The organism is Lentibacillus cibarius, assembly GCF_005887555.1.
Lineage (GTDB): Bacteria > Bacillota > Bacilli > Bacillales > Amphibacillaceae > Lentibacillus > Lentibacillus cibarius.
The window spans coordinates 2,074,581-2,535,953 of sequence record NZ_VCIA01000001.1; the positions used below are offsets into that span (position 1 = coordinate 2,074,581).

The following is a 461,373-nucleotide window of genomic DNA, read 5'->3' on the forward strand; positions in this document are numbered from 1 at the left end:
CCCCGAACGAAGCGTGCTGCTTGCATCTTCCATGACAGAAGCAACCTGGCCGGGAAGTTCACCGGTTGTATCCTGCAGGCTAGAAAGTAGCTCTGTCAGTTTTCTCAGTGGCTTGATTAATAAGATAGCGACTGCAAGTGATGCCAGTCCGATAAGAAGAACCCCAATTCCTGCCCAGTCCATTTTATCAATCCCCTTTTTATATAATTTTTACGTTAGCCCTATTTTATCATAAACGGTCATCTTGTCCCATACAATGGTGTCAGCAGAAGGAATGATAAGGGGCGAAAGCTATGGAACGATTAAAGAAGATGCTGATGTGGGGAGCAGGTTTTATTATATTGGCATTATTGATCCAATATCCAATTGAAAAGACCAATTCTACATGGGAAACATGGTCACTTCCCTTATCCGGCAAGACGATTGTCATTGACCCCGGTCATGGTGGTGTGGACGGAGGGGCTGTTGGAAAAGATGACACACTTGAGAAAGATATAGCTCTTTCCGTCGCGAAGAAAACACGTGACTACTTGCAGCAATCCGGTGCCCTTGTTTACTTGACGAGGGAAACGGATAAAGATTTAGCAAAGGCTGAAACAAAAGGGCTATCACGCCGTAAAGCAGAAGATATTCGTAAACGGCTAAAGTTTATCCACGATAAGGAAGCGGATTTCTTTATCACGCTGCATTTGAATGCGCTGGGTACGGAAAAATGGCACGGAGCACAGACATTTTACTATCCAAATAAAGGTAAAAACAAACATTTGGCAGAAATGATTCAGGACGAAATCAAACGTAATCTCGAAAATACAACGCGAACATCGCTGGCGATCAATAACGTATATTTATTGAAAAATGCCGAAGTGCCTGGAGCCCTTGTTGAAATTGGATTCTTATCCAATCAAAAGGAACGTGAAAACTTAAAAAGTGATACGTACCAGGAGAAAATGGCCGGTAGTATTTACGAGGGTATGCTTCGGTATATTACAGAGGAGCCGGACGATGGATGAATGATGTTTTCTTTCACAATCCCCATGATTCAAATCACTTAGAAGTCTTGTTATTTGTGTTATACTAGCGTTGTGTGCGAATATGAAAATAAGTTGTGTATATACGCTAGAAAAGGATGTGATGAATCATGTTATCAAAAGAGGACGTAAGACAGTTGCTTAATCCTGTGAATGACCCATTTTTACATAAAACACTGGAAGAAACCGGTGGCGTAAAAGAAATTACCATTAAGGAAGAAAAGAAACATGTTAGTGTAAAAATTGGTATTGCTAAAACCAATACGGCTGAACAGATGCAGTTGCAGCAGGAGATTGTCGGTATTTTGAAGAAAAATGGGGCAACAACAGTCGGACTACGGTTTGAGCAGCTTCCTGATGAAGTCATTCAAAAGTATCAGCCAGCAGCGGAAGCCGAACAGGAAAAATCACTTTTGGGTGTTACAAAACAGCCTCATTTCATCGCGGTCGCAAGCGGAAAAGGTGGCGTCGGCAAATCAACAGTAACAGTTAATCTGGCTATGTCACTCATGCGACTTGGGAAAAAAGTCGGAATTATTGATGCGGATATATATGGATTCAGTATACCGGACATGATGGGGATTGAGAAAAGACCACAAGTACGTGGTGAAAAGATTATACCTGTTGAACGTTTCGGTGTACAAGTTATTTCCATGGGCTTCTTTGTAGAGGACAACTCCCCGATTATTTGGCGCGGTCCAATGCTTGGCAAAATGCTTAGCAGCTTTTTCAAAGAAGTGGAATGGGGCGATTTGGATTACTTGCTGCTTGACCTTCCACCTGGAACCGGAGATATCGCCATGGACGTCCATGAAATGATACCGAGCTGCAAGGAAGTGATTGTATCTACACCACATCCATCTGCAGCATTTGTAGCAGCACGGGCTGGACAGATGGCATTTAAAACGGAACATGACATTCTTGGTGTTATTGAGAACATGGCGTATTACGAGAGCAGGAAAACGGGAGAAAAAGAGTATGTATTCGGAAAAGGCGGCGGAGACAAGCTTGCTGAAGTACTGAAATCAAAAGTACTTGGTCGTCTGCCTTTACAGCAGCCATATGAGGATGAGGATGATTTTGCTCCATCCATTTACCAGGAAGATCATCCACTTGGGAAAGAGTATCATAAGATTGCATCAAAAATTGTGGCAAAAGTGGAGGAAGAGTAAAAAGAGGTGGCATATCGTCACCTCTTTCTTTATTGTTTAGGAAACTGTAGAAATAGCCCGCTGTGGACGAGGCTGATACATTTCCAGCAAATGTATCGTTCCGAGCGAAAATACTGAAGATGAGGGGGAAGCTGCGGTGATAACCTAGCATTATGCACCACCGCCACCCCCTGAGCCGCCGGAACCGCCGCCTTCAGAACCACCGTCTTTTGATTTCTGTCCTTGCTGTTTCGTTTTTTCTTCAGCGGCTTTAAGAAGAATTTTTGTTATCTTTTCCTGGAAAAGCGGTGACTCGAGTGTTTTTTGAATGGTTTCTTCCAAGTGTTTACTGAATTCTTGGCTTTTCATAACTGTCAGCATTTTGTCAGTCATTTGCGGATCTTTCAGGAGATCAATCATTTGCTGTTTAAATTTGGAGTCATTCATTAATTCCTTCATTAGCTTTTTATGCTGGTCAGTCATTGACTTTGCATACGTTTTAACAAACTTTGTATCCTCAAATAATTTTTTCCACATATCTGTTGCTTTATCAGAGGAAAGAAAGTCATTAATTGCCTTTTTGACTTCTTCCGAGTTGATGACAAGTTGTTGTTTGAGTTTTTCATCAGATAATATATCCTTAATTGCCTTTTTTCCGTCCTCTGTCTGTAATATATCAACGACCATTTTTTTCGTCGTATCGTAATCGGCCTTATCCCCACCGGTTTCCTGCCCGTTACAACCGGAGATAATCATACCGAGTGCCAGTAACAGGGTAACAAGAATGGTACGAAACATACTCAAGTCCTCCTTCCTCTCGTCTTTACTATGTGTACAAAGGTGAAAAATATGTATTTATAGAGGAAAAATAAGCATGTTCATGCTAAAATGTTGGTGGATGTTCAACATGATTTTAGGAGGAACATATTTTGAATAGTCGGAAATTGGCAGGATTGTTTTTTAAAACGTTAATGATTGGAGGCGTTGCGGGTTTAATCACAAGTTTTTTTGTAAAACCTGCACCCTATGCAAATAATTTAAACCCGTTTGATTTTTTCGAACTGATCGGGCTTGTTTTCTTTTTTCTCGGTCTTGGTTTTGTTTTTAGTGTCATCAGTCAGACAGGCTTTTTTGCTTATTTATTTATTAATCAGTTTGGATTGAGTCTGTTCCGTACATTCTGGCCAACCATACAGGTACTTTTGATTGCATTTGTGTTGTTTGACTTGGTTTATTTCCCGTATTCCAGCATGGATGGTGATATATCTGTTTTATGGTTTATTCTGATGGCGGCGGCAATTTTGGCGTATGGCTGGGTTGTTTCATCCATAAAAGCCCGTGCGACAAATCGACGAGCATTCATCCCGGCGCTGTTTTTAATGGTTGTTATGACTACTGTAGAGTGGGTTCCGGGCTTGAATGCAAACGGAACAGTCTATGCATGGTTGATGATCATCCCTCTTCTTGTCTGTAATACGTATCAGCTGCTTGTTTTGCATAAGTTAACTGGAACTGGCGATTCAACAACTGGCACCAAGCAAAAATCGGGCGAAGCAGCTTCAAAAAACGTAAAACATAACGTAAAACCCCAATCCTAGAAAAAAGGCATTGGGGTTTGGTTCCGATATAAATTTAAGCGATACAATGTTTACCGGCAAAGTTAAGCCACATCCGGATTCAGTGTCTTTATTCGTCTACTTTGCGGGCTTTGATTCGGCGTGTGCCTGATTAATCAGCTCAGAAATCGATACAAATTGAAAACCTTTGTTTTTTAAACCCTGCAAAATGGTATCCAGCGCTTTAGCAGTCTGTTTAACAGAATCGGACGCGTGTAGCAGAATTATATCGCCATTGGATGTTTGTTCCATCACCGTGTTAATGATTTGCTGTGAACCTGGGTTTTTCCAGTCATTTGGGTTGACGTTCCAATGCGTAACAGTGTATCCCTGCTTTTCAGCTAATTCTATAATTTCTTTGTTAAAGTGGCCGCTTGGTGGACGCAACAGCTCCATGTCTTCATACCCGAGTTTATCGAACACATCTTTAGCTTGTACTAAATCTTTTCGGACTTCATCAATTTCCTGTTTCAAATAACTTTTATAACGGTAACCGAGCATTCCCAATTCATGTTCTTGTTCGGTTATCTTTTCCACAATGTCGGGATGGCGCTCAGCCCACTCACCACTCACGAAAAACGTAGCTTGTACCTGTTTCTCCTTCAGTTTCTTCAAGATGTCATGAACTTTCTCCTCTCCCCAGCTAATATTGAAGGTTAAAGCGATTTCGGGCTCATTTTCATTCCCTTTAGTCAAAGCCAATGGATCATTTTCAGACAAAACTGAGAACGTCCCATCACGCTGAAACCATAGAAAAGAAGCAGTAAATAATGCAAATAGGATGACTGCAACATAACGTTTCCATTTTTTGAGCCGTATCGAATAAAAGTGCTTCATCGTATCATTCCCCTCAACAGTCCTTAGTTCATTCTATGTACAAGTTCAGTCAATATGAACAAGCTACGGTTTTTTATTTTGGATTCTTGCCGGGTGATTGCGATCTTCTGGATAATGACTGGGTAATAAAAGAATAAAAACATGGTGTTTATGGGAATAGTGACATTAAAAAATGAAATAAATGTATTTAGGGATTTCTTGTGTATAGATATGGAACAACATAAACATACTATGATAACTAATCCGGAAGCTTACTTTCATTGTTTAATGGATCAGAACAAAGACGCACGCGCCCTTGCAGGATAAGAACGCGACGGTGTCCGGGCGCCTGCACTAGCGCGTCCCGTGCGTCGAAGCCAGACGTGGCTTAAACTTGCAAGTAAAATTTATATTGCTAAATTTTATAGTTTCTTATCTTTTTAAAAAGGAAAAAGCAAAAGAGACATTATTTGATTGAAGGTTAGGTGTTACTTACTATGTTGGGATTCTTAATAAATGATGAAGAACAGAAGGAAATGGAATATTTAATAAAACGTGAACTTGAGGAGTTACTTATGGACATGCAAGATTCCCGTATAGAAGCTATGGTAAAAGAAACGATGAAAGAAAGATATCAGACGATGTTTAATTTATACCGTCGTGTAGCGAGTAAACAGGAGTACATCAAATACATACCAAAACATACAGGCAATCAGTAAAGTTGGTAAGCTTTTAGGAGTAAGTGAGCTACTGTTAATATAAGTTCACTAGTTCACAACGCAAATAAATTCGTGGCATTACACCAAATCAAAAGTAATATTCTAGTTGATTTCATTATTTTATATAGAAGACTTATCATGATTCAACTTTTTTCGACGTTTTTTTCGGTTTAACCATTGAACTTACTCGATAGTTATGCTATATTATTATTTGTTGTCAGTTAAACAACTTTTATTTATTAGGATATACAAGTTCGCACTGAATCGACACGCTGAATAACTGCTGATAAAAAAGTTGAAAAAGACGTTGACATTCAGTTGCAACCATGATATATTATAACTCGTCGCGAAAACGACATAAAAGAATTGCTCCTTGAAAACTGAACAAAACAGCCAGTATGACAGAAAGATGTCAAAGGTAAGAGGTCAGATTTTAAATCATTTGATTTAATGAAGACTTCAATCCCTTGAATCAATTTTTAAGCTAAGATATGAAGGCTGATTGGCGTCAGTCTTATCACAAACTTTTTTGAGAGTTTGATCTTGGCTCAGGACGAACGCTGGCGGCGTGCCTAATACATGCAAGTCGAGCGCGGGAAGCAGGCAATTGCCCTTCGGGGCATGCGCCTGTGGAACGAGCGGCGGACGGGTGAGTAACACGTGGGCAACCTACCTATAAGATCGGGATAACTCGCGGAAACGTGAGCTAATACCGGATGATGCTTTTTCTCGCATGGGAGAAAGCTAAAAGGCGGCTTTTAGCTGCCACTTACAGATGGGCCCGCGGCGCATTAGTTAGTTGGTGAGGTAAAAGCTCACCAAGGCGACGATGCGTAGCCGACCTGAGAGGGTGATCGGCCACACTGGGACTGAGACACGGCCCAGACTCCTACGGGAGGCAGCAGTAGGGAATCTTCCGCAATGGACGAAAGTCTGACGGAGCAACGCCGCGTGAGTGATGAAGGTCTTCGGATCGTAAAACTCTGTTGTCAGGGAAGAACAAGCATTGTTCGAATAGGGCGATGCCTTGACGGTACCTGACCAGAAAGCCCCGGCTAACTACGTGCCAGCAGCCGCGGTAATACGTAGGGGGCAAGCGTTGTCCGGAATTATTGGGCGTAAAGCGCGCGCAGGCGGTCTTTTAAGTCTGATGTGAAATCTCGTGGCTTAACCGCGAGCGGTCATTGGAAACTGGGAGGCTTGAGTGCAGAAGAGGAGAGTGAAATTCCACGTGTAGCGGTGAAATGCGTAGAGATGTGGAGGAACACCAGTGGCGAAGGCGACTCTCTGGTCTGTAACTGACGCTGAGGCGCGAAAGCGTGGGTAGCGAACAGGATTAGATACCCTGGTAGTCCACGCCGTAAACGTTGAGTGCTAGGTGTTAGGGGGTTTCCGCCCCTTTGTGCTGAAGTTAACGCATTAAGCACTCCGCCTGGGGAGTACGGCCGCAAGGCTGAAACTCAAAAGAATTGACGGGGGCCCGCACAAGCGGTGGAGCATGTGGTTTAATTCGAAGCAACGCGAAGAACCTTACCAGGTCTTGACATCCTCTGACAGCGGTAGAGATACCGTGTTCCCTTCGGGGACAGAGTGACAGGTGGTGCATGGTTGTCGTCAGCTCGTGTCGTGAGATGTTGGGTTAAGTCCCGTAACGAGCGCAACCCTTGATCTTAGTTGCCAGCATTCAGTTGGGCACTCTAAGGTGACTGCCGGTGACAAACCGGAGGAAGGCGGGGATGACGTCAAATCATCATGCCCCTTATGACCTGGGCTACACACGTGCTACAATGGATGGAACAAAGGGAAGCGAATCCGTGAGGTGAAGCAAATCCCATAAAACCATTCTCAGTTCGGATTGCAGGCTGCAACTCGCCTGTATGAAGCCGGAATCGCTAGTAATCGCGGATCAGCATGCCGCGGTGAATACGTTCCCGGGCCTTGTACACACCGCCCGTCACACCACGAGAGTTGGCAACACCCGAAGTCGGTGAGGTAACCATTTGGAGCCAGCCGCCGAAGGTGGGGCCAATGATTGGGGTGAAGTCGTAACAAGGTAGCCGTATCGGAAGGTGCGGCTGGATCACCTCCTTTCTAAGGAATATAATAAACGGAAGCTTTTTGTCATCGATATACTATCGGTAGGCAATTGAAGTCAGATTATAAAAGTCATACTCGGTTGTTTGGTTCAGTTTTGAGGGAGTAATTTCTTCAAAATCGGATGGGCCTGTAGCTCAGTTGGTTAGAGCGCACGCCTGATAAGCGTGAGGTCGGTGGTTCGAGTCCACCCAGGCCCACCATCCTCAATAAACGGGGCCTTAGCTCAGCTGGGAGAGCGCCTGCTTTGCACGCAGGAGGTCAGCGGTTCGATCCCGCTAGGCTCCATTTGCACCTTGAAAACTAAATAAGAGTAAAATATTCAACGACATCAAGCAAAAAGCTTAAGCGACTGTTTATAGGAGCTGAAGCTGGATTAATAGTTAAGTGATCAAGGGCGCACGGTGAATGCCTTGGCACTGGGAGCCGATGAAGGACGGGACTAACACCGATATGCCTCGGGGAGTTGTAAGCAAACTGTGATCCGGGGATTTCCGAATGGGGGAACCCGCTATCCGTAATGGGATAGTATGCGTATCTAAATACATAGGATACGCAAGGCAAACCCGGGGAACTGAAACATCTCAGTACCCGGAGGAAGAGAAAGCAAACGCGATTTCCTGAGTAGCGGCGAGCGAAACGGAACCAGCCCAAACCGAAAAGCTTGCTTTTCGGGGTTGTAGGACACTCCATCGGAGTTATCAAGAAACTGCTTAGACGAAATGGTCTGGAATGGCCGGCCAAAGAAGGTAAGAGCCCTGTAGTCGAAAGGCAGTTTCCTCCGGAGTGGATCCTGAGTACGGCGGAACACGAGAAATTCCGTCGGAATCCGGGAGGACCATCTCCCAAGGCTAAATACTACCCAGTGACCGATAGTGAACCAGTACCGTGAGGGAAAGGTGAAAAGCACCCCGGAAGGGGAGTGAAATAGAACCTGAAACCGTGTGCCTACAAGTAGTCGGAGCCCATTTATGGGTGACGGCGTACCTTTTGTAGAATGGACCGGCGAGTTGCGTTCGTATGCAAGGTTAAGTGGAAGACACGGAGCCGCAGCGAAAGCGAGTCTGAACAGGGCGATGAAGTATACGGGCGCAGACCCGAAACCGTGTGATCTACCCATGTCCAGGGTGAAGGTCAGGTAACACTGACAGGAGGCCCGAACCCACGTATGTTGAAAAATGCGGGGATGAGGTGTGGGTAGGGGTGAAATGCCAATCGAACACGGAGATAGCTGGTTCTCTCCGAAATAGCTTTAGGGCTAGCCTCAAGGTATACGTTCTGGAGGTAGAGCACTGATTGGACGAGGGGCCCTTATCGGGTTACCGAATTCAGTCAAACTCCGAATGCCAGCAACGTGAAACCTTGGGAGTCAGACTATGGGTGATAAGGTTCATAGTCGAAAGGGAAACAGCCCGGACCGCCAGCTAAGGTCCCTAAGTATACGTTAAGTGGAAAAGGATGTGGCGTTGCACAGACAACCAGTATGTTGGCTTAGAAGCAGCCATCATTTAAAGAGTGCGTAATAGCTCACTGGTCGAGTGACGCTGCGCCGAAAATGTACCGGGGCTAAACGTATCACCGAAGCTGCGGATTGTTCTTACGAACAATGGTAGGAGAGCGTTCCAGGTGCTGTGAAGTCAGACCGTGAGGACTGGTGGAGCGCCTGGAAGTGAGAATGCCGGTATGAGTAGCGAAAAAAGAGTGAGAATCTCTTTCACCGAATGCCTAAGGATTCCTGAGGAAGGCTCGTCCGCTCAGGGTTAGTCGGGACCTAAGCCGAGGCCGAAAGGCGTAGGCGATGGATAACAGGCAGATATTCCTGTACCACCTCGTGAGCGTTTGAACGATGGGGGGACGCAGCAGGATATGGAAAGCGCACCATTGGAAGTGTGCGTCCAAGCAGTGAGGAAGTTGGGCAGGCAAATCCGTCCAATAATTCCAAGCTGTGATGGGGAGGTCAATTGTGACCGAAGTTCCAGATTCCACACTGCCAAGAAAAGCCTCTAGTGAGTTCACAGGTGCCCGTACCGCAAACCGACACAGGTAGGCGCGGAGAATATCCGAAGGTGATCGGGAGAACTCTCGTTAAGGAACTCGGCAAAATGACCCCGTAACCTAGGGAGAAGGGGTGCTCAGGCTGAGTCTGAGCCGCAGTGAATAGGCTCAAGCGACTGTTTACCAAAAACACAGGTCTCTGCGAAGCCGAAAGGCGAAGTATAGGGGCTGACACCTGCCCGGTGCTGGAAGGTTAAGGGGATGCGTTAGCCTTCGGGCGAAGCGTTGAACCGAAGCCCCAGTAAACGGCGGCCGTAACTATAACGGTCCTAAGGTAGCGAAATTCCTTGTCGGGTAAGTTCCGACCCGCACGAAAGGTGCAACGACTTGGGCACTGTCTCAACGAGAGACCCGGTGAAATTATACTATGCGTGAAGATGCGCATTGCCCGCGACAGGACGGAAAGACCCCGTGGAGCTTTACTGCACCTTGATATTGAATGTTGGTACAGCTTGTACAGGATAGGTGGGAGCCGTCGAAGCGTGAGCGCTAGCTTACGCGGAGGCACCCGTGGGATACCACCCTGGCTGTACGAACATTCTAACCCAGGGCCGTTATCCGGCCCGGAGACAGTTTCAGGCAGGCAGTTTGACTGGGGCGGTCGCCTCCCAAAAAGTAACGGAGGCGCCCAAAGGTTCCCTCAGAATGGTTGGAAATCATTCATGGCGTGTAAAGGCACAAGGGAGCTTGACTGCGAGACCTACAAGTCGAGCAGGGACGAAAGTCGGGCTTAGTGATCCGGTGGTTCCGCATGGAAGGGCCATCGCTCAACGGATAAAAGCTACCCCGGGGATAACAGGCTTATCTCCCCCAAGAGTTCACATCGACGGGGAGGTTTGGCACCTCGATGTCGGCTCATCGCATCCTGGGGCTGTAGTCGGTCCCAAGGGTTGGGCTGTTCGCCCATTAAAGCGGTACGCGAGCTGGGTTCAGAACGTCGTGAGACAGTTCGGTCCCTATCCGTCGTGGGCGCTGGAAGTTTGAGAGGAGCTGTCCTTAGTACGAGAGGACCGGGATGGACACACCGCTGGTGTACCAGTTGTTCCGCCAGGAGCACAGCTGGGTAGCTACGTGTGGTAAGGATAAGTGCTGAAAGCATCTAAGCATGAAGCCCCCCTCAAGATGAAACTTCCCATCACTTCGAGTGAGTAAGATCCCTCAGAGACGATGAGGTTGATAGGTCCGAGGTGGAAGCGTGGTGACATGTGGAGCTGACGGATACTAATCGATCGAGGACTTAACTACTACTATGGTCGTTGAATCACACTCTTATTTAGTTTTTAGGGTGTAAATCTAAAAAAACCCTTGCATTTTTCGAAGGAAATGCATATAATAATAGTTGTTCTTAAAATAGAAGTGATGTTCTGTAAACTAACAGGACTTCGATAGGTCTGGTAGTAATAGCGGAGAGGACACACCTGTTCCCATGCCGAACACAGCAGTTAAGCTCTCCAGCGCCGATGGTAGTTGGGGCCTTGCCCCTGCAAGAGTAGGACGCTGCCAGGCTCTTTCTTTATATATCTATAACTGATTAAATATTAAGGTGCATATTTTTTCATAAATTCCACAGTAGCTCAGTGGTAGAGCTATCGGCTGTTAACCGATCGGTCGCAGGTTCGAATCCTGCCTGTGGAGCCATATTCGCTTCCATAGCTCAGTCGGTAGAGCGCTTCCATGGTAAGGAAGAGGTCGCCGGTTCGAGTCCGGCTGGAAGCTCTGTATTAAGGCGCTTGCGGCTCTGATGGGTCGAGGCGTTTTATTTTTTTATAGTTAGACATGGGTGTTTGAATTATTTACATTAGGCAGGTGTTTTCATGTCATTTCTCTTATTACTTGCGGCTGTTGTAACAATAATGGAAGTATTTGTAGCAGTATTTCTTATAAAGAAGCATAAAATGAAAATTTGGCAATCACTTTATACATCCCTACCCGTAATTATCATTGTTTGGATTGCAGCGATAATGTATTCATAGATACTTTCATTATGCGCTCGTTTTTCAATTACTAAGTATTGGGGTGTGTCCTCAAAATTAAGTGGAGATCCTATTGCCTGTAATGATAAAATCTCACGGGAATATTTTTTTCAATTTCCCCCTTTACAAAAGTGGACAATCTGTATATAATAAAGTTTGTCGGTGAACGGAAAAACATAAATCGACTTTTTTCATGTTCAGTGGCCCGTTGGTCAAGTGGTTAAGACACCGCCCTTTCACGGCGGTAACACGGGTTCGAATCCCGTACGGGTCACCAATAATGGAGGATTAGCTCAGCTGGGAGAGCACTTGCCTTACAAGCAAGGGGTCGCAGGTTCGAACCCTGCATCCTCCACCATTTCACTTATATGTATAAGTATCTTAGGTCTTACAAAGGCTATATATTGTTTGTGGGCTTAGCTCAATTGGTAGAGCAAAACGCTCACAATACTGAATACATTTCTACTATGGGCAAAATTGCGAGAGGTACAGTTTCAAAGAACCGACTTGCAACACAATGAGCCTTTTAATTGAGATTATTGAATAATGATGATTGAAATAACTTCATTATCTGCCGGCCTAGCTCAACTGGTAGAGCAACTGACTTGTAATCAGTAGGTTGGGGGTTCAAGTCCTCTGGCCGGCACCATTTAATTTTTTATGTATATATTCAGTACGATTCGGTTATCATAATTAAGGAGGGGTAGCGAAGTGGCTAAACGCGGCGGACTGTAAATCCGCTCCCTCAGGGTTCGGGAGTTCGAATCTCTCCCCCTCCACCATATTTCACATTGGGCTATAGCCAAGCGGTAAGGCATCGGGTTTTGATCCCGTGATTCGCTGGTTCGAATCCAGCTAGCCCAGTCTTTTTTTTATGTCTTTTTTATTTTGTCCGCCTGCACAAATCCGGATAAGGTAGCCGACATAGGGTTTTTTTACAATATTTAACCGAACTAAGGTACAGTAGCTTCTTACACTGAATAATCAGTATAGACATGATAAGAAAATATCACCTGACATCTGATTATATTTTAAAACATTCGAACAGGAGCCATTAGCTCAGCTGGCAGAGCATCTGACTTTTAATCAGAGGTCGGAGGTTCGAATCCTCCATGGCTCATTGGTTAAAAAATGCTAGCGGAAATACATAACACATATTATAATGGAAAATAAACAAGGTGGTTATGATTGTAAACAGCCTTGTTTATTTGCATTTTATGCTGTTTTTTTACATAATAGAAGCAGTTAAATCATAACAAAAGGGTTGAATCCCGTATAATATGTTGGTAAAAGGATGAGAAGGCATGCAGACTTCCAGGATTCCTGGCTTTTATAACATGACCGTTGATGAACGGCGGGAATTACTTTCGAAAATGAGCGCTTTTTCAGAAGAAGACAAAGCATATCTTTATGCTGAAAAACCATTAACGACCGATACCGCAGATAATATGATAGAAAATGTTGTAGGTACATTCCCACTTCCTTTGGGTTTGGGACTTAACTTTTTAATAAACGACAAAGAATATGCCGTGCCGATGGCGATTGAGGAACCTTCCGTTGTAGCTTCAGCAAGCCATATTGCCAAGATTGTCAGAGAGGCCGGCGGATTCACAACAGAAGCAACTGAGCGTGTCATGATAGGTCAAATTCAAGTTGTCGGATGTCAGGATTTCCATAAAGCGAAGGAAGTCATTTTAAGCGAAAAAGATACTTTGATTAATTATATGAATACTGCATATCCTAGTTTAATAAAAAGGGGTGGCGGTGCAGAGGATTTGGATGTCAGAATCTTGAATGAGGATGCAAACTCCAAATTCAGTCAGATGCTCATCCTTCATGTTTATATTAATACTTGCGATGCTATGGGTGCGAATATTATTAATACGATGGTTGAAGCCCTGGCGCCAAACGTTGAAGAGTTGACTGGCGGGAAGGTATACTTGCGGATTCTTTCCAACTATCCCGATCGTTGTCTTGCACGCGCGCGCTGTATTATACCGCCTGATTTACTTGCAACGGAGGAATTTACCGGCGAAATGGTGCGGGACGGGGTCATTCATGCTTATGAATTTGCAGCATCTGACCCGTATCGTGCAGTAACACATAACAAGGGGATTATGAATGGAATTGACCCGGTTGTGATTGCAACAGGCAATGATTGGCGTGCAGTGGAGGCTGGAGCACATGCACACGCAGCACGTAATGGTCGGTATGGTTCAATGACAGAATGGTCCAAAGATGACGAAGGGAATCTTATCGGTGAACTGGAACTACCAATGTCAGTTGGTACGGTGGGTGGATCGATTCGTGTTCACCCAGTATCTAAAATCGCTCATAAACTGTTAAACGTTGATTCAGCACAGGAACTTGCACAAGTTATTGTAGCTGTCGGACTTGCCCAAAACCTCGGGGCTTTAAAGGCTTTAGCAACAGACGGAATTCAGAAAGGGCATATGGCTTTGCATTCGAGATCCGTAGCCATTGCAGCAGGAGCTACAGGGGAGATGATAGATGTGATATCGCAACGTTTGATTGAAGAGAAAGAAATCCGTGTGGGAAAAGCAAAAGAATTGGTGGAAGAATATAAAAAATGAGTGCAGAAAAAGCGACAACTTCCGTACAAACAGCTATTGGTATAGCTCATAGTAAATTAATCCTCATTGGTGAACACGCGGTTGTACACGGACAGCCGGCGATAGCACTTCCCTTTCCTTTAGTAGGGGTTGAAGCAGTGGTAGACTATGTGCCCGGTTCGATAAAAATTGACAGCACTTTTTATCACGGGCCAATTGAATCCGCCCCAGAGTCACTTGATGGGGTGACGAATTGTGTCTGGGCCACGCTGGAAAAGCTTGATTTACCGTGTGAGGATTTACTAATTCGGATTAAGTCATCCATTCCACCGGGAAAAGGTCTTGGATCCAGTGCATCGGTAGCAATTGCGGTCATCCGGTCACTATTCGCCTATGCTGAAAGGGACTATACTGAAGAGGACATTTTGGAACTTGCGGCTATCTCAGAAAAATATGCCCATGGCGAGCCAAGTGGAATTGATACATTGACAATCACCTCAGCACTTCCGGTATGGTATGAAAAAGAGCATCCAATTGATCGTATAGAGCCTAAGGGTGACTTTCATTTCATTGTTGCCGACTCTGGTCGAATGGGGGATACGCGTTCAGCTGTTGAATCAGTAGCTGAACTGATTAAGTCTGCGCCGAAACGGATCCAATCTAAATTAGATCGAATTGGTGAACTTACACACCGCGCAAGAAATGCATTGGAAAGTGCGAGTAAACATCTGTTGGGTCAAATGCTGAACGAAGCACAGAAAGAACTAGAGGCACTTGGTGTGAGTGATGCTGGATTAAACAGGCTGATTTACTTTGCACGTCAGGAGGGTGCACTTGGTGCCAAATTAACAGGTGGCGGCAATGGCGGCTGTGTGATTGCACTGGCCCGCAATGAAGTGCATTCCAGACAGCTAAGTGAAAAACTGAAAAAATTCGGGGCACACGCTGTATGGTCTTTTGCGTTAAAAAAGAAGATGGATTAGATAAAACCGGTTAAAGGAGTCGTGACATGAAGGCAACAGCTCGAGCCCACACAAATATTGCCTTAATTAAATATTGGGGAAAACGGGACAGGTCTTTAATACTTCCAATGAATAACAGTCTTTCGCTGACACTGGATGGTTTTTATACGGAGACGACTGTCGAATTTCATGATTACTTAACAGCGGATGTTTTTTATCTGAACAATGATTGCATTACTGGTAAAGCGTATCAGCGGGTCACATCATTTTTAGACCGGGTTCGGGAAAAAGCAGGAAGAACTGATGTATATGCCGAAGTCCATTCGGTTAATCATGTACCGACTGCTGCCGGTTTGGCGTCGTCAGCATCTGGCTTTGCCGCATTGGCTGCGGCTGCATCGAAGGCAATTGGCATGCAGCTTAACAACCAGGAACTATCTGTGCTGACAAGACAAGGGTCAGGATCCGCGTGCCGCTCGGTATATGGTGGTTTTGTCGAATGGGAAAAAGGGTTGAAAGAAGACGGATCTGACTCGCATGCAATTCCGATAGCGCCTGCGAACCATTGGGATATAAGAGTTGCTGCTGCTGTTATGTCTTCTGATGCCAAAAAGATATTAAGCAGGGAAGGCATGGAAAGAACGGTAAACACATCGTCCTTTTATCCGAGCTGGGTGGAAAGTATCCCGACAGATCTTATAACAATAAAAAAAGGCATTATGCATAAGGATTTTGAAAAGGTCGGGTCGATTGCTGAGGTAAATTGTCTTAGAATGCATGCGACAACACTGGCTGCTCATCCACCGTTTACGTACTGGCAGAGTACGACATTCTTAATTATGGAAGCGGTAAGGGATTTGAGGTCTTCAGGTGTACCAGCCTATTTTACGATTGATGCTGGTCCGAATGTTAAGGTCCTTTACTTGCCCGAAGATGAGGAAACAGTACAGCACAAGCTCCGTTCGATTGCAGGTGTTCGGGATGTCATTGTGAGCAAGCCAGGTCAAGGAATATCCTACGTGTAGGGGTTGAATATGTTGCCTAATTCACCATTAACGGTACGTGTCCCCGGCAAACTGATGATTGCGGGGGAATTTGCTGTGCTAGAGCCGTATCAAAAACTAGCCGTCATGGCTGTCGATCGTTTTGTTTATGCAACGTTGGAAGATAGTACGGAAAATCGCGTTTCCCTTGAATCATTCCAGTTGCAGGGACTGGCTTGGGCGTATGAAGGGGATACTGTACGTATCAAAACAACAGATTCACGTGTGACATTTGTTGAAAATGCTATGTCCGTTGTGTATACATATCTAAGAGAGAACAACTATACACTTAGTAATTTTCGGCTGTCCGTCCGCAGTGAACTTGATGATGCATCGGGACGGAAGTATGGACTTGGTTCGAGTGCAGCGGTCGTTACATCGGTTACGTCCGCTATGTTGGCTAAGTTCCTCCCGAAAAAACCGCCGGAAACACTGGTCTTCAAGCTGGCGGCTGTTTCCCATGTTATGACACAAGGAAGCGGTTCTGGAGCAGATGTTGCTGCGTCTTCCTATGGAGGTTGGCTAGAATATTCATCATTCCAAGCTGAGTGGCTCAAAAAGGCGTATGGGGACACGGACAGCATTACAGAACTTGTGGAACAAGAATGGCCGTACTTTTCAGCAAAACCTGTTAAACTTCCGAACAGCGTATATTTGTGCATAGGTTGGACAGGCTCACCAGCATCAACGTCAAAGCTAATCGGGAAAATTTCTATGCTTAAAGATTCCTCGCCAGAGCTGTACAATAAATTTATAACAGACAGCAAAAGAGCAGTCACCAGCTTTTTACAGGGAATTAAAACTGGAGACCCCGAATTACTCTTTAAGGGTGTCAGGCAAAACAGGCGCACCCTGGCTACACTCGGTCAACATGCCAATGCAGAAATAGAAACACCCATGCTTACTACATTGTGTAACCTTGCCGAAGATTTTGGTGGTGCAGGTAAGCCGTCCGGTGCGGGTGGCGGAGATTGTGGGATTGCCTTCATGCCATCGGAAGAACAGGCGAAACAATTGATGCGGGCATGGCAAGAAGCAGGTATTAAACCGCTGGAAATGCATCCTTGTATGACCGGTGCTTCAGTTATTTAGCAAGTTGTGTCTATCACTGACACACTTGCTTTTTATTTTGAAGAAAGTGAAGCACCTAAACGTAACAGTACTGGAAAACTATCGGTATTCAACTTTCCGGGTGTATAAATATTCAGTCTGTTGTCAAGTTGAGTCATAGCTACTTCTTGAGCTACAATTTAGCCAAAGGGGGGCAATGACAATGAGAAAGAATATGTCTATTATTGGTGTTCCAATGGATTTAGGGCAGAACAGACGCGGTGTCGATATGGGACCAAGTGCAATCCGTTATGCCGGTGTTGTCGAAAGGCTGGAGAATTTGGGTTATCATATTAATGATTTAGGTGATGTTCCGGTTTCTCGTCCGGATGGTAAAAATGAAATACAAGATGGGAACTTACGAAACCTTAAGCAAGTGGCTGAGAGTAATCAAAAACTCGCTGAACTGGTAGATAAAGAAATTGTAGAAAGCCACTTTCCATTGATACTTGGTGGGGATCATAGCATTGCGATAGGTAGCTTGGCAGGTGCGGCTAAACATTTTCAAAATCTTGGTGTCATCTGGTATGACGCACACGGTGATCTTAATTCCGGTGACACATCGCCATCAGGAAATATACATGGAATGCCGCTTGCCGTCAGTATTGGTATTGGCCATGACAAACTTACGACCATTCTTGATTATGCACCTAAAGTTAAACCTGAGAACATTGTGATTATTGGAGCTCGTTCGCTGGATCCAGGTGAAAAGGAACTGATACAAGAAAAAGGAATCAATGTTTATTCGATGCATGAAATAGATCGAATGGGAATGTCTCAGGTGGTAACCGAGGCAATCAATTATTTGCGGGAACGAACGGATGGCGTTCATTTAAGTCTTGATCTGGATGGACTTGATCCGGAAGAGGCACCAGGAGTCGGCACCCCTGTACTTGGCGGATTGTCGTATCGTGAAAGTCACCTGGCAATGGAAATGCTAGCAGAAGCAGATATGATAACATCAGCAGGGTTTGTAGAAGTGAATCCGATTCTTGACGATAAAAATAAAACGGCGTCACAAGCAGTCGGTTTAATCGGCTCATTATTTGGCGAAAAGCTAAAATGATATATTAAACAAAGGTGAAATTGTATCGCTCATTTTATATTTTCCTGCATTACAAAAAAGGCATCCGCCTCACAGGATGTCTTTAAATATGTCGTCACCCCCGGTTGAAGCGACAATTAAGTAGCAAGGGGATCACGCCTCAGGAAACAAAAAAAGACATGAATCCCCTCATGTCTTTATTTTTTATTTATAATATTTCTATTTTACTTCGTTAGGCATTCTGATAGCTGTTCAATAATTCATCTAATCGTTGACTGGATTGAATGGCGGCTGGTGATGTTAATCCATATTTATCGCCTGTTCTTATCATTTCGTTCCGGTACTTTTCAATCTCCTTCAATTTGGAATTATTGTCCACCAATGCGCCCTCCTATCTAGCAGAGTATACTATGAAGATATCCGATTTAATTAACATTTAAACGTTTATCACTTTTTTAAACCTTTCAAGGTGTTACTGTATGGCAGGAACTACAGGACTATATTACCCCGGAAATATTAAGTATCTGTGCCAGATGAAGGTTGAATGCCAAGAACAGAGAGTAAAACTAGGTTCTTTCAATTAAGAGGCATTCCTACCCCGTACTAGTGCATGGAGTATAGTGAAATTTACCGGAATAGAGAAGTTCTGCTTTTATGTTTATAATTGAACATGATACAATTGAAATTATGATATAATGGATACGGTTATACGTAGAAGTATACATGTCGGAAGGAAGTGTGAACGTGCTTGATGGGGGATTTCTGGACCTGCTTCGAATCGGCGTAGACATAGCTCTCGTCTGGTATGTTTTGTATAAATTAATCATGCTGATCAGAGGTACCAAGGCAATTCAGCTATTAAAAGGAATTGTCGTTGTTTTGCTTGTCTGGGCGTTCAGCATTGTTTTTGAACTGCATACTATTCAATATATTACAAATCAGGTCATTAAATGGGGTTTTGTAGTCATTATCATATTATTTCAGCCTGAGCTTAGAAGGGCATTGGAACAGTTAGGTCGAGGGAATATTTTCTCGCGTGGATCCAGCTCCGAAGAAGAAGTACTGGAGCACAAGGTGGAAGCTATTGTTCAGTCCTGCCAGTATATGGCTAAACGGCGAATTGGTGCATTAATTTCCATTGAGCGCGAAACAGGGATTGGTGATTATGCAGAGACAGGCATTCCGATAAGTGGGAAATTGACGCATCAGCTACTGACAAATATTTTCACACCTAACACACCGCTGCATGATGGGGCGGTTATTATCAAAGATGAAGAGATTCTGGCGGCAGCCTGCTACTTACCATTATCCGAAAGCCCATTCATATCAAAGGAACTAGGCACCCGACACCGGGCGGCAATGGGCATTAGTGAAGTTACCGATGCCGTCACCATTGTCGTATCGGAGGAAACAGGAGGTATATCCTGTACGGAAAATGGAGAAATGAAACGGGAACTAAGCCAGGAAGGATTGCGCCAATATCTTCGGGAGAAATTGTCGCTGTCATTGAGAGCCTCTGAATCCAAGTCTCGTCATCAGAGGAGGAAAGATAATGGATAATTGGTTTAAGAGCCCATGGTTCGTTCGGGCTATCTCCCTCGCTTTCGCTATTTCATTATATGTGTTTGTACAGGTTGAGATGGATCAGTATCAAAATGAATCGCGGCTTTTACCGAATTCAAATGCTGATGTTCAGACGATTGAGAATGTACCTGTTAATATACGGATTGATGGGGAAAGATTCGTTGTCAGTGGCGTACCTGAATTTGCAGCGGTTTCGCTTGAAGGGTCAACAGGTACATTAACAGCCACAGCTCGTAACCAGAACTTTGACATCTATGTTAATCTTGAAGGGCTTGAAGCCGGAACGCATACAGTTGAGTTAAAGCACACAGGCATCCCAGATGAACTAAATGTTTATATCGAACCTAAGACGATAGAGGTAACAATTGAGGAACGGGCGTCGAAAAAGTTTCCTGTGGCTGTTGATTATATTAATGAGGATGAGTTCCCGGAAGGTTATCAGATTGAAAGCTCACGAACCGAGCCTCAACAGGTGACCATTACAAGCTCCAAAGAAGTGATTAATCAAATCGCCATTGTTAAAGCATTTGTCGATGTTGCAGGGGTCAAGGAATCTATTGACAGTCGCGAAGTTCCGGTAAAGGTGTATGATGCTAGAGGAAATGAACTGAATACCCGCATAGAGCCATCAAGTGTTAATGTCTCAGTAACCATTAGCAATCCTAACAAAACAGTTCCTGTAAGTGTGGCTACTGCTGGCGAGTTGCCTGATGGGTATTCATTAGCTTCCATATCTGCTAACATGGATAAAGTGAAAGTATTCGGAACAAGTGAAGTTTTGCAGAATATAGAGGAAGTGAAAACGGAAAAAATCGATTTGACTGACTTAAATACGTCCGGGACGATTGATACTAAGCTTGCACTGCCGGACGGTGCAAGTGTTTCTGGAGATGGTTCTGTTGAGGTAACCGTTGAACTGGAACGCAATAAAACATTTAAAAATGTCCCAGTCACTATAGAAAACCTTGATGATGGACAAGATATAGCTTTTATTAATCCGGAAACCCCTGAGATGGATCTTAATGTAATTGGAAATGTAGATAACCTCAGCAAGGTTTCAAAAGATAATCTTCGCATTGTTCTTGACGCAGAAGGGCTAGATAACGGCGAACATGAAATCCCGGTTAAGATCAGCGTTCCCGATAACGTTAACGCTCGCGGTGAATATGAACAAGTAACCATCGACATTTCATGATGATATAATAAATTAGTATTGTACAGTAAATGAACTTTTGAATGGTGAAATGGACGTAAAGGAGAGGTACAACATGGGAAAGTATTTTGGAACAGATGGTGTCAGAGGAATAGCCAACACAGAGTTGACACCGGAATTAGCATATAGATTAGGACGATTCGGCGGTTATGCCCTGACCAAGGGAGTCGAAAAGCCTAAGATTCTAGTGGGGAGGGATCCCCGGGTCTCCGGCCATATGTTGGAAGGAGCACTTGTAGCTGGCTTGTTGTCCATAGGAGCAGAAGTGATGCGTCTGGGGGTTATCTCTACACCAGGAGTTGCTTATTTGACAAGGGCAACGAACTCAGAAGCAGGGGTCATGATTTCTGCCTCACATAATCCTGTTGAAGATAACGGAATTAAATTTTTTGGTCCGGATGGTTTTAAATTATCGGATAGTGAGGAGGATGAAATCGAGCGGCTTATGGTTGATGAAGATAATCTTCCTCGTCCAACCGGTGCTGATATAGGTGTGGTCAACGATTATTTTGAAGGCGGACAAAAGTATCTCTCCTTTCTAAAAGATTCCATTGATAATGATTTTGAAGATTTGCAAATAGCGCTTGACTGTGCGCATGGCTCTACTTCAAGTCTCGCAGCACATCTGTTTGCTGACCTTGAGGCAGATATTCACACGATTGGTTCTTCACCAAATGGGTTGAATATTAATGACGGTGTCGGATCTACTCAGCCGGAGGCGTTGCAGAAGTTAGTAAAAGAAAAAGGTGCAGATGTTGGTCTTGCTTTTGACGGTGACGGAGATCGCCTTATTGCCGTTGATGAGAATGGAGCCATTGTTGATGGTGACCAAATCATGTATATTTGTGGTAAATATATGAATCAAAAAGGTCTATTACATCATCATACAGTTGTCTCTACCGTTATGAGTAATCTTGGCTTTTATAAAGCACTTGAAGAAAATGGCATGCGCAGTGACAAAACTTCAGTAGGCGATCGGTATGTCATGGAGGAGATGCGTAAAGGTGGCTATAACTTGGGGGAGAACAGTCCGGACACGTTATTTTCCTTGATTACAATACGACTGGCGATGGAATGTTGACGGCTTTGCAACTAGTAAACGTTATGCAGGAAACAGGAAAGCCGCTGTCAGAGCTAGCAGGTGAAATGGTCATTTATCCGCAAGTGCTAAAGAATGTACGCGTTATTGACAAGCACAAAGTCATGACAAATCAAAGAATTCAGGAAACCATTAATGCTGTAGAAGATGAAATGGGTGGAGAGGGCCGTGTACTTGTGCGACCATCTGGAACAGAGCCGCTTGTGCGTGTCATGGTGGAAGCGCCAACCAAAGAGGACTGTGAAAAATATGGTTCTAAAGTTACTTCGGTAATTGATGATTTGCTGGGAATGAAAGACTAGTATTCATAGAAGCTTCTCCTTGAAAGGGAGGAGCTTTTTTTGAAAGATAAGAAACTTTAAAATTTAGCAATATGACATTTACTTGCAAAGTTAAGCCACGTCCGGCTCCATTTTTTCCTTAATGAAACCTTTTTGACCTAATGTGACTCATTTGTATACTGTTTACATTCCTTGGAAGCCGCAACAAGATTGCTATAGACCCAGACGGTTTTGATTTGCTATGATATAGAAACTGTTTAATACAATTACCCGATTAGTCAAGGATAATTGTTGGAAGAGATCAGCAATTTTGGGAGGCTGCGCTATGGATCAGCAACAACGGAGTCGGAAGGCACAACTTGCTTCCTGGGTAGGCATTACTGGTAATCTGTTATTATCTGTAATGAAAGGTATAGCAGGATGGCTATCAGGGAGTAGGGCACTGATTGCCGATGCAGTCCATTCTGCCTCAGATGTCGTCAGTTCTGTCGCTATTTTGGCGGGGATACGTTATGCGAATAAACCACCCGATAAAGAACATCCATATGGCCATGGAAAGGCAGAGAATATTGCTGCGATGATTGTCTCGATTTTACTAATATTAGCGGGTTTTGAAATTGCCTGGTCTTCAGTGAAAGTTTTTTGGGGAGAAAAGCCTTCAGCACCAACAGGGGTTGCACTTGCAGCTGTCATTATTTCCATTGTTGCCAAAGAGATGCTCTATCAATATAAATTTCGTTTGGGTAAACGGATTAACAGTCCGGCGCTGACAGCCGATGCATGGCATCACCGTTCGGACGCCTTATCATCGTTTGGAGTACTATTAGGTGTCGGCGGGGCAATGATCGGGGAGCGGCTTGAAGTGAATCAGCTCGTATATTTAGATCCTATTGCCGGTGTCATTGTGGCCTTGTTTATTATCATCTTGGGCTATAAAATGGCACGCGAATCAATCGACTTGGTACTTGAGAACGTACTGGATGATGAGGAAAGCAAGCAGTACATTGTGACGGCAAAAAATGTACAAGGTGTCAAGCAAGTAGATGAGATACGAGCGCGAACTCATGGGGCATATGTCGTTGTTGACCTTAAAGTTAGCGTAGATGCTGCCCTTGATGTTGAAGAAGCCCATTATATTTCCAAGCGAGTAAAAAATAAATTGATGAACGACCATGAGGATGTTCATGATGTGCTTGTCCATATCAACCCATATTCCACGGATTAATCGCTTGCAAATTAAGCTGCTAATTTGCAACTGCATATGTCTGTTGTTTTTCCCTAATGCGCGCGGGTAAGATGCGGAGCTTTGGCAAGATACCACGGACAGAATGACTGTAGGCAGGTGAGGCCTATATGGTATCTCCTGCTTTATTATAGTCTGCCTCCTTGACCTCCGAATGTGTTTCGACACACATCCGTAAGAACGCGAGCATACGTATACTATCACCATCCTTCCCGAAAATAATTGACCGGGTGAACAGATACGGTTAAAATATGTTAAGGGATGGATTCACATACAGAAAGGGGCGAGAGATAACGTACCGGATAGAAAGCGCCTGGACTATTTTCTGGACGGTAATGAAAATAGTTGACGAGGTGGAGGTTATCGAATGTATCGGCGGGTACCTCCCGGCTGCACATCTCAGCTGTGACACCTTTTCCGAAAACAGTGAGGCGACTTGCTGGACAAAGGACTAGGTAAGATGAATGAAAAACAATCACGAGAAAGGGGCAACAAGACGCCCCTTATCATACGGTCGTTTGTTGCCCCTTGAATCAAGGAGGAAACAGCGATGTGTGGAATTGTAGGATATATTGGACAGCATGATACAAAAAATGTTTTACTCAACGGATTGGAAAAACTCGAATATCGAGGTTATGATTCGGCGGGGATTGCGATACGTGATGATGCAGACCTTCATACGTTCAAAGTGAAAGGACGAATCAACACACTACGCGAACGTGTTGATGACAGCATTGCATCAACTATGGGAATCGGTCATACGCGCTGGGCAACACATGGGGGACCAAGTGCGGAGAATGCACACCCGCATCAAAGTTCCTCAGGCAGATTTGTACTTGTTCATAATGGTGTCATCGAAAACTACCAGGAATTGAAAAATGATTATCTCGATGGCGTGACGTTTGGCAGTGAAACTGATACCGAGGTCATCGTTCAGCTCGTTGAGAAGAATATGGAGACATATCAGGACAATGCTGAAGCGTTCCGTCAAACGATAAGCAGCTTGAAAGGTTCGTATGCGCTTGGTTTAATGGATAAACAAGATCCGGATACGATTTACGCTGCCAAAAATAAAAGCCCCTTGCTCGTCGGCCTGGGTGACGGATTTAACGTGGTGGCCAGTGATGCCATGGCTACATTAAAAGAAACTGATCAATATCTGGAAATCAATGATCAGGAGATAGTCCTTGTTAATCGCCATTTTGTTCAATTGCAAAAGCTGGATGGTACGGTCGTTCATCGCAAGCCATTTACAGCACAAATTGACGTCAGTGATACGGAAAAAGGGACATACCCACACTTTATGCTAAAGGAAATCGACGAACAGCCATTTGTCATGCGCCGAATTATACAGGAATACCAGGATGATTCCGAGCGTCTAAAATTGGATGAAGATATACGAAGTGCTGTGAAAGCATGTGACCATATCTATATTATTGCTGCAGGCACAAGTTATCATGCGGGCCTCATCGGCAAACAGTTCCTGGAGAAAATGGCCGGTATTCCGGTAGAAGTACATGTGGCTAGTGAGTTTTCATATAACATGCCGCTGCTGTCAGAAAAACCGTTATTTGTTTTCATTTCGCAAAGCGGTGAAACGGCTGACAGTCGTTCCGTACTGGTTAAAATAAAGGAAATGGGACATCCGGCACTGACGATTACAAATGTGCCAGGATCAACCCTTTCTCGTGAAGCGAACTATACGCTGCATCTGCACGCAGGACCAGAAATTGCAGTTGCTTCAACAAAAGCATACACAGCACAAATCGCCGTTCTGGCCATATTGGCAGTTGATAGTGCACGTGCCAAGGGGATGCAATTGGACTTTGACCCGATGCAGGAGCTAGCCATTGTCGCCAATGCCATGGAGATGCTGACTGATCAAAAAGAAACAATAGAGAGGCTTGTCCGGGAAAACCTCGGAACAACCCGCAATGCCTTTTTCATTGGCAGAAGCACGGACTATTTTGTCTGCCTGGAGGGGGCATTGAAGCTGAAGGAAATCTCCTATATTCAGGCAGAAGGTTTTGCCGGCGGTGAATTAAAGCACGGAACCATCGCTTTGATTGAAGGGGGCACCCCGGTCATCGTGCTGGCAACGCAGGAAAATGTCAATGATTCTATTCGTAGCAATGTGCAGGAAGTCGTTGCACGAGGCGCGAATGATATTATATTCAGCATGAAAGGCCTTGAGCATGATAGTGATGCATTTGTTGTACCACATGTTCATGAGCTACTGACACCGCTTGTCAGTGCCGTTCCTTTGCAATTGCTCGCTTATTATGCAGCATTGCGTCGTAATTGTGATGTTGATAAACCGAGAAATTTGGCGAAAAGTGTAACGGTGGAATAGGTAGTTTGTGTGATTGTATGAGTATTGTGGCTACAAATAAGTTGAATACCGCACTAAAAATGACAACAATAAAAGATGAATATTCTAAAACGAGTGGAAATGGGTTATTATTCCAAAATCCACTCGTTTTTATTAGCTGCAGATTGTATCAATGCGCAGTTACTCAGCCATACGTTACTTAAAGGATTCAAGATAATAATTATAAAATTCCAAATTTACTCGCCAAAAAATAAAGCTCGAACAGTTAACTGTGGCAAACTTGAAAAATACTTCTAACTGTTTCTTTGACAACCTTGATAAGCATAAAAGCTGTTTTCTAAAAGGTTGTTTTCTGTACACAAAAATATCAGGTTGCGAAAGTTGAGTAAAATTGATTCAGTTGACAAACCATAGTTACTAAGTATATAATTGTCTCGAAATCGAGATAAATAGGGGGATTACTCGTGAATGATCAGAACAAACTTCAACAGGAGGAACTATCTCTAAAGTTATTTATTGTTTTAACCCGAACTTTTAATTCAATTAAAAAGCGTGTTGAAGAAGATATAAAATGTCTAGGATTAAACCCAACTGAATTCGCCGTTCTTGAGTTGATTTACAATAAAGGTGATCAACCAATACAAAAAATTGGTGAAAAAGTATTAATCGCAAGTAGTAGTATTACGTATGTTGTAGATAAGTTGGAGAAGAAAAAATTATTAAATAGAAAACCGTGTCCAACAGATCGTCGAATTACTTTTGCAACAATAACATCGAATGGTAAGGAATTAATGGATGAAATTTTTCCTGAACACAAAGTGGCCATCCAACAAATTTTAGCTGGTTTAGACACTAATGAAAAAGAGGCCATGATTCAACAATTAAAAAAATTAGGCTACTATGCAGAAGATGTCTAAATTTTTTATACGAACATATCAGTTTAGTAATATATGAAATGGTAATAAATGTTAAAAAATCATTCATTAATAATTAATGGAATTCTAGGAAAGAGCTAAAAGGAGTACACCATGTCACAGCTATTTCAAGCGGTGCAATAAATGAAATTACGAGAAAAATTATACAGTAAATCAAAGGAGATGGAATAGATGTCAAACGTAAAATTAGCAGTAGTTTTCTATAGCATGGGGGGTACCAACTATCAATTAGCGAAATGGGCTGAAGAAGGAGCTAAACAAGCAGGTGCGGAAGTTAGCGTATTGAAGGTGCAAGAATTAGCTCCTGATTCTGTTATTGAGGGAAATGAAAGTTGGAAAGCAACTGTCGAAGCAACGAAAGATGTTCCAGTAGCAACTTCAGAAGATATTGAGTGGGCCGATGCAATTATATTCAGTATGCCAACACGATTCGGTAACTTGCCGTCACAAATGAAACAATTCCTTGATATTCAAGGCGGATTATGGGGAAGTGGTAAGACAGTGAATAAAGTAGTAAGTGGTATGACTTCTGCACAAAACCCACATGGCGGTCAGGAAGCTACATTGTTATCCCTATATACTTCTATGATGCACTGGGGTGCTATTATTGCTACACCTGGTTACTCAGATCCGGTACTATTCGGTGCTGGTGGAAATCCATACGGAACAAGTGTAACAGTTGATCAGGAAGGCAAAATGGTTGAAGATGTTGAAGATGCCGTGAAGTATCAAGCAAAACGTACAGTGACAGTTGCAGAGTGGGTTAAAAAAGGAAAACAATAAAGGATGAATCTATATATGGAAAGAGCCAATCAAACACTGATTGGCTCTTTTGGATGAGCAAGGGCAATTAAAATGGCCACGACGTGTAAAATATACGGTTTGTCATGTGAGCGTTGTAATCAGTTCATGCTTTTATTAAAATAGTTGATAAAGGGATTCGCTTGCAGGTAGGGAATGCGGTTTGGCGGTTCGGTACTAAAGGTGGTTGCACTTATCATGGCCATTATTGCTTTTATCGGGTGGGCGTTCTTTGGTTGGGAATTTTAAAATTCGGGGGATTTTCTTATGAGTCACATCATTTTGTTTGATGGAGTATGCCATTTTTGCGACCGAAGTGTTCAATTCATCTTAAAAAGAGATAAAAAAGCTGTTTATCAATTTGCATCTCTACAAAGTGACATTGGGCAAATGATTTTAGACAAATATGGTGCCCCTGCGGATGTTGACAGCCTCGTTTATGTTACAGGCAACCAATATTACGTTAAATCATCAGCAGCGCTAAGGATTTGCAAGCATTTAAAAGGCTTATGGAAGTTATGCTCTCTGTTGTTGATGGTACCAAAACCATTACGTGATCCTGTTTATACCATTGTAGCGAGGAATAGATACAAATGGTTCGGGAAAAAAAAAGCTGTTCGCTGCCATCTCCCGAAATAAGAGATCGATTTTTATGAAGAAAGTAATTGTAGCAGGGGGAAACGGGTTCATCGGTGAATATTTTAAACAGCAATTATAGAGTAGCTAAGGTGCAGAACTTTTAGTCAATCTACTGGTGAATCGTCAATGGCCGATACAATGACAAAATAAAAATGAGAAGAATATGGATGTCGGATTGATGATTCGGGGGGGTTAAGATGAAACGTTTAGCCGTTTTTTGTGGTTCCAGCGATGGCGTTTCTGATGCGTATCGACAAGGTGCTATTCGGCTCGGGAAGGAATTGGCAAGAAAGGAAATAACGCTCGTGTACGGAGGTGCGAGTGTCGGATTGATGGGGGCAGTTGCGAATGCAGTTTTGGAAAACGGTGGACTAGCCATCGGAGTCATTCCTGAGCTGTTAAAGGACCGGGAAGTGGCACATCCTGACTTAACGGAATTATATGTTGTTCAGTCGATGCATGAACGAAAGGCAAAAATGACCGATTTGGCCGATGGTTTTATCGCTCTACCGGGAGGACCGGGGACGCTGGAGGAGTTCATGGAAATATTCACATTGGCTCAGCTGGGGGTGCATCAAAAGCCTTTAGGACTTCTAAATACTGATCATTATTATGACCCGCTTGTATCGCTTTTTCATCATATGGCAGATCAGCAGTTTTTAGATGAAACGTATCGTTCTATCGTTCTTGTAGATGCATCACCTGAAACGCTCATAGAAAAGTTTACTGCCGCCAACGACTAACTTCTGTTGAAAAGTCAGCAATCGATCGGAGCAGCCTTAAAGAAGATAACCCGATTCACATCGTTTGGCTAAATGAAAATGTCCACGAGCGCTGGATAGTTAACCAAGGATGAAACTTTTGTAAGTTTGGACGGAATCAATTCACAATCATGACAGGGCAATCCACACGCTTAGCTACTTTATGGCTGACACTGCCCAATACCATTTCTTGCAGTGTGTTTAATCCGCGACTTCCTATAATAACAATATCGTAATGATGTTTGTTGGCATAGTTGACGATGGTGGGCCCTGGTTCGCCGTGAAGAAAGATCACATCATATTTGATATTGGCATGCTTTGCTTTTTGTTCAATAAATGCCAGCTTCTCTTTGCGCTTTTGTGACGTGTCTTTACCCCAGTTATCAATGACTTCTTCTTTAGAGTCTTTACCGTCAATAACATAAATGATATCAACTTGTGCATGCTGATCGAAGCTTGCCAGTTCCATTGCTTTTTCCCCTGCGCGAATGGCATGCTCCGAACCGTCCGTTGCTAAAAGAATCTTTTTAAACATAGGTTATTCCCCTCCAGCCTCAACTTTAAAAGAAGAGTTAGTACAGTTTACTTGCCGCCAATTATTCTTCAAGTTTTTTCTATTATAGCATGAATCATTATGTGAAAGGAAACAACCGAAAAATAAAGGAAAGTGACAATGATCACGTTTACATGGCGACTTCACAAATGCCTTAAAACAAGATATAATACATTTTGTTCACAACGACCCGACTTTCATGAGAGTTGAGAGTCATCATATACTAAATTAGAAAGAGGTGCTTCATGAACAGTAACACAATAATTCAATCTTCGTGGTTCAGTAATATCAAAGGTGATGTACTGGCTGGTATAGTAGTAGCAATGGCGTTGATACCTGAGGCGATTGCTTTTTCAATTATTGCCGGTGTGGATCCGATGGTTGGACTATATGCATCGTTCTGTATTGCTGTTGTGATTGCTTTTGTTGGTGGACGGCCGGGAATGATTTCCGCTGCAACAGGTGCAACGGCGTTATTAATGGTTACATTGGTAGCCGAACATGGGTTGCAATATTTGCTTGCTGCCACGATTTTAACAGGGATATTGCAGATTTTAATGGGCGTTCTTAAACTGGGGCGATTGATGAAGTTTGTCCCGCGCTCGGTTATGGTAGGTTTTGTAAACTCCTTAGCCATTTTGATTTTCACTGCACAGCTGACACATTTTAAAGGTGAATCCTGGCCGATGTATGCCATGGTTGGTGGGGCTTTAGCTATTATTTATATTCTTCCGCGGTTTACAAAGGCTGTTCCATCACCATTGGTAGCAATCATTACCATTACTGTCATCGCAATGATGACGGGAAGCGGTGTCCGTACAGTGGGGGATATGGGTGAATTAACGCAGCAATTACCGTTTTTCCTTTTACCGGACATTCCGTTAAATTTTGAAACGCTGCAGATTATTTTTCCATACTCATTATCTATTGCGATTGTAGGACTCGTGGAATCACTACTGACGGCTTCCATTGTCGATGATATGACAGATTCGACAAGCGACAAAAACAGAGAAGCCAAAGGACAAGGGATGGCCAATATCGTATCTGGATTCTTTGGTGGAATGGCGGGTTGTGCAATGATTGGCCAGTCCGTTATCAATGTGAAGTCAGGTGGACGAGGCCGACTGTCTGCATTGACAGCGGGTGTGTTCCTCATGGTATTAATCATGCTGTTAAATGACTTTTTAGTAAAAATTCCGATGGCAGCATTAGTGGGTGTGATGATTATGGTGTCCATTGGCACATTTGAGTGGTCATCTCTAAAGACGATTCATAAAGTACCGCTTAGTGATACAGTGGTCATGATAGCCACCGTCATCACCGTTTTGCTGACACATGATCTGTCAAAAGGTGTTCTGGTTGGCATTGTTTTAAGCGCCGTTTTCTTCGCGTCTAAAATTTCTAAGGTAAACGTTACTGAATTGGCTTCCGATATGGCAGCTAAAAAAGTCTACCGTATATCAGGACAATTGTTTTTTGCTTCCGTAACGGAATTTGTGGAAAGCTTTGATTTTAACGATTCTGTTGAAGAAGTTAAATTAGACCTGACACATGCACACCTTTGGGATGATTCTGCCGTCGGTGCGATTGATAAGGTAGTTATGAAATATGAACAAAATGGTGTGAAAGTTCAATTGAGCGGATTGAATGCGGAAAGTAATCAATTACTGGAAAAACTGACAGCCCACCCCAAAACAGAGAACCTGCAAGAAGCGGTTAATGAATAATAAACGATTTAAAAGCATCCAGATGCTCCATTGCAGCATCTGGATGCTTTTTTTATTTCATGATAATATCTTTGCAGAATATCTTGTTCCTTTATCAATGTGGAAAAAATAGTGTTGAATAATTGTGTTTTATACATAAGCAACTATGGGAGAGTTTTTGTGAAACAAAATATACAAAAAATGTTATCGGCAATCCCGATGGCTTTTATGTTTTTTGCATTTTATATAGGAGTTTCAGTAGAAAAGGCTCTCAATTTTGGGGTCTTTGGAATTGGTTGGATTTGGATTATGGCAGGTGAGCTTATCCATAATATTAGATGGTTTTTGGCATTAACAGTAACATATTATGTTGTGAAGTATTTGGTTATAGAACTGATTTCAAAATTAAAAAAGACCCACTGAAGTAGCGTTCTTTTATTTTTGATGACTGTAATTATTTTATAAGAATACAATGAGGCTGACCTTATAATAAAAACTTCGGCATTCTTTATAAGACGAGGTGAATGCCGACTGAATAAGTTATTTTGCCATTGCAAAAGAAAGTCAGGGACGCTGATTGGTTTGGAGTTGGAGCATCCATACAATTAATCATCCCCGGGATAATCTTTTGAGTATCTTTTGTCGGTAGGTTTGGTAGGCGGAGTTGAGATGCAACTTTCTTTTTTGAACGAACGCTTCGGCTTCTTTCTGTTTCTGTGCCTTGCTGTTTTGTGTTTCACCCGTGGCATAGGTTAATAAATCCCCGGAAGTTGTGCTTTCCCCGGTCTTTTTGTCTTCATTTTCTTCAGGAACAAAGCCGGCATTTTTAAGCATTTTGTATGCCTGATTGAGTTCTGGTGATAGGCCTGGCAACTCATCCCGTAGATCAAGCTTTTTACCTTTGCCTGGCAAGTCGTCAAAATCACCATTCTCGATTGCTTCCTTGATTTTGTCTTCCACGATCAAGTACATGGTCATCCTCCCTTTTAAGTGAAACTTTTTCTACACTTATGTTTGTTTTCCTGAGAAGATTCATGTTAATCTCCTCCAACAGTACACGTTTATACCTATATTATATCATAGGATGACACTTTCTTGACGGCATGTATCTTGCTTGATTGGTTTTTAAAAGATAAGTTTTCTTGGCTGGTACGGGGTGTGAACAGAGGTATCGAAAAAAATCGATACCTTTGTTCGTTGAGGTATAAGGGATATCCACGGTTCACGGCGAACATCAACCCTGTGAGACCGACTACAACCAGAGTTTGTGCCTTAATTCAGAACTTATGAATTGTTATTTACTTGCGATAGCTGTTTTTTAGCCATAAGTTCATTGGCTGCTTCCAGTTCCTTATGTTCATCCACTGAATCGCCGGCAGGATTGTCCTCCTCTTTAAAAGGATGATTAGCATCCAGTCCGTCGCTAATGCTTAACTCGCCGTCCATATTCGCTTGTGCTGGCTGATCAAATTTCTTTTTATGTTGTTTTTTCATTTCATTCACCTCACTACATAAGTTGTGTTGTACATATGTTTTTATGTCTTCTTTTTCACCCTTGTAATACGATGTACATCGTATTACAATAACAGGAGAGGTGATGTGAAAATGGACCGTGAGATTATGAAAGGCAGTATCGATATTTTGTTGCTCAATTTACTGAATGGAAAAGATATGTATGGTTATGAAATGGTTAAAGTGTTAAAAGAAAAGAGTGAACAGCTTTATAACATGGGGGAAGGGACGCTTTATCCGGCATTGAAACGGATGGAGAAAAAACAGTGGCTCCATTCCTATTGGCATGACACTGACCATGGACGGCGAAAGTATTATCGAATCACTGATGACGGGAAAGCGGAATTGGAAAAAAAGCTGACGGAATGGAACAATGTCCATAATCTTATTACGAAAACTTCGGGGGACATATCATGAATCGATTGGAAAAGCATGTTCAAAAAATGCTGGAACAAACACAGAGTGCAAATGGTGAACGGGAAGAATTGCGCGAGGAGCTCCTCAGCCATTTGGAGGAAGCGAAACAGCATTATATGAATGAAGGTTTGACAGAAAAACAAGCAGAAAAGCGGGCAATAGTGGAGTTTGGAAATTCTAATAACGCGGGTCATCAGCTGCAGGAGGCGATGTATCCGTACCAGCGTGGACTTTTGTACACGATTGGTATGGGAAGCATTCTGTTTGGTGTGCTTAATTTTATGAGTGCTGCGTTTTTGCTGCATGACCCCATTCCCATATGGCTTGCGATTCAATTTTTTACAGGAAGTCTTGTTACATTAGCCGCCATTAATATTTCAATTGCAGGAAGGTACGTTTACCTGCTTCATTTAGTGTTGTTTATCAACGTTATCTGGAATGGGATTAATCTTCTAACCTTACAAGGGTCCCAGTGGCAGATCATCATATTCGGTATTTATGCATTGCTTTTGGTTGGAATGGGTATCGTTGCCATCATTCGCAATTCGTATTATTCAAACAACCTGACTGACAATAAACAACAGAAACGCGGACTTGTGTTGACCAGCTATGTAGTGAATTTGTTATTCGGTGTTGCTGTCGTTTGTGTGAGTTTATTCTTTCTTTGGGCGTTTCTGTTTACTATGGAAAGAAGCCTATTCGCTCTTTTGAATATTGCTCCGATTATTATATGGCTAATCGCGTATAAATTTCAAATGGGTCATATTACAAAGAAACCGCTAATTTCCATCATAACGGGATTTGTTATTTCAGTGTTGTCTATCGCTATCCCGTTGTCCATTCTGATTCTTATCCCAGGAAGGTGGCTTTAGGATATGTCGCTAAAAATGAAAAATATCAGTTTCATCACCGGTATGTTGATGTTGTTTTTAATTTTATGGGGAACAGGGTCGCTGGCAAGCGAGCCGGATGGATTTTCCGGATTCGGTCGGTCAACGGACATTGCCCCGGATGATAGCGAACTTGTATTTTCCTACTATGATGGTGATGATGCCGCGTTATATACCGTTCCTGTCAGCGGCGGGAAAGCGGAACTTTTGGCAAAGCCAGAGGAAGGGAAGTCGTTTCTTAACCCGACATTTTCTCCGAATGGGGAAAAGGTTGCCTTTGTCGAACAGTGGGAAACAGAGGACAAAAGATACAGCCAGCTGCGAATACTCAAGCGAAAAAAGAAGTCAGTGGCACAACGGGTCAATACAGATGGCTATGTCACCGAGGCAGCCTTTTCGTCGGACGGCAAATCATTGTATTTCCTCAAAGCTGGCACATATAAAAATTATTCACCCATTGCTTCCAAAAGGCCACACGACTTTGACATTTTTCGTCTAGATTTACAAACAGGGGAAACGAAACAAATAACATCCAAAAAGGCATACGACATGTCATCTCTGGAAGTAACACCGGATGGTAGCAAGCTGATGTACAGAACATACCAGGATACGGATCAGCTTGTGTTTCGTTCTATCAAGGATGGGAAGGAGAAGACCATGGTACCTATGGGTGATTTTGCCTCCAAAGCGCCGATTTTTTCATCACCGACACTGTCACCAGATGGTGAGCATGTTGTTTTTACTGATGTAGCTACGAAAGATGAAGATGGTATTTTCGTTTACGAAGCCTTTCGAATGGATATAGAAACAAAGCAGGCAAAGCAACTTACTTCCTTCTATGAGCATGTGACAAGTCCGACATTCTTCCATAATGAGAATAAACTGATTGTCACAGTAGATAAAAATTTTGCCGGTCGAGATCCGGAGTACAGTTATTGGCAGATTCGCATGGATAGCGAAAAACGGAAACGTGTGTCGATCGAGATGCCTGATGAGTTGGGAAACGGTTGAATATGAACGTTTCCCCAGTTCAAATAGCTGTCTTTTACTACATTTTTGTGTAAAATAGCAATCACAAGGAAATATAATAAGTAGTTTCTATCAGGCAGCTTTGAGGGGGAAACGGTTTTGAAAGTAATTGGAATATCCGGATCTATAGTTGGATCAAAAACACGAATTGCTGTGCAACATATTTTAAATAGAATCAATCAGGAACATGAGGAAATAGACGCAGAACTAATCGATTTAAGTTCGTATCAGCTTGTTTTTAGTGACGGTCGGGATTACCGGGAGTATACAGGTGATACCAAAGAGGTATTGGAGAAAGTAATGGAAGCAGATGCTTATATTATTGGAACGCCGATATTCCAAGCATCGATTCCAGGTACGTTAAAGAACTTATTTGACTTGTTGCCGAATAATGCTTTCCAGGATAAAGTTGTGGGTATTGTTGCGACGGCAGGTTCCGGCAAACATTATCTTGTACCGGAACATCAACTTAAACCAGTCCTTTCCTATATGAAAGCAGTTATCATTCCGAAATATGTGTTTGTGGAGGAAAAACATTATTATCAGAAACGACTTGTTGATGATGATACGATTTTCAGACTGAACAGGCTAGCCGATGATACGGTGCGAGGAGTCAATGTGTTCAGCGAGATTAAAAAGGTGAAGGGATCAGCATTCCCGTTTTAAACTTATCAAGGAGATGACACGAAGAAATAATCGCAGCTTCTTCGTGTCATTTTGTATAATCTTGTTAGTAGGACTGCTACCTGAAGCAATAAACTAGAAAAGGGGGTGCTGTAGATGAAGATTCCCATCCTTTATGAAGATAATCATCTGCTTGTTGTTGAAAAACCGGTCAACATACCCGTACAAGAAGACAATACCGGTGATCCTGATGTACTGAGCATGCTGAAAGAGGATATTAAGGTGCGTTACCAGAAACCAGGAAATGTATATTTAGCACTTGTCCATCGCCTTGATCGTCCGGTTGGTGGTGTGATGGTGTTTGCTAAGACGTCCAAGGCGGCATCACGTCTGTCGGATGCCTTGCGCAGAAATACTATTGACAAACATTATCTTACGGTTGTTAGGGGCACCCCATCAAGAGATCAGGCAATTTTGGAGGATTATTTACTAAAAGATAAGCGGGAAAACAAATCACATATTGTTTCACCAAAAAATAAACAAGCGAAAAAAGCAGTGCTTTCGTATGAAGTTATTGGAAAAAATGATGACCTATGCCTTGTTTCAGTCAAGCTTCATACCGGAAGGCCGCATCAGATTCGTGTGCAGCTTGCATCCATTGGCTGTCCGATATATGGTGATCAAAAATATGGACAGGATGTAAACAAACCAGGACAACAGATTGCCTTATGGTCGCATACCCTTTCATTTGAACATCCGACGAAAAAGACTTTAACCACGATTGATTCCTTGCCGCCCAAAGCGTATCCATGGAATCTTTGGAAGGACTATTGCAATTAAAGGAGCTGGTATTGTGGGGAAATTAGTTCATACATTTACCATACCAACACATGAAAAACAGGCCTTCATCAATCTGGATCATTATTTAGATGAGATCCTTGCTGAAACTGGTGTACAGGATGGTGTCATGATTGTCTATTGTCCACATACAACGGGAGCAATAACAATAAATGAAAACGCTGATCCGGATGTCAAAACGGATTTAAAACGCGGGCTTGACGAGACATTTCCTAACAAACCGGCGTACATTCATATGGAAGGAAATTCAGACGGACATATGAAGTCGTCGGTGATTGGTGCAAGTGAAACGTTAATCATAGCAGATGGCCGTCTAGTTCTCGGCACGTGGCAGAGTGTCTATTTTTGCGAATTCGACGGACCGCGAACAAGAACGGTACATGTTAAGATACTTGAGGGTTAAAGATGAAAAACGTGGACCTGCGCAATTATTCTTTAATGAAAGGGAATCTTATCCAGGGAAACATTAATAATGGAGGGATATTCATGGCTGAATTAAAAGATCTGCAGTCAAGTCAAGATTTGGAACGGGTATGGCAACGTTCAACGGAAACGCCGGTATTACTATTCAAGCACAGTACTACGTGTCCCATCAGCGCTAATGCGTTTAAACAGTATCAAACTTTTTTGGAATCATCGGGAAGCGAAATGGATGCATACATGGTCAAGGTGATTGAAAACAGGGATATATCCAATCAAATTGCAGAACAGACTGGTGTGAAGCATGAATCACCACAAATTTTCCTTATCCGGAATAGGAAAGTCCTTTGGCACACTTCCCATTCTCAAATAACTGTTGACTCAATTGGTAACGCATTGGAAAACAAGTGAAGTAAACAAATGCTGCAGCAACCTTAGCTGTGGCATTTATTATTTCCGTATGTATAAAGCGCTTATTATGAATTTGTATCATGAATTATCAAGAATAAATCCATTCCTCTCAGACACACTATAACTAACTGAAAAAAGGAAGGTGTGTCATGACTCATGATTTATTTAAAAACACTTGGAATCAAGGTAATTGTTATTGGTATTACCGTTTTATCATTGTTTGGGATTTTTTATAACGCAAATTTGATGAATTTATTTTGGGTTAGTGTATTGCTAACAGGAATTACCTTTCTTGTTGGCGATGTACTTATACTGCGACGATTTGGCAATGTTACAGCCTCGATTGTGGATTTTCCGCTGGCTTTTATTGCACTTTGGTTATTAGGATCTATGCTTATTGAAGCTAGTGTTCCATTAGTGAGCATCTCTCTGATGGCCGCTTTTTTTATTGCCTGCTGTGAACCATTCATTCATACGTATATAAAGGAAAAAATGGAAAAAGACAGATCGAATGAAACGATTGAATCACCGGATGTTGGACGACTGCAGACAGAATTTAGCGAGGAGTTAGAATCGACTACAACCGATGGTAAAGAAAATCAACATGACCATTTATAAAGAAGAACACAGCTGTCGGCTGTCGTAAAAAAAGCAAGTTTGTTAAGGTAGGTTGTAAGTTACCATAGTTTTTTGAAATCTTACACCCCTTTATCCGTGAAAAAGTACAATTATCATTTTCATTCTTGATGTAAGTCATGTATCATAGGGAGTGGAAGCTTTATGGATGAAAAGGGAGAGGAAAAATAGTGGAAATTTTTGACGGGGGTTCCGGTGGCGGCCGGAAAATAAAATTTAATAAAAAGTTTAATTGGATCGGCTACTTAGTGCTTGCGCTCATTCTGGTGATAATTGCCGGTGTCCTCAGTCTCGGTTTAATAACGGATTATATTTGGATGGATTCGCTTGATTATGCTGGTGTTTTCACAACGATTCTATCCAGCAAAATACTTTTAGCTGTTGCTGGATTTATTTTGTTTGCAGCGGGGACATTCTTTACGTTGTATTGGATTCGGCGATCGTATATGAAGCACTTTGACCCCAACCAATTACCACCGATTTTACTGCGTCGAAAAGCAATTATCTTTATTATGATTGGCATATCAGCAATCATTGGTTTATTCGGAAGCAGTGTTATCCAAGGTATCGGCTGGGAAAGAACGCTGAAATTCCTTAATCATGTTTCATTCGGACAAACGGATCCATACTTTGATATGGATATATCCTTTTATGTGTATGTGTTACCGTTCCTGAAGTTTATTGTTTTTGTTTTAATAGGTTTGAGTGTGTTTTTCCTTTTACTGGAAATTGGGGCATATTCCGTGTTTCAAATGTATCGGCTAAGCCGTTCAGCGCAAATGCATCTGGGTACAACACTCGGTGTGATTGGCTTACTTTTAGCTGCGAACCATGTACTCCAGCCATTTGATACATTGTCAACAAACCAGGTGAATCTGTTTCAACAAAGCGTTGTAACGGGCTTGAGCTATACGGACGATCTCATTAATGTTCCGAAGGCTTATATACTGGCTGCAGTGGCAATTATTATGACTATTTGGATGATCGTTGCACTGGTTCGAGGCAGACTGCGATCTGTTGTTGTTCCCATTGCTGTTTATGTGGGGTTAGCCATTATTGGGCAGGGAGCATCAGTCGTTGTTCAGAATTTCATTGTGTCGCCAAATGAGTTTTCAAAAGAGAAACCTTATTTGGAGGATGATTTGTCGTATACCAAAGCCGCATATGACTTAGACAGTATCGAGGAAAGACAACATCCCGGCAACAAATCACTGACTCAGGAGATGGTCGAACGTAACAGCGGAACCATCGATAACGTACGAATGAATGATTCACGCCCATTGCTGGATGTTTATAACCAGCTGCAGACGTTCCGTACGTATTATGAATTTAATGATGTTGACATTGATCGTTATAAGATTGACGGCAATTACGAGCAGGTATTTTTGGGGGCAAGGGAGTTAAATACAACAGACCTCCCAAGTCAGGCTAAAACATGGGTTAACCAAAATTTACGGTATACACACGGATATGGTCTGGCTATGAGTCACGTCAATCAGGTGACACCACAGGGACAACCGGAGTACATGCTGAAAAATCTGCCCCCGGAAGGCAGTATGGATGTCGAACGTCCACAAATTTACTTTGGTGAGGAACCGTATAAAAATGTAATTGTCAATAGTAAAGTGGAAGAGTTTGACTACCCATCAGGTGATGAGAATGTGGATACACGCTTTAAAGCGAATACAGGTATCTCTCTGAGTGGTATCAATCGACTGCTGTTTGCATTAAATGAAGGCTCATTCCGTATGTTGATATCTGATCAAGTAACAAGCGACAGTCAGCTTCTGGATACAAGAAACATTATGGATCGCGTAAACCGAATCGCTCCGTTTTTTACGTATGACCAGGATCCTTATCTAGTGGTTCGTGATGATGGAAGTACCGTCTGGATGCTCGATGCTTATTTGACGGCAGAAAGTTATCCATATTCGGAAGCATTTCAGGGAGAAACCAATTATATCCGAAATTCGGTGAAAGTTTCGATTGACGCTTATACAGGTGAAGTGAATTTCTATATTGCAGAGCCTGATGACCCGTTGATGCAGACATTTAGAAATATATTCCCGGATTTATTTACAGAAGATATTCCTGAAGATATTAAAGCCCACTTCCGGTATCCGGAAAAACTGTTCACTGTTCAGGCGTCTATGTATGGTACGTATCATATGTCCGACTTGGAAGTATTCTATAATCGGGAAGACTTTTGGCAGTTCCCAACGGAAAAATATTTCAATGAAGACACGACGATGGAGCCATATTATACGACATTGAAACTACCTAATCAGGATGAAGAGGAATTTATTTTAATGATTCCATACACACCGAAAAACAGGCAGAACATGATTGCTTGGATGGGTGTGCGTAATGACGGGGATAATTATGGTGACATATTTGTGTACCGTTTTCCAAAACAGCGAAACATTTACGGTCCACAACAAATTGAGAACAGAATCAATCAGGATAGTGAAATTTCTCAGGAACTGAACTTATGGTCGCAAGGTGGATCAGAAGTTATTCGTGGTAATTTGCTTGCTATACCGATTGAAGATACGGTTTTATATGTGGAGCCAATTTACATTGAATCGAATAATGAAACATCGCTACCCGAAGTGAAACGGGTTGTCCTCGCCTATGGTGACCAAATTGTTATGGAGGCAAACTTCGATAAGGCGCTTGAGGAAATGTTGAAGACCGTCGATCCAAAAGCGGAGGATGAAGGAGAACAAGGCGATCAGGAAGATGACAAGCCGGACTCATCCCAGCCAATTATCGGTGCTGAGGAACAACTGCAGGAGTTTTCCGATTTGTTTAAGGACTATAAACAGGCATTATCCAGTGGTGATTGGCAAAAAGCTGCTGAAATAATGGATGAACTAGAAGGGATGCTGGATAATGAAACGAAAGTACCTGCACCTGACAATCCGGAACCTTCTAATGATAAAGGAAAAAATTCTAATGCAACTGAGTCCTCCAGTGACCAGAAAACAGCCAAAGATAAAGAATAATGGATAAAGAAATATAAAAATCGGGATGCGCGCCTATGGCGTTATCCCGATTTTTACATTATTTGTCTACAATTTGTTATAATGAAATTGGAATTAACCAAATACGGGAGGTGTGGGTATGGCGGAGGATAGTTTGGAATGTAACCATTCAGCTAAAAAACTCTGTGTATCATTAGTACCGATATTCAACCATTTAGACCATTCAGAACAAGTTGAGGTTGCTCAAACAAGCAGAAGCAAGAAGTATGATAAAAGAGAAATGATCTTTCAAGCGGGCTCCCCTTCTGAATACTTATATATCGTCCACAAAGGCAAAGTAAAAATCTATAACCTTTCAGAGTCCGGGAAAGAACAGCTAATCCGAATTTTGGAACCCGGTGATTTCATGGGTGAACTGGCCATATTTACGGATGAATGGCTGACAAGTTATGCTGAGGCGATGGAACCGACGGAGATATGTGCTATTCATAAATCTGATTTACAGGTGCTACTTGAAGAAAAACCTGCAATCGCATTTAAGCTGCTTGCGGAAAGCACAAAACGCCTTAGGCAAGCGGAAAAGAATATTGAACGGCTTAGCTCACAAGATGTCGAAAAACGGCTGGCCTCTTTTTTAATTGAACAAGTGAAAGTACACGATTCTTTTAAAATTACATTGCCGATGAGTAAGAAAGACCTTGCTTCCTATATTGGCAGTACACAAGAAACATTAAGTCGGCGCCTGACAAATTTTGAAGAAAGCGGCTGGATTGAACAGACCGGCCAACGCAAGATTAAGGTTCTTGACTTGGACGCATTGCGTGCTATTGACGATTAACTGGTTCAAAGTTATGTTTTACATGCCATCCATGCAAATATCACCTTACCTGAATCATTTTTTTGCGACAATCGTATAATACAGTATGGAATAATAGAGGATGGTATTAACATGTATTCTTATGAAGAAAAGGTATATAATGAACTGCAGGCATGGAGAAGAGACGTATTAAAGCGTCCAGGTTTTATAACCCAGCTTTCAAAAAAGACGCAGACAAAAATTAATAGGATGATTCCCGATAAAGCTCACAAGATTATAACGGAAAGTTTGAAAAAGATGGTTCAAGCTACATTGGTTGGATCTGATATAACAACTAATAAGCACCAATCAGCGGGTTTAAGTCTTTATGAACAGGATGAGTTATTGAAAGAAAAGCTCACATCCTACCGTAAGACAGCCGTTGTGGAAGGGGCCGGAACAGGCGCGGGTGGTTTCTTTCTTGGGCTCGCCGATTTTCCAATGCTTTTATCTATTAAAATGAAGTTTTTATTTGAAGCTGCAGCCATTTATGGATTTGACACAAATAGCTATGAAGAGCGTCTATACATTCTTCACGTGTTCCAGCTTGCCTTTTCCAGAGATGCCACACGCAGGAGGACATATTATATTATAGAAAACTGGCAAACTGAAAAAAAGCGGCTCACTGATATGGATTGGCAGGTGTTTCAGCAAGAATATCGTGATTACCTTGACTTAATAAAATTGTTACAGCTGCTACCAGGCTTCGGTGCTATTGTCGGAGCTTATGCCAATCACAACTTGCTTGATACGTTAGGAGAAACGGCGATGAATGCCTATCGTATAAGACTTTTGTTTACCCAGCCGCGTGATTATTAAAGAGCTTGTGCTTCGCGTATGATTCGTACGTGCGCAGTGTTACCTTATCCCAGTTACACTGCGCTCCTTAATAAAGTCCAGCGATTCTCTATGTCCCCATGTACTATATAGGTGCGGTTAAGCGAATGGGGACTTTTTGCATGTCAGCATTAACGTAACTATTAATCACCCCTTTAGCGAAGACAGTTTCTTTTGGTAACCATTTTTGTTCCAGTGTTATATCAATCGGACGGCTGAATGGGGATGTGTCCATGACAACTGTCTGTTCGTTCTTCCAGCGGAGGTTAACCTTGGTTGTATTTAAAAATGGCGAAAGCGAAGAAGAAACTGGAATGCCATCTTTGAAAAAGGGATGCTCATCTTGTTTTGCTGATCCCGGTTCATTCAGACAAACAAATAAAGACAGGTTATCTAGAAACTGAAGTAATCCATAGTGAATAAAAAATCTTTCCTCATCAAACGCACCCACGGTTTGACGGATCCGCTCCTGACGTTGTCTTTCAAATAGTACAAATGAACGTGCAGCTTCATTCGAATCATTAAGAAGGAAACGCGTATAATGTTCGCTGCACAATAATGCAGCATAAGTGTCCTGTTTTTCTACCTCATCAATTCCGTGTTTGTAAAAAACAGTTTTAGGTGGGTTGCGAAAATCCGTGAAGTTATAAGGCTGTTGTTTTTGGTCATTCCAGAACGGCTGCTTATCCAACTCTTTCCATGCATAATCATGATTTTTAATGGCGTATAGAACAGATTGTTTGAATTCATTCCCCGGCAAAATCGTTGCTTTGAGACAAGCTGCCATTTCTCCGGACAGTTTGGCATGATGTTCCTGTTCAATCATAACAAACGCTTCTTGGCTATCCCGCACAATCATTAATGACACCCTTTCCCGTATGGTGATGAATGAAGTTTCAGTTGGAACCCAGTATTAAATCCAGTATACGAAACCGGACGTAAGTTTTACAAATGAACACAATTCAGTGGCAGACAAGGGCTAGGATGATGCTTATAAAAGATGTATGGTATCATATGTGTTAGAAAGATGCATGAAGGAGGTGAACAAAATGGGGAAATGCATGATTGATCATTCACATCAGGATGTTGTGGAAAAGCTAGAGAGTCTAAAAAGTTTTTTGCCTAAAGATTTAATTACAAAAATAAACCGATTTTTAGATAATAGTCACGGACAGGAAACATTGAACACGCTTTTTCATTTGTTGAAAAAATATGATCTCGCTTCGGAAGAGGAACGGTTAGACCGGAATAAGAAGCTGCACTCGCTTATCAGTGGATAAAGTTTAGACGGCTTCCCGATGGTACTCCGGGAGGCCCTTCCTATGGGGACTGATATCCTTAGCCGATACTGCCAACGAATAGGTGGTAGAAAGCTACAAATATATACAACTGCAAAATATTAAAGATTAAATAATAAAAAAATTAGCTATTGCCATACTTCGCTTTTCATGTTTAAATATATGAAACACGAATACAGATTACGGGGTGATGACTTGAAAGATAATGTAGCAGTTGGATTATTAGGCGTCGGTGTTGTTGGCTCCGGGGTCATTAATTTAATTGAAAAACATCAGGAGAAACTGGCCCACCAGTTGGGGTGTGGTGTCCATGTAAAAAGTGCACTCGTACGTAACCTTGATAAGCAGAGGGACACCGGTGCGGATATGAACGGTACTATGCTAACAACAGACCCGGATGCTGTCCTAGGTGACCCGGAAATTGACGTTGTTGTAGAAGTAATGGGCGGTATTGATGAAGCGCGTGAAGTCATCTTAAAAGCATTTAAAGCTAAAAAGCATGTCGTGACAGCGAATAAAGATTTGGTTGCCCTTCATGGGGGTGAGTTGCATGAGGCTGCTGAACGCAATAAATGCGACTTTTATTATGAAGCCAGCGTTGCCGGCGGAATTCCAATCTTAAGAGGGATCACCGACGGATTCGCATCCGACCATATTGAACAATTAATGGGCATCGTGAACGGTACGACCAATTACATAATGACAAAGATGAACCAGGAAGGACTCAGCTATGAGGCCGCATTACAAGAAGCGCAGGAACGCGGATTCGCCGAAGCTGATCCTGCATCAGATGTTGAAGGACTTGACGCTGCAAGGAAAATGGCCATTTTGGCACGACTTGCCTTCTCCACTTACATCGATCTTGAAGATGTAGAAGTAACAGGGATAAAAGATATTGATATAGTCGATCTGCAATATAGTGATAGTTTAGGATTCACAATGAAGCTGATTGGATTTGCTAATTTTGACGGCACACAAGTAGAAGTGAACGTTCAGCCGGTGCTTATTTCCAAACAGCATCCACTTGCAGATGTCAAAAATGAATATAATGCTGTGTATGTTTACGGTGAAGCAATTGGAGAGGCGATGTTCTATGGTGCAGGCGCCGGAAGTATGCCTACAGCATCAGCGGTTATATCTGATGTGGTTACAGTAATTAAAAACATGCACCGTGGCGTAACAGGCGGCCAATTTGTTGAGCCGCGTTTTAAGAAGCGTCTTAAATCTGATGAACAGCGATTTGGGGAGTATTACTTCCGTGTTCATGCTACCGATGAGGCTGGTGTATTCTCCAGGATTTCATCATTATTTAATGAGTTGGATATTAGCTTTAAACAAATATTGCAGAATCCATCAGAAGACGATGACGTAGCAGAAATTGTTGTCATAACCCATAGAACGTCACTGCACAATATGCAAAAAGCCTTAGAAGAACTGAAAAATCTGGAACAAGTAAAGGCTATCAAGAGTTTTTATAAAGTAGAAGGAGATGCTGACGCATGACATGGCAAGGCGTAATAAGACAATTCAGGACACAGCTGCCGGTGACAGACAGCACCCCGGAATTGTCACTTTATGAAGGCAATACACCACTTATTCACTTTCCGAATCTTTCCGAACAGCTTGGAATTGAATTATACGGCAAAACGGAAGGCATTAATCCTACAGGTTCATTTAAGGACAGAGGTATGGTTATGGCTGTTGCTAAGGCGGTGGAAGCGGGTAGTGAAGCCGTTATTTGTGCATCAACCGGGAATACGTCTGCTTCTGCTGCAGCCTACGCGGCTAGGGCTGGATTAAAGGCGATTGTCGTTATCCCGAAAGGAAAAATTGCTCTTGGAAAGCTTGCCCAGGCAGTGATGTATGGGGCATCCATTGTTGAAATTGATGGTAATTTTGACGATGCGTTGAAGATTGTAAGGAAATTAAGTGAAACTGAACCAGTGACATTGGTCAACTCGGTTAACCCATATCGATTAGAGGGGCAAAAAACAGCAGCCTTCGAGGTTTGTGAACAGCTTGGAACTGCACCGGATATTTTAAGTATTCCTGTCGGTAACGCTGGTAACATTAGCGCTTACTGGAAGGGGTTTACGGAATATAATGAAGTGAACAGAACCGGTTTACCAAAAATGTACGGTTTTGAGGCGGAGGGTGCTGCAGCCATTGTTCGTGAAGAAGTCATTACTCAGCCGGAGACCATTGCTACGGCCATACGAATCGGTAATCCGGCGAGTTGGCAGCTGGCACTCAAGGCACGGGATGAATCCGATGGGAAAATCGATTCCGTGACAGATGCGGAAATTGCCAATGCGTACAAGCTGCTTGCCAGTAGGGAGGGTGTATTTGCAGAGCCCGCATCTTGTGCTTCTGTAGCAGGTATAATCAAACAGTGTGAGGATGGATTGATTGCTAAGGGAGCAACAGTTGTAGCTGTTCTTACCGGAAATGGATTGAAAGATCCGCAAACGGCAATTGATCAGATAGATACTGCCCCGGTGACCTTACCAAATGATGAGGACGTAATTTTTGATTATATCAAGAAGCTGGTACGTGTATGAGACCATTTCGCATACACGTACCAGCCAGTTCGGCAAATATAGGCCCGGGGTTTGACTCTCTGGGCCTAGCGTTAGGTTTATATTTAACATTGGATGTAGCCACTGCAGAGACCCGGGAAGTTGTGCAATGTTCCCCGCATTTGCCTGAAATGCCAACTGGCGAGGATCATTATATTTTTCAAATAGCCGATCAAACGGCAGCACGCTGGCATAAAGAACTTCCGCCGTGTAAAGTAACGTTGCAGAGTGATATACCACTTGCCCGTGGACTTGGCAGCAGCGCTTCAGCGATTGTTGCTGGAATAGAGCTTGCCAATCAGCTGTGCAAGCTGTCTTTATCGCCAGAAGACAAGCTCACGTTTGGCAATGAGATTGAGGGACATCCGGATAATATCGCTCCGTCTATATTTGGCGGGCTGACGATAACCACAATCGCTGCCGGATCCGTTGATTGGATTCAAATGCCTGGTGTGGATGCCGATGTCGTTGTCTTTATCCCTGACCAAGATTTAAAAACTGCGGCAGCACGAAAGGTTCTGCCGGCTACTTATTCAAGGGAACTTGCTACAGCTGGAAGTTCCGTCAGCAATGTTTTTGTCGCATCATTGCTGTCTGGTAATTATCCCATGGCAGGCAAAATGATGGAAAATGATTTATTTCATGAGCCTTACCGGTCTGATTTGATTCCGAATTATAACGAAATCAGACGGCACGCTAAAGAAAATGGCGCATACGGAACCGTTATTAGCGGTGCAGGGCCAACAATGATATCACTTTTTCCAAAGGGAGAAGCAGATGCAATTGTCCCTCAACTACAAAGAATATTCCCTGCCTATGATATTAAACGAGTAGCCGTTGATTCTAAAGGGGTGAATACGACCTGGGGTTAATTCCTTTTGTCATCAGTCATTTCTCAACGTGAATATTTCTGAGCCTGACGAAGAAAATAGGTGAGGAATTATTCTTCGAGAGGGTGCTGAAAACAGATGGCTATACCACGAGAAAAAGGATTGGATCATACGCTTACCATGCTGTCGGAGGGCTATAATTATATTGGAAGCCGACGTAAGCGCTTTGCCTCAGATATTTTTCAAACTCGGCTATTAGGTAAGAAGGTTATTTGCATTGGCGGTGAGGAAGCCGCTGGAGTTTTTTATGACGAAGAAAAGTTTAAACGAAAAGGAGTGGCACCAAACCGGGTCAAGCAAACATTATTTGGAAAAAAAGGTGTACAGGGGTTGGATGGTGCTGCCCATAAGCATCGGAAACAGCTATTTATGTCACTAATGACACCTGAGCGGCTTAATAACTTGAAAGACATAACTGAAAAACAATGGGAAATTGCGGTGGCTAACTGGCAAGAGAAGAAAAAGTTCCCCCTTTTTCATGAAGCGGAGAAAATCATGTGTCGTATTGCTTGTCAATGGGCAGGCGTACCGTTATTCGCCAACGAGTTGAACAGGCGGACTAATGATCTCTCGGCAATGATTGATGCATTTGGAGCAGTCGGGCCGAGGCATTGGCGTGGACGAACAGCCCGTAACCGTTCCGAGCAATGGATTAGAAATATGATTGATCAGGTCCGTAATGGAAAACAACATCCAAATATGGATACCGCTTTGTATGCTATGGCGTGGCACCGTGATTTGAATGGTAACCTGCTGGATTTACAAACGTCTGCTGTGGAACTTCTAAATATAGTACGACCAATTGTGGCTATTGGTCGGTATGTTACATTCGGTGCACTGGCAATGCATGACTTTCCGGAAACGAACGAGAAATTAAAAACAGGTGATGATGGCTATAGCAGAATGTTTGTTCAGGAAGTTCGCCGTTATTATCCGTTTGGTCCATTTCTCGGTGCTAAGGTGCGTAACGATTTTACATGGGGAGGGCACCACTTTAAAAAGGATACACTTGTTTTCCTCGATATTTATGGCACCAACCATGACCCTGATTTGTGGAAAGAACCTTATACCTTCAATCCGGAGCGTTTCAAGGAATGGAAAGGCAGGCTTTTTGATTTTATCCCACAGGGCGGCGGTGATTACCATATGGGACATCGTTGTGCAGGGGAATGGGTGACGATAGAAGTGATGAAGGTGAGCCTGGAGTTTCTGGCGAACCACATGGATTATAAGGTGCCGAAACAGGATTTGCGGTATGACATGGTACGAATACCATCCTTACCGAAAAGCAGGTTTATGATAAGTGATGTGACGGCAAAATAAAGCACGACAAAATGTCCTTGTAAAAAGTTGTAAGGTTGTAAGTAGGTACCTTTGAAACGATGAAATTTATCGTTTCAAAGGTTATTTGTCTTAACATTCACTATAATGGCGAATGCCAAGTTTTTGTAGAATAAAAGGGTGGCTTTTCAAATAACGAACGGCCTGTTATGGTATTCATCCCATGACGGGAAGAGCCTGCAGGTGTGGCTGAATTTAGTATGAGTAGGTGGTAGAAACGTTAGGGAAAAGTATAGGTAAAAAAGTGCTGCAAGCTAGGGTCGCCACTAGTGAAGCGTATAAGCCAGATAGGCAAAATTAAACGGTATCTGGCGCAATGTTGTTGTATTGAAACGTTAAAGAGCGGTGGTTGGTACGGACTAAATTAATTCCTCGAGTGTTTTTCGAAACAGACGTTTAAATTGTAGTTCATCTTCGTTCGTGAAAGCTTTTGGTCCTTTTGTGCGTTTGCCGCTTTTACGTGCCATTGCATTTATATAGCGTGACTGCAGTAACTGATCGATGTTTCGGTTCGTGTAAGCAAACCCTTTGTGATGGAGAACAATACATCCTTTGGAGAGGGCGAGAGATGCCAGGCCGTAATCTTGTGTAATAATAATATCGTCGCTTTGTGCTAATTGCATAATCCGATAATCCGCAGCTTCAGCCCCTGTGTCAACATATACTGTTTTGACGCCGGATTGCTCGTCATCATGTGAAAAATGGGAAAAACTTTTCACGAGTATAACTGGAACAACATATTCGTGAGCAATGTCAACAATCGTTTGTTTAACTGGACAGGCATCCGCATCAACGTAAATTTTCATTAGTATCTTCCTCCGTTTTATATACAGCAATTTTAGCAGAGGAGATGTCATAAGACCAAGTACTTTGAATAAAAACGTCGATATGTCGAATATTGCTGATATAGACAAGAAATGACTAGTGAAGTGCAAATGGACCATCGCTTACAAGCTGTTAATAAAATTCCGCGCGAACGCATATGCATTTTACAAAATCATTTCTGAAGGAGGCGTTATTTATTTTTTAGCATCTGCAGTAGTATAGGACATAGCGTGTAATAATGGTGATTTCAAACCCCCTTAGTCGAGGAAGTTGCGTAATATGAGTGAAATTTGCGTGAAACAACTAGCGAGAAGAGGTGTGGTTTATTAGGGAGATCTAGGTATGGATTTCTTTGGAAAATGGACTTTATTAATAAATGTATAAGCAAATGGCCATACTATACGATAAACAGTGGTTTTTAGCGATTTTTATGAGTTGACGATTTATTTCATCATCACTATAATGAAAAACTATGTAAAAAAATAAACGAGCAAGCTGATGGTTTTAGAGAGATAGATGTAAATATATGGTTGCTGAGAAGCAATCATTTACCATCCAACGGTCTTTTATGACAACGAATTTAGGATGATAAAGACACTTGCTCCTAACATTTGGGAGGAAAAACGTGCAGAAAAAGAAAGTTAAAATGGATTGGACGACATTTGCAGTAAGTGGCGGATTCTTAATTTTATTTATTGTTTTATCACTCATGAACAGTGAAGCAGTATCAAATTGGATAACTACGCTTTTTGACTTTTCCGCAAAATATTTTGGGGCTTATTGGCAGGTCCTCATGTTCGGTAACTTTGTCATTGGGATATTTTTAGGCTTTTCAAGGTTCGGAAAGGTACGTCTTGGTGGAGCAAATGAGCCTAAGTATAGCTACTATCGCTGGGTTGCGATGATTTTAGTTACACTCCTGGCAAGTGGTGGTGTATTCTGGGCGGCAGCTGAACCAATGAATCACTATATGACGGAGCCTCCATTATTTGGCGGTGGAGAGTTTGAAAATATACCGGCTGCTTTTGCACAGGCATTTATGCATTGGGGCTTTTTCGCCTGGGCAATTCTGGGGACATTGGCTACCATTGTAATGATGTATGTGCACTATAGCAAAGGTTATCCTATGCGGCCGCGAGCGTTATTATTTCCGGTTTTCGGAGAGAAAATATTCCATAAGAGTATTATCGGTTCCGCGGCTGATATTTTTTCCATTATCGCAATCGCTGCGGGTACATTGGGACCTCTAGGTTTTCTTGGGTTACAGATATCATATGGTCTCAATCATATCTTTAACGTGCCAAATACTGTAACAGTAAGTGTTATGGTTATTGTCGTCCTTGTAGCGATTGCTGCAATCTCAGCTGCTACTGGCGTTGACAGAGGAATTCTTATCTTAAGCCGTGTTAATGTTGGTATGACTTTTGTGTTAGGTATTATTGTCTTGCTGATTGGCCCAACGTTTTTTATTATTGATTCATTCGTTGGTGGAATGGGAACTTACTTACAAAACTTCTTTACGATGAGTTTTTTCCGCGGTGATGATGCATGGCTCGGTTCGTGGACACTATTTTTCTGGGGCTGGTTTATTGGTTATGGCCCAATGCTGATCATCTTTATCAGTCGCATTTCCCGCGGGAGAACAATAAGGGAATTGATTATTGCGGTGTCCATCGTTGCGCCACTCGTTACGAATTTCTGGTTCTCCATTATAGGTGGTACAGGGGTCTTTTTTGAAATCGGCAACCCAGGCTCTGTATCGGGCGCCCTGAATGAAGCCGGAATGCCTGCTGCTGTTATGGCGATTATGGATCAATTGCCGATCGGCATGATTATGGCGGTTGCGTTTTTAGTTATATCGGTTATTTTCGTAGCAACAACTGCAGATACAATATCTTATACAGTTGCTGTAACACTAACTGGTAACGATCAACCTAAACGATGGTTGCGTGTATTTTGGGCGTTAATTTTCGGTGTAACAGCAATGGTAATCCTGACCATTGGAGAAGGAAGCATAACGGCTATCCAGAATTCGATTGTCATTACCGCTGTACCTGTATCGTTTCTGTTATTGCCGCCGTTATGGAACGCACCGCAAATTGCTAAAAAGATGGCGCTGGAACAGGGGCTTATGTGGGAAAGACCACGAAAAGGAAGATCAATTAAGGTTTACAATAGAAAGTAATAGGGGTACCTTAGGGTGCTCCTTTTTTTTTAGAAGATAAGAAACTACTAAATTTATCGATATAATTTTTACTTGCAAGCTTAAGACACGTCCGGATCCAGCGCCTTTGTTCGATTGCCATCTGTTATCGATATAAATTTTGTGTATTTTTTGATATACTTGATAGTATCAAGGGAGGCGTAACGGTTGAATCAAGCAAAACAATTGCAAAAAGATGCAAATAATATATTGAAACAGACAAGCCGTACATTTTACGTACCAATAACATTACTAAAATCACCATTGAAACAAACAGTTGGATCGGCCTATCTATGCATGCGTGCTGTTGATGAGATAGAGGACCATGTAGAATTGAACGTACAAACAAAACAGTATCTGCTAAGGTCAACAAGCGCATTATTGCAACATCCGTTTAACGACCAGGCATACCGGGAATTGTTGCGGCCCTATGAGTCTTTACTTCCAGAAGTAACGGTAAGGTTGGGAGATTGGATTCGTCTATGCCCGGATGGGATTGTTGATAAAGTTAAAGAATCGACAAGCATCATGGCTGCCGGAATGGCTGACTGGGCGGAAAAAGGCTGGCATATTAAAACGAAAGAAGACCTTGATGATTATACATATTACGTTGCTGGTCTCGTAGGTGTCATGCTGTCAGACATCTGGAAATGGTATGACGGGACGGAAACAGATCGTGAGCTTGCGATAGGCTATGGACGCGGACTACAAGCAGTGAATATATTGCGCAACCAGGACGAGGACAGTGAACGTGGTGTGAACTTTGTACCAAATGGTTGGAATCGGGATGACATGTTTCACTACACCGAAAGTAATCTTGCGCAGGCTGACGAGTATATGAAGGCTATTAAGACCCGTAATATTCTGCTGTTTTGCAGAATCCCGCTTGCATTGGCAAAGCGGACGGTCAAAGCATTGAAAGAGGGCCGGGAAAAGATTTCCAGGTATGAAGTGGAGACAATTGTAGAGGAAATGAAGGATGATTAGAAAAAGACCGCTAATAAGAGCGGTCTCTTTTGTGCTGTTATTTATTTTTATAGGGGTTTTGGCGCTCTGATAGAAAGTGCAACCGGGGAATATGATAATAGTGTAATTGAACCTTCCAAGTATATCGTGAACATTATTTTAGGCTTTTGGCATTACTTTTTAAAAGGTAAGAAAATTTAGTGATTTAACTTTTGCTGCCAGGCTAGGCTACGTCCGGCTTCGACGTACAGGACGTACTAGTGCCGGCGTTGCGACAGAGGACGTCGCGTTCTTAGCCTGCAAGGGCACTTGCGCCTTTGTTAGTAGCACTGGAACGATTGGATGTTATCTAAGTCAATACCATAGTATACCCATCTGTTCCTCCGCCATCTGAATCCGGCGATAGAACGTGGGCCGATGAAAATTGGGAAGAACCAGAAAGCATCCCATCGAAGCCAGATATACGTAAATTGGAATAAACATCCTCTAATAGCGCCAGGGTCAACCGCATAAGCACTAATACCTCCTGGACCTTGTTGCATTTTTGGTTGCTGTGGTGTGAATGACGGCGGTGGTGAACTCGGTGCGCTGACTTGCTGTTGACCTCCCGGATAACCGGATGGCTCTCCGAATGAAGGCCCGCCCCCACATGCCATGGTGGTCCGGATGGCCCGCCGAATGGAGATCCTCCGCCAGGTACATTACCCTGAGACCATGGAAAATTAAATATCCTTTCATCATCATATGGTTGCTGGTTATGATTCATAGCTTACTTCCTCCTTTAATAAGCCTTCTCTTTACTATATGGGAATTGGTCTAATGATGTATGGGCGAATCGATAGGTATTGTTTTTTAATTAGACTTTTTGCCTATTTTTCCGCCCAATTGCAGAACCCATCTAATCCATTTACGAAAAAACAGCCTTACCATCAATGATGGAAAGGCTGTTGTACGTTGGGTTTTTATTCAGCTGGAATTCCTTTTGTCCATTTATCAATTAGATCTGGATTATCCTTAATAAATTGCCGCGCAACTTTTTCCGGGTCTTTGTCCTCTGCAAATACTTGAGGCATGAGTTTTTCAATCATCTCATAGGATTCCGTATACTGGTTGATGAACTTGAAGGCCGCCGGAGCATTATCTTTCAAATCTTTATGAGCGACAATACTAATATGTCCACCATCGCCACCATACGTGCCTTTAGGATCTTTCAGCATGTTTAAATCCATTACACCAAACGTCCAGTGCGGCTTCCAAAGTGTAACAACAATAGGTTCTTTATTTTCAATCGCGGATTTTAACTCGGTAATCATGGCAGCTTCAGAGCTGTGCTGGAGTTCCCACTTATCCAGCCCGTAATCCTTAATGGCTTGATCTGTTAAGCTCATAATACCGGCACCTGAGTCTATACCCGTAATCTTCCAATTAACTTTCTCGCCAAGTTCCGTATTGCCTTTCAAGTCTTCTACAGAATTAATATCTTCCATATAGGTTGGTACTGTTAAAGCTAACGGTGCTTTGTCAAGTGTTTGATTTACTTCCACAACTTGATCTTTATACTTCTCCCAATATTGTTTTTGGCTCTCCGGCAACCATGCAGATGCTGTGAAATCAGCTGATCCATCAGCAACACTGGCCCACATTGGTCCAGTTTCAACTTGCTTCACATCAACATTATATCCAATATCCTCTAGTACTTCTCCCATTAAATAACTTACAACTGTTTCTCGCGCCCATGCAACGTAAGGAATCGTTAAATCCTTCTTCCCTAGTTCGGGGCCGCTGTTTTCTTCCGTATGTACATTTTTCCCTTCACTATTTTCTGAAGATCCAGTAGCTTCCGTCTGCTTTCGCCTTCACTGCACGCTGCCAATAACATCACGGAAAGCATCAAGGTCAAAGCTAAACCTGATAAATAACGTTTTTTTAGCATGTACTAAATACACTCCTTTTTTCTTTTTGCATGTTGCTCATTGTAAGATAGACTTTCTGAAAAATCTAATGCAAAAAAGAACCTTTAAGGAGTAAATAAAAGCATTTAGGGTGATCGTAGTTATTTAAATGACACTGCCTCCGATTTAATCGTATTTCTTGGCTGATGCTTTCCAGAATAGTACTTACACGCTGCTAACAGGAAAAGTTTTACTTCGAGATGCAGTGGATTGACATCTGTTAGTTGCCGTTTCTTACTACATATATTAAAGGTTTTCGACGACTGCTTCTATATTTTCCGCTTTTGTAATAGCTGAAATAACAGAAACTCCATCCGCACCAGCATTGATCACCGATGCTGCATTTTGTTCATTAATGCCGCCAATTCCCACAATTGGTATGTCAGGATAGTGATGCTTCAGTACTTTAATCCACTCGGTACCGACTGCTTGTTTGACATCGTCTTTGGTTGACGTTGAAAAAATCGGTCCGGCACCAAGGTAGTCAGCGAGATGAACCGGGCTACTATCTACTTCATGCTGATTGGAGACAGACAGTCCGATGATTTTATCCGGAAACCTCTCTCGTAATTCATCCAGTCGCATATCGTCCTGACCGACATGGATGCCGTCAGCTTCCAGTGGTTCGGCCAGTTCAATGTCATCATTAACAAAAAACATTACATGGTGCCGGGCGCAAATGTCACGGAGTTTGAAACCTAATTCCCGCTTTTCCTTGCCGGTCAGTGAGCCTTTTCCTTTTTCACGGAATTGAAAAGCAGTAATGCCGGCTTTTGCTGCTTCCTCTAAAATAGTCGTGGGATCGTGGTCACAGTTCTGGCTTCCCATGATGAAGTATTTTCGTAAGTTCATATGTTACTTCCTTTCCAGCTTGCTAGGATCAAAGGATAATGCATCGATAAAGTGGGGCAAGAATGTTCCGGGTCCGTTGACATCTGTTTGTTTGGCGGCATATTCAGCAGCCAGTCCATAAAAGTTTACTGCTGCTAAAGTCTGTTTTTGAACATTATTGTTTGTTGTCAGGCAAGCTGTTAAGACAGAACCAAGCAGGCATCCTGCACCGGTTATTTTTCCTAAAAATGGATGACCTGTGGTGTTATGCTCAATCTCACCACTAGTGCATAAGACATCTGTTTGCCCGGTGACAACGGCAGTACATTGATACATCTCGGCCACCTTTGAAGCTATCTCGTCTGCATTGCCATCCCCAATTGATTCAACGCCCTTCGTCTCCCACGGAATTTCGACGAGGTGTGCAAGCTCACCTGCATTTCCCTTGAGGACAGTCGGCTGTACGTCACTTAAAATCTTTTTTACCGCAGTTGTCCGGAATGGGGTTGCCGCAACACCGACCGGGTCAATGACAATTGGAATTCCTTTTTCATTGGCAGCTTTACCGGCACGAACCATGGAATCTAGCTCGTTAGCGGTTAATGTGCCTATATTAAGCAGAACGCCATCCGCATTAGCAGCCATGTCAGCGGCTTCCTCTTCAGCCTTGGCCATCACTGGTGCTGCTCCAAATGATAGCAATCCATTTGCCGAAAAGTTCATGACTACCTGATTGGTCAGATGATGGATCAGTGGGGTTGTTTCACGCACTTCTAGAATAATTGTTTTATTCATTTTACTACACCAATTCCTTTCGCAGTGCCCAATGGTTAGTTGGACCACTTCCATTGCCAATGGGAAATGAATGGCGAATAGCCGCGGTCACATATTCTTTTGCTTTTTGTACGGCTTCCGGCAATGGATACCCGTGGCTCATATACGCTGCGATGGCCGCAGAATAAGTACATCCGGTCCCGTGTGTGTTGTTTGTATTAATGCGTTCCGCTGAAAGGGTGTGAGTCGTGTTTCCATCATATAGAAAATCCACAGCCTCTCCCTGCATGTGACCACCTTTAACTAAAGCAGCACCTGCGCCGTACTCGTGGACAATCTGTTTGGCGGCCTGCTGCATATCCTCGAGCGTATCTATCGTCCTGTCGGTGATGACCTCTGCTTCCGGTATGTTCGGTGTTGTCACTGTTGTCAGCGGAAGAAGATTTTCACGTAAATATATTTGCGCATCTTCAGCAATTAATCGGTCACCACTTGCTGCAACCATGACCGGATCCATAATATATGGAATGTCCAGTGGGGAAATCTTTTCAGCTACCGCCTGCATAATATCGATATTGGCAAGCATACCGGTTTTAAACGCTTGGAAAGGGATATCGGAAATAACCGATTCCAGTTGCTGTTTAATCATGGATGTAGGCATATGCTGTACATCCTGGACACCTGTTGTATTTTGCGCGACAACCGAGGTGATGACGGACATCGCGTATGATTGCAACTCTTGAAACGTTTTTAAGTCTGCCTGAATACCGGCACCACCGCTTGGGTCTGTGCCGGCAATCGTCAATGACGCAGGAATATAGTTCATGATATAGCCTCCTTATATATGGTTCGCTAATAAATTTGCACGTTTAACTTTTGACACAACAAACCAGCCGATAAAAGCTCCGGAAATACTACTAACTAGAAACGATGGCAAAAAGAAAAATGCCCCGGCAGAACTGCCCATCAGAATACGCGCAAATGGCACAGCAAAAAGTGAACCGATTATTCCGGTACCAATTGCCTCTCCAACTGCAGCTAAAGCTTTTTTATTAGTTTTTTTATAGAGATAGCCGGCTAAAAATGCACCGACCATACCACCGGGAAAAGCAAGCAATGTACCAAGCCCAAGCATATTTCGGAGTAGACCGATCATGAAGGCGATGCCGACTGCCGGACCAGGACCAAGTGTGACTGCGGCCATGACATTGACTGCATGTTGCACCGGGTAAGCTTTGGCTACACCGGCCGGGAACCATAGTAATTGTGCCCCGAGTGTTCCAATCGCGACGAAAACGGCCATCGTCGTTAATAATCGTGTACGGTTCAAGCAAATCCTCCTTTCGTTCGGGGCGGATCCAAAGAACAAAGGCGAAAGCGCTGTTGCAGGCTAAGAACGCGTCGGAACCGGACGTGGCCTAACCTTGCAAGTAAAAGCTATATCGCTAAATTTTATAGTTTCTTACCTTTTGAAAAAGCCAGATCCATAGACTGGACCTGGCTTGAAATAGCTGATAGCAATTTACCGTCAGACTACTTCCCTACGCTGGTATTAACCAGGTCAGGTCCGTAAGAGTCGGAAAGCATAAACGCCCTTTCCTCTCAGCCCACAATTGCTGGGCACCCCTAGTAGTACTAAAGTTATTTTATTATTTATTAGTGTATCAGAGAAAAGTCCGTTTGTCATATGCTTTTCGGAAATTTCAAATGAACTATGATTTAGCATATTAACTGTGGGAAAACAGCAATAGTTTTATGATACAATCATACTAGTATACTAATTTGAATAATATAGCATCGTTTGCAAAACATATAGAGTAACATAAAATGTGAACGTGGGGGAGGGTAAAGGCGTGAATAGAACGGGAGAAATTGTATTAACGATCGTAGGCGCATTAATTTATGGCTTTTTTGCCGCGGTTGGGGCATTTATGGTTTGGATTTTTAACAATGAAGTGATTCGGAACAAAGCAAAAGAAGAAGTCAAACAGCAGCAGCCTGAAGTAGCAACAGGTGATCTTGATACCATACTGGAACTGTTTCAGGGCGGTGGTTGGTTTCTAATTATTGTCTCTGTGCTTGCGCTGGTTGTTGGGATTGTTTCCATCTTTCTCATGAAAGGTGATAAAAATTCAAAGGTTGCAGGCATTATGTTGATTGTGACAGCCGTTATCGGTGCAATTATTACTGTTGGTGCCGGAATATTTAGTGGATTATTCTACCTGATTGCTGGTATTATGTGCCTTGCACGGAAAAAACAGTCCACCATAACCATGGAATAGGTAACAGGTGCCCTCCACTTAGATTTACGAAATGTTTAAGGAGGTCTTGTTGCCCTTTTAAGTGGCCAATTCAGTTATTTCTTGACTTTTCCTTTTACTTGGTTTGTCTTATTGGATATACAAGTGCGCGGAACAATTTTTTAGAATGTTCACAATAACACATATAAACCGTTATATTAGTGATAGATTTGAAATGGAGGAAGGGAGATTAATGGGAATGGAAGAACTTAATGCACATGATAATGATTCACGATATAAGGTAGCCAACCGGGAGGCGCTCGTTGGGATTGGACTGGTGATCTTTAATTTTGTCTGGTGGTTTGCGTTTGCCTATGGACTTGGGGGCAAGGACCCATCAGAGTATACATATGTTTTCGGACTACCTGCATGGTTTTTTTACAGCTGTGTGCTCGGATTTATTATTATGGCTGTGCTGGTAACGGTTGTGGTTAAAAAGTGGTTTGCGGAAGTTTCGTTTGAGAAAGAGGGAGAAGAAAGATGAATTGGCAAGCATTAGTCCCATTAATCGGCTTGTTGCTCGTTATTTTTGGTGCCGGTATGTGGGCCGGTAAATATATAAAATCGTCGAATACATTCATGCAAGATTATTTTCTCGGTGGGAGAAGCCTTGGCGGATTTGTCCTGGCAATGACGATGACGGCAACCTATGGCAGTGCAAGTAGCTTTATTGGTGGTCCAGGCACAGCTTATACACAGGGGCTCGGCTGGGTGCTCTTAGCAATGACGCAGGTTTCGACCGGGTATTTTGTGCTGATGGTTTTAGGTAAAAAATTTGCTATTGTAACGCGTAAGTATCATGCGCTTACTATGGTTGATTTTTTGAAAGAGCGTTATCGTTCCAAATGGGTTGTTTTGTTATCGGCATTTAGCATTATTATTTTCTTATTTTCCGCAATGGCAGCACAGTGGATCGGCGGTGCTCGGCTGATTGAATCATTGGTCGGGATTCCGTATACAACGGCTTTATTCATTTTTGCTTTATTCGTTTTGATTTATGTAACCATCGGCGGTTTCCGTGCGGTAGCATTGACTGACGCCATTCAAGGAACAATTATGTTTGTCGGGACCCTTATACTGTTGGTTGCCACTATTATCGCTGGAGGCGGTATTTCTAATATCATAACTGATCTTACCGCGGAAAACCCGAACTTGATTACCCCATATGGTGCGGATGGAAGTCTAACACCCGCTTATGTATCGTCGTTCTGGATTCTTGTCGGTGTTGGGGTTGTAGCCTTACCGCAAATCGCTGTTCGGGCGATGTCCTATAAAGACTCCCGCTCCATGCATCGTGCGCTGATTATCGGCACCATTGTTGTCGGTGTAATTATGTTAAACATGCATTTGATTGGTGTATTTACACGCCCAATATTACCTGGTATTGAAGTGGGCGATAAAGTGATGCCGCTCATTGCGCTGGAAGTGTTGCCGAACTGGCTGGCAGGTATCGTACTTGCGGCCCCGATGGCAGCGATTATGTCGACGGTTGATTCCTTGCTGTTGTTGGTTAGTTCCGCAATCGTGAAGGATGTTTATTTAAATTACGTAGAACCGAAAGCATCCCATCAGCGCGTCAAGCGATTAAGTATCGGAATCACTGCGGTTCTTGGGATTGTTGTATTTGTTATGGCCTTGAATCCACCTGATCTCATTATCTGGCTGAATTTATTTGCGTTCGGCGGTCTGGAGGCGGCATTTATTTGGCCGGTTGTCATGGGGTTATATTGGAAAAAAGGCAATAAATACGGTGCACTTGCTTCCATGGTTGCTGGGATAGGATTATATATTTTATCTGATTCCTTCTTTCCGAAGCCATTTGGACTACATTCGGTTGTCATGCCGGTTGTGATAGCGTTCGTTGCTTATGTATCCGTGAGCCTGGGGACGCGTAAGAAAATGCTCGTGGAGGAGGCATAATCGTATAATTGGGGACAAGGGGGGGAGGAATCACCATTACTTATTTCAATTTACTTGGTCTATTTATTATGCTTATTACCATCATACTGCTTTTTATTTTTGTTATTAAATTATTTTTGTTTTTTATTAAAAAGAAGCCATTTCCTAAAATAATTTTAATTGCCAGTCTGATAGGAATCATTGTGGTGTCTATACAAGCTGGATATAATAAGTATTTTTTTACATTTAATGACGATGAAGGTGAATTTTACAAAGGACCTGTGAATTCTCCGACAGATAAATATACTGCCAATGCTTACTATATGCCATATGGTGGCGCTGCAGGTGGAGTGAATTTATGGGTAGAAATCAGTTATAACGATGAGGATGATAAAACGAAAACTGTTTACTATAGTGAGGCAAATAGCAACTTTTCTATGAAGTGGACAAATGAAGCAACTTTACACATTAAAAATGAAGAACCTAGGTTTCCAAAGTCAAATAGAAGTATTAAATTGAATGTTGAAAATGAGATTTATCATGATAGAGGTTTAGCTTGTCAAAGTTGGTTGATGAAAAGTGAGTATGAAACATGTTACCAAAAACAATAGCTTATTGAGGTAATAAGGCAACATAAATAAACCGAAAAAAGTCCGGATAGATTATCCGGCTTTTTTCGGTATTAAACTGACTAAGGATACAATTTGTTAAATGATTTAACTTAACTACTGCAATATGATAACTTCTCACTTAAGCGTTTGTTTTAGATTGTTCTTTTGCAAATTGAACAAAATAATCCAACGACGCTTCATTGCTTAACGACCCTTTATTTACAACCGCATCAACTGGTTTGCCCATCAGTATCTTTTTAATCGGTATCTCCAGTTTTTTGCCGTTCAAGGTTTTCGGCAAATCAGGAGCCTGGTAAATACCACTTGGCACGTGTCGTGGTGAGCATTGTGTACGGATTTGCTTTTTGATTGTTCTCTTTACGTCTTCAGTCAGTTCTTCGCCATCTTTCATCAACACAAACAACGGAGTATATGAATCGCCGTCATCTTTAGGAACATCGACAATCAGACTGTCACTTACTTCACTGACATGGTCAACGGCACGATAGATTTCGCTTGTGCCGATTCGAATGCCACCGCGATTGATGGTAGCATCTGATCGTCCGTAGATCACACACGTTTGCCGATTAGTGATTTTTAAATAATCTCCGTGTCGCCAAATACCCGGGAATACGTCGAAATAGCTGTCGTGCAGGCGACTGCCGTCAGGGTCATTCCAGAAGTAAATTGGCATGGATGGGAATGGTTCGGTCAGGACAAGTTCGCCGACTTCCTCGATTTGTGGATTGGCGTTATCATCAAAGCTTTCAATTTTAGCTCCCAGGCCGCGACATTGCAGTTCACCAGCATAGACCGGCAAAATTGGCACCCCAAGGATAAATGCTGTGCAAACGTCGGTTCCACCGCTTACCGAAGCAATCCAAAGGTCATTCTTTACATGGTCATAGCACCATTGGAATCCCTCGGGCGGCAGTGGTGAACCGGTCGAGCTGATGCTTTTAAGATGACGTAAATCAAACGCCTTGCCTGGTTCCAATCCCTCTTTCATACAGCCGGTAATAAAACTGGCGCTGGTACCAAAAACGGTCATTTTCGTATCCTCGGCAAATTTCCATAGCATTTTTTTATCCGGGTAGCCTGGATTCCCGTCGTATAAAATAATCGTACTTCCGGTTAGGAGTGCACCGACAAGGAAGTTCCACATCATCCAGCCGGTTGTTGTGAACCAAAAGAAGCGGTCGCCTTTTCCCAAATCTGCATGGAATGTCAATGCCTTTAAGTGTTCTAGTAAAATACCGCCTTGGCTTTGGACAATTGGCTTCGGTTTACCGGTTGTTCCCGATGAAAATAGTATCCAGAGCGGATCGTTAAAATGAACATACTCGTACGTTAATGTCCCAGGTTTGCTGGTGGCATCAGCCCATAAGGTGACATTTTTTAACTGGCCGGTATCCGGATCGCTGTTCAAATAGGGGATAACGATGGTTGATTCCAACCCTGACAATTCCGCCTGGATGTTTTCCACGACAGAAGTACGATCGAAGTCTTTTCCACCATAGCGATAGCCGTCAACGGTAACCATCACTTTTGGTTCGATTTGTTTGAAACGGTCAATGACGCTTTGCGTTCCGAATTCGGGTGATGCACTGGACCAGATGGCACCAAGGCTGGCGGTTGCCAGGAATGCTACAATCGATTCATAGGTATTGGCGACATAGGCAGCAACACGATCGCCCTTGGTAACGCCAAGGTTTTTCATCGTTTGCTGCAAGGCGGATGTATCCTGGTAGAGTTTATCCCAGGTTGTCTCTTCTGTTCCGCGCAGCTCTGAGGCATGGATAATGGCTGGTTCATCGTCATTTCGATTTCTGAAAATATGTTCCGCATAATTAATTGTCGCTTCAGGGAACCACTTGGCTCCTGGCATGTCGTGTGACGATAACACAGTTTTGTATGGCTGTTTGGCCTGGATGTTAAAGTACTCCCAAATGGAAGCCCAGAAATCTTCCAGTTCCTCAACAGACCATTGCCAAAGTGCATGGTAATCAGTAAAGTGTTTGTTTTTATGTGTTTGAAGCCAATTCATAAAATGATAAACATTGGATTGCTGCTTTCGCTCTTCACTTGGCTCCCACAGCAGTGTTCCTTCTCTTATTTTACTCAAGTTTCCATTCCCCTCCCCTTTAGGTCTTCCATTATGACTATTATATGAAACCGTTTTCCATGTGTAAAGGTGGACCGTTCGTTTCTTTTGACTGGATGAAAAAATTTGAATGGGAGTTTAATAGATTCTTATGACGTTAGGGGGGATATTAGATCTAAGGAAATAAGCGTGGTCGTTGGAAGATAAATCATCAAAAAAATTTCCCCGAACATGGGCGGGGAAATAAATAGTAGGATTCAATTTCAGATGACAACCAGTGTAGTGGATGACGTTAATTATTTCGATCATACTCGGCAAATTTTACAAATGTATGTTCATCTTCAATCAACCCGCAGGATCCGCACTGTACTCGGTATGATGGACCATTATATTTTTGATGGAAAACCTCAGGCTGTTCATTTGAATAATTATTAATAACCTCTCCAGTTTGCGGATCTAATTTTACCGGATTGACAACCTGTTCAATAATGTTGAACCGTGATCGATTCGTTTTACAGTTTGGGCAAAGGTATTGTTGCGTCATGTTAGACACCTCCAACCCTTATTATGCCGGAAATTGATCAATATCATGTGTTAAATTTAGGGTAGGGATCGTCAAGAAAACCACTTTTTGACTTTTGCAAGGAAAGATTCTTTCGATGTCGTTTTTTTGTCGGTATCCTTTTCCGATTCCTGACTTTCCTCGATGAAAATATTTTCCTTATCAATCGCAAAGTCATATGTAAGTACTGCACCAATGTTGGTATCAGCGTTCTCGTTTGTAATGACCGAGTATTCAATATTATATTTATTAGCGAGTGCCTTTTCTTCTTTTAAGAACTTATATCCAATATGACCATTCAATAATAGTTTGGCACCCTTATTTGCTTGCATTGCTTCGTTGAGTTCCGAAAGCCCTTTATCGGACATGACCTGACCTTTTGTTAGTGCGATAACGACCCTTTCTCTGATGGTACCAAGAAATTTTTTTCGCTCTGCTTTCTTTGTTTGCCGTGTACCGTAAATTCCATCGGTCAGATAATCATCTACATTCTTCTTCGTCATGGGCCCTCCTCCACATCCTTCATAAATAATGATATTTCTATTGTAAGTCATGAAAAAGTGGTCTGCAAAATTCAATTCCTGCATTGAAAAGTGCCCTGGGGCTGCCAGGGCACTTTCGCTTATTTTTTTCGCTTATTTGCCCGTTTATATGACTTGTGGGCAGCGAACTCTTCTGCAAATTCCACTTCTTTACTGTCCGTTTTGGCATATTCAGGGGTCTGTGCCAGGCGTGCTCTTCCTCTGCGGTTTGTTTTGTGTTCATCTCTTCCCATCAGTAATCACCTCAAATCAAAAGTGACTTCATGTTTAGTATGACCGGAGTGGGACAAATGATGAGCGAATACTTGAAGAAATATTAGTCAATTCATTTCCGTAATTAAGATGTTTTTTTATGTCCTTTTAGTGGTATATGAGTATAGAAAGATTACTTTTAGCTGCAAATAATTGTATTTAATTCATCATATACTATGACAGTACAGGGAATCAATGATGAAAATTATTAGGAGGTATGCAGGTGGCTTTGAATATTACCCAAAAGTTGATTAAGGATCACCTTGTTGAAGGAAATATGAATCCGGGGGAAGAAATCGGTCTTAAAATTGATCAAACACTTACCCAGGATGCTACCGGCACGCTTGTGATGCTGGAGCTTGAAGCAATGAATCTTGATCAAGCCAAAACGGAAGCGTCCGCGCAATATGTTGACCACAATCTGATTCAGGAGGATAACAAGAACCCTGATGATCACTTGTTCCTTGAAAGCGCAGCCCATCGTTTTGGATTGCATTATTCAAGACCAGGTAATGGTGTGAGCCATCCCGTACATATGCAGCGGCTGGCTAAACCGGGAAAAACACTTCTCGGATCTGATAGCCATACGTGTGCCAATGGATGTATGGGAATGCTCGCTATGGGTGCGGGTGGTATTGATGTGGCCATGGCAATTGCCGGGGAACCGTTTTATGTAAAAATGCCAGAAGTGTGGGGGATTAAACTTACTGGGAAGTTGCCAGACTGGGTCAGTGCTAAAGATGTTATTCTAGAACTCCTCCGTAGGCACGATGTCAAAGGAGGCGTTGGCAAGGTTATTGAGTATTTTGGTCCCGGCGTTGAGGAATTAAGTGCTATGGACCGTCACGTTATTGCCAATATGGGAGCCGAATTAGGTGCAACTGGTACTGTATTCCCTTCTGATAAAGAAGTGAAGCGTTTCTTAAAAGCACAGGACCGTGAAGACGACTGGGTCGAGCTGACAGCTGACAAAGATGCAACGTATGATATTTTAGAGGAAATAGACCTATCTGAACTCGAGCCACTTATTGCAAAACCCTCAAGTCCCGGAAATGTCGTTCCAGTCAGAGAACTTGCTGGCACGCCAATCTACCAGTCCTATGTCGGATCATCGGCGAACCCGGGCTTCCGTGATTTTGCCATCGCCGCGGAAATTGTTAAAGGTAAAAGCATTGCAGACGGCGTTTCATTCGATATTAACCCAACCTCGAGGCAAATGCTGACCGATCTTGTTCAAGAAAGTCATATTGCAAGTCTGCTGCAGTCCGGTGCACGGATGCATCAGGCAGGATGTAACGGATGTATCGGCATGGGGCAGGCACCGGCGACGGGCAGGAACAGTCTCCGTACAACGCCAAGAAACTTCCCGGGACGGTCCGGGACCAAAGAGGATAGTGTCTTCCTATGCAGTCCAGAAACAGCTGCAGCGTCTGTTCTAACAGGAAAAATCACTGACCCACGAACAATTGGAGACGATTATCCGAAAGTAAAAGAACCGAAACATGCGGAGACGAATATGGATTTGCTCGACGGACCATTACCATATGAAGAAGCAAAGAATGTTGAGCTTAAGAAAGGGCCAAACATTGCATCGATCCCGGCAATGGATGAGATGGCGGATCGTATGGAATTACCAATATTGCTGAAAATGGGTGACAATATATCGACTGATGAAATTCTCGCGGGTGGTGCACGGGTGCTTCCATACCGGAGTAACTTGCCCGAGATTAGCAAGTTCACATTTGAAATTGTTGATGATACGTATTATAAACGTGGAAAAGAAACAGTTGATAAAGGCGGGCACGCAGTTGTCGCCGGATATAACTACGGACAGGGTTCAAGCCGTGAACATGCTGCACTTGCCCCGAGATATCTCGGTTTACGTGTAGCATTGGTGAAAGACTTTGCTCGAATCCACTGGCAAAATTTAGTTAACTTTGGTGTGCTTCCATTAACATTTGTTAACGAAGAGGATTATGAAAAGCTTGCTTCAGGCGATGTACTTGTATTGGAAGATTTACGGAAAAAGATTCAAGAGGGGAATGAATTCTCCGTTTCTGTAAAAGATAAAAATGAACAAATTCAAGTGAAACATAGCCTGTCTGAACGCCAGATTGAGATTATGCTCAAAGGAGGCATTATCAACTGGGCTAAGGACCGGCAATAAGGAGGTTGCGCAGTGGATCGAGCATACACGTGTAAAGCCTGTGATGGAACAGGAATGCTCTCGGATGATGAAGGCTGGCAATATCAGTGTAGCGTATGTCATGGAGATGGCACGTATGATGTAGATGATATTTCCAGCTCCGCCCGGGTCATGTCGGTTGATGAGAATAACCGGATACTGGATTGAAAAAACTGCCTGTTTTGCAGGCAGTTTTTTATATGGATACGGAAAAACACCAGACATAAAAAAGGAATCGGATGAACCGATTCCTTCCTTTTGCGCGTTAATGTGGCATCGTACCTTGAATTGGCGCATAGCTTTGTTGAAATGCCTGCATGTCCTGCTGCTGTAGCTGTGGTACTTGATAATATTGGTGTTTATTTTGATAAAGAAATACTTCATAGGCCATTTCAATCAAGTTCGGAACACTGTCCGCCAAAACACGGCGCAACACTGGATTAGTCATTTCGAGTGATGCCATCGTAAACGAAGAAGCTGCTGATTTTAATGAATCCATCATGAAGCCGGAAATGGTTTGATCGTTTAATTCATTAGCAGACTGCATCGGCGTTGATGGCTGTGCAGGAGGCTGCTTACCATAAACGACATCATTACTTTGATCCATCTTATACGATTGCGTGTCCACAGCGGGATCCTGTCCGGTCTGGAACGTATCAAGGATAGTATTGTACAGTTGGCCGCAGAACGCTCGGTGTTTCTGTGACATTGTTTGCAGTTCTGGGTCTTGGATGTTCTGTTCTAAAATGACACACTGGTCTACTGCGCTTGTAAGTGATGACAATGCTTCATGTGCATCAAAGATATCATGACCGCCAAAATGCTGCTGTGGTGGCAGTTGGGCTGTGTTCGTGAAATTTTGTTGCTGTTGGTTTTGCATCAACATTACCTCCTAAAAGTATTCGATATTAGTTTGAGCAGACGCTAGCTGATTATGTGCGCAACGTTTGCACTGTTTTTTACCAATTTTTCAAGGATGTTCTTCATTAAACAATGTTGAACAGGTATAATTTAGGAATGAAAACAGTTGGATAATATAGAAGGAGTTGCTTGAAGTGTCGCAATCAAATAACAAAGAAAACATTGAAGTGTGGGAAGACCTTGTCCGCATTAAGGACCTGGTCATAAGTCTCGTTATTTGCAGCGGGACATCACTTGGTGGTTACCTGATTGCACCTGCTGATCGAGAGCCGCTTATATTTGGGCTGGTTGGTGCTGTAACAGGGTTTATCATCAGTTCCATTATCATAAGACCAAAACGGACATTCCATTACACAGAAGAGGAGTAGACATATGGATATTGGATTAATCATGCAAATGACCATGGCGGCAGTGTTTGGTGCGGCGCTGTATACCATTATCGGGATTGCCCCGGGCACGGATGAAACCGCCGTTCTTGCTCCGGTTACATTACTGCTGGTCGTTTCCGGACTTGAACCAATTATTATTTTGACGTTTTTTATTGCTGCCATTGTCGCCAAAAAGCTGACTGATTCTATTCCAGTAGCCATTGCAGGAATTCCCGGTGGTGTGATGTCAGCACCAATGGTTGAACACGCCATGGTACTGAAAAAACACGGAAAACCGGATATAAGCATAAGGAAAATGGCATCCGGTTCAGTAATTGGGACGATTATTTCGGTGCCGCTCAGCCTTATTTTGGCAACAGCCTTAATACCGCTTGCTGATGTCATTGAGCAGTATTCCAGTCAAATATTTTTCGCCGGGGCTGTTTTCCTGGCACTGATGACAAAAAATCGCTGGTTTGCCTTAATATCAATTGTGCCCTTCGCATTTATTATTCAGGGACTGCGTAATCTATACTGGGAGATTGGTGTTGTTCCCCAAGATACGACCGTCTTCACATCATTTTTCCTCGGGATTACGATCGGCCCTGTGATTTTAAAATTGTTTGAACTATTGATTGGGAACGTACGAAGAAACATGCCGCGTTACGGTGTAAAAGAAATCAGCATGGCAAAAACCAAGGCTGAAAAAGGCTTTCCGAATCCATTTAAACTATTGAATAGAAACGAAGCGATCTCAAGTGCTGTCAGTTCTGTTTTCGGGGTTGTCACTTTTTTCATGAGCCCTGTCGGCATGACGATATTTTTAGGTGAAACAATTACGAGCCGAATTAAGGATCCGGTGAAGCGAGCCTCACGGGCAATCTCAAGCATGGACGGGCTTACAAATGCAGCGTATCTTTCCGGCATATTAATTCCGTTAATTGCAATCGGCTATCCGCTTTCCCCAACAGCGCTGGGACCAGGTCATGCGTTATTCAATGCGCCGCCGGTCTTCACGTATGAGCATAATTTACATCACTTGCTGTCCATGAATGAGTTTGTAATAGCTACTGTCATCGGGGCGGCTGTTGCAATCATCATCACCTTTTACATCACTATAAAGTACGCGCAGCCGATTTGTGCATTTGTATTTAAATATATTCCGCATGAAGCGATGCTTGGATTGTTTTTTGGTCTTGTGCTTATGCTGGCGTATATGGATGCAGGCGCACTTAATATCGCCGGTGTACTGTTGATTGGCCTGGTCGCAGGGTTCCTTCATAGAAGAGGTGTCAATTATGGTGTGCAATTTATGACGCTTTATGCTGCACCGTGGCTCGTGTCATTGTTGTTTTAGAAAGACAGCACAAACTAGGCTATTTTTTGAAACCGAATCGTATGATCAACGGCCACGTTTTAGGAGGATTGCTGTGAACAAAAGGCTATGTTTTTTATTGTTAATGACAATCGTGTTGTTGGTTGTTGCCGGTTGTAGTGATCATCGTGAAAATGCCAAGGAGGATGCTGCCATGAACGGAAAATGGACAGGATCAATCGAGGTGTCTAATCAGTCGCTAGCATTTATTGTAAACTTGAAAAAAGATGACGAATGGACAGGGACCATCAGTATTCCAGCTCAAGGTGTTAAGGATTACCCGTTGTCTTCTGTTACCGTAGATGGAGAACAAGTGTCATTCTTCATGGAGATCCAAGGGGAGCAGCTTTCCTTTAGCGGTACATTTGCCAATGAGTCGATTGCAGGAAACTTTAGTCAGCGTGGACAGACGTTTTCATTTAAATTGACGAAAGGCAGCCCTGTTAAAGAAGATGATGGTAATTTTCTCCATGTGGAAACGGATAAAGGTACACTCTATGGCGAAGTAGAACAACCTGATGGGCAGGGGCCTTTTCCAGTTATGATTATCATTCCAGGTTCAGGGCCAACTGACCGTAATGGGAATTCCAGTGGTGTTCAGGGAGAAAATAATAGCCTGAAAATGCTGGCAGAAAGGTTGGCGGAACAGGGAATCGCCAGTGTCCGCTACGATAAACGCGGTGTCGGAAAAAACGTAGAGGCCGCCATTCCAGAAAATGAGCTTCTGTTTGATCAGCTTGTGGACGACGCAGTGGCTTGGACGGAGCTGCTCGCACAGGATGATAAGTATGCAAACATTGGTATCATTGGACATAGCCAGGGGTCGTTAGTTGGCATGCTGGCAGCACAGCAGGGAGATGTAAACACATTCATTTCGCTTAGCGGCGCCGGCCGTACGATTGATCAAGTGCTTTATAGTCAACTACAATCCCAATTACCTGATGGTTTGCTGCAAGAAGCAAAAGACATTCTTGGGAAAATGAAGCAAGATTATCAAGTACAGAAGAATATAAGTCAGGAACTGCAGAATCTTTTCCGGCCGTCAGTACAAGACTTCTTAGCATCATGGATGGCGTATGATCCGAGTGAAGAAATTGCTTCCTTGGATATGTCGGTCCTGCTGGTCAACGGTGGTCGTGATTTACAAGTGCCGGTTAGTGAGGCAGAGTTGCTTCGTAAGGCAAAACCTGATGCTGATAGGTTAGTCCTTGAAAAAATGAACCACGTATTAAAAGAAGCACCAGCTGCTGAACAGGGAAACAAAGAAACATACGGTAATCCGGATCTTCCGTTGGCGGATGGTTTGGTGGATGGAATCGTCGGCTTTTTAAAAGAAAATGACTTTGAGGCAGAAAGGGGAGAAAAAAATGGGGGATAAACAGCCGATTCGGCTCGATGAACGTATTCATTTGATTGATGCTTTTGATTTGGGTGTACCGGAGCGCACTGGTACATATGTGATTGATGAAGATGAACTGACGCTAGTTGAAACTGGGCCAAGTCCATCAGTGAAGTATATCAAAAAAGGCTTGGGTGAGCTTGGCTTTTCGCTGGAACAAGTGAAATACATCATCGTGACCCATGTCCACCTCGATCATGCGGGTGGGGCTGGACTTTTATTGCAAGATTGTCCTAATGCAACCGTTGTGATACATCCAAAAGGGGCGAGGCATTTAGTGAACCCGAAAAAGCTTGCTGCGGGGGCAAGGGCTGTATATGGTGACAGTTTCAGTGATTTATTTGATCCAATTGTGCCAGTGCCTGAAGATCGGCTGCTTGTTAAGGGTGACGGTGAAACACTTAATGTTGGAGATAACTGTACATTGAAATTCCTGGATACACCGGGGCATGCGCGTCATCATTTCAGTATTTATGATCCGATCAGCAATGGTCTGTTTACCGGTGACACCGTGGGTATCCGTTATCAGCAGCTAGTCCGGGATGGGATTGATTTCTTCTTGCCGTCAACATCACCGAACCATTTTGACCCAAGCGCGATGCATGCATCCATTAATCGTATCCGCCATATGAATCTGGATAGGATTTATTTTGGCCATTTCGGCATGACGGAAAAAGTGAATGAAGCGCTTATTCAAGTTTCCGAATGGCTGGATGTTTTTGTGGAGATTGGTGAAAAAGTTGTGTCAGAGGAAAAAGGCTATGATGCACTGGCATCTAGCATGCTGGAACGCGTGAAAGAAACATTGCACCCGCTAGATGTCCCTGATAACCATGATGTTTACGTATTGATTAATTTGGATATGCAGGTAAGCGCACTGGGTATTATTGATTATTTTAAGAGAGTGAAGTAGGAATGACAGGTCAAGGCTCCACACATAGCCGGTTCAAGGGCCTGTCCCCATGGTTCGATAATCACGTAAAGGAGGGCGGTGTTCCTCTGTAGTATTTGAATCGGGGAATGACCATATCGGATGAAAATCATAACTGTTGTGCTACAGGTTGCGTTGTTATACGCTTTTTATATCGCTGGTAATTTGCTACAGAATCTTTTGCATTTGCCTATTCCGGGTAGTATTGTTGGATTATTGCTTTTATTTGCCGCTTTACTGTTGAAGATATGGCCCATTCAGTGGATTGAAACGGGATCCGTCTTTTTATTGAATTATTTACCGCTGTTATTTGTTCCTGCCACTGCAGGTGTAATGAATTATCTTGGTCTTTTTGCCGGCCGTACCGTTTGGCTTTTTGTCGTTACCATCATCAGTACCCTGCTTGTCATGATTTTTACTGGCCACACGAGCCAATTATTGACAAAGTTTAGGGGGAAGCGAAAGGAGAAAGCGGAATGCAAGAAACAATTATCGGAATCGTCTTCATCATAGCAACGGTTCTCATGTATCTCTTCATGAGTCGTTTATACCATCGTTTTCGTTTACCGATTCTTATTCCTGCTTTAACAACGACGTTTGCCATTGTACTTATGCTTTTGCTGTTAGGGGTACCATATGATACCTATATGATTGGCGGGCAATGGATTGATACGTTGCTCGGCCCGGCCATTGTATCGCTTGCTTATCCCTTGTACAAACAGCGGCATCTCTTGGTTAAAAATCTGTATCCGATTTTGGGTGGTGTAGTAGTCGGCTCCCTTACCGGCATTTCCAGTGGTCTTTTGTTGGCGCAGTCGCTTGGTTTTAAAGAGGAGCTGCTTTTTTCTCTTCTGCCTAAATCGGTAACGACCCCCGTTGCGATGCAAATTGCTGATGGGTTGGGTGGCTTGCCATCACTTGCTGTCCTGTTTGTTATGACAGCAGGGTTTACGGGTGTCGTCGTTGGACCTTATATTCTTCATTGGTTCAGACTTGATAGTTCATTGGCAAAAGGAATGGCTTTCGGCAGCGCATCGCATGCTATAGGAACATCCAAAGCCGTTGAATATGGTGAATATACGACATCGGTAAGCTCTGTTGCCATGACGTTAAGCGCCATTGCCTGTTCTGTTTTCGGCCCGTTGATTGTGTTGTTGTTCTATGCTTAATGCACGTAGGTTTGTATTCGCTTAAGTGTCACAAAATCCGCTGAAGTTCACAATTATTAGGCTGAAACGCATTAAAACTTATAAGACAATAAACAATACCTGTCATGTGTAGTGGCAGGTGTTTTTTTAATCTATCCAATTTCAAAGAATACTTGTTTTAAGTCATTCAAATGGATCATAATACAGTCTCAGATTGTCAATTATTTTCATTTTTTCCCCTGTTTTGCATGCTCAAGACAAATCTTTGTAATTTCGGCTAAGCGACACAAAAGATATATAATGCGACGCAGTTATTGAAGTCTTTTCTACGACGATTTTTCGCCCGCCGTCTGGGATCGCTCCGGGCGGATGCTTTCCGCGGGCATGGCTTCAGCCTCCTCGGAAGAAAACCACTTCCTGCGGGGTCTTCGACGCACAGGACGTGCTAGTGCAGGCGTTGCGACAGGACGTCGCGAACTTAGCCTGCCTACCTTTTCCCGCAGGAGTCACCGCCCTCCGCTCACCCGGACTAGTAAGGTAGCGTCCCTTGTTTATCTACCCGATTCCTGCTTCAATTAATAAAAACAGCTTATTTACCATCTTCCGTTCGCATAAAGGTCAGCAAGGCGAAAAATACAAAACTTAAGAGCAATATCGATCCGCCGACAATAAAGAATACGGTCACAAATCCATCAGCCAAGTCAAATGGCCGTAGATAGTAGAGCCACATACCGACTGTAAGTCCGATTGCTCCGATAATGGCAGACCAGACATGTAGGGTGGCCACTATTGTCTTTGCCGGAGTAAAAATTTTGTAGTAAACGGCCCACGCAAACAGAGTCAGCCAGCCGACAACCAGAATATGGGCGTGGATAGTTTTAAAGGCCAGACTGCCCGCTCCGGCCATATGGGAGCCGAGGAAGGCGCCAATTAATGCAAAAACAGCTGAAAACCTGAGCAATGTTTTACTGTACTTTTCCAAATTCATTCTCTCCCTTTGTAATGAGAAACATCGTCATTTCCTTTTATTTGAAAGATGCTGCTTTTTTTGGATACATTGCCGAGATTGCATGTTCAATCCGGGTAGTTGCTTCATCCAAATTAGCTGCATTAATTTGCTTTATTTGATCAGCAGTGTATTTTTCCGTTGTATGTTGATAGCGCGGATCATAGTAATAGTCAAGCAGTTGCCGGAAAGCGTCGTTGTAGTGACCTTTTCGCAAATCGTCCTCAATTTGTTTGGCAACCGGTGTATGGATGCGTTTTTGTATGTGACTGTATGCTTCCATAAATGCATCCGGATGATTCCATGGTTGATAGTCGTCCAGAATGTTTTGGATGCGCTGTTCGATTGGCAAATCAATGAACAGCTGCACACTTTGTTCCTTTTTCTCATAAAGAAAGCTTGGGATACTGACTTTGCCGATACGTTTACTTTCACCTTCCACTAATACAAACGGTTCATCCCAGTATTGATGTATTGCGTGAACCAGGCGGGAATCAAACTTTTTCTGATTCGCTGGCTCAACGCCAATATGACCGAAAATGGACCCTCTATGACCAGCCATTCCTTCGAGGTCAATGACCGGGTAGCCTTTCTCCCAAAGGCGGTGCAGGATTTTTGTTTTGCCAGTGCCGGTATTTCCGTTTAAGACGACAATATCCGGCGGGAATGCTGCTTTTTCCAATTCGTTTACAACCCATCGCCGATACGATCGGATGCCACCCTGCAGCCTATTAACGTCAATGCCCATGAAGTCAGTAAAAGTGGCAGCGGCCCTACTACGCATACCGCCGCGCCAGCAAAATACGACTTTAGGTGTGTCGATTTGTTCAAATTTATTAACGAAGTCCGGCAGTTTGGCAGACATAATCTCCAGTCCGCGCTTTTTTGCAGCTTGTTTGCCTACTTGCTTATAAAGGGTACCGACTTCGGCCCGCTCGTCATCTGTAAACACTGGTATATTAATACTCCCTGGGATGGTTCCTTCATGGAATTCCTTTGGCGAACGGACATCAATCGCGGTGAGCTCGCCCTTGCGTTGTTTTTCAAAAAACTCCTGTAGCGTAATATCTTGAAACATAGATGAATCGCTCTCCTTAGTTATTCGATCCTGATATGTCCATTATTGCCATCGGTCACTTCGCCTATAATGCTTGTCTCGGCATCATACAAATTCATATCTACCCCATTTTAGCACACAAAGGATAGATTTGTGTTTGAATGCATTTCATAAGAGGGTGCCGATTTTTCTTCGGTTGACACTTAAGTGTATTAATCATATAATACAGAGCATAGGTTGTATTAATCACTTAATACACATTGGTCAGTAAAAGGTGTCACCAAGAAATTGGGGGTATTTTTTTAATCTTAGTGTATTATGCGATTAATACACTGGTAGACATCCGATGTAAATAGGAGCTGGGCGTATGAATGTACATTTTAATAAACGCGATCCGGTCTATGTGCAGGTGATCCGCCATTTTAAGGAGCAGATTGCAACCGGCGTGTTTGAGCCGGGGCAGGAGATTCCCTCAAGGCGGGAGCTGGCAAACCGGCTGAAAATAAATCCGAATACTGCACAACGCGCATATAAAGAAATGGAGGAAGCGGGTTTGATTTATACGGAGCGAAACTTGCCGAGCAGAATTACGAAAGATGAAAAGGTGCTACGTGCAGTCAGGGAGGAATTGATTGACGAAGCAGTAGATACATTTGTTCACTCGATTCGTTCCATTAATGTATCAGCTGATGATGTGCTGGATCGAGTCAAGGAAAAATTTGAAACAGACAAGGATACAAGGGGGTACGACAATGATTGAAGTGAAAGACGTGAAGAAAAAATTTGGCCGTAAACACGTACTAAAGGGTGTTTCCTTCACGGCCAACAAAGGAGAAATTACTTGCGTTATCGGGATCAACGGGGTCGGTAAAACAACGATACTCAATGCGGTGATGAACCTGACGCCCCTTAATGGCGGACAAATCCTGATTGACGGAGAGAAAATAAACAAACACAGCTATGAAAAAATCACGTTCATTCCGGATGCCATTATGATGCTACCGAGCATGACGATTCGTGAGGCGATGCAGTTCATGGACGATTTTTACGACAGTTGGAATCAGGAACGCGCAACGGAATTACTCGGTTTTTTCAAATTGAAGGAAAACGAGAAAATCAATAACTTATCTAAAGGGAATCGAGCGAAAATCAATTTGTTGCTTGGACTGGCGCTGGATGTGGATTATTTGCTGATGGATGAGCCATTTTCCGGAATTGATATATTCAGCCGCGAGCAAATCGCCGACGTATTCACGAGCCATCTGGTGGAAGATCGTGGTGTGATTATAACGACGCATGAAATTAGTGATATTGAGCACCTGATTGATAAATCGGTGCTGCTGGACGACGGTATTGTTTTAAAAGAATTTAATACAGAAGATATGCGGGAAACAGAAGGGAAGTCAATCGTTGATGTGATGAGAGAGGTGTATCAGCAATGAATCGATTCGCGAAGCTAGTAAACTTTGAATTGGGGCGGTTTATGAAGATCTATCTTGTGCTCGTGGCCATGACTGTCGTTGTACAAGTTGCCGGTGTCATCGTGAAAGCAAATAAGTACATGTCAAAAGCCAATACAGCAATTTATGAGGAAATGCTTTCACGTGCGGAATTTATTGAGAGGTATGGCCAAATGGGGTTTATGGAAGTGACTCGCAGCTTATGGTTTATGGGGCCGATTGCGATATGTACAGCAGCTTTAATTTTCTATGTATTTATGATCTGGTATCGTGACTGGTTTGGGAAAAATACATTTATTTATCGTTTGTTGATGCTGCCGACAGCCCGGCTGAATGTTTATATGTCCAAACTGATTGCCATATTTTTAATGGTACTTGGACTGGTTTCCGTACAGCTCATCATCTTGCCGCTGGAAAACAGTGTGCTGAAGTGGCTGGTGCCAACGGATTTTAGATCCGATATGACCGTTAGCCAGATAATCAATGGAAACCCTTTATCTATACTCGTTCCACAAACTTTTACCGAGTTTGTTTTGTATTACGGTGCCGGCTTCATGGCGCTAACGATTGCATTTACAGCTATTCTGTTCGAGCGTAGTTTTAAATGGAAGGGGATCATCGCGGGAATAGGCTATGTTGCGATTTCAGTCGTACTGTTTATCGCGCCTGTGCTATCCATGCTGCTCGTTGGTCGTGATTATTTATACACGCTTGAGATACTTGGACTGGAGATTGTCATGGGAGGAATCGTGACTGTGATGTCTATTTGGGTCGGTAATTTCCTATTGAATCGAAAAATAACAGTGTGAAAGGAGAAATAGAAATGAAACGGTATTGGAGATTAATTGCAATCGTCACAGTTGTCGTTCTGACCGTCGGAACGTTTTATATGCAATCAGCATTATCAGCAAGCAGTTATCCAGAAGTCGTATTTGAAAAAATAAGTGGAAATGAGGACGAATTAAAGCCAGTCACATTAATTGGTAATTATCATGCTAGTCAACAAGGTATGGGTGAAAGTGTCCGCGTTACCACAGAAGATTCCAGCTATAGTGGGGAACAATCATTTTTTGAGCGCATCCGGGGAGGGTTCTACAGCCAGGATATCAACCAGCTACAGGATAAGTACCGCGGCTTCATGCGCGGCAAAAGCGGGAATATCGCATCTTACCTTGAAACAGATAATACCTTTGCATATGCAAAAGTAATTAACCAGTTTATAGATGAAACTGGAAATAACATGGCATTTGATATTGCCGTTTTGGATAAAGAAACTGACGAAACGACATCCTTTACAGTACCGGTGCCAAATAGGGCAATGTATACACGCGTTTACGTGGAAGATGTGCAACTGATCGATGGAGAGTTGAAGGTGATAACGCAAAATTATTCGAAGGACGGTGCAGATGCAAAATATGTCTACAGTTTTAATCTCTCCGAACAGGATATCAATGGAGAGGAAAAAATTGCAGCCGCTAACCAGGACGAAAACACACGCGTCCATATCAGGATATTACCGAGTTCGGATATAAAAGCCGCCCATAACTATGTCGTATATGCAAAGACGGAGGAACCAATTGTACGTGAACATGCAAATAATCAGACGAATAGTGCGGAAAAGCGGGCTAGTAACAATAAACAGCTATATGTTATTTATAACCTGAAAACTGAAAAGAAGAAAGCCGTGACACTTCCAAAGGCGCTGTCAGGTAAAGAAACTGTCATGTATAAAGACACCACCCTCTATTTGCGGGACGAAAACAAAGTGACATTATACAATTTAAAAACAGAAGCGGTTGAAGGCCGGACAAAACTGCCATCACAATCCAATAGTGCTAAGCAGGAGGCAACACGTCCGACCGTAAATATAGCAAATGGAAAAATATATATGCTTTCGATGCCGGCTGGAATGGTTGAGGGACACGCTCCAACGCTAACCGTAATCGATGCACAATCCGGTGATGTATTGTACGAAGGGAAAATGATTACGAAAAAGCCACTTAATGACGGTGAATCATTGTATTTTTCCGGTATGCAAATTCAATGACGAAAAGCCTGCTTCCTTAAAGGGAGCAGGCTTTTTATGCAGAAAGTAAGCAATTAAGGTTAACCAAGTACGTCAACACTCGCTAGGCTTTCGTTTTCCAATAACAAGAGAGGAAGCCCCCGTGCTTCACTAATCTGCCCAAAACGTTTCGGTATAGAACGGCTGGGCGTCGTCATTAAAAGCGACACCGATGACGAGTTTTTCAAAATTTGTTTTTAAAATATTTTTCCGGTGTCCCATCGAGTTCATCAAGCCTTCATGGGCAAAAATGCTGCTTGGTTGACCCGCTGCGAGGTTTTCTCCGGCCGTACGGAAGGAAATATTATCTTCCCGCATGCGGTCGAAAGGAGATTGGCCTGATGGGTTAGTGTGGCCGAAGAAGTTTTTTTCGGCCATATTGGTACTGTGACTGCGAGCTGTTTTTCTTGCTGATTGCTGCCAGGTAAGTGGGTTCAGACCACGGCTGACTCTAGCGGCGTTGGTTAGGTCGAATAATTGATATTCCAATCCCTTTTTCAGTTCTTTACTCGGCTTTCCGAAGTAGCTTTGCTTTTGCCGTTCAAGCTCATCACTGATGATTTGCACCGCTGTTACCGTGTTGCCTTCATGTTTGTCGTAAAAGATCGTTATATATTTATTATCCACATGAAACATATCGTATCCTTGCTTATTTTGCAGTCGGTAATTGACAAAGCCTTTGCGAATGCTATCCAGCGGCTTGTCGAACACCGAACGTACGGTGTCCTTGGAGGTTTCATAGGTGATTTCTTTTATAGATGGCAGTAGATTTTGGTTCGTGTATAACCCGGCCACCTTATTTTCACTATTATAAGCGACCATGATAAAATTTCGGTAGTTTTTATGATAAGTAACCCAATCGACACCATATTCATTCAACGACGACCGTTGTGGGGAACCTGTTTGCTGCTCCACGTCCGAGCGGCTATTGCCAAGTTGAATATCGTAAGCAGCGGAAGAATCCTTAGACGGCGTATCTTGTTGCGGCTGTTCAGGAACCGTTTGATTAGGCTTATCCTGATCTGATGTCATTTCGTTTAACTTATCTAGCAAATGTTGGACTTCTTCATTGATATAATTAACGGTGTTGATGACTTTCGGATTTTCTTTTAATTCGTTAAAATCCGAGCGCATTTCCGTGAAAACACCTTGAACACCCGATTGAGTGAACGTACTGCCATAAAAATGCCACAGTGTTCCGACGATAAGGATGAAAATTATGATGTTTCCGATCTTCCGCATAGACATTTCTCCTGTCACGGGGATAGTTGTCATTGTATTATAGCAGATGCGTCTGCGTTTACTAAATGTTAGTTTTTACGTAAGAAATTCTCTCCATCATGTTAAGGAAATATCCTTCATTTTCTTGTTTTGCTCTTTGACTTTCTTTAGAATCGATGGTTTGAATAAGTCAAGCAAACGCGATGATTGGGTAAATGTAAACAACAAAATAACCAAAGGCTGCGTGAACAGCCTTTGGTTGATTCCGTGTTTCTTAACCTGTTACAAACTGGGAAGAAGGAAGTGGTGTCACTGCATCAAGACACTGAATACCATTGAAAGTATTCAAGTCAACCGTGATGCAGATACCAGTTGCTATGAAGCCTCTAGCTCTTTCACCAGTGTTTTCAGAGAAGAATTCACAGACGTTATCTCCCTCATCGAACGTAACGTCTCCAGTTGAGTTGACCGGTGCAAGAAGTTCTAGTCTTACACAGCATTCGTTCTCATCAGTGAATTCCTTCGCACGCAGGATAGGGGACTGTAAGCAGTTGAAGAATGTTGCATTGGTGCCTGCAACAACATCCCGGTATACTCCGCTGGCAATGAACGGGTTACAGTCGCCTTCACAGTAAAGAATAAATGGAACGGTGTCAGGTCCGTTATTGTTATTGTTCATTTCCGGTCTAAGCAGATCCTGGATGGAGCCTTCACAGCTTGTTGTGCAGCAACCATCATTATTGTTGTTCACCTGATCTTGTGCCTCGATAATTTCCCTCACAATATTACATACACAGTCTGCCATAAAAAATCTCTCCTTTTGATAATTTTTGATGTTACATTAATACTCTATGTAGAATTGCGCTTTAAGGTTGTATACTAGTCTATTTCTATGAAAAATGAGCAATGTATCCAAATGTAGCGCTAGAATGTGTGCATAACTTAGGTTGAATGCTGATGCAAAAGGAAATTTGGGAGCATAGGATGAACTATAAATCGAAACAAGTCTTGTTAGATTTATACCACAACCCATGAATCTTGCAGGGAAAGTCAGCTGATCACTGGCTTTCCCGCTTTTTAATAGAATAATCACCTATTACATATAAAAACGTGGCTGGATGTATTTACTCATCCAGCCACGTTTTTATAGATTTTATCCAGTTTTTCCTCCAATAAATCCATATGCACAATTCGTGCTTCTCGAATGTGTTCTTTTCCTTCCACAAACACAAGGATGACCGGGACGGTGAAAATGGAAAAATGTCCGGCAACTTCTTTTACTTCATCTGCATTAATGTGTCCCAACTGTATTTCCGGGTAGTTTTCCATCAGTGTTTGTACCTGTGGCAGCAAACCGTGACAAACGCTACAGCCAGGGCGGGAAACATATAGTAAACTCAGGCGGTTGTCTTTCGTGAACAGATCGATTGCATCAATGGAGTGTAATTCAGTGAAAGAACGCATAATGACACCTCTTATGTATATTGTAAAAAATGTCCTAACGGTGAATGTTTTTTATCAGATGGGTCTAAATGGAGGAATAATGGTGTTAAAGGAAAGTATTAATACGGAAGTGAATTCATAGGAAGAACGGAGGAGGAGGGATTCGAACCCCCGCGACGCTTACACGCCCTAGCGCATTTCGAGTGCGCCCCCTTCAGCCGTACTTGGGTACTCCTCCAAAATGGTGCTGGTGAGAGGACTTGAACCTCCAACCTCATCATTACGAGTGATGCGCACTACCGATTGTGCTACACCAGCATGATTCATGCAACTTGTAAGTCCATAGAAAATAATAATATAAATTATTTATTTATGCAATGGATTTGACTGGAAAAAAGAGCTAAATCTTTTAATTCAAACCAAAAACCTTGATAGAAAGCCTATCGATCCCAAACCAGCACTAGAGCTGATCAACAGATAAAACTGTCCTTGATCTAATCCTTGGCTTTAAGTTGTGAAAAATCGGGAACAGTAAACGTGGAGGTGGTCACATGACGGTGGAAGGTTATATCAGATTGGGTTTGACGCTAGTTGTTTTGGTCGTATTGGTGATCATCCTCTACCGGTTTCGCGCTGGAAAAAGTAACCGGCGGCAAAGTTCCTTAGAAATCATGAAGGAACGGTTAGAGAAAGGTGAGATTACCGAGGAAGAATATGAAAAGGCCAGGAAAAAGCAGGGGAAATAAACAACTGCCACTTGCCGATTGTCTCGGCAAGTGACAAGTGTTTAGATACTATTTTGGATCAGTTGTTTGATAGCGTCCGTTTGTCCTTTATGAAACCAATCCACAATCCGGCTGCCGATAATCACACCGTCACAATGGGAAGCCAGTTCACGGGCTTGTTCCGGATTGGATACCCCGAATCCGGCCAGAACTGGTGTGTTGGTCATTTGCTTCAAGTTTTGCAAATAAGCTTTGACGTGACTGTCATGCCCAGCTCTGGCGCCGGTCGTCCCTTTGACCGAAACGGCATAAAGAAATCCCTCCGTACGGCCCGCTATGTCACGAAGCCGGTGATTCGGACTGGTCATCGCAGCCAGACGGATGCAAGAAATGGCATGCTCCTGTAGACAAGCAACAATTCCTGCTTCCTCTTCCATCGGCAAATCAGGGATGATGACACCACTCACCCCGGCACTCACGCAGTCTTTGGCGAATGATTCAATACCATAAACGTAAATAGGGTTGAAATAAGTCATTAGAATGACAGGAATCGTTCGTTTCGCTTTGAAGTTTGCCAGTGTTTCCAGGACGCTTGTTAAAGTCGTACCTCTTTCCATTGCCCGTTGACCGGCATCTTGAATCGTCGGGCCGTCTGCAACCGGATCGGAGAAAGGGATACCGAGTTCAACAGCTGCAGCCCCGCATTCCTGTAAAAATTCCAGCCGCTCCTCAAGTATATCAAGACCGCCATCACCAGCCATAATATATGGCACGATGATATTTTTGCCTGCCTGTCTTTTATTTGCCAGTGCTTGATCCAACGCTTCGTTACTCATCTGTAAGCCCCCCTAGTACATCTTTCGCCGACTCCACATCCTTATCTCCGCGTCCGGACAGACAGATAACCATCGACTCAGTTTCGTCCATTTGTTTTGCCAGTTTTGTTGCATATGCGACCGCATGCGCACTTTCCAAAGCAGGAATAATTCCTTCTGTCTGTGAAAGCAGCTTAAAGGCATCCATCGCTTCTTGATCGGTTATCGACGTATAAGTGACCCGGTTAATTTCGTGGAGGTGGCTATGTTCAGGGCCGACACCGGGATAGTCAAGCCCGGCTGAAATGGAAGTGGCTTCTTCAATCTGGCCATATTTATCTTGTAGCAAATGGGTCATCGTTCCATGCAGAATACCAGGCGATCCGGCAGTTAGCGTTGCAGCATGCTCGTTGGTTTCCACGCCGCTTCCGCCTGCTTCCACACCATAAAGCTTGACCTCCTTATCCTCCACAAACGGATAAAACATGCCCATAGCGTTACTGCCGCCACCAACACAGGCGATAACGGCATCCGGTAACTGACCTGTCTTATGACGGTGCTGTGTTTTTGTCTCGTTGCCAATCACGGATTGGAAATCACGTACGATTTTTGGAAAAGGATGAGGACCAACAACTGAGCCGATAATATAATGGGTATCTTCCACATTGCTGACCCAATAGCGCAATGCCTCATTGACCGCGTCTTTCAATGTTCCGCTACCATGTGATACACTTTCGACTTTGGCTCCAAGCAATTCCATCCGGAAAACGTTCAGCTTTTGCCGTCTGATATCTTCTTCACCCATGAACACGACACATTCGAGTCCAAGAAGAGCACAGACGGTGGCGGTCGCAACACCGTGCTGGCCTGCGCCGGTCTCGGCAACAACCTTCTTTTTGCCCATCCGCCGTGTTAATAAGGCCTGCCCGATCGTATTATTGATTTTATGGGCACCTGTATGGTTCAAATCTTCCCGCTTCAAATAAATGGATGGTCCGCCTAGTTCAGCAGATAGATTTTTGGCGTGATAAAGCGGGGTTTCCCGTCCCACATAGGTTTGTAAATAATCATTTAGTTCCTCTGTGAATGCAGCGTCCTGTATTGCTGCTTCATAGGCTTCTTCTAATTCAATAACTGCCGGCATTAACAATTCAGGCACAAACCTGCCGCCGAATTGGCCGTATTTTCCCTTTGCATCCGGAAATGTATAAGTTGTCATCGGATTCATCCTTTCGTTTTAGGGGTTGTTGTTGAACATGCACTCTTAGCATGATTAATAAATTGCTTGATCTTCGCGTGATCTTTTTGTCCATTTGTTTCGACACCGCTCGATACATCGACTCCGGCCGGTTTTGCGATGGAAATGGCTGATTGTACGTTTTCAGGGGTCAGCCCGCCTGCCAGAATGATTTTATTCGGATCAAGGTAGGTATCCGTTAATTGGTTCCAGTCAAAGGTTGTTCCATTGCCACCGCGGTATGGTCCAGTCCCGCTGTCAAGCAGATAATAATCACACGGATATGCTGCGATTGCTTCCGGGGAGGCCTGTGTCATGGCAAAGGCCTTGATGACCGGATATGCAAGCTCCTCAGCAAAGGCTGGGGGCTCATCACCGTGCAGCTGAATGATATCTAATCCAACTTCCTCGGCAATGCGGGTGATCGCTTCTTTCGTTTCGTTCACAAAAACGCCAACCTTTTTCACTGTAGAAGGGAGAGCGGCACTTATGTCGGCTGCTTGTTCTGGTGTCAGCTGCCGCTTGCTTGGCGCGAATACCAATCCAATGAAATCAGCGCCGGAACGAACAGCTTCTTGTGCTGCTTCCACGGTGGTGTTTCCGCAAATTTTAACGAGCATTGGATTGTTCCCCTTTCACTAATGGGACTTTAAAATCGTTAAACAGGGCAGGGGCGTTTTCGGAACGCATCAATGTTTCCCCAACAAGGATGCCATCCGCGCCACTTGCTGCCAATTGCAATACATCGTCACGTGTTTTAATTCCGCTTTCACTAATAAGGACTGTATCAGGATTGGTCACCATCGACGCTAAACGTTCGGTAATGGTTAAGTCTACATCGAACGTTTTTAAATTCCGATTGTTAATGCCGATGATGGCTGCATCCAGTTCGATGGCTGTTTCCATTTCTTGCTCGTTATGCACTTCGCAAAGGACTTCTAATCCCTGTTCATTTGCATAGTTGTAAAGTGTTTTTAATTTAGATGGTGACATGGCGGCGACAATTAATAGAATGATAGATGCGCCTGCCGCCTTCGCCCGGTCGATTTGAATCGGATCAATGACAAAATCCTTGCAAAGAATGGGCAAATCTACCGCCTCGCGAACGTCAGCCAAATCATCCATCGATCCGTTGAAAAATGTTTCATCGGTTAAAACAGATATGGCTCCGGCTCCGCACGCCTCATATAATTTCGCTTGTTTTACCGGATCCACTCCCAGATCGATGTCCCCTTTGGAAGGAGAGGACCGTTTGATTTCGGCGATGACATTCATCTGTTCTGTTTGTTTAAACGATTGCGCCACTTTAGCAACATCTTTCCGTTCAACAGGAGTGTCGTTGAATGATTGTGCTTTTAACTGGGCAATTTCTTTTTCCTTTTGTTGCAGAATGTTATCTAAAATAGTCATTTATATCGCCTCACTCGAAATTTTATTACTATAGGCCACAAGCCGCTGTAGTTTTTCCATTGCTGCACCACTATCAATACTTTCTTTAGCCTTTGCGATACCATCTTGAATGGAGACCGCTGCACCATTAGCAAACAGACCCAATCCGGCATTAAGAAGTACTGTATCGTAATAAGCACCCGGCTTGCCGTTTAAGACATCACGTAAAATAGCAGCATTTTCCTCTATATTACCGCCCTGGATTGCCTCATTAGGATATACGGGCAAGCCCACATCATGCGGATGTAATGTGAATGATGTGATGTTTCCGTTGTCGAGCAATGTGATATGATTGTCACCGGCAAGTGACGCTTCATCCATGTATTCTGCCCCGTTAATGACCAGCGCCCGCTTTCGTCCTAACTGATGTAATGTCTCGGCCAACAATGGCAGCATATCGCGGCGATAAACCCCTAAAAGTTGGGTATCTAGATGCACTGGATTGGTGAGTGGACCAATCAGATTAAAGATGGTCGGGATACCCAGGTTTTTCCGAACCCCCATAAACCGCTTCATTCCGGGATGCACATGTGGCGCAAACAGAAAGGCGATATTATTTTCATCAAGTATTTCCTTTACATGCTCTTTCGAGAAAGATAACGAGACGCCTAAACGTTCCAACACATCAGCGCTTCCCGTTCGGCTGGAGATGCTGCGATTACCGTGCTTGGCAACGGTGACGCCTGCTCCCGCCAGAACGAATGCGGCAGTTGTACTGATGTTGAAACTTTGCGAGCCATCGCCACCCGTTCCACAGTTATCCATAACATTCACTAGACTGTCCGTTGTTTGGCTGGACTGTGAACGAATAACTGCTGCCAGACCGGCAATTTCCTCAGGTGTTTCCCCTTTCGTCCGCAACGCTGTTAAAAAGGAAGCAAGTTGACTTTCAGTAATATGCGGCTCAAACGACGTTGCTGTCACATCTTTCATCTCCTGGAATGTCAAGTTTTCCCGGTTCATCAATTTTTCAAGATACTGTTTCATGGTCAATCTCCTTTCCAATTTCTGTTAAAAAGTTGTTAATCATGTTTCGGCCGGATGCCGTACCAATGGACTCCGGATGAAACTGTATGCCGTAGACAGGGTATTGCCGGTGTTTCATTGCCATTATTTCGTTATCGTCAAGTGATGACGAAACTACTTTTAGTTCACCCGGCAGTGTCATTCGGTCAATCGCCAGAGAGTGATACCGCATCACCTCAAGCGGCTGCGGAAGATAACTGAAAAGTCCATTTCCGTTATGTGTGATCGATGATGTTTTGCCATGTTTAATGGTTTTGGCTTCCGTGACTGAGGCGCCAAGGGCATGTGCGATAATTTGATGTCCCAGACAAATCCCGAGAATAGGAATGTTGCTGTAAAACTCCTTCACGATCTCCGTGCAGATACCAGCTTTCTCCGGTGTTCCCGGCCCCGGGGAAAGGATAATTGCTTCCGGGTTTAATGCTGCAATATCCTCGACAGTCAGCTGGTCATTTCGGCGGACGGTTACCTCCATTCCTTCACCGGCAATATATTGAAAGATGTTGTACGTAAATGAATCATAATTATCAATGAGTAAAATCAATGTTCGTCACCTCCATTAATGATCGTGCCTTATGCAATGTTTCGTTATATTCGGTCTCCGCGTCTGAATCGTAGACAATGCCAGCACCAGCTTGTAAATAGGCATGATTATCTTTGACAACGAGTGATCGAATGGTTAGTGCCATATTCAGGTCGCCGTTATAATTGATATAGCCGACACCGCCTGCATAAGCACCACGTTTGGCATCTTCCAATTCATTAATGATTTGCATGGCCCGAATCTTTGGTGCACCAGATACGGTCCCAGCAGGCAAGCAGGCAATCAGTGCATCGATGCTTGAAAACCGGCTGGCTAATTTCCCGTGTACCTCGGAAACCATGTGCATCACGTGCTGATACTTTTCTATTTGCATATAAGCAGGAACAGAAACGCTATTCACTCACAAACACGGCCAAGGTCATTTCGGCTTAAATCAACGAGCATTCGATGTTCGGACAATTCCTTTTCATCAGCAAGAAGTTCTTTGGATAGTGCTTCATCCTCCGCTTTTGTTTCCCCGCGAGGCCGCGTACCGGCAATCGGATTAGCAATAATGTCCTGGCCCGTCGTTTTCAGTAAACTTTCCGGTGACGCACCTAAAAGCACATAATCGTCAAAATCAATATAAAACATGTAGGGGGATGGATTCGCTTTTCGTAATTTCCGATAGAACGTAAACGGATGACCATGCATGGCAGCTTTCATTCGCTGGGATAAAACAACCTGATAGATATCCCCCTGTTGAATATGTTCTTTCGCTATTTCCACATTCCTTATGAATCGTTGTTTATCCATGTCAGGCTGGAACGTTATCGGTTCATCAGCGGGCGGATGGTTCGCTGCAACTGTGTCTAGAGCTTTGCTTAAGTTTGCCAACCGTTGATCTAATACCTGTTCAGGCTGCTGATCCAGGTTTGTTGCAATGAGGAACACCGATTCATCCTGATGGTCAAAGACAATGATGTTTTTATAAAGCATTAAATGTACATCAGGCATGCCAATGTTGTCCGGTAAATCCGCGCCAATGTTCTCATAGGACCTGATCGCGTCATAGCCAATATAGCCTACCGCTCCTCCAAAGAATGGAAGGGGGATATCAACGTCCAATGAGGGGAATTCCTTTTGAAAAACGGACAAAACAGGCTCATTTCGCTTTTCTACCGATTCTGTTTGCCTGTTTACCACCGTTGTTTTATCTTGGCCGCCGGTAAATTCTAAGTAGGGGTCAGCTCCGATAAAGGAATACTTGCCTTTTTCCTCATGCTGAAACGAACTCTCTAGTAAAAACTTTTTCGTCCCGGGGAGGTTTTGAAATATCCCAATCGGGGTTAAGGTGTCGGCGTTTTGTTTGATCAGTTTATAGGGAAGTGGTTTTGTTTTTGTTTCCATTTTGCAAAACTCCTTTTTGTGAAGATAAAAAAAGTCCTCTAAAAACACATGCGGAATGTGTTTTTAGAGGACGGTTGTGACCGCGGTGCCACCTCTTTTGGAGAAGTCATATCTCCATCTCGTTTTCAGATACGGGATGGAAAGGTTGGTGTTACTCGACCTTACATCCTATATCCTATCCGTATAACGGCGGAACTCCGTGTTTCCATACTGTTCTTTCAGGAAACCTCTCGTAAGTCCATTCAGCAATCATCCACGTACCGGTATCACACCACCACCGGCTCTCTTTGACGCTTCAAGAAAGCTTACTTCTCTTACTCGGCGATTTTCGCTATTCAAGGTTGTTCAAAAAGTCCGTTTATCCTCCTTTTTGAACACGTATTATTTATTTATTGACTGTTTGGTATAACTGATTTGCTAAATTTCGAGCTGTTATTATGTTGAACAGCCGGTTTTTCCCATACAAAAAGGGCTCCCTCATCCTTTGAAAAGGACGGGAAGCCCGTGGTGCCACCTTTATTAGCTGAAAAACAGCTCACTCTGGCCATATGAAACTTCTTGCATGTATCATATGTATCCCTTGTAACGATGGGATCTAATCGCCAGAGCCTACTGCAATTATTGGTTCGGTCCGGAAGCTCGGAAGTCCATTCACCTGTCATATACACCGGTTCACACCTGCCACCGGCTCTCTTTAGCATACAAACAGGATACTACTCTTCGTCAGCGCTCTTGTTTTTTAAGATGTTAATCACTATAATAATCTTGCTTTAACGAGATGTCAATACCTTTTTATTCAGATTTGAATAAAAATTTAACTTGTTACAATAAACCGACCTGACTACCACAGTAATATTAAGTATTTCTTGTCATGTGAAAATTTTTCTGTTTCAAACAAGCCTTTTTATGCTATGTTATACATATATATCTGAAAAGGGGTTCTAAGATGCCAAAGAAAACGGTTGGAATTATTTTTGGCGGGAAGTCTGCTGAACACGAAGTTTCGCTGCAATCGGCTAAAAACATAGTCGATGCCATTGATAAAGACAAATATGAGGTTGTGTTGATTGGAATTGACAAACAAGGGAAGTGGCATATCAATGACCAATCGTCTTATTTGATTAATGCTGACGATCCGAAATTGATTAAACTGAACAAGTCGAATGAAACGGTAGCCATTGTTCCGGGACAGACAGACCATCAACTCATTCATGCGGGAAACGCTGGTTTACTTGAACAGCTGGATGCTGTTTTCCCGATTGTACATGGAACATTAGGAGAAGATGGTAGTTTGCAGGGAATGCTGCGTCTTGCCAATCTTCCATTTGTCGGGACTGGTGTGCTCGGATCAGCCATCTGCATGGATAAGGATATTGCCAAGCGACTGCTTCAGGCTGCGGGGTTGAATGTCGCTAAAGGATTGGCTTATTCACGTGCCCAAAAACAGGACATTGATTTTGCAAAGGTCAAAGCAGAATTAGGCTTGCCAATGTTTATCAAACCGGCGAACCAGGGGTCTTCAGTCGGTGTAAGTAAAGTGTCGGAAAAAGATGCATTTGATCAAGCGTTGGAAGAAGCCTTTCAGTATGATCAAAAAGTAGTCATAGAGGAGGCTCTAAACGGTCGTGAGATTGAGTGTGCGGTGCTGGGAAATGAAAATCCAGAAGCATCCGTACCGGGAGAGATTTTGCCGCAGACGGAATTCTATTCGTATGAATCCAAGTATATTGATGAATCAGGCGCACGACTGGAGATGCCGGCTGATTTATCGGATGAATCTGCTCAAAAAGTGCAAAAGACTGCTCTAAAGGCATTTCAAGTACTGGAATGTGAAGGACTAGCACGGGTGGACTTCTTTCTGAGCGACAACGGGGAAGTCTATGTGAATGAGGTTAATACACTGCCAGGGTTCACCCGCATCAGCATGTACCCGAAACTGTGGGAGTTAAGCGGCACCTCCTATCCGGAATTGATTGATCAGTTAATCGAACTAGCCATCGAGCGGCATGAACGGAATAGCCAGCTAAAAAGCGCCGTCTGGGACGAATAATTTTGCTTGTAGGAAAAGGACTGAGCTTAGCAGGATAAAAATAAGCTAAATAGCATACCAACTATTATAGTAACTGGTATGCCGTTTTGTTTACTGAATTAACATTATATAAATGTGCGAGGGTTTTCTTTCAATCGGCTCGTTGGTTTTATAGTTTAATGCCGGTAAAGCAAAGGGGTAATGCCTTTTGTGTAAAATATAGATAACAGGCTTGAAGTCTATTAAAAGAAAAGCACATTGAATGGGATTTAATGTGCTTTTCGGTAGTATCTCATATTAGAAAATTACTTTGTTATTATTCAGGCATAACAGCTGTAAATTCTTCAATAGTATCAGGGGTATTTTTGCCTTCTTTTCCTTTGAAAAGATCGATATTAACGGTCACATCCATGCAGCCAAGGTACTTTCCATTTTCATCACGTACTGCCATGAACTTTTGGTAAATTTGACCGGCCTCACCGGAGCGTTTAGGGAACCAAAATTCCCATTCGTCGCGTGCTCCTGAATGAAAGTCTTTCAACAATTTATCAACATAGTGCTCCACGTGTGGGTGAAGCTCAAGCACAGGGCGACCAATTGCTTCTTTACGGCGACCATGCACACGGTTTGGATTATTTGAATACCAGCGGAAAATATCGTCAGCATCACAAAAGCCCATTTCAAATGGTAAGAGTTTGATGATTGAATCCAAGGTGCTTGCTTTAATCGCACCCGTTTCAAAATTAATGACGGCTTCCGGACTAACTAAATCCGACAATTTTTCTTCAGACATATAAAAATCTCCTTTATGAGAATATAGTAATATACATATTAGAGGCAAAAAAGCCTCCTACACATATTATAAACCTGTTATTACTATTTTGCCTGTGTACTTTTTGTGAAAACTAGGCTAAGTGGCAAATAAAAGTCTTGCAATTGCTGGTCTTCATAGGTTATTTAAACCTTTCAACCGCCAAATGAGCCGGGCGTGAGCTGACGCACAGGACGTTGTGACATAAGTCAATCGGTCCTTTTTGTCCCTTCTTTAATTTAAAGTTACCCCTTGAATCTGGAAAACTTATCTTCAACCGGGATACGTGCCTTTTTGATGGGCTTTTCGTCAAAATAGCCGAGGTGTAGAAAACCGACAATTTTTTCATCTTCACCGACGTCCAGTATTTCTTTCACTGTTGGATCATAAATATGTCTATTGGTTTTCCAGACAACCCCGAGTTTTCGTTCCCACGCAAGCAGCCAGAAGTTTTGAATCATACATGCCGTTGCTCCGAAGTTTTCATCCCATTGTTTTTGACTGTCTGGCTCATCCATAACGACAATCAAGAATGCATTTGGCTCGCGAAAATATTGGCGGCGGTCTTCCTGCCGATCTTCCGGATACGTGGCAGCAACTTTGTCGGCAAAGTTTTCTTTTTGTTCCGGCCCGATAAAAATGAATCGCCAGGGTTGACGGACGCCGTGTGTAGGGGCCCAGATGGCATCTTCTAGCAGTTCTTTCACGGTTTCCTCAGTAACTGGTTTATCATTATATCCCTTTTTGACCGAACGCCGATTGCGAATTGTCTGTTGAAGTGCTGTTGGCGTTTTGACAGAATCCAAATTATGTCATCCTCCTTAAGACGTATGTTTATGTACAAAGCTAAGAAAGTATAAAATTTAGCGATATAACTTTTACTTGCAAGGTTAAGCCACGTCCGGCTCCAGCTCCCAGCGACTAGCGCGACTTCCTTCACCTCCGTCCGATAAGTCAACATCGACTCCGTGACGTAAGAAGGCCGACTAAGAACGGGCTGCGCCCAACGTCGGCATACCCCATAAAGGGGCATGTTTCCTTTATCTCCTCCGGCTAGTAGGGAAGATCGGCTAAATCCGCCGCGATGCGCGGCAACGCCGACCCACCTGCGACACGCAGGCGCAGTCCGTACGTCGCTACGACGCACAGGACGTGCTAGTGCAGGCGTTGCGACAGGACGTCGCGTTTTTAGCCTGCAAGGGCGCTTGCGCCTTTGTTCATGATTGATAACTGTTTTCAATTAATTGTTATTGTAGCTGATAAAACGGTAAAAGGCAATTACATGCGGTAACACAAACATTGTAATGGAGCACAGGTGACACCAGTAACACATGAACAGCCGTTTTTGTTACACTAGGGACAGAATGCAGCTAAAAAAATAGGAAAGGGTGTTGTATATGGATCAATTTATGGAACGCGCGGTGGAATTAGCTGTAGAGAACGTTCGTAATGGTGGTGAACCATTTGGTGCAGTTCTAGTGAAAAACGGCAAGCAAGTGACAGAAGGTGTGAATGAGCTGCATAATCGCTTTGACATTACAGCCCACGCCGAAATTCAGGCGATGCGCAAAGCACAGAAAATGATGCATACGCATGAACTGAAAGGGTATACGATGTATGCCAGTGGCGAGCCGTGTCCTATGTGTTTAACGGCGATGTACTATGCAGGGTTGGACAATGTGTACTATTGTTCTTCGTTGGACGAACTTATAGAAGCAGGTCTAGGCAAGGCTGAAACTGTTTATGAGGAATTAAAGAAACCGAAAAGTGAGCGTCGGCTTGAAATGACCCACGTGCCTTTGCAGGATGGCCAGGAAGACCCGGTGGCATTGTGGAGAGAACGTTCCGAATAAAACGCCTGCGAAAAGGAGCATTTTGATGAATCCTTTCATTGAAACAGCATTGCAACAAGCGGGTGATGATTCCCCGCTTAGGCAAAAAAAACGCGTTACCGGTGGGTCCATCAATGCAAGTTATTTTGTGGAAACTGCTCAAGCTAGCTATTTTATTAAATATCAGCCGGATGCACCGGCAAGATTTTTTGAATTGGAAGCAAAAGGGCTGGAGTTGATCAGGCAGACGGATTCAATTTCCGTGCCAAAGGTTTATACTTACTCGGATAAGGAAAATAATGCATTTCTTGTGATGGAATGGATCGATGGAGAACGTTCCCGAGATACGGAATGGAAATTAGGAGACCGTGTAGCATGCATGCATCAGACATTTGCTGAAAAACACGGGTTTACCGTTGATACGTTTATCGGCACACTACCCCAGCCGAATGGTTTATTTGTAAGCTGGTTGGACTATTATCGCGACCGGCGGCTAACTGCACAGCTCGAGCTTGGTATTGAACGAGGCAGTATTACCGGGAAACGGCGTGACCGTCTGGAAAAGTTACTGGAAAACCTTGATAGGTGGGTCCCGGATGATGTGGCACCTTCCCATTTGCATGGGGATTTGTGGGGAGGCAATTGGCTTAGTGGCCCCGGTGGTGATCCATATGTGATTGACCCGTCTTTCCTTTACGGGGACAGGCATTTTGAACTGGCTTTCACCGAATTGTTTGGTGGTTACTCCGTTGACTTTTATAAGGCTTATCAGGATCGGTTTCCATTGTCACCGGATTACGAGGATGTAAAGCCGTTATATCAACTGTATTATTTGCTCGTGCATCTAAATATTTTCGGGGAAGTGTATGGTTCCGCTGTAGATACGATCTTAAAAAGGTACAGCGGCTGATGTGTTTGACACGATTTTGTCACAAATCTAGCCAGGATTGTGCTACATGTCACAAGTACTCCCTGCCCTTTATCGTGTAAGATGGAGGTACATGAATGAAATGGTGGGATAAACAATGACATTTTATGAACTGCTTGTTTTTGTCCATATTTTTTCAGCGATATTGGGAATGGGTCCTGGCTTTGTGATGATTTATATTGTGACAAAAGCGGAGACAATGACTGAATTACGGCACGCATATGATATCCGCAACCGTCTGCATATTTTTGTGATGGTTGGCGGGACGTTGCTTTTGATAACTGGGTTATGGATGGGTTTTTTAAATTCGTATCTTTTCAGTCAAGGCTGGTATGTAACGAGTCTGGCATTATATCTTATCGCATTGGGATTGGGTCCGATCATGCTGTCACCAAAATCCAAGCCGGTAAAAGCATTACTAAAGGAGCATCAGGGTGAAGTTATCCCTCCTGAATATTATACACTTTCCAGGAAGCTATTTTTCTATGAGCGGCTGGAAAATATGCTATTCTTAATTATTATTGCGCTGATGATTTTGAAGCCGTTTTAGTTAGATATCGAGGGTGGCAAGGAACATCACCGGTAGAGCAGGTGGCTGATTAATAGAGAAACAGCGGGGGCAATACGTTTGGGTGCCCTCGCTGTTTGTGTTTAGACGGGTATTTCAGTTTTCCGGCCAATAATGCAGTATAACGGAACCAATGATGACCGTTAAGGGCTGGACATCAACGGAAAAGGGCTGGACATCAACGGAATAGAGCGAGATATCAACGGAATAGAGTGGGACATCAACGGAATAGGACCGGACATCAACGGAAAAGGGCTGGACATCAGCGGAATAGGGCGAGACATCAACGGAATAGAGCGAGACATCAACGGAAAAGGGCTGGACATCAGCGGAATAAAGCAGGACATCAACCTGTGAGCTTGAAATTAGCAACTCGAAAGCAGGGAACATGTATCCGAGGGACAGCGAAAAGGCGCACATGTTAGAAATGTGCGCCTGCATTATGCCTCTCCCAAATATTCTTCCAGTGTTATTCCCTGTTCCATGATGGTTGTTGCGGCTTTTTTGCCGACATACCGCAAATGCCATGGTTCGTATTGATATTCGGTAATGGCGTCTTTGCCTTCTGGATAGCGGATGATAAAGCCATATTCGGCGGCATGCTGTTTAATCCACTTTCCTTCGTCCGTTTGTCCGAATTCTTTAATTAACCGATAATTAACATCCGGGCTGGTGACATCCATCGTCAAGCCGGTCTGATGTTCACTTTCTCCCGGCCTTGCACTGAATTTATTGGCCGCCTCTTCACCGTTCTTGCGGACATTGGAAGCGAAAATGGCATCCTGTCTTTCATATGACCTGTAGCCGGATTGAGCGAATAGTTCTAGTCCGGCACTGTTAGCAGCTTGAAACATATCTTCCATTGCTTTGGCAGCTACTTTCCGCATTTGTTTTTTTGGCAGGAAATCCTCAAACGGAAAACGGACATCCGGAACAGTCAGGTTGCGTGGAACAAAATCACTTGGCAACCTGTTTTCTTTATTGACTAATGCCAGGATATCATGCGGGTTGTCAACAGTATCCGGCGGCTTGTTATCAGGTTGATCGAGAACAGCTCCGGCTTTGATAGCTTGATGTTCATCCAGAATCTTCTGCAATGCTTTACGGGTTGACTCATTATAAACACCAGTAGCTATCAATGCTTGCTGTTGTAGTTGAAAATCAGTAATCGCCCATGTTGTTATGTCGTCATATGTACCGTTGCGTTCGATGGAATAGCCGACTTTGTTCAAAGCTTTTTGCAGTGTTTTGACTGCTTGACCCTGGTCGGTTTTTTGTAGGTGCTCTTCAGGTAGTCGGATATGATCAGTTTCTGCTTCAGGCGTTTTCTTTTGCTGGTTATCTGTTTTATCTACTGGTGCATGTGCTACCGTTTCTTTAGTTTCCGGATTATCACCATCACAGGCTGTTGCCACAAGCGTGATAGCAAGCAGCATAAAGGTAGCGAATAGGTTCTTTTGGAACATTTTTTTCTCTCCTATGTGTGTATACTCTTTGATTTATCATATCACTGCATGAATGCTGTGGTCTATGCCCAGGCACGCAATTTTTTATAGGCTTACAGCATAAGGTTGGGAATGTGTGAATCGGACACGTACTACCATTTATATGCATGGTAAAAATAAGAGAGCCGGATTCGTTAGTGTGAACCCGGCTGTCAATTGTTTATATTTAACTCTCGGATTCTGCTTCAAACAAACGACAAATTTCGACGATAACGTTGGTCGCCTTTTCCATATTATTGACTGAAATATATTCATACTTCCCGTGAAAATTTTCGCCACCAGTGAAAATATTCGGTGTCGGCAGCCCTTTATAAGAGAGCTGTGAACCGTCTGTTCCGCCACGGACCGGTTTAATAAGTGGTTTGATATCCAGGTTTTCCATTGCCTGGTACGCGATGTCTACGATTTCTTTTACTGGTTCTATTTTTTCGCGCATGTTGTAATATTGGTCGTTCATGTCGATTTCGGCAGTACCCTCACCATGTGTGGCGTTGATTTCATCGATGCATTTGCGCATCATCTCTTTCCGTGCTTCAAAATTATCTTTGTCAAAGTCACGGATGATGTAGGTCAGTTGCGTCTTTTCAACATTCCCATTCACTGAAATTAAGTGATAAAACCCTTCATATTTTTCCGTGTTTTCAGGTGTTTCCTTCTCAGGTAATTTATTAATGAATTCGGCTGCGATTGTCCCCGCGTTTACCATCTTGTCCTTGGCGGTGCCGGGGTGGACACTATTACCGTTGATGGTTATTTTGGCAGCGGCAGCGTTAAAGCTTTCATACTGTAATTCGCCCAAAGGACCACCATCCATGGTGTAGGCGTACTTAGCCTGGAAACGATCCACATCGAATTTATGCGGGCCACGACCTATTTCTTCATCAGGGGTGAAGGCGACTCGGATGGTTCCGTGTTTGATTTCCGGGTGATTGATTAAGTAGTCCATTGCGGTCATGATTTCTGTAATACCGGCCTTATCATCAGCTCCGAGCAGGGTCGTCCCATCCGTTGTAATTAGTGTATGTCCCTCATAGTTAGGAAGCTCCGGGAATTCATCAGCTGACAACACGACATTCTTTTCCTGATTTAGTACAATATCGTTCCCATCGAAGTTTTCCACAATCTGCGGGTTTACGTTTTTACCGGTGAAATCTGTTGCCGTATCAACGTGGGACAAAAATCCGATTGTCGGAACATCTTTTTCCGTATTGGCTGGAAGTGTTGCCATTAAATAGCCATTTTCATCCATTGATACGTCTTCCATACCGATGGATTTTAGTTCTTCCGCAAGCTGCTTGGCCAGCTCCATTTGGCCGGGTGTGGACGGAGTTGTTTCGCTGGATTCATCTGATTGGGTGTCAATAGTAACATAATTGGTGAATCGCTTGATTAATTCGTTTTTCATTATGTATTCATCTCCTTTCCTTTTATTTTACCACTTTCGTTTACCAAGGGGGAAGGATAAGCAGGTCTGTTCATTGGCTTATCTATCGGTTAAAATAAAGGAAACGAAATTTCTGATAAACGTTAATTAAAGTAGGAGGGGTTTTTATGTCCGTTGTGGTGAGTCCGACTTGGCTGAAAGAACAGCTGGCGCATCATGCTGACAAGACAGTTGTCGTTGATACACGTTTTAAGCTGACAGACGAGGATGCTGGGAGGAAAGCATATTTAGAAGGGCACATACCGCATGCCGTTTACCTTGATTTGAATAAAGATCTATCCGCAAAGCCAGCTAAACATGGGGGCAATCATCCATTGCCTGATATGGATATGTTTACTGCTAAAATCGCCAATATCGGGATTGATCAGGAGACAACGGTGGTCATTTATGATCAGCAGAATGACATGTTCGCCGCACGTTTGTGGTGGCTGTTGTATTATGTAGGCCACGACCATGTTTACTTGCTTGATGGTGGTTTTGATGCCTGGGTGGAACAGGGTTATGAAGTGACAACGGAAGTGCCGAAACTGGAACGAGCAAATTTTACACCGCAGTATCGAGAAAACGAAGCAGTGGATATCGAGGAAGTAAAGAAAAAGCTGACGGATGGATCAGCGACATTAATTGATTCAAGGTCCAAGGAAAGATACCTTGGTAAAACCGAGCCGATGTATGCCAAAGCAGGCCACATCCCCGGTGCAAAGCATTTCTTCTGGAAAGATGTTTTTAACAAGGATGGGAAGTGGAAAGATACCAAGGAGCTAGAGGCGCATTTTGGATCACTGGACAAAGAAGATGAAATCATTGTTTCATGTGGCTCAGGTGTATCTGCTTGCCCTAACGTACTTGCCCTGAAATCGGCTGGCTTCCGGAATGTAAAGCTATACCCAGGAAGCTTCAGTGATTGGATCTCCTATGAGGAAAATGACGTGGAGACGAAGGGAGAATGACCGATGATTGTAAACGCTGTGGCTGGGTGACGGATGATCCAATTTATATAGACTATCATGATCGTGAGTGGGGCAGGCCGGTTCATGATGATCGGAAATTATTTGAAATGCTATCACTTGAAGGCGCTCAGGCTGGTCTGAGCTGGATTACCATTCTAAAACGCCGGGATGGTTACCGGAAAGCATTTGACTATTTTGACCCGAAAAAGGTCAGTGCCTATGATGAGCATAAAGTGGATCAACTGCTGCAAGATGCCGGTATCATCCGAAACAGACGCAAAATTGAGTCTGTCATTAAAAACGCCCATGCTTTTTTAAACATACAAGAGGAATTTGGCAGTTTTGATACGTATATCTGGCAATTCACTGGTGGGGAGCCGATATTAAACGACTGGGATACGTATGCGGACGTACCAGCATATACGAAAGAATCGAAGCACATGAGCAAAGATTTAAAAAAACGCGGGTTTACCTTTGTTGGGCCAACGATTTGCTATGCGTTCATGCAAGCAACAGGAATGGTTAATGATCATACGAAAGATTGTCTCTTATATCACGGTAAAACGGATAAACAGCTCTGAAGCTGTTTGATGACATGCTATTGCCTGCGTTTTTCCTCTGAGGTCTTGAAGCGAACGCTATCTTTCTAGTACAATACGAGATTGTGTTCGTTTTTGACGGAAAAGGAGGCCAACAATGGTACAGTATGCATTTTTGGAAGATACAAGGAGTAAAGATGACATAAAGCAGGAACTTGATACCCTGGAAATACAGCTTTACCGAATGCAGGAAAACATCCGAAAAATTGCCCGAAATGCAGAAGTAATTGGTATCGATCAAACGAATCAAGACGAGTGGGTTATTGTTTACGCATATAGGGATGCAAACTTGTGTCAACTCATGCTGCATAATTGTTCGAAGCCGTACAAAGGTGATTGGCAGACGGCCATTCAAGCGGAATATAAAGATGGTCAAAGGCTCCATATTGCGGACATTAAAGGTGTGCAGAATAAAGGATATGGGTCAGTGCTCATCAAGCATTTAAAAGAAGAAGTACGAAAAGATAACATCCCGTTTATTACAGGTGACATTGTCAAACGTGACTTCGATCATGTGGAACGATTAAAACATTTTTATAACAAGCATTCTTTTGATGTCAACATTGATCATCAAGCACAATGTGGTGACATTGTTTGGAACGGTGATTAGAACGGGCTATTTTCCTTTAATAGGAAACAGCCCGTATTTTTTCAAATTAATTTCGGTGCCTTGCGGTGTTGTGTTGCCTGTTCATATGCATATGCCATTTCAATTAGTTTTGCTTCGGTAAAGGCTTGCCCTGTGAATGTTACGCCAACGGGTTTGCCGGCAGATGTAGAGCCTGCCGGAACAGTTATGGACGGATAACCCGCTTTGGCTGCAATGCTTGCCCCATAGTTATTGACAAAAATGAGTGCATCCAATTGATGCTCGTTCATGGCTTGATCAATGCCTTCTGCCTGTGACTGCTTTATATCATTTAAACGGGCGTTAATGTATTCCGCCTCAACTAAATTCCCGCTTGTTCGGTCGGCTTGTTCAAGGATTGTTTGCCCGTAAGTTAGTGCCTCTTTCTTATGGTTTTTGTTAAACTGGATAACATCCTGCAATGCGTGAACTGGGACATTTGACGATACGTTCGTTAAATAAGCATTGATGCCATTTTTGAATTCATGAAGCATGACATTCATGTTGTTTACATTTGTTGGTAACTGAACTTGGTCTATGATGGTCGCACCAAGTTTTTTCATATCCGCTAAAGCAGCATTGATGATGGCTGTTTCTTCTTCATCAAGCCCTTCCATATAAGCCCGCGGTACGCCGATCTGCACATGGTTTAATCCATTTTTACGTAGTGATGCCGTATAGTCGATTGAACCATTATCAGGTGAAATCAGTGTTACTGAATCGTTATCATCAACACCGGCTAGCACGTTCAGCATAATAGCTGCGTCTTCCACGGTACAGGTCATTGGCCCGGCGGTGTCTTGGCTATTTGAAATGGGGATAATTCCTGAGCGGCTCAATAGGCCGACAGTAGGTTTTATACCGACAATAGAATTGCTGCTTGCCGGGCTCAGAATGGATCCGCTCGTTTCCGTGCCAAGTGCGCCAGCAGCAAACCCGGCAGCCATACCAGCACCAGATCCTGCACTCGACCCACCAGTGTCAAACTCCCCAGGCCCATACGGATTCAAAACCTGCCCTCCTAACGAACTGTACCCATTTGGCATGCCTATAGTCATAAAGTTAGCCCACTCAGTCAGATTGGTTTTTCCCAGGATGATTGCACCAGCTGCACGGAGTTTTTGAACAATAGATGCATCTTCTTTTGCATAATTATTTTCCAACGCTAGGGAGCCGGCTGTTGTATGTGTTTTATCCCCGGTCTCAATATTATCCTTTACTAAGATAGGGATGCCGTGAAGCGGGCCTCGTGCACCTTTTTGCTCTCTTTCTGCATCAAGGGCTTCGGCGATATGTATTGCTTCAGGATTAATTTCCAGTACGGCGTTAATCTGATCATTAAAGTCAGCAATTTGCTTGAAGTAATGCATCGTCAGTTGTTTCGCTGATAGATTGCCAGTTTCCATTTCGTGCTGATATTCGGTGATGGTTGTTTGTGTGAGTGCGACATCCATTGTAAAGCCTCCCTTTTAAAATCTCATCCTATCAGGGTCCTATTTGTACTTTACATCATTATACCACGAATATTAGGAATATTGTATAATCCAATAATTGTCATTAACTTTAAGGAAAGGTCAATTATTTTATCCACAAAAGTCATTGTGATAAACTAAATTTCACCATAGCAAGAAAGGAAGTTTTGCTCATGCAATATGTAACATTGAACAACGGACTGGAAATGCCGCAGCTCGGTTTTGGTGTTTGGCAAGTACCGGATGAGGAAGCGGAACCGGCTGTGGCCAAAGCGATTGAAACAGGCTACCGCTCGATTGATACGGCCAAAGTATATGAAAATGAACATGGCGTTGGCCGCGCGATTGCGAAAAGTGGGGTTGCTCGTGAGGAACTATTTATCACGACGAAAGTGTGGAATAGTGACCAGGGCTATGACGCGACATTGAAGGCCTTTGATGCGAGTCTAGAACGCCTAGGTCTGGATTACGTTGATTTGTATTTAATCCATTGGCCTACTCCGGAGTTTGACGACTATGTCGATACATATAAGGCGATGGAAAAGCTGTATCATGACGGTCGTGTGAAGGCAATTGGTGTCTGCAACTTCAACACGGAGCATGTACAGCGTTTGCTTGATGAATGTGATGTCGTACCGGTGCTGAATCAGGTAGAGTGCCATCCATATTTACAGCAAAATGACTTGAAAGCATTCTGTGCAAAGCATAATATTTTTGTAGAGGCGTGGAGTCCGCTCATGACAGGCGGTGAGGTGTTACAGGACAATGTGATCACCAAGATCGCTGCCAATCATGGTAAAACACCAGCACAAGTGATTATTCGCTGGCACCTGCAGTCCAATGCGATTGTCATTCCAAAGTCCGTGACACCATCGCGAATTGAGGAAAACTTTGATGTGTTTGATTTTGAACTGAGTGCCGATGAGATGCAGCAAATTGGTAGCCTTGACCGTAATCAGCGCAAAGGACCGGAGCCGAGTGAAATGAATAAACGTTAAAATTGGAACCGGATGAGGAGTAAGGACTTCCATCCGGTTTTGCAGTGCCTGGGTTGAAAATGTTGTCGCCATTTTGACTACGGATAACGCTTTTAGGTGGAAACGCCAAAGTTAACGTCAAAAACGCCAAAGTTCGGTTCAAAAACGCCAAAGTTCAACATAAAAACGCCAAATTCCGTGAACTTCCAGGTCAACGTTCGCCATCCGCGAGAGACCATTCATCCAAATACCCGCTTCATGGCATGGGCGAATTCATGGAAGTAATCAGGTGTTTTGTGATCAGGAAGACCTGTATACATGTTTTCGGCAATTGATTGATTGTACCACTTTTGCTGGTCAAATCCTGAGTGAAAATGATTCCACAGCTTGTGCCCTTGCCGGTGAAATTCTTTTTCCATGGATAGCAAGTTATCCAACTTATCAGCTATGATTAGGTATTTCATTTCTTCCTCGGCACTTTTTACTGTGTCAATAGTGTGCTGCTTACGCTCCTGCCATGATTTTGATTTATCTTCTGTATGAGCGGATACGAGTTCAGCAACCCTTGGCCCGAATCGGTCGACAATATCTTCTATCTCGTACGGCGTATCTTCCACGACATCATGTAAATAGCCGGCACAGACTAGCTCCTCACTAAACCCCGCTGCCTCCAGCCGGTGTGCTACACGGATAGGGTGCGTGATATAGGGTTCATTAGAGGCTTTGCGCGTCTGGTTCGCATGAGCCTTTTCGGCAAACGCCTTAGCCAAATTTTTCATTTGTTTTCCTCCTCGCCTAGATTGAAATCAGTATAGCAGGGATGAAAGGGATAGACAAAGGGCGGTGTGTTTCTATTCAGTTTATTTTTGTGTAAGTTATTGATATGATAAGAATAGTGAAAAATGCTTAATAACTACAACGATAGTAATGATACAGGGTTAGGAAGTGTAAACATGGATGAAGGAATCAATAAGCGAAAGACCGAACACATTCGGCTCTGCCTGGAAGATCATGTGGAAGGTGTCGATAAGTCAACTGGACTAGAAGGGATATCATTCATACATAATGCGTTGCCGGAGATTAATTTTGCTGATATCAATTTGCGTTCCCATTTTCTGGACAAGCCAATCAAAGCGCCATTTCTGGTCAGTTCCATGACTGGCGGTTCAGAACTTGCAGCGCAAATCAACCAAAACTTAGCGAAAGCGGCTGAAGAAAAAGGATGGGCGGTAGCACTTGGTTCAACGCGGGCACTTTTGGAAAGCGATGCACACCAGGAATCATTTTTAATACGAAAGCACGCACCGTCCGTTCCTCTTATAGCTAATTTGGGTGCTGTCCAGCTGAATTATGGCTATGGTGCTGAGGCGTGCCGTCGTATTGTGGAGTTGACCGGTGCTGATTCGATTGTGCTTCATTTTAACCCGCTTCAGGAAGCAGTACAGGATGAAGGCGATTTGAATTTCGAAAACCTGTTGCCGAAAATTGAAAAGGTCTGTTCCGCACTGGATGTTCCGGTTGGTGCTAAGGAGGTTGGCTTTGGAATCGATGGAACCATCGCCAAAAAATTATATAATGCCGGCATTTCCTATATTGATGTAGCTGGCGCCGGGGGAACATCTTGGAGCCAAGTGGAAAAACTCCGCTCCAATGATCCGCTGAAAAAGGCTGCAGCGGAGGCGTTCAATAACTGGGGAATTCCGACAAAAGATTGCATTGTATCGGTTAGAAGTGCGCTGGAGGATGTTCCTGTTCCGGTCGTATCCAGTGGCGGTATGAAGACCGGTGTCGATGCCGCGAAAGCACTGACAATTGGTGCAGATGTCATTGGGTTTGCCCGTAAATTGCTCCAGGCTGCGACTGAATCAGATGAAGCAGTCATGCAAACGATGGAACAGATTGAACTTGAACTGAAAATGACGATGTTCGGCATTGGTGCTAAAACAATGGACGATTTAAAAAATACGAAGCGTGTTTCCATTATGGGGAAATCGCTGCTTGAGGACTAACTGCTCACGATTGTGGGCAGTTTTTTGTGTTAATGGAAAAACACCAAAGTTTGGCACGGAAACGCCAAAGTTAACGTCAAAAACACCAAAGTTTAAAGTGAAAACGCCAAAGATCATCATTTCATCCAGCGCCGCAGCCAGAAAATGTCATCAGTGGTTTAGAAATTCATGGTTTATTATTCGCCAGACTTCAAATCCTACACAATGAAGGAGGTTTTTCTATGGATGAAGAAATGTATGAGTCTGAAGACAGTAAAGTAATTCCAATGACATCTATTACTAATGGAACAGGTGAGGCGGTTGCTCCGGACGTGTTTTATTACACAGATCAAATCGTGAACATTAGTTTTATCGGATATCCGGATAGCGGGGAATGGGTGCTGGTGGATGCTGGATTACCCAAGTCCGCTGATGAAATCCGTTATGAAGCAGCCACGCGTTTTGGGGAGGATAGCAGACCATCAGCCATCATTCTAACGCACGGACATTTTGATCATGTGGGTGGGTTAGTTGAATTAGTACAGGAATGGGACGTGCCTGTCTATGCCCATGAACAAGAAATCCCATATTTGACTGGTGAAAAGAGCTATCCGGAACCTGATCCGGGCGTTGAGGGTGGTTTATTGGCGAAAATATCGAAATACTATCCAAACAAACCAATTAACCTAAGCAGTGCTGTAAAACCTGTTCCGGGGTTGAAGGAATGGCAGTGGATTCATACGCCAGGACATTCGCCCGGCCATGTTTCATTTTACCGTGAACGAGATGCCATGTTGCTTTCGGGTGATGCGTTCATTACGGTAAGGCAGGACTCATTTTATAACGTACTCATGCAAACGAGTGAAGTGAATGGCCCGCCACGGTATTTGACAACTGATTGGGAGGCCGCTAAAAAGTCGGTTGAGACATTGGAAGCCTTAAAGCCTGATACGGTAGTTCCGGGTCATGGGACTGCTATGCAAAAAGAGGCATTACAAGAAGGGCTAAAGCACCTTGTCGAAACATTTGACCAAACGGCAAAACCGGATTATGGACGCTATGTTGAAGACACAAAGTATCACTAACTTAGGAATTGCAGAAATCGGCACAACGCCGATTTCTTTAACATTGAAACTATACTAACGGAAAAGCTTGCAGCCAGCTGGGATTCATACAATTCCTTGTTCCATCTGATTAGGTTTAATCCAAGCCTCTATTTAACTATTAAAATAGAGGCTTGGATTTTGTAGACTTTTTGAGTGTTATTCCTTATAAATTGTTATTTGTGAACAAAAGTTGAAATTTACATCACTTACATCTTACAAATAGGAAAAACTGATATACGTCAAATTTTTTTCCGTTCAAATACTGTACAGTAAAGATACAGAAAGATAATGCATGTAAATAAACTTGCAAATACATGCATGCAACTGGGGGTGAGTGAGTAGCTAATTTCTATATTACTATAGTTAACATATGTGAATAACATCACAAATTTAGAGAGGGATGAGTAAGATGAGAAAAAATCAGAAACCTACCACAGTGAATGGATTGCTTAAATCAATTACAATCATTACGCTTGTACTAAGTTTTACGGCACTGATCGTTGGGGGTTACTGGATTTTTAAGAATCAGGCACCGCGACCGCTGGAGGTGATAGCATCCGATGGAACGGTCGTTATGACACAGGATTCCATCAAGGGAGGGCAGGCTGTCTTTCAAAAATACGGCTTAATGGATTACGGCACTGTACTTGGGAACGGGTCATACATGGGTCCTGATTACACTGCAGAAGCATTAAAAGTATATACAGAAGGCATGCAGGATTATTATGCAAAAGAGGATTATGGTACGGATTATGCGGATTTATCGCAGTCGGAAGCTGCAATTATAAAAGATAAAGTCATTTCTGAAATGCGTGAGAACCGATTTAACGAGGATGATAATAAGTTATATGTAACTGATGCACAAGTGTATGGTATTAATCAGGTCGAGGCTTATTATCGTGAGGTATTTGAAAATGGTGATGGTTGGGGATTAAAGGCCAATCTAATTCAAGAACAAGATATGCCGGAAACGAATCGCGCTTATGTAGCTGACGGAGATCAAATTGAACAAATTTCTGATTTCTTTTTCTGGACGGCATGGATCTCTAGCACGAATCGTATCGGAGACGATATCTCTTATACAAATAACTGGCCATTTTATGAAGATGCCGGAAATACGATGTCTTATTCCGCAATCTTATGGAGTGGTGTGAGCATCACCATTCTCGCCCTGTTTGTTGCAATTATTTTATACATCTTTTATAAATATCATTTCGGCATGGAACCGGCCTTTACCAAAGATAGTTATCCTACATTTAATTTAAGTAAGAAAAAGGTAACTGTCTCTCAGGTGAAATCCGCCAAATTCTTTTTACTGGTTGGTGTGATGTTTTTTATCCAGGTCATGCTCGGTGCTTTACTGGCACATTATTATACTGAACCGGATTCATTCTTTGGTATCAAATGGATTTATGATCTGCTGCCATTTGGTATGGCAAAAGGCTATCATCTGCAGCTCGCCATTTTCTGGATTGCCACATCTTGGCTGGGACTAGGTATCTATTTTGCACCGAATGTAGGTGGACTCGAACCAAAACGCCAAGGAAAATTGGTAGATATATTGTTCTGGGCGTTGGTTATTGTTGTTGGTGGATCCATGGTTGGTGAATGGCTAGGTGTCAACGGCTATCTCGGCAATCTATGGTTCTTGTTGGGTCATCAAGGCTGGGAATACCTTGAACTGGGACGTATTTGGCAAATAGCTTTTGCGATTGGCATGGGCATATGGCTGCTTATCGTATTTAGAGGTATACGTGGAGGTTTGCAAAAAGAACGTGACAAGGGCGGATTGATCCACCTGTTGTTTTACGCTTCCATAGCTGTGCCTGCCTTTTACTTTTTTGCATTTTTCATTAACCCGGAAATGAGCTTTACCATGGCGGATTACTGGCGTTGGTGGGTTGTCCATTTGTGGGTGGAAGGCATCTTTGAAGTATTCGCTGTTGTTATAATCGGATTTATGCTTGTAAGTATGAAACTCGTAACGAAGTCTTCTGTTATTCGCATGTTTTATTTTCAAATTATATTGTTGCTAGGAACCGGTGTGCTTGGCATTGGGCATCATTATTACTACAACGGTTCACCGGAAGCATGGATTGCCGTCGGGGCCGTGTTCAGCGCACTGGAAATTATACCCTTGACACTGCTTGTTCTGGAAGCTTATGAACACTACAAAATGATGAAAACCGGTGGCGTTAAATTTCCATATAAACTCACCTTTTGGTTCTTGATTGCAACTTCTTTGTGGAACGTTGTTGGAGCCGGCGTTACAGGATTTCTTATTAATCTTCCTGTCGTCAACTACTTTGAGCACGGTCAACAGTTAACTCCTGCACACGCCCATGCCGCCATGATGGGTGTCTATGGTATGTTTGCTATTGCCGTACTACTATACTCGCTAAGAAATATCGTTAAACCTGAAAAATGGAACGATACCTGGCTGAAGTGGTCATTCTGGTTATTAAATATCGGATTGTTCGGGATGGTTTTTGTTGCCTTGACCCCGATTGGATTTATACAGCTCAAGGAATCCTTTGTTAATGGATATTGGGCATCAAGAACAAGCGACTTCCTTCAACAAGACGTCATTCAGAATCTGATGCTTATACGGGCTATCCCCGATACAATTTTTATTGTGGGTGTTGTTATCCTGATTATATTTATTGTAAAAGTCATGTTCCACCTGAAAAAACCATCGTATCATGGCGGGGACAGCATTCCTGAAGAAGATTAACAGAACTGTGGAGGCAACGGCCGTTTGGTCACTGCCTCTTTTTTACGTGAAAAAGTATACATTTTGGAAGACCTTATAAGTTTTGGCACTCGGTGAAACGAATGGCGAGACCTTCTAATGAAGAAAGAACGGATTCAGGGAGGTTATGCCGCATATACTTAGTAGTAAGACTACACTTCAAGCTCACGAGTTGAGACTGTGGGGGTTGCATAAACATTTATTTGCAATTAAATCATGCTTTGACATCTACAAAAGCAGTATCATTGTATCTCAGCGATGTTTTAGTAATCCGGACCTTGGAAAGACTATAAGTAGCGAGTGGTATGAAGTTGGCAAATGAACGGAGTAGGTAATCGAAAACAATAGGATGATAAAGAGGGACTGATTATGTTTGAATTCATAGCTATTGTGGCAGCGGCCCTGCTGCTATTTATGTTTAGAGATGATAAGAAATACAGAACAGTCTATAGTGGCAGCGAGTCAAATTTAAGTGAGGCAAATGAATATTATTGGTTACTAAAACACAAAAAAATTCCAATCAAGTATCAAATTCCATATAACTGGAAAAATTTCTACCAATTTGGATATAAGGAAAGTCCGGTATATATAAAAGTAAGTGAAGATTATGTGGAAAAAGCGAGAAAAGTGATGATGTATCATCGTATAGAGAAAATGAAAATGCAAAGAAATATCGAGCTTGAGAGAAATAAGTGATAGTCTCCTCTGAGCTTACTCGCGAGCCACCGCATCATTCGGTTGCTGATTCGAGTTATGAGTGCCCTTTTCCATGAGCCGCCGCTTGATTCGTGTTATACGCAAGCACGATATTTCCGACAGGGGTTAGGGCTGTGCTAAAATAGCTAATAGAAAAGAGGTGGCTCCATGGATATAGAGGTATGGTCTGACTTTATATGTCCATTCTGTTATATTGGCAAGCGTCGCCTGGAACTGGCCTTGGATCAATTTCCACATAAAAAGAAGGTAGCAGTGACTTATAACAGCTATGAACTTGATCCGAATGCTGAGAGGAACCCCGGTAAATCGATTCATGAACTGATGGCCGAGAAATTTGGCATGAGTGTTGAAGAGGCCAGAAAATCAAGCGAAGAACTTGGACGTCAGGCGAATGAGCTGGGTTTGACGTATAACTTTGATACGATGCAGCACACAAATACATTTGATGCACATCGAGTAGCACAATATGCAAAAAATAAAGGGAAAGAACATGCTGTCACGGAACGTCTGCTTCGTGCGTATTTCACTGATTCTGAACGAATAAGTGACCATGATACATTAGCTAGGCTAGCTGCCGATGCTGGTCTTGATCGCGGCAACGTACGTGCATTGTTGAAAAGAAATGACTACGCAGACGATGTCCGGATTGACGAGAAAGAAGCGGCTCAACTGGGTGTACAAGGTGTTCCGTTCTTTGTGTTTAATAGTAAATATGCATTATCCGGTGCACAACCACTGGACGTATTTAAAGAGGTGCTTGAAAAAGTATGGGAAGAGGAACAATCGGAACCTTCCCTGCAATCACTGACCCCTAAAAAGTCAAAAACAACATACTGTACTGATGAAGGCTGTAAAATTGAAGAAGATGATTAGTACTCATATAACAACCTCCGGGAAGCGGATTGCTTCATGGGAGGTTGTTTTTTGTTTATAAGGTAGTCAATTTGACACAATTAAAGGATAATGATATAAATAGTTTGTGATAATGATTCTCAATATCATGGTTTAAACTAGCAAGTTTTTGCTTTCAATATCAAAACACTACATACGACAGGTAAGAAGTATATATGTAGAACCTTTTATTGATGGGAATGACCATATCACTAATCAAACATACAGTCTTTTAGTTGTTAGGGATTAATACGCTGTATCAGCAAGGGAACGGGAATGGGATGAGAAAAGGCTATTTGCTTGTCATTGCGTTGATTGTATTATCTTTTATATCGCTGTTTGTCGGTGTTACGAGCATATCACCATTGGATATTTTCCACTTAACGCAGGATCAGCTACAAGTTTTAACCGTGAGTCGACTGCCACGCTTGATTAGTATTTTAATAGCGGGAAGCAGTATTAGTATATGTGGTTTGATTATGCAGCAATTAACGAGGAATAAATTCGTTTCACCGACAACTGCGGGCACCATGGATTCTGCGCGTCTCGGCGTGTTGGTCTCCTTACTTGTTTTTCCTGCTGCAGGCATGTTGGAAAAAATGGCCGTCGCCTTTGCCTTCGCGTTGGCAGGTACATTTATATTTATGAAGATTCTTGATCACATTAAATTTAAGAACACGATTTTTATTCCACTTGTTGGTCTGATGTTCGGGAATATCGTCGGTTCGATTACAACCTTTTTTGGGCTAAAATACAACCTTATACAGAGTATCTCGTCTTGGTTACATGGTGACTTTTCCATGGTGATTGAAGGGCGCTATGAACTTTTATATATCAGTATTCCGGCAATTATTCTGGCGTATTTGTTTGCTAATCGTTTTACTTTGGCAGGCATGGGTGAGGACTTTGCGGTGAACCTTGGCTTGAATTACAAACGGGTTATTAACCTGGGACTAATCATTGTCGCGTTTGTCTCCTCAATCGTGATACTCACTGTAGGAACCCTGCCCTTTTTAGGTCTGATTGTGCCGAATATTGTTACCATTTTTCGCGGGGATAATATTAAGAAAAGTATTTTTCCTACCGCCGCTATGGGAGCGGTATTTGTATTGTTTTGCGATATATTGGGTCGCATTATTATTTATCCGTATGAAATTTCAATCAGCCTAACGATTGGTGTTATCGGCAGTGGAATTTTCCTGTACTTGTTATTGGGGAGAAACGCTCATGAAAGCTAAACTTATTATTCTTGCAACCATCACAGCAGCAATGATTTCGTTATTTCTATTTATTGATATCGGAGGCTATTGGGATTACGTATTACCAAGACGTATAAATAAAATAATCGCTATCATCCTTACAGGTAGTTCGATTGGTGTGTCGACGATTATTTTCCAAACGATCACCAATAATAAAATTTTGACGCCTAACATCATCGGATTAGACTCTTTATACATGCTGATTCAGACCATTGTTGTGTTCATTTTTGGTGCCAGTACATTAACGATGATGAATAGTAACATCCATTTTTTGATTTCTGTTGGCTTGATGTTAGTATTTTCTGCTTTATTGTATACGTTTTTATTTAAACGAGAAGGGCAAAACATTTATTATTTACTGCTTGTTGGTCTGATTATGGGAACATTGTTTTCAAGTGTATCTTCGTTCATGCAGATATTGATTGATCCGAACGAGTTTCTTGTCGTAAGGGACTCCATGTTTGCAAGTTTTAACAATGTAAATACACAGTTGCTCTTCATTTCTTCTGTGAGCGTAGTGCTGATTGGATTATATTTCTTACGTTTTATCAAATACTTAGATGTTTTGTCATTAGGAAAGGAACAAGCAATTAATTTAGGGGTGAGCTATGATGCCATAGTCAAGAGATTGTTAATGATTATTGCTGTCCTTGTGTCCATATCAACCGCATTGGTTGGCCCTATCACGTTTTTAGGATTGTTGGTAGCCAACATCACTTACCATTTTATGGGGACCTATCAACACAAATTTTTATTCGCGGGTTCGATTTTCATTAGCATTATTTCCTTGGTAGGGGCGCAAATGCTGGTTGAACGTGTATTTAGTTTTTCAACATCTGTTAGTGTTATTATCAATCTTGTTGGCGGGTTGTATTTTCTTTATCTGCTTTTAAAGGAGAGTAAGTAATGCTAGAAGTTAAAAATGTTACCAAACAGTATGGTCAGAAGAAAGTAGTGGAGGATGTTTCTGTCAACATAGAAAAGGGAAAAATCACCTCGTTTATTGGCCCGAATGGTGCGGGGAAAAGTACACTATTATCCATGGTCAGTCGGCTGATCAGTAAGGATAGTGGTGAGATTGTTGTTGACGGAACAGACATAAGAGAAAACAAAAGTAATGATCTAGCCAAAAAGATATCTATTCTCAAACAATCGAATAATATTAACATCCGCATTACAATCAAGGATTTGGTCTGTTTTGGCCGATTTCCCTATTCACAAGGAAGGTTAACCGAAGAAGACTGGAAGCATGTAAATGACGCATTGCATTACATGAGGTTAGAAAGTATGCAAAATAAATATATTGATCAACTAAGCGGTGGGCAGCTACAAAGGGCCTATATAGCGATGGTACTCGCACAAGACACAGAATATATCCTTTTAGACGAACCACTCAATAATTTGGATATGAGTCACTCGGTCGAAATAATGAAAGCACTAAGAAAAATGGTGAATGAACTACAGAAAACAGTCGTAATTGTTCTGCACGACATTAATTTTGCTTCTTGTTATTCCGATCACATTATTGCATTAAAGGATGGGAAGGTTGTAAAAGGAGGCACCACAGAGGAGATTATTCAACAAACGGTGTTAAAAGAAGTATATGATATGGACATCCAAATCGAAACCATTAACAACAACAGGATTTGTATCTATCATACGTAAAGCCTATCGCAACAGACAAGAACAACGCCCAATTAGTTTCAAAAATGTAGTGAATTTTCTATTGACGTTTGTTGAGACAAGTGATATTGTATAAAACAGTGATATTGATAATCAATTTCAATCCAGTACAGACTTAGTTAAAGGATACCTATTGTTTAAGTAACTGGATGATTGAATTGCCCTTCTACAAGGGTTTATTTTTCCAACATCATTGATAATGATTATCAATGTCATTACAGGTAAGGCTAGTACTTTCATTGAAAAGGAGGACGGGTGCTCGGGTACATCGATGATACATAAGACATCGAGAGCGTATGGCATAAATAATGCAGGCAGTTATGCTAATATAAAAAATTACTTTGAGGTGATTAAGGTGTTTAAGAAAATATCGGTATTTTTACTAGTTATTCTTTTAACGGTAGCTTTGGCAGCTTGTGGCTCTAGTGATTCTGACAATTCGTCCAGCAATTCCAATGATTCATCAGATAAAGATAATAAAGAATCCGCAAAGGAAACGATCACAGTCGATCATGAACTGGATAGCACAGACGTTCCGAAAAATCCGGAAAATGTCGTAGTGTTTGACTATGGTGCTTTGGAGACCCTTGATAAGCTGGACGTTCCAGTTAAAGGTGTTGCAAAAGGAAGTGCTCTCCCGGAATACTTATCGAAGTATGAGGGTTCGGAATATAAGAATGTTGGCAGTTTAATTGAACCCGACTTTGAAGCAATCAATGAACTGCAGCCCGAGCTGATTATTATTTCCAGCAGACAGTCTGACGCTTATAAAGAATTAAGTAAAATTGCACCTACTATCTACGTAGGTATAGATAATAAAAATTATATGGATTCATTTACGAAAAACACAAAAACGCTCGGGAAAATCTTTGAGAAGGAAGACGAGGCCAATCAAGCACTGGATGACATCAAACAATCCATTCAAGACCTCCAGGATAAGACTTCTGACAATGACAAAAAAGGTCTCATTGTCTTATCAACCGGTGGGAAAATTAGTGCATATGGTCCCGGATCACGCTTTGGTCTAGTTCATGATGTGTTTGGCGTTCAACCAGCAGATGAGAACATTGAAGCATCGACGCATGGTCAGAAAGTGACGTTTGAATATGTCGCCGAACAAGACCCGGATTATTTGTTTGTTATTGATCGGTATAAAGCTATTGGTGGCGACACAGTTGCCAGTGAAGTACTTGATAATGAGCTTGTAAATGGAACGAAGGCTGCTGAAAATGACAATATCATTTATTTAAATCCGAATGTATGGTATCTTTCCGGTGGCGGTCTGCTATCGATGGAAGAAATGATTAAAGAAGTTGACAATGGACTGGAATAGAAAACAAAGAAGCAAGGGAATGAATCTCTTGCTTCTTTTCTAATTAAAACTAAAATGCGGCAAATTAAAGTAAATTTAACAGGAATTTGTAAACAAAATGTTAATGCTCCCCAGAGCCATTGTCGGGCTGGGAATCCCACAAATCATCTGTATATAATAAAACTTGCGCCATCCCCATAAAATATGTTTGAATAAAGTAACAATGAAAGAAATGAGGGAATATCAGCTATGAAAAAATTATTAATGTCACTTATAGCGCTGTCACTGGCGGTTGTGCTCGCAGCATGTGGCGGTGATGATGAGGGTTCAGATGATAAGCAGGATAAAGGTGACAATGAAAATGGACAAGCCTCCCAGCAGCAGGACATGCCAAAACCTGATTTGAAAAACATACCTGACGTTGTTGCCAAGGTGAACGGTGAAGAAATCAAGAAGCAAGAATTCAAGTCTATGTATCAAAGTAATTTTCAACAAATGGCAATGCAGTCACAGCTAACCGGGCAGAAGCTAGACCAAGATAAAATGAAAAAGCAGATAGCAGATCTCATGGTCAATAACGAGCTGCTTATTCAAGAGGCAAACAATCGTGATTATAGCGCATCTGACAAAGACGTGGATGAAAAACTAAATGATATGGTGAAGCAGTTTGGCATGGAGTCAAAAGACAAAATGCTAAGTAATTTTGAAGAACAAGGGATGAAGGAAAAGGAAGTTGTTTCTCAGGTTAAGACACAGGTCAAAGTAGACAAACTGGTTGCTGAAGAATCCGGCGGTATAGAGCCGACGGAAAAGGAAATAAAGGAAGCATATGACCAATGGAAGAAACAACAACAACAAGCGCAAAAGAATGACAAGGACGATAAAGATGGGGAAAATAAAGAAGAAGATAAAGAAATAGCTTCATTCGATGAGAAAAAATCGGAATTGAAACAAGCGATTAAAAACCAGAAGCAACAACAAGAGCTGCAAACGATTGTAGAAAAACTCCGTAAAGATGCTGACGTAACCGTTAATCTGTAATAGTGAAAAACCAGGTTCTATTTAGGAACCTGGTTTCTTTCTGGTAGACGAATTATTAAGCTAGCTGAAAATATAATCACAGTCAGTTACGTCTAGCACCAGTGCTTGTGCTTTGGTTCGTCATCTGCGGTGTAATAATCGAATCGATGGCAGTAAGCAATTGGTTCATTTGCTCATCTGTGCCAATGGAAATGCGCACGTAATTGGAGACAGCCGGTTTTTGAAAATGCCGGATTAAGATCTTTTGCTGTTTTAATTCCCGGTAAAGTGTTTCTCCCGTCACTTTATAGTGAGAGGCAAAAATGAAGTTGGCCGCGGATGGCAGCACGGTGAATCCGCGTTTTTTCATTTCAGGAATCAGCCACTCTCGCGTTTCGATGATTTGATTTGTTGTTTTATGAAAGTAGGTAACATCGTTTATAGCTGCTTCGGCACCGGCAATGGCCAACCGATCCATTGTATAGGAATTGAAAGAGTCTTTAATACGTATGAGTGCTTCAATGAGTTCCGGGTGTCCGATGGCGAATCCGACACGGAGTCCAGCCAGTGAACGGGATTTGGACATCGTCTGAACAACGAGTAAGTTTGGATATTGTTCTACAAGGGACGCGGCCGAAGCAGGTGCAAAGTCAATATACGCCTCATCAATGATAACCACTTGATCGGGATTATTTGCAACGATTTCTTCCACTGTATCTATATCGAGATATAATCCTGTTGGTGCATTAGGATTGGCGATGATGACGCCGCCTTCTGATTGGAAAAAAGACGCCACCGGAATAGAAAAGTCACGGTTTAATGGAACTTCGTCGTATGGAATATTAAAAAGCTTAGCATAGACCGGGTAAAAGCTATACGTAATCGACGGAAACCGTATGTGGGCATCCGTTTCAAAAAAAGCCATAAATGAAAAGGCGAGTACTTCATCAGAACCGTTTCCGACAAAAATGTGATCCTTATCAAGTCCGTAATATTGCCCAATATCACTTCGGAGCTTATCAGCGCTTGGTGATGGATACAATTGTAGTTTTCGTGTTAGTTCGGATTGAATTGCCGCAACTACTTTAGGCGATGGTCCATAAGGGTTTTCATTCGTATTCAGCTTAATGATGTCGGAATCATTTAGTTGTTCTCCCGGTACATATGGCTCAGTCCGTTTGACGGTTTCGCTCCAGAACTTATGCATGTTTGGTACCTTCCTTTACCGCATGACGTTCGGCCAGAGCTTGCTGGATATCGGTGATAGAGACCCCCATTAACTCCATCAGGACAAGTGTGTGGTAAGTAAGGTCGGCAATTTCCCACACCATTTCATCATGGCTGTTATTTTTGGCACCAATGATGACTTCACTTGTTTCTTCGCCGACTTTTTTAAGGATTTTATCAATACCTTCCGTAAACAAATACGTGGTATAGGACCCTTCCTCAGCTTCTTTACGGCGTTTCCTGATAAGATCAGCCAGTTCACTGGGGGTCATTTGTTCAGCCGCGTCGTTTTCTTTCAGTGTATGATGGAAGCATGTAGGCTTTCCGGTATGGCAGGCTGGTCCCATTGGCTCTACTGTCACCAGAAGTGCATCCGCATCACAATCATAGCGAATTTCCTTAACCTGTTGCCTGTTACCTGATGTTTCCCCTTTATGCCAGAGTTGCTGGCGTTTCCTGCTATAGAACCATGTTTCATTGGTTGCTAATGTTTTTTCGAGTGATTCCTTGTTCATGTACGCGTGAGTCAGTACCTTGCCTGTTACGACGTCCTGGATAATGGCAGGTACAAGGCCCTGCTCGTCAAATGTGATTTTGTTAAGCTGTTCGTTGTACATACGCTGTTACCTCCTGACGGAAATTCCGTTTTGGTCCAAAAACGTTTTCAGTTCCGGAATGTTGATGTCGTTATAATGAAAGACAGAAGCTGCTAAAGCCGCGTCGGCATCAGCCTTTGTTAGTACCTCTAGTATATGAGACTTTGATCCGGCGCCACCACTGGCGACAACAGGAATGTTGACATTGCTGGTGATTGCCTTCGTAAGCTCCAGATTGTATCCGTTTTTGTCGCCATCTGTGTCAATAGCATTTACGACAATTTCACCTGCACCAAGTCGCTCTCCTTCTTTAGCCCATGCAACTGCATCGATACCGGTATCTTCCCGGCCACCTTTAATGAAAGTATGCCATTTTCCCGAGTCCAATTGTTTGGCATCAATCGATAAGACAATGCATTGGCTGCCGAATTTCAACGCTGCTTCCCGTATTAGGTCAGGGTTTTTCACGGCTAAGCTGTTGATAGACACTTTGTCTGCGCCACTTCGGAGTGTCTGGTAAATATCTTCAATGCTGCGGATACCGCCGCCAACCGTAAATGGGATAGCAATCTCCGCTGCTACTTTTTCGACAACTTCCAGAAATAATGGTCGATTTTCATTTGATGCGGTTATGTCATAGAAGACTAGTTCATCGGCACCGGATTGATTGTACCGTTTGGCGAGTTCAACCGGATCGGCAACATCCTGTATATTTTGGAACTTGTGCCCTTTGACAACACGTCCTTTATCAACATCCATGCATGGGATGATTCGTTTCGCTAGCATTTACGTTTCCTCCCGTACTGTTTTAAATGATAGAGTCCCGTCATACAATGCTTTACCGATAATCGCACCATACAGATCCATCTCCTTGAGCCTTTGTACATCTGATACACTGGATACACCGCCTGAAGCAATGACGTTGATGCTTGTTAGCTCATTGATGGTCTTAAGTTCTTGAAAATTTGGACCCTTCAACATGCCGTCTTTCAAAATGTCTGTATATATGATGGTTTGTATTCCGGAAGACTCAAGCTCTTTGATTAACTCCGATGCCTTTACATCACTCGTTTCCGTCCATCCGTCAATAGCGACATGGCCATTTCGTGCATCAATGGACACAGCGATTTTGTCAGGATAGGCAGTGACCGCTTCGTTTAAAAAATCCCTGTCGTTAATGGCGGCCGTCCCAATAATAACTCTGTCAGCACCAGCTTCTATATATGCGTCGATAGTGTCCATGGAACGGATGCCACCCCCGATTTGTACAGGAATATGAATAGAGCGGACCATTTCCCGGATTGTTTCAGCATTGGCAGCAGTGCCGGTTTTAGCACCGTTAAGGTCAACGATGTGTAAATAATCGGCTTGCTCTCGTTCCCATTGTTTAGCCATGTCGGCAGGTGCGTTACTATAAATCTGCTCCCGATTATAATCCCCTTGTGTGAGGCGGACACAGTTGCCGTCTTTAATGTCAATCGCCGGAAGTAGTATCATGCTATCATCTCCCCAACATTCTTCAGTAATTGCAATCCAATTCTACCGCTCTTTTCCGGGTGAAATTGCATGCCGATCAAATTATCTTTCTGGACGATGGCAGGGATTAATCCACCATACGTCGTGCTGCTGACCAGCTGATGTTGCGGATACGAGCGGACAGCATAGGAGTGAACAAAATAAACATAGGATTCATCCGGAACACCGTTGAGCAGCGAACTTTCCTGATGGTGCGTCAGTGTGTTCCAGCCCATATGCGGGACTTTGACTTCACCGCTTATGCGGTCAACGGTACCCTGAAGGAGACCGAGGCCACGCCATTCCCCGTCTTCATAACTTTTGTCAAAAAGCAACTGCATGCCAAGGCAGATCCCCATTAATGGCTTACCGGCTGCTGCCTCCCGCTGAAGCAATTCAGTCAGGTTCAGATTTCTCAAGGCTTCCATCGCGTCACGGAAAGCACCGACTCCGGGTAGGATAATTCCGTCGCTATTGCGGATGACACTTGCTTCAGTCGTCAGCTTGGCATCCAGACCAATTGATGTTAGTGCAAATTGCAGGCTTTTGATGTTACCTGCTCCGTAATCAATAATGGCAATCATATGATTTCCCCTCTTCTATAAGGATCCTTTCGTTGATGGAATTCCACTCATCCTGTTATTAAGACATGTGGCTTGATCGAGTGCACGGCCGAATCCTTTAAAAATTGATTCAATGATATGATGACTGTTTGATCCGTAAAGCAGGTTTATGTGCAGCGTGATACCGGCATGATTGACGAAAGCCCGGAAGAACTCTTCAGCAAGCTCCGTATCAAATGCACCTACTTTATCTTTGAGTCCGTCGACATGCCAGACAAGATAGGGACGTCCACTGATATCGACTGACACTGAATTGAGCGCTTCATCCATTGGTGTTGTCACCGTTGCATAGCGGTTAATGCCAGCTTTATCACCAATCGCTTGTTTGAATGCCTGGCCAAGAACGATGCCGGTATCCTCAACTGTATGGTGCTGATCAACTTCCAAGTCACCATCACATGACAGGTGCAAATCGAAAAGTCCGTGTTTGGTCATTAATATTAGCATGTGGTCAAAAAAACCAACGCCGGTAGCAATATCTGATGTCCCTGTACCATCGAGACTAAGTTCAGCGGTGATTTTGGTTTCCGCTGTTTCACGGCTCATCGTTTGTTTACGCATGGTTTTCCCCCTTTCTAATTTGCACGGAATTCGCGTGTGCGGTTAGTCCTTCTGCTTCGGCAAGGGTGCTGACAGCTTGCGAAACTTTGGTCAATGCATCTTGATCGTAATGAATAATGCTTGATTTTTTGACGAAATCATATACGCCAAGCGGTGACGAAAAGACTGCTGTTCCACTTGTCGGCAATGTATGATTAGGACCGGCAACATAGTCACCAAGCGGTTCAGGGGAATAATCGCCAAGAAAAATGGCCCCTGCATTCGTGATGGATGGTAAGCTTTCAAATGGTTTCTCAATCATAAGCTGTAAATGCTCCGGTGCAATAAAATTGGCGGTGTCAAGTGCTTCTGCAAGTGTTTCCGTCACAATGATGTGTCCGTTCTGTTCCAAAGACTGGCGAATGGTAGCTTTTCGTTCCAGTTTTTCTGTCTGGTTCGATATTTCTTCTTGTATCGCTTTAGCCATCGCATCGCTCGGAGTCACCAACAACGGCCTTGCCTGTTCGTCATGTTCCGCCTGTGATAATAAGTCGGCAGCAGCAAACGCGGCATTTGTTGTATCATCAGCCACAATGCAAATCTCACTTGGCCCGGCAATCATATCGATCGCGACATCCCCATATACCCACTTTTTGGCTCGGGCGACGTAGGCATTGCCAGGGCCGGCTATTTTATTAACGCTCTTTATCGTTTCTGAACCATAAGCAAGTGCGGCAATGGCCTGTGCGCCCCCGACTTTATAGACATGATCAGCACCTGCTTCCATGGCCGCAGCAAGACATAGGGGCTGATATTTCCATTTTCATCGGGTGGGGTGGTAATGGCGATTTCACTAACCCCGGCTAATTTTGCTGGAATCACATTCATTAATACAGATGAAGGGTAGGCAGCCTTTCCACCAGGAATATAAATACCAACACGCTCGATAGGGGTTACCTTTTGTCCCAATGTTATGCCGCTATCCGGATTCATGAACCAGGACTGCTCCTTTTGTTCGACATGAAAGGCTTCGATATTTTTGCGTGCAGTCTCAAGTGCTGTTTTAAATTGCCGGCTTATAGCCATTTCTGCTTCTCGGAATTCATCCCCGGTAACTTGCAAATTGCTGAGACTGACACCGTCAAGTTCCTCTGTGAGTCGGAAAAGCGCACGATCCCCATTATTCCGGACATCAGAAATAATGGTGAGCACTGTTTCGTCCAAACGGCTGTCTTGCGTTTGGACTGATGCCGTCGTATACGTCTGCCGGAATTGTTTCGCTGTTACTTTTTTCAACATTTGTCACTCCAAACTATTTTTTAACGTATGAATGAAGGTGTGCACGCTGTCGGATTTGGTGGTGAAACTAGCTTTATTGACAATCAGCCGGGTACTAATTGCCTCCATTTCCTCTAAAACGGACAGACCATTTTCGCGCAACGTGCTTCCGGTTTCGACGATGTCCACAATTACATCTGATAGCCCAATGATTGGGGCGAGTTCAACTGATCCGTTTAACTTAATCGTATGGATCGGGATACCTTTTCGGTGGAAGTGCTTTTTGGCGGCATTCGGATATTTGGATGCGACGATAAGTGTTTTATTTGTATCCAGTTCCGTTCCTGTAAAGCCTGCTACTGCAAATTTGCACTTGCCGAACTGAAGATCAAGCAGCTCGTAAATGTCCGGTTGTTCTTCCATAATATTGTCCTTGCCAACGATCCCTAAGTCTGCCGCGCCGTTCTCCACATATGTAGGGACGTCGACAGCCTTAACGAAAATCAGTTGAATCATGTTATTATCGTCGTGGAAAACTAATTTTCTCGAGTCTTCTGTCAAACTATCGAAATGAATACCTGCTTTATTTAGCAGATTGATAGAATCTTCAGCCGTGCGTCCTTTTGCCAGCGCTAATGTAAGATAGTCCAATCAATTCTCCCTCATTTCTATTTCCAACAATGTTTTAAGATCATCTACTGTTCGAAAAGTTGTCTGTTTGCCCTGATGGTTTAGAAGACAATGGTCTGTTGTAATAACGGCGTTTCCCAGCTGAGACGTTTCCGGATAGGTACCGCGGTTGTTGTTCACAGTGACTACCCGGAAGCCGTCATCCCGGAGTGCACCGGCAGTTGATAAGGCTTGATTGACGCTATCCTGATCATAATAAATGATAAGCTGAACAGGAATTTCCATTTGTGGTGGCTTGCCGTCTTTCTCCAGCGCCTCCAATAAACGGTCGGCAAAACATCCAAAGCCGATGGCCGGCATCCTTTTGCCAAATTGCTCTACCAGGTCATTATATCGTCCGCCCATTAGGACAGGTTTGCTGGATTCGGTTACATAGCCTTGAAAAATGACCCCGGAATAATAGTTCATGTCATTGATCATTCCAAGATCGAATACAACAGCATCGTCAACGCCATACGCTTTTAAAATGGATGACATAGCTTTTAGATTTGTAATCGCCTGTTGCATTGTGCTGTTCATAGATATAGTTTGTGCTTTAGCAAGAACTTGTTCCGGGCTACCATATAACATCGGTATTGCTTCAACTGCTGTTGCCAATTCTTCGCCAATCGGTAAGTTTTTAAGAAAAGGACTTATCTCCGCCATGTTTTTCGACTGAATGAGCTCCTGCAACTGCTTGGATTGTTCCGGTGTGATTGGAAGTTGGTTAAGTAGTTCTCTGAAAAAACTAGCATGGCTTATGACGATTTTGAATTTATTGAACTGAAGATCTTTAAGAATGTGTGCGGCCATGGCTATGATTTCAGCGTCATTCTCATGTGTATTTTCGCCAAAACATTCAACGCCAGCCTGTGTCAACGCTTTGTGGCTGTTCTTATCGCCGGATACCCGGAATACATCCTGAACATAAAATTGACGTCGCGGCATTGTTTCGTTGGATGCCATTTGTTGTGCAATAGGGATTGTCACGTCCGGACGAAGAACCCTAACGTCACCTGATGGGTCAATGGTTTTAATCATATCGCGTTTATGGACTGTTCCAACAACCGTCGAATACAAATCGTAATCCTGGAAAGTACCCGTACACGTTTCGATATAGCCGTAAGTTCGAAAGCGCTTCTTTAGTAAAGGAATAAGACTGTTTCTCATGAGAAGTCTTGATGTGCTCTCGTTGTTTTCGATACCCATTTGAGAAGAAACCATGGCAAACCTCCATTCTGTTCGGTTTCTTTATTACTTTATCACTTTATTTAAGTAAAGTTACTTAATATTCTAATGAGTATTGCATTAACTGTCAACCCAAAAAGTCAAATTAAGTCCATAATTAATGAAGGCATTTTTATAGTGTTGATGCTATAATGATTGGTAGTGTTTAACGCCTGTTAACGGGCAGAATACCCCATTTAGTGAAGTCTCATGTTAAATCATTTTATTTGTATTGTTGGTGATTAGGGATGAAACAGCTAAAAAAAGCATTTCTGATCATAGCTGGGTCAGTCTCACTTGTACTTGGCGTACTTGGGATTATTCTCCCGCTTGTTCCAACTACGCCGCTATTACTGCTGGCGGCTGCTTGTTATGTGAGAAGCTCGCCAAGTTTATATGCGTGGCTAATTTCAAATAAATATTTTGGTTCTTATATACAGAATTACCGTAATGGTAATGGAATTCCCTTAAAAGCTAAGATGATTGGGATTTCCCTGTTATGGATAGCGATGGGGTACAGTATTTTATTCGTCATACCATTATTGTCGGTGAAATTTTTTCTATTTGGTATTGGGAGCTATTTTACATGGTTTATCCTTAAACAGAAGACATTGCGTAAGCCGGAGTGAAGTAGAAGCTCTTGGAACAACCTTTTTTCATACATGCACAAGGAATATCTCCGATGAATATGAATGTTATACAAAGGAACGACGGTTGTGTATAACGGTAAGAGAGTAGCAGTAAATTGATTGCCTTTTAGGATAGAACTGAAAATATAAAATGGCAGGCAGTATAGTAAAGGATGGATAGTTGTGGTGAATGATGAGCAGATTTATGAACGACTAATAGCAATAACATCGGCTGAAAATGTTTTAGTTGATGAATCTTTGGAGGACCACACATATACACGCTTGGGTGGTAACGCTGATTATTATGTGATGCCGGAAACGTATCAGGAAGTTCAGGATATCGTCAAACTTTCCAATCAGGAACACATTCCATTTACATTGCTTGGGAATGGATCCAACCTGATTATTAAAGATGGTGGAATCAGAGGTATTGTACTGAATCTTGGCCGTTTGACTGACATTAGTACAGATGGGATATACATGATCGCCCAAAGCGGAGCCCGAATTATTGATGCTTCCCGGGAGGCTTTATCTCATTCGTTAACAGGACTTGAATTTGCATGTGGAATTCCCGGAACAGTCGGTGGGGCACTCTTTATGAATGCCGGAGCATACGGCGGAGAAATTAAAGACGTTTTGGTAAGTACTGTTGTTGTGGATCGACATGGGGAATTGCTTACACTGACCGCTGAGGATCTTGACTTAGCATATCGTTCGAGTAATATTCCGGAAAAAGGTTATATTGTTCTGGAAGCAACGTTCGCACTGGAAGAGGGGGATGGTGATGCGATTAAAGCGGTGATGGACGATCTCACTTATAAGCGCGAATCTAAACAGCCGCTGGAATATCCATCATGCGGCAGTGTGTTTAAGCGGCCTCCGGGTTATTTTGCCGGCAAATTGATTCAGGACAGTGAATTGCAAGGCCAGCAAATTGGTGGTGCTCAAGTATCGTTGAAGCATGCTGGTTTTATTATTAATAAAGAGGGTGCGACGGCGACAGAATATATTGATTTGATCCACCATGTGCAGAAAACGGTTAAAGAAAAGTTTGATGTCAATCTTGAACGTGAAGTGAAGATTATCGGGGAAGACTCCGATCGGTAATGGGCTTTTTGTCATGGCTTACCGTATAAAAAACTGACTTGTCTTTAAGGCAAGTCAGTTTTTTGTACGGTTTGAAACTGATCATGGTTTATGACCGGAACCGGTGCAGAAAGCTTTGCAGCCGTTCATTGGTGGAGTTTTCTAGTACCTCGGCTGGTGGTCCTTCTTCGGCAATGACACCATTATCAAGAAAAAGGACTCGGTCAGCAATATCACGGGCGAATTCCATTTCGTGTGTGACCAACACCATGGCCATTTCGCCTTCCTCGGCTATATCCCGAATGACCTCCAACACTTCTCCAACCAGCTCAGGGTCAAGTGCTGATGTGACTTCATCGAACAGCATAACTTTTGGCCGCATCACAAGCGCGCGGGCCATCGCCACTCGTTGCTTTTGTCCGCCGGAAAGCTGGCTGGGGTAGTTATCAAGTTTATCACCCAGACCAACTTTTTCGAGCATTTCAATGGAACGTGCTTTTGCTTCTTGTTTGGGTATTTTCTGGACGTGGACCGGCGCTGTCATACAGTTTTCCAGGATAGACATATGAGGAAAAAGATTGAAATGCTGAAAGACCATTCCAATATCGCCACGAACCTGTCTTAAATGTTTTTCATTCGCTGGAACAAGTTTACCGTTTTTCTCCATGTGCCATAGGTGTTTACCATCAACAATGATGCTTCCGGATGTTGGTTGTTCGAGTGTCATCAGCATCCGGATGATTGTTGTTTTTCCTGATCCGCTCGGGCCAATGACGGCTACTTTTTCAGCTGGTTTGATGTCCAAGTCAATTCCGGTTAATACTTCGGTCTCACCAAAGGATTTATGCACGTCTTTGTAACTTACAATGGGTTCACTCATTGTTGCGAGACAGCTCCTTTCACTTCCTCAATCGGTTTGCTTCCGGTTGGTTCGCTTTTTTCGAAACGCCGGTTCATTTTTCGCTCTAATTTATTAATAAGTATAGCAGATGGGTAGCTCAAGACAAGGAACAGAATAGCTACAATGGTCAATGGTTCCAAATACCTGAAGTTTGCCGAGCCGTACGAATTGGCTAAATTTAATATACCGGCAACACCAATGGATGATGCTAAAGGAACTTCTTTAAACATAATGATTAAATAGTTGCCAAGCATAGGGATGGTTGGCGGAATCGCCTGTGGCAAAATAACTTTAGACCACTTTTGTCTTGCTGAAAAATTTAACGCCTTGGCGGCTTCCCACTGGCCTTTGTCTACTCCTTCGATTCCAGAACGATATACTTCACCGATATACGTACTGAAATGAATACCAAGTCCTAGTACAGCACTAGTAAATGGATCGAGGGTAAAACCAATAACAGGAATCATCGGTAATGCATAAAATATAAAGAACAGCTGAACAAGTGGCGGCGTTGAGCGGATAAACTCCATGATCCACGTAAACAACCACCTTAATGGTTTGATGGGAATCTGGTTAAGAAATGGCCAGACAAAACCAAAAATCAATGCAAACAAGTAACAAGCGATAGTTAAGCCCAGCGTAATACCAAGTCCTTGTATAATAATTGGGAAAGAGTCATAGAATGTATCCCATTGCCAATTACTTATCATTGGCTAGCCACTCCTTTCTTGGACACCTTTTCCATTTTTCTGGTCAGCCATATCAATGGCAATGCCATAATGAAATAGAATACAAGTATGAGAAAATAGATGGTAGGTGCCTGTGAAATATTGTTACTCCGCAAGATATCACCGTAATATAATATATCGGACATACTGATTAATGAAACAAGTGATGTTGCTTTTAGCATTTGGATGAGGTAGTTACCGAATTCAGGGAGCATCATACGGACTGCCTGAGGAAAAATGACTAGCCGCATGCGCTGAAATGGTGACATATTCAGTGCAGTTGCAGCTTCTGTCTGCCCCTTTGCAACAGACAATATAGAACCACGGACAATTTCTGACATGTATGCCCCATAGTTAAGCGCTATGGCCAGTACACCTGCCCAGTAGTTACTTCCAATATCGATTCCAAACAAAATTGGCAATGCATAATAAAACCAAAATAATTGAACAATCAGGGAAGTTCCACGGAATATTTCCACATAAAACCTAGTGAACCCTCTTAGGATGGGGTTTCTGGATAGACGGCAAAATCCCGAAATAAATGCGATTAAATAACCAAGAATGACCGAGCCCAATAACACTTTAATAGTGATGCCAACACCCTGCATGAGATTGGGAAATATATCAGCGATTGCGTTAATAATAATCACTCCTTTATAGATCAATTTATTAATTTCAAAAAAGATAAAAGAATAGGGCCAGACCCCCTAGGAAGGGAGCCGGACCCTATGGAGTCATTGTCTGCTTATTCAAAAGTTCATTTCATTTGATGATGATTAATATTTTTCACCGCTGCAGATTTCTTCCGTTTTTATATCTTCAGGCGGTGCATTATATTTAGGATCGAAGCCATTTTTTTCTAACATTTCAGCAACTGTGCCATCATCAATCAGCTTCTGTAGTGATTCATTGTATGCTTCGCGAAGCTCGTCGTTATCCGGATGGAATGCCGCGGCACCATAGCTTGGAACGCCTTCAATATCCGGCTGTTCAAAGTCATTTACAAATTCCAATTTGTCGTTACCGGCAGATTTTAGCGCCATTTTCACGGTCATTTCTGTACCTGTCGTCGCGTCAGCTCGGCCGGATTCAACTGCTGCGAATGTGGCAGCGATATCGGATGCTTCTTTTATCTGGTCTTTCTTTACACCTTCAGTCTTTACATATTCAATTTCTGTTGCACCGGACATGATCGAAACGGAAGCACCGGTCTCTGCAATATCGGCATAACTATGCAGATCTTTGGGGTTTCCTTTTGGTACAATTAGTCCTTCTCCGTAAACCATTTCCGGTTCACCGAAATCGACATTTTTACAACGATCCGGGTTAATAGCCATTCCTGCAGTAATAACGTCAAATTTACCTGCGTTCAGTCCGGCAACAAGTTCGCCGAATTCAGAAACTTTTCCATTTACCGTATCAATTCCCAAGTCAGCAAAAACAGCTTGAGCAATATCTACCGCAGCACCTTTCAGCTTCCCATTATCATCCTGATAGCCATATGGTTTTTCATTCGCAAATCCAACTGTGACCGATCCTGCTTCTTGCAATTCAGTAAGTTTGCTTTTATCCCCACTTCCATCATTTCCGCTGTTACCATTCGTTTCTTCTGAGCCGCCAGATCCGCAAGCAGCAAGCAAAATTAGTGTGAACGCGAAAATCGATATTGCCAATAATCTCTTCATGTCCTAAATGACCTCCCATAGTTTTTTGGATAAACACTTGGCGTTAACACCGGTAATACGGCGCCCACTCTGTTTATCCGGATTTTTTAATCCCCCTTGCAATACGAGAAAGTGCTGTTCAATTCATATGTAAAAAGATTCATGATTAGTACAACTTTTTCACTGAAGAATAGTAATACTAGGGGGACTCTTTCCATCAAGGGTTTAATAATATGGTATAAGCTTTATAAAAGTGATTCAAATTTCATATTTTCCGATAATTTACAATAAACCCTCAATATATTGCGTCAGTTATATAAAATTAGTACATACCAAGATATACTGGCGTATTACGTGTATTACTTGTATATGCTCCAGATTTGTCATCATCACTAAAAAATTTATGGGGTGATAGGATTGAAAAAGAGGGTAATATGTTACAATGTATATATTATTGGACTAGTTATCTAACAGGGGGGATTGGATGACAGGATATATTATTGCTGCAATTGTTATTATGCTGATTGTGCTGGTGCTGGCCTTGTTTACGATATCAAAGGGCTACGCTTATAAGCATACGGTAGATGCACTGCCTGAGCAGAATGAACATAATGGGGATGCAGATAACGCTCATTTTTAATAGGCGGCGGGCTTTGCTCTAGCGTCAGAAAGTATAAATGTTAGAAGACCACATAAAAAAGCTTCGGTACTCTACTAGATATCATCAACTCTAAGGAGGGACTATGCTGGATATAATTATTTGGACCATTATTGCCGTACTATTTATCGGAAGTTTCGCGGGAATTATTTTTCCGATTATCCCCTCGCCGCTCGTACTGTGGGTTGGCTTTCTGTTATATCATTTTGTCATTAATGCCGATGAGCTATCATCCTGGTTTTGGACAGGTATGGCTGTATTGACGATTGTTTTAATCGCAGCGGATGTCATCGCGAACAGCTACTTTGTCAAAAAATATGGCGGAAGTAAATGGGGGGAACGCGGCGCTGCGGTAGCTGTTATTATTGGTTCATTTATCATACCGCCATTTGGTATTCTTATTGTGCCGTTTGTAGCAGTATTTGTGATTGAAATGATGCAAAAGAAAACATATGGTGAGGCGCTTCGGGCGTCTATTGGCTCCTTGATTGGTTTTCTTGGAGGTGCCGTTGCGAAGGTCGTGATTCAGCTAGTCATGATCGTTTGGTTTTTTGTAGCTATATTATTCTAATGATAGAAAGGATTATTGGTTATGAATCTTCCATCACGTGTTATAACAATTGCAGGGTCTGCGGCTGGAGGTAGTGCAGGCATTCAGGCAGACTTGAAGACATTTCAGGAGTTGGATGTCTACGGGATGAGTGTCGTGACAGCACTTGTTGCGCGGCACCCGGAAACGGATAAAAACGTTCACCTGCAGACAATTGAAGCAATCGAAGCGCAATTTGCAACCGCTGTAAAGCAAGTCGGTGTCGACGCGCTTAAAACAGGTATGTTATTTTCAGAAAATATTATCGACAAAGCGGCAGATCTGATTGCCACGTCAGATATCAATACGGTCGTAGTTGATCCGGTCATGGTCGGCAAGCTTGACTCGAAGTTGCTTGCTGACGATGCGATTGATGTTCTGCGAGATCGGCTTTTGCCTATGGCGGATGTGATCACACCGAATGTGCCTGAAGCATCCTATCTTTTGAATGGCCGGGAAGTGCATACGCTGGATGATATGAAGCAGGCTGCCATTGACTTACATAAACTGGGACCGAACTATGTCCTTGTTAAGGGTGGCAGGCTGAAAGGTGAAGCTATTGATGTTCTCTATGATGGCGAAACAATGACCGCTTTTGAAGCACCCCGTATCGACACGGAAAACACGAGCGGGGCAGGCTGCACGTATTCGGCAGCAATTACTTCCTATCTGGCAAAAGGCTATACGGTTCCTGAAGCAGTTCGTCTGGCGAAAAGTTTTGTTACAACGGCCATCGCATTTGGATTCTCCTATAATGATATGGTAGGTCCGACGTATCACGCAGCAGAACGTACGCAGGGAGAAGCCCACACGATTAAAGTGGAAAAACTGGCGTGACCGCTTGTAGCGTGAAGGTAAATCGAAGGGAAATCGTGTTTCATAGGAAAGCCCACACTGATTAGGGCGGATTAATTTGCTCTTTTCTTTTTCATTCGTGTAAACTGTTCTTGGAAATAAGGAACGGGGGGATGGATATGAAAGGACTGTTTAAACAGGATGCATTTCGTGATTATACGGTCAGAAAAGCAACAGATCAGGATGCGGAAACGGTCATCCAGATTTTGCGTGAAGCGGCAGGCTGGCTGGCCGATAAAGGAATCCATCAGTGGGACTATTACCTGACAGATGAAGCGATGCTGGAGATCAACCAGGCTATTAAAGCAGGCACGACTTATTTGGTAGAAAACCAGGAAAAACGTGCTGTAACCACCTTTAATCTTTCGCCAGAACAAAGTGAGCTTGATATTAGTGTATGGGGCAATCGGAATGATAGGGCATTATACCTGCACAGGCTGGCGGTTGATAAAAACTATCGTCACAAACGGATTGGGAAAGGCCTGTTGGAGTGGATCTGTGTCAATAGCTTGCTTGATGATGGTGTGATTCGTTTGGACTGTGTCGCGGATAACCCGGCACTGAATCAATTTTATGTGAATGCGGGGTTTACTTTTTCCGGTTACGTACGGGCGAAAGAAATCCAGTTCTCCAGATATGAAAGGCCTTTAAATGCTTGACTTTACTGCGGCATCCGTATATATTTAAACGTAAATACAGGAAACGTTGACGAGGAATAGTACTTTTTGTCGCCTTTTCCAGAGAGGAAATGGATGGTGAGAATTTCCAAAGGTGCAAATGGGAACCTGCCTTTTGAGTTCACCGTTCGAAAGCTTTTTGCTGTAAGAATGGTGCGGTTTTACACCGTTACAATATGAAGTGTGCAGTCTTTAATTAAGCCTGCAAACAAGGGTGGTACCACCAGACCTCGGTCCCTTATTAGGACGGAGGATTTTTTATTTACACAAAACGTTTGAAAAGGAGTGTTTGCATTGAGTAAAAACAATAAACAATTTGTTGAGAAGATCACTGCTATGGAAGATGATTTCGCTCAGTGGTATACAGACGTCGTTAAACAGGCGGAATTGGTTGATTACGGAGCCGTCCGCGGAACGATGATTATTAAGCCATATGGATTTGCCATTTGGGAAAATATTCGTGACCAGCTGGATCGCCGTTTTAAAGAAACCGGCCATTCCAATGTCTCCTTCCCATTGTTCATTCCGGAAAGCATGTTGCAAAAGGAAAAAGATCACATTGAAGGCTTTGCACCGGAAGTAGCCTGGGTAACAAAGGGTGGAGAAGAAGAATTAGAGGAGCGGATTTGTGTTCGTCCGACATCCGAGGTGCTTTTTGGCGAATATTATGCAAAAAATATTCATTCGTACCGTGATCTACCTAAGCTTTTTAATCAGTGGAGCAATGTCGTCCGCTGGGAAAAAACGACACGTCCGTTCCTGCGTTCGCTGGAATTTCTATGGCAGGAAGGGCATACCGCTCATGCAACACAGGAGGAAGCGGAAGAAGAGACGGCACAAATGCTGGACATTTACGCGGAAATCTGTGAAGACTACCTAGCTATCCCTGTGCTACGTGGCAAAAAGACCGAAAAGGAAAAATTCGCAGGTGCCGAATATACATTAACTGTTGAAAGTTTGATGCACGACGGAAAAGCATTGCAGTCCGGGACATCACACTATTTTGGAACAGGGTTTGCTGAAGCATTTGATATCCGCTATTTAAATAAAGACGGAGAACAACAACCGGTACACCAGACATCTTGGGGTATGTCGACCCGAATTATGGGGGCGCTGATTATGGTGCATGGGGATAATCGCGGTTTGGTAATTCCGCCAAGAATCGCACCGACACAGGCTATGATTGTTCCGGTTGCCCAGCATAAAGAGGGTGTTCTGGACAAGGCATACGATTTACGTGATCGGCTGCAGCATCTCGTCCGTGTCAATATTGACAGCAGTGATAAGAAGCCGGGCTGGAAATTCAATGAATATGAAATGAAAGGAATTCCCGTCCGGATTGAAATGGGTCCGAAAGATATTGAAAATGAGCAAGTTGTTCTCGTTAGGCGTGATACCGGCGACAAAGAATTCGTCCCGTTAAGCGAATTGGAAGAGCGACTGCCAGCCTTGTTGGAGGAAGTCCAGCAGAACATTTATAATCAAGCACTTACGCATTTAAACGAAACAACCACAACTGCTAAAAACATGGACGAATTCAAGCAAGCGCTTGATGAGAAACCAGGCTTCATCCAAGCCATGTGGTGTGGTGATCATGCGTGTGAGGAAAAGATTAAAGATGAAACCTCAGCAACATCACGATGCATCCCATTTGAACAGCACCATGTTTCTGACTCCTGTGTATATTGTGGAAGAGAAGCAAAAGAATTGGTCTACTGGGCAAGAGCATACTAAAGGATAAAATCGGGAATAGGATAAAAAAGTATAGATTAAAAAATCCGAACGATGATTCGAAGTTCTTCTGTTTGATTTCGAATCAGTTCGGATTTTTTATTGTATATGGGGTTGTGCCTGAACCAGCGGGCCAGTGGACATGCGGATGACGGACCAGAAATAATGGGATTAGGGACGGTATTGCTGATTGGCTCAAGTTCACAGAAAGTCGGCTCAAGTTGTCACAACTTCGGCCCAAGTTCACCATATATTCGCTCAAACTGTCACAAATCCAATAGTTTTTTGTTCATTTGGGTACTTTCGCAGTGCCTTCTTAAGCTGGGGGGGTGGATTTCCGGCTGTTCATTCCAAATCCGTCCGGCCAAGGAATGAAAACTTTAAAATAATGCTTGCCAATTTCATAGTTTTCATGTTATAAATATACACATAAGCTAATAAATATACAAATACGTATAAAAATAAAGGAGTGGAAAGATGATGACAAAGACATTTGGGAAGGTATTAGGTCTTATTAGTTTTATAACAATTATTTTGATATTGGCAGCTTGTGGAAATGGCGCTGGCAGTGAAAATGGCCCCTCGTCCGATTCATCTGATTCATCTAACGGATCCGATTCCGGTGAAGAAAAGGTACTTAAATTGGCTACATCAGCCGATTTCCCACCGTTTGAATCACGGACACCTGAAGGCGAGTTTGAAGGGTTTGATATTGATTTAGCAAACCTCATAGCCGATGAACTTGGCTATGAATTGAAGATTGAAGATATGAAATTTGACGGGTTAATCGGCTCTTTGCAGTCTAAACGTGTAGATATGGTAATGGCAGGCATGAGTATGACAGAGGATCGTAGAAAGAATGTGGATTTTTCCGCTGAGTATAATCGTTCCGGTGAAATGTTCATTTCTAAACCTGATGCAGGAATTGATAGCCTGGAAGATTTAAAGGGGAAAACAGTTGGCGTTCAGTTAGGGACTATTCAGCAAGAAGGGGCTGAGAAACTGAAAGATGAGTATGGGTTTGAAGTAAAAAAGCTGGATAGTGCAAATATATTAATTCAAGAATTAAAATCCAATCGAATTGAAGTTGGTTATATGGACAAATCGGTTGCTAAAGGATACGTAAAGGAACAGGGACTAGAAGGTTTTGATGACCCGACAACAAGTTCTCCTGGCATGGGTATTGCTTTCCCTAAAGGCAGCAAACTTGTTGAGGACGTGAATGATGTATTAAAGAAGATTGAAGAAAACGGCAAATTGGCAGAGCTTAAAGATAAATGGCTATCAGAGGAGTAATTTTAACAACTGAGACAGAGATGGGGTGTTAAGGCATGAATTTGGATTTTAGCCAAATTGTGCCATGGATTCCCTTTATGCTGGAAGGGATATGGGTCACATTAAAATTTGTCAGTGTATGTATCGTTGTTGGCTTTTTCATAGGGACGCTGCTGGCCTTGTGCAAAATAGCTAACATTCGGGTTTTAAAAGCTATCGCGGATGTGTATACATCCATCTTCCGCGGGACCCCGCTGATTTTACAGCTGATGATTATTTACTTTGCGATTCCGCAATTAATCGGTTATGATATATCACCGTTTTTATCAGCAATAGCGGCGTTTGGACTCAATTCAGCTGCCTATGTATCGGAAATCATTCGTGCCGGCATACAAGCGGTGGACAAAGGTCAGACAGAAGCGGCGGAAGCCTTGGGTGTGCCGTATAAACCGATGATGCTGCAGATTATTTTGCCACAGGCGTTAAAAAACATTTTACCTGCACTGATGAATGAATTTATAACGTTGACAAAGGAATCGGCCATTGTGTCGACAATTGGTTATCTTGATTTAATGCGCCGGGCACAAGTTGTTGGGTCGGAACTCTACCGGCAATTCGAGCCGCTCCTGTTTGCAGGTCTTATTTACTGGGTTATGGTGTACGTGTTGACACAGGCCGGAAAGGTAGTAGAACGGAGGCTTCAGTACAATGATTAAAGTAGACCATCTATCCAAAGCATTTGACGGGACAACTGTCCTGAACAATATATCGACTACCATTGAAAAAGGAGAAGTCGTTGCCGTTATCGGGCCTTCCGGATCAGGAAAATCTACCTTTCTTCGGTGCCTGAATCTATTAGAAGAGCCAACGAATGGAAGCATCTGGGTCAAAGAGCAGGAAATCACCGGTCCAGCTGTTTCTAAAATGGACGTACGCAAACAGATCGGGATGGTGTTTCAGCATTTTCATTTGTTTCCGCATATGACTGTTTTAGAAAACGTTACGTATGCGCCAAGAAAAGTAAATCATCGCAGTAAAGATGAAGCAGAGACCCAGGCGAAAGATTTGATTGCCAAAGTCGGCCTATCGGACAAACTAGACGCTTATCCGAATAGGCTGTCCGGCGGGCAAAAACAGCGTGTTGCCATAGCTAGGGCCTTAGCGATGGAACCTGAGGTCATGTTGTTTGACGAACCGACATCGGCACTGGATCCGGAAATGGTCAATGAAGTGCTCGAGGTGATGAAGGATCTGGCACAAACGACCGGGATGACGATGGTGATTGTGACGCATGAAATGGGGTTTGCCAGAGAGGCAGCTGACCGTATCCTGTTTCTTGATGAGGGACAATTGATGGAAGAGGCTGATCCGAGCACCTTTTTCGAGCAGCCTAGTTCAGACCGGGCAAAAGAATTTCTGAATAAAATATTATAGAAACAAAGGCGCAAGCGTCCTTGCAGGCTAAAGTCGTCACGTCCTGTGCCAACACCGGCACTAGTATGTCCTGTACGTCGGGGCCGGACGTGGCTTAACTTTTCCAGTAAAAATTGTTTCGCTTCATTTTATACATTCTTATCCCTGAATACAGGCTGTCCCGATGATTATAATCAGGACAGCTTTTTGTCTGTGGGAAGCAGTTGTTCGATATCTGTTTTTAATTTTTCTGGTTTGGTCTGGGGCGCAAAACGGTTGACAACGTTACCGTGTTGGTCAATGAGGAACTTGGTGAAATTCCACTTTATTTGCTTGGTGACAATCCCTTTTGCCTGTTCTGTCAGGTAAGTAAACAGTGGATGAGCGTTATTTCCTTTTACGTCAATCTTACTGAACATCGGAAATGTCACACCGTAATTCTGCTTACAGAAAACTGAAATGTCGTCATCTGATCCAGGGTCTTGCTGGTTAAATTGATTGCACGGAAATCCAAGCACCGTAAATCCTTGTTTCCTGTAGTCGTCGTATAACTTTTGAAGGCCTTCCAACTGCGGTGTGAATCCGCATTCGCTGGCTGTGTTGACGATGAGAAGTACGTTGTCTTGAAAGTCGGCCAGTGATTGTTCATTTCCATCCATTGTTCTAGCAGAAAATTCATAAATACAAATGGAGACCACCTCCTTATTGTAAAGTTTAACATTTTATCCAAAATATATAGACAAGAAGCGCTTGCTAAAATCATTTTAGTTAGGACGGAGCAGTTAATCATTAAAAAAACCGGCCTCCGCCGGTTTTTTCTTTAACAATTATGCTTTTTGTTTCGTTTGTTTTTCTTGTTCAATGATGGCAAGTCTGCGATCGATTTCTTCTTGGGATAAACTATGCTCTCTAACATACAGATTGTCCCGGCTTACCCGGCACTCATGGGTACAGCCACGCATATACTTGTGCTCATTTTCTTCGGAACAAATAATTTGTTTGTTACATGGTGGGTTTGCGCAGTTTACGTAGCGCTCGCATGGCTGCCCGTCGAAATAATCTCTGCCGACAACCACGTGTTCTTGTTGGTTAATTGGCACAGAAATGCGCTCATCAAATACATAGCATTTACCGTCCCAGAGCTCGCCCTGAACTTCCGGGTCTTTGCCATAAGTGACGATACCACCGTCTAATTGATTGACATCTTCAATGCCTTCCTCCATTAGCCATCCGGTGAATTTTTCACAGCGGATACCACCAGTGCAATAAGTTAGCACTTTTTTGCCTTCTAGTTGATCCTTGTTTTTGCGAATCCAATCCGGCAACTCACGGAACGTTTCGATATCGGGGCGGATGGCACCACGAAAATGTCCGAGGTCATATTCATAATCATTACGCGTATCCAGTATAATCGTGTCTTCTTCCTGCATCGCTTCATAAAATTCTTTCGGTGAGAGGAACTTGGCTGTCTTTTCAAGCGGGCTGACATCTTCATCCTCGTTCATCCTTAGACTTACGATTTCGGGACGATGCCGCACATGCATTTTCTTAAACGCGTGACCATCGTGCTTGTCGATTTTAAATGTCATGTCTGCAAAACGCGGATCATTGTGCATGGTTTCCATGTATTTTTCCGTCTGCTCAACAGTTCCGGAAACCGTTCCATTAAGGCCCTCATGTGCTACCAATATACGCCCCTTCAGCCCGAGGTCCTGACAGAATTCTAAGTGCTCTTCTGCAAATGTCTCCGGGTCATCAATCGGGACGAATTTATAGTACAGCAAGACTTGATAGTTGTTCTGTTCCATTGTATTACCACCTGTCATTTATATTTGCAAGATACAAATGCGAGGTTGATATGCGATTTTAAATCTTGCGCAGCTTATTATACCAATGTTTTGCTTTTTACTCAAATGGAATTCGTCTGCCCGCTTGGTTCTTCAATCACAAACAATTCCCCATAATGTTTAAAAAAATTCCAGCAATACCGATTTAAACCTTGCATTTATCTTAATAGCCGCGTATACTAAGTATTAGCAAATGACATTGAAATGAGTAATACTTTACGATCCCTTTAACAAGTGGTGTAAAGGTATTTATGATTCAATTACTTTGCACATATTTGTATAGGGAGGTCGTTTGATATGATGACTGGTACAGTAAAATGGTTCAACGCAGAAAAAGGTTTTGGTTTCATTGAGCGCGAAGAAGGAGACGACGTATTCGTTCACTTCTCAGCTATTAACCAAGAAGGTTTTAAAACACTTGAAGATGGTCAAAACGTTGAATTCGAAATCGTTGAAGGTAACCGCGGACCACAAGCAGCTAACGTTTCAGTTGCTTAATCGATTATGATATAAAAAGGTTTATCTCATTCATGAGGTAAGCCTTTTTTATTTAGGAGAGATTGTGTATCATATGTAGATCATCGAAGTCAACCCTTTATGTCATAGTCGGGAAAATAATGTCATCCTTTGTCATCATACTGTGTGCTGGTGAGTTTAGATAAATATTATTTGAATTCGGGGGTTGCAATTTTTTACGAAATAGCGTATACTAACTATTAGCAAATGAAATTGAAATGAGTAATACTTTACGATCTCTTTAACAAGTGGTGTAAAAGTATTTATGGTTCAATTACTTTGCGCATCATATTGTTAGGAGGTCATTTACTATGTTGAACGGTACAGTAAAATGGTTTAATGCAGAAAAAGGTTTCGGTTTTATCGAGCGTGAAGAAGGAGACGATGTATTCGTACATTTCTCAGCGATTAACCAAGAAGGTTTCAAAACGCTTGAAGATGGCGAAAACGTTGAATTCGAAATTGTTGAAGGAAATCGTGGCCCACAAGCAGCTAACGTAACTCGTCTATAATAAAGTATGTCTAGTGGGGTGACCTTACTGGACGTGCTGTCAATAGACGTTTTCCTTTGAAAAGGTTTATCTCACGTGTGAGGTAAACCTTTTTTTCATATATTAAAATGATATATACGGGTTTATAATGTTTCCTCTCCAGTGGGCATTGACGCTTCGCAAAACTGTGAAATGGAGGGTTTTCATGAATTGATTGTCCAACTGACATCGGAGGCTGAGGTGTAATGGGATGAGCGTGTGGATTTTTTGGTAAACGTCCATTTAAAATACGATGATGCCATGGCCATTCAGTTTGCCTAAGTACATGGATATATCAATGAAGGCGGTTTTGGCGTCTGTGAAAAAGAGGTTACGGAACACCATGTTAAAAGCCTGCCAGTTAAGCTCAAACAGTCACTAGTATTCATTTGGGTTTATGTTGCGAAAGGTGGGAATGAAAATCGTTTATAATGAAAAGGAAGAACAGATCATTGAACGCTACCGGCAGGATGAAAAAATGATGATCCTTGTGTATGCACAGTGGTGCGTTAATCACGATCTGGATCCGGAAGCACTATACGAACGAGCATACCCCGGCCAGCGAAAAAATGAAACATTGCAGGAAGTACTGGAGCGAACTGTCCCCAAACAGGAATCAGAGAAAATCGATGACCAGACAGTAATTCAAGCGTTGCAGGCATTTGGCAATGATGATCTCGCATTTGCTGTGCAGGAACAAATCGACGTTCGTAAAAGGGGATACGGATGATGGAATGGTACATAAAAACGTTTGATGAACTATCGAATGAGGAATTGTATGCGATTTTGAAATTGCGGGTGAATGTATTTGTGGTGGAACAAGATTGCCCGTATCCAGAGTTGGATGATTATGATCAGGCATCCATTCACTACTTCTTGAAAATTGGTAATGAGATTGCGGCCAATGTTCGGATTGTGCCGGCGGGTAAGAAATATCCGGTGGCATCGATTGGCAGGGTTGTTGTTAATCCAACATTCCGCGGCAATGGGTATGGCCGGGAAATCATGCGGAAGGCGATTGATTACACGGCCACGGTGTTAGCTGAACCCCGTATAAAAATCCAAGGACAGGAATATTTGGAGCGGTTTTACACTGAACTTGGATTTAGGAAAGTTTCCGATTCTTATCTCGAGGATGGAATTCCTCATGTCGACATGATTTGGGATGTGCTTGAGACTGAAGGTGAATCCACGAATTGACGTTTCTGGCATTAACATGTATTGGAAGCGTGGATAACGTATCAATCATTAGCATTAACACATAGTATGGTTAGCAATTCATTTTTTTGAATGGAGGCTGACGGCTATGTTGACAAATGATCAGCTTGAGGAATGCAAATCTGCTTTATTGGAACGGCAGAATGAGTTAATCGATCAAGTGCAAGGGCATTTTGGAACTACCCTTGAAATGACGAAACAATCGATGGACGAATTGTCCAATTATGATAACCACCCGGGTGATGCAGGAACAGAGTTGTTTGAGCGGGGGAAAGACGTTGCTTTAAATGAACATGCAGAGAAGGAATTAAAAGATATTAACGCAGCTCTTCATGCTATTAATGATGGTACTTATGGTATTTGCAGGGAATGCGGGTCGGATATTCCGTTTGAACGGTTAGAGGCTATGCCGACAGCAGACCGCTGTTTTGAACATGCAGAGAATAATCATATAATGAATGACCGGCCGGTAGAAGAAGGTGTATTTAGCCCAAATATTAATGCTGATGAGGTTACTGCTGAGGAACAAACGGCTTACGATGCGGAAGATGCTTGGCAGGATGTCAGTCGTTACGGTACATCAGAATCCCCATCAGACTTTTATGGTGACCGTGACCACTATAACGACATGTTTCCGAATAGTGACGAACGTGTTGGTAGTGTTACCGATGAAGAAAGCTTTCTCGCAGCTGACCAGGAAGGTAATTTTACTCACCCTGCACCAAATCATCAGCAGTATGAGGAAAAATATGATGGATAATTTTCCTAAAATGTTGTTCTAATGAAACTTGAACGATGTATTATTCGTATAGCTTTCTAAGAGGTGATAATGATGGAAGATAATCGTGGCTGTGTAAAATGCGGAAGCACAGATGCTGATCAAAAGGAAGTGGCCATGACAGGGACAGGCCTTTCCAAAATGTTCGATGTTCAGAACAATCAATTCATTGTTGTGTCGTGTAAAAACTGTGGGTACTCTGAATTTTATAATAAAAATAGCTCAACTGCTGGAAACATCTTTGACTTTTTCTTCGGTTAAAATAACATATGAAAACAAACGCTTGGTTGGATTTTGTAGACCAAGCGTTTGTTGCTTTGAAAAGCTTCTTTCCCGTCCTAAAAGGCGTCTCGAAACCGAAATGCCTCTCAAAACCAACGGAAAAGGTCTCAAAAAGGTCTCGAAAGACTAATGCTGTTTTGCATGCCGCTCTCATTCAATTGTTAGAACCCGCGAAACAAGGAGCCCATCATGTTGCCTATAACCGACTCAGCAAATGCTTGAGTGAACACACCAAACGCGAATATTGTCACCATATATAATCCGAGCAAGATGTAAATCCGATCGAGCCCTTCCGGGGGTTGCTCCATCAAGATAAATGTTGGAATAATTATTAATACGCCCAGGATACTAATGAAAATAAGTAGTGTAGCCAGTACAGAAAGCCCAATCAAGGAAAAGATGAGTGCAATCGCATAAAGGAGAACAAATGGTACCAAATAAGCTCCGTATTTTGCAAGCACATCGGCGAAAGTGATTGCTTGTGCTGCTAATTTTGCTCCGACAAACGTCAGTCCGGCTATAAGAAACTGAAATAAAACAAATACAATCAACGGCAGAATAAAACTGTCAAAAAATGAGACATTCATAAAAAATCCCGACGGTATGGACTGAAGAACAAAATGATAGCTAAAGGCAATCAGCAAACCGAAAATGAACATAGTAATTATGCTGGAATTGATATCAGTGTGATTTGCCTGTTTGGCGTTGCTTGGACCCTTGAAAAGAGTAACGAAAAAATGACTGAAATCTGTTCCAATTTCCTTCAGTTTATCTGTTGCATCGTCGCCAGCGTTGTCCTGGCTTTCTGAAGAACTGTCAGATGAAGTTGCTGTCAGATTGTCTTCCAGGTATTCCTCAGCTTTATTCGTTTCTGGAATTAATTGTGACCCACAATTTGTACAGAATTTTCCCTCTGCTGACTGTTGGCCACATGAAGGACATTGCATGATTTCACTTCCTTTTTAATTATTTTTCCCCATGTAAAGGTATACACGCTCTCTATTTAATACTATAACATGATAACGATTAAGGAAGAAAATGTGTGCATTAGAAAAGACTTGCAGCGGTTATAGCTGCAAGTCTGCAAAAGCATTGGTTAAGATTCTTTACGTTCAACAAGTTTTAGTGATACGGTTTGCGATTTTCCATTACGGTATATTTCCAGTTTTACTTTATCGCCGATTTTCGTTTCATTATACATGAATTTTCGTAAGTCAAGCAGCGAATTTATTTTGTTACCATTAATCTTCGTGATCACGTCGAATTGCTGGAGACCGGCATTGTCTGCAGGTGATCCGGTTTCAACTCTTGCCACGACCATTCCACCTTTAAAATCTTTCGGAAGTTGGATCTGATCTCGATACTGTGGTGGAACCTGATTGACTGATGCTGTGCTAATACCTATATATGGACGGGCAACTTGACCATCTTTTTCAAGTTGTTTCATAACTGGCAACGCAGAGTCGATAGGAATAGCAAATCCAATACCTTCGACTTCTCGCCGGGCTATCTTCATAGAGTTTATTCCGATGACCTCCCCATCAGCGTTGATAAGTGCACCGCCACTATTGCCGGGGTTAATAGCTGCATCCGTTTGAATGACTTCGGTTATCCAGTCTGGACGTCTGTCCCCATTGGTATCAACACTGATCGAACGTTCTAATCCACTGATAATCCCCTTTGTTACGGTATTAGCAAAATTCATTCCAAGGGGATTGCCGATTGCGACTGCGGTTTCCCCAACTTGCATATCACCGGATGAACCGAGGTTTGCAACGGTGTCAATTTTGCTGCCGTCAACTTGTAGTACCGCTAAATCGGTCAATCGATCGGAACCAAGGACCTTTGCCTCTAAACGATCATCGTTATCATTGTTCAATACAATTTCGACTTCGTTTGCACCAACTACCACATGTTCGTTTGTAACAACATAAGCCTTGCCGTCTTCTTTTTTATAGATAATCCCGGAGCCGGCACCTGTTTTCTCACTCTGTTCCCAAATACTTTGCTGCTGCATGCGAACAACACCTACGACTGCTTCGGTAGCTTCTTGTATGTTTCCCGCAACCGCTGCATCATCAGAAGAGATTGTTTTAGCGATATCTGGTGTGTCTGATTCACTTTCCGCCGATACTGCAGTTGATTCGCTGCTGTCATCGCTATCAACTGGAATGATGTTTGCCGAGAATAGAAGCGTAACAATGGCCGCCGATATAATAGCTCCCACCAGTCCACTAGTAAATTTACCGGAACCGGACTTCTTCCTTGTTTCTTTCTGGGTAGTTTTTTGCTTTGCTGTTTGGGCGATACCGCCTGCAGAATCCCGGCATTCCTGGCTGTCTAGTTCATTGATTTCAGACTGCTGTTGTTGGTTATGTTCATTGAATTCATTCTGGTTATCATTTCGTTCCATGAATTCATCACCTCTTGAAGGATTATGGTAATATTTATTGTAAGCTGTTCCTTTGGTATGATTTTGGTATATCTATGGCACAAATGTGTAAATTGCTTTTAGTATGCAGGTACCCTAAATTATGTAAGAATAATCATAAGAAATGCAATGGACGGAGGTCAAGTCTATGGCGAATTATATTGTTGTTGTGGAAGACGACGTCAACATCCAGAACATTGTCTCGGCCTATTTGAAAAAGGAAGGGTTCGAGGTAACGGTAACCGATTCTGCTGAGAAAGCATGGGAACTTTGGCAAACACAGGCTCCTGACATGTGGATACTTGATATTATGCTTCCTGGTATGGATGGCTATGACTTTTGTAAAAAAATACGACAGGAAACTGATGAGACGCCGATTATTATTATTTCAGCAAAGGATGAGGAATTCGATAAAATTCTCGGACTTGAACTGGGCGGAGATGATTATTTGACAAAGCCATTCAGCCCGAGAGAACTAGTCGCACGTGTCAAACGGGTGCTCAAGCGTACGAAATTAAAAGCAGGGGAAAACGATGCTTCTGATGACAAATTGAAAGTCGGTAACCTTCTCATCCATCAGGGTGAACGGAGGATTTTCTGGCATGGGGAGGAGCAGGATGTTACCACCAAGGAATTCGATATGCTCCTTCTATTTGCGACAAACATAAACAGGGCTTTCTCCCGTGAGGAGCTGCTCGTCAAAGTGTGGGGAGAGGATTATTTTGGTAGTGATCGGGCCGTTGACGATCTTGTTAAACGGATCCGTAAAAAACTCGCAGCGATCCCCCTGGAAACGGTCTGGGGATATGGATACCGGATGCGCAGTGATGAGGACAAACAATGAAACTGCAGTCACAGTTGAATCTGGCGTTTACTACACTGTTACTGGTCATTCTTACAGCGGCCGGGTTTGTCATTTATTCAATGATTCTTGATATGCTGATTGAGGATGAACGTGCTGAACTGAAACAAAAAGGTGAGCTGCTTGTTGAGGTGCTGAACGAACAATATGAATCACAGCCGGGTACGAAGGGGTTCCGTAATTTTCTGCAGAAGCAGGATTTGCAGTTGTTCCTCTATGACAGAAGACAGGACAGGGTGCTCTTCTCAACCATGCCAGACCGTTATGTGCAGGGATTTTCCTCGAATCAGTACTTTGCGGATAATCGGGAAAATTTATGGGATGCAGGTAGCAGCAAATTTGTAACGTCACGGATTTTGTTTTATCCGGAAAGCACTGGCCTTGAACTAATTTTATTAACACCGCTCAATGATTTACAGGCGATTCAGCAGGACTTTTTCAGGCGACTGGTGATTGTGTTTATCATTGGTACGATTGCAGCTGTACTGCTTAGTTATTTTTTAACGAATAAATTAGTCACGCCGCTTACAAAATTGAAAAGACAGCTAAAAAAAATCGAAAAGCGTAAATTTGATCAGTTAGAACCTATAAAGGCAACAGGTGAAATTAAAGAGGTTGAGCAAAGTGTCTATGACATGGCTGCTGAACTTGAACGGTACATGAAGTCACAGCAGACGTTTTTCCAAAATGCTAGTCACGAGCTGAAGACGCCGCTGATGACAATTCAAGGATATGCAGAAGGAATCCGTGATAAAGTCTTTGATGAAGCTGATCAGGAAAAAGGCCTGGAAATGATGGTAACAGAAGTGGAGCGGCTCAAAAAAATTATTAATGAAATGATTCTACTGGCGAAACTGGATAGTGACCAAACGACCTATCATCCAGAGGAAATACATGCCCAGGAACTGATTGACCAAGTACTGGACAGGGCACTGCCAATAGTTAATGAAAACAGCGTGGCACTGAATCATGAAGTGAACAGTCAAGTATACTTCACGGCAGATGCAGAGAAGTTTTTACAGGCGTTGCTTAATTTAACATTTAATGCTATCAGACATACCCATTCCAAGGTTGATATAACGGTATCAAAGCAGATGATCACTATAGAAGATGATGGAGAAGGGATTTCCAAAGAGTTACTTCCGCATATTTTTCATCGGTTTGTGAAAGGTAAAACTGGAGAGACTGGTCTTGGACTCGCCATTGCCCGAGCCATTATAGAGCAATCCGGAGGGAAAATAATGGTGAGCGATTCTGATCTCGGCGGAGCAAAATTTATTATCATTTTGCCTGAGTGAATAATTGTGATATAATAGGATAGTTTTGAGTAATCCCTAATATATAGAGGAGCGTACGTTATGCAATTAAGAGAAGATATCCGCAACATCGCTATTATCGCCCACGTTGACCATGGCAAGACGACACTTGTTGACCAGATGCTGAAATACTCGGGGACATTTCATGAACATGAACAAGTGGACGAACGTGCTATGGACTCGGACGATATTGAACGGGAACGAGGCATTACGATTTTGGCCAAAAATACGGCCATTCGCTATAACGACACAACGATTAACATTCTGGATACACCGGGCCACGCTGATTTTGGCGGCGAAGTTGAACGTATCATGAAAATGGTTGACGGTGTGTTATTAGTAGTAGACGCCTATGAAGGGTGCATGCCGCAGACTCGTTTTGTTTTGAAAAAGGCACTTGACCAAAAACTGACACCTATTGTCGTTCTTAATAAAATAGATCGCCCGAATGCACGCCCAAATGAGGTCATTGATGAAGTGCTGGATTTGTTTATTGAACTTGGAGCGGACGATGAACAGTTGGAGTTTCCAGTAAAATATGCATCCGCATTGAATGGAACATCAGGTGAAGAGCCGGAAGCACAAAAAGAGACGATGGAACCTGTGTTCACGGAAATTCTGGATCACATCCCGGCGCCGGCTGACACAGCAGATGAACCGCTGCAATTCCAGGTTACGCTGTTGGACTATAATGATTATGTAGGTCGAATCGGCATTGGTCGAGTTGTTCGCGGGAACATCCGCGTCGGCCAGCAAGTGGTCGTCCTGAAAAAAGACGGCTCACAGAAATCATTCCGCATCAGTAAACTATTTGGATTTATCGGCCTGAAGCGGACGGAAATCAAGGAAGCGACATCCGGTGATATTGTCGCCATCGCTGGTATGGATGATATTAATGTCGGTGAAACAATTTGCCCGCAGGATCACCCGGAAGGATTGCCTTATCTTCGTATTGATGAACCGACACTGCAGATGACATTCCTTACGAATAACAGCCCGTTTGCCGGTCGGGAAGGAAGCTATATTACGTCACGGCAAATTGAGGAGCGTCTGATGAAACAATTGGAGACCGATGTGAGTCTGCGGGTGGAACCAACAGATTCACCTGATGCCTGGACGGTTTCCGGACGCGGAGAATTGCATCTATCCATATTGATTGAAAATATGCGGCGCGAAGGCTTTGAGCTGCAATTGTCGAAACCTCAGGTCATTATCAAAGAAATCGACGGTAAAAAATGCGAACCGGTTGAACACGTGCAAGTGGATGTACCGGAAGATTATACAGGACCGGTCATGGAGTCTCTTGGAGCGCGCAAAGGTGAAATGCTCGATATGGTTAATCAGGGCAATGGTCAGGTCCGGCTGGAATTCAAGGTGCCATCACGCGGATTGATTGGGTATTCGACAGAATTTATGTCCCAGACGCGCGGTTATGGTATATTAAACCACACATTTGATGGTTATGAGCCAATCGCTAAAGGTCAAGTCGGCGGCCGCCGGGAAGGTGTGCTTGTCAGCCTTGAAAAAGGTAAAGCAACAACCTATGGCATTATGCAGCTCGAGGATCGGGGAGTTATTTTTGTCGAACCCGGGACAGATATTTATGCTGGTATGATTGTTGGCGAGCATAACCGGGAAAATGACCTGACCGTTAATATCACGAAAGAGAAACACCTTACGAACGTCCGTTCCGCAACGAAAGATCAGACAGCAACCATTCGGAAAACACGCGAATTGTCGCTGGAAGAGGCACTGCAATACTTGAACGATGACGAGTATTGTGAAGTGACACCGGATTCCATTCGTCTGCGTAAAAAGTTATTGAACAAAAATGAACGCGAAAAAGCATCGAAAAAATCGAAATTAGGATAATGAGTTAGATCTGCCCTGCCCGGCAAAAGTTGCATGTTAGCTTTTGCCGGGTTTATTTATTTAACTTCAAAAGTATAAATGATGGATGCCCTTATAATGAAAACGGTGGGAGAAGCGGGTATCAACGGAATAAGGGGGGAACATCAACGGAATGAGGGGGAACATCAACGGAATAAGGGGGGAGCATCAACGGAATAGCGGGGAACATCAACGGAATAAGGGCCAATATCAACGGAATAGCGGGAAACATCAACGGAATGAGGGTCAACATCCGGAATAGCAGGAAACATCAACGGAATAAGGGTCAATATCAACGGAATAGCGGGGAACATCAACGGAATGAGGGTCAATATCAACGGAATAGTGCGGAACATCAACAGAATAAGGGTCAATATCAACGGAATAGCGGGAAACATCAACGGAATGAGGGTCAACATCCGGAATAGCAGGAAACATCAACGGAATGAGGGTCAATATCAACGGAATAGCACGGAACATCAACGGAATGAGGGTCAATATCAACGGAATAGCGGGGAACATCAACGGAATGCAACAAGAATCAACGGTGGGCTCCATTGACAGCAAATTCAACAGCGAAGTTAAGAGATGAAAAACTGCTTTGCTTAAATTAAAACAAAGCAGTTTTTGTATATTTGAATTCAGAAACTAATTTTTCCATTTTGAAAACCCTTGCAAAACTTGTATATACAAGATATAATTTATGTATAACTTGTCTATACAGGTTGATTCAACAGTGAAAAATAGGGGGTAATCCTGTGGCGAACAATCAAGAAAGCATACTTGCACCGGTTAGCGGGCAGGTGAAAAGGCTAGAGGATGTTCCGGATCCCACATTCTCGCAAAAAATGATGGGTGATGGTTTAGCGATAGAACCAAGTGAAGGAAAAGTAGTTGCCCCGTTAAACGGTGAAGTGGTACAAGTTTTCCCGACAAAACATGCGGTCGGGATTCAGGGTGATTCAGGGGTTGAAGTTCTCATACACATTGGCTTAGACACTGTAAACATGAATGGCGAAGGATTTGAGGCCAAAGTTGGTCAAGGTGATTACGTTAAGGCGGGGGATTCGCTAATTTCATTTGACTTGGATCGTGTCCGTAAGCAAGCAAAAGGAGTCATTACACCGGTCATCATTACAAATGGTGATGCCTTGGATGCATTGGAGAAAACGGATGACGGAGAAGTAGAAGCCGGTAAATCAACGCTTCTGCAGACTAAAATGAAAACTGAGGCCGAGGGTGATACACCTGTTGCATCATCCGGTGAATATGGCGATGAAGCAAAAGCTATCGTTCGTGCACTTGGCGGCGAGGAGAATATTAGCGTTGCAACCCATTGTGTGACCAGACTTCGATTTGCTTTAAATAGTAATGATGAAGTGGATAAATCTAAACTGGAAAGTCTAGATATTGTTAAAGGATCATTTCTGGCAAACGGACAATTTCATGTAGTGATCGGGCAAGGTACCGTTGATAAAGTATACGCTGCCATAGTTAATGAAACAGGGATAGGTGAAGCGACGAAAGCAGATGTCAAAGCGGCTACAGGTGAAAAGCAAAATCCGCTACAGCGTGGTATCAAAGTGCTAGCTGATATTTTCATCCCTATCTTGCCTGCCATCGTAACAGCCGGTTTATTAATGGGTATTAATAACATTTTGGCTAACCCAGGAATTTTTTACGATGAGCAATCATTTATCGATGTGCACCAGGAATGGGCCGGCATTGCTAATATGATTAATATTATCGCTAATACCGCATTTACATTTTTGCCTGCCTTAATCGGTTGGTCTGCGGTGAAGCGATTCGGTGGAAACGAACTGCTTGGTGTTGTACTTGGTCTAATTATGGTTCATCCGGATTTATTGAATGCATGGTCATATGGTGATGCACTTGAAGAAGGAACTATCCCAACCTGGAACTTGTTTGGATGGGAGATTGACAAAATAGGTTATCAGGGTCAGGTGTTGCCGGTTTTATTTGCATCATGGCTGCTGGCGAAAATAGAAATGTTCCTTAAAAAACGTGTAATCGACTCATTGCAGTTGTTAATTGTTGCTCCGATTGCCCTTTTAGTAACAGGCTTTCTGACGTTTATCATCATTGGCCCGGTTACATTTGCAATTGGTAACTGGATAACAGACGGACTGGTTGCATTGTTTGATCAATATGCTGTTCTTGGCGGTCTCGTTTATGGAGCGGTTTATGCTCCGCTCGTTATTACTGGTATGCATCACACGTTCCTGGCTGTTGACTTGCAGCTGATTGGTAGTACGGGAACAACATTCTTGTGGCCGATTCTTGCTTTATCCAATATTGCGCAGGGTTCTGCTGCACTTGCTATTATGCTGGCAACGAAAGATGAGAAGTTAAAAGGCTTGTCCGGAACATCCGGCTTGTCAGCATATTTAGGTATTACTGAACCAGCGATGTTTGGTGTTAATTTACAATATAAATTTCCATTTATCGCAGCAGTGATTGGTTCAACCGTTGCTGGTGGATTTATTACAATGCAGCATGTACAGGCTTCATCAGTAGGTGTCGGCGGTGTCCCTGGTATATTATCTATTGTTCCGGGCGGGTGGTTAGCATTCGGTATAGGTATGGCTATCGTCATCGTTTTGCCATTTGCTATCACCTACTTTATGGCCTTACGTAAACTTAATAAATAATAGAACGAGGGGTGTTTCGGATGAACGAAGCATGGTGGCAAAAAGCTACTGTATACCAGATATATCCAAAGAGCTTTAATGATACAACGGGTAATGGAATGGGTGATCTGCAAGGGATTATTCAAAGGCTTGATTATATTAAGAAATTAGGGGTTGATGTCATTTGGCTGACCCCTGTCTACAGGTCCCCTCAGAATGATAACGGTTATGACATCAGTGATTATTTTTCCATCGAACCGGCATACGGAACAATGGAAGATTTTGAGCAACTGCTTGAAGAAACGCATGCGCGAGGGATGAAGCTGATCATGGACCTTGTGATTAACCATACGTCGACCGAACACGAATGGTTCAGAAAAGCAGCAGCATCCAAAGACAATCCTTATCGTGATTACTATATTTGGAAAGATCCGCGTGATGGTGGTCCACCGAACAATTGGCAATCTAAATTCGGTGGGTCAGCATGGCAATATGATGAGAAGACAGGCCAGTATTATCTCCATTTATTTGATACGACGCAAGCGGATTTAAACTGGGAAAATGAACAACTTCGATCTGAGCTGTATGATATGATGCGTTTTTGGGCGAAAAAAGGGATTGACGGTTTCCGCCTTGACGTGATTAATTTAATATCTAAAAACCAGCAGTTTCCAGACGATGATACTGGTGATGGTCGGAAATTTTATACGGATGGACCACGAATTCACGATTATTTGCATGAAATGAACCAGGCAATATTTTCTCCCTATAATATGATGACGGTCGGCGAAATGTCATCAACAACGCTGGACAATTGTGTGTTATACACTAGACCAGAACGACAGGAACTTAATATGACCTTCCAGTTTCATCATTTGAAAGTAGATTACCCAAATGGTGAAAAATGGACGCTGGCTCCATTCGATTTTTCAGCGCTAAAGAAAATCCTTTCTAAATGGCAAGAAGGAATGCATGCGGGTGGGGGATGGAATGCATTGTTCTGGTGCAATCACGATCAGCCGCGTGCGGTTTCACGTTTTGGTGATGATGGTAAATACCATACCGAATCAGCTAAAATGCTTGCTACGACATTACACATGATGAAAGGCACACCGTATATTTACCAGGGTGAGGAACTCGGGATGACCAATCCTGGCTTTACCCGGATAGAGGATTATAGGGATGTTGAATCGCTTAACGCATATAAGATACTGCGCAAAGAAGGAAAAAGCAAGCAGGAAATCATGAGCATTTTAAAGCAAAAATCCCGTGATAATTCAAGAACACCGATGCAATGGTCTGCGAAAAAGCATGCCGGTTTTTCCGAAGTAGAACCATGGATTCCAGTAGCGGAAAATTATGAGACAATCAACGCGGAAAATGCGCTGAATAATCCTGACTCCATTTTTTTTCACTATCAAAAACTGGCTGATTTACGTAGAAAGTATGATATCATAACATATGGGGATTATCAGTTATTGCTGGAAGATGACGAAAGGATTTTTGCCTACAAACGCAGATGGAACGGCGAAACATTACTTGTCGTCAGTAATTTTTATGGAGAAAACGCTACTGTATCAATGGACATGGATCGAACAACGAATGCTCATGTACTATTGTCGAATTATCCGGATACCAATCACACATTTGAAAAACTCGTGTTAAGACCATATGAATCGATTGTGTACTATATTAAGTAATGGGGTTTGTCTATGCAAAAGTATTTAACCATTTACTACGATCTCGTAAATAAAATTGAAACAAAACAATGGGCCGAATCATCTATGCTGCCATCAGAACACGAACTTACAGAAATGTATGAGACATCCCGTGAGACCATTCGTAAGGCATTGAATTTACTGGCGCAGGAAGGGTATATTCAAAAAGTCCGAGGCAAGGGGTCGGTTGTCATTGATGTGGATAAGTTTGACTTTCCTGTGTCCGGTATTGCCAGCTTTAAGGAAATGGAACGAAAGTTGAATCTATCCACTAAAACAATCGTAAATGAATTGACACTGGTCGAGGCTGATCATGAGCTTAAATCGAAACTGCAGGTGAAACTTCATGATCCGGTATGGAAAGTGGTTCGCGTAAGAGAGATATCAAAGGAAAAAATTATTCTCGATAAAGATTATATAAACCACGATATCGTTCCGGTATTAACAAAGGAAATATGTGAAGACTCCATTTATCATTATCTCGAAAATGACTTGCAGCTTCATATTAGTTTTGCAAGAAAAGAAATTATTGTTGAGAAACCGACGGAAGAAGATCGGGCCTTATTAGATTTGGAAGGTCACTCGAACATCGTTGTCATCAAAAGCTACGTATATCTGGACGATGCAAGTCTGTTCCAATATACGGAATCACGGCACCGTCCGGATAAATTTCGGTTTACGGATTTTGCCCGGCGGTTGAAAAGCTAATTATCTGATAAGTTGAAGGGACATCCATTTGAGAAGGAAAAAGAGGCTTTTCATCATACACTGGTGAGAAGCCTTTGGAATTATTTCTATTTACTGGCTTGTACCCTGGACGTTGCTTTAATACTATCATTCTGTTGCATTCACTCCGACAAGTGGTATCTATATGTTGCAGGGGGCTTAGACATGCACAAGCTTTTTAAACGGATTCGGTTTTTGTTTACATTTCATAAATCTATTCCTTTTTTGAAGGATTTTTTCCTTTCCGGGGAAGTGAAGGTACGGACTAAAATTCTTTATCTGTTATTGATCATTGGTTATGGTATATTTCCGTTTGACCTTATTCCGGATTTTATCTTAGTGTTTGGAATCTTTGATGATATAACTGTAGCTGTTTTTCTGTTGCAGCGAATGATCCATGCTGCACCGGATTCTTTAAAAGAAAAACATGGTTTCGAATGATTGCAAGACGGGGTGTACATTTTATATAATTATATAAGCAATTAATTATATAATGAAATGGAGGTATTCTGTGGAACAGGCTGAGATGAGTGTGGGAGAGGCTGCCGCGATTTTGAAATTACTCGGCGATCGTACACGTTTATCGATCGTTTTACTTCTCCATCATAAGCGACGCTGTGTATGTGAGCTTGTGGAAGCTTTGGAAATGTCACAGCCGTCGATCAGTCAACATTTGCGGAAATTGCGTGATGCCCATGTGGTATTGGAAGATAGGCAAGGGCAATGGATTTATTATACATTGAACACAACTGCCGTCTTTTTCCCGCTGGTGGAACGTATACTGGCATTTATACCAGAGCGTGAAACCTTGACCAAGAAGATGGGTGACGCAAAAACGAACCATCAATGTTAAAACAGCATAGGAGGAATGTATTTGGATTTACAGACGGTTTTAGCAATTATTATTTTCCTAGTGACGCTTGTTCTGATCATTTGGCAGCCTAAAAATCTCGGAATCGGCTATACAGCCTGTTTTGCTGCCCTCATTGCACTAGCTGTTGGGGTCGTTTCTTTTGATGATGTCATCGCTGTTACCGGCATCGTCTGGAATGCGACACTGGCGTTTGTGGCGATTATCATGATATCACTCGTATTGGATGAAATTGGCTTCTTTGAATGGGCGGCGCTCCACATGGCGAAGATTGCAGGTGGCAATGGCTTGAAGATGTTTTTGTACATATCCGTTCTGGGGGCTGTCGTTGCGGCATTGTTTGCCAATGACGGAGCAGCACTTATTCTGACGCCAATTGTCTTGGCCATGGTCCGTGCGCTTCATTTCCGTGATGCATTTATTTTGCCATTTATTATGGCGAGTGGGTTTATTGCTGATACGACATCACTGCCGTTTGTTGTCAGTAATCTCGTTAATATTGTTTCGGCAGACTTTTTTGGGATTGGCTTTTTGGAGTATGCACACGCATGATTATTCCGAATCTGTTTTCATTGACGGCAAGCATTTTGGTTCTTTTCCTCTTTTTCCGGAAAGATATCCCTGGAAACTACAATGTTGATGCATTGAAAACTCCGCGTAACGTGATTAAGGATGAAAAAATGTTCCGGCTGGCTTGGCTTGTACTTGCGGTATTAGTCATCGGTTATTTCATGAGTGAGTTTGCCAGCATTCCAGTTTCATTTATTGCGGGAGTTATTGCTATTATCTTTTTACTACTTGGACGTAGCAGTAAGGCTGTGGAAACAGTCAAAGTCATCAAGGGGGCCCCGTGGGATATCGTATTTTTTTCATTGGGCATGTATGTTGTGGTCTATGGACTGCGCAATGTTGGGCTGACGGATTTGCTTGCGGATGTTCTTCATATGGCAGCTGAACAGGGGCTATTCGCTGCAACGATGACAATGGGATTCATCGCTGCCATCCTGTCATCCGTTATGAATAATATGCCTACCGTAATGATTGATGCACTGGCCATTGCAGATACGAATGCAACGGGTGTACTGAAAGAAGGACTGATTTATGCCAACGTCATCGGCAGTGACCTTGGTCCGAAGATTACACCGATCGGCTCGTTGGCTACCCTGCTCTGGTTGCATGTTTTGCGGACGAAAGGCGTCAACATCTCATGGGGATATTACTTCAAAGTTGGTATTGTTCTTACTGTACCGACGTTGTTTATAACACTTATCGGACTGTATCTGACATTGTTGTTGTTGTAGAATCGGTGGTGGGAACACAAGCCAACCTTTATCACAAAGGAGATTGAACCATCATGGCAAAACCAATTTTATATTTTTTGTGTACGGGAAATTCCTGTAGGAGCCAAATAGCAGAAGGTTTCGGCAAAAAACACCTTAGTAAGTGGGATGTCCGGAGTGCAGGAATAGAGGCACATGGCTTAAACCCACTTGCAGTAAAAGTAATGGCGGAAGCAGGTGTCGACATTTCAAACCAGGAATCAAGCACGATTGATCCGGAAACACTCAACAGCGCTGAATTGGTCGTTACTTTATGCGGCGATGCGCGGGATCGTTGTCCGACGACACCACCCCATGTACGAAAAGCGCATTGGGGGTTTGATGATCCGGCAAAAGCTGAAGGACCTGAGGCGGAACGTTGGGCGGTTTTCCAGCGTGTACGGGATGAAATTGAACAGCGGATTGTTCATTTTAAAGAGGAAGGGTAAATAAGGTAAGGGATGCATGATTTTTTCATCGCATCCCTCATTTTTTATAGGACTCTCTTTAATTTGCTTGTTCCTGTTTAGCTTCTTTGACTTTTTGTCTGCGAAAGTTACCGGCGATATCTGCTTGCTTGAATGCTTTTGTAAAGTGTACCTCCTGTGCGTCTGTTAGCTGTATATCTTTTGTTGGCTGATATTGCGTATTTCCCATGGTAATCTCCCTTTCCTTTAATAAATTTTAGTAGGCTGTTCCCGGTGTGAATACTGATAAACATAGTGAATTACCATTTAGAAGCTGCCTTCATTTTGAAAAACGCCAGCGTTTGGCTCGGAATCGCCAAAGTTTGAGATGAAAACACCAAAGTTTGAAACAAAAACGCCAGACTTTGTATTGAAATCGCCAAAGTTTAAGATGGAACCGCTACGAATTCCGGTAACAGTAGGAATGCCGATCATAATTCTTTTTCTTATGTTATGATTAGAAAAAAACTAAGGGGTAAGTGTAATGAAATGGGGTCAATCTGTCTGGATTTTAGTTGTCCTCGCTGCATGCTTAGTTTTGACAGCATGCACTGGTAATGAGCCGGAACAATCGGATAATCCAGTAAAAAAACCGGAAAAAGAAAAACGGCAAAAGTCTAAAGTCATCCACCAGGAGATTACACTGTCTGCAGTCGGTGATATCTTGATACATGACACCGTCTATGAAGATGGCCGCACTGCTAATGGGGGATATGACTTTAAGCCGATGCTGAAGCGGGTAAAACCGTATTTAAATGATACAACGATTACGTTCGCTAATCAGGAAACAATGATCGGCGGTGAAGTGTTAGGGTTGTCATCGTATCCAACGTTTAACAGTCCTTATGCCGTTGGGGATGCCTTGAAGGATGCCGGTGTGGACGTTGTTTCAATGGCGAATAATCATACATTGGATGGCGGGGAAGAGGCCATCATGAATGCTATTGAACACTGGGAGAATATCGATATGATGTATACGGGTGCGTATAAGGACGAAGCAGACCGTGAACAGATTCGGGTATACAAGACGGAAGAAGGCATTTCCGTGGCGTTTTTAGCGTACACGTATGGTACAAATGGCATTCCTGTCCCGGGCGGTAAAGACTATTTGGTCAATTTAATTGATAAACAGCACATGGCTAGCCGGATTAAGGAAGCAAAGCACCAGGCAGATGCCGTTGTGCTAAGTCTTCATTATGGCAACGAATATGAGCGCATGCCGAGTAAGGAACAGCAGGAACTTGTTCAGTTTGCGGCTGACAATGGTGTTCAAGTTGTATTAGGTCACCATCCACACGTCCTGCAGCCAGTTGACTGGGTTGAGGGGGAAAATGGTAATCGAACGCTTGCCATTTATTCATTGGGAAACTTCTTATCCGGACAGGATGAATTCTACCGCCGAATCGGTGGCATTTTTAAATTTTCCATTGATAAAACAATGAAAGATGAAAAGGAAACGATTCAAATAAAGGCGCCAAAATTCATACCGACATTTGTGAAAGTCCACAACTGGGCTAATTACGAAGTCGCCCCGATGTATCAGTTGACCAATGACGAACTAGCAAATGCTGAAAAACACTATAGGGAAATCAAGCATCATATGTCGCAATGGGTACCGGAACTGGAGTTTATTGAGGAATAGATACGTGACGTGAGTAGGCTCTGGGATGTTTAGCAAAAAATTTCATGGGATTTGCAAGCATCATTTGGTATGATTATCTTATGATGTTATAAGTGTGCTGGACAAGGGAGAATTTTTATGGAATGGAAAAATATTTATCGTGGTATGCTGATGGGAGCGAGTGATGTTATCCCTGGTGTAAGTGGTGGAACCATTGCAGTTTTACTTGGGATTTACGACCGGCTGATTGCAGCTATTAACGGCTTCTTGAGCAAGAATTGGAAAGAACAATTGGGGTTTCTAATTCCACTTGGTACAGGAATTGTTATTGCTATATTCTCACTGAGTCATCTGATTGAGTGGCTATTTGATCATTATCCGAAGCCACTACAGTTTTTCTTTTTAGGACTGATTCTTGGTATCTTACCATACTTATTTCGCCAAGCGGATGCCAAACATACATTCCGTGCGAGACATGTACTTATCTTGGTGATCGGTGCAGTCATCGTGGGTTTGCTAGCCTTTATAAGTGCAAATGAAGGGACTGCTATCCAGGATAAAACACTGTCGACGTATATTTGGCTCCTGTTTTCCGGCTTTCTGGCGAGTTCTGCGATGGTATTACCCGGAATTAGCGGTTCGCTTATTTTGCTGATACTTGGTGTCTTTAAAACGGTCATGGCCGGAATTAGCAATTTGCAGCTGGACGTTATTGTTACAGTTGGTATCGGAATAGTATTAGGTGTTATGGTGATGAGTAAAATCATACATTTTTTTCTGGCCCATTATCGAATTGCCACGTTCGCCTTTGTAACCGGGTTGGTAATCGGCTCGCTGGCGGTTGTCTTTCCGGGATGGCCGGCAACTAATTCCCTCGTATTGGTTAGTGTTGTCACCTTTGCACTTGGTCTGGCGGCAGCTTATATACTTGGGAAAATTGAATATGAAGATTGAACAAACTATAGGACAAATGAATCTATAAAAGGTAAAATGGAATTAGAAGAAATGAAGGGGGTGTTTGAGGTTGAAACACATTGAAACAGAAGAACAATTCAATGACATCATCCAATCGGATCAACCGGTTATTGTAAAGTTTTTTGCGAACTGGTGCCCTGATTGTAAACGGATGGATATGTTTATTGGGGATGTCATGGAAGAATTTAATAATTATAACTGGTACGAAATCAACAGTGATGAAGTGAAAGGTATTGCGCAAAAGTGTGAAGTGATGGGTATCCCGAGCATTCTGATTTTTAAAGATGGGGAAAAACTCGCACACCAGCACAGTGCCGATACAAAAACACCTGAATCAGTCAGTACGTTTCTTCATCAGCAACTTGGTTAATTAAAAATCACTCCTCTTATGGGGAGTGATTTTTAATGATAAAGACCCTAGCCATAGCTAATGGAAAAGTTCAAGCCATTAGAAAGCTGTAAATCAGCATTTGCCAGATGTGCAGTGTCATTAGAAAACGACAGCTGATAAATGGAAGCAAAATTACTTGGATCTTTAATATTGGTAGAAATCAAGTGAATCGCTTTGTTATTGATTAGGCTGTCGCTCTGTGGAGTGTTTTTTTCCTTCCCCCACTCAATTAAAAATGGCAGCACATCGTTACCGTATTCCGGGAACAGCATCCGCCACTCCAGAAGGCTGCCATCCGGTCGTTCTCGGCTTCCGGGAACGGGGCCTGTGAACGGAACGGATAAAGATTGGAGATTTTCGATAAAGTCGTTCATCTGTTCCGTCCGTAGCGCATATTGGATTACCCCTTCAATACCTTCTTCAAACCTCCTGACAAGCAATTGAACCAATGGATTATCTGACTGTGCTGCGATTACTTCGTTGTAAATCCCGAGCCATTCGATATAGCAGTCATTACGAAAGTACGCCAAATAGTTATACGTCCCCCAATTGTCGTGCTTGCCTCCTTTAATAATGGTGACACCGTGTTCATTTCCGAAATCTTTTGCCGCTTGTTCCGGATCTCTTGCGGCAATCACAATATGATCGATAGCAAGCATATGAATTCCTCCCTTTTAATCTTATCTTACTGCTTAATAGAGGTTTCGCTCAAGTTGTCACAAAATCGGATCAGGTTCACAAATCTACGTAAGTCCCAACGAATACACACGGCATATGTGATGTAAATCATAGCGACAAAAAATAGGATGGCGTATGGTTAGTATGAGGCTGGGATGCCTCTGCTCTTTTTAAATATGCAAGATGGCGGTATACTTGCATAACATACGGTAATAATCCGCCAGAACAGCAGCTCTTTTTCTCGATAAAAGGAGTTGCTGTTTTTTTGCATCTGTCGGTATACCGAATAGTCGTGTTTTAATTGTCATAGAAGCGGGTAAAGGGGAGCGTGTAGTAATAAATACCTAAACAGCTAAGGAGGACACAATCATGATTGGTCAGCGTGTTGTTGTGTATATTAATGATAACAGCCCGGATTGCAAGAAATTGTTGAATGAGCTGAACTATTGGCAGATTGGTTATGAAACAAGGAATGTATCAAAGAATAGGAGATATATGGAGTACCTTCAGGAGAACGGTATCTTTGGCACACCCGCCACCATTGTGAATGACCAGATGATTTTAGGGTCACAAATTAACAAAATTAAACGGGAGCTGGGCATGATGCGGCAGCAATCGTATGGAAACGTATCGAATAACTGGTGAACATGCACGGTTGTTTCTGTTTAGCATAGACATAAACTAAGACATCAATTAAAAGGAGGTGTGCGTCATGTTCCGGAAAAACAATCCATACTGGCCACCTTTCGATCACTATATGGACGGCTCCCCGAATGCAATGAATAATTACAATTACTATCCTCCCAGTCACCCAACGCCATTTGAATTGTATGCCAAGCCAAAACAACCGATGCCTCAGGATCCGTATGCAATGAATCATTACACGTCCGGTTCGATGCCCACGCAAGGTAATCTGCTCCAATATTTCAAGGATGATAATGGTGAACTTGATTATGGGAAAATGCTGTCGACGGCTCAACAAGCGGCAAAAACGGCTCAGCAGTTATCGCCGGTTGTCAAGGAAGTGCATTCCATTATAAAACAAATGAATTCAGGTGCCCGGTACTGACAGGCATTGGGGCACCTGTCATAATGAAGCTGTGAAAGGGGAAATATAAAGTATATCGTGTAATGAGGAGAATGGATATGATAGGATGTTTAATCATACATGGGTATACTGGTGGTCCACATGAAGTTGAGCCATTGGCAGCATATTTGCGCGAACACACCAATTGGGAAGTGGAAGTGCCGACACTGCCCGGACATGGTAAGAACCTGGAACTGGCTCATGTCACGCACACAGCCTGGCTTGATGCGGCGGAAAATGAACTGGAGCATATGAAGGCAAAGACTGATAAGCTTTATTTGATTGGTTTTTCCATGGGTGGAATGATTGCAGCATATTTGGCTTCAAAGCATGACATCGAAAAATTAGTGCTCCTAGCTCCGGCTAGAAAGTACCTGTCGTTCTTGAAAATGGTTAAGGAAGTAAAAGGTGTACTTATGGATGTGTTTAAAGGAAAAATAGGTGAGAATCGTTTTCTGAAGCATTATAAAAACAAATGGCGGGATGTCCCGTTCAAGGCAAACTTAGAATTTTTAAAGCTGGTAAATTTCACAAGAAGACACCTTGCTAAAGTACAAGTACCTGTATTAATAGCTCAGGGCCTGCAGGATATGATGGTTCCATACAAAACAGTTCACCGTTTGGACAGGGAGATTATGTCAGACCAGAAGGAAGTGGTGTTATTTGACCGGTCCAAACATTTGCTTTGCCTTGGTGACGACAAAGATACACTCAATGCAATGGTTTATCAATTCTTGACAGAGGAAGATAGCAATTGAAAAGGGAGAGGAGCCGCACGGAAGACATGCTCCTCATTTTGTTCATACTTAATTTTTAAGGGAGAAATGACTAATCCACAATAACAGATTTTTTAATCCATGTATGACCGTTCAGTATTCGAGTGTTTTCTCGATAATGTCACTTTCCGTTTTTTCGTTGTGCTCATGATGAATAAAAACAGGCCGACGAGTACAATGGTTCCACCAAGCCACTGAGACGATGTAACGGTCTCGCCCAGTATGAAATAGGCCAGAATAGATGCCCCGACAGGTTCGAAAACAACGCCCATTGATATGGTAGCAGTACTAAGCCATTTCAAGGCCCAATTGAACAATGTGTGGCCGAAAAACGTCGGGAATATAGCAAGTCCAAGAAAGACGAGCCAATGATCTGCAGGATAACCAAAAAATGGATTCTGCCCGATCAAATTATAGACAATGAGCGTCACCGAACTGATGCCATATACAACAAATGTGTATGTCATTAACGATAAACGTTTTCGCACCTGTTGTCCCACGAGTAAATATCCGGTGACTAAAACTGCTCCAAGAAGTGCCAGCATGTCCCCGAATAGGGCGACCCCGCTTATCTGAAAATCTCCCCAGCTAATGATTACACTCCCTAAAAGGGCAATGATCATGCTGATAATTGCTCCATAGGAAAATCGCTCCTTGAAGAAGAGATAGGTCCCTAAAAATGCGAAGATCGGCTGCAGTGTGACAAGCACAACCGAGCTTGCCACCGATGTATAATCCAGAGATTCGAACCAGACAATAAAATGAAACGCTAGGAAAATGCCCGCCATTACGGAAAGCAGCCAATCCTTTCCTTGTATGTATTTAAACTCATGCCGATATTTTAAAAGGACAACCGGTGCCATTAGGATGACTGCAAGCAGCAGGCGATAATTAGCGATAATTGCTGCAGGTGCTTGATTAGCCAATTTGACGAGAATCGCTGATGTTGAACCAGCGATAACACCAGTTACCACCGCTATATATGGATTGAACGGAGGGATTCGCATTATTTATCCTCCTTATAAGTTGTTGGTTATGCAATCTTGTTTAACCCGCAAACTGGCTGTAAGTTCCCACTTCAAGCATATGGCGAGGTATAAGAGGGGCTGAACTGCCAGTAAATGCCCAGAACTGTTTTCTGCATAACTCATGGACAAGGGATAAAAATCCCACACGGAGCTTCACTTTATTTTATCATGCTTCATTTGAAAAATCATATAAGAAGTAGTGGATATTACGCAAATGGATGTGTTAAGATAAAATAGCTGTTATTTTATGGATGAGACTTCTGCTAAGGGCCCCTTTTCCATTCATTGGGGGAGCCTTTTTTAAAAGATAAACAATAAAACTTTTGTGATGGATTTTAAAAGCAGGACTTTTGAACAACGCTAAATGTATTACTTTCAAATTAAAGAAGGAGTAGAGGAACAAGGTGACAACATTTAATGAACTAAACATATCACAACCCATTATGAAGGCATTGGAGAAAATGGGATTTGAGGAAGCAACGCCTATCCAGGCGGAAACGATTCCGTCTGCCTTAGAGGGTAATGATGTAATTGGACAAGCACAGACCGGTACAGGAAAAACAGCGGCATTCGGCATACCATTGCTTGAAAAAATCGATTCCAGCCAAAGGAAAATACAAGCGTTAATCGTAGCGCCTACAAGAGAGCTGGCGATTCAGGTTGCTGAAGAAATTAATCGTCTTGGTAAAGGAAAAGGGATCCGAACGATTTCAGTATTCGGCGGCCAGCACATGGAACGGCAAATAAAGGCACTGAAAGATGGTCCGCAAGTAGTAGTTGCAACACCCGGACGACTGCTTGACCATATGCGCAGGAAAACGATTAGAACTGACAACGTACAAACGGCTGTGCTGGATGAAGCAGACGAAATGCTGAATATGGGATTCATCGACGACATTCGGGACATCTTGAAGAATATTCCGGCAGAGCGGCAAACACTTTTATTTTCAGCTACCATGCCTAAGGAAATTCGGGATATTGCAACGAATCTGATGAATAACCCGAAAGAAGTAAAAGTAAAGGCAAAGGAAATGACGGTTGAAAATATCGATCAGTACTTTATTGAGATTCCGGAAAAGCATAAATTTGACACACTGACCAATCATTTAGATATTTATGCGCCTGGACTAGCCATTGTATTTGCCCGTACGAAAAAACGTGTCGACGAAGTAACAGATGGACTGCAGACAAGAGGTTTTCGTGCGGAAGGTATTCATGGGGATTTGACCCAGGGAAAACGGATGTCAGTTTTGAACAAGTTTAAAAATAACCGTGTTGACGTGTTAGTGGCTACAGATGTTGCGGCACGTGGACTCGATATTTCCGGCGTAACCCATGTTTATAACTTTGATATACCACAAGACCCGGAAGGCTACGTACACCGGATTGGCCGAACCGGAAGAGCTGGACGCGCCGGAGAAGCGATTTCGTTTATTACGCCACGCGAAATAGCACAATTACACTTGATTGAAAAAGTGACGAAAAGCAAGATGAAACGCATGGGTCCACCGACATATCAGGAAGCAAGACGCGGCCAGCAGCAAGCGGCAGCCGATAAACTGCGCCGGACGATAGATAAGAAAGACCTTCAGGAGTACCATGAAACAGCAACTGAATTGCTGCAGGATCATGATTCCGTAACTGTTGTTGCAGCTGCATTGAAAATGTTGACTAAAGAGCGGCGCAATGCCCCCGTTAACATTTCGTCCGTCCAGCCGATCAGTGTGAAAAAAGCACAACGATCCAGAGATAATAAAGGCGGAAGATCAGGCAACAAGAAGTTTTATGGTAAACGTGGACAAGGCGGTCGCTCGCAAGGAGGCCGTAACCAAGGCGGACGTAATCGCAAAGGGAATTACCAGAAACGCCAAAATAATCGTAGACCAAACAGTTAAGAAAAGGTTGTAGGAAAAAACTGAATAAATGAGTTATAAATAGCATACTTAATCACGCATTGTGATTGGTATGCTGTTTTTTATTGCAAAAATAGCTGGAGCGCTCGAACGAGGCGGAATCTCGCAAGAAAGGTCACTCATCAAGGCGATGAGCGCCCAAACGAGGCGGAATTTTGCGGTAAAGGTAACTCATTAGGCCGCGTATTTTAACAGTAGGGAAAGCCGGTTTCCGAGGTGAGTGTCATAATGGCTGAAATTTTGATATGATAAGTTCAAGAAAAATAAAGAGCTAGACAATCTTTTTGAAATGAGGAGAATTACGATGCGACAGGCACCGGTTAATCGAATTGCAGAAGATGCTGTTAAGGCATGGAAAATAACGGGCGCGATATTCGCAGGAGTACTGTGGTTAATAACTATCGGACTCTTTATAGTTTCGTATTTGCTTGAATTTACCTATTGGATTGGTGCAGTGGGAATATTAATTAGCGTACTATGCTCGTATCTCTTTGTCTTTTTGCTGCCTATACTGCGGTGGAGAAGATGGCGCTATGAAGTGTTTGAACAGGAGATTTATATTCAACACGGGATCTTGATTGTGTCGCGAACGCTTGTTCCGATGATTCGTGTCCAGCATGTAGATACAAAACAAGGACCGATTTTAAAAAAATATAAGTTAGCAAGTGTGCAGATTTCCACTGCGGCGACAACACATGAGATCCCAGCTTTGCTTGAAGAAGATGCATCCGAACTGAGGGACAGAATTTCAACATTGGCAAGGGTGGATGAAGACGATGTTTAAGGCGAAGCGATTACACCCGGCGGCGATTCTTTTTAATTTGATTAAAACGGTTCGTGAATTCCTGTTTGCAATTATTCTTGGATTTATTTCATTCCGAGATGAATCCATGTTTTATTTTCTCCTAATCACAGCAGGTTTTCTGGTCTTATTCATTATAACAAGCATCTTGACATGGTACCGCTATACATACCGGGTCGAGGATGATGAATTACGAATCGAATATGGGGTGTTCATTCGTAAAAAACGCTTTATTTCTAAGAATCGTATTCAGTCGATTGACTTAACATCCGGCGTCATTCATCGGATTTTTGGCCTGACGAAGGTCCAAATCGAAACGGCAGGTACAGGGACGGGAGCAGAGGCATCACTCAGTGCCGTCAAGATGGCTGAAGGTGAAGCGTTGAGGGAAGAGCTGAAAACGGGTGGTGCACAGCAAGTGGACAATACGGATACGGCTGATGAACACCCGGAACAAACAAACCCATCCCAAACCATCAGCTTTAAACGGTTATTTATCGCGGGAACGACATCAGGCAGTGTTGGCGTTATTTTAGCATTGGCGGTAGCCGGTTTCTCTGAACTGGAGGAGTTTATTCCGAATTCCTTTTACGACAATACGCTAGAGTGGGTAATTGGATTAGGAATCGTTATTTTAATAGTGATGGCGATTGGCGTGCTTATACTCCTCTGGCTGCTCGGGATTGCCGGAACGATGATCAAAAATGGAAACTTCACCATTACGAAAAATCATAACGAATTATTTATTACCCGTGGCCTTCTGGAGAAAAAGCAAATAACCATTCCGTTAAAACGAATTCAGGCGGTTGGCATTCAGGAAAGTATCATTAGACAGCCACTTGGTTTTGTGACTGTTTATGCGGAAGTTGCCGGTGGGTCTATGGATAAAGGGGAAGATTTTTCATCGACTCTTTTTCCAATTATGAAACGGGAAGAAGTGGAGCCATTTTTGGAAATATTTTTGCCTGATTATGGCGGAATCCAACAGGAACTAACACCGTTACCAAAACGGGCCCGCAAGTTTTATATTTTTCGCGCGTCCATCATTTTCCTGATATTGACGGCTGTTGTTGGTTTCTGGAATCCATCGTTTATTTGGATGCCGCTCGTATTACTAGTGGGAAGCATGATACTTGGAGTTATGCGCCATCGCGACGGTGGCTTTCACCAGCATGGCGAACAATTAACCATCAGGCATCGTTCGTTTAGCCGGAATACAATCATGATGTATCATAAACGAATCCAGGCATTTGAGAAGAAACAGCATAAGATTCAGTCGCAGCAGAAACTAGCGACCATGCGGCTGTCGATTATAGGAAGTATGGGCACGGGAACGCATTTTGCTATCAAGGATTTGGAAGAATCACTAACAGATGAACTAGGAGACTGGTATTCGTACCGAAGTTGACCACTGCACAAAAGGAATCGGCCATTTGAAAAACGTAATAACCAAGTTGAACAGCATACCAAATATCATTCGGTATGCTGTGCTAAGAGGTTCGTAAATCGCAGTGATATGCTTTAGGTGTTTTCCCCCTGGTAGTAAACTGTTTAAGGTTATTGCTGATCCCTTTAAATTAAAATACGCGCCCAAACAATCCCAGCACGACAAGAATACCAAGGATAATCCAAAGGCCGTATTTGAACATGTTTTTGTTTCGCTGTTTTTTCTGCCAGCGGTTCGGGTCAAATTGGATGGAACGATCATCATGATAACGTCTATGGAGCCATGGTGCATATGGCCGGACATTATTTAAGACCAGCGATGCAATGGCAAATCCCCCAATGAATCCAAATACATGGGCATACATATTAATGCCCGGTCTGATGAATGTCATGACAAGACCGATAATGAAGATCGTCGTAATAATCTGAGAGCTGGACTGATCAATCAGCTGTTTCCGGAAAGCAACCATAAACACATAGATGCCGAACAGACCGTAAATAGCTCCAGATGCACCAACATGCGCATAGATGGCCGGGCCAAATAAAAAGGTACCAATATTGCCGGCAAGACCCGCGCCTATATAGGCGACGATGAATTTTGGTTTTCCAAGCATTTGTTCCAGTGCCGGGCCAAATAACACAAGGGCAAATGAATTAAACAAAGCGTGCATAAGATTACTATGCAAAAAAATAGGCGTCACCAAACGCCAGTATTCCCCCTGGCTGATTAAGAAATTTACCCCTTTTCCCCAGCCTTCGATAAGGTTACCAATTGGTGTCTGTATAAAGCCGGTCAGAAGCCACAACACGAGGTGAATAATCACCAGCCACGAGACAACCGGGTAAAGTTGCATAAATTCCTTTATACTCCGTTCATTTCGTACAAACATGGGCACTTCTCCTTTACCAATACATATAAAATAAAGTATCATATGGTCAAACGCTGACGTTCACGCATGATTACTATTAGCTTACTAAAAATAGTTATAACAATGATAACAATATGCATTTGTCTAACGAAGGGTTTGGAAAATGATAAAATGATAATCGGTATTGGAATGGACATCATTGAATTGGAACGGATTGAAGGAAGTGTGAAGAGAAATAGCCGCTTTCCCGATCGGATTCTGACAGAGAAGGAAAAGGAACAATACGCAATGTTGGCGAATGACCGCCGGCGCGCGGAATATCTTGCCGGAAGATTTGCTGCTAAGGAGGCGTTTGCCAAGGCATGTGGACGCGGTATTGGTGCTATCGGTTTCCGAGATATTGAAATAATTAGAAACAAAAATGGTGCACCAAAAATTCGTGTGCCGGGCTATGAACAAATGAATTTATTTGTATCAATAACGCACAGCCGGGACTATGCGGCGGCACAGGTTTTGATAGAAGAAAAGAACTGACCGGGGATGTTGCATATCCGACATGGTTGTCTCATATATTCTAGTGCGGGTAGGAGGAAATAGCGTGTATATTGTTACCGCAGAAGAAATGTACGATATGGATCATGGTGCCATGAATAAAGTAGGAATCGATGGAAAATTGTTAATGGAAAATGCGGGGAGGTCCATTGCCGCAAGTTTAAAGGAACGCGTATCCAAAACATACCGTATCCTCGTGCTTGCAGGAGGCGGTAATAACGGCGGTGATGGTTTTGTTATTGCCAGAACACTGCTGGATAATGACTTTGATATAACGGTTGTACAGGTTGTGCCTGATGAAAAGATCACTGGCGATGCACTATACCATAAACAACTATTTGTACGTTGTGGTGGTAATGTCACTGTTATGCAGACAGTAGATGAAGTCGGTCCGATGGTAAGCCGGGTGGATATCGTTCTCGATGCAATCGCAGGTATCGGTATGAAAGGAAGGCTTCGGGAACCACTTGCCTCTGTCGTTGACGTCGTGAACAAGAAAGCTTCGTATGTTCTATCAGTGGATATACCGTCAGGACTGCCGGCGAATGAAGGTATCAGTGATTTTTATGCTGTACAGGCTAATGAAACACTTATTACCGGTTTTCCCAAACAGAGTGCCTTTCTGGAACACACAGCTCCTTATTATGGTAATTGGCAAGTCGTTTCGTTCGGCCTTCCATCCGTTATAACTTCAGATGGTGCTCATCGCTATCTATGGACGGAAGAGCAGTTTCGCAAGACCATACCGGAACGTGGGCGCTATTCTCATAAAGGCAGCCATGGCAGGGGGCTGGCTGTCGGTGGGAGTGCAGAGATGCCCGGGTCGATTACGATGACTATTCATGCGGCATTGCGGACAGGAGCAGGACTGGTTACCGCTGCAACTGCAAAAAGTGCTATCCCAGCAGTCGCTTCCCAATGTATGGAAGCAACCTATCTGGCGCTTGAGGAAACGAACGGCAGGATGAATAACGAAGTTCCTATCCCCTTTGACAATTATGATGCAATTGTGACGGGGATGGGCATGGGACGTCACCATGAAGCCCGTAGCCATATTCGGAAAGCACTTGAGGAAGCCTCGTGCCCGCTTATTGTCGACGCGGATGGTTTATACCATTTAAAATCCCTACTTGCATCAGTCACAAAGCGCAAGTCACCGGTAGTTTTGACGCCCCATCCAGGGGAGATGGCCATGCTTTTGGACAAAAGCGTACCGGAATTGCTGCAAAAGCCATTTGCATACGCAAAAATGGCTGCTGAAAAATATGGTGTCTACATTGTGCTGAAAGGCCCGTTTACCATTATAACGACACCGGACGGTCAGCAAACGGTAACGACAACCGGGAACGAGGGGCTTGCCAAGGGAGGAAGTGGCGATGTGCTTTCCGGGATTATTCTGGCAATGGTTCTGCAAGATCAGCCGATCATGGAGGCGCTCAGTAATGCTTGTTTTATCCATGGGAAGGCCGCGGACATGCTTATAGCAGATACACATTCTGTTTATGACTTATTAGCATCAGATCTCTTGCATGGCATATCCAAGGTATATCGTACGTTTGTGTAACATCTGTAACAAATAACCTATTTCCCCTTGTATAAGTACTCGCAATACGTGTGAAAAGAGACAGGGGAGACATATCCATGAAAAAAATGTTTGGCATCTGGGTTGCAGTCGTCTTCGGTTTTGTCACTCTGCTTGCTGCCTGTGGTGAACAGTCAAAGGAAGATGTGATCGGCAAGCTGGAGTCGAACCTGGAATCAATGGATGGTTATAAAGCAAAAGCCGTTATGACGATGAATACCGGACAGGAAGATCAGAAGTATGATATAAACATCTGGCATAAAAAGAAAGATTTTTATCGAGTGGAATTGACAAATGAGCAGGATAAAAAAGGTAGTCAAGTTATCCTGAAGAATAAAGAAGGTGTATTTGTTCTTTCTCCGTCATTGAACAAGAGCTTTAAATTTCAGAAAGAATGGCCGGAGAATGGTAGTCAGCCATATCTCTACCAGTCGCTAGTGAATGATGTTACAAAAGATAGTGAGGCTGAATTCACAGTCAGTGATAACCATTATATTTTTGAAACCGAAACAAACTATCAGAACAACAATAATTTGCCGTATCAGGAGATTTACTTTGATAAAAACACCTATACACCAGTGAAAGTGAAAGTGCTTGATAAGGATGAGAATGCGCTGGTACAGGTGGACTTTTCAAACTTTAATACAGACCCCACTTTTGAAGATGACGACTTTGCAATGGAGAAAAATATGAAGGGTGACACATCGGAAAAAGCTGTATCCGGTACAGGCAAACAAGATACGTTTACGGTTGTTTATCCGCGGCAAATGGCTGGATCTGAACTGGTAGAGGAAAAGGAAGTTGACATGGAAAACGGAAAACGTGTCATCATGTCATTTTCTGGTGAAAAGGAATTTACTCTTGTAGAAGAGAAGCTCGATGTCATTCCGACCACTACATCACCGCAAATGGTTGATGGTGATATCGTGAACCTTGGCCATTCCGTCGGTGCACTGTCGGGTAATACCATTGAGTGGACGAATAATGGCATGAACTTTATGCTGGCAAGTGAAGAGCTGACCAGAGAAGAACTGATTAATGTTGCAAAGTCCGTGCAAGGTAAAGAAGTGAAATAAATGATTGTATCGCAAGCAGACTCATATGAGAGGGGGTCTGCTTTTTATTTTGGTTTAATTCGGGTAAAATGGGGACAAAAGGTTAAGTAAAGGGAGAAATTACAATGAAAAATACGATTTATCGTCATACATGGGCCGAAGTTGATTTGGATGCAATAGGGTATAATTTGCAGCAGATAAATCAAAAACTGCCTGAAAATAGTGCCGTGATTGCCGTGGTGAAGGCAGATGCATATGGTCACGGGGCAGTGAAAGTTGCCACAAAAGCACTGGAATCAGGGGCGGAGATGCTTGCAGTTGCATTATTGGAAGAAGCGTTGGTATTACGCGATGCTGGTATTACCGCACCTATATTGGTGTTTGGCAGAGTAGCGCCGGAAGATGTTTGGGTTGCTGCTGAAAATGATATTACTCTAACTTTCTTTCAAAAGGAGTGGCTGCAGGAGGTAGAAAGACATTCCTTGCCATCGCCACTCAAGGTACATATGAAGTGGGATACCGGAATGGGACGGGTCGGAATCCGCACCACCGAGGAATTACAAGACGTTTTGGAAAAGTTACGTAGTTGTGATTCTGTTACTATGACCGGTGTATATACCCATTTTGCCACAGCAGATGATGCGGAACTGGATTACTTTAAAAAGCAGCTTAGCCGGTTCGAGCAATTGCTGGAAACCTTTCATAGGATTTGGGATGATTCGGTGGTGGTCCACATCGGAAACAGTGCCGCATCCATTCGTTTTCCGGAAAAAATGTATGATTATATCCGGTTTGGTATTTCTATGTACGGCCTTTATCCTTCTGACGTCTTAAAGGAGGAGCGCGATATTGAACTACAGCCTGCTTTTTCGCTACACAGCCGACTTATTCATGTCAAGAAGTTAGACCCGGGTGAGTCCATTAGTTATGGTGGAACGTATACAACTGCGGGTAGTGAGTGGATCGGTACTATTCCAATTGGATATGCAGATGGGTGGATTCGCAAACTACAAGGAATGGATGTGCTGATTGATGGTAAAAGGATGCCTATAGTCGGAAGAATATGTATGGATCAGACGATGATCAAGTTGGATAAGGAATATCCCGTCGGAACAACAGTTACGCTGATTGGCAGGCAAGGGAGTGGCGTTGTTACGATAGATGAAATTGCCGCGCATTTGGAAACGATTAGTTATGAAATACCATGCATGATATCAAGTCGTGTTCCTAGGGTGTATAAAGAAAGTTGATTGTCCGATAAGTATGTAAAACGGACGGCTTTTTCGACTATGTCCAATTTCTTAATGTTTTTCCAGCATAAAAATGGTATGAATTCCATAAATATAATGGCAGGGAAAAATTGCTTTTCATCCAGTGTTCCATAGACACTTAATCTGAAATTTTCCTGATAAGTCTTTGCAAACAAATTAGGACAATGATATCATGAAATGGATGAATAAAGATCGTTCAAATGTTGTCGGAGGTGCATGGGTTTTGTCAGAGAGCTTACAGGAAGTTTCAGTACGTTTACCAAAAAACCTGCTAAATGAGGTGGATGGACTTATGAAGTACGAAAACAGTGATTTGAGTGATTTTATATGTCAGGCTACAAAAAACTACTTGGAGCATAAGAAAGAGGAGCATATCCGGCAGTTCCGTGAATCGATGCAGCAAGGCTATATGGAAATGGCTAATATCAATCTCACAATTGCCTCAGAAGCGTTTCAAGCTGAGGAAGAAGCTGAGAAAAATACCTTACAGCGCTCAGTGATCGGGGTGTAAGGCACGTGATCGTTCAAAGAGGCGAAGTATATTTCGCCGATTTATCCCCTGTCGTGGGATCAGAACAGGGAGGCATCCGCCCGGTATTGATCCTGCAGAATGATATCGGTAATCGGTTCAGTCCGACGGTAATTGTAGCCGCGATAACTGCTCAGATTCAGAAGGCCAAACTCCCGACACATGTGGAGATTAATGCAAAGAAGTATGGTTTTGACCGTGACTCAGTCATTTTGCTTGAGCAAATAAGAACACTGGATAAGCAGCGGCTGACCGACAAAATAACCAAGTTGGATAATAATATGATGGGAAAGATTGATAGAGCACTGGAGATCAGTCTCGGATTGAAAGAAATGTATGATCAATAAGTGATGCCCCCCTTCCAGAAGAAGCAGGGGTTTTCCGCTATTATGAAGCCTCTTTCTGATGTATTTGCCGGACAGGCATACATCTTAGAAGAGTGCTTTTTTTATATGTCAATAAGGTTAGCTACTCGACGATTGAAAGTTGATCAGTACAGTAGAAAAATTTGCGATAATACTTGTGTTTTGGCGATATGAATCGAAATCACGTGAAATTCATGATAAGATAACAGTAATATAAAGTAGAAACTTAAATTTTTCCGATAATTAGTAAATAAAGCGGCGGTATTTGGGGGGGATTCGATGGAAAATAAGTTCAAAAAAATTGTATTAGAAAACAGTGATACAATAGTCCATAATTGGCTTAATGAGATTGATACCATGAAAAGTGGTAACTATAGTGCCAGCATCACAGAAGAACTGCTTGAAAACACGAATAGAGAGTTTGTCAATATTATTTTCAGTAGTATAAAAAATCAAGGTGAAACAGAGCATTTAAAAGAATTTGCAGAAAAGCTGATCAATCTTGGCTGGCAGGTCAGTTACATAACAGATGGTTTGCAATTATTTAGACGTGTGACCATTGACTTCATCCTTAGTCAATCTGACAAAATTGATACAGATTACATTTCACAATTGTTGCATAATGTCGATCAATGGGTTGAACCGATTATCCGGCAGCTTGTTAATGAGTATTCAGGTAACTGGGAGAATATTGTCTCGCTGCAGCGTGTTGCTCTTCAGGAGCTATCGGCTCCACTTATTCCGGTTATCGACAATATAACAGTTATGCCACTGGTTGGAACGATTGATACCGAGCGTGCAAAGTTAATTATGGAAAGTCTGCTTGATGGGGTTATCAAACATAACTCCGAAGTGGTGCTCATTGATATTACGGGTGTTCCAGTTGTTGATACGATGGTTGCACACCATATCATCCAGGCAGCTGAGGCGGTTCGCTTAATTGGGGCGACATGCATTCTTGTGGGTATCCGTCCGGAAATTGCCCAGACAATTGTAAACCTTGGTATCGATCTTGGTAAATTTCATACTAAAAGTTCGCTTCGAAAAGGATTTATTACAGCACTTGAAATTACTGGCCGGCGGATTGTAGATTCCAGGGACAAGGATGATGCGATCGAACAGATGATAGATTCCCTTAGTGGAGAGTGATAGCATGCGGATACCAATTTTAAAATTGCATAACTATTTGTTGATTTCAATACAAATCGAGATGGATGACAATACGGCGGTACAGTTTCAGGAAGATTTGTTGGATAAAATCCATCAGACCGGTGCCTCCGGGGTGGTCATTGATTTAACATCCGTTGAAATTATTGATTCCTTTATTGCCAAAGTTCTTGGCGATGTCGTTAAGATGTCAGATTTAATGGGGGCGAAGGTAGTATTGACAGGAATCCAGCCAGCAGTTGCTGTAACATTAATTGATTTAGGTATTCATTTACAGGGTGTCCCAACTGCTTTAAACCTAGAGCAAGGACTGATCAAGCTACGCCAGGAATTGGGGGAATGAGAATGGATCTCCAATCCTGTGTTATAATTGAAAAAGAATGGGATATCGTTAAGGCTCGTCAGCTCGGCCGTGAAGTCGCCCGGGAAGTGGGATTCGGAACGGTCGATCAGGCTAGAATTGCCACTGCCATATCCGAGCTAGCTCGCAACATATATTTATATACGGACAGCGGCAAATTATGCTTTGAGATCATTAATAATGGTGAACGAAAAGGTATTAGCATGCTGTCGGTTGATAAGGGCCCGGGAATGGAAGACATCAGTCAGGTGATGGAGGACGGTTATTCCACATCTGGCGGTCTCGGAGCAGGACTTCCGGGGGTGCAGCGCCTCGTGGATCAATTTGATATTCAATCCGAACCGGGTAAAGGAACCGAAATCCGGGCTGTGAAATGGGTCAGATAAGTAAATATAACAGCAGGAGGGGAACGTGTGTTAGTCACGCCTCTCTTTTACTGTTTCATAATAAGGGGGGGGCAGTTATATGGAAACCCTGAAGCCTGACGCGGCCAACTATCAACGTTTATTGCAGCGTCATATTAACACACAGGATGAGCAATCATTATACGAAGCGGAACAGATTAGCAAATTGTTTATTAAAGATAATGTTCCACCCGAGGAAATTGTCAATTTGCATATTCAGGCATTAGCAGCACTGTACCCGGATCTGCCGGTTTATTTATGGCATTCTATGGACTTTCTGTTGGAAACCATGATTTCCTATGGTATTGCCCATCAAGAATATCGTACACTGAGGGAACAACAATCAGAGCTTAAATCAGAAATTGCGGTGGCGGCCAATATGCAGGATACATTACTGGCAACAGAAAAACCTGACATTGACGGGATGGATATTGGTGTCGTTAGTGTTCCGGCCCATCAGATGAATGGTGATTATTATCATTTTGTCACTGGAGAAGATGGATCGCTCGGGATAGCCGTTGCCGATGTCGTCGGAAAGGGTATTCCTGCTGCGTTGTGTATGTCAATGATCAAATATTCCATGGATAGTCTGACAGAGGAAACCATGCAACCGCAAATGATATTGAAAAATTTGAATCGGGTTGTTGAACGAAATGTAGACCCAAGTATGTTCATTACAATGTTTTGCGCCCATTTATTTCCAATGAATGGAAAAGTTTGGTATTCATCCGCCGGCCATGAGCCTGGTTTTTATTATAACGCTGAGCAAAATACGTTTGAGGAAATTAAAGCGAAAGGTCTGGTGCTCGGAGTGAATCCGGACACAGACTATCGTCAGTATGAATGCAGGCTCCATCAGGGGGATATGTTTATTCTGCTGACAGATGGAGTTACCGAGTGCAGGCAAGGGGAACGTTTTATTGAAAGTGAGGAAGTGCTTAACGTCCTTGCACGTTTTTCCGATTTGCCGGCACAGGAAATGGTTAATAAGGTATATAAACATTTCGAACGTTTACAGAATTTCCATCTGCGTGATGATTTCACATTGATTGTTCTGAAGAAAGAGGTTTAATATCGAACCGTTCAGGGTATAGATTTTTGTTGTAGACAGAAATGCACGACCAGTCAATTGATTGATTTCTGAGGGGGAATCATAAATGAATTTAGCAGTTGACGTTATCGATGAAAATAACACGTCTATTGTAACATTGTCAGGGGAAATTGATGCTTATACCGCACCAAAATTGAAAGAAACGTTGCTACCTTTGACAAAGTCAGAAGGGCATCAGACGGTGGTGGATTTGGAGAAAGTAGGATATATGGATAGCACAGGATTAGGCATTTTTATCAGTGCCTTAAAGTCCACAAAGGAAAATAACAGTAGCATCCGATTGGTAAAACTGCAAGATCGTGTTTTAAGAGTGTTTCGTATAACAGGGCTTGATGAAATTTTTACCATTGATCATGCAATCCAAGGTGGGGAATAAACGATGGAAGACTTCGACTTTATTGAGATGAAGGTTCCTGCTAAAGCAGAATATGTAGGTATCGTTCGTTTGAGTATATCGGGGATAGCTAATCGCATTGGGTTTACATATGAGGATATTGAAGATTTGAAAGTAGCGGTTTCCGAGGCAATAACGAATGCGGTGGAGCATGCTTACAGTGAAGAGGATGGTGGAGAGGTTTCGATTGGATTTGGCGTGTACGATGATCGTCTTGAAATTATGGTTGCAGACCATGGTGGCAGTTTTGATCTAAATGAAGTTAAAGGAGGTATCGGTCCCTACGAGGGCTTAGAGTCTATTGAAAATTTACGTGAAGGCGGTTTTGGCCTTTTCCTGATTGACACTTTAATGGATAGGGTGGAGATCAATAATAATTTTGGCGTTATCGTCCTAATGACGAAGTACCTTCATGAAACTGAGGTGGGTCTTGATGACGACCGGATCTCAACAACACAATAGCAGCCAGGATAAAATATACGAATGGATTAAGCAGCTGCAGAACAGGCCTGAATCAGAAGAAATTCAGGAAAAAATTATATTGGCCTATACAGATTTAGTCGAGTCAATTGCCAGAAAGTATTCCAGGAACAGCAGTATACACGAGGATCTGAAACAAGTCGGCATGATTGGACTTATCGCAGCAGTCAGAAGATACGATGCTTCACATGGAAAATCATTTGAGTCGTTTGCTGTACCCACCATAGTAGGGGAAATAAAGCGGTTTATACGTGACAAAACATGGAGTGTACATGTACCCCGACGTATTAAAGAATTGGGGCCTAGAATTAAAAAGGCTGTTGACGATTTGACATCGAAAAACCAGGTTTCGCCGACCGTACATGAAATCGCCGAATACTTAAATGTACCAGAAGAAGAGGTTTTGGAAACGATGGAAATGGGCAAAAGCTATAAAGCCCTATCCGTTGATCGAAAAATAGAAGCGGATTCCGATGGCAGCACTGTTGCGATGTTGGATCTGATAGGTAATGATGAAAATGGTTTTAAAAATGCAGATCAGCGTATGCTACTTGAAAAAATCTTGCCGGTTCTGACGGAACGCGAACAGAAGATTCTGCGATACACCTATTTTGAGGGGTTGAGCCAGAAAGAAACCGGGGAACACCTTGGCATTTCGCAAATGCACGTTTCAAGATTGCAGCGCCGCTCATTGCGAAAACTCCGTGAAGCGCTTCATTCCGGAAGTACGGAGGTTCTTGATTGAGTTGCAGACAAAATAAAGTAGAGACAGCCGTTTATCAGCAACCGAAGTCCGGTCAATATCAATGCGGTGACAGTTATTTTTACACGGAAACGGATAATGAATTCATCTGTGTGCTGGCTGATGGTCTTGGAAGTGGTGCGATGGCCAAGGAATCTTCTGAAATTGTAATAAACACAATCAAAGATAACATACACATAACTGTTGAACAGTTAGTGCAGCGGTGCAATCGACAGCTTTCAGGTAAACGTGGTGCGGTGATTGGGATTTTAAAGATTGATTTTTCTGCGCAACGATATACCTTTTCTTCCATTGGAAACATCGGCATATTAACTATTCATGAAAACGGTAAAAAGAAGCGAAATATACCTAATCCCGGTTTTCTTGCCGGCTATCATCGACCGTTTAAGATTGTCTCTGATAAACTTGATTCTACTATGAATTTTGTACTCTTTTCAGATGGCGTTCGTGATAAGGATATCTCCCAATATTTCCTTTTGGGAAGGGATGTGCAGCAAGTGGTGGAAACTTTTAAGGCCTACAGGAGCGGGCAGAAAACAGAAGATGATACCACATTGATTGCAATAAGTTACCGTGAGTGAAGACCGGATTGAGATTACCGGTCTTTTTTCATTTCATAGCTTTTTTGTTAGAATAAGGGGAAGCGTGAAAACTACTTAAGACCGGGCTGGTAGCAATATATACCAATGGAATGTTTAAACAACCGCTAAAGGGAGGAACCGATGGTGTCTCAAGAACTGGAACAATGGGTAGCCAAGGAAGCAGATGTCCGTCAAGCTGCCGTACATAAAGTAATAAAATTAATGAATGAAGGTAATACTGTTCCTTTCATCGCCCGATATCGAAAAGAGGAAACAGGTGGGCTGGATGAAGTACAGCTAAAATTGATTCAGGATAAATGGCAATATGCTGTTAACCTTGCTGAGCGTAAGGAAGAAGTAATCCGTCTTATTGATGAACAGGGGAAATTGACTGACGAATTGCAGCAAGAGATTAATGCAGCATCCCAGCTGCAGCGGGTAGAGGACTTATACCGGCCATATAAACAGAAACGACGCACACGTGCTACTAAAGCGAAAGAAAAAGGGCTGGAACCGCTGGCGGTCACGGTGTGGAATCAGCAATCATCCAATATTGCTGCTGAAGCTGAGTCATATGTATCAGAGGAAAAGGGTGTTCCCACTGTGGATGATGCACTAGCGGGCGTGAATGATATTATTGCCGAGTGGATTTCGGATGAACCGACATTCCGTACATACATACGTGAAGAAACATTCAAACGCGGAACGGTACATGCAGATGCTAAAAACGCCGAGCAAGATGAGAAACGCGTGTACGAAATGTATTACGATTACGATGAGACAGTCCGTTCTATTGTGTCCCACCGTATTTTAGCGTTGAACCGTGGTGAAAAAGAAGGCATCTTGAAAGTTATGATCGAACCGCCAGCCGAGCGTATACTGGATTACTTGGAGAAGAAAATTATCTTGAACGGAACTAATCAGGAAACATCCGAATTTTTACAACAAGCAGTGAAAGATAGCTATAAACGGCTGATTCAGCCATCAATTGATCGGGAAATCCGTAATAGTCTGACCGAAAAGGCAGAAGAGCAGGCGATTGATGTTTTTTCAGAAAACCTGAAAAACCTACTCCTGCAGCCGCCTTTAAAAGGAAAAATGGTGCTTGGTGTCGATCCTGCCTACCGGACCGGCTGTAAACTTGCTGCTGTTGATGAAACAGGAAAGGTAAAGGATATTGGTGTTATCTATCCACATGCACCGAAGCATGATACGGCCGGATCCGAGAAAAAGGTTTTGGAATTCATCAACCGATTTGGTATCGAACTGATTGCGATTGGAAATGGTACAGCTTCCAGAGAAACGGAGCAATTCATATCTGATGTGATTGGTCGAAATGAACTGGATATTTCATATATTATTGTTAACGAGGCGGGCGCAAGTGTTTATTCGGCTTCCAAACTGGCCCGTGAAGAATTTCCTAATCTGCAAGTGGAAGAACGGAGCGCGGCGTCTATTGCCCGCAGACTGCAGGATCCACTGGCGGAGTTGGTGAAGATTGATCCAAAATCGATCGGTGTCGGGCAATATCAGCACGATGTTAGCCAAAAGGCACTTAATGATTCCTTAACCTTTGTTGTCGAAACAGCTGTCAACCAGGTTGGCGTCAATGTCAACACGGCTTCCACTTCACTTCTGCAGTATGTTGCTGGGCTCAGTAAAACAGTCGCGTCTAATATTGTAGCCAGCCGCAATGAAAATGGAAAGTTCACAACTCGTAAACAGTTAAAAGACGTTCCACGGCTGGGCTCCAAAACCTATGAGCAGGCTGTTGGTTTCTTACGTATATTGGAAGGTGGAAATCCGTTTGATCGGACGCCGATTCATCCGGAGAGCTATGCATCTGCTGAGGATTTACTGAAACGTCTTAATTGCTCGGTCGACGATATTGGAACAGAGAAATTGCGTGAACAGTTAAAAACAGTAGATATAAGTGAAATGGCCGCTGAGCTTGGCATTGGCAAACCAACACTGGATGATATAGCGGCAGCACTTGGTAGGCCGGAGCGAGATCCGCGTGATGATTTGCCAAAACCACTGCTAAAGCAAAATGTTATGAGTCTTGACGATTTGCACCCGGGAATGGAAATGCAGGGGACGGTACGTAATGTTGTTGATTTCGGTGTGTTTGTCGACATCGGTGTCAAACAAGATGGACTTGTTCACATCTCCAAAATGGCCAATAAATTCGTGAAACACCCGATGGATATTACATCAGTAGGAGACGTCGTGACTGTCTGGGTGGAAAACGTGGATAGTGAAAAAGGACGGATTGCTCTTTCCATGATTGGGGATAAAGGTTGATTAGGAAATGAAGTAGGTCGTTCGCGTACAGAATAGCAGTGAAATAAAAAGAGCTGATGAACCTCGAATCATCAGCTCTTTTGTTCATTATTTAACCTCGGCAGGAACGGATAGGCCTAGGCCTTGAGCAACACGCTCGCCGTATTCCGGATCAGCTTTATAGAAATGCTCAATTTGACGCAGTTTAATGTCTTCATAATCAACTTTTTCCATGTGTCCAACAACATTCTTGATAAGACGGTCTTTTTCGTCAGGACTCATTAAACGGTACAAGTCGCCTGCTTGTGTGTAATGGTCGCTATCAGAATAAGCAACACTGTCGGCATCGCCGTATACTTCAAATGAATTGATCTTGGAATCCGGATCTTCTTTTGGTGTGGACTCATAGCGATTTGGTTCGTAATTGATGGAACGACCGCCATTGTCATAACGCATTTGTCCATCAAATTGATAGTTTTGTGCATTGTTGATCGGACGGTTGATTGGCAGCTGCTGATGATTGACACCAATACGATAGCGCTGTGTATCGGAATAGCTGAACAAGCGCCCCTGCAGCATTTTATCCGGTGAGACCTCAATACCAGGGACAAGATTGGCTGGGGATAATGCAGCTTGCTCCACCTCAGCAAAGTGATTTTCAGGGTTTCTGTTAAGCACCATTCGTCCTACCTCGATACGTGGATAATCTTCCTTAGACCACGTTTTCGTTACATCGAATGGATCCCATTTGTATGATTTTGCATCCTCATATGGCATGATTTGTACGTAAAGTTTCCAGGCCGGATAATCGCCTTTATCAATAGCATTGTATAAATCTTCTGTATGGTAGTCAGGGTTTTCACCGGCGATACGGTCGGCAACATCTTCATCTAATCCTGTTACCCCTTGTTCGGAAATGAAATGATATTTAACCCAGAAAGGCTCACCGTCTTTATTGACCCACTTGAAAGTATGACTTCCATAACCATTCATATGACGATAGGTTGCCGGAATACCCCGATCTCCGTGCATATAAGTGACCTGATGCAGTGATTCCGGTGATAATGACCAGAAATCCCATACAGCATTTTTGTCTTTTAGATTTGTTTTCGGATTCCGTTTCTGTGTATGGATGAAGTCAGGAAATTTAATAGCATCTCGGACGAAGAAAATAGGCGTGTTATTGCCAACTAAATCATAGTTTCCTTCCTGTGTGTAAAATTTCACCGCAAAACCGCGCGGATCTCGAACAGTGTCAGCAGATCCCAATTCACCCGCAACCGTAGAGAAGCGGATAAACATCGGTGTTTGCTTACCAACTTCACTTAAAAAATCAGCTTTCGTATATTTCGATATGTCATCATTTGTTACCTCGAAGTAACCATGCGCCCCTGTTCCTTTTGCGTGCACAACACGTTCTGGTACCCGTTCCCTATCAAAGTGTGCCATTTTTTCTAGTAGGTGAACATCCTGAATCAATCCAGGACCACGTTGGCCAGCAGTAATTGAATTCTGATTATCCCCTACCGGATTTCCGGATGCAGTCGTTAAACGTTTCTTTTCATTAGTCATTAACAGTACACCTCTCCCTTGAGAAATAACATCTACAGCATTAATTATAATATATTTTTAATTAAAATCAATATTTATTTATAATAATTTTAATTAGAGGTCGATATTTCTTTACTAATGCATTTGAAATTGTATCATGATAATATGAGGAAGCAGTAAAGACCCAGTTAATAACTAGAAAGTAAGATCCCTATTTTAATTTCACGGGGAGGAAATAGGGATAGCAACCTAAGTTCGTGACGTCGTGCCACAATACCTGCATTAGCACGTCCTGAGCGTCGGATATTCTTATTGAGGTTTTACATTACCGTCAAGGATGATATATATATATGAGTAAAATGGATGAAAAAAAACTGAATCAACGGATTAATGATTTATCATTGCAATTTTTTCAGAAACCATTCCGTGATCAGGCGGTTTTTAATAGTCGTCTCCGGACAACCGGCGGACGATACATTCCTTCAAGGAGAACAATTGAAGTAAACCCGAAGTATGCCCTGGAATTTGATGAAGATGAGCTGATCGGCATTCTAAAACATGAATTATGTCATTATCATCTTCATATAGAAGGGAAAGGCTATAAACACGGTGATAAGGATTTTAAGGAGCTATTAAAAAAGACAGGCTCCCCTAGACATTGCAGACCATTACCCTCGGCAGAAAAACAGCGGAAACATTGGTACCGATGCAAACAATGTGGTCATGTTTACACACGCGTCCGCAGAATCAATCTTAAGAAGTACAGGTGTGGCAAATGCAGAGGCGAATTACTGCACGATAAGACTCATTAAAAAGGGATATAGTTCATTATGAAGATCTGAGAAAAATGTTTAAGATTGTGAAATTATATTATGTGTTGACGAATTATGTTTTACATGATAAATTGTATAAGTCCCTGCGAGATAAAAGGCGCTGCAGGAAACAACATTCAAAAATTCTTTTGCAAAACTTGTTGACACAGCGAATTAAATATTGTATTATATTCTTCGTCGCGATAATTAGCGATGCAAAACATTCCACAGTAGCTCAGTGGTAGAGCTATCGGCTGTTAACCGATCGGTCGCAGGTTCGAATCCTGCCTGTGGAGCCATATGGAGAAGTACTCAAGTGGCTGAAGAGGCGCCCCTGCTAAGGGTGTAGGCCGTTTCAGACGGCGCGAGGGTTCGAATCCCTCCTTCTCCGCCATTATATGGCCCGTTGGTCAAGAGGTTAAGACACCGCCCTTTCACGGCGGTAACACGGGTTCGAATCCCGTACGGGTCATATTTATATTATCCTTGGTACGGTCCGGTAGTTCAGTTGGTTAGAATGCCTGCCTGTCACGCAGGAGGTCGCGGGTTCGAGTCCCGTCCGGACCGCCATTATTGGGCTATAGCCAAGCGGTAAGGCATCGGGTTTTGATCCCGTGATTCGCTGGTTCGAATCCAGCTAGCCCAGTTGTAATAGTGCAACGTTTTTGGATCACTGGCGAAACTTCAGAATCATTACTAATAGGAGCCATTAGCTCAGTTGGCAGAGCATCTGACTTTTAATCAGAGGGTCGGAGGTTCGAATCCTCCATGGCTCATCATTTAAAAGGGAATGGTTTTATTCTCACCTTTCCCTTGTTTCTAATTTAACATGGGAACTAGGTTTAGATGAAAGTGTTGCGATTCATCTCGCTTAATCATAATTCGCGGATGTGGCGGAATTGGCAGACGCGCTAGACCCAGGATCTAGTGTCATTGTGACGTGAGGGTTCGAGTCCCTCCATCCGCACTGATATTTGTTGCTATATAAATACGGCATTTTACTTTTTCTATATGCGGTCGTGGCGGAATGGCAGACGCGCTAGGTTGAGGGCCTAGTGGGAGTTAATCCCGTGGAGGTTCAAGTCCTCTCGACCGCACTTAAATTTTGTATTGACACTCTAGTAATCACATGATATATTATTCCTTGTCGCTTTAAAGCGCCCGTAGCTCAATTGGATAGAGCGTTTGACTACGGATCAAGAGGTTAGGGGTTCGACTCCTCTCGGGCGCGCCATAATAACGGGAAGTAGCTCAGCTTGGTAGAGCACATGGTTTGGGACCATGGGGTCGCAGGTTCAAATCCTGTCTTCCCGACCATCGGACAGAAATAATGAATGAAAGAGTCTATCACGCGGGTGTAGTTTAGTGGTAAAACCTCAGCCTTCCAAGCTGATGTCGTGGGTTCGATTCCCATCACCCGCTCCATTTCGGGGCCTGTAGCTCAGTTGGTCAGAGCGCACGCCTGATAAGCGTGAGGTCGGTGGTTCGAGTCCACCCAGGCCCACTTTTGCTCCTTGAAAACTGAACAAAACAGCCAGTATGACAAAAGATGTCAGAGGTAAGAAGTTAGAATTTAAATCATTTGATTTAATGAAGACTTCGATCCCTGGAATCAATTTTAAAGCTAAGACATGAAGGTTGATTGGTGTCAGCCTTATCACAAACTTTTTTGAGAGTTTGATCTTGGCTCAGGACGAACGCTGGCGGCGTGCCTAATACATGCAAGTCGAGCGCGTGAAGCAGGCAATTGCCCTTCGGGGCATGCGCCTGTGGAACGAGCGGCGGACGGGTGAGTAACACGTGGGCAACCTACCTATAAGATCGGGATAACTCGCGGAAACGTGAGCTAATACCGGATGATGCTTTTTCTCGCATGGGAGAAAGCTAAAAAGGCGGCTTTTAGCTGCCACTTACAGATGGGCCCGCGGCGCATTAGTTAGTTGGTGGGGTAAAGGCTCACCAAGGCGACGATGCGTAGCCGACCTGAGAGGGTGATCGGCCACACTGGGACTGAGACACGGCCCAGACTCCTACGGGAGGCAGCAGTAGGGAATCTTCCGCAATGGACGAAAGTCTGACGGAGCAACGCCGCGTGAGTGATGAAGGTCTTCGGATCGTAAAACTCTGTTGTCAGGGAAGAATAAGCATTGTTCGAATAGGGCGATGCCTTGACGGTACCTGACCAGAAAGCCCCGGCTAACTACGTGCCAGCAGCCGCGGTAATACGTAGGGGGCAAGCGTTGTCCGGAATTATTGGGCGTAAAGCGCGCGCAGGCGGTCTTTTAAGTCTGATGTGAAATCTCGTGGCTTAACCGCGAGCGGTCATTGGAAACTGGGAGGCTTGAGTGCAGAAGAGGAGAGTGGAATTCCACGTGTAGCGGTGAAATGCGTAGAGATGTGGAGGAACACCAGTGGCGAAGGCGACTCTCTGGTCTGTAACTGACGCTGAGGCGCGAAAGCGTGGGTAGCGAACAGGATTAGATACCCTGGTAGTCCACGCCGTAAACGTTGAGTGCTAGGTGTTAGGGGGTTTCCGCCCCTTTGTGCTGAAGTTAACGCATTAAGCACTCCGCCTGGGGAGTACGGCCGCAAGGCTGAAACTCAAAAGAATTGACGGGGGCCCGCACAAGCGGTGGAGCATGTGGTTTAATTCGAAGCAACGCGAAGAACCTTACCAGGTCTTGACATCCTCTGACAGCGGTAGAGATACCGTGTTCCCTTCGGGGACAGAGTGACAGGTGGTGCATGGTTGTCGTCAGCTCGTGTCGTGAGATGTTGGGTTAAGTCCCGTAACGAGCGCAACCCTTGATCTTAGTTGCCAGCATTCAGTTGGGCACTCTAAGGTGACTGCCGGTGACAAACCGGAGGAAGGCGGGGATGACGTCAAATCATCATGCCCCTTATGACCTGGGCTACACACGTGCTACAATGGATGGAACAAAGGGAAGCGAATCCGTGAGGTGAAGCAAATCCCATAAAACCATTCTCAGTTCGGATTGCAGGCTGCAACTCGCCTGTATGAAGCCGGAATCGCTAGTAATCGCGGATCAGCATGCCGCGGTGAATACGTTCCCGGGCCTTGTACACACCGCCCGTCACACCACGAGAGTTGGCAACACCCGAAGTCGGTGAGGTAACCGTTTGGAGCCAGCCGCCGAAGGTGGGGCCAATGATTGGGGTGAAGTCGTAACAAGGTAGCCGTATCGGAAGGTGCGGCTGGATCACCTCCTTTCTAAGGAATATAATAAACGGAAGCTTCTTGTCATCGATATACTATCGGTAGGCATTGGAGTTAAATTATAAAAGTCATACTCGGTTGTTTGGTTCAGTTTTGAGGGAGTGAACCCTCATTGTAGCCCACCATATATGGTGGCGTTATTTGCACCTTGAAAACTAAATAAGAGTAAAATATTCAACGACATCAATAGTTAAGTGATCAAGGGCGCACGGTGAATGCCTTGGCACTGGGAGCCGATGAAGGACGGGACTAACACCGATATGCCTCGGGGAGTTGTAAGCAAACTGTGATCCGAGGATTTCCGAATGGGGGAACCCGCTGTCCGTAATGGGACAGCATGCGTATCTAAATACATAGGATACGCAAGGCAGACCCGGGGAACTGAAACATCTCAGTACCCGGAGGAAGAGAAAGCAAACGCGATTTCCTGAGTAGCGGCGAGCGAAACGGAACCAGCCCAAACCGAAAAGCTTGCTTTTCGGGGTTGTAGGACACTCCATCGGAGTTATCAAGAAACTGCTTAGACGAAATGGTCTGGAATGGCCGGCCAAAGAAGGTAAGAGCCCTGTAGTCGAAAGGCAGTTTCCTCCGGAGTGGATCCTGAGTACGGCGGAACACGAGAAATTCCGTCGGAATCCGGGAGGACCATCTCCCAAGGCTAAATACTACCCAGTGACCGATAGTGAACCAGTACCGTGAGGGAAAGGTGAAAAGCACCCCGGAAGGGGAGTGAAATAGAACCTGAAACCGTGTGCCTACAAGTAGTCGGAGCCCATTTATGGGTGACGGCGTACCTTTTGTAGAATGGACCGGCGAGTTGCGTTCGTATGCAAGGTTAAGTGGAAGACACGGAGCCGCAGCGAAAGCGAGTCTGAATAGGGCGATGAAGTATACGGGCGCAGACCCGAAACCGTGTGATCTACCCATGTCCAGGGTGAAGGTCAGGTAACACTGACAGGAGGCCCGAACCCACGTATGTTGAAAAATGCGGGGATGAGGTGTGGGTAGGGGTGAAATGCCAATCGAACACGGAGATAGCTGGTTCTCTCCGAAATAGCTTTAGGGCTAGCCTCAAGGTATACGTTCTGGAGGTAGAGCACTGATTGGACGAGGGGCCCTTATCGGGTTACCGAATTCAGTCAAACTCCGAATGCCAGCAACGTAAAACCTTGGGAGTCAGACTATGGGTGATAAGGTTCATAGTCGAAAGGGAAACAGCCCGGACCGCCAGCTAAGGTCCCTAAGTATACGTTAAGTGGAAAAGGATGTGGCGTTGCCCAGACAACCAGTATGTTGGCTTAGAAGCAGCCATCATTTAAAGAGTGCGTAATAGCTCACTGGTCGAGTGACGCTGCGCCGAAAATGTACCGGGGCTAAACGTATCACCGAAGCTGCGGATTGTTCTTACGAACAATGGTAGGAGAGCGTTCAGGTGTTGTGAAGTCAGACCGTGAGGACTGGTGGAGCGCCTGGAAGTGAGAATGCCGGTATGAGTAGCGAAAAAAGAGTGAGAATCTCTTTCACCGAATGCCTAAGGATTCCTGAGGAAGGCTCGTCCGCTCAGGGTTAGTCGGGACCTAAGCCGAGGCCGAAAGGCGTAGGCGATGGATAACAGGCAGATATTCCTGTACCACCTCGTGAGCGTTTGAACGATGGGGGGACGCAGCAGGATACGGAAAGCGCACCGATGGATGTGTGCGTCCAAGCAGTGAGGAAGTTGGGCAGGCAAATCCGTCCAATAATTCCAAGCTGTGATGGGGAGGTCAATTGTGACCGAAGTTCCGGATTCCACACTGCCAAGAAAAGCCTCTAGTGAGTTCACAGGTGCCCGTACCGCAAACCGACACAGGTAGGCGCGGAGAATATCCGAAGGTGATCGGGAGAACTCTCGTTAAGGAACTCGGCAAAATGACCCCGTAACCTAGGGAGAAGGGGTGCTCAGGCTGAGTCTGAGCCGCAGTGAATAGGCCCAAGCGACTGTTTACCAAAAACACAGGTCTCTGCGAAGCCGAAAGGCGAAGTATAGGGGCTGACACCTGCCCGGTGCTGGAAGGTTAAGGGGATGCGTTAGCCTTCGGGCGAAGCGTTGAACCGAAGCCCCAGTAAACGGCGGCCGTAACTATAACGGTCCTAAGGTAGCGAAATTCCTTGTCGGGTAAGTTCCGACCCGCACGAAAGGTGCAACGACTTGGGCACTGTCTCAACGAGAGACCCGGTGAAATTATACGATGCGTGAAGATGCGCATTACCCGCGACAGGACGGAAAGACCCCGTGGAGCTTTACTGCACCTTGATATTGAATGTTGGTACAGCTTGTACAGGATAGGTGGGAGCCGTCGAAGCGTGAGCGCTAGCTTACGCGGAGGCACCCGTGGGATACCACCCTGGCTGTACGAACATTCTAACCCAGGGCCGTTATCCGGCCCGGAGACAGTTTCAGGCAGGCAGTTTGACTGGGGCGGTCGCCTCCCAAAAAGTAACGGAGGCGCCCAAAGGTTCCCTCAGAATGGTTGGAAATCATTCATGGCGTGTAAAGGCACAAGGGAGCTTGACTGCGAGACCTACAAGTCGAGCAGGGACGAAAGTCGGGCTTAGTGATCCGGTGGTTCCGCATGGAAGGGCCATCGCTCAACGGATAAAAGCTACCCCGGGGATAACAGGCTTATCTCCCCCAAGAGTTCACATCGACGGGGAGGTTTGGCACCTCGATGTCGGCTCATCGCATCCTGGGGCTGTAGTCGGTCCCAAGGGTTGGGCTGTTCGCCCATTAAAGCGGTACGCGAGCTGGGTTCAGAACGTCGTGAGACAGTTCGGTCCCTATCCGTCGTGGGCGCTGGAAGTTTGAGAGGAGCTGTCCTTAGTACGAGAGGACCGGGATGGACACACCGCTGGTGTACCAGTTGTTCCGCCAGGAGCACAGCTGGGTAGCTACGTGTGGTAAGGATAAGTGCTGAAAGCATCTAAGCATGAAGCCCCCCTCAAGATGAAACTTCCCATCACTTCGAGTGAGTAAGATCCCTCAGAGACGATGAGGTTGATAGGTCCGAGGTGGAAGCGTGGTGACACGTGGAGCTGACGGATACTAATCGATCGAGGACTTAACTACTACTACAGTCGTTGAATCATACTCTTATTTAGTTTTTAGGGTGTAAATTACCCCTTGTTATATCGCGGGGTGGAGCAGTCTGGTAGCTCGTCGGGCTCATAACCCGAAGGTCGCAAGTTCAAATCTTGCCCCCGCAACCAAAATTATTCAATTAACTACACCGAGTAGTCATCAATGTTAATTGAATATCAATAGTACTTTATGAGTGCAATCAAAAATAGTTTAATTTATTTTTTAAGTAAGCATCTCACTAGCTGACAATAGCTGTAGTATAACATTATTATTAGGTCCGGTAGTTCAGTTGGTTAGAATGCCTGCCTGTCACGCAGGAGGTCGCGGGTTCGAGTCCCGTCCGGACCGCCATACTAAATGCGAACATGATTTCCGGGGAGTGGAAACATGTTTTTTTAATATGAAGAACATAGTGTCATAAAGGCTGCAAATAAATAAATACTGTTTATATAGAGACGTTAAAATGAAATACATAACGATACAGCCGTTTCGATTCATAAAGAAACGGTTTTGTTGTATCTAGGAAATGATAGATTTGGATTGCTGCGGACAGCTTAGGCCCCAAACCAGCCACGCCAGATTGACGCACAAGACGTGCCAATGCAGGCATTGCGACTGGACGTCGCGGTTTTAGCCTTCGGACGCACAGGACGTGCCAGTGAGGGCGCCTATATAAGACGTGACGAACTTAGTCTGTTCTTCCAATCTTCAAACTGATGATTAGTAGGACAGGTAAGGTTATATATCCTGTACATGCGTGATAAATTAAGATGGAATGCTTTTTCTTTTTCTACTTCGTTTGCTATTATAAAGTTAACGTTCACCAACATTTTTAATGTTAAAAGATGACCTTACAAGAAATCTTCGGTACACGATACGAGCTGAGATAAAGGGTCAAGGTTTCCGAAATAGGTAAAATAAACGATATGGTGGTTTGCACATGGATGAGTTTACTTTTATTGATCAGATAAAGCAATCGTTGTATAAGCAGCCAGCGTTGGTAAAAGGTATCGGGGATGACGCGGCAGTTTTTCGTCAATCAGCGCAGGATATCGTTACAGCTGCAGATACATTAGTAGAAGATGTCCATTTTTCCAGGGCATTGATGGACGCTTTTTATATTGGCTACCGAGCACTGGCGGCAAATATAAGTGATATAGCTGCAATGGGGGCAGCACCGGCCTTTTACCTAGTATCAATCGTCATTCCGGATCCTTGTTCTGATGAAGAATTGAATGATATATACAAGGGTATGTCTTATGCGGCGTCTGACCATCGCATGGATTTAATTGGTGGTGACACAGTTTCCGGCAATGAGCTATCCATTGCCATCACGGTCATTGGCTTTGTGAATAGGAAGCAAGCGCGGCTTCGGAGCGCGGCAGAACCTGGTGATGTTTTGTTTGTGACAGGTACATTAGGGGACGCTGCTGCGGGGTTTCATATTTTGAACAGTAACAAGTTCTATAAAGACAGTTCATACTACATGGATAGACACCGTATGCCACAGATTAGATCAGCTTTTGCTAAACAGCTGGAGCCATTGACTAGGGTCGCACTAAATGATATAAGTGACGGGCTTGCCAGTGAAGCAAATGAGATTGCCGAGGCTTCGCAAGTCAGTCTGACCATCTATGAGAATCAACTTCCTGTCAGGGATTCCTTTGAGCAGTTTTCTGAAGAAGAGCAGCATAAATGGAAATTATATGGTGGGGAAGACTTTGAACTGTTAGGTGCTGTTCCGGAAAGTGAGTGGGAACAGCTAAAAAGCATTGCTGCGAGAAACAGCACACCGCTGACTGCAATCGGATATGCTAATAATAGGGAAAATAAGGATCATCATGTATGGTTAGTGGATGATAGCCATACACCTAAACGTCTACTGAAAAAGGGGTATACCCATCGAAGCAGGTGATGATATGGACGATTATCAAATAACAACACACACGGATAATGAAACTGAACGGCTTGCTGAAAAACTTGCATCGCTTTTGAAACCAGGTGATGTCGTTACGTTAGAAGGTGACCTTGGGGCAGGAAAAACAACGTTCGCAAAAGGGATTGCTCATGGCCTGGGTGTTAAGCGCACGGTAAATAGCCCGACGTTTACTATCATTAAAGAATATGAAGGGGAGCTTCCTTTTTACCATATGGACGTCTATCGGCTAGAGGACAGTGATGAAGATATTGGTTTTGATGAATACTTTAACGGTGATGGTGTTTGTGTTGTTGAGTGGGCACATTTTATTAAGGAGCACCTCCCTGAAGCATATTTGAATATAACCATCACTTATGCTGATGAACATACACGTGTGCTGACACTTTTCCCCGGGAATGCACATTTCAAATCAATTGCAGCCGAGTTGATCGGTTGATGGCAAGGAGTTACTGGCAATGAATATATTAGCTATAGATACATCAAATCAAGCGATGGGTGTGGCGGTGCTGAAAGACGGACGGCCCTTAGGCGAGTTCATGACAAACATAAAGAAGAACCATTCGGAACGGTTGATGCCGGCAATCGTTCATCTAATGCATGAGGTGAATATGACACCTGTCGACTTGGATAGAATCGTGGTTGCAAAAGGTCCTGGTTCTTATACAGGGGTACGCATTGGTTTGACAACGGCAAAATCAATGGCATGGTCGCTCGACATTCCTGTTACGGGTGTTTCCAGTCTGGAAGTACTTGCCTGGCAGGGACGTTTTTATGATTCGTATATATGTCCATTTTTTGATGCACGGCGCGGTCTTGTTTATACAGGGCTATACCGGTGGCAAGAAGGGATACTTGTACCGGTAGCGGATGAGAGGAATATAGTCATGGACGATTGGCTGCATAAGCTGGCGAATATGCAACAAGAAGTACTGTTTGTAAGTCCGGATATGCAATTACATCAGGAACGAATTTTGGAACAGATGGGAAGCCGGGCAGTTATTCCCCACGGGACTTGCAACGTGGCGAATCCATCCCATTTAGCATTGGCTGGACAACAGAAATCACCAGATGATACACATATGCTGGCCCCCAATTATTTACGGTTGGCGGAAGCGGAAGCAAAATGGCTAAAAAAACAGAAGGAAGACAAGTAAAATGGCTGAACTGGTTATTCGTAAAGTAAACAGTGCTGATATAGATGACATCGTGGACGTGGAGCAGGCTTCTTTTTCATCGCCATGGCCAAAGGAAATTATGTTGCAGGAAATAGTCGATAATCACCATGCTCACTATTACGGCATGTTTCTGGATGGGCAGATGATTGGGTACGCAGGGATGTGGCATGTTATTGATGACGCACAGATTACAACGATTTCTGTTATTCCGAGTTTTCGGGGGAAAAAGCTGGGCGAGAAGTTATTTTTATATGTGATTGAACAAGCTATGTATATGGGAGCGAAACGCCTTTCCCTTGAAGTCCGTGCATCCAATACCACTGCCCAACGCATGTACCGGAAGTTTGGACTCGTACCGGGTGGCGTCCGCAAAAATTATTATACAGATAACCAGGAGGATGCCATTGTTATGTGGGTGGATTTATCATGAATAATGATAGGTATATAGTTGGAATAGAAACGAGCTGCGATGAAACAGCTGCTGCAATTGTCAAAAATGGCCGGGAGATCGTTTCCAATGTGGTTGCATCGCAAATTGATAGTCATAAACGCTTCGGTGGTGTAGTACCTGAAATTGCGTCAAGGCATCATGTTGAGCAAATGACGATCGTTCTTGAGGAAGCGTTCAAACAGGCTGACATGACATGGGAGAAAATAGATGCAGTTGCTGTTACAGAAGGCCCGGGCCTCGTCGGAGCATTATTGGTGGGGGTTAATGCTGCTAAAGCGCTGGCGTTTGCCAAACAAAAGCCGTTGATTGGTGTGCATCATATTGCTGGCCATATCTATGCGAATCGATTTGTTTCGGAATTTGAATTTCCGCTGCTCGCATTGATCGTCTCCGGCGGTCATACAGAACTAGTTCTAATGAAAGAACACGGCAAGTATGAACTGATTGGTGAGACACGTGATGATGCGGCAGGGGAGGCGTATGATAAAGTAGCCCGTATGTTGGAACTGCCATACCCAGGCGGTCCGCAAATTGACAAGCTCGCTAGTAAAGGTGAAGCATCCATTGCTTTTCCACGTGCCTGGCTGGGAGAGGATAGCTATGACTTTAGCTTCAGTGGCTTAAAGTCATCAGTTATCAACACGATCCACAACACCACCCAACGCGGGGAGGATATCAACAAAGAAGCGATCGCTGCCAGTTTTCAGGCAAGTGTTGTCGATGTGTTAACGGCCAAAACGTGGAAGGCTGCACAGGCCTATCGTGCCAAACAGGTAATTGTAGCTGGCGGTGTTGCAGCAAATAAAGGACTCCGTGATTCGCTGACTGCTAAATTCAGTGGGTCAGGTATTCCACTTTTGATACCGCCGTTAAATCTTTGTACAGATAATGCTGCGATGATTGCCGCAGCTGGATTTGTAAATTTTGAACATGGCAAACGGTCTGGCTGGGATTTGAATGCTAATCCATCATTACCGTTAAAGTGAAATGTCCACAGCGTCCTTGAAGGGCCTGTGGATATTTTTTGCGAAAGCATATTAATTGGGATGTGTGTATGTGGATGGATTGTGTGGATAAGTCCGTGTTTTTCTGTGGATAATGTGGGTAACTAAAAAAAACACTGCTAAATAAGTTACCTCATATACGTTAACTTGTGGATAACCTGTGCATTGCTATTTTTGAGCGGTCTTCATCACCTGTTGATATAGTGGGAAAATATAAAAAACCCGCATGATTTAGCATCACACGGGCTACCTTTAATCCTCCTCTTGCAGTTCGGTCCACTCTTCCATTAACGAGTCAATTTTTTGTTTCAGCTGATTGGTTTCTTCCGTTAGTTCAAGTGCTTTTTCATGATCTTCATAGATGTCTGGTTCGGCCATTTTCTGTTCAAGGGCAGTCAATTCCGTTTCGTGCTGTTCAATGACCGCTTCCAGTTCTTCAATGCGGCGTTGGATCTTCCGCCTCTCCCGCTGCTGCTGCTTGTTTTCATGGAATGTCGTCTTTCGATTTCCTTGTTGCACAGAAGATTCCTCTATCTCCGTTAACCTCTTGATCTCTGCCTCTTCTTGTTTTTTCTCCATGTAGTAGTCGTAATCACCTAAGTAAATGGTTGCCCCTGTATGTTGCATTTCTACTACTTTATCGGCCAGCCTGTTAATGAAGTACCGATCGTGGGAAACGAATAGAATCGTTCCGGGAAAGTCCATTAAGGCACCCTCAAGCACTTCTTTACTGTCAATGTCCAGATGGTTGGTTGGCTCATCGAGAATGAGGAAGTTGGCATTTTGCATCATGAGTTTCGCTAGTGATAAGCGGGCCTTTTCGCCACCGCTAAGCGAATGGACAGGTATCAGGACATCTTCACCCGAAAATAAAAAATTCCCTAAAACGGTACGGATATCCTTCTCATCGGTGTCCGGGTATTCATCCCATAGTTCGTCCAGCACCGTTTTGGAAAGGGTTAGTTGCTGCTGTTCCTGATCATAATAGCCAATCTCTACATTGGTGCCGAGATTGATAGTGCCTGCAGAAGGCTGAACTTGTCCGGTTATCGTTTTTAGTAACGTTGTTTTACCGACACCATTCGGGCCAGTTAACGCAATGCGCTCACCGCGGTTAGCATGAATCGTGACGTTTTGAAACACTGGATCATTCTCATATTGAAAGCTGAGCTGATCAATCTTCAATACATCATTTCCACTTGTTCGGTTGATCCGGAAAGTGAAAGAGGCCGACTTTTCGTCCCCTTTAGGCTTGTCTATACGTTCCATCCTTTCCAGCTGTTTCCGGCGGCTTTGGGCACGCTTTGTTGTCGATGCACGGACAATGTTCTTCTGAATGAAATCTTCCATCTTTTTAATTTCGTTCTGCTGTTTTTCATACTCCTTTAGTTCCTGTTCGTAATCGAGTGCACGCTGGTTTAAGTAATGGCTGTAGTTCCCGTTATATTTTTTTGATCGATTCCGGGAGATTTCATAAACCACAGCTGCCGTTTTATCAAGGAAATACCGATCGTGTGATACAATGACGATTGCTCCGGGATAGCTTCCTAAATATTGCTCCAGCCATGTCATGGTATCAATGTCCAGATGGTTGGTCGGCTCGTCTAATATTAGCAGATCAGGCCTTTTAAGCAGTAGCTGCCCGAGAGCGAGCCGAGCTTTTTGTCCACCGCTCAGTTCATTAACCGGTGTATCATATGGAATGTCACCGAAATTCAAGCCTGTCAAAACTGCTTTAATATTTGCCTCATATTCGTATCCGCCGTCCTCCTCGAACTTTTGCTGCTTTTTGTCGTAATCTGCGAGCAGCTGTTCATAATTCGTATCTGACAGAGAAGCCGTCTGTTGCATTTTTCGCTCCATTTGTCTTAAATCCTCTTGCTGCTTTAACAAATGATCGAAAACCTCCAACATTTTATCCCAAATCGTTTTATGGGATTCAAGGCTGGTGTGCTGCGTCAAATAGCCAATGGTAAGATTTTTCGGTTTGAATAGCTCGCCACTATCATGGGAAAATTCCCCCGCCATTATTTTTAGTAAGGTTGATTTACCGGCACCGTTTCTCCCAACAATAGCAATCCGGTCATTTTCTTTAATCTCCAATTTTATATTCGCTAAAATTTCATCAGCCCCAAATGATTTGGAAACATCATTAAGCTGCATTAGTATCATGATTTTTCACCTCATTCATCATGTGTCTATCGTATCATGAATTGACTGGGTAATCATCATGTGAAATTCATCACGACTTTTTTGTGTTTTTTTGTTAGAATGGATAAAGGATTACTTACAAATTAGATGGAGTTGAGCAAATGTCTGAATTCACACATTTTAACGAACAGGGCAGGGCAAGAATGGTCGATATTAGTGAAAAGAAGGAAACAGAACGAACGGCTACTGCTGTCTCAAGTATCCAATTAACAAAAGAAATATATGAAAAGATAAATGCGGGAACAATGAAAAAAGGAGATGTATTGGCTGTCGCTCAGGTAGCGGGAATTATGGCAGCCAAACAGACGTCTGACTGGATTCCGATGTGTCACCCGCTGCAATTGAAGGGAACGGACATTACGTTTGACTGGAAAATAAAAGATGGCGTTTATGAACTGCAAATCGCAGCATCCGTTAAAACAAAAGGTTCAACCGGTGTAGAAATGGAAGCTTTAACAGCAGCGTCAGCGACAGCGCTTACAGTTTACGATATGTGTAAAGCACTTGATAAAGGAATGATTATCGGTCAGACGTATCTTGTTACCAAAACCGGCGGAAAATCAGGTGAATATCATCGGGACAACAAGGGGGACTGACAGTGGATAATAGTAAAATACCGCAAGCGACTGCTAAACGACTACCACTTTATTACCGGTTTTTGAATAATCTCAACCATCAGGGAAAGAAACGTGTATCTTCAAAAGAGTTGAGTGATGCAGTTAAAGTGGATTCCGCGACGATTCGTAGGGACTTTTCCTACTTTGGTGCATTGGGAAAAAAAGGGTATGGCTATAATGTGGAATATTTGCTTGGCTTTTTCCGGAAAACACTGGATCAGGATGAACTGACCAACGTCGCTCTTATTGGGGTAGGAAACCTCGGAACGGCTTTTTTGCATTACAACTTTATGAAAAATAACAATACAAGAATCATGATGGCATTTGACGCGGATCCGAATAAAACGGGTACAAACAGTGACGGTGTACCGATTTATCATATCGATGATCTTGAAGAAAAAATGGGAGATGTACGAGTAGCGATTTTGACCGTTCCCTCTAATGCGGCGCAAGAAATCACAAATAGGCTGGTGGAATTTGGAATAGACGGAATTCTTAATTTTACGCCCGCAAGAATAACAGTCCCATCCGATGTTCGTGTTCATCATATCGATTTAGCAATTGAACTACAGGCACTCGTTTATTTTCTGAAGCATTATCCATTAGCTGAGGATGAATAAAAAGCCGATACTGAAGTATAAAAAAGAAGCAGTGCAACCGTTTAGCACTACTTCTTTTTCCTTTTTATTTTGAGATGGATAATCATCATCCGGATTCCGACACCAATGTCAAGTGTTGCAATAATTGCAAGTATAATCGTCGGAAAGTTCCAGACTGATCCGTCCGTAATGCGTACGGCAATGCTAACGAACAGTGCTCCTACAAGAAAATATATCATTGCCATCGATTTCGGTGTCATTCGCATAATAATTATTACCCCTTAGAAATGATAAGTCTCAGCTAAAAAGAATGCATGTAATAGCCGGGTTTTATGGTGTCAGTGCCATCACAATAGTCTCCAGTTGCTTTTGCAAATCTTCCAGATCCAATGCAAGCGATAAAATTACGGATATGGAATTTAAGCTCATATGAACAATGATAGGCACGATAATACGCTTCGTTTTCACATAAAGAAATGCAAATACAAAGCCCATGGAAGCGTAGACAAGCGTATGCTCAGGTTCTCTATGAATAATGGCGAAGATTAACGCCGACAGTGCCGCTGCAATAAAAAAGTTCGTCCGCTTGTAAAGTTCTCCAAAGATAATCTTCCGGAAAATAATCTCTTCTAATATTGGTGCTATAATAGCTGTAACGATGACAAAAATAGGTGCCACTCGGGTAATGTCCATAATCATTTGGGTGTTTTCCGATTCTGGTTTCACACCTAAAAAAACTTTTTCAATACGCGAAGCAATGCCATTAGCAAGATATGCCATGAAAAGTCCGGCAATAGCCCATAGAATAATTTCCCCCGTTGATAGTCCGGAATCTGCTTGGTTCCGGGTCATTTGCATATCCGGGCGCATGAGCCACAAGACAACGACCAGGCCGGCTATAAAACTGAATACGGACCAATAAATCGAGGCTTCCGTGATTCCTAACGGTGTTAATACGTACAGAAGTGGTGCAAATGCTAACACGGAAAATTGCATAATTATATACGTCAAAATCACATACCAATACCGTCTTGCCAAGATAAAACGACTCCTTTATTTTTTTATTTCTACAGTATATGCTTCAACTCAATTCTTCTATTATAAAAACAGTATTAACTATTTTATCATAATTTCCAAATACCTTATAATAGAATGGCAAGCGTGATGTACTTGAAAATTTTTTAAGAGACAATGCTTGCATTTTTTAGTTGAATTTTATAATATAATAATTGGACTTAGCACTCACTACATTCGAGTGCTAATAAAAAAACTGAAAAGGAATTAAGGAGGTTGTCGGCATGATTAAACCACTAGGGGATCGAGTTGTCATCGAGCTTGTGGAACAGGAGGAAACAACCAAAAGCGGTATCGTCCTTCCTGATTCAGCACAGGAAAAACCGCAAGAAGGAACTGTTGTAGCGGTTGGTTCCGGCCGTACAGCAGACAATGGAGAAAAAATGGCACTTGAAGTCAACGAGGGTGACCGTATCATTTACTCCAAATTTGCCGGAACAGAAGTGAATTACGACGGCAAAGAATACTTAATTATGCGTGAAAGCGACATCCTGGCAGTTATCAGCTAACCACCGGAATGTCAGCAAATAACATATAACAAACTGAGGAGGGCGATTAATCATGGCAAAAGAACTTAAATTTAGTGAAGACGCTCGTCGTGCGATGCTGCGCGGTGTGGACACACTTGCAGACGCCGTTAAAGTCACATTGGGACCAAAAGGCCGCAATGTTGTACTTGATAAAAAATTCGGTTCACCATTGATTACAAATGATGGTGTCACGATTGCTAAAGAAATTGAACTGGAAGACCATTTTGAAAACATGGGTGCACAGCTCGTATCTGAAGTTGCATCCAAAACAAACGATATTGCCGGTGATGGTACAACAACAGCTACGGTTCTTGCGCAGGCGATGATCCGTGAAGGACTGAAAAACGTTGCATCCGGTGCTAATCCGGTAGGTATCCGTCGCGGTATTGAAAAAGCAGTTGAAGTAGCTGTTAACGAACTGAAAGGCATTTCTAACCCAATCGAAGGCAAAGACTCTATTTCCCAAGTTGCTTCTATTTCTTCTGACGACGATGAAGTCGGCAACCTGATTGCTGAAGCGATGGAGCGCGTTGGTAATGACGGGGTTATCACAATTGAAGAGTCTAAAGGCTTCAATACGGAACTGGAAGTAGTCGAAGGTATGCAGTTTGATCGTGGCTATGCCTCCCCATACATGGTAACGGACCAGGATAAAATGGAAGCTGAACTGGAAGATCCGTACGTGCTGATCACTGATAAAAAGATTGGCAATATCCAGGAAGTGCTTCCAGTACTGGAACAAGTTGTTCAGCAAAGCAAGCCTATCCTAATTATTGCTGAAGACGTGGAAGGAGAAGCACTAGCTACACTTGTTGTGAACAAATTGCGCGGTACATTTAATGCTGTTGCCGTTAAAGCACCAGGATTCGGTGACCGTCGTAAGGCAATGCTTGAAGACATTGCTACACTGACAGGTGCTGAGGTTATCACTGAAGACCTTGGACTTGATTTGAAGAGCGCAACAATCGATCAGCTTGGCCGTGCTAACAAGATTGTTGTTACCAAAGACAATACAACAATCGTTGAAGGTGCCGGTGATCCGGAAGCTATTTCCCAGCGCGTATCCCAAGTCCGTGCACAAGCAGAGGAAACAACTTCCGAATTCGATAAAGAGAAACTGCAAGAACGTCTTGCGAAAATGGCAGGCGGCGTAGCAGTTATCAAAGTTGGCGCAGCAACTGAAACTGAGTTGAAAGAACGTAAACTCCGCATCGAGGACGCCTTGAACTCTACACGTGCAGCTGTGGAAGAAGGAATTGTTTCCGGCGGTGGAACAGCATTTATCAACGCACTTAGCAAGATTGGTGAACTATCACTTAAAGATGATGAGGCAACAGGTGCAAACATCGTACTTCGCGCACTTGAAGAGCCAATTCGCCAAATTGCACACAACGCCGGACTTGAAGGATCCATCGTTGTCGAGCGGCTCAAAGGCGAAGAAGTTGGCACTGGATTCAACGCAGCTAACGGCGAATGGGTAAACATGGTTGAGGCTGGTATTGTTGACCCAACTAAAGTTACTCGTTCTGCACTGCAAAACGCAGCATCCGTCGCTGCTATGTTCTTGACAACCGAAGCAGTCGTTGCTGACCATCCTGAAGAAAGCGATGGCGGCGGTGCCCCTGACATGGGCGGCATGGGCGGTATGGGTGGCATGATGTAAATCATCGCCCGTAAACCTTGATTTGAGAGTGTTTATAAGAGGTTTTAAGCCTTTGTAACATTAAAAATGTCACAAGAAAGTAACATTTAATTGAATTTTATTTTGGAAAGGGCGTTTTCGTATAAGTTGCTAACTTTTACGGAAGCGTCCTTTTTCATCTTTTTGGTTACATGTGTGTAGATTTTCAAAGTCGTTTGTGGGTCATCGTGTCCAACCCTTTCCATAACCGTCGCAAGGTCAACACCAGCTTCAGCCATCATGCTTATGTGGGTGTGTCTGAAGATATGGGGCGTCGCCTTTTTTTCAATGTTGGTATATTCCATCAGCCTAGCCATCCTCATCACAATATTTTTTTGTATATAAGGATAACCATTCGCTCGGCAAAAAACGAAATTACCGTCATGTTCCACTTCATAACGATATTTCATTTTGATCTTTTTCTGACGTTTGTAATGTGATTTAATAAGCTGCATAATTGATTACAGCCATCGGAATTTACCACCCTTGCCATCTTTTTTACCACCGTTTGCCAAGGTATTTACCACACATTGCCAGTGTATTTACCAATGGTTGAAAAAGCCCTACAGACCAATGTTTTAAAAGCAGTAGATTTTTTCTGCTTATTAATTGAATATCACCATCGGATATGGCTCACCCTTTATTTTATAGGTGTTGGAGGGCGTAGCTTCGTAATGAGCGTTTGTTTGCGAAGCAAGCTAACGCGAATTAGAAGGAAGCAAGCGTACGCGCGGTAGCCATCTGCACAGTATATAATAATTACAGCCATTGAATAGAGATTACCCAATGGCTGTTTTGATCTATCTAAACTTTTTATCGCCTAATTGCTTATCAATAATCCCGATTGCCCAACCAACCAGTTTATCATAATCTAAATCCTCTTCCTCGGTCCATACGCAGGAGGATAACAGTCTGCTTTCAACTTCAATCCGCACCTCATTAGGTAAATACTTATGAAAAAAATATTTAGCTATACGGTTTTCAACTTCTATGGGGATCATTTGGATCCCCCCAATCCATGACGCTCACGCATGGAAACTTCACCGTCTATCAGAATTTGATAGGAATCATGGATTATACGGTCTAAAATAGCTTCCGCAATTGTTTCATTCCCTAATTTCAGATGCCACCCACTGGGGTCAATTTGGGAACAGAAAATGGTTGAAGCCAATTTATGACGTGCTTCAGTGATTTCGAGTAATATGGCTGCTTCGTCAGGCGTCAAGTCGGTCAGTAACCATTCATCGAGAATAAGCAGATCGACTTTAGTGTATTTTTTAATACATTTCCGATAAGTCCCGTCTGCGGCTAACTTGGCAAGTGTCAGTTCATCCAATAACTCTGGTAGGCGAATGTATTTTACTTTATAAAATTGCCGACAAGCAGATACACCAAATGCAGTCGCTAAAAATGATTTGCCAGATCCGGTGGCTCCTTTTAATATAATGTTGTGGCTATCCTGGATAAAGCTACCGCTTGCTAGCTTTAATATCAGCTCTTTATCCAGTTTGCGATCATCATGGTATTCTAAATCCTCAATACAGGCATTTGAGTTAAGAAAAGTTGCCTGCTTGATCAGCCGTTGAAGCTTATTGCTCTTACGGCGAGAATGTTCCAGGTCGACTAGTAAAGAAAACCGGTCTTCAAAACTCATGTTTTGGAAGTCTTTGTTCAATGCTTGTTCCTTATAAGCTTCAGCCATGCCGTTTAGTTTCATTTCGTGTAATTTTGTCAACGTTTGTTCATTCATTATTGATCCATCCCCTTATAATAAGCAGTTCCACGAGTGAAACCATAGTTGTTTTCTTTCATTTCCGTTTTTCGTTTTAATTCTTGCTCGGCATCGTTCTTTTTATTGTTCTTTAAAAGCGTTTGAAGGCTCTTGACTGTCGGTCTGTTCGTTATCGATGTTATCATTTTACACGCACGCTCTATTTCATATTTGGTATAACGACGCTCTGATTTTTTTAATGAAAACACGGATTGTAATCCCTGTTTTTCAGCTTGAGCCGTATTTAGAATATATTGAACAATATCCAAAGTAAATGGGCCAATGCTTTCAGCCCACTCAATCGCTGCTTCCGGCGTCTGATCTACAAACAGCTTATGATTGTCAGGCATATGATCTCGAATTGTAGCTAATTGACCAAATTTCCCATGTAATCGCTTGTGAGAGGCTATTCGCATATGATTAAAAAAGATCTCGATGAGATTATCTGAAAGTTTTATTTCCACTTCTCGATTGATATACTCATATGGAACAGAATAAAACATGCTCTCAACAGAGACATGGTAATCAGGTCGCACCTTTGCTGTTTTCCATTGAGACATTTTATAAGGTGCATTTGGAAGAGGGGAAAGCGCAAATTTCTCCTCTTCTTCAAACGCTGATAGACGACATCCCTGTTTGCGAGTGAAAGGACGCTGATTAAACTCATCTAATTTCTTCCAAACTTCTTTATTTAATTCATCAATGCTGAAGCATTGTGTGTTTCTTAATGCTGCAATTATCCATGTTGAAATAACACCGACAGAGCCTTCAACACTTGGCTTGTCTTTCGGGGCGCGAACCCGGGCAGGCATAACTATAGTGTTATAGTAATCTGCCATTTCTCTGTAAGTAGGATTTAAAACTAAATCACGCGTTGTATGTTTTGTTACACTCGCTTTCAGATTATCTGGTACTATAATCTGCGTAGATCCGCCAAAATACTTGTACGCATGATTATGGGCCGTTACCCAAGAACTTAAATCCATGGATAAGGTTGCTTCAGCGTATGATAATTGACTGCAAGGCAGAGTCGCAACAAAAATGTAAGCTTTTAATCTCTCTCCAGTATCTCGATCAATAATGGAAGCTGTAGAACCCGCCCAATCAACTTCCATGATTTCACCAGGTTTTCTTCGAATGCGTAATGTAGCCTTATATTTATCCGCATACTTACTGTAATGACGAACAAAGCTACGGTAGGAATATGGAATTTTATGATTCGCACGGCATTCAATTTCATATTCATGATGAAGCAGCGAAAGGGTCACATTAGGCTTCGCTAATTCTTTATGAATGTATTCGAAATCTAATGGCTTTCGACCTGACGCCTCCAACGTCGTCTCTGGATAAAGGAATTCTTCTAACCATTGATCTGACATTTCTTCCTCTAATGGACAAATCACTCCTTTCTTTTTTGCCAGATCAATAACTTCTGTTACCTTCTGGCGAGAGTTGCCTGTACTTACTGAAATGCCCCTAAGGCTAATGCCCTCATCGTGCAATTCCAGTATCTTTCGATAGTGAATCATTAAAAAATACCTCCTATAATCATGTCACACCAAAGGCGTGCTCATTAATTATATAGAAGGTATCGCGTAAGTGGTACATTTATTTGTCATTTGATGGTACATTTCTTGTCATTCGGTGGTAAATAACATGTCACTAGTGGTACATTTTGTTGACCGTAATCAGCATAATTTCAGAATCCACTTCAATCGACCGTATTGACCCATTCGTTTTTGGCGGCGTTAATTCAAATTTGCGCATGTTGTTATCTTCGTTATAGAGTGTTTTTGTAATTCGAACAGTGTTAGTGCTAAAGTTAATGTCAGACCATTTTAATGCACATAACTCTCCGGAGCGCATGCCTGAAAAGGCTAACAGATAGAAACGCTCGATATCTAATTCCTGGCCATTGTCTAAAGTGGCATTTAAAAACTCGTTCAATTCTTCGTTCGTTAAATATTTTTGTTCAATAGGTGCTATCTCAATTTCTTCAACTGTTTTTCGTTTTTTAGGTATAATAACATCGCGATTTGGACTTTCTTTAATAAGCCTATCCTTTATTGCATGCTGAAAAATCATGCCAGCTGATGTGTTCACTCCTTGGACTGTAGTCCGGGCATAGTTTGGCGAAATGTCATTAATGAATTTTTGAAACATGGAATACGTAATCTTTCCAATTGGGCTTTTTGCCATGTAACGGTTTAGTATAGCGACTTCTTTTTCCCGGATCCGTACTGTGCTCCTTTTAACGCCTGTTTGTTTGTATACTTCCAACCAAGCAGCCGCAACTTGATCAAATGTGACGCGTTTTCCTGAATTCTCGTCAATTTTATCTTCTTGAGTTGACCGGACAGCTTTTTTTACACGCTCTTTGGCTTCTCGTTGTGTCTTTGCACGTCGTTTTATTTGTTTGCGCTTTCCTGTTGCAGGATCAGGATCTCCATCGGCAATACACTCCCATTTAACTTGTCCAGATTTAGTTTTGAATTTTTGACAGTACATGATTCATGCCCTCCTTATATAGTTTGTTTTGATACATTTCTAATCGTCTAACAGCGAAATCATATTCAACGTTAAATAAATTCATAATGGTGTCTATCGAGATATAGTCTGTTTTATGTAACATAAAAGTTGGTACGCAGAAATGGTAAGCAAAATGATTGGCTTGCCATTCCTGCATGTCTAAAAACAAACGATGCAAAGTTAGATGATTTCCACAATGCCTCAAATAATGACCAACTTCGTGACCAAATAACTGCCATTCACGCTGCTTTGTCGATTTTTGTATTACTAAATCATTTCCGAAACGGAGACTGAATTTGCCGTAATAAATATTTAAATTAAGCCTCTTAGCAATATTATCAATTATTAATTGTTCTGGTCTATTGATGCGGAGAAACTTGTACAAATTCTGTATATAGTCTTCAAGATGAGTATTAATATAACAACCCTCCACAAGAACATATGTTCTAATTAAATATAAAAATAAAGGTATACAATTATATGTACACCATGTGATTTCCGATTTTCCTAAATTCGCTTATCTTCAGTTACTATAGTCTCCGTATTTGGCTGTAGAATTACTTTTTTCCTTTTTTCCTTTTAAAATGGAGATATTCAATTGTATCAAGCACTTCTCTTCTTTCTTCATCAGACATGTTTTTCCAATTGTTGAACATTAAGTCAGTTTGTGGATCATTTAATAATTCTTTTAGTTCCTCATCAACCCCCTTGATAGGATCGTCTGTTCTTCCATGAAGATAGTCCGTATCAATATCGAATAAATCAGCAATTTGATTAATGATGTCCAGAGGTGGTGTTTTAGTACCACGTTCATAAGCTGTATAGGTGACTCTAGCCACCCCTATTTTCTCAGCAACATATTGTTGGGTCCATTTTTTGTCAGTTTTCTTTAGTTCTTCTCTATAATTTTTTAGACGTTCAGAAAGGACACTCATATATTATCACTACTTTCCACCTACTACCTACATTATAAAGGTTTCTTTCAGTAACTTCATCCTTTGTTCCTAAAAGTATAACAAAAATTATAATTATTGTTGAAAAGTTCCTTTTAGTAACATAATATTATAAGTATAATGTTTCCTTAGGGAACATAAAGGAGGTGCGAAATGAGATTTTGGCTTAAAGAAATTCGGGGTAAAAGGGGATACACCCAAAATGAAGTTTCTTGTTTATCTGAGATTTCAAGAAGTCATTACACTCGTATAGAACGAGGAACAAAAAAGCCCTCTGTTGATACAGCGAAAAATATTGCTAATTCATTGAGGTTTAACTGGGTAAAATTTTTTATTAATGATTGTCCCAAAAAGGAACAAAACGAGTGATGTTATTTGAATTAAAAACTTACATTTTAAGGATGGTGACGAGAATGCCAAGCACAACATTCAGCTCGGAAGAAATACAAACGTTCGTAAACGAAATCAAAAAACAATTGGTGCCGATCCTCGTTGAAGAATTAAAGGAATCAGAATTGCCACCATTGCTAACAAGAAAACAATTCATGGATATTACAGGGGTTGGTCCTACTAAGTGTAATGAGTTATTCAACCGTGGAGATTTCCCAGTCACGAGGGAGTTAGGTCATCCTAAAGTGCCTACAAAGATGTTTTTCGATTGGTTATACGCATCAGCACAGAATGTACAAGAAGTGCGTATGAAGTATCCATACAGCGCCATTTAAAATATATTAAGTAAAGAAACATGTCCCAAACAGGTAAGGAGAGATAGTAATGCAAGATCTGAAATGGATTAAATTAGATATATCTATGTTTGAGGATGAAAAAATTAAATTGATAGAACAAATGCCAGAAGCAGATACCATTCTGATTATTTGGGTGAAATTATTGGCACAAGCAGGGAAAACCAATGCAAATGGATATATTTATTTAAATGAAAATATTCCATACACAGAAGAAATGCTCGCTACGATATTCGGTAGACCAGTTAATACTGTAAGGCTTGCATTAAATGCTCTACGTGAATTTGGAATGATTCACATTGATGAAGATTCTTTTATACACATTACAAATTGGAAAAAACACCAGAATGTTGAAGGGATGGAAAGGGTAAGGCAACAGAATAAATTGAGAAAACAAAAGCAAAGGGAACGTGAGAAAGCTAAACAAATTGAGCAAAAATCCAAAAACGTGACGTCACGTGACAATCACGCAACAGAAGAAGAAGTAGAAAAAGAGAAAGAAGAAGAGAATATATCTACTACTACTAATAGTGCAATCAAATTTTATGAAAAAAATTTGGGGGTCGCCACTCCTTATGAACAAGAATCTATTCTTGAGTGGACAAATGATTTAGGTGGAGGTTTAGTTATTGTAGCCATGAAACGAGCCATTAAACGTAATAAAAAGTCATGGGGATACACCGAGAGAATCCTCAAGTCATGGCAAAAAAACAACATTATCACTGTTGAGCAAGCAAATGCTGAAGAACAAGCATATCGGAGTCAATTTCAGAATCGGACGCGAAAGTCGAGTGATCAGGTAGGGTCAACGAATGATGGTTATAATTATGGATTTTAGGAGGATTTCCTGATGAAAAGTATCAAACAGCATATAACAAGTCCAGAACAAAATCTACTTCAAACGTTTGTGTGTGATGGTTGCCATCAGCACGTGTCACAAACAGAATTAATCATTCCTTCTGGGCCACGTGAAGGGGAGCGAGTCATAGCCAATTACGGATGCAGATGTGAAGATATCAAACTGGCAAAGGCAGCCGAACAAAACTACAGCCAGCTCAAACATCGTAAGCTGATGGCCAGTTTTAATTATTATTCGTTGATAAATGACTCGCTGAAAGAAGCAACATTCGATAACTTTGATTCACTCGACAGCAACTTAAAGCAGGCCAAAGAAAAGGCATTGGCGTACATTCATTCATTTGACCGCAAACAGAATCTCTTATTGACAGGCGATTATGGAACCGGAAAAAGTCATCTATCGATTTCTATAACGAAAGCGTTGATGAAAAGAGACTATGAATGCTTGTTTCTCTCACTTCCAAAACTGCTTACTAAAATCAAGCGAACCTATAATACAAAAGGTGTCACAGAAGATGAGCTGCTAAACGTTATTCAACGTGTGGACTTATTAGTGCTGGATGATATTGGGGCGGAACAACAAACAGAATGGTCGACGTCTAAACTTTTCGAAATACTGGATGATCGCTCAGGTAAAGCAACCGTTTATACGACTAATTTAGATAGCGCTGAATTAAAGGAGCGCGTGAACGAACGTAATTTCTCAAGAATGATGGACAATACAAACGTTATCGTCATGAACGGCTCAGATTACAGAAGGAGGGGTTTTTAAGATGTGGAAAGGCATGAAAAGCGTGATGGTGTTTGACCAGAAGGATAGCCAAGTGGAGACCGACAGGAAATGGCGGGAATGGATGCAACATAAAAGCGCCGTTGGTGACAAATATGTACCAACGGCAGCTGAAACAAGAAAATATCTTAATGAATTGGAAAACAGAAAGCAACGATACGCCTAAATATCAAACTTTCTGATGTCCAAGAAGATATCTTCAATTATACCATGATTAGCTGATATGTGAAATCGTCAAATAAATAAACCTAATACGAGGAGGATTTAGATGCAGGTGATCAATAAAAGTGATGACAAGACATTGGTGGTTCATGCAGGCTATTCGGAAGCACACCTTATGCGAGAAGCGTTATCTTTATACAGGTTGCGGATGGAAGCAATGAATGGAAAAAATAGTGAAGAAGAAAAAATGATAGGTGAGTTGCTGCATGATCTCATGAACCCGGAGCCAGAAAAGAAGATTACTGAATGAAGGGGAATGAAAATGAACATCAATCAGTCTATTCGCGAAGTTAAAAGCAGCTTGAAGTATATGAAAGCCTTGAGGAGAAGGTTGTTTTGGCTAAAAGTCACGAATCCGGGAGCCGGGTTTTACGAGCGCTTGTGTTTAGCAAATGGTTATTCCAAAAATAATATCAAGAATTTAGCAAACGAGTATGGCGTTACGTGTGAAGAAGTCTGCGAGGAAGAAGTGATGGCATGGCAAAGCTGATTAGATGGAAAGCTGTTTGAATGTGATATTTAATGAACGGGGTGAATGTAAAATGACTGACCAACTGCCTAACAAGATCATTCATATGGATCAAATTCGAATCAATCGGGGGATGGAAAAGATATGTAAGTGCAAAAAAAGAAAATACATGCTTGATACACGAAATAGAAGAGTCATGTGCTCAAGCTGCGGGGCAATTATTGATCCCTATGATGCCATGTATGATATGGCATCACGCTGGGAGCAGATGAATGAACAATTGGAATATATGCTTGAACAACGAAAGCGAATTGTTAATTATAAACCATGGTTAAAGACAATACGTCATTTAGAGGAAAAGTATCGAGGAAAAAAGATGCTGCCATCCTGTCCACGTTGTGAAGAACCGTTTTATTTGGAGGAATTGACGACTTGGACCGGACGTAACTTTGCAGATGCGAGAATACGCAAATGGAAGGAAGAGCATTGTGACTGATCACATGGCTCATCAATTAAACGTTTATGAATACCTGGGAAAAGCGTCTGATCCATTGTATATGGCCATCGGTATGTTGCATGGTGAAGAATCGCTATTTATCTCTGAAATAAAGGCAACTGTTCAAGTGAATCAGCATGACCTGTATGAAATGGTCTCTGAATCCAACCATGAGTGTTATTCCAATAAAGAAGATTTATATGATTGTGTCAGTGAGATTTTAAATGACAATTTATAAAGACCTGCGGTGATATGTCAAGAGGAAAATAACTAAATATTCGATTGTCAAGGTTCAATTTTGCGAAAAAAGGCATCAGGAAACTAGACCAGTAAATAAATGGAAATTACTGGTAATCAGTAAAAGGATTTAGAAGCTATTTGTGCTTCATGCATTCACGCTCCTTTTTGGCGTGTAGATTTGGTGATTGCGTAGTAGCACATCCACCAAACGCACTAATTTTCTTGCGGTTAAGACGAGTGCTCTTTTGTGTTGATGCTTAGGTACTTCACTGTATTTTTTCGCGTAATATGCTTGATACTCAGGAACGTGCCGTCTTACCGAGTTGGCGGCTTCAACCAGGTAATATCTGAGGTACTGATTCCCGTTACGCGTAAGTGAAGTGTCGTCAGCTGTGAAGCGGCCTGATTGGTGCTTTCGCCAATAAAGGCCTGCATATTTGGCTATCTTAGTTTCATCATCAAATCGCTCAATTTGGCCGATTTCGGCGATGATTCCCGCAGTAAACACGGGCCCGATGCCTGGGATAGTGACAAGCGTTTGTGGCAGTCCAGCCATGATACGCTCGATTGCTTTATCAATTTCCTTTATCTGTTTTTGGAGTGTGCGAATGACTTCGATAGTTGTACCAAGAATAACATCGATAGAGTCTTCCACAACCTTGTCCAGACGGTAAGAAGAACGAACGGCTTTCTGAATGGATTTCGCAACACATTCCGGGTCACCAAAGCGATTTCTGCCCTTTTCTTGTAGAAAATCAGCTAGATCTTCAACCGGCATTTGCGCAAGTTCATCCAGACTGAACTTCTCGAAAAACAGTTCCATCATGGCATTCCCAAAAACGGAAGAATCGACTTCCTCTTTGAAGGTATTGCATTTAAAACTCAAGTGTTGAAGGAAGTGCTGCTTTTCCTTGGTAACCTGATGAACTAGCTGATACCTGGAGCGTGTAAGCTGTTGGAGCGCAACATATTGGCTCTCTTTGACAACAGACATTGGCAATCGGCCAAAACGCAGATAATCGGCGATGACGAACGCATCAATTTCATCGGTTTTGTCCATGTCGCTATAACTCTTTTTAAAGTTCGCAATCTGTTTTGGATTCATGACAAATACCTCTGCGCCAAGTGCTTTGAGTGCCTCATCATGATGAAGAAACATGGATGGATGAAAACTATAAACGGACGTGGATTCAAGCCCGAATTTGAGCGTATCAACAGCCTGATCACGCAAATATTCCAAAACAGTATCCCGAAGCTCACTAGCACCAGGAAGGTCATTGGAAACCGTGAAGGATTTAACCTTTTCTCCTTCACCATCCAGCAAACAAATCTTGATATCAAAAGAACTAACATCTAATCCAGCAAATAATTTCATGGGGGGTTCTCCTCCTTTCGATTTAGAATCATTGGTACTATTTCTTGGACGCCCTGAGATATCCCTAGTGTGAACGCCGATCAGCAACCTCGTGTATAAGTACTAACCCTGATTCGAAAGCCGCCCTGGGGCTACTAACACCCAGGTTCGAGATTCAGGGTGCACAGCCTGCGAGTAGGAAGGTCCGAACGCACACTGGGAAACAGTCTTTACGTGTGGTCTAGCCACAAGGGGGAAAAGAATTGTCCCAAATGATCCTAAGACCATTATCTAGGAACATCACGGGACGTCCAAGACTTTTGACTATATCCAGCAGGAAAAGTAAGAAAATATGGGCTCAAATGATAGGGCCTAAACATAATATACGAGGGGGGATGTCGTTGTGTCTCAAATTGATCAAACGTATTTGAAACAAGAATGGGATTATTATGATGTGAACCTGGCTAAAGCTTTGGAAGCTATCCAACAAGATGATTTGGATCATGCCTCAATTTATTTTCAACGGATAGCATGGGTAATGCATTCATTGGCTAAGCATCATCCTGCCAATTGAAAAAACCAGGGTTGAAATCAATATCTAAGATGTAAGAAAGGGTGAATCGCTTCATGCAATTTAGCTCGGATGTTGAGAACATATTCACGCAAGAGGAGATTGAAGATATTTTAAAGGATGAACAGAACTTCTATATCGAGCATGCGGAAAATAACTGGCTAAACCGGTATTTTAAAGTTAAAGCAATGGCGAACGAAACGAAGGTACCAAGCATCGTTTCATCTATATCCGATATGCCTCATGGATCCGGCAATTTTAACAAGAGCAAGACAGAAATGTATGCCATAAGAACAATACAAGCATCAGAATGGTTAGAAATATTGCATTCAACCATACATTCATTAAGTCCCATTGAACAAGAATTGATTGAATTGAAGTATTTGCGTAGACGTCATGACGGTTCTCGATATAGTGACGAGGTCATTTATCCGCAGCTATTTGTCGGCAAAACGAGGTATTATGAAATAAAGAAAGAAGCATTGGAAATACTTGGGCGACATCTATACGGTGTCTTTGCTGAAAGGGGATTTTCCTGATGATGGGAGTTGTTCATACAGTCAAAAAATCATTGCTTATCTTGTTATTCTTTATAGTGTTTATTGCTTTTTCAACTTTCTGTGGCATTATATTCCTGGCTGTCTTCCAGTGGTTTATGCATACCGAGATTTATTTGAACATAGTTTATTCTGCCGAGTTTTGGTTATGGGTTCTGGGTATTCCATTTATCATCATTTTCCTCATGACTTGTGCGAAGTTATAATGCACAAGCGTTAAAAGTGGTTTGGTAAAATCAAAAAATAGTTCCGTTTACTCCTTTGGACATGATAGTCTAAAGGGGTATTTTTGCGGTAAAAAATCACACTATTTGGTACTTTTCATAAAAACATTGCAAAGAATCCATGAATAGTTATGGATTACATGTTATTACCTTGATATTAATTGACGCTTAAAATTCATTGCACAGAACTGTTAATGTTATGTTATAATGCGAACAAATGTTTGATTTTGGAGGTTTTAAAATGAGTGAAGTCAACGATAGAGGAACAAAAAAGTGGACTGCTATGATGATGCCGGAACATGAAGAGATGTTGCAGCAAATGTGGCAAGAACAAGAATATAAAAAGAAGCCAATCCTCGATGAACAAAAGCAATTTGAACTCAATACTAAGTTACAACTTGCCTTACAAAATGATCTTACAGTCGAGGTTGAATATTACGATCATGGTGTACATGATTTTCAAAAATTAAAAGGTAAGTTATTGATGGCCGATACACTGGCTAATACGCTGAAATTTGACAACGATGAAAATACATCGGTTCCCCTTGATGATGTTATGGAGGTTGTGATTGATTAATACGCTGTTAAACAATACTTAAACTGTTTTGACCAATCTTATCGAATTTTATGTTAAAATAATTAAAGTTTGAAATAGTGAAAAGTCTGTTACACCAAGTTTTGAATAGCGGGCATTAGGTATATGCTAATTTTTCCGACTTTGGGTCTTATAACAAATAGCTGAAGGTACAAAAATAATATTGAGCTTAATTGCATATCCCTTTTTGAAGTTTATCTTCAGATGGGTTTGCAATTAAATACAATATGATATTTTATACTTGATGCAAAACAACTGAAATGTTATAAATATTAAAAATAAATCTGTATTATTTGTTATAAGAAATATTTCTTAGGGTAATGATAAGTAAACATCTAACTGAATTGAAATCATTTCTGTTTACAATTTGTGTGATGTCTTATATACTTTATAATAAGAGTATTGGAGTGATATTATGCAAACAATTTTGGATAAAGTGTACTCTAACCCTTCCGAAAGACCCAAATACACAAGATTTGAATTGGCTAAGCTAGTTCAAGAACGTAGAGAAGAATTGAATATGTCAATCGAAATGGTAGCGAGTAAATACGAAGTTACAGAATCATTGTGGAAAAGCATTGAAGATGCATCAAGAGTTTTTAATACTAAAATTTATAAACTTATTGGTGATTTTTTAAATATGGGTAAAAACGAAATGTTAGCAGTAGAGAAGGATGATATTACATCCCTTAGCTTTCGTACCGATGATGAAGAACATCCAGACATACAAGAAACTGTTCAGCTTGCTAATATTATTTTTGATGAGATGGTAATGCAAGAAAAAATTGGATCAAAGTAATCAGGGGTGTTTTTTTGTCGAATAAAAATAAATTAACTCCTGGGAAAAAAGAGGAGTTATATAAATCGGTAATCCCAATTGCTGAAGAGTTTCGAAGTCGTTTCCTCAACAAAGATAAACCTATTGAGGACACTTTTAAAACACTAGAGCGATTGGGGTTTTTTATTGTTAAGTTCCCAACTCATAAAGATTTATCAGGATTTTATATTGAAAAAAGTGGATATAATTGTATTTTTGTAAATAGTTCACATTCCTTAGGAAGACAATTTTATTCTGCATGGCACGAGTGCTACCATGCATATACAGGAGATAACGGTGGGATTAGTCTTTTTGGGGATATGAAATACAGTGAAATGGAGCAAAAGGCGGAATACTTTGCTAGTTGTATCCTCATGCCGGAAGACTTGGTAAGAAGGTACATAAATGAAAACGGCCTATCTAATTTAAAGTACATTAGGTATGAGCAATTAATTATTATGCAGAATTACTTTCGTGTCAGCTTTAGCGCCCTTGTAACAAGATTAATAAAGTTATATCCTAAATTCAAAGGTGATTTATCAAAGCGGTATAACTTAGGCAGACCTGAAAACGCCCAAAAGTTACTTGAAAAAATTCATGCCGTTGATGGGGATAAATCTTTGGTTCTTCCAACGAATAAATTTTCTGTATCACAAAGGTTTCTTGAACTTCTATATAATAACTTAGATGAGAATCGGATATCTGCTGATAAGGCTCAGTCCGTTTTAGAATTGCTAGAGGATATGAAGAAAAAATATGAGTCCTAATTTCTCTAAATTTCCAATTTGTGATGCAGATATGTGGGTGTATTTATATTTAAGTGATTTTTTAGGTAGGGTTTTGCAAAAACACGAAAAAATAGTATTTGCCGATGTTGTTGAACAAGAAATACTGGCATGGGAACGTAATAATAATAAAGATAAAAATATTGCAACTTTTTTTAGGCAATGTAAAAATAATGGAGATTTATTAGTTATTCAGCATGAATTACATATAGATATAGACGATCGTGACTTTTTGGAACAAGCATTAAAAGAATTAAGTTTTACAAATGGCCTGGAAAACAATCCTAAGGAAAAGAACAAGGGTGAATTTGTTTCTGCTTTATATGCTGACCATTTTGAAATGCCATTTATGAAAACGAATGATAATGCATTTCAAGAAGGTGGCAAAGGGAGAAGTGAATTCCCAGAATTAAAAATAAAAAATTGGTATGATATTGTTGAGGAATTTGCGATCAACCAAGATGAAAAAATAAGGATTAGAAAAATAGTAGATAAGGAACAAAAACGGATGAATCGTCAGTACGAGAAACTAAAAGAAGAGGATAAAAAGCAAATTAACTTACAAACACTTGCTCAAATGATTAATAAAAAGCGATTATAAGATTAATGATAAGACTATAACCGCTGCTAGCAAGTGAAATTATACTATAAAATTCAAGGAATATTTATAGGTTTAATGATACTAAGAATTGGACATACCAAATATCCTTATCGTTCAACCGATAAGGATTCGGAATGCTCCGAACACTGGCGGCTTACGATTGTATAAAAACTTCCGATGTGCCATGGATCCAGTAAACGAGTTTGTCGGCATAGGCAACCGCACCTTGTGTAGTTTGCCCTCGTTTCTTTTACGATCATAAAGCCTGTAAATTACTTGTTTCATTGGAAGAGCATTTTAATGTACATCTGCGGTCTGACGATATGACCATAATAGATAGGATTCTGAAAGGGATTACGGTCTGCCGCGTCCTTTAATTGGGTTGCTTTATTCAATAACCATGTATAAGAGCGTTTTGTCCCAAGTTGACGCTTACGTCTTCTTCGTTTTTTTGCATTCTGTTCTTTTATGTTAAAAAACACACCGTGACTTACTGACACTATTAATTCTGAATTATAGTGTTTGTTAGCTTGGATTTGGTATTTAATTGTGATTTTATAATCTTTATCTTCAATTTTATTTTTAACAATGTTTAATACGACTCCGTTAGGTGTGTAATTAATTGCCCTTATATTTTTAGGTGATACTAATGGCTCTATATCACTCTCATCGTTTTCTGCTGTTGCCATTATACCAGCTACTGCATTGTGGCTTATATTAACAAAATATAAGGAAATTATATTCTCTGGATCATGATTCTTATCAGCTCAACTTTCGCACCAATAAAATCGCAGTAAACTCAGGACATAGAGGAACTTGTAGCCTCTGACATATCATGATTGACAATGATGTTTATACATGAAAAAACACCTCAACGTTTGGTATAGTTGATTTAACCAGAATCACTACCAAAACAGAAGAGGTGCCTACTGCTATGATAGCTAAAAACAACCCAAATAATCAACTCCCAAAAGAAATAAAAGCAACGTTTAAAGAATTGAATGTGTTCAGACACCTGCGGAACGCAGGTATCACGAAATCGTTTGGTTTTTCATGTGCTTATATTTTCCAGCTCATTTTTTGTTTAATCTTTGAAAACAAAAATTGGTTTCGAGCGCTTGAAAGCAAACAATCCGGGGATATACCGGCCAAGGATACCGTTTATCGATTTCTCAATCAATCGACATTTAACTGGCGTCGTTTTCTGCTTTCACTGGCTTCTCAAACGATTGTGAAGGTGTCAAAGCTAACCCGACATGACCGTCCCAAAGTATTTATATTGGACGATTCATCCTATGATCGTAACCGAAGTAAAGACGTCGAGCTTTTAGCTCGCTGCTTTGATCATGCCTCGCAAAAAATGCGCTTCTATAAAGGATTCCGCATGTTGACCCTGGGCTGGTCTGATGGCTCGACATTTCTGCCTGTTGATTTTTCGTTATTGAGTTCGAAAAAAAGCCAAATCAACGGTATATCTGAAAACGTTGATAAACGGAGTTCCGGTTACAAACGTCGGAAAGAAGCTCTGCAAACAGCACCGGAACAAATTCCGGGGATGATTGCAGGGGCAATGAAAGCTGGCATTGATGCATCTTATGTGCTGATGGATTCATGGTTCACTCAGCAGCCCCTTATTAAGAATCTGACAGATCAGGGGTTGGATGTGATTGGCATGGTCAAAAAATTAAAGCAGCGTTACATTGTAGATGGCAAGCGCGTCAGCCTGGATCAATTGTATCGCTTGGCTAAGCCAAGCGCTGATAACAAGCGTATCCTGCGTTCCATTCATACGACACAGGCGAATGGTGTGCCTGTCAAAGTCGTTTTCGTCCGTAATCGAAATAAGAAAAGTGACTGGCTTGCGATCCTGAGCACGGATTGCACCTTGAGTGATCAGGAAATCATCCGAATTTACGGCATGCGTTGGGATATTGAAGTGTTCTTCAAAACAACAAAATCCCTTTTAAAACTTCAAAAAGAATTCCAAAGCCGTTCTTATGACGCTCTTATCAGTCACACAACAATTGTGTTTGCAAGGTATATAGTGCTTTCGTGGCAGAATCGCTGCAGCACAGATGACCGAACCTTGGGTGGCATGTTTTATGAATTATGTGAAGAAGTCCATGACCTCGATTGGGCTGTTGCCCTGCAACAGTTAATTGGGCTTCTTGAAGATACGCTGTCCAAAAGTAATAAGAAAATGAAACAACTTATCAAAAGTCAACTACAACAATGGCTAGCGGGCCTGCCCAATTATATCAAGGCATACCTGCCTGTTTTAACCTGCGAAAGTTGAGTTATTAGAAATCCTATTGGCTTCCATCAAACTCGGATTTACATCTTTTGGAGGTCCCGTAGCGCATTTAGCTTACTTTAAAGACGAATATATTGATCGCCGGAAGTGGCTAGGAGCCTTGGACAGAAGTATTTCAAAAAATCCCGCTTCATTTCACTACAACCTATTTTTATGTAAAAAAATGGAAATGATTTAAAAAAGGGTATGCCAAATAAGCTTCACGTTTATGTCATTTTTTTAATTTTTATAAACGTATTTGTTTATACCTCCCTCCTTTCAAGTATCGCTTCCTCAGGCAGTATCTTGGAACAAATGCTCTTTTTCGTGAACAGTCTCTTGATACGACACACTATTGAAATAGACTTTTAGTATCTTTCGGATATTATGCATGACGCAATGCAATTTGAATTCACGCGAAGCGTTGTCCATCCCGCGTCCATGCATCTGTTTCCACCCATCCTGTACTTGAATGTTGCCCCACACTGGCTCCGGAACACTTTTTCTCTGACTCAGGATTTCTTTTCCCTGCTCCGTGTTGGCCTTTTCTTTCGCTTCTTCTCTGAGGCGATCATGTTCCATATCCCGATCGATTTTGCGAATACCGTCTTGTGCTTTTGTACATTGCGCACTGAGCGGACAGGCCAGGCAGGCCTCCTGATTGCTGTATTCGTCAATCCGTCCCGATTTTTTCGTTTTCTGCCGCGTAAGCGTATGCCCCTCCGGGCATGTATAGGTATCGGCCTGTGTATCATACACAAATTTATCCTTGGCAAATGGGGATTTTGCCACTGCGTACGACCCGTAAAAGTCAATCCCTTTATCTTGCATGACCGCTATATTATGGGCTGAAAAAAATCCGGCATCAGCGCCAGCCTGCACGCCGGCCAGCGAACCGCATATGTTTTCCGCATGCTCCAGCGTTGGCTGCAATCCAAGTTGATCGGAAGCATTGTTGCTCGTATGTGTACCAAGGATGATATGCGCCTTGTCATCAACCCAGGCAAAATGGTTGTAACACTGTTGCACACCGTGATGTTTCGTGACCATGATGCTGGAGTCTGTATCCGTAAAATTAATTTGTTTCCCTTCCGGGATTTTTTGATTCCCATGTTCCGCTTTCCATTTTTGCTCCAATGTCGTTTTTGCCTGTTCCATGGTGTGAAGCCGATTATGCGTAAACGCTATGTTGTTCAGGAGATCCACCGTTTGTTCAAACGATTCCGTTGGAACGTCGTTCAAAAGGGGGGAAGAGGTTTTCAGCGTTTCCTCTTCGAGACCCTGACTTTTTTCGGCTTCCTCGTAATCGAGGTTGAATACCTGTTGTTCCTTGTCCCGCAGCTCTTGTTGATGCTGTTGTCGCAGAATGTGATGCACCCGCTGAGCCTGCTCGTGTATACAGGCCTTCAGCTCCTCTTCCGATATTTGTTCTGCCTCATCTATGTAGGGTTTGATGGATTCAAATAATGCTTCCAGTTCATTTGTTTGGCGATTGATCTTGTTTATCAAGTGCTCATAACTCATCGCTTTGTGCTTAGAGGCATTCGCTTGGACTTTGGTACCATCAATATACATGCGCTGCCGACCAATTAAGGCCAATCCTTCACAAATTCCGATGATTTGGGATAAAAAACGATCCGCTTCATTTAAAAGGGCATCGATTGTGCGTTCGACGGTCTTATAACCCGGCATGCCCATGCCGGATAATAGCCACTGTGCACCAATGCTGTCTTCGGCAAATTTGCAGATCTTTTGCGCTGCATAATGACCGTGATACATGGCGTATAAAATAACAGCCGTCAATGTGCGGCGGGTGTATGGTGGCGCGCCCATTGATAATGGGGCATAAAAAATCAGATCCAGTTCATCTACCAGGTATGAAAAGAAACGGGCTGCATGAGGTTTGTGTTCAATTTTTTCTTGTAATAATTCCTGGAAAAAAACAACCTGATTCGGGGCGTCGGGGCTGCGTTGCGCCATTTGATCTCTCCTCGTTTTTGACGATTCCAACGAAGAGCGCCTGAAAAATGTTGGTATTATGAAGCAGAATAGGCTATAATACGGATTAGGCACTCTTCGGTGGTATGTTTATCCAAGAACATTATACCATGAAAAGAGTGCTTTTTATATGTCTAAAACCTAATTACTCCTGTCTTGGCGGGAGATCAAGCCGTTTCATTGAAAATCTGATGTTCCACTCGCTAATTTACATATTTTTACATAAAACCCGTTATACTTCTGTCTAAGGCTCCTAGATGATAAAACCTATACGGATATTATTGCTCTGTGTCAGTTCCTTCCAGGGCCGGCAAGTAGTCAGGTGGGTATTTCTATAGGAATGCTTCGAGGAGGCATTTTGGGAGGAATCATATCATGGATTGGTTTTACCCTGCCATCGGTGATGGTTCTCATCATCTTTGCCATGTTTTATCAGACTTTTACTTTAGGGGATGCAGGGTTTATTCATAGCTTAAAAGTCGTAGCCACAGCGATTGTGCTACACGCTGTAATCGGGTTAGGCAAGAAAATGACACCCGATAAAACACGACTTGCTATCGCCATTGTGGCTGCCTTTATTATGCTGCTTTATCCAACTGCGTGGATGCAGATTGTTATCATAGTCAGCGCAGGTGTATTAGGTATAAAACTATTTAAAGATAAAGCAGAATCAAAAGTAAAACCCTTTTCTATCAACATTTCTAAGAAAACAGGAATCACTTCATTAGGAATTTTGATCTTTGGTCTTATTGCGTTGCCTATCATAACGAAGCTAACAAACAACCCGTTGCTTAGTATTTTTGATATCTTTTTCAGGGTTGGTTCATTGGTCTTTGGCGGAGGGCATGTTGTCCTGCCCATGCTCGAACGAGAAGTTGTTCCAACGGGCTGGATGTTACCTGAACAGTTTCTTGCTGGATACGGATGGCTCAAGCCGTCCCTGGACCATTATTCACGTTTTCCAGCTATTTAGGAACGATTATGGAAGGTATTGGCGGCGCAGTTGTCGCAACCATAGGTATATTTTTACCGTCCTTTCTACTTGTTATCGCAGCTTTACCTTTTTTAAATGAATTACGTAAACATTCAACATTCCAAGGCATTCTTATGGGTGTGAATGCTAGTGTTGTTGGGATCTTGTTAGCAGCATTCTATGACCCAGTTATCAAGAGTTCAATTTTTGATGCATCAGATTTTGCCTTAAGTATTGTCCTATTCGCCTTATTAAACATTTGGAAGGTTCCAGCGTGGCTTATCGTGATATTGGGTATTGTAGGTGGTTATATTATCAGTTTTATCGGCACCTGACCCTTCAACAATCCGAACTAATTGCAGAAAACGAGGATTCAGGCGTTGTTCTTACTTCCAAAAGAAGACTCCTTCCTCAATTCTTAATCAAATGATTACACACAGTTAATAAACACTTTACATTTAGGTGATATGGTTGATGTGTAATAGAAGGGAGGAAAAGAATGAATATTCGTGCATTGTTTATTGATATGGATGGAACATTGCTGACGTCATCAAATGAAATTTCACAACGCAATGTGGAAACAATCAACAGATTGACAAATCAGGGTGTTAAAGTTTTTCTGGCAACAGGGCGTCAATATGAGATTACAGCACCTTACCATCGTCTGCTTGGCTTGAAAGCACCGATGATCTGCCTGAATGGGGCTTCCATTCATGATGGATTCACGGGAAGTGTTATCCAGATGAATCCGGTTGTGCTGGATGAAGCGTACTTCCATCGTGTAACGAATGAGATCACGTGCAATATCATTGTGCATACAACCGACGGTCTCTATTGCAACAAGACGTGCAAGGAGATTGATGAGTGGACCAGAGAAAGTAAGGATCCGCCAAGGTATATCGGCGACTTACGGCATGTAGATCACCGGAATGTGCTGAAATACAGTGTCAGAACAGGCTACCATGGTTCGCATATGTCACATTTATTTAGTGATGTAGCAGATGTCATCAACTGGAAAGATGGGTTTGAGATAGTTGCCCCCGGTGTTTCCAAATGGGCTGCTATTAATGAAATTTCAACAAACAGTAAACAGTTAAAATCAATACAATTGCTAGATAGGGGGAAATGGGCACCCAAAACGTTCGAAGCTATCCAGAATTTAATTGAAGAATATGGTGTGGACAGTCCCGGTTATGATTCTGAAAAAAACCATATGTGATTTTCGATTGGGATAATACATGTATTTTCCATGATGCGGAAGAGGCTTTATTCTTATACCAAATAGATCATCTTGCATTTAAACTGACACCGAGCCAATTCGAAAGCATTATAAAACGTAATGTGACTGATAACTCATTCTCAGATGATTACCGAAACACCGATGGGGGACCAGTTACGCTTAAATCGATTTCAAAAGACTTGGAACGTGATTATTGTTATCTTTACGATCACTATGAAAAGTTCAAGGGAAGCGAACCGTTGGAAGAGATTCGGTTAACCGATTATTTTAAAGATTTTAAAGTAAAGCTTTATTTTCTCTATGCGGCTATTGGGGGTACATATGGCCCTGAAGTAGCATATCCATGGATGCAGCGTTTATTTACAAATATGACCGTTCAGGAAGTGCAGAAATTAGCGGAAACCTCCAATGATTTCAATCTCGGACAGGCACTGGCCAACGTACATTTGACCAGTCCGGAACTATTATCAGGAAGCGCTGGGAAAGTCGTAGTGTATTATGTAAGTGGTTTACGAGTCATCTCTGAGATTTCTAACCTAATGAATACATTTCGGAAAAGGGGCATTGACGTTTTTATTGTATCAGCTTCCATGGAAGAAATTGTTGAAGTATTTGCAGCGAATCCTAAATATGGTTACGGTCTTCCAAAAGAAAATGTATTCGGAACAAGACTTAGGAAAAAGAATGGGATAATGCAGTCAATCCAACAGGACAACTGGCCTGTTGCGGCACATCATGGTAAAACACTTATCATCCGTAGGGAGATTGCAGCTAAAAGAAACGGAACTGAACCCTTGCTTGTTGCAGGTGACAGCAGCAGTGACTATGAAATGTTAACAGAATTTAAAAATATGAAACTTGGCTTGATAATCAACTGTTTACAGAAGGGCAATATTGCAGACCTTTCAGAGAAATGCAGTCTTGAAATAAAAGAAAGCGGGCCAACATATGCGCTTCAAGGGAGAAATGAAAATACTGGTTTATTGCATTTGTATGAGTCCACGACCAAATTGGGAACAAATGAAATAGTATTATTGCCAGATCGCTGATTGGATGTATGCATCCTTAATCAATGCTTTTGTTTTAATACAACCTTAATTTAATGAAAAGAGGCTGATAAAATTGAAAAAACGGAATATAATGAACCCCCTGTTGGGAATTGTTTTTGCAACACTTCTGGGAACTCTAGCTGCATGTAGCGGTGGGGAAGAAAGTTCGGCAATTGAAGACCCGAATTCTATGTCAGTAGAGGAAATCACTGAGAAGGCTAAAGAAGAAGGGAAGATTCAAAGTGTCGGAATGCCTGATAGTTGGGCAAACTGGGAAGAAACTTGGAAAGAGCTAGAAAAGGAATATGGATTGGATCATACCGATACAGATATGGACAGTGCAGAGGAAGTTGCACAATTTGAGGCGGAAGGAAAAAATGCCACAGCTGATATTGGTGATGTTGGTATTTCCTTTGGCCCCATAGCAGAAGAAAAGGGGGTAACAATGCCCTATAAAACTTCTTACTGGGATGATATTCCTGATTGGGCAAAGGATGATGACGGCGACTGGATTGTGGGATACCAAGGAACGATTGCAATCATGACAGATAAAAGGGTTGTTGATAATCCTCCTAGATCCTGGGGTGACATTTTAGAAGGTGATTATGAAGTTTCCGTTGGTGATGTTCAGAGTGCAACACAAGCGCAAATGGCCGTATTGTCTGCTGCCTTGGCTAATGGTGGAAGCGTTGATAATTTAATGCCGGGTATTGAATATTTCGCCAAGCTTGCAAAACAGGGAAGATTGGTATTAGTTAATCCTAACCTCCCAAAATGGGAAGCAAATGAAGTGGAAGTTGCTTTGATGTGGGACTTTAATGCCATTGGTTATGCGAATCAGCTAGATAAGGATAATTATGAAATCAGTATCCCTGAAGATGGTTCTGTGGTTAGCGGTTATGCAACGATTCTTAATAAATACGCTCCAAATCCACATGCTGCTATGTTGACTAGGGAGTATATCCTTAGTGATGCGGGGCAGGACAATCTGGCAAAAGGACATGCCCGACCAATCCGAGAAAATGCTGAGCTATCCCAGGAAGGAAAAGATAGCCTGTTACCGCCTGAGCAGTACGAAAATACCTTTACGATTGAAGATCAGGAGGCTCTAAGTAAAAGCTTAAGTAACCTTGTGGATCTATGGAAAGAGCATGTGTTAGCTTATGTCAACTAATAAAGTTATTTTAGTAGTTGTGGATGGAATGAGAAATGATACAGCGACAAGAAATTTAGGTTATGTTCATCATTTGGTGGAGAAAAATAAAGCCGCGCTGTATAAAGTGAAATCTGAGCTTCCAAGCTTGTCCCGTCCTTTATATGAAGTTATTTTGACTGGTACACCAAGTTTTGAAAATGGAATTGTGGATAACGCAGTTATTCGCAACTCCACAAAAGAAAGTCTGTTCCATATAACCAAAAAAAATGGTTTAAAAAATGCTACTGCTTCCTATTACTGGGTGAGTGAATTGTATAATCGTTCCCCTTTTGATGTCTATGAAGATCGTGAGCAGGAGGATGAAAGCAAACCGATTCAGTATGGAAGGTTTTATTTTGAAGACGATTATCCCGATTCCCATCTCATTATTGATGGAGAGCAATTGCGCAGGAATTTTGATCCAGACTTTTTATATATCCATCCAATGAATGTAGATTATATTGGTGAGATATATGGTTCTGAGTCGACAGAGTACCATAAACGTGTACTACAGACTGGGAAACATCTGGCACAGATTCTTCCAACCTGGATTGAGGAAGGTTATCAGGTGCTGATTACTGCAGATCATGGTATGAGTGAACACGGAACACACGGTGGAACAACAGAGGGTGAAAGAGATGTTCCGCTTTATGTAATTAGTCCAAAAGTTACTCCGGGAGTTCATGACGAAGAAATCCCTCAACTAGCTTTGGCGCCATTTGTCTGTAAACTTCTGGATGTTGATCCGTCTAAGGAGATGATTTCGTTTGAATTTCCTGGGTTAGAAGAGTAAATATCATTTCTGTGATTGCCTAATGTGGGCAATCACAGAAAAATAAAGGAGTGAAATATTTTGGAGACATTTGGGAAACAAAGACTTTTTCTTCTTCTTGTGCTGCTTCCATTTTTTTTGATTGTTTTCGGGTTTTTACTAGGGCCATTAGCCTCTATGCTTAAAAACAGTTTTTATGCTGATGACGGTGAAACACTAAGTTTTATTCAGTATCTTACTGTGATTAAAAGTAACTTTTATCTTAAATCAATTCTTAATAGTGTGATTATCTCACTGGTCTCAGCGCTGATTGGGATTATTATCGCAGTTATTTGTTCATATTCCATCACTCGGTTTTCAGAGAAAGTTCAGGACCGTTTATTAACAGTGTGCAATGTGTTTTCTAATTTCGAAGGGGTCCCTTTAGGGTTTTCAGCCATAATTTTATTAGGAAACAGCGGTCTGTTTATTCTATTCTTTGAAATGCTTGGTTTGGAAGCTTTTGCTCAATTTGATTTATATACTTGGGGAGGCATGATTCTTGTTTATGTCTTTTTCCAGACTCCCATTTCGATATTGCTTCTTTATCCTACATACTATGGGATGCGTGAAGAATGGCGGGAATCAGCCTTACTCCTTGGTGCGTCAAATGCTTCATACTGGAAACACATTGGCATTCCGATTTTACTGCCTAGTATTGTAGGGATACTGAGTATTTTATTTGGGAATGCCATGGGAGCATATGCTACAGCATATGCAATGGTTGGATCCACGTATAACCTGATGTCACTGCAAATTTCCGCTCTTATAGCCGGTGACGTTGTACTTAAACCGGAACTTGGGAGTGCAATGGGTGTGTACCTTGCAGTTATCACTATCTTAGCAATGATGATAAACGAAAAAATGATGCGCAAAGTAAGGAGGGATTTGGAATGAATAAAGAAAAATCTATCTGGATCCATAAACTTATAATTGTTGCGTTAATGATTTATCTGTTTACACCTATTCTTGGAACCTTTATCTATTCTATTGCGAAAGAATGGAGTTACTCTGTTTTGCCAGATTCTTATACCTTCCAGTGGTATGGTGAATTGCTTCAAGACCCGGCATTTTACAGTGCATTGGGCAGAACATTGTTTATAGTGATTGGAACCGTAACTTTAAGTGTATTTATTATGGTACCTACTGTTTTTATCGTCGTTACCTTTTTCCCCAAATGGGAAAGACTGCTTCAGGGTCTCTCACTGTTAAGATATGGGATACCGCCAGTTGTTGCTGCCATTGGGTTAATCCAAATGTACGCTTCTGGTATCATTCCAATTTATGGAACATTTTGGATATTGTTCGGTGCATATTTTGTTCTGATTTTACCGTTTATGTATCAGGGAATCAGAAACAGCATTAGGACAGTGAATGCAACTGATCTTATGGAATCAGCTGAATTACTTGGAGCTTCAAAAGTACGCTCCTTTATTTCTATTATCTTCCCAAATATCATTTCGGGAATTATCGTTTCCACAGTGCTATCAGTAGCTTTTCTATTTGGAGAATTTGTATTTGCCAATCTATTGGTCGGCGGCCAATTCGAAACAATCCAGATATTAATTTACAATAAACTGGAAACCAACGGCCATTCGGTAAGTGCTATTATTATCTTGTATTATTTTATACTGCTATTGATATCAGGGTTTATCATAAAAATAGGAATGCGTAGCAATAAGAAAGCTGCGTCTTAAGGAGGACTACAGTAATGGGCTTTGTAACTGCAGATAACATAAAAAAACAATTCGGTAGTGACACGGTACTAAAGCAAGTGTCTCTTTCCCTGGAAAAAGGGGAATTTGCTACTTTACTTGGACAAAGTGGCTGCGGAAAAAGTACATTGATGCGCTGTATTGCTGGTCTAAACAAAACAGATGGTGGGGCTATATATATCGATGGAAAAAATGTGACCGATGTAAGCCCTAAAGATCGACAGGTTGGAATGGTGTTTCAGTCCTACGCATTGTTTCCGAATATGACTGTATTCGATAATATTGCATTTGGCTTAAGAATGAAAAAGCTTAAAAATTTCAAGGAAGAAGTTCATAAAATGATTGAAATGATGGGACTGAAAGGAAAAGAGGATTCTTATCCCCAGCATTTATCGGGAGGACAGATGCAACGTGTTGCACTCGCCAGATCTTTAATTTTGCAGCCAAAAGTATTATTACTGGATGAACCACTAAGTGCACTGGATGCTAAAATAAGAAAAAATTTACAAAAAGAACTGAAACGGATTCAGCGTGAATTTAAGATTACAACAATATTTGTAACGCATGATCAAGAGGAAGCGATGACACTGTCCGATACAGTTCATTTAATGGATGAGGGACGAATCGTTCAATCAGGGGCGCCTAAAGAGATTTACACAAGCCCAACCAGTATCTTCATTGCAAGCTTTATTGGGAATTATAATATTTTAAAAAAGGAAGACTTCAAACGTCTTACCGGTAGCGAAAAAGAAAACTTCACAGAAGTGGCGATTCGCCCAGAGGTTATAAAAATAGTAACAGGATATAAAGAGATTTCCACAGAAAAAAAGGTACATTATACTGTTACTGGCGTAATTGGTGATATTTCCATGATTGGGAATGTGGTTCGTTATGAAGTGGAGGCTGCCGATTACACATTCCAGGTGGATTCACTGAATGATGGAGGGAATCATTTATGGGAAGGAAAAGAAATAACAGTCACTTTCTCAAAAGCCGATTGTTTATTTTATAGAAATGGTGAGTCACAATCCGATTCCGACAATGGGCACAATAATTATAGAGTAACAGAAATTAAGTGATAGTAAATTAATTAAATAGTGTATTTTGCCTTTTGTTAGAAGATAGGAGGTGCATAATAATAACACAACTTTTTTACGAATATGAAATATTTTTTAGGATATTGATCAGTGCGAGCTTAGGTTTTATTTTAGGATGGGACAGGACATCTAAAAACAAACCTGCTGGAATGAAAACATTTCCTTATGTGGCAGTCGCCTGTTCTTTAATCACGATTGTTTCTATAGAGAGTGTTGAACAGTACAATATACAAAATGTAGATAACGGATTGCGTATGGATCCGATGCGATTGGCAGCTCAAATTGTCTCTGGGTTAGGATTCCTTGGAGCAGGAGTCATTCTTAAAAATGGTTTAAAAATACAAGGCTTAACATCTGCTGCCATGATTTTTTTCGTCGGTGGCGTCGGAATTGGAATTGGTGCAGGGTTTTATTCCATTGTTATTTTCGCTACCTTTGTAACAATTGTATTGGCGAAAATAGGGATGTTTTTTGAAAAACATGATATCGGTAGAATGGGCAGCATTAAAGGAAAGCGTTGGTTTAGATGGAGGAAAAATAAACAAGTCGATAAGGAGCGCCAGAGTTTGTAAAAAAGGGTAATTATAGCATTAACCTCCATAGAATCGGGTTAGCATGGAAAAAAATCCGCTTCAGAAAATGACGCGTGAAATAAATAATAAATGCAAATCAGACTTTATGTTGCTGAATAAAGCTGTAAAAGGAATGTGTATAGTTCATAAGATTGTAAAAGAGGGTGGAATGTGAAGTCAAGATGGAGTGGATGGAAAGGTGGAAAAATGGGAAGTGTACATGGACATTCGCCAACTAAAAAAACAAGGCTTCAAGAAAGCCCAAATTGCTAGGAAACTTGGTGTATCACGAACAACTGTCGATGATTATTTAAAGGTAAGCGTCAGATAAAACACACGTTTTAAACCTTCATTATCAATGCGATAATCTTCCTAGACATTGATTTGGGAGGTTATGCGATGACGCAAAAAGACAAACGAATAGAATGGAAAACACGGTATAATGCCTGGAAAAAAAGCGATCAGAGTATAGCGGAGTGGTGTCGGAACCACGATATAAAGCCTCATCAAATGTATTACTGGGTTCAACAATTTGAAGAGGGGCAAGATGTCCAGAAAGAGGAACCGGGACAAACTCAATGGCTCGCGGTCCAAATGGATAATGAGATGGTTACGCCTGAAGGGCAGGGACCCATCTACATTCACGTTGGCGCCATATCTGTAGAAGTCCGTCCGGATGCCGACAGGAATCTGCTTTCTGACATTATGAAGCTTCTACAAAGCCAATGTTGACCAACGTCCCATTCGACAAAGTATATTTGGCACGCGGCAATACGGACCTGCGTAAATCCATTGACGGCTTGGCCGTCATTGTAAAGGAGTGTTTTGAACTCGATCCTTTTTCGCCCTGTCTGTTTGTTTTCTGTAACCGAAAACGCGACAAACTGAAAATCCTTCAGTGGGAGCACAATGGATTTTGGCTTCATTATCGGAGACTCGAAAGAGGCACGTTTCACTGGCCCTCTGAAAACGAAACAGCTCCGATGGGCATTAGTCAACGCCAGCTGCGCTGGCTACTCGATGGTCTTTCGATTAACCAGAAACAGGCACATCGTGAAGAAACAGCTCGTACCATTCTATAAAAAAGTGAAATATACAAATACGGGAATTCGACTAGGCAAGTCGGATTTTTTTCCTTATACTGGTGGGGATGGATAACACAGCGAACGCCTCACAAGAAACAATCGAATATTATCAGGCTCAGAATGAAAAGCTTGAAATGGAGAAGGAAGAACTGGAGGCCAAACTCAAATGGTATGAGGAGCAATTCCGACTCAGCCAGCAACGTCGGTTTGGATCTTCCAGTGAACAAGTCAATTCCGATCAAATTTCGCTTTTTAATGAAGCTGAAGATACGACCCATTCGACACTCGAGGAACCAGATCTTGAAACGGTTACTTATAAACGCAAAAAACGACGTGGCCATCGTGATCAAAAGCTTGACAACTTGCCTAAGGAAACCCTTGACTATCATTTGTCCGATGAGGAACAAATCTGTTCCTGTTGCGGCGGTACTCTGCATGATATGAGTACGGAAGTCCGCAAGGAACTAAAGGTCATTCCAGCCCAAGTTAAAGTTGTGGAACACGTTCAACATGTCTACAGTTGCCGCCATTGCGAACGTCATGAAATTGAAACGCCCATTGTGACGGCAAACATGCCTGAACCTGTTTTTCCGGGTAGCCTTGCATCGCCATCTGCGATGGCTTATACCATGACCCAAAAATATGTGGAAAGCATGCCTTTGTATCGTCAGGAGAAACACTTGGAGCGCTTTGGTGTATCGATCCCACGCCAGACGTTGGCTAACTGGATCGTTTATGGCGCCAGCACCTGGCTGCAGCTTATATACGATGAAATGTATGCCCATCTCATCGGGCACGACATTTTACATGCGGATGAAACGACGCTTCAGGTTCTTTCAGAACCTGATCGTCCGGCCAAGTCGAAGTCGTACATGTGGCTGTACAGAACCGGACGGGATGATACACCCATCGTGCTTTACGACTATCGGCAAACCCGGGCGAGTAAACATCCTCAACAATTCCTGTCCAATTTTCAGGGCTATTTACATGTGGATGGCTACTCGGGGTACAATGGCCTTTCCAACGTCACATTAGTTGGATGCTGGGCGCATGCCCGCCGAAAATTTACGGAGGCTTTGACAGCGCTGCCGGAATCTGCCAGTACGTCGGCGGTGAAAGCCAAAGAAGGCCTGGCTTTCTGTGATCGTTTATTTAATATAGAGCGTAATTTAAAGGACGTCAGTCCTGAAGAACGTCAAAAAGCACGTCTGGAACGCAGTCAGCCTGTTCTGGATGCTTTTTCGGCATGGCTTCGTGAACAAACACCTCATGTGCTGCCCAAAAGTGCTCTGGGCCAAGCTATTAAGTACTGTCGTAACCAATGGGAACGTCTGGAGAGGTTTTTACTGGACGGGCGCCTGGAGATCGACAACAATCGAGCTGAACGTTCCATCAAACCTTTTGTGATGGGGCGCAATTATGTTCTTAACCTAGTTATGTGCTGAAAATAAATATAAACCTTTTGGATAAATCCATTTTATCTAATTTCAGTACATAACGTTATAAGCATTGTCCTTTTGCTAAGATAAGAGTAAAAGAAAAGGAGCCAATGCTTATGTACAACGAAACACAAATTACTAACTTTGAAAAACATCTTGGTGAGAAGGGTTATTCCGACCTTGTTATTGGACAGTATCTTCGGAAAGTTAAAGATTTTTTAAAGTGCGATGAAGTACATTTTGTCCGAAGGACAGATCATGAGGAATTAAAGAAAGCTATAGAGAAGTATTTAGTAAAAATTCCATTGTCATCACAAAAAGGCACTATTCAAGCCGCTCTTCATGCTTATTATTACTTTCTTAGTGGTTACCAAATCTTCAGACGGCTAAATCTTTCAGATTTTGAAATAAATCCGTCTATTGAGGTTGAAATAGATAGGTTTCGAACATATTTAACTGAAGTGGCCAAACTAAGTGATAATACAATCTTTTCTCAATGTAATACCGTAAAATTATTTTTATATTCTAGTTTTCCAGAAAAAGACTTTTCGCCAGAAAAACTGACTGCCGATCATGTTCGAAGATACCTAACTGACACACTGCGTCATATTTCAAATGCATCAAAGAAAACTATGATAGTCAGAATTAGAAGTTACGCAAAGTTTCTTGAATTCAGAGATGGCTTCAACTTAGAGGAAATTTTGAATTTACCAATGACACCGCCTGTTTGGAAACAGGCAAGAATCTCCAAACATCTAACTGATTCAGAAATAGATACCCTTTTTTCATCATATGATCAATCAAATCCAACCGGAATCCGGAACTACGCAATTGCACGATGTTTAAAAGATTTAGGTCTTCGCTGTTCGGAAGCAGCTAAACTTTCATTGGATGACTTTGATTGGTTAAATGGAATTGTAACTATTAGACAAACAAAGTCACATTCCGAAAGAAGTCTTCCACTTCATGCTGTTACAGGCAAAGCTATTGAAAAATATTTATTACATTCCCGTCCAGCTACCCAAGAAAGAATTTTATTTGTGAGATTTAAAAAAGAACCGGGACAGCCGATGGGAACTTCCCAAGTTCGAAATACGGTAAGAGGTGCTGCTATTAGAGCCGGATTGGAGAATTTCACTGGCACACATATGTTAAGACATACGGCAGCTAAAGAAATGATCAATAATGGTGTTGAATTAAAGATGATCGCAGATATTCTGGGACATGAATCTATTGAAACAACCAGTATTTATACGAAGATAAACTTCACACAGTTACAGGAAGTTGCTGGAACTTGGCCAGAGGTGAGATCATGAATAGTAATCTCATCTCAAGGCAGGTAGAAGAATATATTTCTTATAAAAGGGGTCTTGGATTTCAGATTAAAATAGAATCTCAGGAATTAAGACGTTTTGCGGCATATACTGTCTCGATAGGGTATGAAGGTTCATTGGCCAAGGATGTTGCATTCCAATGGGCTACCCTTAAACCAGAATATTCACGGTGGTATATGGCAAGAAGGATGGAGACAATTCGAACATTCGCAAAGTATATTTGTGTATTGGATCCCATGGCACAGATGCCTCCAAAGGGTATGTTTGGGAAATGTCATGGGAGAACGACCCCATACATCTTTACTGAAGAAGAAATATGCATATTAATGAAAGCTTCAATGGAATTATATGCACCTGACGGTCTTAGATGTAGGACCATCTCTGCTGCAATTGGTCTCTTGTGGTCTACAGGGATGCGTCCAAATGAAGTATGTCAATTAATGGACGACGATGTCGATTTAAAAAACGGGCGGATTACTATTAGGGAGACCAAGTTTTCAAAAACTAGGATTATTCCTATTCATGAAACCACTAATTCGAAACTAAGTTCATATATAAATGCTAGGGATAAACTAAGGGAGGACTTTTCAGACCGACATTTCCTAATTACTTCAGGAAGTCGTAAACTGGCATTACGTAATTTTGAGTATGCATTGCAAGTAATCAGAAAGCAGCTCCTGGCAGATAATAAGGAATGGAATAGACGGCCTCCCAGATTATATGATATACGCCATACATTCGCATGTAACACTCTGCTAGGCTGGCTTAAAAACGGTATAAATATAGATAGGAAAATACTATACCTTTCCACTTATCTTGGCCACGTTAAAGTAGAAGATACCTATTGGTATCTTACAGGGACACCTGAGTTATTACAGATCGTTTCTGGAAATTTTGAAAAATACTTTTATGAGGGCGGTGTCAGCCATGGAGAGTAGTGATTTCCAAAGCCTCCTTCAAAACTTTTTCCTGAAATGGATGATGAGTCAAAAGAAAGTGTCCCCTTCTACTGTTCAAACGTATAAGGATACGTTCCGTATCCTATTAAAATATATGTATGATGAACATGGCGTGAAACCAGGTTCCATAAACATGGAAATAATAAATGCGGATATTATTATAGGATTCATGCATTACTTGGAAAATAATCGAAAAAACAAGTATAAGACAGTAAACAATAGGCTTGCGGCAATAAAATCGTTTATGGAATACGTATCCTACGAATGCCCAGAATATTCAGGAACTGCACAAAAGATAAAGGCCATACCCTTTCGAAAAATAGAAAAGAAGGAAATCTGCTATCTCACCAAGGAGGAAATGGATTCATTACTTAATTCCTGTGAAACCGAAAATTCCGAAGGAAGGCGTGATTATCTTATGTTGCTTCTCCTTTATAATTCAGGGATGCGGGTTTCGGAAATGATTTCGATACAAGGGAAAGATGCTCTTTTTTCCGATAATGGAAAATGTCATTTGAGAATTATAGGAAAAGGGAGAAAGGAACGGACTGTTCCTTTATGGCGAACGACATCGGAGTATCTTGCTGATTTTATGTATGAGTGTGGAATTCAAGAGGATGATTACTTGTTATCTGGCAGGAATGTAAAACATTTAACCCGTTCTGGGGTGCGTTATAGAATAGATCGCATCGTTAAGAAAGCAACTGCCATTTGTCCATCTTTAAATGATAAAACAGTAACGCCCCATGTGTTTCGGCATTCAACTGCAATGAGCCTGCTCCAATCAGGAATTGATATTTCAACAATAGCTATGTGGCTAGGGCACGAAAGTATTGAGACTACACATAAATATATGGTGGCTGATATAAAATTAAAGGAACGTGCGTTAAACAAACTACATGAACCTGAATCGAATGAAACGGACTATAGATATCAAGTAACTGATGAAATCCTTCAATTCTTAAATTCATTATAATAAGTATGTTATGTGCTGAGTCCTATAGTAAGTCGTTAATTTTAAAGTGCTTTTAAAAGCGGTTGGTAAACTCAGCACATAACTAGGTTAAGTACATAATTTCTATTATGTGTTTAAGAACATAATAGAAAAAACTGGCTGTTCAGCAACACGGCCAAAGGGGCAACAGCAAGCGCTGTTGTATACAGTGTGATTGAGACAGCCAAGGAGAACGGTTTAAGCCCTTTTAACTATCTCAACTTTTTATTTGAAGAACTTCCCAATATAGATACATCAGATAAAGCAAAGTTGGCATCTCTGATGCCCTGGTCCCAGGCACTCCCGGAAGAATGCCAAGTACCCAATCAATCTAAATAGAGTATATAACAAATCCCCATCTGATTACAGGTGGGGATTATTTGACGCTTACATTTAAAGCGAAATCCGAAAGAAATGGCGGTATGGGAAGCGGGGACAAAAACCCGATCCAAAAAGTTGGATCCCTATCATAATGATATTCTTTCCTGGCTAAAAGAACATACAGACATGTCAGCTGCGCAGGTTTTTGACTGGCTTCAGGAAAAGTATGGATATACAGGGGTTGCCGAAAGTACCGTTCGTAATTATGTTAGAGATCTTCGACAGCATTACCATTTGCCGAAAGTCCTAACGGTCCGCCAATATGAGGCCGTCCCTGATCCTCCGATGGGGAAACAGATGCAGGTGGATTTCGGTGAAACTAGACAACAAACAACGAAAGGAGAGGAAGTTAAGCTTTATTTTATCAGTTTTGTCTTGTCCCATTCACGATATAAGGTGGTGATATGGCTGGATCGGCCTTTTACAACAAAAGATGTATTATGGGCACACGAAAAGACCTTTGAAGTCTTAGGCGGAATGCCGGAGGAAATCGTCTTTGACCAAGACCGTCTTATCCTTGTTAATGAAAACGGCGGAGACTTAATCTATACAGCAGCTTTTCAGTCTTACCAGGAAGAAAGAGGATTCAATGTATATATGTGTAGAGGGGCTGATCCAGAATCGAAAGGACGAATTGAAAATGTCGTTGGGTTTGTGAAGAAAAGTTTTGCCAAGCATCGTATCTTCGACAATATTGATAAATGGAATGAAGCGTGTCAAGCATGGATTGATCGTACGGGAAACGGCAAGGTGCACAATACAACAAAAAAGAGACCGAACGCCGTGTTTCAGTTAGAAAAGAAACACCTTCGTCCGATCCACAAAAAGTCAACTATCTTTCATCAAGATAGTTCCAGTATAACAGTAACGGTGCGCAAGGACAACACAATACCTCATAAGGTATGTGTCAATCTTTTCTCGATGTGGTTGTCACACCAATATATTTGGCACTCTATTTTTGTACACGTTTTCCGGCTACCGCGCTGTCGCTTGGTGGCCTGCATGTTTTCGTCACGTTCCAAAACCCGGAACCTGACAAAAACATGCAGGGTATTACCTAAAACTCTTCATCAAGTTTCCTATCGCTGATGAATGGGCTGTATATAAACTGATGGAACCTTCTTTTGCGCCAATCGATGGGCGTGTTGGCTGATTCAAATACTCCGTCATGCGAACGGTCTTTTCAACGTCTCGCTGCTTGCGTGCGCTTCGTTTTTGGGATGTGAGATAAACATCCCGCAACGTGTTATTGAGGATACCCTGTTTTACTTTCACCATAGCTTCACTGCCTTCTACGCTCCAATGCATCCCCCGTCTTTTCATCCGGAAAGAAACGCGACGCTGATTGGATTCCATAGCCCCTAAGCCTCGTGCGTCTTCTGGCGGGTCTTCCACTTTCTCACGCCAGTCAAAAATACGATCCCAATTGTGCTGAATGTAAGTTCGAAAACCGTTTACCTTTTCTACCTGTTTTGCGTTTTCCAGGGTACTTTCGTATGTATCCAGCCAAAGTATGAACTGTTGCCAATCGTGTTGTTTTAACGCTTTTCTTATCCCGTCCTTAAATTCACTCTTTTCACCGCCTAATGCCCGATTTAACGCCTGAGCTACATGGTAAGCGTCAAGTTGATTCAACACGGGATAACGGGACTGGGAAAAGGCTTCCTGGAACCGTTCAGCTGTGTAGCCCTGCCCGCCATCACTATTTGTCACAACCTGCGTATTCTCCAGCGAATAACCATGGGCCGCATATGACTGCACCTCTTTCCAAAAGTCATCAGTCGGCTTCGTTGTCATGATTACGTGTTGATTGCTGAGTGAGACCCGTTTGCCATTTTTGACCCAGCCTTCATGCATAATCGCATGCCGGACCTCATGGCTTTTCTTTTTCTTTGTAGAACGGACAAAAACGCCATCTGCCTCTGTATATAAATAGTCAACTTCTTTTCCCTCCGGAAGGGACGCTGCTTCCTCCAGTTCAGCCGCCAGTTCCACATCAGCCTGGGACTGCGCATCTCCAACACGCTTCACGATACTCCCGACTGTTTGATGACTCATCGTTACGGGGGTCCATTCCTTCAAAGTTTGGACTGATGCACGATACGTGCTCTCACTAGCCAATTCAGCCACTTTTACCTCCGTCAGGGGACTGTATCGTTGACTTTTCCGAAGACCAGCCCACTCATCAAAGGGATAGTGAGAATCACCTTTCAGGTCATGCATTAATGTATGCCGAAAACGAACTGCCCCAAACGTGAATTGAACCGTTTTCCAATCTTCACGCTCGACAGTCCAGCCCAACTTCTGTTTCTCAGCTTTAATCACCTTATTAATCTGTGTGAACACTTCCCCCATCTGGGAAGCAAACACCTCATACATATAGAGTCGAATGCTTTCTTCCAAATCAACTAAGTTGTTTGTTTCCTTTATTAATGCGTATAATCTTGATATAATAGTTTCCATGAGAAGGCCTCTTTCGAAATGTATTTGCCCGTCAAAGCATACATTTATGATAGAGTGCCTTCTCTTTTTTGACTAGAAAATTGCCTCAGGTGGCCCCGAGAATTATTTTACACATATCCTCATAAGGGGAACCGTTATTCCGTGCCTATTGGAACGTATAAGCATGGCGAGACGAACAAAGTACGAATTTCACGAATAGATGATGAAATGCTCCGCATTATTAATGCGAATGGCGAAGTTATAGCCGAGCATAAAATCGACCATCAAAAAGGAAAACTTATTCAGGATACGAGTCATCGCAGAGATCGAAGCAAAGGTATTGACGCATATATCCAAACAGTAGCTACTTACTTTGGAAATGTTGCACAGGCAACGGCCTATTTGGAGGAAATTCGCAGCCTCTACCCTCGCTATACTCGTGATCATCTACAGGTGATTGCGGATGTAGCCAAAAGTTCCGAGGGCAAGCACCTGAATCAGGCGCTAGATATGTGTATAAACGAAAAATTATATGCAGGCCATGACTTTCGAGACGTATGGACGTATATGCATCGCGAATATGAAAAAACGAAGCCAACGGATACGACAGAAAAAGAGCCGTCCTCTAATGTCAGCAGTGATTATGATCAGTATCAACCAACGACAAGAAATGTGGATGAATATATTGGCATATTGGAAGGGGGTCTGTATCCATGACATCTACAAGTTACCTTGAACAACAATTACGCTCATTGCGAATGGCGGAAACTGCAGGCAGACTTCCGGAGCTCATTACAGAGGCTGAGCGCCGGGACGTGTCTTATCAAGAATTTCTCGCAAGTATATTGAATTACGAACAAAAGCGACGGGAGGAAAAACAAATCGAGCGATTCATGAAATGGGCAGCATTTCCTTATCACAAAACGCTGGAAGAATTTGATGTTCGAGAACAAGCGTCATTAAGCCAAAAACAATTGAATCAACTAAAAGAATTGACCTGGATGGAGCAACTATACAACATTATTTTTTTGGGGCCGCCCGGCTCTGGTAAAACGCATCTTTCCATCGCGCTGGGGATGGAAGCCATTAATCGTGGATATCAGGTTTCCTTTCTCCCGATGGGAGAATTGATACACATCCTCAAAACAACGGAGATCATCCGTAAATCACAAATGAGGAAAAAGCGTATTCTCAAATCGGATCTCGTCATCATCGATGACTTGATGTATATGGCTATGAACCAAAATGAAGCTAATCTGTTTTTCCAATTAATCAATGAATTATATGACCAGTCGGCACTCATCTTCACATCAAATAAAGGGCCAAATGATTGGGGGGATTTACTGGGAGACCCAAGTATAACAACGGCAATATTGGATCGCATTTTACACAGAGCAGAGGTGGTTCATTTAGATGGGGATAGTTATCGTATGAAGCACAGAAAATCTATTTTTGGTGATGAGGAGAATGCAGACGTTTATATGGTAACTTAAAAGCCACCATCGCAATATGAAATTTGTACAGAGATTTATAGGATCAAAATAAAGGAGTTGAATCGATGAGTAGGTTTACAGTGAGAGAAGCAACGAAATTCTTTCGTTCATCCGGTGCCGATTGTAATGAAACATTGGTTCAAGAATGGATGAATGATACAAAAACAATGAATATAAGCTATGGAGTTACCAAAAGTGATTTTATTAGCTTTGATATGTGGAACAGTGCAAGAGGAACTGCTTACGAAAACGGAATTAGTGACAAGGAAAGAATTGCAAGATTATTAGTGGAGATAAATGATCTCAAAACAGAAATATTAACGTTAACAAAAGAAAAAGAAGGTCTAGAAGACCAACTCGGGATTATGTCTTCTTAATAAATCACATATTTACTTATATGAAAGATAGTAAAATAAAGCGGAATTACGAAATCGCTCACCTTTTCATTTGCGAATACAGAGATGGTAATTACGCAAAAAGTGTCCAAAATTAATTAGCAAAAAGTGTTCAATTTTAGTTGACAGCCACACGACCTCATCAACTGCTAAACTAAAATGGACAGTTTTTGCTCGATAGAACTGAACACTTTCTGCCACAAAATAATCCCAGCTTCCGTTGTCGGAGCACATATTTTTTAAGTTTTATGCGACATTGAAAATTTTGGAGTGTTTTGTTAGTAAACGAATTTCCTTGATTTACATTAGTATTGCTTCGAAATGTAATATTAAAGTATATTAGAAATAGAAGTTAAAAAGCCTGCTATTTAAAAACGAGGTGTGTCCATATGAGTCATGAATGCCTCTTCGCTGATTAAAATGAAATAACTTGGCAATACTGGAAACTACCGAAACAAAAATGTAAGGTGGTTTTCATATGCTGATAGAAATTAAAGACTTAGAAAACGTGTTCCATATACCTGAGCCATGGTACATTGACAACTGTATATTTGATGAAAACAAGGAACAATTGGATGTTTATGTAAAAGTAAATAAAAGTGCTCCAATGATTTGTTCCAACTGTGATGCCGAACGTCAACGATTCTTTGATATCGCTGATTATGATCAACGGTGGAGGCATTTAAATTTTTTGGAATATCCTTGTTACATTCATGCCGAGCATCCCCGGACAGATTGTAAGAAGTGTGGAAAAAAGCACCGTGTTGATATTCCATGGGCTATTAAAACACGCGCTGGCTTTACCAAGTTGTTCGATGCATGGATCATGATGCTGGTCAAGGACATGCCTATGAGTGCTGTCAGCCGTTTAGTAAAGGAACATGATACGCGACTTTGGCGGATACTCCATCACTATGTCGATAACGCACTGGCTACTCAGGATTTATCACATGTTACCAAGATTAATACAGACGAAACTTCCTCAAAACGTGGTCATAATTATATCACCATTTTTGTGGACTCAGAAAAACGAAACGTCATCCATGTAACGAAAGGAAAGGATGCCAGTACATGGGAAAAATGCAAAGAACGTTTAGAAGCTCAAGGCGGTAACCCAGATAACGTAACAGAAGTCTGTATGGACATGTCTCCCGCCTTTATTAAAGGGGCTTCTGAGTACTTTCCGGATGCTGCCATTACGTTTGATAAATTCCATGTGATTCAAGAAGCCAACAAAGCTGTAGATGCCGTACGTCGCACGGAACGCAAGACGTGTGCGGAACTCAAAAACACCCGCTATGTCTGGCTCAAGAATGAAAAGAACCTGACAAAGAAACAAAAGGGCATGCTCGACAAATTGAAAGACAGTGAACTGGACACCGCCAAAGCGTACCGAATGCGCCTTGTTCTGCAAGAGATCTACCAATACCCTGCTCAGATCGCTCCTATGGTACTTGAGGACTGGATTCAGTGGGGGTTACGTTGTCGCCTGGAACCAATGGTAGAACTGGCCAAAACATTGCGCAGACATTACGACGGTGTTGTGCAGTGGTTCCAATCCCAGCTGAATAATGGCATTATGGAGGGTATTAACAGCTTATTCCAAGCAGCCAAACGGAAAGCCAGAGGGTATCGCTCGGATAAAAATATCGTTGCCATAGTTTACCTGCTTGCTGGTAAACTGGACTTCACACCTAAATAAAAAGAACAGGCATCAGTATGGAGCCATGTATCGCTCGCAACCGAACCCGTTCCCTTGTCCGGTATTAGCGTATCCGTTTTTTGCACGCATTATACGGGCATCAGGTGGTGATTGTGGAGCGAAGCAATTGAACTCGTTCCCTTGTCCGGTTTTCATAGGTTTTCTGGAAACTATTAGATTGAAATTTGCCTTATTTCATTGTTCTTAGCGAAGAGCCAACTTTTTTTAGTCTGAGTGCATTTAAGACAACAGTGACCGAACTTAAGGCAATGCAGCGGAGCCCCCACTGATTGAAGTTTTAGTTTATCCCCTACCTAAATGTCACCATCAACCCTGCTACGGGACAAATAGAGGAACTAACGTATGTCCCTCTCTTATCTTACATAATCTTTATATTCAGTTAATACGAGGTCAATAATCTTCCTTTATACTATTAGGTAAATACATAGTAAAGGAGAGTGCTAGATTTATGAAGGTTAGTTTTTCTATCTTTTTCATGGCAGTAACGTTCCTATTTATGATTACGGTGCCTGCATATGCAGCGAGTAATGAGTCGCATTCAGAAGTAGCTAATGTTGCCCATCGGGGGCTTCGGGTCATGCTCCTGAAAATACAATGGCTGCATTTGACAAAGGATTTGAAATGAAGGCAGATTATATTGAAATTGATGTGCAAATGACACAAGACGGAGAATTAGTTGTAATCCATGATACTACTGTAGATCGCACAACAAATGGAACGGGTGCTGTTGGGGATTTCACGCTGGAAGAAATTAAACAGCTGGATGCAGGCAGCTGGTTTGACGAGCGTTTTGCCGGACAAGAGGTCCCGACGTTTGAAGAGGTTATTGATGCTTACCGAGGCAAGATCGGGATATTAATTGAACTTAAGTCACCAGGATTATATCCAGGTATTGAACAAAAGGTTGCAGATGCGTTAATCGAACGTAATATGCATCGCCCGAGTAACAATAAAATTATTATCCAATCCTTTAATCATGAGTCTGTCCAGATTTCTAAAGCGTTATTACCTGCTATTCCACACGGTGTACTTGCTGGAATGTCGTGGGAAAATGTGTCAGATGAGCAGCTTGCACATTTTGCAAGCTACGCAGATTACTTCAACCCAAATAGGAACATTGTCACACCTGAACTGGTTGATCGTGTCCATGCAGTAGAAATGGAGATGTATCCTTACACAACAAGAACCCAAGAACAGGCTGATAACTTATTAGATCTTGGTGTCGATGGTATTATTACTGATTTCCCTGAGTATGTTTATAAGCACCCGGTTAAAAATTAAAGGGACAGTGGGGAGATGATTGTTATTTCTTCAACTAAAGAATTTCGCATTGTTGATGATTTGATGCAGCAGATTGTTTCAAAAACATTGAAACCTGGAGCTAAATTGCCCTCTGAGTATACACTTGCAGAAAAGTACGAGGTGCCTCGAGCAACCGTAAGAAATGCGCTAAATAAGCTGGAGCAGCGAGGTTATATTTATTCCGAACAGGGGAAAGGTCGCTTTTTAAAAGAAGAATCTATTCAAATAGAGTTGCATCTAACGGGAAAAACGAGTTTCACAGAAAAAATGAAGCAATCCGAGTATCATTTGACAACAGAAGCTATTACCTGTGAGAAAATCAGTTATGATGACAAAATATATTGCCTTCTGCATGCTGACCGAAACGAGGAAGTATTTAAGGTTGCTAGATTACGCTATATCGAAGGTAAACCTATTGCAATCCACCAGTCATTTGTCAGCAGTTCGAATTTCCCTGCTATCGCTAAGGATGGTCCAAACATTAGGTCGATGTTTACGTATTACCGGGAGCATGGTTATCAGGAATTTGACAGCAATAAAAGTATACTGAGCATTACGTTTCCGACTTTTTACGAACAGGAGCTATTAGCTTGCAATAGTTTGGTGCCGCTTATCGTTGTGGAAAGCGATTGTATTGATGTAGAATCAAACAAAGTTCTTGAACATACGAAAATATTGTATCGAAGTGATAAGTTTAAGTATGATATTACGAATATTTAAAGCCATAGCTGGATTCTTAAGTTGTTCAGTTTTGGGTGACAAAAACGAAAATGTATAGGATTAAAAGGAGCATTGAATTGTAAAGCAATTTAATGCTCTTTTTTTATTGTCCCAATTGTAAATAAATTTTACAAAGATTTACAGTATCTTTTCACACAACAGCTTGGCGCCAAGTTATGATGAATTTGTAAAGGAGGTTGGAACACATTTATGAAAAGAAAACGAAGAACAACAATTCTTATTCAAGCTGATCCAAATTTGGCTCGCCGTTTGGCAGCAACCATTACCACAAAATATGAATGTCGGGAAATTGTTGCACCGAGGTACGGATTAACAATGATGAAGATGCGTGAGACGGCAAAGAATTCATTATTTTATATCGGAGAAGTTCTTGTAACTGAAACGAAAGTAGAAATTAATCAGAGCATTGGTATAGGACTTGTAACGGGTATGCAGGATGAATTGTCTAAAGACTTGGCCATTATTGATGCAGCTTATAAAGCTAAACTTCCGGAAACAAACGATTGGGAAGATCAATTAATTGCTGCTGAAGAACAAATAGAAAAAGAAAAAGCACAAAAGCAGGCGGAGATTTTTGAAACTAAGGTTAATTTCGAAACGATGGATGTCTAGTTCATCAAAAATTACATGATCGGGAGAGATAGTATGGCGATGGTTCAAACACACGATTTGCAACAAGTATATCGAAAGCTGCTGCACAGTATGTCCAGACCAGGAACCATTTCAGTTATGGAAGAGAATGTTCACCAACCAGAAAATGGACTTCCTTGTAATCATGCCAGTTTTTTAACGATGATGACGCTGTTGGATGGCGAAGTGACCTTTCACATTCTCTCGGAAAATCAAACAAATTTACATAACAAAATACCCGAATATACGTTAGCAAAACCCGCTCCTATCGATGAAGCTGACTATATTATTGCATTACGAGGCGTTTCAGAAAACGAGGTTATCCAAGCGATGAAACAATGTAAAATCGGAAATTTAATTGACCCTCAACATTCTGCAACGTGGATTATCGAATGTGAGACCTTATCCAATGATGGAGAATTGGTTTTAGCTGGTCCTGGTATCAAAGAAAAAGAGCAGCTTCATACAAGTATTACTAAAAATATGTGGAAAGCTCGAAATGAACGGACGAAAGAATATCCGTTAGGGGTGGATGTCATTTTTACAGATGAAATGGCCCGAATTGCCTGTGTTCCCAGAACAACATCCTTATCTTTTTCGGAGGTGAGATAATGGGGTATGTTGCGGTAAAAGGTGGCACCATGGCCATCGAAGCATCGATTAAACGATTAACCTATGACCGCTTAAAGGGGGAAGAAATAATTGAAATTCAAACCATACTTTCCACAATGCGGGCACTGGTCGATCAGGTAATGTCAGAAAGCAGTTTATACTCTCCATTTTTAGCAGCATTGGCTATTAAACAAGCAGAAGGAAGTATGGAAGAGGCGGTTTTTTTGATGCGGGCACATCGTTCAACACTGCCTAGACTTTATTACAGTGATACTGTTCAGCCGGAATCAATGCTTGTTGAACGTCGGATATCTGCTAGTTTTAAAGATATTCCAGGAGGGCAATTATTAGGTTCTACAAATGATTATACACATCGATTGCTAGATTTTAGCCTGGTAAACGAAAGCCCAATGCAAAACAAACAGTGGCTGCAGGATTACCTTAAATCGTTAGAAAACAACGTGGAAACCTCCGATTCGGTAACGTATTTTCCTAAAATCGTTGATTATTTACGAAAAGAAGGTTTATTTGAAGAATACGAAATAGACCACACACCACCTGATGATATTACCAAGGGAAGTCTGCAATTTCCTGCTTCCAGAAGTGCAAGATTGCAAGTGTTAACGCGGGGACAAACAGGAGCGGTAACAGCTTTAGGTTATGCCGCACTAAGAGGATATGGTCAGGTTCACCCTACTGTTGGGGAAGTACGAGTGGGGGAATTGCCAATCTACGTTGAACACCCAAACGAAGTAGAACAGGATGATGAAGATCAATTCTATATCGGGGATTTCAAGATGACGGAAGTGGAGTCATTTATTCCGATAACAAAAAAGGATGAAAATAATGAAAAGGAACTGGAGTTTGAAATCGGATATGGCGTTTGTTACGGACAAAATGAAACGAAAGCTATTGCAATGAGTATTTTAGATCAATGCCTGGAGCACCCGGAATGGGAGTTTCCGACGCATGATGAAGAATTCGTTTTATTACACATTGATGCTGTTGAATCTACGGGCTTCATCTCCCATTTGAAGCTGCCGCATTACGTTACATTCCAATCGAAATTAGATAGTATACGCCAAATAAAGAAAGGAGCGCAAAAGGATGAAAACTAATACACACTTTGCATTTTTGGATGAAGGTTCCAAAAAAGAAATCCGTCGAACAATGTTAAAGGCTGTGGCAATTCCGGGGTATCAGGTTCCTTTTGCATCCAGAGAAATGCCGATCGCTCGCGGATGGGGCACAGGTGGCCTGCAAATAACATTGTCCATCCTTGGCAAACAAGATGTGTTAAAAGTTATCGACCAGGGAGCAGATGAATCTGTAAATGCCGTCAGTATCAAGAAATTAGTGCAGGAAACGACAGGTGTGGAGGTAACGGACCAGACACAGGAAGCTTCGGTTATCCAATCAAGACACCGTATTCCGGAAGTTGCCTTAACAAAAGAACAGATTCTCGTCTTACAAGTACCAGAACCTGAACCGCTCCGGAATGTGGAAGCGAGTGAATATGTAACAAAGCGGCTTCATTCAGAGGACGAATATAGCGGCGCCTGGCTTATGTTGTTCGAACAAATTATGAAGTATAACAAAACGGCCACTGATGCTGATCATCCTGTATACGTAAATGATAGGTATGTCATGGCTCCAAGCCCAATTCCAAGATTTGATAATCCAAAAATGCATCAGTCAGAGTCCTTAATACTGCTTGGTGCGGGAAGGGAGAAGAAAATATATGCCGTCCCACCTTATACGGATGTGAAATCACTTGCCTTTGACGATTATCCATTTACCGTTGAATCGTTTGAAGGTGAGCACTGTCACTTGTGTGGTGCTACCGATGTTTTTATGGATGAGTTAATCGATTCGACAGGCAAAAGCCTCTATCAATGCAATGATACAAGCTACTGTATGGCGCGTTTGAATGAAAAGGAGAAGCTGGAGGTGGAAAGCAGTTATGCATGATGAGCCGATATTACGTATTGACCATTTAAATAAAACATTTGGTGAAGGGTGTGTCCATTGTCAGCGAGCCGAAACGCGTGAGCTCAAGAAAAATCACTGTCCGTATTGCAGTACAACGTATGCCTGTCAGGATGTATCACTTGAACTGTATTCTGGAGAGATCCTTGGAATTGTCGGGGAAAGCGGCAGTGGAAAATCAACGATGATGCAATGTTTATATTTTGATATGGATGTAACGTCAGGCGAGGTGTATATAAAGGATACAGAGTTGGAAGGAGAGAATCTTTTCGAATTATCCTCCCAGAAGAAACGTTATGTTCGTAACTATAAATACGGAATGGTCTATCAAAATCCGATTCACGGGTTGAAAATGAACTTTTCGTCTGTCGGTAATATCGCCGAAAAATTAATAGCAGCAGGCAATCGTAATGTTTCGGAAATGGAAGCGATCAGTAAACGTTTGTTGGAAAGTGTGCATATCCCGCTATTTCGGATGAAACAAGAGCCGCGAAATTTTTCAGGGGGTATGCAGCAGCGCGTGCAAATTGCGAAGGCTTTATCCAATAATCCTCCCGTTCTCTTCTTGGATGAAGTAACGACAGGTCTTGACTTATCTGTTCAAGCGAATGTGCTGGATTTAATTAAAAAGATTCAGCGGGAATTGGGTATTAGTATGATTGTTGTCTCGCATGATTTGGCAGTGATTCGGATGCTCGCTGATCGTACAGTCGTCATGCTTAATGGAAGCATTATTGAAGAGGGGCTGACCGATCAGATTCTCGAAGATCCCCAGCATGCATATACGCAACAATTAGTTTATTCACTACTATAGGAGGCATGGACACGGTGTACATTATTCATAACGGAGAGATTGTAGCAGAAGAAGCAATTATAAGTGGTTATGCGGTTATCGTTGATGGGGAAATTATTCAGAAAATCATTCCTGAAGCGGAAATAAATAATTACCCTGACGCAACGCTTATTGATGCCCGGGGAGGTTATATTGCACCAGGATTTATTGACATTCATTCTGATTATATCGAAACAATTGCATCGCCAAGACCGACATCGCTAATGGATTTCAATATGAGTTTGCGGGAAGCAGAAAAAATATTAATCAGTCATGGAATAACAACGATGTTTCATTCCCTTTCGTTTTATAAAGAAGATGCATTCTCACACAGCCCGATCCGTCAACCGGAAAATGTGCAGAAAATGGTGGATGCCATAAATGCAACACACAATGAACTGCATCTGATCAGGCACCGTCTGCATGCACGTTTTGAAATTGAAAACATTGGGCAAGTTGATCGTTTAGTTCAAAACATTGAAGATGATAAAGTCCATTTATTATCCTTTATGGATCATACACCAGGGCAAGGGCAATATCGAAACCTGGAAGTATACGGGGAAACATTAAAAGGCTACCACGACTTGACCGATGCTGATGTGCAAACGATTATTCTGGAGCGGCAAAATACGGAAATCATGACCATTGACAAAATGAAAGAAGTTGCTGACATTGCGATCGATAAAGGCATTGCGGTTGCTTCGCATGATGATGATGAAATCCAAAAACTTGAATTAGTTAAAGACATCGGAATAACGATTAGTGAATTTCCGATTACCATGGATGTGGCTAAAAAGGCTAAAGAAATGGGGTTATTTACGATTGCCGGGGCTCCAAATGTCTTACTTGGTGGTTCACACTCGGGAAATTTAGCTGCCGCTAGAGCTGTAAAGCATCAATGTGCCGATATTCTTTGCAGTGATTATTATCCGTCAGCTTTACTCCATGCGATATTTGATTTAAGTGATCACCATGGCAATGATTTGCACGACATGTTTATGAAGGTAACCCTTAATCCGGCTAAAGCTGTACGAATAGATGATGAAATTGGCTCGATTAAAACAGGAAAAAAAGCTGACTTAATTATTATTGAAAGAATGGAAGACGGTTATCCCATGCTGACAAAAACAATGGTCAACGGCTCCTTAATAACGAGTACAAATTATCGCACAAAATAAAGAGGAGGAGTGCTAGATATGCCTATGCTGGATATCAAGGATTTTGGCAAACGATTTACGATTCACCACTTAGATAAAACGATGCAAGCTGTCGAAAAAATTAACTTTTCCATCGAACAAGGTGAATTTATCGGAATCATTGGAAAAAGCGGCAGTGGTAAATCAACTGTTTTAAAAAGTATATACCGTACCTATTTACCTGATACTGGGAATCTGTACTATCATTCCGAACGTTTTGGATATATCGATTTAGCAACAGCTACCGAACGTGAAGTATTGTATTTGCGTAAATATGAAATTGGTTATGTATCCCAATTTTTAAATGTAATGCCAAGAAGAACGGCTAGGGAACTTGTACAACATGCTTTGCTGGAAATGGGCGTATTAGAGGAAGTCGCACGTCTTGAAGCAGAAAAAGCATTACATCATTTTGAACTTGACCGAAAACTGTGGGACACCTATCCAAATACCTTTTCTGGTGGAGAAAAACTGCGATTAAATATTGCAATGGCTACGGTGAAAAAACCGAGGTTATTATTGCTCGATGAACCAACAGCAAGCCTGGATCAACAATCAAAAGAAAAAGTGCGTGACATCATCAAAAAGTTAAAAGCAAATGGAACGACATTAGTTGGTATTTTTCATGATATCGCATTTATGGATGGTCTGTGTGACAAAGTTTTTGATATCAAGCAAAAACAGTTACATGTCAAACAGATAGTTGGTGCTGCACATGAAAGCTGATTTGCATGTTCACAGCCATTTCTCGGATGGTTCTGATTCGGTGAAAACAGTCATGAAAAAGGCGAGCGAGAATGGGGTAACCCAAATAAGTTTTGTTGATCATGATACCGTCAGCGGGATGCCTGAAATGACAAGACTTGGAAATACATTCGGTATAACCGTTATCCCGGGTATCGAGATATCAGCGTTTGATTTTAAACGAAATCGGAAAGTACATGTACTTGGCTATGATTATCGCCCTAAAGCAACAAACATAAAGAGCATATGCAACAAGATCCTTTACAGGCGGCAGGCCCATTCGTTGGATCAAATTGAAAAACTGAAAGCTGTCGGGTATGAGTTGGATATTGATGCGATTGTTGAAGCGGCAAAACCAAGTACCACCATCTATAAGCAACATATTATGAAACAATTAACGGATGCGCCCTACACATCGCCAGCGTATAAACAGCTTTATCAGCAATTGTTTAAAGGAAATGGGGTTGCCGCTGGAGATATCACCTATATTGATGCATTTGAAGCAGTGCAGGCAATCACAGCTGACGGGGGGATTCCGGTTGTCGCACATCCTGGTCAACTGGACTCCTATGCCATCATCCCCGAGCTTGTCGAAGCAGGATTGGTAGGGATCGAACGAAACCATCCAGACCATGGGCCGGACGATTATAAGCGGGTGGAAGACTTGGCAAACGCATATAATCTGATCATGACTGGCGGTACGGATTATCATGGCACATTTGGGGAAGCAATTGAAGTGGGGGATATTACCAGTCCTTCTAGCTGTGGAAAAACTAAAAGTTCACTTATATAGCGTAAAAATTGTTTAATAAATTAATTCAAAGGGAGTGTTCGCAATGAAAAAGCAATTGTATTTAGTTGTCGCTCTTATTATAGCACTATTAGGCTTAGCTGCTTGTTCGGAAGGAAGCACAGAAGGAGCATCAAACGCGGATGATGTTATTGATGTCGTTTGGTATCCGAATGAATCTGCATCAGATTTGAAAACTTCTCGTAAGGCAATTGGTAAAATGATTGAGGAAGAAACAGGTAAGAAAGTTGAGCATCATTTAACGACGGACTATGCCATAGCGATTGAGACAATAACAAATGGAAATGCAGACATCGCCTATATGGGTGCCCAGGGTTATATTGAAGCTAAAAATAAAAATGATGCCATCCAGCCGCTAGCTGTATCTACTGGACCATCTGGTACGCTGGAAGATGCTGTGTATCATAGCTGGTTAGCAGTAAATACAGATGACCAGGAAAAATACAAGAAAGACGGTGCGTATGCCCTCGATACAATTGAAGATAAAAAATTCTCGTTTGTATCCAATAGTTCAACATCAGGATTTAAAGTACCTTCTGCCAGAATTATTGGTCACTTTAGCGAAAAAGAAAAATATGCGGACTTGACCGAGGAAGACTTAATGCAAGGCGGATCCCTGTTTTCGCAAGTATTATTTGGAAATTCCCACCAAGGCTCAGCGGTTAACTTATTAACAGGAAATGCTGATGTTGCAGCCTTTTGTGATGTATGTGTAGAAAACTATGTTGAAGTTGCAGAAGGAAAAGAAAATACAGTAGGAGCTGTTTACAAAGTAAGCGACGATGCGGCCGAACCTTTTAATAAAGTTACTGGAAGCACGTTTACCTTAATGGACGTTACACCGGTATTAAACGCTCCAATCGCAGCTAATATGGATGCCTTAGGACAAGCAGATTTTGACACATTACAAGAGCTGTTCACATCTGACAAAATGGCAAACAATGAAAAGATTTTTGTTCCAGAGGATTCCGGAAAATCAGGTTTATTCTTTAAGACTGACAAAGAAAGATTTGCAGAAGTAGACGACTCATGGTTTGATCCGATTCGCGAGCTTTCGAATTAATAGCTTATGCTTTAGAGAAGTTTAGACAAAGAATGCAGTGTATGCATGGTTGATAAAATGCATACGCTCCATTCTTACAAATCCTACAAAAAGGAGAATGTTTATGACATTGTTAGCACTTGAAGGGTTGGCAAAAACATATGACTCGGAAACAAACGTATTGGAAGATATAAACTTTGAAGTAGAAGCGGGAGAATTTGTTTCGATTATTGGACCATCTGGTGCAGGAAAATCAACGCTTTTGCGCTGTATCAATCGAATGGTTGACATAAACGAGGGAACCGTACGCTTTGAAAACACCAATGTCGGCTCACTGAAGAAAAAAGAATTACGCAAACTGCGTATAAACATTGGTATGATTTTTCAGCATTATAATCTCGTGCCTCGACTGCCGGTTATTGAAAATGTCCTCCATGGGCGTTTTGGCTATAAAACGACGATGCAAGGAATCCTTGCCCGATTTACCGAAGATGAAAAAGAGCGGGCCTTCTTTCTATTAGAAAAGCTGGGCATTGCAGAACATGCGTATAAACGCTGTGATCAATTGAGTGGTGGTCAGCAGCAGCGGGTAGGAATTGCGCGTGCACTTATTCAAGATCCAAAACTCGTACTTTGTGATGAACCAATAGCTTCACTGGATCCGAACGCTTCAAAAGTAATTATGGACCATCTTAAAGCCATTACTTCTGAGTTGAATATTACGTGTTTAGTAAATTTGCATCAGGTAGAAGTTGCACAAAAATATTCGGATAGAATTATTGGGTTGAATAAAGGAAAAATCGTCTTTGATGGGCCAAACCACTTGCTTACAGAGGATCGTATAAATCATATATATGGTACGGAATCAAGAAAGTTAATCACGGTTTAAGGAGCTATCTATCGTGAATGAAAAATTAATGCATAGACGTAAATGGAATATAACAGTTTTTCTCTTTATTATCATTGTCGTTACCTATTTATCGGCAGCTATCACGAACTTTGACTTTATTCACGGAATCACTGCTTTTCCAGAGGCTATAGGTTGGATTTTTTCCAACTTAGTCATAACGCATGGAACAATTGAAAAGCTGCCGACCATCTTAGAAAAATTAAATGAGACGATTTTTATGTCGATCGCAGCTACGACAACAGCAGCTGTTGTTTCCTTGTTTTTAGGAATTATGGGATCAAGAGCAACGAAGATTAATAGCTTTTTAAGTGTGTTAGCCCGCTTCGTTGCCTCTACTTCAAGAAATATTCCAGTGGTTGCCTGGGCGTTAATACTCCTGCTTTCGTTCGGGCAAAATTCTATCACAGGCTATTTGGCATTATTCGTGGGAACGGTCGGATTTTTAACAAGGGCATTTATTGAATCCATTGATGAAGCAAGCCAAAGTGCTGTAGAAGCATTAACGGCAACAGGAGCTACCTATGCTCATATTGTTAATAAAGCTGTTATTCCGCAGAGTTTGCCGCAAATGATTAGCTGGATTCTATTTATGATTGAAACGAATATTAGAAGTGCTACATTAGTGGGGATATTAACAGGGACAGGAATCGGCTACATCTTTGATTTATATTACAAAACGATGAATTATAATGCAGTGGCACTTGTAACCTTCAGTGTTGTTATTTCCGTTATTATCATTGAGCTGATTTCAAACTATATACGGAAGGTGATCCTATAGTGCAGGGCTTATCTACAACAAGTCATATAAAAAGAACAAAACGCGGGCGGATTGCGATCAAATCTGGTAGTAAAGCGGAACGTGTAATCCAATGGACCATTTTGCTATTTATTGTTTCAACCGTTATGGCGTTTATGTTCTTTGATTATACCGGACTCGATATCATAAGCGCCATAACAGAAACGGCTTATAATATAAAGGTTATGTTCTTGGAACCATCCTTAAGTCATTTTACATGGGCGGAAGCATTTTATCAGGTTGGCGTTACCCTTGGATTAGCTGTTTTATCTACTGTTCTTGGTGCTGTTATTGCTTTTTTCTTAGCGTTACTGGCTGCAACGAATTTGTCGAAGGAATGGGTGTCAAAATCAGTACGAATAACAGTTGCTTTTATACGTGCGGTTCCAACCGTTTTATGGGTGTTAATCTTTGCAATTGCAGCTGGTTTAGGAAGTGAGGCTGCAGTACTTGGGATGCTGTTTCATTCGGTTGCTTATTTAGTTAAAGCATTTTCAGAAGCTATCGAAGAAATTGATGCAGGCGTTTTAGAATCATTGCGGGCTACTGGCTCCAGCTGGTGGCATATTGTTATCCATGCCGTCCTGCCATCAACGTTTACATATTTATTATCATGGACGTTTCTGCGATTCGAAATCAACTTTTCTGTAGCCGTAGCAATGGGAGCAGCAGCTGGAGCAGGCGGAATCGGATTTGAACTGTTTATGGCATCCGGGTTCTATTTTGATCTCCGAGAAGTAGGCTTTATCACGTATGCTATTTTAATTATAGCAATCATGTTGGAAGTATTATCGACGCGATTAAAAAACCGCTACTTGTAAGTTATGAACATTAGCGTATTGACTATTGTCTGGCAATGCTCAAATGATGAAATACCTTTAAACTCATGTCATATAAACGAAAAGGCGATTGTTATGGAATTTCCCCATAACAGTCGCCTAATAATCTGAAATCTATCTCTATTTCCCCAGCATACGGCCAATATAAGTGATAATTTCCTCCGGTTTACCAGACACTTTTTCATCACGGTCGGCGTCTTTTGCCAGTTGTACAGGCTCACCGTTTTGTTGCAGAATTAGTTCGGTATCCAAAAATGAACATGTTGGCTTTTGGGAGCAGCGTGGTTATGAGAAGGATGCTTGGGTTAGGACCTGATGCGTAAAATAGTCGGGTCAAATAGGGTGATAGCTCTAATGCATGATGACAGCATCTATATAAAAAATTTTATTTTTGAGCAAACCGTTCCATGATTTAGTCCGTTACCTTAGATGAAAACAATTTGGGAGGGACTAAAATGAAAAAATGGATATTTTGCTTAACTATTTTAGCAACTATCTTGTTATTGGCTGCTTGTGGTAATGGATCTAATGAAGAATCTCAAGATGAGCAGGCAAACAATGACACACCAGAAACTGAGGAAACAAGTGATGGAGCAGATGATGAAGCGAAAAGCCTGCAATTATTAGAAGATGACGATGCGGGAAAATACTTAGCAGACTCTAAAGGGATGACACTCTATTATTTTACAAAAGATGAGGAAGGAAAGAGTAATTGCAGCGGGAAATGTCTAGAAAATTGGCCTGCATTCACTGCGCAAGACTTCGAAGTGCCAGAAGGATTTAATAAAGATGATTTTGATACGATAAACCGTGAGGATACCGGGGAAGAGCAAGTAACGTATAAGGGCTACCCGCTGTATTATTTTGTTAAAGATAAGGCAAAAGGCGATGTGAACGGACAAGGTGTAAAAGATGTCTGGTATACCGTAAACAGTGAAACAACATTTGATAAGGCTTCAGATGAAAAAGCGGGCGGTGAATCGGCATCATTACAACTATTAGAAAATGACAAGGTAGGTAAATATCTGGCTGACTCAGAAGGCATGACATTGTATTACTTTACGAAAGATGAAGAAGGAAAAAGTAATTGCAGCGATAAATGCCTGGAGAATTGGCCAGCATTTACGGCACAGGATTTCGAAGTGCCAGAAGGATTTAACAAAGACAACTTTGGTACGATAACGCGTGAGGATACTGGAGAAGAACAAGTAACGTATAAGGGTTATCCGCTCTATTATTTTGTGAAAGATAAGGCAAAAGGCGATGTAAACGGACAAGGTGTGAAAGATGTCTGGTATATTGTCAATACAGAAACAACATTTGAGTAATACAATGACGGCATCCAAAGGAACGATCACCGATGTGATAGTTCCTTTTCTTCTCTTTAGCTAGTATAATGAAAAAATAATGTAAACATTGACAACAATGCGAACGGAGAGGAGAGCCTGATCGTTGTGAAAGATAAAACGGATGCTGAACTAATCGGATTAATAAATCAAAACCATCGTCCCGCATTAGAAGAGATTTATGGACGGTATATAAAGCTGATTTATAGTTTTGTTTATAAATTCAGTAATGGAAACGAGGAAGCAGCCAAAGAAATGGTTCAACTGACCTTTCTAAGACTGTGGACGACTAAAAGCAGTTATGATCCCTCTAAAGGAAAGTTTGTTAATTGGCTACTGACAATTGTCCGAAGTGTGTGTATTGATTATATCAGGAAAGAAAAAAAGCATGCCCATCCAAATCATCAGTATGATACAGATCGAACGCTGGGTGTGGCTGATCCTCAAGACCAAATTGAAGAAACACTGCAAAAAACGGAAATTGCCAAAGCGAAAAACAGGTTATCGGCTGCACAGCAGAGATTAATAGATTTGTTATACTGGCAGGGATATTCACTTACGGAAATAGCGGAAATGGAAAATACGCCGGTGGGAACCATCAAAAGCAGGCTTCATCAGTCGCTAAAACAATTAAAGAAACACTTGGAACTGGAGGGGTCATAAATGGAAAGGGAATGCGAACACTTACTTTCTTATATGGCAGGTACACTCGATGATATAGATAAAGCGAAATTTGAAAGACACTTGGAGCAGTGCGAGGTATGCAGAAAGGAATATGAAGATCTGACGGATTCATGGGAGGCATTGCAGTTCGATTTTGAGGAGCAGGAAGTACCGGAGTCGCTAAAGGCAGAAGTGTTTGATTTTGTGTTTAGGGATGAGCAAAAAGAAGGGAATCCCTCGGTAAAAGATAGAATAAAAGCATGGGGAATTCTGTTGAAAAAACAATTTACTCCTTTATCAGCAGGACTGGTTGCTATTTTGTTTGCTATTACAGCTGCACTAACATATACCAATGTTCAATCAGCAGCCAATCAGCCAAGTACAATAAAGCAGCCAGCTGAAATAATTGCTTCCTTAAATTTAACATCAGCTAATGAAGCAATGCGTGATGCAGGTGGTTATGCGTATGTTGTGAAAGATAATCAGGTGAAAAAACTGGTGGTCCATGTTAATGGAATGCCAAAGTTAAAGGGTTCAAAAATATATCAGGTGTGGATGCTAAAGGGTGGAAAACGAACAAATGCAGGCATGTTTAATACGAATGATTCCGGATCAGGGGTATTAACCTATACCTTATCCGATGACGAAGATGACTTTGAAAACATTGGTATCACAATGGAACCTAGTCAAAATAACACCCAGCCTCAAGGGGAAAAAGTGATAGGTTCGTAATAGGAGAAAATCGGAATATTGGATGGAACTAAGAACTTAGGGCTTATAGCAAAGTATAAATATTTTCGGTGTCAGTATAAAAATTTCCTAAAACAAGCAAACTTTTTTCTGCCTTTATCCGTTTACTAGGGTAAATAAGCATTTTAGGAGGTTTTTTTATGCGAAGTAAATTTATCTTGTTATTTACAGTCATACTCATTACATTGATAGCCTTGGTTGGCTGTACTGAAAACAGTGAAACAGGATCAGAAAATCCTAGTGGTGACACAAAAAATAGAGAGTCGTCCAAATCAGGTCATGATAGCACTGGAACCAAGGTTTATGTCAATAACCGTGATGCAGGTGACATTCAAGTTATTGACTCCAGCACAAACGAAGTATTGGATACCATTAATGTTGGTGAAAACCCCACCTATAATGAAATTGGGCCAAACGGAAAATATGTCTATGTCGTCAACAGTAAATCTGAAGATGTATCAATTATTGACGCCAAAACAAATAAAGTTGTTAAAACGATTCCTGTTGGCAAAACACCAAAAGGAGTCAATTTCATGCCTGATGGAAAATGGGTGTTTGTTGTCAATGAAGGCGAGGGGACTGTCACAGCAATTGAAACCAAATCCATGGAGAAGAAGGCGACTATAAGAGTTGGGGAAAATCCACATAATGGTGTAGCTGGTCGGGACAGTAGCAAGTTTTATGTAACGAATACAGGTTCCAATTCCGTATCAGTTATTGATGTTGCATCCAAAAAAGTGATCAATACAATTAAAGGTATAAAGGGTGCGCCGCACAATATAAACATCACCCCTGACGGTAATACATTGCTCGTTACTCTAACAAAAAATGGTGAGCTTGGGGTCATCGATTTAAATGAAGGTGAAATGACGTCAACGATTACTGTAGGTACGGGGCATCATGTGGTAGATATCACTGCAGATGGTAAATATGCGTATGTCGGAAATATTGGCTCAGATTTTGTCTCTGTTGTTGATATTTCCAAACAAAAAGAAATCAAACAAATTATTGTTGGAATGGGACCACACGGTGTTACCGTTTCAAAAGACGGAAAAACAGTTTATGTAGCTGTTACTAGCAAGGATCAGGTCGCTGTTATTAACCGTGAGAAAAATGAAGTTGTAAAACGGATTGATGTCGATACATTACCATTCTTTGTAAGTACACTGGAAAACCTCTCTTTAAAATACTTAGAGTAATTTTTAAAGCGAATTTGGTTTCAACTTTCACTTCTAAGTTGACTCTCAAACAATATATATTGTGAGAACTTTTCCCTAAAATGAACCATTTTGTAAAAGCACAGGTTTTATTATCTAAAAGAAGCGGGTTTTAATCACCCGCTTCTCATTGTAAACTCCAAAATAATATACTCAGGATTATCTTTTTTAATTAAAAAGTTGTGTGGTTTCATGACACATGCCCCGCAGTGCCACCCTAATTATCTTACGTATCTGTAAGATCACTTAAATGTTAATCAGCTCGAAAGTCCGATTCCAATCTACCTTGATACTTGTTTTTACCGACCACAAGCTCTCTGAAAATCAGTGGGCAATTGTACTTTATCTTTCTCATCGCTAGCAATATTGCGTTTTCACTATTATATAAATCCTTCAGTCCAAATGCAAGAAGATACCCTTGTTCGGATTGTTGAATGGTGGGATGAGTGCCCGAACGGAGTGACAAAGCCAACAAAAAGTCGCTCATTTACGTAATGAGCGACTAAAAAGCAAATCAATCCTTTAAACGTAATACGTCCATTGATGAACACCAACCGCACGAGAATGACTCGCAAGAATGCTTCTAATTATCTTTTTAGACGGCACCACCCGGCACCAATCATGGATGGTATTCGAATAAGAAATGGGTTGCTCTTACCATTATCAGTTTCAGCGCTTGCGCTATCGCAATATGTTTTCAAATTTTTTATAACTTTTACTTGGTAAAAATTGAAGACTTTGCTACTCTGGCAGATACAATGCGCGGTGTAGCTGTTGCTTCAACGGTACTTGTCATTGTTACCATTTTATTAAATGCACTTACGTTGTTTTTTATCGGGATAGGGGCGCATTGTAAAACAATCGGGTGCGGTGATTGAATAAGGAATCGCGCTAATATCGCGCATAAGGGACATTTTGTGGAGTGAAATTTGAATGTTTTTAATGCTATGATGACATTAAGGAGGTAAGGAATATGATGTTTCCATTAGGTATATTACCGATATTGGCTATTTTATTTTTGTTCCTGTCATTCTGGCTCACCATTCAAGTTATAAGACAAAGCAAAAGTAATAGTCACTGGATAAGTCTGATTCTAAACGGTATGTTTTTAATAATCTTACTTGGTATATTTGTTTACGGTATTTCTGTTAATGACTTTACATTTTTTGCACCTTGGATATATTGGATTCTTATTGCTGCAGGAATTCTTGTGGGTATTGTCTCGTTTATTAAAAAAGATGTTCCAGGGCAAATTATGTCTTCGGGACTTTTATTATTTATGGCGTTCATAACGTTATTTTCAATAGGGATAATTTTGATTGTCCTGTCGATAATCCAAACCATTATTGCCATAGCAAACTGGAAACGACATGGATTGAGAATCGCAATGTAATTGTAAATTGACTATTCAAGAATTGGGCGCCATTCCGGAATAAGACTTTGCGTACGTTCTGTACATAAGGGCCAGATTGTTCAAGAATAACTTTATAAACTTCGATTTAATACGTAGGGGGGTAATGTATGAAACAGGTCGGAATTATTTTGGGTATAGTAGTAGTGGCTGTAGCAGTGTTTATATTTGTGAATAAATCATATTATCCTTCTATACCGATAGAAAATCTATCAGCAAAAGAAGTAATTGAAAAACTGAAAGAGTCCGACAATAAGGTAGTAGAAATTGCAGTAGAAGATGATACGATTTGGTATTTCACAAGAAGTGAAAATGAAGGTATTTCGATAGCCGATGAAAAAATTAAACAAATGATTAGTTCAAATGGATGGGAATTTAAAGAGAAAGATGGTGCTGGTCTGTTTTTTAAAAAAGACGGAGAAAGATTACTGGCTACTACTCAAATGTGGACTGAAAAATACGTTCTCATTAAGATTCAAAGCAAATTTAAATAATTTTAGAGTTTTATTAAGCTAACGGCGCAAGAGTTGAATAAAGCTTTTGGTTGAACCAGATTATTGAGCAAGTGGGAAGAAGGGGCATGTGATGTCTAGCGCAAAGGCGAAAACCTTTACGATAGGAAATACAGAAATGCACTATGTTGTTTTTGGAAAAGGAGAAGTACCATTTTGATCATACCGGGGCTGTGAGACGGAGTACAGGAAATCCTCAAAGGCTTTAGCTTTCAGTTATCGATAATATGCTAAAAATACAGGGTATATTTTTGCAGTCGGAAGAACCACCTGCCAAAGGTTTAGCACCACAATCCGTACTACAAGCATCGACGGTTTATATCATTATCATATTACACTCCTCCCTCAATTCTTCATCAAATCATTACACACCGTTAATGCAGACTTTACATTTAGGTGATATGGTTGATGTGTAATAGGGAGGGAGGAAAAAAATGAATATACGTGCATTGTTCATTGATATGGATGGAACATTGCTGACGTCATCAAATGAAATTTCACAACGCAATGCGGAAACGATTAACAGATTGACAAATCAGGGCGTTAAAGTTTTTCTGGCGACAGGGCGTCAATATGAGATCACAGCACCTTACCATAGTCTGCTTGGCTTGAAAGCACCGATGATCTGCCTGAATGGTGCCTCCATTCATGATGGAATCACGGGAAGAGTTGTCCAGATGAATCCGGTTGTGCTGGATGAGGCGCATTTTCATCGTGTAACGAATGAAATCCCGTGCAATATCATTGTGCATACGACCGACGGTCTCTATTGCAACAAGACGTGCAAGGCGGTTGATGAGTGGACCAGGGAAGGTAAGGTTCCGCCAAGGTATATCGGCGACTTACGGCATGTAGATTACCGGAACGTGCTGAAATATAGTGTCAGGACAGGCTGCCATGGTTCGCATATGTCACATTTGTTTAGTGATGTAGCGGATGTCATTGACTGGAAAGACGGGTTTGAGATAGTTGCCCCCGGTGTTTCCAAATGGGCTGCCATTCAAGTGCTTATTAGAGCATTTGGTATTAATCCGGAAGAAACAGCAGCCATCGGTGACGGCCCGAATGATATCCAAATGCTGCGTTATGCCGGAATCAGCGCCGCAATGGCAAATGCTGACCAAGAAGTGAAAGCGGCCGCAGATGTTACAACCGGTCATCATGAACAAGATGGTCTAACTGAATTCATTGAAAATTACCTCATTCAGTCATTTGCCATCTGAGGTGTGACTAAACCAAAAACGATAAACGTGAACAAATCCTTTAGCAGATAATGAGCATTCCCATTATAGGTGATCCTCTTTGTACAACCTCCAATCATGCCCTCAGACCGAACCACATCGATCTAATTTAACTTTTAGATCCGTACATCCGAAAGTTTTTCAGATCCTTTTCATGAGAACATTCTCACCATATCCAGTTTTTAGTTAAATCCCTTGACATAAAACATAGGGAAACTAGATGTCATCCAACGATGACATAAGTGGTGTTGAGTAAAAATGCACTTTTGGAATAAGATTCATGCTACATTTGCTTTAATATGATAGGCCATTTTGTCGAGCTCCTTAATCGTAAAGTCGCGGGTTAATTTGGCAGATTGTTTACTAAGTAGAAAAAGCCCGAATCAGAGCACATTACGATAGCGCTAATAGCTGAGAAAGGAACTATACAAGAGCGGCGCAGAAATGGAATATAATTGTACTTGCATCGGGTCATTTTATGGAATTAATTATGTTAAAATCGAATTAAATTAAAAAGTGAAAATAATAGCTAGCATTTTTAAGGGGGAAACAAGGTAATACAATGCAATACATATCCGATGCCCTATTGATTCAAGCTTATTGGGAGGCTGAAGTTCTAGATGAAGGGGATGCATCAAAAGGGGAATCGACTCTCGTTCGTTGGAAACAGGCGAAATTAAACTATTATCCTATAAATAAAGCGGTTGCAAGATTGGAGGGAAAGAAATTGTGGGAAAAGAGGCTTGTTGTAATAGATGAGTAATGGGCGCTATTATCCAGTAGGATATAAATGGGGTGTAATTAATTGAGTTAAACAAAATACTTAAAATGAATGTGAGACCTTTTGTTATACATACTGTTCTGGCTATGACAGGAACTTTTATTATTGGTGCAAGCTGGAATAGCACTATGCTAAATGAAATCGTTTTTATGGCATTTGTACTAATGTTATCACTCTATTTTTTTGCAGGTTTTTTATTGAATAATTATGGTTCTTTGCTTAAAAACTTATTATCGGTATTATCGGTATTGATTTTGGGTTTTATTTTCTTTCTGTTAAGTTTTATAGAATTGGAACACAGTTCTATAATCAATATATTGGTAATAGTTTACAACTTTCCATTCTTATATATCTTAGGGTGGAGTGGTATTAATTACCCTTTGTTAGAAGTATTAATACCACCAATTCTTTTAATTTGTGGCTTGGAAACTAAGCTAATAATCAGGAAACTGATTGCAAAAAATCATTAGCGCTCATCCTGAGTCACCTCCAGTAGGTTGATTGAAATAAGGGTCAGCGCTTAAGTTGCCATTTTAGTGTCGGTGAAGACTGGATATAGGATAGGAGGCGTGAAATGAGTACACATAAACTTTTAAATTTAATAGGTCTGGTATCAATAATATCAGTAATAATTTATTTTGTGGCATATGCTCACTTATACAATAAAGATGAAATCATTTCAGGATTAATTTTTTACTTTGTAACAACTGCTGTTTATTTTTTATTTGTATATCTTTATCACAAAAATAATCTGGGGCAAAAAATCGTACTATATGGGTTAGGTGTAATCACTTTAATTCCAATTTTTCTTCTCTTAGGATGATAAAAGTCAAAAGAATGTTCTTTGCAGCAATACCAGCTAATATGAGTCAATGGCTATTCATCCAAACGGGCGCTTTAGCAGAAGATAGAGACAATGAAATAAAAAAGCTTAGAGACATTTTTATCTCTAAGCTTTTTTAATGTGAAATATAGTGTGAAAGCCCTGTGAAAATCATCACGATCTCCTATGTTATTTACGATTTTGCACCTCACAAGTAAACCCGTTAGCTTTAAATGCCGGGTTTTAAGTGTTTTTGGATTAAAATACCTGCAATATTATTTGACTGGTTAAAGCAAGCTAAAGAACACATACCAGTTAATGAAAAGGATAAAGGTTATGAAAAACTATTTGCTGACACTATGGAACACGCTTGACCCCGTTTACTACAACTTTACCAGACTTCATAATGTAGCGGATCATGACCGGAATAAAACAATATTCCGTGTCAGATTAACAAAATACAAAGGTTCGTTTGTAATACTTGAAGATGGTACAGCTATTCGAAAGAACGATGTGCTGTTGAAGATCCACTTGCATAATGTTCGTATGATTCGTGAGCTAAAGAACTGTAAAAGCCAGGTTCAGCGTGCATTGGTGTTGTATCGTATGGTGCGGAATGATTTGCAACATCTTTCAAGCTACATTGAGGGGCACCCCAGATGCCATGACATAAAAGCTATAATCGGGATTACGATGTTAGACAAAGGAACACGTCGGCTGGGATTTGAAGCTTTTGCCATTAAAAACCGATACTACCGTTTGTTCAAACAATTGACGTGTGCGTTTATTAATTTTATTGCAGGCCGGGCTGACCGGACCCCGCCTTGCTACCTGTTCATGTCAACGAATCGGCTGCTGAATCACTCGGAACGAACGAGCTGAATGGAATCTGATGAAACGTTATTTCCGGCCTTGAGCCAATTCGTACATTGAGTCCGGTCTGTCCAAGACCTTCACTGATATAAAAAGGTGATTTATTGTGCATGTGGAAACCTTTTATGACGTTCTGTTTTGCGAGTTTGCCCATTTTAACTAGATGGTATGCCTTAGGATAGCAAATCTGGCCGCCATGAAAATGCCCTGCCATTAAATAGTCAAAATGATAACCTTGCATATCGAGCACGACGTTAGGATCATGTGTCAGAACGATATTTGTTCCCGTGTTTACATGCTGATAGGCCAAAGGCAGGTTGCTGCGGTTTGTGCTGTAGTCATCAATCCCGATTATATTGATCACATGGCCATTAATTGAAAAGCTTTCACTGCCATTTCGCAACACATGAATATTGTTTTTCTCCAATAAGGTGATGAGTCCCACTAAGTCCTGATCTTTCAGAACATAATCGTGATTGCCCAGGACTGCGTAAATACCGTAAGCAGGTTTCATGTCACGTAACACCTTTAAATAGGGCAGCAATTTAGGAATGCTCCGTTTCCGGTCAAGAAAATCGCCGGTCAGTGCAATCATATCAACGGATTCATTCTTTAGACTATCGGCAAGCTGACCAGGTGTGAGTGAAATATTCTCCAAATGTAAATCAGACAAATGGAGGATCGATAATGCCGGAAGCTGTCGGGCAGATTCAGGCACTGCATTGATTTTATTAATCTGTATATCGTGTGTGTTTTTATATGCTTTGTACAGGAAGTAGCCGATACACACTGTTGTGAATATCGTGATTTCATATATCATTTTATGACTCCTCTCCAATCAAAATTATAGCATTCGATCAGAGGTGGAATCATTGGTAATTGAAGCCAGAAACACTTGTCGGGTGGAGGTGAGACCATGGAAAAGGCACTATTTTTGCCATTCATGCAATTACAAACCGGACATCATCATGTGGCAGATGCATTAATTGAGGAAATTGATTCTTGCCGAAATGATATTGTCTGTGACAAAGTGGATATTTTGTCATACAGCTATGGGAGAATGGAAAAAGTTATTTCTGCTGCTTATTTAAACTGGATTAAATATTTTCCGGATGTTTATGATTGGCTGTACAGGTTTGCTGCTTATAGAAAAGAACCAATTCGTAACCGCCGATATCTTTATGAAGCAATGTTCATGTATTTTTTAAAACGGCTGACGAACCGGAATGATGTCCGAATTTTATTTTGCACACATGCCCTTCCATCAAACATGGCGAGTGTCTTAAAACAGAAGAACACATTACCGTCTGTCACGGTCAATGTTTATACGGATTATTTCGTTAATGATCTCTGGGGGATTGAAGGGATTGATTACCATTTAGTTCCCACCGTGACAGTTAAAGATTATTTAACGTCAAAAGGTGTCAGGCCGGAAGCGATTTATATAACAGGCATACCTGTTGGCAATGTATTTCAGAAAGCGGTCAGAAGAGAAAAGAACAGCGATGTCATAAAAGTGCTGGTGACAGGCGGCAGTCTCGGGGTCGGTTCGCTAAAAAGTATGCTCCCGGCGCTCAAGTCGGACAAGGTTCATTATTATACTTTGTGCGGCAAAAATGACACCTTATATCAGGATTTGCTCCAGATAGAACAGGAATCCGTTACACCGATTCCGTATATCACCGAGAAAGCTGAAATGAATAAGTTGTATGATCACGTTGATGCGGTGCTGACAAAGCCGGGAGGGGTGACCATCAGCGAATGCCTTTTGAAACGAAAGCCGATTTTTTTATATAACCCGCTCCCCGGACAGGAGAGGATAAATGCCGAGCAGATGAAACTGCAGGGAACAGCAATTCCGGTGGATAAGGATCATAATTTGGAAGAACAGTTATTGCAGTTTTTTACGGATGAAAATAAGCAAAGCGTATATGAAGAGAATATTGAAGTGTATCATCACCATCTGGACCGCCGGCCGCTTTCAGACCTTTTGGACGAAATGCTTAATAAAAGCCATTAGCGTAATTTACTAACGGGTTCGGTTTTGGAGTACAAAAATTAAAAATAGCAAGCATTTTAGCAGTTCAATTAGCACATCGATTGGACTGCTTATTTTTATTGTTTTAACAACGTACAAAACAAAGAAAAACCACCTTAAATAGCATAGGTTTAGCGATATGACAAGCTATTTTCAATTAGTTAATTCAAAATGGCTTCCATTTTCTGTGTCAATTTCACATATAAAAATCGTGTTACCGGGTATATATGTTAAAATAACCATAGAGATTGTGAAGGATTGTTCTTAAGCTATCGGAGCCAGTTTATGGTGTAAAGCTTATTGAACGGGAAGGGTTGTTGAAAAAAGAAGTCTTTATAAGGAGTGGTAATTGTGAAAGGTAAAATGATTCTCCTTTTAATGGCAACTATCATTTTCAGCTTATTAGTTGGGTGTGCTGCTAATGAGGAAGAAAAAAAATTATATTCTGTTTTAGTGGTACAAAATGGATATGATGAAACGGACGATATTCTTACTGAGACAATAGATGTTTCCTCAGAAAGCTTTCACAAAATAGAATTCCTCAGAAGTTCAGAAGATGCTCAAGAACAATATCCGGAGTATGAAATAGAACAAGTTCCTGCGGTGTTAATATTTGAAACAGATGGAGCAGAGTTAAAAAAGTTAGAGTTTAAAACATATGACCTAGAAGAAGCAGTAGCTAAATTAAAAGAAATTTCAAATTAATAATAGCTATTATCCCCAAAGATTAGTTAATATTAGATGTAACAACAAAGGGAGGGAGCTTGTTTATTGAAGAAGCTTAATTGCGTTTCTATTTTTTGTTACTAGTTGTAGTTCAGAAAATAGCTCACAAGAGGATGAAACAATGTTTTTATACAAAGGTTCGAGTTGAGCTAATAAAGAGTATGCTGTAGCAATTCTAAGTATGTTGCCTTATCAAGATGATTCAAATGGTTATGCTAGATACACCGATGAAAACCTTATAATAGCCGAATATACTAGTAAAACAGAGAAAGTTGCTCGTAAGATTATTTTGAACAATGTTACTTACATTTTTAATTTAATCGAAGATGTCGATAATATAATTTTTAAATTTAAAGAACGACGGTATAGTAGTACACAAAGAGGAATTAACAGGATGGTATATGAGTGATAGATATCTTCAAATTTCTAAGAGAAATCCCCATCTAGAAATAGGTGGGGATTATTTGACGCTTACGAAAAAACTAAAGAATCTTATAGAAAAGAATTTAAATGACACCCAAAGAGTAGAAAGCTTTTTTGAAAAATAAACTATATAAGCAATCAACGAGGGTAAGAACTTCATCTCTCCGGTTATTTCAGCAAGCGGCTCCAAGAAAACTGTTGATAACTATGCAACAAAAGGGCGCTATTCCGGAGTAAAGAACAGTGTCCAAATAGCCATTGTAGGACAATATTGTGGCCAGAGTAGAATGCACTCTTCTTAATATGACTGAGGTGAATAAATGCTTAAACATATTTTGTTTTTCTTAGCAATGTTAGTTGTTATGTCGATACTGAACCTCACGCTACCTTTCTATAATCAGCACATATTGGAAATAATAGGTATCTTATTCGTTGCTACATTTTTTAATTGGCTTGTAAACTTGCCAGTATTTAAAAAAACAGGTGAAGACTAATCGTATTAAAACAATAGAGCGCTATCACGGAATATAATGAAACTGTTCCTTAATGGAATTGCAGGGGTCATTTTAGGGATTATTATTGTTGGCGTATTTAAAAATGGAGAAACTAAGATGGGATTTAATCGGATATATAATGATTATAGCTGCCTCAATATTAACTCTAATTTTATCTAAAAGAAAAAAATATAATTAAATTAATGGACAGTGACCGTATTGTCCGTGCTCGTTGCATGTTGTGGTAGCGACTACAGTGAAAATACAGACAAAGCAAGTAATAATGAAAACAATAAAAGTTGCTGTCGTTGAATCACCAATGTTAGACGTTGTAGAAATTGCAAAAGAAAATATTGAAGTTGAGATGGTTAAAATGGGTGACTACATTCAACCTAACGAAGCACTAGCAAACGAAGAGGTTGATGCACACTTTACAATGCATTTCCCAATGATGAATCAGTTTAACCAAAACTCAGATGCTGAACTAGTAGAAGTTCAGCCGATTTATTATGCTAATTTCGGCCTTTATGCAAAAGAATACGATAGTATCGAGGAGATTCCGGATGACGCAACGATTGGTATTGCAAATAATCCAGCTAACCTTGATCGTTCCCTTTGCAGTTAGCTTCACCTAATAATTTACAAAAGGGATATACTATATTATAATTTTTATTAGAAAACAAAAAAAATGAATAGTAGACAAAGAGGTTTTTTGCAGTGTTCCAAGTGAACTTAACTGTAAAACTAAGAGGGAAGTTGGTGTAAATCCAACACGGTCCCGCCACTGTAAGCGATGAGGATGGTTACAAATAATATCCACTGTGTTTCTAACACGGGAAGGAGTAACCTACCGTTAATTCGTAAGTCAGGAGACCTGCCTATTTGTGTTTAAACTTCCTCGAGGAAAGGAATGTTTAAAGTGCAGGCAATCTGTTTGTACCACAGTGTATCATACCAGATAGATTGCAAGTTATCATACTTTTATCAATGGAAGTATAATACCTATGCCTTTAACCAACGCTTTCCGCAGGAATAGCGTTTTTTTGTGTTCAAAAATAGGAGGAGGAACAGAAGTGAATGCAGAGATGTTAAAAAGATGGGGACTTATTAGTGTTATTTTATTGTTTACTATGGCCATTATCGTAGGTTGTGGTAAACCGGAATCTGATGGTAATGGGGAAGAGGAGGTTAATGATTCGAACGGTAATGAACAAGTTGATGAAGATAGTGGACAAACCTTCCCAATAACCATTACAGATGATGCAGAACGTGAAGTTACGATTGAAAATAAACCAAAATCGATTATTTCGCTTCAAGCGAGTACGACAGAAATTGTATTTGACCTTGGTTTAGGTGATAAAGTTATCGGAGTATCTGATTATAGTAATTACCCCGAAGAAACACAAGAGATCGATAAACTCGGTGGACAGGAAATCTCCGTTGAGAAGGTTCTTTCCCTACTCCCGCAAATTGCTTTTGTTACCGACTATCATTACGAAAATGCAAAGGAAACAATAAAACAGTTTGAAGAGGCGGGAATTACTGTCGTTGTTGTTGGAAGTGCCACTTCTTTCGACGATGTTTATAGTGACATAACCATGATCGCTAAAGCAACTGGAACAACAACTGAGGCAGAAGAAACGATTTCTCATATGAAAATGCGTTTAGCTGAAATCAAAGAAAAAGCTGATAAAGAAGTTACGGATAAGAAGGAAGTATGGGTGGAAGTTTCACCCGCACCAGATATTTATACAACTGGAACAAATACATTTATGAACGAAATGCTTGAGTCGATCCAGGCCATTAATGTAGCAGCAGAATATGAGGGGTGGGTTAGTTTGAGCGAGGAAGAAATTGTGAAGTTGAACCCGGAAGCAATTGTTACTACTTATGGTTATTATGTAGATAATCCACGTCAAGATGTGTTAAGTCGTGAAGGCTGGGCAGAAGTACCGGCTGTTAAAAATGAACACGTCGTTGATGTAAATAACGATACTGTAACCAGACCAGGCCCTCGGTTAATTGAAGGAGTCGAGACACTTGCGGAGCTTGTTTACCCTGAAGTTTTCAAAAAGTAAAATAGGCTGGCTGTATATTCTATGCGGAGGAGTCGCGCTTGGTACAGCCCTTCTTGGTTTAATAATGAGTAGTGTCCATGTCTCGATAGATACGATTTCACATATTATTTTGGATAAAACGTTACATATCAATTTACTTAATGAAGTACCAAAAAATGAAGAAATGATTATTTGGAATATCCGGTTACCGCGGGTGTTACTCGCTTTTTGTGTTGGTGCATCACTTGGACTTGCCGGAGCAGCATTTCAAGGATTATTACGGAACCCATTAGCAGATCCCTATACCATAGGGGTTTCATCGGGTGCATCTTTAGGTGCTGTATTTGTATTATTTTTTCAATTTTCGATTGTTGGTATAGAAAATTTCACCTTGCCGATTGTAGCGGTTATTACTGGCTTCTTAACACTTTTTATTGTGTTCGGTCTCGTTCGATTAAGTAGTAGAAGTCTGGCAGTTGAAACAATCATATTAGCTGGAATTATTGTAAGTGCTTTTATTGGAGCAATTGTCTCCTTGATTATTTCATTAAGTGATCGAGATGCAATGACACAAATTATTTACTGGTTGTACGGAAGTGTTGGAATGAGAGGTTGGAGTCATGTGAAGTTGATCGTACCGTTTATGCTTGTTGGCTCTTTCATTATCATTTATTACTACCGTGAATTAAATGCGTTAGCACTCGGTGAAGATGCGGCAGATCATATTGGTGTCAATGTGAAAAAAGGGAAAATGTTTATTTTAATTGGCGCTTCAATATTAACAGGAGCAGCGGTTGCGGTATCGGGGTCTATTGGGTTTGTTGGCCTTGTCATTCCACACCTTGTCCGTCTGGTAACTGGTCCGAATCATCGTCACGTCCTACCACTATCCATGCTCGTAGGGGGAGCGTTTCTCATTTTAGCCGATTTAGTTTCTCGGACGATTATTGCCCCGGAAGAGCTGCCAATTGGTGTCATAACGGCATTAATAGGTGCACCGGTATTTGCGCTATTGCTGACAAAAGAACGAATGTTGCGGAGGGGATCGTAATGATGCAGTTGGAAAATTTAGCAGGAGGATACATGAATCCCCCCACCATTCAGGGAGTAAATATTAAAATTGAAAAGGGTGAATTTTTTGTTTTGCTTGGCCCGAATGGAAGCGGGAAAACAACTCTTTTCAAGTTAATTACTGGGCAGTTGCCTATCCAAGGGGGAAATGTTTTCCTTGAAGGAAAGAATATTAACTCTTTTTCCAAGCTTGAAAGGGCAAAAAAACTAGCTGTTCTAACTCAAGAGATTCAAGTTTCGTTTGATTACACGGTGGAGGAAATTGTTAGTCTAGGTCGTTACCCACATCAAAAAGGAATCATAAAAATACTTTCACAGAATGATCAAACCATTATTGACGAAGTGATGGAATTAACTAAAATAAGTCATTTTCGCAACAAACCATTTCGAACAATTAGTGGTGGGGAGAAGCAACGGGTATTGTTGGCCAAAGCGTTAGTTCAGCAGCCGGAAGTATTACTTTTAGATGAGCCAACAAATCATCTGGATATTAAACACACCTTTCAAATTCTGGATTTACTAAAGAGGCAACAGCAAACAAACGGGTTAACCGTCTTTTCTATTTTACATGACTTAAATGTAGCCTCCCTTTATGCCGATCGGGTTGCTTTACTACATGAGGGGACCTTTTTAGAAGTTGGGGATGTAGATACGTTGAGGAAAACGGATCAGTTAAAGAAAGTATATGAAGTAGACATTCAGCAGCAATCTCACCCAACGATTCCGAAACCGCAGCTTTTGATGACTCCGGGCTATTCAAACAAAAACAATCGTACAAACTTTGAACAGTCTTACCAAATAAAACAAACCGACGATGTTATTCATGTGGCCTTTGATCAATCTTTACGAACAATTTCCAATGGTGTAATAGGTGATGGCATTCAGTGGTCCAGTCACTTTTGTAATTTCCATGTGTCGAAAAAATACAACTGCGCTAACCCTGAGACCGATATCAAGCAATGGATGATAGAAAGAAATATTCCACATGAATGCGCTGTTGGGATGATGACTGCTGTGAAGCTAAAAGATGCTGTGATAGTAACAAAAAAAATAGATGGCTTGTCCATGCTTGTTCTCGTGACAGCAGGTGCAGATAATGCGGTTGATATAACCAATTCAACACATGAATTAGAGCCAACGATTGGTACGATTAACACGATGGTCTTTGTCGATGCCCATTTTACCGATGGAGCACTCGTAAATGCATCTAAGTCTGCCACGGAAACGAAGGTGAAAGCCTTGCAAGATCTTGATATTAAGGATCCGCTATCAAATACGGTGGCAACAGGTACATCGACGGACGCTCTCCTCATTGGTGTTACCCAACAAGGGAAAAAAACACCATATGCCGGTTCCGGAACCGTTGTAGGCAAAAGGATTGGAAGCGTGGTTTATCAGGCAACAAGGCAAGCGCTGGAAAAGGAGTTACACAGAGTTGAAGCCGGGCGTTAATTGAAACGGCTGTTTTCAAAAGGTTGTTGGTAGAAAAGAGCCACGAAAAAGAGGAGAGGTAAACTAATGACGAAACGAAAAATTGTCATTGCAGGTACGGAGAGCGGTGTAGGTAAAACAACCGTAGCAATCGGTCTGATGTCAGCTTTGAAAAAACGGGGGCTAACTGTTCAAGGGTTTAAATGTGGGCCGGACTATATTGATCCAACTTATCACACAGCTGTTACAGGACGGAAGTCTCGTAATTTAGATAGCTGGATGCTAACACACAATCACGTTATGGATGTGTTCGTAAATGGAAGTCAAGGAGCGGAAATTTCCGTAATTGAAGGTGTGATGGGATTTTTTGATGGGAAAAACTCAGAAACCAATCAGGGAAGTACGGCAGAAATAAGTATGTTAACGAAGAGTCCGGTTTTGCTCGTCGTCAATTGTGCGGGTATGGCTCGAAGTGCAGCTGCAATTGTAAAAGGTTTTCAACTATTTGATGAGAGTACGAATATTGTTGGTGTCATTGCAAATAAAGTAGGGAGCAAAGGCCATTTTGAATTAGTAAAAAACGCAGTTGAACAGGAATGCCATATTCCAGTAATCGGCTATTTGAAGCGGGAGTTTGATATTAAAATCCCAGAGCGGCACCTTGGCCTCATTCCTTCGATTGAAAGAGGGGAGCTTGATACCTTTTTTGACCAATTGGGAGAGTTAATGCTAGAGACGATTGATGTTGATGTGCTAATAGATATGGCTGTAGCCGAACCAATAAAGTGTAGTCAGCAGCCATCCATGTTTGAAAAGAAAAAAGACAATGTAGCTAAAATTGCCGTGGCCAAAGATGCGGCTTTCAATTTTTATTACCCCGAAAATCTAGAAATATTGGAAGCAAATGGCGGGGAATTGATTTATTTCTCCCCACTAGCAGGTGAGACGATACCGAACGATGTAGATGGACTTTACCTAGGTGGCGGATTCCCAGAAGAGTTTGCTAGTTTACTTGCAAAGAATAAAGAAACCAAATGTTCCGTGAAGGATGCTGTTGATCAGGGATTACCAACACTTGCGGAATGTGGCGGGTTTATGTATTTAACAGATTCAATTAAAACTACCAAAAATCAAACATATTCAATGGCAGGTGTCATTCCTGGAAGGATTCAAATGCAAGACAGGTTAGCTGCGCTAGGGTACAGAGAAGTTCGTGGGAAGCTAGATAATTTTCTCCTCGAAGACCTCGTCGCAAAGGGGCATGAATTTCATTACGGTTCTTTTCATCCAAAAGAAGAAAAGGTTCCTTACGCATATCAAACAACAGGTTTGAGAGGTGTGCGTAACGAAGGTTATTTGAAAAATAATGTAGTTGCCGGGTTTACGCATTTTCATTTCGGATCTTGTCCTAGAATGGTGGAAAATTGGCTGAAGAAATGTATAGCGTATTACGGGAATAGGGGGAAATAATATGTTGAATCAAAATTATTCGGTTCCAATGTTAATTAAGGAAATGGGGCAAGTAAGCCGATATATAAATACACTGACAAAGTTGCTTAGAAGTCTTGGCAGGCTTGAGGAATTAGCCATTTAATTTCAGGAAGATGCAATGACCCGGAAAGAAGCAGAAGACGCACTTAAAGTTGGTTATCAACATTCAATCAGCTACTTTAATGATAGAGGAAATCGCTACGTTTGTTACTGAGGGAGTATTAAATAAACAATAGGAGGAATCAAATGGTACAGAAAAGAAGAAAACGACAGGGCTTAACATTAGTTTATACTGGTGATGGTAAAGGAAAGACGACAGCAGCTATTGGATTAACAGCTCGGGCAGTTGGTCAAGGGTTTAACGTAAAGATTTTACAGTTTATCAAATCACCAAGACGTGCCTATGGGGAGCAAATTACCTTAGAAAAGTTAGGTGTCGAGATAGAGCAGCTTGGCATTGGATTTACATGGACCAAAACCCCAGAAGAACATCGAGAAGCATTAAGAAAAGCATGGCCAAAAGCAAAGGAGATAGTGATGAGTGGAGAATATGACCTTGTTGTCCTAGACGAATTAAACAATGCGTTAGCGATTGACAAATTTCCGATTGATGATGTGTTGCCATTAGAGGAAGTAAAGGACTTAATAAAAAATAAACCAGAACATGTCCACCTCGTTATTACCGGAAGAAATGCCAAACAAGAAATTAAAGATATCGCCGACCTTGTTTCCGTGGTTGATGTGGAAAAGCATTACTATGATAGAGGTATCCCAGCAGTGAAAGGGATTGAGCTTTAAGGGTTAAGTGAAAGTGTTAAAGTGGGTGTAGCGTCAATGGAAAAAGCCGTTCCTTTAATGATTCAGGGTACCCATTCAGATGCCGGAAAAAGTGCTATTGCAACTGCCTTCTGCCGTATATTTACGCAGGATGGTTTTAACACAGCTCCATTTAAGTCTCAAAATATGGCATTGAATGCTTATGTTACAGCTGATGGAAAAGAGATTGGGCGTTCCCAAGGTGTACAAGCAGATGCAGCAGGTGTCATTGCCACAACAGATATAAATCCAATACTAATCAAGCCAACAGGGGCCTGCCAATCCCAAATTGTTGTACATGGCAAGCCATTTAAAAATATGCAGGCAGGCGAATATCGGCAAGATTTTTTCCAACAAGGGTTACGGTTAATAAAAGAATCTTACCATAGATTGTCTGCCAGTTATGATCGAATTGTGATTGAAGGCGCAGGTAGTCCCGCTGAAATCAATTTAAATGATAGAGAGCTTGTCAATATGCGGGTAGCACAAATCGCAAAAACACCAGTTATTTTGGTCGGAAACATTGAAAAAGGTGGGGTTTTTGCCAGTTTAGTAGGAACCTTGCAGCTCCTCCAACCAGAAGATCGTAAACGGGTAGTCGGGGTATCATTAATAAATTTAGAGGAGATGTATCGTTATTACAGCCTGGATTAACGTGGTTTGAAGAATATACCAATATCCCCGTTCTCGGGGTGATTCCACATATCGATAACTTTGTCATGGAGGCGGAGGATTCAGTTGTGTTAGACAGCTATTCTTCTCATAAGGATACATCCAAAGTGATTGATATTGCTGTTATCCGTCATCCGCTGATCACCAACTTTACCGATATGAATCCCTTTTTTGAAGAAACCGATTGTCACGTTCGCTTTGTCCATTCGGCCGATGAATTAGCAGAACCAGATTTACTTGTTTTACCTGGAAGCAAAAACACGTTAGCGGATATGCAATTTTTACACCGAACCGGTCTAGCTGATCGAATACGTGCTTTAGCAGAAAAGAATACGACGATTGTTGGAATCTGTGGAGGTTATCAAATGTTAGGCACGAGCATTATAGATACATATGAGGTGGAGTCATCACATGGGAAGGTTGCAGGATTAGGACTGATTCCGATGCAAACCAAGATGACTAAAGAAAGGACAACGGTTCAGTCGGAAGGACTTGTCCGTTATGGAGAGAAAACCATTTCTGTTACGGGGTATGAGATACATATGGGGGAACCTCATTTTGAAGCTGGGATCAGTCCTTTTATCCAGCTATCAGATCGAACAGAAGGAACCATAACTGAAAACAGGAACATTATCGGCACCTACTTTCATGGCATCTTCCATAATGACTCATTTCGGGAGAACGTTCTGAATGATATAAGGCGTAAAAAAGGATTGGATTCACTTTTAAACCGAACCCCTTATGCTCAAAAAAAGCAGGAAGGTTTTGATTTGTAGCTAAGGTTGTTCGCGATCGCGTTCAACTATCACGTGTGTATCAATTAATGAGTGATTTCCATAAGAATGAATGATAAGAAAAGGAACCTGAAAAGCGGAACTAGCCATATTTCCTTGACATAAATTTCTTAAAACTATAACATTGAATATAACTTAATATATGCACTAGGGGTGTTATTTAACTGAGATGAGTATTACCTCAAACCCTTTGAACCTGAACTAGTTGAAACTAGCGTAGGAAAGTGTAAACTCTAATACATACTTAATAGAGCGATTGGGCCTTATTCTTAATATGTAGTTATTTGGTTTTACGCAACTTTCCTATGGGGAGGTTGCGTATTTTTTATTTAAGTTTCATAAAAAAATAAAAATTTAGGAGTTGTTATGATGACTAGAACAGTATTAGTAACAGGTAGTAGTAGAGGTTTAGGCGCCACTATTGTAAAAACATTGGCACACCAAGGGTTTCAAGTGGTTATCAATTATTATAAAAGTAAAGATGCTGCTGAGAAACTCGTTTCTGAGATTGGTGAAGAGAATGCTATTGCAATTCAGGCTGATGTAACAAAGCGTAAAGAAGTAGATAACCTGATAAAAAAAGCAACGGAATATTTTGATCAAATAGATGTTGTAGTCAACAACGCATTAGTAGACTTCGAATTTGATCCAAACAAACAGAAACCCTTCGCAGAACTCACTTGGGATGATTATCAAAAACAACTCGATGGTACTTTAAAAGCAGCATTTAATGTAGTTCAAAGCGTCATACCTCAATTTATTGAACGGCAAAATGGAAGTATTATAAGTATAGGTACTAATTTATATCAAAATCCCGTTGTACCCTACCACGAATATACAACGGCTAAAGCTGGATTAATAGGTTTTACACGTAATATCGCTTCTGAATTAGGACTATATGGTATAAAAGCGAATGTAGTTTCAGGTGGATTATTAAAAACGACTAACGCCAGTGCTGCTACAACACCAGAAGTATTTGATTTAATTGCTCAATCATCACCATTGAAGAAGGTGACCACACCTCAAGATGTAGCCAATATGGTCGCTTATTTATCTTCGGAAAATGCGAGCGGTATTACAGGTCAAAATTTCACAGTAGATGGCGGTTTGACAATGAACTAATAGCTTAAATTACAATAGATAATCCTTCAAAAAAGGAGTATACAAGACATTAATAATGATGTGTTTTGAGGTGTAAATAAATAACAAAAACTAAAGAAAAACAACTGCACTTAGGTGTTTTGCTGTATGGTTGCGGACACCATCAAGCTGCTTGGTTAATGCCTGATTCAAGCGTTGAACGAATTGGAGACATTTCTTATTATCAGTCCTTAGCGCAGTTAGCAGAAGAAGGTTTCTTTGATGCAGTATTCTTTGCTGATAATCAATCATTTCAAGCTAAAGATTCTAGTGATATGCCAGCATTTTGGTTTGATCCAGTAGTCAATTTAACGGCGATTTCTCAAGTGACAAGTTATGTAGGATTAGTTTCAACAATTTCAAGTACTTTTTCTAATCCTTTCACAGCTTCACGACAGCTATTAAGTTTGGACCATATTACAAAAGGACGTGTTGGCTGGAATCTCGTTACGTCAATGACTGATTTAGAAGCATTGAATCATAGTATGGAAGAACTACCTTCTCATGACAAACGCTATGAGAAGGCAGATGAATTCGCTGCTTTAATGAAAAAGTTATTTTTTTCTTGGGACAGTAATGAGTTTCTGCATAATCGAGAAGAAAGAAAATTGATAAATCCGTCAAATATTCAGCCATTTAATCACGATGGTACCTATTTTAAAGTGTATGGCCCATCCACCACGCCAAAAAGTCCGCAAGGCAAACCAGTATCAATGCAAGCAGGGGCATCTAAACAAGGTATTGCATTAGCCGTAAAATATGCCGATGCAGTCTATGCAGTGTCGTGGAACTTAAAGCAAGCAAAAAATTTCGTAAAAAATTAGATGAACAAGTTAAACAAAGCGAAGGCAACAATAGACATATTAAAGTATTTCCAGGCCTAGTAACTTATGTAGGTCATACTCATGAAGAAGCTTTAGCCAAAAAAGCAGCATTAGATGAGCAATTACCTATTGAAACAGCTTTAAAACGGCTGAGTTTCTTTATTCAACAAGACTGTTCTAATTGGGATATTGATAAAGAAGTACCCCAATTACCACCAGTAGAAGAGTTTACTGGTCCAGTTGGACGTTACGAAACGATACTACAAATTATTAATGATACACAACCTACAGTAAGAGAATTATTAGGATATCTTAATGCAGGCGGTGGTCACCATACGCTGATAGGTACACCCGACGAAATAGTGGATCAGATGGAAGTCTGGTTTGAAGCTGGTGTGGCTGACGGATTTAATCTTATGCCTCCTACATTACCCGGTAGTTTAGAAGACTTTGTTGAACTAATTGTTCCTGAAATGCAAAAAAGAGGCATTTTCAGAAAGAGATATGAAGGTCATACCTTCCGTGAACATTTAGGATTAACATAATAAATTTATAAAATGGCCGTACTGGTTGAAGAGGTAGGATGCTGGTATTAGTATAGAAACCTGAGAATCTTCTCGAAAGAGTAATTATAATTGGAATTACTGTTTCAGACAATGTTTATGTGATAGGGTGTAATAATAAAAAAGGTGAAGAAATGACAAATAAAAAGATGGAAAAACATTAGTGATTAGTTCTGCAATTAGGCCTTCGCACCAAGTTCCGCTAGATGCAAAAACATCTGTACAATATAATTGTATTTCTTAAAAACACCCAATCAATTGTAAATCACTGTTTAAAAGAATGAGAAAAAATAAAGAGCCGTTGATAATGCAAAAACAGGAGACCTGCCGTAAGGAAGAATATTTGTCCTACGGGAGATGGAGGGCGCGAATTTATATTCGACCAGTACTCTAATGCAATTAAAAATGGAAAAAAACACCAATCAGCAGCATCGAAACAGTGCAGACAAGGCTTGTACTGCCGAATACGATTTTTGGCGGGAAAGTTCTCGCACATATTAACGAAATTGCCGTACTGACCAACAATGCGGCATGCTAAAAGTGCTGCTGCTACCGTATCAATTGATTCAGTGGACTTTCTTTCTTCGGAAAGATGGGGGGCTCTCTAACCTTGGAGCTTATGTAACGTATACCGGAAGCAGTTTGATGGGGTCTATGTCAAAGTAAAGGCAAACGATGGCTCACACTCCTTTACACGTTTTTTGTGAAGGCCGACACCGATGACGATAACAGTATTCGAAACACTGTTTTTGATGGTTTCTTTTGGAACATAAATGATAGACGTACTGTCTACTGTCAAACTATAAAAAGTAACCACCCATAGGCCTGGCAATTATAATGAGTGGTTTAAAAAACTTATAATGTGAGCCACCTTAATAGGGCCTCTCCATCTTATATCCAAGCCCACGGATCGTTTTGATATAAACAGGGTGTTTTAAATCAGGTTCAATCTTACCCCTTAAGTGACTGACATGAACATCGACAACCCTCGTGTCTTCCGCAATGTCATAACCCCATACAGCATTTAACAATTGCTCTCTCGACAAAACTTTGCCTCTATGTTTAGCTAAATATGAAAGTAATTCAAATTCCTTCTTTGTAAATTGTAAAGTTTCTCCATTAATCGTTGCTTCATACTGCTCCGGAAAAACAGTTAAGTCTGCAATACGTATAGGCGTTTCATTGATAACCTCTTTTTTAGTTGTTCTTCTCAGGATTGCCTTTACTCTGGCAACCACTTCCTTTGGACTAAACGGCTTGGTCAAGTAATCATCTGCACCTAATTCCAGTCCCAGCACTTTGTCAAGCTCATCACCTTTAGCTGTAAGCATAAGAATTGGTGTATCAATTTTTCTTTGTCTTAACTGCTTGCATACTTCCGTTCCTTCTATTCCGGGAAGCATTAAATCAAGTATTATTAAATCAAAAGGGATACTGGTTGCTTTTTCTAATCCACTTGTTCCCGTATACGCAACTTCGGTCGCAAATCCTGCTCGTTCAACATTGTAATTTAATAGAGTTACTATTGACTCTTCATCGTCCACTATCAGTACTTTTTGACTCATATTACACACCCTTTATAGTAGGTATGGTTCCATCGTATAATGAAAGAATGACTTTGTGCACAATTGGTTTATTAGCAAGTGGCAATTGGTAATAAATTAACCTGTATTGATAAAGGACAATATAAATTTTTTCATTTGTCGGGATTCAATAAATTAGTTTAATTTATACGTTTTGCCTTTTACGAGATATAAAATGTTTTCACCGATATTCGTGATATGGTCAGCGAATCGTTCAATGTAACGGGCACTGAAAGCCATTTGCATCATATACTGGATTTTCTCCTGGTTTGTGGCCGTTTCGTTTAAAATGTCCTTGATAATCAACTCATATAATCGGTCCACGTTATCATCCATTTTTGACAGCTTACCGGCTATCGAGATATCCTCATATTCGAAAGCTTTCATCGCAGTGTTGTTCATTTCAACTGCCATATCCAGCATTTCTTTTATTTTTGGATGAACCGTCAGACGATGATCTTCCCCTAAATGAATTGTTGATTTGGCTATGTTTTTCGCATTATCAGCCATCCGTTCAATATCCGTTGTTATCTGCAAAGCGATTACTAGCCGGCGTAAGTCCGTTGCCACCGGCTGCTGTTTTGCAATCAGTAAAATCGTTTGGTCGTTGATGGCAAGTTCTTGTTTGTCGATTGTCTTGTCTTCATCAATAACATTTTTTGCTAATGCCAGATCCTGATTATACAGTGCGTCAACTGCTTGAATCAAAGCTTTCACTGAGGTGTTTGACAATGATATGATATCTTCCTTTAATGTTTTTAAATCCGTTTCAAACTGCTCGCGGGCAACCATTAAATCTCCTCCTTAATATTTAACCGAAGCGGCCGGTAATATAGTCTTCAGTACGCTTGTCTTCAGGATTTGAGAAGAGTTCATCTGTGTTGTTGTATTCGATGACCTCCCCATTCAAGAAAAATGCTGTTTTATCTGAAATTCTCGCAGCCTGCTGCATGTTATGCGTGACAATAGCGATACTGTAATCCTTCTTGAGCTTTTGTACAAGTTCTTCAATCTTTGTGGTGGATATAGGGTCTAATGCTGATGTCGGTTCATCCATCAAAATGACATCAGGTTCAATGGCAAGACATCTGGCAATGCAAAGACGTTGCTGTTGACCGCCTGACAATCCGAACGCATTCGCATGCAGCCGATCCTTCACTTCATCCCATAAAGCTGCTTCTTTAAGACTTTTTTCAGCAATCTCATCAAGGGTTTTCTTTCGCTTAATACCATGTGTCTTTGGGCCGTAGACAACATTTTCGTAAATCGATTTTGGAAAAGGGTTTGGATTTTGAAATACCATACCGACACGTGTTCTCAAATCTTCCACTTTATACTTTGAATTAAAAATATCTTTGTCATTATATTTAATGGTTCCGGTCATTTTAACAGACGGTACCAACTCAACCATTCGGTTTAAAGCTTTGATAAATGTCGATTTCCCGCAGCCGGACGGTCCAATAATCGCTGTCACTTTATTCATGGGGATAGCCATATTCACTTCATAAAGTGCCTGACTTTCGCCATACCATAAATTAAAGTTATTCACCGCGTAAATCGTTTTCGTTTCTTCTTTAATCGGATTATGCGTATTGATGATTGGTACTTGTTTACGATCTGTTGCTGCATTCATGATAAAAACCTCCTAATTAGTAGCGTTTTGAAAATTTATTTCGTATAACAACAGCAATGGAATTCATCAGAAGTAATATGATCAGCAAAACAATAATGCCCGCCGATGCAACCAAATGGAATTCTTCCTGTGGTCTTCCGGTCCAGTTGAATATCTGTATCGGCAACACCGTAAAACCGGACCAAATATTTTCAGGCAAGTAAGCAATGAATGATAATGCTCCTATCATCAATAATGGAGCTGTTTCGCCAATTGCCCGGGATAATGCTAAAATACCTCCTGTTAATATACCGGGGATAGCAGCGGGCAGTACAATTCGACGGATAGTTTGCCATTTTGTAGCTCCCATAGCATACGAAGCTTCATACTGATTTTTTGGGATGGCTCTGATTGCTTCCTGAGAAGAAACCACTATAATCGGAAGTATCAACAGACTCATTGTCAGGCCGCCAGCTATAATACTTCTGCCCATATCCATTAATCGAACAAAAACGGTCAACCCCAGCAGACCAAACACAACCGATGGTACACCTGCAAGGTTTGAGATATTCATTCGAATAAACTGTGTAAATTTATTCTCTTTGGCATATTCTTCAAGATAGATAGCTGTTCCGACGCCAAGCACCAGCGATATTGGGGCAGTTACTGCCATCAACCAGACAGAGCCTGCAATTGCTGCTTTTATACCCGCTTCCTCAGGGAAACGTGAGGCAAAACTTGTAAGAAAACGCCAATCCAAATATGGCAGACCTTCCGAAAATATACGATATAACAATACAGCAAGGACAACGATGCCGAATACTGAAGCCAAAAAGAACATTTGGCGCATAACCCGATTGCTGATGATTCGTTTATTCATTTTATTTTGAACGACTTGTTTATCGACCAGATTCATGTTAGTAATCCTCCTTGAAACGACTGGAGATATATTGTGACAATAGATTCATAATCAGCGTGAAAACAAATAGTGTTATACCCACGGCATATATGCTGTAATAGGTGGTGGACCCATATGATGCATCACCCAGTGTTACCTGAACAATATAACCGGTCATTGTCTGTATCGATTCCGTGACATCGGTCGTAAGTTTTGGTGTTGAGCCTGCAGCTACGGAAACAATCATTGTCTCCCCAATGGCGCGGGATATCCCCAGTAAAAATGAGCCTATGATACCGGACAATGCCGCCGGAACAACGACTTTAAGCGCCACTTCCAATCTTGTGGACCCCAACGCCAAAGCGCCTTCCCTCATGGGGTCAGGTACGGAACTCATCGCATCTTCCGAGAGAGATGCAATCATCGGGATAATCATAATACCTACAACAATTCCAGGGCTGAGTGCGTTGAAAATAGGCAAGTCATCGATGGCGAGCTGCAGCATTGGTGTCACAAAGGTTAAGGCGAAGAAACCATAGACAATTGTCGGAACTCCGGCCAGCACTTCCAGAATAGGCTTAACAACCTTTCGCACCTTAGGTGGTGCAAATTCACTTAAATAAATTGCTGATGCCAGACCAATCGGCAACGCCACAATCATTGCAATAACTGCTATCAACAACGTGCCGGAGATTAACGGAAGAATGCCGTAGCTGGCATTTTCCCCAAACGGCCACCATTCAGTTCCTGTTATAAATTCTGTAAATGATACACGGTTAAAAAACGTGATGGTTTCAACTAATAACGTAAGAATTATACCAATCGTTGTCAGAACAGATATAATCGCACACAGCAAAAAAAATGCTGGTGCAACCTTCTCCAAAATGCGGAGAAAATGCTGGTTTGACTTTTTCTCATTCATTATTTCTTTAACATTGACCGTCATGACAATACTCCTCTTTTATATACTGGACAGCACCGTATGATAACCGGTGGGCTTGCTTCTCAATGCGTATCTGTCCTTTATGTTTACAGCTTGGATTCTTATCACTTGTTACGAAAGATTAAATGGAGGAGGGTGAGGAAAGTCTGTCAGATTTCCCCCCCCACCATGCATTAGTTAATTGGAACCCGGTTAACATGCATCTTATTTCCCTGCGATTTCATCAAGTTTATTTAGCGCTTCTTCATAGGCGCTCTCAGGTTTCGCAACATACCCGACTGATTCCGCCATTGCGCCTGCATTCTCTAATGCATATTTTGTAAAGTTGTAAACTGATACATTTTCCAGCGCTGAATGCTTTACATAAATGAATAATGGCCTTGCGAAAGGATTGTATTCACCTGACTGAACAGTTTCCTGATTCGGTGTAACCGCTTCGCCACTATCATTTACAATCGGTACGGCTTTCAATTGGTCTTTGTTCTCTGCATAATAGGCATATCCGAAGTAGCTGATCCCGTTTTTAGATCCTGTGACACCTTGTACAAGAACGTTATCATCTTCAGATAATGAAGCGTCCTGACGAATGTCGCTTTCTTCTCCAAAGACGACTTCACTGAAATAATCGAATGTACCTGAGTCTGCGCCGGGGCTGTAAAATTGGATTTCTTCTTCCGGCCATCCTTCTCTGACATCAGCCCATGTCGTCACATCACCGTCTGCTGACCACATTTTATTCAATTCCTCGACTGTCAGCTGATCAACCCAGTCGTTTTCTTTGTTGACCACGATGGACAACCCGTCAAGGGCTATTTCAAATTCAGTGTAGTCAATTCCAGCTTCTTCAAGTGCCGCTTTTTCTTCATTTTTAATTGGGCGCGAAGCATTTGAAATGTGTGTTTCGCCGGCAGCAAATTTTTCAAATCCGCCCCCGCTTCCGGAAGTACCGATATTAACGCGGGCGTCCGGGTTTTCTTTTTGATATTCTTCAGCCACAGCTTCCATTATAGGGAATACAGTAGATGATCCATCGACCATTACTTCTGTCGTCTCATTTTCTGAAGCACTATTACCTTTTTCACTCGTGTTTTGTTCCGTTTTGCTACTTGCTTCTTCATTTCCGCTTTCCTCACTGTCTTCTGTGTTACCGCATGCTGTTAAAACGACCAGCAGCAGAGAAATCATTGCTAATACCAATAATGATTTTGACTTCATGCTTTTACCCCCTAATGATTCGTGTTTGTCAGAAAAGACGCTGAGCTATCTCCCCTGCAATTTCTATAATAACGAATGAATGTTAATTACCTATTAATTCAATGTAAATATTCTGTAAAGTTTTATGTAGGAAAAGTTAAGTTGTATTTCATGGCGATATTATTATTGGTAGGAATGATAGGGGGTTATTGGTGATTACTATAAACACTCTTATATATACACTGAAGCCTTTTGATACCATCAAGAAAAGACCTGCGGTGATATGTCAAGAGGAAAATAACTAAATATTCGATTGTCAAGGTTCAATTTTGCGAAAAAAGGCATCAGGAAACTAGACCAGTAAATAAATGGAAATTACTGGTAATCAGTAAAAGGATTTAGAAGCTATTTGTGCTTCATGCATTCACGCTCCTTTTTGGCGTGTAGATTTGGTGATTGCGTAGTAGCACATCCACCAAACGCACTAATTTTCTTGCGGTTAAGACGAGTGCTCTTTTGTGTTGATGCTTAGGTACTTCACTGTATTTTTTCGCGTAATATGCTTGATACTCAGGAACGTGCCGTCTTACCGAGTTGGCGGCTTCAACCAGGTAATATCTGAGGTACTGATTCCCGTTACGCGTAAGTGAAGTGTCGTCAGCTGTGAAGCGGCCTGATTGGTGCTTTCGCCAATAAAGGCCTGCATATTTGGCTATCTTAGTTTCATCATCAAATCGCTCAATTTGGCCGATTTCGGCGATGATTCCCGCAGTAAACACGGGCCCGATGCCTGGGATAGTGACAAGCGTTTGTGGCAGTCCAGCCATGATACGCTCGATTGCTTTATCAATTTCCTTTATCTGTTTTTGGAGTGTGCGAATGACTTCGATAGTTGTACCAAGAATAACATCGATAGAGTCTTCCACAACCTTGTCCAGACGGTAAGAAGAACGAACGGCTTTCTGAATGGATTTCGCAACACATTCCGGGTCACCAAAGCGATTTCTGCCCTTTTCTTGTAGAAAATCAGCTAGATCTTCAACCGGCATTTGCGCAAGTTCATCCAGACTGAACTTCTCGAAAAACAGTTCCATCATGGCATTCCCAAAAACGGAAGAATCGACTTCCTCTTTGAAGGTATTGCATTTAAAACTCAAGTGTTGAAGGAAGTGCTGCTTTTCCTTGGTAACCTGATGAACTAGCTGATACCTGGAGCGTGTAAGCTGTTGGAGCGCAACATATTGGCTCTCTTTGACAACAGACATTGGCAATCGGCCAAAACGCAGATAATCGGCGATGACGAACGCATCAATTTCATCGGTTTTGTCCATGTCGCTATAACTCTTTTTAAAGTTCGCAATCTGTTTTGGATTCATGACAAATACCTCTGCGCCAAGTGCTTTGAGTGCCTCATCATGATGAAGAAACATGGATGGATGAAAACTATAAACGGACGTGGATTCAAGCCCGAATTTGAGCGTATCAACAGCCTGATCACGCAAATATTCCAAAACAGTATCCCGAAGCTCACTAGCACCAGGAAGGTCATTGGAAACCGTGAAGGATTTAACCTTTTCTCCTTCACCATCCAGCAAACAAATCTTGATATCAAAAGAACTAACATCTAATCCAGCAAATAATTTCATGGGGGGTTCTCCTCCTTTCGATTTAGAATCATTGGTACTATTTCTTGGACGCCCTGAGATATCCCTAGTGTGAACGCCGATCAGCAACCTCGTGTATAAGTACTAACCCTGATTCGAAAGCCGCCCTGGGGCTACTAACACCCAGGTTCGAGATTCAGGGTGCACAGCCTGCGAGTAGGAAGGTCCGAACGCACACTGGGAAACAGTCTTTACGTGTGGTCTAGCCACAAGGGGGAAAAGAATTGTCCCAAATGATCCTAAGACCATTATCTAGGAACATCACGGGACGTCCAAGACTTTTGACTATATCCAGCAGGAAAAGTAAGAAAATATGGGCTCAAATGATAGGGCCTAAACATAATATACGAGGGGGAGTGGATATGATAAGTAATGGAAAACTTGTTGATATATCAGATTTTGGAAGGTTTAGGTATATCGCGGATAAATAAGATTTTTTTGGGACCTTGAGACGACGTTTTTTGTGAACTGAAGAAATTGACTTGGGTCATTTTTGCAAAGGAGGCGTACACCATTCCCCTGTTTATCAGACCACAAAAATAGGGGGGATGCATCAACTATCATAATTTAAAGGAGAGCTCAACCCCGTTGGTTAAGCTCTCCTTTATGTAGTCGATGTTCAAATAACCGTTGATTCTACCTTTACAAGTGTAAGCATGTTTTCTATTTCGTTTATAGAAACCGGTGGACTATACAGATAGCCTTGTCCCATATGGCACTTCAAATCTCTGAGTGCTTTTTCCTGTTCTTCATATTCTACACCTTCCGCCACCAGTTCGACATTCAAATTTCTTCCCATTTCCACCATTGCTTTGACCAATGTTTTTTCTTTGGAGTTTGATAACATGCTGTTAATAAACGTCTTATCAATTTTTATCCGATCGATAGGTAATTGGTTAATACTGCTTAGCGAAGAATAACCAGTCCCGAAATCATCAATCGAAATGCTTACCCCTATCTTTTTCAATTCCTTCAAAATAAATGCCGCATAAGTGGCATCAAGCATGAGACTTTCTGTGATTTCGAGTTCCAGAAATTCTGGTTCTAGCTTGTTTCCTGAATAATTTGTTTCAAATCCTCTAAGAAACTTGGATGTGTCAATTGGTAGGCAGATACATTCACCGCAATTTTAAGCAGAGGGTGCCCGTTCCGCTGCCAAGCATTGGTTTGCTCACATGCTGAACGGAGCACCCATTTTCCTATCGAGACGATAGAACCTGTTTCCTCTGCCAACGGGATAAATTCAGCCGGGGAAACGCTCCCCAGCTTGGGGTGATGCCATCGCAAAAGAGCTTCCAGTCCCACCATGTTTTTGGAATGCAAATCAAACTGCGGTTGGTAATGAATATAAAATTCTTCATTTGTAATGGCTACTTTCAGCCCTTCTTTAAGTGTCATCTCTCTGTTTATACGGTAACTGACTGTCGAGTAAAATTGGTAGTTATTTTTCCCGCTTTCTTTTACTGCATATAGAGCTTTATCGGCAAATGTGATTATATCTGTCTTATTTTGTGCATCTTCCGGAAAAAGACTTATACCTATACTTGTTGTTACATGAACTTCTGTGTTTTGTATTATAAGCGGGGAAGCAAACTCATTAGAATGCGTTGCGCTATTTCCGCCACGTCATCTGGATGAATATCTTCGAGCAAAATTATGAATTCATCACCTCCGAGCCGGGCAACTATGTCGTTTTTTCTTATGCTTTTTTCCAAACGTTTGGCTACCTCTACCAAAAGTTTATCACCGGCTTCATGCCCCATGGTATCATTAATCAATTTAAAGCGGTCTAAGTCTATAAACATCAATGCTGCTTCGATCTCGCTATGTGTAATTTCATTCAGGCGTCCATGAAGCATGTGACGGTTAGGGAGGCCGGTCAAGTTGTCGTATTTAGCCATTCTACTTACTTCGTCCAAAGCATATTGCAACTGTTTCGTTTTATTTTCCACTTTCTCTTCTAAACTCTTGGAAAGACGATTGAGCTGTTCGACGGTTTGGTTATTTTGTTTAAGCAGTGCAACCTGTTTAATGATTACTAAAATAAAAACTATATAAAGCGAAGTGAGCAAAAGGTTCATTGTTCCGAAACTGCGGACAAGTACATAGCTAAGAAATATTGCCAACAACAGATAGGAAGTGTTGTCTTTACGCCAATCAATAAACCAATGACCCCTGGGAGCGACACCCAGCTTTTGCACTTGTAAATGATAAATTCCGGCAGCCCCCTTTAACAGTAACGTTACCGTCCAGAGGGGATCAATCCAGCCACTGTATGTATAAGCTCCTTCCAAGATTTGTTGTAAGTACACAAAATCAGCCAATATTTGAAGCGAAAAACCAATCGAAAGAAACGTAAAAAATGACCTGTCGACATGCGTGATTTCTGTTTTTTGGATGACTAAAACCAGTTTATAGGTTAGAGCGATCACCCAAATGAAATAAGCCAAAAGCCATAAATAATCAGAAAACCCGGGGTAAGGGAGAGATGTCTCTACATACAAATAATGATAAGCCCAGTGCAAGACCGCTATACTATATGGAATAACCCCTATGCCTAGTAAGAGCCGAAAGAAACGGTCTTTATCTTTATTTTTCTTTAAAACCGTGACTATTTTAGCTATCCAATAACTACTAACAGAAATCCCGGCTAGTTGAATCGCAACGATGCCTGTGGCCCGTATAAAATCGTTATTATAAAAAAAATAATCCACGTATAAGAAAAAACGACGATAGCAAGTGTGAAAATCATTACAGGTTGTCGAAAAATTGCAGTCATTTTTCCCTCCTGGCACCAGTTCCTTCACCAAGGACTGGTATATGGTAAGTAGTGATTTCTTCTATTTTAACTGAATTGAGTTCCTAATTATACTACGAGGACCTTTTTGTCATTAAAAACTTTTGAATTGCTCTTCCAGGGGAGGGGGATCTTTCCGTTCATGGATGAAATTCTGACACTACGAATCAAATTAATCGTATTACGAACTGCTATACAAGATCTCCCTATATTCCAGATCACATCAACCAATATATTATTTAAATGGGGGTTCCATTGAAAGGCAGATTGCAATTTTATAGTAATAATTATCTTAAATTTAGTGAATTAAGAAAGTTACATTAAATGTCAAAGTCCACTGATACGAAACTAAAGACGCAGCAAAAAATGTTTTTATTTTGTCACATGATTGACATATTAATGTTTTTTGCGATGATAATTCTAAGTGATGGTTGTCACGACACGGAAGAATTTGTGGGACATAGGAAAGGTCTTAGATATCCAACTTACGATTTAGATTGATTTCGGGTCTATTAGTATGGATCACGAATAGTGGTCTCTGAATCTGTGAAAAGGATGTTTTACATGAAATCTGTTAACCAAGATGTTTTCGATACGGCAAAGAAGATTAAAAAGATATTTGAGAAATATTGGATTGGCCCTCACCATTTGTATCTTGACGGAGCTCATTTCTATTTAGCATTTTATCAAAGATTTGATACGACAGAAATGGCTCTGTTTTCCACAATCTGATGTCACAAACGAACCATATAAAGAAGCGTTCGCATGGCTTATCATACTTCTAAATAGGATGGGGGCTGTTCAAGAAACAGGAATGAAAAGAAATTAGCATAAAGCCTTTTTATAAAACGAAGACTTTTTTGGAAAAAGCACAAAGTCAGACAGTGTTGTTTGATGATGAAAAAGAAGTAGTTCCAACATGCTTGCAATTCTTGAAAGATGCGATAGCACTGCAAAAGCAGATGGTTGAATTGATGGAGAAATAAGGCTTAAAAATGAAGATGGCTCAAGCACAATTGAGTTTATAGGGATCCTGCCCTTAGTTCTGTTGTTACTCACATCATCTGACAATTTATTGTGGGAATTAATGGTGTTCTGGTCACGCAATCTGCGCTGACGAATATAATCTCCAACTGGATTGGGGAGGGAGGGTAGTGAATCTTCTCCATCTTATTTAATATTTGCTGCATGCAAAAAACAAGAAATCAACCAATGCCGTTTTCCTGTTTTACAACAGAATTTCCTTTGAAAATTCACGTATTTCATCAGCTTAAATGGCGCGACAAGTTCCGCTATAAACACTTTGAAGTGTGAACGTGCAGGGATATTAATGATTTCCAACTTTACGAGGGAAGATGGGAATGGCGGAACCATGTTTCCCGGAGCGCCCCGTCAACAAATCCTGCATGCGTCAAGACCGACAGGTTTTGGGGTATGAAGCACAGGTGATTCGGCTGAACGAAAGCTGGAGCCACATCCACACCATTCTGGTAACCCTTGATAGATAGGGGGTGTAAGACATTATTCCAATACGTGATCAACGACATAAGGTCAATCACCATTGTTTAGTTTGTTATTGATAAATGTGGTTATATGCTTATTTAGTGGCTGAAGAGACTGGTATGATTTTGTGATTTTATGAATGATTAAAGGACGAAATTCAATCTGCCAAGGAAAGTGACTTTTAATTTCAGGCAAAACATAGGTTATGTAGTCGTTAAAGGACCTACAATTAAAGCTTTCGTGCATATTCATAATAAACTTTATATGCAATTTATGGTTATCGTTGTAAATGGCATGGTCTAGTACATCAAATTTCTCGAATGTATCGTTTAATCTGGATTCAATGAGGTTCATGGAGAATTTATTGGTTTTAAAATATAAGGTTATTTCACCGATTATTTGTAACATATAATTATCACCCGGTTAGATTATAGCATATTTGGCAGATATTGGTGAGTGGTGGGTTTAATTGGTATGTGTCAATCTTTTCTCGATGTGGTTGTCACACCAATATATTTGGCACTCTATTTTTGTACACGTTTTCCGGCTACCGCGCTGTCGCTTGGTGGCCTGCATGTTTTCGTCACGTTCCAAAACCCGGAACCTGACAAAAACATGCAGGGTATTACCTAAAACTCTTCATCAAGTTTCCTATCGCTGATGAATGGGCTGTATATAAACTGATGGAACCTTCTTTTGCGCCAATCGATGGGCGTGTTGGCTGATTCAAATACTCCGTCATGCGAACGGTCTTTTCAACGTCTCGCTGCTTGCGTGCGCTTCGTTTTTGGGATGTGAGATAAACATCCCGCAACGTGTTATTGAGGATACCCTGTTTTACTTTCACCATAGCTTCACTGCCTTCTACGCTCCAATGCATCCCCCGTCTTTTCATCCGGAAAGAAACGCGACGCTGATTGGATTCCATAGCCCCTAAGCCTCGTGCGTCTTCTGGCGGGTCTTCCACTTTCTCACGCCAGTCAAAAATACGATCCCAATTGTGCTGAATGTAAGTTCGAAAACCGTTTACCTTTTCTACCTGTTTTGCGTTTTCCAGGGTACTTTCGTATGTATCCAGCCAAAGTATGAACTGTTGCCAATCGTGTTGTTTTAACGCTTTTCTTATCCCGTCCTTAAATTCACTCTTTTCACCGCCTAATGCCCGATTTAACGCCTGAGCTACATGGTAAGCGTCAAGTTGATTCAACACGGGATAACGGGACTGGGAAAAGGCTTCCTGGAACCGTTCAGCTGTGTAGCCCTGCCCGCCATCACTATTTGTCACAACCTGCGTATTCTCCAGCGAATAACCATGGGCCGCATATGACTGCACCTCTTTCCAAAAGTCATCAGTCGGCTTCGTTGTCATGATTACGTGTTGATTGCTGAGTGAGACCCGTTTGCCATTTTTGACCCAGCCTTCATGCATAATCGCATGCCGGACCTCATGGCTTTTCTTTTTCTTTGTAGAACGGACAAAAACGCCATCTGCCTCTGTATATAAATAGTCAACTTCTTTTCCCTCCGGAAGGGACGCTGCTTCCTCCAGTTCAGCCGCCAGTTCCACATCAGCCTGGGACTGCGCATCTCCAACACGCTTCACGATACTCCCGACTGTTTGATGACTCATCGTTACGGGGGTCCATTCCTTCAAAGTTTGGACTGATGCACGATACGTGCTCTCACTAGCCAATTCAGCCACTTTTACCTCCGTCAGGGGACTGTATCGTTGACTTTTCCGAAGACCAGCCCACTCATCAAAGGGATAGTGAGAATCACCTTTCAGGTCATGCATTAATGTATGCCGAAAACGAACTGCCCCAAACGTGAATTGAACCGTTTTCCAATCTTCACGCTCGACAGTCCAGCCCAACTTCTGTTTCTCAGCTTTAATCACCTTATTAATCTGTGTGAACACTTCCCCCATCTGGGAAGCAAACACCTCATACATATAGAGTCGAATGCTTTCTTCCAAATCAACTAAGTTGTTTGTTTCCTTTATTAATGCGTATAATCTTGATATAATAGTTTCCATGAGAAGGCCTCTTTCGAAATGTATTTGCCCGTCAAAGCATACATTTATGATAGAGTGCCTTCTCTTTTTTGACTAGAAAATTGCCTCAGGTGGCCCCGAGAATTATTTTACACATATGTTTAATTGTATAGCCATCATGCAATTTTTGAAGTTTGGGCAGACTTATCCATATAAAGAACACGTAATATTCAATACACGGTCAGGCGTGTTCAGTTATTACATTTTCAACTAAGTTTCGGCTATCGGGATAACCTTGCACATAGGTTTTCACATTGAACGCGATATATTTCTAAGGTGTAATACGAACCAATGTTTTGTTCGGAAGTTTATTGATAAGTGAAGTTAATGGCAAGGGAATCAAAAAATGGGCTAAAAATGATCTTACGGTTGAAGTTAAATATTACGAACATGGTGCACATGATTCTCAAAATTATGGGCTAATTTATTGGTAACTGATCCGTTGAGTAGTTTGAAGTGTTTTTTCATAGCCGTCTTTTGCTGTGTTACACTCGGTGAAAGTCCTTATTCTCCCTTTCACATTCATCCTAAAGGATGGTGTCTTGTATGAAACCATTTTTGACGTTCGTGTTACTGACGGTGGTTATTGTGCTTCTTTCACTGATGGCTAAGACGCTCAAGAAAAAGCTACTTTTTCCGGTTGGTGCGGTTTTGATAAGTGTCACTTTGTATGTGATTGGCTACATAGCCGGGGGTTGGAGGGGGCTTGGATTTGCCGTGACTGGTGGGATATTGTTTATATCAGCATTGACCGCTGTGGCTGTCATTTTAATACGGCGACTGATTATGAAAAGGCGTGGGAAAACCTAATAAATTAAGTTACAGGCGCCAAATGGCCGTTTGGTGTCGGGCGCTTCTATTTACTTCTTCTTTTTTTCCTTTATTCATAAGTCTATTGAAGTCTTTTAATACATCGTCAGTTTCGGTCCTTGGCGGTTGGTTTGTTAATGGTGATGACACGGTTTAGGTCGATTGGGGTACCAATGATTGACTGCATCTCAGTCAACGTTGTTATGGCCGGGACGAAGTTTCCAATATGTTGATAGGTATTGAATGTATCAATCAATGTTCCTGTTGCAAATGGGCGCGGATCGACGATGCCTTTTGTACCCAGTCGCTCTGCTGCAATTGTACCGGCGCCGTGTTTCATTTCCCCGTGGGTCAATGTCGGACCAGCTCCAACAACGAGTACGCATTTGCCGCTAATGCGCCCGGCTGATCGACTGCGGGTGTCTGATAGCACGACTTTCAGGTTATGTGCCATAAGCGTTTCGATAATATTTCGGAAGATTTGGCTTTTTCCTGTATTTGGCGTCGATATCCGGAATTTGTGCCGCAATAAACGCCACTATCAGGTAGCCTTCATTGTTGCAGTAATATGTATTGAAATTGTGAAAGTCACATCCGGCAACACCGGTGTTCAAAATGTGTTTCCTATCCATAGCATCCACTCCCTTTGTTACTTAAGAATTATATATTCTATATATCACTAAAAAACCCTTTGCAGGGAGGGTTCTTTAAAAGGGGATACTACGGGATGTTAAAATATGAGGTATTTGTCAGACCACCAACAAGTCAGTGATGATTCAGCTCACTTTTAGTATCTTATTCATTTTCGCCTTAATAACTATTGGCCTCTTCTATCTGATCCAACAGGTTGCGACTGATTAATTCTTTTTTTAAAAGCACGATGAAATGTTGATCCACGTTTAAACGCAACGCTATTTTATAAGCATAAATTAAAGTGTCATCTAAGGCGTGTTCCATTTTTAAACCTCCAATATAAATCCAAACTCGAAGCCAGTCAATTTTCCGCTAGATGTGCAGAAGGTTAGCTACAATAAAGGTTGTTAACAAGGCTTTCATGGGTGGTGGCTCACACCCCTTTACATGTTTCTTGGGAAGGGGATGCCGATGAGGGTACAGTATTTGAAACATCTATTTTTTAAGCCTGGCGAGTATAATGGCTAGTTAATAACCTGTCATGTGAGCCCCCCCATGAAGTTCACTTAAGTGAGAACCAGCGACTTATTTCTATACTTCCCTCCAGAAAGGGGACCTCAATAGGTTTTAATCCCATTGTGACTTTAAAGCTTGCTCTGAGTAGCGTTCATCTATTTTTTGCTCGATTTTTTTTAAAGCTTCGTCGTCATTTAGTAATTCCTCTTTAATTTGGTCTGTTAATTCTTCTAGTGTCTTTGTGCGCATAGGTACTCACTTCCTTTATTATACTATTTTCAATTCTGTTTATATTGTAATACATAAGTCCTTGTTGCAAACAATCCAATTATAACAATTATGTGAAAAATGATTGCAGTTCGACAATAATAAGTTGATGTCTTGAAATAAGAATAACAACTAGTTATTTTTTCGATATGATTTCAAGTTAATTTTAATGTTTTTCTGTAATACCGGTGAGAAAGCAAGTGTGATACTCTTACTAATTTAACATATCTCAAGATTGGAGGTTTTTGGGGGATGAACGTATCATGATATTCTATTTTAACTCCACCCGAGCACCTGCAAATAACCGGTGTCACATTTATTCTTGCAGACACTATACGTTTGGGATATACCTGCATCGGTAAATTTATCATAATAATCTTCTTCAGACGTTCAATATCTCTTATAGATCCAAACCTAATTAAGTGTGGTTTAATGATTTCTTCATGAATACCCCTCCTGCTCCTATTATCAAAGGAAGAGAGCGAATGGTGCCATAGTAAAAGTACTTTTGTATCCGGGTTGATATTCATAACTTAGAAGTTTTGACACCAAAAGCTCGATAGTATGACATAAGGCTTTAGAAGTTAGAAGCACCAACCCCAAATGGAAATAATGGCAATATAGAACAATAAGAAAGAATTGATACATCTGTTGCGAAGGAAATCATTACTGCAATAATAGTATCATAAAGTCGAACTTATATTTGTGTTTAAGCAGCATAAATACTATAATAAAATTACGAGTTTCATTAGGGTTTACCCTATTGGAACATTTAGTGAGTAACGGTATAATGGGAGTTGAGACATTCCCAATAGGATTGTTCCAAAAGTGGAGAGGTTTATTCTAATATTATGATTTAGATTATTTAGATAAAAGGATTGATACATATGAACGACTTTGGCTATGTACGAGTGAGTTCGGAATCGTAAAATCCGGCTCGCCAAATACAACAACTGACTGACTTAGGAATAAAGGAAGATAATATTTACTAGGAAAAAATATCAGGGAAAAGACGTGATAACCGACCACAGCTACAAGATGATTTTTAGAGTGAGTGCCTCATTAACTTATTTACTCCTTGATATGGAGAACAGTACCATAGGAAAGGTAAAGTAAAATATGGAGGTTTTGTTAAAAGGTATTGTATCAATCATACTTTTTTATTGTACCTCAATGAAAGAAATAAATAATATAAGAGAAAGATATTTATTTGTATTTTTAAGTTATGCCAGCAAAAATGCCCCTCTTTTACAGATTCAATCAATGATTAAAATGATAAAACTTTACTCTTCATACGGAAAACCATTAGATGAAATTACAGATAAGCTGAATCTGTTATTAGAAGATAGCTATATGCTAAATAAGAAAGATATCCAGCGACTACAAAGTATTAATGTTTTAACCCAAAGATATGAAAATAATGGAATAGACTTAGACTCCTTGCACTTTAAGCTAGAAAGAATGCTGGTTTTGGTCGAACACGATAGTGATTTTAATAACTTATTATGGGGAAACTCTATAGAAAATTTCGGGGGCAATTTAGATGAAAGTACATAACTCCCCTTATTCAGGACAGCTTATATGGAAGGAAAGGAATACATACGTCCCACTTTTATTTGAAGCCAGAGATTTGTGGCGGCAACTGGAGGCTGAAGTAGATCGCGAGCTTTTAACGTTGAATGGCGGTTTGACAATCGGGGATCCGGATACCGATGTCATGAAAAGCTTATTGAAAAGCATAGATGAATTTAAGTTAGATCATGAAATACTCAGAGGGAATGAGGCAGCCGAACGTTTCCCACAGCACCGTTTATTTCCGGAAGACATTATGGTTTTAGATAAAAATGCAGGGTTTCTGCGGCGGGAACTGGCTGTTGTTTCAGCTGTTGAGCGGGCAGAAGCTTTAGGAGCAGCTATTAAACGTTATACAACTGTGCAGGGTGTTTATCCGGACAAAGAGAGTGTTACAATTGTTGCTAATGAAAAAGAGTATCGGGTTAATAAAGTCTTAGTCACGACGGGAGCCTGGACAGGGAAGTTATTGCCGCGATTAAGAGATCAATTGACGGCCAGACGCTTGGTGCTGACAAAGTTTGCGCCAAAGAATGCAGAAGAATATAAGCCTGAAAAATTCCCGATTTTTGCCCGCATGCGGAAGGGCTATCGTCTAACGGGGACGCCAACCTTTGACGGCACAATGGTAAAAGCGTCCAATACGAAAAATCCGGAAGCTCCGGATAAACTGAATCGTGATGTAAGCAGTGAGGAACTTCAGGAAGTTGGTGAGGCTGTTGATCAGCTTTTGCCGGGGCTGGTGCCTAATCCCGTTCGAGCCAGTGTTTATATGGATGCCTATACGGAAGATGACCATTCCATTGTGGGGCGATTACCTGGCATGGATATTACATTTCTCACTAGTGGCTTTTCCGGGTATGGCTTTAAAATGTCTCCTGTTATCGGAAAGATTGCAGCGGACCTGATTACAGAAGGGGAAATAAGGCATTCGATCGGACATCTTGATCCGTACAGATATGCAAAAGCTTAATTAATTCAGGTTCGATAGGGAAATTAGCGTTGTCAAAAAATATCCCGTATCACCTTAATAAGCTGATACGGGATTTCTTGTATCTTGTAATGGTTTTTTATAGAAAAAGCGTTTGCCAACTATTATTCCTCAATCAAATCATTCTCCACCAAAAATTCACGTGCGACTTCATCAACACTTCTCTCTTCAATGTCCACTAGATAGTTTAGTTTAATCATGGTTTCACTAGTCAATATATCTGAAAGCGGTTCAAAGATTTCCTCGATTTCCGGATACGCTTCATAAGTTTCAGTTGTCATGACAGCCGTTGCGTTATAAGCCGGGAAAAACTTCTGGTCATCTTCCAGGTTAATGAAACCAAATGCCTCGATACGCCCATCTGTCGATAATCCCATGGCGACATCGACTTCTTCATCGCGGAGTGCATTATAGGTCAAACCGGTATCCATTTCATTGACGTTTGCATCCGGGAATTCAAATCCATAGGTTTCTTCAACACCCGGTAGGCCATCGGGGCGATTGTAGAATTCCGCATTTGTTGCCACTGAAAGGTCATTCGGATTTTCATTCACATAGTCGGCAAGGTCGCTGAGGCTGCTGATTCCCAGTTCCTTTGCATGGTCTTCACGCATCATTAAGGTATACGTGTTCACGAGTTCGCTCAAGTTGGTCCAGACGATGTCGTGTTGTTCCTGGTCAATGTCATTTAATTTGTCGAATGCTGCCTGTGGATCACTCATTGGATCCTCTCCAAGATAGGTGACCAATCCGGTGCCGACATAATCCCATGTCAGATCTACTTGCTTATTTTCCAGTGCCTTTCTGAGGGCTGTACTTCCAAGGTTAGATGTTTCATTTACCTCAAATCCTTCTTGTTCTAATAGAAGGGTGGACATCTTAGCAAGTAAATAATGCTCGGTGAACGTTTTGGATCCGATTGTGATTTCTTTATTACCGTCACCGCCGCAAGCGCTCAGGACAAGTAACAATACAATCGATATGATAAATAAACTTACTTTTCGCATTGAATTTTTTCCTCCATTTAAATGTTTTTATTATAGTGTCGAAGTCAGCTGACTGCCTGTCTGGCCAAACGCAGGCCTTTTGGCACGAGGACAAATTGCATACCTCTGAACAGATAATCCACTGCAATTGCCAGCAGAGATACTGACACCGCGCCGGAAATTAAATAGGCATTGTCAAATAGCTGTATTCCTGTGAAAATCCATACGCCGAATCCGCCGCCTCCAATAAGATAAGCAAGTGCTGCTGTTCCAATGTTCATAACGAGTGCTGTTCGAACACCAGCGATAATGGAGTAGGCCGCATTCGGGAGCTCAATCCGCCATAGAATCTGTGTGTTTGTCAGCCCCATACCGCGCGCCGCATCTTTTGTATCCTCATCCACTGAGTCGATTCCGGCAATGGTGTTTTGCAGGATGGGAAGAAGCGAATAAGCAAACAAGGCAACCAGTGCGGCCTTCATGCCAATTCCCAGAAAGCCCATTGCTAAAGCCAGAATAGCCAGGCTTGGGATGGTTTGTCCCAAATTTGCAACGTTGACGGCGAAGAATTCCGCTTTACGGAACCTTGGTCTCGTCAGAAAAATGCCCAGCGGAACGGAAGTCAATATGGCCAACGATCCTGATATCAATACAAGTAGCATATGTTCGCCCATTAAGTTAAAAAATGCGCCGGTTTCCTCATAGATTGGCAGAAACATGTCGTTCATGAAAGCCCAGCTGAAAAAGATGATAAGTCCAGCCCAAAAGAATATTTTGACGATTAGACTAATTCGTTTATTCCTACTCATGCTGTAATGCCACTCGATCAGGATGTTCTTTAACTTCGGCCTGGAGGAATCCTTCAATATGATTTAGTGTCAGACTCCCCTTTCTGTGGCCGTGTACATCCTCAACAATCAGCTGATCCGCTTCTTGATTCAGCAGTGTTGAAAGGATGATTCGAAGGGACGTGTCATCATTCACAGTTTTCATATGGGCTGATTCGGTATATGGGCTCAGTCCCACCGTGTTTTCAAGGTCGCTGACGGTATAGAGGCTGGTACTCTTCAGCACGCGGTCCCGGCCAACGAACTCGGAAACAAAGTCATTTTTCGGGTGATTCAGGATTTCTGCCGGGCGATCGTATTGCATGATGTGTCCATCACGGAGGAGTGCAATTTCATCTCCCATTTTCACGGCTTCGTCAATATCGTGACTGACGAACAAAATTGTTTTTCTCACTTCTTTCTGTATTTGAAGGAACTCTTCCTGCAGCCGGTTGCGGATAATCGGATCGAGTGCACCAAACGGTTCGTCCATCAACATGACAGGCGGATCCGCTGCAAGTGCCCGGGCTACGCCAATCCGCTGCTGCTGCCCGCCTGACAGCTCATGCGGGTATCGTTTGCGGAATTCATCGGGATGGAGTCCAATCAATTCCATCAGATGATTGAATCGGTTTTTCTTTTTTTTCCGATCCCAGCCTAATAGATCCGGAACAATCATGACATTCTTTTCAATTGTCATATTCGGAAACAGCCCATTGCTTTGGATCACATAGCCGATTTTCCGTCGCATCTCAATTTTATCCAATTTTTTCACGTTTTGATTATTCAGGACGATTTCGCCCTTCGTTATGTCCTCCAACTGATTTACCATGCGAAGTAAGGTTGTTTTTCCACACCCGGAAGGACCGATCAGAATGACAATTTCACCGTCCTGGACGTCGAAGCTGACATTTTCAACAGCTTGCACGCCGCCATTATATGTTTTTGAAACATCGTTAAACTGTATCATTTTGTTCACCACTTTTCTATATGCCTTTAGGCGTAAATTTTTTCTGTACATATTTCAGGAGCAGATCAGCGATAATCGCCAAAATCGATACAACGATTGCACCGACTAGCACCATCGTGTTATTTGATCTGGAAATGCCCTGGTTAATGAGTGAGCCGAGGCCGCCAGCCCCGATGTAAGCTGCGATTGCGCCAATTCCGATATTTAATATTGTTGCTGTACGGACTCCGGCCATAATGAGCGGCATCGCGTTGGGGATTTCCACTTTCCATAGCCGTTGTCCGGTCGTCATGCCTATCCCCTTTGCAGCATCCCGAATATTGGGATCCACGTCTTTAATTCCGGTATACGTATTTCGGATAATTGGTAATTGGGAATAGAGGATGAGTGCTATTAATGCAGGCAGGAATCCGATGCCCTGACCGACAATGGATAAGATCGGAATCATGATACCAAACAAAGCAATACTTGGAATGGTCATGATAATGGATGTGATTTGCAGAACAGTATTGGCTAATTCCTCATTGGTCGTTAAGTAAATACCGAGTGGAACACCGATGAGAATTGAGATGATGATAGCAAGTCCCACCAATTGAATATGTTCAAGCGTGTAGTCAAGAATTTGATCAGTATTAGCAGAAAAGTAGTTTAAAAAGTCGGTAATTGTTAACACCTCCATTTCTTTGATCGCTTTTATGTTTCCGGGTGGGGTGGGCGGAAATGCGTCAACTCTTTAAGTCTATCAATATTACAATTTTTTTACAAAGTACAAAGAATCATAAAAAAATGACTAATTAAGATATATAAGGCGATATCTTGAGATAAACTAATAGAATTATTTATTTTACGCAAATTCGAAATTATATCGCCTAATATAACGATGTTTTTCTGAAATATACGAATTCATTGCTTTGCTAATGCGGTTCATCTATACTGACAACAATGTCTCATCGAATGCATCAGTTGATGAGAAAAAACGAACTTAGAGGTGACCAATTGTCATGAGTGGTATATTTGCGATGGAAGGATCGTTGGATGATGGGAAAATAAGGGATGTATTGCAATCAATGCATCACCGGGGGCCTGATGAGGGAGGCGATGCATTACTGGATGCTTTCCATCTGGCTCATCAGCGTCTATCAATTGTCGGTGTGAAACAAGGAAAACAGCCGATTGTGAGTGAAGATAGCGCTAAGTGGATTGTAGCTGATGGGGAGATCTACAATTACCGAAATCTGAAAAAACAGCTTTCGGATACGATGGCATTTCTAACTGAATCGGACAGTGAAGTGCCACTGAAACTATATGAAGCAGAGGGTCCGGAATCAGTCAAAAACCTGGACGGGATGTTTGCCTTTATAATTGTGGGTACTGAAAACAAGACATTTATGGCGGCAAGAGATACGCTTGGAATCAAGCCGCTATACTATGGGGAAGACAACACGGGAAATATGGTTTTTGCATCCGAACTGAAGACGTTGTATAACGTTACCGATGATGTTCATGAATTTCCGCCGGGAAATTACTATACACCGGAAGAAGGTTTTGTCATGTACCGGCACATTCAACAGCCTGAGAGCCAGCATATCTTTTCCGAAAATGAAATGCCGAAGATGATGGCTGGCATCCGTCATCATCTTGAACGTGCTGTTCGAAAGCAGCTGGTTGCGGATGTTGAAGTCGGTGTTCTGCTCAGCGGTGGATTGGACAGCAGCCTGATCGCTTTGCTTGCTCAGGAAAACCGGAAACGGAAACAGCCATTGAAGTCATTTTGTGTTGGCAGCGCGGAGAGTGAGGATGTAAGGCGTGCGCGTCAAGTGGCTGAAGAGATCGGCAGCTGCCACTATGAATATATTTTTGATGAACAGGAGCTGATCGATTATCTTCAGGAAGTGATTTATCATCTGGAATCCTTTGATTCATCACTTGTCCGGAGCGCGATCCCAAACTATTTTGTCTCCAGGCTTGCAGCGGAAAACGGTGTGAAGGTGATTCTTTCCGGGGAAGGTGCCGATGAACTGTTTTCGGGTTACCAATACCTTAAGGGAATTAAGGATACGGAAAAATTGAACCGGGAATTGGTCAGGATTATCAACACATTGCATAATATTAGCCTGCAGCGGGGAGATCGGATGAGCATGGCCCATTCTGTCGAGCTGCGTATGCCGTTTCTTGATTTGGACTTCATCGCGTATGCACTGAAAATTCCGGCTGAACTTAAATTAAATGATGATCAGGTAGAGAAGTGGATTTTAAGAAAAGCGTATGACGGACGGCTTTCGGATAATATTATCTGGCGTGATAAAGCGGAATTTTCAGAGGGCAGCGGTGCGCTTGATATTCTGGAGCGTTATGCGGAAAATCAATATAGTGATACCGAACTTGCCCGCGCCAATTCAGATCATGAGTGGGTCCGCTCGAAACAGGAACTGATGTATTACACTATTTTCAAAAAGTACTTTCCGCATCAATCGGTCCTTTCGACTGTCGGACATTGGGCGACGGTTTAGGCGATGCGAGTGCCTCGGCAGCCTTGTGAGGAAGGGCGTCACGACCTGTCACCAAAGCGGCCGGAAAAAGGATACCATCGTGAAGGCAAAACGATTTAAAGTGTGGCGGAATTTTGTCCATGGACGGCAGGCAAATTATCATCCATAATCATCAATACTTTATGAACATAAGCGTTTAAATAGCTTGTTCAACTCTTATAAGACCAGGCATTTCAGGTGTCTGGCTTATTTTTTTATGGCTAAATAAATGAAATCCTTCGTCATTTTTAGTGCAAATTCTTCACAATTTCCTGGTGACTGGCTTCACGGAGGTCCATTGTACAATTGCCTACAATTGAACTGAAAGCAGCTGCTGTTTAAATAGAGGATGATTTGAACCGTGTGTAAGCTTGGTCTTTAACGTAAAGCAAAGCTTATTTATATGATACGAAGACTCAAATCGATAGGTTAGCATTTATAAATGATACATTGAAATTTTTATTACACAACATAATGTCATTTATGTTGTGTTTTTCTTATCATCTGATAGAATTATGAGTGTATAATCCAACATAATTTAGAAGGAAAAGCGAATTAGAGAGCCCAACATAATTTAAGGAGGTGGGACACGTTGATAGAATCCTTTCATGCTTATTTACAGAATAAAGGTTTAAAGGAAAATTCCATAAAAGGATACCTCCAGTCAGTCAAAGGTTATTTGAAATGGTTTGATGAATCAAAAGATGTTCCATTTCAAAACCTTCATCGAGAAAATGTACTTGAGTATATTTCATTCCTGAAGACCGTTAAAAAATTAAATCCGAAAACAATCAACACAAAGCTGAGCGGCTTAATAAAATTCAATCAATTTCTGATGGAAGAGTACCGTGTGCAAACTAAAGTAGTCATTGGAAAGAAAGACTTCGAAAGAGTGCAACAACAATACGCCTCTTTATCGACAGTAGAATATCATGATGTGGAGAAGTTTCGTCAGGTTATTTTGGATAACAAACATATGCGTTATTATGCTTTAGCTACGATATTTGCCTATGCGGGGTTAAGACTATCGGAAGCACTGGATTTGCATCTTCATGATGTTCACCTGGTGACGAGAGAAATTACGGTAAGAGAAGGAAAAGGGGATAAAACGAGAATTGTTTACATGAGCGAGAAGGTTCGCACTGCATTACAGTCCTGGTTAAAAGAAAGAAAGAACAACGGAGTAGATAGTGAATACTTGTTTCCGAGTAATCGGAACCGGCGTCTTGATCGTACTGTTGTCAATACAGCATTTCAAAGATACGCCAAAGAAGTTGGCAAAAAAATCACCCCTCATGTGTTGAGGCACTTCTTTTGTTCTAATGCAATTGCCAAAGGCTTGAGTATTCATGAAGTGGCAAATCAGGCTGGTCATTCGAATATTCATACGACTCTGTTGTATACGAATCCAACTAAGACTGAAATGTTGGATAAAATGGATCAACTGTAACTCAAGTTTGGCAGTTGTTGGGTTATTTTTTTAAGAAGTACGTAAACAGTAAGCGCCAAATAAATATTCTTTGGTCTGAAGACTAAATGCAGCTTTGGGCGTTAATCATTATTGCTCAGTTTGTTATTTATAAATGTAGTCATATGTTTATTTATTGGTTGAAGAGGTTGATATGATTTTGTGATTTGGTGGACTATTAAAGGCTGAAATTCGATGTCCCAAGGAAAATGACTCTTTAATTCTGGTAATACGTAGCTTATGTAGTCATCGAGAAGTTTACATTTGTTGTTTTCCTGCATATTCATAATAAATTTAATATGCAGTTTGTGCTTCACTTTATAGATGTCGTGAGAAATGATGTCAAATTTCTCAAATACATCATTTAATCTTGATTGAACGAGGTTCATGGAAAATTTATTTGTTTTAAAATATAAGGTTGTTTCACCAATTATTTGCAGCATATTTATCACCCGATTAGATTATAGCACATTTGGAATATATTGGTGTGTCTTTTTTAATTAGTTTATGTTTTGTGAGGGAAAGAAGTATTTACCAAGAAAAATATCAGGAAAAAGACAGGATAATCGACCACAGCTACAACAAATGCTGCAGGACTTGAAAGAGGGAGACGTTATTTACGTTACCGACTTAACACGGATAACCAGAAGTACACAGGTTCTATTCGAATTAATTGATATGATTCGTAACAAAGGGGCCAATCTCAAATCGTTAAAAGATACAAGGATGGATTTGTCCGAGGATAATCCTTACAGCCAATTTTTAATAACAATCATGGCCTGCGTTAATCAGCTTGAACGTGACCTGCTACATATGCGGCAGAGAGAAGGAATAGAACTTACCAAAAAGCAAGGGAAATATAAAGGGCGAACAAAAAAATACCATGATAATCATGCTGGGATGAATCACGCAATTGAATTATATAGGGAAGGAAAAATGACAGTAAGTATGATTTGTGAAATTACAAATATGTCGAAGTCTTCTTTATATCGACCACTGAAATTGTCCGAATAATGGCTCCTCCTTCAAAAAAAGGGAGATCTTGTTAAGTTTATTGAAATCAACATACATATAGAGAAATCGGAAGAATGACGGGAATTCCTTAAAGCACGTTAATCAGGACAAAAAGAAACTCTGGAAGCACTTTAATAAAGCCTTACAAATATTTGTATCCCTTTTAAAGTATAATAAATTTATGACTAGTTCGATTTTACGGTATATTCCAACTCAGAAATATTGACTCAGACAATAAAATAGTATATTATTGACTCAAACAATATAAGGGGTGACGCGATGATTGGTCTGAAATATATTTTAAACTTATATGGCATGGAGCACCAAATATTGGCGGATAAGTTGGGAATTAAAAAGCAAAACATTAATTTATGGGTGACGGAGAAACAAAGAATTCCACAAAGACATCTTCCAGTACTTGCTGAAATATTTGATATAGATGAAGGATACTTCCAAAAAGAACTCGATGACGTAGATAAATTGGTAATTCAAAAAGAAAAGTTAAGACATGAATTAAAACCCAGAATTGTAGATTATGAAACAGAATTAAGTCTGAACGGTGAACCTGATCTATATCAAAAACCTATCTATAGCCACAGTGAACTTAATTCCATTGAAATTGATATAGAGAAAGCTCAATTAATTCAAGACTTTAAAGTAGTATTATCAGAAGTAAAAGATTCTACAAATTTATTAAAGTTCACCCAACTCTTATTGCTATTGAAAAGACACAAAAATGATGAGTTATTTAATGTTACTATCGATGCTCTTTCCTACTACTATAATATTTTACCTGAATGGGTAGGCGAACCTGAAAGCGATGAGTTTGTCGACTTGTTTCTACATCTGTCTGAAGAATATTTAAGTGATAAATGAAAGGTGAGATAAATTATGCTAAAACGGGATTTATATTATGGAGCTATTCTATCAGATTTAGTCAATCAGAAATATGTCCCAGCTTTAATAGACAAAAATGATTCTCGCGGATTGTATGAAGTCATCGTTAATAACGATAATCAATATAGGCGTATTTTTACTAAATATAGGGCTAAAATAGATCCACCGAGCAAGAATCAAAACAGGAAAAGGTGGACATTTTCATTCACACCAAGTGAAGTAGAAGAACTAAAAACTTTAAAAAATGATGGTGAATTATGGTTAGCTTTTACTTGTTCTAACCCTGACCCATTTTCCTTAGATGTTATTTGGGGACATATAAGCAAAATATTAAAGTGTGTGGATTTACAGGAAAATCTTAGAGGTCAGCCTTACATACGCATTACACATAAAAAAGGCGCGCACTCTTTCAAACTCTATGGAAATAAGGGAAAAGATAATGAGATAAAAATCCCTAATAATTCCACCCCTTTTAATACTTACTCAACTTTCGCACCAATAAAATCGCAGTAAACTCAGGACATAGAGGAACTTGTAGCCTCTGACATATCATGATTGACAATGATGTTTATACATGAAAAAACACCTCAACGTTTGGTATAGTTGATTTAACCAGAATCACTACCAAAACAGAAGAGGTGCCTACTGCTATGATAGCTAAAAACAACCCAAATAATCAACTCCCAAAAGAAATAAAAGCAACGTTTAAAGAATTGAATGTGTTCAGACACCTGCGGAACGCAGGTATCACGAAATCGTTTGGTTTTTCATGTGCTTATATTTTCCAGCTCATTTTTTGTTTAATCTTTGAAAACAAAAATTGGTTTCGAGCGCTTGAAAGCAAACAATCCGGGGATATACCGGCCAAGGATACCGTTTATCGATTTCTCAATCAATCGACATTTAACTGGCGTCGTTTTCTGCTTTCACTGGCTTCTCAAACGATTGTGAAGGTGTCAAAGCTAACCCGACATGACCGTCCCAAAGTATTTATATTGGACGATTCATCCTATGATCGTAACCGAAGTAAAGACGTCGAGCTTTTAGCTCGCTGCTTTGATCATGCCTCGCAAAAAATGCGCTTCTATAAAGGATTCCGCATGTTGACCCTGGGCTGGTCTGATGGCTCGACATTTCTGCCTGTTGATTTTTCGTTATTGAGTTCGAAAAAAAGCCAAATCAACGGTATATCTGAAAACGTTGATAAACGGAGTTCCGGTTACAAACGTCGGAAAGAAGCTCTGCAAACAGCACCGGAACAAATTCCGGGGATGATTGCAGGGGCAATGAAAGCTGGCATTGATGCATCTTATGTGCTGATGGATTCATGGTTCACTCAGCAGCCCCTTATTAAGAATCTGACAGATCAGGGGTTGGATGTGATTGGCATGGTCAAAAAATTAAAGCAGCGTTACATTGTAGATGGCAAGCGCGTCAGCCTGGATCAATTGTATCGCTTGGCTAAGCCAAGCGCTGATAACAAGCGTATCCTGCGTTCCATTCATACGACACAGGCGAATGGTGTGCCTGTCAAAGTCGTTTTCGTCCGTAATCGAAATAAGAAAAGTGACTGGCTTGCGATCCTGAGCACGGATTGCACCTTGAGTGATCAGGAAATCATCCGAATTTACGGCATGCGTTGGGATATTGAAGTGTTCTTCAAAACAACAAAATCCCTTTTAAAACTTCAAAAAGAATTCCAAAGCCGTTCTTATGACGCTCTTATCAGTCACACAACAATTGTGTTTGCAAGGTATATAGTGCTTTCGTGGCAGAATCGCTGCAGCACAGATGACCGAACCTTGGGTGGCATGTTTTATGAATTATGTGAAGAAGTCCATGACCTCGATTGGGCTGTTGCCCTGCAACAGTTAATTGGGCTTCTTGAAGATACGCTGTCCAAAAGTAATAAGAAAATGAAACAACTTATCAAAAGTCAACTACAACAATGGCTAGCGGGCCTGCCCAATTATATCAAGGCATACCTGCCTGTTTTAACCTGCGAAAGTTGAGATACTTAGTTTAATACACTTTTAAATTCAGGAGGAATCGCAGTGACTAAAACAAATGCAAACATAGGGTATGAAGAAAAACTATGGCAAATGGCAGTTAAATTAAGAGGAAGTATGGATGCGGCCGAATATGGATGAAATAGGACAATTGAGGATTTATGTTTCTGAAGAACATTTTCCTCTGTACCACTATCTTGGAAAAACTCTATTTCAACAAAATAGTCCATTCTTTATCCTTCCGTGGGATTAGCTGTTAAATAGAAATATTATGGAGTTTGTGGATGATTAAATATTTAACAGTCCAAGTTATGCAGCAGCAATAGCTGAAGGATCTGAAAACGGGTGGAAACAATGGATGTATAAGGGAAAGAGTCTGAATGAAATAGAACAAGAAGAAATAAATTAAACTTTTTTAATTATCCAAGCACAATAAACGAAAAGAAATTGAGGAAAAAGAACATATTTTAAAGATGCATTAACAACTAATAGAAGTGAAAATTGTGCTTATCTCTTTAGAGGTGTGTGTGCTTTTTACAGTATCAAATAGACTTAAAATTATAGCTGAAATTGGGTAGATAAAATATTACATGGTGAAGACTTCCTTCAAGGTAAAAGAATCAAATTATGGTAGAAGGTTTAAAACTAATAGGCTGTTTTTTAGGCTGTTGTGAAATGAAATAGAAAAGGGACAATGGAGGGGTAATTTGGCTTACCAAAAGGAGTTACAACTGGAAGAAGAAGTGCTGGAACAATTAAACGCATTGGGTTATGAACGTGTTGCGATACATAATGTGCAACAGCTAAAGGCAAATTTTCGGTCCATTTTAAATGAACGGCACCGGGATAAATTGGGAGGAAAACCTCTCACCGATCGGGAGTTCAATCGTATCCTCACGGATATCGAAGGAAAAAACGTCTTTGATAGCGCCATGATGCTGCGGGATAAGTATGTGTTAGAACGAGATGACGAATCAACGGTATATCTGGAGTTTTTCAATACACAAAAATGGTGTCAAAACAAATTTCAGGTTACAAATCAGGTAAGTGTCCATGATACTTATAAAAGTCGTTATGATGTTACCATTTTGATGAACGGCCTCCCCCTCATCCAAATGGAGCTGAAACGCAGTGGCGTGGCCATATCGGAAGCATTTAATCAGATAGAACGTTACCGAAAGCAAAACTATACAGGCTTATTCCGCTTTATTCAGCTCTTTGTTGTTAGTAATAAAATGGAGACCCGTTATTATGCTAACAGTGACCAGACGATTTACAAAGGGAACATGTTTTACTGGAGTGACGAGAAAAATGAACGCATCAATGTTCTGAGAGATTTTATTGAAAGCTTCCTTAATCCCTGTCATGCTGCTAAAATGATCAGTCGTTATATGGTGTTAAATGAAACGGATCGCCAACTGATTGTTTTGCGCCCTTATCAGGTTTATGCTGTTGAGGCCTTATTACAGCGAGCATTAGAGACCAATAATAACGGCTATATCTGGCATACCACCGGAAGCGGCAAAACTCTTACGTCATTCAAAGCAAGTCAAGTATTGGCACAGGAAGAAGATATTCAGAAAGTAATCTTTCTAGTGGACCGGAAAGACTTGGATCATCAAACTTTAGCTGAATTTAATAAATTTGAAGAAGATGCCGTGGATTTTACGAATAATACCAAAAAACTACTAAAACAATTAGGGGACCCTACACGGCCTTTAATTGTGACCACGATTCAAAAAATGGATAATGCGATTAAATCGGGGCATCCGGTTATGGATCGGTATCAGGAAGATAAAGTGATTTTCATTATTGACGAGTGCCACCGGTCACAATTCGGGGATATGCATCGTGCAATCCGGGAGCATTTCCGTAATGCGCAGTACTTTGGCTTTACGGGAACACCACGATTTGAGGAAAATGCTAGTCAGGACGGACGGGCGACAGCCGATATTTTTGATAAATGCCTGCATTATTATTTGATTAAAGACGCTATACGGGACGGTAATGTGCTTGGTTTCTCTGTGGAATATATTAATACATTTGATCGGACCGATAAGGTTGTTGAAGAGGAATATATTCAACGTATAAATACGGACGAAATTTGGATGGCTGATGAACGGATTCGGAATGTAACCGATCATATCTTGGAGAATCATCATAAAAAAACACGCGACAAGACGTACACGTCCATCTTGACTGTGCAGAGCATTCCCATGGCTGTGAAATATTATCAGGCCTTTAGAGAAGCCCAAGAAGCCGGAAAACACGATTTAAATGTTGCGACGATCTTCACCTATACACCGAATGAGGATACAGAGGAACAAGACGATTCGGTGCATTCCCGAGAAGTCCTGGACCAGGCGATAACGGATTATAATCAGATGTTCCAAACCAATTTTTCCTCCGAGTTTTTTAGCAGTTATTTTGCGGATGTTTCCAAACGAATGAAGCAAGCTATTCCGGGAAATAAGATTGATATTTTAATTGTCGTCAATATGTTTTTAACCGGTTTTGACAGCAAAAAACTCAATACGTTGTACGTCGATAAAAACTTAAAACATCATGATTTGATCCAAGCGTATTCCCGTACTAATCGTGTGGAAAAAGCGACGAAGCCTTACGGCAATATTGTCTGTTACCGGGATTTAAAAGCCAGAACGGATGAAGCGATTGAGATCTTTTCTCAAACCGATAACACCGATACCGTGCTGAGTGCTTCCTATGAAGAATACCTAAATGCTTTTCAGGATATTTTGCAGCGTGTTTTTAAGATTGCCCCTACACCGGTGGATGTCGATCAGCTGGAAGAGGAAGAAGATCAGCGCAAATTCGTGTTAGCTTACCGTGATTTAGCCAACACCATGGTTAAACTTAAAACATTCGATAAATTTACTTTTGATGAAAATGTATTAGGTATCGGTGAACAAACCTTTGAAGACTATAAAAGCAAGTATCTAACCCTTTACGATAGTGTTATTCAACGTGGAAAAGAGGGCGAAGAAGGGGCATCCGTGATGGATGATATCGATTTTCACATCGAAGTTCTGCGCAACGATGTGATTAATGTGCAATACATCATGGATTTGCTTCGAGATCTCAATCTGCAAGACGCGAAAGAACGAGACAAAGGACGCCGGCAGATTCATCAATTATTGGATAAAGCTGATGATGACCATCTGCGTCTCAAAGCCGATTTAATCCGGGAATTTCTTGATGAGGTCGTTCCCAATTTGGAAACAGATCAAGACGTTGACGAAGCGTTCTATGATTTTGAAGATCAACGAAAAGAAGCCGAAATTAACCAGTTTGCTGAAACACAAGATTATCCAGCAGATTTACTCCGTAAGCTCATTCATGAATATGAATTTAGCGGCCATATCAACCGTAATATGATTGATAAAGGCCTGACAGGTAGTCTTCTTATGCGCAATAAGAAAGTGACGCAGATCAAACAGTTTATTCAAACTACTGTAGAAAAATATAGTGTACCGGAGTCCGTTTAATTTTGTAGTTTTGATTTACTACAATATAGTTGTGTGTTATATTTTTGTAGTATAAAAAAACTACAAGGAGGTCATGTTGGTGGCAGCATTATTTGCCTATCATAACGGAACCCTTCTCCAGCGTTTAACAGAATCTGAGCACGGTTTACCGTCCATGGTCTATGATCGGCAAATGTTGGATAAGGACGCTGGAGAATACATCCGGCATTCGGAGTCTCCAAAAATGGTCATGCTCGATGAGGCGTCAGATGCGAAGCGTATTTACGAAGGGGATATCGTCATGCAGCTAATGACCGAGAAATGTGCAATTGTTTCCCCCGAGCATGCCGGAGCCATTCTCCCCTATAATTTTATGCATATTGAGGTCGATACCGACCGTATCAATCCTTTTTATTTTGTGTATTGGTGGGACTGGTCGCCGGAAGCTCTTGCACAGCGTCACCAGATGAAACAGGGGAGCAGTTCAGTACAGAAAATAACGGCTCGACAATTGCAGGATTTGCATATCACGCTGCCCCCTCTTGATAAGCAACAACGTATGGGAAAGGTCAACCAAAACCGAAAACGAATCCAATATCTTCGACAAAAACGCGAAGCATTAATGGACCAGTATTTAGCGCAACAATTTTTTAGGAGGAACATGTATGACGACAACAGAAAAACAACGCCAGCAACAGGCTGATCTACAAAAAAAACTATGGGATATTGCCAATGACTTGCGCGGCAATATGGACGCTAGTGAATTTCGCAATTATATTCTAGGGTTAATCTTTTATCGTTTTCTTTCGGAAAACACCGAGCAGCAGGTAGAACAGCTTTTAGCAGAAGACAATATCACGTATGAAGAAGCCTGGCAGGACGACGAATACCAGGACGTCCTCAAGCAAGAGTTGATCGCCCGTATAGGTTATGTCATTGAACCGCAGGATTTATTCAGTTATTTAGTGAAAAAGATTGAAAACCAGACGTTTGAAATCGAAGATCTCCACCGAGCCATTAATCATATTGAAGCTTCAACTCGTGGAGAAGATAGTGAAGATGAATTTGATCGTTTGTTTGAAGATATGGACCTGAACTCGTCCCGTTTAGGAAATACTAATGCGGAGCGGACAAAACTCATTTCCAAAGTAATGGTAAACTTAGAAGCTCTACCATTTATTCAAGGTGATATGGAGATTGATATGTTAGGGGATGCCTATGAGTACCTCATCGGACAATTTGCGGCTACTGCCGGTAAAAAGGCAGGAGAGTTTTACACCCCACAGCAGGTCTCAAAAATTCTAGCCAAAATCGTAACCACTGGCAAAAAAGATTTGAAGAACGTGTATGACCCAACGTGCGGTTCCGGATCCTTACTATTACGCGTAGGCCGGGAAGCCAATGTGCGGCATTATTACGGCCAAGAATATAACAATACCACCTTTAACCTGGCTCGTATGAACATGTTGCTGCATGATGTGAATTATCATAATTTCTCTCTTGCGAACGGCGATACGTTAGAGCATCCGGCTGTAGTTGATGGACAGTTTGAAGCTGTCGTGGCGAATCCACCTTACAGTGCGAAATGGAGTGCCGATCCGTCCTTTTTGGATGATGAACGCTTTAGCAATTACGGGAAACTAGCGCCGAAGTCGAAAGCTGATTTCGCCTTTGTGCAGCACATGATCTATCATTTGGATGATAACGGAAAGATGGCCGTGATCCTTCCACATGGCGTGTTATTCCGTGGGGCTGCCGAAGAGACCATCCGGAAATATCTGATCGAAGAAAAGAACTATCTGGATGCAGTGATCGGACTTCCGTCGAATCTGTTTTTCGGAACGGGCATTCCGACTTGTATTCTCGTACTTAAGAAATGCCGCGAACAAGATGAAAATGTTCTATTTATTGATGCATCGCAGTCCTATGAAAAAGGCAAAAACCAAAACAATTTATCAGATGAAGATGTCAACAAAGTCGTGGAGACATTTCGAAATAGGGAAACACTCGATAAATTTAGTTATGTGGCAACTTTGGATGAAATCCGGGAAAATGATTATAACCTTAACATCCCTCGTTATGTCGATACATTTGAAGAAGAAGAACCGGTCGATCTGGATCAAGTTCAGCAAGATATTCAGGAAATTGATCAGGAAATTGCCGGATTGGAAAATGAAATTAATGGCTACTTAAAAGAACTTGGAGTGTTGTAAGATGGCAGATATATCAATAAAACAAAAGAATGTACCTGAGTTGAGGTTCTCTGAGTTTGAGGAGGGATGGAGGCCAAAAGTACTTGGGAATATAACAAAAATTAAAATGGGACACAGTCCAAAAAGTTCTAATTATACAGATGATAGTGAAAATATGATCTTAGTTCAAGGTAACGCAGATTTAAAAGGCGGCACAGTACTTCCCAGAATATATACTAAAGAGGTGACCCAAATTGCTGATAAAGGAGATATATTACTTACAGTAAGAGCCCCTGTCGGAGAAATCGGAATAACACAAATGGAAGTATGTATTGGTCGTGGAGTTAGTTCTATAAAAGGAAATAAATTTATATATTATTTCTTAGAAAAATTTCATTTACAAAATAAATGGGAAAAATTTGCTCAAGGCAGTACTTTTAAGGCGATATCAGGAAAAGATATTAGAGGGCTAAAGTTAAAAATTCCATCTAATGATGAACAACAAAAAATAGGCGATTTCTTCAGCAAACTCGATCAACAGATCGAACTAGAAGAGAAGAAATTAGATTTATTGGAAGAGCAAAAAAAGGGGTATATGCAAAATATATTCTCGCAAGAACTACGGTTTAAAGATGAAGATGGGAACAATTATCCGGAGTGGGAAAAGAAAAAGTTAGGTGATATTTCTGATTTTCAAAATGGGAAGGCCCATGAGAAATTTGTTGATAAGCATGCAAACTATGTACTTATAAACTCAAAATTTATTTCCAGCGAAGGCACGACGAAAAAATTGGTTAATCAGAGATTAACTCCTCTTTATAAAGAGGATATAACGATAGTCATGAGCGACGTACCTAATGGTAAGGCACTTGCTAAATGTTTTCTGGTTGATGAAGATGAAAGGTATACCCTGAATCAACGGATAGGTAGAATATTTAATATAAATGGAAGCCCCAGATTTTTATTTTCGAATTTGAATCGTAATATTCAATTACTAAAATATGATAATGGTGTTGGACAAACGAACCTAAAAAAGTCGGAAATATTGGCGATTAATATAAATTATCCAGATAAAAAAGAACAACAAAAAATCGGATCTTTCTTTCAAAAGTTAGACAAACGTATTGAATTACAATCCCAAAAAATCGAAGCCTTAAAAACACAAAAACAGGGATTTCTCCGGAAAATGTTTGTATAACTTTCGATAACGTCTATATATGTCAATAAGTTAGATGAATGAAATATAATATTAATAAAGGGAGACTACTGGAATGGATGTATCAACGAAGGAATGGTTAGTCAATAGACCTAAATGGATACAACTTGCAGCAAAACAGTTGCTAGAATCAGGTGAGCCAAGTGATAATATGATTTTAGAATTAACAAGGTTATGCAAGCAGGAAGTAAACAATGAATTCCCAAATATAGATATCGACATACCTGAAAGTGTTTTCAGCTCACATAACTCTGAAAATATACGTTTGTGCTCAATTAGTGAGACTTCCGGAATTAATAAACTAGCACCAAAGACTCCTCTCGAATTTGGAGAAGGTGACATCGTTGTTGTATATGGACATAATGGGTCAGGAAAATCTGGTTATGTAAGACTGTTAAAACATGTCTGTGGAGCTCGGAATAAAATTTTAGGCGAATTACATAATAATGTTTTTACTCAAGAAAAAACGGATCAAGAAGCTAAAATTACATTTTTAAAGAATAATGTGCCAAAAACTTATGAATGGACTGGTCAAGGTGTTTGTGATGAGCTTAATTCTGTAAATATCTTTGATGATACGTTTGGACAAGTATTTATTGGAGGAGAAGATGAAGTTAGTTATGAACCCCCAATACTATCTTTTTTTAGTTCGCTTATTGAGATTTGCAAAAAGGTTGAAATCAAACTGAATGAAGAAGAGGGTGCATTAAAATCAAAAATACCCAAAATCCCAAATGAATTAATGGGGTCTGAAGGAGCAAAATGGATAGGAGATATCAGTGCAGGAACTACCTCCGAAGAGATTGAAAAATATTGTGCGTTTACCAAAGAAAACGAAGAGAAATTGCAAGAAATCCAGAAAAGACTTTTAGAACCATCCCCAGAAGACAAAGTTAAACAATTAAAAAACCAAAATAAAAATGTAGACAACCTTATTCGAGAAGTTCAAAAACACCTTGATGAGTTGTCCTATGAAAACTGTAAAAGAATTATTGCAGCTAAGAAAAAAGAAGTTTCAAAAAGATCAGCCGCTGAAACAGCTGCAAGTAAGGCATTTAGTGATTCCGAACTTGAAGGCATTGGCTCCGATGTATGGAAGGAAATGTGGAATGCTGCCCGAAAATATTCGAATGAGTATGCTTGGAAGGATAAAAACTTTCCAGTTATTGAAGACAATTCAGTTTGTGTATTGTGTCACCAGCCCTTATCTGTAGAAGCAAAAAAAAGGTTTATGTCCTTTGAAGAATATATAAAAGGTGAGACCCAAAGTCAGGCAGAAAAAGCAGAAAATGAAAAGAAACTACATATAGATGCCTTATCGGAAATACCGGATTCAGATACTTTAAAAGCTAAAGCTAATGCTTCTGGAATAGAAAAACAAGAAGTCATAGATGCGATGATCGAAACATTCACAATGCTTCGAAAAATAAAAGGACAATTACAATCATCTGACATAAACGAGGATATAATTGCTATATCTCAAAATCCTGATTGGTTAGAAAGAATGCGTGATATTTCAAAGGAATATCAATCATTAGCCAATAAATATACAGAAGACTACAAGCAAGATAATCGTGAAGAATTAAAGCAGATATTACAAAATCTTAAAGCAAAAAAATGGCTGAGTAATTATAAACAAGAGATTTTTGAAGAAGTCAATAGACTTCAAGCTCTCCAGAAAATTAAAGAGGCCAAACGAACAACTTCGTCTACAGCCCTCTCGAAGAAAAAAGGAGAGCTGGCAGAAACGTTCATTACGGATGCTTTTATTCAGCGATTTAATAACGAACTTAGTGCACTGGGAGCCTCTCATCTCAAAGTAAGGATAGTGAAATCAAAAGTTTCAAAAGGAAGTGTGCTCCATACGATTAAGCTAGATGGGGTAACTCAAAAAAATATCAATGAAATTCTTAGCGAAGGGGAAAAAAGGATTGTTTCCATTGCTGCCTTTATCGCAGATGTTACAGGAAGCAATAATTCAGGTCCTTTTGTAATTGATGATCCTATTTCTTCACTTGATCAAAATTATGAGGAGGCGGTGGTTCAAAGACTTTGTAATCTTTCCTCGAACGAACAGGTAATTATTTTCACGCATCGTCTCTCTTTTCTGGGTCTAGTTCAAGATTTTGCAAAAAAGAAAAATGTTAAGCCCGAGACTGTTGCCATACGAGAAGAGTCGTGGGGTACTGGAGAGCCAGGTGACATACCTATATTTGCAAAGAAACCAGACAGGGTTTTAAACAAACTTATCGGTGAGATCCTTTCAAAAGCAAAAAAAATTTACAATGAACATGGGAGAGAAAGTTACGAACCCTACGGGAAGTCTCTATGCAGCGAATTTAGAATTCTTATTGAACGAATGATTGAGCATGAACTCATGTCAAACGTTGTCCAACGATATAAGCGAGACATCAACACTCAGGGCAAGATAGATGAACTGGCGAAAATATCTGAAGCAGACTGTAATTATTTTGATCAACTAATGACCAAATACTCAAGGTATGAGCATTCTCAACCACTTGAAGCTCCTGTTTCAATTCCTGATCCGTACGAGCTAGAAAATGACTTTTGTGGACTTAGAGAGTGGCATACAGAATTTAAAAATCGACAACTTTCAGTAAAGACACAATAAAGCATTTATACAAGTTTGGACTATATATAGATCAGAGAGAATGTGATGTATCTTTCACTGGAGGAGAAATAAAATCGACATTTAAAGAATTAAATGTGTTCAAACACTTGCGTAACACAGGGATTAAGAAGTCTTTTGGTTTTTCCTGTGCTTCCATTTTTTAGCTAATTTTTTGCTTAATCTTTGAAAACAAAACTGGTTTCGGACATTTGAAAGCAAAAAAGCCACGGATCTTCCGGCCAAGGATACCGTTTATCGGTTTCTGAACCAATCGACGTTTAACTGGCGACGGTTTCTGCTTTCATTGGCCGCTTATACGATTGGTAAAGTGTCAAAGCTGATGCGTCAAGATCGTCCGAAAGTGTTCATTTTAGATGATTCATCTTATGATCGAAACCGAAGCAAAAACGTAGAGCTTTTGGCTCGCTGCTTCGATCATGCAGAAAATACGTTTCTACAAAGGCCTCCGCATGTTGACATTGCTGGTCTGACGGTGCAACGTTTCTGCCTGTAGACTTTTCATTATTAAGCTCGAAAAAGAGTCAGGTCAACGGTATGTCTGAAACGGTTGATAAGCGCAGTTCCGGCTACAAGCGTCGAAAGGAAGCGTTACAAACGGCACCGGAACAGATTCCCGGTATGATGGAACGGGCGATGAACGCCGGCATTGATGTCTCCTATGTGCTGATGGATACATGGTTTACACAGCAGCCTCTCATCAAAGACCTGACTGAACAGGGACTTGACGTTATTGGCATGGTCAAAAAGCTGAAGCAACGTTATCTTGTGAATGGTAAGCGCGTGAGCTTGGATGAGCTGTATCGCCTGGCTAAGCCCACTGATGGAAAAAAGGGCATTTTGCGTTCCATCCATACAACACAGGCTAATGGTGTGCCTGTCAAAGTCGTTTTCGTCCGCAACCGAAATAAGAAAAGTGACTGGCTGGCGATCTTAAGCACAGACTGTACATTGCGATCAGGAAATCAACCGAATTCACGGCATGCGCTGGGATATTGAAGTGTTTTTCAAAACAACAAAATCCCTTTTAAAACTTCAAAAAGAGTTCCAGAGCCGTTCCTATGACGCGCTCATCAGCCACACGACCATTGTGTTCGCAAGGTATATTGTCCTGTCATGGCAGAACCGCTGCAGTACAGATGACCGAACACTAGGTGGCATGTTTTATGAATTATGCGACGAAGCAAGTGACCTCGATTGGGCTGTCGCGCTGCAGCAGTTAATCGAGCTTCTTGAAGATACCCTGAAAAAGAGTAATAAGAAAATACAACAACTCATCAAAAGTCAACTACAGCAATGGATTGCGAGTCTGCCCAATTATACCAAGGCATATCTGCCTATTTCAGTATGCGAAAGTTGAGTAACTTATATAAAGGTCTTAATGATTTAAGGTTAAAAAATGAGGGGGTTTATGTCTGAATTTCTACTCTATATGAAGGGTGAAAATACCACATATCAAGTCTTTTAGAGCCTAAAGGAGATCATTTACGTGAACAGGGTAAATCGAAAGAAGAATTTTTGAAATCATTATCTTCACGTTCAGACGTTACTCTGGTTCACCTGAATTAAAGCAGGAATTTAGAGAAAATTTTATTGATAAACTTTTTTAATAACGATTTGGCCTGTAAATACAGTGGGCTTATTGGTCTTTGATTATTGTATCCAATGGATAAATTAGCAAAGAAACACCGTAAGCTCCATGTATGCTTCTTATTGAAGTTAATAAAATAAATAGACCTAGCTCTATTATCACTACAATTTTAAATGTTTATTTAAATGGAGGTTACATATGAAGTTTTTTATTAGCCACTCCTCAAAAGATTTTAAATATGGTGATGCAATAGTCCAATTGTTGAAGGATATTGGTGTGCCTCAACAAAACATTATATTTACTAGTAAATCAGGACATGGAATCCCAAAAGGTGAAGACATATTTAAATGGCTGAAAAATGAAATAAAGGAAAAACCTTTTGTTATCTATCTACTTTCAGAAAGATATTACTCGAGCATAACTTGTTTAAACGAGATGGGAGCTGCATGGGTTATTGAGAATGAGCATATTTCGTTATTTACACCAGGGTTCAATCCTAGTAACCCTGAATTTTGGGAAGGAGCAGTAGAACCAAGAGAATTGGGTGCTTTTATCGATGATAGACAAAATATAATTGAATTTGCGGACATAATTGTCAGTACACTTGGCAATAAGGTGAACCCTGTTATCTTCGATGAAGCAATCACAAAATACATGGAGACAATAGAAAACATTAAGCAAGAAATTGATGATTCAGAAATAATAGACTATGTTAAACTGGATAACGAGTCGACAACTACCAATGATTTTATCCCCCATTCTAATGAAAAAGATGAAACATTGGATAGTAATACGAACAACGATATTCAATTTAAAAAGTTTAAGGAAGTCATTGAAATAGAAAACTTACTGATGAGGAGTTCTTATTAATAAAATACATGATAGATATGGGACAAGAAACTTTGGGCTATAGGTGGAAGGCAGAAGGAGAAATTCAGAATATAAAGCAATGGGAAGAGGTTAATGATTTAGATGACCAACTGTCTCGCAATTACAGTAAAGCCCTAAATAAGTTGATAATAAGGAATTTCCTCGAAGTGTATGATACAACATCTTATGGCAATCCAAGAGAGTATATTTTAGTTAAAGTTATTTCTAATCATTTATTGGATCTACCGGTAGATATGGTAAGCGTATTAGACGAAATGATGGAAAAGTATAAAGGGTTTGTTAATAGTGATACATTACCGTTTTAAATGGGTAAATTAATTTCTTTTTAAAAATTCTAGAAAAATAGGTTGTCACTCTTACGATGGTCCGCACTATGGAAAATTTAGGCACGTATTTATATCAACCAATTAGTATTTGAAGATAAGATATATAATGAGTTTGAAAAATAGCAATATAAATCATCCAAGAAGCAAAGATTTACCAATTAGGATGAAAACAGTTTTTCAAGGGATGATTACGGCCAGGGTTTTTTTACCACCTTTGCCATCTTTTGTACCAGTGTTTGACAAACAATTTACCAAGTGCCAACCTACTTTACCACATAAAAAAAGGGTCGCTCTGATTTGCCTGAAGTAGTGCTAATTCGGTAATCCGTTACCATTGACTTAACTTTTGTCCGTGTTGCGGATCTATCGCAGGTGTGGCAGAAATAATGCCTTAGAGGCACACCTGCTCAAATATGATAACACGGACAAGCCGATTCTAAGCATTCGCTGGCGGGGCCCCGACCCCTTCCAGCGTCTGCAAAGAATCAGGCGTTACAGTCAATGGTAAGCTGCTTCGCAGTGGCTCAGGCTTCATTCCATAAAAGTGTAGTGTACTTTATAAAAACTGGTAAAAAGGTTGTCATTTAGTGGTACATTTCTTGTCATTCGTTGGTAAATAAGATGTCACAGGTGGTACACTTTGTTGGCTGTAATCAAGGGAATAATCTATAAACTCAATTATTTCGAGGTAAATGCTTATGAAATGGTAAACTTGAAGTGAATAAAGGTGGTAGTGGCTATGAAATTCAAGGAATTATTTTTGGTCGTAGAAAGGAAGATACTGGGGAGGAAGTTAATCGATGACATACACTAATAAATTATGGGAGGAAAGAGTATGGGCTCGATCTGACATGAGTTTATATGTTACACATCTGACACGTGGGAGAAAAGAGGAGGATAAAAGCCCTTTAGATGTTTTGTTTGAGATTTTAAAAGACAAAAAAATTAAAGGTAGTACAAATAGTGGCTATGTAAGTGGTAGTGACCCTGCTGTCTGCTTTCAGGATGCACCTTTGAGTGGTATTGCTCAAAATATCAGACATGAAGTTATTAACCATGAAAAATTGGGAGGCAAGGAACGATACACAGCTATTGGGTTGATGTTCAACAAACCTTTGGTTTTTGCGAAAGGTGGCAGGCCTGTTATATATGAAACTAAGGAATTTGCAAAAATCTTACCATCTGATGAAAGGTGGAGAATGGTGACACTTGATTTCTCCAGCAAAGATAACATTGTGGACTGGACACATGAAAGAGAGTGGAGAGTAAAAGGGGATTTTAAATTTAATTATAAAAACGCTTTAGTCATTCTCCCAAACGTTGATACCTATAGAGAATTTATAGAACGAGCCAAGGGTGATGTACTTAAACAGATTCAAGGTATAGTTAATTTAAACGCAGTTATTAGTTAAACTGAAGGATAACGATTGCTTATCAATGATTGCCCGGAATGAGTAATATTGCCACAATCAAGCGCGACTGTAGAATAACAATTAATTCTTAAAACTATTTTTGGCTTATTAATGAACAATCAATAAAAGTCAACATATTGCATTATGGTTACTCAAATTTGGTCACTAAAAATTTATAAACACATAAATCTGTGCAGTATTAAAAAATTCCATAAACGCTAAAAATATTGATTAGAAGGTGTTTTATAGTTGTTAAGAAAAACTGAAATGGTTAGGTATGAAAGGGGCGGCATGATGTAAATCATCGCCCGTAAGCCTTGATTTGATAGTGTTTATAAGAGGTTTAAAGCCTTTGTAACATTAAAAATGTCACAAGAAAGTAACATTTAATTGAATTTTATTTTGGAAAGGGCGTTTTCGTATAAGTTGCTAACTTTTGCGGAAGCGTCCTTTTTCATCTTTTTGGTTACATGTGTATAGATTTTTAAAGTCGTTTGTGGGTCATCGTGTCCTACCCTTTCCATAACCGTCGCAAGGTTCACGCCAGCTTCAGCCATCATGCTTATGTGGGTGTGTCTGAAGATATGGGGCGTCGCCTTTTTTTCAATGTTGGTATATTCCATCAGCCTAGCCATCCTCATCACAATATTTTTTTGTATATAAGGATAACCATTCGCTCGGCAAAAAACGAAATTACCGTCATGTTCCACTTCATAACGATATTTCATTTTGATCTTTTTCTGACGTTTGTAATGTGATTTAATAAGCTGCATAATTTCAGAATCCACTTCAATCGACCGTATTGACCCATTCGTTTTTGGCGGTGTTAATTCAAATTTGCGCATGTTGTTATCTTCGTTATAGAGTGTTTTTGTAATTCGAACAGTGTTAGTGCTAAAGTTAATGTCAGACCATTTTAATGCACATAACTCTCCGGAGCGCATGCCTGAAAAGGCTAACAGATAGAAACGCTCGATATCTAATTCCTGGCCATTGTCTAAAGTGGCATTTAAAAACTCGTTCAATTCTTCGTTCGTTAAATATTTTTGTTCAATAGGTGCTATCTCAATTTCTTCAACTGTTTTTCGTTTTTTAGGTATAATAACATCGCGATTTGGACTTTCTTTAATAAGCCTATCCTTTATTGCATGCTGAAAAATCATGCCAGCTGATGTGTTCACTCCTTGGACTGTAGTCCGGGCATAATTTGGCGAAATGTCATTAATGAATTTTTGATACATGGAATACGTAATCTTTCCAATTGGGCTTTTTGCCATGTAACGGTTTAGTATAGCGACTTCTTTTTCCCGGATCCGTACTGTGCTCCTTTTAACGCCTGTTTGTTTGTATACTTCCAACCAAGCAGCTGCAACTTGATCAAATGTAACGCGTTTTCCTGAATTCTCGTCAATTTTATCTTCTTGAGTTGACCGGACAGCTTTTTTCACACGTTCTTTGGCTTCTCGTTGTGTCTTTGCACGTCGTTTTATTTGTTTGCGCTTTCCTGTTGCAGGATCAGGTTCTCCATCGGCAATACATTCCTATTTAACTTGTCCAGATTTAGTTTTAAATTTTTGACAGTACATGATTCATGCCCTCCTTATATAGTTTGTTTTGATACATTTCTAATCGTCTAACAGCGAAATCATATTCAACGTTAAATAAATTCATAATGGTGTCTATCGAGATATAGTCTGTTTTATGTAGCATAAAAGTTGGTACGCAGAAATGGTAAGCAAAATGATTGGCTTGCCATTCCTGCATGTCTAAAAACAAACGATGCAAAGTTAGATGATTTCCACAATGCCTCAAATAATGACAAACTTCGTGACCAAATAACTGCCATTCTCGCTGCTTTGTCGATTTTTGTATTACTAAATCATTTCCGAAACGGAGACTGAATTTGCCGTAATAAATATTTAAATTGAGCCTCGTGGCAATATTATCAATTGTTAATTGTTCTGGTCTATTGATACGGAGAAACTTGTACAAATTCTGTATATAGTCTTCAAGATGAGTATTAATACAACAACCCTCCATAGGAACGTATGTTCTAATTAAGTATAAAAATAAAGGTATACAATTATATGTACACCGTGTGATTTCCGATTTTCCTAAATTCGCTTATCTTCAGTTACTATAGTCTCCGTATTTGGCTGTAGAATTACTTTTTTCCTTTTTTCCTTTTAAAATGGAGATATTCAATTGTATCAAGCACTTCTCTTCTTTCCTCATCAGACATGTTTTTCCAATTGTTAAACATTAAGTCAGTTTGTGGATCATTTAATAATTCTTTTAGTTCCTCATCAACCCCCTTGATAGGATCGTCTGTTCTTCCATGAAGATAGTCTGTATCAATATCGAATAAATCAGCAATTTGATTAATGATGTCCAGAGGTGGTGTTTTAGTACCACGTTCATAAGCTGTATAGGTGACTCTAGCCACCCCTATTTTCTCAGCAACATATTGTTGGGTCCATTTTTTGTCAGTTTTCTTTAGTTCTTCTCTATAATTTTTCAGACGTTCAGAGAGGAGACTCATATATTATCACTACTTTCCACCTACTACCTACATTATAAAGGTTTCTTTCAGTAACTTCACCCTTTTGTTCCTATAAGTATAAATTAATTTTAATTTATTGTTGACAAGTTCCTTTTAGTAACATATTATTATTAGTATAAAGTTTCTTTAAGGAACATAAAGGAGGTGCGAAATGAGGTTATGGCTCAAAGAAATTCGAGGTGAAAGGGGATATACCCAAAATGAAGTTTCTTGTCTATCTAAGATTTCAAGAAGTCATTATACTCGTATAGAACAAGGAACAAAAAAGCCCTCTGTTAATACAGCAAAAAATATTGCAAATTCATTGAGGTTTAACTGGGTGAATTTTTTTAGTAGTGATTGTCCCAAAAAGGAACAAAATAATTTGAATTAAAAACTTACATTGCAAGGATGGTGATGGGAATGTCAAACACAACATTCAGTTCGGAAGAAATACAAACATTCGCAAGCGAAATCAAAAAACAATTGGTGCCGATCCTCGTTGAAGAATTAAAGGAATCAGAATTGCCACCATTGCTGACAAGAAAACAATTCATGGATATTACAGGGGTTGGTCCTACTAAGTGTAACGAGTTATTCAATCGTGGAGATTTTCCAGTCACGAGGGAGTTAGGTCATCCTAAAGTGCCTACAAAGATGTTTTTCGATTGGTTATACGCATCGGCACAGAATGCACAAGAAATGCGTATGAAGTATCCATACAGCGCCATTTAAAACGTATTAAGTAGAGAAACATATCTCAAACAGCTAAGGGGAGATAGTAATGCAAGATCTGAAATGGATTAAATTAGATATATCTATGTTTGAGGATGAAAAAATAAAACTGATAGAACAAATGCCAGAGGCTGATACCATTCTAATTGTTTGGGTGAAATTACTGGCACAAGCAGGAAAAACCAATGCTAATGGATACATCTACCTAAATGAAAATATTCCATACACGGAAGAGATGCTTGCTACGATATTCGGTAGACCAGTAAATACTGTACGGCTTGCATTAAATGCTTTACGAGAATTTGGAATGATTCACATAGACGAAGATTCCTTTATACACATTACAAATTGGAAAAAACACCAGAATGTTGAAGGGATGGAAAGGGTAAGGCAGCAGAATAAATTAAGAAAACAAAAGCAAAGAGAACGTGAGAAAGCTAAACAAATTGAGCAAAAACCTAAAAACGTGACGTCACGTGACAATCACGCACCAGAAGAAGAAGTAGAAGAAGAGAAAGAAAAAGAGAAAGAAGAAGAGAATATATCTACTACTACTAATAATGCAATCAAGTTTTATGAAAAAAACTTTGGGGCCGCCAGTCCTTATGAACAAGAATCTATTCTTGAGTGGACTAACGATTTAGGTGGAGATTTAGTTATTGAAGCCATGAAACGAGCTATTAAACGTAATAAAAAGTCATGGGGATACACCGAGAGAATACTTAAGTCATGGCAAAAAAACAATATTATCACTGTTGAGCAAGCAAATGTTGAAGAACAGGCATATCGGAATCAATTTCAGAACCGGAAGCGAAAGTCGAGTGAGCAGGCAGGTTCAACGAATGATGGTTATGATTATGGATTTTAGGAGGAATTCCTGATGGAAAGTATTAAACAGCATATAACAAGTCCAGAACAAAAACGACTTAAAACGTTTGTGTGTGAGGGTTGCCATCAGCACGTATCACAAACAGAATTGATCATCCCTTCTGGACCACGTGAAGGGGAGCGAGTCATAGCAAATTACGGATGCAGATGTGAAGATATCAAGCTGGCAAAAGCAGCTGAACAAAAATACAGTCAGCTCAAACATCGTAAGCTGATGGACAGTTTTAATTATTATTCATTGATAAATGACTCGCTGAAAGAAGCAACATTAGATAACTTTGATTCCCTCGACAGCAACATAAAGAGGGCTAAAGAAAAGGCATTGGCGTATATCCATTCATTTGATCGAAAACAGAATCTCTTATTGACAGGCGATTATGGAACCGGAAAAAGCCATCTTTCGGTTTCGATAACGAAAGAGTTGATGGAAAGAGACTACGAATGCTTGTTTCTCTCCCTTCCAAAACTGCTAACGAAGATCAAGCGAACCTATAATACAAAAGGCGTCACAGAAGATGACCTGCTAAATGTTATTCAACGTGTGGACTTATTAGTGCTGGACGATATTGGGGCGGAACAACAAACAGAATGGTCTACGTCTAAACTTTTCGAAATACTGGATGATCGCTCAGGTAAAGCAACCGTTTATACGACCAATTTAAGTAGTGATGAACTCAAAGAACGGGTGAATGAACGGAACTTCTCAAGAATGATGGACAATACAAACGTTATCGTTATGAACGGTTCAGATTATAGAAGGAGGGGTTTTTAAGATGTGGCAAGGTATGAAAAGTGTGATGGTGTTTGACCCGAAGGATAGTCAAGTGGACACCGACAGGAAATGGCGGGAATGGATGCAACATAAAAGCTCCGTTGGTGACAAATATGTACCAACGGCAGCTGAAACAAGAAAATATCTTAATGAACTGGAAAACAGAAAGCAACGATACGCCTAAATATCAAACTTTCTGATGTCCAAGAAGATATCTTCAATTATACCATGATTAGCTGATATGTGAAATTAAACTTAATCAGGAGGATTTAGATGCAAGTGATCAATAAAAGTGATGACAAGACATTGGTGGTTCATGCAGGCTATTCGGAAGCACACCTTATGCGAGAAGCGTTATCTTTATACAGGCTGCGGATGGAAGCATTGAATGGAAAAAATAGTGAAGAAGAAAAAGTTATAGGTGAGTTGCTGCATGATCTCATGAATCCGGATCCAGAAAAGACAATTACTGAATGATAAGGGGGTATCAAAATGAACATCAATCAGTCTATTCGCGAAGCTAGAAGTAACTTGAAGTATATGAAAGCAGTGAGGAGAAGGTTGTTTTGGCTAAACATCACGAATCCGAGAGCCGGATTTTACGAGCGATTGTGTTTAGCAAATGGTTATTCAAAAAGTAATATCAAAAATTTAGCAAACGAATATGGCGTTACGTCTGAAGAAGTTTGCGAGGAAGAAGTTATGGCATGGCAAAGCTGATTAGAAGGAAAGCTGTTTGAACGTAATATTTAGTGAACGGGGTGAATGTAGAATGACTGACCAACTGCCTGACAAGATCATTCATATGGATCAAATTCGAATCAATCGGGGGATGGAAAAGATATGTAAGTGCCAAAAAAGAAAATACATGCTTGACACACGAAATAGAAGCGTCATGTGTTCAAGCTGTGGGGCAATGATTGATCCCTATGATGCCATGTATGATATGGCGTCACGTTGGGAGCAAATGAATGAACAATTGGAATACATGCTTGAACAACGGAAGCGAATTATTAACTATAAGCCATGGTTAAAGACCATACGTCATTTAGAGCAAAAGTATCGAGGAAAAAAGATGCTGCCCTCCTGTCCACGTTGTGAAGAACCGTTTTATCTGGAAGAATTAACGTCTTGGACTGGGCGGCATTTTGGGGATGCGAGGATACGCAAATGGAAGGAAGAGCATCGTGACTGATCACATGGCTCATCAATTACACGTTTATGAATACCTAGGAAAAATGTCTGATCCATTGTATATGGCCATGAAGAATCGCTATTTATTCCTGAAATAAAGGCAACTGTTCAGGTAAATCAGCATGGCCTGTACGAAATGGTCACTAAATCAAACCATGAATGCTATTCAAATAAAGAAGACTTATATGATTGTGTCAGTGAGATTTTAAGTAATAACTTATAAAGGAGGATATAGTTGTGTCTCAAATTGATCAAGCGTATATAAAACAAGAATGGGATTATTATGATATGAACCTGGCTAAAGCTTTGGAATCTATTCAACAAGATGATTTGGATCATGCCTCAATTTATTTTCAACGGATAACATGGGTCATGCATTCATTGGCTAAGCATCATCCTGCCAATTGACGAAAATCTGGGTTGAAATCAATATCTGAGATGTAAGAAAGGGTGAATCGCTTCATGCAATTCAGCACGGATGTTGAGAACATATTCACGCAAGAGGAAATTGAAGACATTTTAAAGGATGAACAGAATTTCTATATTGAACATGCGGAAAAAAACTGGCTAAACCGGTATTTTAAAGTTAAAGCCATGGCGAACGAAACGAAGGTACCAAGCATCGTTTCATCTATATCCGATATGCCTCATGGATCCAGCAATTTCAAAAAGAGCAAGACAGAAATGTATGCTCTAAAAACAATACAAGCATCAGAGTGGTTAGAAATTTTGCATTCAACCATTCGTTCATTAAATCCGATTGAACAAGAATTGATAGAATTGAAGTATTTGCATAGACGTCATGACGGTTCTCGATATAGTGACGAGGTCATTTATCCGCAGCTATTTGTCGGTAAAACGAGGTATTATGAAATAAAGAAAGAAGCATTGGAAATACTCGGACGACATCTATACGGTGTCTTTGCTGAAAGGGGATTTTCTTGATGATGGGAGTTGTTCATACAGTCAAAAAATCATTGCTTATCATGTTATTCTTTATAGTGTTTATTGCTTTTTCAATTTTCTGTGGCATTATATTCCTGGCTGTCTTCCAGTGGTTTATGCATACCGACATGTATTTGAACATGGTTTATTCCGCCGAGTTTTGGTTATGGGTGTTAGGTATTCCATTTATCATCATTTTCCTCATGACTTGTGCGAAGTTATAATGCATAAAGCGTTAAAAGGGGGCGTCAACAAGTTTGTGTAAATGACCCTATCCCTTTTGAATTGAGTTAGCTAAGGTTTTTACCGTTTAAACCTGCTCTTCTAACGATTCAAACATCTGCAGTAATTCAGGCTTTGCCTTTCCAAAGCCCTTGTGGCACCGCATACCGAACTTATGATTATAGTCTAAAAACTGGGTCACCAGGAAACGTTCCAGGGCATCTTCGTTGGGAAACTGTTCTTTGCGTTTAACGTAGCGTTTGATTTCCTTGTTAAATCCTTCGATGAGGTTTGTTGTATAGATGCTGGGTCGGATGGATGCCGGAAAGTCATAGAACGTTAATAAACGGTCCTGTTTCATCACCGCATCGACAGCACGCGGATATGTCTTATGCCATTTGGTTTGAAATTGGTCCAGGGCATTCAGCGCCTCCTGGCGGCTTTCAGCCTCGTAGACAGCCTTGAAGTCATCCAGAATGGCGGCGCGATCTTTCACACGCACTTTGTTAGCGATGTTGCGGGAAACATGAACGCAGCACACCTGATGTTTAGCTTTTGGGTAGACGCGATGCAGGGCATCCGTCATGCCGTTCAAACCGTCCGAAATAAAAAGAAGGACGTGCTCGACACCGCGTTCAGATAAACGCTGGATCAGCTCTTCCCACACCTCGGCGGATTCCGTTGGGGCAATGGTAAAGTCCAGCACTTCTTTGCCGCCATCCTCCGCAATGCCAATGGCGATATAGACCGATTCTTTTTCCACGCTTTGGCGCCGGATCGGGATTTGTGTGGCATCCAGATAAATGCAGACATAGTGCTTTTCCAACTGTCGTTCATGGAAAGCCTGGACGTCTTCAGACACAAGCTTTGTCAGATTGGATACGGTCTGTTTGGAATAATGCTGACCGTACATTTTTTCGATCAAATCGGCGATTTCATCCGTTGTGATGCCTTTTTCGTACAAATGGATGATAAACTGTTCCAATGTGTCGTTGGAACGCTTATAAGGCGCCAGAGTTTGTTGCTGAAAGGCACCGTTGCGGTCTCTGGGAATATGGAGCTCAAGGCTGCCGTATTCCGTTTTGAACGTCCGGCCGTAAAATCCATTACGGGAATTACCAGAGTTAACACCAGCCTGTTCATAAGGTTCATAATCCAGAAAAGCCGTTAGTTCATGTTTTAAAAGCTGATTGATCGCCGTTTCCAAATGACGGCGAAAAACTTCCTCAATATCTTGTTTTTGGGCTAGTGCTTCAAGCAAATCTGTAGTAAGATGGCTCATAGGGAAGACCTCCTGTGGGTGTTTTGTGACTAACTCTATTCTACAGGAAAGGGTCTTCCTTTTTCTATGACCATCTTTCATCATAGCTGTTTACACAAACTATGTTACGCTCTCGCGTGTTAAAATTGGTTAATTACTGATCACTCAAACTTCGCAGAGTGACTAACATTTTAAAAAGCGCAGTTCTCCGGCTCGCTTTTGATCATTCGGGATCAGCATGGACACTTGTGCACAGCTTGCCGGGGTATGTAACAAGACAGGCTTTATGAAGAGGAATACTCATGTCACAACAAAAACGAGGCCCGACGCAATTTTTGCAGTTTGGTGTTATTGGTTTGGCCAATGCAGCCATTGATATAGGAGCATTGAATCTGTTACTGATTTTATTTCATACGGATTCTAAAGGATTGCTTTTATTATATAATACCATAGCGTATTCACTGGCTGTGGCAAACAGTTATTTCTGGAATGGCACTATCACGTTTAAGCGTTCCTCTGAAGGAAGCAATCGTCAGCGTATATTGTTTATTGTTCAAGGGTTAGTCAGTCTTGGTGTGAATAATCTCACTTTTCTTGGTACGAATGAATTGTTGAACTTTATTGGTATTAATAACTTGCTGCAATATAATTTTTCTAAAGGAATGGCAATGTTTCTCTCATTTTTGGCAAGTTTTTTCATGGTGAAATACATTGTGTTTCGGGATTATCAAAAGTGACAAAATATTTAGTGTCTATAGAGTAACACCGTTTGGTGGCTCTGTTTTTTTTATTAACCAAACCGGCCAGTAATATAATCCTTTGTTCTGCTATCTTTGGGATTTGTGAATAAAGTGTTCGTATCAGATGATTCCACTACCTCACCGTGTAGAAAAAAGACCGATTTGTCCGATATTCGCGCCGCTTGTTGCATGTTATGTGTTACTACAACAATCGTATATTTAGTCTTCAATTCCGTTATTAATTCCTCTATTTTTAAAGTAGAAACGGGGTCTAATGAAGACGTAGGTTCATCCATCAAAATCACTTCTGGTTTGTTAGCTAATGCTCGAGCTATACACAGTCTTTGCTGCTGCCCGCCAGATAATCCCATGGCATTACTGCTGAGACGATCCTTCACTTCATCCCACAGGGCAACGTCCTTCAGGGATGATTCAACAATGTGATCAAGCTTTTTCCTGTTTATAATTCCATGAATCCGCGGACCGTAAGCGACATTATCATAGATTGACTGTGGGAATGGGTTACCCTTTTGGAAAACCATTCCTATCTGTTTTCTTAAATTGACTAGATCAATTTTACTGCTTAAAATATTTGAACCGTTATAGTTAACTTCACCAGTCATTGTTACAGTTGGAACCATATTGACCATTAAATTGAGTGTTTTTATAAACGTCGATTTACCACACCCGGAAGGTCCGATAATGGCAGTTATTTCATTTTTTGACATGGATAAATTCAGGTTTTTAAGCGCATGAAAATGTCCATACCATAGATTCATATCCTTGACTTCAAATATTGAACGGGCTTCTGTTGATACAACGGCCATGTCACTTCCCTCCTTAGCCAAATCGGCCTGAGATATAGTCTTCAGTTTGTTGTTGTGCAGGGGCAGCGAAAATAGTTTGTGTATCATCATATTCAATAACACTCCCATTTAAGAAAAAGGCTGTTTTATCGGAAATCCTTGATGCCTGCTGCATATTATGGGTCACAATGACTATAGAATAGTTGTTTTTAAGTTGTAGTATTAACTCTTCAATTTTTGCATTTGAAATAGGATCCAGTGATGATGCAGGCTCATCCAGCAATAGCACATTTGGTTCCATCGCAAGCGTTCTGGCTATACAGAGCCTCTGTTGTTGCCCGCCTGATAATGATGAAGCACTCTCATGGAGTCTATCTTTTACCTCATCCCAAAGAAATGCTTTTCTTAAACTTTCCTCTACTATTTGATCTAATTTTTTTCTGCCTTTAGTTCCGTAAAATTTCAGTGCGTGTGTGATATTATTATATATAGACTTGGGAAAAGGATTTGGTTTTTGAAAAACCATTCCTATCTCTTTTCTCAGGGCAATAACATTGATGTCTTTGTCAAGAATATTGACATCTTCATATACTATTTCCCCTTGACTGTGGGCAATTGGGATCAAATCATTCATTCTATTAATACTTCTAAGAAAGGTCGACTTTCCACACCCTGAAGGCCCAATCAGTGCTGTTACCGAATTTTTTTCTATATCAAATGCTGCTTTTTTTACCGCTTCATTGTCTCCATAAAAGATGCTTAAATCTTTAATGCTCAAAATGATTTCCTTATTGATATGATTCGTTTGCTGGCTCTTCGTCTCCGGTTCGGTTTGTAATCTGGTTAACTGCTTCATATTTATAGACACCTGCCTTTTATCTGCTGGCTGTAATTTTCCTATGAACGAGTTTGCCTGCCCAGCGAGCCAATAAATTAAACATTAATACACAAATAACTAATACAGCCGATGATCCGTCAGCAATTCTTTCTACGTCTGGCATAATTCCATTTGTATTGACTGCCCATATATGCACAGCTAATGTCTCTGCCGGTCGAAAGAGATTTAATGGTGATGTTTCTGAAAAGGGATTCCAATTGCCATAATCCAATCCAGGGGTAGACAAACCAGCTGTAAAAAGCAATGCAGCAGCTTCTCCAAAAACACGGCCTGATGCAAGAATTGTTCCAGTTAAAATACCGGGAAAAGCACCAGGTATCAGGACTGTTTTTATTGAATGCCAATGAGAAATTCCCAGTGCTAAACTTGCTTCCTTTTGTTCTCTGGGAACTGCTCTGATCGCATCTTCACTAACACGAACCATAACAGGAATATTAAAAATGGTTAATGCCAGTGCACCACCAAGAATTGAATATCCCCATCCCATTGCATTTACGAATACAAGTAAACCAAACATGCCAACCACGATGGAAGGAAGGGAGGCAAGCAATTCAATGCATGAGCGAATAAAACTTGTCACTTTGTTCTGTTTTGCATACTCGGCCATGTAGATTCCACCCAGAACCCCTAATGGGACAGTTATCAACATGGTGATGAATAACACGTAGAACGAGTTAAATAATTGATCCCGTATGCCACCGCCTGCACTAACCGTACTTGATTCAGTGGTTAAAAAACGCCATGAAATGTCGGGGACACCTCTGGATAAAATGAAGAAAAGTAATCCAGCCATTATGATGACGATAATTAAAGCTAGTGCAACAAAAACACTTGTGGCGATTCGGTCTGCTACCTTGCTTTTCATTAAATTTTCCTCCTAGATGACAAAAAGCGAATGATTAGAATAAATAGGAATGAAATAATTAGCAAAATTAATCCCATTGACCACAATGTATTATTTTCAACACTGCCGTAAGCGGTATGGCCCATATTTAACGTGATAATGGTCGTTAGCGTTGCTGATGGATCCAATATTGAAGATGGAAGGTCATGAACGTTTCCGATTACCATTTGAACTGCAAGTGCTTCTCCAAATGCTCTTGCCATTCCTAAAACAATTGCAGTTAATAAAGAGGGCAAGACTGCTGGAATTAAAACCTTCCGTATTGTCTGCCACCTTGTAGCCCCTAATGCGTAAGATCCTTCGCGCAAGCTGTCCGGTATTGCCCCCATTGTATCTGTCGCAATGGTCGTAATAGTCGGCAAGATCATAACCGATAGTACAATGGTTCCAGCCAGCAGGCTAAATCCGGCCTGTGGGGCTTCAAACGTATTGCGGATAAATGGGACCAATACTGTTAGACCTATAAATCCATAGACAACAGATGGAATGCCGACGAGTAACTCTATAACAGGCTGTAAAATCTTTTTCCCCCACGACGGCGTTACTTCTGTCATAAATATAGCTCCACCAATACCCAAAGGCGCGGCGACTAAAGCTGATAAAAATGTAACAGCAAGAGAACCGAAGATAAAAGGCAGCGCACCATATTGAGGATTTTTACTACTAGTGGGATTCCAGTCACTGCTGGTTATAAATTCTATTGGACTCACACCATTTACTAAAAAAGACTGAAGGCCTTTAACTGTAAGAAAGGCAGTAATTGAAATCGTTGCTGCAATCATAATGAGCGCACAAAGTGTAACGAGGAAACGTCCTCTCAATTCACCTTGTGAACCCTTGTTATTTGATTTAAGCAGCCTCTGTCTTGCTGTTGAAGTTTCAATCTTTTTCATGAAATCAGCACTCCTAAAGAAGTTCTTGGCAGGGTGAATGTATAATTTCTCCCTTTGTGCTTCATTTACTTTTTATTTATTTGTCAGGTTTCCTTTCGCATCGCGCTCTACTTGCATTTTCGAAGCAGCGATATAGCCTTGCTCAGGAACTAAACCGCCCTGTATGTCATCACTCAGCAGATACTGTAAGAACGCCTTTGTTAACCCGTCAGGTTCGCCTTTTGTGTAGGCGTGCTGGTAGGCCCATACTGGAAATTCACCGGATTGAACATTTTCATCTGTAGCTTCTACCCCGTCAATAGACAAAGGTACGACAGAATCCTTATCAGTGAAGTATGAAAATGCCAAATATCCAATGGCGCCAGGTGTTTCTTCAACAATCTTTCTCACTGTATTTGAAGAATTTTCGGTTACCCCCTCTGCAGGTGTTGCACCATTTAAAGCAAAGTTGACAAAAGTTGCACGAGTACCGGATGAATCCGGGCGGTTAACTAATGTAATGGCCTGATCGTTCCCTCCAACTTCCGACCAGTTGGTTACTTCTTTAGTGAATACCTTACTTAAGTTTTCCTTAGACAGGTTATCAATGCCTGCTTTTGGATTTACCGCAGCGGTTATACCAACCACAGCGACCTTGTGATCTACTAATTCATCAGCAGGGATTCCGTCTTTTTTTTCCGCGAAGACGTCGGAGTTACCAATCTCTACTGTCCCTTCAGAAACTTCACTCAATCCAGTACCAGATCCACCAGCATTAACTGTTATATCTGTTTCAGGATTTTGCGCCGTAAATTTTTCTGCAGCTGCAGCAACTAGTGGCTGCATGGCACTAGACCCAGACACGACTATAGAACCACTATTTCCACCTGAGCTTGTGCTATTTTCCTGCTCTTCTTTTTCCGCACCGCATGCTGCAAGCACCCCAAAAATTAAAACAAATAGTACAAAGATTCCTAGTAGCTTAATCTTCTTCATTTCTGTTCCTCCCTTACTCATTATTTCTTTCAATGATAGAGTAACTGATAGATTTTAATTTTTTGTTAAGCATGTGTTAGGATGTTGTAAATCTTAAAATATTTCTCGTTTAAAAAACGATAGTACCTTTAAGCACTATCGCCTCGTCTGTAAATATATCGCTATTAATTTATATACTTGGGAAAAGTAAGTTTAAATGTTGTGCCTTGTCCTAGTTTGCTGTCCAGTTCAATCTTACCATTATGGGCTTCAACGATGTGTTTAACAATCGCCAGACCAAGTCCTGTACCACCTGTATTCCTGCTTCTTGCTTTATCAACACGGTAAAACCGCTCAAATATTCTTGACCTTTCTTCTTCTGGAATTCCTATTCCAGTATCACTTACTTTTATTTTTATCATGTCGTCTGTGCCATCCATTGTTAAGTCTACCTTACCTCTGGCAGGGGTATAGATCATTGCATTCGTGATTAAATTCAACAAAACCTGTTTCATACGATCAGTGTCCCCAGTCATTACAAGGTTTTCACTTATAGATGAAGAAAAATGAATTTGCTGTTGGGCTGCCTGTTGATCCAGAAATGGCCGAATCTCTTTAAAAAGTCCAGCTAGATCAATTTCTTTTGTCTGTAACTGAAGTTCATCTTTTTCCAGTTCAGATAACTCCAGTAAATCCTGAACCAGTGCCTGCAGCCGTTTACTCTCATCAAATATTGTTGTTAAAAATTGCTTATTTAACTCCGGATCGTTCATTGCTCCTTCTAGCAGCGTTTCAGCAAAACCTCTGATCGAAGTAACAGGTGTTTTCAATTCATGAGAGACATTTGCAACAAAATCTTTCCGCATTTGCTCCAACTGTTTAAATTCGGTTATATCATGAAAAACTAAAACAGTTCCCTTTAACCTGTTTGCTTCATTAAGAATCGGAGCCCCTACGATTTCAACGAACTTACTGCCTAATTCCATTGAACTTGTAAAAGAGTCTGTAATTTCTTTTTCGTAAAGAAATGCTTCTTGTACTGCCTTATGGATGCTTTGTTCATCAATAATGTTGTAATAGAGATAGCCAATCACGTCTTGGGGGTCTATGCTGAATATAGACGAAAATTTTTGATTAACTAAATGAACATACCCCCGTTCATCGATCAGCATTAACCCACTGTCCATATTATCAACAACTGTCTTTAACTGGCTTTCTTGCATCTTTTCCTGGATGGTCATTTCCTGTAGGTTCCGTGCCAGCTCATTGACTGAATTGCTAAGTTTACCTGCCTCACCATATGGAGAGACATAAGTTCTAACTCGATAATTACCTTTAACTAACTCATCTGCAACTCTGGTTGCAGAACGAACTGGTTTAATATATTTGTCAAAAAGATTAACGATCAGGATTAAAAATATAATTAGGGATCCAAGTAATGTAAGACCAACAATTACTTTCCCGGCTGGAGACGTTAAGGGCATGACAATGGCCCCAATTCCCAGTAAAACCAGAATAACGACAGCAATGTAAGTGAAGAATAATCGAGAATTTGATGTATTCATGAATGGGAATCCTCCATCTTATATCCAAGTCCATGAACCGTTTTGATATAAACGGGGTGTTTCAAATCAGGTTCAATCTTGTCTCTCAAATGACTGACATGAACATCGACGGCTCTCGTGTCTCCTGCAAAATCATAGTCCCATACAGCCATCAATAATTGTTCTCTCGACAAAACCTTGCTTTTATGTTTTGCTAAATAGTATAGTAATTCAAATTCTCTCCTTGTAAATTGTAAAGGTTCGCCATTAATCGTTGCTTCATACTGCTCTGGATATATAGTTAAGTCTGCAATGTGTATGGTCGATTCATTGCCAATCTCTTTTTTATTTGTTCTTCTCAGGATTGCTTTTACTCTCGCAACCACTTCCTTTGGACTAAATGGCTTGGTTAAGTAATCATCTGCACCTAACTCCAGTCCCAGCACTTTATCAAGTTCATCCCCTTTAGCTGTAAGCATAAGTATTGGTGTATCAATGTTTCTATGCCTTAATTGCTTGCACACCTCTGTTCCTTCTAATTCGGGAAGCATTAAATCTAATATGATTAAATCAAAAGAAGAACTGGTTGCTTTTTCTAATCCGCTTGTTCCAGTGTATGCAACTTCAGTCTTAAAGCCAGCTTGTTCAACATTGTACTTGAGTAAAGTTACGATTGAAACTTCATCATCCACTATTAGTATTTTTTGATCCATCTTACACACCCCCTATACCTGTATAATTTCATGATACAACGAAGGAATGACTATGTGAACAATTAGCTTAAATACAGCAATAAAAAAGACGTTTTAGCAAGAAATGGCTGCCTTTTTGGAAAATGTTTTTAATATTATCAATGGATTGTGTTATGGTTAATGAGTGAATATGATGGTTGTAAGAAACTGAAGGTGATTGAAATGCAGAACTTAAAAGGGATTAAAAGGCAATCTTTTCACCAGATGCCGCCATTCAAAGTGACAAACAGACCTGATGTTGCTGATAAATTAGTGAGTTGGATTGGTATAAAACCATTAGATGCTAATCAAAAGAGATTTCACAAAGGTCAAGTCATAACAATGCTGATTAAGGTGGACCCCAGTGTCAAGACACATATTTTATAAAAATAAGGTGAAAGTGAATCATCCTTGTCATCCTTTCCATCTTAAAAAGGGCTTCTTTCCTATGTCAGGTTCTGTCAAGGGGCGTATTTTCCCTTGACGGGTTCTGATATGGGAAAGATAATGAGCAGAAGATGGAAAGGATTAAAGCCTACTGAAAATAAACGGATCCAGGTGTTTGATAGTTTAATGACTGATGAGGACGCTCATGGTTATAGAGTTCCATATACGCCCGTATATTGTTGCGTGCTTCTCTTGGCGTGTTATAGTCTTTTAAATAAACCTCTTCATATTTGAGACTGCGCCAAAAACGTTCAATTCTAATGTTGTCCAGGGCACGTCCTTTGGAGTCCATACTGATGCTTATGGATGGATGTTCCTGCAACAGGCTGATATAGCTGGAACTAGTGAAATGGCTGCCCTGGTCACTATTGAAAATTTCAGGTATTCCGCCAACTGTGAAGGCGCGCTGGACAGCTTTCAGAACAAAGTCCATTGCTAGTGTCTGATCCAATTCCCAACTGATAATGCATCGGGAGTACCAATCGATGACAGCGGTTAAATACATCCAGTTTCGATGCAGGCGAATATAGGTAATATCAATACTCCAAACCTGATTGGGATGATCAATCACCAAACCTTTCAACAGGTAGGGGTAAACCCGGTGCTGCAGATTATATTTATTTTCTTGAGACGTTTGTAATGACGTTTTTGTTTGTCCATATGAAGTGCTCGGTTCTGTTTGTTGATTTTTTAAGCGATAACGAAGCAGACGTATGCCGTTTAAGATGACGACTAGAATACTGCCTTCGTGTGCCAGCATGCCGATGGACATGTTCATCCAGTTACTGAAGAAAAGGCCGGAGAACAAGACGACGACAACCCCGATGGCAATGGTAATGTTTTGCTTCATGTTTCTGGAAATGGCTTTGCTCAGACCGAGGGCATGGGCGAGATGATTGAAATCTGATTGCATCAAGACGACATCCGATGTCTCGATCGCAACGTCTGTTCCACTTCCCATGGCAATGCCGATATCTGACAGTGCCAGCGAAGGACTGTCATTGATGCCATCACCGACAAACGCAACGATTTGACCGTCTGCCTGTAGTTTTTTGATATAATTTGATTTATCCTCAGGCAGCATATGCCCATGTGCTTCGGTTAGTCCGATTTCATTGGCAATTAAATCTACTGTTCCCTGGTTATCCCCTGATAGGACAATCAGGTTCTTAGCGCCGAGATTTTTCAAGTTTTGCAGTTCTTGTTTGACGCCCGGCCGAATTTGATCCCGGATACCCATCAGGATTTTTAATTCACCATCAACTGCTGTCAGAACAAGCGAATTGCCATTCTTCTCATATTGTTTGATGTCTGCTTGAGCTTCTTCACTCAAAGTGACAATTTCTCTTCTCATCAAAGCTGCGTTTCCGACTGCAATACGATGGCCTTCTACGGTTGCAATCACGCCTTCACCCTTGACGACTTCGGTTGCTTCGACTGGATAAAGCGATGTTTTCCCAATGTTGTCAAGGACCGCTTGTGCCAGGGGATGGTCTGATTCACGCTCGACACTTGCCAAATAGCTGAGAACCTCATCGGTATTTTCTCCGTAGAATTGTTTTTCGGCGACTTCAGGATTTCCAACAGTTAATGTTCCGGTTTTATCAAAAACGATGGAATCTACTTTGCTGAAGTCGTTGATGACCTCACTTCCCTTCAAGAGAACGTCATTACGTGCGCCGTTTCCAATGCCGGAAACATTCGAGACCGGGACGCCAATGACCAATGCGCCAGGACAGCCGAGAACAAGCGCTGTAATCGCCATTTCAGTATTCTGTGTTAATATCCAAATGATGATGGCGATGCCTAAAATAGCCGGGGTATAGTATTTGGAGAAACGGTCGATAAACCGTTCAGCTTCTGATTTGGAGTCTTGTGCTTCTTCAACCAATTCAATGATCCGGCCAAATGTTGTGTCTTCTCCAACGCGGTCTGCCTGAACCTGAACCGTTCCATTTTCCAATATGGTGCCGGCGAACACGTCCTCGCCTTCTTTTTTGCCAACTGGAACGGATTCTCCAGTCACACTTGCTTCGTTCACATGCCCTTCACCGGTCAGGACAGTTCCATCTACAGGAACACTTGAACCGGTTCTGACCAATAAAGTGTCGCCTTCATCTACGTCAAACACGTCCACTTCCGCAAATTCGTCATCGCCCATTTGCTTCATGGCTGTTTCTGGGGCCATATCTGTCAGCTCTTTGATGGCTGAACGTGTTTGATTCAGGCTGCGCTGTTCCAGATAAGCACCGAATAAAAACAGGAACGTGACAATGGCGGATTCTTCATAGTTTTGAATGATGACAGCGCCAACGACAGCGATTGTAACCAGTACATCAATACTGACGACTTTTACTTTTAAAGCCTGGTACGCCTGGATGGCTATCGGAGAAATTCCGAGAATCGAAGCAATGATCAACGCCCCGTTAAATAACATCATATTGTCTAAACCAAATCGAACCAAGAAACCAAGTGCAATTAAAACAGCGCTGATGACGGTAATCTGATTCTTCTTACTTAAAATATACCTTTGCATTTTGCTCCCCTCCACATTTGATTTTTTCAAAGTGCCTCATTAAGTTAGGGCAACACCTTTTAAATCACATTGACATGTCTGATTTGTTCTATCTTCAGTATAGAGTCTTTATAATGGACCCAAGATTTTAGACACGAAAAAAGGAGATGTTAAGGTAGGTATATGAAACGCAAAAGATATACACCAGAATTCAAATCACAAATCGTGTTGGAAATCTTGAAGGAAGAAAAGGCAATGAGTCAGATTGCTTCGGAACATGGGATTCATGTGAACCAGCTTCATAAATGGAAAACGCAGTTCCTGCAAGAAATGCCACAGGTCTTTGAGAAACAAAACAAAGACTTGGAAAAAATGAAAGCTGACTATGAAGAAAAGCTGGAAAGCCTCTATTCGGAGGTTGGTAAGTTAACCACGCAATTGTCGTGGATCAAAAAAAATCTGGCATCTACAACGACTAGACGGGAACGCATGGAAATGGTGGACTGGGATGATCCTGAACTGCCCATCTCTTGGCAGGCCGACCTGCTTGGGATCAATCGTTCCAGCCTTTACTACAAGCATGTTCAGCCGTCACCGGAAGAGGTTGCCATTAAACATCAGATTGATGAGATTTATACCAAACACCCGTTTTTTGGCTCACGCAAGATTAATGAAATACTAAAGAATAAAGGAGTGAATATCAACCGTAAAAGAGTGCAACGTCACATGCGTGAAATGGGTATACAAGCCATTTATCCGGGTCCTAATTTGAGTAAACGCAATCTGCAGCACCGTATTTATCCATATCTGTTGAAAGGAGTGACGATTACCCGTCCCAATCAAGTGTGGAGCATTGACATAACATACATTCGCCTGTATAACAGCTGGATGTATCTAACGGCCATTATCGATTGGTATTCTCGCTACATTATCAGCTGGGAATTAGATCAGACGCTGGCAATTGACTTTGTCCTGGATGCCGTACAACGTGCATTCACGGTTGGTATACCAGAAATATTTAACAGTGACCAAGGCAGTCATTTCACCAGCCCAAAATATATTAGTCTTTTAAAGGAGCATCCATCCATACAGATCAGCATGGACTCAAGAGGCCGGGCATTGGATAATATCATGATCGAACGCTTTTGGAGAAGCCTTAAGTACGAAGAAGTCTATTTAAAAGACTATGGCTCCCCAAGAGCAGCCAGAAGCAATATAAGAGACTACATGAACCTTTATAATCATGAACGGCCTCATCAATCATTAGATTATCAAACACCAGCATCTATTTATTTCAGATAGTCCGTTATCCTTTCCATCTTGGCGCAATTATCTTTCCTGTGCCAGAACCTGTCAAGGGGAAATACGCCCTTGACAGAACCTGACACAGGAAAGAGCTGGTTAGTAAGATGGGAAAGGGAAAACAATGATAACCCCACCTTATTTTTATAAAATTTGTGTCTTGACGATGGGGTCCACCTTACTTTTTTATAACATTACTTTGATGTGTATCAAGTTTAATAAGTCATTTGGGAGAAAAGGCTTGTTTTTTCCTTGAGATGGATGCTGTCAAACTAAATAAAAAATAAGTCGAAAAATGGGACATTGACTTAAAATCGAATTTGCCTATCGACATAGAGATAGGGGGCGTCAATAATTTTGTGTAAATGACCCTATTCCTGTAGAAGGTTAGCCATTGTTTTTCAAAGTTTCAAGATTAGGTGGCTGCTCTAAGCCACAGCGGCAGCTGCTTGTCCTTGACCCTGCGCCTCTTCTTCGTGATTCGCTGTGTTGGGTTCAGGGACCCGGCCAGCGAGAACGTAGAAGAGATCGGTCGTGGTACGCTCGGTGTGCGGATGGAGCCCCTTGAGGGCTTTATTTTGCCCAGCCGCCATGTACACACCACCACGACCGCAAGCAGGGTCAAGGATGGCGGTGTTAAGCCTGATTTTCCAGCGCTTCAAACATCTGCAGTAGTTCGGGCTTCGCCTTTCCAAATCCTTTGTGGCACCGCATACCGAATTTATGGTTGTAATCCAAAAATTGGGTTACCAGAAAACGTTCCAGGGCATCCTCGTTGGGAAATTGTTCTTTGCGTTTGACGTAGCGTTTGATTTCCTTGTTAAATCCTTCGATGAGATTTGTGGTATAAATACTGGAACGGATGGATACCGGGAAATCATAGAACGTTAATAAGCGATCCTGTCTCATCACTGCGTCGACAGCGCGAGGATACGTTTTGTGCCATTTATTTTGAAATTGGTCCAGGGCACTAAGAGCTTGCTGGCGGTCCTCAGCTTCGTAAATAGCCTTGAAATCATCCAGAATAGCCGCACGATCTTTCACACGAACTTTGTTAGCGATATTGCGGGAAACATGGACACAGCACACCTGATGTTTGGCTTTTGGGTAGACACGATGCAAGGCATCTGTCATGCCGTTCAAGCCGTCCGAAATAAAGAGAAGGACATGTTCAACACCGCGTTCAGATAAGTGCTGTACCAACTCCTCCCACACATTGGCGGATTCCGTTGGGGCAATGGTAAAGTCCAGTACTTCTTTGCCGCCATCTTCTGCAATGCCAATGGCAATATAGACCGATTCTTTTTCAACGCTTTGACGACGAATCGGGATCTGGGTGGCATCCAGATAAATGCACACATAACGTCGCTCCAGGGTTCGCTCATGGAATGCCTGAACATCTTCTGACACAAGCTGTGTCAGATTTGAAACGGTCTGTTTGGAATAATGTTGACCATACATTTTTTCGATCAAATCAGCAATTTCATCCGTCGTTATGCCCTTTTCGTACAAATGGATTACAAATTGTTCCAGCGTGTCGTTAGAACGTTTATAAGGCGCCAGCGTTTGTTGCTGAAAGGAACCGTTGCGGTCTCTGGGAATATGCAGCTCAAGGCTGCCGTATTCCGTTTTGAACGTTCGGTCATAGAACCCGTTACGGGAATTACCGGAGTTAACGCCGGCCTGCTCATAAGGCTCATAGTCCAGGAAAGCCGTTAATTCGTGTTTTAAAAGCTGATTGATGGCTGTTTCCAAGTGATGGCGAAAAATTTCTTCAATATCCTGCTTTTGGGCTAGTCCTTCTAGCAAATCTGTAGTAAGATGACTCATAGGGAAGACCTCCTGTGGGTTTTGTGTGCTAACTCTATTCTACAGGAAAAGGTCTTCCTTTTTCTATGACCATCGTTTAGGTATATTCATTTACACAAACTATTTTACGCTCTCAATAAATATGAAAATATGAATTTATATATTTATTTACACGTATAAATATTGTAATATATAAATAAGGAAACTCTAATGCAAGGGAGGCCCTGATATGGCAATAACCATTACAATGGGGATACAAAAAGGTGGTAGCGGCAAATCGACAACAACTGGCATTTTGTCTCATCTTTTAGGTGAGGATGGTTATCGTGTACTAGCTATTGATATGGATTCTCAAGGGAATCTATCAGAACTATTAACAAACAAGCCGGCGAATAACTTTGTAGAACATTCTATTTTAGAAGCCATGCAATATAATGATCCTAAAAAATACATAGTAAACATTAATGATCACTTAGATTTATTAGCTGGAAACAATTTTCTAGCCACCTTTCCAAGATGGATTTATACAAGTAGACGATACACAGGGGAAAAAATACCTTACTCAGCCAACCCTAGCCTTATATTAAATCGTACGTTGGATGTAGTTGCTAATGAATATGATTTTATCGTCATTGATACGCCACCATCTTTATCAGAACAGACCACGAATGCACTAGCTGCCAGTGATTATGTGGTCGTGATGTATGAATGCTCGAACTGGTGCTATTCTGCCATTCCTAATTTTATGGACTCCATTACTGCTGCTCAAGATGTAAGTAGTAAAAACGTGGAAGCAATTGGTATATTACGTACAATGAATGACATTCGTCGTAATGATGCTAAAGCATTTAATAACTTAATAGCAGAAGACTATCCATCATTGGTGTTTGACACTATTATTACAAGAAAAGCCCCGATTGGAAGACTATCACTATACGGATTTGAAGATAATAAAGAATTGAACAAAGCTATTTATCAATATAAAACATTTTATAAGGAGTTGATAAACCGTGTCCGGAACAAATGATATTATGGAACAAAAGCGGGAAGAACAAAGGAAACATAGTGCTGCCCAAGCGATGAATCAGAATTTAAATACGAATAATTCCGACCCAGGCGAAAATGAACGCAAACGTTTTACGCTCGATATTCATAAAGATCTGCACTATGAACTAAAATTACAAAGTCTAAAACAGGGTAAAAAAATGTATGAATTAGTGGAAAAAGCGTTAAAGGATTACTTTAAAAATCCTTAACAAGTTAAAGTGGTATAAGATTCATGTAAAAAACGACTTAACTTATGAGAGTTTGGTCGTTTTTATTTAAAATTTCGTCTTTCTGAAAGATAAAAAGAGCAATAAAAATGGGGTTAATTTTCCTAGTTCCACAATACCAACTTTTATTAAACAATAAACATTAGGGAGGAAAATTGACTCAGAACGAATGTTCGTGTAATATGTAAATAACAATAGTCAAAAACACTAAGATCCGACAACAAGAACTACGACAAACTAATAAATTCGGTGAGGTGGAAAGATGGGGGTAACCAAAACAACTCCTTCTTTATTGGAGGACTTTCATGCGAGTATACAGAAAAAAGACCTTAATAAAGCCGCAGAACTTGATGATCAAATTCAAGAGCAGGAATTGAATCAAATTGAAGCTAGGAAAATATACCTACTCAATAAAGCGGAGTTCCAATTGTATCAGCAAAACATTTCCAGAGCTAAAAATACCATTTCCTATATAGAGGAACGGGTAGAAGATAGTGATCAATATAGCCACTATCGTATTAAATTTTTAAAAGGGCTGCAAAAATACTTTGAAAAAGATTACCATGAAGCACTATATTTTCTGAAATTAGCTAAGAACAATATGAATAAGATCAGCCCATTGGAACTTGCTGCATATTATTATCGTATAGCCAAGGTTTATTACAAACTAGACAAAATTGTTCTTTCTATTCAATGTGTCCAAATGGCTTATCAGATATACGAGCAAAATACAGAATACAAGATGATGGCCAACTGTTATATCCAATTAGCATCAAGCTATCAGGAGATAAAACGGTACACGGATGCTGAACGTTACTATCGACTGGCGCTTGAGGTGGGAAGTAAAGTAAACTACCAGCAATTAAACATGAAGATATATCTCAATATCGGTTTTCTATATAGTGAGCAAGATAAGCCAGAGGTTGCAGTCCGTTATCTTCAACAAGCTTTAGAGAGTTCAGATTCAGAGAACAGTAATTTTCATACAGAGATTTATTTCCTTTTAACAAAACAACTTTATATGTTGGATCGGATTGACGAAGGGAATAAGTGGTACAACTCGGGTATGGATTTATGCAAACAAACTAATAACCAAGAATACTACTGCCACTTCCGAGGACTAAAAGCAATATATAGTCCAGATCATAAGAAATTGTATGACTTCGAGTCAGAATTTATAAATATAGTAGATTACTTTATGGAAAAGAAATTATGGTATTCTGTGAGGGAATACAGTGAACTGTTAGCCACTTATTACCAAGACGTCGAGCAGTATGAACAGGCTTGTGAATACTATGACCTGATGTTGTTCGCTCGTGATAATCTACATTAATATTTTAAGAAGAAATCAAAGAATAACGACAAAAATGGCGGAGGTTTTCCTCCGTCATTTGTTTTCAGATTGTTGTTTGATGCGGTTTTTAAAAGTCATTTTAATAAGCTTGAATTGAAATTCACTACAATTATTAATGAAGTTTGCAATGGCCAATTCCACAACCTGACCAATAGTAGCGTTTGTGAAACCGGAAAGAAAGTTTGTATAATTAGGTAGGACTCGAAGCATTAAAGAGATTTTGTCATCATTCCATTTGAGGTTATGTTCGGTCATGACTTTTTTAAGTTCTATAATACGTTCGGTACTATAAACATCTGTCGTTTGTTCGAAATGAATAGGATTGTCTAATGTTTTTATATCATCACACATTTTCTCAAAAAGATGGGATTTATGAAAAGCAGGTATTTCCTCTACTTCATCAGCAATAAATAAATCAGATTCTCGGATCAAAGCATTTGCTAAAAAACTCTGAGTAGAAAAAACATCTGTACAAGAATCAAAGATATATTTGAACAGTGGATAAATTTTATAGGAAACTGGTTTGTGTATACCTCTTCGTTCTTTTTTATTCATCACTATACTCCTACATAAATAATTTATAAATATTAGTTTACATGTAAATAAGGTGAAATACAATATCGACTGTTTCAAAAGTAAGAAAATGGAATTAAAAGGAAAATCAAACTCGTAACAGAATAGGTATTATGTTACGAGTTTAATAGAATTTCTTGCCTAAAACATGGAATGAACGAAAATGATATGCTAAAATGAAGGCAGAAAACTCGTAACAGAAATTTTTTGGAAGGAATGTCGCTTATGGAGAGAGTTGTAACCTTTCCGAATCATCAAACATTAATCGAAGAATACAGGGAAATTTTATCGGGAAAATCTGATAAAACTTCAGATGCTTATATCAGATCTATCAGACAATTCATGGAATGGGTAATACAAAAACCGGGAAGTAATGGCATATTCCGAATGGAGTTATTTACCAAAACAGCAGTCGAAATGTTTATGGAAGAATTAGACCAACAAGGATATAGTGTCAATCACCGAAAACGAATGAAATCAGCATTATCCGGTTTCGCTAAATGGCTGATTGAAGAAAAAGAATTATTGGATAAAAATCCAACGTCTGATGTTGATATCCCAGTTCAGCCCCTCATGGCTCCACGTGAGTTAACGGATGACCAGCGTTTCATTTTGCGTAACCTTGTAGAACGAGAGAATGATGTTCGTGGACAAGCATTATTTGCACTTGGCTATTGGGCGGGCTGTCGTGTTAGTGATGTATCCTGGCTTAAAATGGACAATATCTATATCGGACCAAAAATCGGTTGGCTTAAAGTTGGCTATAAAAATGATAAGATGCGGGAGATTGATATATTAAATAAGGTAAGAAAACCACTCGAAGATTATTTGGAAAGTAGAAAAGATAACAACAGTCAATATGTATTTACATCACAACGGGCTGACCGACTGACGGAGCCCGGTATCCACCATTGGTTCCGTAACTTGCGAGCAAAAGCAACAAAAGACGAATGGGAGTACGTCCAAGATATAACGTTTCATGATCTCCGGCACGATTTTGCTCACCGTGCAAGAGAGGGTGGTTGGACACTCGAGGAAATTGCATATTATCTTGGCCATGTTACGAAACAGGGGATTCCGGCAATTGAAACAACGGTTCGTTATACGCAAGCTGGAAGGAAACAAATGAAAGAAAAACTGAAATGGATCAAAGGATAATTTAAATAAGGTGTGGATATTAATGAAAAAAACTATTGCAGGAGAGTTTATTTATCAGCCGTGTTCAATTTGTGGAACATGGGCAGATGATGGAGGATTTAAAGAAGGGCAATTTGTTTGCCACGATTGTTTGGATCACCAAAAGTCAACTACTGAAAACAACATATAATAAGGAAGAAATACGCATGTCTATTTTTAATGACCAACTAACAGATTTGGAAAGAAAGATACTCACTGTTTTGCAGCACAATAACAAAAAAGGGCGAATTCCTTCCCTTACAGAGTTGCAATTCCGGTTAGGGCATAGTGGTGACGAAATTCAAGAAATTGTAAATGATCTAATCGAACGTAGATGGATTGAAGTAGAAGATGGCGAGTGGATTGTGATTAGAAAGCTGTTCTAACTACCATCCTAGGTTACATGTAATATTCTGTTATGGCTAAAAGTGTCGTATTATGTTATCATTTCCAATAAATAAATAAAAAAACCCACCTATACATTTTATTTAATCTTTATCTAGTTTGACCTCTAGGAGATTAAATAAAATCACAGGAAGGCGGGATTCATTATATAATTCTATGGATAGTTTACCATATAGATAGAAAATGTCAAAATGAATCCTTTTTTCTTACATGTATTGTGATGGGAAGGAAGGAGAAAATTTATGTCAGATAACCAGAATAAAGGACAATTCAAATATTTTAGATACGTTGATACTGATAAAAAAGAACCGATCATTAGAAAAAGAAAAGGAAAAATTGAAAAATACGAAAAACAAGTAACAGACAGGGTCTACTTTAATCCTGAAGATGTTTTCCGTTTTAATCTAGAGAATATTACACCTTCTGTTTCTATCGATGATGGTGGAGGTTTCACGCAATACCATAATTATTTATGGCTGTGGACGCAGTTCATTGGTGGAATGCCAGTTCTAACATATATGGCTATCCGAAAATACATATTCGATTATGCGGATAGAGTAGGGGCCTCCGATGAATTTATTGCATTCCCTCCATTGCTCGTCATTTAGGAAGCAGCCTCAACAATATGACATACATTTTTGATGAACCGAGTGCAGGGCTCCATCCCGAAGAAGTGGCCATGTTAATAGACTTACTTAAAACACTTAAGGCACAGCACAATACAGTCATTGTTATTGAACACGACCTATCCATCATAAAAGTAGCCGATGAAATAATCGAGATGGGACCCGGGGCAGGTATCGACGGAGGAGAGGTTGTTTATCAAGGAAAATTGGAAGGATTGAAAAACGCGCAAACGGCCACAACGCTTAACTACAAACTTAACATCAACCAAGCTCCAAGAGAGATAACAAGTTATTTTTCGATGGAAAACATAAGTAAACATAACCTGAAAAATATCAGCGTAACTATTCCTGAAAAAGCCTTCGTTTCCATATGCGGGGTCTCGGGTTCAGGTAAAAGTTCCTTGATGTTGGAAGCATTCCCGGAAAAGTATCCAGATGCCATTATGGTATCTCAAGACAGTATAGGGGTCTCGAGCCGATCGACACTAGCGACATATATGGGGATCATGGATGATATCCGGTCCATATTTGCCAAAGAAACCGGACAACCAGCCGGATTGTTCAGCTTTAACTCGTTAGGAGCATGTCCTGTCTGTAAAGGAAAAGGCGTCGTCACGCCAGATGTAGCATTTGCAGATCCAGTGACGATTACGTGTGAAGCGTGTGGCGGTACCAGATATTCTGATGAAGCGTTGTCCTATCGATATGGCGATAAAAATATAGTAGAAATCTTAGAATTAACGATAGACGAGGCGATGAACTATTTTAACAAGCCTAAGATCGTCAAAAGCGTGAATACCCTAAAAGAGGTAGGATTAGGATATCTAACTTTAGGGCAAACGACAAGCTCTTTAAGCGGAGGGGAAGTTCAGCGTCTAAAACTCGCCAGCCATTTAAAAAAGGAAGGACAAATCTACATATTGGACGAGCCTTCCTTAGGATTGCACATGAATGACAATAAACAACTGTTAGATGTGTTTCAAAATCTCGTCAACAAAGGCAACTCCGTTATTATCATTGAGCACAATCCATACTTTATAGCGGCAAGTGACTGGGTAATCGAATTAGGTCCAGGAGGCGGAAAAAAAGGCGGGCATATTATCTTTGAAGGCACACCGGAAGAGATGTTAACGGCCGAAACATTGACGGCGAAATGGCTAAAGTAAGTGCCAGGCACATGCACCATTCAGAATTGCGTGTGCCTGGCACTTCACGTTAGCCTAGCATTTCATGACCAAAATAGAAACATCACTTAAAGCCTTAAGGGAATGGCGATCACGTGGCTCCATATGCAGAATATTTTCTGCATTGACGATTTGCGGCTCTTGATTAACTGTAATCTCCACATTTCCGTGTTTCACGAAAACAAATACATGCTTTGGTGAATAATGTTCACGAACAATCTCGCCTTTCTGAAGTTTAAGATGCATAACCTCTCGTTCATTATCTCGGAAAATTCGTTTTCTATCGGATGGTTTTGTTATTTCATGAGATACAGAATAAGTATCCATAGTTGTCACTGCCCTTCTCGAATTGCTAAATGTATATATATATCATAGTGTAATAAAGACTTTCATATTATTGAGTGATATAAACCACACTTTTTTGGACATACCTGTACGAATTTTTGTATTTATCAAGCTATTAATTGACAATTTTTATAATTATCTGCAATACTAGAGAGACCGAAATAGGAAAATTTTGTGTAAAAGGAAGGAATTCGTGGAATAAGGTGAAAAAACGTTGTCTATAGTATAGATAGTGTTTTTTCTGTCAAACTGCAGGTGGCCTTTTTCCGCGTACTATGTTTTAAATAAAGTTATCATCTTTATGAGAAAACGTGTGATTACAGAACACTCAGTTGACCATGTTGAAAGCTGTATTCCAATGAACCAGAGGACGACGCGGTGGTTGGGTGACAGAAGGGGTGATTCACTCCGCTCGTGAAATGTTGTAACCGTTAACTTATATCGGAAAATGGAGGGAATGTATTTGGCTGATCATACCATTGTAACCATTGATGGTCAGGAGTATTTAGGTGATCCCAATGGTAATTTGTTGGAGCTTTTGCGTTCGGAGGAAATCGAGGTTCCGGATGTTTGTTATCATCCGAACCTCGGTCCGCTTCAGACTTGTGATACGTGCATTGTCGAGGTGAATGGGGAACTGCAACGTGCTTGTGGGACAACAATTGAAGCCGGTATGCAAGTAAATACCACAATCGAGGATGCTAAGATTGCCCAGAAGCTAGCGATGGACGAAATTATGAGCAACCACGAGCTATATTGCACGGTTTGTGATTACAACAATGGGACGTGTGAAATCCATAATAGTGTGAGAGATCTAGGGATTGAACATCAAGACAAACCATTTGCAACGAAACCTTATGAAGAGGATAATTCAGGTTCCTTTTATCGTTATGACCCAAACCAATGTATTCTTTGCGGGCGTTGTGTGGAGGCGTGTCAGGATCTTGAAGTGAACGAAACCTTGCTGATTGATTGGGACCGCGAACAGCCGCGTGTCATCTGGGATAACGATGTACCTATTGACCAGTCATCATGCGTCAATTGTGGTCAATGTGTAACTGCATGCCCTTGTAATGCCTTAATGGAGAAATCCATGCTCGGTGAAGCAGGTTATTTGACTGGACCACAGCCTGGTACATTACGTTCCATGATTGAATTTACGAAGAAAGTAGAGACTGGCTATGGTTCTTTAATGGCTATTTCTGATTCGGAAGCAAAGATGCGGGAAGATCGAATTGAAAAAACGAAAACCGTATGTACATATTGTGGCGTCGGTTGTAGTTTTGACGTTTGGACAAAGGGCCGAAAAGTTTTGAAAGTACAACCACAGGCAGAATCCCCGGCGAACGGTATGGCAACATGTGTCAAAGGGAAATTCGGCTGGGATTATGTGAATAGTGAGGAACGCTTAACGAAGCCACTCATTCGTGAAGGCGACCATTTCCGGGAGACGGAATGGGAAGAGGCTATCCCTTATGTGGCTCGTCGATTCCAAGAAGTCAAAGACAAAGAAGGTGCCGATGCGCTTGGTTTTGTTGCGACATCTAAGGAGACGAATGAAGAGTCGTATCTTACTCAAAAATTCGCCCGCCAGGTGATTGGTACGAATAATGTGGATAACTGTTCTCGTTATTGTCAATCTCCGGCAACAAAAGGGTTGTTCCGCACGGTCGGTTACGGGGGTGACTCCGGATCGTCTGATGATATCGCAAAGGCGGAGCTGATCATCACCATTGGATCTAATACCGCGGAGGCTCACCCGGTTATCGCATCAAAAATTAAACGCGCTCAAAAATTACACGGTCATAAACTATTCGTCTTTGATCTCCGCAAACATGAAATGGCCGAACGAGCGGATAAGTTTATGAGTCCAACACCAGGAACCGATTTGGTATGGCTGCAGGCGGTGACGAAATATATCTTGGCCAGGGTTGGGAGGACAAGGATTTCTTACAAAACCGGGTTAACGGATTGGAAGATTACCTCCAAAGTTTGGAAGGGTATACGCTTGAGTATGCGCAAAACGTAACCGGAATCCCAGTAGATACTTTGATAGAAGTGGCCGAAGCAATCCACGAATCAGAATCTGTTGCGATTTGCTGGGCAATGGGTGTCACCCAGCAAAAGAACGGTAGTGATACGTCAACCGCGATTTCCAATCTATTGCTGGTTACCGGAAATTACGGCCGTCCTGGTGTTGGTGCTTATCCACTTCGGGGGCATAATAACGTTCAGGGTGCCAGCGATTTTGGAAGCATGCCGGATTGTTTCCCTGGTTATCAAAGCACGAAGGATGATGAAGTACGCGCTCGTTATGAAAAAGCATGGGGTGTCGAACTGAAGAAAGAACGCGGTCGCGACAACCATCAAATGGTTGAGGCGATCCATAAGGGTGACTTGAAATCGCTGTGGATACAAGGGGAAGAGATGGGCATTGTTGATGCGAATGCCAACCATGTCCAGGCTGCTTTCGAAAAACTCGATTTCTTCGTTGTCCAGGATTTGTTTTTATCCAAAACAGCGGAGTTTGCTGACGTTGTTTTACCATCTGTTCCAAGTCTTGAAAAAGATGGAACGTTTGTCAATACAGAGCGTCGTATCCAACGGTTGTACCGCGCGCTTGATCCGACTGGCGATGCCAAGCCGGACTGGGTCATCATTTCCATGTTAGCGAAAGAAATGGGCTTTGACTGGGGCTATTCGCATCCGAGTGAGATTATGGATGAAGTCGCTTCCCTTACACCGTTGTTTGCGGGAGTCAGTTACGAGCGACTTGAGGGTTATAACAGTTTGCAATGGCCTGTACACGCTGACGGTACCGATGAACCTGTTTTGTTTGTGGAATCATTCCCGTTTGATGACGGTAAAGCCAAACTGTATCCAGTTGAATTCGTTGAACCGGTAGGAGTAGATGAGGAGTTTGACTTGCATATTAACAACGGACGTATATTGGAGCATTTCCATGAAGGGAACATGACCTATAAGTCGGAAGGCATCACGAGAAAGACACCATATTGTTGGATTGAGGTGTCGCCGGAGCTTGCGGAAGATCGCGGCATCAAGAGTGGCTCCTTCGTTCGCATTATCTCTGAATCCGGATCGGTCAAAGGGCATATTACGGTGACAGACCGCGTCCAGGGGAAAGAATTATACATTCCCATGAACGATAATAACGAGCTCGCTATCAACAAACTGACAAACAGTGATGTCGATTGGGCGACCAATACACCGGCTTACAAGGATACACGAGCGAAGATGAAAGTCATTAGCGTGGAAGGGGAAGATCCGATTCCGCATAATAACCACCGTCGCGGTAATCGACAGCCGCAAATTAGCGTTCGTGTTGAGAAAAAATGGGCACGTGACGATTACGTATTCCCAGGTGAAAGGGTGAGAGCGCATGGCAAAGCAAATAACAAACATTAAGCGTCTTTCCGTTGACGAAGAAACAAGACGGCAAAACGATTTAAATGAAGTGGAAGCCGCCATTGCGGACAATAAGGAGGCGGTACTTGAAGCTATTACGTTGACTCGCCATTTACATGACAAGGGATTACTGGCTATTCTCAACGGGGCACTGTCTCAAGGAGAAGAAGTGTTGGACATTGCAGTAAAGGAAATTAACAAGCCGCAAAATTCCCGTGTTATTGAAAATGGTGTAGGACTTGCCATGCTGTTAGGAACACTTGATGTGGACCGGTTGAAAGTGTTGACAGAAAAATTAAACCAGGGCGTGCGGGTCGCAACTGCGGATAGAGCCGAAGCAGATGGCCCCGATAATGTCTTTCAATTGATGAAGTTACTGAAAGACCCGGAAGTTAACCGTTCCATAGGTCTGTTGGTGAACTTTCTCAAAGGGATGAGTCGTGATTGATGAAAAAGACCAGCCAATGTGCTGGTCTTTCTTTCTAGTGTGAAAAGTCGGCTGGTGCCCCTCATTAGTGACTTCATTGGCTCTTTTTGTGTAGCTTAATTTTTGACTGATCGACAATATTCGGGAAGTGCCAAGTACCAAATGGTTATTCCAGCACAACCTTTTTCTCTTCTCTTGCTGACTGGCGAATGGCGTCCAGCACTTTCTGGGTGGTTTGACCATTTTCAAAATTGGCAAGTGTCGTATGTTTTTGGCCTGTCCGAAGTGTTTCGTGCAAGGCATCGAGCATGGGCTTGAAACTGCTATAGTGCGAGGCTACCGCTGCAGATACCGTATCCGGTGCAGTTAGGCCCGGATCAAGGGAGACCTCTTCGAACGGTTGTTCACCACTTGAGACGAACAGGCTGGTATCGTCCAGCATAACCAGAGTACTTTGATCCCCAAACACTTCTAGTCGTTTCGTATGTGACGCCTTGCGTGCGGCAGAAATTAAATCCAGCATGACGGTCGAATTATTTTGAAGTGAACCAATAACCTGAAAGGCATCATCCGCTGTCCGATGCTCGACGTTTCCTTCTTCATCTGTGTATTCCGGCACATGGGTGATCAAATTAGCATTGAGTGCCTTCATGGAGCTGTTCGTCCACCAATGCAGAGAATCAATCATATGCGAGCCAAGTGCATTCAGAAGTCCTCCGCCATCTTCCTTTTGCCCAAGCCAGCCGCGCCTTTTCGACGTGAGCGGTGTATAAGCAGTGTGTGTGTACGCATATCTGATATGCATAACATTACCCAGGTCACCATTTTCTATCATTGCTTTCACTTTCATCTGTGCTGGAAGGAATCGAAATTCATGATTGATGAAGCCCCATTTCCCTGCTTGATCCCTGGCAGCAATCATGCCTTCTGTTTCGGCAGCATTCAGAGCCATTGGCTTTTCACACAAAACATGAAGGCCTTTAGCAAAAGCCGTTTGTACCATTTCTTCATGCGCAAAAACAGCTGAAGCCACTACCAGAAGATCTAGGGATTCCTGCTCAAGCATCGCTTTCCAGTCGGTATATATGTTATCAATACCGCTTAATTTTCGAGCAGAATCCACATTCCCTCTCACACTGGCAATAGCTACAACTTCAAACCCGTTATGTAAGTTCATCATTGGCGCGTGCACTCGTGCCCCGAAGCCGGTTCCAATAATGCCAACCCTATAATTAGTCACACGAATCATTCCTTTTTGTTAGTTTGAATGGATACATTACAAAGTGCTGAGCTTTCAATCCCAGTGGACTGGATAGTTTTCTTTCATCATATCATGAAAAATATCTGTCTTCCTAGCAGACAGATTCTGAAAGGCTTGATTTGTCATACGTCCATGTGTAAAAATGCTTCTTTTACATAAATACCCGTTTTACTGCCGGCTTTGGGTGGTCTATAATAGATTCTTAAAGAAAAAGTAAAGATGGGAAGTGCCTATGTCTAAGCGAAAGAATAGTGACTATAAAAAGCCTGATAAACCATATAATCAATCTGGCAAACCATACAGGAAGCAAGGTTCGGCAAAAGGGAAGCAAAAAGGTGGGTCTGCGGTTGCTGATCCGCGCCAGAAGGCTATAACTGCGAAAGTGACTTGCTCAGGTCTGACCAATGAGGGCAAAGGTCTTGTTACGTGGGAAGGAAAGCAGCTGGAGGTAGCGTATCTGATACCAGGTGAAACGGCTGAGGTACGTGTGTCTAAAAAGGGGCCGTATCTTAACGCGGAGCTAAAGCGGATAATCAATCAGTCTAAAGACCGTGTCAATCCGCCATGCCCGTATTATTACGAATGCGGGGGATGTCAGCTGCAGCATATGAGCAACCAGGCGCAAGGTCGTTTTAAGCAAAACACCATTGATGCGATAATGAAACCGTTCGGAAAGCCGGAAGCCATTTTGACGATGGACCAACCGTATGACTACCGGAATAAAAGCCAGATGACGTTTGGTCAGAATAAAGATCGGCAGGTTATCGGCGGGTTGTACGCCCCGAGCACCCATCAGATCATCCCAATGGACCGGTGTCTTATTCATGATCCAAAAGCGGACGAGATCGTGCAAACAATTAAGGGTATGATGAAATCTTTTAAAATGAAGCCGTACAACGAAGATACCGGCCATGGCTTTCTAAGGCATATCCTGATAAAGATCGGCAAGGTCAGCGGTCAGATTATGGTGGTGCTTGTAGCAGCTTCACCCGTCTTCAAGGGCAAAAATAATTTTATAACAGCCTTGCGTAAAGCCCATCCTGAAATTACGACACTTTTGCTGAACGTCAATAAACGGGATACCAGCATGGTTCTGGGTAATCAGGAAAAGGTTTTGTTCGGTAAGGGGACGATCACAGATACCCTCTGCGGAATGACATTCGAGATCTCGGCGAAGTCTTTCTATCAGATTAATCCGGTCCAGACCGAAAAATTATATAAGAAGGCGATTGAAATGGCCGATCTGACTGGAAAGGAAACGGTGGTGGATGCGTACTGCGGAATTGGTACCATCAGTCTGATTGCCAGTCAGAAAGCTGGAAACGTTATTGGCGTAGAAATGAATAACGATGCGGTTCGTGACGCCATTCGGAATTCAAAACGTAACGGTGTAAAAAATGCACGATTCTATCAGGGAGATGCCGGCGAGTTTATGGTGCAAATGGCAGCACGCGGTAAAAAAGCCGATGTGGTGCTTATGGATCCGCCCCGAAGCGGAAGTGACGAAACGTTCCTAGCAAGCGTCGTCAAGCTGCAGCCGAAGCGCGTGGTATATGTGTCGTGTAATCCGGTAACACAGGCGCGGGATCTAAAGTACTTAACGAAGAATGGGTATACGGTTGAAGCTATTCAGCCAGTGGATATGTTTCCGCAAACCTACCACGTTGAAGCTGTTACAAAATTAGTTTTAAAAGAAAATTAGGTAGCTGGAGTGAAATGAGTAATTAAAATAAATTATTTACTATCAATAATGAAAAAGTCAAGATAGATAATAAATACTTGCGGCAGCATCCTTTTTCATATTTTTGGTATAAATTTTTATGAGTGGCTTGCACTAGTAAAATAATCATTATAGATAAACGATGAAGGTATTATGGAAGCAACCGGTTTCTAATTATACGTGTTATTGTTGGTCTTTACTATTCAGCACACGGGGCACAAAAAAGCATTGGGGTGGTTTGACGGCAACAGTGCTGCCAAAACAGATGCGTTCTTTGATAGAAAGAGTGGGCGAACCAAGGTTCCTCTAGGAAGTCAATAAGATAGAAAGTAATCCACCGAGAATCTCAAGGGTGGATTATTTTTTTGATTAAATGTGTAAAAATAGAATACATAATGTATTTCAAACCAAAAATACACTTTTGTGCCAAGAAAATACTATTATGATCTGTATCGCCTCTTAATAATGGTATTTTAGCCCCTTCATAAACATAAATCCCATTTTGACAATAAATGGCGGTCTGTATATGGTATATGTAGTTACACCCCTTATTACCTCTTTGTTCATCTTCCGGTCGAAGTTAAACACTAATGAATTACTCCTACGTATTTGCCACCGAATATTTTGTAGTTTTCCAATTCAATAGCAATGAATATGCATTACAAAATTTTATACAGAAGGAGCTGTTATGGATGGGTCATGATATTCTCGGTTACAACAAATCTGGGGAAAATGTTGCTTATCTGCGCTTTAGCAAGAATGATGTTAATTCCTTAGTAGTTTATTGTTTACTAGAGTCCAGTGATTATTTTGCAGGTGTGAGCGGGACAGGTGATAGTGTAAGCTTTACACAACAACAGATGGAAAAGGCGCTTGAAAACTATAACAGGCATATGATTATTTATCCAGGCAAAAAACATTTTGAAACATGGCAACGAAATGAAATACTAAAATTTCTTAAAAACTGTTTGGAAATGACCAAAAAAGAGCGAACAATACAAGTTTTATTCGGTTAATGTGAAATAAAGAACGAACAGGTAAATTGGCAAGCACTTGGTTTGTTTCATTCAAGACAAATGGTGATCACATTTATGGTGCGAAACAAGGTTGTGCTAATCTTATGGTGACGGGTACGGAAAAACCGTTTTGATTGGGAGGGTGAGCGAGAGGTTATTGCCATATAATTATCGGCAAGGGATTCCAATTCATCAATGGATAGACAAAAGAAGAAGGTTTATAAATATATGCATGAACAAGCATGGCAACATTAGCGGTTACTCCGTTTTTGCTGCCATGCTTTCTTGCTTAATTTAATTTTGCTTTCGCATTCCAGTAGTTATTTGCAGCTGCCACTGTTTGAAAGTGGATAGCTATAACTTCCTGTTTATGTACGAAATGGGTACTTTTACGAAAAAAGCCCGCACATGAATCCCCCCACATCAAGCTTAGCCAAGTGGGGGTAGTTCTTAGTATATGGTCTATCGAATCCAAATGTTCTCTTTAACCTTTTGTTTCAGATTTAAAGTTTCTATCAATGATTTTCGTCGAATACCATTACAAGATTTTGGAGGAGGTACTTTCTTTTTTTATGTTGATAGTTCTTTGCGGCAGAAGGGAATTATGATTTAATTTGAGTCGCCTGAAAATGCAGGGTCAAACCTCAACGAAAGAACTGTTGTTGTTTGCTCCTTCATTGATTTCATCTTTAGTTTTTATGTTCCTTTGGTATTTAAGAATTAAAACATCGAGTTCTTGGCTACATTTTAATGTATCCGCACTTTCCATACCTTGAATATTCGCTGTCTCTATCATTTGTTTTCTTTTTTGCTTAATCACCTGGAATAACATTTCTGGCGTATCATAACCTGAGTGTGTCATAGAATCTCCTCAATTGCCCTTTTAATTATATTAGGTATATTATACTACATCCAAATTCCTGATTTGTGTCAAAAAGGTGAAATTAAAGTGACAAAATTATAGAAACTTGTATTCTTCTGTATCTAATGATTTAATAAAGAATTGTTATAGTTGGGTTAATCATATTAATAGTGAAAAAAGTAAGTACAGCTAGAATTGGAAAAAGCAAATGTAAATATGGCTCCCAATTCCAATATGGATGTCGTTATTGACTGGGAAAACAATCCATTGGAAGAAGGAGACTATCGCTTGGAACTTCAAGCTAGTAATGAAAAAGATGAATGGAAGTGGGAAAAAGTATTTACAATCGGTGAAGAAGCAAAAGATTTTAATAAGGAAGCAGTTGAACTGGAAACCAATAATAACCGTAAAGCATGGTACATTGCTGGAATATCCGTGTTGATCATTATCATTCTAATACTGTTAGTTTACATTTGGCGGCTGAAAAGAACGGGAAAGTAGATAATCAGCAAGGATAACCTTGAATAACACCTTAGTAAATAATTTATCTTGTACTTTCATTTGATCAAAATGAGTTAAACGAAACCCCTGCAGCCAAGTTATTTGGTGCAGGGGTTTTCAGTATAAGCGCCACAGAGACAGCAGCGTTATTTAGAGGCTATTCATGCTTCCATGTACCCTAAGAGGAAAGCTTATCATCCTCATGTATATCTTGTGGTTCCTCTGTAAGGTAATACATTCCTTTTGTAGCTAAAGCCAGTAGAACGGTTAGGATTGCCGCGAGAATTGCTGCGAAAATGGCTGCTGTATTTTGCAGAAATGCCCCCATGTAGCCTAGTGCTGCTATTGTTCCCAAACCACTGCAAATAAGCAGAGAGACCACACCAACGGGATTCCATTTATGCAGGAATTCCTGTCTGGCTTCATAATAATTAGGACCGATTTTCAGTAGTTTTTTAACAAACAATGCATCACTAACTAAAATAGCGGCCCAGACTAATAAAAAGACGCCTTGAAATGTCATCACCTTGTCCAGATAATCGACGATGCCGCCTAGCATAAGAACCATCGCAGTAACACCGGAAACGACTACCCAAAAACGTCTTCCGGGGGTAAAGTTAAAGATATTCTCGAAAAAATTGGAAAGTGATAGAGAACCACTATAGATGTTTGTAATATTAATTCTTATTTGCGTTAACATGGTAAACAATGCTCCGCCGATTCCTAGCAGAAGCACAATATAAACTCCCGGGTTTGCCTCGCCAAGGCGAACGCCAAACCAAATACCAAGGCCACCCATGATACCAAAGCAAAAAATCTGTGGTATAAAGCCAATGGCTACTGAACCAATTTTAATATCTTTCGGTTTTAGGAATCGGGCATAGTCTGACGCTAACAATGCTGTCAGTCCCATTATTCCATGGTGCATTCCCATACAAAGCAATAGCGCTTCTCCGCCTAACTGAACGCCTTTTGGCATAAACGCTAGAATAGAACCATCATTAACAGGGGGTGTAAAGATGGACACGATAATTGCTGTAACCAGAAAAATTCCGAAGATCGGTAAAGACCATTTTTGTAATTTGTCTAACTGTTTAATACCGAACCAATTCAGTGGGATAACGATTGATCCGAAGAAGACGATTAACGTCCATTCAGGTATGGCGGGAAAGAAAGTGTGAATCGCGGAAACCAAAATTAATCCTTCGAACGCACAATACATAATAAAATTGGATGCGTATATTAGTGAGGTAAGCGATGCCCCAATATAACCGAATCCACCGCCGCGCGACAGCAAATTGACATTCATACCGGACTTTGCTGAAAGATAGGCAATGAATGTACCTAAAATACCTGCAACAATAATGGCGTATATAGCCGAAATTATGGCGTTGGCTGCCCCGAACTGAAGTGCCATAACACTTCCCATTTGAAAATAAAAAATGGCGGTGGCGATACCAAATGTAATGTTCGTAATACTTAACCAGCCCATATTCCTTTTCTCACGAGGTACTTTATTCAATGAGTAATCAGTATCCGCTTCATAGTTTGTAGCTACTTTTTCACTCATGCATATCAACTCCTCTTTGTTTTTTTAGCTATTCATACCATGTCCCCCTATAATTTGTGCATCAATTCACAAATTAGTTGTTTTTGTTAAAAGACTGTTTCCACTGACACACATCTACTATCATAACAATAGTAAATTAATAATCAACCCCCGGTGGTCTAAGGAAAGCTATAATGCCTCCAGTTGTCCCTTTACCTCGTCATGGGACACCCCTTGATGGGCTGGCCTACAGCGATTTCACATCTAATGTTCGGATAAAATCAACAAATGCTTTCACGATATTCATTTGCATGGAGTCTTCCTGATAATACATCCATGTCTTGCGCGTAATGATGTCACCTGTGGGATGATACAGCGGCTTGGTCACGAGTTCCGGATGGGGGCGTACGACAAGATTGGCCAATATGGCATAGCCTAACCCATTGACAATCATTTCCTTGCAGGTTTCCACCTGGCTCACCCAGATATTGATATCCGGATTTTGTTTGTATTGGCTGTACCACCAGTTATCAACGATATTCCGCATTTTTTCATCAGTATGATAATCAATCCGTGGCATTTCAGGAAGACTTTCCCATGTGAATTCCCACGGAGAGGCGATGCATATTTCTTCTTCATAAAGTAATTCTTTTCGGTCATGCCAGCTGTAGTCCCCTTTGATGAAGCTGATGTGCACATCATGATTTAAGATGCGCCGGTGCATTTCACTGCTCCAGCCGGTTACGACCTGGAACTCCACATTCGGATATTTCTGTTTAAACAGGCGCAGTAATTTGGGCATTTTGTTTCGCGCGAAGAAATTAGAAGCTCCGACTCTTAATGTTCCGGCAACTTGCTGTTTCATGTTATGCAGTTTTTCCTCGATTCTTATTTGTTCATGCAGCATTTTTCTGGCATGGTGAGCAAGCTCTTCTCCCTCAGGTGTGAACGTTATCCCACGTTGCTTGCGAATAATAAGTTTTACCCCGTAATATGCTTCCAGACTCTGTATGCGCGATGTCAATGTGGGTTGAGATAAGAACAACCGCTTTGCCGCCTGTGTAATGTTTTCTGTTGCATATAATGCGTCAAGCATTTCCCAATCTTGAAATTTCACGATGAGACCTCCTTATGCTCCGAGTGAACAGGCGGTCCGCCCGTCCACCCTTTTCTATCAACCATATCTTAATCTGATATTGAAAAGATCTATGCCCAATGATTAAAATTATGTATTTTCCTAATTGCTAGTTTAATTGTATAATAAAAGCATAATATGTACAAATTTTCAGATGAATGTAGGTCTAGGATATGGTAATAGAAAGATAATCTATCAAATACAAGGGGGATTATCATGAAAGCACAGGATACATTTGTTCCAGGGTTAGAAGGGGTTGTTGCTGCTGAGACAGGAATCTCTCTTTTGGATACGGAAAAGGAGAAGATCGTTATCAGGGGCTATGATTTGATTGATTTATCAGCGAGCAAAACCTATGCTGATTTGGTTTACTTGCTGCTGGAGGGAACGATGCCGACTGATGCAGAGAGACAGGCGGTTGAGTTAAAATTGAAGAAAAATTACGATGTACCTCCAACCGTCACGGATATACTTAAGTTATTGCCGAAAGAAACGCACCCGATGGATGGACAGCGGACTGCGATATCCGTCTTGGCGGGGTACGATAAATCGCTTGATGATCGGTCGTTGGATGCGAATAAAAATAGGGCTTACGAACTTTTGGGGCAGCTTCCGGCGATTACAGTGAACAGTTACCGGATTTTGAATCAGCAGGAAGCGATAGAGCCGGATCCGCAGCTGTCATACAGTGCCAACTTTTTATATATGATTACAGGCAATAAACCTACCCAAATGCAAGCAGAGATTTTTGATCGTTCACTTCTATTGTATAGTGAACATGAAATGCCTAATTCAACATTTACTTCAAGAGTAATTGCCTCCACAAACGCTGATATGTATGGTGCGTTATCCGGAGCGGTTGCCTCCTTGAAAGGGAATTTGCATGGCGGTGCGAATGAAGCGGTGATGCACATGTTGAATGAAGCAGGTTCCGTAAGCGAGTTTGAGGAATTGCTCCGAGACAAGTTGAAACAAAAAGAAAAAATCATGGGTTTTGGACATCGTGTTTATATGAAGAAGATGGACCCAAGGGCATCCATGATGAAACAATCTCTGAAGCAGTTGTGTGATCTTAAAGGTGATTCACTGCTTCTTGACATGTGTGAAGCAGGAGAGAAGCTGATGGCGGAGGAAAAAGGTTTGTATCCGAATCTTGATTACTATGCCGCTCCGGTTTATTGGATGCTCGGTATTCCGATTGCCTTGTATACACCAATCTTCTTTAGTTCGAGAACGGCAGGTTTGTGTGCGCACATTATCGAACAGCATGAAAACAATCGTTTGTTCAGGCCAAGGGTGAAATATACCGGAGCACGATATGAGTAATTTGCTACTATTTCAGTATAGCATACAAAATGAAAACATCTGGTGAAAGGAAGTTTGTTGATGGAAAAAGTACAAGAAAAACCTGTTGCAGATGCGATTTTGGATGAGATCGCTGATTATGTGATGCATAAAGAGATATTAAGTGAAGAAGCATTTAAGACTGCCCATTATGTATTGATTGATACGTTAGGATGCGGGATACTTGCATTAAATTATCCTGAATGTACAAAACTTATGGGACCGATCGTGCCGGGGACAATGGTGCCAAATGGGACGCGTGTTCCAGGAACATCTTATGTGCTTGATCCGGTGCAGGGTGCATTCAATATTGGTGCTATGATCCGCTGGTTGGATTACAACGATACATGGCTGGCCGCTGAATGGGGACACCCTTCCGATAATCTAGGAGGAATCCTAGCCGTTGCTGATTATGTCAGCAGGGAGCGCATTCAAAAGGGACAAGATCCGGTAACTGTTCGGGAAGTGCTGGAGATGATGATTAAGGCACATGAAATCCAAGGTATCCTTGCTCTGGAAAACAGTTTGAATCGTGTTGGGCTTGATCATGTATTATACGTGAAAGTGGCCACAGCCGCCGTCGTTACAAAAATGTTAGGTGGCAGCAAACAGGAAATTATCAACGCATTATCTCATGCATGGATTGATAATTCCAGCCTACGCACATACCGTCATGCACCGAATACCGGCTCCCGCAAATCGTGGGCGGCAGGAGATGCCACTAGCAGGGGAGTTCGTTTGGCAATGATGGCTGTCAAAGGAGAAATGGGTTATGAAACGCCATTATCCGCACCTGGATGGGGTTTTCAGGATGTATTATTTAATAAACAGGAACTTGTATTGCCGCAGCCATTGAACAGTTATGTTATGGAAAATGTATTGTTCAAAGTATCTTTTCCAGCTGAATTTCATGCTCAGACCGCTGCTGAAGCCGCTGTAGACCTGTACCCACAGGTTAAAGGCAGACTGGATGAAATCGATAAGATAACTATCACGACACATGAATCCGCAATCAGAATTATCGATAAACAGGGGCCACTTTATAATCCAGCAGACCGAGACCATTGTATCCAGTACATTACAGCTGTAGGGCTAATAAAGGGTACGATTACGGCGGAAGATTATGAAGACTGGGCGGCCGCTGATCCAATGATTGACCAATTGCGTGAAAAAATGGTTCTGACAGAAAACGAGGCATACACAAAAGATTATCTTGATCCGGATAAACGCTCAATCGCCAATGCGGTGCAAGTTCATTTTCATGATGGCACGGTAACTGATAATGTGGAGTATGAATACCCATTGGGCCACAGATTCCGCAGAGATGAGGCAATGCCGGCATTAAGAAAAAAGTATGTAAACAATCTGGCAACCAAATATTCAAAAAAGCAATTGCAGGAAATAGAAGAAGTAAGTTATGATTATAAAAAACTTTCAACGATGAAAGTCAACGAATTTATGGAACTTTTTGTTCCAACGTCAGTATAAACTGATGGATGACCTTTTAAGAATAATTTCGGCACTCGCTATCAGACAAGGCGAGTCCGGCGTTTTTGTAAAGTGAGAAGGAGGAAGAAAAGACATGGTATGGATAGTTGATCAGTCCGCAACACAGGAGGAATTAGCAGATCAATTTAAAGAACTGATCAGGAAGGAGGAAATTTTACAGATTCCCGGTGCCCATGACGCCATGGCCGCGCTGGTGGCAAAAAAGTCAGGTTTTCAATCCCTTTATTTATCTGGGGGGGCATATACTGCAAGTCTCGGTTTTCCTGATTTGGGAATCGTTACCTCAACGGAAACGGCAGGACGGGCCAAAGAACTAATCCGCGCTGCCAATCTACCGGTATTGGTCGATATAGATACTGGTTTCGGGGGCGTTTTAAATGTCGCGCGTACAGCAGCTGAAATGTATGAAGCAAAAGTGGCTGCGGTTCAGATAGAAGATCAGCAGCTTCCAAAAAAATGTGGACATTTGAATGGAAAACAGTTAGTGACAAAAGAAGAGATGGCCCAAAAAATCCAAGCTATTAAAAAGACAGCACCTTCTCTTGTTGTTGTTGCTCGGACGGATGCCAAGGCTGTTGAAGGAATGGATTCAGCTGTTGAACGGGCGGAAGCGTATATCGAAGCAGGTGCCGACGCAATTTTTCCGGAAGCATTACAGACAGAAGAGGAATTCCGTTTATTTGCATCAAAAATCGATGTTCCGCTACTTGCCAATATGACGGAATTTGGGAAAACACCATATTACAAAGCAGAGGAATTTCAGGATATGGGCTACAGCATGGTGATTTATCCGGTCACGTCATTGCGGGTAGCTGCCAAGGCATATGAACGGGTGTTCCAGGCAATCATGGAGGAAGGCACACAGAAGAATTGCCTTGATGATATGCAAACACGGCAAGAGTTATACGAAATAAACGGCTTGGATGAGTTTGAGGAGCTTGACGGTAATATTGCGAAGACCGTTTTAAGTGAAAAATAATTGTTAAAAACCTATTTTGAGTTTGAATATCTCAAAATAGGTTTTTTTATTAAAATGAGTTTTAGATTAGATGGTGGATGAATCTCCTTAAACAAGTAACATGGGATATAAAAACAGATTTGCCTCAAGAAGACTTAAAGGAGATAGTTAACAATGAAATTTCTAAACAAAAAGGAAATAAACTTTAAAGGAATAGTTTGTGGACCTGATGGATGTTGATTAGTATAGACGATAGTGTTCCAAGGTGTGTTCAAATAAATCTTTCAATAAAGAAAACCAAAAAAACTTGCTATTCACTCTATTTTTATATATGTGGCTTTTATATCCTTCAATTGTTATAATTCTTCTAATTCACTTTTGGAAAGGAGAGAAGGATGAATAAGCTGACATATAAAGAACTCATGTTCATTAGTCTTATGTTATTTTCCATGTTTTTTGGAGCGGGAAACTTAATTTTTCCAGCTTTCTTAGGGCGTTCGGCCGGAATGGAGATGTGGGTTTCCCTTAGTGGCTTTATTATTACAGCTGTAGGATTACCTATTCTGGGAGTAATCACGGTTGGGAAGGTTGGTAGCCTGAACACGTTATGTTCCCGGGTTCATCCTTGGTTTGCACTTGTTTTTCCGATTTTAATCTACCTTTCGATTGGTCCAGGCCTAGCAATCCCAAGGGCAGGAACGATTGCTTATGAAATGGGAATGAGTCCATTTTTGCCAGCAGATTTAGCGGATAAGCCAATGATGCTGTTTCTATATACTATTCTATTTTTCTCAATCGTACTAGGCTTAAGTTTATCACCATCTAAGCTTGTGGACCGATTTGGTAAATTACTCACGCCTATACTGTTAACGTTAATCTTCATCATTTTTATCAAAGCTGTTGTCACACCTATCGGGTCGTTCAAAACGCCGAATGCCACCTATGATAAGCATTCTTTTTTTCAAGGTTTTTTGGATGGGTATTTAACGATGGATGCCCTAGCTGCACTTGTTTTTGGGATTGTCGTAGTTAATACTATTCGTTCCAAAGGTATAACACGTTCGTCATTCATTTCTAAGTATATGATAGTTGCAGGACTTGGCGCCGGAGCGTTACTGGCTTCTATTTATAGTATTCTGGGTTATCTTGGTGCTTCCAGCTCTACAATAGGGGAGGCAGAAAATGGCGCGCAAGTGTTAACGATTGTCATGAACGCGTTATTTGGCCAAATGGGAACGGCGTTATTAGGTCTGTTATTCACGTTAGCTTGTTTATGTGTTTCGATTGGTTTGGTTATTTCATGTAGTCAATTTTTTTCCGGGATTTTTTCTGTCCTTTCTTATAAAGCTTGGACAGTGGTAATGACCATTGCCAGTCTGGGCGTAGCAAATTTGGGATTGAATCAAATTCTAGCAGTCTCAGAACCAATATTGGGTGCAATCTACCCGATAGCTGTTGTTCTCATTATACTAGGATTGCTTGGGAACATTGCCCGGTCAGTCTATCTTTCAACCATTGTGTTTACAGGTTTATTCAGCTTGACTGAAACAATAAACCATATCTTTTTACGTGATTCATTAGATGAACTATTAGCATATATCCCACTATATCAGGCAGGAGTCGGTTGGATACTACCCGCTTTGCTTGGATGTATGGTCGGGTTAGTCATCTCTGTATTGTACAAGCCGACTACAGCGCAGAACTTGAGTTATACAAAAGATATAGGTTAACGGAGCGCTGCAATAGTGAAAAATAAAATGGAGTATGCCACGACTGCAATGGCATTCTCCATTTTTATGTTTGAACATTAACTTATTCCGGAATAATTATTCATTTTAGTTACTGCGTTAAATCGATCTTTATATACGATGTGTTCTCTGTCAAACTTTCGTGGGGAATCAATTCCGGCTACCGCAGCCATTTCAAAAACACTTTGCCGCAATGCGATTAAATAGTTACATACGCGGAATTTCTTTTCTTCGACACTTAATCCATTTTGTAATTTAGGATCTGTTGTAGCAACACCGGCAGGGCATTTATTTGTATGACAAACCTGCGCCATAATGCACCCTACACTTAACATAAAGCCACGGGCAATATTAACCATGTCAGCACCTAGTGTTAAAGCCATTACTATTTTATCCGGTGTCAATAATTTCCCGGAGGCAATAATATGGGTGCGATCACGTAAACCATATTTTTTTAACATATCATCAAGTAATGGTAGTCCTGCAAATGTTGGTAAGCCAACTGCCTCTGCTAATCCATAGTAGGTTGCACCTGAACCACCATCTCCACCATCTAATGTTATAAAATCGGGTACGATATCTAATTCTTTCATGGTCTTAACATAGTCTTCAATTTGTGCTTCATCACCGATTACAATCTTAGTTCCCACTGGTTTGCCGCCGACATCCCGCATTCTATCTAGAAACGCTAATAAGCCTCTAGCATCATCGAATTCATGAAAACGATTGGGACTATTGATTGTCTCCCATGGTGTGACGTGGCGAATTTCAGCTATTTCCTCTGTCACCTTCTTACCATCAACATGACCGCCTCGCTGTTTTGCGCCTTGGGCTAGCTTTAATTCAAATGCCTTTATTTGTTTTATTTCACTTTTTTGTTTAAATGCTTCCCAGGAAAATGCTCCATCAACCGTACGTACACCGAATAACCCAGAGCTGACTTGCATGATCATGTCAACATCACCAGCCAAATGATAAGGCGAGACACTACCTTCTCCTGTATTCATCCATGTTCCTCCAGCAAGCCCCAACCCTTTTGACAAGGCTGTAATTGCATGATCTCCTAATGAACCATAGCTCATGGCGGATTGTCCGATGAACCCCTTAATTGTAAATGGGTTTCTAACGGTATGCTTACCAAGAATAATAGTGTCATCCTCGGCTAAGTAAAAAGGGTCTAAATCGCCTTTTTCCGTGTGTTCCTTACGACTAAATAAGTTTTCATTATCTATTTTGTATAATCTAGTATTAATTTTTGGGAATTGGTCGATTTTCATTTCTTCCTGTTGCTTAGGAAACATACTGTTGACGATATACATTCCTTCTTCATTGTATGGGCGCTCTGATCCATAACCAATCATCCGATCATTATATTTGGCTGCTTTATATACATACTCAAACTCTCTCCGGTTAAACGGCCTTCCCTCATTGTTGTTATGAAATAAATATTGTCTAAATTCCGGACCTACCTTTTCTAGGATATAGCGAACCTTTCCCAACACAGGGAAGTTTCTTAATATAGAATGTTGTTTCTGTTTTACATCGTGGGAATAGATACGTAGAAAAAAATATAGCGGTACAACAAGCGCCGCTCCTATGATTACGATAATAGTAATTAATAATCCATTTGTCATTAGATCAGCAACCTTTCTCAAACTTATGACACCTGTAAATAATTTAATATGATAATCCGATTGAATTTATTCTTTAGTCCTAAACAGAAAATCCATCACAACGCCAAACAGTGGTACACCATCAGTTACTAAAATACAGGAAAAAGTATAATGGCAAGGATTACTATAGCGTTAGCCACGGTGAACTTGACAAACCCCTTTATAATATAGTCAATGATACACACCTACCTTCCGCCAATAGATGAAATCGGCTTACGTTTTTCTCTTGATCTTACAAATGTGCTACTAGGAAATACTGTTCAATATTCCGTGTTACATCTCTTATTATTATAATAGTAAAATTTTAACTATAGGTAAAATTAATTATAATTATTTAAGTGATAAGTAAAGTGCTATGTAAGGGTGTGTAGTCGGGCCAATTTAGGAGCGGCGTTAGCAGCATTGTGACCAATCCTAAGAATAACCGCAGTGAAAGCAGGAACAAGGCGGGTTCTTACGTGATAATAGATGCCGAATAAGAGCGGTTGTTGGCGAAGGGTTTGATTGTAACCACTGAAGTGTAGGCTGGAAACCAGTTACTCCCGCAGCACTTGACGGCTTCGTTTCCGGCGTTGGTAGGTCGCAAACATTACACCGCCAACAATAAACAGTGAACCAATTATTTCCGGAGTGGTGATTGGTTTTTGCAGCAAAATAACTCCCATGATCATCGCAATGAACGGCTCCAGGTTGGATAAAATGGAGGCCTTGGATGCATCGGCATAACGGATGTTTTGATTCCATATCAGTGTTGCGATGCCATGAACTACAATTGCTGTCACGATCAGAAGTCCCCAGCCTTGCCAATCCTCGCTCAGTTCCACGGGATCATCCATGACAAATACGAAAGGTAATGACACAATAAAACCCGTGACATTGGAATAAAACGTTGTGATGACAGGACTTACGCGTTGTGACAACATACGTGTAATAATAATCAGAATGGCAAATGACACCATTGTGCCGACAATCCACAATAAACCTGGTTCAAAATAGAGTGTCGCTCCTCCTTTGGTCACCACAAAATAAATACCAATAATCGCCACAACGGATCCAAAGAGCATACGTGATGTGAATGTTTCCTTCAGAAAGGCAGATGCTAAAAATCCTGTCAATATAGGAGCTGTGGCAAGAATCAGTGCCGAAGAGGTGGAATCTGCCGTCACGAGTCCTTTAAAAAATGTTAGCTGATTGATAAATACCCCGACGACACCAAGCAGAAAGATCCATGCCCAATCACGGATTGAAATTTTCCGAAGTCCTTGTGTTGGTAAAATAAATATAATTAGGAAAAGGACGATGAACAATAATCGGAGTGATGTTAGAACGGCTGGCGAGAAGTCATTTACAAGTATTTTCCCGAAGACAAAATTGCTTCCCCAGGCGGTCACACAGAATGTCAGCCACATATACGTTTTGAGCATGGAATTCACCCTCCCTGTCTTCATAATGCTAACTGCTTCATTTTAGCCAATTTAAAATACGCTCACAAATAAAACAGCTTATCCACTCTCATTTCTTGGCTAACCAACATAATTATAATAGCTATCTATTGTATCCGGAGCAATTTTGGTTAGTTATACGATTAAATCTGTAGTAAGATGTTCGTTAGGGAAAACCTCTGCAGGGTTACATAGGTCTGCTAGTTGAAGGAGTTGTTACGGTGGTATATGTATGGTTCGTATTAGCAGCTGCGGTAACGGTTTTTACGGCGAGAAAATTATCACGATATGCGGATGTTATCAGTGAAAAAACGGCGATGGGCGGTATGGCTGTTGGAACGATTCTGCTAGCTGGTGCGACATCGCTTCCGGAAGTGACCACCAGTTTTTCGGCGGTAATGATTGATAATATTGATATAGCGATTGGGAATATGGTTGGATCCAATCTTTTTAACGTATTCATACTTGGCGCTTTCGATTTGTTTTATAGAAGGCAGCAACTATTTCACCTTGCCAGCAGGAATCATAAATATACAGCATCGTTAGGGTTCATACTGATGATGTTGGTTTCATTGGCACTGATGTTACGTGTGGATTATACTATAGCCGAAATAGGTGTGGACGCATTACTGATTATAATTGTTTATATTGTCGGTATGGTGGTCATCAGTAAACTGCCACCGCCTGCTCTCCATCACGAAGAAACAGCTGATGCACAAGATTCGAGCGGAGACAAAGAGTCCATTTCTGTTGGACATGCATTCGCGGGTTTTGTTGTGTCGGCATTGATTATCCTAGGAACAGGAACACTGCTTTCGGTGACGGGGGACCAAATTGCTGTTATGACCGGAATGGGTTCCAGTTTTGTTGGCAGTTTTCTCATAGCTGCAACAACCTCCTTGCCGGAAGGGGTGTCGGTCTTAGCAGCACTAAGGTTGAAAAATGTGAATTTAGCCGTCGGCGCTATTCTTGGCAGTAATATGATGAACATGCTGATTCTTGCCTTATCAGATGTGGTTTACAGAGAAGGATCGATGTTAGCTGATGGAAGCAGGTCACTTGTACTGTCCGTGATTGGTGGGATGATACTTGTCTTGGTTGTTATTGGGGCTCTAACGCGGAAACGTTCGCAATCCGCAATGACCTACAGCATTCCTTCTATGCTGATTATAACCGGCTATTTTGTCGTTCAGTATATGGTATTTACAAGCTGACCAAATAGCAAAATAACAAGCCGGTTTGTACAGACACAAACCGGCTTATCACTCATTAACTAACTTTTTTCACATAGGACTGCAGCAGTTGATGTAACGCCCTTTTTTCCTCTTCGTTTAGGGGAATCATTGGCAGGCGTACATTGCCGACCGTAACTCCTTGCATGTTGAGGGCTTCTTTAAGCGGTGATGGGCTTGGCTGTGCAAACATGGCTTTCATGATTGGAAGAATATGCTGATGGATCGATGCAGCTTCCTGAACGTTGCCATGCTTATAGCTGGTAATCATGTCCTGCATCTCATTCCCGACAATATGGGAAGAAACTGACACCACTCCGGCTCCACCGATAGCCAACGTTGGTAACGTCAGGCTGTCCTCCCCGGTATATAAGGTGAATTCAGGAGACGTTTGACTAATTATTTTTGTCATGGCATCCAAATCACCACTTGCTTCTTTGATTGCTACAATATTAGGAACCTTGGAAAGTCTGACGGTTGTTTCAACAGAAAGGTTCACAACGCTGCGTCCAGGGATGTTATATAGCATAACAGGCAGTGTTGTTGATTGGGCAATCGCTTGAAAGTGCTGAAACATTCCTTCTTGAGAAGGCTTGTTATAGTAAGGTGTTACGACCATAATACCGTCGACCCCTGTGCTTTCCGCCTGCTGTGTTAAACGGATGGACGCTTTTGTGCTATTGGAGCCGGTTCCGGCAATAACAGGAACCCTACCATTAGTTACTTTGGCAACAAAAGCAAATAAGTCTAATTTTTCATCCGTTGTTAACGTAGGGCTCTCACCAGTTGTGCCAGCTACAACTAATCCTTCCGAACCGTTAGTAATTAAATGGTTGACAAGTGTCCTGGTAGCGTTAAAATCAATGTCACCGTGCTGATCAAATGGGGTAACCATAGCGGTTAATACTTGACCGAAATACATCACTTCACATCCTTTAAAAATTTTTACGTTTGAATGGTGAAGGACTGTTTGATAATCGAACACAAAAAAGCAACAACGAGGGCTTCGCTGTTGCAGTTAAAGCATTGTTATCCGCAAACGTAAGATAGCCCTTCATATAGTTTCACTTCCTATATGACAGTACTGCGTTTCTTCAACACAGTCCCAGCTTCAAAGAGAATGAGACGCTTTGAAGCTTCGGCAAATTCCCCTTTCCACAATCATCAACGGGACTCATTTCCCTCTTTTTGTGTACTGATGGTCTTTGCACCTCTATCCTTACTTCAATCACATTGAAATAGGATTATTTAATTAAGTTTACCATAGCAAAATTTACAAGCAAATACAAGGGGTTTTCATAATTTTTAAATAAAAAATATCACAATCCGGTGTGAAAGGAGGAAAGGGTTCATACTTAAATCAGTTTGCTCCTTCAATGCTGGAAATGGGAAGTGTGAACCAGAACGTGTTGTACCTCTCATTCGTTGTTAAACCAATCCGACCGTTATGCTGCTCGATGATTTCTTTAGCTATAGCCAGTCCAAGGCCGCTACCTCCGTATTGTCGGTTTCGTGCGTCATTGCTCCGATAAAAGCGTTCGAATATCCGCTCCTGATCCTCTGCAGGTATTCGTTCACTCGGACCGCTTACGGATAGGTGATAATAGCCGTATTCTACTTTACCCTCCAAACGGATGGTGTTTTCGTTTTCGCCCTTGTGATAATGGATAGCATTTTCGATTAAATTATTGATAACTTGCCGAATTCCTTTGGCGTGAACGGACATCTCACAAGATTCCGCATGAACATAGATGTCCAGGTGTTCTCGCTCCAGCTTCCACTGAAAAACAGCGGTGCATTGTTTTATGAGCTCTGCGACATCGACATTATTATACTCGGTGTAAATACGGGAGGACATATCCCCCCACTCTTTTAGCATTTCCATCTGTTCTGTCAAATCCATTAAATGCTTGGTTTCTTTGTGGAGCGCTTCATACAAGGCTTGACTTCCTTGCATATCCCCGTCTCGCAATGCTTGCAGATACCCGTTCAAGTTGGTTAGCGGGGTGCGCAATTCATGCGATAGATCGGAAATCATTTTCCGGCGAGTTTCCTCGTTGGCTTCCAGCTGACGAATGAGTCCATTAAAGTGCGTTACCAATTCGCCAACTTCTCCATGTGCTGTTTCCGCTGTGGGTTCCGGATATTTGCCCTTTTTTAATTGCATAGTAGCTTCAATTAAGTTTCTGATCGGTTTGATTAACTTTTTTGTTGAGTAAAAGTGAAGCAGACTGCCTAATATAAACGTCATAATGGCAAATATGAGCAAGTAATTAAACAATGTTTGATTAAATAGGCTTTGCTGCTGACTATTGAAATCGCTAATCGCACCTACAAGAGAACAAGCAGTATAATAGGTAGCCAGGCCGCTTAGCAGAATAACTGAAGCGATCATTACGATATTCAGTGCGGATAGCCTCCACAGAAATCCTTTTGGCAGCAGTGACAAAATTCGTTTAACCACTTGCAAATTTATACCCCATTCCTCGGACAGTTAGGATGCGTTCTGGTGTTGACGGATTTGTTTCTATTTTTTCCCGGAGCTTTTTAATATGCGCGTCGATTGTCCGATCAAGCACTGTATCTTCGGCGTGCGGATACAGTTGGTCAATCAGTTGTTCACGATTATGCACGATATCCGGGTGCTGCATGAGAAAGTAGAGAAGGTTAAATTCATGTTTTGTCAACTGGATTGCCTGATTATATAGTAAGACTTCTCCTTTTCGCGGTTTGATACATAACCCGTTATGCACAATCTTTTGGCAGTGCTGGCCTGTCCGGCGCAGGACTGCTTCGACATGGGCTATAAGTTCATCAGGTTCAAAAGGCTTAGTAAGATAATCGTCAGCCCCCATTTTTAGTCCGGCAATTTTGTCATCGACTCGTGATTTTGCTGATAGCATGATAATCGACGTTTCATTCTGTTGGCGGGATTGCACCCATTCACAAAAAGCCTCCCCGCTCATGTTCGGAAGCATCAGATCAAGAATAATTAAACAGGGACCGTACTGGATGTACGCGTGTTGTGCCTCTTCGCCGTCTGATGCCTCCACAACGTCATAATCATGTTTTTCCAAATGCATCCGTATCAATCCGCGTATCATCTGATCGTCTTCCACCACTAAAATGGTCTGTTTCATCTCGAACACCTCAGTGCAATTTTAGAAGATAAGAAACTATAAAATTTTTAGCGATATAACTTTTACTTGAAAGGCCACATCCGGCTTCGACGTACAGGACGTCGCGTTCTTAGTCTGCAAGGGCGCTTGTGCCTTTGTTAACCAAAACCACTTATTACTTCATCTTTTCAAACTCCTGCACCATCGTTTCGTAATTCATTGCACCGATTCGCTTGTATTGAATTCTACCTTTGGAATTTATAAAGTACGATGTTGGTATGGGCTGTATTTGATAATTTTTGGCTACATCACTTGTTTCATCCATTAATATTGGAAAAGTCATACCGTACTCATCAACAAAATCTGTTACATCGCTTCGTCGGGTTTCAGTTTTAGTAAGATTCACCGCTAGGATTTCTACGTCTTTATTCTCATAAAACTTCTGTAAATCCGGCACTTCCGCTTGGCATGGGGGGCACCATGATGCCCAGAAATTCAGCACAACGCGTTGTCCGCGATAATCAGATAGTAAAACCTGTTCTCCTTCGAGTGTTTTTAATTCAAAGTCGGGTGCAATGTTTCCATTCTGAAGGCCGACGGTATCCGAGTTGCCACTGTCCTCCGGTGCATCGCCCTCTTCTTCGGTAGTATCATTTGTCTGAGTACCTTCCTCAACACTGGTGAAACTACTGTCATCTGCTGTGCTTGAATCATCACTACTGATTACTAAATCATAGACTGCCCACACAAACATGCCTGTTAGTACAACAATAATCGCTGTTTTTTTCATTATTTTAACCTCCCATTAACCTAAGTTTGATAGCCATGTATCCTGAACCAACTTGAGCAGCAGGTTGGAAATGCGTGTCATCTGTCCTGTGAAAAGCAGGACGCCCATAAAGATCATAATGGATCCGCCAATCTTCATAATCTTTTCGCTTTGTCTGACAATCCAGCGGGTCGAGCCAAGGAAAAATGTCAGTACGAGAAATGGCACGGCAAAGCCAATGACATACATGATGGTGTATAAGGTTCCTTGCCCTGGGTTACTGGCTGCAATAACCAGTATAGAGGCAAAAATTGGGCCAATACACGGTGTCCAGCCAGCCGCGAATCCGATACCGACGAAAATGGTTCCCACGTAGCCGACAGGTTTTTTTGTAAATCGGAAACGTTTTTCTTTCATAAACGATGTAATATTAAGCCAACCAGCTACAAAGAGGCCCATCAAAATAATAAAGATACCCGCCAAACGCTGCAGGAATAAGCCGGAATCCCCGGTCAAAAGTCCTTGAATCCATTGGCCAAGAAATGATACACCGACACCAAGCCCTATAAATACAAGGGATACGCCAATAAGGAAAAATACGGAGTGAATCAGTAATTTACTGCGAATTTTTATATCTCTGTTGTTTTCCAATTCTTTCACACTCATGCCGGTTATGTAAGATAGATACGCCGGAAAAATTGGCAGTGTACAAGGGGACAAAAATGACAACATTCCTGCACCCAATGCAAGCCAAATTGTTACATCTGAAGCTCCAGCCATTATGATATCCTCCTTCTGTTATAAATAAATGTGATGATGCTTGTTGCGAAGACAAGAAATAGAAACCATTCCGGCATCGTGTAACCATATAATGCCGTATATGGCATCGTATAGGCAATGATTAACTGACCAGCGCTCCAACCGGTTAAAATAACGCATGCCATTAGAATGGGTGATAATTTTTCATGCGTTATCAAAAAGACAACGATTAAAAGCAGCAGTAACCCCTGATGTCCCCATGCGAACGTATTTTCATGCCAGACAAGGTCAATAAATTCGTAGAGGAACGCTGAACCAAGGAATACCGGTACAAAGGATGCTAGAATAACGGAATAATCCATCGATTTGCGTTTAACCTGATATATGATATTGATCGTTGTCAGCAGAACCGCGATAATAAAAGCGGTTGAACTGCTTGGATACGCCAATACTGCCAGTGGATTAGTAAAAAACAGGGGAAGGTGGATTAACAATTTTCCCACCCACACAAATAAAATAAAATTGATGAGCAGTGATGTAATGCTTTCCAACTCTTGTTTTTTCCTCGCTTGTTTGGAAGGACTCGAAATATAGTGGAAAATCAGCCCACCAATCAAACTTACGATTATGATAGATACATTTTTAACCATCCATGTGTTCATTGTATTCCTCCATTTGTTTCCCATTATAGCGCAAGTATGTGAAAGTTTAATGAAAAACAATCATATTCAGGAACAAATCCCATTTACAGTTGTGCTGTTGATGTTTAATAAGGCAGATCACACGGTCGATAATGAAATCCCTGTGTCACGTCCTAAACAAGGAGCCTGCCCTCGTTTCAATCAGATGTACATCAAATCGGGAGGAAATCAAAGCAATTCTACGATATAAACTTTATTAACTTTATACAATAAAAAATGTATAGATTTTTAAAAGTTTATGAACTGAAATGCTTGTTTTCTGTGTTGCTACCAGTGCCGTATACTTAACCAAGTGATGAGACGAAAGAAACTTATGGAGGTGTAAAGCATTGCTAGCGTTTGAGAATGTATCTAAACAGTATGCTGACGGAACATCGGCCGTCAAAAATCTTAATTTAAATATAGATAAAGGTGAGTTTGTTTGTTTTATCGGCCCGAGTGGTTGTGGTAAAACAACGACAATGAAAATGGTTAACCGGCTGATTGATATTACCGGAGGCAGCATTTGCGTAGATGGAAAAGATATAAAAGAGCAAAATGCGGTTGAACTGCGCCGATCCATCGGCTATGTGATCCAGCAGATTGGCCTGATGCCGCACATGACCATTAAGGATAATATTGTTCTTGTCGGTACGCTTCTGAAATGGTCTAAAGAAAAGAAAGATGAACGTGCACGCGAACTATTAAAGCTTGTGGATATGCCTGAAGAATATTTGGACAAATATCCGCATGAATTGAGTGGTGGACAGCAGCAGCGTATTGGTGTACTGCGTGCCCTTGCCGTCAACCCACCGTTGATTCTAATGGATGAACCTTTCGGCGCGCTTGACCCGATTACACGGGATTCATTGCAGGAGGAATTTAAGAAATTGCAAAAGGAATTGAATAAGACAATCGTTTTCGTTACGCATGACATGGATGAGGCTTTGAAACTTGGTGATCGAATCGTAATTATGAAAGACGGAGAGGTTGTTCAGGCGGATACCCCGGATGAGATTCTCCGTAACCCTGCGAACGAATTCGTGGAAGAATTTCTTGGTAAAGACCGGCTGATTCAAGGACGTCCAGATGTTACGACGGTCGGACAGATTATGGATGGATATCCGGTTACAGTAAACAACGGTACAACACTGAAATCTGCCATTGCCACCATGCGTGATAAGCATGTTGATTCGCTGCTTGTTGTGGACGCAGACAATATGCTACAAGGATTTCTGGACGTTGAGGCCATTAATCTTAATTACAAAAAAGCAAATAGTGTTGAAGAGGTAATGGAAACAGATATTTTTTATGTATCCGAGGATAGCCTGCTGCGTGACACGGTTCACAAAATTCTGCGGCGCGGTGTGAAATATGTTCCAGTTGTTGATGAAAACCGGAACTTGGAAGGGATTGTCACCCGTGCAACACTTGCGAATATTGTGTATGACACGATTTGGGGCGATGGAACGGAACTGGATGAAATAGCGGCCACAGCACAATAGGAGGTGAGTGACAATGATGGAATTTTTTGCAGAACATGGTAATGAACTGGTTAATAAAACGTGGGAACACTTCTATATTTCATTAGCAGCTATGTTGCTTGGTGTACTTGTCGCGGTACCAATGGGCATTATCCTTTCAAGGGTTCCCAAATTCGCTGATCGATTCATTTCGTTCATTGGTATCCTGCAGACCATTCCGAGCCTTGCTATTTTGGCGTTTTTTATACCGATTGTAGGCATTGGAAAAATACCGGCAATTATCGCTTTATTCATTTATTCGCTACTTCCGATATTGCGAAACACTTATATCGGTATACGTGATGTCGATAAAGGGGTAGTTGAGGCAGGTAAAGGTATGGGAATGAGTAACTGGCAAGCGATTGTGAAAATGGAACTGCCGCTGTCCATTCCGGTTATTATGGCCGGAATTCGGCTGTCAACTGTTTATTTGATTGGTTGGGCAGCACTTGCAGCATTTATCGGTGGTGGCGGTCTCGGTGATTTTATTTTTGATGGGCTGAATCTGTACAAGCCATCATTAATCCTCGCAGGCACGATTCCAGCGACTATTTTGGCTGTGATTGCGGACCGCTCGCTTGCGGTACTGGAAAATAGCCTTACACCTAATGCGTTAAGTGAATCGCAGGAGGCAGCATAATAATGGAGGTGAATACGGTGAAGAGCGCATTATTTAAGGGCAGCATTCTATTGCTTCTTATTTTAACACTAACTGGATGTACATTGCCGGGTCTTTCCGGAACATCAAAGGATACCATTAAAATCGGATCATTAACACAGTCAGAATCCGAACTTATGGCGGAAATGCTGTCCATTATGATTGAACGGGAAACCGATGCTAATACCAGCCTTGTTACAAAACTAGGTTCATCCATTGTGCAGCACCAGGGTATGAAACGTGGCGATATTGATATATCAAGCACACGTTATACCGGGACAGATATATCAGGTGCGCTTGGAATGGATCCGATTAAGGACCCGGAAAAGGCATTAGAAGTCGTTACGCGTGAGTTCGACGACCGTTTCAATCAGACATGGGCGGAAACTTACGGGTTTGCGAACAGTTATTCCATTGCTGTAACGCAGGAATTCGCTAAAGAAAATAATATTGAAACGATTTCTGATCTTAAACCGTACGCCGACGACCTGCGTTTTGGTGTTAATAACGCCTGGGTTAACCGGGAAGGTGATGGCTATGACGGGTTTAAAAAGACTTACTTTGACTTCGGCGACGTTTTCCCGATGAATCTTGGTCTGGTATACCAGGCAGCTGCCAGCGGAAATATGGATGCTGTTCTGGCGTATTCAACCGATGGCCGGATAAAGGAATTTAACTTGAAAGTGCTTGAAGACGATAAGCAGTTTTTCCCGCCATATGATGCGTCACCGGTTATTAACAATGAAACTCTGGAAAAGTATCCTGAAATAAGTGAGATTACGAAGCGGCTGAGCGGGCAGATTTCAACGGAAGAAATGCAGGAATTGAATTATAAAATGGATGTGGAACGAAAGAACCCAAAGAAAATTGCAGAACAATTCCTGAAAAAGAATAATTACTTCGAGAATACCGGGAAAGGAGGGGATTGATAATGGACACACTACAAGAATTGATGCATTACGTCGGTGATAACGGCGAATATATATGGACACAATTTTACAGGCATTTTCTGATGGCAGCATACGGGGTTCTGTTTGCAGCCATTATTTCGGTCCCCTTAGGTATTCTGATTGCTAAATACGGTAAATTAAGCAGTTGGGTGCTAACATTTGGAAGTATTATCCAAACCATCCCGGCGCTCGGTGCTATGGCAGTCATCATGCTCGTCATGGGGCTTGGAACCAATACAGCGATTGTGACGCTCATGTTATATTCCATCCTACCGATTACGCAAAATACGTATGTTGGTATGAAAAGCGTTGATAAAACAGTCGTTGAAGCAGGTCATGCTTCTGGAATGACTAAATTTCAATTGTTACGGATGGTTGAATTGCCACTTGCTGTCAGTGTGATTATGGCCGGCGTTCGAACAGCATTGGTCATCGGTATTGGAATTGTTGCGATCGGTGCCTTTATTGGTGCTGGAGGACTTGGCGCCATTATCGTGACAGGTACAAATGCGACAGATGGAACACCAATTATATTGGCAGGAGCTATTCCTACAGCATTAATGGCCATTATCGCTGACTTACTTCTGGGATGGTCCGAACGCTTATTGCAGCCAGGTAAGAGTTAATGATTATAAACTTTATAAAATTTTTGTTGTAAATAGTTTATATTTCTCTTGCCTCTTCTTGTTTCCGTATGTTTGGATGTAGACAGGTCGAAGCAGTTTTGATTGGGAAGGAGGTCGGGTCGTATGAAAATGGGGGAAGATATGGACAATAAATTGGAAAAAATTGAAGATGTCCGAACGCAATTTATTGAGAAAATAACAGATAATATGAATGCCTTTGGTGCATCAACGAGTGTCGGACGGGTACTGGGAATTATTTATATGAATCGGGAGCCGATGACACTGGATGATTTGTCAGCTGAAACCGGAATGAGCAAAACAAGGATGAGTCAGGTCGTCCGAGAAATGATTGATATGAATATTGCTGAACGTGTTTTTAAGAAGGGTGTCCGGAAAGATTTATACACGGTGGAAGAAGATTATTATCAGACGTTTATCTCTCTATTTACGTCCACTTGGCAAAAAGCGATCAGTCGGAGCCGACACTTTGAGCAGCGCCTAAATAACAAGCTTGATGAATTGCAACAACAACAGGATCTGACAGAAGAGGATGAACAAGCGATTAATGAATTGTTGGCAGAACTTCACGAATGGACGGAATACTATGATTGGATACGTCGCGTAACAGACTTTTTTGAGAGCGGCGAAATATTTAAACATGTACCAAAAAAACGGACAGGAGGAAATGTAAATGAGTAAAAAAGTAATTCTTTCAGCAGCGTTGACAGGAGCAGGAGATACGACAGCCAAAAACCCGGATGTTCCTGTGACGCCAAAAGAGATAGCAGATTCAGCAATTAAAGCAGCCAAAGCTGGGGCTACAATCGCTCATCTTCATGTGCGTGACCCTGAAACAGGTCAAATGAGTCATGATGTGAACCTGTTCCGTGAGACGGTAGAACGTATCCGTGAATCGGAAACAGATGTGATTATTAATATCACTTCAGGCGGTGGCGGTGACTGGGTTCCAAGCGATGCCGATCCGACCAGAGGCGGTGAAGGAACGGACATGCAGACACCGGAGGAGCGCCATGAACCAGTTGGTGAACTTCTCCCGGAAATGTGTACCCTTGACTGCGGCAGCACCAATTTCGGTAATATGCTTTATGTTAGCCCAACAGACTGGCTGCGGAAACAGGCAAAGCTCGTTCAGGAAAGTGGTGTAAAGCCTGAACTGGAATGCTTTGATACAGGTCATGTACGCTTTGCCAACCAGCTTATAAAGGAAGGGTTAATTGAAGGTGATCCTTTATACCAATTCTGTCTTGGTATTCCTTGGGGTGCTGCGGCTGATGCAGAGACATTGGCATACTTAAAAAGCCGTATTCCCGAAAACGGCAGATGGGCAGCGTTTGGAATCGGTCGTATGCAAATGCCGATTGTAGCGGAATCCATCCTGCAAGGCGGTAATATTCGTGTCGGCCTAGAGGACAACCTGTACTTGAAAAAAGGACAGTTGGCAACAAACGAACAACTTGTAGACAAGGCTGCCGGTATTGTTGAAACCCTTGGATCAGATATCATGACACCTGCTGAAGCTCGAAAAGAATTAAATTTACGCAACCCATATGGAAAGGAAGACTAACATGACATCAACATCATCGATTAAACAAGTAACCGTTGTCGGGACAGGGGTCATCGGCAATGGCTGGATTACACGATTTTTGGCCAATGGCTTTCGCGTTGTTGCATCAGACCCCGCTCCGGAAGTGGAGGCTCGTACACGTGATGCAGTAAGTCGTGCGTGGTCATCTATGGAAAAAATGGGATTGGCAGAAGGTGCCTCACAAGATAACCTCTTTTTCGAGCCGGATCTAGAAAAGGCACTGGCTGAAGCCGACTTTGTTCAGGAAAATGTTCCCGAACGCGAGGAATTAAAACGAAGCGTTATTGCGTCGATTGATCAATTTGCACCGAAAGAAGCCGTCATCGCATCTAGCACATCCGGTATTTTGCCTAGTACCTTGCAGGCTGATTGTGCACACCATCCCGAACGCGTGATTGTTGCACACCCGTTCAACCCGGTTTACCTTATGCCGCTTGTTGAGCTTGTTGGTGGTGAGAAAACGGATGATGCGTTTGTTGAAAAAGCTAGACAATTTTACGAGTCCATGAACATGAAACCACTCGTCGTTCGTCAGGAAATAGAAGGCCATATTGCCGACCGGCTGATGGAAGCAATTTGGCGCGAATCACTGCACATCGTTAATGACGGTGCAGCATCAACAGAGGAAATCGATGCGTCCATCATTTATGGTCCGGGTCTGCGCTGGGCATTGATGGGGCCATTCATGACCTTGCATATGGGTGGCGGAAAACAAGGAATGCGCCATCTTCTTGAACAATTTGGTCCGGCTTTGAAGCTGCCATGGACCAAACTGGAAGCGCCTGAATTAACGGATGAATTGTCAGAGAAAGTAATAACTGGCTGTGAAGAACAGACTGGTGATGTAGAGATGGAAAAACTGGAAGAACGCCGCGATGCATTCTTAATTGAGTTGCAGCAACTATTGGAAAAATACTGGCCAGGTGCCAACTTATCAGGAAATGTATAAATTATTAAACTGTTATCCGGCGTGTAGGATGCTGGAGAGCAACATCATATGATATGAGGAGGGACTATCGTGAATAGGAGCGTGCTTATTAAGCATAACGTACCCGAGGAATGGATTGATTATAACGGTCACATGAATGACGCTGAATATGTGCGTGCCTTCAGCTGGGGCGTCGACCGCTTCATGAAGCTAATCGGTATTACGGATGAGTTCCGCGAGCAGCAAATGTATACCATTTATACAATGGAAACACATGTCTGCTATTTGGATGAAATGAAACTGGACGAACCGTTTGAAGTCCATATGCAGATGATCGATTATGATGCGAAGCGCGTGCACATATTCTTTGAGCTATTTGGCGAAGACGGTAAACGAGCTGCAACGAGCGAGCAAATGCTCATGGGAATTGATCAGGAAAGCGGTCGACCGGCACCATTCCCAGAAGAAGTTTATGAAAATGTAAAAGAACTTGCCCAGCACCATACCCCGGAAGAAAATCCGAAAGAAGTCGGACGTGTAATTGGCATCAGACGAAAAAAATAGGCCGCAACAAAGTTTCCCGAAAACCGGTATACCGGACGGGAAACTTTTTTATTTTCGAAAGGCTGGTCACCGATTTTGGCCAGAACTCGCGCGACCCGAGTGGAAAGTCGCGCGACCCGGCCCGAAACTCGCGCGAAAACCTGGCTTGCCAGTCTCGCCTTACTCATGACCCATGCGAAATATTACAATTACATAACAATTAGGTTAACCTGGATGTATACGGACAAAAATCATTTAAAATGGACAAGAATGCTGAATGGAAAAGGTGTAATCATGTTATGAAAAAGTTGTTCATCCTAATAATTAGTATCCTCGTAAGTTCGCTTCCTATGGTAACCGCGCAAGCAGCACAAAGTAGTGAGCCTCCGTCCATAACAAGTGAGGCAGCTATTATGATTGATGCAGAGACCGGTGATGTTCTGTTTGCCAAAAATGCGCATGCATCGATGTATCCTGCCAGTCTGACCAAAATTGCTACCGCTATTTATGCTATTGAAAACGGAGATTTGGATAGTATTGCAACAGTTAGTAAAAAGGCTCGGAATATAGAAGGAACAAGAGTGTATCTTGCTAAGGATGAAAAAGTTACATTAAAAAAGCTTATTCAGGGGCTCTTAATCAATTCCGGTAATGATGCGGGTGTTGCGATAGCTGAGCATCTAAGTGGCAGTGTTGCCAGTTTCGCTAAAGATTTGAATATTATTTAGAAGAAAAGGTTGGTGTGCGGGATACAAATTTTGAAAATCCACACGGCTTGTTTAACCCTAATCATGTTACCACTGCGGCGGATTTGGCTCAAATTACGAAATATGCAATGCAAAATGAAACGTTTCGGGAAATTTTCGGGACGGTAGCGTTAGAGTGGCATGGTGAGTCTTGGGATACAACGCTTTTGACCCACCATAAATTAATGCGGCAAATGCCTTATGTAGGGATTACCGGTGGCAAAACCGGCTTTGTTGATCAATCCGGATTTACGCTGGCAACGACCGCGGAAAGGGAAAATCTTAGCCTGATTGTCATTACATTAAAAACTAATTTCCAGGACAAGGCATACGATGATACGAAACATTTGCTGGATTACGGGTTTGCAAACTTCACGCGTGCTACTATTCCTAAAGCAACCCCGTTTAACGGCGGGATCCATCAATATAATACGTCGGAAAAGATAACCTACACACGCCCCTTACAAGTCCCGATAAGGAAAGAAGTAGATAAAAATGGGTTGTTAAAAATTAGTAATATGAATGGTGATGTGATTAAGCAATATCAACTGAAAAGAGCGAACTCAGAAATACCTGCAAAAGTAATGCCAGAAAACAGTGTGAATGAGAACACTGTTCTGACGGCTATTTACCACTTTTTGTTATTGTCGTCATTATCATCGTACTAGGCGTGCCACCAAAATGGAATAATAAAAGCAAACAGGAAAAAGGATTCTTATGTAGCAGACATGAGAATCCTTTTTACATTTCTTTAGTGGTATCCTGTTTGACTCGTCTAAGTAATAGCCATCGAATCACTCCAACAACGATGAGACCGATGGGCAAAAACAACATTGGCAACCACATTGGCCCAATAAGTATACCAAATATGGTAAACGTTGGGGAGAAAATTAACCCAACTGTAACAAAATAAGCAGCAAAGACGAACACGATAAACATATATGGTTTACTTTCGCCGGCTGCATCTCGGTAAGCATCCCACATCGCAAAGAAATAAAGACACGGGTAGAACATGAGCCATTGATAATCAGTGTGGTCTATGGCACTTTTAATGTCTCCATGGAAACTGAAGACGATAATTTCATTAAAATTCCCCATCACATTAATAACGACTTCAAGTGAAACAAACACAAAACCTTTAAAGTACTTGTTGTTTAGTAGTTGACCAAATCCAGGAAGGGCAATACTCCAAAGCAGCATTTCAAGTTTATCTTTATCCTTTTTAGGCTCTGTTTTCATACGCCTTGTTAGTTGGTCGCTGCTTCATGTGTGCTGCTGGCAGTTATTGCGCCTTTGGTTTTTCTTTTTACCCGTTTGCCTGTTTCGTCGATTGTCAAATGTACTGTCCGTGTTGGTGGCATATTTAATGGTAGTTCAGGTTGAAGGGACATGATCGATTGAAGAGATACATGGTTGCGTGTCATCAGACCTACCTCCTATAAAAGGTTGTAAAGCTAGTGTGGCTAGTACAAAATATCTTATACCGTATAAATTAAAAGCTTTAAGGAAAGGTAAAGGGAAACAGGTTAAAAATGGGAGGGAAAGATAATGGGGATTGGGTCATTTTTTAAACAAAAAGGGAAACAACAATCCAAACAAAAGCCAGCCATCGAGTTTGATACCGATTTAAAGAAAAACCTGGACAAGAACTTGGAAATTATTGAAACAATGCTGGAGAAGCCGAATGACCTCGTTATCCGCGAACTTTCTCTCGGACGTCCTGACTATCGCTGCGCTGTTGTTTATATTGATGGATTGGTGGACAAACCGGAAATCAACAATAATGTGATAAAGAATTTGCAGTACTATGCGGAAAAACAGGAATTGCCAAAAGATACAAATGATTTAATTAATGAAGTAGAAAAAGAGCTTATATCGACTGGTGATGTCAGTAAAGGGAAGACGCTGGATGATGTGTCATTTGCCCTACTATACGGCAGTGCCATCCTCTATCTTGACGGCATTGACCAGGTGTTAATGCTTGATCTAAAAGGATGGCAAACGCGTTCCATTGAAGAACCGGTAACCGAGTCGCTCATCCGTGGCCCGCGTGAAGGGTTTATTGAGAACCTGCGTACGAATATGATGCTGATTCGTCGGCACATCCGGGATCCTAATTTGCGGTTTAAAACCTACCAAATAGGTCGGCGCTCCAAAAAAAACCTGGTCGTATCTTACATAGAGGGGATTGTCCATCCGGATATTTTAAAAGAAGTCAATCGCCGGCTGAAAACAATAGATCTCGACGATGCGCCGGAATCCGGATTTGTTGAGCAATGGATTGAAGATAGCTTTTTATCACCATTTCCACAGATTGCTAATACCGAACGACCGGACAAAGTTGCCACAGCCATATTGCAGGGGAAAATCGCCATCATCCTCGATGGAACGCCGTTTGTTCTGATTGCGCCGCTTACGTTGGGAAACACGTTTCAATCACCGGAAGACTACAACGAACGCTGGCTCATTGGTACATTTCTTCGTTTATTGCGGTATGGGGCAGCTTTTCTAGCAATGTTTCTGCCGTCATTATATATTGCGCTGGTTTCCTATGATCCGGGAATGATTCCTCCTAAATTGGCCTTTTCCATTGCCGCAACACGTGAAGGGGTTCCGTTCCCGGCAGCGATTGAAGCGTTTATTATGGCATTCACGATGGAACTGCTCCGAGAGGCGGGTGCCCGTCTTCCGAAAACCATTGGACAGACAATCGGTATCGTCGGTGGTCTAGTTATTGGTGATGCTGCTGTCCAAGCGGGCGTGGTTAGTCCGATTATGGTTATTGTGGTTGCGGTAACAGCTATTGCAGCATTTGCCATCCCTTCCTACAGTACGACGATTGCATTTCGTCTGCTCCGGTTCGGTTTTATGCTTGCGGCTTCTTTTTTTGGCCTATATGGTGTCATACTTGTCTATATTATGATTAATATTCATATTGTCAATTTAAAAAGTATTGGCGTACCCTATTCAACTCCTTATGCTCCAACTTTCTTCCATGATTGGAAAGACCTTATACTGCGGGCGCCGATTGCTATGCAAACAAGACGACCGGCTTACATGCAAACCGTTGATAATAAGTCAAGGGATAAGGAGAAACATTGATGAAAAAGTTCGAGTATGCTGATGACCAAATCGGTGACAAGGAGCTTATGATTGCTATCCCTTCCGTTGTTATCGGCGTTGGTGTATTGTCGCTGCCAAGATCACTTGCGGAGTCAACCAATGTTGCGGACGGGCTTTTCATACTGTTTTTTGGCGGGCTGTGTGTTGTTTTTATAACGTGGTTGGTAGCAAAGCTTGCAGTACAATTTCCGCAAGAAAGCTTCTTTTCGTATACGACATCCGTTACGTCTAAGCCTGTAGCTGTCATATATACGCTTTTATTGTCTGTCTATGGGTTGTCGATGACAGCTTTTGAGACACGTGTCATTGCAGCTGTTGCCGATCAGTATTTGTTTAACCGAACGCCTTTTGGTATCATCGCGCTCACCTTTTTATTGGTCGTCATGTATGCCGTTTCAGGATCAAGGACAGGCCTGTTTCGGTTGAATATGATATTTCTTCCAATTATTGCTTTTATAACACTGCTAGTGATTATATTTAACATCGGGATGTTTGTTCCCGGTAACCTGTTTCCTGTTTTTACTACTGACTTCAGTAGTCAAGTCAGTGCATTCATTGAAAGTACCAATACCTTCACGGGATTTGGCATTCTATTATTCTACACGTCTTTGGTGAAAAGTCCCCGTAACGTCCCAAAAAAAGCTGCTGCTGGAATGGCGTTTGCAGTGGTGTTATATATTATGATTTACGTCATGTGTATAGGGGGGTTCGGTAACCTCGCAACAGGGAATCTGCTGTACCCGACCGTCGAACTCGCTAAAGACGTGCAAATACCTGGCGGGTTTTTGGAACGGTTTGAGTTATTATTTTTTGTCATTTGGATTATGGCCATTTTTAATACGTCCATTATGGCCATGGATACGGCGGTGTTTGCGCTGAATGCTCTTTTTAAAAAGAATCGTAAAATGCAGCTGATTTTCATACTGTCTCCGTTGGTATACATTGTCGGAATGATGCCGCAAAACAGCAATGAAATAGATGCATTGGGGACCTTTATGGGTGTACTTGGAGCTGCAGCCACGATTTCTGTTACAGTCCTTTTATTTATATTTCTAAAACTTAGGGCTAGGAAAAAGCAATGAGTGCGATCAGGGCGGCTACCCTCCGATGATGACAAATCGGGTGGATAAAGGAGAATCTAGCGGATGAAAAAGTTCGAGTATGCGGATGATCAAATAGGTGATAAAGAAATGATGATTGCCATCCCCTCCATTGTTGTTGGCATTGGCATCATTACGCTACCAAGAACGCTTGCAGAACCGACCAATGGTGTCGATGGAGTATTCGCATTGGTAATCGGAGGTACGTTTGCTATTTTGATGACGTGGATCGTGGCCAAGCTTGCGGTACAATTCCCGCGAGAGAGCTTTTTTTCGTATGCATCAACACTAACATCCAAACCTGTGGCGGTCCTATTTACACTTTTATTCGCTATTTATGGACTGTCGAACACCGTCTATCAAACGCGTGCCATCGCATCTGTTTCCGAGGAGTATTTGTTCGAACGGACGCCTTTTGATGCTGTTTCCCTTACCTTTTTATTGATTGTCATATATGCCGTTTCGGGGTCAAAGGTCGGGCTGTTTCGACTAAATATGTTGTTTTTTCCAATTGTTGTATTTATTAGCTTACTGGTGATACTGCTTAATATTGGGCTGTTTATTCCTGAAAATTTGCTTCCTGTTTTGACGACCGACTTTAACAGCCAATGGAATGCATTAACAAAGAGCACTTTTTCTTTTATGGGGTTTGGGGTTCTTTTATTTTATACGTCATTAGTAAAAAGTCCCCGTAATGTTCCGAAAAAAGCTGCAGTCGGTATGTCGGTTGCAGTTGTGTTATATATCATGATTTTTGTCATGTTCATCGGTGTGTTCGGCAATCTTGCTGCAGCGAATTTGTTGTATCCAACCGTGGAACTAGCCAAAGACGTGCAAATACCTGGCGGGTTTTTCGAACGGTTTGAGTCGTTGTTTTTTGTTATTTGGATTATGGCTATTTTTAATACGACTGTAATGTTCTTTGATAGCGCGATATTTGCGTTGAATGCACTATTTAAAAAGAATCGTAAAATGCAGCTGATTTTCATACTGTCCCCATTGATATACATTGTGGGCATGATTCCGCAAAGCACCAATGAAATTAGTGCACTCGGCACCTTTACTAGTATGTATGGGTTTGCTGTCGTTAGTTCCACGGTGGCGGTTCTCTTTATTGCGTGGAAAGCGAGGGGTGGGATTAAGAAATGAACCATCATCATCAACGTGTTTATCTGCTCATGGCTTTGTTGCTGGTACTGTTTCTTGCGGGATGCTGGGACAGGGTGGAGATAGAAGATCGCGGTTTTGTCGTTGGCGCGGCAGTGGATTTGCCGAAGAAAAGCGCAAAGAAAAATGAAATAAAACTTACCAATCAATTTGTTGTACCTTCTGGTTGGGGATCACCAAGTCAGGGATCATCGGGTGAAGACCCGGCTTATGCTAATATAGCAGCCACAGGTAAAAGCTTGTTTGCGATTGACCGGAAAATGGCAGCCATGACAAGCCGTTCACCATATTTATCGGATATGAAACTGATTGCTGTTTCAAGTGAGTTGGCTAAGACGAAGCTGTTCGAAAATGTCATGGATTTGTTCATCCGTGATCAAGAGATGCGCAGAGGTGTCAAAGTGGTCATTGCCGAGGGTGATGCAGCCGGAATATTAAACATCGTTCCTGAAAGTGAAAAACTTCCCGTCATGCATATTGAATCGGTCATGGAAAACAATTTTCAGAATCTGGGTAATCTCAAACCGCTCCGGGTCGGGGATTTGCATGAACGTTTGCTAGGAGAAAATAGCTTTATTATTCCAAAAGTCATGAAAAAGGGAGATAGTATGAAATATCAGGGAGCAGCCGTTTTCCATGGGAATAATAATCGTATGGTCGGCGCTATGAACGTTCAGGAAACAAAGGGCTATAATTTGCTGACAGGTGAGGTGAATGGCGGATCGATTAAAGTGAAACATGATGATGAATCGATTACATTAGAACTTAAGAAAGTGAATAGTTCGATGAAAGTCCGTGCTACAAAAAAACCGGTTATCGATGTTTCCATCCATACGGAGGCTCACGCAGAAATAGCAGAGAGTTTTACCACTAACAGTCTACGGAGTGAAAAAAAGTTTCGGGCTGTTGAAAAGAAAGCGAAGAAGAAAATGGAACAGCTAATGAAAACGACGATCCAAAAGGCCCAGGAAGATTGGAAAACAGACATTCTAGGTGTTGGCGAAAAACTGCATAAATATCATTATGATGTATGGCAGACAGTGAAGAAAGATTGGGACAAGGGCAAGAATTACTTTAGTGAAGCAAACATTGATGTTACGGCAAATATAAACATTCAAACAACAGGTATTACTGAGCAAACGAAGTAATTAGGAGGAAGGTGACTATGTGGAAACAGTTGCTTGAGCGAATTCCGGACATGTGGGTGTTTTTTAATGCGTTCCTTGTTTTTATCATCCCGTACACAATCTATAAAATAAATCAAAAACTTCATCACTATGGAGACCCACCCTGGAAAAAAGAAGATAAGGGGTGACTTTCTAAAGAAATTCAGTCGGAAACCAGGGGAACCCCGTGATATAATGGGCATGATGAAAGCAGAGGGGGAGAGTTACATGAAATTTGAAACGTATGCCAAGTTACAGGCAACCGATATGGCAGAGTTGATCCAAATGAAGGAGATACACCCGCGTGAGCTGCTGGAGACAGCTTGCAAGCGGTTGGAAGAAGTTAACCCGTCCTTAAATGCTGTTGTCCATGACCGGAAAGACCGAGTGATGGCAGAAGCCGACCATGTTAAAAGTGGACAGCCTTTTTCCGGTGTTCCGTTTTTATTGAAAAATTTATCCCAGTCATTGGCCGGGGAACCGATGACCTCCTCATCCAGGCTATTGAAAGGGACCGTTAGTGAAAAGGACGCTCATTACGTCCGGCGATTGCGGGAAGCAGGACTGCTCATCATGGGGCATACGAACACACCCGAATTCGGGCTGAAAAATATTACCGAGCCTGAGCTGTATGGACCATCAAGAAATCCATGGAATACCAATCACTCGCCTGGTGGATCAAGTGGTGGGGCTGCTGCGGCCATTGCTGCCGGTGTCGTTCCGGTTGCTGGCGCAAGCGACGGAGGGGGATCCATCCGCATCCCGGCCTCGTTTACCGGTTTATTCGGATTGAAGCCGACACGCGGGCGTACACCTGTTGGTCCTGGTGCAGGCCGGCAATGGCAAGGGGCGTCGATTGGTTTTGCGCTAAGCCGGAGTGTGCGGGACAGTGCCGCACTGCTGGATGTTCTGCAAGTGGTGCAGCCTGAAGCGGCATTTCAGACACCTTTATTTTCCGGATCCTATCAAGAGGCGATGGCAGTTCCGTTTAAGCGGCCACTCCGGATTGCGTACACCACGAAATCACCGGTTGACACGCCGGTTTCGAGTGATGCAAAAAAAGCTGTGGAAAAAGCAGTCAAATGGCTGGAGCAGGAAGGGCATATCGTGGAGGAACAAGATAATGGCGTTGACGGCGTTCAGTTAATGCAGCATTATTATGTCATGAACAGTGGTGAAATATCAGCGGTTACCCAACAACTGGAACGTGCCATTGGGAGAACGCTCACGCCAGAGGATGTCGAGATTGAGACATGGCTAATGCATAAGGCGGGAAAATCAGTGTCAGCGGCAGAGTTTTCATCCAGTCTAGCTGCTTGGGACCAAGCTGCTGCACAGATGGAGGCACTTCACCGGACGTATGATTTTTATATAACACCTGCTACAGCTTTCACAGCTCCAAGAGTAGGTGAACTATCACATTCACCGGAAGAACAGGTATACTGGCAGGAAAAAATGGCAGATGCGAAAAAAGAGGAAGCGCAACAAATTATTTGGGATATTTTCCTGCCGAGCCTTACGTATACACCGTTCACACAACTAGCTAATCTAACCGGCCAACCAGCCATGTCGGTACCGGTTCACCTGTCAGAACAAGGGCTGCCCATCGGTGTTCAAGTTTTGGCATCGAAAGGGAGAGAAGACAAGCTGTTGCAATTAGCCTTCCAACTGGAACAATCAGACATTTGGATCGGTCAGCAAGGAAACCCAATGATGAATGGATGATTGAATTTTTCATGGCAATAAGTGGTCCGAAATCCGCTTTTACTTTATAGCCCATTTTTAGTATAGTTAAAGTGTATACGTGTTAAAGGCAGGGAAGGAGTTTTTAGTATCATGCAGGACACTGCAGTTAATAATACAAAGATTGAGCGCGTTTTAACAAATATAAATAACGTCATGGTTGGTAAACATAAAGAGGCGACATTAAGCTTGGTTGCACTACTGGCTCAAGGCCATGTTTTACTGGAAGATGTACCGGGTGTTGGGAAAACAATGCTTGTACGGACACTTGCCAAATCACTGGATTGTGATTTTAGAAGGATCCAGTTCACGCCTGATTTGCTTCCGGCTGATGTTACAGGCGTTTCCATTTATAACCCGAAAGATATGGAATTTGAGTTTCGTGCAGGGCCGATACTGGGTAATATTGTCCTTGCTGATGAAATTAACCGTACCTCACCGAAGACACAGTCCGCGCTTTTGGAGGCCATGGAAGAAAAGAACGTTACAGTAGACGGTAATACGATTCCATTAAAAAAGCCGTTTTTTGTCATGGCAACGCAAAACCCAATTGAGTATGAAGGAACCTATCCACTTCCAGAGGCACAACTTGACCGGTTTATTTTAAAGATGCGCTTAGGTTATCCGTCAGCTGAACAAGAATTGCACATGCTTGACTTAACCTCTAAAGACCATCCGATTGAAAGCCTTGGAGCTGTCATGAAACGAGAAGAGTTGTTATCCATCCAAGAAGAAGTAAAAGATGTGTATATTGATCAAAATGTACAAACTTACATTATTAAACTAGTAACGAATACACGCGACCACCAATCTATCTATCTTGGTGTCAGCCCCCGCGGATCTATTGCCCTCATGAAGGCAGCGAAGGCGTATGCCTATATTCACGGACGTGATTATGTTTTACCGGATGATGTTAAATACTTGGCACCATATGTCTTGGCACATCGAATGATTTTAACCGCTGAGGCGAAGTATGAGGGACACTCAGGTGAGCAGATTATCGAAAGTGTGGTTGCAAACACGCAAGTACCGATTCGGAAGGAATTTCCTTCATGAAAGCAACATTCCGATTTGCTGGGAAGTTAGCTTTTGTAATTATTCTGTTTTCACTTCTATTTTCGTTTGCGATGTTCCAGGGGGGCTTTGTAAGTTGGTTTCTCTTTTTTGGCTTTTTGCCTATTTTTCTATATCATCTTGGACTCTTATTCTATCCAATACAAAAGTGGGAGGTAACACGAGAGCTGTCCCGTCATGTTATCCATGCTGGTGACCGGGCAGCTGTAACCATCCGGATCAGGCGTACTGTTCCTTTCCCATTATATTACTGTATTTGTGAAGAAGTCTTTCCTGAAACACTGCAGAAGGTGGGCGGTAATCATGAGCGCTATCGCTATTTAGACCGTCCGGATAAATTGCACGTGAACCGTACTATTAAGAAAATCATTTTCCCCGGATTCCGCCGCACAATCGAACTTCCTTACGTCATCGAACAAGTACCGCGCGGAACACACACACTTGAAGCCATCCGGATTCGAACCGGGGATGTGTTCGGAATGATAACCAAGGAACATGTTTTTCATACAACGAACCAGCTGACCGCCTTTCCATTAGAACGACCTGTCCAACTTCCGGAAAAAGTCGCCAGCTATGAACAAGGAGCAGCCCCGTCACGAGTGATAAATGCCAAAAACAGCAATGTAGCCGCAGGAATTCGTGAGTACACGCCCGGGGACCAATTTTCTTGGATTGATTGGAAACAAACAGCGAAAAAGAACACGTTAATCACCAAGGAGTTTGAACAGGAAAAAAGTACGGATACCGTTGTTGTGCTGGATGCCTGTCAATACCCGGGGTTAAATGAACTGGCATTTGAGGCGGCGGTAGAACTGACGATGTCTCTACTTGGAGCAATGGAAAAACAGGCTTGCCAGGCAGGCTTTTTATCAATTGGAGAACGAACGAGTTATTTTCCATTGACACATGACCCGTTTAAACGGGACTGGGTTAATCGGCATTTGACTAGTATCCGGCCTGGAGGGGATATTTCTTTTTCGGTAAAACTGCGTGAAGAAATGATGCAGCTAACAACCGGAGCTACCATTGTTCTGGTGACAACGCATATGGATGCCTCATTTTTGGACGTGGTTCGGCAGGTTGGTCAGCGCATGAAAAAACTGATGATCGTGTATATCCAGGCATCTTCCTTGATAACACAACGTGAACAAACGATAATCCGGCAGCTTCATTCGGAAGGTATTTGCATGAATGTCTTAACCGAAAAAGAGCTGTCCCGGAGAATGATTGAGGTGACGCTAGCTTGAACACACGGATTCCTTTTCTGTACACCTCATTACTGTATATTTGCGCTTTTGTACTGTTTTTGGAATGGCTATATCCAGTACAAGAGATTGGTGATGTAACCAATCTGACTGTATTTATTTTATATACTTTATTCTGTTTCTCTCTATCGATGCTTGATGTGAAATGGTGGATTTCCTTCCCGTTAAAAGGAATTGGCATGCTGGTGATTATTGATGCGTTATTTGTGCCGGCGTCTTTTTTGAGTGGTGCGTGGTTTGAACGTGTATCAATGGAGATTGGCTTTAATGTACATGCACTGTTTTCCCAGCAGTGGTTTGAGCTGACGTCAATGTTCAGAAGTGTGCTATTCTTAATTATGATATGGATGTTAAGCTATCTTCTGTATTATTGGTTTATCGTGATGAAGCGAATTTTTGTGTTCATATTACTAACGTTTATATATTTAAGTGTACTGGACACATTTACTACCTACGATGCTGATGCCGCCATCGTCCGGACATTCGTCGTTTCATTTGTCGCATTGGGCATGACGAACTTTCTCAAGATGATTGACGGGGAGTCACTCCGGTTTTCGTGGTTTAAAAAAGCCCCAATGTGGGCCGTTCCATTGGCTGTAATGGTAATGTTTGCCGTATTGGTTGGTTATGCAGCGCCGAAATTTGATCCGCAATGGCCGGATCCGGTGCCATTCATTAGAAGTGCCGCGGATAATGCCGGTGGTCCCGGGGCTGGTTCGGCCATTCAAAAAGTCGGTTATGGAAACGACGACAGCAGGCTAGGTGGCGGATTTGTTCAGGATTATTCGGTAATTTTCCAAGCTGTGGCAAAGAACGACCACTACTGGCGGGTTGAAACAAAGGATGTATATACCGGAAAAGGCTGGGAAAAGTCAAGTGAACCAAGCTTCAAGCCGCAGCAGAACGGGAATATTTCGCTGGAAACGTTTCAGAATTCCGTCGAGACGGAGCAATGGACAGATACGGTGAGTTTTCAAGGAGATAAATCGTTGAAAAAACTCGTTTATCCATATGGAATCAAACAGGCGGAGATGCCGAAAGATTTAACCCTGCTGCTGGATAGCACGTATGGTGAAATACGTCCGGAACGTAACGGGGAAGCGGCCAATCCGGCTAAATACAGCGTGACGTATGAGAAGCCGTCATTCGCGATTGACAAGCTACGTGAAGTACGTGGCGGTAATAGTGACCTTCCTGAAGGATTGCAGGAGCGGTACACGCAGTTGCCGGCGTCGCTTCCTGATAGAGTCGGGGAACTTGCTGAGGAGATCACTTCCGATGATGACAATCGTTACGATAAAGCCCGGTCCATCGAAACCTACTTTGGTCGAAGCGGGTTTACGTACCAGATAAAGAATGTACCGGTGCCGAAAGAAGATCAGGACTATGTTGACCAGTTCTTGTTTGATTCGCAAAAGGGCTATTGTGATAACTATTCCACGTCGATGGTGGTCATGCTGCGTTCGCTTGATATACCTGCCCGCTGGGTGAAGGGCTTTACGAGCGGGGAAGTGATTCAGAGTGGTGACTCAACGGATGATTACGATGTATATGAAATAACAAATGCGAATGCCCATTCCTGGGTAGAGGCCTATTTTCCGGGGTCAGGTTGGGTGCCGTTTGAACCGACACAGGGTTTTTCCAATTTAGCAGACTTTCATATGAACATTGATGAAACAGAACAGGATGACGCACCAGACGCACCTGAAACGGAAACGCCTGAAAATCAACCGGAAGAAACGCCGGAAGAGGATACGACAAAGGATACCACACCAGAAAAGGAGAGCAATTCAGCCAGCTTTGATATAAACTGGTGGTATGTACTCGCGGGTGCGGGCGTACTTCTTTTGTTCAGCTTTATAGTATACAAAATGCGATTTCGCTGGAAAACGGCCTATTTATTCAGGAAACTGCAGCGGAATAACGATGCAAAAACATTTCAAGAAGCCTATCACTATTTGCTGAAAGTATTGTCACATCAAAGGTTGGCGAAAAAACCCGATCAGACACTAAGAGAGTTTTCCAAACAAATTGATTCCCGCTACAATACAGATGCAATGAATCAATTAACACGGAACTATGAGCGGATGCTGTACAAAAATGAATTGAATCTCGATCCGGCCGACGAATTGCCGGAATTATGGAAACAGCTGATGCGACAAATAACGACTTGACGGGAGACCTGATTGCTTAGTAAAATATTAGCGTTATGCAGAGCATTGAAATTGAATGAACGCCATTCATATATCCTCGATAATATGGTTCGAAAGTATCTACCAGGGCACCGTAAATGTCCTGACTATGAAGGCGGAATATCTATAGGTTACTGTATGCTGATCTGGATTTCTGCCTTCTTGCGGTTCAATCCGCATCGGGCAGGAATCCAGCTTTTTGTAACGTAAGAAGTGATTACCTGTGGATGACTTTATAAGAAAAACTTCAGTACCCGCTTAGGCGAGACCTGAGTTTTCTAATTTGATAGTATAAGGGTATACTGGTGATAAAAGGGTTGGAATCGCTGATAGAATGGCCGATACCGCTGAATAGGGTATCTATTCTGGCAGCACCGTAAGCGGGCAACTCATACAGCAAGTGCCGTGTAAGTAATCATCTTAACTGACATAAGATAGGAGCGTAAGAATATGAAGCACAATGAAATGATTGTTGTACTAGACTTTGGCAGTCAGTATAACCAGCTGATTACACGTAGAATCAGGGAGCATGGTGTTTATAGTGAATTGCATTCGCACCGGCTAAGTGCTCAGGATATCAAAGCAATGAATCCAAAAGGCATCATTCTTTCCGGTGGGCCGCACAGTGTTTATGATGAAAACAGTTTTCGCTGTGATCCGGAAATTTTTGAGCTTGGTATTCCGGTATTGGGTATTTGCTATGGGATGCAGCTAATGGCGTCCCATTTTGATGGTAAGGTTTCCAAAGCAGACAATCGTGAGTACGGAAAAGCAACGATTGACTTGCAGAATAAACCTGTATTGTTTCGAGATACACCAGAAAAACAGACTGTATGGATGAGCCATGGTGATAAAGTGATTCAGGCACCGGATTCATTCCGAATTGATGCGACTAGTCCATCAACTCCGATTGCAGCCATGAGTAATGATGACAGCAAGTTATATGGGGTACAGTTCCATCCTGAAGTCCTTCATACAGAATACGGAAATCAGCTGCTGAAGCAATTTGTGTTTGATGTGTGTAGTTGTTCCGGTAATTGGACAATCGAAAACTTTATTGAGATGAAAATCAAGGATATCCGGGCGCAAGTGGGTGACCGGAACGTCCTGTGTGCTCTGAGCGGCGGGGTTGATTCATCTGTCGTGGCAGCGCTTATTCACAAAGCTATTGGTAAACAGCTAACATGTATTTTTGTTGACCATGGTTTGCTGCGAAAAAATGAAGCAGAAGAAGTTACAGCAACCTTTGCCGATGACTTTGATATGAACTTTATCAAAATAGATGCTGCTGATCGATTCTTATCCAAGTTGGAAAACGTTACTGACCCGGAACAGAAACGAAAAATCATCGGTAACGAATTTATTTATGTGTTCGATGATGAAGCAGATAAGCTGACCAACATGGACTTTCTGGCCCAAGGCACATTGTATACGGACGTGATTGAAAGCGGTACGGATACAGCACAAACAATCAAGTCCCATCATAATGTCGGCGGGCTTCCGGAGAACATGCAATTTGAGTTAATTGAACCGCTGAACACGTTGTTTAAAGATGAAGTCCGTGAGCTTGGTCTGCAGCTTGGTCTGCCGGAAACGATTGTCTGGCGTCAGCCGTTTCCTGGTCCGGGGCTCGGAATTCGGGTACTCGGTGAAGTGACAAAGGAAAAATTGGAGATTGTTCGTGAATCAGATGCTATTCTCCGAGAAGAAATTGCTGCAGCAGGCTTGGAACGCGACATTTGGCAATACTTTACCGTTCTTCCTGATATCCGTAGCGTCGGCGTAATGGGGGATGCCCGAACATATGATTACACGATTGGCATCCGGGCGGTGACATCAGTTGACGGTATGACGTCCGATTGGGCGCGTATTCCGTGGGATGTATTGGAGAAGATTTCAACGCGACTTGTCAACGATGTAGAGCACATTAACCGTGTCGTGTATGATGTTACTAGTAAGCCGCCTGCAACCATTGAATGGGAGTGAAAAACGAACATTAATCAATGTGTAAGCAAAAAGGTTCGTTAAAAGTGTTGACGATGGTCGACTTTTGTCGTAAACTGGTCTCATAAATAAATGATTGCGTATAATTTCGGGGATACGGCCCAAGAGTTTCTACCGGACCACCGTAAATGGTCTGACTACGCAAGCATGCAGTTATGAGGCTAGGCATCATATTTGTGATACCATCTCGTGCTGGTTTGCTTGCAGTCACTCTTGCCCCTCGGCAGGAGTGTTTTTTTTACATTATATTAATATAAACGAATAGAAGGCTGGGGGGAGAACCATTGAAAAAATATTTTCGCTTTAACGAACTAGGCACGAATTATAGACAGGAGTTTATGGCAGGGATGACGACATTTTTGGCGATGGCCTATATTTTGTTCGTTAATCCGTCAACACTGGCGCTTGTCGGTGTGGAAGAGTTGCCGGAAGGAATAACACGGATTGATCAGGGGGCAGTCTTTACTGCTACTGCGATTGCTGCTGCTATTGGTACGCTGATTATGGGAGTGCTTGCTAAATATCCAATCGCACTTGCACCTGGTATGGGACTAAATGCCTTTTTTGCCTATACGGTTATATTAGGATATGGTATACCTTGGGAAACCGCATTGGCCGGAGTGCTGGCATCCGGACTAATTTTTATTATACTAACACTAACCGGCATTCGGGAAAAAGTTATCAATGCAATCCCAGCCAATTTAAAAATGGCTGTTGGTGCCGGTATCGGATTATATATTGCGTTTATCGGCTTTCAGAATGCCGGTATCATTGTCGGGAATGAAGACACGCTTGTAGGACTGGGTAATTTGACGTCACCGACTGTTCTGCTTGCTATATTTGGCGTCGTCGTATCGGTTATTTTGCTGAGTCTGAACATGAAAGGCGGCATTTTTTACGGGATGATTCTGACGGCTATTGTCGGTATCCTTTCCGGTTTGATTGATCCACCGTCAGGCCTTAGTGGGATTGTAGGAGAAGTACCAAGTGTTGCACCAACATTCGGTCAGGCGTTCGCTCACTTCGGGGATGTCTTTACGATTCAAATGCTTGTTGTCATTTTAACGTTTCTGTTTGTCGACTTCTTTGACACAGCAGGGACACTGGTAGCAGTTGCCAATCAAGCAGGGTTAATGAAGGACAATAAATTGCCGCGTGCAGGCAAAGCGCTGTTTGCTGATTCTGCTGCGACGGTAGCCGGGGCAGTTATCGGGACGTCAACAACGACTTCTTATATTGAATCAACAGCAGGGGTTGGAGCAGGTGCCCGCACCGGGTTTGCCTCTATTGTAACAGCAGGTTTCTTCCTGCTTGCGCTGTTTTTCTCACCTTTATTAAGTGTTATAACAGCGGAAGTGACAGCACCAGCATTGATTATCGTCGGCGTATTAATGTCCGCTTCGCTTAAAGATATTGAGTGGGATAAGTTTGAAATTGCTGTTCCGTCATTTTTGACTATCGTGTGCATGCCACTGGCGTACAGCATCGCAACAGGAATTGCCATCGGGTTCATTTTTTATCCGATCACGATGCTTCTAAAAGGGCGCCGCAAGGAAATTAATCCAGTTATGTATGTATTGTTTTTTATATTTATTCTTTACTTTATTTTCCTTAGCTGATCGCAAAAACGCGGAATCATCATATGATGGTTCCGCGTTTTTACATGATTTTTCAGTTGTTTTTCAAACTGCGCGCCGTTTTTTCGTGATTGACATAACATGATATATTGCCAGGAATAGTGAGCCTGCAGCGGCAAAGCAGCCAAGTACTGTATATAATGCGCCGCCACCTAAGGAATCGATTAATGTCCCGCCGACAAGTGAGCCGATGATACCGGATATGCCAAAGAACGCGGCATAGAACATTAAATGTCCGGTTGATTGCAGAAGATTAGGGATTAACCGAGTCACATACTCCAGTGCAGCGAGGTAAAACACACCGAATGTGATACCGTGCAAAAACTGAAGCATGATGATAAAGTACGGATCACCAGCTGCTGCATAAATAAACCATCGTGCCGTGTAAGCAATGCCGGCAAAAATGACAAAAACGAGCGTGTGATATCTCCGGAACCAGCGTCCTGCCAATGCAAAAACAGCAGCTTCACTGATGACCCCGACAAACCAAGCGACACCTACAAGACTTTCGCTTCCGCCCAGCTGCGCGATATACAAACCGATGAAACTATCATTCGCCCGGTGGGATATCGTGATAAACATCATGAAAAACAAGAAAATGATGAATGGTTTATTTTTAATAAGCACGTTAATATCCCGGAGGCGCACTGGGTCTGACTCAACGCGGACATCGGTCAATTTCCAGGCAACAGCAAGCGCTACGGTTCCAAAAAACAAATATGGCCAGATCATATACTGAATATCAGTTGCAGACAGAATCTGCCCAATAATCAAGGATGACGTTGCAAAGCCAATGGAACCCCATGTGCGGATGGTGCCGAATGAGACGTGCAGCTCATCTGCCCGTCGTTGCGCGAGGCTGTCACCAAGCCCACCGATTGGGGAAGTGAAAAAATAAAATACAAACCCCGCCAGCAGTATCGCTATTAGTCCTTCCATCTGGAAAAACACAATACTGCTGATAAGCAACCCAACAATACAAATAAGCAAAATCCTTTTTACTGTTTTGTATTTGTCGCTCATGTATCCCCAGAATGGCTGAGCAATAATAGCAGCTAAAGGACCGACCGCCAGTACCCAGCCAACCTCAGTGCCGTTCAAACCCTTGTCTTTCAGGTACAATGGCAAAAAACTGAGGATAATGGTGTTAGTTGCATGAAAACTGAATAAAAGCATTTTTAGTGATGTTAATGATTGTTTGTCAGTCATTTGATATGTATCCCATTACCTTTCTGTATCATTATGAACAAAATTACTGCAGATTTTAGTATATGGGAAACGTACCTAATTAACAAGAGACTGGGCGAGGTAAGAAAGTGAAGGATATCGGGATGAAGCGTACGTAGCGGTGGGGAAAAGTCGTCGGTTGAGTCTTAATGTGGGAATTATCAACGGATGCGGGATTATCAACAGATTGGCAAATAACATCAATCGGAAGCTCCAAGGATCAACAGGGTACATTATCACGAACAAACAAATACAATCCCCATGAAGATTTAAGCCAGTTTTCTAATAGAAAAAAGGAGCGGGTTTTACACCTGCTCCCCCCATACGTTCTTTATAAAGTCATCACGGCCGGATTTGGCACGGTCCTCTTGATAATAGGCTTTATTTTTTTGGTAAAAATCCTGATGTTCTTCCTCGGCGGGATAAAAGGTGGACGCGGGTCGTATTTCTGTGACAATCGGTTCCTTAAACTTTCCACTTTCAGCCAGTTCCCTTCTTGATTGCAGTGCAAGTTCCTTTTGCTCATCATCATGATAAAAGATGGCTGTACGATAGGAATCACCACGGTCATGAAATTGTCCGCCGTCATCAGTCGGATCGATTTGCCGCCAATAGATGGTCAATATTTCCTCGTAGGTTATGACCTCAGGATCATAGGTGATTTCAACGGCTTCGACATGCCCAGTGTTTCCGTGTTTGACTTCTTCATACGACGGATTAATTGTATCACCTCCAGTATAGCCCGAGATGACACCGTGAATTCCGTCCCACGTATCAAATGGTTTTACCATGCACCAGAAACAACCCCCGGCAAATGTGGCCTTCTTTAACTGCTTATTCATCGTCGTTTCCCCCAGCAAATGAATTGTCTTTAACTATAACATAATACCAAACACAGGGGAAAACAATCGAACATCACTGGATAAAAGGATTTGCATTTTCATTTTTTCGTCAATAACGCTACAATATAGGGAGAAGAGGCGATTAAATATGGTAAACGAGTACAAGTTATTTATTGACTGGTGGCCGGGAAAAAAGACATTAATCAAACGCTTGATTAAGAAAGGCCGGGTTCCTAGTGCTGCCGGCCCTGAAACGGCTAGTCTTCATCCTGTAATTGTATGTTCACTTTGCTGCGACTGCTTTCATCTGATATAAGTCGGTGCAGCTGGACGATTAGCAGACCGTTCTGGTATGTTGCATGTACTTTATCTTTTCGAACAGGAAACGGCAGGGTGACTTCCCGTTCAAAAACACCCTGAAGAATTTCGTCTTTAACAACCGTTCCCCCTGTGTTGGGTAAGTCGATGGCACCTTTGAGCTCAAGGGTGGCATAGTCTACGAAGATATCGATTTTGTTGAGGTCAGTTAAACCTGGAATGCTGGCAATGCATGTCAGCTCATGATCAAATTGGTAAATAGTAATTTGCGGTATCGTCGGCTTAACGATGTTTTCAAATTCATTCCAGAACGGTTCACCAAAGAAATGATCCATATTTTTTCGCCAATCAGCCATTTGTTTAAATGGATCCATGATTACACCCCATTTGGCAAGTGCTTTTACAATGTATGCATCACCGAAACATCAGGTGAATAGAATAGTTCAGTTATCATCCATCGTTCCGGCGGTGGTCATCTAGGAGGGGTTTAATTGCTCAGTAATGCATTTGTCATGGTAGCTATTATTTTAGTTATCAATATTGTTTATGTGTCGCTTTCAACGATGCGTATGATTCTGACGTTAAAGAACCGGCGCTATATGGCCGCGTTCGTCAGCATGTTTGAAATTGTCGTTTACGTCCTCGGACTTGGCCTCGTACTGGATAACTTAAATGAAATTCAAAATATCGTTGCGTATGCACTTGGTTTTGGGATGGGCGTTATTGTCGGGACGAAGATTGAAGAAAAGCTAGCACTGGGCTACATTACCGTCAATGTTATTTCCTCGAACCCGGATATCGAGTTTACCAGACGGCTGCGCGAAAAAGGGTATGGCGTGACAAGCTGGTATGCATATGGCATGGAAGGCGACCGTCTCGCCATGCAAATTTTAACACCACGGAAATATGAGCTACAATTGTACGAAACGATTAAAGAGATTGATCCAAAAGCATTTATTATTTCCTATGAACCGAAACAAATTCATGGCGGCTTCTGGGTAAAACAAGTGCGTAAAGGCCGACTATTTAATCAAAGGAAGAATGCAACAGCCAACGGCACAGCATCAACGCAGCATGCCCCCCAGTCAAAACCTGGTGGTGATTATTCAGAGTAGTAGGTTTTCGGAAATTGATGCTACGATTTGTCGAGCGTTTTTAGCTAGAATTTAGCTGTAATAGGGATGGTGTTTAGAATGGGTTTGTTAAGTGAAAAGCATAGCACTTATGAGGAGTTTGAAAAATTAAGGGAAAAAACGGATGAAATACTAGAATATATTGATGGCCTTATTTATATGTCACCATCTCCTAGTATAAAGCATCAAGAAATTTCATCTTATTTGCACGGTGAACTCTACAACGCACTCAAGGGCAAGGAATGTAGTGTGTTTGCCGCCCCGACTGATGTGTTATTTGATAATCCTTATGATAATGCTAGGAAAAAAGTCGTTCCGGACTTATTTGTAACGTGCAATCCTGATAATTTCACAGAAAATGAATATGTAGGGCCTCCTGAATTCATTATTGAAATTTTAAGTCCCTCAAGTAGATCGCACGATATGATTACGAAGCTGAATCTTTATATGAATAACGGTGTCAATGAATATTGGATTGTTGACCCCATGAAAAATCATATAATGGTATATACGAAGGATGATAACAACGAAGTGCAGTTTGATTTAGTTAATGGCGATAACAGGGCTGTTTCCAGGACCATTGCGGATTTTGGAATCAACCCGGCTGATCTATTTAAATAATTTTTGGGGGTTTCTATCCACCCTTCCGAAAACTACTTGCAGAAGGTATTAGTCAACAGTAAAAAAATTATTCTTAATAAGGGTACTTATCCCGAATAACGTTAGACACGTATCATACGTATAAGTGCCATGATTGTTTATTGAACTGATAAGGATTAAAGAACTAACTGGCAATAATATGGAAATTCTAGGGGCAGTAAGATGAGTTATAATTTGAAGGTATTTATACTAAATGATCGGTTGCTAGAATGGAAAAACATAAGGGAGAGCTGAACCTATATGACTGACCATCATGATGATGATTCATTTCGCGATATGAATAAAAAAGAAAAAATCGCAACAGTTATAGGAATAGTATTTCTTATTATTCTGGTAGTCGGATTTGTTTTGGGTGTTTACTTTTTTGGGATGGCGGGGATTTTTGAACTGCTCGGCGTTCAGTATAAATCTGTCTGGTCATTATTTGTTTTTGTTGTCAGTTTCTTTGTTCTTGGGCTTATTGTCGAATTGTTTTCCAAAGCGGTTTTTGTACTATCTACCAGGAATATAACGGGAAGATTAAAAGTGTTTTTTGTCCGGTTCAGTATTGAAGGTGTGTCTAACTGGATATGCCTTTTTACAGTGGACGAGTTTATGAAAAGCATTAACCTTTCCTTGAAAACAGAGATCGTGATTGCATTGCTGCTAGCTGTATTGGAAATCGTATTCGATGAAAAAGAAGGTGGAAATAAACAGGCTACCAGCACGTAAACAGGTGCAACGGAAATAATCTTCATTACTAAACTTTCGTACCAAAAAGTTAAGCTCAAACAGTTAACCGCGGCAAACTGAAACGCTTCTAATTGTTACCTTGACAACCTTGATAAACATAAAAGCTATTTTCTAAAAGGTTGTTTTTTGACACAAAAATTTAAATATTTCCTATAACCCGACCGACTTTTCGTCCACCGTCCGGGATCGCTCTGGGCGGATGCTTTCCGTAGCGGAAATCAACGCTAGTATTCATAGTGTGGTAGACCAATCATCCATTAAGTTATGTCGCCGTTTATATCAAATACGATAATAAAACAACGAATCACTCATCCAAAAAGTCAACTAGGGTAGTATATGTACAGCTCTCTCCGTTCTTTTAAATCTTATATGTTTATCACAGGCTGCGAAAGTTAAGTTCATTATGACATAGCGAGCAATTTTTGAACGAATTCTATTAAGCGGAATGAAAACAATCCTTAAAAGCGAACATTTAATCATATCCAAATAATAATGTTCGATTTATATTGACATCATAAACGCTGGTCTGCTATGCTTGAAACAGCAAATAAATACGGCACCTCATATATTTTCGGGGATATGGCCTGAAAGTCTCTACCCGGCACCGTAAATGCCGGACTATGAGGGAAGGTGAATCATTGCGACAAAGCAGTGGTCTATACATGTATGTCTGAAAGTCTATTCATCTTCTCTCATTGAATTTGAGGGAAATGAATAGACTTTTTTATTTTACCGTGCTTGAATGGGGCAGTAACACCTCGCTAATTCAAATTTCACTTTACGAAAGAAGGGATTCTAAGTGGCACAGGTTGGTGTGATTATGGGCAGTATATCAGACTGGGAAACAATGAAACACACATGTCATCTATTGGAAGAACTGCAGATTCCCTATGAAAAAGATATTATTTCAGCACACCGTACACCGGACGACATGGCAACATATGCGAAAACAGCACGTGAACGCGGCTTGAAAGCCATCATCGCCGGTGCTGGCGGGGCCGCTCATTTACCCGGTATGGTCGCGGCGCAAACGACGCTTCCTGTCATCGGGGTTCCGGTGCAGTCCAAGGCGATGGATGGGCTGGATTCGCTATTATCCATTGTGCAAATGCCTGGTGGTGTGCCGACTGCGACCGTAGCTATCGGCAATTCCGGCGCCAAAAATGCCGGACTGCTTGCTGCGCAGATGATTGGCGCTTTTGATAGTGAGGTGGCAGAACGACTGCAGCAATACAGGGATAACATGAAAGAATCCGTAACAGAAATGAGGGATACTCTTGCTGAAAAATAATGTCATTCTTCCACCGCAAACCATCGGCATCATTGGTGGGGGACAGTTAGGGCGTATGATGGCACTTGCGGCAAAATATATGGGGTATAGGGTTGCTGTACTGGACCCGACGCCGGATTGTCCCACAGCACAGGTTGCCGATAAGCAAGTGACTGCTGCCTACGATGATCAGGCAGGCGTCGAGAAATTAATGGAGATGAGCGCTGTTATCACTTATGAATTTGAAAACGTTGATGTTAATGCAGCTGAATTTCTCAGTCAGAAAGGTAAGCTTCCACAAGGGAGTACGGCATTAGCGGTGACCCAGAATCGGGAACGTGAGAAAACGATGATGCAGGAATCCGGTTTGCCTGTGCCCGCCTTTTCCATTGTTACGAATGCGTCAGAATGTGAAACCGCACTTGAACTGATCCAACTCCCGGCTGTTATGAAAACATTGAGCGGAGGATACGACGGCAAAGGACAGCACAAGCTAACTACTAAAAGTGACATTCCAGAAGCGATGACGTTTGCCGATGAGCATGATGCTTCGATTATTGAGGAATGGATTCCATTCGATAAAGAAATTTCTGTTGTGTTCACACGGGGTCAATCGGGTGAGGTGACATTTTTCCCAATTGGTGAAAATGAGCATAGGAAGCAAATTTTATATAAAACGACTGTCCCGGCATCCATTAATGAAACCATTTATAACAAGGCACTTGAGGCAGCCAGGGTGATTGCTGATAAACTGGAAGTGATCGGTACGTTTGCCGTTGAGATGTTCGTAAAAGGTGACGACGTATACGTGAATGAAATGGCACCGCGTCCGCATAATTCCGGGCACTACACGATCGAGGGTTGTAATGTGTCACAATTTCTGCAGCATATCCGAGCTGTTTGCGGACTACCATTATTGCCTGTCAAACTGCTGCATCCGACGGTGATGGTCAATCTACTTGGCGAGGAAGCTGGGAATGCATTGGCAAAAAGGTCCATATGGCAACATGGATTTGTTCATTTTTACGGAAAAGAAACGGTGAAGGCTAAACGAAAAATGGGACATATTACGTTTACAGGTGAAACATTGGATGAAGTCAACCATAGAATTGCCGCATACGAGGAGGAAGAAGAATGATTGATCGCTATACACGAGAAGAAATGGGCACCATCTGGACGGAAGAAAATAAATATAAAGCGTGGTTGGAAGTAGAAATACTTGCTTGTGAAGCATGGAGTGAGCTTGGCGCTATCCCACCTGCAGACGTGGAGATGATTCGTCGAAATGCTTCCTTTGATGTGGAACGGATTCAAGAGATCGAACAGGAAACAAGGCATGATGTCATTGCCTTTACTCGTGCAGTTTCCGAATCGCTCGGTGAGGAGCGCAAATGGGTGCATTACGGACTCACTTCAACCGACGTCGTGGATACGGCGCAGTCTTATTTGCTAAAACAGGCGAATGACATCCTGCGAAACGACTTGCATCAGTTTATTGATGTCCTCAAGGATAGGGCCATCGAACATAAATATACCGTTATGATGGGGCGGACCCATGGTGTTCATGCGGAGCCAACAACATTCGGGCTGAAACTTGCACTCTGGTATGAAGAAATGAAACGACACCTGGAACGTTTTGAATTGGCGGCAAAAAACATTGAATTTGGCAAATTGTCCGGTGCTGTCGGTACTTATGCGAATATTGATCCGTATGTGGAGGAGTATGTGTGCAAGCAAATTGGGCTTTCGCCTGCACCGGTATCAACACAAACACTCCAGCGTGATCGGCATGCAGCATATGTTTCCGCACTGGCGCTTATTGCTGCTTCGATTGAAAAGTTTGCCACCGAAATCCGTGGTCTGCAAAAAACGGAAACACGTGAGGTGGAAGAGTTTTTTGCGAAAGGGCAGAAGGGATCATCAGCCATGCCGCATAAGCGCAACCCAATTGGCTCCGAAAATATGACCGGCATAGCGCGGGTGTTGCGTGGCCACATGGTGACAGCAGCGGAGAATGTAGCCCTCTGGCATGAGCGTGATATATCCCATTCATCGGCTGAACGGATTATTTTGCCGGATGCTACAACGGCGCTTAACTACATGCTGCATCGTTTTACTAGTATTGTTCGCAATTTAACGGTCTTTCCTGAACATATGCGCGCGAACATGGATAAGACGTATGGCGTCATTTTCTCCCAACGTGTCCTCCTTGCCCTCGTGGAAAAAGGAATGCCGCGGGAAGAAGCATATGACCTTGTTCAGCCCAAAGCGATGGAAGCATGGGAGACAGGCACACATTTCAAACAGCTGGTCAAGGCGGATGAACAAGTTTCTTCCCGGTTGACACAGGAAGAATTGGATCAGTGCTTTGATCATACGTACCACTTAAAAAATGTAGATGCCATATTCCGCCGCATCGGATTGGAGGATGAACAATGAAAGGTAAGCTGCTGTATGAAGGAAAGGCGAAACGTGTCTATCAGGCTGACGGACAGCCGGGGAAGCTAGTGCTGGAATATAAAAATGATGTTACGGCATTCAACGGGGAGAAAAAGGATATGCTCCCCGGCAAGGCCGATCTTAACAATGCTATTTCGTCCCATATCTTCCATGAGCTGAATGACCGGGGGATTCGGACACATTTTATAGAAAAAGTTTCAGCAACGGAGCAGCTCGTTCATGCATCTGAAATTATTCCGCTCGAGGTCGTTGTCAGAAATATTACAGCAGGGAGCATTGCTAAACGGTTGGGAATTCAGGCAGGAACACCGCTCACCCCACCAATTATTGAACTGTTTTATAAAAATGATGATTTGAACGATCCACTTATTAATGACGATCATGCCATGTTTTTAAGTGATGTAAATCAACCGGAACTAAACGACATAAAAACGCAGGCATTGGAAATCAACCGGCAGCTGATTAAGCTGTTTACTGATGTTGGTATTGAGCTGGTCGATTTTAAATTGGAATTCGGCCGACTGTCGGATGGCAGTGTTGTCCTATCTGATGAAATATCCCCGGACACATGCCGGCTTTGGGATATACAAACTCGGGAAAACCTTGATAAAGATGTGTTTCGCAACGGAACCGGAAATTTGCTGGAAGTCTATGAAAAATTAATGACCCGACTGGAGGAAGCACGATGAAAAAAGTAACAATCCATATCGCGTTAAAGCAGGGAGTACTTGATCCACAAGGCCAGACGATTCAGACATCGCTTCATTCGCTTGGATTTACGGAAGTGGAGGAAGTGCGTACAGGTAAGACGGTCGAGCTGTTTTTGGAAGACAGCGCTGATATCGAAGCGCGTGTTCATGAGATGTGTGACAAACTTCTGGCCAATCCAGTTATCGAGGATTATTCATTAGAAGTGGAGGAGGCGCTGCGTACATGAAATTCGCTGTTGTTGTGTTTCCAGGATCCAATTGTGACCGTGATATGTACCATGTTGTCAAAGATGTGCTGCAGGAGGACGCAGCGCTTGTCTGGCATGAAACTGGTAATCTAGAAAACTATGACGCTATTTTGTTGCCTGGTGGTTTTTCTTATGGAGACTACCTTCGTTCGGGGGCCGTCGCCGCTGCATCAGATATGATGAGCCAGGTGAAAAAGCAGGCAGAACAGGGTAAGCCGGTACTCGGTGTTTGCAATGGGTTTCAAGTTTTATTGGAAGCCGGACTGTTGCCGGGAGCGATGCTTCCTAATAAGCATCTTGCCTTTATGTGTCACCAGGAACCGTTGGAAGTAACGAACAATCAGACGTTATTTACAACCGGATATGAACAAGGAGAAGTTGTTCATTTTCCGATTGCCCACGGGGAAGGGAATTATTATTGCGATGACGAGACAATGGCTGCCCTACAAGCGAACAATCAAATCGTCTTCACGTATAAGCAGAACCCAAATGGATCGGCGGGCGATATTGCCGGGATTGTCAATGAACAGGGGAATGTCCTTGGCATGATGCCCCATCCGGAACGTGCTTCAGAAGCAATTCTGGGCAGCGATGATGGAATTCGGCTGTTTCAGTCATTGATTAAAAATTGGAGGGACGCCTATGCTATCAACGTATGAGCCGGCACCGGAAAGAATTGAACAAGAGGCATTGTATCTCGAGCTGGGGTTAAGCGAGGATGAATATAAACGCGTCAAGAATATATTGGGACGGCGCCCGAACATGACTGAAGCAGGAATTTTTGCCGTCATGTGGTCGGAACATTGCAGCTACAAAACGTCCAAACCATTGCTGAAGAAATTCCCGTCTGATGGGCCGCACGTTCTTCAGGGTCCTGGTGAAGGTGCTGGCGTTGTCGATATCGGTGATGGGCAGGCAGCGGTATTCAAGATTGAAAGTCATAATCATCCGTCAGCTGTTGAGCCGTATCAAGGTGCGGCAACTGGTGTCGGTGGTATTATCCGGGATGTGTTTTCCATGGGAGCACGGCCGATTGCCTTGATGAATTCATTACGATTCGGAAATCTTGGAACAGAACGAGTGAACTATTTATTTGAGGAAGTGGTTCATGGGATTGCCGGGTATGGCAACTGTGTAGGTGTTCCAACCGTTGGCGGTGAAGTACAATTTGATGAAAGTTACGAAGACAATCCGCTCGTTAATGCGATGTGCATTGGACTCATTAACCACGAGGATATGCAGAAAGGAATTGCTGCAGGAACGGGAAATACGGTCATCTATGCTGGGGCGCCAACCGGCCGCGATGGTATTCATGGTGCCACATTTGCCTCAGGTGATCTAGCAGATGACTCAGATAAGGATCGGCCGTCGGTTCAGGTTGGTGACCCATTTATGGAAAAATTGCTAATCGAAGCATGCCTGGAAGTAATCCACTCTGATGCGCTTGTTGGGATGCAGGATATGGGCGCTGCAGGCCTAACGTCATCCGCAAGTGAGATGGCCAGTAAAGCGGGAACGGGAATGACGATGAATCTGGATTTGGTTCCACAGCGTGAACAGCATATGAGCGCGTATGAATTAATGCTTTCTGAATCACAAGAACGCATGCTGCTTGTGGTGAAACAAGGACGCGAGCAGGAAATTATAGATGTGTTTACAAAATACGGACTCGAAGCGGTAGCAGTCGGAGAAGTGACGGAAGACAAATCATTTCGCCTGCTGCAACACGATGAGATTGTGGCGGCTATTCCGGTTGATGCCCTTGCCGAGGAGGCACCGGTATACCATATGCCGTCAAAAGAAGCGTCGTACGTACGAGAATTTCAGAAAATGGAGAATAAAACACCAGATGTAAGCGATCATACGGCTATGCTGAAACAAATATTGCAGGAGCCAACCATTGCAAGTAAGGAATATGTGTATGACCAGTATGATTCCATGGTACAGACAAATACAGTTGTCAAACCTGGGTCAGATGCAGCCGTCATTCGGGTGAAAGGAACGGATAAGGCACTTGCTATGACAACCGATTGTAATTCTCGCTACATTTACTTGGACCCGGAAACGGGCGGAAAAATAGCTGTTGCGGAAGCCGCACGGAATATCGTGTGTTCCGGTGCACGCCCGCTCGGATTGACTGATGGGCTGAACTACGGTAACCCGACAAATCCGGAAGTTTTCTGGCAGATGGAAAAGAGTGTGGAAGGAATGAGTGAAGCGGCAAACACGCTTGCAACGCCTGTCATTAGCGGGAATGTATCCCTATACAACCAGTCTAAAGGCAAATCGATTTTTCCGACACCGGTTGTAGGCATGGTTGGTTTGGTAGCATCACTTGACCATATTACGCCGAGTTTTTTCCAAGAAACAGGCGATTTGATTTACTTGATTGGCGAAACAAAGCCTGAGTTCGGAGGCAGTCAACTACAGAAGATTATTTCCGGAACATATGAAGGTAAAGCACCTGCGATAGATTTACAAGTAGAGTCCGAGCGGCAGCAGCAATTACTGGAAGCCATCGAGCAGGGACTCGTCCAGTCTGCACATGACCTGGCTGAAGGTGGGTTGGCCACAGCACTTGCTGAATCAGTATTCAACGGAAAAGGACTTGGCGTTAAAGCATCATTAACAGGGGATCCAACCGTTGCCCTTTTTAGTGAATCCCAATCCCGGTTCCTTGTCTCAGTACGGCCGGAAAATAAAGATTTATTTGAAAAAACAGTAGCCGCTGCAAACCATATCGGAACGGTAACAGCAGACAGCAAGTTTGTAATAGATGTTAATGGGATGAAACAGGTGGAGGAAGATGCAAGCGTACTTCATAACCTCTGGAAAGGAGCAATTCCATGCTTGCTGAACAAAAAGGTATAAATGAAGAATGTGGTGTATTCGGTATTTGGGGGCATGATAAAGCGGCGGAATTGACGTATTACGGTCTTCACGCGATGCAGCACCGTGGACAGGATGGTGCCGGCGTCGTTGTTAATAATGGTAATTGCCTAACCTCCCATAAAGGGTTAGGCCTTGTCAATGACGTATTTAAATACGCTCCTTTTCATGAGCTAACTGGTGACGCTGCAGTCGGTCATGTACGAAATGCCACAGAGGGAAGCAACGTGTACGAAAATGTGCAGCCGCTCTTATTCCAATCACAGATGAAAAGTATGGCGCTTGCTCATAACGGTAATCTCATGAATACCGATCGTCTTCGTAATGAATTAGAAAGCCAGGGCAGTATCCTCCAGACTTCCTCCGATACGGAAGTGCTTGCCCATCTGATTAAACGCAGCGGTATGGAGGTCAATGAACAATCGCTTGCTGCTGCACTTAATCAAACTACTGGTGCCTACAGTTTTTTGGTCATGACGGATGACAAAATGTATGCTGCACTGGACCCGAGTGGTATCAGACCGTTATCGATTGGCCGAATTGGCGATGCCTACGTGGTTGCATCCGAGTCGTGTGCGTTTGATCAGATAGGCGCTACCTTTGAACGGGAAGTTTTGCCGGGGGAATTGATAACGATCAGTTCGCATGGAATGGAGTCCACCCGCTTTGCCATCAGGGGCCAGCGGAAGATGTGTGCCATGGAGTATGTTTATCTGTCAAGACCAGACAGTAATGTTAACCGGGTAAATGTTCATGCGTCACGAAAACAAATGGGAAAAGAATTGGCGCAAGAATCTCCAGCAGATGCAGATATCGTGATTGGTGTACCTGATTCAAGTATATCAGCTGCGATTGGATTTGCTGAAGAAAGCGGCTTGCCCTACGAAATGGGGATTATCAAAAATCGCTACGTTGGGAGAACATTTATACAGCCGTCCCAAGAGCTACGTGAGCAAGGTGTGAAATTAAAGCTTGCACCAGTAAGGGGGATGGTGGAAGGTAAGCGGGTTGTCATGATTGATGACTCCATTGTACGCGGGACGACAAGCAAACGAATTGTGCAGATGCTGAAAAATGCGGGAGCAGCTGAAGTACACGTCCGTATTGCATCACCGCCGATTGAGCATCCGTGCTGGTACGGTATTGATATGTCAACGTACGAGGAACTGATTGCGGCAAATCATTCACTAGATGAGATTCGAGATACGATTGAAGCAGACAGCCTGGCATTTTTGTCAGAATCCGGTCTGGAACAGGCAATCGTCAGAGACAAAACCATTCATCAAGGAATTTGTACCGCATGCATGACAGGCGAGTACCCGGTAATGCAGGACAAAGAAAAGGCATTAGCTCACAAGAAGTCTTAAAGAAGGGATGTCAGCAATGGAGAACACGTACAAGGCAGCTGGTGTGGATGTGGAACAAGGATATGAGGCCGTCAGACGGATGAAAAGACATGTCGCCAAAACGGCACGGCCGGAAATGTTGGATGAAATCGGTGCATTTGCTGGTCTCTTTGATTTATCATCATTCAACTATCAGGAACCGGTGTTAGTTTCCGGTACAGACGGTGTCGGTACAAAATTGAAACTCGCAGCCGAGATGCAAAAACACGATACAGTTGGCATTGATCTAGTTGCGATGTGTGTAAATGATATTGTCGCACAAGGTGCACAGCCGTTATTTTTCCTGGATTATATAGCATGCGGAAAGACGGATCCGGCCCTGATTGAACAAGTCGTTGCCGGTATTTCCCAAGGGTGCATAGATGCAGGTGCGGGTCTAATTGGTGGCGAAACAGCAGAAATGCCTGGTATGTATCAGGATGATGAATATGATTTGGCCGGATTTACGGTTGGCATCGCTGAAAAGTCACAACTCGTGACCGGTGCATCGATCGCTACGGGTGATACAATCATCGGCTTGACGTCAAGCGGCATTCATTCCAATGGATACTCCCTCGTTAGAAAGCTGGTGGAAGGGCTCGATTTTGATAAAATGTATACAGGATTAACGGCCCCGCTCGGGAACACCCTGCTAACCCCAACAAAGATTTATGCCAAATCGGTTGCAGCGGTTATGAAAGAAATAAACGTTAAAGGAATCGCACACATAACAGGCGGCGGCTTTCATGAAAACCTTCCCCGTATGATGCCTGAAGGGCTGGGTGCGGAAATAGATGTTTCCAGCTGGCAGAAACCGGACGTATTTTCGTTTCTACAGCGTGTGGGTGACATTTCCGATGAAGAGATGTACCGCGTTTTTAATATGGGAATCGGCATGGCCATCGTTGTCGCACCCGAGGAAGCAGACACAGTGCTGCGAATTCTCGAAACACACGGCGAAACGGCTACAGTTATCGGAAAAACAGTGCCGGAAGAAGGAGTGCATTTGCTGCCATGACAAACGTACGTGCCGCAGTATTCGCATCCGGGTCCGGTAGTAACTTTCAGGCAATCATGGAAGAAACGAACCTCCCAGTTGACGTGGTGCTGCTTGTTTGCGACCGGTCTGATGCGGGTGTGATTGCCAAAGCGGAAAAATTCGGAGTCGAGTCGTTAATTTTTGACCCAAAAGCATATGCAGGAAAAGAAGATTACGAACGTCTGCTAGTTAAAAAACTTCGGGATAGCCAGGTAGAATGGCTATTCTTAGCTGGCTATATGCGTATTGTCGGATCAGTGCTTTTAACCAATTATGCAGGCAGGATGATAAATATCCATCCGTCTCTGCTTCCGGACTTTCCCGGAAAAGATGCGATTGGCCAAGCGTATACAGCAGGCGTTGAAACAACCGGTGTGACCGTTCATTACGTTGATGCGGGCATCGATACAGGCCCGGTTATTGCACAGCAGGAAGTCCCTGTGCACCCGAATGATACAAGGGAAACGTTGACAAAGCGTATACAGCAGGTAGAGCACAACCTGTATCCAACAGTCATCCGTCAGCTGCTTGAACAGGAGGATGAACGGGACGCCGGAATTAGCCGCAACAGCTCTGTTATTGTTGATTGATTTGGAAACGGAAACGCCAAAGTTTGGATCAAAAACGCCAAAGTTTGGGACGAAAACGCCAAATGTTGCGTACCGCCATAAGAATCGGCTACGAATGTTACAGACAAAAGAAAATACGACAAAAGTGAGGAATTATGATGAAACGACGGGTATTGATAAGTGTTTACGATAAGCGTCATGTTACCGAATTTGCAACAGGTCTTATTGAGATGGGATATGAAATCATTTCAACCGGCGGAACGCTTAAACGGTTGCGAGATGCTGGACTTGACGCCATAGCTGTGGAGGATCTGACAGGTTTTTCCGAGATGCTTGATGGCCGTGTGAAGACGTTGCACCCAGCTGTCCAGGCTGGAATTCTGGCCAATCGGGGGCAGGACTTACATTTGCAACAGCTAGAAGACAGTGGCATTAAACCTATCGATCTAGTAGTGGTCAACCTTTATCCATTTAAACAAACGTTTGATCAACCAGATGCGACCGAGCAGACAATTATCGAGAATATTGATATTGGCGGGCCTACCATGCTGCGGGCAGCTGCGAAAAATTTTAACGATGTAGCGGCTGTCGTTGATCCTGCAGATTATGAAGCTGTCTTAGATGCCATTCGTAATGACGCACTGGACCGGCCCAAACGCAAAAAGCTGGCTGCAAAAGTATTTCGCCATACGGCCCAATATGATGCACTGATTGCTAATTATTTCACCGACGAATCGTTCCCGGAACATTATACGGTCACCTATGAAAAGAATCAGACACGAGATACGGCGAGAATCCACATCAAGAAGCGGCGTTTTATAAAAATCCATTTGACACACCAATGAGTCTTGCTGCTGCACATCAGTTACACGGTAAGCAGCTATCTTATAACAATATTCAGGATGCCAATGCGGCACTAGCTATGATTAATGAGTATCAGGCACCGGCAGCTGTTGCGGTTAAGCACATGAATCCAAGCGGTATCGGGGAGGCAGAAGATTTAAGCACTGCCTTTTCCAAGGCGTATGCGGCGGATCCGGTTTCTATTTTTGGCGGTATTGTTGCCTGTAACCGCACCGTGGACGCAGAGGTTGCCAGAAAATTGCGGGAGATTTTTCTAGAGATTGTTATTGCACCTCAATTTACCGAAGATGCGCTGGCGATTTTAACGGAAAAGAAAAATATTCGGTTATTGCAAGTAGAAATGGATCAAGCCCAGTCAGGCGGCCATCAGCTGATGACTGTTCATGGTGGTGTATTGATTCAGTCGACTGATGATGGATCCCTTTCCGATGACCAGCTAATCTACCCGACGGAAAAGCGGCCGACCGACTATGAGCTAACTGATTTGCAGTTCGCATGGAAAGCAGTCAAACATGTTAAATCCAATGCCATTGTCCTGGCGAAAGATGTGCAGACGATTGGTGTTGGCGCTGGTCAGATGAATCGGGTCGGTGCGGCGGAAATTGCGTTGAAACAGGCCGGAGCTAAGGCTGAAGGAGCAGTGCTTGCGTCTGATGCATTTTTCCCGATGCCAGACACGGTGGAAGCAGCAGCCAAAGCGGGGATTAGTGCCATCATTCAGCCCGGTGGTTCGAAGCGAGATCAAGATTCGATTGATATGTGTAACCAATATGGCATTGCGATGGTCTTTACAGGTATGCGGCACTTCAAGCATTGATGTGCAACGTTCATTCTTGAATCATACGTAAAATTACTTTGTCCGTTAAACAGTTAATATTATCAGAAAAACCCTAATGATGGAAGGTGTGTTTTGAATGAATCTGTTGGTAGTTGGAAGTGGCGGTCGGGAACATAGTTTGATCATGAAGCTGCGCGAGAGTGGCCGTGCTGATCAGATTTATGCGGCACCGGGAAATGGTGGTATTAGTAATTTTGCCACCTGCGTAAACATAAATGAAATGGACATGGAGCGGCTGGTGGAATTTGCTAGAGAGAAGGAAATTGACTTGACGATTGTCGGACCGGAAGCCCCGTTGCTTGCCGGAATCGCTGACAGATTTCATGAAGCAGGCCTTGCTATCTTTGCACCATCGCAGAAAGCTGCTTTGCTTGAGGGAAGCAAGCGCTATGCGAAAGACTTCATGCAGAAATATGATATTCCAACAGCCGATTATGCGAGTTTTACCAAAGCAACTGATGCAAAAGCCTATATAAACAAAATAGGTGCACCGGTCGTTGTGAAGGCTGATGGACTCGCTGCAGGCAAGGGTGTCGTTGTTGCCAACACAATTGAAGAAGCAGTCACCGCGGTGGATGAACTGACTGACGATGAGGAGGGTTCTCCGGGGATTGTGGTTGAGGAATGTCTCGTCGGAAGTGAACTCTCCTTGATGGCATTCGTCCATGACGGCAATGTTTTCCCGATGTTGCCGGCACGGGATTACAAACGAGCCTATGACGATGACGAGGGGCCAAACACCGGTGGGATGGGCGCATATGCTCCTGTGGCTGACGTCTCATCGGAAACATTAGAGAAAGTAAAGGAAAACATTTTGCAAGTGACAGCCGATGGAATCAAACAAGAAGGGCACCCGTTTACCGGCATACTGTATGCTGGGTTAATGATGACAGCAGATGGTCCGAAAGTCATTGAATTCAATGCTCGATTCGGTGACCCGGAAACACAGGTTGTTTTACCGCTGTTGCAAAATGATCTCTTGCAGGTGTTTCTCGATGTGCTGGATGGCAAGGATCCTGAACTAGAGTGGGAAGCAAAAAGCTGTGCCGGTGTGGTCCTGGCATCAGCTGGTTATCCGGGACCATATGAAAAAGGTGCACCGTTGCCGGAGTTGACAACGGACGAAAATTCATTTGTAGTGCACGCCGGAACCAGGGAAACGGCTGACGGAACCGTATCTGACGGCGGAAGGGTTCTTCTAGCCGGTGCAAAAGGGGATACCTTATCCGAAGCAATCCAGAGTGCTTACGATTGGCTGGATCAACACATCGATTCAGATGCCTTCTTTTACCGAAAAGATATAGCCCGGCCCACGATACCGTCGAAACTCACCACAAACAACTAGTATGAACTAGCTATAAGCAACTACAATTGTCACAACAACAGCCCACCCTTTCATTTCGAGGAGGGGCGGGCTGTATTTTTAGCTATGAGAGTTTTAAAGAAACCCCTGCTAATGGAAGTTTCATTTAATCATTTGCTCAATAATTTGTTTGTTGCGTTCCTCGAAAGCTTCGTTATGGGAGGAAACCATTGCTGTTTTAGCAGCGTCAGGTTCAATAAATTGTTTAGCCTGGTTAACTGCATTGGCCGCATCCTGAAAGGCACCGGCAATTAAGTTCAGTTTTCCTTCATGCATGAGGATGTCACCGGCAGCGTACAGTCCGTCCAGTGAAGATTCGCTTTTGGCGTTGCCGGAGACGAAATAGTCGTCTTCCATGGCAATATCAATATTACTATTATCAAGCAACGATGTATCGCGCTCATAGCCATGATTGACAATCACTGCATCCACCGGAAGATGATTGACCACTCCCGTCTGTTTATTCGTCAGCTCAACCTGTTCAATGGATTCGCCGTCGCTACTTGCAACAAGGTCGGTTATCGATGTGTGGAAGAAACAGACGACAGAGCCGTTCCTTAATTGGGTCGCCTGTGATTCGTGACAATCGAAATTATTTTTTCGGCAAGTGATGAAAACACGCTTGGCTATAGGCTCCAGCTCATTGGCCCAGTCGGTCGCCGAGCTGCCACCACCGGAGATAATCACAGTTTTATCCTTAAACTGTTGCAGTGACTCCACGGAATAGTACAGATTGGCATCCTCAAATTTTTCCGCGCCGCTGATTGCTAGTTTTTTAGGATTCAATATTCCGCTGCCGACTGCAATGATAACAGTTCGTGAATAATGTACATGACCTGAGGCGGCATGTAACTCATAAATGCCCTGTTCTGTACGGGTGATTGAATCAACTTTTTCATTGAGCACAACCTCAGGGTCGAACGTCAATCCTTGCTCAATCATCTGCTCTGTAAATTTTGCCCCAGTCAGTGGTGGCAATCCGCCAACATCCCAAACCATTTTTTGGGGATAAACGTGTACTTTACCACCTAAGTATGGTTGATATTCGATGACCTTTGTTTTTAATTCCCTGAGTCCGCTGTAAAATGCCGAAAACAAGCCGGCTGGACCGCCGCCAATAATGGTAACATCAAACAATTCATTATTAGTCAATGCCGTTCACTCCTCAGACCATGTGTAACTGATTATCATTCTCATTAAATTATACACGATTGAAGTATAAAAGAAAAGGTTGACAGGAAAAAAAGCGGCGTATATAGTTTGATTGTAAGAAAATGATAATCATTATCATTTGCGACGGTGTGGTAACCCCGTAGATTCACTTGATACATAACGAATAGGGCTTTTGGGGACGATACCACTGAAAAACCATATTGGGAGTGAACAGGATGAAGAAGTGGCTGTTGTTGATTGGTATTACTTTGCTGACATTATTAGCAGCATGCGGTACGGACGACAATCAAGAAAAAACGGATAATGGCTCAGATGACATACAGTAAGGAAGGTACAGCCAATATGTACGATGAATTGATGGGTGAATTCAAAACAATTGCGAAAGTAACGGGTAAAGAAAATGAAGCTGAACAGAAACTTGCTGATTTAGACGATTTTTATGATAAGCAAAAACAGCGCCTGGCTGATGCGGGGATAGAAGATGCAAAGTATTTACTGACAATGGCCTTCTCATCACAAAACTCCCCGATATTACGGCTATATGCAAATAATTCCTATCCGGTGCAGGCACTGAATAACATTGGGCTTACCAATGCATATGAAACCGATGAACCTCAAACATATGGGTTTTCAGAAATAGGCGTGGAGCCGCTACAGCGCTTTCAGGATGAAGACCTTCATTTCTTTTCTATTGTGCAGGAGGATGACAACATCTTTAAAAATCAACTCAAAGGTAATCCGGCGTGGGAGAATTTGAATTTTGTTGAAGGTGAGCGGGCGCATTATCTTCCAGGGGATACACCGGTCATTGGAGGTGTATCATCAGCAAAAGCACTCGTGAAACAGATGGTGGATACCATGGTAAATGAATAGTCATTGTGGGGCTGTTGGAAATAGCAGCGGAATCAATCAATCGATTCTGCTGCTATTTTTTATGCTGAGTGCCCGATTGCGGCCGTTGCACCTTCGTTAGGTCACTCATCGTCCTTATGAGTGCCCGATTGCGGCCGTTGCACCTTCGTTAGGTCACTCATCGTCCTTATGAGTGCCCGATTGCGGCCATGGCACCTTCGTTAGGTCGCTCATCGTCCTTATGAGTGCCCGATTGCGGCCGTTGCACCTTCATTCGGTCGCTCATCGTCCCTATGAGTGCCCGATTGCGGCCGTTGCACCTTCGTTAGGTCGCTCATCGTCCTTATGAGTGCCCGATCGCGGCCGTTGCACCTTCATTCGGTCGCTCATCGTCCTTATGAGTGCCCGATTGCGGCGTTGCACCTTCAATCGGTCACTCATCGTTCTTATGAGTGCCCGATTGCGGCCGTTGCACCTTCGTTAGGTCGCTCATCGTCCTTATGAGTGCCCGATTGCGGCCGTGTCACCTTCGTTAGGTCGCTCATCGTCCTTATGAGTGCCCGATTGCGGCCGTTGCACCTTCATTCGGTCGCTCATCGTCCCTATGAGTGCCCGATTGCGCTTGAATAACAAAAAACACTGCACAGCCACTAAGACACAAAATTGTCACAAAAGATTCACTTTCATTTTTGAAAACGCTACAGTATAAAATTGAAATATATGTTAAGATAGATAAAATCACATTTTGGAGCGTTGATTTGTATGTTAGAGAATAGATTTCAGTGGAGAAACCGTGAGTTGAGAGAGCATACATCGGTTATTGATGGGAAAGTTTCCCCGACAATCGTTTTAAAGAATGGAACGTATTTAAATACCTATACAAAACAATGGCAAAAGACGAACATCTGGATTATGCGTGACCGGATTGTGTACGTAGGTGACGAACTTCCGGAACAGTGTGCGTATGCAGAGGTTGTTGACTGTGACGGGAAATACCTTGTTCCCGGCTATATTGAGCCGCACGCACATCCTTTTCAATTATATAATCCTGAGGCGTTTGCCATGCACGGTGCGAGTTATGGCACGACGGCATATATTAATGACAATTTAATATGGAATTTTTTACTTAATAAAAAGAAAGCGTTTTCCTTACTAGGTGCACTCGAGCGTTTGCCTGTTTCCATGTATTGGTGGGCTAGGTTTGATTCACAGACGGCATTAAAAGATGAGGAAGAACTATTCAGTACCGACAATGTGCTTTCATGGTTAGAGCAACCATCTGTTATTCAAGGCGGGGAACTGACATCATGGCCAAGTTTGCTTGATGGTGATGACCGGCTTCTGTATTGGATTCAGGAAGCAAAGCGTCTTGGCATGCCTGTGGAAGGTCATCTCCCGGGTGCGTCTGAGCACACATTGACGAAGATGAAACTGTTAGGTGTTTCGGCGGATCATGAAGCGATAACCGGACAAGAGGTTATGCAGCGTTTACAGCTTGGGTATCAAGTAGGACTGCGTTATTCCTCTATCCGTCCTGATTTGCCTGTATTGATTGAGGAATTGCTTGCGGAAGGTTTGCAGTCATTTGACCATTTAATGATGACGACGGATGGATCAACGCCCGGATTCTATGAAAATGGTATTATGAATGTTTGTGTTGAAATTGCTATTGAAAAAGGTATCCCGTTAGCAGATGCATACCGGATGGCCTCGCATAATGCGGCAAATTATTACGGGCTTATCGAGGAACTTGGCTGTATAGCACCCGGTCGGCTGGCTAATATTAATATATTGCAACATAAAGCGGATCCGCATCCGATAAGTGTTCTCTCTAAGGGAAAATGGATTGGAAAAAGTGATGCAGAAAAACAACCATCTCAAAAAGTTGATTGGGCTAGCCATGATATTCGGCCTATTGCATTCACATGGGATTTAACAATGGAAGATATGCAGTTTTCTGTTCCGCTTGGCTTGTATCTCAAAAACGATGTGATTATTAAGGCTTATGCAATCAACACGGACGTAACCGTTGATATCATTCCGTCTAATACGGATGATGCCTTTTTAATGCTGATGGACCGGAATGGACAGTGGCGTGTCAATACTGCCATTAAAGGGTTTACCAATCGATTGGGCGCCTTGGTAAGTTCGTATTCGACAACTGGTGACATTGTCTTTATTGGAAAAAGTAAACAGGATATGCTACTTGCGTGGAAACGAATGAAAGAACTTGGCGGGGGCATTGTTATCGCTCATGATGGAGAGATTTTGTTCGAGTTGCCTTTAACATTGTCCGGAAGTATGTTTGCAGGAAGCATAACCGATTTGATGGAGAAAGAAAAAGATTTAAAACAACTGCTGAAGGATTTCGGTTATCCGTTTCGTGATCCTATTTATACGATTTTATTCCTATCCTCAACGCATTTGCCGTACATTCGTGTTACCCAGCAGGGCATCATTGATGTGAAGAAACGTGAAGTCCTCTTTCCAGCGATCATGCGATGACGTATAATGAAAGCTAAGGAATATATGACATCGAAGAACGCACAGATTTCTATTAAACTGGTTAACTGTACCTTGGCAAAATGGGAACAGTTAACCGGGTCATTGATGATCAAAGGGGTGGAATTTTGAAGAAGTTATTTTTCTTCCTTATGTTGGCCATGCTGCTATTGGTTGCTGCATGCTCCGACAAAGAGGGGAAAACAGCAGAGGACAATGAAACAAAAGCAAATGAAACGGATGAGAAAGAACAGGCCAAGGCGTCACCTAAAAAGGCTCATACGTTTCCGCTAACAGGAGTGAAAACAGAAAATCCAGCAGAAGACAGGATTGTCGGTGTGATGGTCAATAATCACCGCAAGGCACGACCGCAAACAGGACTTTCTAAGGCGGATATTGTCTTTGAGATTCTCGCGGAAGGTCAGATTACCCGTTTTCTAGCCTTGTTTCAGAGTGAAAAACCTGACGTTGTAGGCCCGGTGCGCAGTGCAAGGGAATACTATTTCGAATTGGCAAGCGGTTATGGAGCTTTGTACGTTTATCACGGAGCAGCTAATTTTGTCAATGACATGATCAAAAGTAGGCAAATAGAACATCTGGACGGCGCTTTGTATGATGATGACGGTCATTTGTTTGAACGGGGGTCATTACGGAGAGCACCACATAATTCGTATCTACAGTTTGGGGCGGTATATGACGTCGCCCAGAACAAAGGTTACAATATTACCCATTCGTATGAGCCGCTTTCCTTCGCATCAAGGGAAGAAGCGGCAGCTATTAAAGGCGATGCTGCCAACCAAGTTAAAATTGTGTATTCTAATAGACTGATGAATATTGTAAAATATAAGTATGATAAAAACAGCGAAACATATGCACGATACAGTGACGGAGAACAAACGGTCGAACGACATACGAACGAGCCAATCACGATAGACAATATTTTTATTGTAGAAACACCGCATCAAGTGATTGATAATGCGGGCCGGCGGGCAATTGATATAACCTCAGGTGGGAATGCGTATCTAATTCAGAAAGGGAAGATCCGAAAAGTTCAATGGGAAAACCGTGATGGCCGGATTATTCCTGTCAAAGACGGAGAACCTGTTAACTTTGTAGCCGGTAAAACATGGATAAATATAATCCCATCTAATCCGGGCTTATCTCAGTCGGTCACAGTAACAAATGAATAGAAAGCAGGTGGTGTCACCATGCAAATTGATAAATTGCGCGGAAAACAGCTAGATCAGTTGTTTGACGCCATTCTTTCATTGGAGGATAGCGAGGAATGTTATAAGTTTTTTGATGATATTGCAACAATGTCAGAAATAAATGCCTTGGCACAGCGGTTGCAAGTAGCCAAAATGCTGCGGGAAGGCCATACATATAGCGCTATTGAAGAGGAGACAAATGCCTCAACGGCAACCATTTCGCGCGTGAGACGCTGTATCAACTATGGCAGTGATGGCTATAAAATTGTGCTGGACCGCATAGAGGACAGGGATGAATAAAGCGAATTTCAATCAGTGGGGTTTTATCCCCCACTCATCCCCTTAGTCTGACCTTCCTGGAATAAACGAGCCACCGTCTCTCCCCTTAAGATAGCCGCTCTATTTCTAACTTCTACTTATAAACAGCCTCCGTAAATACTCTCACTGCATTACTCCAAACATAAAACAAAAACAAACCAACAAAAATCACTAAATTCCAAGCGCATTTTTTGATATACTTTAAGAGGTTGTTCACACGTACTTTAAGAATCAATTGAAAAAGAAATCTATTATAGGGGCTGGACTGATGAAATGAAAAAGCAATTTGTCCGGCAACTAAGCTGATGGAGGATGAACGTTGAATTATTCTATAAGCGAATGGAAACACTTATTTAAACTTGATCCTGCCAAGGAAATTTCTGATGATGATATTAACGCAATCTGTGAATCAGGGACCGATGCTGTTATCGTAGGGGGCACGGATGGTGTGACACTGGATGGCGTGCTAGATCTCTTGGCCCGCATCCGCCGGCATACTGTTCCATGTGTTCTTGAAATTGCTAATATGGAATCCATTACGCCTGGTTTTGACTACTACTTCATCCCAATGGTCATGAACACGACAGACAAGAAGTGGATGATGGATCTGCAGCACCAGGCAATCAAGGAATATAAGGAACTCATCAACTGGGATGAAATGTTTGTTGAAGGTTATTGCATTTTAAATGAGGATGCGAAAGCGTTCCAAAAAGCAAAATGTGCGATGCCCGATGCTGAAGATGTGGCAGCTTATGCCCATATGGCGGAGCATGTGTTTCACTTGCCGATTTTTTATATGGAGTACAGTGGAACATACGGCGATCCGGAACTTGTTAAAAGCGTTAAAAGTGAACTGCATCATACAAAGCTTTTCTATGGTGGCGGCATTGAAAATAACTTTCAAGTACGGGAAATGAAGGAACATGCTGATGCTATCATTGTCGGAAATCTGATTTATGATAACATCAAACAGGCATTGAAAACAGTCAAGGCAGTGAATGAACGAACAAAATAAAAATTGCATCTCTTAAAGGTGGTGTCATTGTTGAGTCAAACAATGGATAAATTACTTAACGGATTAAATAACGAACAGAAAAAGGCCGTTCAACATACGGAGGGACCGCTTTTGATTATGGCCGGAGCGGGAAGTGGTAAGACGCGTGTGCTAACACACCGGATTGCCTACCTGCTTAAGGAAAAGGATGTTTCACCAAGAAGCATTCTAGCCATTACGTTTACGAATAAAGCAGCACGCGAGATGAAAGAGCGTGTGAACAAACTTATTGGTGCAGGAGGTGAACAAATCTGGGTCTCCACTTTCCATTCGATGTGTGTGCGCATCCTTCGACGGGATATTGACCGGATTGGCTATAGCACCAATTTCACGATTCTTGACAGCAGTGATCAGCTGTCAGTTATTAAGCAGATTTTAAAGGATTTAAATATTGATACGAAAAAGTTTGATCCACGTGGTATGCTAGGTCAGATTAGCGGGGCTAAAAATGAACTGATTACACCGGAAGCATACAGTAAGCAAGTCGGTGATTTCTTTCAGCGTCAGGTTGCTCAAGTTTATGAACGCTATCAGAAAACATTGCAGAAAAATCAGGCGCTCGATTTTGACGATTTGATTATGCAGACGATTCATTTATTCAAGCGTGTGCCGGAAGTGCTGGAATACTATCAGCGGCGGTTTCAGTATATCCATGTTGATGAGTATCAGGATACAAACCATGCGCAATATTATCTTGTGAAACAGCTGGCAAGCCGGTATCAGAATCTGTGTGTTGTAGGTGACTCCGATCAGTCGATTTATCGCTGGCGCGGTGCGGACATCTCTAATATTCTGTCTTTCGAGGAAGATTATCCGTCGTCACGCACCATCTACCTAGAGCAAAATTATCGGTCAACGAAATCAATCCTGGACGCAGCGAATACCGTTATCGGACATAACTCCGGCAGAAAACCAAAAAACTTGTGGACGGAAAATGACGATGGTCAAAAGATTCACTACTTTCAGGGGGCAACCGAACAGGAAGAGGCGCTGTATGTAACAGATAAGATTCAGGCGTTGACGCAGGAGGGCGATTTTACCCTGAATGATATGGCTATTCTGTACCGAACGAACGCCCAGTCGCGTGCGATAGAGGACACGTTGATGAAATCGAATATCGCCTATCAGATGGTTGGCGGTACCAAATTCTATGATCGGAAAGAAATAAAGGATTTAATCGCGTACTTGCGTTTAATTACTAATCCTAATGATGATATCAGTTTTGAGCGAGTTGTGAATGTGCCAAAACGCGGAATCGGGAAAACATCTGTTGAGAGACTGCGTTCGTATGCAGCTGAAGAAGGTATATCTTTTTCCCAGGCAGTGAAAGAAATTGATTTTGTCGGTGTAACGAAAAATGCTGCTAAAACGTTGTCAGAATTCGAGCGCTTCATCCACAGCCTTGCTCAGCAGCAAGAATTTCTGACAGCTACGGATATGGTGGATACCGTTTTAGAGCGGACAGGCTATGAGGAAATGCTGAAGAATGAACGGAGCCTGGAATCGCAAAGCAGGCTGGAAAACTTGGAAGAGTTTAAAACGGTCACACAGGAATTTGAAGAGGGGGCCGATGATAAGACACTTGTCGCCTTCTTGACTGATCTTGCCCTGGTTGCGGATATTGACCGTGTGGATGATGAGGAAGCAGAAAATGAACCGAAAGTCACCATGATGACATTGCACGCCGCTAAAGGTTTGGAATTCCCGGTCGTATTCTTAGTCGGAATGGAGGAAAATGTCTTCCCGCACAGCCGGTCTATGATGGACAATGAGGAAATGGAAGAAGAACGTCGGCTTGCCTATGTAGGAATCACTAGGGCCGAACAGGAACTCCACCTCACACATGCGAAAATGCGCACCTTATACGGGAAAACCAATATGAACCCAATTAGTCGGTTTATCAATGAAATCCCGGAAGACCTTGTTGATGGAATTGAAGAAGCACGTGCCACGATGTATGGTTCCATCAGTAAATCCAACCAAAAACCAGCACCGAAGCGCCGTGCCAGTAAAATTGAGCAGACATCCGGAGCAGAATCAGAAGTATGGAGTCCCGGTGACAAGGCAGCGCATAATAAGTGGGGTGTCGGCACCGTTGTCAAGGTACAGGGGGAAGGCGAATCGATGGAACTTGACATCGCATTCCCGGCACCGACAGGCATCAAACGTTTACTTGCTAAATTCGCACCAATCACGAAACAATAGGAGGTGCCGCAGCAATGGAAAAAGAACAAGCACAAGCGCAAATCGAAAAATTGCGGGAGCGATTGAACCATTATAATCATGAATACTATGTACTTGATGCGCCAAGCGTTCCTGATGCGGAATACGACAAAAAGATGCAGGAACTCATTCAACTGGAAAACAACTTTCCCGAGCTGGTCACTGCGGATTCCCCTTCGCAGCGAGTTGGAGGTGAACCTTTGGATGCCTTTCAAAAAGTCCAGCACCGCATCCCCATGCTCAGTCTCGGAAATGCCTTCAATGAAACCGATTTGCGTGACTTCGCGCGTCGTGCCAGTCAGGGAGTCGATGCGCCGATTTCGTTCGTATGTGAATTGAAAATTGATGGTCTTGCCGTGTCACTAACCTATGAAGACGGGAAATTGGTACGTGGTGCAACCCGCGGAGACGGGACGACCGGCGAGGATATTACGAGCAATTTAAGAACCATCCGCAGCATCCCGCTGTCTATCCCGGAACAAAGCGCTATGGAGGTACGCGGGGAAGCGTTTATGCCACATCAATCGTTCCTTAAACTAAACGAAGCGCGCAAAGCCAATGGGGACGAGCCATTTGCCAACCCTCGTAATGCTGCTGCCGGATCACTCCGGCAGCTAGACCCGAAAATTGCAGCCAAGCGCCATCTTGACATTTTTCTTTATAGTGTCGGCGAGTGGGAAGCCGGCTCACTGGAATCACATAGTGAGCGACTGGAATATCTGGAAGAGCTTGGATTCAAAACAAATCCGGAATGGCGGAAGTGTGCAACGATTGATGACGTCATAGCATTTGTCCGGTATTGGGAGCAAAAACGTCCTGATCTGGATTATGAAATCGATGGCATTGTCGTCAAGGTGGATAATCTTGAGCAACAAGAAGCATTAGGATTTACTGCTAAAAGTCCGCGTTGGGCAATTGCTTATAAATTCCCAGCCGAAGAAGTACTTACAACCTTACGTGATATCGAACTAAGTGTCGGCCGGACCGGTGTCATTACGCCGACAGCCATTCTTGATCCTGTACGGGTTGCCGGTACAACCGTTAAACGTGCTTCACTGCATAATGAAGACTTGATCCGGGAAAAGGACATCCGGCTCGGCGATACGATTGTTATTAAAAAAGCCGGAGACATCATTCCGGAAGTGGTTCGTGTGGTAGAGGATGAACGCACTGGTGATGAAAAAACATTTTCCATGCCTGATAAATGTCCGGCATGCGGCAGTGATCTTGTCCGGCTTGAAGAAGAAGTTGCGTTGCGCTGCATTAATCCGAACTGTCCGCAACAGTTGAAAGAGGGACTCATTCATTTTGTCTCCCGGGAGGCAATGAATATAGACGGACTTGGTGAAAAAGTAATCCACCAGCTGTTCCAACATGAACTCGTCCATACGATTGCCGATCTCTATCGTTTGCAGCGGGAAGAATTATTACAGCTTGAACGAATGGGTGAAAAATCAGTTGACAATCTGTTGCGTGCTATTGAAACGTCCAAAACAAATTCACTGGAACGGCTTTTGTTTGGACTGGGAATTAGGTTCGTTGGGGCTAAAGCGGCCCGGACACTCGCAGCTCACTTTCAAACAATGGAGAATTTACAACAGGCGACGTTTGCTGATGTGGTTGCCATTAATGAAATCGGTGAAAAAATGGCCGATTCAATCACTCGCTATTTTGCAGAAGAGCATGTGAAAGACCTGCTTCGTGAACTGAAATCCCTTGGGCTTCATATGACTTACGATGGTCCCGCACAGCAGGTAACAAGAGAAGATACGGCGTTGTCCGGCAAGACGGTTGTTTTGACAGGGAAAATGGAAACATTCACCCGCTCCGACGCTAAAGCGTTAATCGAACAGTTAGGCGGAACCGTAACGGGTAGCGTCAGTAAGAAAACAGATATCGTCGTTGCCGGGGAAGATGCCGGTTCAAAATTGGAAAAGGCCGAAGAACTGGGTATCACGGTTTGGAATGAACAGCAGCTTAGCGAAGTTTTAGACCAATAAGAGGTGGAACATGTTGAAAAAAGTATTGTTATGGCTGGCCATCACACTCCTGATTCTGTCAGGCTGTGCACCATCATTAAATAATAATGAAGATGAAGTGGTGGAAAAGGAAAATGATACAAAACAGCAGGAGAAGTCAATCGTCCCCAGTTACCAGTTGTCTGACGAGAATTACCGAACCATTCTACCGTATCGCACTAGTTCTTCGCGTGGGGTGATTACGAACCAGGTGATGAACCGAATGGACATCGGCGAAATGGAGACAGGCTTGCGGCGTCTTTCTAAAGCTTATTATGATCCGGAAAAATATTTTTTTGAAGAAGGACAATACTTAACTTCCGATATGCTGTACAAATGGTTGGACCGGGACGTAACGAAAGACCAGTTGGAAAAGGCACTTAACAAACGGGTGAAACAGCTTGAGAAAAATGGCTCGAAGGTAGACGAGGAAGATAAGGAAGCGATTAGAACAGAACTTCAGCTGGGGCTGAACCCTGCCATTGCGGATGATGAATCCAAAGAGCAACAGAAAGAAAACCCGAAATATTTGACGCATATACTGGAACACAATTTCCTGAAAAAGAATGAAGACAACACTGTCAAACTTATCGGAGCATCCATTGGCATTGCAATGAAGTCCGACTATGCCTTTCAGACAGAAATCGGCGGACCGACTTATCATAAGAAAATAGATAAAAAAACGATGCTGAAAAAAGGAAAGCAAATAACACAAACTGTTCTTGAGCGTGTGAGGAAAGTCGATGGGATGAGTGATATCCCAATCATGTTTGCACTCTATCGGGAGGAAGAGCAAGGTTCTCCTGTTCCTGGAAGCTATGTAGCCAAGACGCAGGTATCCGGCGGGGATATGACGATCGGTGACTGGGAAACTGTCAATGAAGAAAACATCCTTTTCCCATCGGATGAAGGTGAAAAGAAATATTATGATCAGCAACAGCTCATTAACGACTTCAGTAATAAAATACAAGAATACTTTCCTAATTACGTGGGTGTTATTGGAGAAGGATTTTACGTTAATGAAGAACTGCAAAAGCTGACATTGGAAATTCCATTGGAGTTCTTCGGAAAAGGTGAAGTAATTGGATTTACACAGTACACCTATGGACTTATTCAGGAAATGTTCCAGAACTACTATGAACTGGAAGTCAAGATTAAGACTAATAAGCGAATGGAAAGTGTTATATACCGTGAAGCCGGGGATAAAGATCCAGTTGTTCATATTTTCGATAAATGAATGGGACATATAAAGTATTAGTTGCCTGAGATAGTATTGAGAACTATTTCAGGCTTTTTTTCTGGTTTATAAATCTTATAAAGTCGGAAAACGTGCGGCTTTTTTGTTATTTATGCGAAAATTGTATTTGTTTGTCGTATTGATATAAATTATAATAGTATTAACATTATGAAGCATAGATTGAATTAAAGGATAAAAAGGTGGTGAAACGCTGTGGAATATGCTATTTCAGGTGCAACATGGATGTGGCTGTTCATTCCGATGCCGATATTAATTGTGTTATCCATTATTACATTAATAACAGAAGGGAGGCAAAAGTAAATGGAGCTAGAGACTTTAATAACGTTTATCGTTTACCTTATCGGGATGCTTGTGATTGGTATTATTATGTATAGAATGACAAATGACTTATCGGATTATGTCCTTGGCGGGCGCAAATTAGGGCCTGGAGTGGCAGCGCTCAGTGCGGGTGCTTCGGATATGAGTGGGTGGCTCTTGCTGGGATTGCCTGGGGCTATTTATGCTTCAGGGCTGGCAGAAGCCTGGATGGCAATCGGTTTGTCTACGGGGGCGTATTTGAATTGGCAATTTGTAGCTAAACGACTGCGAGTCTATACGGAAGTTGCTAATAATTCTATTACCATTCCGGATTTTTTGGAGAATCGCTTTAAAGACCGTTCCCATTTTCTTCGTGTTATTTCAGCACTGGTGATTCTATTATTCTTTACCTTTTACACGTCATCGGGAATGGTAGCAGGTGCGAAATTATTTGAGGCATCATTCGGCTTACCTTACCAATCTGCTTTGTGGATTGTGACAATTGTGATTGTGTCGTACACTTTGCTTGGCGGTTTTCTAGCTGTTGCTTGGACAGATTTTCTGCAAGGGATACTAATGTTTATTACATTAATTGCAGTCCCCATTGTTGCTATCAATCAAATTGGCGGTTGGGATGCAACAGTGCAGGCAGTTGGTGAGATAAGCCCAGCACATCTAAACATGATCGAGGGAGTAGGCATTATTGCCATTATTTCATCGATTGCTTGGGGACTTGGCTATTTTGGTCAGCCGCATATTATTGTCCGCTTTATGGCAATGCGTTCACCGAAAGATGTACCGAAAGCAAGATTTATTGGAACTACTTGGATGATTATTGGACTTTATGGCGCAATTTTTACTGGTCTTGTCGGTTTGGCTTATATCAATACCCAGGATGTGTCGATATTAAGTGAATATGGCATATCAGTTGTTACGGAGAATGGTGTACAAACGCTGGCGGACACGGAGAAAATCTTTATCGCATTTTCACAACTGCTGTTTCATCCGGTGATTTCCGGTATACTGCTGGCCGCAATTTTAGCAGCAATCATGAGTACGATTGACTCACAATTGCTTGTATCATCATCGGCTGTGGCTGAAGACTTTTACAAGGCCATTTTCCGACGTCATGCTACAGACAAGGAGCTGGTCTGGATTGGACGGGTGGCAACGCTTGTTATTGCATTAATTGCGACAGTTATCGCCATCAATCCGGAGAGTTCAGTACTTGATTTGGTAAGTTACGCATGGGCAGGCTTTGGTGCTGCATTCGGGCCAACGATCTTACTGGCACTTTTCTGGCGCGGCATTACACGTAACGGCGCATTGGCTGGAATAGTGGTCGGAGCGGTTACTGTCATCATCTGGGGTGACTTCCTATCAGGTGGCATTTTCGAATTGTACGAAATTGCACCAGGATTTCTCCTCAACCTGATTGCTGCGGTTGTCGTCAGTATATCCGGCAAATCCTCCGACGGTGTTGAGGAGGAGTTTGATAAGACGGTGGCTGAGTTGCATAAATAGTAGGTAAAGCACGATCTCTGGTGGGGCCGCTCCTTCCAGTAGGCGAAATGCTTGAATGTTATCATAACTAGTATGTGAAATCGTAAAGGGTTTCACATACTAGTTTTTTTTGATTGATGTTGTTCGCTCAGGCGGATGATGAGAGCCCGCATCAGAGTCTCGCATCCATATTCGGTCGTTCAAATGAGTGATGAAAGCCCGAATTAGAGTTTCGGGCTCCTATTTGGGCACTCATGCAAGTGATGAGAGCCCGCACCAGCACCGCGCACTTGTATTTGGTCACTCATACCCGAGATAACGTTCTAGCCAGAGCGCCACATCCACATCCAAACATTCATTACCCGAATAAGCACCTGTTTCTTCTGATTTATTTGCTTATTGGTCACGAACTTTGCTATTATCAATAGTGTCTTTAACTAATGGTAACGACGATTTAACAAACTAACATTACTATTTTGGGGGTGCCCGTTTTGAGTGATATTTCTACAGATCAGGTGAAGCATGTTGCGAATCTGGCGCGACTTGCTGTTACCGAAGAAGAAGCTGACATGTTTGCCAAACAGCTCAGTTCCATCATCGACTATGCCGAACAGCTGAATGAATTGGATACAACGAATGTAGAACCGACAACGCATGTTCTGGATTTGAAAAACGTGATGCGTAACGATGAGCCAAAAGACTGGATATCAAAAGAAGATGCATTGCAGAATGCACCGGACAAGCAGGATGGCTATTTCCGCGTGCCGTCCATTTTGGAATAAGGAGGGATTGGTATGGCTTTATTTGACCATAGCATCAAACAATTGGAAGAAATGCTTGACCGAAAAGAGATTTCTGCCGAAGATTTGGTCAACGCTTCGTATGACCGGATTAACGAAGTCGATAATCAAATCGGGGCGTTTTTGACATTGAATGAAGAGGATGCCCGTAATCAGGCAAAACAGTTGGATGCTGCGCCGGACAAAGAAGGGCGCTTATTCGGCATTCCGGCCGGTATTAAGGATAATATTGTTACAAAGGATTTACGCACGACATGCGGCAGTCAGTTTTTAAGGAACTTTGATCATCCGCTTTATAATGCCACGGTCGTGGACAAGCTGCAGACGGAAAAGAACGTTACTATCGGCAAATTGAATATGGATGAATTTGCCATGGGCTCATCTACTGAAAACTCGAGTTTGGCGCTTACTCGAAATCCATGGAACACAGATTATGTCCCAGGTGGATCGAGTGGTGGATCCGCAGCGGCCGTCGCGGCAGGTGAAGTGCTATTTTCACTTGGGTCTGACACCGGCGGATCAATTCGTCAGCCGGCATCTTTCTGCGGTGTCGTTGGCATGAAACCTACATATGGACGCGTTTCCCGGTTTGGCCTTGTCGCATTTGCATCATCACTTGATCAGATTGGGCCGCTTACACGAAACGTGGAGGATAATGCACGGGTGCTCGAGGTTATCTCCGGCGAGGATAAAATGGATGCAACTAGTGCTAATGTTGACGTACCTTCGTATACGGACGCCCTGACTGGTGACGTCAAAGGGATGAAAATTGCTGTTCCAAAAGAATATCTTGCAGAGGGCGTCGCACCGGAAGTGAAAGAAGCTGTAATGAAAGCCCTGAAAGTGTATGAAGATCTTGGAGCTGAATGGGAAGAAGTATCCCTGCCGCATTCCAAATATGCAGTAGCAGCATATTATTTACTGGCTTCATCAGAAGCGTCGGCCAACTTGGCGCGTTTTGACGGGGTTCGTTATGGTGTGCGCTCGGATAAAGCGGATAACATGATCGATATGTTCAAGCTTTCCCGCAGTGAAGGATTTGGTGAAGAAGTTAAACGCCGAATCATGCTCGGAACGTTTGCCCTGAGCTCGGGGTATTATGACGCTTATTATAAAAAAGCCCAGCAAGTACGTACGCTGATTCGTAACGACTTTGAGAAAATCTTTGAAAACTATGATGTCGTCATCGGGCCAACTGCACCGACACCGGCTTTCAAAATCGGTGAGAATATCGATGATCCACTGACCATGTATGCCAACGATATTTTAACCATTCCGGTAAATTTGGCCGGCGTACCAGGGATTTCTGTACCGTGTGGCTTTTCCGGAGAAGGGCTTCCAATTGGCCTGCAAATTATCGGCAAAGCCTTTGATGAACGGACTGTTTACCGCACGGCACATGCATATGAGCAGGCGACCGAACATCATCTACAACGTCCGCAGCTGGGAGGTGGCAAACGATGAACTTCGAAACAATTATCGGACTTGAAGTACACGTAGAGTTAAAGACAGATTCCAAAATTTTCAGCTCAAGCCCGAATGCGTTCGGTGATGAACCAAATACCAACGTTAATCCAATCGACCTTGGATATCCGGGTGTGCTGCCAGTATTGAACGAAGAGGCGGTCAATTTTGCGATGAAAGCAGCGATGGCGCTAAATTGTGATATTGCTACAGATACCAAATTTGACCGAAAAAATTATTTTTATCCAGATAATCCGAAAGCATATCAAATTTCTCAGTTTGATAAGCCGATTGGCGAAAATGGCTGGATTGAGATTGACGTTAATGGTACGAAAAAACGCATCGGCATAACACGGCTGCACTTGGAGGAGGACGCTGGTAAACTTACCCACCAGGATGACGGCTATTCGCTGGTAGACTTCAACCGGCAGGGCACGCCACTTGTTGAGATTGTTTCCGAACCTGATATAAGCTCACCGGAAGAGGCGTATGCCTATTTGGAAAAACTGAAAAACATTATCCAATATACAGGGGTTTCCGATTGTAAAATGGAGGAAGGCTCGCTCCGGTGTGACGCCAACTTGTCCATTCGTCCAATCGGGCAGGAGGAATTTGGTACAAAAACCGAACTGAAAAACTTGAACTCGTTCTCCTTTGTTCAGAAAGGGTTAGAGTTTGAAGAAAAGCGGCAGGAAAAAGAGCTGCTGAACGGTGGTGAAATTCTTCAGGAAACACGCCGGTATGACGAGAAGAAAAAAGAAACCATTCTAATGCGTGTGAAAGAGGGTTCAGATGACTATCGCTATTTCCCTGAGCCTGATCTTGTGCCACTTTATATCGATGAAGAATGGAAAGAACGCATTCGCCAGCAGATTCCGGAATTGCCTGACGCACGATTGCAGCGGTATATCAATGAATTAGGACTGCCTGCATATGACGCCGCTGTCCTAACCAATTCCAAGGAAATGTCTGATTTCTTTGAGGAAGCAGTCCAAAACGGAGCGGACATTAAACAAGCATCTAACTGGCTGATGGGTGATGTTTCCGGTTATATGAACAAGCATTACAAAGAACTGCATGAATTGGCTTTAACACCGAAAGCACTGGCAAAAATGATCAAGTTAATCGAGGATGGCACCATTTCTTCCAAGATCGCTAAAAAAGTATTCGCTGAACTTGTGGAAAAAGGCGGCGATCCGGATAAAATTGTTAAGGAAAAAGGCCTTGCCCAAATTTCGGATGAAGGCCAATTGACTGAAATCATCACCAAGATTCTTGATGAGAATGAACAATCAATCATCGACTACAAAAACGGAAAAGACCGCGCGATTAAATACCTTGTCGGCCAGGTTATGAAAGCAACAAAAGGACAGGCAAACCCGCCGATGGTTAACAAAATTTTGCAAGCAGAGATTGATAAACGATAAATGAGCTGGAAACGCCAGATTCTAGTGTGGAAACGCCAGAATTGGAACCAGAAACGCCAGATTCGAGTGTGAAATCGCCAGAACTAAAGTTGAAAACGCCAGATTCAAATGAAAAAGCGTTTAACCCTTTTGTTTCAGGCATGCTTATTCCGTCTCAATCAATAAGGGTTCGATTAGGACCGCTGCCAAATAACGGCAGCGGTCGACTTTTTCCGAAAAACTTTTCAAAACAGACAAAAAGAGCTATGATGGATATTGGTTGAAAAATCGTAACGATGAAGCAGTGGGGAGGGGCATTATGAAAAGAGCCCGTATCATTTACAATCCAACATCCGGTAGAGAAGCATTCAAACGGGAATTACCGACTGTTTTGGAGCGGTTTGAAATCGCTGGGTATGAAACATCTGCTCACGCAACAACGTGTGAAGGGGATGCTACCAGAGCGGCGAGAGTAGCTGCTGAGCGTCATTTCGACTTGGTAGTTGCTGTCGGTGGTGATGGAACAATCAATGAAGTCATTAACGGACTCGCTGAACAGGCATATCGTCCAAAACTCGGCATTATCCCGACCGGTACGACGAACGATTTCGCCCGGGCACTGTGGATTCCCCGTAACATTGAAAGAGCTGTTGACGTTATTTTAGCCGGGCAGTCCATGCTTATTGACATCGGTCGTGTCAACGGTCATCATTTCATGAATATCGCTGGCGGCGGCAAACTGACGGAATTGACGTATGAAGTTCCAAGCAAGCTGAAAACGATGCTTGGTCAACTTGCTTATTATATGAAGGGGATTGAAATGCTCCCGTCGCTGAAGCCGACGCATGCCAGGATTGAATACGATGGAACGGCTATTGAAGAAGATATTATGCTGTTTCTAGTATCTAATACAAACTCGGTTGCCGGGTTTGAAAAGCTGGCACCTAATGCAAAGCTGGATGATGGTTTATTTGATTTACTGATTCTTAAAAAGATGAACTTGGCTGAATTTGTCCGCATCGCTACCCTTGCACAAAGAGGAGCTCACCTTGATGATAAGCGGATCATTTACACACAGGCCAAACATATAAGTGTAGAAACAGACGACAAAATGCAATTGAACATCGATGGTGAGTTTGGCGGGATGCTACCAGGAGAATTCCTGAACTTGCAGCAGCATATTGAAGTATTCACGCCGGAGAATTTTTTGGAAAAACATCATGGGGAAAGCTAATAGAGTAAAACCAATGAAATGACATTAATGTTCATTGGTTTTTTTATCGTATCGTTTTTTCGTTACTTGCATTAGGGATGTTTGATATAAAAGCACTCACCGGATATGCTAAGATGGGAAGTACATACACGCGCGAAAAGGAAGATTGCACAATGGCCAAACAATCAGCACCAGTCAAAAAGAACCAAACCGTCACGCTGACATTTGAAGATTTAACACACGAAGGTAATGGCGTCGGGAAGATCAACGGTTACCCGCTGTTTGTCCCCTATGCTTTACCTGGGGAAGTGGGAGACGTAAAGGTCGTCAAGGTGAAGAAAAACTTTGGATTCGGGAAACTGCTTGATTTGCATACGTCCAGTCCGGAGCGAGTCGAGCCGCCTTGTGACGTGTTTTATAAATGTGGTGGATGCCAGCTCCAGCATATGAGTTATGACGCCCAGCTAACGATGAAACAGGACCAGGTTAGAAATACGTTGAAAAAGATTGCCCACCTTGAACACGTTCAGGTCCACCCGACGATAGGCATGAAAGACCCGTGGCGTTACCGCAATAAAGTGCAGATGCCTGTCGGGGCTAAAGCAGACGGTGAGCTTATTACTGGTTTTTACCAAAAGCGTAGCCACCGAATTATTGAAGGTATGGAAACATGCATCATACAGGATGAGGAAAATGATCGTATGGTGGAGGCAGTGCGCCGAATCGCGGATAGGCTTGGTATCACTGCTTACGATGAGGAAACCGACCAGGGCGTTCTGCGCCATATCATGGTTCGGACGGGAGAGGAAACGAACGACGCGATGATTATCCTGGTGACACGTACGCAAAAACTGCCACACCGGGATGAACTCGTAAAAGAATTGACAGGAACATACCCGCATATTAAATCTATTGTCCACAATATTAATGACAAGCAGACGAACGTTATCCTCGGCAAAAAAACGGAAATCGTCTGGGGCGACGCATATATTTATGACAAAATCGGCGACGTCACATTCGCCATTTCCCCGCAGTCGTTTTATCAGGTCAATCCGAAGCAGACGAAAGTGCTGTATGAAAAGGCGATGGAATACGCACAAATAAGCAGTACGGATACGGTTGTCGATGCCTATTGCGGGATAGGTACGATTTCTCTGTTTCTCGCACAGCAGACCAAGCAAGTTTACGGTGTGGAGGTCGTCCCCGAAGCAGTCGAGGACGCCAAGAAAAATGCCACTCTTAATGGCATTACCAATGCGGCATTTTATGTCGGAGAGGCAGAAAAAGTCATGCCATGGTGGACTGCCCAAGGCATGCGTCCGGATGTCATCGTTGTTGATCCGCCAAGAAAAGGGTGTGACGAAGAATTGCTGAAGGCGATGACCGATATGCAACCGGAGCGGATTGTCTATGTGTCCTGTAACCCATCCAAGCTCGCCCGGGACTTACGAATACTTGAAGACAGCGGTTATGAAGTCAAAGAAGTGCAACCAGTGGACATGTTTCCACAGACGATGCATGTTGAATGTGTGAGCTGGCTGGAAAAGAGAACATAGCCGTTGAAAAAGGGATTGATGTACGGTGATCCGAAAAAGAACTTGTGTTTACGAAGCATTCACCTCGTGTCATGCTTCGTATGTGTTACCAAAAAGATTAATAATTCCCTTGACTTAGAAGCTAATATGCTTAATAATGTAATGTGAAATTGATAATCATTATCAAATAAAAGGAAGGAGTTACATAGCATGTACAAAAAAATCTTATTCTATAGTTTTCTGGTTTTATCCATGCTTGTCTTAGCTGCTTGCGGGAATGATTCATCCAATGAAGATAAATCACCTAGTGAGGATGAGGCATCCGGTGAGGATGAAGTTAACCTTTATACGAGCCGTCATTATGATATTGATGGCGAACTTTACAAGCAGTTTGAAGAAGAAACAGGTGTGAAGGTTAATGTTATTGAAGGCAGTGCGGATGAGTTAATCGAACGTATGAAACGCGAAGGAGAGCAAACGGCTGATTTATTCTATACAGCTGATGCGGGGCGCCTGCATCGTGCTAAAGAACAAGAGCTGCTGCAAAGTGTGGACAGTGACGTTTTGAACGAAAACATTCCTGAAAAATTAACCGATGCTGACAAGCAATGGTTTGGATTGACAAAACGTGCCCGTGTTATCGTTTATCATAAAGATCGTGTTGATCCCAGCGAGCTCTCCACATATGAAAATTTAGCTGATTCGAAGTGGGAGGACCGTATACTCATTCGTTCATCCGAGAATATTTACAATCAGTCGCTCTTAGCTTCGTTTATCGAATTAGACGGCCGTGATGAAGCAAAAGCCTGGGCAGAAGGTGTTGTCGACAATATGGCCCGGGAACCACAAGGCGGCGACCGTGATCAGGCTAAAGGTGTTGCTGCCGGCGTAGGTGATATTGCGGTCATGAACACATACTACCTCGGTGGGATGCTAAATTCAGACGATAAGGAAGAAGTAAAAGTGGCTAAGCAATTAGGTGTCTTTTTCCCTAACCAGGATACGACCGGGACCCATGTGAACGTAAGTGGCATTGGTGTTACAAAACACGCTGAAAACAAAGAAAATGCCGTTAAACTGGTTGAATTTCTTTCATCTGAAGACGTGCAGAAACAGTTTGCAAGTGCTAACTATGAGTACCCTGTTAACCCTAACGTTGAGCCGGCTCAGACTTTAAAAAAGTGGGGAGATTTTAAAGAACAGGATATTAACTTGTCTATCTTAGGCGAAAACAATCCAGAAGCAGTGAAAATATTTAATGAAGTTAATTGGAAGTAAAAGTAAGACACTCATCAGGTTGTTTTATATAAACAACCTGATTTGTCCATTTTTGGACAATTGATAAATTATCCTTACATAGCATACGAAATCGTTGTAAGATGGATGGTGTGATCGTTTGAAGGGCGTGAACGTGTTGAAATGGTTTAGAGACATGAGAAGCAATCTTAACACTTGGACGGTACTAAGCATCTTATTTGTCGTTCTTATATTACTGCCAAGTCTATCCATCATCCTGCAATTTTCTGCTGAAACAAATGAGAATTGGGATCATATCAAGGAATACATGCTTGACACATATATCGTTAATTCGGTCATACTCATTTTATTTGTTGGATTTTTTTCAGCGATTATTGGATCAAGCTTGGCATGGCTCATTTCCGCATACGACTTTCCGTTACGCGGGTTTTTTCAATGGGGGCTGATTTTGCCTTTAGCCATCCCTCCTTATATCGGTGCTTATACATATCATGGTATACTTAATTATACGGGCGTGATTCAAACGACTTTAAGAAATCAATGGGATGTTACCGTGAATCAGCAATATTTTAATATTATGAACATGCCCGGGGCTATTTTTATATTTTTGATTTTTCTATTTCCCTACGTCTTCACAATTACGAAAGCTTTTCTTGCTAGACAATCAACATCATTAGTTGAAAATGCTCGTATACTTGGAACCAGTTCGTGGCGAATTTATTTTAAAATCGTCTTGCCTATTGCGAGAGCTTCCATCGTAGCAGGTGTCAGTCTGGTCATACTCGAAGTACTCAATGATTATGGTGTCGTGAAGTACTACGGGATTAAAACCTTTACAACAGCAATTTTCCAGACGTGGTTCGGATTAGGAGATCTCGGATCAGCTATCAAATTATCGGGCACACTAATGTTACTCATTTTAGGTTTAATTATTTTAGAACGAATACTACGTGGCCGTAAACGTTTCAGCTTTACGACGACCAAAGTTACGTTACTGCAACCGGTCAAGTTAAAAGGCAGTAGTAAATGGCTGGCGTTTAGTTATTGCATGTTTGTTTTTACAATTGCTTTTATCATTCCTTTTACTCAATTGGTTTATTGGGCATTTTTAACTTACAATCAAGGTTTTTCCACGGAGTTTTTACGAGTTATTGGAAACACTGTTTTTGTCGCCTTCGCTGCGGCAGCCATGATTACCATTATGGCCGTTGTCATTGGCAATATCTCGAGACTCAATCGCGGTTTGATAGCAAAAGTTTTTCCCAAGGTGACGATTTTAGGCTATTCTATACCTGGTGCAGTTATCGCTGTAGGTATTGTATCGCTCTTTATTAGTATTGATGAAGTTATCTATCAATGGGGGTGGGCATCTTCATATATACTGAGTACAAGTATTGTCATGCTCATTTTTGCTTATATCGTTCGTTATTTGGCTGTCGCCTATAATTCAATTGAATCCGGATTTGAACGCATTGGCATACATTTTACGGAGGCATCACGAATGCTTGGCAATAATGTTACAAAGTCCTTCTTTAAAGTAGATGTCAAGCTTATCCGGGGGGCTATCTTCGGCGGATTTATCCTTGCTTTTATTGATATATTAAAGGAATTACCGTTAACATTGATTTTGAGACCATTTAATTTTGAAACACTTGCGACGAATGCTTTTAATTATGCAACGAATGAAATGATTCAGCAAGCTGCTATCCCGTCCATTTTAATTATATGCATTAGTGCTTTATCGATATATTTTTTCCATTATGTTTTAGAAAGGGAGTAATCCTATGTTTGTTCATATACGAGATCTGCACTTCAAATACCCGAATGCAAATCATCAGTCGCTTGAGTCGTTCAACTTAACCGTTCAAAAAGGTGAAATTACAACGATTTTAGGAGAATCGGGCAGTGGAAAAAGTACGCTGCTGCGTTTAATTGCTGGACTGGAAATGCCAACCAAGGGAAATATAATGGTGGGCGATCATTGTATGTGCAGTCAATCGAAATTCGTGCAACCTGAAAAACGGGGGGTAGGGATGGTTTTTCAGGATTACGCTTTATTCCCTCATATGAAAGTGGAAGAAAATATTAAATTTGGTTTGCAAAAATGGTCGCGCGGAGAGAAAAAGAAACGCTTAAACGAAGTCATTGAATTAGTTAATTTAAAAGGATTTGAGAAACGTTATCCTTATGAGTTAAGTGGTGGGCAGCAACAGCGTGTAGCTTTAGCGCGTGCTCTTGCACCAAAACCTAAATTACTGCTTTTTGACGAGCCTTTTAGTAACCTTGATGCTGATTTACAATTTAAAATTAGAGAAGAACTACGTAGGATATTGAAAACAACAGGTGTGACATCTATCTTTGTTACCCACGATCAAGATGATGCACAAGCGCTAGCTGACCAAATTGTTATTTTAGAAACGGCAAAATAGTACAGACTGGAACACCTTCTAAAATTTTTGGTACAGACTGTGGTATATCTGAGCGTATGGCAGTTAAACCAAGAGTTTTGTCGAAGTTATAGTTAGCCGCGCTTGCAACTGATGTCTCGTCTCGGAAAAGGAATGAATGGAATGAAAAGCCATTACCTCCTGCTGTCGCTGTCATTGTACTATCAAGAGATAATGGCTTTTTGGTTAGGACCTTTGGGCACCAACCTGACGTGGCAAGTGGTGCAAGCTTACTAAAGCGTCCTTTTTACAGTTTAGTTTTTGATGGGTGTTATGGATTTAAACGTTGGCTTTAGAAAAAGCTCCAGGGGTAGTTTTAAAAGATAAGAAACTATAAAGTTTAACGATATATCTTTTACTTGCAAGGTTAGGCCACGTCCGGCTTCGACGTACAGGACGTACTAGTGCCGGCGCCCGCCAGGACGGTGCCGAACTTAGCCGGCCAGCGCTAAAGCTGTAGCGAGACTTCCTTCACCTCCGTACGATAAAGAAGACTTGCCGATCGGTGAAACCGGAGGCATAGTCGCACTTATACCCTTGTGGTAAAAGTCAACATCGGCTCCCACCGGGCGCTTGCGCCTTTGTCCATAAATCTCGGGTCTTTACAACAAGAACCCGGGATTATTCCATTTATATAGGATGGTAAGCAACATCGTCATCTGATACTTAATCTGATTTATGGCCTACCAATTCACCTGTGAAATAGATGATCTTATTAAAAATTTCCTCCCTTACTTTCATGGGCAAATCCGGATCCTGAAATCGGGAAATTAATTGATGAACCTCTTCGCTAATTGATTCATCAGCTGAGGGCTTGTAATGTTTGTTCTTAGTTGAAAAGAAAATAACGTTATCTTGCATATTAAAATACCTCCAAGGATGTATGCTGCAAATGCTCCCTTAATTTTCTCAATACCCGTTCGTGTAATCATTTAAACACGGTTTTTAAAATGTTCTAAACAGACAAACAAAAATAACTTGGAATCAAAAGGTTTAATGGATTTTAATTGAATATTGAAGTGTAGATATGTTCCCTCGGACAAATGGTTCCGGGGGATTTTTCATCTTCGTATGTTAGTTTTTACGGGAATAGGAAGTGTCCTACCCAAAATGTCTCCCTGATAAAATCATATGCAAAATACTTACTATTATCTTATACTAATTCAAAAATGAAATGAGAATGAGTCCATTAAGAATAATCCAGTTTACACTTATTTTAATTATCCTTACTTTAGTCACATCTTGAAAGAAAGTTTTAATAGAAACATTGACCCCGGACTTATAAGTAAAATAAAATAAAAGTGATAGAGAATGATTATCATTGTTATTTTTTTGGGGGGCATCAATATGAATCTTATGCAACTTGAAAATGGACAGGGTAGCACAGTCAAGAATTTAGATGCTGTTGAACAGTCGTTAAGAATGCGACTAAATTCGATTGGAGTAATGCCCGGATGTAAACTTTGTGTGAGACAGGCGTCTTTTTTAAATGGTCCGTGTATTTTGGAGTGTCGTGGCCAACGTATTTGTATTCGTAAAGCTGAGGCACAAAAAATAGAGGTACAGGTTTCATGACGACACTATTGCTTGGAAATCCTAATACAGGGAAAACATCACTATTTAATACATTAACAAGTTCATATGCATATGTGGGAAATTGGACGGGTGTTACGGTTGATAAAAAAGTTGGCCAATTTACCAATCAGTCAGGTTCACTCATTGATTTGCCCGGTGTATATGATCTAAAACCTGTATCTGAGGATGAAAGTATTGTATCCAATGTATTGCTTCATGAAGATTTTGATCAGTTGTTAAACATTATGGATGCAAGTCAGCTTGAAAGAAGCTTGCACTTAACAATCCAGCTACTTGAAATGGGAAAGCCGGTATTTATTGCGCTAAATATGATGGACGTTGCAGAAAAGAAAGGCATGGATATTAATGCCGAGCGTTTGGCATCGAAGCTAGATGTGAATCTTCAAACCGTTATTGCGCGAAAAGGAACTGGCTGTGAAGAGCTATTAGAAGGGCTAACCAATGAGAATCCGTCTAATCATTTTCAAATACGTTATCCCGAAGAGGTTGAAAATGCACTAGATCAATTTGCATCTTTGATAACCAATACTTCAGATATATCAACAAGGTGGTTAGGTTTACAGTTCTTTGCCGAAAATAATACAGTAGACTTACTTTTGCAAAAAGAACAGAATTATTCCCAGTTAGTAGCGATAAAACAACAATTAGAAGAGCTACTACAACAACCGATTCAACAAGTATTCTATGAAACGAGAGAGACATTCATCAACCAGATTTTGAAAGATGTCAAAAGGCAATCCGACCAAAGTTCATTATTATGGCAACAACGAATCGATCATATAGTCATGCACCCTATTTGGGGCATTCCGATTTTTATGGTAGTCATGTTTTTTGTTTTTCAGATTACATTCACCTGGATTGGAGATCCCATGTCTGATCTACTGGATGAATTTTTTAGTGGTACATTGAGTGATTGGATTAGTCAAGGATTATTATTTCTAGGGGCGTCGTCTTTTGTTCATGATTTGATTATCGATGGAATTGTTGCAGGTGTTGGTGGTGTACTTGTCTTTGTACCACAGATTTTCGCGCTGTTTTTCTGTATATCATTACTAGAGGATTCCGGCTATATGACACGAATTGCCGTTATTATGGACCGGATAATGGAGTACTTTGGATTAAATGGTAAGTCCTTCATTCCAATGATTATCAGTTTTGGATGTAATGTACCAGGTATTATGGCAGCACGTACTATCGAACAACGGAAAGAGCGTTTGTTAACTATACTTGTGGCACCTTTTATGTCATGCTCAGCTCGTTTACCTGTTTATGCGCTGTTTATTGGAGCATTTTTTGTAAAGTATCAAGGTCTTATTGTATTTTCATTATATTTTTTAGGAATTTTACTTGCTCTGATAACGGTGAAGATCATTTCAATGACTGTGATGCGTCACGAAAAGTCGATGTTTTTTGTTGATCTGCCAGTGTATCATTTGCCACACGCAAAAACGCTGTGGCGCAGTACATGGGAAAAAGGGAAAGGATTTATCCGAAAAGCAGGAACAATTATATTCGCCGGTTCTGTATTTATTTGGTTAATGACATACGCTGGTCCAGGTGGTTTGGACGTTGATATGGATACTAGCTTTATGGCAATGATTGGTGGTGTTATTGCGCCCATTTTGTCGCCACTAGGATTTGGGACGTGGCAAGCAGCGTCATCGTTAATCACAGGTTTTTTGGCAAAAGAAGTGGTAGTGTCAGCGATGTCTATCATTTATGCGGTGACAGAAGGTGAATTAGGTACGATGCTTAGTCACTTTTTTACCCCTGTTTCAGCATATTCATTTATGGTTTTTGTATTGCTTTACGTACCATGCTTAGCAACAGTTGCGGCAATTTTACGGGAAACGAAATCAGTTAAGTGGACAATTTTTGCGATTGTTTACCCACTTGTCGCAGCATATATCATAACATGGTTGATTTACCGGATTGGTTTAGCATTTTTTTAAATTGAAAAATCCCGGGGGGTTATTCCTTTGATAAATATTTTGATTATCGCATTGGTTTTTGGCTATGGTGGATATACGCTATTTCGACACATTAAAAAGGGTTCAAAAGGTAAATGTGGCGCTTGTGACCTAAAAGAATCTTGTTCTAAAGAGACGTGTGAGCGATAAGGCAGTTGAATGGAGAAAACTGAATAAACAAGTTAAATAGCATACTAAATAGGTATGCTATTTTTGTGTTACATAAAAAGTCTTGAATAAAGCTGATGAGTGCCCAAATGCCGTAAAGATTCCCAGAAAAGGGCACTCATGATGCGGATGAGCGCCCGACTGCCGTAGAGATTCCCGAAAAAGGGCACTCATGATGCTGATGAGCGGATAAATAATATGGATCCCGAAGCGTATGCGGAAGATCTTCAACGACATTTGCTCGCCGAAAAGGTTGTCCAGTATTGTTTATAACGTCAGAAAGTAGCATTTGGAATGCATAGGAGCAGAAAACAACTATTAGCAATTCTTTCTGCTTACGTAAACTGTGTTAACATTGTATAATAAATAGGAAAGTGTTTTAGTATAACGTTTAAAGGATGATCAAATGAGCAGACAAATTATTACCTCATCAAATATAAATCAAACCGATTTTGTTTCGAATAAGCAAAGCGGGAAAACACTCGCTGCTGATTTGAAGTCCCTATTTAAATTTCCTGTTTTGATTGCCAATGCGGTTCCGATTTTTGCTGGCTTCTGGCTAGCAGTTTATTTTACTGGTGCTTCGTTTGCAGCGAACGCTGGGACATTTTTACTGACGATTATTGGCAGTACGCTAGTGATGGCTGGGGCGCTTGTGATCAACAACTGGTACGATGTTGATATCGATACGGTAATGAGTAGAACGAAATCCCGTCCAACCGTAACTGGAACGATACCACTAAGGGCGGTATTGTGGATTGGAATCACAGCGAGTGCAGTAGGCTTTATTCTAATGATGTTTACGACGGCCGCGGCTGTGCAGTATACGTTTGTTGGTTGGTTTGTGTATGTAGTGCCATACACTATGTGGTCCAAACGCCGGTATACATTGAACACGGTAATCGGCAGTATTTCTGGTGCGGTGACACCGTTAATTGGCTGGGCCGCACTTGCGCCAGTGTCGCACATTGTACCCATCATTTTGGCACTTATTATTTTCATTTGGCAGATGCCGCATACGTTTGCCATCGCCATTCGTAAATATGATGAATACAAGGCGGCGGATGTAAAAATGCTACCAGTCGTTCACGGCATGGAAATCACGAAAAGGCAAATGGCCATTTATATTGCCTGCCTTCTGCCGCTGCCTTTTTACCTATTTTCGCTAGGTACAGCATTTGTTGTCATTGCAACCGTGCTTAATGTCGCTTATTTAGCACTGGCAATAAGCGGGCTGTTTGTCAAAGATGATATGAAATGGGCGCGTAAAATGTTTCTCGTGTCGGTCAACTATTTGATGATCATCTTTGTTATGGCGATAGTTGTAACATTGCCATGGGGCGGATAAAAGCCGGGGGAGATTATTTTTTGCTTGAGACGGGAAAACTTCTCGTAAACAAAAAATTACTGTCAAAATTGTAAGGAGGCTGGTTATGATGGACATTAAAAAAGGTAACGGCAAATTCTACATCGGGGATGATGAACAAAATCCAACGGCGGAGATTACTTTTAAGCCGATTGGGGACGATAAGCTGGATGTGGATCATACGTATGTATCCGAGGAACTACGTGGTCAGGGAATTGCCGGTAAACTCACAGAAAAAATGGTGTCCTTTGCAAGAGAGGAAGGAAAGAAAATTAAACCGACGTGTCCGTATGTAGTGGATAAGATGGAACAAACACCGGAATATCAGGACGTGCTGGCTAACTAACGGCCGTCGCTTTGAAACACTCAGTATAACGCCAGGGTTACGTGCCCTGGCGTTTTTTCGTAACGTCAAAAGGTATAAATTTTGGAAGACCTTATAAGAAAAGCTTCGGCACTCGCTATAAACGCGAGACGAATGCCGAGGTTTTCTAATATAATGGCCATGAAAGGAAAAAGAGGGATATCCATGCAAAAAACGATGAAAACAATCTATGAAACCATGATGATTTTCCTAGTAATGCTAACCATTGTAACTATATGGACGGATGACACCTATAATGCAACGATCAGCTGGGTGGTGTGGGTAGTGTTTTTTATCGACTTTAATGTACGTTTCCTAACATCCCAAGCGAAATGGGCGTTTATCAAGCAAAATCCATTTCTTTTCATTGCCATTATCCCATTTGATCAGTTTTTTCAAATGGCTAGAATTGTCCGCATCATCTATTTGTTCAGGATTAAAACGATTACCAAGTACTATGTCGTTCCCTTTGTTGAAAAACTACAATTCAGTCCAAATCACTTATCCTGTTATTTGTTCTCGTTTTACTATGTACGGAAATGGTGATTATCCGGGCGGTAGAGACATCTGTTGGAAGCTTTTTGGAAGCAGCAATGGTTGTGTTTGGTTATTTACTCTTTTTTGGGCACCAAGTATTTGAGATTGAACAGGCTATCTCCATCTGGGCACTGACCTCCACCTCCGTCCTTGGTATTGCAATGCAGGGACTGGCACTGCAATGGGCATTTGCTAAAATAGATGCATTTTTCCAGCGGTTTAAAGATGAACAATCGCCGGAAGCGGAAGAACAGTTAGAATTTAAAGTGAAACAGTGGTAGATACATTGAAAACGCGAGAGTTCGAGGCGGAAACGCCAAAGTTTGGAACGAAACCGCCAGAATTTGGAGCGAAATCACCAGAATCACGTTCGGCACCGCTAGATTTATTTTTCCAGCGGTGCCTTTTCCACAACGCGTTCTTTACGTCCTTCTGTTGTTTCCGCATTGCGGAGCGAGCTGATGACCGCTTCTTCTGTCGCCTCCACGACAGCTTGAAAAAGTCCATTCATTACGGGATAATCGTCACGAAGAAATGACATGCTCTCTAAATGCGAATCAGATTGATGATGATACGTATTGGCTGTAGAAAAGGCTATAGCAACGTCCCCGCTTCCATGACCAATGTGGCTGCCGGTCCTGCCAAGTCCCGCGGCACAACGTTTAGCAAGCCGCTGTAGCTGCCGGTCGTAAAGGGGTGCATCTGTAGCAATGATCATCATGATAGATCCATCCGGGGTGTCTAGCTGAACCCGGCTGAAATCGGCGAAAAGTGCTTCTTCCCGTTTGCCGAAATTACTAAGTACGAGACAGCCGACGGTATAGCCTTCAACGATACGTGAGGATGTTCCAATCCCACCCTTATACCCAAAGCAGACCATTCCTTTGCCCGCGCCAACCGCACCTTCTTCCACCGGACCAACTGATGCGGATTGGATCGCCTCTATGGCATGTTCTGGTTTGACCGCCTGCATCCGCATGGTGTTTAAATAGCTATCATTGCATTCGCCAACGACAATATTTAAGGAACTTTCTGTATCACCAATCGCTAGGTCTTGTTCAAGCATATAGGTGAGTGTCCCTTGCAAAACCGCACCAACACTGAATGTATTCGTAAGCATAATCGGTGATTCCAGCAAACCAAGCTCGTCCACTTGTACAAGGCCGGCTGTTTTTCCGTAGCCATTAATCACTGCGCTGCCTGCTCGGACCTTTTGCCGAAATAGATTACCGTCATGGGGAAGGATCGCAGTAACTCCGGTACATATCGTATCCTCGTTATTCACTTTTTTGTATAGCGTTACATGACCGACTTGAACCCCGGCAACATCAGTAATTCCGTTCATGTATCCTTTTTCCAATTGCATGTCGCTGCCCCTTTCTTCTAGAAATCTATCTGTATTATAGCAGACTAACCCCTAGTATTTAATTGAATAGATCAGACCGGCGAAGGTATTATTTTAAGTAATTCCCAAATATAATTATTGACTAAATCCGTCCAAATGAGGTACATTTAATAATAATCAGTCAAAATAAAATAATGGAACATATAAGATATTCCTTCGGGGCAGGGTGAAAGTCCCTACCGACGGTGATGAGGCACAGCTTCAAAGTCCGTGACCCGTGCGGTTATGATTAAAACCAAGCGGTGGACCTGGTGTGAGTCCGGGACCGACAGTGATAGTCTGGATGGGAGAAGGAATTTTTTAGCTGGTATGCAACTGGACTGCATGCAGGTAAACGGTATCGTTACTTGTGTGGCTGTTTTGTTATATGATACATACCTGAAAAAATTCTGCTCGTCTACCTCTGAAGGGAAATCTCAGGGGTTTTTTTATGCACTGAATTTATATAAACATAAGAAACAGGACTGCTTTCAATTGATCGTGGAGGTGTACGGTGTGAATGATGAATACTATATGGAATTTGCTTTAAACCTGGCAAGGTCTGCCACGGGGCAAACTAGTCCTAATCCCCCGGTTGGCGCAGTTGTCGTCAAAAACGGTGAAATTCTTGGAATGGGAGCACATTTGAAGGCAGGAGAGGCCCACGCCGAAGTACACGCGCTACAGATGGCGGGTGATAAGGCGAAAGGGGCAGATATTTATGTCACGCTCGAACCGTGCAGTCACCACGGAAAAACACCGCCGTGTGCTGATTTGCTTGTGGAAGCTGGAATCAGGCGTGCAGTCATTGCGGTTATGGACCCGAATGAAAAAGTCGCCGGGCGTGGTATTGACAAGCTGCGTATGGCGGGCATTGATGTGAAGCTTGGCGTGCTGGAAAAAGAAGCTGCGAAGGTCAATCGTACATTTTTTCATTACACACAGACCGGAAAGCCATTTGTAACCTTAAAGACAGCAGTCAGCCTTGATGGGAAAACCGCGACACATACCGGGGACAGCAAGTGGATTACTGGTGAGGCGGCACGTATGGATGTGCACCAATATCGTCATACGCATGATGCTATTTTAGTCGGGGTAAATACGGTGCTCGCGGATAATCCGAGCCTGACTTCCCGCTTGCCAAACGGCGCGAAAAATCCGCTCCGTATCATACTTGATTCAACCCTACGCACACCACTTACGTCCAGTGTTGTGACCGATCAAAAAGCAGAGACCTGGATCATTACCGGAAATCAGGTAGGAGCTGCAGCGATCCCCCCTTATGAAAAACTTGGGGTGACCGTAATTTCACTTCCGGCAATTGATCCGGATACCATCCTGCGTTATTTGGGACACCACGGCATCATGTCATTGTTTGTTGAAGGCGGATCAGCAGTCCACGGATCTTTTCTTATGGGGGGTCACATCAATCAGCTTGTTCAGTACATAGCACCAAAACTGATTGGTGGGAAAGATGCGCCTGGTGTTATTGGAGGTAAGGGATTTAACGCTATGAACGATGTTTTGCCGATGGTCATCAAGTCAGTGGAAACGATTGATGAAGATATAAAATTGATTGCTGAACCACAGGAGGAAGATACACATGTTTACCGGGATTGTTGAGGAAATAGGAAGAATCAGGCAACTGGAGGAGGTTTCTAAGACGGCGGTACGGCTGACCATCGAAGCGGCGGTTGTACTGGATGATGTACAAATCGGAGACAGCATTGCGGTTAATGGTATATGCCTGACGGTTACCGATGCAGACGATGATGCTTTTGCAGTGGATGTTATGCCGGAAACGATCAAAGCCTCTTCACTTCGCACACTGGAGGAAGGATCTTCAGTGAATCTCGAACGGTCTATGCCGGCAAATGGCAGGTTCGGCGGTCATTTCGTCACTGGTCATGTGGACGGGACGGGAACGATCGTCGGAAAAACAAAGCAGGAAAATGCGGTCTATTATACAGTCGACATTCCACCGGAGCTTACCGACTACTTTATCGTGAAAGGTTCGGTGGCAGTCGATGGTGTCAGCTTGACGGTGTTCGGAATCAGTGGTAATGAAGTGACGCTGTCGCTCATTCCACATACCGTTTCACAAACCGTACTAGGTAACAAAGTTGAAGGGGATTGTGTCAATGTAGAATGTGATGTGCTGGCCAAACATGTTCATCATTTGGTAGGCAAACAGCACAAACAAAATTAAAAATAAACGAAGGAAGTGGACAACATGTTTCATACAATTGAGGAAGCAATTCATGATTTAAAAGAAGGAAGACCAGTCATTGTCGTTGATGATGAAAACCGGGAAAATGAGGGTGATCTGGTTGCGCTGTCGGAAAAGGCCACGCCCGATGTGATTAATTTTATGATCACGCATGCAAAAGGACTTGTCTGTACATCCATCAAACCGGATCTGGCAAAGAAATTAAAACTCCCACTCATGTCAAATGATAGCAGCGATCCATTTGAGACAGCATTTACTGTCAGCATTGATCATCGGGAAACAGCGACAGGCATCAGTACGGAGGATCGATCAAAGACGATTCGCGCATTAACTCACCCCGATACGGTGGCGGCAGATTTTAAACGGCCAGGTCATGTTTTTCCACTCATTGCCAAGGGTGGGGGAGTGTTAGAGCGCCCGGGTCATACGGAAGCATCTGCTGATTTGGCTGCATTATGCGGCGCATTCCCATCAGGGTTTATCTGTGAGATCATTAAAGATGACGGTACAATGGCCCGTGTCCCGGACTTGCAGGAAATGGCAGAAATATTTGATTTAAAACTGATAACGATCGCTGACCTAATTACGTATCGCAAACAGTATGAGATGCATGTCACACGGGAAGTAGAGACTACACTGCCGACTGCGTTTGGAACATTTCGTGTGTATGGCTATACTAATGATTTGGATGGGAAGGAACATATAGCGCTCGTTAAAGGAAAAATCAATCCAAAAGAGCCCGTCCTTACCCGAGTGCATTCAGAATGCCTGACCGGCGATGTATTCGCTTCTTACCGTTGTGATTGTGGCCCTCAACTGAATGAAGCATTGAAACAGATTGATGAGGCCGGCTCAGGTGTACTGATTTATATGCGTCAAGAAGGTCGTGGAATCGGGCTTTTGAATAAATTACGTGCCTACCATTTGCAGGATGACGGAATGGATACAGTGGAAGCAAATGAGCAGCTGGGATTTGCTCCCGATATGCGCGATTATGCGATAAGCGCACAGATTTTAACCGATTTGGGTGTAACACAAGTGAAACTGTTGACCAACAATCCGCAGAAACTTGACGAACTGCAGTCGTATGGTATTCAGGTAGAAAAACGGATACCGCTTGAGACCGATGTTCGACAAGAAAACGAACATTACATTTATACAAAGGTACACAAAATGGGACATTTACTGCAATCACAACAGAACTGAACAACCGGAAAAGTCGCGCGAAAACGAGGAAAGTTGCGCGGCCCAAGCCGAAAGTCGCGCAACCATCATACAGGCTCAAGCCAACAGTCTTAAAAAAGGAGATGATTGAAATGGGAAAAATAGTCGAAGGAAGTCTTGTAGGAACGGATTTGAAAATCGGTGTTGTTGTAGCCCGGTTTAATGAGTTTATTACAGGCAAATTGCTGGAAGGTGCACTAGGCACACTCAAACAGCACGGGGTGAAGGAAGATAACGTGGATGTTGTTTGGGTGCCGGGGGCTTTTGAAATTCCAGTGATTGCTCGTAAAATGGCGGCTAAGGCTGACTATGATGCAGTTATTACGCTTGGTGCGGTCATCCGTGGAGCGACCCCACATTTTGATTATGTTTGTAATGAGGCTGCCAAAGGTATTTCCAATGCAGCGATGCAAACAGGGAAGCCGGTTATTTTCGGTATTTTGACTACCGAGACAATCGAGCAGGCTATTGAACGAGCGGGAACAAAAGCAGGTAACAAAGGAGCAGACGCAGCTGTAGCAGCAATAGAGACGGCTAATGTTGTGAAGGAATTGGATGCGTGATTACACACGTGGAGATGTATCCCGATTTTGTCCAAAGCTAAGAAACTATAAAATTTAGCGATCTAACTAGGCTTGAATTTTTCTAACAGGGAGCATTAGAGCATACGGACTTCGTTTAACGCAGTAAAGAAGGCCGGCGGTACCAAGGACACAGCATAGCTTTTCATATTGGAAAAGTTGCCAGCTGTAAGGTAAACTATATGAAGTATGCGTAAGTCTGGAGGGAGCGGACAATTAAATTTCTAGTCTATCAAATCATCGGAATGGGTATTATTTGGATTGGTTTGGCGTACTTTTATCAGGATATGGATCAGCTGAGCAAAATTGTATTTTACCTCGTGACATCATGGTTGTTATTGTTAATCGTATTACTGATAAAACAGACTATAAAAGGCGACGGGAACGAAGATAAATCTGAATGAGGAAGGTAATGGACATGCTTACGGTTGAGAATTTATACAAATCATATGGGGATAAAACACTGTTAAATGGTATATCTTGCATGATTAAGCCGAATGACAGAATTGGTCTGATTGGCGTGAATGGAACAGGGAAATCAACGTTTTTGAAGGTCATTGCCGGTATCGATACTGCCGAGCAAGGATCCATCAAGCACGCCAAGGATTATCGGATTGAATATTTGGCACAGGAACCCGATTTGAACCCGGATTTGACTGTCATCGAACAGATTTATTACGGTGATGCGGCTATCATGAAGGTAATGCGGGAATATGAGCAGACGCTTCTCGACCTGCAACATGCCCCCAATGATGAAAAAGTTCAGGAGAGGCTTCTCGCTAAGCAGCAGCAAATGGATGCGTATGAAGCATGGGAAGCTAATACAGCAGCAAAAACGGTCTTGACCAAGCTGGGTATTACTGATTTTAACCGGCATGTTTCAGAGTTATCAGGCGGTCAACGAAAAAGGGTAGCCATCGCGAAGGCTTTGATACAGCCGGCCGATTTACTCATTCTTGATGAGCCGACAAACCATCTTGACAATGAGACAGTGGAATGGCTTGAACATTATTTGACATCGTACAAAGGTGCATTATTGCTCGTCACGCACGACCGTTATTTTTTGAACCGTGTCACCAATCAAATTTTCGAGCTTGATCAAGGTCATTTGTATACGTACGAAGGTAATTATGAACTGTTCCTGGAAAAAAAGGCGGAACGGGAGGCTTTGGAAAGAAGCTATGAACAGAAACACCAGAACATATTGAAAAAAGAGATTGCATGGCTGAAACGGGGACCCAAAGCTCGCGGAACCAAGCAGAAGGCGCGTATTGACAGAGTTGAACAGATGAAGCAAAAGAAATATACCACTGAATCCCGTGATGTATCATTCGAAGCGGGATCTGCCCGCCTTGGAAAAAAAGTGATCGAACTGGAGGACATTGCTAAATCTTATGATGGAAAGCAAGTGCTCCAGGACTTTCATTTCCTGGTTGTTCCGGGTGACCGGTTGGGGATTGTCGGGCCCAACGGTTCAGGTAAATCGACCTTGCTTAATATAATGGCCGGGCGTGTTCAACCGGATGGCGGACATGTTGAGGTTGGTCAGACGGTTAAGATTGGCTATTATACACAAGGTGATGAGGAACTGGATGGCGATAAGCGAATTATCGAATATATTCGGGAAACAGCTGAAGTCATTCAAACAAAAGACGGCGATGAGATTACCGCGGAACAAATGCTGGAGCGGTTTTTATTTTCGCGGTCCGCCCAATGGACGTATATTCGCAAACTCTCAGGCGGTGAAAAAAGGCGTCTTTATTTATTAAAAATCCTGATGACCGAACCCAACGTCTTACTATTAGACGAGCCGACAAACGACTTGGATACACAGACGTTAAGTGTTTTGGAAGAATACTTGGATCAATTTCCAGGTGTTGTTATAACTGTATCGCACGATCGCTATTTCCTCGATCGTGTTGTAGACCACCTGCTTGTTTTTAAGGACGATGCGCAGGTTGAACATTTTTACGGCAACTATCACGAATTACTTGAGCGGGAGAGACAAGAGGCGAAAAAGCAAAAATCGGATGGGCCGAAGAAAGTACAGAAAAAACCTACACAAAAAAAGATGTCCTATAATGATAAGATGGAATGGCAAACGATTGAGGATGACATAACTAAGCTAGAAACTGTTATTGAAGACTTGCAGAATAGAATCGCCAATGCGGGAAGTGACGCCGGTGCTGTTAACGATCTTTATAAGGAACAAAAAGAACGGGAGCAGGAGCTGGAAGCGAAAATGGAGCGTTGGGAAGAACTCTCTTTATTGGCTGAGGAACTCGAAAATAAACAGTGACAACCGATTGCAGATGTCCAGGATTGACGCGACAAAAATGCATGGTACCGTCCACCAAGCACGTATGCATTTATGGTTAGCAGCAGGAGTTGAATGAGATTGAAAAAGTATTTGACAACAAGATGGGCAGTAATCGGCATCGCTATATTCTGTTCAATCCTATGGGGAAGTGCCTTTCCGGTACTGAAAATTAGTTACGATGAATTGCAAATGGCGGCAGACGATGTAATTGCCAAAGTAGTTTTTGCTGGGATGCGCTTTTTATTGGCGGGGCTCATGCTACTAATTGGCATGGTTTTCATCAGGCCAAAAGCGTTAAAAGTTACCCGGAGACAAGTGCTAGTCTTAGTAATTTTCGGTGTTATCCAGACGTCACTGCAATATTTTTTCTTCTATAATGGATTGGGTAATACGTCCGGAATGCAAGGGGCTATCCTTGTTTCCAGTGGTACATTTTTCACCGTGATGCTGGCGCACTTTTTCTATCGGGATGACCGTCTGAACTGGCAAAAAACGATTGGGCTTGCCGCGGGTTTCACAGGAATTGTTGCAGCGAATTGGGGAGAGGAATTCCAATTTAGTTTTCAATTGACGGGTGAAGGGTTTATGATCCTAGCCGCTTTGACCGGAGCAATCGGCACCATTATGGCTAAGGAACTCGCTGTCGGGATTCATCCGTTTGCCTTGACCGGGTGGCAGCTGACAATCGGATCTAGTCTTATGCTAGCTTTTGGACTACCACAGCTGGAAGCTAAAGCCATTGTGTTTACGCCGTTCGGTTGGGGATTGCTGCTGTATGCCGCTATGTTGTCAGCAGTTGCATTTGCCTTGTGGTACTCGCTGTTGAAATACAACAAGGCGGGTGAAATCAGTATTTACAAATTCGTAACCCCCGTCTCTGGCACCATCCTTTCAGCCATCTTCATTCCCGGTGAGAACCTAACAATCATGATACTAGGAGCACTCGGTCTTGTGGCGGTTGGCATACTAGCTGTCAATTATCATCGTGAAAGGCCTGTGCAGCAAATCAAAACCAGCAATTCGATTAAAAAGGCAAAAAACAGCAATATGTGTAAAATAATTCTCGGGGCCACCTGAGGCAATTTTCTAGTCAAAAAAGAGAAGGCACTCTATCATAAATGTATGCTTTGACGGGCAAATACATTTCGAAAGAGGCCTTCTCATGGAAACTATTATATCAAGATTATACGCATTAATAAAGGAAACAAACAACTTAGTTGATTTGGAAGAAAGCATTCGACTCTATATGTATGAGGTGTTTGCTTCCCAGATGGGGGAAGTGTTCACACAGATTAATAAGGTGATTAAAGCTGAGAAACAGAAGTTGGGCTGGACTGTCGAGCGTGAAGATTGGAAAACGGTTCAATTCACGTTTGGGGCAGTTCGTTTTCGGCATACATTAATGCATGACCTGAAAGGTGATTCTCACTATCCCTTTGATGAGTGGGCTGGTCTTCGGAAAAGTCAACGATACAGTCCCCTGACGGAGGTAAAAGTGGCTGAATTGGCTAGTGAGAGCACGTATCGTGCATCAGTCCAAACTTTGAAGGAATGGACCCCCGTAACGATGAGTCATCAAACAGTCGGGAGTATCGTGAAGCGTGTTGGAGATGCGCAGTCCCAGGCTGATGTGGAACTGGCGGCTGAACTGGAGGAAGCAGCGTCCCTTCCGGAGGGAAAAGAAGTTGACTATTTATATACAGAGGCAGATGGCGTTTTTGTCCGTTCTACAAAGAAAAAGAAAAGCCATGAGGTCCGGCATGCGATTATGCATGAAGGCTGGGTCAAAAATGGCAAACGGGTCTCACTCAGCAATCAACACGTAATCATGACAACGAAGCCGACTGATGACTTTTGGAAAGAGGTGCAGTCATATGCGGCCCATGGTTATTCGCTGGAGAATACGCAGGTTGTGACAAATAGTGATGGCGGGCAGGGCTACACAGCTGAACGGTTCCAGGAAGCCTTTTCCCAGTCCCGTTATCCCGTGTTGAATCAACTTGACGCTTACCATGTAGCTCAGGCGTTAAATCGGGCATTAGGCGGTGAAAAGAGTGAATTTAAGGACGGGATAAGAAAAGCGTTAAAACAACACGATTGGCAACAGTTCATACTTTGGCTGGATACATACGAAAGTACCCTGGAAAACGCAAAACAGGTAGAAAAGGTAAACGGTTTTCGAACTTACATTCAGCACAATTGGGATCGTATTTTTGACTGGCGTGAGAAAGTGGAAGACCCGCCAGAAGACGCACGAGGCTTAGGGGCTATGGAATCCAATCAGCGTCGCGTTTCTTTCCGGATGAAAAGACGGGGGATGCATTGGAGCGTAGAAGGCAGTGAAGCTATGGTGAAAGTAAAACAGGGTATCCTCAATAACACGTTGCGGGATGTTTATCTCACATCCCAAAAACGAAGCGCACGCAAGCAGCGAGACGTTGAAAAGACCGTTCGCATGACGGAGTATTTGAATCAGCCAACACGCCCATCGATTGGCGCAAAAGAAGGTTCCATCAGTTTATATACAGCCCATTCATCAGCGATAGGAAACTTGATGAAGAGTTTTAGGTAATACCCTGCATGTTTTTGTCAGGTTCCGGGTTTTGGAACGTGACGAAAACATGCAGGCCACCAAGCGACAGCGCGGTAGCCGGAAAACGTGTACAAAAATAGAGTGCCAAATATATTGGTGTGACAACCACATCGAGAAAAGATTGACACATACAAAACAGCAGGTGAATTTGAGTTTTCACTGAATTTATGTTTAATTTATATGGTATGATGGAAAATAAAAGCGATATAATGTATTAATAGAAGGAGGTATTATCATGAAATTATTTCAGGTTAGGAAAGGGCAATTCGTTTACTATAAAAATGAACTCCATAAGGTCTATTCCGTAAAGCCAATGTTCAAGCAATCTGTCCACTTATATCGCCTTAAAGACATGCAACAAGACATAACAAGTGCGCATAACATTGAGCCGTGCAGACCTAAACATAACGATACATTTATTTTTTATGGCAAACGGTACACAATTGATAAAAATAAGAAGCCTGAACCCGGTGATTACATTTTGATTATAAAACCGGCCCCCGATTTTCTTGACCACTATTCTCTGAATGAAATTGAGAAAGTGGATAGTGTAGAAGACGGAAATGTTGTAACAACGAGAGACAATGGTGTCAAACATAGTGAGTATGTTGTCATGGTCCCTGGTAAAACCGAGGGAAGTGAAGATATAGCATACTATGATAAAGCACTTGTTTCCGAGGCACAGCTGCAGGAAGACGAATCAAATGCATTGACTGACGACAATGTGAACTTTGATCGTCCAGTTGTTGGCGATATTTACCTCGACGTTCAAAATCAGACCAAGGCAATGATTGTTGCTATGACGGATGATGAAGTCTATTTCGGACATAATGTTAAGGTACATGTGAAAGACTTGATGAATGAAAACAATTACAAACTGCTTTATCGCTTTGAAGAGGGCTTTTAATAACAGTGGTTAACGGATAAGTTTTATCATCGGACAAATAACAAAGAGCACCGGTTTATTTACCCGGCGCTCTTTTTAGCATGCTGGCGGCTTTATAGCCAATAATATTAATTGGATCTTTTGGAGAGGAGTAGGGTGGTGCGTATGCAAGTTCCAAATCCGGCAGATCGTGGACGGTCAATTTACCTTTCATTGCTGTCGTTAATACAGCCAGTCGCTTATCTGCACCATCTTTTCCAACTACTTGTGCTCCGTATATGGTTCCATCTGCTTGGTCGAATAGAATCTTTATCGAAACTTTTTCCGCCCCGGGATAATAACCCGCATGGGAACGAGCTTTGTGTGTTACTTCTTGATAGTTAATCCCCAATTTATCCAGTGCTGCTTTATTCAGGCCAGTAGCCCCGACAGTCAGATCAAACACTTTAAAAATGGCTGACCCTTGTGTTCCGTTATAGGCGGCGTCAGCCCCATGCAAATGGCTGGCGATGATGTATGCTTGACGGTGTGCCGGCCATGCCAGTGCGATATGCCGTGGTGTCCGGACAAGGCGATCATTGGTCTCGACGGCATCACCTAAAGCGTATATGTCAGGGTCGTTCGTCTGCATAAAGTGATTCACTTTAATGGCGCCTGTTTCCCCGATTTCCAGTGAACTGCTGGTGGCAAGCGCTGTATTAGGCTTAATCCCCGCTGCCATTAAGGTCATATCAGCCCTTACTGTTTTCCCACTTGACAGGTGCAGGACAGATCCGTTTTCTGAAAAGAAATTAAGCTCTTCATTAAGCATAATCTGAACCCCTTGTTCTTGCATATGCTGCTCAATCGTATCCGCCATGTCACTGTCAACGATTTTAGAGACTTGTTTGGACCGATCAATAACAGTGCAATCAATGCCAATCTGTTTAAGGTTTTCCACCATCTCCATCCCAATAAATCCGGCACCGATAATGGCACAGGATTGTGGTTTATGACGCTCTATATAATCTTGTATCCGGTCCATGTCCGGAATGGTATGCAATGTGAATGTCCGGTCTTTGTTCATTCCTTCAAATGGGGGCATAACCGCCGAAGCTCCTGGGGAAAGAATGAGTTTATCGTACGGTTCATGACGTGTTTCGGATTTATGTTCACAGATAACCTGCTTATTTTGACGGTCAATCGATGTGACCGTTGTATTGGTTTGAACACGCACATTGTATTTTTGGGAAAACTTTTCCGTATCAACAAGCAAATGCTTCCGCTTGTTGACGGTACCTCCAATGTAATAAGGCATTCCGCAGTTAGAAAACGCGATATGCTCGCCTTTATCGATGAGTAGGATATCGGCGTTCTTATCCTGGCGCCTCAACTGTGCCGCAACGGTAGCGCCACCACCGACTCCACCGACAATAACAATTTTTCTATTCATGAAAATCTACCTCCTTCACTTATTATTATTTCCCTCTTCACTACTTTTCTACCCAATCAGAAAGTATAAAAAACGGGAGAAGCCGCGCGTCCTGCCCGGGTTGAAAGTCGCGCAAACTGTCCCAATCTTAATCGGTTAAATGAATCCCAATGAATACAAAAATACAATAAGAATGGTGACAGGGGTGAGCCAGCGCATGATTTGAAACCAGATCTGGAAGTTGCTGGCACTCAGATTGCTTCCGCTTAGGAATTCTTTTTTCATCAGGTTGCGGTTCATTCGCAGTCCGATAAACAGGGCTATCAAAAAACATCCCCCCGGCAGCATAATGTTACTGACTAAAAAATCGCTGGCATCAAAAACGGTGAGCCCAAAAATGGTAAAGTCAGATAACACATTGGCGGACAAGGCAGCAGGGATACCGGCAATAAAGACAATAAGCCCCGTCAGCCAAGCGACTTTGGTCCGGGAACGATTTGTTCCGGCGGTCATGGCTGCCGTAATGATTTCCAGCATACTGAAAACCGATGTGAAAATCGCGAACAAAAATAAAAGCAGGAATAAACTGAGAAATACTTCACCCATCGGCATTTGCGCAAATGCTGCCGGGAGTACCATGAATAGTAGTCCGGGTCCTTTAGCCGGTTCGAATCCAAATGAAAAGACGACAGGGAAAATGGCTAGGCCGGCGAGCAGCGACACAAATATGTTCATAATAGATACAGATGCTGCAGAAAATGGCAGGCTCACATTCTTTTCCAAATAGGAGCTATACGTCACCATAACGGAGAAACCGACTGCCAGC

Annotated in this window: 445 protein-coding genes, 26 tRNA genes, 5 rRNA genes, 20 pseudogenes, 8 riboswitches and 3 other annotated features (2 of these 507 running past the window's edge); of the genes and pseudogenes, 359 read left to right on the top strand and 137 right to left on the bottom strand. The window is 42.0% G+C overall.

Features of this window, described 5'->3' with window-relative positions; genetic code table 11:
- A protein-coding gene (locus FFL34_RS09985) for a DUF948 domain-containing protein (protein WP_138603325.1) crosses the window boundary here: on the bottom strand, positions 1-183 show its beginning. It extends 225 nt beyond the left edge of the window; the window shows 183 of its 408 coding nt (coding positions 1-183); the start codon lies at positions 181-183; the stop codon falls past the left edge of the window.
- 110 nt (positions 184-293) lie between these two features.
- On the opposite strand from FFL34_RS09985, the gene cwlD reads away from it, so the two are divergent.
- Together cwlD and FFL34_RS09995 are read left to right on the top strand one after the other, a co-directional pair.
- On the top strand, positions 294-1,010 hold the full coding sequence (gene cwlD, locus FFL34_RS09990) for an N-acetylmuramoyl-L-alanine amidase CwlD (RefSeq protein ID WP_138603326.1): 717 nt from the start codon (positions 294-296) through the stop codon (positions 1,008-1,010).
- Between the two features lie 128 nt (positions 1,011-1,138).
- Positions 1,139-2,200: an Mrp/NBP35 family ATP-binding protein gene (locus FFL34_RS09995; protein ID WP_138603327.1), complete on the top strand. Its 1,062-nt coding sequence runs from the start codon at positions 1,139-1,141 to the stop codon at positions 2,198-2,200.
- A gap of 150 nt (positions 2,201-2,350) precedes the next feature.
- On the opposite strand, the gene gerD is transcribed toward FFL34_RS09995, so the two are convergent.
- Entirely contained in the window at positions 2,351-2,977 is a 627-nt protein-coding gene (gene gerD / locus FFL34_RS10000) for a spore germination lipoprotein GerD (RefSeq protein WP_138603328.1), read from the bottom strand.
- A 131-nt stretch (positions 2,978-3,108) separates the two neighbouring features.
- Here gerD and FFL34_RS10005 point away from each other — a divergent pair, with 131 nt between their 5' ends.
- Positions 3,109-3,777 (top strand): KinB-signaling pathway activation protein, encoded by a 669-nt coding sequence (locus FFL34_RS10005; protein ID WP_138603329.1) that lies wholly within the window; start codon positions 3,109-3,111, stop codon positions 3,775-3,777.
- Between the two features lie 96 nt (positions 3,778-3,873).
- On the opposite strand, the gene pdaB is transcribed toward FFL34_RS10005, so the two are convergent.
- Positions 3,874-4,632, bottom strand: coding sequence for a polysaccharide deacetylase family sporulation protein PdaB (pdaB, locus tag FFL34_RS10010; protein ID WP_138603330.1), 759 nt, complete (start codon positions 4,630-4,632; stop codon positions 3,874-3,876).
- A gap of 476 nt (positions 4,633-5,108) precedes the next feature.
- Here pdaB and FFL34_RS10015 point away from each other — a divergent pair, with 476 nt between their 5' ends.
- From FFL34_RS10015 to rocF, 19 genes are all read left to right on the top strand, one after another.
- Positions 5,109-5,330, top strand: coding sequence for an AidA/PixA family protein (locus FFL34_RS10015; RefSeq protein WP_138603331.1), 222 nt, complete (start codon positions 5,109-5,111; stop codon positions 5,328-5,330).
- Positions 5,331-5,855: 525 nt separating this feature from the next.
- Positions 5,856-7,421, top strand: a 16S ribosomal RNA gene (locus tag FFL34_RS10020).
- A gap of 129 nt (positions 7,422-7,550) precedes the next feature.
- A tRNA-Ile gene (locus tag FFL34_RS10025) sits at positions 7,551-7,627 on the top strand.
- A 12-nt stretch (positions 7,628-7,639) separates the two neighbouring features.
- Positions 7,640-7,712 (top strand) — tRNA-Ala (locus FFL34_RS10030).
- Positions 7,713-7,805: 93 nt separating this feature from the next.
- Positions 7,806-10,724, top strand: a 23S ribosomal RNA gene (locus FFL34_RS10035).
- 145 nt (positions 10,725-10,869) lie between these two features.
- A 5S ribosomal RNA gene (gene rrf, locus FFL34_RS10040) occupies positions 10,870-10,985 on the top strand.
- Together the 16S, 23S and 5S rRNA genes with 10 tRNA genes alongside form the textbook arrangement of a ribosomal RNA operon.
- Before the next feature lie 57 nt (positions 10,986-11,042).
- Positions 11,043-11,117 (top strand) — tRNA-Asn (locus tag FFL34_RS10045).
- A gap of 5 nt (positions 11,118-11,122) precedes the next feature.
- Positions 11,123-11,195: transfer RNA gene (locus FFL34_RS10050), tRNA-Thr, on the top strand.
- Positions 11,196-11,654: 459 nt separating this feature from the next.
- A tRNA-Glu gene (locus FFL34_RS10055) sits at positions 11,655-11,729 on the top strand.
- Between the two features lie 5 nt (positions 11,730-11,734).
- Positions 11,735-11,810, top strand: a tRNA-Val gene (locus FFL34_RS10060).
- A gap of 215 nt (positions 11,811-12,025) precedes the next feature.
- Positions 12,026-12,101, top strand: a tRNA-Thr gene (locus FFL34_RS10065).
- 48 nt (positions 12,102-12,149) lie between these two features.
- Positions 12,150-12,234 (top strand) — tRNA-Tyr (locus FFL34_RS10070).
- 10 nt (positions 12,235-12,244) lie between these two features.
- A tRNA-Gln gene (locus FFL34_RS10075) sits at positions 12,245-12,316 on the top strand.
- Positions 12,317-12,500: 184 nt separating this feature from the next.
- A tRNA-Lys gene (locus FFL34_RS10080) sits at positions 12,501-12,572 on the top strand.
- A 184-nt stretch (positions 12,573-12,756) separates the two neighbouring features.
- Positions 12,757-14,046: a hydroxymethylglutaryl-CoA reductase, degradative gene (locus FFL34_RS10085; RefSeq protein ID WP_138603332.1), complete on the top strand. Its 1,290-nt coding sequence runs from the start codon at positions 12,757-12,759 to the stop codon at positions 14,044-14,046.
- Positions 14,043-15,008 carry a mevalonate kinase gene (gene mvk, locus FFL34_RS10090; RefSeq protein WP_138603333.1) on the top strand — a complete coding sequence of 322 codons (966 nt, stop codon included), beginning with the start codon at positions 14,043-14,045 and terminating at the stop codon, positions 15,006-15,008. The genes FFL34_RS10085 and mvk overlap by 4 nt, the downstream gene beginning before the upstream one ends.
- Before the next feature lie 26 nt (positions 15,009-15,034).
- Positions 15,035-16,012: a diphosphomevalonate decarboxylase gene (gene mvaD, locus FFL34_RS10095; protein WP_138603334.1), complete on the top strand. Its 978-nt coding sequence runs from the start codon at positions 15,035-15,037 to the stop codon at positions 16,010-16,012.
- A gap of 9 nt (positions 16,013-16,021) precedes the next feature.
- Positions 16,022-17,122 (top strand): phosphomevalonate kinase, encoded by a 1,101-nt coding sequence (locus FFL34_RS10100; protein ID WP_234031469.1) that lies wholly within the window; start codon positions 16,022-16,024, stop codon positions 17,120-17,122.
- Between the two features lie 181 nt (positions 17,123-17,303).
- Complete coding sequence (gene rocF, locus FFL34_RS10105) at positions 17,304-18,206, top strand: arginase (protein WP_138603336.1); 903 nt, start codon at positions 17,304-17,306, stop codon at positions 18,204-18,206.
- Positions 18,207-18,417: 211 nt separating this feature from the next.
- Here the strand turns inward: rocF and FFL34_RS10110 are convergent, their stop codons facing one another.
- A complete protein-coding gene (locus FFL34_RS10110; protein WP_234031470.1) occupies positions 18,418-18,564 on the bottom strand; it encodes an aspartyl-phosphate phosphatase Spo0E family protein in 147 nt (48 codons plus the stop codon).
- Between the two features lie 365 nt (positions 18,565-18,929).
- Between FFL34_RS10110 and cdaA the strand changes: the two genes are divergently transcribed.
- From cdaA to FFL34_RS10155, 9 genes and pseudogenes are all read left to right on the top strand, one after another.
- A complete protein-coding gene (cdaA, locus tag FFL34_RS10115; protein ID WP_138603337.1) occupies positions 18,930-19,745 on the top strand; it encodes a diadenylate cyclase CdaA in 816 nt (271 codons plus the stop codon).
- A complete protein-coding gene (locus FFL34_RS10120) occupies positions 19,738-20,964 on the top strand; it encodes a CdaR family protein (protein WP_138603338.1) in 1,227 nt (408 codons plus the stop codon). The genes cdaA and FFL34_RS10120 overlap by 8 nt, the downstream gene beginning before the upstream one ends.
- A 73-nt stretch (positions 20,965-21,037) precedes the next feature.
- Positions 21,038-22,383: pseudogene (gene glmM, locus FFL34_RS10125) on the top strand (phosphoglucosamine mutase).
- 304 nt (positions 22,384-22,687) lie between these two features.
- A complete protein-coding gene (locus tag FFL34_RS10130; RefSeq protein ID WP_138603339.1) occupies positions 22,688-23,587 on the top strand; it encodes a cation diffusion facilitator family transporter in 900 nt (299 codons plus the stop codon).
- Between the two features lie 568 nt (positions 23,588-24,155).
- The gene (glmS, locus tag FFL34_RS10135; protein WP_138603340.1) at positions 24,156-25,958 is read left to right on the top strand and encodes a glutamine--fructose-6-phosphate transaminase (isomerizing); all 1,803 of its coding nucleotides are present in this window, start codon (positions 24,156-24,158) and stop codon (positions 25,956-25,958) included.
- 443 nt (positions 25,959-26,401) lie between these two features.
- Entirely contained in the window at positions 26,402-26,854 is a 453-nt protein-coding gene (locus FFL34_RS10140) for a MarR family winged helix-turn-helix transcriptional regulator (RefSeq protein WP_138603341.1), read from the top strand.
- Positions 26,855-27,043: 189 nt separating this feature from the next.
- A complete protein-coding gene (gene wrbA / locus FFL34_RS10145; protein WP_138603342.1) occupies positions 27,044-27,655 on the top strand; it encodes an NAD(P)H:quinone oxidoreductase in 612 nt (203 codons plus the stop codon).
- Positions 27,656-27,940: 285 nt separating this feature from the next.
- The gene (locus tag FFL34_RS10150) at positions 27,941-28,312 is read left to right on the top strand and encodes a thiol-disulfide oxidoreductase DCC family protein (RefSeq protein ID WP_325053269.1); all 372 of its coding nucleotides are present in this window, start codon (positions 27,941-27,943) and stop codon (positions 28,310-28,312) included.
- A gap of 197 nt (positions 28,313-28,509) precedes the next feature.
- A complete protein-coding gene (locus tag FFL34_RS10155; protein WP_138603343.1) occupies positions 28,510-29,055 on the top strand; it encodes an LOG family protein in 546 nt (181 codons plus the stop codon).
- A gap of 136 nt (positions 29,056-29,191) precedes the next feature.
- Here the strand turns inward: FFL34_RS10155 and FFL34_RS10160 are convergent, their stop codons facing one another.
- The gene (locus tag FFL34_RS10160) at positions 29,192-29,608 is read right to left on the bottom strand and encodes a universal stress protein (RefSeq protein WP_138603344.1); all 417 of its coding nucleotides are present in this window, start codon (positions 29,606-29,608) and stop codon (positions 29,192-29,194) included.
- A gap of 263 nt (positions 29,609-29,871) precedes the next feature.
- Here FFL34_RS10160 and FFL34_RS10165 point away from each other — a divergent pair, with 263 nt between their 5' ends.
- Positions 29,872-31,353, top strand: coding sequence for a SulP family inorganic anion transporter (locus tag FFL34_RS10165; RefSeq protein WP_138603345.1), 1,482 nt, complete (start codon positions 29,872-29,874; stop codon positions 31,351-31,353).
- A gap of 159 nt (positions 31,354-31,512) precedes the next feature.
- Positions 31,513-31,755 carry a hypothetical protein gene (locus FFL34_RS10170; protein ID WP_138603346.1) on the top strand — a complete coding sequence of 81 codons (243 nt, stop codon included), beginning with the start codon at positions 31,513-31,515 and terminating at the stop codon, positions 31,753-31,755.
- A gap of 186 nt (positions 31,756-31,941) precedes the next feature.
- Here the strand turns inward: FFL34_RS10170 and FFL34_RS10175 are convergent, their stop codons facing one another.
- Together FFL34_RS10175 and FFL34_RS10180 are read right to left on the bottom strand one after the other, a co-directional pair.
- Positions 31,942-32,304, bottom strand: a complete 363-nt coding sequence (locus tag FFL34_RS10175; RefSeq protein WP_138603347.1) for a DnaJ family domain-containing protein — start codon at positions 32,302-32,304, stop codon at positions 31,942-31,944.
- A 312-nt stretch (positions 32,305-32,616) separates the two neighbouring features.
- Positions 32,617-32,826 (bottom strand): hypothetical protein, encoded by a 210-nt coding sequence (locus FFL34_RS10180; protein WP_138603348.1) that lies wholly within the window; start codon positions 32,824-32,826, stop codon positions 32,617-32,619.
- A 111-nt stretch (positions 32,827-32,937) separates the two neighbouring features.
- On the opposite strand from FFL34_RS10180, the gene FFL34_RS10185 reads away from it, so the two are divergent.
- The 11 genes from FFL34_RS10185 (at position 32,938) to FFL34_RS10235 (ending at position 42,791) form a co-directional block, all read left to right on the top strand.
- Complete coding sequence (locus tag FFL34_RS10185) at positions 32,938-33,261, top strand: PadR family transcriptional regulator (protein ID WP_138604716.1); 324 nt, start codon at positions 32,938-32,940, stop codon at positions 33,259-33,261.
- Complete coding sequence (locus FFL34_RS10190; RefSeq protein ID WP_138603349.1) at positions 33,258-34,133, top strand: permease prefix domain 1-containing protein; 876 nt, start codon at positions 33,258-33,260, stop codon at positions 34,131-34,133. The genes FFL34_RS10185 and FFL34_RS10190 overlap by 4 nt, the downstream gene beginning before the upstream one ends.
- A 3-nt stretch (positions 34,134-34,136) precedes the next feature.
- Positions 34,137-35,162 carry a TolB family protein gene (locus FFL34_RS10195; protein WP_138603350.1) on the top strand — a complete coding sequence of 342 codons (1,026 nt, stop codon included), beginning with the start codon at positions 34,137-34,139 and terminating at the stop codon, positions 35,160-35,162.
- 117 nt (positions 35,163-35,279) lie between these two features.
- Positions 35,280-35,846 carry an NADPH-dependent FMN reductase gene (locus tag FFL34_RS10200; RefSeq protein WP_138603351.1) on the top strand — a complete coding sequence of 189 codons (567 nt, stop codon included), beginning with the start codon at positions 35,280-35,282 and terminating at the stop codon, positions 35,844-35,846.
- Positions 35,847-35,960: 114 nt separating this feature from the next.
- Positions 35,961-36,644, top strand: coding sequence for an RluA family pseudouridine synthase (locus tag FFL34_RS10205; protein ID WP_138603352.1), 684 nt, complete (start codon positions 35,961-35,963; stop codon positions 36,642-36,644).
- Between the two features lie 13 nt (positions 36,645-36,657).
- Positions 36,658-37,065, top strand: coding sequence for a secondary thiamine-phosphate synthase enzyme YjbQ (locus tag FFL34_RS10210; protein ID WP_138603353.1), 408 nt, complete (start codon positions 36,658-36,660; stop codon positions 37,063-37,065).
- Positions 37,066-37,148: 83 nt separating this feature from the next.
- The gene (ytxJ, locus tag FFL34_RS10215; protein WP_138603354.1) at positions 37,149-37,493 is read left to right on the top strand and encodes a bacillithiol system redox-active protein YtxJ; all 345 of its coding nucleotides are present in this window, start codon (positions 37,149-37,151) and stop codon (positions 37,491-37,493) included.
- A gap of 156 nt (positions 37,494-37,649) precedes the next feature.
- Positions 37,650-38,111: a YndM family protein gene (locus tag FFL34_RS10220; RefSeq protein WP_138603355.1), complete on the top strand. Its 462-nt coding sequence runs from the start codon at positions 37,650-37,652 to the stop codon at positions 38,109-38,111.
- Positions 38,112-38,299: 188 nt separating this feature from the next.
- Complete coding sequence (locus FFL34_RS10225; RefSeq protein ID WP_138603356.1) at positions 38,300-41,137, top strand: UPF0182 family membrane protein; 2,838 nt, start codon at positions 38,300-38,302, stop codon at positions 41,135-41,137.
- 118 nt (positions 41,138-41,255) lie between these two features.
- Positions 41,256-41,954, top strand: a complete 699-nt coding sequence (locus tag FFL34_RS10230) for a Crp/Fnr family transcriptional regulator (protein ID WP_138603357.1) — start codon at positions 41,256-41,258, stop codon at positions 41,952-41,954.
- Between the two features lie 111 nt (positions 41,955-42,065).
- Positions 42,066-42,791, top strand: coding sequence for an EcsC family protein (locus FFL34_RS10235; protein ID WP_138603358.1), 726 nt, complete (start codon positions 42,066-42,068; stop codon positions 42,789-42,791).
- Positions 42,792-42,894: 103 nt separating this feature from the next.
- Here FFL34_RS10235 and FFL34_RS10240 read toward each other — a convergent pair whose 3' ends face one another.
- The gene (locus FFL34_RS10240) at positions 42,895-43,668 is read right to left on the bottom strand and encodes a DUF3891 family protein (RefSeq protein WP_138603359.1); all 774 of its coding nucleotides are present in this window, start codon (positions 43,666-43,668) and stop codon (positions 42,895-42,897) included.
- A gap of 190 nt (positions 43,669-43,858) precedes the next feature.
- On the opposite strand from FFL34_RS10240, the gene FFL34_RS10245 reads away from it, so the two are divergent.
- From FFL34_RS10245 to FFL34_RS10265, 5 genes are all read left to right on the top strand, one after another.
- Positions 43,859-44,089 (top strand): group-specific protein, encoded by a 231-nt coding sequence (locus FFL34_RS10245; protein ID WP_138603360.1) that lies wholly within the window; start codon positions 43,859-43,861, stop codon positions 44,087-44,089.
- Positions 44,090-44,302: 213 nt separating this feature from the next.
- Positions 44,303-45,610 (top strand): homoserine dehydrogenase, encoded by a 1,308-nt coding sequence (locus tag FFL34_RS10250; RefSeq protein ID WP_138603361.1) that lies wholly within the window; start codon positions 44,303-44,305, stop codon positions 45,608-45,610.
- Positions 45,607-46,668: a threonine synthase gene (gene thrC, locus FFL34_RS10255; RefSeq protein WP_138603362.1), complete on the top strand. Its 1,062-nt coding sequence runs from the start codon at positions 45,607-45,609 to the stop codon at positions 46,666-46,668. The genes FFL34_RS10250 and thrC overlap by 4 nt, the downstream gene beginning before the upstream one ends.
- Entirely contained in the window at positions 46,665-47,558 is an 894-nt protein-coding gene (gene thrB / locus FFL34_RS10260) for a homoserine kinase (RefSeq protein WP_138603363.1), read from the top strand. The genes thrC and thrB overlap by 4 nt, the downstream gene beginning before the upstream one ends.
- A gap of 96 nt (positions 47,559-47,654) precedes the next feature.
- Positions 47,655-48,899 (top strand): cytochrome P450, encoded by a 1,245-nt coding sequence (locus tag FFL34_RS10265; RefSeq protein ID WP_138603364.1) that lies wholly within the window; start codon positions 47,655-47,657, stop codon positions 48,897-48,899.
- 377 nt (positions 48,900-49,276) lie between these two features.
- Here FFL34_RS10265 and FFL34_RS10270 read toward each other — a convergent pair whose 3' ends face one another.
- Positions 49,277-49,723 (bottom strand): YaiI/YqxD family protein, encoded by a 447-nt coding sequence (locus FFL34_RS10270; RefSeq protein ID WP_138603365.1) that lies wholly within the window; start codon positions 49,721-49,723, stop codon positions 49,277-49,279.
- Between the two features lie 665 nt (positions 49,724-50,388).
- Here FFL34_RS10270 and FFL34_RS10275 point away from each other — a divergent pair.
- A complete protein-coding gene (locus FFL34_RS10275) occupies positions 50,389-51,927 on the top strand; it encodes a BCCT family transporter (protein WP_138604717.1) in 1,539 nt (512 codons plus the stop codon).
- Between the two features lie 186 nt (positions 51,928-52,113).
- Entirely contained in the window at positions 52,114-52,932 is an 819-nt protein-coding gene (locus FFL34_RS10280) for a squalene/phytoene synthase family protein (protein ID WP_138603366.1), read from the top strand.
- A 328-nt stretch (positions 52,933-53,260) separates the two neighbouring features.
- Here FFL34_RS10280 and FFL34_RS10285 read toward each other — a convergent pair whose 3' ends face one another.
- From FFL34_RS10285 to thiW, 7 genes are all read right to left on the bottom strand, one after another.
- Entirely contained in the window at positions 53,261-53,677 is a 417-nt protein-coding gene (locus FFL34_RS10285) for a hypothetical protein (protein ID WP_325053270.1), read from the bottom strand.
- Between the two features lie 196 nt (positions 53,678-53,873).
- Positions 53,874-54,617: a glycine betaine ABC transporter substrate-binding protein gene (locus FFL34_RS10290; protein WP_234031471.1), complete on the bottom strand. Its 744-nt coding sequence runs from the start codon at positions 54,615-54,617 to the stop codon at positions 53,874-53,876.
- Positions 54,618-54,679: 62 nt separating this feature from the next.
- Positions 54,680-54,844: a hypothetical protein gene (locus FFL34_RS18630; RefSeq protein WP_234031472.1), complete on the bottom strand. Its 165-nt coding sequence runs from the start codon at positions 54,842-54,844 to the stop codon at positions 54,680-54,682.
- Positions 54,845-55,109: 265 nt separating this feature from the next.
- Positions 55,110-55,715: a thiamine phosphate synthase gene (gene thiE / locus FFL34_RS18460; RefSeq protein ID WP_199799051.1), complete on the bottom strand. Its 606-nt coding sequence runs from the start codon at positions 55,713-55,715 to the stop codon at positions 55,110-55,112.
- 3 nt (positions 55,716-55,718) lie between these two features.
- Complete coding sequence (gene thiM, locus FFL34_RS18465) at positions 55,719-56,489, bottom strand: hydroxyethylthiazole kinase (RefSeq protein ID WP_199799052.1); 771 nt, start codon at positions 56,487-56,489, stop codon at positions 55,719-55,721.
- Positions 56,490-56,493: 4 nt separating this feature from the next.
- A complete protein-coding gene (thiD, locus tag FFL34_RS10300) occupies positions 56,494-57,294 on the bottom strand; it encodes a bifunctional hydroxymethylpyrimidine kinase/phosphomethylpyrimidine kinase (RefSeq protein ID WP_138603367.1) in 801 nt (266 codons plus the stop codon).
- A gap of 12 nt (positions 57,295-57,306) precedes the next feature.
- The gene (gene thiW, locus FFL34_RS10305) at positions 57,307-57,798 is read right to left on the bottom strand and encodes an energy coupling factor transporter S component ThiW (RefSeq protein ID WP_138603368.1); all 492 of its coding nucleotides are present in this window, start codon (positions 57,796-57,798) and stop codon (positions 57,307-57,309) included.
- A 191-nt stretch (positions 57,799-57,989) separates the two neighbouring features.
- A riboswitch (TPP riboswitch) is annotated at positions 57,990-58,106 on the bottom strand.
- 215 nt (positions 58,107-58,321) lie between these two features.
- Between thiW and FFL34_RS10310 the strand changes: the two genes are divergently transcribed.
- From FFL34_RS10310 to FFL34_RS10325, 4 genes are all read left to right on the top strand, one after another.
- Positions 58,322-58,750: a DUF4064 domain-containing protein gene (locus FFL34_RS10310; protein WP_138603369.1), complete on the top strand. Its 429-nt coding sequence runs from the start codon at positions 58,322-58,324 to the stop codon at positions 58,748-58,750.
- Between the two features lie 217 nt (positions 58,751-58,967).
- Positions 58,968-59,252, top strand: coding sequence for a YhdT family protein (locus tag FFL34_RS10315; RefSeq protein WP_138603370.1), 285 nt, complete (start codon positions 58,968-58,970; stop codon positions 59,250-59,252).
- Positions 59,249-60,688: a sodium/pantothenate symporter gene (gene panF, locus FFL34_RS10320; protein ID WP_138603371.1), complete on the top strand. Its 1,440-nt coding sequence runs from the start codon at positions 59,249-59,251 to the stop codon at positions 60,686-60,688. The genes FFL34_RS10315 and panF overlap by 4 nt, the downstream gene beginning before the upstream one ends.
- An 8-nt stretch (positions 60,689-60,696) precedes the next feature.
- The gene (locus tag FFL34_RS10325) at positions 60,697-61,278 is read left to right on the top strand and encodes a DUF5412 family protein (RefSeq protein WP_234031473.1); all 582 of its coding nucleotides are present in this window, start codon (positions 60,697-60,699) and stop codon (positions 61,276-61,278) included.
- A gap of 139 nt (positions 61,279-61,417) precedes the next feature.
- Here the strand turns inward: FFL34_RS10325 and FFL34_RS10330 are convergent, their stop codons facing one another.
- The 4 genes from FFL34_RS10330 to FFL34_RS10345 form a co-directional block, all read right to left on the bottom strand.
- A complete protein-coding gene (locus FFL34_RS10330) occupies positions 61,418-63,403 on the bottom strand; it encodes an acetoacetate--CoA ligase (protein ID WP_138603372.1) in 1,986 nt (661 codons plus the stop codon).
- A gap of 271 nt (positions 63,404-63,674) precedes the next feature.
- Complete coding sequence (locus FFL34_RS10335; RefSeq protein ID WP_138603373.1) at positions 63,675-63,926, bottom strand: DNA alkylation repair protein; 252 nt, start codon at positions 63,924-63,926, stop codon at positions 63,675-63,677.
- Between the two features lie 71 nt (positions 63,927-63,997).
- Positions 63,998-64,447 (bottom strand): YueI family protein, encoded by a 450-nt coding sequence (locus tag FFL34_RS10340; protein ID WP_138603374.1) that lies wholly within the window; start codon positions 64,445-64,447, stop codon positions 63,998-64,000.
- Between the two features lie 119 nt (positions 64,448-64,566).
- Positions 64,567-64,719 (bottom strand): YfhD family protein, encoded by a 153-nt coding sequence (locus FFL34_RS10345; RefSeq protein WP_138603375.1) that lies wholly within the window; start codon positions 64,717-64,719, stop codon positions 64,567-64,569.
- A 242-nt stretch (positions 64,720-64,961) separates the two neighbouring features.
- On the opposite strand from FFL34_RS10345, the gene FFL34_RS10350 reads away from it, so the two are divergent.
- A complete protein-coding gene (locus tag FFL34_RS10350) occupies positions 64,962-66,905 on the top strand; it encodes an aconitate hydratase (RefSeq protein WP_138603376.1) in 1,944 nt (647 codons plus the stop codon).
- Between the two features lie 12 nt (positions 66,906-66,917).
- Positions 66,918-67,091 carry a hypothetical protein gene (locus FFL34_RS18260; protein ID WP_171046342.1) on the top strand — a complete coding sequence of 58 codons (174 nt, stop codon included), beginning with the start codon at positions 66,918-66,920 and terminating at the stop codon, positions 67,089-67,091.
- A 97-nt stretch (positions 67,092-67,188) separates the two neighbouring features.
- Here FFL34_RS18260 and FFL34_RS10355 read toward each other — a convergent pair whose 3' ends face one another.
- Positions 67,189-67,803 (bottom strand): spore coat protein, encoded by a 615-nt coding sequence (locus FFL34_RS10355; protein WP_138603377.1) that lies wholly within the window; start codon positions 67,801-67,803, stop codon positions 67,189-67,191.
- Between the two features lie 175 nt (positions 67,804-67,978).
- Here FFL34_RS10355 and FFL34_RS10360 point away from each other — a divergent pair, with 175 nt between their 5' ends.
- From FFL34_RS10360 to FFL34_RS10385, 6 genes are all read left to right on the top strand, one after another.
- On the top strand, positions 67,979-68,212 hold the full coding sequence (locus tag FFL34_RS10360) for a hypothetical protein (protein WP_138603378.1): 234 nt from the start codon (positions 67,979-67,981) through the stop codon (positions 68,210-68,212).
- A 4-nt stretch (positions 68,213-68,216) separates the two neighbouring features.
- Entirely contained in the window at positions 68,217-69,569 is a 1,353-nt protein-coding gene (locus FFL34_RS10365) for a tripartite tricarboxylate transporter permease (protein WP_138603379.1), read from the top strand.
- A 73-nt stretch (positions 69,570-69,642) separates the two neighbouring features.
- The gene (locus FFL34_RS10370) at positions 69,643-70,965 is read left to right on the top strand and encodes an alpha/beta hydrolase (protein ID WP_234031474.1); all 1,323 of its coding nucleotides are present in this window, start codon (positions 69,643-69,645) and stop codon (positions 70,963-70,965) included.
- Positions 70,955-71,899: an MBL fold metallo-hydrolase gene (locus tag FFL34_RS10375; RefSeq protein ID WP_138603380.1), complete on the top strand. Its 945-nt coding sequence runs from the start codon at positions 70,955-70,957 to the stop codon at positions 71,897-71,899. The genes FFL34_RS10370 and FFL34_RS10375 overlap by 11 nt, the downstream gene beginning before the upstream one ends.
- 120 nt (positions 71,900-72,019) lie before the next feature.
- Positions 72,020-72,430 (top strand): CidA/LrgA family protein, encoded by a 411-nt coding sequence (locus tag FFL34_RS10380; protein WP_138603381.1) that lies wholly within the window; start codon positions 72,020-72,022, stop codon positions 72,428-72,430.
- Positions 72,394-73,086, top strand: coding sequence for an LrgB family protein (locus FFL34_RS10385; protein WP_138603382.1), 693 nt, complete (start codon positions 72,394-72,396; stop codon positions 73,084-73,086). Before FFL34_RS10380 ends, FFL34_RS10385 begins: the two co-directional genes overlap by 37 nt.
- 568 nt (positions 73,087-73,654) lie before the next feature.
- Here FFL34_RS10385 and FFL34_RS10390 read toward each other — a convergent pair.
- On the bottom strand, positions 73,655-74,047 hold the full coding sequence (locus FFL34_RS10390; RefSeq protein ID WP_138603383.1) for a hypothetical protein: 393 nt from the start codon (positions 74,045-74,047) through the stop codon (positions 73,655-73,657).
- A gap of 43 nt (positions 74,048-74,090) precedes the next feature.
- Positions 74,091-75,149, bottom strand: a complete 1,059-nt coding sequence (gene mnmH, locus FFL34_RS10395; protein WP_138603384.1) for a tRNA 2-selenouridine(34) synthase MnmH — start codon at positions 75,147-75,149, stop codon at positions 74,091-74,093.
- A gap of 346 nt (positions 75,150-75,495) precedes the next feature.
- Between mnmH and FFL34_RS10400 the strand changes: the two genes are divergently transcribed.
- The 4 genes from FFL34_RS10400 to FFL34_RS10415 are packed head-to-tail and all read left to right on the top strand — an operon-like array spanning position 75,496 to position 78,635.
- A complete protein-coding gene (locus FFL34_RS10400; RefSeq protein ID WP_138603385.1) occupies positions 75,496-75,888 on the top strand; it encodes a GntR family transcriptional regulator in 393 nt (130 codons plus the stop codon).
- Positions 75,881-76,570, top strand: coding sequence for an ABC transporter ATP-binding protein (locus FFL34_RS10405; RefSeq protein ID WP_138603386.1), 690 nt, complete (start codon positions 75,881-75,883; stop codon positions 76,568-76,570). The genes FFL34_RS10400 and FFL34_RS10405 overlap by 8 nt, the downstream gene beginning before the upstream one ends.
- Positions 76,567-77,397: a hypothetical protein gene (locus FFL34_RS10410; RefSeq protein WP_138603387.1), complete on the top strand. Its 831-nt coding sequence runs from the start codon at positions 76,567-76,569 to the stop codon at positions 77,395-77,397. The genes FFL34_RS10405 and FFL34_RS10410 overlap by 4 nt, the downstream gene beginning before the upstream one ends.
- Before the next feature lie 14 nt (positions 77,398-77,411).
- Complete coding sequence (locus FFL34_RS10415; protein WP_138603388.1) at positions 77,412-78,635, top strand: hypothetical protein; 1,224 nt, start codon at positions 77,412-77,414, stop codon at positions 78,633-78,635.
- Positions 78,636-78,764: 129 nt separating this feature from the next.
- Here FFL34_RS10415 and FFL34_RS10420 read toward each other — a convergent pair whose 3' ends face one another.
- The 5 genes from FFL34_RS10420 to FFL34_RS10440 all read right to left on the bottom strand — a co-directional run bounded on the left by FFL34_RS10420 (position 78,765) and on the right by FFL34_RS10440 (position 81,635).
- A complete protein-coding gene (locus tag FFL34_RS10420; RefSeq protein WP_138603389.1) occupies positions 78,765-79,895 on the bottom strand; it encodes a CAP domain-containing protein in 1,131 nt (376 codons plus the stop codon).
- 253 nt (positions 79,896-80,148) lie between these two features.
- Positions 80,149-80,679 carry a CotY/CotZ family spore coat protein gene (locus tag FFL34_RS10425; protein ID WP_138603390.1) on the bottom strand — a complete coding sequence of 177 codons (531 nt, stop codon included), beginning with the start codon at positions 80,677-80,679 and terminating at the stop codon, positions 80,149-80,151.
- Positions 80,680-81,002: 323 nt separating this feature from the next.
- Positions 81,003-81,338 carry a thioredoxin family protein gene (locus FFL34_RS10430; protein ID WP_138603391.1) on the bottom strand — a complete coding sequence of 112 codons (336 nt, stop codon included), beginning with the start codon at positions 81,336-81,338 and terminating at the stop codon, positions 81,003-81,005.
- Between the two features lie 127 nt (positions 81,339-81,465).
- Positions 81,466-81,555 (bottom strand) — tRNA-Ser (locus FFL34_RS10435).
- A 4-nt stretch (positions 81,556-81,559) separates the two neighbouring features.
- Positions 81,560-81,635, bottom strand: a tRNA-Thr gene (locus FFL34_RS10440).
- A gap of 233 nt (positions 81,636-81,868) precedes the next feature.
- Between FFL34_RS10440 and FFL34_RS10445 the strand changes: the two genes are divergently transcribed.
- Complete coding sequence (locus tag FFL34_RS10445; RefSeq protein WP_234031475.1) at positions 81,869-82,063, top strand: SHOCT domain-containing protein; 195 nt, start codon at positions 81,869-81,871, stop codon at positions 82,061-82,063.
- A gap of 41 nt (positions 82,064-82,104) precedes the next feature.
- Here the strand turns inward: FFL34_RS10445 and trpA are convergent, their stop codons facing one another.
- The 7 genes and pseudogenes from trpA to trpE all read right to left on the bottom strand — a co-directional run bounded on the left by trpA (position 82,105) and on the right by trpE (position 88,502).
- On the bottom strand, positions 82,105-82,878 hold the full coding sequence (gene trpA / locus FFL34_RS10450; protein ID WP_138603392.1) for a tryptophan synthase subunit alpha: 774 nt from the start codon (positions 82,876-82,878) through the stop codon (positions 82,105-82,107).
- On the bottom strand, positions 82,871-84,076 hold the full coding sequence (trpB, locus tag FFL34_RS10455; protein WP_138603393.1) for a tryptophan synthase subunit beta: 1,206 nt from the start codon (positions 84,074-84,076) through the stop codon (positions 82,871-82,873). The genes trpA and trpB overlap by 8 nt, the downstream gene beginning before the upstream one ends.
- A gap of 5 nt (positions 84,077-84,081) precedes the next feature.
- Complete coding sequence (locus FFL34_RS10460) at positions 84,082-84,714, bottom strand: phosphoribosylanthranilate isomerase (RefSeq protein ID WP_138603394.1); 633 nt, start codon at positions 84,712-84,714, stop codon at positions 84,082-84,084.
- Positions 84,704-85,504, bottom strand: coding sequence for an indole-3-glycerol phosphate synthase TrpC (gene trpC / locus FFL34_RS10465; RefSeq protein WP_138603395.1), 801 nt, complete (start codon positions 85,502-85,504; stop codon positions 84,704-84,706). The genes FFL34_RS10460 and trpC overlap by 11 nt, the downstream gene beginning before the upstream one ends.
- Entirely contained in the window at positions 85,505-86,530 is a 1,026-nt protein-coding gene (trpD, locus tag FFL34_RS10470) for an anthranilate phosphoribosyltransferase (protein ID WP_138603396.1), read from the bottom strand.
- Positions 86,514-87,113 (bottom strand): anthranilate synthase component II, encoded by a 600-nt coding sequence (locus FFL34_RS10475; protein WP_138603397.1) that lies wholly within the window; start codon positions 87,111-87,113, stop codon positions 86,514-86,516. The genes trpD and FFL34_RS10475 overlap by 17 nt, the downstream gene beginning before the upstream one ends.
- Positions 87,097-88,502 (bottom strand): annotated as a pseudogene (gene trpE, locus FFL34_RS10480) (anthranilate synthase component I). Before trpE ends, FFL34_RS10475 begins: the two are co-directional and overlap by 17 nt.
- 63 nt (positions 88,503-88,565) lie before the next feature.
- Positions 88,566-88,833, bottom strand: a binding site (T-box leader).
- 155 nt (positions 88,834-88,988) lie between these two features.
- Positions 88,989-89,238 (bottom strand) — a binding site (T-box leader).
- Positions 89,239-89,448: 210 nt separating this feature from the next.
- Here trpE and ddlA point away from each other — a divergent pair.
- The gene (ddlA, locus tag FFL34_RS10490; RefSeq protein ID WP_138603399.1) at positions 89,449-90,552 is read left to right on the top strand and encodes a D-alanine--D-alanine ligase; all 1,104 of its coding nucleotides are present in this window, start codon (positions 89,449-89,451) and stop codon (positions 90,550-90,552) included.
- A gap of 295 nt (positions 90,553-90,847) precedes the next feature.
- Here the strand turns inward: ddlA and FFL34_RS10495 are convergent, their stop codons facing one another.
- A complete protein-coding gene (locus FFL34_RS10495) occupies positions 90,848-91,324 on the bottom strand; it encodes a PAS domain-containing protein (RefSeq protein WP_138603400.1) in 477 nt (158 codons plus the stop codon).
- A gap of 263 nt (positions 91,325-91,587) precedes the next feature.
- A complete protein-coding gene (locus FFL34_RS10500; protein ID WP_138603401.1) occupies positions 91,588-92,148 on the bottom strand; it encodes a nitroreductase family protein in 561 nt (186 codons plus the stop codon).
- Positions 92,149-92,739: 591 nt separating this feature from the next.
- Here FFL34_RS10500 and FFL34_RS10505 point away from each other — a divergent pair.
- The 3 genes from FFL34_RS10505 to FFL34_RS10515 all read left to right on the top strand — a co-directional run bounded on the left by FFL34_RS10505 (position 92,740) and on the right by FFL34_RS10515 (position 94,652).
- Positions 92,740-93,195 carry a nucleoside deaminase gene (locus FFL34_RS10505; protein ID WP_138603402.1) on the top strand — a complete coding sequence of 152 codons (456 nt, stop codon included), beginning with the start codon at positions 92,740-92,742 and terminating at the stop codon, positions 93,193-93,195.
- Between the two features lie 25 nt (positions 93,196-93,220).
- Positions 93,221-94,084, top strand: a complete 864-nt coding sequence (locus FFL34_RS10510) for a fructosamine kinase family protein (protein ID WP_138603403.1) — start codon at positions 93,221-93,223, stop codon at positions 94,082-94,084.
- Between the two features lie 115 nt (positions 94,085-94,199).
- Complete coding sequence (locus tag FFL34_RS10515; protein WP_138603404.1) at positions 94,200-94,652, top strand: DUF2269 family protein; 453 nt, start codon at positions 94,200-94,202, stop codon at positions 94,650-94,652.
- Between the two features lie 114 nt (positions 94,653-94,766).
- Here the strand turns inward: FFL34_RS10515 and FFL34_RS10520 are convergent, their stop codons facing one another.
- From FFL34_RS10520 to pepT, 3 genes are all read right to left on the bottom strand, one after another.
- Positions 94,767-95,111 carry a hypothetical protein gene (locus FFL34_RS10520; protein WP_138603405.1) on the bottom strand — a complete coding sequence of 115 codons (345 nt, stop codon included), beginning with the start codon at positions 95,109-95,111 and terminating at the stop codon, positions 94,767-94,769.
- Positions 95,111-96,136: a D-alanyl-D-alanine carboxypeptidase family protein gene (locus FFL34_RS10525; RefSeq protein WP_138603406.1), complete on the bottom strand. Its 1,026-nt coding sequence runs from the start codon at positions 96,134-96,136 to the stop codon at positions 95,111-95,113. Before FFL34_RS10525 ends, FFL34_RS10520 begins: the two co-directional genes overlap by 1 nt.
- Positions 96,137-96,341: 205 nt before the next feature.
- The gene (pepT, locus tag FFL34_RS10530; RefSeq protein ID WP_138603407.1) at positions 96,342-97,580 is read right to left on the bottom strand and encodes a peptidase T; all 1,239 of its coding nucleotides are present in this window, start codon (positions 97,578-97,580) and stop codon (positions 96,342-96,344) included.
- A 146-nt stretch (positions 97,581-97,726) separates the two neighbouring features.
- On the opposite strand from pepT, the gene FFL34_RS10535 reads away from it, so the two are divergent.
- The 3 genes from FFL34_RS10535 to FFL34_RS10545 all read left to right on the top strand — a co-directional run bounded on the left by FFL34_RS10535 (position 97,727) and on the right by FFL34_RS10545 (position 99,778).
- Positions 97,727-98,569: a sulfurtransferase gene (locus FFL34_RS10535; RefSeq protein ID WP_138603408.1), complete on the top strand. Its 843-nt coding sequence runs from the start codon at positions 97,727-97,729 to the stop codon at positions 98,567-98,569.
- Positions 98,566-99,150 carry a DNA-3-methyladenine glycosylase I gene (locus FFL34_RS10540; RefSeq protein WP_138603409.1) on the top strand — a complete coding sequence of 195 codons (585 nt, stop codon included), beginning with the start codon at positions 98,566-98,568 and terminating at the stop codon, positions 99,148-99,150. The genes FFL34_RS10535 and FFL34_RS10540 overlap by 4 nt, the downstream gene beginning before the upstream one ends.
- Positions 99,151-99,265: 115 nt before the next feature.
- Entirely contained in the window at positions 99,266-99,778 is a 513-nt protein-coding gene (locus FFL34_RS10545; protein ID WP_138603410.1) for a hypothetical protein, read from the top strand.
- A gap of 41 nt (positions 99,779-99,819) precedes the next feature.
- Here FFL34_RS10545 and FFL34_RS10550 read toward each other — a convergent pair whose 3' ends face one another.
- Entirely contained in the window at positions 99,820-101,250 is a 1,431-nt protein-coding gene (locus FFL34_RS10550) for an amidase family protein (RefSeq protein WP_138603411.1), read from the bottom strand.
- 191 nt (positions 101,251-101,441) lie between these two features.
- Here FFL34_RS10550 and FFL34_RS10555 point away from each other — a divergent pair, with 191 nt between their 5' ends.
- Positions 101,442-102,266 (top strand): aldo/keto reductase, encoded by an 825-nt coding sequence (locus tag FFL34_RS10555; RefSeq protein ID WP_138603412.1) that lies wholly within the window; start codon positions 101,442-101,444, stop codon positions 102,264-102,266.
- Between the two features lie 218 nt (positions 102,267-102,484).
- Here FFL34_RS10555 and FFL34_RS10560 read toward each other — a convergent pair whose 3' ends face one another.
- Positions 102,485-103,024, bottom strand: coding sequence for an HD domain-containing protein (locus FFL34_RS10560; RefSeq protein WP_138603413.1), 540 nt, complete (start codon positions 103,022-103,024; stop codon positions 102,485-102,487).
- A gap of 174 nt (positions 103,025-103,198) precedes the next feature.
- Between FFL34_RS10560 and fni the strand changes: the two genes are divergently transcribed.
- The 10 genes from fni (at position 103,199) to FFL34_RS10610 (ending at position 114,994) form a co-directional block, all read left to right on the top strand.
- Positions 103,199-104,254 (top strand): type 2 isopentenyl-diphosphate Delta-isomerase, encoded by a 1,056-nt coding sequence (gene fni, locus FFL34_RS10565; RefSeq protein WP_138603414.1) that lies wholly within the window; start codon positions 103,199-103,201, stop codon positions 104,252-104,254.
- 221 nt (positions 104,255-104,475) lie between these two features.
- A complete protein-coding gene (locus FFL34_RS10570; protein WP_138603415.1) occupies positions 104,476-105,318 on the top strand; it encodes an MBL fold metallo-hydrolase in 843 nt (280 codons plus the stop codon).
- A 421-nt stretch (positions 105,319-105,739) separates the two neighbouring features.
- Positions 105,740-108,073, top strand: coding sequence for a nitric-oxide reductase large subunit (locus tag FFL34_RS10575; protein WP_138603416.1), 2,334 nt, complete (start codon positions 105,740-105,742; stop codon positions 108,071-108,073).
- A gap of 387 nt (positions 108,074-108,460) precedes the next feature.
- On the top strand, positions 108,461-108,787 hold the full coding sequence (locus FFL34_RS10580) for a hypothetical protein (RefSeq protein WP_138603417.1): 327 nt from the start codon (positions 108,461-108,463) through the stop codon (positions 108,785-108,787).
- A 168-nt stretch (positions 108,788-108,955) separates the two neighbouring features.
- Positions 108,956-109,681: a DsbA family oxidoreductase gene (locus FFL34_RS10585; RefSeq protein WP_138603418.1), complete on the top strand. Its 726-nt coding sequence runs from the start codon at positions 108,956-108,958 to the stop codon at positions 109,679-109,681.
- Positions 109,682-109,980: 299 nt separating this feature from the next.
- Positions 109,981-110,937 (top strand): ABC transporter permease, encoded by a 957-nt coding sequence (locus tag FFL34_RS10590; RefSeq protein ID WP_138603419.1) that lies wholly within the window; start codon positions 109,981-109,983, stop codon positions 110,935-110,937.
- Positions 110,927-111,865: an iron chelate uptake ABC transporter family permease subunit gene (locus FFL34_RS10595; RefSeq protein WP_138603420.1), complete on the top strand. Its 939-nt coding sequence runs from the start codon at positions 110,927-110,929 to the stop codon at positions 111,863-111,865. Before FFL34_RS10590 ends, FFL34_RS10595 begins: the two co-directional genes overlap by 11 nt.
- Entirely contained in the window at positions 111,865-112,623 is a 759-nt protein-coding gene (locus FFL34_RS10600) for an iron ABC transporter ATP-binding protein (protein WP_138603421.1), read from the top strand. The genes FFL34_RS10595 and FFL34_RS10600 overlap by 1 nt, the downstream gene beginning before the upstream one ends.
- 373 nt (positions 112,624-112,996) lie before the next feature.
- Entirely contained in the window at positions 112,997-113,974 is a 978-nt protein-coding gene (locus FFL34_RS10605; protein ID WP_234031476.1) for a siderophore ABC transporter substrate-binding protein, read from the top strand.
- Positions 113,975-114,202: 228 nt separating this feature from the next.
- A complete protein-coding gene (locus FFL34_RS10610) occupies positions 114,203-114,994 on the top strand; it encodes a SurA N-terminal domain-containing protein (protein WP_138603423.1) in 792 nt (263 codons plus the stop codon).
- Between the two features lie 82 nt (positions 114,995-115,076).
- On the opposite strand, the gene hisC is transcribed toward FFL34_RS10610, so the two are convergent.
- The 9 genes and pseudogenes from hisC to FFL34_RS10655 all read right to left on the bottom strand — a co-directional run bounded on the left by hisC (position 115,077) and on the right by FFL34_RS10655 (position 122,645).
- Complete coding sequence (hisC, locus tag FFL34_RS10615) at positions 115,077-116,180, bottom strand: histidinol-phosphate transaminase (RefSeq protein ID WP_138603424.1); 1,104 nt, start codon at positions 116,178-116,180, stop codon at positions 115,077-115,079.
- Positions 116,173-116,817, bottom strand: a complete 645-nt coding sequence (gene hisIE / locus FFL34_RS10620) for a bifunctional phosphoribosyl-AMP cyclohydrolase/phosphoribosyl-ATP diphosphatase HisIE (RefSeq protein ID WP_138603425.1) — start codon at positions 116,815-116,817, stop codon at positions 116,173-116,175. The genes hisC and hisIE overlap by 8 nt, the downstream gene beginning before the upstream one ends.
- A gap of 6 nt (positions 116,818-116,823) precedes the next feature.
- Positions 116,824-117,582 (bottom strand): imidazole glycerol phosphate synthase subunit HisF, encoded by a 759-nt coding sequence (gene hisF, locus FFL34_RS10625; RefSeq protein WP_138603426.1) that lies wholly within the window; start codon positions 117,580-117,582, stop codon positions 116,824-116,826.
- Entirely contained in the window at positions 117,583-118,293 is a 711-nt protein-coding gene (gene hisA / locus FFL34_RS10630; protein WP_138603427.1) for a 1-(5-phosphoribosyl)-5-[(5-phosphoribosylamino)methylideneamino]imidazole-4-carboxamide isomerase, read from the bottom strand.
- On the bottom strand, positions 118,290-118,895 hold the full coding sequence (hisH, locus tag FFL34_RS10635; RefSeq protein WP_138603428.1) for an imidazole glycerol phosphate synthase subunit HisH: 606 nt from the start codon (positions 118,893-118,895) through the stop codon (positions 118,290-118,292). Before hisH ends, hisA begins: the two co-directional genes overlap by 4 nt.
- A gap of 15 nt (positions 118,896-118,910) precedes the next feature.
- Positions 118,911-119,495 (bottom strand): imidazoleglycerol-phosphate dehydratase HisB, encoded by a 585-nt coding sequence (gene hisB / locus FFL34_RS10640; protein WP_138603429.1) that lies wholly within the window; start codon positions 119,493-119,495, stop codon positions 118,911-118,913.
- Positions 119,488-120,773: pseudogene (hisD, locus tag FFL34_RS19030) on the bottom strand (histidinol dehydrogenase). The gene hisB and the pseudogene hisD overlap by 8 nt, the downstream one beginning before the upstream one ends.
- 3 nt (positions 120,774-120,776) lie before the next feature.
- Positions 120,777-121,403: an ATP phosphoribosyltransferase gene (gene hisG, locus FFL34_RS10650; protein ID WP_138603430.1), complete on the bottom strand. Its 627-nt coding sequence runs from the start codon at positions 121,401-121,403 to the stop codon at positions 120,777-120,779.
- Positions 121,404-122,645 carry an ATP phosphoribosyltransferase regulatory subunit gene (locus tag FFL34_RS10655; RefSeq protein WP_138603431.1) on the bottom strand — a complete coding sequence of 414 codons (1,242 nt, stop codon included), beginning with the start codon at positions 122,643-122,645 and terminating at the stop codon, positions 121,404-121,406.
- A 251-nt stretch (positions 122,646-122,896) separates the two neighbouring features.
- Here FFL34_RS10655 and FFL34_RS10660 point away from each other — a divergent pair, with 251 nt between their 5' ends.
- Both FFL34_RS10660 and murB read left to right on the top strand, forming a co-directional pair.
- Complete coding sequence (locus tag FFL34_RS10660) at positions 122,897-123,277, top strand: YbaN family protein (protein ID WP_138603432.1); 381 nt, start codon at positions 122,897-122,899, stop codon at positions 123,275-123,277.
- Positions 123,278-123,460: 183 nt separating this feature from the next.
- The gene (gene murB, locus FFL34_RS10665) at positions 123,461-124,384 is read left to right on the top strand and encodes a UDP-N-acetylmuramate dehydrogenase (RefSeq protein WP_138603433.1); all 924 of its coding nucleotides are present in this window, start codon (positions 123,461-123,463) and stop codon (positions 124,382-124,384) included.
- An 88-nt stretch (positions 124,385-124,472) separates the two neighbouring features.
- Here murB and ehuA read toward each other — a convergent pair whose 3' ends face one another.
- The 4 genes from ehuA to ehuB form a co-directional block, all read right to left on the bottom strand.
- Entirely contained in the window at positions 124,473-125,243 is a 771-nt protein-coding gene (ehuA, locus tag FFL34_RS10670) for an ectoine/hydroxyectoine ABC transporter ATP-binding protein EhuA (protein WP_138603434.1), read from the bottom strand.
- Positions 125,240-125,974, bottom strand: a complete 735-nt coding sequence (gene ehuD, locus FFL34_RS10675; protein ID WP_138603435.1) for an ectoine/hydroxyectoine ABC transporter permease subunit EhuD — start codon at positions 125,972-125,974, stop codon at positions 125,240-125,242. The genes ehuA and ehuD overlap by 4 nt, the downstream gene beginning before the upstream one ends.
- Positions 125,971-126,633, bottom strand: coding sequence for an ectoine/hydroxyectoine ABC transporter permease subunit EhuC (gene ehuC, locus FFL34_RS10680; RefSeq protein WP_138604721.1), 663 nt, complete (start codon positions 126,631-126,633; stop codon positions 125,971-125,973). Before ehuC ends, ehuD begins: the two co-directional genes overlap by 4 nt.
- 135 nt (positions 126,634-126,768) lie before the next feature.
- Positions 126,769-127,677 carry an ectoine/hydroxyectoine ABC transporter substrate-binding protein EhuB gene (gene ehuB / locus FFL34_RS10685; protein WP_138603436.1) on the bottom strand — a complete coding sequence of 303 codons (909 nt, stop codon included), beginning with the start codon at positions 127,675-127,677 and terminating at the stop codon, positions 126,769-126,771.
- 463 nt (positions 127,678-128,140) lie between these two features.
- Here ehuB and ytzI point away from each other — a divergent pair, with 463 nt between their 5' ends.
- The 8 genes from ytzI (at position 128,141) to FFL34_RS10725 (ending at position 134,875) form a co-directional block, all read left to right on the top strand.
- Positions 128,141-128,296, top strand: a complete 156-nt coding sequence (gene ytzI, locus FFL34_RS10690) for a YtzI protein (protein WP_138603437.1) — start codon at positions 128,141-128,143, stop codon at positions 128,294-128,296.
- A 103-nt stretch (positions 128,297-128,399) separates the two neighbouring features.
- Positions 128,400-128,885, top strand: coding sequence for a DUF456 domain-containing protein (locus FFL34_RS10695; protein ID WP_138603438.1), 486 nt, complete (start codon positions 128,400-128,402; stop codon positions 128,883-128,885).
- Positions 128,886-128,906: 21 nt separating this feature from the next.
- Positions 128,907-129,740, top strand: coding sequence for a bifunctional hydroxymethylpyrimidine kinase/phosphomethylpyrimidine kinase (thiD, locus tag FFL34_RS10700; protein WP_138603439.1), 834 nt, complete (start codon positions 128,907-128,909; stop codon positions 129,738-129,740).
- A gap of 137 nt (positions 129,741-129,877) precedes the next feature.
- Positions 129,878-130,417, top strand: coding sequence for a GNAT family N-acetyltransferase (locus FFL34_RS10705; protein WP_171046343.1), 540 nt, complete (start codon positions 129,878-129,880; stop codon positions 130,415-130,417).
- 37 nt (positions 130,418-130,454) lie between these two features.
- Positions 130,455-130,677 (top strand) — a binding site (T-box leader).
- A gap of 52 nt (positions 130,678-130,729) precedes the next feature.
- Complete coding sequence (gene proS / locus FFL34_RS10710) at positions 130,730-132,169, top strand: proline--tRNA ligase (RefSeq protein WP_138603441.1); 1,440 nt, start codon at positions 130,730-130,732, stop codon at positions 132,167-132,169.
- A 477-nt stretch (positions 132,170-132,646) separates the two neighbouring features.
- On the top strand, positions 132,647-133,462 hold the full coding sequence (locus tag FFL34_RS10715) for a transporter substrate-binding domain-containing protein (RefSeq protein ID WP_138603442.1): 816 nt from the start codon (positions 132,647-132,649) through the stop codon (positions 133,460-133,462).
- 35 nt (positions 133,463-133,497) lie between these two features.
- Positions 133,498-134,157, top strand: a complete 660-nt coding sequence (locus FFL34_RS10720; RefSeq protein ID WP_138603443.1) for an amino acid ABC transporter permease — start codon at positions 133,498-133,500, stop codon at positions 134,155-134,157.
- Positions 134,150-134,875 (top strand): amino acid ABC transporter ATP-binding protein, encoded by a 726-nt coding sequence (locus tag FFL34_RS10725; RefSeq protein WP_138603444.1) that lies wholly within the window; start codon positions 134,150-134,152, stop codon positions 134,873-134,875. Before FFL34_RS10720 ends, FFL34_RS10725 begins: the two co-directional genes overlap by 8 nt.
- A 173-nt stretch (positions 134,876-135,048) precedes the next feature.
- Here the strand turns inward: FFL34_RS10725 and FFL34_RS10730 are convergent, their stop codons facing one another.
- Together FFL34_RS10730 and trhO are read right to left on the bottom strand one after the other, a co-directional pair.
- The gene (locus FFL34_RS10730; protein WP_138604722.1) at positions 135,049-135,543 is read right to left on the bottom strand and encodes a glutathione peroxidase; all 495 of its coding nucleotides are present in this window, start codon (positions 135,541-135,543) and stop codon (positions 135,049-135,051) included.
- A 138-nt stretch (positions 135,544-135,681) separates the two neighbouring features.
- The gene (gene trhO / locus FFL34_RS10735) at positions 135,682-136,662 is read right to left on the bottom strand and encodes an oxygen-dependent tRNA uridine(34) hydroxylase TrhO (protein WP_138603445.1); all 981 of its coding nucleotides are present in this window, start codon (positions 136,660-136,662) and stop codon (positions 135,682-135,684) included.
- A 336-nt stretch (positions 136,663-136,998) separates the two neighbouring features.
- On the opposite strand from trhO, the gene FFL34_RS10740 reads away from it, so the two are divergent.
- From FFL34_RS10740 to FFL34_RS10765, 6 genes are all read left to right on the top strand, one after another.
- Positions 136,999-137,199 (top strand): cold shock domain-containing protein, encoded by a 201-nt coding sequence (locus tag FFL34_RS10740; protein ID WP_199799053.1) that lies wholly within the window; start codon positions 136,999-137,001, stop codon positions 137,197-137,199.
- Between the two features lie 329 nt (positions 137,200-137,528).
- Positions 137,529-137,729: a cold shock domain-containing protein gene (locus FFL34_RS10745; protein WP_171046344.1), complete on the top strand. Its 201-nt coding sequence runs from the start codon at positions 137,529-137,531 to the stop codon at positions 137,727-137,729.
- 433 nt (positions 137,730-138,162) lie between these two features.
- Positions 138,163-138,477: a hypothetical protein gene (locus tag FFL34_RS10750; protein ID WP_411712509.1), complete on the top strand. Its 315-nt coding sequence runs from the start codon at positions 138,163-138,165 to the stop codon at positions 138,475-138,477.
- Positions 138,477-138,947, top strand: coding sequence for a GNAT family N-acetyltransferase (locus FFL34_RS10755; RefSeq protein ID WP_138603446.1), 471 nt, complete (start codon positions 138,477-138,479; stop codon positions 138,945-138,947). Before FFL34_RS10750 ends, FFL34_RS10755 begins: the two co-directional genes overlap by 1 nt.
- A gap of 106 nt (positions 138,948-139,053) precedes the next feature.
- Positions 139,054-139,725, top strand: coding sequence for a TraR/DksA C4-type zinc finger protein (locus FFL34_RS10760; protein ID WP_138603447.1), 672 nt, complete (start codon positions 139,054-139,056; stop codon positions 139,723-139,725).
- 72 nt (positions 139,726-139,797) lie between these two features.
- Positions 139,798-140,004, top strand: coding sequence for a zinc ribbon domain-containing protein (locus FFL34_RS10765; protein ID WP_138603448.1), 207 nt, complete (start codon positions 139,798-139,800; stop codon positions 140,002-140,004).
- A gap of 182 nt (positions 140,005-140,186) precedes the next feature.
- On the opposite strand, the gene FFL34_RS10770 is transcribed toward FFL34_RS10765, so the two are convergent.
- Both FFL34_RS10770 and FFL34_RS10775 read right to left on the bottom strand, forming a co-directional pair.
- Positions 140,187-140,972, bottom strand: coding sequence for a zinc ribbon domain-containing protein (locus FFL34_RS10770; RefSeq protein ID WP_138603449.1), 786 nt, complete (start codon positions 140,970-140,972; stop codon positions 140,187-140,189).
- Positions 140,973-141,121: 149 nt separating this feature from the next.
- Positions 141,122-142,438 carry a S1C family serine protease gene (locus FFL34_RS10775; RefSeq protein WP_138603450.1) on the bottom strand — a complete coding sequence of 439 codons (1,317 nt, stop codon included), beginning with the start codon at positions 142,436-142,438 and terminating at the stop codon, positions 141,122-141,124.
- 166 nt (positions 142,439-142,604) lie between these two features.
- Between FFL34_RS10775 and FFL34_RS10780 the strand changes: the two genes are divergently transcribed.
- Genes FFL34_RS10780 through typA form a run of 3 tightly spaced genes read left to right on the top strand, consistent with a single transcriptional unit; the run spans position 142,605 to position 146,506 of the window.
- Positions 142,605-143,300, top strand: coding sequence for a response regulator transcription factor (locus FFL34_RS10780; protein ID WP_138603451.1), 696 nt, complete (start codon positions 142,605-142,607; stop codon positions 143,298-143,300).
- Entirely contained in the window at positions 143,297-144,616 is a 1,320-nt protein-coding gene (locus FFL34_RS10785; RefSeq protein WP_138603452.1) for a sensor histidine kinase, read from the top strand. Before FFL34_RS10780 ends, FFL34_RS10785 begins: the two co-directional genes overlap by 4 nt.
- 60 nt (positions 144,617-144,676) lie before the next feature.
- Positions 144,677-146,506: a translational GTPase TypA gene (typA, locus tag FFL34_RS10790; protein ID WP_138603453.1), complete on the top strand. Its 1,830-nt coding sequence runs from the start codon at positions 144,677-144,679 to the stop codon at positions 146,504-146,506.
- A 264-nt stretch (positions 146,507-146,770) separates the two neighbouring features.
- Here typA and FFL34_RS10795 read toward each other — a convergent pair whose 3' ends face one another.
- On the bottom strand, positions 146,771-147,082 hold the full coding sequence (locus FFL34_RS10795; RefSeq protein ID WP_138603454.1) for a hypothetical protein: 312 nt from the start codon (positions 147,080-147,082) through the stop codon (positions 146,771-146,773).
- Positions 147,083-147,282: 200 nt separating this feature from the next.
- Here FFL34_RS10795 and treP point away from each other — a divergent pair, with 200 nt between their 5' ends.
- The 7 genes and pseudogenes from treP to arsC all read left to right on the top strand — a co-directional run bounded on the left by treP (position 147,283) and on the right by arsC (position 154,258).
- Positions 147,283-149,196 (top strand): PTS system trehalose-specific EIIBC component, encoded by a 1,914-nt coding sequence (gene treP / locus FFL34_RS10800; RefSeq protein ID WP_138603455.1) that lies wholly within the window; start codon positions 147,283-147,285, stop codon positions 149,194-149,196.
- 20 nt (positions 149,197-149,216) lie between these two features.
- Positions 149,217-150,875: an alpha,alpha-phosphotrehalase gene (gene treC / locus FFL34_RS10805; protein WP_138603456.1), complete on the top strand. Its 1,659-nt coding sequence runs from the start codon at positions 149,217-149,219 to the stop codon at positions 150,873-150,875.
- Between the two features lie 12 nt (positions 150,876-150,887).
- Positions 150,888-151,601, top strand: coding sequence for a trehalose operon repressor (gene treR, locus FFL34_RS10810; protein WP_138603457.1), 714 nt, complete (start codon positions 150,888-150,890; stop codon positions 151,599-151,601).
- Positions 151,602-151,784: 183 nt separating this feature from the next.
- A complete protein-coding gene (locus FFL34_RS10815) occupies positions 151,785-152,060 on the top strand; it encodes a YkvA family protein (RefSeq protein WP_138603458.1) in 276 nt (91 codons plus the stop codon).
- Positions 152,061-152,130: 70 nt separating this feature from the next.
- Positions 152,131-152,472 (top strand): ArsR/SmtB family transcription factor, encoded by a 342-nt coding sequence (locus tag FFL34_RS10820; RefSeq protein ID WP_138603459.1) that lies wholly within the window; start codon positions 152,131-152,133, stop codon positions 152,470-152,472.
- Between the two features lie 15 nt (positions 152,473-152,487).
- Positions 152,488-153,791 (top strand): annotated as a pseudogene (locus FFL34_RS10825) (arsenic transporter).
- 53 nt (positions 153,792-153,844) lie between these two features.
- Positions 153,845-154,258, top strand: a complete 414-nt coding sequence (arsC, locus tag FFL34_RS10830) for an arsenate reductase (thioredoxin) (RefSeq protein ID WP_138603460.1) — start codon at positions 153,845-153,847, stop codon at positions 154,256-154,258.
- 58 nt (positions 154,259-154,316) lie between these two features.
- On the opposite strand, the gene FFL34_RS10835 is transcribed toward arsC, so the two are convergent.
- The gene (locus FFL34_RS10835) at positions 154,317-154,466 is read right to left on the bottom strand and encodes a YfhE family protein (RefSeq protein WP_138603461.1); all 150 of its coding nucleotides are present in this window, start codon (positions 154,464-154,466) and stop codon (positions 154,317-154,319) included.
- A gap of 294 nt (positions 154,467-154,760) precedes the next feature.
- Between FFL34_RS10835 and FFL34_RS10840 the strand changes: the two genes are divergently transcribed.
- The 3 genes from FFL34_RS10840 (at position 154,761) to FFL34_RS10850 (ending at position 157,242) form a co-directional block, all read left to right on the top strand.
- The gene (locus FFL34_RS10840) at positions 154,761-155,918 is read left to right on the top strand and encodes a CapA family protein (protein ID WP_138603462.1); all 1,158 of its coding nucleotides are present in this window, start codon (positions 154,761-154,763) and stop codon (positions 155,916-155,918) included.
- 117 nt (positions 155,919-156,035) lie between these two features.
- Entirely contained in the window at positions 156,036-156,851 is an 816-nt protein-coding gene (locus FFL34_RS10845; RefSeq protein ID WP_138603463.1) for a DUF368 domain-containing protein, read from the top strand.
- 70 nt (positions 156,852-156,921) lie between these two features.
- Positions 156,922-157,242 (top strand): thioredoxin family protein, encoded by a 321-nt coding sequence (locus tag FFL34_RS10850; RefSeq protein WP_138603464.1) that lies wholly within the window; start codon positions 156,922-156,924, stop codon positions 157,240-157,242.
- Positions 157,243-157,289: 47 nt separating this feature from the next.
- Here FFL34_RS10850 and FFL34_RS10855 read toward each other — a convergent pair whose 3' ends face one another.
- Positions 157,290-157,922 (bottom strand): VOC family protein, encoded by a 633-nt coding sequence (locus FFL34_RS10855; RefSeq protein ID WP_138603465.1) that lies wholly within the window; start codon positions 157,920-157,922, stop codon positions 157,290-157,292.
- Positions 157,923-158,310: 388 nt separating this feature from the next.
- On the opposite strand from FFL34_RS10855, the gene FFL34_RS10860 reads away from it, so the two are divergent.
- The 3 genes from FFL34_RS10860 (at position 158,311) to FFL34_RS10870 (ending at position 159,786) form a co-directional block, all read left to right on the top strand.
- Positions 158,311-158,586: a glutaredoxin family protein gene (locus FFL34_RS10860; RefSeq protein ID WP_138603466.1), complete on the top strand. Its 276-nt coding sequence runs from the start codon at positions 158,311-158,313 to the stop codon at positions 158,584-158,586.
- Between the two features lie 67 nt (positions 158,587-158,653).
- The gene (locus FFL34_RS10865) at positions 158,654-159,010 is read left to right on the top strand and encodes a YppG family protein (RefSeq protein WP_138603467.1); all 357 of its coding nucleotides are present in this window, start codon (positions 158,654-158,656) and stop codon (positions 159,008-159,010) included.
- 77 nt (positions 159,011-159,087) lie between these two features.
- Positions 159,088-159,786 carry an alpha/beta hydrolase gene (locus FFL34_RS10870; protein ID WP_138603468.1) on the top strand — a complete coding sequence of 233 codons (699 nt, stop codon included), beginning with the start codon at positions 159,088-159,090 and terminating at the stop codon, positions 159,784-159,786.
- 92 nt (positions 159,787-159,878) lie between these two features.
- Here the strand turns inward: FFL34_RS10870 and FFL34_RS10875 are convergent, their stop codons facing one another.
- The gene (locus tag FFL34_RS10875) at positions 159,879-160,811 is read right to left on the bottom strand and encodes a DMT family transporter (RefSeq protein WP_138603469.1); all 933 of its coding nucleotides are present in this window, start codon (positions 160,809-160,811) and stop codon (positions 159,879-159,881) included.
- A 425-nt stretch (positions 160,812-161,236) separates the two neighbouring features.
- Here FFL34_RS10875 and FFL34_RS10880 point away from each other — a divergent pair, with 425 nt between their 5' ends.
- From FFL34_RS10880 to FFL34_RS10890, 3 genes are all read left to right on the top strand, one after another.
- A complete protein-coding gene (locus tag FFL34_RS10880) occupies positions 161,237-162,727 on the top strand; it encodes a DEAD/DEAH box helicase (RefSeq protein ID WP_138603470.1) in 1,491 nt (496 codons plus the stop codon).
- A gap of 322 nt (positions 162,728-163,049) precedes the next feature.
- On the top strand, positions 163,050-163,529 hold the full coding sequence (locus tag FFL34_RS10885) for a PH domain-containing protein (protein ID WP_138603471.1): 480 nt from the start codon (positions 163,050-163,052) through the stop codon (positions 163,527-163,529).
- Positions 163,522-164,955 (top strand): PH domain-containing protein, encoded by a 1,434-nt coding sequence (locus tag FFL34_RS10890; protein ID WP_138603472.1) that lies wholly within the window; start codon positions 163,522-163,524, stop codon positions 164,953-164,955. The genes FFL34_RS10885 and FFL34_RS10890 overlap by 8 nt, the downstream gene beginning before the upstream one ends.
- Positions 164,956-165,124: 169 nt before the next feature.
- Here FFL34_RS10890 and FFL34_RS10895 read toward each other — a convergent pair whose 3' ends face one another.
- Entirely contained in the window at positions 165,125-165,883 is a 759-nt protein-coding gene (locus FFL34_RS10895) for a rhomboid family intramembrane serine protease (RefSeq protein ID WP_138603473.1), read from the bottom strand.
- A 150-nt stretch (positions 165,884-166,033) separates the two neighbouring features.
- On the opposite strand from FFL34_RS10895, the gene acpS reads away from it, so the two are divergent.
- The 15 genes from acpS (at position 166,034) to FFL34_RS10970 (ending at position 178,781) form a co-directional block, all read left to right on the top strand.
- The gene (gene acpS, locus FFL34_RS10900) at positions 166,034-166,396 is read left to right on the top strand and encodes a holo-ACP synthase (RefSeq protein ID WP_138603474.1); all 363 of its coding nucleotides are present in this window, start codon (positions 166,034-166,036) and stop codon (positions 166,394-166,396) included.
- A gap of 64 nt (positions 166,397-166,460) precedes the next feature.
- A complete protein-coding gene (locus FFL34_RS10905; RefSeq protein WP_138603475.1) occupies positions 166,461-167,978 on the top strand; it encodes an NAD(P)H-hydrate dehydratase in 1,518 nt (505 codons plus the stop codon).
- Positions 167,979-168,055: 77 nt separating this feature from the next.
- Positions 168,056-169,072, top strand: coding sequence for a LolA family protein (locus tag FFL34_RS10910; protein ID WP_138603476.1), 1,017 nt, complete (start codon positions 168,056-168,058; stop codon positions 169,070-169,072).
- 104 nt (positions 169,073-169,176) lie between these two features.
- A complete protein-coding gene (gene alr / locus FFL34_RS10915) occupies positions 169,177-170,301 on the top strand; it encodes an alanine racemase (protein WP_138603477.1) in 1,125 nt (374 codons plus the stop codon).
- Positions 170,302-170,545: 244 nt separating this feature from the next.
- Positions 170,546-170,833 (top strand): CopG family ribbon-helix-helix protein, encoded by a 288-nt coding sequence (locus tag FFL34_RS10920; protein WP_138604726.1) that lies wholly within the window; start codon positions 170,546-170,548, stop codon positions 170,831-170,833.
- Between the two features lie 5 nt (positions 170,834-170,838).
- Complete coding sequence (locus tag FFL34_RS10925; RefSeq protein WP_138603478.1) at positions 170,839-171,198, top strand: type II toxin-antitoxin system PemK/MazF family toxin; 360 nt, start codon at positions 170,839-170,841, stop codon at positions 171,196-171,198.
- 297 nt (positions 171,199-171,495) lie between these two features.
- Positions 171,496-172,365 carry an RsbT co-antagonist protein RsbRA gene (locus FFL34_RS10930; protein ID WP_138603479.1) on the top strand — a complete coding sequence of 290 codons (870 nt, stop codon included), beginning with the start codon at positions 171,496-171,498 and terminating at the stop codon, positions 172,363-172,365.
- A 4-nt stretch (positions 172,366-172,369) separates the two neighbouring features.
- A complete protein-coding gene (locus FFL34_RS10935; protein WP_138603480.1) occupies positions 172,370-172,726 on the top strand; it encodes an STAS domain-containing protein in 357 nt (118 codons plus the stop codon).
- Positions 172,727-172,728: 2 nt separating this feature from the next.
- Complete coding sequence (locus FFL34_RS10940) at positions 172,729-173,130, top strand: anti-sigma regulatory factor (protein WP_138603481.1); 402 nt, start codon at positions 172,729-172,731, stop codon at positions 173,128-173,130.
- A gap of 79 nt (positions 173,131-173,209) precedes the next feature.
- A complete protein-coding gene (locus FFL34_RS10945; RefSeq protein ID WP_138603482.1) occupies positions 173,210-174,220 on the top strand; it encodes a PP2C family protein-serine/threonine phosphatase in 1,011 nt (336 codons plus the stop codon).
- An 85-nt stretch (positions 174,221-174,305) separates the two neighbouring features.
- Complete coding sequence (locus FFL34_RS10950; RefSeq protein WP_138603483.1) at positions 174,306-174,635, top strand: STAS domain-containing protein; 330 nt, start codon at positions 174,306-174,308, stop codon at positions 174,633-174,635.
- A gap of 3 nt (positions 174,636-174,638) precedes the next feature.
- Entirely contained in the window at positions 174,639-175,115 is a 477-nt protein-coding gene (rsbW, locus tag FFL34_RS10955; protein WP_138603484.1) for an anti-sigma B factor RsbW, read from the top strand.
- Positions 175,087-175,878, top strand: coding sequence for an RNA polymerase sigma factor SigB (sigB, locus tag FFL34_RS10960; RefSeq protein WP_138603485.1), 792 nt, complete (start codon positions 175,087-175,089; stop codon positions 175,876-175,878). The genes rsbW and sigB overlap by 29 nt, the downstream gene beginning before the upstream one ends.
- Positions 175,875-176,477 carry a SpoIIE family protein phosphatase gene (locus FFL34_RS10965; protein WP_138603486.1) on the top strand — a complete coding sequence of 201 codons (603 nt, stop codon included), beginning with the start codon at positions 175,875-175,877 and terminating at the stop codon, positions 176,475-176,477. The genes sigB and FFL34_RS10965 overlap by 4 nt, the downstream gene beginning before the upstream one ends.
- Before the next feature lie 141 nt (positions 176,478-176,618).
- On the top strand, positions 176,619-178,781 hold the full coding sequence (locus FFL34_RS10970; protein WP_138603487.1) for a Tex family protein: 2,163 nt from the start codon (positions 176,619-176,621) through the stop codon (positions 178,779-178,781).
- Positions 178,782-178,868: 87 nt separating this feature from the next.
- Here FFL34_RS10970 and FFL34_RS10975 read toward each other — a convergent pair whose 3' ends face one another.
- Positions 178,869-180,332 carry a catalase gene (locus tag FFL34_RS10975; RefSeq protein WP_138603488.1) on the bottom strand — a complete coding sequence of 488 codons (1,464 nt, stop codon included), beginning with the start codon at positions 180,330-180,332 and terminating at the stop codon, positions 178,869-178,871.
- A 329-nt stretch (positions 180,333-180,661) separates the two neighbouring features.
- On the opposite strand from FFL34_RS10975, the gene FFL34_RS10980 reads away from it, so the two are divergent.
- From FFL34_RS10980 to tsaD, 22 genes are all read left to right on the top strand, one after another.
- On the top strand, positions 180,662-181,123 hold the full coding sequence (locus tag FFL34_RS10980; RefSeq protein WP_138603489.1) for a SprT family protein: 462 nt from the start codon (positions 180,662-180,664) through the stop codon (positions 181,121-181,123).
- A 224-nt stretch (positions 181,124-181,347) separates the two neighbouring features.
- Positions 181,348-181,422, top strand: a tRNA-Asn gene (locus tag FFL34_RS10985).
- 3 nt (positions 181,423-181,425) lie between these two features.
- Positions 181,426-181,517: transfer RNA gene (locus FFL34_RS10990), tRNA-Ser, on the top strand.
- A gap of 6 nt (positions 181,518-181,523) precedes the next feature.
- Positions 181,524-181,595 (top strand) — tRNA-Glu (locus FFL34_RS10995).
- A gap of 21 nt (positions 181,596-181,616) precedes the next feature.
- Positions 181,617-181,693, top strand: a tRNA-Asp gene (locus FFL34_RS11000).
- Between the two features lie 4 nt (positions 181,694-181,697).
- Positions 181,698-181,769: transfer RNA gene (locus FFL34_RS11005), tRNA-Gln, on the top strand.
- Positions 181,770-181,826: 57 nt separating this feature from the next.
- A tRNA-Lys gene (locus FFL34_RS11010) sits at positions 181,827-181,899 on the top strand.
- 108 nt (positions 181,900-182,007) lie between these two features.
- Positions 182,008-182,090 (top strand) — tRNA-Leu (locus FFL34_RS11015).
- A gap of 46 nt (positions 182,091-182,136) precedes the next feature.
- A tRNA-Leu gene (locus FFL34_RS11020) sits at positions 182,137-182,220 on the top strand.
- 60 nt (positions 182,221-182,280) lie between these two features.
- Positions 182,281-182,357, top strand: a tRNA-Arg gene (locus tag FFL34_RS11025).
- Between the two features lie 6 nt (positions 182,358-182,363).
- Positions 182,364-182,440, top strand: a tRNA-Pro gene (locus FFL34_RS11030).
- Between the two features lie 34 nt (positions 182,441-182,474).
- Positions 182,475-182,548: transfer RNA gene (locus FFL34_RS11035), tRNA-Gly, on the top strand.
- A gap of 5 nt (positions 182,549-182,553) precedes the next feature.
- Positions 182,554-182,627 (top strand) — tRNA-Ile (locus FFL34_RS11040).
- A gap of 161 nt (positions 182,628-182,788) precedes the next feature.
- Positions 182,789-184,355: ribosomal RNA gene (locus FFL34_RS11045) — 16S ribosomal RNA — on the top strand.
- 194 nt (positions 184,356-184,549) lie between these two features.
- Positions 184,550-187,467, top strand: a 23S ribosomal RNA gene (locus FFL34_RS11050).
- 63 nt (positions 187,468-187,530) lie between these two features.
- A tRNA-Met gene (locus FFL34_RS11055) sits at positions 187,531-187,607 on the top strand.
- 146 nt (positions 187,608-187,753) lie between these two features.
- A tRNA-Asp gene (locus tag FFL34_RS11060) sits at positions 187,754-187,830 on the top strand.
- A 589-nt stretch (positions 187,831-188,419) separates the two neighbouring features.
- The gene (thiL, locus tag FFL34_RS11065; protein WP_138603490.1) at positions 188,420-189,394 is read left to right on the top strand and encodes a thiamine-phosphate kinase; all 975 of its coding nucleotides are present in this window, start codon (positions 188,420-188,422) and stop codon (positions 189,392-189,394) included.
- Between the two features lie 4 nt (positions 189,395-189,398).
- Positions 189,399-189,854: a tRNA (adenosine(37)-N6)-threonylcarbamoyltransferase complex ATPase subunit type 1 TsaE gene (gene tsaE / locus FFL34_RS11070; protein ID WP_138603491.1), complete on the top strand. Its 456-nt coding sequence runs from the start codon at positions 189,399-189,401 to the stop codon at positions 189,852-189,854.
- Positions 189,855-189,873: 19 nt separating this feature from the next.
- Positions 189,874-190,572 (top strand): tRNA (adenosine(37)-N6)-threonylcarbamoyltransferase complex dimerization subunit type 1 TsaB, encoded by a 699-nt coding sequence (gene tsaB, locus FFL34_RS11075; RefSeq protein WP_138603492.1) that lies wholly within the window; start codon positions 189,874-189,876, stop codon positions 190,570-190,572.
- A gap of 1 nt (position 190,573) precedes the next feature.
- Positions 190,574-191,023 carry a ribosomal protein S18-alanine N-acetyltransferase gene (gene rimI, locus FFL34_RS11080; protein WP_138603493.1) on the top strand — a complete coding sequence of 150 codons (450 nt, stop codon included), beginning with the start codon at positions 190,574-190,576 and terminating at the stop codon, positions 191,021-191,023.
- Positions 191,020-192,030: a tRNA (adenosine(37)-N6)-threonylcarbamoyltransferase complex transferase subunit TsaD gene (gene tsaD / locus FFL34_RS11085; protein ID WP_138603494.1), complete on the top strand. Its 1,011-nt coding sequence runs from the start codon at positions 191,020-191,022 to the stop codon at positions 192,028-192,030. Before rimI ends, tsaD begins: the two co-directional genes overlap by 4 nt.
- A 270-nt stretch (positions 192,031-192,300) precedes the next feature.
- Here tsaD and FFL34_RS11090 read toward each other — a convergent pair whose 3' ends face one another.
- A complete protein-coding gene (locus tag FFL34_RS11090) occupies positions 192,301-194,220 on the bottom strand; it encodes an ABC transporter ATP-binding protein (RefSeq protein WP_138603495.1) in 1,920 nt (639 codons plus the stop codon).
- A 140-nt stretch (positions 194,221-194,360) separates the two neighbouring features.
- On the opposite strand from FFL34_RS11090, the gene moaC reads away from it, so the two are divergent.
- Both moaC and FFL34_RS11100 read left to right on the top strand, forming a co-directional pair.
- On the top strand, positions 194,361-194,855 hold the full coding sequence (moaC, locus tag FFL34_RS11095; protein ID WP_138603496.1) for a cyclic pyranopterin monophosphate synthase MoaC: 495 nt from the start codon (positions 194,361-194,363) through the stop codon (positions 194,853-194,855).
- Positions 194,856-194,857: 2 nt separating this feature from the next.
- On the top strand, positions 194,858-195,496 hold the full coding sequence (locus tag FFL34_RS11100) for a redox-sensing transcriptional repressor Rex (protein ID WP_138603497.1): 639 nt from the start codon (positions 194,858-194,860) through the stop codon (positions 195,494-195,496).
- 47 nt (positions 195,497-195,543) lie between these two features.
- Here FFL34_RS11100 and FFL34_RS11105 read toward each other — a convergent pair whose 3' ends face one another.
- The gene (locus FFL34_RS11105; RefSeq protein ID WP_138603498.1) at positions 195,544-195,741 is read right to left on the bottom strand and encodes a YdiK family protein; all 198 of its coding nucleotides are present in this window, start codon (positions 195,739-195,741) and stop codon (positions 195,544-195,546) included.
- Between the two features lie 64 nt (positions 195,742-195,805).
- On the bottom strand, positions 195,806-196,513 hold the full coding sequence (locus FFL34_RS11110) for a CPBP family intramembrane glutamic endopeptidase (protein ID WP_138603499.1): 708 nt from the start codon (positions 196,511-196,513) through the stop codon (positions 195,806-195,808).
- 260 nt (positions 196,514-196,773) lie between these two features.
- Between FFL34_RS11110 and groES the strand changes: the two genes are divergently transcribed.
- Together groES and groL are read left to right on the top strand one after the other, a co-directional pair.
- Positions 196,774-197,058 carry a co-chaperone GroES gene (gene groES / locus FFL34_RS11115; protein WP_138603500.1) on the top strand — a complete coding sequence of 95 codons (285 nt, stop codon included), beginning with the start codon at positions 196,774-196,776 and terminating at the stop codon, positions 197,056-197,058.
- 52 nt (positions 197,059-197,110) lie between these two features.
- Positions 197,111-198,742 carry a chaperonin GroEL gene (gene groL / locus FFL34_RS11120; protein ID WP_138603501.1) on the top strand — a complete coding sequence of 544 codons (1,632 nt, stop codon included), beginning with the start codon at positions 197,111-197,113 and terminating at the stop codon, positions 198,740-198,742.
- Positions 198,743-198,828: 86 nt separating this feature from the next.
- Here groL and FFL34_RS11125 read toward each other — a convergent pair whose 3' ends face one another.
- The 7 genes from FFL34_RS11125 to FFL34_RS11155 all read right to left on the bottom strand — a co-directional run bounded on the left by FFL34_RS11125 (position 198,829) and on the right by FFL34_RS11155 (position 203,995).
- Positions 198,829-199,215, bottom strand: a complete 387-nt coding sequence (locus FFL34_RS11125; protein WP_325053273.1) for a tyrosine-type recombinase/integrase — start codon at positions 199,213-199,215, stop codon at positions 198,829-198,831.
- Between the two features lie 345 nt (positions 199,216-199,560).
- Positions 199,561-199,761, bottom strand: a complete 201-nt coding sequence (locus tag FFL34_RS11130; protein ID WP_135111881.1) for a hypothetical protein — start codon at positions 199,759-199,761, stop codon at positions 199,561-199,563.
- Positions 199,758-200,510, bottom strand: a complete 753-nt coding sequence (gene istB, locus FFL34_RS11135) for an IS21-like element helper ATPase IstB (protein ID WP_135111882.1) — start codon at positions 200,508-200,510, stop codon at positions 199,758-199,760. Before istB (FFL34_RS11135) ends, FFL34_RS11130 begins: the two co-directional genes overlap by 4 nt.
- Entirely contained in the window at positions 200,510-202,060 is a 1,551-nt protein-coding gene (gene istA, locus FFL34_RS11140; protein ID WP_135111883.1) for an IS21 family transposase, read from the bottom strand. The genes istB (FFL34_RS11135) and istA (FFL34_RS11140) overlap by 1 nt, the downstream gene beginning before the upstream one ends.
- A gap of 133 nt (positions 202,061-202,193) precedes the next feature.
- Positions 202,194-203,039, bottom strand: coding sequence for a site-specific integrase (locus FFL34_RS11145; protein WP_234031479.1), 846 nt, complete (start codon positions 203,037-203,039; stop codon positions 202,194-202,196).
- Positions 203,014-203,493 (bottom strand): ImmA/IrrE family metallo-endopeptidase, encoded by a 480-nt coding sequence (locus tag FFL34_RS11150; RefSeq protein ID WP_138603502.1) that lies wholly within the window; start codon positions 203,491-203,493, stop codon positions 203,014-203,016. Before FFL34_RS11150 ends, FFL34_RS11145 begins: the two co-directional genes overlap by 26 nt.
- Before the next feature lie 124 nt (positions 203,494-203,617).
- On the bottom strand, positions 203,618-203,995 hold the full coding sequence (locus FFL34_RS11155; protein ID WP_138603503.1) for a helix-turn-helix domain-containing protein: 378 nt from the start codon (positions 203,993-203,995) through the stop codon (positions 203,618-203,620).
- 171 nt (positions 203,996-204,166) lie between these two features.
- On the opposite strand from FFL34_RS11155, the gene FFL34_RS11160 reads away from it, so the two are divergent.
- The 9 genes from FFL34_RS11160 (at position 204,167) to FFL34_RS11200 (ending at position 207,829) form a co-directional block, all read left to right on the top strand.
- Complete coding sequence (locus tag FFL34_RS11160; RefSeq protein ID WP_138603504.1) at positions 204,167-204,382, top strand: helix-turn-helix domain-containing protein; 216 nt, start codon at positions 204,167-204,169, stop codon at positions 204,380-204,382.
- A 44-nt stretch (positions 204,383-204,426) separates the two neighbouring features.
- Positions 204,427-204,738 carry a hypothetical protein gene (locus FFL34_RS11165; protein ID WP_138603505.1) on the top strand — a complete coding sequence of 104 codons (312 nt, stop codon included), beginning with the start codon at positions 204,427-204,429 and terminating at the stop codon, positions 204,736-204,738.
- Positions 204,739-204,787: 49 nt separating this feature from the next.
- A complete protein-coding gene (locus FFL34_RS11170) occupies positions 204,788-205,594 on the top strand; it encodes a phage replisome organizer N-terminal domain-containing protein (RefSeq protein ID WP_138603506.1) in 807 nt (268 codons plus the stop codon).
- A gap of 12 nt (positions 205,595-205,606) precedes the next feature.
- Positions 205,607-206,386: an ATP-binding protein gene (locus FFL34_RS11175; protein ID WP_138603507.1), complete on the top strand. Its 780-nt coding sequence runs from the start codon at positions 205,607-205,609 to the stop codon at positions 206,384-206,386.
- A gap of 1 nt (position 206,387) precedes the next feature.
- Positions 206,388-206,570, top strand: coding sequence for a hypothetical protein (locus FFL34_RS11180; protein WP_138603508.1), 183 nt, complete (start codon positions 206,388-206,390; stop codon positions 206,568-206,570).
- A gap of 102 nt (positions 206,571-206,672) precedes the next feature.
- The gene (locus FFL34_RS11185) at positions 206,673-206,876 is read left to right on the top strand and encodes a hypothetical protein (RefSeq protein WP_138603509.1); all 204 of its coding nucleotides are present in this window, start codon (positions 206,673-206,675) and stop codon (positions 206,874-206,876) included.
- Between the two features lie 12 nt (positions 206,877-206,888).
- On the top strand, positions 206,889-207,116 hold the full coding sequence (locus FFL34_RS11190) for a hypothetical protein (protein WP_138603510.1): 228 nt from the start codon (positions 206,889-206,891) through the stop codon (positions 207,114-207,116).
- Between the two features lie 52 nt (positions 207,117-207,168).
- Positions 207,169-207,591, top strand: coding sequence for a hypothetical protein (locus tag FFL34_RS11195; RefSeq protein ID WP_138603511.1), 423 nt, complete (start codon positions 207,169-207,171; stop codon positions 207,589-207,591).
- The gene (locus FFL34_RS11200) at positions 207,584-207,829 is read left to right on the top strand and encodes a hypothetical protein (protein ID WP_138603512.1); all 246 of its coding nucleotides are present in this window, start codon (positions 207,584-207,586) and stop codon (positions 207,827-207,829) included. Before FFL34_RS11195 ends, FFL34_RS11200 begins: the two co-directional genes overlap by 8 nt.
- A gap of 147 nt (positions 207,830-207,976) precedes the next feature.
- Here the strand turns inward: FFL34_RS11200 and FFL34_RS11205 are convergent, their stop codons facing one another.
- Positions 207,977-209,206: an IS110 family RNA-guided transposase gene (locus tag FFL34_RS11205; protein ID WP_138601661.1), complete on the bottom strand. Its 1,230-nt coding sequence runs from the start codon at positions 209,204-209,206 to the stop codon at positions 207,977-207,979.
- A 382-nt stretch (positions 209,207-209,588) separates the two neighbouring features.
- Between FFL34_RS11205 and FFL34_RS18265 the strand changes: the two genes are divergently transcribed.
- The 6 genes from FFL34_RS18265 (at position 209,589) to FFL34_RS11230 (ending at position 213,335) form a co-directional block, all read left to right on the top strand.
- Positions 209,589-209,759 (top strand): hypothetical protein, encoded by a 171-nt coding sequence (locus tag FFL34_RS18265; protein ID WP_171046345.1) that lies wholly within the window; start codon positions 209,589-209,591, stop codon positions 209,757-209,759.
- A 53-nt stretch (positions 209,760-209,812) separates the two neighbouring features.
- Positions 209,813-210,295: an ArpU family phage packaging/lysis transcriptional regulator gene (locus FFL34_RS11210; protein WP_138603513.1), complete on the top strand. Its 483-nt coding sequence runs from the start codon at positions 209,813-209,815 to the stop codon at positions 210,293-210,295.
- A gap of 483 nt (positions 210,296-210,778) precedes the next feature.
- Complete coding sequence (locus FFL34_RS11215) at positions 210,779-211,114, top strand: YolD-like family protein (protein ID WP_171046346.1); 336 nt, start codon at positions 210,779-210,781, stop codon at positions 211,112-211,114.
- 433 nt (positions 211,115-211,547) lie between these two features.
- Positions 211,548-211,931: an XRE family transcriptional regulator gene (locus FFL34_RS11220; protein WP_138603515.1), complete on the top strand. Its 384-nt coding sequence runs from the start codon at positions 211,548-211,550 to the stop codon at positions 211,929-211,931.
- Between the two features lie 14 nt (positions 211,932-211,945).
- The gene (locus FFL34_RS11225) at positions 211,946-212,716 is read left to right on the top strand and encodes an ImmA/IrrE family metallo-endopeptidase (RefSeq protein WP_138603516.1); all 771 of its coding nucleotides are present in this window, start codon (positions 211,946-211,948) and stop codon (positions 212,714-212,716) included.
- On the top strand, positions 212,706-213,335 hold the full coding sequence (locus FFL34_RS11230) for a hypothetical protein (protein ID WP_138603517.1): 630 nt from the start codon (positions 212,706-212,708) through the stop codon (positions 213,333-213,335). The genes FFL34_RS11225 and FFL34_RS11230 overlap by 11 nt, the downstream gene beginning before the upstream one ends.
- 281 nt (positions 213,336-213,616) lie before the next feature.
- Here FFL34_RS11230 and FFL34_RS11235 read toward each other — a convergent pair whose 3' ends face one another.
- Positions 213,617-214,024, bottom strand: a complete 408-nt coding sequence (locus FFL34_RS11235; protein WP_138603518.1) for a hypothetical protein — start codon at positions 214,022-214,024, stop codon at positions 213,617-213,619.
- A gap of 245 nt (positions 214,025-214,269) precedes the next feature.
- Between FFL34_RS11235 and FFL34_RS11240 the strand changes: the two genes are divergently transcribed.
- Together FFL34_RS11240 and FFL34_RS19035 are read left to right on the top strand one after the other, a co-directional pair.
- A complete protein-coding gene (locus FFL34_RS11240) occupies positions 214,270-215,631 on the top strand; it encodes an IS4 family transposase (RefSeq protein ID WP_138600479.1) in 1,362 nt (453 codons plus the stop codon).
- 10 nt (positions 215,632-215,641) lie between these two features.
- Positions 215,642-215,743: pseudogene (locus FFL34_RS19035) on the top strand (chromate transporter); the annotation flags it as partial.
- A gap of 179 nt (positions 215,744-215,922) precedes the next feature.
- Here FFL34_RS19035 and FFL34_RS11250 read toward each other — a convergent pair.
- On the bottom strand, positions 215,923-217,608 hold the full coding sequence (locus FFL34_RS11250; RefSeq protein WP_138603519.1) for an IS1182 family transposase: 1,686 nt from the start codon (positions 217,606-217,608) through the stop codon (positions 215,923-215,925).
- A 304-nt stretch (positions 217,609-217,912) separates the two neighbouring features.
- Between FFL34_RS11250 and chrA the strand changes: the two are divergent.
- From chrA to istA (FFL34_RS11340), 18 genes and pseudogenes are all read left to right on the top strand, one after another.
- Positions 217,913-218,934, top strand: a pseudogene (gene chrA, locus FFL34_RS11255) (chromate efflux transporter).
- A gap of 164 nt (positions 218,935-219,098) precedes the next feature.
- On the top strand, positions 219,099-219,818 hold the full coding sequence (locus FFL34_RS11260; RefSeq protein WP_138603520.1) for an HAD-IIB family hydrolase: 720 nt from the start codon (positions 219,099-219,101) through the stop codon (positions 219,816-219,818).
- Complete coding sequence (locus FFL34_RS11265) at positions 219,815-220,888, top strand: haloacid dehalogenase-like hydrolase (protein ID WP_138603521.1); 1,074 nt, start codon at positions 219,815-219,817, stop codon at positions 220,886-220,888. Before FFL34_RS11260 ends, FFL34_RS11265 begins: the two co-directional genes overlap by 4 nt.
- A 91-nt stretch (positions 220,889-220,979) precedes the next feature.
- Positions 220,980-222,062 carry an ABC transporter substrate-binding protein gene (locus FFL34_RS11270; RefSeq protein ID WP_138604727.1) on the top strand — a complete coding sequence of 361 codons (1,083 nt, stop codon included), beginning with the start codon at positions 220,980-220,982 and terminating at the stop codon, positions 222,060-222,062.
- On the top strand, positions 222,052-222,876 hold the full coding sequence (locus FFL34_RS11275) for an alkaline phosphatase family protein (RefSeq protein WP_138603522.1): 825 nt from the start codon (positions 222,052-222,054) through the stop codon (positions 222,874-222,876). Before FFL34_RS11270 ends, FFL34_RS11275 begins: the two co-directional genes overlap by 11 nt.
- Before the next feature lie 60 nt (positions 222,877-222,936).
- Positions 222,937-223,791 carry an ABC transporter permease gene (locus tag FFL34_RS11280; protein WP_234031481.1) on the top strand — a complete coding sequence of 285 codons (855 nt, stop codon included), beginning with the start codon at positions 222,937-222,939 and terminating at the stop codon, positions 223,789-223,791.
- Positions 223,788-224,591: an ABC transporter permease gene (locus tag FFL34_RS11285; RefSeq protein ID WP_138603523.1), complete on the top strand. Its 804-nt coding sequence runs from the start codon at positions 223,788-223,790 to the stop codon at positions 224,589-224,591. Before FFL34_RS11280 ends, FFL34_RS11285 begins: the two co-directional genes overlap by 4 nt.
- Positions 224,592-224,605: 14 nt before the next feature.
- A complete protein-coding gene (locus FFL34_RS11290) occupies positions 224,606-225,688 on the top strand; it encodes an ABC transporter ATP-binding protein (RefSeq protein ID WP_138603524.1) in 1,083 nt (360 codons plus the stop codon).
- 32 nt (positions 225,689-225,720) lie between these two features.
- Positions 225,721-226,278 (top strand): MgtC/SapB family protein, encoded by a 558-nt coding sequence (locus FFL34_RS11295; protein WP_234031482.1) that lies wholly within the window; start codon positions 225,721-225,723, stop codon positions 226,276-226,278.
- A gap of 199 nt (positions 226,279-226,477) precedes the next feature.
- The gene (locus FFL34_RS11300) at positions 226,478-226,609 is read left to right on the top strand and encodes a helix-turn-helix domain-containing protein (RefSeq protein ID WP_138603525.1); all 132 of its coding nucleotides are present in this window, start codon (positions 226,478-226,480) and stop codon (positions 226,607-226,609) included.
- A gap of 68 nt (positions 226,610-226,677) precedes the next feature.
- Positions 226,678-227,010 carry an IS66 family insertion sequence element accessory protein TnpA gene (gene tnpA, locus FFL34_RS11305; protein ID WP_138603526.1) on the top strand — a complete coding sequence of 111 codons (333 nt, stop codon included), beginning with the start codon at positions 226,678-226,680 and terminating at the stop codon, positions 227,008-227,010.
- Positions 227,004-227,360, top strand: a complete 357-nt coding sequence (tnpB, locus tag FFL34_RS19040; protein WP_138603527.1) for an IS66 family insertion sequence element accessory protein TnpB — start codon at positions 227,004-227,006, stop codon at positions 227,358-227,360. The genes tnpA and tnpB overlap by 7 nt, the downstream gene beginning before the upstream one ends.
- Positions 227,361-227,428: 68 nt before the next feature.
- Positions 227,429-228,778, top strand: a pseudogene (gene tnpC, locus FFL34_RS11315) (IS66 family transposase); the annotation flags it as partial.
- A gap of 140 nt (positions 228,779-228,918) precedes the next feature.
- Positions 228,919-230,118, top strand: a complete 1,200-nt coding sequence (locus tag FFL34_RS11320; protein ID WP_171046263.1) for a tyrosine-type recombinase/integrase — start codon at positions 228,919-228,921, stop codon at positions 230,116-230,118.
- Positions 230,115-231,074: a tyrosine-type recombinase/integrase gene (locus FFL34_RS11325; protein ID WP_138601788.1), complete on the top strand. Its 960-nt coding sequence runs from the start codon at positions 230,115-230,117 to the stop codon at positions 231,072-231,074. The genes FFL34_RS11320 and FFL34_RS11325 overlap by 4 nt, the downstream gene beginning before the upstream one ends.
- Positions 231,064-232,071, top strand: a complete 1,008-nt coding sequence (locus FFL34_RS11330) for a tyrosine-type recombinase/integrase (RefSeq protein ID WP_267900374.1) — start codon at positions 231,064-231,066, stop codon at positions 232,069-232,071. Before FFL34_RS11325 ends, FFL34_RS11330 begins: the two co-directional genes overlap by 11 nt.
- A gap of 126 nt (positions 232,072-232,197) precedes the next feature.
- Positions 232,198-232,428, top strand: a pseudogene (locus FFL34_RS11335) (transposase domain-containing protein); the annotation flags it as partial.
- Positions 232,429-232,503: 75 nt separating this feature from the next.
- Positions 232,504-233,559, top strand: coding sequence for an IS21 family transposase (istA, locus tag FFL34_RS11340; protein WP_138603528.1), 1,056 nt, complete (start codon positions 232,504-232,506; stop codon positions 233,557-233,559).
- Here istA (FFL34_RS11340) and FFL34_RS11345 read toward each other — a convergent pair.
- Complete coding sequence (locus FFL34_RS11345; RefSeq protein WP_138601467.1) at positions 233,524-234,933, bottom strand: ISLre2 family transposase; 1,410 nt, start codon at positions 234,931-234,933, stop codon at positions 233,524-233,526. The two genes, istA (FFL34_RS11340) and FFL34_RS11345, sit on opposite strands and share 36 nt — an antisense overlap.
- 141 nt (positions 234,934-235,074) lie before the next feature.
- On the opposite strand from FFL34_RS11345, the gene FFL34_RS11350 reads away from it, so the two are divergent.
- The 18 genes and pseudogenes from FFL34_RS11350 (at position 235,075) to FFL34_RS11435 (ending at position 250,949) form a co-directional block, all read left to right on the top strand.
- Positions 235,075-235,629 carry a hypothetical protein gene (locus FFL34_RS11350; protein WP_138603529.1) on the top strand — a complete coding sequence of 185 codons (555 nt, stop codon included), beginning with the start codon at positions 235,075-235,077 and terminating at the stop codon, positions 235,627-235,629.
- Entirely contained in the window at positions 235,626-236,405 is a 780-nt protein-coding gene (gene istB / locus FFL34_RS11355) for an IS21-like element helper ATPase IstB (RefSeq protein WP_138603530.1), read from the top strand. Before FFL34_RS11350 ends, istB (FFL34_RS11355) begins: the two co-directional genes overlap by 4 nt.
- Before the next feature lie 65 nt (positions 236,406-236,470).
- Positions 236,471-236,782 carry a hypothetical protein gene (locus FFL34_RS11360; RefSeq protein ID WP_138603531.1) on the top strand — a complete coding sequence of 104 codons (312 nt, stop codon included), beginning with the start codon at positions 236,471-236,473 and terminating at the stop codon, positions 236,780-236,782.
- 496 nt (positions 236,783-237,278) lie between these two features.
- Entirely contained in the window at positions 237,279-238,502 is a 1,224-nt protein-coding gene (locus FFL34_RS11365; RefSeq protein WP_138603532.1) for an ISL3 family transposase, read from the top strand.
- A 517-nt stretch (positions 238,503-239,019) separates the two neighbouring features.
- Positions 239,020-239,804, top strand: a pseudogene (locus tag FFL34_RS11370) (glycerophosphodiester phosphodiesterase).
- 15 nt (positions 239,805-239,819) lie between these two features.
- Positions 239,820-240,545, top strand: coding sequence for a GntR family transcriptional regulator (locus FFL34_RS11375; protein ID WP_138603533.1), 726 nt, complete (start codon positions 239,820-239,822; stop codon positions 240,543-240,545).
- Between the two features lie 210 nt (positions 240,546-240,755).
- Positions 240,756-241,178 (top strand): phosphonate C-P lyase system protein PhnG, encoded by a 423-nt coding sequence (gene phnG / locus FFL34_RS11380; protein WP_138603534.1) that lies wholly within the window; start codon positions 240,756-240,758, stop codon positions 241,176-241,178.
- 33 nt (positions 241,179-241,211) lie between these two features.
- Positions 241,212-241,808, top strand: a complete 597-nt coding sequence (phnH, locus tag FFL34_RS11385) for a phosphonate C-P lyase system protein PhnH (protein ID WP_138603535.1) — start codon at positions 241,212-241,214, stop codon at positions 241,806-241,808.
- Complete coding sequence (locus tag FFL34_RS11390) at positions 241,808-242,926, top strand: carbon-phosphorus lyase complex subunit PhnI (RefSeq protein ID WP_138603536.1); 1,119 nt, start codon at positions 241,808-241,810, stop codon at positions 242,924-242,926. The genes phnH and FFL34_RS11390 overlap by 1 nt, the downstream gene beginning before the upstream one ends.
- The gene (locus tag FFL34_RS11395) at positions 242,916-243,779 is read left to right on the top strand and encodes an alpha-D-ribose 1-methylphosphonate 5-phosphate C-P-lyase PhnJ (protein WP_138603537.1); all 864 of its coding nucleotides are present in this window, start codon (positions 242,916-242,918) and stop codon (positions 243,777-243,779) included. Before FFL34_RS11390 ends, FFL34_RS11395 begins: the two co-directional genes overlap by 11 nt.
- Entirely contained in the window at positions 243,772-244,611 is an 840-nt protein-coding gene (locus FFL34_RS11400) for an ATP-binding cassette domain-containing protein (protein ID WP_138603538.1), read from the top strand. Before FFL34_RS11395 ends, FFL34_RS11400 begins: the two co-directional genes overlap by 8 nt.
- Before the next feature lie 14 nt (positions 244,612-244,625).
- The gene (phnM, locus tag FFL34_RS11405; protein ID WP_138603539.1) at positions 244,626-245,807 is read left to right on the top strand and encodes a phosphonate metabolism protein PhnM; all 1,182 of its coding nucleotides are present in this window, start codon (positions 244,626-244,628) and stop codon (positions 245,805-245,807) included.
- Positions 245,808-245,825: 18 nt separating this feature from the next.
- Positions 245,826-246,551, top strand: coding sequence for a phosphonate C-P lyase system protein PhnL (gene phnL, locus FFL34_RS11410; protein WP_138603540.1), 726 nt, complete (start codon positions 245,826-245,828; stop codon positions 246,549-246,551).
- Positions 246,541-247,362 (top strand): PHP domain-containing protein, encoded by an 822-nt coding sequence (locus tag FFL34_RS11415; protein ID WP_138603541.1) that lies wholly within the window; start codon positions 246,541-246,543, stop codon positions 247,360-247,362. The genes phnL and FFL34_RS11415 overlap by 11 nt, the downstream gene beginning before the upstream one ends.
- A gap of 43 nt (positions 247,363-247,405) precedes the next feature.
- Positions 247,406-248,443, top strand: a complete 1,038-nt coding sequence (locus tag FFL34_RS11420) for a PhnD/SsuA/transferrin family substrate-binding protein (RefSeq protein ID WP_138603542.1) — start codon at positions 247,406-247,408, stop codon at positions 248,441-248,443.
- A gap of 103 nt (positions 248,444-248,546) precedes the next feature.
- Positions 248,547-249,311 carry a phosphonate ABC transporter ATP-binding protein gene (phnC, locus tag FFL34_RS11425; protein WP_138603543.1) on the top strand — a complete coding sequence of 255 codons (765 nt, stop codon included), beginning with the start codon at positions 248,547-248,549 and terminating at the stop codon, positions 249,309-249,311.
- A gap of 13 nt (positions 249,312-249,324) precedes the next feature.
- Positions 249,325-250,110 (top strand): PhnE/PtxC family ABC transporter permease, encoded by a 786-nt coding sequence (locus FFL34_RS11430; protein ID WP_138603544.1) that lies wholly within the window; start codon positions 249,325-249,327, stop codon positions 250,108-250,110.
- The gene (locus tag FFL34_RS11435; protein ID WP_411712864.1) at positions 250,107-250,949 is read left to right on the top strand and encodes an ABC transporter permease subunit; all 843 of its coding nucleotides are present in this window, start codon (positions 250,107-250,109) and stop codon (positions 250,947-250,949) included. Before FFL34_RS11430 ends, FFL34_RS11435 begins: the two co-directional genes overlap by 4 nt.
- Positions 250,950-251,087: 138 nt before the next feature.
- Here the strand turns inward: FFL34_RS11435 and FFL34_RS18820 are convergent, their stop codons facing one another.
- Positions 251,088-251,219 (bottom strand): hypothetical protein, encoded by a 132-nt coding sequence (locus tag FFL34_RS18820; protein WP_267900367.1) that lies wholly within the window; start codon positions 251,217-251,219, stop codon positions 251,088-251,090.
- Between the two features lie 203 nt (positions 251,220-251,422).
- Here FFL34_RS18820 and FFL34_RS11440 point away from each other — a divergent pair.
- The 11 genes and pseudogenes from FFL34_RS11440 to FFL34_RS11495 form a co-directional block, all read left to right on the top strand.
- Positions 251,423-251,917: pseudogene (locus tag FFL34_RS11440) on the top strand (COG4315 family predicted lipoprotein); the annotation flags it as partial.
- A 33-nt stretch (positions 251,918-251,950) separates the two neighbouring features.
- Positions 251,951-252,295: pseudogene (locus tag FFL34_RS19045) on the top strand (COG4315 family predicted lipoprotein); the annotation flags it as partial.
- 126 nt (positions 252,296-252,421) lie between these two features.
- Complete coding sequence (locus FFL34_RS11450; RefSeq protein WP_138603546.1) at positions 252,422-252,976, top strand: RNA polymerase sigma factor; 555 nt, start codon at positions 252,422-252,424, stop codon at positions 252,974-252,976.
- Positions 252,977-253,708, top strand: coding sequence for an anti-sigma factor (locus FFL34_RS11455; protein ID WP_138604731.1), 732 nt, complete (start codon positions 252,977-252,979; stop codon positions 253,706-253,708). It begins immediately after the preceding gene.
- Positions 253,709-253,866: 158 nt separating this feature from the next.
- Positions 253,867-254,925, top strand: coding sequence for a YVTN family beta-propeller repeat protein (locus tag FFL34_RS11460; protein ID WP_138603547.1), 1,059 nt, complete (start codon positions 253,867-253,869; stop codon positions 254,923-254,925).
- A gap of 991 nt (positions 254,926-255,916) precedes the next feature.
- On the top strand, positions 255,917-256,336 hold the full coding sequence (locus FFL34_RS11470) for a hypothetical protein (protein ID WP_138603548.1): 420 nt from the start codon (positions 255,917-255,919) through the stop codon (positions 256,334-256,336).
- Between the two features lie 128 nt (positions 256,337-256,464).
- Complete coding sequence (locus tag FFL34_RS11475) at positions 256,465-256,848, top strand: hypothetical protein (protein WP_138603549.1); 384 nt, start codon at positions 256,465-256,467, stop codon at positions 256,846-256,848.
- Between the two features lie 452 nt (positions 256,849-257,300).
- Positions 257,301-258,089: an HAD family hydrolase gene (locus tag FFL34_RS11480; protein ID WP_138603550.1), complete on the top strand. Its 789-nt coding sequence runs from the start codon at positions 257,301-257,303 to the stop codon at positions 258,087-258,089.
- A gap of 580 nt (positions 258,090-258,669) precedes the next feature.
- Entirely contained in the window at positions 258,670-258,870 is a 201-nt protein-coding gene (locus FFL34_RS11485) for a hypothetical protein (protein ID WP_138603551.1), read from the top strand.
- Between the two features lie 592 nt (positions 258,871-259,462).
- Positions 259,463-259,711, top strand: coding sequence for a hypothetical protein (locus FFL34_RS11490; protein WP_138603552.1), 249 nt, complete (start codon positions 259,463-259,465; stop codon positions 259,709-259,711).
- A gap of 336 nt (positions 259,712-260,047) precedes the next feature.
- Complete coding sequence (locus tag FFL34_RS11495) at positions 260,048-260,593, top strand: YkoP family protein (RefSeq protein ID WP_138603553.1); 546 nt, start codon at positions 260,048-260,050, stop codon at positions 260,591-260,593.
- On the opposite strand, the gene FFL34_RS11500 is transcribed toward FFL34_RS11495, so the two are convergent.
- Entirely contained in the window at positions 260,547-261,404 is an 858-nt protein-coding gene (locus FFL34_RS11500; protein WP_138603554.1) for a metallophosphoesterase, read from the bottom strand. The two genes, FFL34_RS11495 and FFL34_RS11500, sit on opposite strands and share 47 nt — an antisense overlap.
- A gap of 96 nt (positions 261,405-261,500) precedes the next feature.
- Here FFL34_RS11500 and FFL34_RS11505 point away from each other — a divergent pair, with 96 nt between their 5' ends.
- The 12 genes and pseudogenes from FFL34_RS11505 to FFL34_RS11560 all read left to right on the top strand — a co-directional run bounded on the left by FFL34_RS11505 (position 261,501) and on the right by FFL34_RS11560 (position 275,106).
- The gene (locus FFL34_RS11505; RefSeq protein WP_138603555.1) at positions 261,501-262,604 is read left to right on the top strand and encodes an MGDG synthase family glycosyltransferase; all 1,104 of its coding nucleotides are present in this window, start codon (positions 261,501-261,503) and stop codon (positions 262,602-262,604) included.
- 369 nt (positions 262,605-262,973) lie between these two features.
- Positions 262,974-263,327, top strand: a complete 354-nt coding sequence (locus tag FFL34_RS11510; RefSeq protein ID WP_138603556.1) for a hypothetical protein — start codon at positions 262,974-262,976, stop codon at positions 263,325-263,327.
- A gap of 1,179 nt (positions 263,328-264,506) precedes the next feature.
- Complete coding sequence (locus FFL34_RS11515; protein ID WP_138603557.1) at positions 264,507-264,890, top strand: MetQ/NlpA family ABC transporter substrate-binding protein; 384 nt, start codon at positions 264,507-264,509, stop codon at positions 264,888-264,890.
- A 63-nt stretch (positions 264,891-264,953) separates the two neighbouring features.
- Positions 264,954-265,161, top strand: a riboswitch (cobalamin riboswitch).
- A 177-nt stretch (positions 265,162-265,338) separates the two neighbouring features.
- The gene (locus FFL34_RS11520; protein ID WP_234031483.1) at positions 265,339-266,343 is read left to right on the top strand and encodes an ABC transporter substrate-binding protein; all 1,005 of its coding nucleotides are present in this window, start codon (positions 265,339-265,341) and stop codon (positions 266,341-266,343) included.
- Positions 266,306-267,373, top strand: coding sequence for a FecCD family ABC transporter permease (locus tag FFL34_RS11525; RefSeq protein ID WP_138603558.1), 1,068 nt, complete (start codon positions 266,306-266,308; stop codon positions 267,371-267,373). The genes FFL34_RS11520 and FFL34_RS11525 overlap by 38 nt, the downstream gene beginning before the upstream one ends.
- On the top strand, positions 267,373-268,845 hold the full coding sequence (locus FFL34_RS11530; RefSeq protein WP_138603559.1) for an adenosylcobinamide amidohydrolase: 1,473 nt from the start codon (positions 267,373-267,375) through the stop codon (positions 268,843-268,845). The genes FFL34_RS11525 and FFL34_RS11530 overlap by 1 nt, the downstream gene beginning before the upstream one ends.
- 66 nt (positions 268,846-268,911) lie before the next feature.
- Complete coding sequence (locus tag FFL34_RS11535) at positions 268,912-270,294, top strand: cobyrinate a,c-diamide synthase (RefSeq protein ID WP_138603560.1); 1,383 nt, start codon at positions 268,912-268,914, stop codon at positions 270,292-270,294.
- Between the two features lies 1 nt (position 270,295).
- A complete protein-coding gene (locus FFL34_RS18640; protein WP_234031484.1) occupies positions 270,296-270,418 on the top strand; it encodes a nicotinate-nucleotide--dimethylbenzimidazole phosphoribosyltransferase in 123 nt (40 codons plus the stop codon).
- Positions 270,419-270,561: 143 nt separating this feature from the next.
- Complete coding sequence (cobO, locus tag FFL34_RS11545; RefSeq protein ID WP_138603561.1) at positions 270,562-271,113, top strand: cob(I)yrinic acid a,c-diamide adenosyltransferase; 552 nt, start codon at positions 270,562-270,564, stop codon at positions 271,111-271,113.
- A 57-nt stretch (positions 271,114-271,170) separates the two neighbouring features.
- A pseudogene (locus FFL34_RS11550) lies at positions 271,171-272,579 on the top strand (cobyric acid synthase).
- Positions 272,580-272,736: 157 nt separating this feature from the next.
- A riboswitch (TPP riboswitch) is annotated at positions 272,737-272,837 on the top strand.
- 129 nt (positions 272,838-272,966) lie between these two features.
- Positions 272,967-273,719: a 3-oxoacyl-ACP reductase gene (locus FFL34_RS11555; protein WP_138603562.1), complete on the top strand. Its 753-nt coding sequence runs from the start codon at positions 272,967-272,969 to the stop codon at positions 273,717-273,719.
- An 80-nt stretch (positions 273,720-273,799) separates the two neighbouring features.
- Positions 273,800-275,106 (top strand): annotated as a pseudogene (locus FFL34_RS11560) (LLM class flavin-dependent oxidoreductase).
- A gap of 890 nt (positions 275,107-275,996) precedes the next feature.
- Here FFL34_RS11560 and FFL34_RS11570 read toward each other — a convergent pair.
- From FFL34_RS11570 to FFL34_RS19055, 9 genes and pseudogenes are all read right to left on the bottom strand, one after another.
- On the bottom strand, positions 275,997-276,689 hold the full coding sequence (locus FFL34_RS11570; RefSeq protein ID WP_138603563.1) for a response regulator transcription factor: 693 nt from the start codon (positions 276,687-276,689) through the stop codon (positions 275,997-275,999).
- A 153-nt stretch (positions 276,690-276,842) separates the two neighbouring features.
- A complete protein-coding gene (gene phoU / locus FFL34_RS11575) occupies positions 276,843-277,499 on the bottom strand; it encodes a phosphate signaling complex protein PhoU (RefSeq protein WP_138603564.1) in 657 nt (218 codons plus the stop codon).
- Between the two features lie 19 nt (positions 277,500-277,518).
- The gene (gene pstB / locus FFL34_RS11580; RefSeq protein WP_138603565.1) at positions 277,519-278,340 is read right to left on the bottom strand and encodes a phosphate ABC transporter ATP-binding protein PstB; all 822 of its coding nucleotides are present in this window, start codon (positions 278,338-278,340) and stop codon (positions 277,519-277,521) included.
- A gap of 16 nt (positions 278,341-278,356) precedes the next feature.
- Complete coding sequence (gene pstA / locus FFL34_RS11585) at positions 278,357-279,235, bottom strand: phosphate ABC transporter permease PstA (RefSeq protein WP_138603566.1); 879 nt, start codon at positions 279,233-279,235, stop codon at positions 278,357-278,359.
- Between the two features lies 1 nt (position 279,236).
- The gene (gene pstC, locus FFL34_RS11590; protein WP_411712865.1) at positions 279,237-280,139 is read right to left on the bottom strand and encodes a phosphate ABC transporter permease subunit PstC; all 903 of its coding nucleotides are present in this window, start codon (positions 280,137-280,139) and stop codon (positions 279,237-279,239) included.
- Between the two features lie 225 nt (positions 280,140-280,364).
- Entirely contained in the window at positions 280,365-281,375 is a 1,011-nt protein-coding gene (locus tag FFL34_RS11595) for a PstS family phosphate ABC transporter substrate-binding protein (RefSeq protein WP_138603568.1), read from the bottom strand.
- Between the two features lie 395 nt (positions 281,376-281,770).
- On the bottom strand, positions 281,771-283,000 hold the full coding sequence (locus FFL34_RS11600; RefSeq protein ID WP_138601661.1) for an IS110 family RNA-guided transposase: 1,230 nt from the start codon (positions 282,998-283,000) through the stop codon (positions 281,771-281,773).
- Positions 283,001-283,637: 637 nt separating this feature from the next.
- Positions 283,638-284,416: pseudogene (locus tag FFL34_RS19050) on the bottom strand (putative bifunctional diguanylate cyclase/phosphodiesterase).
- Between the two features lie 102 nt (positions 284,417-284,518).
- Positions 284,519-285,099, bottom strand: a pseudogene (locus FFL34_RS19055) (diguanylate cyclase domain-containing protein); the annotation flags it as partial.
- Between the two features lie 1,280 nt (positions 285,100-286,379).
- Here FFL34_RS19055 and FFL34_RS18270 point away from each other — a divergent pair.
- The 3 genes from FFL34_RS18270 to FFL34_RS18275 all read left to right on the top strand — a co-directional run bounded on the left by FFL34_RS18270 (position 286,380) and on the right by FFL34_RS18275 (position 287,951).
- Positions 286,380-286,547, top strand: a complete 168-nt coding sequence (locus FFL34_RS18270) for a hypothetical protein (RefSeq protein WP_171046347.1) — start codon at positions 286,380-286,382, stop codon at positions 286,545-286,547.
- A gap of 128 nt (positions 286,548-286,675) precedes the next feature.
- The gene (locus FFL34_RS18830; RefSeq protein ID WP_267900368.1) at positions 286,676-286,801 is read left to right on the top strand and encodes a hypothetical protein; all 126 of its coding nucleotides are present in this window, start codon (positions 286,676-286,678) and stop codon (positions 286,799-286,801) included.
- A 991-nt stretch (positions 286,802-287,792) separates the two neighbouring features.
- Complete coding sequence (locus tag FFL34_RS18275) at positions 287,793-287,951, top strand: hypothetical protein (RefSeq protein ID WP_171046348.1); 159 nt, start codon at positions 287,793-287,795, stop codon at positions 287,949-287,951.
- Here FFL34_RS18275 and FFL34_RS11630 read toward each other — a convergent pair.
- Positions 287,944-289,353 carry an ISLre2 family transposase gene (locus FFL34_RS11630; protein ID WP_138601467.1) on the bottom strand — a complete coding sequence of 470 codons (1,410 nt, stop codon included), beginning with the start codon at positions 289,351-289,353 and terminating at the stop codon, positions 287,944-287,946. The genes FFL34_RS18275 and FFL34_RS11630 overlap by 8 nt on opposite strands.
- Before the next feature lie 564 nt (positions 289,354-289,917).
- Between FFL34_RS11630 and FFL34_RS11635 the strand changes: the two genes are divergently transcribed.
- The gene (locus tag FFL34_RS11635) at positions 289,918-290,181 is read left to right on the top strand and encodes a hypothetical protein (protein ID WP_138603573.1); all 264 of its coding nucleotides are present in this window, start codon (positions 289,918-289,920) and stop codon (positions 290,179-290,181) included.
- Positions 290,182-290,287: 106 nt separating this feature from the next.
- On the opposite strand, the gene FFL34_RS11640 is transcribed toward FFL34_RS11635, so the two are convergent.
- The 4 genes from FFL34_RS11640 to FFL34_RS11655 form a co-directional block, all read right to left on the bottom strand.
- Positions 290,288-290,635 (bottom strand): hypothetical protein, encoded by a 348-nt coding sequence (locus FFL34_RS11640; RefSeq protein ID WP_138603574.1) that lies wholly within the window; start codon positions 290,633-290,635, stop codon positions 290,288-290,290.
- Entirely contained in the window at positions 290,625-290,813 is a 189-nt protein-coding gene (locus FFL34_RS11645; protein WP_138603575.1) for a hypothetical protein, read from the bottom strand. The genes FFL34_RS11640 and FFL34_RS11645 overlap by 11 nt, the downstream gene beginning before the upstream one ends.
- A gap of 178 nt (positions 290,814-290,991) precedes the next feature.
- Positions 290,992-291,138: a sporulation histidine kinase inhibitor Sda gene (gene sda / locus FFL34_RS11650; RefSeq protein ID WP_138603576.1), complete on the bottom strand. Its 147-nt coding sequence runs from the start codon at positions 291,136-291,138 to the stop codon at positions 290,992-290,994.
- Between the two features lie 303 nt (positions 291,139-291,441).
- Positions 291,442-291,579, bottom strand: a complete 138-nt coding sequence (locus FFL34_RS11655) for an FbpB family small basic protein (RefSeq protein ID WP_138603577.1) — start codon at positions 291,577-291,579, stop codon at positions 291,442-291,444.
- A 1,137-nt stretch (positions 291,580-292,716) separates the two neighbouring features.
- On the opposite strand from FFL34_RS11655, the gene FFL34_RS11660 reads away from it, so the two are divergent.
- Both FFL34_RS11660 and FFL34_RS11665 read left to right on the top strand, forming a co-directional pair.
- Positions 292,717-293,154 carry a hypothetical protein gene (locus FFL34_RS11660; protein WP_138603578.1) on the top strand — a complete coding sequence of 146 codons (438 nt, stop codon included), beginning with the start codon at positions 292,717-292,719 and terminating at the stop codon, positions 293,152-293,154.
- Positions 293,141-294,142: an FAD-dependent oxidoreductase gene (locus FFL34_RS11665; protein ID WP_234031486.1), complete on the top strand. Its 1,002-nt coding sequence runs from the start codon at positions 293,141-293,143 to the stop codon at positions 294,140-294,142. Before FFL34_RS11660 ends, FFL34_RS11665 begins: the two co-directional genes overlap by 14 nt.
- 122 nt (positions 294,143-294,264) lie before the next feature.
- On the opposite strand, the gene FFL34_RS11670 is transcribed toward FFL34_RS11665, so the two are convergent.
- From FFL34_RS11670 to FFL34_RS11685, 4 genes are read right to left on the bottom strand one after another with little or no spacing between them, the layout of a single operon-like run.
- The gene (locus FFL34_RS11670) at positions 294,265-295,167 is read right to left on the bottom strand and encodes an ABC transporter substrate-binding protein (RefSeq protein ID WP_138603579.1); all 903 of its coding nucleotides are present in this window, start codon (positions 295,165-295,167) and stop codon (positions 294,265-294,267) included.
- Positions 295,168-295,211: 44 nt separating this feature from the next.
- Entirely contained in the window at positions 295,212-295,955 is a 744-nt protein-coding gene (locus FFL34_RS11675; protein ID WP_138603580.1) for an ABC transporter permease, read from the bottom strand.
- A complete protein-coding gene (locus FFL34_RS11680) occupies positions 295,948-296,943 on the bottom strand; it encodes an ABC transporter ATP-binding protein (protein ID WP_138603581.1) in 996 nt (331 codons plus the stop codon). Before FFL34_RS11680 ends, FFL34_RS11675 begins: the two co-directional genes overlap by 8 nt.
- Positions 296,944-296,959: 16 nt before the next feature.
- Positions 296,960-297,622, bottom strand: coding sequence for an ABC transporter permease (locus tag FFL34_RS11685; protein ID WP_138603582.1), 663 nt, complete (start codon positions 297,620-297,622; stop codon positions 296,960-296,962).
- 322 nt (positions 297,623-297,944) lie between these two features.
- On the opposite strand from FFL34_RS11685, the gene asnB reads away from it, so the two are divergent.
- From asnB to FFL34_RS11760, 16 genes and pseudogenes are all read left to right on the top strand, one after another.
- Positions 297,945-299,453 (top strand): asparagine synthase B, encoded by a 1,509-nt coding sequence (gene asnB / locus FFL34_RS11690; protein WP_138603583.1) that lies wholly within the window; start codon positions 297,945-297,947, stop codon positions 299,451-299,453.
- Positions 299,454-300,063: 610 nt separating this feature from the next.
- Positions 300,064-300,921, top strand: coding sequence for a tyrosine-type recombinase/integrase (locus FFL34_RS11695; protein ID WP_138603584.1), 858 nt, complete (start codon positions 300,064-300,066; stop codon positions 300,919-300,921).
- 558 nt (positions 300,922-301,479) lie between these two features.
- Positions 301,480-301,953, top strand: a pseudogene (locus FFL34_RS11700) (recombinase family protein); the annotation flags it as partial.
- A gap of 279 nt (positions 301,954-302,232) precedes the next feature.
- On the top strand, positions 302,233-302,829 hold the full coding sequence (locus FFL34_RS11705; protein ID WP_138603586.1) for a helix-turn-helix domain-containing protein: 597 nt from the start codon (positions 302,233-302,235) through the stop codon (positions 302,827-302,829).
- Between the two features lie 15 nt (positions 302,830-302,844).
- Positions 302,845-303,363: a hypothetical protein gene (locus FFL34_RS11710; protein ID WP_138603587.1), complete on the top strand. Its 519-nt coding sequence runs from the start codon at positions 302,845-302,847 to the stop codon at positions 303,361-303,363.
- A 137-nt stretch (positions 303,364-303,500) separates the two neighbouring features.
- Positions 303,501-304,862, top strand: a complete 1,362-nt coding sequence (locus FFL34_RS11715) for an IS4 family transposase (RefSeq protein WP_138600479.1) — start codon at positions 303,501-303,503, stop codon at positions 304,860-304,862.
- A 42-nt stretch (positions 304,863-304,904) separates the two neighbouring features.
- On the top strand, positions 304,905-305,000 hold the full coding sequence (locus tag FFL34_RS18650) for a type I restriction-modification system subunit M N-terminal domain-containing protein (protein WP_234031487.1): 96 nt from the start codon (positions 304,905-304,907) through the stop codon (positions 304,998-305,000).
- 566 nt (positions 305,001-305,566) lie between these two features.
- On the top strand, positions 305,567-308,365 hold the full coding sequence (locus FFL34_RS11720; RefSeq protein WP_138603588.1) for a type I restriction endonuclease subunit R: 2,799 nt from the start codon (positions 305,567-305,569) through the stop codon (positions 308,363-308,365).
- A gap of 79 nt (positions 308,366-308,444) precedes the next feature.
- Positions 308,445-309,047 (top strand): restriction endonuclease subunit S domain-containing protein, encoded by a 603-nt coding sequence (locus FFL34_RS11725; RefSeq protein WP_171046350.1) that lies wholly within the window; start codon positions 308,445-308,447, stop codon positions 309,045-309,047.
- A complete protein-coding gene (locus FFL34_RS11730; protein WP_138603590.1) occupies positions 309,010-310,557 on the top strand; it encodes a type I restriction-modification system subunit M in 1,548 nt (515 codons plus the stop codon). The genes FFL34_RS11725 and FFL34_RS11730 overlap by 38 nt, the downstream gene beginning before the upstream one ends.
- A gap of 1 nt (position 310,558) precedes the next feature.
- Positions 310,559-311,734, top strand: a complete 1,176-nt coding sequence (locus FFL34_RS11735) for a restriction endonuclease subunit S (protein ID WP_138603591.1) — start codon at positions 310,559-310,561, stop codon at positions 311,732-311,734.
- 73 nt (positions 311,735-311,807) lie between these two features.
- Positions 311,808-314,384 (top strand): AAA family ATPase, encoded by a 2,577-nt coding sequence (locus tag FFL34_RS11740; RefSeq protein WP_138603592.1) that lies wholly within the window; start codon positions 311,808-311,810, stop codon positions 314,382-314,384.
- Between the two features lie 26 nt (positions 314,385-314,410).
- A pseudogene (locus tag FFL34_RS11745) lies at positions 314,411-315,762 on the top strand (IS4 family transposase).
- Positions 315,763-316,191: 429 nt separating this feature from the next.
- Positions 316,192-316,863, top strand: coding sequence for a toll/interleukin-1 receptor domain-containing protein (locus tag FFL34_RS11750; protein ID WP_138603593.1), 672 nt, complete (start codon positions 316,192-316,194; stop codon positions 316,861-316,863).
- Between the two features lie 17 nt (positions 316,864-316,880).
- The gene (locus FFL34_RS11755; protein WP_138603594.1) at positions 316,881-317,189 is read left to right on the top strand and encodes a hypothetical protein; all 309 of its coding nucleotides are present in this window, start codon (positions 316,881-316,883) and stop codon (positions 317,187-317,189) included.
- A gap of 821 nt (positions 317,190-318,010) precedes the next feature.
- Complete coding sequence (locus tag FFL34_RS11760) at positions 318,011-318,622, top strand: DUF2971 domain-containing protein (RefSeq protein WP_138603595.1); 612 nt, start codon at positions 318,011-318,013, stop codon at positions 318,620-318,622.
- 386 nt (positions 318,623-319,008) lie between these two features.
- On the opposite strand, the gene FFL34_RS11765 is transcribed toward FFL34_RS11760, so the two are convergent.
- The 3 genes from FFL34_RS11765 to FFL34_RS11775 all read right to left on the bottom strand — a co-directional run bounded on the left by FFL34_RS11765 (position 319,009) and on the right by FFL34_RS11775 (position 321,164).
- The gene (locus FFL34_RS11765; protein ID WP_325053274.1) at positions 319,009-320,070 is read right to left on the bottom strand and encodes a tyrosine-type recombinase/integrase; all 1,062 of its coding nucleotides are present in this window, start codon (positions 320,068-320,070) and stop codon (positions 319,009-319,011) included.
- A gap of 118 nt (positions 320,071-320,188) precedes the next feature.
- A complete protein-coding gene (locus FFL34_RS11770; RefSeq protein WP_138603596.1) occupies positions 320,189-320,662 on the bottom strand; it encodes an ImmA/IrrE family metallo-endopeptidase in 474 nt (157 codons plus the stop codon).
- Positions 320,663-320,786: 124 nt separating this feature from the next.
- On the bottom strand, positions 320,787-321,164 hold the full coding sequence (locus FFL34_RS11775) for a helix-turn-helix domain-containing protein (RefSeq protein ID WP_138603597.1): 378 nt from the start codon (positions 321,162-321,164) through the stop codon (positions 320,787-320,789).
- A 172-nt stretch (positions 321,165-321,336) separates the two neighbouring features.
- On the opposite strand from FFL34_RS11775, the gene FFL34_RS11780 reads away from it, so the two are divergent.
- The 10 genes from FFL34_RS11780 (at position 321,337) to FFL34_RS11825 (ending at position 325,698) form a co-directional block, all read left to right on the top strand.
- Complete coding sequence (locus FFL34_RS11780; RefSeq protein ID WP_138603598.1) at positions 321,337-321,558, top strand: helix-turn-helix domain-containing protein; 222 nt, start codon at positions 321,337-321,339, stop codon at positions 321,556-321,558.
- Positions 321,559-321,587: 29 nt separating this feature from the next.
- Positions 321,588-321,899 carry a hypothetical protein gene (locus tag FFL34_RS11785; RefSeq protein WP_138603599.1) on the top strand — a complete coding sequence of 104 codons (312 nt, stop codon included), beginning with the start codon at positions 321,588-321,590 and terminating at the stop codon, positions 321,897-321,899.
- A 49-nt stretch (positions 321,900-321,948) separates the two neighbouring features.
- Positions 321,949-322,767: a phage replisome organizer N-terminal domain-containing protein gene (locus FFL34_RS11790; protein WP_138603600.1), complete on the top strand. Its 819-nt coding sequence runs from the start codon at positions 321,949-321,951 to the stop codon at positions 322,765-322,767.
- Positions 322,768-322,779: 12 nt separating this feature from the next.
- Positions 322,780-323,559 (top strand): ATP-binding protein, encoded by a 780-nt coding sequence (locus FFL34_RS11795; protein WP_138603601.1) that lies wholly within the window; start codon positions 322,780-322,782, stop codon positions 323,557-323,559.
- A gap of 1 nt (position 323,560) precedes the next feature.
- Positions 323,561-323,743, top strand: a complete 183-nt coding sequence (locus FFL34_RS11800) for a hypothetical protein (RefSeq protein WP_138603602.1) — start codon at positions 323,561-323,563, stop codon at positions 323,741-323,743.
- An 89-nt stretch (positions 323,744-323,832) separates the two neighbouring features.
- Positions 323,833-324,036 (top strand): hypothetical protein, encoded by a 204-nt coding sequence (locus FFL34_RS11805; RefSeq protein WP_138603603.1) that lies wholly within the window; start codon positions 323,833-323,835, stop codon positions 324,034-324,036.
- 15 nt (positions 324,037-324,051) lie between these two features.
- Complete coding sequence (locus tag FFL34_RS11810; protein ID WP_138603604.1) at positions 324,052-324,279, top strand: hypothetical protein; 228 nt, start codon at positions 324,052-324,054, stop codon at positions 324,277-324,279.
- A 52-nt stretch (positions 324,280-324,331) separates the two neighbouring features.
- Positions 324,332-324,754 (top strand): hypothetical protein, encoded by a 423-nt coding sequence (locus FFL34_RS11815; protein WP_138603605.1) that lies wholly within the window; start codon positions 324,332-324,334, stop codon positions 324,752-324,754.
- 236 nt (positions 324,755-324,990) lie between these two features.
- Entirely contained in the window at positions 324,991-325,161 is a 171-nt protein-coding gene (locus FFL34_RS18280) for a hypothetical protein (protein ID WP_171046351.1), read from the top strand.
- A 54-nt stretch (positions 325,162-325,215) separates the two neighbouring features.
- Positions 325,216-325,698: an ArpU family phage packaging/lysis transcriptional regulator gene (locus FFL34_RS11825; RefSeq protein WP_138603606.1), complete on the top strand. Its 483-nt coding sequence runs from the start codon at positions 325,216-325,218 to the stop codon at positions 325,696-325,698.
- 310 nt (positions 325,699-326,008) lie between these two features.
- Here FFL34_RS11825 and FFL34_RS11830 read toward each other — a convergent pair whose 3' ends face one another.
- Positions 326,009-327,202 carry an IS256 family transposase gene (locus FFL34_RS11830; RefSeq protein ID WP_138603607.1) on the bottom strand — a complete coding sequence of 398 codons (1,194 nt, stop codon included), beginning with the start codon at positions 327,200-327,202 and terminating at the stop codon, positions 326,009-326,011.
- Between the two features lie 281 nt (positions 327,203-327,483).
- Between FFL34_RS11830 and FFL34_RS11835 the strand changes: the two genes are divergently transcribed.
- Positions 327,484-327,918, top strand: coding sequence for a GtrA family protein (locus FFL34_RS11835; protein WP_234031488.1), 435 nt, complete (start codon positions 327,484-327,486; stop codon positions 327,916-327,918).
- Positions 327,919-327,971: 53 nt separating this feature from the next.
- On the opposite strand, the gene pstB (FFL34_RS11840) is transcribed toward FFL34_RS11835, so the two are convergent.
- The 7 genes from pstB (FFL34_RS11840) to FFL34_RS11870 form a co-directional block, all read right to left on the bottom strand.
- On the bottom strand, positions 327,972-328,748 hold the full coding sequence (gene pstB / locus FFL34_RS11840) for a phosphate ABC transporter ATP-binding protein PstB (RefSeq protein WP_138603609.1): 777 nt from the start codon (positions 328,746-328,748) through the stop codon (positions 327,972-327,974).
- 13 nt (positions 328,749-328,761) lie between these two features.
- Positions 328,762-329,628: a phosphate ABC transporter ATP-binding protein PstB gene (gene pstB / locus FFL34_RS11845; RefSeq protein ID WP_411712867.1), complete on the bottom strand. Its 867-nt coding sequence runs from the start codon at positions 329,626-329,628 to the stop codon at positions 328,762-328,764.
- A complete protein-coding gene (gene pstA, locus FFL34_RS11850; protein ID WP_138603611.1) occupies positions 329,603-330,490 on the bottom strand; it encodes a phosphate ABC transporter permease PstA in 888 nt (295 codons plus the stop codon). The genes pstB (FFL34_RS11845) and pstA (FFL34_RS11850) overlap by 26 nt, the downstream gene beginning before the upstream one ends.
- Positions 330,490-331,422: a phosphate ABC transporter permease subunit PstC gene (gene pstC, locus FFL34_RS11855; RefSeq protein ID WP_138603612.1), complete on the bottom strand. Its 933-nt coding sequence runs from the start codon at positions 331,420-331,422 to the stop codon at positions 330,490-330,492. The genes pstA (FFL34_RS11850) and pstC (FFL34_RS11855) overlap by 1 nt, the downstream gene beginning before the upstream one ends.
- 72 nt (positions 331,423-331,494) lie before the next feature.
- Positions 331,495-332,397 (bottom strand): phosphate ABC transporter substrate-binding protein PstS family protein, encoded by a 903-nt coding sequence (locus FFL34_RS11860; protein ID WP_138603613.1) that lies wholly within the window; start codon positions 332,395-332,397, stop codon positions 331,495-331,497.
- A gap of 164 nt (positions 332,398-332,561) precedes the next feature.
- Complete coding sequence (gene pnpS, locus FFL34_RS11865; RefSeq protein WP_138603614.1) at positions 332,562-333,941, bottom strand: two-component system histidine kinase PnpS; 1,380 nt, start codon at positions 333,939-333,941, stop codon at positions 332,562-332,564.
- Positions 333,938-334,633 (bottom strand): response regulator transcription factor, encoded by a 696-nt coding sequence (locus tag FFL34_RS11870; protein WP_138603615.1) that lies wholly within the window; start codon positions 334,631-334,633, stop codon positions 333,938-333,940. Before FFL34_RS11870 ends, pnpS begins: the two co-directional genes overlap by 4 nt.
- Positions 334,634-334,792: 159 nt before the next feature.
- Between FFL34_RS11870 and FFL34_RS11875 the strand changes: the two genes are divergently transcribed.
- Positions 334,793-335,038 (top strand): hypothetical protein, encoded by a 246-nt coding sequence (locus tag FFL34_RS11875; protein WP_138603616.1) that lies wholly within the window; start codon positions 334,793-334,795, stop codon positions 335,036-335,038.
- A gap of 148 nt (positions 335,039-335,186) precedes the next feature.
- On the opposite strand, the gene FFL34_RS11880 is transcribed toward FFL34_RS11875, so the two are convergent.
- Positions 335,187-337,634 (bottom strand): IS3 family transposase, encoded by a 2,448-nt coding sequence (locus FFL34_RS11880; RefSeq protein ID WP_138603617.1) that lies wholly within the window; start codon positions 337,632-337,634, stop codon positions 335,187-335,189.
- A gap of 162 nt (positions 337,635-337,796) precedes the next feature.
- Here FFL34_RS11880 and FFL34_RS11885 point away from each other — a divergent pair, with 162 nt between their 5' ends.
- Positions 337,797-338,915, top strand: a complete 1,119-nt coding sequence (locus tag FFL34_RS11885; protein ID WP_138603618.1) for an IS3 family transposase — start codon at positions 337,797-337,799, stop codon at positions 338,913-338,915.
- Positions 338,916-339,551: 636 nt separating this feature from the next.
- Here the strand turns inward: FFL34_RS11885 and FFL34_RS11890 are convergent.
- The gene (locus tag FFL34_RS11890; protein ID WP_138602395.1) at positions 339,552-340,745 is read right to left on the bottom strand and encodes an IS256 family transposase; all 1,194 of its coding nucleotides are present in this window, start codon (positions 340,743-340,745) and stop codon (positions 339,552-339,554) included.
- Between the two features lie 208 nt (positions 340,746-340,953).
- On the opposite strand from FFL34_RS11890, the gene FFL34_RS11895 reads away from it, so the two are divergent.
- The 3 genes from FFL34_RS11895 to FFL34_RS11905 all read left to right on the top strand — a co-directional run bounded on the left by FFL34_RS11895 (position 340,954) and on the right by FFL34_RS11905 (position 343,331).
- Entirely contained in the window at positions 340,954-341,751 is a 798-nt protein-coding gene (locus FFL34_RS11895) for a ParA family protein (RefSeq protein ID WP_138603619.1), read from the top strand.
- Positions 341,735-341,980, top strand: a complete 246-nt coding sequence (locus FFL34_RS11900) for a hypothetical protein (RefSeq protein WP_138603620.1) — start codon at positions 341,735-341,737, stop codon at positions 341,978-341,980. The genes FFL34_RS11895 and FFL34_RS11900 overlap by 17 nt, the downstream gene beginning before the upstream one ends.
- A gap of 280 nt (positions 341,981-342,260) precedes the next feature.
- The gene (locus FFL34_RS11905; protein WP_138603621.1) at positions 342,261-343,331 is read left to right on the top strand and encodes a tetratricopeptide repeat protein; all 1,071 of its coding nucleotides are present in this window, start codon (positions 342,261-342,263) and stop codon (positions 343,329-343,331) included.
- A gap of 54 nt (positions 343,332-343,385) precedes the next feature.
- Here the strand turns inward: FFL34_RS11905 and FFL34_RS11910 are convergent, their stop codons facing one another.
- Positions 343,386-343,907 carry a hypothetical protein gene (locus tag FFL34_RS11910; protein WP_138603622.1) on the bottom strand — a complete coding sequence of 174 codons (522 nt, stop codon included), beginning with the start codon at positions 343,905-343,907 and terminating at the stop codon, positions 343,386-343,388.
- Positions 343,908-344,150: 243 nt separating this feature from the next.
- Between FFL34_RS11910 and FFL34_RS11915 the strand changes: the two genes are divergently transcribed.
- The 4 genes and pseudogenes from FFL34_RS11915 to FFL34_RS11930 all read left to right on the top strand — a co-directional run.
- A complete protein-coding gene (locus FFL34_RS11915; protein WP_138603623.1) occupies positions 344,151-345,083 on the top strand; it encodes a tyrosine-type recombinase/integrase in 933 nt (310 codons plus the stop codon).
- A gap of 35 nt (positions 345,084-345,118) precedes the next feature.
- The gene (locus FFL34_RS11920) at positions 345,119-345,487 is read left to right on the top strand and encodes a MarR family transcriptional regulator (protein WP_138603624.1); all 369 of its coding nucleotides are present in this window, start codon (positions 345,119-345,121) and stop codon (positions 345,485-345,487) included.
- 261 nt (positions 345,488-345,748) lie between these two features.
- Positions 345,749-346,114, top strand: coding sequence for a hypothetical protein (locus tag FFL34_RS11925; protein WP_138603625.1), 366 nt, complete (start codon positions 345,749-345,751; stop codon positions 346,112-346,114).
- A pseudogene (locus FFL34_RS11930) lies at positions 346,099-347,298 on the top strand (ATP-binding cassette domain-containing protein); the annotation flags it as partial. The gene FFL34_RS11925 and the pseudogene FFL34_RS11930, both read left to right, overlap by 16 nt.
- A gap of 54 nt (positions 347,299-347,352) precedes the next feature.
- Here the strand turns inward: FFL34_RS11930 and FFL34_RS11935 are convergent.
- A complete protein-coding gene (locus FFL34_RS11935) occupies positions 347,353-347,643 on the bottom strand; it encodes a cupin domain-containing protein (protein ID WP_138603626.1) in 291 nt (96 codons plus the stop codon).
- Between the two features lie 481 nt (positions 347,644-348,124).
- On the opposite strand from FFL34_RS11935, the pseudogene fdhF reads away from it, so the two are divergent.
- Together fdhF and FFL34_RS11945 are read left to right on the top strand one after the other, a co-directional pair.
- Positions 348,125-351,087 (top strand): annotated as a pseudogene (gene fdhF / locus FFL34_RS11940) (formate dehydrogenase subunit alpha).
- Positions 351,062-351,535, top strand: a complete 474-nt coding sequence (locus FFL34_RS11945) for a helical membrane plugin domain-containing protein (RefSeq protein ID WP_138603627.1) — start codon at positions 351,062-351,064, stop codon at positions 351,533-351,535. The pseudogene fdhF and the gene FFL34_RS11945 overlap by 26 nt, the downstream one beginning before the upstream one ends.
- A gap of 145 nt (positions 351,536-351,680) precedes the next feature.
- Here FFL34_RS11945 and FFL34_RS11950 read toward each other — a convergent pair whose 3' ends face one another.
- Positions 351,681-352,754: a Gfo/Idh/MocA family protein gene (locus FFL34_RS11950; protein WP_171046352.1), complete on the bottom strand. Its 1,074-nt coding sequence runs from the start codon at positions 352,752-352,754 to the stop codon at positions 351,681-351,683.
- Between the two features lie 253 nt (positions 352,755-353,007).
- On the opposite strand from FFL34_RS11950, the gene rlmD (FFL34_RS11955) reads away from it, so the two are divergent.
- Both rlmD (FFL34_RS11955) and FFL34_RS11960 read left to right on the top strand, forming a co-directional pair.
- On the top strand, positions 353,008-354,477 hold the full coding sequence (rlmD, locus tag FFL34_RS11955; RefSeq protein ID WP_138603629.1) for a 23S rRNA (uracil(1939)-C(5))-methyltransferase RlmD: 1,470 nt from the start codon (positions 353,008-353,010) through the stop codon (positions 354,475-354,477).
- Positions 354,478-355,187: 710 nt separating this feature from the next.
- On the top strand, positions 355,188-355,511 hold the full coding sequence (locus FFL34_RS11960) for a hypothetical protein (protein ID WP_138603630.1): 324 nt from the start codon (positions 355,188-355,190) through the stop codon (positions 355,509-355,511).
- Between the two features lie 289 nt (positions 355,512-355,800).
- Here FFL34_RS11960 and FFL34_RS19060 read toward each other — a convergent pair whose 3' ends face one another.
- Positions 355,801-355,935, bottom strand: coding sequence for a hexameric tyrosine-coordinated heme protein (locus tag FFL34_RS19060; RefSeq protein ID WP_185959645.1), 135 nt, complete (start codon positions 355,933-355,935; stop codon positions 355,801-355,803).
- A 213-nt stretch (positions 355,936-356,148) separates the two neighbouring features.
- Positions 356,149-356,373 carry an aspartyl-phosphate phosphatase Spo0E family protein gene (locus FFL34_RS11970; RefSeq protein ID WP_234031489.1) on the bottom strand — a complete coding sequence of 75 codons (225 nt, stop codon included), beginning with the start codon at positions 356,371-356,373 and terminating at the stop codon, positions 356,149-356,151.
- A gap of 195 nt (positions 356,374-356,568) precedes the next feature.
- Here FFL34_RS11970 and FFL34_RS11975 point away from each other — a divergent pair, with 195 nt between their 5' ends.
- Complete coding sequence (locus FFL34_RS11975; protein ID WP_138603632.1) at positions 356,569-356,874, top strand: WxL protein host-binding domain-containing protein; 306 nt, start codon at positions 356,569-356,571, stop codon at positions 356,872-356,874.
- A 178-nt stretch (positions 356,875-357,052) separates the two neighbouring features.
- Here the strand turns inward: FFL34_RS11975 and FFL34_RS11980 are convergent, their stop codons facing one another.
- Both FFL34_RS11980 and FFL34_RS11985 read right to left on the bottom strand, forming a co-directional pair.
- The gene (locus FFL34_RS11980; protein ID WP_138603633.1) at positions 357,053-358,444 is read right to left on the bottom strand and encodes a purine-cytosine permease family protein; all 1,392 of its coding nucleotides are present in this window, start codon (positions 358,442-358,444) and stop codon (positions 357,053-357,055) included.
- Positions 358,445-358,670: 226 nt separating this feature from the next.
- Positions 358,671-359,540 (bottom strand): LysR family transcriptional regulator, encoded by an 870-nt coding sequence (locus FFL34_RS11985; protein WP_138603634.1) that lies wholly within the window; start codon positions 359,538-359,540, stop codon positions 358,671-358,673.
- Positions 359,541-359,774: 234 nt separating this feature from the next.
- On the opposite strand from FFL34_RS11985, the gene mmgD reads away from it, so the two are divergent.
- From mmgD to brnQ, 4 genes are all read left to right on the top strand, one after another.
- Positions 359,775-360,884 (top strand): citrate synthase, encoded by a 1,110-nt coding sequence (gene mmgD / locus FFL34_RS11990; protein ID WP_138603635.1) that lies wholly within the window; start codon positions 359,775-359,777, stop codon positions 360,882-360,884.
- A gap of 60 nt (positions 360,885-360,944) precedes the next feature.
- The gene (locus FFL34_RS11995) at positions 360,945-362,390 is read left to right on the top strand and encodes a bifunctional 2-methylcitrate dehydratase/aconitate hydratase (protein ID WP_138603636.1); all 1,446 of its coding nucleotides are present in this window, start codon (positions 360,945-360,947) and stop codon (positions 362,388-362,390) included.
- A 94-nt stretch (positions 362,391-362,484) separates the two neighbouring features.
- Positions 362,485-363,390 (top strand): methylisocitrate lyase, encoded by a 906-nt coding sequence (gene prpB / locus FFL34_RS12000; protein WP_138603637.1) that lies wholly within the window; start codon positions 362,485-362,487, stop codon positions 363,388-363,390.
- Positions 363,391-363,764: 374 nt separating this feature from the next.
- Positions 363,765-365,099, top strand: a complete 1,335-nt coding sequence (brnQ, locus tag FFL34_RS12005; protein ID WP_138603638.1) for a branched-chain amino acid transport system II carrier protein — start codon at positions 363,765-363,767, stop codon at positions 365,097-365,099.
- Positions 365,100-365,176: 77 nt separating this feature from the next.
- On the opposite strand, the gene FFL34_RS12010 is transcribed toward brnQ, so the two are convergent.
- Positions 365,177-366,751: an FMN-binding glutamate synthase family protein gene (locus FFL34_RS12010; protein WP_138604734.1), complete on the bottom strand. Its 1,575-nt coding sequence runs from the start codon at positions 366,749-366,751 to the stop codon at positions 365,177-365,179.
- 575 nt (positions 366,752-367,326) lie between these two features.
- A complete protein-coding gene (locus FFL34_RS12015; RefSeq protein ID WP_138603639.1) occupies positions 367,327-368,214 on the bottom strand; it encodes a DMT family transporter in 888 nt (295 codons plus the stop codon).
- A 239-nt stretch (positions 368,215-368,453) separates the two neighbouring features.
- Here FFL34_RS12015 and FFL34_RS12020 point away from each other — a divergent pair, with 239 nt between their 5' ends.
- Positions 368,454-369,446 (top strand): sodium:calcium antiporter, encoded by a 993-nt coding sequence (locus FFL34_RS12020; RefSeq protein WP_138603640.1) that lies wholly within the window; start codon positions 368,454-368,456, stop codon positions 369,444-369,446.
- A gap of 55 nt (positions 369,447-369,501) precedes the next feature.
- Here FFL34_RS12020 and dapA read toward each other — a convergent pair whose 3' ends face one another.
- The 6 genes from dapA to FFL34_RS12050 all read right to left on the bottom strand — a co-directional run bounded on the left by dapA (position 369,502) and on the right by FFL34_RS12050 (position 374,773).
- Positions 369,502-370,386 (bottom strand): 4-hydroxy-tetrahydrodipicolinate synthase, encoded by an 885-nt coding sequence (gene dapA / locus FFL34_RS12025; RefSeq protein ID WP_138603641.1) that lies wholly within the window; start codon positions 370,384-370,386, stop codon positions 369,502-369,504.
- 117 nt (positions 370,387-370,503) lie between these two features.
- Positions 370,504-370,688, bottom strand: a riboswitch (Lysine riboswitch).
- Between the two features lie 136 nt (positions 370,689-370,824).
- Positions 370,825-371,928: a sensor histidine kinase gene (locus tag FFL34_RS12030; protein WP_234031563.1), complete on the bottom strand. Its 1,104-nt coding sequence runs from the start codon at positions 371,926-371,928 to the stop codon at positions 370,825-370,827.
- Positions 371,921-372,604 (bottom strand): response regulator transcription factor, encoded by a 684-nt coding sequence (locus tag FFL34_RS12035; RefSeq protein ID WP_138603643.1) that lies wholly within the window; start codon positions 372,602-372,604, stop codon positions 371,921-371,923. Before FFL34_RS12035 ends, FFL34_RS12030 begins: the two co-directional genes overlap by 8 nt.
- Positions 372,605-372,758: 154 nt before the next feature.
- The gene (locus FFL34_RS12040; RefSeq protein ID WP_138603644.1) at positions 372,759-373,373 is read right to left on the bottom strand and encodes a peroxiredoxin family protein; all 615 of its coding nucleotides are present in this window, start codon (positions 373,371-373,373) and stop codon (positions 372,759-372,761) included.
- A gap of 15 nt (positions 373,374-373,388) precedes the next feature.
- Complete coding sequence (locus FFL34_RS12045) at positions 373,389-374,132, bottom strand: cytochrome c biogenesis CcdA family protein (RefSeq protein ID WP_138603645.1); 744 nt, start codon at positions 374,130-374,132, stop codon at positions 373,389-373,391.
- A complete protein-coding gene (locus tag FFL34_RS12050) occupies positions 374,132-374,773 on the bottom strand; it encodes a hypothetical protein (protein WP_138603646.1) in 642 nt (213 codons plus the stop codon). The genes FFL34_RS12045 and FFL34_RS12050 overlap by 1 nt, the downstream gene beginning before the upstream one ends.
- A gap of 368 nt (positions 374,774-375,141) precedes the next feature.
- On the opposite strand from FFL34_RS12050, the gene FFL34_RS12055 reads away from it, so the two are divergent.
- The 10 genes from FFL34_RS12055 (at position 375,142) to FFL34_RS12095 (ending at position 383,039) form a co-directional block, all read left to right on the top strand.
- Positions 375,142-376,296, top strand: a complete 1,155-nt coding sequence (locus FFL34_RS12055) for a betaine/proline/choline family ABC transporter ATP-binding protein (protein ID WP_138603647.1) — start codon at positions 375,142-375,144, stop codon at positions 376,294-376,296.
- A gap of 13 nt (positions 376,297-376,309) precedes the next feature.
- The gene (locus tag FFL34_RS12060) at positions 376,310-376,954 is read left to right on the top strand and encodes an ABC transporter permease (RefSeq protein ID WP_138603648.1); all 645 of its coding nucleotides are present in this window, start codon (positions 376,310-376,312) and stop codon (positions 376,952-376,954) included.
- A gap of 2 nt (positions 376,955-376,956) precedes the next feature.
- Positions 376,957-377,901 (top strand): osmoprotectant ABC transporter substrate-binding protein, encoded by a 945-nt coding sequence (locus tag FFL34_RS12065; RefSeq protein WP_138603649.1) that lies wholly within the window; start codon positions 376,957-376,959, stop codon positions 377,899-377,901.
- Between the two features lie 2 nt (positions 377,902-377,903).
- Entirely contained in the window at positions 377,904-378,548 is a 645-nt protein-coding gene (locus tag FFL34_RS12070) for an ABC transporter permease (protein WP_138603650.1), read from the top strand.
- A 141-nt stretch (positions 378,549-378,689) separates the two neighbouring features.
- On the top strand, positions 378,690-379,247 hold the full coding sequence (locus FFL34_RS12075) for a GbsR/MarR family transcriptional regulator (RefSeq protein WP_138604735.1): 558 nt from the start codon (positions 378,690-378,692) through the stop codon (positions 379,245-379,247).
- Positions 379,240-380,133 (top strand): beta-keto acid cleavage family enzyme, encoded by an 894-nt coding sequence (locus FFL34_RS12080; protein ID WP_138603651.1) that lies wholly within the window; start codon positions 379,240-379,242, stop codon positions 380,131-380,133. Before FFL34_RS12075 ends, FFL34_RS12080 begins: the two co-directional genes overlap by 8 nt.
- Before the next feature lies 1 nt (position 380,134).
- Complete coding sequence (locus FFL34_RS12085) at positions 380,135-381,103, top strand: 3-hydroxyacyl-CoA dehydrogenase NAD-binding domain-containing protein (protein WP_138603652.1); 969 nt, start codon at positions 380,135-380,137, stop codon at positions 381,101-381,103.
- A 69-nt stretch (positions 381,104-381,172) separates the two neighbouring features.
- A complete protein-coding gene (locus FFL34_RS12090; protein ID WP_234031490.1) occupies positions 381,173-381,646 on the top strand; it encodes a thioesterase family protein in 474 nt (157 codons plus the stop codon).
- Between the two features lie 278 nt (positions 381,647-381,924).
- The gene (locus FFL34_RS18835; protein WP_267900369.1) at positions 381,925-382,353 is read left to right on the top strand and encodes a D-alanyl-D-alanine carboxypeptidase family protein; all 429 of its coding nucleotides are present in this window, start codon (positions 381,925-381,927) and stop codon (positions 382,351-382,353) included.
- Positions 382,354-382,367: 14 nt separating this feature from the next.
- Positions 382,368-383,039: a D-alanyl-D-alanine carboxypeptidase family protein gene (locus FFL34_RS12095; RefSeq protein WP_267900370.1), complete on the top strand. Its 672-nt coding sequence runs from the start codon at positions 382,368-382,370 to the stop codon at positions 383,037-383,039.
- A 73-nt stretch (positions 383,040-383,112) separates the two neighbouring features.
- Here FFL34_RS12095 and FFL34_RS12100 read toward each other — a convergent pair whose 3' ends face one another.
- Both FFL34_RS12100 and FFL34_RS18285 read right to left on the bottom strand, forming a co-directional pair.
- Positions 383,113-383,610, bottom strand: coding sequence for a hypothetical protein (locus FFL34_RS12100; protein ID WP_138603653.1), 498 nt, complete (start codon positions 383,608-383,610; stop codon positions 383,113-383,115).
- Between the two features lie 8 nt (positions 383,611-383,618).
- Positions 383,619-383,795, bottom strand: coding sequence for a hypothetical protein (locus FFL34_RS18285; RefSeq protein WP_171046354.1), 177 nt, complete (start codon positions 383,793-383,795; stop codon positions 383,619-383,621).
- A 124-nt stretch (positions 383,796-383,919) separates the two neighbouring features.
- Here FFL34_RS18285 and FFL34_RS12105 point away from each other — a divergent pair, with 124 nt between their 5' ends.
- The 11 genes from FFL34_RS12105 (at position 383,920) to FFL34_RS12150 (ending at position 398,824) form a co-directional block, all read left to right on the top strand.
- A complete protein-coding gene (locus FFL34_RS12105; protein ID WP_138603654.1) occupies positions 383,920-385,473 on the top strand; it encodes a spore germination protein in 1,554 nt (517 codons plus the stop codon).
- Positions 385,473-386,576, top strand: coding sequence for a GerAB/ArcD/ProY family transporter (locus FFL34_RS12110; protein WP_138603655.1), 1,104 nt, complete (start codon positions 385,473-385,475; stop codon positions 386,574-386,576). Before FFL34_RS12105 ends, FFL34_RS12110 begins: the two co-directional genes overlap by 1 nt.
- 63 nt (positions 386,577-386,639) lie before the next feature.
- Complete coding sequence (locus FFL34_RS12115; RefSeq protein WP_138603656.1) at positions 386,640-387,743, top strand: GerAB/ArcD/ProY family transporter; 1,104 nt, start codon at positions 386,640-386,642, stop codon at positions 387,741-387,743.
- Positions 387,740-388,909, top strand: coding sequence for a Ger(x)C family spore germination protein (locus FFL34_RS12120; RefSeq protein WP_138603657.1), 1,170 nt, complete (start codon positions 387,740-387,742; stop codon positions 388,907-388,909). The genes FFL34_RS12115 and FFL34_RS12120 overlap by 4 nt, the downstream gene beginning before the upstream one ends.
- Positions 388,910-388,926: 17 nt before the next feature.
- Entirely contained in the window at positions 388,927-389,076 is a 150-nt protein-coding gene (locus tag FFL34_RS18290; protein ID WP_171046355.1) for a hypothetical protein, read from the top strand.
- Positions 389,077-389,155: 79 nt separating this feature from the next.
- Complete coding sequence (locus tag FFL34_RS12125) at positions 389,156-390,652, top strand: amidase (RefSeq protein ID WP_138603658.1); 1,497 nt, start codon at positions 389,156-389,158, stop codon at positions 390,650-390,652.
- Positions 390,653-390,763: 111 nt separating this feature from the next.
- A complete protein-coding gene (locus FFL34_RS12130) occupies positions 390,764-391,726 on the top strand; it encodes an AAA family ATPase (protein ID WP_171046356.1) in 963 nt (320 codons plus the stop codon).
- On the top strand, positions 391,723-392,991 hold the full coding sequence (locus tag FFL34_RS12135; RefSeq protein WP_138603660.1) for a DUF58 domain-containing protein: 1,269 nt from the start codon (positions 391,723-391,725) through the stop codon (positions 392,989-392,991). Before FFL34_RS12130 ends, FFL34_RS12135 begins: the two co-directional genes overlap by 4 nt.
- Positions 392,988-395,183, top strand: a complete 2,196-nt coding sequence (locus FFL34_RS12140) for a transglutaminase TgpA family protein (RefSeq protein WP_138603661.1) — start codon at positions 392,988-392,990, stop codon at positions 395,181-395,183. Before FFL34_RS12135 ends, FFL34_RS12140 begins: the two co-directional genes overlap by 4 nt.
- Positions 395,184-395,229: 46 nt before the next feature.
- Positions 395,230-395,331, top strand: a riboswitch (purine riboswitch).
- Between the two features lie 320 nt (positions 395,332-395,651).
- Positions 395,652-397,187 (top strand): glutamine-hydrolyzing GMP synthase, encoded by a 1,536-nt coding sequence (gene guaA, locus FFL34_RS12145; RefSeq protein WP_138603662.1) that lies wholly within the window; start codon positions 395,652-395,654, stop codon positions 397,185-397,187.
- Positions 397,188-397,263: 76 nt separating this feature from the next.
- Positions 397,264-397,365, top strand: a riboswitch (purine riboswitch).
- 124 nt (positions 397,366-397,489) lie between these two features.
- Entirely contained in the window at positions 397,490-398,824 is a 1,335-nt protein-coding gene (locus tag FFL34_RS12150) for an NCS2 family permease (protein WP_138603663.1), read from the top strand.
- A 63-nt stretch (positions 398,825-398,887) separates the two neighbouring features.
- Here FFL34_RS12150 and FFL34_RS12155 read toward each other — a convergent pair whose 3' ends face one another.
- The 3 genes from FFL34_RS12155 to FFL34_RS12165 all read right to left on the bottom strand — a co-directional run bounded on the left by FFL34_RS12155 (position 398,888) and on the right by FFL34_RS12165 (position 401,603).
- Positions 398,888-400,051: an MFS transporter gene (locus FFL34_RS12155; protein WP_138603664.1), complete on the bottom strand. Its 1,164-nt coding sequence runs from the start codon at positions 400,049-400,051 to the stop codon at positions 398,888-398,890.
- A 323-nt stretch (positions 400,052-400,374) separates the two neighbouring features.
- Positions 400,375-400,911: a peptide-methionine (S)-S-oxide reductase MsrA gene (gene msrA / locus FFL34_RS12160; RefSeq protein ID WP_138603665.1), complete on the bottom strand. Its 537-nt coding sequence runs from the start codon at positions 400,909-400,911 to the stop codon at positions 400,375-400,377.
- A gap of 257 nt (positions 400,912-401,168) precedes the next feature.
- A complete protein-coding gene (locus tag FFL34_RS12165) occupies positions 401,169-401,603 on the bottom strand; it encodes an Hsp20/alpha crystallin family protein (RefSeq protein ID WP_138603666.1) in 435 nt (144 codons plus the stop codon).
- A 117-nt stretch (positions 401,604-401,720) separates the two neighbouring features.
- On the opposite strand from FFL34_RS12165, the gene FFL34_RS12170 reads away from it, so the two are divergent.
- The 15 genes and pseudogenes from FFL34_RS12170 to purD all read left to right on the top strand — a co-directional run bounded on the left by FFL34_RS12170 (position 401,721) and on the right by purD (position 417,371).
- A complete protein-coding gene (locus FFL34_RS12170; protein ID WP_138603667.1) occupies positions 401,721-402,344 on the top strand; it encodes a DUF2179 domain-containing protein in 624 nt (207 codons plus the stop codon).
- A 78-nt stretch (positions 402,345-402,422) separates the two neighbouring features.
- The gene (locus FFL34_RS12175; protein ID WP_138603668.1) at positions 402,423-402,983 is read left to right on the top strand and encodes a Uma2 family endonuclease; all 561 of its coding nucleotides are present in this window, start codon (positions 402,423-402,425) and stop codon (positions 402,981-402,983) included.
- A gap of 279 nt (positions 402,984-403,262) precedes the next feature.
- Positions 403,263-403,733 carry a regulatory YrvL family protein gene (locus FFL34_RS12180; RefSeq protein WP_138603669.1) on the top strand — a complete coding sequence of 157 codons (471 nt, stop codon included), beginning with the start codon at positions 403,263-403,265 and terminating at the stop codon, positions 403,731-403,733.
- 562 nt (positions 403,734-404,295) lie between these two features.
- A riboswitch (purine riboswitch) is annotated at positions 404,296-404,395 on the top strand.
- Between the two features lie 158 nt (positions 404,396-404,553).
- On the top strand, positions 404,554-405,045 hold the full coding sequence (purE, locus tag FFL34_RS12185; RefSeq protein ID WP_171046357.1) for a 5-(carboxyamino)imidazole ribonucleotide mutase: 492 nt from the start codon (positions 404,554-404,556) through the stop codon (positions 405,043-405,045).
- Positions 405,032-406,162, top strand: a complete 1,131-nt coding sequence (purK, locus tag FFL34_RS12190; protein WP_138603670.1) for a 5-(carboxyamino)imidazole ribonucleotide synthase — start codon at positions 405,032-405,034, stop codon at positions 406,160-406,162. Before purE ends, purK begins: the two co-directional genes overlap by 14 nt.
- Positions 406,159-407,463 (top strand): adenylosuccinate lyase, encoded by a 1,305-nt coding sequence (gene purB / locus FFL34_RS12195; RefSeq protein ID WP_138603671.1) that lies wholly within the window; start codon positions 406,159-406,161, stop codon positions 407,461-407,463. Before purK ends, purB begins: the two co-directional genes overlap by 4 nt.
- Positions 407,460-408,173: a phosphoribosylaminoimidazolesuccinocarboxamide synthase gene (gene purC / locus FFL34_RS12200; protein WP_138603672.1), complete on the top strand. Its 714-nt coding sequence runs from the start codon at positions 407,460-407,462 to the stop codon at positions 408,171-408,173. The genes purB and purC overlap by 4 nt, the downstream gene beginning before the upstream one ends.
- Positions 408,170-408,421, top strand: coding sequence for a phosphoribosylformylglycinamidine synthase subunit PurS (gene purS, locus FFL34_RS12205; RefSeq protein WP_138603673.1), 252 nt, complete (start codon positions 408,170-408,172; stop codon positions 408,419-408,421). Before purC ends, purS begins: the two co-directional genes overlap by 4 nt.
- Positions 408,418-409,101, top strand: coding sequence for a phosphoribosylformylglycinamidine synthase subunit PurQ (gene purQ / locus FFL34_RS12210; RefSeq protein ID WP_138603674.1), 684 nt, complete (start codon positions 408,418-408,420; stop codon positions 409,099-409,101). Before purS ends, purQ begins: the two co-directional genes overlap by 4 nt.
- Complete coding sequence (purL, locus tag FFL34_RS12215) at positions 409,085-411,313, top strand: phosphoribosylformylglycinamidine synthase subunit PurL (protein ID WP_138603675.1); 2,229 nt, start codon at positions 409,085-409,087, stop codon at positions 411,311-411,313. The genes purQ and purL overlap by 17 nt, the downstream gene beginning before the upstream one ends.
- On the top strand, positions 411,289-412,698 hold the full coding sequence (gene purF / locus FFL34_RS12220) for an amidophosphoribosyltransferase (RefSeq protein WP_138603676.1): 1,410 nt from the start codon (positions 411,289-411,291) through the stop codon (positions 412,696-412,698). Before purL ends, purF begins: the two co-directional genes overlap by 25 nt.
- 16 nt (positions 412,699-412,714) lie before the next feature.
- On the top strand, positions 412,715-413,734 hold the full coding sequence (gene purM / locus FFL34_RS12225) for a phosphoribosylformylglycinamidine cyclo-ligase (RefSeq protein WP_138603677.1): 1,020 nt from the start codon (positions 412,715-412,717) through the stop codon (positions 413,732-413,734).
- The gene (gene purN, locus FFL34_RS12230) at positions 413,731-414,345 is read left to right on the top strand and encodes a phosphoribosylglycinamide formyltransferase (protein WP_138603678.1); all 615 of its coding nucleotides are present in this window, start codon (positions 413,731-413,733) and stop codon (positions 414,343-414,345) included. The genes purM and purN overlap by 4 nt, the downstream gene beginning before the upstream one ends.
- Positions 414,346-414,482: 137 nt before the next feature.
- Positions 414,483-416,005 (top strand): annotated as a pseudogene (purH, locus tag FFL34_RS12235) (bifunctional phosphoribosylaminoimidazolecarboxamide formyltransferase/IMP cyclohydrolase).
- A gap of 97 nt (positions 416,006-416,102) precedes the next feature.
- On the top strand, positions 416,103-417,371 hold the full coding sequence (purD, locus tag FFL34_RS12240) for a phosphoribosylamine--glycine ligase (RefSeq protein WP_138603679.1): 1,269 nt from the start codon (positions 416,103-416,105) through the stop codon (positions 417,369-417,371).
- Between the two features lie 120 nt (positions 417,372-417,491).
- On the opposite strand, the gene FFL34_RS12245 is transcribed toward purD, so the two are convergent.
- The gene (locus FFL34_RS12245; RefSeq protein WP_138603680.1) at positions 417,492-418,541 is read right to left on the bottom strand and encodes an NAD(P)/FAD-dependent oxidoreductase; all 1,050 of its coding nucleotides are present in this window, start codon (positions 418,539-418,541) and stop codon (positions 417,492-417,494) included.
- A 333-nt stretch (positions 418,542-418,874) separates the two neighbouring features.
- Between FFL34_RS12245 and FFL34_RS12250 the strand changes: the two genes are divergently transcribed.
- The 18 genes from FFL34_RS12250 to FFL34_RS12335 all read left to right on the top strand — a co-directional run bounded on the left by FFL34_RS12250 (position 418,875) and on the right by FFL34_RS12335 (position 441,899).
- Entirely contained in the window at positions 418,875-419,435 is a 561-nt protein-coding gene (locus FFL34_RS12250; protein WP_234031491.1) for an ABC transporter substrate-binding protein, read from the top strand.
- Positions 419,436-420,176: 741 nt separating this feature from the next.
- Positions 420,177-421,919, top strand: a complete 1,743-nt coding sequence (locus FFL34_RS12255; protein ID WP_138603682.1) for an adenine deaminase C-terminal domain-containing protein — start codon at positions 420,177-420,179, stop codon at positions 421,917-421,919.
- Positions 421,920-422,044: 125 nt separating this feature from the next.
- The gene (locus FFL34_RS12260) at positions 422,045-423,106 is read left to right on the top strand and encodes a DUF3048 domain-containing protein (protein WP_138603683.1); all 1,062 of its coding nucleotides are present in this window, start codon (positions 422,045-422,047) and stop codon (positions 423,104-423,106) included.
- Positions 423,107-423,124: 18 nt separating this feature from the next.
- Positions 423,125-423,424, top strand: a complete 300-nt coding sequence (locus tag FFL34_RS12265) for a YerC/YecD family TrpR-related protein (RefSeq protein WP_138603684.1) — start codon at positions 423,125-423,127, stop codon at positions 423,422-423,424.
- A gap of 337 nt (positions 423,425-423,761) precedes the next feature.
- Positions 423,762-424,457, top strand: a complete 696-nt coding sequence (gene pcrB, locus FFL34_RS12270) for a heptaprenylglyceryl phosphate synthase (protein WP_138603685.1) — start codon at positions 423,762-423,764, stop codon at positions 424,455-424,457.
- 42 nt (positions 424,458-424,499) lie between these two features.
- Positions 424,500-426,701: a DNA helicase PcrA gene (gene pcrA / locus FFL34_RS12275; RefSeq protein WP_176960961.1), complete on the top strand. Its 2,202-nt coding sequence runs from the start codon at positions 424,500-424,502 to the stop codon at positions 426,699-426,701.
- 14 nt (positions 426,702-426,715) lie between these two features.
- The gene (ligA, locus tag FFL34_RS12280) at positions 426,716-428,719 is read left to right on the top strand and encodes an NAD-dependent DNA ligase LigA (RefSeq protein WP_138603687.1); all 2,004 of its coding nucleotides are present in this window, start codon (positions 426,716-426,718) and stop codon (positions 428,717-428,719) included.
- Positions 428,720-428,729: 10 nt separating this feature from the next.
- Complete coding sequence (locus FFL34_RS12285) at positions 428,730-429,974, top strand: CamS family sex pheromone protein (protein WP_234031492.1); 1,245 nt, start codon at positions 428,730-428,732, stop codon at positions 429,972-429,974.
- 321 nt (positions 429,975-430,295) lie between these two features.
- Complete coding sequence (gene putP, locus FFL34_RS12290; RefSeq protein WP_138603688.1) at positions 430,296-431,816, top strand: sodium/proline symporter PutP; 1,521 nt, start codon at positions 430,296-430,298, stop codon at positions 431,814-431,816.
- A 470-nt stretch (positions 431,817-432,286) separates the two neighbouring features.
- Positions 432,287-432,577 (top strand): Asp-tRNA(Asn)/Glu-tRNA(Gln) amidotransferase subunit GatC, encoded by a 291-nt coding sequence (gene gatC / locus FFL34_RS12295; RefSeq protein ID WP_138603689.1) that lies wholly within the window; start codon positions 432,287-432,289, stop codon positions 432,575-432,577.
- A gap of 12 nt (positions 432,578-432,589) precedes the next feature.
- Entirely contained in the window at positions 432,590-434,059 is a 1,470-nt protein-coding gene (gene gatA, locus FFL34_RS12300; RefSeq protein WP_138603690.1) for an Asp-tRNA(Asn)/Glu-tRNA(Gln) amidotransferase subunit GatA, read from the top strand.
- Positions 434,056-435,486 carry an Asp-tRNA(Asn)/Glu-tRNA(Gln) amidotransferase subunit GatB gene (gene gatB, locus FFL34_RS12305; RefSeq protein WP_138603691.1) on the top strand — a complete coding sequence of 477 codons (1,431 nt, stop codon included), beginning with the start codon at positions 434,056-434,058 and terminating at the stop codon, positions 435,484-435,486. Before gatA ends, gatB begins: the two co-directional genes overlap by 4 nt.
- Positions 435,487-435,527: 41 nt before the next feature.
- Entirely contained in the window at positions 435,528-435,749 is a 222-nt protein-coding gene (locus tag FFL34_RS12310; RefSeq protein ID WP_138603692.1) for a hypothetical protein, read from the top strand.
- A gap of 35 nt (positions 435,750-435,784) precedes the next feature.
- Positions 435,785-436,699, top strand: a complete 915-nt coding sequence (locus FFL34_RS12315) for a diacylglycerol kinase (RefSeq protein ID WP_138603693.1) — start codon at positions 435,785-435,787, stop codon at positions 436,697-436,699.
- Positions 436,700-436,851: 152 nt separating this feature from the next.
- Entirely contained in the window at positions 436,852-438,234 is a 1,383-nt protein-coding gene (gene rlmD, locus FFL34_RS12320) for a 23S rRNA (uracil(1939)-C(5))-methyltransferase RlmD (RefSeq protein ID WP_138603694.1), read from the top strand.
- A gap of 189 nt (positions 438,235-438,423) precedes the next feature.
- Positions 438,424-439,491: a Fe(3+) ABC transporter substrate-binding protein gene (locus tag FFL34_RS12325; protein WP_138603695.1), complete on the top strand. Its 1,068-nt coding sequence runs from the start codon at positions 438,424-438,426 to the stop codon at positions 439,489-439,491.
- Between the two features lie 154 nt (positions 439,492-439,645).
- A complete protein-coding gene (locus FFL34_RS12330; RefSeq protein ID WP_171046440.1) occupies positions 439,646-441,250 on the top strand; it encodes an ABC transporter permease in 1,605 nt (534 codons plus the stop codon).
- A gap of 4 nt (positions 441,251-441,254) precedes the next feature.
- Complete coding sequence (locus FFL34_RS12335; protein WP_138603697.1) at positions 441,255-441,899, top strand: ABC transporter ATP-binding protein; 645 nt, start codon at positions 441,255-441,257, stop codon at positions 441,897-441,899.
- Between the two features lie 684 nt (positions 441,900-442,583).
- Here the strand turns inward: FFL34_RS12335 and FFL34_RS12340 are convergent.
- On the bottom strand, positions 442,584-442,778 hold the full coding sequence (locus FFL34_RS12340; protein WP_138603698.1) for a hypothetical protein: 195 nt from the start codon (positions 442,776-442,778) through the stop codon (positions 442,584-442,586).
- Between the two features lie 495 nt (positions 442,779-443,273).
- On the opposite strand from FFL34_RS12340, the gene FFL34_RS12345 reads away from it, so the two are divergent.
- From FFL34_RS12345 to FFL34_RS18665, 7 genes are all read left to right on the top strand, one after another.
- Entirely contained in the window at positions 443,274-443,492 is a 219-nt protein-coding gene (locus FFL34_RS12345; protein WP_234031566.1) for a FeoA family protein, read from the top strand.
- Positions 443,489-445,465 (top strand): ferrous iron transport protein B, encoded by a 1,977-nt coding sequence (feoB, locus tag FFL34_RS12350; RefSeq protein WP_138603700.1) that lies wholly within the window; start codon positions 443,489-443,491, stop codon positions 445,463-445,465. The genes FFL34_RS12345 and feoB overlap by 4 nt, the downstream gene beginning before the upstream one ends.
- Before the next feature lie 39 nt (positions 445,466-445,504).
- A complete protein-coding gene (locus FFL34_RS12355) occupies positions 445,505-445,633 on the top strand; it encodes a FeoB-associated Cys-rich membrane protein (protein WP_411712872.1) in 129 nt (42 codons plus the stop codon).
- A gap of 424 nt (positions 445,634-446,057) precedes the next feature.
- Positions 446,058-446,999 carry a heme o synthase gene (gene cyoE, locus FFL34_RS12360; RefSeq protein WP_138603702.1) on the top strand — a complete coding sequence of 314 codons (942 nt, stop codon included), beginning with the start codon at positions 446,058-446,060 and terminating at the stop codon, positions 446,997-446,999.
- A gap of 85 nt (positions 447,000-447,084) precedes the next feature.
- On the top strand, positions 447,085-447,363 hold the full coding sequence (locus tag FFL34_RS12365) for a GNAT family N-acetyltransferase (RefSeq protein ID WP_138603703.1): 279 nt from the start codon (positions 447,085-447,087) through the stop codon (positions 447,361-447,363).
- Positions 447,364-447,546: 183 nt separating this feature from the next.
- Entirely contained in the window at positions 447,547-447,927 is a 381-nt protein-coding gene (locus tag FFL34_RS18660) for a hypothetical protein (protein WP_234031493.1), read from the top strand.
- Positions 447,921-448,199, top strand: coding sequence for a hypothetical protein (locus FFL34_RS18665; protein WP_234031494.1), 279 nt, complete (start codon positions 447,921-447,923; stop codon positions 448,197-448,199). Before FFL34_RS18660 ends, FFL34_RS18665 begins: the two co-directional genes overlap by 7 nt.
- Positions 448,200-448,303: 104 nt before the next feature.
- Here the strand turns inward: FFL34_RS18665 and FFL34_RS12375 are convergent, their stop codons facing one another.
- Positions 448,304-449,284: a DmpA family aminopeptidase gene (locus FFL34_RS12375; RefSeq protein WP_138603704.1), complete on the bottom strand. Its 981-nt coding sequence runs from the start codon at positions 449,282-449,284 to the stop codon at positions 448,304-448,306.
- 187 nt (positions 449,285-449,471) lie between these two features.
- A riboswitch (FMN riboswitch) is annotated at positions 449,472-449,622 on the top strand.
- 196 nt (positions 449,623-449,818) lie between these two features.
- Here FFL34_RS12375 and ribD point away from each other — a divergent pair.
- The 8 genes from ribD (at position 449,819) to FFL34_RS12420 (ending at position 459,157) form a co-directional block, all read left to right on the top strand.
- Positions 449,819-450,925, top strand: a complete 1,107-nt coding sequence (gene ribD / locus FFL34_RS12380; RefSeq protein ID WP_171046358.1) for a bifunctional diaminohydroxyphosphoribosylaminopyrimidine deaminase/5-amino-6-(5-phosphoribosylamino)uracil reductase RibD — start codon at positions 449,819-449,821, stop codon at positions 450,923-450,925.
- A complete protein-coding gene (locus FFL34_RS12385) occupies positions 450,906-451,511 on the top strand; it encodes a riboflavin synthase (protein ID WP_138603705.1) in 606 nt (201 codons plus the stop codon). The genes ribD and FFL34_RS12385 overlap by 20 nt, the downstream gene beginning before the upstream one ends.
- 24 nt (positions 451,512-451,535) lie before the next feature.
- Entirely contained in the window at positions 451,536-452,738 is a 1,203-nt protein-coding gene (locus FFL34_RS12390) for a bifunctional 3,4-dihydroxy-2-butanone-4-phosphate synthase/GTP cyclohydrolase II (protein ID WP_138603706.1), read from the top strand.
- Positions 452,739-452,848: 110 nt separating this feature from the next.
- Complete coding sequence (gene ribH, locus FFL34_RS12395; protein WP_138603707.1) at positions 452,849-453,319, top strand: 6,7-dimethyl-8-ribityllumazine synthase; 471 nt, start codon at positions 452,849-452,851, stop codon at positions 453,317-453,319.
- Positions 453,320-453,755: 436 nt separating this feature from the next.
- Positions 453,756-455,636, top strand: a complete 1,881-nt coding sequence (locus tag FFL34_RS12405; protein ID WP_138604741.1) for an ABC-F family ATP-binding cassette domain-containing protein — start codon at positions 453,756-453,758, stop codon at positions 455,634-455,636.
- 99 nt (positions 455,637-455,735) lie between these two features.
- A complete protein-coding gene (locus tag FFL34_RS12410) occupies positions 455,736-456,734 on the top strand; it encodes a DMT family transporter (protein ID WP_234031495.1) in 999 nt (332 codons plus the stop codon).
- Positions 456,735-456,819: 85 nt separating this feature from the next.
- Positions 456,820-458,229: an ISLre2 family transposase gene (locus FFL34_RS12415; protein ID WP_138601467.1), complete on the top strand. Its 1,410-nt coding sequence runs from the start codon at positions 456,820-456,822 to the stop codon at positions 458,227-458,229.
- 256 nt (positions 458,230-458,485) lie between these two features.
- Positions 458,486-459,157: a hypothetical protein gene (locus FFL34_RS12420; protein WP_138603709.1), complete on the top strand. Its 672-nt coding sequence runs from the start codon at positions 458,486-458,488 to the stop codon at positions 459,155-459,157.
- Positions 459,158-459,212: 55 nt separating this feature from the next.
- On the opposite strand, the gene FFL34_RS12425 is transcribed toward FFL34_RS12420, so the two are convergent.
- Positions 459,213-460,568: a CoA-disulfide reductase gene (locus tag FFL34_RS12425; RefSeq protein ID WP_138603710.1), complete on the bottom strand. Its 1,356-nt coding sequence runs from the start codon at positions 460,566-460,568 to the stop codon at positions 459,213-459,215.
- Positions 460,569-460,703: 135 nt separating this feature from the next.
- Positions 460,704-461,373 carry the 3' portion of a sodium-dependent transporter gene (locus tag FFL34_RS12430; protein WP_138603711.1) on the bottom strand. 665 nt of this gene lie beyond the right edge of the window, so only the last 670 of its 1,335 coding nucleotides appear in the window; the start codon falls outside the window, past its right edge; it ends in the stop codon at positions 460,704-460,706.

Excerpts from the sequence above, each read along its gene's own strand:
- FFL34_RS12065 (WP_138603649.1), top strand. The coding sequence starts at position 376,957 with ATGGAGGTGAATACGGTGAAGAGCGCATTATTTAAGGGCAGCATTCTA.
- FFL34_RS10190 (WP_138603349.1), top strand. The coding sequence starts at position 33,258 with ATGAATCGATTGGAAAAGCATGTTCAAAAAATGCTGGAACAAACACAG.
- fni (WP_138603414.1), top strand. The coding sequence starts at position 103,199 with ATGGATGAAGGAATCAATAAGCGAAAGACCGAACACATTCGGCTCTGC.
- FFL34_RS10535 (WP_138603408.1), top strand. The coding sequence starts at position 97,727 with ATGTCCGTTGTGGTGAGTCCGACTTGGCTGAAAGAACAGCTGGCGCAT.
- FFL34_RS11895 (WP_138603619.1), top strand. The coding sequence starts at position 340,954 with ATGGCAATAACCATTACAATGGGGATACAAAAAGGTGGTAGCGGCAAA.
- FFL34_RS12115 (WP_138603656.1), top strand. The coding sequence starts at position 386,640 with ATGAAAAAGTTCGAGTATGCGGATGATCAAATAGGTGATAAAGAAATG.
- FFL34_RS18270 (WP_171046347.1), top strand. The coding sequence starts at position 286,380 with ATGAAATCTGTTAACCAAGATGTTTTCGATACGGCAAAGAAGATTAAA.
- FFL34_RS10755 (WP_138603446.1), top strand. The coding sequence starts at position 138,477 with ATGGAATGGTACATAAAAACGTTTGATGAACTATCGAATGAGGAATTG.
- FFL34_RS10520 (WP_138603405.1), bottom strand. The coding sequence starts at position 95,111 with ATGCAGGCGCACATTTCTAACATGTGCGCCTTTTCGCTGTCCCTCGGA.
- FFL34_RS12155 (WP_138603664.1), bottom strand. The coding sequence starts at position 400,051 with ATGACTGACAAACAATCATTAACATCACTAAAAATGCTTTTATTCAGT.
- typA (WP_138603453.1), top strand. The coding sequence starts at position 144,677 with ATGCAATTAAGAGAAGATATCCGCAACATCGCTATTATCGCCCACGTT.
- FFL34_RS18660 (WP_234031493.1), top strand. The coding sequence starts at position 447,547 with ATGCAAAAAACGATGAAAACAATCTATGAAACCATGATGATTTTCCTA.
- FFL34_RS11670 (WP_138603579.1), bottom strand. The coding sequence starts at position 295,167 with ATGCGAAAAGTAAGTTTATTTATCATATCGATTGTATTGTTACTTGTC.
- FFL34_RS10750 (WP_411712509.1), top strand. The coding sequence starts at position 138,163 with ATGAAAATCGTTTATAATGAAAAGGAAGAACAGATCATTGAACGCTAC.
- FFL34_RS10895 (WP_138603473.1), bottom strand. The coding sequence starts at position 165,883 with ATGTTTGTACGAAATGAACGGAGTATAAAGGAATTTATGCAACTTTAC.
- FFL34_RS10950 (WP_138603483.1), top strand. The coding sequence starts at position 174,306 with ATGAATTTAGCAGTTGACGTTATCGATGAAAATAACACGTCTATTGTA.
- acpS (WP_138603474.1), top strand. The coding sequence starts at position 166,034 with ATGATAATCGGTATTGGAATGGACATCATTGAATTGGAACGGATTGAA.
- FFL34_RS12385 (WP_138603705.1), top strand. The coding sequence starts at position 450,906 with ATGTTTACCGGGATTGTTGAGGAAATAGGAAGAATCAGGCAACTGGAG.
- FFL34_RS11460 (WP_138603547.1), top strand. The coding sequence starts at position 253,867 with ATGCGAAGTAAATTTATCTTGTTATTTACAGTCATACTCATTACATTG.
- FFL34_RS10340 (WP_138603374.1), bottom strand. The coding sequence starts at position 64,447 with ATGACGAAGAAGAATGTAGATGATTATCTGACCGATGGAATTTACGGT.
- FFL34_RS10770 (WP_138603449.1), bottom strand. The coding sequence starts at position 140,972 with ATGCAATGTCCTTCATGTGGCCAACAGTCAGCAGAGGGAAAATTCTGT.
- FFL34_RS10910 (WP_138603476.1), top strand. The coding sequence starts at position 168,056 with ATGAAAAAAATGTTTGGCATCTGGGTTGCAGTCGTCTTCGGTTTTGTC.
- FFL34_RS12180 (WP_138603669.1), top strand. The coding sequence starts at position 403,263 with ATGACTGACCATCATGATGATGATTCATTTCGCGATATGAATAAAAAA.
- FFL34_RS10275 (WP_138604717.1), top strand. The coding sequence starts at position 50,389 with ATGGATTGGACGACATTTGCAGTAAGTGGCGGATTCTTAATTTTATTT.
- FFL34_RS18630 (WP_234031472.1), bottom strand. The coding sequence starts at position 54,844 with ATGCTAAAAAAACGTTATTTATCAGGTTTAGCTTTGACCTTGATGCTT.
- FFL34_RS11170 (WP_138603506.1), top strand. The coding sequence starts at position 204,788 with ATGCAAGATCTGAAATGGATTAAATTAGATATATCTATGTTTGAGGAT.
- FFL34_RS10760 (WP_138603447.1), top strand. The coding sequence starts at position 139,054 with ATGTTGACAAATGATCAGCTTGAGGAATGCAAATCTGCTTTATTGGAA.
- FFL34_RS10335 (WP_138603373.1), bottom strand. The coding sequence starts at position 63,926 with ATGACGCAACAATACCTTTGCCCAAACTGTAAAACGAATCGATCACGG.
- pstC (WP_138603612.1), bottom strand. The coding sequence starts at position 331,422 with ATGAAAAAGATTGAAACTTCAACAGCAAGACAGAGGCTGCTTAAATCA.
- FFL34_RS12125 (WP_138603658.1), top strand. The coding sequence starts at position 389,156 with ATGAAATTTGAAACGTATGCCAAGTTACAGGCAACCGATATGGCAGAG.
- phnC (WP_138603543.1), top strand. The coding sequence starts at position 248,547 with ATGACATTGTTAGCACTTGAAGGGTTGGCAAAAACATATGACTCGGAA.
- FFL34_RS10765 (WP_138603448.1), top strand. The coding sequence starts at position 139,798 with ATGGAAGATAATCGTGGCTGTGTAAAATGCGGAAGCACAGATGCTGAT.
- FFL34_RS11210 (WP_138603513.1), top strand. The coding sequence starts at position 209,813 with ATGCAATTTAGCTCGGATGTTGAGAACATATTCACGCAAGAGGAGATT.
- thiD (WP_138603367.1), bottom strand. The coding sequence starts at position 57,294 with ATGAACTATATTCCTGCGTCATTGACGATTGCCGGCACAGACCCAAGC.
- gatA (WP_138603690.1), top strand. The coding sequence starts at position 432,590 with ATGGCTTTATTTGACCATAGCATCAAACAATTGGAAGAAATGCTTGAC.
- FFL34_RS10545 (WP_138603410.1), top strand. The coding sequence starts at position 99,266 with ATGGTACAGTATGCATTTTTGGAAGATACAAGGAGTAAAGATGACATA.
- FFL34_RS10380 (WP_138603381.1), top strand. The coding sequence starts at position 72,020 with ATGAAAATCATAACTGTTGTGCTACAGGTTGCGTTGTTATACGCTTTT.
- pepT (WP_138603407.1), bottom strand. The coding sequence starts at position 97,580 with ATGAAAAACGAATTAATCAAGCGATTCACCAATTATGTTACTATTGAC.
- groES (WP_138603500.1), top strand. The coding sequence starts at position 196,774 with ATGATTAAACCACTAGGGGATCGAGTTGTCATCGAGCTTGTGGAACAG.
- mmgD (WP_138603635.1), top strand. The coding sequence starts at position 359,775 with ATGAAAGCACAGGATACATTTGTTCCAGGGTTAGAAGGGGTTGTTGCT.
- FFL34_RS11395 (WP_138603537.1), top strand. The coding sequence starts at position 242,916 with ATGAAAACTAATACACACTTTGCATTTTTGGATGAAGGTTCCAAAAAA.
- FFL34_RS10845 (WP_138603463.1), top strand. The coding sequence starts at position 156,036 with ATGGAATGGAAAAATATTTATCGTGGTATGCTGATGGGAGCGAGTGAT.
- FFL34_RS10230 (WP_138603357.1), top strand. The coding sequence starts at position 41,256 with ATGGCGGAGGATAGTTTGGAATGTAACCATTCAGCTAAAAAACTCTGT.
- FFL34_RS11710 (WP_138603587.1), top strand. The coding sequence starts at position 302,845 with ATGCTAAAACGGGATTTATATTATGGAGCTATTCTATCAGATTTAGTC.
- FFL34_RS12425 (WP_138603710.1), bottom strand. The coding sequence starts at position 460,568 with ATGAATAGAAAAATTGTTATTGTCGGTGGAGTCGGTGGTGGCGCTACC.
- FFL34_RS10655 (WP_138603431.1), bottom strand. The coding sequence starts at position 122,645 with ATGGTTTCTTCTCAAATGGGTATCGAAAACAACGAGAGCACATCAAGA.
- ribH (WP_138603707.1), top strand. The coding sequence starts at position 452,849 with ATGGGAAAAATAGTCGAAGGAAGTCTTGTAGGAACGGATTTGAAAATC.
- pstB (WP_138603609.1), bottom strand. The coding sequence starts at position 328,748 with ATGGCCGTTGTATCAACAGAAGCCCGTTCAATATTTGAAGTCAAGGAT.
- FFL34_RS12390 (WP_138603706.1), top strand. The coding sequence starts at position 451,536 with ATGTTTCATACAATTGAGGAAGCAATTCATGATTTAAAAGAAGGAAGA.
- FFL34_RS10185 (WP_138604716.1), top strand. The coding sequence starts at position 32,938 with ATGGACCGTGAGATTATGAAAGGCAGTATCGATATTTTGTTGCTCAAT.
- istB (WP_138603530.1), top strand. The coding sequence starts at position 235,626 with ATGACATCTACAAGTTACCTTGAACAACAATTACGCTCATTGCGAATG.
- FFL34_RS11640 (WP_138603574.1), bottom strand. The coding sequence starts at position 290,635 with ATGGCACATAACCTGAAAGTCGTGCTATCAGACACCCGCAGTCGATCA.
- FFL34_RS09995 (WP_138603327.1), top strand. The coding sequence starts at position 1,139 with ATGTTATCAAAAGAGGACGTAAGACAGTTGCTTAATCCTGTGAATGAC.
- purM (WP_138603677.1), top strand. The coding sequence starts at position 412,715 with ATGGAGAACACGTACAAGGCAGCTGGTGTGGATGTGGAACAAGGATAT.
- FFL34_RS12335 (WP_138603697.1), top strand. The coding sequence starts at position 441,255 with ATGTTTGTTCATATACGAGATCTGCACTTCAAATACCCGAATGCAAAT.
- FFL34_RS10940 (WP_138603481.1), top strand. The coding sequence starts at position 172,729 with ATGGATCTCCAATCCTGTGTTATAATTGAAAAAGAATGGGATATCGTT.
- FFL34_RS11185 (WP_138603509.1), top strand. The coding sequence starts at position 206,673 with ATGCAGGTGATCAATAAAAGTGATGACAAGACATTGGTGGTTCATGCA.
- FFL34_RS10970 (WP_138603487.1), top strand. The coding sequence starts at position 176,619 with ATGGTGTCTCAAGAACTGGAACAATGGGTAGCCAAGGAAGCAGATGTC.
- trpC (WP_138603395.1), bottom strand. The coding sequence starts at position 85,504 with ATGACTATTTTAGATAACATTCTGCAACAAAAGGAAAAAGAAATTGCC.
- asnB (WP_138603583.1), top strand. The coding sequence starts at position 297,945 with ATGAGTGGTATATTTGCGATGGAAGGATCGTTGGATGATGGGAAAATA.
- FFL34_RS11915 (WP_138603623.1), top strand. The coding sequence starts at position 344,151 with ATGGAGAGAGTTGTAACCTTTCCGAATCATCAAACATTAATCGAAGAA.
- FFL34_RS10865 (WP_138603467.1), top strand. The coding sequence starts at position 158,654 with ATGTTCCGGAAAAACAATCCATACTGGCCACCTTTCGATCACTATATG.
- FFL34_RS10550 (WP_138603411.1), bottom strand. The coding sequence starts at position 101,250 with ATGGATGTCGCACTCACACAAACAACCATCACCGAATATCAGCACGAA.
- FFL34_RS11160 (WP_138603504.1), top strand. The coding sequence starts at position 204,167 with ATGAGATTTTGGCTTAAAGAAATTCGGGGTAAAAGGGGATACACCCAA.
- FFL34_RS10400 (WP_138603385.1), top strand. The coding sequence starts at position 75,496 with ATGAATGTACATTTTAATAAACGCGATCCGGTCTATGTGCAGGTGATC.
- FFL34_RS10510 (WP_138603403.1), top strand. The coding sequence starts at position 93,221 with ATGAATCCTTTCATTGAAACAGCATTGCAACAAGCGGGTGATGATTCC.
- FFL34_RS11890 (WP_138602395.1), bottom strand. The coding sequence starts at position 340,745 with ATGAGTCATCTTACTACAGATTTGCTAGAAGGACTAGCCCAAAAGCAG.
- FFL34_RS10235 (WP_138603358.1), top strand. The coding sequence starts at position 42,066 with ATGTATTCTTATGAAGAAAAGGTATATAATGAACTGCAGGCATGGAGA.
- glmS (WP_138603340.1), top strand. The coding sequence starts at position 24,156 with ATGTGTGGAATTGTAGGATATATTGGACAGCATGATACAAAAAATGTT.
- FFL34_RS11910 (WP_138603622.1), bottom strand. The coding sequence starts at position 343,907 with ATGAATAAAAAAGAACGAAGAGGTATACACAAACCAGTTTCCTATAAA.
- moaC (WP_138603496.1), top strand. The coding sequence starts at position 194,361 with ATGTCTGAATTCACACATTTTAACGAACAGGGCAGGGCAAGAATGGTC.
- rocF (WP_138603336.1), top strand. The coding sequence starts at position 17,304 with ATGAGAAAGAATATGTCTATTATTGGTGTTCCAATGGATTTAGGGCAG.
- FFL34_RS12085 (WP_138603652.1), top strand. The coding sequence starts at position 380,135 with ATGACATCAACATCATCGATTAAACAAGTAACCGTTGTCGGGACAGGG.
- FFL34_RS12340 (WP_138603698.1), bottom strand. The coding sequence starts at position 442,778 with ATGCAAGATAACGTTATTTTCTTTTCAACTAAGAACAAACATTACAAG.
- FFL34_RS10345 (WP_138603375.1), bottom strand. The coding sequence starts at position 64,719 with ATGGGAAGAGATGAACACAAAACAAACCGCAGAGGAAGAGCACGCCTG.
- FFL34_RS18285 (WP_171046354.1), bottom strand. The coding sequence starts at position 383,795 with ATGACACGCAACCATGTATCTCTTCAATCGATCATGTCCCTTCAACCT.
- panF (WP_138603371.1), top strand. The coding sequence starts at position 59,249 with ATGAATTGGCAAGCATTAGTCCCATTAATCGGCTTGTTGCTCGTTATT.
- FFL34_RS12285 (WP_234031492.1), top strand. The coding sequence starts at position 428,730 with ATGTTGAAAAAAGTATTGTTATGGCTGGCCATCACACTCCTGATTCTG.
- FFL34_RS10415 (WP_138603388.1), top strand. The coding sequence starts at position 77,412 with ATGAAACGGTATTGGAGATTAATTGCAATCGTCACAGTTGTCGTTCTG.
- FFL34_RS10315 (WP_138603370.1), top strand. The coding sequence starts at position 58,968 with ATGGAAGAACTTAATGCACATGATAATGATTCACGATATAAGGTAGCC.
- FFL34_RS11905 (WP_138603621.1), top strand. The coding sequence starts at position 342,261 with ATGGGGGTAACCAAAACAACTCCTTCTTTATTGGAGGACTTTCATGCG.
- treR (WP_138603457.1), top strand. The coding sequence starts at position 150,888 with ATGCAAAAGTATTTAACCATTTACTACGATCTCGTAAATAAAATTGAA.
- tnpA (WP_138603526.1), top strand. The coding sequence starts at position 226,678 with ATGACGCAAAAAGACAAACGAATAGAATGGAAAACACGGTATAATGCC.
- trpB (WP_138603393.1), bottom strand. The coding sequence starts at position 84,076 with ATGACAACTTATACATTTCCGGATGCAAAGGGAAAATACGGCCAATTC.
- FFL34_RS10775 (WP_138603450.1), bottom strand. The coding sequence starts at position 142,438 with ATGGAACGAAATGATAACCAGAATGAATTCAATGAACATAACCAACAA.
- FFL34_RS11130 (WP_135111881.1), bottom strand. The coding sequence starts at position 199,761 with ATGATCCCCATAGAAGTTGAAAACCGTATAGCTAAATATTTTTTTCAT.
- FFL34_RS11495 (WP_138603553.1), top strand. The coding sequence starts at position 260,048 with ATGAAAAACTATTTGCTGACACTATGGAACACGCTTGACCCCGTTTAC.
- pdaB (WP_138603330.1), bottom strand. The coding sequence starts at position 4,632 with ATGAAGCACTTTTATTCGATACGGCTCAAAAAATGGAAACGTTATGTT.
- FFL34_RS11490 (WP_138603552.1), top strand. The coding sequence starts at position 259,463 with ATGAGTACACATAAACTTTTAAATTTAATAGGTCTGGTATCAATAATA.
- sigB (WP_138603485.1), top strand. The coding sequence starts at position 175,087 with ATGACGACCGGATCTCAACAACACAATAGCAGCCAGGATAAAATATAC.
- FFL34_RS11250 (WP_138603519.1), bottom strand. The coding sequence starts at position 217,608 with ATGGCGCAACGCAGCCCCGACGCCCCGAATCAGGTTGTTTTTTTCCAG.
- guaA (WP_138603662.1), top strand. The coding sequence starts at position 395,652 with ATGAAGCACAATGAAATGATTGTTGTACTAGACTTTGGCAGTCAGTAT.
- FFL34_RS12375 (WP_138603704.1), bottom strand. The coding sequence starts at position 449,284 with ATGCAATTGGAAAAAGGATACATGAACGGAATTACTGATGTTGCCGGG.
- FFL34_RS11880 (WP_138603617.1), bottom strand. The coding sequence starts at position 337,634 with ATGCAAAGGTATATTTTAAGTAAGAAGAATCAGATTACCGTCATCAGC.
- purB (WP_138603671.1), top strand. The coding sequence starts at position 406,159 with ATGATTGATCGCTATACACGAGAAGAAATGGGCACCATCTGGACGGAA.
- FFL34_RS11125 (WP_325053273.1), bottom strand. The coding sequence starts at position 199,215 with ATGCAGCTTATTAAATCACATTACAAACGTCAGAAAAAGATCAAAATG.
- thiD (WP_138603439.1), top strand. The coding sequence starts at position 128,907 with ATGAATCTTCCATCACGTGTTATAACAATTGCAGGGTCTGCGGCTGGA.
- FFL34_RS10560 (WP_138603413.1), bottom strand. The coding sequence starts at position 103,024 with ATGAAAAATTTGGCTAAGGCGTTTGCCGAAAAGGCTCATGCGAACCAG.
- tsaD (WP_138603494.1), top strand. The coding sequence starts at position 191,020 with ATGAATAATGATAGGTATATAGTTGGAATAGAAACGAGCTGCGATGAA.
- FFL34_RS10720 (WP_138603443.1), top strand. The coding sequence starts at position 133,498 with ATGAATTTGGATTTTAGCCAAATTGTGCCATGGATTCCCTTTATGCTG.
- FFL34_RS10265 (WP_138603364.1), top strand. The coding sequence starts at position 47,655 with ATGGCTATACCACGAGAAAAAGGATTGGATCATACGCTTACCATGCTG.
- trpD (WP_138603396.1), bottom strand. The coding sequence starts at position 86,530 with ATGAAACAGTATCTTGAAAAATTGATGAACCGGGAAAACTTGACATTC.
- purL (WP_138603675.1), top strand. The coding sequence starts at position 409,085 with ATGCTATCAACGTATGAGCCGGCACCGGAAAGAATTGAACAAGAGGCA.
- FFL34_RS10585 (WP_138603418.1), top strand. The coding sequence starts at position 108,956 with ATGGATATAGAGGTATGGTCTGACTTTATATGTCCATTCTGTTATATT.
- FFL34_RS10175 (WP_138603347.1), bottom strand. The coding sequence starts at position 32,304 with ATGTACTTGATCGTGGAAGACAAAATCAAGGAAGCAATCGAGAATGGT.
- FFL34_RS10980 (WP_138603489.1), top strand. The coding sequence starts at position 180,662 with ATGAGTAAAATGGATGAAAAAAAACTGAATCAACGGATTAATGATTTA.
- FFL34_RS10515 (WP_138603404.1), top strand. The coding sequence starts at position 94,200 with ATGACATTTTATGAACTGCTTGTTTTTGTCCATATTTTTTCAGCGATA.
- FFL34_RS11685 (WP_138603582.1), bottom strand. The coding sequence starts at position 297,622 with ATGGAGGTGTTAACAATTACCGACTTTTTAAACTACTTTTCTGCTAAT.
- rlmD (WP_138603694.1), top strand. The coding sequence starts at position 436,852 with ATGGCCAAACAATCAGCACCAGTCAAAAAGAACCAAACCGTCACGCTG.
- pnpS (WP_138603614.1), bottom strand. The coding sequence starts at position 333,941 with ATGAATACATCAAATTCTCGATTATTCTTCACTTACATTGCTGTCGTT.
- FFL34_RS11760 (WP_138603595.1), top strand. The coding sequence starts at position 318,011 with ATGACATACACTAATAAATTATGGGAGGAAAGAGTATGGGCTCGATCT.
- FFL34_RS10410 (WP_138603387.1), top strand. The coding sequence starts at position 76,567 with ATGAATCGATTCGCGAAGCTAGTAAACTTTGAATTGGGGCGGTTTATG.
- FFL34_RS11290 (WP_138603524.1), top strand. The coding sequence starts at position 224,606 with ATGGGCTTTGTAACTGCAGATAACATAAAAAAACAATTCGGTAGTGAC.
- phnH (WP_138603535.1), top strand. The coding sequence starts at position 241,212 with ATGGCGATGGTTCAAACACACGATTTGCAACAAGTATATCGAAAGCTG.
- FFL34_RS11175 (WP_138603507.1), top strand. The coding sequence starts at position 205,607 with ATGAAAAGTATCAAACAGCATATAACAAGTCCAGAACAAAATCTACTT.
- FFL34_RS10525 (WP_138603406.1), bottom strand. The coding sequence starts at position 96,136 with ATGTTCCAAAAGAACCTATTCGCTACCTTTATGCTGCTTGCTATCACG.
- mvaD (WP_138603334.1), top strand. The coding sequence starts at position 15,035 with ATGAAGGCAACAGCTCGAGCCCACACAAATATTGCCTTAATTAAATAT.
- sda (WP_138603576.1), bottom strand. The coding sequence starts at position 291,138 with ATGGAACACGCCTTAGATGACACTTTAATTTATGCTTATAAAATAGCG.
- FFL34_RS12420 (WP_138603709.1), top strand. The coding sequence starts at position 458,486 with ATGAAATTATTTCAGGTTAGGAAAGGGCAATTCGTTTACTATAAAAAT.
- FFL34_RS10180 (WP_138603348.1), bottom strand. The coding sequence starts at position 32,826 with ATGAAAAAACAACATAAAAAGAAATTTGATCAGCCAGCACAAGCGAAT.
- FFL34_RS11205 (WP_138601661.1), bottom strand. The coding sequence starts at position 209,206 with ATGAAATTATTTGCTGGATTAGATGTTAGTTCTTTTGATATCAAGATT.
- brnQ (WP_138603638.1), top strand. The coding sequence starts at position 363,765 with ATGAATAAGCTGACATATAAAGAACTCATGTTCATTAGTCTTATGTTA.
- FFL34_RS12010 (WP_138604734.1), bottom strand. The coding sequence starts at position 366,751 with ATGACAAATGGATTATTAATTACTATTATCGTAATCATAGGAGCGGCG.
- FFL34_RS11755 (WP_138603594.1), top strand. The coding sequence starts at position 316,881 with ATGGGACAAGAAACTTTGGGCTATAGGTGGAAGGCAGAAGGAGAAATT.
- cyoE (WP_138603702.1), top strand. The coding sequence starts at position 446,058 with ATGAGCAGACAAATTATTACCTCATCAAATATAAATCAAACCGATTTT.
- FFL34_RS10375 (WP_138603380.1), top strand. The coding sequence starts at position 70,955 with ATGGGGGATAAACAGCCGATTCGGCTCGATGAACGTATTCATTTGATT.
- FFL34_RS10505 (WP_138603402.1), top strand. The coding sequence starts at position 92,740 with ATGGATCAATTTATGGAACGCGCGGTGGAATTAGCTGTAGAGAACGTT.
- FFL34_RS10220 (WP_138603355.1), top strand. The coding sequence starts at position 37,650 with ATGATTTATTTAAAAACACTTGGAATCAAGGTAATTGTTATTGGTATT.
- FFL34_RS11800 (WP_138603602.1), top strand. The coding sequence starts at position 323,561 with ATGTGGCAAGGTATGAAAAGTGTGATGGTGTTTGACCCGAAGGATAGT.
- FFL34_RS10600 (WP_138603421.1), top strand. The coding sequence starts at position 111,865 with ATGCTAGAAGTTAAAAATGTTACCAAACAGTATGGTCAGAAGAAAGTA.
- FFL34_RS11260 (WP_138603520.1), top strand. The coding sequence starts at position 219,099 with ATGAATATTCGTGCATTGTTTATTGATATGGATGGAACATTGCTGACG.
- FFL34_RS11375 (WP_138603533.1), top strand. The coding sequence starts at position 239,820 with ATGATTGTTATTTCTTCAACTAAAGAATTTCGCATTGTTGATGATTTG.
- FFL34_RS12315 (WP_138603693.1), top strand. The coding sequence starts at position 435,785 with ATGAAAAGAGCCCGTATCATTTACAATCCAACATCCGGTAGAGAAGCA.
- FFL34_RS11235 (WP_138603518.1), bottom strand. The coding sequence starts at position 214,024 with ATGGCAACAGCAGAAAACGATGAGAGTGATATAGAGCCATTAGTATCA.
- FFL34_RS11810 (WP_138603604.1), top strand. The coding sequence starts at position 324,052 with ATGAACATCAATCAGTCTATTCGCGAAGCTAGAAGTAACTTGAAGTAT.
- rsbW (WP_138603484.1), top strand. The coding sequence starts at position 174,639 with ATGGAAGACTTCGACTTTATTGAGATGAAGGTTCCTGCTAAAGCAGAA.
- pstB (WP_138603565.1), bottom strand. The coding sequence starts at position 278,340 with ATGAATGCAGCAACAGATCGTAAACAAGTACCAATCATCAATACGCAT.
- FFL34_RS10155 (WP_138603343.1), top strand. The coding sequence starts at position 28,510 with ATGAAACGTTTAGCCGTTTTTTGTGGTTCCAGCGATGGCGTTTCTGAT.
- FFL34_RS10130 (WP_138603339.1), top strand. The coding sequence starts at position 22,688 with ATGGATCAGCAACAACGGAGTCGGAAGGCACAACTTGCTTCCTGGGTA.
- FFL34_RS10885 (WP_138603471.1), top strand. The coding sequence starts at position 163,050 with ATGCGACAGGCACCGGTTAATCGAATTGCAGAAGATGCTGTTAAGGCA.
- FFL34_RS11835 (WP_234031488.1), top strand. The coding sequence starts at position 327,484 with ATGTCACAACAAAAACGAGGCCCGACGCAATTTTTGCAGTTTGGTGTT.
- FFL34_RS11220 (WP_138603515.1), top strand. The coding sequence starts at position 211,548 with ATGCAAACAATTTTGGATAAAGTGTACTCTAACCCTTCCGAAAGACCC.
- cwlD (WP_138603326.1), top strand. The coding sequence starts at position 294 with ATGGAACGATTAAAGAAGATGCTGATGTGGGGAGCAGGTTTTATTATA.
- istB (WP_135111882.1), bottom strand. The coding sequence starts at position 200,510 with ATGAATGAACAAACGTTGACAAAATTACACGAAATGAAACTAAACGGC.
- FFL34_RS11815 (WP_138603605.1), top strand. The coding sequence starts at position 324,332 with ATGACTGACCAACTGCCTGACAAGATCATTCATATGGATCAAATTCGA.
- FFL34_RS11730 (WP_138603590.1), top strand. The coding sequence starts at position 309,010 with ATGACGACAACAGAAAAACAACGCCAGCAACAGGCTGATCTACAAAAA.
- FFL34_RS10425 (WP_138603390.1), bottom strand. The coding sequence starts at position 80,679 with ATGGCAGACTGTGTATGTAATATTGTGAGGGAAATTATCGAGGCACAA.
- FFL34_RS10160 (WP_138603344.1), bottom strand. The coding sequence starts at position 29,608 with ATGTTTAAAAAGATTCTTTTAGCAACGGACGGTTCGGAGCATGCCATT.
- FFL34_RS10355 (WP_138603377.1), bottom strand. The coding sequence starts at position 67,803 with ATGCAAAACCAACAGCAACAAAATTTCACGAACACAGCCCAACTGCCA.
- arsC (WP_138603460.1), top strand. The coding sequence starts at position 153,845 with ATGGCAAAACCAATTTTATATTTTTTGTGTACGGGAAATTCCTGTAGG.
- FFL34_RS10575 (WP_138603416.1), top strand. The coding sequence starts at position 105,740 with ATGAGTAAGATGAGAAAAAATCAGAAACCTACCACAGTGAATGGATTG.
- FFL34_RS10740 (WP_199799053.1), top strand. The coding sequence starts at position 136,999 with ATGATGACTGGTACAGTAAAATGGTTCAACGCAGAAAAAGGTTTTGGT.
- FFL34_RS11935 (WP_138603626.1), bottom strand. The coding sequence starts at position 347,643 with ATGGATACTTATTCTGTATCTCATGAAATAACAAAACCATCCGATAGA.
- istA (WP_138603528.1), top strand. The coding sequence starts at position 232,504 with ATGGCGGTATGGGAAGCGGGGACAAAAACCCGATCCAAAAAGTTGGAT.
- FFL34_RS10815 (WP_138603458.1), top strand. The coding sequence starts at position 151,785 with ATGCACAAGCTTTTTAAACGGATTCGGTTTTTGTTTACATTTCATAAA.
- FFL34_RS11775 (WP_138603597.1), bottom strand. The coding sequence starts at position 321,164 with ATGAGTCTCCTCTCTGAACGTCTGAAAAATTATAGAGAAGAACTAAAG.
- FFL34_RS10385 (WP_138603382.1), top strand. The coding sequence starts at position 72,394 with ATGCAAGAAACAATTATCGGAATCGTCTTCATCATAGCAACGGTTCTC.
- hisB (WP_138603429.1), bottom strand. The coding sequence starts at position 119,495 with ATGCGTAAACAAACGATGAGCCGTGAAACAGCGGAAACCAAAATCACC.
- FFL34_RS12050 (WP_138603646.1), bottom strand. The coding sequence starts at position 374,773 with ATGAACACATGGATGGTTAAAAATGTATCTATCATAATCGTAAGTTTG.
- FFL34_RS12165 (WP_138603666.1), bottom strand. The coding sequence starts at position 401,603 with ATGGATCCATTTAAACAAATGGCTGATTGGCGAAAAAATATGGATCAT.
- FFL34_RS10660 (WP_138603432.1), top strand. The coding sequence starts at position 122,897 with ATGAAACAGCTAAAAAAAGCATTTCTGATCATAGCTGGGTCAGTCTCA.
- FFL34_RS10015 (WP_138603331.1), top strand. The coding sequence starts at position 5,109 with ATGTTGGGATTCTTAATAAATGATGAAGAACAGAAGGAAATGGAATAT.
- FFL34_RS11960 (WP_138603630.1), top strand. The coding sequence starts at position 355,188 with ATGGGTCATGATATTCTCGGTTACAACAAATCTGGGGAAAATGTTGCT.
- FFL34_RS10860 (WP_138603466.1), top strand. The coding sequence starts at position 158,311 with ATGATTGGTCAGCGTGTTGTTGTGTATATTAATGATAACAGCCCGGAT.
- FFL34_RS10785 (WP_138603452.1), top strand. The coding sequence starts at position 143,297 with ATGAAACTGCAGTCACAGTTGAATCTGGCGTTTACTACACTGTTACTG.
- FFL34_RS12040 (WP_138603644.1), bottom strand. The coding sequence starts at position 373,373 with ATGAAAAAAACAGCGATTATTGTTGTACTAACAGGCATGTTTGTGTGG.
- rlmD (WP_138603629.1), top strand. The coding sequence starts at position 353,008 with ATGTCTAAGCGAAAGAATAGTGACTATAAAAAGCCTGATAAACCATAT.
- purC (WP_138603672.1), top strand. The coding sequence starts at position 407,460 with ATGAAAGGTAAGCTGCTGTATGAAGGAAAGGCGAAACGTGTCTATCAG.
- FFL34_RS11925 (WP_138603625.1), top strand. The coding sequence starts at position 345,749 with ATGTCAGATAACCAGAATAAAGGACAATTCAAATATTTTAGATACGTT.
- FFL34_RS10595 (WP_138603420.1), top strand. The coding sequence starts at position 110,927 with ATGAAAGCTAAACTTATTATTCTTGCAACCATCACAGCAGCAATGATT.
- FFL34_RS11480 (WP_138603550.1), top strand. The coding sequence starts at position 257,301 with ATGAATATACGTGCATTGTTCATTGATATGGATGGAACATTGCTGACG.
- FFL34_RS10430 (WP_138603391.1), bottom strand. The coding sequence starts at position 81,338 with ATGCGTTCTTTCACTGAATTACACTCCATTGATGCAATCGATCTGTTC.
- FFL34_RS10205 (WP_138603352.1), top strand. The coding sequence starts at position 35,961 with ATGAAGATTCCCATCCTTTATGAAGATAATCATCTGCTTGTTGTTGAA.
- FFL34_RS11655 (WP_138603577.1), bottom strand. The coding sequence starts at position 291,579 with ATGCGCACAAAGACACTAGAAGAATTAACAGACCAAATTAAAGAGGAA.
- FFL34_RS10555 (WP_138603412.1), top strand. The coding sequence starts at position 101,442 with ATGCAATATGTAACATTGAACAACGGACTGGAAATGCCGCAGCTCGGT.
- FFL34_RS18665 (WP_234031494.1), top strand. The coding sequence starts at position 447,921 with ATGGTGATTATCCGGGCGGTAGAGACATCTGTTGGAAGCTTTTTGGAA.
- FFL34_RS11630 (WP_138601467.1), bottom strand. The coding sequence starts at position 289,353 with ATGGAAACTATTATATCAAGATTATACGCATTAATAAAGGAAACAAAC.
- FFL34_RS10715 (WP_138603442.1), top strand. The coding sequence starts at position 132,647 with ATGACAAAGACATTTGGGAAGGTATTAGGTCTTATTAGTTTTATAACA.
- ligA (WP_138603687.1), top strand. The coding sequence starts at position 426,716 with ATGGAAAAAGAACAAGCACAAGCGCAAATCGAAAAATTGCGGGAGCGA.
- FFL34_RS11470 (WP_138603548.1), top strand. The coding sequence starts at position 255,917 with ATGATGTTTCCATTAGGTATATTACCGATATTGGCTATTTTATTTTTG.
- FFL34_RS10610 (WP_138603423.1), top strand. The coding sequence starts at position 114,203 with ATGAAAAAATTATTAATGTCACTTATAGCGCTGTCACTGGCGGTTGTG.
- dapA (WP_138603641.1), bottom strand. The coding sequence starts at position 370,386 with ATGTATTTCGGTCAAGTATTAACCGCTATGGTTACCCCATTTGATCAG.
- thrC (WP_138603362.1), top strand. The coding sequence starts at position 45,607 with ATGACATGGCAAGGCGTAATAAGACAATTCAGGACACAGCTGCCGGTG.
- FFL34_RS12100 (WP_138603653.1), bottom strand. The coding sequence starts at position 383,610 with ATGAAAACAGAGCCTAAAAAGGATAAAGATAAACTTGAAATGCTGCTT.
- FFL34_RS11285 (WP_138603523.1), top strand. The coding sequence starts at position 223,788 with ATGAATAAAGAAAAATCTATCTGGATCCATAAACTTATAATTGTTGCG.
- FFL34_RS10285 (WP_325053270.1), bottom strand. The coding sequence starts at position 53,677 with ATGAATCATAACCAGCAACCATATGATGATGAAAGGATATTTAATTTT.
- FFL34_RS11770 (WP_138603596.1), bottom strand. The coding sequence starts at position 320,662 with ATGGAGGGTTGTTGTATTAATACTCATCTTGAAGACTATATACAGAAT.
- purS (WP_138603673.1), top strand. The coding sequence starts at position 408,170 with ATGAAAAAAGTAACAATCCATATCGCGTTAAAGCAGGGAGTACTTGAT.
- FFL34_RS11390 (WP_138603536.1), top strand. The coding sequence starts at position 241,808 with ATGGGGTATGTTGCGGTAAAAGGTGGCACCATGGCCATCGAAGCATCG.
- FFL34_RS18835 (WP_267900369.1), top strand. The coding sequence starts at position 381,925 with ATGAAAAAGTTGTTCATCCTAATAATTAGTATCCTCGTAAGTTCGCTT.
- FFL34_RS11500 (WP_138603554.1), bottom strand. The coding sequence starts at position 261,404 with ATGATATATGAAATCACGATATTCACAACAGTGTGTATCGGCTACTTC.
- FFL34_RS11680 (WP_138603581.1), bottom strand. The coding sequence starts at position 296,943 with ATGATACAGTTTAACGATGTTTCAAAAACATATAATGGCGGCGTGCAA.
- FFL34_RS11415 (WP_138603541.1), top strand. The coding sequence starts at position 246,541 with ATGAAAGCTGATTTGCATGTTCACAGCCATTTCTCGGATGGTTCTGAT.
- FFL34_RS10725 (WP_138603444.1), top strand. The coding sequence starts at position 134,150 with ATGATTAAAGTAGACCATCTATCCAAAGCATTTGACGGGACAACTGTC.
- FFL34_RS10945 (WP_138603482.1), top strand. The coding sequence starts at position 173,210 with ATGGAAACCCTGAAGCCTGACGCGGCCAACTATCAACGTTTATTGCAG.
- FFL34_RS11360 (WP_138603531.1), top strand. The coding sequence starts at position 236,471 with ATGAGTAGGTTTACAGTGAGAGAAGCAACGAAATTCTTTCGTTCATCC.
- FFL34_RS11165 (WP_138603505.1), top strand. The coding sequence starts at position 204,427 with ATGCCAAGCACAACATTCAGCTCGGAAGAAATACAAACGTTCGTAAAC.
- FFL34_RS10290 (WP_234031471.1), bottom strand. The coding sequence starts at position 54,617 with ATGGGAGAAGTACTAGAGGATATTGGATATAATGTTGATGTGAAGCAA.
- FFL34_RS11345 (WP_138601467.1), bottom strand. The coding sequence starts at position 234,933 with ATGGAAACTATTATATCAAGATTATACGCATTAATAAAGGAAACAAAC.
- FFL34_RS11485 (WP_138603551.1), top strand. The coding sequence starts at position 258,670 with ATGCAATACATATCCGATGCCCTATTGATTCAAGCTTATTGGGAGGCT.
- FFL34_RS18640 (WP_234031484.1), top strand. The coding sequence starts at position 270,296 with ATGTTGAATCAAAATTATTCGGTTCCAATGTTAATTAAGGAAATGGGG.
- FFL34_RS10195 (WP_138603350.1), top strand. The coding sequence starts at position 34,137 with ATGTCGCTAAAAATGAAAAATATCAGTTTCATCACCGGTATGTTGATG.
- FFL34_RS11595 (WP_138603568.1), bottom strand. The coding sequence starts at position 281,375 with ATGAAGTCAAAATCATTATTGGTATTAGCAATGATTTCTCTGCTGCTG.
- FFL34_RS11825 (WP_138603606.1), top strand. The coding sequence starts at position 325,216 with ATGCAATTCAGCACGGATGTTGAGAACATATTCACGCAAGAGGAAATT.
- FFL34_RS10570 (WP_138603415.1), top strand. The coding sequence starts at position 104,476 with ATGGATGAAGAAATGTATGAGTCTGAAGACAGTAAAGTAATTCCAATG.
- FFL34_RS11735 (WP_138603591.1), top strand. The coding sequence starts at position 310,559 with ATGGCAGATATATCAATAAAACAAAAGAATGTACCTGAGTTGAGGTTC.
- FFL34_RS10405 (WP_138603386.1), top strand. The coding sequence starts at position 75,881 with ATGATTGAAGTGAAAGACGTGAAGAAAAAATTTGGCCGTAAACACGTA.
- FFL34_RS11805 (WP_138603603.1), top strand. The coding sequence starts at position 323,833 with ATGCAAGTGATCAATAAAAGTGATGACAAGACATTGGTGGTTCATGCA.
- FFL34_RS11675 (WP_138603580.1), bottom strand. The coding sequence starts at position 295,955 with ATGAGTAGGAATAAACGAATTAGTCTAATCGTCAAAATATTCTTTTGG.
- FFL34_RS12250 (WP_234031491.1), top strand. The coding sequence starts at position 418,875 with ATGACATACAGTAAGGAAGGTACAGCCAATATGTACGATGAATTGATG.
- hisH (WP_138603428.1), bottom strand. The coding sequence starts at position 118,895 with ATGATTGCCATTATTGATTACGGAGCAGGTAACATCAAAAGCCTGCAA.
- pstA (WP_138603611.1), bottom strand. The coding sequence starts at position 330,490 with ATGAAAAGCAAGGTAGCAGACCGAATCGCCACAAGTGTTTTTGTTGCA.
- FFL34_RS10795 (WP_138603454.1), bottom strand. The coding sequence starts at position 147,082 with ATGGAGCCCACCGTTGATTCTTGTTGCATTCCGTTGATGTTCCCCGCT.
- FFL34_RS10705 (WP_171046343.1), top strand. The coding sequence starts at position 129,878 with ATGAAAGGACTGTTTAAACAGGATGCATTTCGTGATTATACGGTCAGA.
- FFL34_RS11400 (WP_138603538.1), top strand. The coding sequence starts at position 243,772 with ATGCATGATGAGCCGATATTACGTATTGACCATTTAAATAAAACATTT.
- FFL34_RS11190 (WP_138603510.1), top strand. The coding sequence starts at position 206,889 with ATGAACATCAATCAGTCTATTCGCGAAGTTAAAAGCAGCTTGAAGTAT.
- FFL34_RS11665 (WP_234031486.1), top strand. The coding sequence starts at position 293,141 with ATGAAAGTACATAACTCCCCTTATTCAGGACAGCTTATATGGAAGGAA.
- treC (WP_138603456.1), top strand. The coding sequence starts at position 149,217 with ATGAACGAAGCATGGTGGCAAAAAGCTACTGTATACCAGATATATCCA.
- FFL34_RS11660 (WP_138603578.1), top strand. The coding sequence starts at position 292,717 with ATGGAGGTTTTGTTAAAAGGTATTGTATCAATCATACTTTTTTATTGT.
- phnG (WP_138603534.1), top strand. The coding sequence starts at position 240,756 with ATGAAAAGAAAACGAAGAACAACAATTCTTATTCAAGCTGATCCAAAT.
- FFL34_RS11230 (WP_138603517.1), top strand. The coding sequence starts at position 212,706 with ATGAGTCCTAATTTCTCTAAATTTCCAATTTGTGATGCAGATATGTGG.
- FFL34_RS10890 (WP_138603472.1), top strand. The coding sequence starts at position 163,522 with ATGTTTAAGGCGAAGCGATTACACCCGGCGGCGATTCTTTTTAATTTG.
- FFL34_RS11195 (WP_138603511.1), top strand. The coding sequence starts at position 207,169 with ATGACTGACCAACTGCCTAACAAGATCATTCATATGGATCAAATTCGA.
- FFL34_RS12075 (WP_138604735.1), top strand. The coding sequence starts at position 378,690 with ATGGACAATAAATTGGAAAAAATTGAAGATGTCCGAACGCAATTTATT.
- tsaE (WP_138603491.1), top strand. The coding sequence starts at position 189,399 with ATGGACGATTATCAAATAACAACACACACGGATAATGAAACTGAACGG.
- FFL34_RS10445 (WP_234031475.1), top strand. The coding sequence starts at position 81,869 with ATGACGGTGGAAGGTTATATCAGATTGGGTTTGACGCTAGTTGTTTTG.
- FFL34_RS10165 (WP_138603345.1), top strand. The coding sequence starts at position 29,872 with ATGAACAGTAACACAATAATTCAATCTTCGTGGTTCAGTAATATCAAA.
- wrbA (WP_138603342.1), top strand. The coding sequence starts at position 27,044 with ATGTCAAACGTAAAATTAGCAGTAGTTTTCTATAGCATGGGGGGTACC.
- FFL34_RS11635 (WP_138603573.1), top strand. The coding sequence starts at position 289,918 with ATGAAACCATTTTTGACGTTCGTGTTACTGACGGTGGTTATTGTGCTT.
- FFL34_RS11980 (WP_138603633.1), bottom strand. The coding sequence starts at position 358,444 with ATGAGTGAAAAAGTAGCTACAAACTATGAAGCGGATACTGATTACTCA.
- thrB (WP_138603363.1), top strand. The coding sequence starts at position 46,665 with ATGAGACCATTTCGCATACACGTACCAGCCAGTTCGGCAAATATAGGC.
- FFL34_RS11455 (WP_138604731.1), top strand. The coding sequence starts at position 252,977 with ATGGAAAGGGAATGCGAACACTTACTTTCTTATATGGCAGGTACACTC.
- FFL34_RS11870 (WP_138603615.1), bottom strand. The coding sequence starts at position 334,633 with ATGGATCAAAAAATACTAATAGTGGATGATGAAGTTTCAATCGTAACT.
- FFL34_RS11420 (WP_138603542.1), top strand. The coding sequence starts at position 247,406 with ATGAAAAAGCAATTGTATTTAGTTGTCGCTCTTATTATAGCACTATTA.
- gerD (WP_138603328.1), bottom strand. The coding sequence starts at position 2,977 with ATGTTTCGTACCATTCTTGTTACCCTGTTACTGGCACTCGGTATGATT.
- FFL34_RS11715 (WP_138600479.1), top strand. The coding sequence starts at position 303,501 with ATGATAGCTAAAAACAACCCAAATAATCAACTCCCAAAAGAAATAAAA.
- FFL34_RS10270 (WP_138603365.1), bottom strand. The coding sequence starts at position 49,723 with ATGAAAATTTACGTTGATGCGGATGCCTGTCCAGTTAAACAAACGATT.
- trhO (WP_138603445.1), bottom strand. The coding sequence starts at position 136,662 with ATGGAACAGAACAACTATCAAGTCTTGCTGTACTATAAATTCGTCCCG.
- rimI (WP_138603493.1), top strand. The coding sequence starts at position 190,574 with ATGGCTGAACTGGTTATTCGTAAAGTAAACAGTGCTGATATAGATGAC.
- FFL34_RS12130 (WP_171046356.1), top strand. The coding sequence starts at position 390,764 with ATGCAGGACACTGCAGTTAATAATACAAAGATTGAGCGCGTTTTAACA.
- pcrA (WP_176960961.1), top strand. The coding sequence starts at position 424,500 with ATGGATAAATTACTTAACGGATTAAATAACGAACAGAAAAAGGCCGTT.
- FFL34_RS11475 (WP_138603549.1), top strand. The coding sequence starts at position 256,465 with ATGAAACAGGTCGGAATTATTTTGGGTATAGTAGTAGTGGCTGTAGCA.
- FFL34_RS12345 (WP_234031566.1), top strand. The coding sequence starts at position 443,274 with ATGCAACTTGAAAATGGACAGGGTAGCACAGTCAAGAATTTAGATGCT.
- mvk (WP_138603333.1), top strand. The coding sequence starts at position 14,043 with ATGAGTGCAGAAAAAGCGACAACTTCCGTACAAACAGCTATTGGTATA.
- FFL34_RS10085 (WP_138603332.1), top strand. The coding sequence starts at position 12,757 with ATGCAGACTTCCAGGATTCCTGGCTTTTATAACATGACCGTTGATGAA.
- FFL34_RS10580 (WP_138603417.1), top strand. The coding sequence starts at position 108,461 with ATGTTTGAATTCATAGCTATTGTGGCAGCGGCCCTGCTGCTATTTATG.
- FFL34_RS10365 (WP_138603379.1), top strand. The coding sequence starts at position 68,217 with ATGGATATTGGATTAATCATGCAAATGACCATGGCGGCAGTGTTTGGT.
- FFL34_RS12110 (WP_138603655.1), top strand. The coding sequence starts at position 385,473 with ATGAAAAAGTTCGAGTATGCTGATGACCAAATCGGTGACAAGGAGCTT.
- FFL34_RS12405 (WP_138604741.1), top strand. The coding sequence starts at position 453,756 with ATGCTTACGGTTGAGAATTTATACAAATCATATGGGGATAAAACACTG.
- FFL34_RS12365 (WP_138603703.1), top strand. The coding sequence starts at position 447,085 with ATGATGGACATTAAAAAAGGTAACGGCAAATTCTACATCGGGGATGAT.
- FFL34_RS10745 (WP_171046344.1), top strand. The coding sequence starts at position 137,529 with ATGTTGAACGGTACAGTAAAATGGTTTAATGCAGAAAAAGGTTTCGGT.
- FFL34_RS11180 (WP_138603508.1), top strand. The coding sequence starts at position 206,388 with ATGTGGAAAGGCATGAAAAGCGTGATGGTGTTTGACCAGAAGGATAGC.
- FFL34_RS11570 (WP_138603563.1), bottom strand. The coding sequence starts at position 276,689 with ATGAGTCAAAAAGTACTGATAGTGGACGATGAAGAGTCAATAGTAACT.
- FFL34_RS10875 (WP_138603469.1), bottom strand. The coding sequence starts at position 160,811 with ATGCGAATCCCTCCGTTCAATCCATATATAGCGGTGGTAACTGGTGTT.
- FFL34_RS11090 (WP_138603495.1), bottom strand. The coding sequence starts at position 194,220 with ATGATACTAATGCAGCTTAATGATGTTTCCAAATCATTTGGGGCTGAT.
- FFL34_RS11325 (WP_138601788.1), top strand. The coding sequence starts at position 230,115 with ATGAATAGTAATCTCATCTCAAGGCAGGTAGAAGAATATATTTCTTAT.
- FFL34_RS12015 (WP_138603639.1), bottom strand. The coding sequence starts at position 368,214 with ATGCTCAAAACGTATATGTGGCTGACATTCTGTGTGACCGCCTGGGGA.
- FFL34_RS12120 (WP_138603657.1), top strand. The coding sequence starts at position 387,740 with ATGAACCATCATCATCAACGTGTTTATCTGCTCATGGCTTTGTTGCTG.
- tsaB (WP_138603492.1), top strand. The coding sequence starts at position 189,874 with ATGAATATATTAGCTATAGATACATCAAATCAAGCGATGGGTGTGGCG.
- FFL34_RS10855 (WP_138603465.1), bottom strand. The coding sequence starts at position 157,922 with ATGCTTGCTATCGATCATATTGTGATTGCCGCAAGAGATCCGGAACAA.
- ehuD (WP_138603435.1), bottom strand. The coding sequence starts at position 125,974 with ATGATAAGTAATTGGCAATGGGATACATTCTATGACTCTTTCCCAATT.
- FFL34_RS11885 (WP_138603618.1), top strand. The coding sequence starts at position 337,797 with ATGAAACGCAAAAGATATACACCAGAATTCAAATCACAAATCGTGTTG.
- prpB (WP_138603637.1), top strand. The coding sequence starts at position 362,485 with ATGGTATGGATAGTTGATCAGTCCGCAACACAGGAGGAATTAGCAGAT.
- FFL34_RS12330 (WP_171046440.1), top strand. The coding sequence starts at position 439,646 with ATGAGAAGCAATCTTAACACTTGGACGGTACTAAGCATCTTATTTGTC.
- FFL34_RS10420 (WP_138603389.1), bottom strand. The coding sequence starts at position 79,895 with ATGCGGAAGATCGGAAACATCATAATTTTCATCCTTATCGTCGGAACA.
- FFL34_RS11330 (WP_267900374.1), top strand. The coding sequence starts at position 231,064 with ATGGAGAGTAGTGATTTCCAAAGCCTCCTTCAAAACTTTTTCCTGAAA.
- FFL34_RS12255 (WP_138603682.1), top strand. The coding sequence starts at position 420,177 with ATGTTAGAGAATAGATTTCAGTGGAGAAACCGTGAGTTGAGAGAGCAT.
- gatB (WP_138603691.1), top strand. The coding sequence starts at position 434,056 with ATGAACTTCGAAACAATTATCGGACTTGAAGTACACGTAGAGTTAAAG.
- phnL (WP_138603540.1), top strand. The coding sequence starts at position 245,826 with ATGCCTATGCTGGATATCAAGGATTTTGGCAAACGATTTACGATTCAC.
- FFL34_RS12070 (WP_138603650.1), top strand. The coding sequence starts at position 377,904 with ATGGACACACTACAAGAATTGATGCATTACGTCGGTGATAACGGCGAA.
- FFL34_RS11795 (WP_138603601.1), top strand. The coding sequence starts at position 322,780 with ATGGAAAGTATTAAACAGCATATAACAAGTCCAGAACAAAAACGACTT.
- FFL34_RS10870 (WP_138603468.1), top strand. The coding sequence starts at position 159,088 with ATGATAGGATGTTTAATCATACATGGGTATACTGGTGGTCCACATGAA.
- thiL (WP_138603490.1), top strand. The coding sequence starts at position 188,420 with ATGGATGAGTTTACTTTTATTGATCAGATAAAGCAATCGTTGTATAAG.
- FFL34_RS10245 (WP_138603360.1), top strand. The coding sequence starts at position 43,859 with ATGGGGAAATGCATGATTGATCATTCACATCAGGATGTTGTGGAAAAG.
- FFL34_RS19060 (WP_185959645.1), bottom strand. The coding sequence starts at position 355,935 with ATGTGGGGGGATTCATGTGCGGGCTTTTTTCGTAAAAGTACCCATTTC.
- FFL34_RS11645 (WP_138603575.1), bottom strand. The coding sequence starts at position 290,813 with ATGGATAGGAAACACATTTTGAACACCGGTGTTGCCGGATGTGACTTT.
- FFL34_RS11740 (WP_138603592.1), top strand. The coding sequence starts at position 311,808 with ATGGATGTATCAACGAAGGAATGGTTAGTCAATAGACCTAAATGGATA.
- FFL34_RS11945 (WP_138603627.1), top strand. The coding sequence starts at position 351,062 with ATGGCAAAGCAAATAACAAACATTAAGCGTCTTTCCGTTGACGAAGAA.
- FFL34_RS10120 (WP_138603338.1), top strand. The coding sequence starts at position 19,738 with ATGGATAATTGGTTTAAGAGCCCATGGTTCGTTCGGGCTATCTCCCTC.
- istA (WP_135111883.1), bottom strand. The coding sequence starts at position 202,060 with ATGATTCACTATCGAAAGATACTGGAATTGCACGATGAGGGCATTAGC.
- FFL34_RS10495 (WP_138603400.1), bottom strand. The coding sequence starts at position 91,324 with ATGTCTGAAGAAAAATTGTCGGATTTAGTTAGTCCGGAAGCCGTCATT.
- alr (WP_138603477.1), top strand. The coding sequence starts at position 169,177 with ATGAAAAATACGATTTATCGTCATACATGGGCCGAAGTTGATTTGGAT.
- FFL34_RS10935 (WP_138603480.1), top strand. The coding sequence starts at position 172,370 with ATGCGGATACCAATTTTAAAATTGCATAACTATTTGTTGATTTCAATA.
- FFL34_RS11875 (WP_138603616.1), top strand. The coding sequence starts at position 334,793 with ATGAGTGAATATGATGGTTGTAAGAAACTGAAGGTGATTGAAATGCAG.
- FFL34_RS11270 (WP_138604727.1), top strand. The coding sequence starts at position 220,980 with ATGAACCCCCTGTTGGGAATTGTTTTTGCAACACTTCTGGGAACTCTA.
- ddlA (WP_138603399.1), top strand. The coding sequence starts at position 89,449 with ATGCCAAAGAAAACGGTTGGAATTATTTTTGGCGGGAAGTCTGCTGAA.
- FFL34_RS11365 (WP_138603532.1), top strand. The coding sequence starts at position 237,279 with ATGCTGATAGAAATTAAAGACTTAGAAAACGTGTTCCATATACCTGAG.
- groL (WP_138603501.1), top strand. The coding sequence starts at position 197,111 with ATGGCAAAAGAACTTAAATTTAGTGAAGACGCTCGTCGTGCGATGCTG.
- FFL34_RS11535 (WP_138603560.1), top strand. The coding sequence starts at position 268,912 with ATGACGAAACGAAAAATTGTCATTGCAGGTACGGAGAGCGGTGTAGGT.
- FFL34_RS11750 (WP_138603593.1), top strand. The coding sequence starts at position 316,192 with ATGAAGTTTTTTATTAGCCACTCCTCAAAAGATTTTAAATATGGTGAT.
- ytxJ (WP_138603354.1), top strand. The coding sequence starts at position 37,149 with ATGGCTGAATTAAAAGATCTGCAGTCAAGTCAAGATTTGGAACGGGTA.
- feoB (WP_138603700.1), top strand. The coding sequence starts at position 443,489 with ATGACGACACTATTGCTTGGAAATCCTAATACAGGGAAAACATCACTA.
- msrA (WP_138603665.1), bottom strand. The coding sequence starts at position 400,911 with ATGAATAAGCAGTTAAAGAAGGCCACATTTGCCGGGGGTTGTTTCTGG.
- FFL34_RS11830 (WP_138603607.1), bottom strand. The coding sequence starts at position 327,202 with ATGAGCCATCTTACTACAGATTTGCTTGAAGCACTAGCCCAAAAACAA.
- FFL34_RS11995 (WP_138603636.1), top strand. The coding sequence starts at position 360,945 with ATGGAAAAAGTACAAGAAAAACCTGTTGCAGATGCGATTTTGGATGAG.
- FFL34_RS12265 (WP_138603684.1), top strand. The coding sequence starts at position 423,125 with ATGCAAATTGATAAATTGCGCGGAAAACAGCTAGATCAGTTGTTTGAC.
- FFL34_RS12415 (WP_138601467.1), top strand. The coding sequence starts at position 456,820 with ATGGAAACTATTATATCAAGATTATACGCATTAATAAAGGAAACAAAC.
- FFL34_RS12175 (WP_138603668.1), top strand. The coding sequence starts at position 402,423 with ATGGGTTTGTTAAGTGAAAAGCATAGCACTTATGAGGAGTTTGAAAAA.
- trpA (WP_138603392.1), bottom strand. The coding sequence starts at position 82,878 with ATGAGTAACGAAGCGTTGGATCAAGCACTGGCAAATAAAAGACAGGCA.
- FFL34_RS11785 (WP_138603599.1), top strand. The coding sequence starts at position 321,588 with ATGTCAAACACAACATTCAGTTCGGAAGAAATACAAACATTCGCAAGC.
- hisF (WP_138603426.1), bottom strand. The coding sequence starts at position 117,582 with ATGCTAGCGAAACGAATCATCCCATGCATGGATGTTGATAAAGGACGT.
- FFL34_RS10975 (WP_138603488.1), bottom strand. The coding sequence starts at position 180,332 with ATGACTAATGAAAAGAAACGTTTAACGACTGCATCCGGAAATCCGGTA.
- pstA (WP_138603566.1), bottom strand. The coding sequence starts at position 279,235 with ATGAATCTGGTCGATAAACAAGTCGTTCAAAATAAAATGAATAAACGA.
- FFL34_RS10150 (WP_325053269.1), top strand. The coding sequence starts at position 27,941 with ATGAGTCACATCATTTTGTTTGATGGAGTATGCCATTTTTGCGACCGA.
- FFL34_RS11155 (WP_138603503.1), bottom strand. The coding sequence starts at position 203,995 with ATGAGTGTCCTTTCTGAACGTCTAAAAAATTATAGAGAAGAACTAAAG.
- FFL34_RS11555 (WP_138603562.1), top strand. The coding sequence starts at position 272,967 with ATGACTAGAACAGTATTAGTAACAGGTAGTAGTAGAGGTTTAGGCGCC.
- FFL34_RS10780 (WP_138603451.1), top strand. The coding sequence starts at position 142,605 with ATGGCGAATTATATTGTTGTTGTGGAAGACGACGTCAACATCCAGAAC.
- FFL34_RS11600 (WP_138601661.1), bottom strand. The coding sequence starts at position 283,000 with ATGAAATTATTTGCTGGATTAGATGTTAGTTCTTTTGATATCAAGATT.
- FFL34_RS11970 (WP_234031489.1), bottom strand. The coding sequence starts at position 356,373 with ATGACACACTCAGGTTATGATACGCCAGAAATGTTATTCCAGGTGATT.
- cobO (WP_138603561.1), top strand. The coding sequence starts at position 270,562 with ATGGTACAGAAAAGAAGAAAACGACAGGGCTTAACATTAGTTTATACT.
- FFL34_RS12105 (WP_138603654.1), top strand. The coding sequence starts at position 383,920 with ATGGGGATTGGGTCATTTTTTAAACAAAAAGGGAAACAACAATCCAAA.
- pstC (WP_411712865.1), bottom strand. The coding sequence starts at position 280,139 with ATGAATGAGAAAAAGTCAAACCAGCATTTTCTCCGCATTTTGGAGAAG.
- purQ (WP_138603674.1), top strand. The coding sequence starts at position 408,418 with ATGAAATTCGCTGTTGTTGTGTTTCCAGGATCCAATTGTGACCGTGAT.
- FFL34_RS10100 (WP_234031469.1), top strand. The coding sequence starts at position 16,022 with ATGTTGCCTAATTCACCATTAACGGTACGTGTCCCCGGCAAACTGATG.
- FFL34_RS10930 (WP_138603479.1), top strand. The coding sequence starts at position 171,496 with ATGGAAAATAAGTTCAAAAAAATTGTATTAGAAAACAGTGATACAATA.
- tnpB (WP_138603527.1), top strand. The coding sequence starts at position 227,004 with ATGTTGACCAACGTCCCATTCGACAAAGTATATTTGGCACGCGGCAAT.
- FFL34_RS10695 (WP_138603438.1), top strand. The coding sequence starts at position 128,400 with ATGCTGGATATAATTATTTGGACCATTATTGCCGTACTATTTATCGGA.
- FFL34_RS12135 (WP_138603660.1), top strand. The coding sequence starts at position 391,723 with ATGAAAGCAACATTCCGATTTGCTGGGAAGTTAGCTTTTGTAATTATT.
- FFL34_RS11530 (WP_138603559.1), top strand. The coding sequence starts at position 267,373 with ATGATGCAGTTGGAAAATTTAGCAGGAGGATACATGAATCCCCCCACC.
- FFL34_RS11790 (WP_138603600.1), top strand. The coding sequence starts at position 321,949 with ATGCAAGATCTGAAATGGATTAAATTAGATATATCTATGTTTGAGGAT.
- FFL34_RS11320 (WP_171046263.1), top strand. The coding sequence starts at position 228,919 with ATGTACAACGAAACACAAATTACTAACTTTGAAAAACATCTTGGTGAG.
- mnmH (WP_138603384.1), bottom strand. The coding sequence starts at position 75,149 with ATGTTTCAAGATATTACGCTACAGGAGTTTTTTGAAAAACAACGCAAG.
- FFL34_RS11780 (WP_138603598.1), top strand. The coding sequence starts at position 321,337 with ATGAGGTTATGGCTCAAAGAAATTCGAGGTGAAAGGGGATATACCCAA.
- FFL34_RS12035 (WP_138603643.1), bottom strand. The coding sequence starts at position 372,604 with ATGAAACAGACCATTTTAGTGGTGGAAGACGATCAGATGATACGCGGA.
- FFL34_RS18275 (WP_171046348.1), top strand. The coding sequence starts at position 287,793 with ATGTGTCAATCTTTTCTCGATGTGGTTGTCACACCAATATATTTGGCA.
- ehuA (WP_138603434.1), bottom strand. The coding sequence starts at position 125,243 with ATGAGTGAACCCATTGTAAGTTACAAAGACGTGCATAAATCCTTTGGT.
- FFL34_RS11240 (WP_138600479.1), top strand. The coding sequence starts at position 214,270 with ATGATAGCTAAAAACAACCCAAATAATCAACTCCCAAAAGAAATAAAA.
- FFL34_RS12060 (WP_138603648.1), top strand. The coding sequence starts at position 376,310 with ATGATGGAATTTTTTGCAGAACATGGTAATGAACTGGTTAATAAAACG.
- FFL34_RS11275 (WP_138603522.1), top strand. The coding sequence starts at position 222,052 with ATGTCAACTAATAAAGTTATTTTAGTAGTTGTGGATGGAATGAGAAAT.
- putP (WP_138603688.1), top strand. The coding sequence starts at position 430,296 with ATGGAGCTAGAGACTTTAATAACGTTTATCGTTTACCTTATCGGGATG.
- phoU (WP_138603564.1), bottom strand. The coding sequence starts at position 277,499 with ATGGTTGCCCGCGAGCAGTTTGAAACGGATTTAAAAACATTAAAGGAA.
- FFL34_RS18290 (WP_171046355.1), top strand. The coding sequence starts at position 388,927 with ATGTGGAAACAGTTGCTTGAGCGAATTCCGGACATGTGGGTGTTTTTT.
- FFL34_RS10540 (WP_138603409.1), top strand. The coding sequence starts at position 98,566 with ATGACCGATGATTGTAAACGCTGTGGCTGGGTGACGGATGATCCAATT.
- hisC (WP_138603424.1), bottom strand. The coding sequence starts at position 116,180 with ATGCATAAGTTCTGGAGCGAAACCGTCAAACGGACTGAGCCATATGTA.
- purF (WP_138603676.1), top strand. The coding sequence starts at position 411,289 with ATGCTTGCTGAACAAAAAGGTATAAATGAAGAATGTGGTGTATTCGGT.
- hisIE (WP_138603425.1), bottom strand. The coding sequence starts at position 116,817 with ATGTACAACGAACAGCTTAACAAAATCACATTTGACGAGCAGGGCCTT.
- FFL34_RS11705 (WP_138603586.1), top strand. The coding sequence starts at position 302,233 with ATGATTGGTCTGAAATATATTTTAAACTTATATGGCATGGAGCACCAA.
- ehuB (WP_138603436.1), bottom strand. The coding sequence starts at position 127,677 with ATGAAGAGATTATTGGCAATATCGATTTTCGCGTTCACACTAATTTTG.
- FFL34_RS10240 (WP_138603359.1), bottom strand. The coding sequence starts at position 43,668 with ATGATTGTGCGGGATAGCCAAGAAGCGTTTGTTATGATTGAACAGGAA.
- FFL34_RS11505 (WP_138603555.1), top strand. The coding sequence starts at position 261,501 with ATGGAAAAGGCACTATTTTTGCCATTCATGCAATTACAAACCGGACAT.
- FFL34_RS12045 (WP_138603645.1), bottom strand. The coding sequence starts at position 374,132 with ATGGCTGGAGCTTCAGATGTAACAATTTGGCTTGCATTGGGTGCAGGA.
- FFL34_RS12080 (WP_138603651.1), top strand. The coding sequence starts at position 379,240 with ATGAGTAAAAAAGTAATTCTTTCAGCAGCGTTGACAGGAGCAGGAGAT.
- FFL34_RS10835 (WP_138603461.1), bottom strand. The coding sequence starts at position 154,466 with ATGGGAAATACGCAATATCAGCCAACAAAAGATATACAGCTAACAGAC.
- thiE (WP_199799051.1), bottom strand. The coding sequence starts at position 55,715 with ATGAACTTACGAAAATACTTCATCATGGGAAGCCAGAACTGTGACCAC.
- ytzI (WP_138603437.1), top strand. The coding sequence starts at position 128,141 with ATGACAGGATATATTATTGCTGCAATTGTTATTATGCTGATTGTGCTG.
- FFL34_RS10840 (WP_138603462.1), top strand. The coding sequence starts at position 154,761 with ATGAAATGGGGTCAATCTGTCTGGATTTTAGTTGTCCTCGCTGCATGC.
- FFL34_RS10460 (WP_138603394.1), bottom strand. The coding sequence starts at position 84,714 with ATGCTCGTTAAAATTTGCGGAAACACCACCGTGGAAGCAGCACAAGAA.
- purD (WP_138603679.1), top strand. The coding sequence starts at position 416,103 with ATGAATCTGTTGGTAGTTGGAAGTGGCGGTCGGGAACATAGTTTGATC.
- FFL34_RS11860 (WP_138603613.1), bottom strand. The coding sequence starts at position 332,397 with ATGAAGAAGATTAAGCTACTAGGAATCTTTGTACTATTTGTTTTAATT.
- FFL34_RS12325 (WP_138603695.1), top strand. The coding sequence starts at position 438,424 with ATGTACAAAAAAATCTTATTCTATAGTTTTCTGGTTTTATCCATGCTT.
- FFL34_RS11105 (WP_138603498.1), bottom strand. The coding sequence starts at position 195,741 with ATGCGAATGACACCGAAATCGATGGCAATGATATATTTTCTTGTAGGA.
- FFL34_RS11145 (WP_234031479.1), bottom strand. The coding sequence starts at position 203,039 with ATGTACTGTCAAAAATTCAAAACTAAATCTGGACAAGTTAAATGGGAG.
- thiM (WP_199799052.1), bottom strand. The coding sequence starts at position 56,489 with ATGAATAAAACAATTATTCTAGAAGTGCGTGAAACAACCCCACTGATC.
- hisA (WP_138603427.1), bottom strand. The coding sequence starts at position 118,293 with ATGATACTACTTCCGGCGATTGACATTAAAGACGGCAACTGTGTCCGC.
- purN (WP_138603678.1), top strand. The coding sequence starts at position 413,731 with ATGACAAACGTACGTGCCGCAGTATTCGCATCCGGGTCCGGTAGTAAC.
- FFL34_RS10590 (WP_138603419.1), top strand. The coding sequence starts at position 109,981 with ATGAGAAAAGGCTATTTGCTTGTCATTGCGTTGATTGTATTATCTTTT.
- FFL34_RS11215 (WP_171046346.1), top strand. The coding sequence starts at position 210,779 with ATGAGTGAAGTCAACGATAGAGGAACAAAAAAGTGGACTGCTATGATG.